This is a genomic window from Microbacterium sp. ZXT2-5 (assembly GCF_055329545.1).
In genome coordinates this window covers 112950-572598 of the sequence record NZ_JBUZWD010000001.1, presented here as the reverse complement: position 1 = coordinate 572598, position 459649 = coordinate 112950, and the positions used below count along the sequence as shown (strand labels likewise).

Annotated in this window: 398 protein-coding genes, 2 tRNA genes, 1 pseudogene and 3 riboswitches (2 of these 404 only partly in view); of the genes and pseudogenes, 233 read left to right on the top strand and 168 right to left on the bottom strand. The window is 71.5% G+C overall.

The features are described 5' to 3' along the window. A protein-coding gene (locus ACZBH1_RS02540) for a site-specific integrase (RefSeq protein ID WP_463645391.1) crosses the window boundary here: on the top strand, positions 1–318 show its end. Its footprint begins 864 nt before the window's first position; the window shows 318 of its 1182 coding nt (coding positions 865–1182); the start codon falls outside the window, past its left edge; its stop codon occupies positions 316–318. Positions 319–367: 49 nt separating this feature from the next. Here the strand turns inward: ACZBH1_RS02540 and ACZBH1_RS02535 are convergent. The 10 genes from ACZBH1_RS02535 to ACZBH1_RS02490 form a co-directional block, all read right to left on the bottom strand. Continuing rightward, positions 368–440: transfer RNA gene (locus ACZBH1_RS02535), tRNA-Met, on the bottom strand. A gap of 122 nt (positions 441–562) precedes the next feature. Then, positions 563–1099 carry a hypothetical protein gene (locus ACZBH1_RS02530; RefSeq protein WP_378884263.1) on the bottom strand — a complete coding sequence of 179 codons (537 nt, stop codon included), beginning with the start codon at positions 1097–1099 and terminating at the stop codon, positions 563–565. Further along, positions 1096–1503 carry a DUF4383 domain-containing protein gene (locus ACZBH1_RS02525; RefSeq protein WP_336398227.1) on the bottom strand — a complete coding sequence of 136 codons (408 nt, stop codon included), beginning with the start codon at positions 1501–1503 and terminating at the stop codon, positions 1096–1098. The genes ACZBH1_RS02530 and ACZBH1_RS02525 overlap by 4 nt, the downstream gene beginning before the upstream one ends. A gap of 152 nt (positions 1504–1655) precedes the next feature. Further along, complete coding sequence (locus ACZBH1_RS02520) at positions 1656–2456, bottom strand: hypothetical protein (RefSeq protein ID WP_463645390.1); 801 nt, start codon at positions 2454–2456, stop codon at positions 1656–1658. 101 nt (positions 2457–2557) lie between these two features. Beyond that, positions 2558–4924, bottom strand: coding sequence for a hypothetical protein (locus ACZBH1_RS02515; protein ID WP_463645389.1), 2367 nt, complete (start codon positions 4922–4924; stop codon positions 2558–2560). A gap of 6 nt (positions 4925–4930) precedes the next feature. Beyond that, entirely contained in the window at positions 4931–5608 is a 678-nt protein-coding gene (locus ACZBH1_RS02510; protein ID WP_463645388.1) for a peptidoglycan-binding protein, read from the bottom strand. A 298-nt stretch (positions 5609–5906) separates the two neighbouring features. Continuing rightward, on the bottom strand, positions 5907–7103 hold the full coding sequence (locus tag ACZBH1_RS02505) for a saccharopine dehydrogenase family protein (RefSeq protein WP_463645387.1): 1197 nt from the start codon (positions 7101–7103) through the stop codon (positions 5907–5909). Between the two features lie 65 nt (positions 7104–7168). Continuing rightward, a complete protein-coding gene (locus ACZBH1_RS02500; protein WP_463645386.1) occupies positions 7169–7594 on the bottom strand; it encodes a methyltransferase domain-containing protein in 426 nt (141 codons plus the stop codon). A gap of 19 nt (positions 7595–7613) precedes the next feature. Next, positions 7614–7919, bottom strand: a complete 306-nt coding sequence (locus tag ACZBH1_RS02495) for a hypothetical protein (protein ID WP_378884281.1) — start codon at positions 7917–7919, stop codon at positions 7614–7616. A 72-nt stretch (positions 7920–7991) separates the two neighbouring features. Next, a complete protein-coding gene (locus tag ACZBH1_RS02490; protein ID WP_463645385.1) occupies positions 7992–8516 on the bottom strand; it encodes a DUF1697 domain-containing protein in 525 nt (174 codons plus the stop codon). 226 nt (positions 8517–8742) lie between these two features. Between ACZBH1_RS02490 and ACZBH1_RS02485 the strand changes: the two genes are divergently transcribed. After that, positions 8743–9159, top strand: coding sequence for a hypothetical protein (locus tag ACZBH1_RS02485; protein ID WP_463645384.1), 417 nt, complete (start codon positions 8743–8745; stop codon positions 9157–9159). A 114-nt stretch (positions 9160–9273) separates the two neighbouring features. Here the strand turns inward: ACZBH1_RS02485 and ACZBH1_RS02480 are convergent, their stop codons facing one another. Next, positions 9274–10089 carry a nuclease-related domain-containing protein gene (locus ACZBH1_RS02480; RefSeq protein WP_463645383.1) on the bottom strand — a complete coding sequence of 272 codons (816 nt, stop codon included), beginning with the start codon at positions 10087–10089 and terminating at the stop codon, positions 9274–9276. A gap of 212 nt (positions 10090–10301) precedes the next feature. On the opposite strand from ACZBH1_RS02480, the gene ACZBH1_RS02475 reads away from it, so the two are divergent. The 11 genes from ACZBH1_RS02475 (at position 10302) to ACZBH1_RS02425 (ending at position 24891) form a co-directional block, all read left to right on the top strand. Continuing rightward, on the top strand, positions 10302–11762 hold the full coding sequence (locus tag ACZBH1_RS02475; protein ID WP_463645382.1) for an HNH endonuclease signature motif containing protein: 1461 nt from the start codon (positions 10302–10304) through the stop codon (positions 11760–11762). Positions 11763–11862: 100 nt separating this feature from the next. Continuing rightward, complete coding sequence (locus tag ACZBH1_RS02470; RefSeq protein ID WP_452325433.1) at positions 11863–12294, top strand: YkvA family protein; 432 nt, start codon at positions 11863–11865, stop codon at positions 12292–12294. 215 nt (positions 12295–12509) lie between these two features. Next, positions 12510–13526, top strand: coding sequence for a LacI family DNA-binding transcriptional regulator (locus ACZBH1_RS02465; protein WP_463645381.1), 1017 nt, complete (start codon positions 12510–12512; stop codon positions 13524–13526). A gap of 67 nt (positions 13527–13593) precedes the next feature. Continuing rightward, positions 13594–15261, top strand: coding sequence for an ABC transporter substrate-binding protein (locus ACZBH1_RS02460; protein WP_452325431.1), 1668 nt, complete (start codon positions 13594–13596; stop codon positions 15259–15261). Positions 15262–15323: 62 nt separating this feature from the next. Further along, complete coding sequence (locus tag ACZBH1_RS02455) at positions 15324–16301, top strand: ABC transporter permease (RefSeq protein WP_336398241.1); 978 nt, start codon at positions 15324–15326, stop codon at positions 16299–16301. Positions 16302–16342: 41 nt separating this feature from the next. Continuing rightward, a complete protein-coding gene (locus ACZBH1_RS02450; protein ID WP_463646647.1) occupies positions 16343–17326 on the top strand; it encodes an ABC transporter permease in 984 nt (327 codons plus the stop codon). Beyond that, the gene (locus ACZBH1_RS02445; RefSeq protein WP_336398243.1) at positions 17323–18240 is read left to right on the top strand and encodes an ABC transporter ATP-binding protein; all 918 of its coding nucleotides are present in this window, start codon (positions 17323–17325) and stop codon (positions 18238–18240) included. The genes ACZBH1_RS02450 and ACZBH1_RS02445 overlap by 4 nt, the downstream gene beginning before the upstream one ends. After that, positions 18237–19271 (top strand): ATP-binding cassette domain-containing protein, encoded by a 1035-nt coding sequence (locus ACZBH1_RS02440; RefSeq protein WP_336398244.1) that lies wholly within the window; start codon positions 18237–18239, stop codon positions 19269–19271. Before ACZBH1_RS02445 ends, ACZBH1_RS02440 begins: the two co-directional genes overlap by 4 nt. After that, on the top strand, positions 19268–20743 hold the full coding sequence (locus ACZBH1_RS02435) for a glycoside hydrolase family 32 protein (RefSeq protein WP_463645380.1): 1476 nt from the start codon (positions 19268–19270) through the stop codon (positions 20741–20743). Before ACZBH1_RS02440 ends, ACZBH1_RS02435 begins: the two co-directional genes overlap by 4 nt. A gap of 59 nt (positions 20744–20802) precedes the next feature. Next, positions 20803–22383, top strand: coding sequence for a glycoside hydrolase family 32 protein (locus ACZBH1_RS02430; RefSeq protein ID WP_463645379.1), 1581 nt, complete (start codon positions 20803–20805; stop codon positions 22381–22383). Positions 22384–22563: 180 nt separating this feature from the next. After that, on the top strand, positions 22564–24891 hold the full coding sequence (locus tag ACZBH1_RS02425) for a glycosyl hydrolase family 95 catalytic domain-containing protein (RefSeq protein WP_463645378.1): 2328 nt from the start codon (positions 22564–22566) through the stop codon (positions 24889–24891). 3 nt (positions 24892–24894) lie between these two features. On the opposite strand, the gene ACZBH1_RS02420 is transcribed toward ACZBH1_RS02425, so the two are convergent. After that, positions 24895–27336 (bottom strand): glycoside hydrolase family 2 TIM barrel-domain containing protein, encoded by a 2442-nt coding sequence (locus ACZBH1_RS02420; RefSeq protein WP_463645377.1) that lies wholly within the window; start codon positions 27334–27336, stop codon positions 24895–24897. Between the two features lie 186 nt (positions 27337–27522). On the opposite strand from ACZBH1_RS02420, the gene ACZBH1_RS02415 reads away from it, so the two are divergent. Then, positions 27523–28851 carry an enolase C-terminal domain-like protein gene (locus ACZBH1_RS02415; protein WP_463646646.1) on the top strand — a complete coding sequence of 443 codons (1329 nt, stop codon included), beginning with the start codon at positions 27523–27525 and terminating at the stop codon, positions 28849–28851. On the opposite strand, the gene ACZBH1_RS02410 is transcribed toward ACZBH1_RS02415, so the two are convergent. Continuing rightward, positions 28841–29629, bottom strand: coding sequence for a FadR/GntR family transcriptional regulator (locus ACZBH1_RS02410; protein WP_463645376.1), 789 nt, complete (start codon positions 29627–29629; stop codon positions 28841–28843). The two genes, ACZBH1_RS02415 and ACZBH1_RS02410, sit on opposite strands and share 11 nt — an antisense overlap. Before the next feature lie 274 nt (positions 29630–29903). Here ACZBH1_RS02410 and ACZBH1_RS02405 point away from each other — a divergent pair, with 274 nt between their 5' ends. The 4 genes from ACZBH1_RS02405 (at position 29904) to ACZBH1_RS02390 (ending at position 35769) form a co-directional block, all read left to right on the top strand. Beyond that, complete coding sequence (locus ACZBH1_RS02405) at positions 29904–30890, top strand: ABC transporter permease (protein ID WP_463645375.1); 987 nt, start codon at positions 29904–29906, stop codon at positions 30888–30890. Then, positions 30887–31846, top strand: a complete 960-nt coding sequence (locus tag ACZBH1_RS02400; RefSeq protein WP_378885279.1) for a carbohydrate ABC transporter permease — start codon at positions 30887–30889, stop codon at positions 31844–31846. The genes ACZBH1_RS02405 and ACZBH1_RS02400 overlap by 4 nt, the downstream gene beginning before the upstream one ends. Positions 31847–31965: 119 nt before the next feature. Continuing rightward, positions 31966–33588 (top strand): type 2 periplasmic-binding domain-containing protein, encoded by a 1623-nt coding sequence (locus ACZBH1_RS02395; RefSeq protein WP_463645374.1) that lies wholly within the window; start codon positions 31966–31968, stop codon positions 33586–33588. A gap of 72 nt (positions 33589–33660) precedes the next feature. Next, positions 33661–35769: a glycoside hydrolase family 36 protein gene (locus tag ACZBH1_RS02390; protein WP_463645373.1), complete on the top strand. Its 2109-nt coding sequence runs from the start codon at positions 33661–33663 to the stop codon at positions 35767–35769. A gap of 20 nt (positions 35770–35789) precedes the next feature. Here ACZBH1_RS02390 and ACZBH1_RS02385 read toward each other — a convergent pair whose 3' ends face one another. Beyond that, on the bottom strand, positions 35790–36809 hold the full coding sequence (locus ACZBH1_RS02385) for a helix-turn-helix transcriptional regulator (protein WP_463645372.1): 1020 nt from the start codon (positions 36807–36809) through the stop codon (positions 35790–35792). A 62-nt stretch (positions 36810–36871) separates the two neighbouring features. Here ACZBH1_RS02385 and ACZBH1_RS02380 point away from each other — a divergent pair, with 62 nt between their 5' ends. The 15 genes from ACZBH1_RS02380 (at position 36872) to ACZBH1_RS02310 (ending at position 55162) form a co-directional block, all read left to right on the top strand. After that, positions 36872–37939 carry an ABC transporter ATP-binding protein gene (locus tag ACZBH1_RS02380; protein WP_463645371.1) on the top strand — a complete coding sequence of 356 codons (1068 nt, stop codon included), beginning with the start codon at positions 36872–36874 and terminating at the stop codon, positions 37937–37939. Further along, positions 37936–38730: an ABC transporter permease gene (locus ACZBH1_RS02375; protein ID WP_463645370.1), complete on the top strand. Its 795-nt coding sequence runs from the start codon at positions 37936–37938 to the stop codon at positions 38728–38730. The genes ACZBH1_RS02380 and ACZBH1_RS02375 overlap by 4 nt, the downstream gene beginning before the upstream one ends. 104 nt (positions 38731–38834) lie before the next feature. Continuing rightward, positions 38835–39581: an EAL domain-containing protein gene (locus ACZBH1_RS02370; RefSeq protein ID WP_463645369.1), complete on the top strand. Its 747-nt coding sequence runs from the start codon at positions 38835–38837 to the stop codon at positions 39579–39581. A 33-nt stretch (positions 39582–39614) separates the two neighbouring features. Continuing rightward, entirely contained in the window at positions 39615–42650 is a 3036-nt protein-coding gene (locus ACZBH1_RS02365) for a hypothetical protein (protein ID WP_463645368.1), read from the top strand. Positions 42651–42786: 136 nt separating this feature from the next. Then, entirely contained in the window at positions 42787–44079 is a 1293-nt protein-coding gene (locus ACZBH1_RS02360; protein ID WP_336398259.1) for a sugar ABC transporter substrate-binding protein, read from the top strand. An 11-nt stretch (positions 44080–44090) separates the two neighbouring features. Continuing rightward, positions 44091–45068 (top strand): carbohydrate ABC transporter permease, encoded by a 978-nt coding sequence (locus ACZBH1_RS02355; RefSeq protein WP_463645367.1) that lies wholly within the window; start codon positions 44091–44093, stop codon positions 45066–45068. Then, entirely contained in the window at positions 45065–45892 is an 828-nt protein-coding gene (locus ACZBH1_RS02350; RefSeq protein ID WP_336398261.1) for a carbohydrate ABC transporter permease, read from the top strand. The genes ACZBH1_RS02355 and ACZBH1_RS02350 overlap by 4 nt, the downstream gene beginning before the upstream one ends. A 1-nt stretch (position 45893) precedes the next feature. Then, positions 45894–47321: a glycoside hydrolase family 3 N-terminal domain-containing protein gene (locus ACZBH1_RS02345; protein WP_463645366.1), complete on the top strand. Its 1428-nt coding sequence runs from the start codon at positions 45894–45896 to the stop codon at positions 47319–47321. Further along, positions 47318–48514 (top strand): anhydro-N-acetylmuramic acid kinase, encoded by a 1197-nt coding sequence (locus ACZBH1_RS02340; RefSeq protein ID WP_463645365.1) that lies wholly within the window; start codon positions 47318–47320, stop codon positions 48512–48514. Before ACZBH1_RS02345 ends, ACZBH1_RS02340 begins: the two co-directional genes overlap by 4 nt. Then, positions 48511–49407: an N-acetylglucosamine kinase gene (locus ACZBH1_RS02335; protein ID WP_463645364.1), complete on the top strand. Its 897-nt coding sequence runs from the start codon at positions 48511–48513 to the stop codon at positions 49405–49407. The genes ACZBH1_RS02340 and ACZBH1_RS02335 overlap by 4 nt, the downstream gene beginning before the upstream one ends. After that, positions 49400–50332, top strand: coding sequence for an N-acetylmuramic acid 6-phosphate etherase (murQ, locus tag ACZBH1_RS02330; RefSeq protein ID WP_336398265.1), 933 nt, complete (start codon positions 49400–49402; stop codon positions 50330–50332). Before ACZBH1_RS02335 ends, murQ begins: the two co-directional genes overlap by 8 nt. Further along, positions 50332–51213 (top strand): MurR/RpiR family transcriptional regulator, encoded by an 882-nt coding sequence (locus ACZBH1_RS02325; protein WP_463645363.1) that lies wholly within the window; start codon positions 50332–50334, stop codon positions 51211–51213. Before murQ ends, ACZBH1_RS02325 begins: the two co-directional genes overlap by 1 nt. Before the next feature lie 28 nt (positions 51214–51241). Next, positions 51242–51730, top strand: coding sequence for a glutathione peroxidase (locus ACZBH1_RS02320; RefSeq protein WP_336398267.1), 489 nt, complete (start codon positions 51242–51244; stop codon positions 51728–51730). Positions 51731–51772: 42 nt separating this feature from the next. Then, a complete protein-coding gene (locus ACZBH1_RS02315; protein WP_463645362.1) occupies positions 51773–52654 on the top strand; it encodes a CHAD domain-containing protein in 882 nt (293 codons plus the stop codon). A gap of 57 nt (positions 52655–52711) precedes the next feature. Continuing rightward, positions 52712–55162: an ATP-dependent helicase gene (locus ACZBH1_RS02310; RefSeq protein WP_378882177.1), complete on the top strand. Its 2451-nt coding sequence runs from the start codon at positions 52712–52714 to the stop codon at positions 55160–55162. 21 nt (positions 55163–55183) lie between these two features. Here the strand turns inward: ACZBH1_RS02310 and ACZBH1_RS02305 are convergent, their stop codons facing one another. Further along, positions 55184–55723 (bottom strand): VanZ family protein, encoded by a 540-nt coding sequence (locus ACZBH1_RS02305; protein ID WP_463645361.1) that lies wholly within the window; start codon positions 55721–55723, stop codon positions 55184–55186. A 201-nt stretch (positions 55724–55924) separates the two neighbouring features. Here ACZBH1_RS02305 and ACZBH1_RS02300 point away from each other — a divergent pair, with 201 nt between their 5' ends. From ACZBH1_RS02300 to ACZBH1_RS02275, 6 genes are all read left to right on the top strand, one after another. Beyond that, complete coding sequence (locus tag ACZBH1_RS02300) at positions 55925–57034, top strand: SseB family protein (RefSeq protein ID WP_463645360.1); 1110 nt, start codon at positions 55925–55927, stop codon at positions 57032–57034. Between the two features lie 64 nt (positions 57035–57098). After that, positions 57099–58130 (top strand): non-homologous end-joining DNA ligase, encoded by a 1032-nt coding sequence (gene ligD, locus ACZBH1_RS02295; RefSeq protein ID WP_463645359.1) that lies wholly within the window; start codon positions 57099–57101, stop codon positions 58128–58130. Positions 58131–58243: 113 nt separating this feature from the next. Next, complete coding sequence (locus ACZBH1_RS02290; RefSeq protein ID WP_463645358.1) at positions 58244–58831, top strand: hypothetical protein; 588 nt, start codon at positions 58244–58246, stop codon at positions 58829–58831. Between the two features lie 139 nt (positions 58832–58970). Further along, positions 58971–60554 carry a S1C family serine protease gene (locus tag ACZBH1_RS02285; RefSeq protein ID WP_336398273.1) on the top strand — a complete coding sequence of 528 codons (1584 nt, stop codon included), beginning with the start codon at positions 58971–58973 and terminating at the stop codon, positions 60552–60554. 204 nt (positions 60555–60758) lie between these two features. Continuing rightward, positions 60759–63530 carry an AfsR/SARP family transcriptional regulator gene (locus tag ACZBH1_RS02280; protein ID WP_463645357.1) on the top strand — a complete coding sequence of 924 codons (2772 nt, stop codon included), beginning with the start codon at positions 60759–60761 and terminating at the stop codon, positions 63528–63530. Continuing rightward, the gene (locus ACZBH1_RS02275; RefSeq protein ID WP_463645356.1) at positions 63527–66259 is read left to right on the top strand and encodes an AfsR/SARP family transcriptional regulator; all 2733 of its coding nucleotides are present in this window, start codon (positions 63527–63529) and stop codon (positions 66257–66259) included. Before ACZBH1_RS02280 ends, ACZBH1_RS02275 begins: the two co-directional genes overlap by 4 nt. A 14-nt stretch (positions 66260–66273) precedes the next feature. On the opposite strand, the gene ACZBH1_RS02270 is transcribed toward ACZBH1_RS02275, so the two are convergent. Next, on the bottom strand, positions 66274–67320 hold the full coding sequence (locus ACZBH1_RS02270; protein WP_452325146.1) for an ATP-dependent DNA ligase: 1047 nt from the start codon (positions 67318–67320) through the stop codon (positions 66274–66276). A 156-nt stretch (positions 67321–67476) separates the two neighbouring features. On the opposite strand from ACZBH1_RS02270, the gene ACZBH1_RS02265 reads away from it, so the two are divergent. Continuing rightward, positions 67477–69054: an aspartate:alanine exchanger family transporter gene (locus ACZBH1_RS02265; RefSeq protein WP_463645355.1), complete on the top strand. Its 1578-nt coding sequence runs from the start codon at positions 67477–67479 to the stop codon at positions 69052–69054. A 34-nt stretch (positions 69055–69088) separates the two neighbouring features. Here ACZBH1_RS02265 and ACZBH1_RS02260 read toward each other — a convergent pair whose 3' ends face one another. The 7 genes from ACZBH1_RS02260 to ACZBH1_RS02230 form a co-directional block, all read right to left on the bottom strand. Continuing rightward, entirely contained in the window at positions 69089–72010 is a 2922-nt protein-coding gene (locus ACZBH1_RS02260; protein WP_463645354.1) for a helix-turn-helix transcriptional regulator, read from the bottom strand. Positions 72011–72047: 37 nt separating this feature from the next. Continuing rightward, complete coding sequence (locus ACZBH1_RS02255) at positions 72048–72239, bottom strand: hypothetical protein (protein WP_336398278.1); 192 nt, start codon at positions 72237–72239, stop codon at positions 72048–72050. A 181-nt stretch (positions 72240–72420) separates the two neighbouring features. After that, positions 72421–73572 (bottom strand): AI-2E family transporter, encoded by a 1152-nt coding sequence (locus ACZBH1_RS02250; RefSeq protein ID WP_452325149.1) that lies wholly within the window; start codon positions 73570–73572, stop codon positions 72421–72423. A gap of 63 nt (positions 73573–73635) precedes the next feature. Next, positions 73636–74868, bottom strand: a complete 1233-nt coding sequence (locus ACZBH1_RS02245; RefSeq protein ID WP_463645353.1) for an acyl-CoA dehydrogenase family protein — start codon at positions 74866–74868, stop codon at positions 73636–73638. A gap of 94 nt (positions 74869–74962) precedes the next feature. Then, positions 74963–75631 carry a DUF4166 domain-containing protein gene (locus ACZBH1_RS02240; protein WP_463645352.1) on the bottom strand — a complete coding sequence of 223 codons (669 nt, stop codon included), beginning with the start codon at positions 75629–75631 and terminating at the stop codon, positions 74963–74965. Next, the gene (locus tag ACZBH1_RS02235; RefSeq protein ID WP_463645351.1) at positions 75628–76254 is read right to left on the bottom strand and encodes an SRPBCC family protein; all 627 of its coding nucleotides are present in this window, start codon (positions 76252–76254) and stop codon (positions 75628–75630) included. Before ACZBH1_RS02235 ends, ACZBH1_RS02240 begins: the two co-directional genes overlap by 4 nt. Positions 76255–76303: 49 nt before the next feature. Next, complete coding sequence (locus ACZBH1_RS02230; RefSeq protein ID WP_336398283.1) at positions 76304–76534, bottom strand: YkvA family protein; 231 nt, start codon at positions 76532–76534, stop codon at positions 76304–76306. Between the two features lie 104 nt (positions 76535–76638). On the opposite strand from ACZBH1_RS02230, the gene ACZBH1_RS02225 reads away from it, so the two are divergent. Beyond that, on the top strand, positions 76639–76980 hold the full coding sequence (locus ACZBH1_RS02225; RefSeq protein ID WP_336398284.1) for a DUF2834 domain-containing protein: 342 nt from the start codon (positions 76639–76641) through the stop codon (positions 76978–76980). Positions 76981–77011: 31 nt separating this feature from the next. On the opposite strand, the gene ACZBH1_RS02220 is transcribed toward ACZBH1_RS02225, so the two are convergent. The 5 genes from ACZBH1_RS02220 to ACZBH1_RS02200 all read right to left on the bottom strand — a co-directional run bounded on the left by ACZBH1_RS02220 (position 77012) and on the right by ACZBH1_RS02200 (position 83831). After that, positions 77012–77878, bottom strand: coding sequence for an AraC family transcriptional regulator (locus tag ACZBH1_RS02220; RefSeq protein WP_463645350.1), 867 nt, complete (start codon positions 77876–77878; stop codon positions 77012–77014). Positions 77879–78098: 220 nt separating this feature from the next. Continuing rightward, a complete protein-coding gene (locus ACZBH1_RS02215) occupies positions 78099–79472 on the bottom strand; it encodes a sensor domain-containing protein (RefSeq protein ID WP_463645349.1) in 1374 nt (457 codons plus the stop codon). Continuing rightward, a complete protein-coding gene (locus ACZBH1_RS02210) occupies positions 79469–80266 on the bottom strand; it encodes an alpha/beta fold hydrolase (RefSeq protein ID WP_463645348.1) in 798 nt (265 codons plus the stop codon). The genes ACZBH1_RS02215 and ACZBH1_RS02210 overlap by 4 nt, the downstream gene beginning before the upstream one ends. A gap of 96 nt (positions 80267–80362) precedes the next feature. Then, positions 80363–83083, bottom strand: a complete 2721-nt coding sequence (locus tag ACZBH1_RS02205) for a cation-translocating P-type ATPase (RefSeq protein WP_463645347.1) — start codon at positions 83081–83083, stop codon at positions 80363–80365. A 61-nt stretch (positions 83084–83144) separates the two neighbouring features. After that, a complete protein-coding gene (locus ACZBH1_RS02200) occupies positions 83145–83831 on the bottom strand; it encodes a TetR family transcriptional regulator (protein ID WP_463645346.1) in 687 nt (228 codons plus the stop codon). Between the two features lie 125 nt (positions 83832–83956). Here ACZBH1_RS02200 and ACZBH1_RS02195 point away from each other — a divergent pair, with 125 nt between their 5' ends. From ACZBH1_RS02195 to sucD, 3 genes are all read left to right on the top strand, one after another. Next, positions 83957–85540, top strand: coding sequence for an FAD-dependent oxidoreductase (locus ACZBH1_RS02195; protein WP_463645345.1), 1584 nt, complete (start codon positions 83957–83959; stop codon positions 85538–85540). Positions 85541–85624: 84 nt separating this feature from the next. After that, positions 85625–86791, top strand: a complete 1167-nt coding sequence (sucC, locus tag ACZBH1_RS02190) for an ADP-forming succinate--CoA ligase subunit beta (RefSeq protein ID WP_336398291.1) — start codon at positions 85625–85627, stop codon at positions 86789–86791. A gap of 45 nt (positions 86792–86836) precedes the next feature. Further along, positions 86837–87739, top strand: a complete 903-nt coding sequence (gene sucD, locus ACZBH1_RS02185; RefSeq protein ID WP_463645344.1) for a succinate--CoA ligase subunit alpha — start codon at positions 86837–86839, stop codon at positions 87737–87739. A 66-nt stretch (positions 87740–87805) separates the two neighbouring features. Here sucD and ACZBH1_RS02180 read toward each other — a convergent pair whose 3' ends face one another. Next, positions 87806–88042, bottom strand: coding sequence for a tautomerase family protein (locus ACZBH1_RS02180; protein ID WP_336398293.1), 237 nt, complete (start codon positions 88040–88042; stop codon positions 87806–87808). Positions 88043–88099: 57 nt separating this feature from the next. Between ACZBH1_RS02180 and ACZBH1_RS02175 the strand changes: the two genes are divergently transcribed. Together ACZBH1_RS02175 and ACZBH1_RS02170 are read left to right on the top strand one after the other, a co-directional pair. Then, on the top strand, positions 88100–88540 hold the full coding sequence (locus ACZBH1_RS02175; RefSeq protein ID WP_336398294.1) for a nitroreductase family deazaflavin-dependent oxidoreductase: 441 nt from the start codon (positions 88100–88102) through the stop codon (positions 88538–88540). A gap of 10 nt (positions 88541–88550) precedes the next feature. After that, positions 88551–89294, top strand: coding sequence for a formylglycine-generating enzyme family protein (locus tag ACZBH1_RS02170; RefSeq protein WP_336398295.1), 744 nt, complete (start codon positions 88551–88553; stop codon positions 89292–89294). Between the two features lie 155 nt (positions 89295–89449). Here the strand turns inward: ACZBH1_RS02170 and ACZBH1_RS02165 are convergent, their stop codons facing one another. After that, positions 89450–90934, bottom strand: coding sequence for an NCS2 family permease (locus ACZBH1_RS02165; RefSeq protein ID WP_463645343.1), 1485 nt, complete (start codon positions 90932–90934; stop codon positions 89450–89452). Between the two features lie 128 nt (positions 90935–91062). Between ACZBH1_RS02165 and ACZBH1_RS02160 the strand changes: the two genes are divergently transcribed. The 16 genes from ACZBH1_RS02160 (at position 91063) to ACZBH1_RS02085 (ending at position 111304) form a co-directional block, all read left to right on the top strand. Further along, positions 91063–92394, top strand: a complete 1332-nt coding sequence (locus ACZBH1_RS02160; RefSeq protein WP_463645342.1) for a cell division protein PerM — start codon at positions 91063–91065, stop codon at positions 92392–92394. A gap of 9 nt (positions 92395–92403) precedes the next feature. Continuing rightward, on the top strand, positions 92404–93006 hold the full coding sequence (purN, locus tag ACZBH1_RS02155; RefSeq protein ID WP_463645341.1) for a phosphoribosylglycinamide formyltransferase: 603 nt from the start codon (positions 92404–92406) through the stop codon (positions 93004–93006). A 25-nt stretch (positions 93007–93031) separates the two neighbouring features. Beyond that, the gene (gene purH, locus ACZBH1_RS02150; RefSeq protein WP_463645340.1) at positions 93032–94636 is read left to right on the top strand and encodes a bifunctional phosphoribosylaminoimidazolecarboxamide formyltransferase/IMP cyclohydrolase; all 1605 of its coding nucleotides are present in this window, start codon (positions 93032–93034) and stop codon (positions 94634–94636) included. A gap of 74 nt (positions 94637–94710) precedes the next feature. After that, positions 94711–96015, top strand: a complete 1305-nt coding sequence (locus ACZBH1_RS02145) for an RDD family protein (RefSeq protein ID WP_463645339.1) — start codon at positions 94711–94713, stop codon at positions 96013–96015. 25 nt (positions 96016–96040) lie between these two features. After that, positions 96041–100570 carry a type VII secretion EssC family protein gene (locus ACZBH1_RS02140; RefSeq protein ID WP_463645338.1) on the top strand — a complete coding sequence of 1510 codons (4530 nt, stop codon included), beginning with the start codon at positions 96041–96043 and terminating at the stop codon, positions 100568–100570. 126 nt (positions 100571–100696) lie between these two features. After that, positions 100697–100984 (top strand): WXG100 family type VII secretion target, encoded by a 288-nt coding sequence (locus ACZBH1_RS02135; RefSeq protein ID WP_194397663.1) that lies wholly within the window; start codon positions 100697–100699, stop codon positions 100982–100984. Positions 100985–101069: 85 nt separating this feature from the next. Beyond that, positions 101070–101375: a hypothetical protein gene (locus ACZBH1_RS02130; RefSeq protein WP_336398302.1), complete on the top strand. Its 306-nt coding sequence runs from the start codon at positions 101070–101072 to the stop codon at positions 101373–101375. Further along, positions 101376–102608 (top strand): hypothetical protein, encoded by a 1233-nt coding sequence (locus ACZBH1_RS02125; protein WP_378882238.1) that lies wholly within the window; start codon positions 101376–101378, stop codon positions 102606–102608. It begins immediately after the preceding gene. A gap of 28 nt (positions 102609–102636) precedes the next feature. Continuing rightward, positions 102637–103254 (top strand): hypothetical protein, encoded by a 618-nt coding sequence (locus ACZBH1_RS02120; RefSeq protein WP_336398304.1) that lies wholly within the window; start codon positions 102637–102639, stop codon positions 103252–103254. Beyond that, the gene (locus ACZBH1_RS02115) at positions 103251–103865 is read left to right on the top strand and encodes a hypothetical protein (RefSeq protein ID WP_463645337.1); all 615 of its coding nucleotides are present in this window, start codon (positions 103251–103253) and stop codon (positions 103863–103865) included. The genes ACZBH1_RS02120 and ACZBH1_RS02115 overlap by 4 nt, the downstream gene beginning before the upstream one ends. Continuing rightward, entirely contained in the window at positions 103862–104647 is a 786-nt protein-coding gene (locus ACZBH1_RS02110; protein ID WP_463645336.1) for a hypothetical protein, read from the top strand. Before ACZBH1_RS02115 ends, ACZBH1_RS02110 begins: the two co-directional genes overlap by 4 nt. Before the next feature lie 102 nt (positions 104648–104749). After that, positions 104750–105037, top strand: a complete 288-nt coding sequence (locus ACZBH1_RS02105; protein WP_194397663.1) for a WXG100 family type VII secretion target — start codon at positions 104750–104752, stop codon at positions 105035–105037. A 159-nt stretch (positions 105038–105196) separates the two neighbouring features. Beyond that, entirely contained in the window at positions 105197–106741 is a 1545-nt protein-coding gene (locus tag ACZBH1_RS02100; RefSeq protein WP_463645335.1) for a DNA-3-methyladenine glycosylase 2 family protein, read from the top strand. Continuing rightward, on the top strand, positions 106738–107250 hold the full coding sequence (locus ACZBH1_RS02095) for a methylated-DNA--[protein]-cysteine S-methyltransferase (protein WP_463645334.1): 513 nt from the start codon (positions 106738–106740) through the stop codon (positions 107248–107250). The genes ACZBH1_RS02100 and ACZBH1_RS02095 overlap by 4 nt, the downstream gene beginning before the upstream one ends. A gap of 404 nt (positions 107251–107654) precedes the next feature. Beyond that, on the top strand, positions 107655–109493 hold the full coding sequence (locus ACZBH1_RS02090) for an ABC transporter ATP-binding protein (RefSeq protein ID WP_336398309.1): 1839 nt from the start codon (positions 107655–107657) through the stop codon (positions 109491–109493). Continuing rightward, complete coding sequence (locus tag ACZBH1_RS02085; protein ID WP_463645333.1) at positions 109490–111304, top strand: ABC transporter ATP-binding protein; 1815 nt, start codon at positions 109490–109492, stop codon at positions 111302–111304. The genes ACZBH1_RS02090 and ACZBH1_RS02085 overlap by 4 nt, the downstream gene beginning before the upstream one ends. A 130-nt stretch (positions 111305–111434) precedes the next feature. On the opposite strand, the gene ACZBH1_RS02080 is transcribed toward ACZBH1_RS02085, so the two are convergent. The 6 genes from ACZBH1_RS02080 to ACZBH1_RS02055 are packed head-to-tail and all read right to left on the bottom strand — an operon-like array spanning position 111435 to position 119036. Then, positions 111435–112346 carry an N-acetylglucosamine kinase gene (locus ACZBH1_RS02080; protein WP_452325166.1) on the bottom strand — a complete coding sequence of 304 codons (912 nt, stop codon included), beginning with the start codon at positions 112344–112346 and terminating at the stop codon, positions 111435–111437. Continuing rightward, complete coding sequence (locus ACZBH1_RS02075) at positions 112343–113314, bottom strand: glycoside hydrolase family 113 (RefSeq protein WP_463645332.1); 972 nt, start codon at positions 113312–113314, stop codon at positions 112343–112345. Before ACZBH1_RS02075 ends, ACZBH1_RS02080 begins: the two co-directional genes overlap by 4 nt. Beyond that, complete coding sequence (locus tag ACZBH1_RS02070; protein WP_463645331.1) at positions 113311–115812, bottom strand: glycoside hydrolase family 2 protein; 2502 nt, start codon at positions 115810–115812, stop codon at positions 113311–113313. Before ACZBH1_RS02070 ends, ACZBH1_RS02075 begins: the two co-directional genes overlap by 4 nt. Then, on the bottom strand, positions 115809–116711 hold the full coding sequence (locus tag ACZBH1_RS02065) for a carbohydrate ABC transporter permease (protein WP_336398314.1): 903 nt from the start codon (positions 116709–116711) through the stop codon (positions 115809–115811). Before ACZBH1_RS02065 ends, ACZBH1_RS02070 begins: the two co-directional genes overlap by 4 nt. Beyond that, positions 116708–117700, bottom strand: coding sequence for a carbohydrate ABC transporter permease (locus ACZBH1_RS02060; protein ID WP_463645330.1), 993 nt, complete (start codon positions 117698–117700; stop codon positions 116708–116710). Before ACZBH1_RS02060 ends, ACZBH1_RS02065 begins: the two co-directional genes overlap by 4 nt. 19 nt (positions 117701–117719) lie before the next feature. Further along, positions 117720–119036: an ABC transporter substrate-binding protein gene (locus ACZBH1_RS02055; RefSeq protein ID WP_463645329.1), complete on the bottom strand. Its 1317-nt coding sequence runs from the start codon at positions 119034–119036 to the stop codon at positions 117720–117722. A gap of 291 nt (positions 119037–119327) precedes the next feature. Here ACZBH1_RS02055 and ACZBH1_RS02050 point away from each other — a divergent pair, with 291 nt between their 5' ends. Next, complete coding sequence (locus ACZBH1_RS02050; RefSeq protein ID WP_336398317.1) at positions 119328–120353, top strand: LacI family DNA-binding transcriptional regulator; 1026 nt, start codon at positions 119328–119330, stop codon at positions 120351–120353. A 16-nt stretch (positions 120354–120369) separates the two neighbouring features. On the opposite strand, the gene ACZBH1_RS02045 is transcribed toward ACZBH1_RS02050, so the two are convergent. Both ACZBH1_RS02045 and ACZBH1_RS02040 read right to left on the bottom strand, forming a co-directional pair. Continuing rightward, complete coding sequence (locus tag ACZBH1_RS02045; protein ID WP_336398318.1) at positions 120370–121338, bottom strand: acetylxylan esterase; 969 nt, start codon at positions 121336–121338, stop codon at positions 120370–120372. Between the two features lie 154 nt (positions 121339–121492). Further along, positions 121493–121945, bottom strand: a complete 453-nt coding sequence (locus ACZBH1_RS02040; protein WP_336398319.1) for a GNAT family N-acetyltransferase — start codon at positions 121943–121945, stop codon at positions 121493–121495. A gap of 148 nt (positions 121946–122093) precedes the next feature. Here ACZBH1_RS02040 and ACZBH1_RS02035 point away from each other — a divergent pair, with 148 nt between their 5' ends. Beyond that, positions 122094–124310: an NADP-dependent isocitrate dehydrogenase gene (locus ACZBH1_RS02035; RefSeq protein ID WP_463645328.1), complete on the top strand. Its 2217-nt coding sequence runs from the start codon at positions 122094–122096 to the stop codon at positions 124308–124310. A 71-nt stretch (positions 124311–124381) separates the two neighbouring features. On the opposite strand, the gene ACZBH1_RS02030 is transcribed toward ACZBH1_RS02035, so the two are convergent. After that, entirely contained in the window at positions 124382–126046 is a 1665-nt protein-coding gene (locus ACZBH1_RS02030; protein WP_463645327.1) for a L,D-transpeptidase, read from the bottom strand. A gap of 219 nt (positions 126047–126265) precedes the next feature. On the opposite strand from ACZBH1_RS02030, the gene ACZBH1_RS02025 reads away from it, so the two are divergent. The 6 genes from ACZBH1_RS02025 to ACZBH1_RS02000 all read left to right on the top strand — a co-directional run bounded on the left by ACZBH1_RS02025 (position 126266) and on the right by ACZBH1_RS02000 (position 132496). Beyond that, a complete protein-coding gene (locus tag ACZBH1_RS02025; RefSeq protein WP_463645326.1) occupies positions 126266–127459 on the top strand; it encodes an ROK family transcriptional regulator in 1194 nt (397 codons plus the stop codon). A gap of 107 nt (positions 127460–127566) precedes the next feature. Continuing rightward, on the top strand, positions 127567–128838 hold the full coding sequence (locus ACZBH1_RS02020; protein WP_463645325.1) for an extracellular solute-binding protein: 1272 nt from the start codon (positions 127567–127569) through the stop codon (positions 128836–128838). An 87-nt stretch (positions 128839–128925) separates the two neighbouring features. Continuing rightward, complete coding sequence (locus tag ACZBH1_RS02015) at positions 128926–129891, top strand: carbohydrate ABC transporter permease (RefSeq protein WP_336398324.1); 966 nt, start codon at positions 128926–128928, stop codon at positions 129889–129891. Continuing rightward, positions 129888–130730 carry a carbohydrate ABC transporter permease gene (locus tag ACZBH1_RS02010; protein WP_336398325.1) on the top strand — a complete coding sequence of 281 codons (843 nt, stop codon included), beginning with the start codon at positions 129888–129890 and terminating at the stop codon, positions 130728–130730. Before ACZBH1_RS02015 ends, ACZBH1_RS02010 begins: the two co-directional genes overlap by 4 nt. A gap of 43 nt (positions 130731–130773) precedes the next feature. Then, positions 130774–131724, top strand: a complete 951-nt coding sequence (locus ACZBH1_RS02005) for an ROK family protein (RefSeq protein ID WP_463645324.1) — start codon at positions 130774–130776, stop codon at positions 131722–131724. Continuing rightward, positions 131717–132496, top strand: coding sequence for a glucosamine-6-phosphate deaminase (locus tag ACZBH1_RS02000; RefSeq protein WP_336398327.1), 780 nt, complete (start codon positions 131717–131719; stop codon positions 132494–132496). The genes ACZBH1_RS02005 and ACZBH1_RS02000 overlap by 8 nt, the downstream gene beginning before the upstream one ends. A 33-nt stretch (positions 132497–132529) precedes the next feature. Here ACZBH1_RS02000 and ACZBH1_RS01995 read toward each other — a convergent pair whose 3' ends face one another. The 6 genes from ACZBH1_RS01995 to ACZBH1_RS01970 form a co-directional block, all read right to left on the bottom strand. Then, positions 132530–132934 carry an NUDIX hydrolase gene (locus ACZBH1_RS01995; protein WP_378882277.1) on the bottom strand — a complete coding sequence of 135 codons (405 nt, stop codon included), beginning with the start codon at positions 132932–132934 and terminating at the stop codon, positions 132530–132532. Then, positions 132931–134322: an FAD-binding oxidoreductase gene (locus ACZBH1_RS01990; RefSeq protein ID WP_463645323.1), complete on the bottom strand. Its 1392-nt coding sequence runs from the start codon at positions 134320–134322 to the stop codon at positions 132931–132933. Before ACZBH1_RS01990 ends, ACZBH1_RS01995 begins: the two co-directional genes overlap by 4 nt. After that, complete coding sequence (locus ACZBH1_RS01985) at positions 134319–134732, bottom strand: YrdB family protein (protein ID WP_336398330.1); 414 nt, start codon at positions 134730–134732, stop codon at positions 134319–134321. The genes ACZBH1_RS01990 and ACZBH1_RS01985 overlap by 4 nt, the downstream gene beginning before the upstream one ends. 41 nt (positions 134733–134773) lie before the next feature. Then, a complete protein-coding gene (locus tag ACZBH1_RS01980; RefSeq protein ID WP_463645322.1) occupies positions 134774–137008 on the bottom strand; it encodes a sigma-70 family RNA polymerase sigma factor in 2235 nt (744 codons plus the stop codon). 352 nt (positions 137009–137360) lie between these two features. Then, positions 137361–138497: an N-acetylglucosamine-6-phosphate deacetylase gene (gene nagA, locus ACZBH1_RS01975; RefSeq protein ID WP_336398342.1), complete on the bottom strand. Its 1137-nt coding sequence runs from the start codon at positions 138495–138497 to the stop codon at positions 137361–137363. Then, entirely contained in the window at positions 138494–140029 is a 1536-nt protein-coding gene (locus ACZBH1_RS01970) for a beta-N-acetylhexosaminidase (RefSeq protein ID WP_463645321.1), read from the bottom strand. The genes nagA and ACZBH1_RS01970 overlap by 4 nt, the downstream gene beginning before the upstream one ends. Before the next feature lie 58 nt (positions 140030–140087). Then, positions 140088–140172: riboswitch (ZMP/ZTP riboswitch) on the top strand. Between the two features lie 38 nt (positions 140173–140210). On the opposite strand from ACZBH1_RS01970, the gene glyA reads away from it, so the two are divergent. Next, positions 140211–141485 (top strand): serine hydroxymethyltransferase, encoded by a 1275-nt coding sequence (gene glyA, locus ACZBH1_RS01965; protein ID WP_378882288.1) that lies wholly within the window; start codon positions 140211–140213, stop codon positions 141483–141485. A 99-nt stretch (positions 141486–141584) separates the two neighbouring features. After that, positions 141585–142466 carry a bifunctional methylenetetrahydrofolate dehydrogenase/methenyltetrahydrofolate cyclohydrolase gene (locus tag ACZBH1_RS01960; RefSeq protein ID WP_378882291.1) on the top strand — a complete coding sequence of 294 codons (882 nt, stop codon included), beginning with the start codon at positions 141585–141587 and terminating at the stop codon, positions 142464–142466. A 37-nt stretch (positions 142467–142503) separates the two neighbouring features. On the opposite strand, the gene ACZBH1_RS01955 is transcribed toward ACZBH1_RS01960, so the two are convergent. From ACZBH1_RS01955 to ACZBH1_RS01910, 10 genes are all read right to left on the bottom strand, one after another. Continuing rightward, positions 142504–143601, bottom strand: coding sequence for an RNA polymerase sigma factor (locus ACZBH1_RS01955; RefSeq protein ID WP_463645320.1), 1098 nt, complete (start codon positions 143599–143601; stop codon positions 142504–142506). A 62-nt stretch (positions 143602–143663) separates the two neighbouring features. Beyond that, positions 143664–144044, bottom strand: coding sequence for a YciI family protein (locus tag ACZBH1_RS01950; RefSeq protein ID WP_463645319.1), 381 nt, complete (start codon positions 144042–144044; stop codon positions 143664–143666). 75 nt (positions 144045–144119) lie between these two features. Further along, on the bottom strand, positions 144120–144686 hold the full coding sequence (locus tag ACZBH1_RS01945) for a hypothetical protein (protein WP_463645318.1): 567 nt from the start codon (positions 144684–144686) through the stop codon (positions 144120–144122). A gap of 73 nt (positions 144687–144759) precedes the next feature. Next, positions 144760–145554: a transglutaminase-like domain-containing protein gene (locus tag ACZBH1_RS01940; protein WP_336398349.1), complete on the bottom strand. Its 795-nt coding sequence runs from the start codon at positions 145552–145554 to the stop codon at positions 144760–144762. Positions 145555–145645: 91 nt separating this feature from the next. Continuing rightward, complete coding sequence (locus ACZBH1_RS01935) at positions 145646–146449, bottom strand: HpcH/HpaI aldolase family protein (RefSeq protein WP_463645317.1); 804 nt, start codon at positions 146447–146449, stop codon at positions 145646–145648. After that, positions 146434–147219 (bottom strand): 2-keto-4-pentenoate hydratase, encoded by a 786-nt coding sequence (locus tag ACZBH1_RS01930; RefSeq protein WP_463645316.1) that lies wholly within the window; start codon positions 147217–147219, stop codon positions 146434–146436. The genes ACZBH1_RS01935 and ACZBH1_RS01930 overlap by 16 nt, the downstream gene beginning before the upstream one ends. Positions 147220–147376: 157 nt before the next feature. Then, on the bottom strand, positions 147377–148537 hold the full coding sequence (gene hpaD / locus ACZBH1_RS01925) for a 3,4-dihydroxyphenylacetate 2,3-dioxygenase (protein ID WP_463645315.1): 1161 nt from the start codon (positions 148535–148537) through the stop codon (positions 147377–147379). 1 nt (position 148538) lies between these two features. Then, positions 148539–150059 carry a 5-carboxymethyl-2-hydroxymuconate semialdehyde dehydrogenase gene (hpaE, locus tag ACZBH1_RS01920; protein WP_336398353.1) on the bottom strand — a complete coding sequence of 507 codons (1521 nt, stop codon included), beginning with the start codon at positions 150057–150059 and terminating at the stop codon, positions 148539–148541. 55 nt (positions 150060–150114) lie between these two features. After that, positions 150115–150816, bottom strand: coding sequence for a GntR family transcriptional regulator (locus ACZBH1_RS01915; protein ID WP_336398354.1), 702 nt, complete (start codon positions 150814–150816; stop codon positions 150115–150117). Beyond that, positions 150813–152312 (bottom strand): fumarylacetoacetate hydrolase family protein, encoded by a 1500-nt coding sequence (locus ACZBH1_RS01910; protein WP_378882311.1) that lies wholly within the window; start codon positions 152310–152312, stop codon positions 150813–150815. Before ACZBH1_RS01910 ends, ACZBH1_RS01915 begins: the two co-directional genes overlap by 4 nt. Positions 152313–152435: 123 nt before the next feature. On the opposite strand from ACZBH1_RS01910, the gene ACZBH1_RS01905 reads away from it, so the two are divergent. Next, positions 152436–153818, top strand: a complete 1383-nt coding sequence (locus tag ACZBH1_RS01905; protein WP_336398356.1) for an MFS transporter — start codon at positions 152436–152438, stop codon at positions 153816–153818. 66 nt (positions 153819–153884) lie between these two features. On the opposite strand, the gene ACZBH1_RS01900 is transcribed toward ACZBH1_RS01905, so the two are convergent. Then, entirely contained in the window at positions 153885–154499 is a 615-nt protein-coding gene (locus ACZBH1_RS01900) for a TetR/AcrR family transcriptional regulator (protein ID WP_452325186.1), read from the bottom strand. Positions 154500–154590: 91 nt separating this feature from the next. Between ACZBH1_RS01900 and ACZBH1_RS01895 the strand changes: the two genes are divergently transcribed. The 10 genes from ACZBH1_RS01895 to ACZBH1_RS01850 all read left to right on the top strand — a co-directional run bounded on the left by ACZBH1_RS01895 (position 154591) and on the right by ACZBH1_RS01850 (position 163585). Continuing rightward, positions 154591–155328 carry an enoyl-CoA hydratase/isomerase family protein gene (locus ACZBH1_RS01895; protein ID WP_452325187.1) on the top strand — a complete coding sequence of 246 codons (738 nt, stop codon included), beginning with the start codon at positions 154591–154593 and terminating at the stop codon, positions 155326–155328. Then, positions 155325–156185 (top strand): 3-hydroxyacyl-CoA dehydrogenase family protein, encoded by an 861-nt coding sequence (locus ACZBH1_RS01890; protein ID WP_463645314.1) that lies wholly within the window; start codon positions 155325–155327, stop codon positions 156183–156185. The genes ACZBH1_RS01895 and ACZBH1_RS01890 overlap by 4 nt, the downstream gene beginning before the upstream one ends. Beyond that, positions 156182–158308 carry a phenylacetic acid degradation bifunctional protein PaaZ gene (paaZ, locus tag ACZBH1_RS01885; protein WP_463645313.1) on the top strand — a complete coding sequence of 709 codons (2127 nt, stop codon included), beginning with the start codon at positions 156182–156184 and terminating at the stop codon, positions 158306–158308. Before ACZBH1_RS01890 ends, paaZ begins: the two co-directional genes overlap by 4 nt. Positions 158309–158343: 35 nt before the next feature. Next, positions 158344–158757, top strand: coding sequence for a hydroxyphenylacetyl-CoA thioesterase PaaI (paaI, locus tag ACZBH1_RS01880; RefSeq protein ID WP_463646645.1), 414 nt, complete (start codon positions 158344–158346; stop codon positions 158755–158757). Between the two features lie 94 nt (positions 158758–158851). Continuing rightward, complete coding sequence (gene paaA / locus ACZBH1_RS01875; protein ID WP_336398361.1) at positions 158852–159817, top strand: 1,2-phenylacetyl-CoA epoxidase subunit PaaA; 966 nt, start codon at positions 158852–158854, stop codon at positions 159815–159817. Next, entirely contained in the window at positions 159817–160122 is a 306-nt protein-coding gene (paaB, locus tag ACZBH1_RS01870) for a 1,2-phenylacetyl-CoA epoxidase subunit PaaB (RefSeq protein WP_336398610.1), read from the top strand. The genes paaA and paaB overlap by 1 nt, the downstream gene beginning before the upstream one ends. Then, positions 160119–160970, top strand: coding sequence for a 1,2-phenylacetyl-CoA epoxidase subunit PaaC (gene paaC / locus ACZBH1_RS01865; protein WP_463645312.1), 852 nt, complete (start codon positions 160119–160121; stop codon positions 160968–160970). Before paaB ends, paaC begins: the two co-directional genes overlap by 4 nt. Before the next feature lie 125 nt (positions 160971–161095). Further along, positions 161096–161617 carry a 1,2-phenylacetyl-CoA epoxidase subunit PaaD gene (gene paaD, locus ACZBH1_RS01860; RefSeq protein WP_463646644.1) on the top strand — a complete coding sequence of 174 codons (522 nt, stop codon included), beginning with the start codon at positions 161096–161098 and terminating at the stop codon, positions 161615–161617. Beyond that, on the top strand, positions 161617–162813 hold the full coding sequence (paaE, locus tag ACZBH1_RS01855) for a 1,2-phenylacetyl-CoA epoxidase subunit PaaE (protein WP_378882329.1): 1197 nt from the start codon (positions 161617–161619) through the stop codon (positions 162811–162813). Before paaD ends, paaE begins: the two co-directional genes overlap by 1 nt. 10 nt (positions 162814–162823) lie before the next feature. After that, entirely contained in the window at positions 162824–163585 is a 762-nt protein-coding gene (locus tag ACZBH1_RS01850) for an enoyl-CoA hydratase/isomerase family protein (RefSeq protein ID WP_336398364.1), read from the top strand. Between the two features lie 14 nt (positions 163586–163599). Here the strand turns inward: ACZBH1_RS01850 and ACZBH1_RS01845 are convergent, their stop codons facing one another. Next, complete coding sequence (locus tag ACZBH1_RS01845; RefSeq protein WP_463645311.1) at positions 163600–165252, bottom strand: thiamine pyrophosphate-binding protein; 1653 nt, start codon at positions 165250–165252, stop codon at positions 163600–163602. Between the two features lie 138 nt (positions 165253–165390). Here ACZBH1_RS01845 and ACZBH1_RS01840 point away from each other — a divergent pair, with 138 nt between their 5' ends. Then, the gene (locus tag ACZBH1_RS01840) at positions 165391–165699 is read left to right on the top strand and encodes a hypothetical protein (protein WP_463645310.1); all 309 of its coding nucleotides are present in this window, start codon (positions 165391–165393) and stop codon (positions 165697–165699) included. Positions 165700–165719: 20 nt separating this feature from the next. Here the strand turns inward: ACZBH1_RS01840 and ACZBH1_RS01835 are convergent, their stop codons facing one another. After that, positions 165720–166433: an IclR family transcriptional regulator gene (locus tag ACZBH1_RS01835; RefSeq protein WP_463645309.1), complete on the bottom strand. Its 714-nt coding sequence runs from the start codon at positions 166431–166433 to the stop codon at positions 165720–165722. A gap of 130 nt (positions 166434–166563) precedes the next feature. On the opposite strand from ACZBH1_RS01835, the gene ACZBH1_RS01830 reads away from it, so the two are divergent. The 3 genes from ACZBH1_RS01830 (at position 166564) to ACZBH1_RS01820 (ending at position 170442) form a co-directional block, all read left to right on the top strand. Further along, on the top strand, positions 166564–168477 hold the full coding sequence (locus ACZBH1_RS01830; RefSeq protein ID WP_463645308.1) for an FAD-binding monooxygenase: 1914 nt from the start codon (positions 166564–166566) through the stop codon (positions 168475–168477). Positions 168478–168634: 157 nt separating this feature from the next. Further along, entirely contained in the window at positions 168635–170104 is a 1470-nt protein-coding gene (locus ACZBH1_RS01825) for an NAD-dependent succinate-semialdehyde dehydrogenase (RefSeq protein ID WP_463646643.1), read from the top strand. 68 nt (positions 170105–170172) lie between these two features. Beyond that, positions 170173–170442, top strand: a complete 270-nt coding sequence (locus tag ACZBH1_RS01820; RefSeq protein WP_336398369.1) for a hypothetical protein — start codon at positions 170173–170175, stop codon at positions 170440–170442. 1 nt (position 170443) lies between these two features. Here the strand turns inward: ACZBH1_RS01820 and ACZBH1_RS01815 are convergent, their stop codons facing one another. From ACZBH1_RS01815 to ACZBH1_RS01800, 4 genes are all read right to left on the bottom strand, one after another. Further along, a complete protein-coding gene (locus tag ACZBH1_RS01815) occupies positions 170444–171382 on the bottom strand; it encodes an SDR family oxidoreductase (protein ID WP_463645307.1) in 939 nt (312 codons plus the stop codon). Positions 171383–171482: 100 nt separating this feature from the next. Continuing rightward, positions 171483–171737 (bottom strand): helix-turn-helix domain-containing protein, encoded by a 255-nt coding sequence (locus ACZBH1_RS01810; RefSeq protein ID WP_463645306.1) that lies wholly within the window; start codon positions 171735–171737, stop codon positions 171483–171485. Between the two features lies 1 nt (position 171738). Further along, a complete protein-coding gene (locus tag ACZBH1_RS01805) occupies positions 171739–172224 on the bottom strand; it encodes a DUF2975 domain-containing protein (protein ID WP_336398372.1) in 486 nt (161 codons plus the stop codon). A 146-nt stretch (positions 172225–172370) separates the two neighbouring features. Beyond that, positions 172371–173609 (bottom strand): hypothetical protein, encoded by a 1239-nt coding sequence (locus ACZBH1_RS01800; RefSeq protein WP_463645305.1) that lies wholly within the window; start codon positions 173607–173609, stop codon positions 172371–172373. 228 nt (positions 173610–173837) lie between these two features. Here ACZBH1_RS01800 and ACZBH1_RS01795 point away from each other — a divergent pair, with 228 nt between their 5' ends. After that, positions 173838–175082 (top strand): phosphotransferase, encoded by a 1245-nt coding sequence (locus ACZBH1_RS01795; protein WP_463645304.1) that lies wholly within the window; start codon positions 173838–173840, stop codon positions 175080–175082. Positions 175083–175161: 79 nt separating this feature from the next. On the opposite strand, the gene treS is transcribed toward ACZBH1_RS01795, so the two are convergent. After that, positions 175162–177456, bottom strand: coding sequence for a maltose alpha-D-glucosyltransferase (gene treS / locus ACZBH1_RS01790; protein WP_463645303.1), 2295 nt, complete (start codon positions 177454–177456; stop codon positions 175162–175164). 108 nt (positions 177457–177564) lie between these two features. On the opposite strand from treS, the gene ACZBH1_RS01785 reads away from it, so the two are divergent. Next, positions 177565–178644: a winged helix DNA-binding domain-containing protein gene (locus tag ACZBH1_RS01785; RefSeq protein ID WP_336398376.1), complete on the top strand. Its 1080-nt coding sequence runs from the start codon at positions 177565–177567 to the stop codon at positions 178642–178644. A gap of 15 nt (positions 178645–178659) precedes the next feature. Here the strand turns inward: ACZBH1_RS01785 and ACZBH1_RS01780 are convergent, their stop codons facing one another. Next, positions 178660–180096 (bottom strand): helix-turn-helix domain-containing protein, encoded by a 1437-nt coding sequence (locus ACZBH1_RS01780; protein WP_378882355.1) that lies wholly within the window; start codon positions 180094–180096, stop codon positions 178660–178662. A gap of 136 nt (positions 180097–180232) precedes the next feature. Between ACZBH1_RS01780 and ACZBH1_RS01775 the strand changes: the two genes are divergently transcribed. Further along, positions 180233–182113, top strand: a complete 1881-nt coding sequence (locus tag ACZBH1_RS01775) for a phosphoenolpyruvate carboxykinase (GTP) (protein ID WP_463645302.1) — start codon at positions 180233–180235, stop codon at positions 182111–182113. 69 nt (positions 182114–182182) lie between these two features. On the opposite strand, the gene ACZBH1_RS01770 is transcribed toward ACZBH1_RS01775, so the two are convergent. Beyond that, positions 182183–184195, bottom strand: coding sequence for an ABC transporter ATP-binding protein (locus ACZBH1_RS01770; protein WP_463645301.1), 2013 nt, complete (start codon positions 184193–184195; stop codon positions 182183–182185). A gap of 26 nt (positions 184196–184221) precedes the next feature. After that, positions 184222–184437, bottom strand: coding sequence for an AsnC family protein (locus tag ACZBH1_RS01765; RefSeq protein ID WP_336398380.1), 216 nt, complete (start codon positions 184435–184437; stop codon positions 184222–184224). Between the two features lie 222 nt (positions 184438–184659). Here ACZBH1_RS01765 and ACZBH1_RS01760 point away from each other — a divergent pair, with 222 nt between their 5' ends. From ACZBH1_RS01760 to ACZBH1_RS01750, 3 genes are read left to right on the top strand one after another with little or no spacing between them, the layout of a single operon-like run. After that, positions 184660–185601: an ABC transporter ATP-binding protein gene (locus tag ACZBH1_RS01760; protein WP_463645300.1), complete on the top strand. Its 942-nt coding sequence runs from the start codon at positions 184660–184662 to the stop codon at positions 185599–185601. After that, on the top strand, positions 185598–186479 hold the full coding sequence (locus ACZBH1_RS01755; protein WP_336398382.1) for an ABC transporter permease: 882 nt from the start codon (positions 185598–185600) through the stop codon (positions 186477–186479). Before ACZBH1_RS01760 ends, ACZBH1_RS01755 begins: the two co-directional genes overlap by 4 nt. After that, the gene (locus tag ACZBH1_RS01750; protein WP_336398383.1) at positions 186476–187318 is read left to right on the top strand and encodes an ABC transporter permease; all 843 of its coding nucleotides are present in this window, start codon (positions 186476–186478) and stop codon (positions 187316–187318) included. Before ACZBH1_RS01755 ends, ACZBH1_RS01750 begins: the two co-directional genes overlap by 4 nt. Before the next feature lie 65 nt (positions 187319–187383). On the opposite strand, the gene ACZBH1_RS01745 is transcribed toward ACZBH1_RS01750, so the two are convergent. From ACZBH1_RS01745 to ACZBH1_RS01715, 7 genes are all read right to left on the bottom strand, one after another. Continuing rightward, a complete protein-coding gene (locus ACZBH1_RS01745; RefSeq protein WP_336398384.1) occupies positions 187384–188862 on the bottom strand; it encodes an MFS transporter in 1479 nt (492 codons plus the stop codon). 199 nt (positions 188863–189061) lie between these two features. After that, entirely contained in the window at positions 189062–189415 is a 354-nt protein-coding gene (locus ACZBH1_RS01740; protein ID WP_463645299.1) for a Fe-S protein, read from the bottom strand. Positions 189416–189489: 74 nt separating this feature from the next. Then, positions 189490–189972, bottom strand: coding sequence for a 6,7-dimethyl-8-ribityllumazine synthase (gene ribH / locus ACZBH1_RS01735; protein WP_336398386.1), 483 nt, complete (start codon positions 189970–189972; stop codon positions 189490–189492). Beyond that, complete coding sequence (ribA, locus tag ACZBH1_RS01730; RefSeq protein WP_336398387.1) at positions 189969–191243, bottom strand: GTP cyclohydrolase II; 1275 nt, start codon at positions 191241–191243, stop codon at positions 189969–189971. The genes ribH and ribA overlap by 4 nt, the downstream gene beginning before the upstream one ends. Further along, a complete protein-coding gene (locus ACZBH1_RS01725) occupies positions 191240–191911 on the bottom strand; it encodes a riboflavin synthase (protein ID WP_336398388.1) in 672 nt (223 codons plus the stop codon). The genes ribA and ACZBH1_RS01725 overlap by 4 nt, the downstream gene beginning before the upstream one ends. After that, positions 191911–192948 carry a bifunctional diaminohydroxyphosphoribosylaminopyrimidine deaminase/5-amino-6-(5-phosphoribosylamino)uracil reductase RibD gene (ribD, locus tag ACZBH1_RS01720; RefSeq protein ID WP_378882374.1) on the bottom strand — a complete coding sequence of 346 codons (1038 nt, stop codon included), beginning with the start codon at positions 192946–192948 and terminating at the stop codon, positions 191911–191913. Before ribD ends, ACZBH1_RS01725 begins: the two co-directional genes overlap by 1 nt. Positions 192949–193016: 68 nt before the next feature. After that, positions 193017–193178: riboswitch (FMN riboswitch) on the bottom strand. A 91-nt stretch (positions 193179–193269) separates the two neighbouring features. Then, the gene (locus tag ACZBH1_RS01715; protein WP_336398390.1) at positions 193270–194229 is read right to left on the bottom strand and encodes a sugar-binding transcriptional regulator; all 960 of its coding nucleotides are present in this window, start codon (positions 194227–194229) and stop codon (positions 193270–193272) included. Between the two features lie 88 nt (positions 194230–194317). On the opposite strand from ACZBH1_RS01715, the gene ACZBH1_RS01710 reads away from it, so the two are divergent. After that, entirely contained in the window at positions 194318–196042 is a 1725-nt protein-coding gene (locus ACZBH1_RS01710; protein ID WP_463645298.1) for a glycerol-3-phosphate dehydrogenase/oxidase, read from the top strand. 65 nt (positions 196043–196107) lie between these two features. Further along, positions 196108–197658: a glycerol kinase GlpK gene (gene glpK, locus ACZBH1_RS01705; protein ID WP_452325205.1), complete on the top strand. Its 1551-nt coding sequence runs from the start codon at positions 196108–196110 to the stop codon at positions 197656–197658. A 39-nt stretch (positions 197659–197697) separates the two neighbouring features. Here glpK and ACZBH1_RS01700 read toward each other — a convergent pair whose 3' ends face one another. From ACZBH1_RS01700 to sdhC, 9 genes are all read right to left on the bottom strand, one after another. Next, complete coding sequence (locus tag ACZBH1_RS01700; RefSeq protein ID WP_336398393.1) at positions 197698–198558, bottom strand: Fpg/Nei family DNA glycosylase; 861 nt, start codon at positions 198556–198558, stop codon at positions 197698–197700. A gap of 75 nt (positions 198559–198633) precedes the next feature. Beyond that, positions 198634–199200, bottom strand: coding sequence for a GNAT family N-acetyltransferase (locus ACZBH1_RS01695; RefSeq protein WP_463645297.1), 567 nt, complete (start codon positions 199198–199200; stop codon positions 198634–198636). Between the two features lie 51 nt (positions 199201–199251). Continuing rightward, positions 199252–200259: a tryptophan--tRNA ligase gene (trpS, locus tag ACZBH1_RS01690; RefSeq protein WP_463645296.1), complete on the bottom strand. Its 1008-nt coding sequence runs from the start codon at positions 200257–200259 to the stop codon at positions 199252–199254. Positions 200260–200329: 70 nt separating this feature from the next. Continuing rightward, complete coding sequence (locus ACZBH1_RS01685; RefSeq protein ID WP_463645295.1) at positions 200330–201196, bottom strand: exodeoxyribonuclease III; 867 nt, start codon at positions 201194–201196, stop codon at positions 200330–200332. A gap of 30 nt (positions 201197–201226) precedes the next feature. Next, positions 201227–202492, bottom strand: a complete 1266-nt coding sequence (locus ACZBH1_RS01680) for a YihY/virulence factor BrkB family protein (protein WP_336398397.1) — start codon at positions 202490–202492, stop codon at positions 201227–201229. Between the two features lie 75 nt (positions 202493–202567). Continuing rightward, positions 202568–203368: a succinate dehydrogenase iron-sulfur subunit gene (locus tag ACZBH1_RS01675; RefSeq protein WP_336398398.1), complete on the bottom strand. Its 801-nt coding sequence runs from the start codon at positions 203366–203368 to the stop codon at positions 202568–202570. Beyond that, entirely contained in the window at positions 203368–205173 is a 1806-nt protein-coding gene (sdhA, locus tag ACZBH1_RS01670; RefSeq protein WP_463645294.1) for a succinate dehydrogenase flavoprotein subunit, read from the bottom strand. The genes ACZBH1_RS01675 and sdhA overlap by 1 nt, the downstream gene beginning before the upstream one ends. A gap of 55 nt (positions 205174–205228) precedes the next feature. Next, positions 205229–205699 (bottom strand): succinate dehydrogenase hydrophobic membrane anchor subunit, encoded by a 471-nt coding sequence (locus ACZBH1_RS01665; RefSeq protein WP_336398400.1) that lies wholly within the window; start codon positions 205697–205699, stop codon positions 205229–205231. Then, positions 205699–206136 (bottom strand): succinate dehydrogenase, cytochrome b556 subunit, encoded by a 438-nt coding sequence (gene sdhC / locus ACZBH1_RS01660; protein WP_336398401.1) that lies wholly within the window; start codon positions 206134–206136, stop codon positions 205699–205701. The genes ACZBH1_RS01665 and sdhC overlap by 1 nt, the downstream gene beginning before the upstream one ends. Before the next feature lie 377 nt (positions 206137–206513). Here sdhC and ACZBH1_RS01655 point away from each other — a divergent pair, with 377 nt between their 5' ends. From ACZBH1_RS01655 to ACZBH1_RS01615, 9 genes are all read left to right on the top strand, one after another. Then, positions 206514–207677 carry an endo-1,4-beta-xylanase gene (locus ACZBH1_RS01655; RefSeq protein WP_336398402.1) on the top strand — a complete coding sequence of 388 codons (1164 nt, stop codon included), beginning with the start codon at positions 206514–206516 and terminating at the stop codon, positions 207675–207677. A 99-nt stretch (positions 207678–207776) separates the two neighbouring features. Then, entirely contained in the window at positions 207777–208892 is a 1116-nt protein-coding gene (locus tag ACZBH1_RS01650; protein WP_336398403.1) for a mannose-1-phosphate guanylyltransferase, read from the top strand. A 181-nt stretch (positions 208893–209073) separates the two neighbouring features. After that, the gene (locus tag ACZBH1_RS01645) at positions 209074–210222 is read left to right on the top strand and encodes a BMP family lipoprotein (RefSeq protein ID WP_336398404.1); all 1149 of its coding nucleotides are present in this window, start codon (positions 209074–209076) and stop codon (positions 210220–210222) included. A gap of 110 nt (positions 210223–210332) precedes the next feature. Further along, positions 210333–211847, top strand: coding sequence for an ABC transporter ATP-binding protein (locus tag ACZBH1_RS01640; RefSeq protein WP_378882402.1), 1515 nt, complete (start codon positions 210333–210335; stop codon positions 211845–211847). Further along, on the top strand, positions 211844–213214 hold the full coding sequence (locus ACZBH1_RS01635) for an ABC transporter permease (RefSeq protein ID WP_463645293.1): 1371 nt from the start codon (positions 211844–211846) through the stop codon (positions 213212–213214). Before ACZBH1_RS01640 ends, ACZBH1_RS01635 begins: the two co-directional genes overlap by 4 nt. Further along, positions 213211–214497, top strand: a complete 1287-nt coding sequence (locus ACZBH1_RS01630; protein WP_463645292.1) for an ABC transporter permease — start codon at positions 213211–213213, stop codon at positions 214495–214497. The genes ACZBH1_RS01635 and ACZBH1_RS01630 overlap by 4 nt, the downstream gene beginning before the upstream one ends. 4 nt (positions 214498–214501) lie before the next feature. Then, a complete protein-coding gene (locus ACZBH1_RS01625; protein WP_336398408.1) occupies positions 214502–214903 on the top strand; it encodes a cytidine deaminase in 402 nt (133 codons plus the stop codon). After that, positions 214900–216210, top strand: a complete 1311-nt coding sequence (locus tag ACZBH1_RS01620) for a thymidine phosphorylase (protein WP_463645291.1) — start codon at positions 214900–214902, stop codon at positions 216208–216210. The genes ACZBH1_RS01625 and ACZBH1_RS01620 overlap by 4 nt, the downstream gene beginning before the upstream one ends. 94 nt (positions 216211–216304) lie before the next feature. Continuing rightward, on the top strand, positions 216305–217420 hold the full coding sequence (locus tag ACZBH1_RS01615) for an adenosine deaminase (RefSeq protein WP_336398410.1): 1116 nt from the start codon (positions 216305–216307) through the stop codon (positions 217418–217420). Between the two features lie 61 nt (positions 217421–217481). Here ACZBH1_RS01615 and ACZBH1_RS01610 read toward each other — a convergent pair whose 3' ends face one another. From ACZBH1_RS01610 to ACZBH1_RS01580, 7 genes are all read right to left on the bottom strand, one after another. Further along, complete coding sequence (locus ACZBH1_RS01610) at positions 217482–218291, bottom strand: alpha/beta hydrolase (protein WP_463645290.1); 810 nt, start codon at positions 218289–218291, stop codon at positions 217482–217484. Positions 218292–218317: 26 nt separating this feature from the next. Beyond that, on the bottom strand, positions 218318–219490 hold the full coding sequence (locus ACZBH1_RS01605; RefSeq protein WP_336398412.1) for a mannitol-1-phosphate 5-dehydrogenase: 1173 nt from the start codon (positions 219488–219490) through the stop codon (positions 218318–218320). Then, positions 219490–219927: a PTS mannitol transporter subunit IIA gene (locus ACZBH1_RS01600; RefSeq protein WP_336398413.1), complete on the bottom strand. Its 438-nt coding sequence runs from the start codon at positions 219925–219927 to the stop codon at positions 219490–219492. Before ACZBH1_RS01600 ends, ACZBH1_RS01605 begins: the two co-directional genes overlap by 1 nt. Before the next feature lie 139 nt (positions 219928–220066). After that, a complete protein-coding gene (locus tag ACZBH1_RS01595; protein WP_336398414.1) occupies positions 220067–221626 on the bottom strand; it encodes a PTS mannitol transporter subunit IIBC in 1560 nt (519 codons plus the stop codon). A gap of 26 nt (positions 221627–221652) precedes the next feature. Next, the gene (gene ptsP, locus ACZBH1_RS01590; RefSeq protein WP_336398415.1) at positions 221653–223320 is read right to left on the bottom strand and encodes a phosphoenolpyruvate--protein phosphotransferase; all 1668 of its coding nucleotides are present in this window, start codon (positions 223318–223320) and stop codon (positions 221653–221655) included. A 2-nt stretch (positions 223321–223322) separates the two neighbouring features. Next, on the bottom strand, positions 223323–223601 hold the full coding sequence (locus ACZBH1_RS01585; protein WP_336398416.1) for an HPr family phosphocarrier protein: 279 nt from the start codon (positions 223599–223601) through the stop codon (positions 223323–223325). Between the two features lie 32 nt (positions 223602–223633). Next, entirely contained in the window at positions 223634–224002 is a 369-nt protein-coding gene (locus ACZBH1_RS01580; protein WP_336398417.1) for a PTS sugar transporter subunit IIB, read from the bottom strand. A gap of 120 nt (positions 224003–224122) precedes the next feature. Between ACZBH1_RS01580 and ACZBH1_RS01575 the strand changes: the two genes are divergently transcribed. Then, positions 224123–226066, top strand: a complete 1944-nt coding sequence (locus ACZBH1_RS01575) for a BglG family transcription antiterminator (protein WP_378882419.1) — start codon at positions 224123–224125, stop codon at positions 226064–226066. A 493-nt stretch (positions 226067–226559) separates the two neighbouring features. On the opposite strand, the gene ACZBH1_RS01570 is transcribed toward ACZBH1_RS01575, so the two are convergent. The 5 genes from ACZBH1_RS01570 to ACZBH1_RS01550 all read right to left on the bottom strand — a co-directional run bounded on the left by ACZBH1_RS01570 (position 226560) and on the right by ACZBH1_RS01550 (position 232925). After that, positions 226560–227510, bottom strand: a complete 951-nt coding sequence (locus tag ACZBH1_RS01570) for a hypothetical protein (RefSeq protein ID WP_463645289.1) — start codon at positions 227508–227510, stop codon at positions 226560–226562. Between the two features lie 465 nt (positions 227511–227975). Next, positions 227976–228560: a GNAT family N-acetyltransferase gene (locus ACZBH1_RS01565; protein ID WP_463645288.1), complete on the bottom strand. Its 585-nt coding sequence runs from the start codon at positions 228558–228560 to the stop codon at positions 227976–227978. A 76-nt stretch (positions 228561–228636) separates the two neighbouring features. Continuing rightward, positions 228637–230013, bottom strand: coding sequence for an MFS transporter (locus tag ACZBH1_RS01560; RefSeq protein ID WP_336398420.1), 1377 nt, complete (start codon positions 230011–230013; stop codon positions 228637–228639). Between the two features lie 120 nt (positions 230014–230133). Beyond that, positions 230134–232035, bottom strand: a complete 1902-nt coding sequence (locus tag ACZBH1_RS01555; protein WP_463646642.1) for a phospho-sugar mutase — start codon at positions 232033–232035, stop codon at positions 230134–230136. A gap of 56 nt (positions 232036–232091) precedes the next feature. Then, positions 232092–232925 carry a purine-nucleoside phosphorylase gene (locus tag ACZBH1_RS01550; protein ID WP_336398421.1) on the bottom strand — a complete coding sequence of 278 codons (834 nt, stop codon included), beginning with the start codon at positions 232923–232925 and terminating at the stop codon, positions 232092–232094. A gap of 115 nt (positions 232926–233040) precedes the next feature. Here ACZBH1_RS01550 and ACZBH1_RS01545 point away from each other — a divergent pair, with 115 nt between their 5' ends. Next, positions 233041–234489, top strand: coding sequence for an NAD(P)H-quinone dehydrogenase (locus ACZBH1_RS01545; protein ID WP_452325222.1), 1449 nt, complete (start codon positions 233041–233043; stop codon positions 234487–234489). Between the two features lie 174 nt (positions 234490–234663). Here the strand turns inward: ACZBH1_RS01545 and ACZBH1_RS01540 are convergent, their stop codons facing one another. Next, a complete protein-coding gene (locus tag ACZBH1_RS01540) occupies positions 234664–236430 on the bottom strand; it encodes an acetyl/propionyl/methylcrotonyl-CoA carboxylase subunit alpha (protein WP_463645287.1) in 1767 nt (588 codons plus the stop codon). 112 nt (positions 236431–236542) lie between these two features. Continuing rightward, positions 236543–237220, bottom strand: coding sequence for a Maf family protein (locus ACZBH1_RS01535; protein ID WP_336398424.1), 678 nt, complete (start codon positions 237218–237220; stop codon positions 236543–236545). 42 nt (positions 237221–237262) lie between these two features. On the opposite strand from ACZBH1_RS01535, the gene ACZBH1_RS01530 reads away from it, so the two are divergent. From ACZBH1_RS01530 to ACZBH1_RS01515, 4 genes are read left to right on the top strand one after another with little or no spacing between them, the layout of a single operon-like run. Then, positions 237263–238636 carry a class I SAM-dependent RNA methyltransferase gene (locus tag ACZBH1_RS01530; protein ID WP_463645286.1) on the top strand — a complete coding sequence of 458 codons (1374 nt, stop codon included), beginning with the start codon at positions 237263–237265 and terminating at the stop codon, positions 238634–238636. A gap of 9 nt (positions 238637–238645) precedes the next feature. Next, positions 238646–239323: a response regulator gene (locus ACZBH1_RS01525; RefSeq protein WP_336398426.1), complete on the top strand. Its 678-nt coding sequence runs from the start codon at positions 238646–238648 to the stop codon at positions 239321–239323. Continuing rightward, complete coding sequence (locus ACZBH1_RS01520) at positions 239313–240560, top strand: sensor histidine kinase (RefSeq protein WP_463645285.1); 1248 nt, start codon at positions 239313–239315, stop codon at positions 240558–240560. The genes ACZBH1_RS01525 and ACZBH1_RS01520 overlap by 11 nt, the downstream gene beginning before the upstream one ends. After that, positions 240557–241657 (top strand): DUF8320 family protein, encoded by a 1101-nt coding sequence (locus ACZBH1_RS01515; RefSeq protein WP_463645284.1) that lies wholly within the window; start codon positions 240557–240559, stop codon positions 241655–241657. Before ACZBH1_RS01520 ends, ACZBH1_RS01515 begins: the two co-directional genes overlap by 4 nt. A 303-nt stretch (positions 241658–241960) precedes the next feature. On the opposite strand, the gene ACZBH1_RS01510 is transcribed toward ACZBH1_RS01515, so the two are convergent. Then, positions 241961–242194 carry an acyl-CoA carboxylase subunit epsilon gene (locus ACZBH1_RS01510; RefSeq protein ID WP_336398429.1) on the bottom strand — a complete coding sequence of 78 codons (234 nt, stop codon included), beginning with the start codon at positions 242192–242194 and terminating at the stop codon, positions 241961–241963. Next, positions 242191–243780, bottom strand: a complete 1590-nt coding sequence (locus ACZBH1_RS01505; RefSeq protein WP_378882441.1) for an acyl-CoA carboxylase subunit beta — start codon at positions 243778–243780, stop codon at positions 242191–242193. Before ACZBH1_RS01505 ends, ACZBH1_RS01510 begins: the two co-directional genes overlap by 4 nt. Positions 243781–243930: 150 nt before the next feature. Between ACZBH1_RS01505 and ACZBH1_RS01500 the strand changes: the two genes are divergently transcribed. The 7 genes from ACZBH1_RS01500 to ACZBH1_RS01470 all read left to right on the top strand — a co-directional run bounded on the left by ACZBH1_RS01500 (position 243931) and on the right by ACZBH1_RS01470 (position 251940). After that, positions 243931–244752 (top strand): biotin--[acetyl-CoA-carboxylase] ligase, encoded by an 822-nt coding sequence (locus tag ACZBH1_RS01500; RefSeq protein WP_463645283.1) that lies wholly within the window; start codon positions 243931–243933, stop codon positions 244750–244752. A 54-nt stretch (positions 244753–244806) separates the two neighbouring features. Further along, a complete protein-coding gene (locus ACZBH1_RS01495) occupies positions 244807–245391 on the top strand; it encodes a PH domain-containing protein (protein ID WP_463645282.1) in 585 nt (194 codons plus the stop codon). 67 nt (positions 245392–245458) lie between these two features. Next, positions 245459–246595 (top strand): 5-(carboxyamino)imidazole ribonucleotide synthase, encoded by a 1137-nt coding sequence (locus ACZBH1_RS01490; protein WP_463645281.1) that lies wholly within the window; start codon positions 245459–245461, stop codon positions 246593–246595. A 128-nt stretch (positions 246596–246723) separates the two neighbouring features. Beyond that, a complete protein-coding gene (gene purE / locus ACZBH1_RS01485; protein ID WP_463646641.1) occupies positions 246724–247191 on the top strand; it encodes a 5-(carboxyamino)imidazole ribonucleotide mutase in 468 nt (155 codons plus the stop codon). Beyond that, entirely contained in the window at positions 247188–248657 is a 1470-nt protein-coding gene (locus tag ACZBH1_RS01480; RefSeq protein WP_463645280.1) for an LCP family protein, read from the top strand. Before purE ends, ACZBH1_RS01480 begins: the two co-directional genes overlap by 4 nt. Positions 248658–248660: 3 nt before the next feature. Beyond that, on the top strand, positions 248661–249791 hold the full coding sequence (locus ACZBH1_RS01475; RefSeq protein WP_463645279.1) for a glycosyltransferase: 1131 nt from the start codon (positions 248661–248663) through the stop codon (positions 249789–249791). 115 nt (positions 249792–249906) lie between these two features. Then, positions 249907–251940, top strand: coding sequence for an S-layer homology domain-containing protein (locus tag ACZBH1_RS01470; RefSeq protein WP_463645278.1), 2034 nt, complete (start codon positions 249907–249909; stop codon positions 251938–251940). A gap of 73 nt (positions 251941–252013) precedes the next feature. Here the strand turns inward: ACZBH1_RS01470 and ACZBH1_RS01465 are convergent, their stop codons facing one another. The 5 genes and pseudogenes from ACZBH1_RS01465 to ACZBH1_RS01445 all read right to left on the bottom strand — a co-directional run bounded on the left by ACZBH1_RS01465 (position 252014) and on the right by ACZBH1_RS01445 (position 258391). Continuing rightward, on the bottom strand, positions 252014–252613 hold the full coding sequence (locus tag ACZBH1_RS01465) for an S-layer homology domain-containing protein (protein ID WP_463646640.1): 600 nt from the start codon (positions 252611–252613) through the stop codon (positions 252014–252016). Further along, positions 252599–253339: pseudogene (locus ACZBH1_RS01460) on the bottom strand (ABC transporter ATP-binding protein); the annotation flags it as partial. The pseudogene ACZBH1_RS01460 and the gene ACZBH1_RS01465, both read right to left, overlap by 15 nt. Then, positions 253323–254186 carry an ABC transporter permease gene (locus ACZBH1_RS01455; protein WP_463645277.1) on the bottom strand — a complete coding sequence of 288 codons (864 nt, stop codon included), beginning with the start codon at positions 254184–254186 and terminating at the stop codon, positions 253323–253325. The gene ACZBH1_RS01455 and the pseudogene ACZBH1_RS01460, both read right to left, overlap by 17 nt. A gap of 111 nt (positions 254187–254297) precedes the next feature. Continuing rightward, on the bottom strand, positions 254298–256301 hold the full coding sequence (locus tag ACZBH1_RS01450; protein WP_463645276.1) for a glycosyltransferase: 2004 nt from the start codon (positions 256299–256301) through the stop codon (positions 254298–254300). Positions 256302–256435: 134 nt separating this feature from the next. Next, positions 256436–258391, bottom strand: coding sequence for a DUF6541 family protein (locus ACZBH1_RS01445; protein ID WP_463645275.1), 1956 nt, complete (start codon positions 258389–258391; stop codon positions 256436–256438). Between the two features lie 264 nt (positions 258392–258655). Between ACZBH1_RS01445 and ACZBH1_RS01440 the strand changes: the two genes are divergently transcribed. Genes ACZBH1_RS01440 through ACZBH1_RS01415 form a run of 6 tightly spaced genes read left to right on the top strand, consistent with a single transcriptional unit; the run spans position 258656 to position 265340 of the window. Continuing rightward, positions 258656–260782, top strand: coding sequence for an acyltransferase family protein (locus ACZBH1_RS01440; RefSeq protein WP_463645274.1), 2127 nt, complete (start codon positions 258656–258658; stop codon positions 260780–260782). 33 nt (positions 260783–260815) lie between these two features. Further along, complete coding sequence (glf, locus tag ACZBH1_RS01435; protein ID WP_463645273.1) at positions 260816–261952, top strand: UDP-galactopyranose mutase; 1137 nt, start codon at positions 260816–260818, stop codon at positions 261950–261952. 53 nt (positions 261953–262005) lie between these two features. Further along, complete coding sequence (locus ACZBH1_RS01430; RefSeq protein WP_463645272.1) at positions 262006–262743, top strand: glycosyltransferase family 2 protein; 738 nt, start codon at positions 262006–262008, stop codon at positions 262741–262743. Further along, positions 262740–263126 carry a DUF2304 domain-containing protein gene (locus tag ACZBH1_RS01425; protein ID WP_463645271.1) on the top strand — a complete coding sequence of 129 codons (387 nt, stop codon included), beginning with the start codon at positions 262740–262742 and terminating at the stop codon, positions 263124–263126. Before ACZBH1_RS01430 ends, ACZBH1_RS01425 begins: the two co-directional genes overlap by 4 nt. Positions 263127–263136: 10 nt before the next feature. Continuing rightward, positions 263137–264231: a glycosyltransferase family 2 protein gene (locus ACZBH1_RS01420; protein ID WP_463645270.1), complete on the top strand. Its 1095-nt coding sequence runs from the start codon at positions 263137–263139 to the stop codon at positions 264229–264231. Continuing rightward, entirely contained in the window at positions 264228–265340 is a 1113-nt protein-coding gene (locus tag ACZBH1_RS01415) for a UDP-N-acetylglucosamine 2-epimerase (RefSeq protein WP_463645268.1), read from the top strand. The genes ACZBH1_RS01420 and ACZBH1_RS01415 overlap by 4 nt, the downstream gene beginning before the upstream one ends. A gap of 69 nt (positions 265341–265409) precedes the next feature. On the opposite strand, the gene ACZBH1_RS01410 is transcribed toward ACZBH1_RS01415, so the two are convergent. Both ACZBH1_RS01410 and ACZBH1_RS01405 read right to left on the bottom strand, forming a co-directional pair. Then, complete coding sequence (locus ACZBH1_RS01410) at positions 265410–266294, bottom strand: alpha-1,2-fucosyltransferase (protein WP_463645267.1); 885 nt, start codon at positions 266292–266294, stop codon at positions 265410–265412. Further along, entirely contained in the window at positions 266291–267556 is a 1266-nt protein-coding gene (locus ACZBH1_RS01405) for an oligosaccharide flippase family protein (protein ID WP_463645266.1), read from the bottom strand. Before ACZBH1_RS01405 ends, ACZBH1_RS01410 begins: the two co-directional genes overlap by 4 nt. Before the next feature lie 249 nt (positions 267557–267805). Here ACZBH1_RS01405 and ACZBH1_RS01400 point away from each other — a divergent pair, with 249 nt between their 5' ends. From ACZBH1_RS01400 to ACZBH1_RS01360, 9 genes are all read left to right on the top strand, one after another. Beyond that, positions 267806–268747 carry an NAD-dependent epimerase/dehydratase family protein gene (locus ACZBH1_RS01400; protein ID WP_463645265.1) on the top strand — a complete coding sequence of 314 codons (942 nt, stop codon included), beginning with the start codon at positions 267806–267808 and terminating at the stop codon, positions 268745–268747. Further along, positions 268740–269918 carry a DegT/DnrJ/EryC1/StrS family aminotransferase gene (locus tag ACZBH1_RS01395; RefSeq protein ID WP_463645264.1) on the top strand — a complete coding sequence of 393 codons (1179 nt, stop codon included), beginning with the start codon at positions 268740–268742 and terminating at the stop codon, positions 269916–269918. Before ACZBH1_RS01400 ends, ACZBH1_RS01395 begins: the two co-directional genes overlap by 8 nt. Before the next feature lie 29 nt (positions 269919–269947). Beyond that, positions 269948–270979 carry a GDP-mannose 4,6-dehydratase gene (gene gmd / locus ACZBH1_RS01390; RefSeq protein ID WP_463645263.1) on the top strand — a complete coding sequence of 344 codons (1032 nt, stop codon included), beginning with the start codon at positions 269948–269950 and terminating at the stop codon, positions 270977–270979. After that, positions 270976–271584: an acyltransferase gene (locus ACZBH1_RS01385; protein ID WP_463645262.1), complete on the top strand. Its 609-nt coding sequence runs from the start codon at positions 270976–270978 to the stop codon at positions 271582–271584. The genes gmd and ACZBH1_RS01385 overlap by 4 nt, the downstream gene beginning before the upstream one ends. Further along, the gene (locus ACZBH1_RS01380) at positions 271581–272678 is read left to right on the top strand and encodes a DegT/DnrJ/EryC1/StrS family aminotransferase (RefSeq protein ID WP_463645261.1); all 1098 of its coding nucleotides are present in this window, start codon (positions 271581–271583) and stop codon (positions 272676–272678) included. The genes ACZBH1_RS01385 and ACZBH1_RS01380 overlap by 4 nt, the downstream gene beginning before the upstream one ends. After that, a complete protein-coding gene (locus tag ACZBH1_RS01375; protein ID WP_463645260.1) occupies positions 272678–273676 on the top strand; it encodes a Gfo/Idh/MocA family oxidoreductase in 999 nt (332 codons plus the stop codon). The genes ACZBH1_RS01380 and ACZBH1_RS01375 overlap by 1 nt, the downstream gene beginning before the upstream one ends. Before the next feature lie 9 nt (positions 273677–273685). Beyond that, a complete protein-coding gene (locus tag ACZBH1_RS01370) occupies positions 273686–274483 on the top strand; it encodes an ABC transporter permease (protein WP_463645259.1) in 798 nt (265 codons plus the stop codon). Next, a complete protein-coding gene (locus ACZBH1_RS01365; protein ID WP_463645258.1) occupies positions 274483–275229 on the top strand; it encodes an ABC transporter ATP-binding protein in 747 nt (248 codons plus the stop codon). The genes ACZBH1_RS01370 and ACZBH1_RS01365 overlap by 1 nt, the downstream gene beginning before the upstream one ends. Positions 275230–275308: 79 nt before the next feature. Next, positions 275309–276442 carry a polysaccharide pyruvyl transferase family protein gene (locus tag ACZBH1_RS01360; protein ID WP_463645257.1) on the top strand — a complete coding sequence of 378 codons (1134 nt, stop codon included), beginning with the start codon at positions 275309–275311 and terminating at the stop codon, positions 276440–276442. 76 nt (positions 276443–276518) lie between these two features. Here the strand turns inward: ACZBH1_RS01360 and ACZBH1_RS01355 are convergent, their stop codons facing one another. Together ACZBH1_RS01355 and ACZBH1_RS01350 are read right to left on the bottom strand one after the other, a co-directional pair. Then, positions 276519–281483, bottom strand: a complete 4965-nt coding sequence (locus ACZBH1_RS01355) for an S-layer homology domain-containing protein (protein ID WP_463645256.1) — start codon at positions 281481–281483, stop codon at positions 276519–276521. Between the two features lie 121 nt (positions 281484–281604). Next, positions 281605–282594, bottom strand: a complete 990-nt coding sequence (locus ACZBH1_RS01350; protein ID WP_463645255.1) for a glycosyltransferase — start codon at positions 282592–282594, stop codon at positions 281605–281607. Positions 282595–282715: 121 nt separating this feature from the next. Here ACZBH1_RS01350 and rfbA point away from each other — a divergent pair, with 121 nt between their 5' ends. From rfbA to ACZBH1_RS01335, 3 genes are read left to right on the top strand one after another with little or no spacing between them, the layout of a single operon-like run. After that, positions 282716–283585, top strand: a complete 870-nt coding sequence (rfbA, locus tag ACZBH1_RS01345; RefSeq protein ID WP_463645254.1) for a glucose-1-phosphate thymidylyltransferase RfbA — start codon at positions 282716–282718, stop codon at positions 283583–283585. Next, positions 283585–284583 carry a dTDP-glucose 4,6-dehydratase gene (gene rfbB / locus ACZBH1_RS01340; RefSeq protein WP_463646639.1) on the top strand — a complete coding sequence of 333 codons (999 nt, stop codon included), beginning with the start codon at positions 283585–283587 and terminating at the stop codon, positions 284581–284583. The genes rfbA and rfbB overlap by 1 nt, the downstream gene beginning before the upstream one ends. Next, complete coding sequence (locus tag ACZBH1_RS01335; RefSeq protein ID WP_463645253.1) at positions 284583–285992, top strand: sugar nucleotide-binding protein; 1410 nt, start codon at positions 284583–284585, stop codon at positions 285990–285992. Before rfbB ends, ACZBH1_RS01335 begins: the two co-directional genes overlap by 1 nt. A gap of 14 nt (positions 285993–286006) precedes the next feature. Here ACZBH1_RS01335 and ACZBH1_RS01330 read toward each other — a convergent pair whose 3' ends face one another. Then, positions 286007–287362 carry an O-antigen ligase family protein gene (locus tag ACZBH1_RS01330; RefSeq protein WP_463645252.1) on the bottom strand — a complete coding sequence of 452 codons (1356 nt, stop codon included), beginning with the start codon at positions 287360–287362 and terminating at the stop codon, positions 286007–286009. After that, the gene (locus ACZBH1_RS01325) at positions 287359–288792 is read right to left on the bottom strand and encodes an O-antigen ligase family protein (protein ID WP_378882547.1); all 1434 of its coding nucleotides are present in this window, start codon (positions 288790–288792) and stop codon (positions 287359–287361) included. Before ACZBH1_RS01325 ends, ACZBH1_RS01330 begins: the two co-directional genes overlap by 4 nt. Before the next feature lie 130 nt (positions 288793–288922). Here ACZBH1_RS01325 and manA point away from each other — a divergent pair, with 130 nt between their 5' ends. The 4 genes from manA (at position 288923) to ACZBH1_RS01305 (ending at position 294947) form a co-directional block, all read left to right on the top strand. Then, a complete protein-coding gene (gene manA / locus ACZBH1_RS01320; protein WP_463645251.1) occupies positions 288923–290074 on the top strand; it encodes a mannose-6-phosphate isomerase, class I in 1152 nt (383 codons plus the stop codon). Between the two features lie 182 nt (positions 290075–290256). Then, the gene (locus tag ACZBH1_RS01315) at positions 290257–290583 is read left to right on the top strand and encodes a WhiB family transcriptional regulator (protein WP_194397809.1); all 327 of its coding nucleotides are present in this window, start codon (positions 290257–290259) and stop codon (positions 290581–290583) included. Between the two features lie 87 nt (positions 290584–290670). Then, positions 290671–293532, top strand: coding sequence for a glycosyltransferase (locus ACZBH1_RS01310; RefSeq protein WP_463645249.1), 2862 nt, complete (start codon positions 290671–290673; stop codon positions 293530–293532). Further along, positions 293529–294947 carry a DUF5719 family protein gene (locus ACZBH1_RS01305; protein ID WP_452325261.1) on the top strand — a complete coding sequence of 473 codons (1419 nt, stop codon included), beginning with the start codon at positions 293529–293531 and terminating at the stop codon, positions 294945–294947. Before ACZBH1_RS01310 ends, ACZBH1_RS01305 begins: the two co-directional genes overlap by 4 nt. Before the next feature lie 33 nt (positions 294948–294980). Here ACZBH1_RS01305 and ACZBH1_RS01300 read toward each other — a convergent pair whose 3' ends face one another. Next, complete coding sequence (locus tag ACZBH1_RS01300; RefSeq protein WP_336398483.1) at positions 294981–295421, bottom strand: metallopeptidase family protein; 441 nt, start codon at positions 295419–295421, stop codon at positions 294981–294983. 79 nt (positions 295422–295500) lie between these two features. On the opposite strand from ACZBH1_RS01300, the gene ACZBH1_RS01295 reads away from it, so the two are divergent. Beyond that, positions 295501–295707, top strand: coding sequence for a DUF3499 family protein (locus ACZBH1_RS01295; protein ID WP_109210080.1), 207 nt, complete (start codon positions 295501–295503; stop codon positions 295705–295707). A gap of 39 nt (positions 295708–295746) precedes the next feature. Further along, entirely contained in the window at positions 295747–297246 is a 1500-nt protein-coding gene (gene ahcY / locus ACZBH1_RS01290; protein ID WP_463645248.1) for an adenosylhomocysteinase, read from the top strand. A gap of 24 nt (positions 297247–297270) precedes the next feature. On the opposite strand, the gene ACZBH1_RS01285 is transcribed toward ahcY, so the two are convergent. After that, complete coding sequence (locus ACZBH1_RS01285) at positions 297271–298143, bottom strand: RDD family protein (protein ID WP_463645247.1); 873 nt, start codon at positions 298141–298143, stop codon at positions 297271–297273. Positions 298144–298159: 16 nt separating this feature from the next. Here ACZBH1_RS01285 and ACZBH1_RS01280 point away from each other — a divergent pair, with 16 nt between their 5' ends. From ACZBH1_RS01280 to katG, 3 genes are read left to right on the top strand one after another with little or no spacing between them, the layout of a single operon-like run. Continuing rightward, entirely contained in the window at positions 298160–299155 is a 996-nt protein-coding gene (locus ACZBH1_RS01280; protein WP_336398486.1) for a stage II sporulation protein M, read from the top strand. Between the two features lie 48 nt (positions 299156–299203). After that, positions 299204–299692 carry a Fur family transcriptional regulator gene (locus ACZBH1_RS01275; protein ID WP_463645246.1) on the top strand — a complete coding sequence of 163 codons (489 nt, stop codon included), beginning with the start codon at positions 299204–299206 and terminating at the stop codon, positions 299690–299692. Between the two features lie 41 nt (positions 299693–299733). Beyond that, positions 299734–302046: a catalase/peroxidase HPI gene (gene katG / locus ACZBH1_RS01270; RefSeq protein WP_463645245.1), complete on the top strand. Its 2313-nt coding sequence runs from the start codon at positions 299734–299736 to the stop codon at positions 302044–302046. 63 nt (positions 302047–302109) lie between these two features. Here the strand turns inward: katG and aqpZ are convergent, their stop codons facing one another. From aqpZ to ACZBH1_RS01240, 6 genes are all read right to left on the bottom strand, one after another. Beyond that, positions 302110–302907, bottom strand: a complete 798-nt coding sequence (gene aqpZ / locus ACZBH1_RS01265) for an aquaporin Z (RefSeq protein WP_336398489.1) — start codon at positions 302905–302907, stop codon at positions 302110–302112. A 74-nt stretch (positions 302908–302981) separates the two neighbouring features. Beyond that, positions 302982–304283, bottom strand: coding sequence for a DUF58 domain-containing protein (locus ACZBH1_RS01260; RefSeq protein ID WP_463645244.1), 1302 nt, complete (start codon positions 304281–304283; stop codon positions 302982–302984). Between the two features lie 5 nt (positions 304284–304288). Next, positions 304289–305329 (bottom strand): AAA family ATPase, encoded by a 1041-nt coding sequence (locus tag ACZBH1_RS01255; RefSeq protein ID WP_463645243.1) that lies wholly within the window; start codon positions 305327–305329, stop codon positions 304289–304291. Continuing rightward, positions 305326–306558 carry a DUF4350 domain-containing protein gene (locus ACZBH1_RS01250; protein ID WP_463645242.1) on the bottom strand — a complete coding sequence of 411 codons (1233 nt, stop codon included), beginning with the start codon at positions 306556–306558 and terminating at the stop codon, positions 305326–305328. Before ACZBH1_RS01250 ends, ACZBH1_RS01255 begins: the two co-directional genes overlap by 4 nt. Then, the gene (locus tag ACZBH1_RS01245) at positions 306555–307214 is read right to left on the bottom strand and encodes a DUF4129 domain-containing protein (protein WP_463645241.1); all 660 of its coding nucleotides are present in this window, start codon (positions 307212–307214) and stop codon (positions 306555–306557) included. Before ACZBH1_RS01245 ends, ACZBH1_RS01250 begins: the two co-directional genes overlap by 4 nt. A 17-nt stretch (positions 307215–307231) precedes the next feature. Continuing rightward, positions 307232–308662 (bottom strand): DUF7847 domain-containing protein, encoded by a 1431-nt coding sequence (locus ACZBH1_RS01240; RefSeq protein ID WP_463645240.1) that lies wholly within the window; start codon positions 308660–308662, stop codon positions 307232–307234. Between the two features lie 248 nt (positions 308663–308910). On the opposite strand from ACZBH1_RS01240, the gene mtrA reads away from it, so the two are divergent. From mtrA to ACZBH1_RS01210, 6 genes are all read left to right on the top strand, one after another. Further along, entirely contained in the window at positions 308911–309591 is a 681-nt protein-coding gene (mtrA, locus tag ACZBH1_RS01235) for an MtrAB system response regulator MtrA (RefSeq protein WP_336398493.1), read from the top strand. 40 nt (positions 309592–309631) lie between these two features. After that, complete coding sequence (gene mtrB / locus ACZBH1_RS01230) at positions 309632–311326, top strand: MtrAB system histidine kinase MtrB (protein WP_378882817.1); 1695 nt, start codon at positions 309632–309634, stop codon at positions 311324–311326. Continuing rightward, positions 311323–313014: an LpqB family beta-propeller domain-containing protein gene (locus tag ACZBH1_RS01225; protein WP_452324788.1), complete on the top strand. Its 1692-nt coding sequence runs from the start codon at positions 311323–311325 to the stop codon at positions 313012–313014. Before mtrB ends, ACZBH1_RS01225 begins: the two co-directional genes overlap by 4 nt. 93 nt (positions 313015–313107) lie before the next feature. Then, positions 313108–313767, top strand: a complete 660-nt coding sequence (locus ACZBH1_RS01220; protein ID WP_463646638.1) for a ComF family protein — start codon at positions 313108–313110, stop codon at positions 313765–313767. A gap of 122 nt (positions 313768–313889) precedes the next feature. Beyond that, a complete protein-coding gene (gene hpf / locus ACZBH1_RS01215) occupies positions 313890–314549 on the top strand; it encodes a ribosome hibernation-promoting factor, HPF/YfiA family (RefSeq protein ID WP_336398496.1) in 660 nt (219 codons plus the stop codon). Positions 314550–314659: 110 nt separating this feature from the next. Next, positions 314660–315868, top strand: a complete 1209-nt coding sequence (locus tag ACZBH1_RS01210; protein WP_463645239.1) for an amidohydrolase family protein — start codon at positions 314660–314662, stop codon at positions 315866–315868. Between the two features lie 30 nt (positions 315869–315898). Here the strand turns inward: ACZBH1_RS01210 and ACZBH1_RS01205 are convergent, their stop codons facing one another. Further along, positions 315899–317257 carry a coiled-coil domain-containing protein gene (locus ACZBH1_RS01205; RefSeq protein ID WP_336398498.1) on the bottom strand — a complete coding sequence of 453 codons (1359 nt, stop codon included), beginning with the start codon at positions 317255–317257 and terminating at the stop codon, positions 315899–315901. A gap of 194 nt (positions 317258–317451) precedes the next feature. Between ACZBH1_RS01205 and ACZBH1_RS01200 the strand changes: the two genes are divergently transcribed. Next, entirely contained in the window at positions 317452–317859 is a 408-nt protein-coding gene (locus tag ACZBH1_RS01200) for a hypothetical protein (RefSeq protein ID WP_463645238.1), read from the top strand. A 98-nt stretch (positions 317860–317957) separates the two neighbouring features. Here the strand turns inward: ACZBH1_RS01200 and ACZBH1_RS01195 are convergent, their stop codons facing one another. From ACZBH1_RS01195 to ACZBH1_RS01180, 4 genes are all read right to left on the bottom strand, one after another. Then, entirely contained in the window at positions 317958–319751 is a 1794-nt protein-coding gene (locus ACZBH1_RS01195) for a DEAD/DEAH box helicase (protein WP_378882823.1), read from the bottom strand. Between the two features lie 171 nt (positions 319752–319922). Further along, positions 319923–322772 (bottom strand): FtsX-like permease family protein, encoded by a 2850-nt coding sequence (locus ACZBH1_RS01190; RefSeq protein ID WP_463645237.1) that lies wholly within the window; start codon positions 322770–322772, stop codon positions 319923–319925. After that, on the bottom strand, positions 322769–323482 hold the full coding sequence (locus tag ACZBH1_RS01185; protein WP_378882594.1) for an ABC transporter ATP-binding protein: 714 nt from the start codon (positions 323480–323482) through the stop codon (positions 322769–322771). Before ACZBH1_RS01185 ends, ACZBH1_RS01190 begins: the two co-directional genes overlap by 4 nt. Next, entirely contained in the window at positions 323479–324156 is a 678-nt protein-coding gene (locus ACZBH1_RS01180) for a PadR family transcriptional regulator (protein WP_336398620.1), read from the bottom strand. The genes ACZBH1_RS01185 and ACZBH1_RS01180 overlap by 4 nt, the downstream gene beginning before the upstream one ends. Before the next feature lie 198 nt (positions 324157–324354). Between ACZBH1_RS01180 and secA the strand changes: the two genes are divergently transcribed. From secA to ACZBH1_RS01165, 3 genes are all read left to right on the top strand, one after another. After that, on the top strand, positions 324355–327186 hold the full coding sequence (secA, locus tag ACZBH1_RS01175; RefSeq protein WP_336398502.1) for a preprotein translocase subunit SecA: 2832 nt from the start codon (positions 324355–324357) through the stop codon (positions 327184–327186). Between the two features lie 85 nt (positions 327187–327271). Beyond that, the gene (locus ACZBH1_RS01170; RefSeq protein ID WP_463645236.1) at positions 327272–328498 is read left to right on the top strand and encodes a pyridoxal phosphate-dependent aminotransferase; all 1227 of its coding nucleotides are present in this window, start codon (positions 327272–327274) and stop codon (positions 328496–328498) included. Positions 328499–328576: 78 nt separating this feature from the next. Next, complete coding sequence (locus ACZBH1_RS01165) at positions 328577–328933, top strand: hypothetical protein (RefSeq protein ID WP_336398504.1); 357 nt, start codon at positions 328577–328579, stop codon at positions 328931–328933. A gap of 40 nt (positions 328934–328973) precedes the next feature. On the opposite strand, the gene ACZBH1_RS01160 is transcribed toward ACZBH1_RS01165, so the two are convergent. Next, the gene (locus tag ACZBH1_RS01160; RefSeq protein WP_336398505.1) at positions 328974–329411 is read right to left on the bottom strand and encodes an Rv3235 family protein; all 438 of its coding nucleotides are present in this window, start codon (positions 329409–329411) and stop codon (positions 328974–328976) included. Positions 329412–329541: 130 nt separating this feature from the next. Here ACZBH1_RS01160 and ACZBH1_RS01155 point away from each other — a divergent pair, with 130 nt between their 5' ends. Further along, positions 329542–330138 carry a hypothetical protein gene (locus ACZBH1_RS01155; protein WP_452324796.1) on the top strand — a complete coding sequence of 199 codons (597 nt, stop codon included), beginning with the start codon at positions 329542–329544 and terminating at the stop codon, positions 330136–330138. Positions 330139–330149: 11 nt separating this feature from the next. Here ACZBH1_RS01155 and ACZBH1_RS01150 read toward each other — a convergent pair whose 3' ends face one another. Continuing rightward, a complete protein-coding gene (locus ACZBH1_RS01150; protein WP_336398507.1) occupies positions 330150–330431 on the bottom strand; it encodes a helix-turn-helix domain-containing protein in 282 nt (93 codons plus the stop codon). Positions 330432–330529: 98 nt separating this feature from the next. On the opposite strand from ACZBH1_RS01150, the gene ACZBH1_RS01145 reads away from it, so the two are divergent. From ACZBH1_RS01145 to ACZBH1_RS01135, 3 genes are read left to right on the top strand one after another with little or no spacing between them, the layout of a single operon-like run. Further along, positions 330530–331162 (top strand): SAF domain-containing protein, encoded by a 633-nt coding sequence (locus tag ACZBH1_RS01145; RefSeq protein ID WP_463645235.1) that lies wholly within the window; start codon positions 330530–330532, stop codon positions 331160–331162. Then, the gene (locus ACZBH1_RS01140; RefSeq protein ID WP_463645234.1) at positions 331159–332466 is read left to right on the top strand and encodes a CpaE/TadZ family protein; all 1308 of its coding nucleotides are present in this window, start codon (positions 331159–331161) and stop codon (positions 332464–332466) included. The genes ACZBH1_RS01145 and ACZBH1_RS01140 overlap by 4 nt, the downstream gene beginning before the upstream one ends. 4 nt (positions 332467–332470) lie before the next feature. After that, positions 332471–333979: a sensor histidine kinase gene (locus ACZBH1_RS01135; protein ID WP_336398510.1), complete on the top strand. Its 1509-nt coding sequence runs from the start codon at positions 332471–332473 to the stop codon at positions 333977–333979. 120 nt (positions 333980–334099) lie between these two features. Here the strand turns inward: ACZBH1_RS01135 and ACZBH1_RS01130 are convergent, their stop codons facing one another. Beyond that, positions 334100–334348 (bottom strand): WhiB family transcriptional regulator, encoded by a 249-nt coding sequence (locus ACZBH1_RS01130; RefSeq protein ID WP_018171995.1) that lies wholly within the window; start codon positions 334346–334348, stop codon positions 334100–334102. A 275-nt stretch (positions 334349–334623) separates the two neighbouring features. Here ACZBH1_RS01130 and ACZBH1_RS01125 point away from each other — a divergent pair, with 275 nt between their 5' ends. Then, positions 334624–335016, top strand: a complete 393-nt coding sequence (locus ACZBH1_RS01125) for a histidine kinase (RefSeq protein WP_336398511.1) — start codon at positions 334624–334626, stop codon at positions 335014–335016. A 38-nt stretch (positions 335017–335054) separates the two neighbouring features. Here the strand turns inward: ACZBH1_RS01125 and bcp are convergent, their stop codons facing one another. The 3 genes from bcp to aroA all read right to left on the bottom strand — a co-directional run bounded on the left by bcp (position 335055) and on the right by aroA (position 338056). Beyond that, the gene (gene bcp, locus ACZBH1_RS01120; RefSeq protein ID WP_336398512.1) at positions 335055–335525 is read right to left on the bottom strand and encodes a thioredoxin-dependent thiol peroxidase; all 471 of its coding nucleotides are present in this window, start codon (positions 335523–335525) and stop codon (positions 335055–335057) included. Positions 335526–335556: 31 nt separating this feature from the next. Beyond that, positions 335557–336618, bottom strand: a complete 1062-nt coding sequence (gene rsgA, locus ACZBH1_RS01115) for a ribosome small subunit-dependent GTPase A (RefSeq protein ID WP_336398513.1) — start codon at positions 336616–336618, stop codon at positions 335557–335559. Between the two features lie 64 nt (positions 336619–336682). After that, on the bottom strand, positions 336683–338056 hold the full coding sequence (gene aroA, locus ACZBH1_RS01110) for a 3-phosphoshikimate 1-carboxyvinyltransferase (protein ID WP_336398514.1): 1374 nt from the start codon (positions 338054–338056) through the stop codon (positions 336683–336685). An 84-nt stretch (positions 338057–338140) separates the two neighbouring features. Here aroA and ACZBH1_RS01105 point away from each other — a divergent pair, with 84 nt between their 5' ends. Together ACZBH1_RS01105 and ACZBH1_RS01100 are read left to right on the top strand one after the other, a co-directional pair. Continuing rightward, a complete protein-coding gene (locus ACZBH1_RS01105) occupies positions 338141–338848 on the top strand; it encodes a sigma-70 family RNA polymerase sigma factor (protein WP_378882618.1) in 708 nt (235 codons plus the stop codon). After that, positions 338845–339087, top strand: a complete 243-nt coding sequence (locus ACZBH1_RS01100; RefSeq protein ID WP_194397840.1) for a zf-HC2 domain-containing protein — start codon at positions 338845–338847, stop codon at positions 339085–339087. Before ACZBH1_RS01105 ends, ACZBH1_RS01100 begins: the two co-directional genes overlap by 4 nt. Positions 339088–339121: 34 nt before the next feature. On the opposite strand, the gene ACZBH1_RS01095 is transcribed toward ACZBH1_RS01100, so the two are convergent. Further along, entirely contained in the window at positions 339122–340033 is a 912-nt protein-coding gene (locus ACZBH1_RS01095) for a diacylglycerol kinase (protein WP_463645233.1), read from the bottom strand. After that, positions 340030–341685 carry an FAD-binding oxidoreductase gene (locus ACZBH1_RS01090; RefSeq protein WP_463645231.1) on the bottom strand — a complete coding sequence of 552 codons (1656 nt, stop codon included), beginning with the start codon at positions 341683–341685 and terminating at the stop codon, positions 340030–340032. Before ACZBH1_RS01090 ends, ACZBH1_RS01095 begins: the two co-directional genes overlap by 4 nt. 34 nt (positions 341686–341719) lie before the next feature. On the opposite strand from ACZBH1_RS01090, the gene ACZBH1_RS01085 reads away from it, so the two are divergent. Together ACZBH1_RS01085 and ACZBH1_RS01080 are read left to right on the top strand one after the other, a co-directional pair. After that, the gene (locus tag ACZBH1_RS01085; RefSeq protein WP_378882628.1) at positions 341720–342301 is read left to right on the top strand and encodes a TetR/AcrR family transcriptional regulator; all 582 of its coding nucleotides are present in this window, start codon (positions 341720–341722) and stop codon (positions 342299–342301) included. Further along, entirely contained in the window at positions 342298–343848 is a 1551-nt protein-coding gene (locus ACZBH1_RS01080) for a glycerol-3-phosphate dehydrogenase/oxidase (protein ID WP_463645230.1), read from the top strand. The genes ACZBH1_RS01085 and ACZBH1_RS01080 overlap by 4 nt, the downstream gene beginning before the upstream one ends. A 66-nt stretch (positions 343849–343914) precedes the next feature. Here ACZBH1_RS01080 and ACZBH1_RS01075 read toward each other — a convergent pair whose 3' ends face one another. Further along, complete coding sequence (locus tag ACZBH1_RS01075; protein ID WP_463645229.1) at positions 343915–347691, bottom strand: multifunctional oxoglutarate decarboxylase/oxoglutarate dehydrogenase thiamine pyrophosphate-binding subunit/dihydrolipoyllysine-residue succinyltransferase subunit; 3777 nt, start codon at positions 347689–347691, stop codon at positions 343915–343917. A 177-nt stretch (positions 347692–347868) separates the two neighbouring features. On the opposite strand from ACZBH1_RS01075, the gene guaB1 reads away from it, so the two are divergent. Further along, positions 347869–349326 carry a GMP reductase gene (guaB1, locus tag ACZBH1_RS01070; protein ID WP_336398521.1) on the top strand — a complete coding sequence of 486 codons (1458 nt, stop codon included), beginning with the start codon at positions 347869–347871 and terminating at the stop codon, positions 349324–349326. Between the two features lie 40 nt (positions 349327–349366). On the opposite strand, the gene ACZBH1_RS01065 is transcribed toward guaB1, so the two are convergent. Beyond that, a complete protein-coding gene (locus ACZBH1_RS01065; protein WP_463645228.1) occupies positions 349367–350467 on the bottom strand; it encodes a YihY/virulence factor BrkB family protein in 1101 nt (366 codons plus the stop codon). Between the two features lie 222 nt (positions 350468–350689). Between ACZBH1_RS01065 and ACZBH1_RS01060 the strand changes: the two genes are divergently transcribed. Together ACZBH1_RS01060 and ACZBH1_RS01055 are read left to right on the top strand one after the other, a co-directional pair. Beyond that, entirely contained in the window at positions 350690–352021 is a 1332-nt protein-coding gene (locus ACZBH1_RS01060; RefSeq protein WP_463646637.1) for a hemolysin family protein, read from the top strand. After that, positions 352018–353076: a hemolysin family protein gene (locus ACZBH1_RS01055; RefSeq protein WP_336398523.1), complete on the top strand. Its 1059-nt coding sequence runs from the start codon at positions 352018–352020 to the stop codon at positions 353074–353076. The genes ACZBH1_RS01060 and ACZBH1_RS01055 overlap by 4 nt, the downstream gene beginning before the upstream one ends. Positions 353077–353119: 43 nt before the next feature. Here the strand turns inward: ACZBH1_RS01055 and ACZBH1_RS01050 are convergent, their stop codons facing one another. Further along, complete coding sequence (locus ACZBH1_RS01050; protein WP_336398524.1) at positions 353120–354190, bottom strand: NADH:flavin oxidoreductase/NADH oxidase; 1071 nt, start codon at positions 354188–354190, stop codon at positions 353120–353122. A 43-nt stretch (positions 354191–354233) separates the two neighbouring features. Between ACZBH1_RS01050 and ACZBH1_RS01045 the strand changes: the two genes are divergently transcribed. The 4 genes from ACZBH1_RS01045 (at position 354234) to ACZBH1_RS01030 (ending at position 357567) form a co-directional block, all read left to right on the top strand. Then, positions 354234–355109, top strand: coding sequence for an ADP-dependent NAD(P)H-hydrate dehydratase (locus ACZBH1_RS01045; protein ID WP_336398525.1), 876 nt, complete (start codon positions 354234–354236; stop codon positions 355107–355109). A 54-nt stretch (positions 355110–355163) separates the two neighbouring features. Next, the gene (locus tag ACZBH1_RS01040; protein WP_463645227.1) at positions 355164–356375 is read left to right on the top strand and encodes a hypothetical protein; all 1212 of its coding nucleotides are present in this window, start codon (positions 355164–355166) and stop codon (positions 356373–356375) included. Positions 356376–356471: 96 nt separating this feature from the next. Further along, the gene (locus tag ACZBH1_RS01035; RefSeq protein WP_336398527.1) at positions 356472–356786 is read left to right on the top strand and encodes a thiamine-binding protein; all 315 of its coding nucleotides are present in this window, start codon (positions 356472–356474) and stop codon (positions 356784–356786) included. Positions 356787–356790: 4 nt separating this feature from the next. Beyond that, entirely contained in the window at positions 356791–357567 is a 777-nt protein-coding gene (locus ACZBH1_RS01030; protein ID WP_463645226.1) for an NUDIX hydrolase, read from the top strand. On the opposite strand, the gene ACZBH1_RS01025 is transcribed toward ACZBH1_RS01030, so the two are convergent. The 3 genes from ACZBH1_RS01025 to ACZBH1_RS01015 form a co-directional block, all read right to left on the bottom strand. Beyond that, a complete protein-coding gene (locus ACZBH1_RS01025) occupies positions 357521–359176 on the bottom strand; it encodes a peroxidase family protein (protein WP_463645225.1) in 1656 nt (551 codons plus the stop codon). The two genes, ACZBH1_RS01030 and ACZBH1_RS01025, sit on opposite strands and share 47 nt — an antisense overlap. Positions 359177–359245: 69 nt before the next feature. Then, positions 359246–360451, bottom strand: a complete 1206-nt coding sequence (gene metX, locus ACZBH1_RS01020; protein WP_336398530.1) for a homoserine O-acetyltransferase MetX — start codon at positions 360449–360451, stop codon at positions 359246–359248. A 114-nt stretch (positions 360452–360565) separates the two neighbouring features. Beyond that, positions 360566–361888: a bifunctional o-acetylhomoserine/o-acetylserine sulfhydrylase gene (locus ACZBH1_RS01015; protein ID WP_336398531.1), complete on the bottom strand. Its 1323-nt coding sequence runs from the start codon at positions 361886–361888 to the stop codon at positions 360566–360568. Positions 361889–362125: 237 nt separating this feature from the next. Between ACZBH1_RS01015 and ACZBH1_RS01010 the strand changes: the two genes are divergently transcribed. The 4 genes from ACZBH1_RS01010 to ACZBH1_RS00995 are packed head-to-tail and all read left to right on the top strand — an operon-like array spanning position 362126 to position 365155. After that, complete coding sequence (locus ACZBH1_RS01010) at positions 362126–362914, top strand: SDR family oxidoreductase (protein ID WP_463645224.1); 789 nt, start codon at positions 362126–362128, stop codon at positions 362912–362914. Continuing rightward, a complete protein-coding gene (locus tag ACZBH1_RS01005; protein ID WP_463645223.1) occupies positions 362911–363777 on the top strand; it encodes an alanyl-tRNA editing protein in 867 nt (288 codons plus the stop codon). Before ACZBH1_RS01010 ends, ACZBH1_RS01005 begins: the two co-directional genes overlap by 4 nt. Position 363778: 1 nt before the next feature. Further along, complete coding sequence (locus ACZBH1_RS01000) at positions 363779–364471, top strand: uracil-DNA glycosylase (RefSeq protein ID WP_452324818.1); 693 nt, start codon at positions 363779–363781, stop codon at positions 364469–364471. A 45-nt stretch (positions 364472–364516) separates the two neighbouring features. Then, positions 364517–365155 carry a GNAT family N-acetyltransferase gene (locus ACZBH1_RS00995; protein WP_463645222.1) on the top strand — a complete coding sequence of 213 codons (639 nt, stop codon included), beginning with the start codon at positions 364517–364519 and terminating at the stop codon, positions 365153–365155. A 3-nt stretch (positions 365156–365158) separates the two neighbouring features. On the opposite strand, the gene ACZBH1_RS00990 is transcribed toward ACZBH1_RS00995, so the two are convergent. The 8 genes from ACZBH1_RS00990 to ACZBH1_RS00955 all read right to left on the bottom strand — a co-directional run bounded on the left by ACZBH1_RS00990 (position 365159) and on the right by ACZBH1_RS00955 (position 372869). Further along, the gene (locus ACZBH1_RS00990; RefSeq protein WP_463645221.1) at positions 365159–365611 is read right to left on the bottom strand and encodes a hypothetical protein; all 453 of its coding nucleotides are present in this window, start codon (positions 365609–365611) and stop codon (positions 365159–365161) included. After that, positions 365580–366659, bottom strand: coding sequence for a M4 family metallopeptidase (locus ACZBH1_RS00985; RefSeq protein WP_336398537.1), 1080 nt, complete (start codon positions 366657–366659; stop codon positions 365580–365582). The genes ACZBH1_RS00990 and ACZBH1_RS00985 overlap by 32 nt, the downstream gene beginning before the upstream one ends. Before the next feature lie 35 nt (positions 366660–366694). Continuing rightward, positions 366695–367507 carry an ATP-binding cassette domain-containing protein gene (locus tag ACZBH1_RS00980; RefSeq protein WP_463645220.1) on the bottom strand — a complete coding sequence of 271 codons (813 nt, stop codon included), beginning with the start codon at positions 367505–367507 and terminating at the stop codon, positions 366695–366697. Further along, positions 367504–368292 (bottom strand): ATP-binding cassette domain-containing protein, encoded by a 789-nt coding sequence (locus tag ACZBH1_RS00975; protein WP_378882673.1) that lies wholly within the window; start codon positions 368290–368292, stop codon positions 367504–367506. The genes ACZBH1_RS00980 and ACZBH1_RS00975 overlap by 4 nt, the downstream gene beginning before the upstream one ends. Beyond that, positions 368289–369245 carry an ABC transporter permease gene (locus tag ACZBH1_RS00970; protein ID WP_463645219.1) on the bottom strand — a complete coding sequence of 319 codons (957 nt, stop codon included), beginning with the start codon at positions 369243–369245 and terminating at the stop codon, positions 368289–368291. Before ACZBH1_RS00970 ends, ACZBH1_RS00975 begins: the two co-directional genes overlap by 4 nt. Then, on the bottom strand, positions 369242–370192 hold the full coding sequence (locus ACZBH1_RS00965) for an ABC transporter permease (RefSeq protein WP_336398541.1): 951 nt from the start codon (positions 370190–370192) through the stop codon (positions 369242–369244). The genes ACZBH1_RS00970 and ACZBH1_RS00965 overlap by 4 nt, the downstream gene beginning before the upstream one ends. Beyond that, a complete protein-coding gene (locus ACZBH1_RS00960) occupies positions 370189–371703 on the bottom strand; it encodes an ABC transporter substrate-binding protein (protein ID WP_463645218.1) in 1515 nt (504 codons plus the stop codon). The genes ACZBH1_RS00965 and ACZBH1_RS00960 overlap by 4 nt, the downstream gene beginning before the upstream one ends. Positions 371704–371888: 185 nt before the next feature. Continuing rightward, positions 371889–372869, bottom strand: a complete 981-nt coding sequence (locus ACZBH1_RS00955) for an alpha/beta fold hydrolase (RefSeq protein WP_463645217.1) — start codon at positions 372867–372869, stop codon at positions 371889–371891. A 67-nt stretch (positions 372870–372936) separates the two neighbouring features. Here ACZBH1_RS00955 and ACZBH1_RS00950 point away from each other — a divergent pair, with 67 nt between their 5' ends. The 3 genes from ACZBH1_RS00950 (at position 372937) to ACZBH1_RS00940 (ending at position 374779) form a co-directional block, all read left to right on the top strand. Beyond that, positions 372937–373446, top strand: a complete 510-nt coding sequence (locus ACZBH1_RS00950; protein ID WP_336398544.1) for a carboxymuconolactone decarboxylase family protein — start codon at positions 372937–372939, stop codon at positions 373444–373446. After that, complete coding sequence (locus tag ACZBH1_RS00945) at positions 373443–374225, top strand: tyrosine-protein phosphatase (RefSeq protein ID WP_336398545.1); 783 nt, start codon at positions 373443–373445, stop codon at positions 374223–374225. Before ACZBH1_RS00950 ends, ACZBH1_RS00945 begins: the two co-directional genes overlap by 4 nt. 77 nt (positions 374226–374302) lie before the next feature. Beyond that, positions 374303–374779 (top strand): SIP domain-containing protein, encoded by a 477-nt coding sequence (locus ACZBH1_RS00940; RefSeq protein ID WP_336398546.1) that lies wholly within the window; start codon positions 374303–374305, stop codon positions 374777–374779. 4 nt (positions 374780–374783) lie between these two features. On the opposite strand, the gene ACZBH1_RS00935 is transcribed toward ACZBH1_RS00940, so the two are convergent. The 4 genes from ACZBH1_RS00935 to ACZBH1_RS00920 all read right to left on the bottom strand — a co-directional run bounded on the left by ACZBH1_RS00935 (position 374784) and on the right by ACZBH1_RS00920 (position 379175). After that, positions 374784–375239: a Fe-S oxidoreductase gene (locus tag ACZBH1_RS00935; protein WP_463645216.1), complete on the bottom strand. Its 456-nt coding sequence runs from the start codon at positions 375237–375239 to the stop codon at positions 374784–374786. Beyond that, positions 375236–376072 carry an arginase family protein gene (locus tag ACZBH1_RS00930; RefSeq protein ID WP_378882690.1) on the bottom strand — a complete coding sequence of 279 codons (837 nt, stop codon included), beginning with the start codon at positions 376070–376072 and terminating at the stop codon, positions 375236–375238. The genes ACZBH1_RS00935 and ACZBH1_RS00930 overlap by 4 nt, the downstream gene beginning before the upstream one ends. A 232-nt stretch (positions 376073–376304) precedes the next feature. Continuing rightward, positions 376305–377045 (bottom strand): PspA/IM30 family protein, encoded by a 741-nt coding sequence (locus tag ACZBH1_RS00925; protein WP_336398549.1) that lies wholly within the window; start codon positions 377043–377045, stop codon positions 376305–376307. A 96-nt stretch (positions 377046–377141) separates the two neighbouring features. Then, complete coding sequence (locus ACZBH1_RS00920; RefSeq protein ID WP_463645215.1) at positions 377142–379175, bottom strand: TPM domain-containing protein; 2034 nt, start codon at positions 379173–379175, stop codon at positions 377142–377144. Between the two features lie 229 nt (positions 379176–379404). Between ACZBH1_RS00920 and ACZBH1_RS00915 the strand changes: the two genes are divergently transcribed. The 4 genes from ACZBH1_RS00915 to ACZBH1_RS00900 all read left to right on the top strand — a co-directional run bounded on the left by ACZBH1_RS00915 (position 379405) and on the right by ACZBH1_RS00900 (position 382416). Further along, positions 379405–380262 (top strand): DUF3097 family protein, encoded by an 858-nt coding sequence (locus tag ACZBH1_RS00915; protein WP_378882696.1) that lies wholly within the window; start codon positions 379405–379407, stop codon positions 380260–380262. Positions 380263–380271: 9 nt separating this feature from the next. Further along, complete coding sequence (gene trmB, locus ACZBH1_RS00910; RefSeq protein WP_452324825.1) at positions 380272–381036, top strand: tRNA (guanosine(46)-N7)-methyltransferase TrmB; 765 nt, start codon at positions 380272–380274, stop codon at positions 381034–381036. Between the two features lie 15 nt (positions 381037–381051). Beyond that, entirely contained in the window at positions 381052–381960 is a 909-nt protein-coding gene (locus ACZBH1_RS00905; protein ID WP_452324826.1) for a CPBP family glutamic-type intramembrane protease, read from the top strand. Between the two features lie 61 nt (positions 381961–382021). Next, positions 382022–382085: riboswitch (guanidine-III (ykkC-III) riboswitch) on the top strand. Positions 382086–382095: 10 nt separating this feature from the next. Beyond that, positions 382096–382416 carry a DMT family transporter gene (locus tag ACZBH1_RS00900; protein WP_336398553.1) on the top strand — a complete coding sequence of 107 codons (321 nt, stop codon included), beginning with the start codon at positions 382096–382098 and terminating at the stop codon, positions 382414–382416. Positions 382417–382742: 326 nt separating this feature from the next. On the opposite strand, the gene ACZBH1_RS00895 is transcribed toward ACZBH1_RS00900, so the two are convergent. The 4 genes from ACZBH1_RS00895 to ACZBH1_RS00880 form a co-directional block, all read right to left on the bottom strand. Next, positions 382743–383006, bottom strand: a complete 264-nt coding sequence (locus tag ACZBH1_RS00895) for a hypothetical protein (protein WP_336398554.1) — start codon at positions 383004–383006, stop codon at positions 382743–382745. 82 nt (positions 383007–383088) lie between these two features. Then, positions 383089–383427: a DUF7882 family protein gene (locus tag ACZBH1_RS00890; RefSeq protein WP_194397877.1), complete on the bottom strand. Its 339-nt coding sequence runs from the start codon at positions 383425–383427 to the stop codon at positions 383089–383091. Between the two features lie 200 nt (positions 383428–383627). After that, positions 383628–383700: transfer RNA gene (locus ACZBH1_RS00885), tRNA-Arg, on the bottom strand. 43 nt (positions 383701–383743) lie between these two features. Beyond that, a complete protein-coding gene (locus ACZBH1_RS00880) occupies positions 383744–384568 on the bottom strand; it encodes an SGNH/GDSL hydrolase family protein (protein WP_463645212.1) in 825 nt (274 codons plus the stop codon). Between the two features lie 159 nt (positions 384569–384727). On the opposite strand from ACZBH1_RS00880, the gene ACZBH1_RS00875 reads away from it, so the two are divergent. From ACZBH1_RS00875 to ACZBH1_RS00830, 10 genes are all read left to right on the top strand, one after another. After that, positions 384728–385582 carry a transglutaminase-like domain-containing protein gene (locus ACZBH1_RS00875; protein ID WP_463645211.1) on the top strand — a complete coding sequence of 285 codons (855 nt, stop codon included), beginning with the start codon at positions 384728–384730 and terminating at the stop codon, positions 385580–385582. A gap of 71 nt (positions 385583–385653) precedes the next feature. Then, positions 385654–387321 (top strand): arginine--tRNA ligase, encoded by a 1668-nt coding sequence (argS, locus tag ACZBH1_RS00870; RefSeq protein WP_336398557.1) that lies wholly within the window; start codon positions 385654–385656, stop codon positions 387319–387321. Between the two features lie 2 nt (positions 387322–387323). Then, on the top strand, positions 387324–388145 hold the full coding sequence (locus ACZBH1_RS00865) for an LmeA family phospholipid-binding protein (RefSeq protein WP_463645210.1): 822 nt from the start codon (positions 387324–387326) through the stop codon (positions 388143–388145). 150 nt (positions 388146–388295) lie between these two features. Continuing rightward, a complete protein-coding gene (gene lysA, locus ACZBH1_RS00860) occupies positions 388296–389750 on the top strand; it encodes a diaminopimelate decarboxylase (protein ID WP_463645209.1) in 1455 nt (484 codons plus the stop codon). Next, a complete protein-coding gene (locus ACZBH1_RS00855) occupies positions 389747–391099 on the top strand; it encodes a homoserine dehydrogenase (RefSeq protein ID WP_463645208.1) in 1353 nt (450 codons plus the stop codon). Before lysA ends, ACZBH1_RS00855 begins: the two co-directional genes overlap by 4 nt. 22 nt (positions 391100–391121) lie before the next feature. Beyond that, the gene (gene thrC / locus ACZBH1_RS00850) at positions 391122–392210 is read left to right on the top strand and encodes a threonine synthase (RefSeq protein ID WP_378882723.1); all 1089 of its coding nucleotides are present in this window, start codon (positions 391122–391124) and stop codon (positions 392208–392210) included. After that, positions 392207–393154 carry a homoserine kinase gene (thrB, locus tag ACZBH1_RS00845; RefSeq protein ID WP_463645207.1) on the top strand — a complete coding sequence of 316 codons (948 nt, stop codon included), beginning with the start codon at positions 392207–392209 and terminating at the stop codon, positions 393152–393154. Before thrC ends, thrB begins: the two co-directional genes overlap by 4 nt. Before the next feature lie 200 nt (positions 393155–393354). Then, positions 393355–395574 carry a transcription termination factor Rho gene (gene rho, locus ACZBH1_RS00840; protein WP_463645206.1) on the top strand — a complete coding sequence of 740 codons (2220 nt, stop codon included), beginning with the start codon at positions 393355–393357 and terminating at the stop codon, positions 395572–395574. A gap of 6 nt (positions 395575–395580) precedes the next feature. Further along, on the top strand, positions 395581–396675 hold the full coding sequence (gene prfA / locus ACZBH1_RS00835; RefSeq protein WP_378882732.1) for a peptide chain release factor 1: 1095 nt from the start codon (positions 395581–395583) through the stop codon (positions 396673–396675). A 76-nt stretch (positions 396676–396751) separates the two neighbouring features. Then, positions 396752–397153, top strand: coding sequence for a hypothetical protein (locus ACZBH1_RS00830; RefSeq protein WP_336398565.1), 402 nt, complete (start codon positions 396752–396754; stop codon positions 397151–397153). 25 nt (positions 397154–397178) lie between these two features. Here the strand turns inward: ACZBH1_RS00830 and epsC are convergent, their stop codons facing one another. From epsC to cysK (ACZBH1_RS00815), 3 genes are all read right to left on the bottom strand, one after another. Next, on the bottom strand, positions 397179–397763 hold the full coding sequence (gene epsC, locus ACZBH1_RS00825) for a serine O-acetyltransferase EpsC (protein ID WP_336398566.1): 585 nt from the start codon (positions 397761–397763) through the stop codon (positions 397179–397181). Then, positions 397760–398713, bottom strand: coding sequence for a cysteine synthase A (cysK, locus tag ACZBH1_RS00820; RefSeq protein WP_378882736.1), 954 nt, complete (start codon positions 398711–398713; stop codon positions 397760–397762). Before cysK (ACZBH1_RS00820) ends, epsC begins: the two co-directional genes overlap by 4 nt. 86 nt (positions 398714–398799) lie before the next feature. Next, positions 398800–399738 (bottom strand): cysteine synthase A, encoded by a 939-nt coding sequence (gene cysK, locus ACZBH1_RS00815; RefSeq protein WP_463645205.1) that lies wholly within the window; start codon positions 399736–399738, stop codon positions 398800–398802. A 126-nt stretch (positions 399739–399864) separates the two neighbouring features. Between cysK (ACZBH1_RS00815) and prmC the strand changes: the two genes are divergently transcribed. From prmC to ACZBH1_RS00750, 13 genes are all read left to right on the top strand, one after another. Then, positions 399865–400743 (top strand): peptide chain release factor N(5)-glutamine methyltransferase, encoded by an 879-nt coding sequence (prmC, locus tag ACZBH1_RS00810; protein ID WP_463645204.1) that lies wholly within the window; start codon positions 399865–399867, stop codon positions 400741–400743. Positions 400744–400825: 82 nt separating this feature from the next. Then, positions 400826–401623: an L-threonylcarbamoyladenylate synthase gene (locus ACZBH1_RS00805; RefSeq protein WP_463645203.1), complete on the top strand. Its 798-nt coding sequence runs from the start codon at positions 400826–400828 to the stop codon at positions 401621–401623. Then, the gene (locus ACZBH1_RS00800) at positions 401620–402816 is read left to right on the top strand and encodes an MraY family glycosyltransferase (protein WP_336398571.1); all 1197 of its coding nucleotides are present in this window, start codon (positions 401620–401622) and stop codon (positions 402814–402816) included. The genes ACZBH1_RS00805 and ACZBH1_RS00800 overlap by 4 nt, the downstream gene beginning before the upstream one ends. Beyond that, positions 402813–403301 (top strand): Cg1360 family ATP-synthase-associated protein, encoded by a 489-nt coding sequence (locus ACZBH1_RS00795; RefSeq protein WP_463645202.1) that lies wholly within the window; start codon positions 402813–402815, stop codon positions 403299–403301. The genes ACZBH1_RS00800 and ACZBH1_RS00795 overlap by 4 nt, the downstream gene beginning before the upstream one ends. 169 nt (positions 403302–403470) lie before the next feature. Beyond that, positions 403471–404265: a F0F1 ATP synthase subunit A gene (atpB, locus tag ACZBH1_RS00790; RefSeq protein WP_336398623.1), complete on the top strand. Its 795-nt coding sequence runs from the start codon at positions 403471–403473 to the stop codon at positions 404263–404265. 62 nt (positions 404266–404327) lie between these two features. Then, positions 404328–404561, top strand: a complete 234-nt coding sequence (gene atpE, locus ACZBH1_RS00785) for an ATP synthase F0 subunit C (RefSeq protein ID WP_292728372.1) — start codon at positions 404328–404330, stop codon at positions 404559–404561. Between the two features lie 29 nt (positions 404562–404590). Next, entirely contained in the window at positions 404591–405145 is a 555-nt protein-coding gene (locus tag ACZBH1_RS00780) for a F0F1 ATP synthase subunit B (RefSeq protein WP_336398573.1), read from the top strand. Then, positions 405145–405936: a F0F1 ATP synthase subunit delta gene (locus ACZBH1_RS00775; protein ID WP_378882755.1), complete on the top strand. Its 792-nt coding sequence runs from the start codon at positions 405145–405147 to the stop codon at positions 405934–405936. Before ACZBH1_RS00780 ends, ACZBH1_RS00775 begins: the two co-directional genes overlap by 1 nt. 62 nt (positions 405937–405998) lie before the next feature. Further along, positions 405999–407636, top strand: coding sequence for a F0F1 ATP synthase subunit alpha (gene atpA, locus ACZBH1_RS00770; RefSeq protein WP_336398575.1), 1638 nt, complete (start codon positions 405999–406001; stop codon positions 407634–407636). A 20-nt stretch (positions 407637–407656) separates the two neighbouring features. Further along, positions 407657–408553: a F0F1 ATP synthase subunit gamma gene (locus ACZBH1_RS00765; RefSeq protein WP_336398576.1), complete on the top strand. Its 897-nt coding sequence runs from the start codon at positions 407657–407659 to the stop codon at positions 408551–408553. Positions 408554–408575: 22 nt separating this feature from the next. After that, on the top strand, positions 408576–410021 hold the full coding sequence (gene atpD / locus ACZBH1_RS00760) for a F0F1 ATP synthase subunit beta (RefSeq protein ID WP_336398577.1): 1446 nt from the start codon (positions 408576–408578) through the stop codon (positions 410019–410021). 1 nt (position 410022) lies between these two features. Further along, on the top strand, positions 410023–410283 hold the full coding sequence (locus ACZBH1_RS00755) for a F0F1 ATP synthase subunit epsilon (RefSeq protein WP_194397897.1): 261 nt from the start codon (positions 410023–410025) through the stop codon (positions 410281–410283). Positions 410284–410371: 88 nt separating this feature from the next. Then, positions 410372–411148 carry a YaaA family protein gene (locus ACZBH1_RS00750; protein WP_463645201.1) on the top strand — a complete coding sequence of 259 codons (777 nt, stop codon included), beginning with the start codon at positions 410372–410374 and terminating at the stop codon, positions 411146–411148. A 13-nt stretch (positions 411149–411161) separates the two neighbouring features. Here ACZBH1_RS00750 and ACZBH1_RS00745 read toward each other — a convergent pair whose 3' ends face one another. After that, positions 411162–411614: a DUF4282 domain-containing protein gene (locus ACZBH1_RS00745; RefSeq protein ID WP_463645200.1), complete on the bottom strand. Its 453-nt coding sequence runs from the start codon at positions 411612–411614 to the stop codon at positions 411162–411164. A gap of 189 nt (positions 411615–411803) precedes the next feature. Here ACZBH1_RS00745 and ACZBH1_RS00740 point away from each other — a divergent pair, with 189 nt between their 5' ends. The 4 genes from ACZBH1_RS00740 (at position 411804) to ACZBH1_RS00725 (ending at position 417522) form a co-directional block, all read left to right on the top strand. Further along, entirely contained in the window at positions 411804–412577 is a 774-nt protein-coding gene (locus tag ACZBH1_RS00740) for a large exoprotein (RefSeq protein WP_463645199.1), read from the top strand. Positions 412578–412665: 88 nt separating this feature from the next. Beyond that, on the top strand, positions 412666–413646 hold the full coding sequence (locus tag ACZBH1_RS00735; protein ID WP_378882768.1) for an aldo/keto reductase: 981 nt from the start codon (positions 412666–412668) through the stop codon (positions 413644–413646). A gap of 128 nt (positions 413647–413774) precedes the next feature. Continuing rightward, entirely contained in the window at positions 413775–414587 is an 813-nt protein-coding gene (locus ACZBH1_RS00730; protein ID WP_378882771.1) for a PP2C family protein-serine/threonine phosphatase, read from the top strand. Positions 414588–414654: 67 nt separating this feature from the next. Next, positions 414655–417522, top strand: a complete 2868-nt coding sequence (locus ACZBH1_RS00725; protein WP_463645198.1) for an FtsK/SpoIIIE domain-containing protein — start codon at positions 414655–414657, stop codon at positions 417520–417522. 88 nt (positions 417523–417610) lie between these two features. Here the strand turns inward: ACZBH1_RS00725 and ald are convergent, their stop codons facing one another. Both ald and ACZBH1_RS00715 read right to left on the bottom strand, forming a co-directional pair. Then, positions 417611–418726 (bottom strand): alanine dehydrogenase, encoded by a 1116-nt coding sequence (ald, locus tag ACZBH1_RS00720; RefSeq protein ID WP_378882777.1) that lies wholly within the window; start codon positions 418724–418726, stop codon positions 417611–417613. 56 nt (positions 418727–418782) lie between these two features. Beyond that, on the bottom strand, positions 418783–419772 hold the full coding sequence (locus ACZBH1_RS00715; RefSeq protein WP_463645197.1) for an asparaginase: 990 nt from the start codon (positions 419770–419772) through the stop codon (positions 418783–418785). Between the two features lie 52 nt (positions 419773–419824). On the opposite strand from ACZBH1_RS00715, the gene ACZBH1_RS00710 reads away from it, so the two are divergent. Next, the gene (locus tag ACZBH1_RS00710; protein ID WP_452324906.1) at positions 419825–420304 is read left to right on the top strand and encodes an OsmC family protein; all 480 of its coding nucleotides are present in this window, start codon (positions 419825–419827) and stop codon (positions 420302–420304) included. 38 nt (positions 420305–420342) lie between these two features. Here ACZBH1_RS00710 and ACZBH1_RS00705 read toward each other — a convergent pair whose 3' ends face one another. Continuing rightward, positions 420343–421167 carry a lysophospholipid acyltransferase family protein gene (locus tag ACZBH1_RS00705; protein WP_378882783.1) on the bottom strand — a complete coding sequence of 275 codons (825 nt, stop codon included), beginning with the start codon at positions 421165–421167 and terminating at the stop codon, positions 420343–420345. A gap of 75 nt (positions 421168–421242) precedes the next feature. On the opposite strand from ACZBH1_RS00705, the gene ACZBH1_RS00700 reads away from it, so the two are divergent. Together ACZBH1_RS00700 and dxr are read left to right on the top strand one after the other, a co-directional pair. Next, positions 421243–422214, top strand: a complete 972-nt coding sequence (locus tag ACZBH1_RS00700) for an FKBP-type peptidyl-prolyl cis-trans isomerase (protein ID WP_336398587.1) — start codon at positions 421243–421245, stop codon at positions 422212–422214. A gap of 37 nt (positions 422215–422251) precedes the next feature. Further along, complete coding sequence (gene dxr / locus ACZBH1_RS00695) at positions 422252–423337, top strand: 1-deoxy-D-xylulose-5-phosphate reductoisomerase (RefSeq protein ID WP_463645196.1); 1086 nt, start codon at positions 422252–422254, stop codon at positions 423335–423337. Between the two features lie 67 nt (positions 423338–423404). Here the strand turns inward: dxr and ACZBH1_RS00690 are convergent, their stop codons facing one another. From ACZBH1_RS00690 to ACZBH1_RS00680, 3 genes are all read right to left on the bottom strand, one after another. After that, positions 423405–425069 (bottom strand): Mur ligase family protein, encoded by a 1665-nt coding sequence (locus ACZBH1_RS00690; protein ID WP_463645195.1) that lies wholly within the window; start codon positions 425067–425069, stop codon positions 423405–423407. Positions 425070–425182: 113 nt separating this feature from the next. Further along, positions 425183–425908 carry a DUF1775 domain-containing protein gene (locus ACZBH1_RS00685; RefSeq protein ID WP_463645194.1) on the bottom strand — a complete coding sequence of 242 codons (726 nt, stop codon included), beginning with the start codon at positions 425906–425908 and terminating at the stop codon, positions 425183–425185. Between the two features lie 116 nt (positions 425909–426024). Beyond that, the gene (locus ACZBH1_RS00680; RefSeq protein ID WP_452324909.1) at positions 426025–426600 is read right to left on the bottom strand and encodes a hypothetical protein; all 576 of its coding nucleotides are present in this window, start codon (positions 426598–426600) and stop codon (positions 426025–426027) included. Between the two features lie 118 nt (positions 426601–426718). Between ACZBH1_RS00680 and ACZBH1_RS00675 the strand changes: the two genes are divergently transcribed. Then, a complete protein-coding gene (locus tag ACZBH1_RS00675; RefSeq protein ID WP_463645193.1) occupies positions 426719–428014 on the top strand; it encodes a M50 family metallopeptidase in 1296 nt (431 codons plus the stop codon). Positions 428015–428146: 132 nt separating this feature from the next. Here ACZBH1_RS00675 and ACZBH1_RS00670 read toward each other — a convergent pair whose 3' ends face one another. Beyond that, positions 428147–430090 (bottom strand): anthranilate synthase family protein, encoded by a 1944-nt coding sequence (locus ACZBH1_RS00670; RefSeq protein WP_463645192.1) that lies wholly within the window; start codon positions 430088–430090, stop codon positions 428147–428149. Between the two features lie 333 nt (positions 430091–430423). On the opposite strand from ACZBH1_RS00670, the gene nhaA reads away from it, so the two are divergent. Further along, positions 430424–432244, top strand: a complete 1821-nt coding sequence (nhaA, locus tag ACZBH1_RS00665) for a Na+/H+ antiporter NhaA (RefSeq protein ID WP_463646636.1) — start codon at positions 430424–430426, stop codon at positions 432242–432244. Positions 432245–432251: 7 nt separating this feature from the next. On the opposite strand, the gene ACZBH1_RS00660 is transcribed toward nhaA, so the two are convergent. Then, on the bottom strand, positions 432252–433484 hold the full coding sequence (locus ACZBH1_RS00660) for a low temperature requirement protein A (RefSeq protein WP_336398594.1): 1233 nt from the start codon (positions 433482–433484) through the stop codon (positions 432252–432254). Between the two features lie 123 nt (positions 433485–433607). Between ACZBH1_RS00660 and ispG the strand changes: the two genes are divergently transcribed. From ispG to ACZBH1_RS00645, 3 genes are read left to right on the top strand one after another with little or no spacing between them, the layout of a single operon-like run. After that, entirely contained in the window at positions 433608–434759 is a 1152-nt protein-coding gene (gene ispG, locus ACZBH1_RS00655) for a flavodoxin-dependent (E)-4-hydroxy-3-methylbut-2-enyl-diphosphate synthase (protein WP_336398595.1), read from the top strand. Then, a complete protein-coding gene (locus ACZBH1_RS00650; RefSeq protein WP_336398596.1) occupies positions 434759–435655 on the top strand; it encodes a phosphotransferase in 897 nt (298 codons plus the stop codon). The genes ispG and ACZBH1_RS00650 overlap by 1 nt, the downstream gene beginning before the upstream one ends. Beyond that, complete coding sequence (locus ACZBH1_RS00645; RefSeq protein ID WP_463645191.1) at positions 435652–436857, top strand: benzoate/H(+) symporter BenE family transporter; 1206 nt, start codon at positions 435652–435654, stop codon at positions 436855–436857. The genes ACZBH1_RS00650 and ACZBH1_RS00645 overlap by 4 nt, the downstream gene beginning before the upstream one ends. A gap of 9 nt (positions 436858–436866) precedes the next feature. Here ACZBH1_RS00645 and pcp read toward each other — a convergent pair whose 3' ends face one another. Next, positions 436867–437502, bottom strand: a complete 636-nt coding sequence (gene pcp / locus ACZBH1_RS00640) for a pyroglutamyl-peptidase I (protein ID WP_336398598.1) — start codon at positions 437500–437502, stop codon at positions 436867–436869. A gap of 9 nt (positions 437503–437511) precedes the next feature. Continuing rightward, positions 437512–438951, bottom strand: coding sequence for an RNB domain-containing ribonuclease (locus ACZBH1_RS00635; RefSeq protein ID WP_463645190.1), 1440 nt, complete (start codon positions 438949–438951; stop codon positions 437512–437514). A 21-nt stretch (positions 438952–438972) separates the two neighbouring features. Between ACZBH1_RS00635 and ACZBH1_RS00630 the strand changes: the two genes are divergently transcribed. From ACZBH1_RS00630 to ACZBH1_RS00615, 4 genes are all read left to right on the top strand, one after another. After that, entirely contained in the window at positions 438973–440073 is a 1101-nt protein-coding gene (locus ACZBH1_RS00630; protein ID WP_463645189.1) for a hypothetical protein, read from the top strand. Positions 440074–440113: 40 nt separating this feature from the next. After that, on the top strand, positions 440114–441913 hold the full coding sequence (locus ACZBH1_RS00625; RefSeq protein ID WP_463645188.1) for a proline--tRNA ligase: 1800 nt from the start codon (positions 440114–440116) through the stop codon (positions 441911–441913). A gap of 125 nt (positions 441914–442038) precedes the next feature. Then, positions 442039–443085, top strand: a complete 1047-nt coding sequence (locus ACZBH1_RS00620) for an LOG family protein (protein ID WP_378884687.1) — start codon at positions 442039–442041, stop codon at positions 443083–443085. 152 nt (positions 443086–443237) lie between these two features. After that, on the top strand, positions 443238–445265 hold the full coding sequence (locus tag ACZBH1_RS00615) for a PhoX family protein (protein ID WP_463646635.1): 2028 nt from the start codon (positions 443238–443240) through the stop codon (positions 445263–445265). Positions 445266–445328: 63 nt separating this feature from the next. On the opposite strand, the gene ACZBH1_RS00610 is transcribed toward ACZBH1_RS00615, so the two are convergent. Continuing rightward, positions 445329–446165, bottom strand: coding sequence for a DUF1206 domain-containing protein (locus tag ACZBH1_RS00610; protein ID WP_463645187.1), 837 nt, complete (start codon positions 446163–446165; stop codon positions 445329–445331). Between the two features lie 109 nt (positions 446166–446274). Here ACZBH1_RS00610 and ACZBH1_RS00605 point away from each other — a divergent pair, with 109 nt between their 5' ends. The 5 genes from ACZBH1_RS00605 (at position 446275) to rbfA (ending at position 452986) form a co-directional block, all read left to right on the top strand. Next, positions 446275–448197, top strand: coding sequence for a lipase family protein (locus tag ACZBH1_RS00605; RefSeq protein WP_463645186.1), 1923 nt, complete (start codon positions 446275–446277; stop codon positions 448195–448197). Between the two features lie 103 nt (positions 448198–448300). After that, entirely contained in the window at positions 448301–449290 is a 990-nt protein-coding gene (gene nusA / locus ACZBH1_RS00600) for a transcription termination factor NusA (RefSeq protein WP_463645185.1), read from the top strand. Between the two features lie 34 nt (positions 449291–449324). Continuing rightward, complete coding sequence (locus ACZBH1_RS00595) at positions 449325–449576, top strand: YlxR family protein (RefSeq protein ID WP_336398607.1); 252 nt, start codon at positions 449325–449327, stop codon at positions 449574–449576. Positions 449577–449667: 91 nt separating this feature from the next. Then, positions 449668–452490: a translation initiation factor IF-2 gene (gene infB, locus ACZBH1_RS00590; protein ID WP_463645184.1), complete on the top strand. Its 2823-nt coding sequence runs from the start codon at positions 449668–449670 to the stop codon at positions 452488–452490. A gap of 61 nt (positions 452491–452551) precedes the next feature. Further along, complete coding sequence (rbfA, locus tag ACZBH1_RS00585; RefSeq protein WP_336399098.1) at positions 452552–452986, top strand: 30S ribosome-binding factor RbfA; 435 nt, start codon at positions 452552–452554, stop codon at positions 452984–452986. Positions 452987–453055: 69 nt separating this feature from the next. Here the strand turns inward: rbfA and ACZBH1_RS00580 are convergent, their stop codons facing one another. Beyond that, the gene (locus tag ACZBH1_RS00580; protein ID WP_463645183.1) at positions 453056–453922 is read right to left on the bottom strand and encodes an HhH-GPD family protein; all 867 of its coding nucleotides are present in this window, start codon (positions 453920–453922) and stop codon (positions 453056–453058) included. Positions 453923–453991: 69 nt separating this feature from the next. Here ACZBH1_RS00580 and ACZBH1_RS00575 point away from each other — a divergent pair, with 69 nt between their 5' ends. The 8 genes from ACZBH1_RS00575 to deoC all read left to right on the top strand — a co-directional run. Continuing rightward, a complete protein-coding gene (locus tag ACZBH1_RS00575; RefSeq protein ID WP_463645182.1) occupies positions 453992–454672 on the top strand; it encodes a nucleoside/nucleotide kinase family protein in 681 nt (226 codons plus the stop codon). Continuing rightward, a complete protein-coding gene (gene truB, locus ACZBH1_RS00570) occupies positions 454672–455595 on the top strand; it encodes a tRNA pseudouridine(55) synthase TruB (RefSeq protein WP_463645181.1) in 924 nt (307 codons plus the stop codon). Before ACZBH1_RS00575 ends, truB begins: the two co-directional genes overlap by 1 nt. Beyond that, on the top strand, positions 455592–455960 hold the full coding sequence (locus ACZBH1_RS00565) for a hypothetical protein (RefSeq protein WP_336399094.1): 369 nt from the start codon (positions 455592–455594) through the stop codon (positions 455958–455960). The genes truB and ACZBH1_RS00565 overlap by 4 nt, the downstream gene beginning before the upstream one ends. 62 nt (positions 455961–456022) lie before the next feature. Next, the gene (locus tag ACZBH1_RS00560; protein ID WP_336399093.1) at positions 456023–456466 is read left to right on the top strand and encodes a hypothetical protein; all 444 of its coding nucleotides are present in this window, start codon (positions 456023–456025) and stop codon (positions 456464–456466) included. After that, positions 456463–457434: a bifunctional riboflavin kinase/FAD synthetase gene (locus ACZBH1_RS00555; RefSeq protein ID WP_378884713.1), complete on the top strand. Its 972-nt coding sequence runs from the start codon at positions 456463–456465 to the stop codon at positions 457432–457434. Before ACZBH1_RS00560 ends, ACZBH1_RS00555 begins: the two co-directional genes overlap by 4 nt. 40 nt (positions 457435–457474) lie before the next feature. Next, positions 457475–457852: a hypothetical protein gene (locus tag ACZBH1_RS00550; RefSeq protein ID WP_463645180.1), complete on the top strand. Its 378-nt coding sequence runs from the start codon at positions 457475–457477 to the stop codon at positions 457850–457852. A 103-nt stretch (positions 457853–457955) separates the two neighbouring features. After that, positions 457956–458900: a sugar-binding transcriptional regulator gene (locus ACZBH1_RS00545; RefSeq protein WP_336399090.1), complete on the top strand. Its 945-nt coding sequence runs from the start codon at positions 457956–457958 to the stop codon at positions 458898–458900. A gap of 48 nt (positions 458901–458948) precedes the next feature. Continuing rightward, positions 458949–459649, top strand: the 5' portion of a protein-coding gene (gene deoC / locus ACZBH1_RS00540; RefSeq protein WP_336399089.1) for a deoxyribose-phosphate aldolase. 307 nt of this gene lie beyond the right edge of the window; only the first 701 of its 1008 coding nucleotides appear in the window; the start codon lies at positions 458949–458951; the stop codon falls past the right edge of the window.

Below are 459649 nucleotides of genomic sequence, written 5' to 3'. Positions count from 1 at the left end.
GGGGACGACCACATCCAGCGCCCACGATCCTCCGGCGCCTCGAGATCCTGGTTCATGCGAGCGCTAACCGAAGCCGGGCTGCCTCGAATGACGGTGCACGATCTGCGACACACCGCAGCATCCCTTGCCATCGCGTCCGGAGCGAACGTGAAGGCAGTCCAGCGAATGCTCGGGCACGCCTCGGCGGCCATGACGCTCGACGTCTACGCCGACCTCTTCGACGACGATGTGGACGCCGTCTCGGCCGCCCTTGACCAGGCCCGTACGACGGCGCTTGTGTCCAAACCGCGTCCACAAGCCCCAACTGACGAAGTCTGAAGGGCCGCGATCCCTTGAAAAAACTGGGATCGTGACCCTTCGAAAGTTGACGCGACGGCGGGAGTCGAACCCGCAACGCTGCCGGGTATGAACCGGAGCCCGGGACCGCCCGGATCGCCGCGATGACCCCACGCTAAACGCGATCCCCACGGATCGTCGGCGAGTGTCGGAGCGTGTCAGATGGTGACGAGATGTGACGCAACCGCTCGCGCACGCCGACAGCCGGCGGTGGCGGCATCCGTCATCAATGTCCGTCGTGCGTGACCACGGGCAGCACGGTGCCGTCGGCGCTGAGTAGCGCGGCCCCCTGGCACGCGCCCAGCGCCGGCACGACGAGAATCGTCACAACGGCCGCAGCAGCGACCATGCCCCACAGGCTCGTGCGCCGCGACGGACGACGCTGACCCCGCAGAATGCCGCACGCCACCACGACTCCGAGCGCCCCCAGCAGCGCGATCGCAAACACGCTCGCACGCCCCGGCGCGGTCGCCAGCAGACCCACCGCGACAACCACCCCCGCCGACACGCCGGCGACCGCCCCCCGCGGTGCCGGCGTGCGACCCATGGCGAGGCCGGCCGCGCCCCAGGCGAGCGCGGCCAACCCCACCACGACCGCGAGCGTCCCCAGCACTCGCGAGAGGGTGTCGGCCTGGAGTGCGACGATCGCCGCGGCCCCCAGCGCCGCGCTCACGAGGCCGAAGCCCCACGCCGCCACGGGCACCCACGACGGCGCGCGGGTGGCCGCGCGGTCCGTCGCGGATGCCTCGTGTCGCATGATCACGCCGTTGCGACTCGCGACGAGCGCTCGGCGCCCAGGCCGACACCGAGCAGCACGAGGGCGCTGGCGAGGTGCAGGAAGTGGTCGGGCGCGTTCAGCGCGAGGATGTTCGCCGGCGTGCCGACGAGGAAGAAGCCGACCACACCGAGCAGCAGGTAGGCCGCGCCGATGATCGTGTTCACGAGCTTCGCGGGGCGCACTCCGCGCAGGCCGGCGATGAACAGCGCCGCGCCGATCAGCAGGTGGGCGACGTTGTGCAGCGGGTTCACTTCGAAGATGCCCAGGAGCAGCCCGCCTTCGGTGGCGACGAAGCCGACACCTCCCGTGAACGCGAACCCGAGCAGGCCCACGAGAAGGTAGACGGCGCCGAAGACCGTGGCGACGATGCGATTCGGTGAAGAGCCCATGGTGAGACCTCTCTCTTGTCAACGGCGATCTGCCGTGCTGTGAGAGGTCTTCGGCGCGAGCTCGGAATCGGATGGGATGCCGCCCGGCGAAAGCGAATAGAGCGAGAGGATGGCGAGCGCGTCAGGTCGCTGCAGAGTAGTAGTCCGCCGAGTCAGGGAGCTTTCGCCCCTTGCTCGATCTTCTTCACCTGCTCGATATAGAACTCCTGACCCACGGGAGCCAGTTGCGCGACCAGTTCGCCCAGTTGCCGTTGCACTAGCCGTAGTCTCTCGCTCGTCGCCGCAGTGGGAAGGTCTCGAGAGATGAACTCAAACCACGTCGCGAACGTCTGCTCGTATCTGTCAAAGAACGTTGCGAAGCCGATGTAGCCCGCATGCCCGTCAGTGCCTCGCATCAATTCTGCGATCGCTCGTTGTTCCTCCCGCCAGACCATAAGCTTCGCTGAGTCATAACGGTCGCTCGCGAATGTTCGGCCAATATCGCGAAGCGTTGCGGCGACCGGCTGCGTGTCCGTATCCGTCAGTAGCTTTCCCAAATCGGCGCGGTCGTATAGGGATTCGACGACGCACCAGTACCTGGCAAACCGGTAGAGCGTGCCGCGAACCGCGACGTCGCGGCGCGACGGTTCGGAGCTCGGAAGATATGCGAGGAATGAGTTGTTGCGGATGTTGTCGATGCGGTGTGCCAGATCGACTGCCGCTAGCAGGAGCGGTTCGCGAACTCGATCCAACTCCGCCTTCGCCGTCAGCGCACGCTCTTCGACTCGCACTTGTCTCGCGAGTTCGCCTTTGTAGTCTTCGAGTTCGCGCGTGAGGTCGGCCTGCTTCCTAACCAGTTCTTGTTGGACTTCATTGGACTCTTGCGCTTGCCGACGACCGGAGAGCCACGCGAGGATCGCAACGGCGAGAGATGCGAGTGCGGCGACCAGGGCGGCCGAGAGCTGTGGATCCATGGCCAAATCAAAGTCAGCAACGGGGGACCGGTCAAGTGGCGCGCAATTGCGCACCCTCGGAATCGGATGGGTTTGAGCGGCCGCTCGCCTGACGCCTCGGTTCAGGGCGCCGCCTCCTCCTCCGTGCCCGTCGGCGTGGGCGTTGGCGACGGTTGAGGATCGACGGATGCCGTCGCCTCGGGCGTCGGCGTACGCGTGGGCGTACGCGTCGGCTCGGGTGCGTCCTGCAGCGACCCGTCGTCGTCGGCGGTGGGAGCCGGTGTGGCGCCGTCTGTGCCGGTCTCATCGGCCGGATCCGAGTCGTCCCCGGTGCGCGTGTCGCTCTCGGCGCGCGTTGCGGCGTCCTCCTCGATCACCTCGACGATGAGGGCCTTGTACTCCTCCAGCTGATTCTCGATGTCCGACAGCGGAACGCTCTCGAGGTCCTCCGCGAAGAGCATGATCTCTTCCCAGAGGGCTGACAGGCGCGCCATCCCGTCCTCGCTGAGCGGGCCGTCGAGGGTGACCACGAGCTGGCTGGCCAGCGCGTAGGCCAGGCAGTTCACGCAGCCGTAGTTGACCGCCGCCGACAGATTCTCGGGCACGACGACGTCGGCCTGACCGACGATGAGCACCACCTGGAAGCCGACCGCCACCGCGGCGCAGTCGGTGCAGCTCGCGAACGCGTACGCCTCGTTGCGCGTGTCGACGGTGTCGTCCTCCGCCCACACCAGGGCGAATGCGACGTCGTAGACGACCGACCCATCGCCGGTGTTGACGGCGAGGGCCTGATTGCCATCCGCCTCGGGCGGCAGCGGCCGGTCGAACGGGAAGACCCAGGTCGCGGCATCCGACCCCTCACGCGGAACGAGGATCATCGCCAGTTGCGGATCCGCGGCGGTGCCGAGCTCGGTGTTCTCGGGCAGAGCCGTGACGGTCGTGCCCTGCGCCCCGCGGCGCAGTCCTTCGGACTCGGCAGGGCCCAGCGCGGTGACGGCGCCGACCGCGTCGACGAGGGTTCCGCGCTCGTACGCCTGAACGGGCCGGTACCGGTGCGCGTCGGGCCACCACGCGAACGCGACCGCGCCGGCAACGACCGCGGCCAGGGCGATGGCGGCGGTGCGGCGGACGGGGCGGCCGCGCGTGCCGCGGATGATCCTGGTGCCGATGCCGCGCACGAGCAGGACGAGCATCGCTGCGATCGCGAGAAGGGGGAGCAGCAGCACGGCGATCGCCGCGACGTGCCCGATCACGCCCAGCCAGTTCCCTTCAGGCATTGCGCCTGCCAGCCGCTCCTGCTGGTCGAGCACGGACGCCCACGCGGTTCCGACGATCCGCGGGAGCGCGAGCACCATGAGCGCGACGCTCAGAATCAGGAGCGGCACCGTCACCAGCACCCACAGCGTCACCACGATGCGCGCCCAGGGCCGAAGCGCGTTGGCTTCCGGATCGCCCCATCGCCACGGCAGCGCCCCGAGAAGCGTCGGCTTGATGCGCTGGAACAGGTCGGGCACGCCGGTGAGATCCGCGAGGATGTGGTACCCGTCGAACCGGAGAAGCGGCAGAAGCTGCCGGACCATCTGCAGCACCTGGATCGCGACGACCAGCAGCAGCGCGTCCCAGCCGGTGGCGAGCCACACGGCCATGATCGCGACGGCGACGATCGCGTTGAAGTAGAGCCCGCCGAGGTCGGTGCGGATGCGACCGCCGCGACCCAGGCGGTACGAGTCGGTGACGTCGGTGTAGAACGCAGGCCAGACCAGGTAGAGCCCTGCGCCCATGGCTCCGGGCGTGGCCCCGCCGCGGCGGGCGGCGGCGGCGTGACCGAACTCGTGGAATCCGGCCGAGAACACCGTGACGACGAGCACCAGCAGCAGCAGGCCGGGGTTGGCGAAGGCGTCGTGCGTCGCCGAGCCGAGGCCCTTCACGAAGAGCACCCACCAGCAGGCGGCGAGGAACGCCGCCGTGACGGCGATCATGATCACGGGGTGGAACAGCGCGGCGAAGGGCCTGGTGAGCGCGTTCGTGCGGTCCGGGTCGGTGACGGTGTAGCGGAAACGGATGCCGAGCAGCGGGTCGCTCTTCTTCAGTTCCGGTTCGGAGCCGTCGGGCAGGCGCAGGAGTCCGAGCGGCATGAGCCGGTTCTCGATGAGCACCCGCACGTTGTCGGCGCTGACCTCGCGCCCGGAAGCCCGACCCGCTGCCTGTGCGATCTCGGCCAGTCCGCGCCCGCCGTCGATCGCGTCCAGCACGGCGTACAGCAGCGGTGTCAGCTGGATCGTCTGACCATCCGCCCGGCGCACGAGCCACGGCGGCTCGCGATAACCGGAGTTCTGCGCCTGACCGAGAAGCTCGACGGCCGACGCTCGGGCGGGAACCCACGCTCCGGCGGGGACGGCGGCGTCGGCGGCGGCCGGCGGAGCGGTAGCGGTCGGAGCGGTGGCGGTGGGCGGGCCGTCGGTCGACGACCCGCCCGGGGTTCGAGGCATCCGTGCCTACTGGCCGATGTCGGACTGCTGATCCGCCGTCGCAGTGGCCTCGCCGTCGATCTGCTGGTTGATGATCGCGTCCTGCTGCGCCAGCGCAGCGGCCTCGCTGTCGATCGAGCCGATGTTCGCGGCGACGGCCGCGTCGATGGGGGCGGCGACGTTCGCGTTGGCGGCCACCGCACCATTGATCGGCGCCGCGATGTCCGCATCGGCCGCCACGTCGACGTCCACGTTCAGCAGGTCGCCGTCGAGGCTCGACGTCAGGTCGGGCACGGTCTCGGCGTCCGGGAGGGCGCCGTCAGGCAGCAGCCCGGTGTCGGCGGTGCCGTCGGTGGTCGTGTCGTCGGTTCCGGCGGTGTCGCCCTGCTGGAGAGTGCTGTCCTGCGTGGACTCGGCCGTCGCGTCGGCGGTGACCCCCTGGTCGATGCTGACGCTCTGGTCGGCCAGTGCCTGAGCAGAGGAGCCCGACGAGAGGATGTTGGCCGACGCCGCGGCATCGATCGGCGCCGCGACGTTCGCGTTCGCAGCCACCGCGAGGTCGATGGGAGCCGCGGCGGAGATGCCGAGATCGAGGTCGGCGTTGAGGTCGAGGATCGAGGCCACCTCCTTGTCGGGAAGCGCGACGCCGCCCTCGGCCTCGAGTTCTTCACTGGTCAGCGGACGTGATGGGTTCTGCGTGCTCATCGTTCTTCCATTCCCGGTGCCCCCCTCGGGCCCCTCGTCTTGGACGGTGAGTGCGGCTGCCCGCCCCTGGGACTTGGGCCGCACCCTCGCTTCATCGAGCGCAGGGACATCGTAGGAAGACCCGCGGCGACGCGCCCGCGATCCAGGGAGGGATTGACACGGCGGCGCCGCAGGCAATATAGGCCGCCGACGAGGCCTTTCCCGGCGCGTGCGCCCGCGGGGACGGGTGCCGGTTCGGAGGCGCCCGGGGGTGCTTATCGGAGAGCTCGACCACACCGCCCGGTGCGCCGAGCCCGGATCACCTGGCGTTGGCCTCCAGCGTGAAGCGCTGCCCGCGCAGCCGCTTCGCCAGGTGCTCGCCCATCGCGACCATCGGCGTCAGCACGCCGGCCCGGTCGGGGAGGTCGTCGAGGGCGAGGCTCAGCGCCGACTCGGCGAGCATCACCCCGGTCCCGCCGTAGCCGGGATCGTACGGCGCGGCGACGCGGGTGCGCACCGGCGGGCCCTCGACCGGGTAGGCGTCGACGTCGAGGGCGAAGCGGCCGTGCTCGATCGCCTCCGCGCTGGGTCCGCTGCCGGGTGACGGCAGCACCCGGTCGAGCACGGCGCGCGTGGGAGGGAACCACATCGCGCCGACGAGGGCGGCCGTCCCGAGGGCGATCCCGCCGGCCCGTGCGAAGCCGGCGAGGCCGCGCCCGGTCGCCACGACCTCGCGGTACCGCATCAGCTGCCCGTAGCTCCAGCCGGTGAGGTAGTTGCTGCGCTGGACGATCTGCTGGTTGTAGCCGCCCATGACGAACGGCGCCTGCCACGTTCCCCGCACGGTGCCCCAGCCGCTGCCGGCCCGGTTCGGCAGACGCACCGACGGCCCGGGGGTGAGCGCATACGGGTCGGCGAGGATGCGGCGGGCCGAGGCATCCGTCTTCGCCTCCTTCACCTGCTGTCTGAGCGAGTCGATCGTGCCGCCGCTGATGCCGCCGCGCAGCGACCGCACCGTCAGGGTCGCCGCGACGATCGGCACACCGCCGGCGGCGGCGTGGGCGAGCCCGAGGCCGAGGTCGGACGGGATCGAGTCGAACCCGCAGGAGTGGACGATCCTGGCGCCGGTCGTCTCGGCGAGGGCGTGATTGCGCTCGATGCTGCGCGCGACGAAGATGCTCTCGCCTGTCAGGTCGGCGTACGACGTGCCGGCGCGCGCGCACGCCGCGGCGACGCCCATGCCGTAGCGCAGGTACGGTCCGACGGTGGTGGCGATGACAGAGGCGGATGCCGCGACCCGGGCGACGGCCGCGTCATCGGCGGTGTCGACCTCGAGGGTCGGCCAGTCGACGCCGAGCTCGCGCTTCACCTCGTTCAGGCGTGCGGTCGACCGGCCGGCGAGGGCGACCCGCACGCCGTCGGGCGCCGATCGCGCCAGGTGCCGCGCGGTGTACCTGCCGACGAACCCCGAGGCGCCGAGCAGGACGATGTCGTGGTCGCGGTCGTTCGTCCTCATGTGACGCGAGCCTAGGCGGGGCGGGGGCGTCAGGGCATCCGGTTGCGTGGCGGCGCGCGCCCGCTCTACAGTGCGATTGCGGTGAGGGGGGAGCCGGTGTCGACGTAGAGCAGCGCGCCCGGCTTCAGGGCTCGGCGCAGGTTCGCGAGCGCGGGCTCGTAGAGCCGCGGGTGCCGCCCGTCGAGGGCTCCGACGCGACACGCGAAGGCCAGGTCGAACGGCGCGACGCCGGCGGGCAGGGCGAAGTCCTCGACCGGCGCGTGCAGCACCGACAGCGTGCCGCCCGCGATCTCGCTGTCGCAATTCGCCTGGATCTGACGGATGCCGGTGGCCGACCGGTCCAGCACGAGCACGTGTCCGTCCGGTCCAACGCGGGCGGCGACGGCTCGCGCGGCGGCGCCGGGAGCTCCGCCGACCTCGAGGACGCGCATCCCGGGGCGGAGCGGGAGCGCGTCGACCACCGCCTGCAGGCGCGGCGAGAGTGCGTTCATCGCCTGTCGCCCGTGCGCATCAGTGGACCGGCCGTTCGGGACGCACCGTCCAGCCGAGCTTCTCGAGAGCGGCGGCCAGACGCTTGGCCTGGAAGAGTGCGGCGTCGCGTGAGGTCTTGGAGCACACGTCGATCGCGAGCGGGGGAGGGTCGGCGAACTTCGGGATCTCGACCTGCGCCCACGCGTCGACGCTGAGCCACACGCGCGGCCGCGCCGTGCCGGGGTTCTCCACCTCGCCGTCGGCGACGAACGCGATCGTGTCGAGCGCGTCGAGCTTCGTGATCGGAAGGTCGATCACCAGCGTCACGACGTGCAGCGAGCCCACGTGTCGAGTCTGCGACAAGGTCGGCGTGGAGGGAAGCCGTCGTTTCTGATCGGAGCTGGCGGTGGTGCTCGGTCACGACGGGCCGAAGCGGGCGACCAGCCGGACGACCGTCGGCAGTCCGCGCGAGGTCGCCCGGCCGCCGGTGAGGCGCTCGAGCATCGGCGTGGCGTTGCCCTGACCCTCGACGTCGTTGTGGACGAGCGTCCAGCGGGGACCGGCGTCGACGAGCGTGCAGCCGTACTGCGCGGCGAAACTCGCGACCTCGGGATCCTGCGCGTCGACGGTGCCTCCACCGTGGAGCGTGAACTCGTACCCGCGGGGTTCGGGCGTCGCCCCGTGCTCGGCGGCGATCGCCACCAGGTCGGAGAGGGGGATCCAGAGGATGTCGCGCTCGTGGCCGGATCGAGCGGCGATCGCCTCCGCCGCGCTCGCCACCGCTTCGGCGGGTTCGTCGGAGTCGAAGACGACGGTGCCGTTGCTCTGGAAGGTCTGCACGTCGTGGCATCCGGCATCCTCGAACCCGGCCACGATATCGGCGGTCGAGGGGTGCCCGCGCTGACCCTGGTTGACGTTCCGCAGGAAGGCGACGCACCGCATACGCCGAGGGTAGGGCCCGCCTCTTGTCTTGTGTCGGTGCCCGGTCGGTGGGGTCGCAGGCGTGTCACTCGTGAACGACATCGTGCGCGCGTCCCTCCGCGCCGCCGACCCAAGGAGCCGATGCTCGGCGACCCGCTGAGTATTGCGGCCGGCGCTGTCGGCCCTCCTTGTTCGATTCACCGCCCGCGCGGTGCAGCTTCGCGCGGCTGACACGAGAGACGGCACCATGATGCACGACGCCCTGTGGAGCGCCCAGCGCTTCCGCGAGTTCCTGACCCTTCTGCGCGGCGGCATGTTCGCCCCTCCCATCGACGACGACGAGCGCGACGAGTTCCTGCGCCAGGCGCGCGCCCGCATCGCTCCCGACGTGCAGCGGCGTGTGCTCGCCGAGGTCGGCGCGTCGGTCGACGGCGATGGAGTGGCGCTCATCGCGTTCGAGTTGCTCGAGTCCTGCGCGTGGGACCCCCGCCGCACGTGGCTTCTGGCCACTTCGGATCCGTGGCGGCACCTCGCCGACCTCGTCGCGCGCGAGGTGACGGCGGCGTACGGCGAGTCGGTGCGCCGGGTCGGAGACGACGACGAGCTCGCCGGGGTCCTGAGCGCCAGCACCCGGGCCCAGCTCGAGGCGGGCGACGAGGAGTAAGGGCGAGGGAGTAGCGGGGAGCGAGGGGCGAGGAGGAGCTGGGAGGGAGGAGCGAGGAGCAGTAGCGGGCGGTCGCACGGGGCGACGTCGGTTCGCTCGCTCCGCGCTGCGCGCTCAGCCGCCGGTGAGCGTGGAGATGAGCCCGCTGTACGTACTGCCGGCCACCGTGACGGCGATGCCGATGCCCGCGATGAGCACGCCGGCGCCCCAGAGGATGCGCACTCGGCGTGCCTGCTCGACCTCGCGTTCCAGCGCGTCGAACGCTGCTGCGTCGTGCGGTCCGGGTGCGGCGGGCTGCGGCATCCATGTTTCCCGTCGAATGACGGAGGCCGCCAGGCGCTCGCGGTCAGTCGGCTCTAGTGCGGATCGGCGACGCTTCAGCCACCGCGTCAGTTCTCCTTCGCGCAGCACGATGACATCGGCGGGGCGCTCCTTGAACGTGATGTCGCGTGCACCGACGATGGCGATGATCGGCGTCGCCGTCATGGGAGCGCCGGTGGCCGTCGTCATCAGCCGGGCGACGCGCTGCGCTTCGAAACGCGCGTTGCGCAGATGATCGGTGGGCTGACCGTTCACGAGGATGCGACGGCTGGCGACCCAGATCTTCGCGTCGTCGTGGAACTTCGTGTTGATGGTGAAGAGCCCAGGCGGCCCCACGACCACGTGGTCGATGTCGCTGCCGCGCTCGCCGATCGGCACCGAGTGCAGGACGGTCCACTCGTCGCCGAGCGCCTCGAGGCGCTGGGCGACGCGGCGCTCGCCGAGCGCACCCTGGTACCACGGGCGCGAGTTGTCGGAGAGGGGAGAACGGCCGAACAGCCTCGCCAGCGCCGAGCGAGGAGCGACGGATGCCTGGGCGCTGAGACATGCGGTGATCACCGACGCCGCGGGCACTCGCGCGAAGTCGGTGGCGGGCTCGGGCTCGGTCATTGAGGCGAGCATACGGGTGGCGGCGGGTGGGGGCGGCGGGGCGCGGCATCCGACCGCCACGCTGCGTTGGTCGTCCCGTCGTCGGCGTGGCTATCGCGGGGCGTTCGGGTGGCCCTCTGACTGGCGGCGGTTCCTCCCCAGGGGATGGTCTCGTCGGCGTGTTGCGAGTTATCCACAGAAGCGCGCTTGACCTGGGGTTTACGGTGCCCTCGATGTCGGAACCCCTCGCCAGAATGACGGGTATGAACTTCCCACTCGCCGACCTGACCGGCGTCGCCGATGCGCTCGGCGACGTGCTCGGGTCGGCGCTGCGCGGCGAGGCGCAGCGGGCGTTGTCGCATCGTGAGTTGGTCGCGGCGCTGGGTGTTGTCGAACGGCTGGGTCGGATCACGGATGCCGCGCGCTTGGCGCTTGCCGGTGAGGTGGCGCGTCGCGCGGATTCGGAGTTCGGCGAGGATGCGATCACGACGCTGTTCGGGTGCGGGTCCGCGCAGGAGCTCGTGGAACGGACGACGCTGGTGTCGGCCGGGACGGCGCGGGCGCGGCTGCGGGATGCGAAGGCGATCACCGGACGGGTGACGTTGACGAGGCAGTCACGTCCGGCTCCGCTGGAGCATGCCCGGGCTGCGCTGGCGGCGGGGCGGCTCAGTGCGGATGCGCTGACGACGATCGTCGACGCGTTGCGGCCGTTGCAGGGCCGGTGCTCGGTCGATGAGCTTCAGGCCGCCGAGTGCGAGCTCGTCGGGGCGGCGGTCGGGGATGGTGCGGCGCCTGGGTGCGGGATCCATGAGTTGAAGGTGATGGCGACGACGTGGGCGTTGTTCCTGGATCCTGACGGCACGTTGCCGGATGAGGAGTACTCGGAGCGGATGCGGGGGATCCGGATCAGTCGGCGGTCCCGGCGGGGGTTGCGCCGGATCTCCGGTGATGTCACCGAGGACGTCGCGGCGCAGTTCGACCGGCTCGTCGACGCGCACCTGAACCCGCGTTCGCAGGACCGCGGGCCGCGGTTCGTGGATGCCGCGGTTGACGGTGCCGAGCCCGAGGGTGCGCCCGAGGACCGTGTGCTGGATCCTCGCACCGTCGACCAGAAGCGGCACGATGCGTTCGCGTCGATCCTGTCCGCTGCTGCCGCCGCCGCCGGCACTCCGACGTTGGGGGGTGCGGCGCCGACGCTGATCGTGACGACGACCGCGGAAGACCTCGACCGGGCGGATGGTGTGGCGTTCGTGGAGAGCGCGGACGGTCCGGTGCCGGTGCCGGCGTCGTTGGCCCGGCACGTCGGCTGCCACGGCACCATCCACCGACTCGCCCTCGCGGCCAATGGTGCGATCAAGGCGCTGCGCGTCGAGGACCGGGTGTTCAACCACTGGCAGCGAAAGGCGATCGGCGCCCGCGACGGCGGCTGCATCATCCCCGGCTGCACCGTCCCGGCCGCCTGGTGCGAAGTGCATCACGTCATCGACTGGGCCAACGGCGGCCCGACCTCGATCGACAACGGCGTGCTGCTGTGCTGGCACCACCACCGCGGCATCGAGACCAGCGGGTGGGAGATCCGCATGATCGACGGCATGCCACAGGTTCGACCACCCGGCTGGCTCGACCCGCAACGACGATGGCGAGAACCCAACCGGCTCCTCCTCAACGAACTCAGACGCGCCAGATCCGCGTGAGCCCCTGCGCCGGTGTTCCGACCCTTCTATGAGGCGAGTCGCATGCATGGTGGGATGGGATCGGCGGGAGCGGCCGATCTGAAAGTCCTGGAGGTGATCCGTGCCGGACTGGCTCATCGTGATATTGAGCGTGGTCGGCGGATTCGTCCTGCTGTGGATGCTGCTTCTGCTTCTGCTGTCGATTCAGCAGCGTCGCGCGGGAGCCGATGCGGACTGGAGGGGGATGCTGCGGCTCGTGCCGGATGTGATCCGGCTGGTCAAGCGCCTCGCAGGCGATCCGACCGTTCCGCGAGGAACGAGGTGGTGGCTGCTGGGGCTGCTGGGCTACCTGCTGCTCCCGATCGATCTCGTCCCCGACTTCATCCCCGTGCTCGGATACGCCGACGACGCCATCGTGGTCGCGGTCGTCTTGCGGTTCGCGATCCGGCACGCCGGACGCGAAGCGATCGAGCGGCACTGGCCGGGCACGCCGGCGGGCCTGCAGAGCGTGCTCACGCTCGCGGGACAAGGGAAGGCGAAAGGCGTCGCCTGACAGGTGGTGTTCCGCACCGACCGCGAGAGCGCGGTGAGTGGGCCCGGACCTCCGTTCCTCGCCGCTCCTTCCCGCACACTCGTTTCCCGCTTATACCCGAGTGCTTGTATGTCCGACTCCGGCTTGCCGAATCCGCTAACTCGCGTTAGCATCGATCTCACGCACAACTCACGCGCGTTAGTACCCCATCGCGCGGCATCCAACGAAGGAACGACATGTCAGAGACGACCAGGCGCGCGGTGACCATGGCGGACGTCGCCCGTCACGCCGGCGTCTCGCGCTCGGCCGTCTCGTTCGTGCTCAACGACCGCCGCTCGGTCAGCATCGCCGAGGACACGCGCGACCGCGTGCTCGCTGCCGCGGCCGAGCTCGGCTACCGCCCCAACGCCGGCGCCCGCGCCCTCGCGAAGAAGCAGAGTGACTGGTACGGCCTCGTCACCGAGATCGTGACCGCACCCTTCGCCGTGGAGATCATCAAGGGCGCCCAGGATCGCGCGCTCGTCGACGACAAGTATCTGCTCATCGCGTCGACCGAGGCCGACCCGGCCGTCGAGACGGCGGCCATCGAGCGGCTGCTCGAGCAGCGCGTCGAAGGTCTCATCTACGCCGCGACGTGGCACCGCGCGGTCGTGCTGCCCGAGATCGCCCGCGAGGTGCCGACGGTTCTCGTCAACTGCTTCGACGCCGAGGGCCGGTACCCCGCCGTGGTCCCCGACGAGCGCACCGGCGGACGCCGCGCGACCGAGCGCCTGCTCGCCGCGGGGCACCGCCGTATCGGGTTCATCAACCTGGATCCCGACATCCCCGCGGCCGTGGGCCGGCTCACCGGCTACCACGAGGTGCTGCAGGAGGCGGGCATCACCCCCCACGACGAGCTCGAGATCTCAGGACACGCCACCGCCCACGGCGGCTATGACGCGGCATCCGCTCTTCTCGACCTCGCCGACCCTCCCACCGCCCTCTTCTGCGCGAACGACCGCATGGCGATGGGCGCGTACGACGCGATCAAGGAACGCGGTCTGCGCATCCCCCACGACGTCGCCGTCATCGGATTCGACAACCAGGAGCTCATCGCGGGCTACCTGCGGCCGGGTCTGACGACGGTTGCACTGCCCTTCGAGAAGATGGGCGCCCTGGGCGTGGAACTCCTCGCCGAGATCATCGCGGGTCAGCCGACCGCCACGGGAACCGTGACGGTCGACTGCCCACTCTTGGAACGCTCGTCGGTGTGACTGGACATCCGACCGCCGAGCGTCAGCCCCCTTCGGCTTCAACGAAGAAGAAAGGAACACCCTCATCATGACACTTCACCGCAAGGTGGCGGTCGTCGCGGCCGCCATGGCGGCGACGGCGGCGCTCGCGCTGTCCGGTTGCAGCGCCGGCGGAGGCGAATCCGCCGACGCGCTCGACGGGTCGCAGCTGTTGACCATCCCCCGTGAGGACATGGGGACGTTCGACCGCAACTTCAACCCGTTCGCGAACCCCGACTTCCCGATGACGCATCAGGCCATCTACGAGTCGATGCTCATCTACAACCCCGCCGACGGCTCGACCACCCCGTGGCTCGCGACCGAGTGGGAGGTGGCGCCCGACAGCACGGGCATCACGTACCACCTCCGCGACGGCGTCACCTGGTCGGACGGCGAACCGCTCGTGGCCGAAGACGTCGTGGTGTCGTTCGACCTGCAGCGCGAGGTGCGCGGCGGCTTCGACTACATCGAGTCGGTCACCGCGGTCGACCCGCTCACGGTGCAGTTCGACTTCAACCAGCCGTTCTCGCCCGCGCTGCTCGACATCGGCCAGCAGATCATCGCCCCCGCCCACATCTGGAACGAGGTGGACGACCCGACGAAGTTCGCGAACGAGGAGCCGGTCGGAACGGGGCCGTACACCGAGGTCACCAACTTCCAGGCGCAGTCGTTCGACCTGGGCAAGAACCCCGAGTACTGGCAGCCCGAGAAGCAGCAGATCGAGGGCATCCGCGTGCTCGCGTTCTCGGGCAACGACGGCGCGAACCTCGCCGCCGCCAACGGCGACGTCGACTGGGCGCCGCAGTTCATCCCCAACATCGACGAGGCCTACGTCGCGAAGGACCCCGAGCACCGGTTCTACTGGTTCCCGCCGACCGGATCGATGATCAACTGGCAGTTCAACACCACGAAGGCGCCGTTCGACGACCCCGACGTGCGCAAGGCGCTCTCGATGGCCGTCGACCGCGAGCAGGTCACCTCGATCGGCATGCAGGGCTACACCGCTCCGGCCGACTGCACCGGCCTGAGCGGCGGGTACGACACGTGGCGCGACGAGTCCGTCGTCGAGTCGTGCACGTGGACCGAGCGCGACCTCGAAGGAGCGGGAGAGCTGTTGGATGCCGCGGGCATCACGCTCGGCCCCGACGGCACGCGCGTCCTCCCCGACGGGTCGCCGTTCGCCTTCGACTTCTCGGTCGGCTCGACCTCGAGCGACTGGGTGTCGGTCGGCAACGTCATCTCGCAGAACCTCGCCGAGCTCGGCGTCACCGTCACGGTCGCCGCGAAGGACTGGGGCGACGTCGTCGCCGGGTACGAGAACGGCACGTTCGACTCCGGCATCGTGTGGAGCGCCGGCGCCCCCACGCCGTACCAGTTCTACCGCGGCGTGATGTCGACCGAGACCGTGAAGCCGGTGGGCGAGCAGACGTTCGACAACTACCACCGCTTCGGCAGCGCCGACGCCGACGCGCTCCTCGCACAGTTCGCCGCGGCATCCGACGAGAGCACCCAGCACGAGGTCATGGACCAGCTGCAGGCGCTGTTCGCCGAGCTCGCACCGGTGGCACCGCTCTTCCCCGGACCGGAGTGGGGCGCTGCCAGCACGGAGCGGTTCACCGGCTGGCCGACCGAGGACGACCCCTACGCGACGCTCTCGACGCGCGCGCGCACGACGGTCCTCGTCCTCACCACGCTCGAGCCGGTCGTCACCGACTGACCGATCGCGTCGTCCTGCTGCGCCGCACGCGCGGCGCAGCAGGACGACCCAGGAGACGCATCATGGGCTACATACTGCGACGGCTGGGGTTCTACCTCGTCGCGTTCTGGGTGTCGATCACCCTCAACTTCTTCCTTCCGCGCTTCATGCCCGGCGACCCGGTCTCGCGCATGGTCGCGCGGCTGCAGGGGCAGATCCGCCCCGACCAGATCGAGGCGCTGCGCGAGTCGTTCGGCCTGAGCGACGCCCCGCTGTGGGAGCAGTACCTGCGCTACCTGGGGCAGATCTTCACCGGCAACATGGGATTCTCGATCTCGCGGTTCCCGACGCCGGTGACCGACGTGATCGCGAGCGTGCTCGGCTGGACGCTGCTGCTCGGCTTCGTGTCGCTGATCATCGCCGTGGTCATCGGCAACGTGCTCGGCATCCTCGCCGCCTGGCGTCGCGGCGGCATCCTGGACTCCGTCGTGCCGCCCGTGCTGATCTTCATCGGCTCGTTCCCCTACTTCTGGCTGGCGATGGGGCTGCTGTACCTCTTCGGGGTCACGCTCCAGGCCTTCCCGCTGCGGCACGCGTACGAGGTCGGCACCGTGCCCGAGTTCTCGCTCGCCTTCCTCGGCGACGTCGCCTATCACCTGATCCTGCCTGCCACCTCGATCGTGCTCGTCTCGGTCGGCGGCTGGATGCTCGGCATGCGCAACACCATGATCGCCACGAACGCCGAGGACTACATCGTCATGGCCGAGGCGAAGGGCCTTCGTGCGAACCGCGTCATGATGCAGTACGCGGCCCGCAACGCCCTGCTGCCGTCCGTCACCGCGTTCGGCATGTCGCTCGGCTTCGTCGTCGGCGGCGCGCTGCTCACCGAGGTCGTCTTCGCCTACCCGGGCGTGGGCTACACGCTGCTCGCCGCGGTGCAGAACCTCGACTACCCCCTCATGCAGGGGCTCTTCCTCACGATCACCACGGCCGTGCTGATCGCCAACTTCCTCGTCGACATCGTGTACGTGCGCCTCGACCCGCGCGTGCGCGTGAGCTGAACGGAGGGTGTGACATGTCACTCGCCCAAGATCCCCGCGTCATGGCCGAGCTCGACCTCGGCTCGCCTCCCGGTCCCGACGGCCAGGTCGTCGCGGCGCCGCCACCCCGCCGCCGACGCGGCGGGGGAGGGCTCGTCCGCGGACTCGTCGGCAACGGGAAGGCCCTCGCCGGCGTCATCATCCTGGTGGTGTTCGCACTCATGGCCGTCTTCGCCCCCGTCATCGCGCCGGGCGACCCGACGCTCATCCAGGGCATCGGCTCTCAGCCGCCGTCCGCCGAGCATTGGCTCGGCACCACCGCGAAGGGACAGGACGTCTTCGCCCTCAACGTGTGGGGCTCGCGATCGTCGCTGTTCGTCGGGTTCACCGTCGGCATCGCCGCCACCTTCGTCGGACTGCTGGTCGGGCTCGCCTCGGCCTACCTCGGTCGCACGGTCGACAACATCCTGGCGCTGGTGACGAACGTGTTCCTGCTGCTTCCGGGTCTGCCGCTGCTCGTCATCCTCGCCGCGTTCCTGCCGCAGGGCCTCGGCACCGTCATCCTGGTGCTGGTCATCACCGGCTGGGCGGGCTCGGCCCGCGTGCTGCGCTCGCAGGCCATGTCGATCCGCGGCAAGGACTTCGTCGCCGCGGCGCAGGTGACCGGCGAGGGCGGGCTGCGCATCATGTTCCGCGAGATGCTGCCGAACATGGCGTCGATCGTCATGAGCACGTTCCTCGCGTGCGTCATCTTCGGCATCGGCGCGCAGGCGGGCCTGGAGTTCCTGGGGCTCGGCGACATCAGCACCATCAGCTGGGGCACGAACCTGTACTGGGCGAGCAACGACGGCGCTCTGCTGACCGGGGCGTGGTGGGTGTTCGTCCCTCCGGGTGTCTGCATCGCCCTCGTCGCCTTCGCGCTCGCGCTCGTCAACTACGGCGTCGACGAGACCACCAACCCGCGCCTGCGCCGGCCCCGCCGTCGCACCACTCCCGACGCGCCCACGCGCGTCGCCGTCCGCCCGCGGAAGGAGGCGGCACGATGACCGCTCCGCTGCTCGAGGTCGACGACCTCTCCGTCGAGTACGTCACCGAGGCGCGCACCGTTCGCGCCGTCGACCGGGTGTCGTTCTCGATCGCCGAGCGCGAGGTGTTCGGCCTCGCCGGCGAGTCCGGCTGCGGCAAGTCCACGATCGCCAACGCGATCCTGCGGCTGCTGCGCGACCCCGCGCTCATCTCGGGAGGCTCGATCCGCTTCGCCGGCACCGACGTGCTCGCCCTCACCGCCGACGAGCTGCGCGACTTCCGCTGGCGCCAGGTGGCGATGGTGTTCCAGAGCGCCATGAACTCGCTCAACCCGGTGATGACCGTGGGCGACCAGATCGCCGACATCTTCACCACCCACGAAGGCATCTCGAAGAAGGCCGCGCTTGCGCGGGCTGGCGAGCTGCTCGACCTCGTCGGGATCCCGCGTGAACGGCTGCGCGCCTACCCGCACCAGCTCTCGGGCGGGATGCGGCAGCGCGTCGTCATCGCGATGGCGACCGCACTGCGCCCGCCGCTGCTCATCATGGACGAGCCGACCACGGCTCTCGACGTCGTCGTGCAGCAGGAGATCATGGCGCAGATCAAGGACCTGCAACGCGAGCTCGGGTTCGCGATCCTCTTCATCACCCACGACATGTCGCTGATGGTCGAGCTCTCGGACCGCATGGCGGTGATGTACGCGGGGCGCTTCGTCGAAACGGCCCGAGCCGGCGAGATCTTCGCCGCGCCGCGGCATCCGTACACCCGCGCTCTCATGAACGCGTTCCCGCCCATGTCGGGCCCCCGGGCGCGCCTGCAGGGGCTCGGCGAAGGCGTGCGGTTCCGCGACATCCCCGATCTGGAGCAGGTCGGCCCCACGCATTTCGTCGCGCCCAGCGACGACGCGTCCCTCATCACGGAGGCGATCTCATGAACCGACACGACACCCCGGTGCTCTCCACTCGGGGACTCGAGAAGACGTTCACCATCGGCGGCACGCTGTCCCGCAAGCGGGTGCGCGCCCTCGGTGGCGTCGACCTCGACATCGCCCACGGCGAGATCGTCGCGCTGGTCGGGGAGTCCGGCAGCGGCAAGTCCACGCTCGCCAGATGCCTCGCGCGTCTGGAGCAGCCGTCGGCGGGCACCTTCCTCTTCGAGGGCGAAGACATGCTCGCCGCCTCGAAGCGGCGCGCCAGCCGCGAGTACCGGTCGGCCGTGCAGATGATCTTCCAGGATCCGTTCGGGTCGCTGAACCCGGTGCACCGCGTCGGGCACTTCCTCGAGCGTCCGCTGCGCATCCACGGCGCGGCATCCGGACGCGACGCGATGGAGCACGCCAAGCAGCGGCTGATGCAGAAGGTGGGCCTTCCCGCCGAGATGCTCGACCGCTACCCGCACGAGCTCTCCGGCGGTCAGCGGCAGCGCATCGCGATCGCCCGCGCGCTCGCTGTGAACCCGCGGCTGATCCTCGCCGACGAGCCCACGTCGATGCTGGACGTGTCGGTGCGGATCGGGGTGCTCAACCTCATGCGCACCCTCTGCGAGGAGCAGGGGATCTCGATGCTGTACATCACGCACGACCTCGCCTCCGCGCGCTACCTCGCCGACCGCATCATCGTCATGTTCGCGGGCGAGTTCGTCGAAGGCGGCGACGCGATGGAGCTGCTGGCGAACCCCGCACACCCCTACACGCGCCTGCTCATCTCGGCGGTGCCCGACCCGCAGCGCACGGAGCCGTTCGATCCCGTCGAGCGGGCCCGCCTGCGCCGTGAGGTGCTCCGCCCGACCGAGTGCCGCTGGACGGGTGTCGCCGACGAGGAGTGCTCGAACGAGAAGCCGGTGTTCCACCGGCTGAGCGAGACGCCCCAGCACTGGGTGCGCTGCGGCCTCTACGCCCCGCCCGCCGATGCGCCCGGAACCGCGCTGGAACAGCCCGCCGACGACCAGGAGAACGACGCCGCATGACCACGCCACCGATGACCAGTCCCGTATCCGCGGCGCCCGATCTCGTCGCGCGCGCCGCCGCCGACCCGCACCGGCCGGCGTTCCACTTCGTCGCCCCCGCCGGGTGGCTCAACGACCCCAACGGCCTCACCCAGCGCGACGGCTGGTACCACCTCTTCTACCAGTACAACCCGTACGCGCCCGTGCACGACCGCATCCACTGGGGGCACGCCCGCAGCACCGACCTCGTGCGCTGGGAGCACCTGCCGATCGCCCTCGAACCGAGCGCGGGCCCGGACGCCGACGGCTGCTGGTCGGGGGTGTTCGTCGACGACGGCGGCGTGCCCACGCTGGTGTACTCGGGCCGCCACGGCGGCGTCGAGCTGCCCTGCCTCGCCACCGGGTCGGACGACCTCGTCGAGTGGACGAAGGAGCCCGGCAATCCCGTCATCGCGGCACCGCCGGCGGACCTGGACATCGTGGCCTACCGGGACCACTGCGTGTGGCGCGAGGAGGCGACCGATGCGCGTCCGGCGCGATGGCGGCACATCATCGGGGCCGGCATCCGCGGCGAGGGCGGCACGGCGCTGCTGTACGAGTCCGACGACCTGCGCTCGTGGCGCTATGTCGGCCCGCTCCTCGTCGGCGACACGGCGGACCGGGCGCGGACGGCTCCGGACTGGACGGGAACCATGTGGGAGTGCGTCGACCTCTTCGCGGTCGACGGCACGGACGTGCTCGTCTTCTCCGCCTGGGACGACGGCGTGACGCACCACCCGCTGTACTGGTCGGGCTCCTACCGCGGCGACGGGTTCGAGCCCCGCTCGCTGCACCGCCTCGACCTCGGCGGGCGATTCTTCTACGCGCCGCAGTCCATGCGCGACGAGACCGGCAGGCGGCTCATGTTCGGCTGGATGCAGGAAGGGCGGACGGATGCCGCGGCCGTCGCCGCCGGCTGGTCCGGCGTCATGTCGCTGCCGCGTGTCGTGACCGCGCGCTCCGACGGCTCGCTGCACCAGGCGCCGGCGCCCGAGGTCGACGCGCTGCGGGCGGAGCTCCTCTACGACGGCCCGGCCGCCGGGGTCGCCGGGTCGGGACTCGGCGGAGACCAGCTCGACCTCGAACTCGAGGCCGTGCTTCCGGCGGGCGCCTCGGTCGAGCTCACCGTCCGCGCGACGGCGGACGGCGCGGAGCGCACCGTCTATCGCCTGCGCCGCGTCGGCGACGAGATCGAGTTCTCGCTCGATCGGAGACGGTCGAGCCTCGACACCACCGTCGACACGAAGCCGCTCGCGGGTGTCGTCGGCCTCGAGGGCGACACCGTGCGCCTGCGCGTCGTGGTCGACCATTCCGCGCTGGAGGCGTTCGCGAACGGCATCCCGCTCGCCGCGCGCGCGTATCCGACACGGCCCGACGCGCTTCAGGTCTCGGTCGATGTCGACGGCGGCGCCGGAGCCACGCTGCGGGCGTGGCGCATGGCATCCGCCGGCTGAGATTCCCGCGCAACCACCACCCACGGCAGCGCCGACGCTGCCACGACGAAAGGTCATTCATGGAGGAATCGACGACAGTCTCACGCCGCGCGCTCTTCGCCGGGGCCGGCGTCACCGCTCTGGCGGGCACCCTGGCTCTGGCTGGAGGAGGCGGAGCCGCCGCAGCCGCGGCGGAAGCGGCATCCGTTCCCGGCACGACCACCTCGAAAGGACGCATGAGGATGCGCCCCGCGTACCACGTCAGCGTTCCCGACAACTGGAAGAACGACCCGCAGCGGCCGATCTTCATCGACGGCGAGTACCACTACTACTACCTGTACAACGCCGACTACCTCGAAGGCGGCGCGGGCACGGCGTGGCGGCGGGCCACGACGCGCGACCACGTGGCGTTCCGCGACCAGGGCATCGCCATTCCGAAGTTCAGCAACGGCAACGGCGACTGCTGGTCGGGATGCCTCGTCATCGACGAGCAGAACACTGCCGGCTACGGGGTGGGCGCGGTCATCGCCCTCGTGACGCAGGCACCCGGCGGCCGGCAGGCGCAGTACCTCTGGTACTCGACCGACGGCGGCAAGACGTTCCGCCCCGGCGGCGACGACCCCGTGCTGCCCAACCCCGGTGTGCACGACTTCCGCGACCCGAAGGTCATCTGGGACGCCGACCGCGGGCGCTGGTTCATGGCGAACGCCGAAGGGCAGCGGATCGGGTTCTACGTCTCGGCGAACCTCCGCTCGTGGCAGCGCGTCGGCGAGTTCGTCCGCACCGACCTCGGGCTGCTGGAGTGCCCCGACATCTTCCGCATGACCGCGGACGACGGCACGGCGCACTGGATCCTCGGCATCAGCGCCAACGGCAAGGGGCGGGGTCTGCCGGCGACGTACGCGTACTGGACCGGCGCGTTCGACGGCGCCTCGTTCGCCCCCGATCACGGCGAGCCGCGCTGGCTGGACTACGGGTTCGACTTCTACGGCGCCGTGACCTACTCGAACCACGACGCGTCGGGTGCGGAGGACCCGACGCTGCGCCGCGCGATCGGATGGGCGAACTTCTGGGACTACCCGCACAACACGCCGACCCTCGCGACCGACGGCTACAACGGCGACGACATGATCGTGCGCGACCTGAGGCTCGCCGCGGGGGACGGCGGCTACTACCTCGCCTCCACCCCGACCGCCGCCCTCGCTCAGTATGCGAAGAAGACCCACACCCTCGGCGACGTCACCGTCGCGGGGACGCATGATCTCGACGTCCGGTCGCTCGCTTACGACCTGACGTGCGAGCTCGTGTGGGACCCGGCGGCGAGGCCCGCCAACATCGGCTTCGAGGTGTGCCGCGCCGCCGGCGGTGGCCGTCACATCGCCGTCGGCGCCTTCCTCAACGGGCCGTTCACGTACGTGAACCGCCGCCCGACGATCAATCCGACCGGCGGCGAATCGCAGACGCCGATCGATCCCTCGACGGGGCGTCTCACGGTCCGCATCCTCGTCGATCGCACGAGCGTCGAGTTCTTCGTGGGCGACGGCCGTGTGGTGCAGTCGCACCGGGTCTTCCCGCTCGACGGCGACGACGGCATCCGCCTCTACGCGCACGAGGGATCGGCGACGTTCCGCGGCCTCACCATCCGCGAGCTGGCGGTCTGAGGGAGGTTCAGCTACCGGACGGCTCGCTGGGCGACCCGGCAGTGATCAGACGTCAGCGGCGGCAAGTCCGCGTGGATCGGCGATTCTTGCGGCCGAAGCGATCGGATGCGGCTGATTCATCAGATCATTCCGTCTAGGCTGAACGGGACACCTGGCCAACGATCGAATGAGGAGAGCCGCGTGGCGGTCAGAACCGGATTCCGGAGTTCATCCATCGGGCACGACTGGGAGCACGGGCTCATCGCGGGCACCGGCTCGATCGGGGCGGTGCTGTCGGGGACGCCGGAGCGCCATGCGATCCACCTCTGCCACGAGGAGTTCTTCCTCCCCGTGAACTCCGCGAAGGCCGCTCCGCGCATCGCGCCCGTCATCGAGGAGGTGCGAGCGGCGGCCCTCGCCGGCGACTCCCGCGCGGTCGCCGAGCTCACCGACCGCGCCGCCCGCGAGGACGGGTACGACGGCTCGATGATCTGGACGGACCCGTTCGTGCCGGTCGGCGAGCTGTCCTGGACGCCCGACGCTGCTGCGGGCCACGAGGATTACCGCAGGAGCGGCGACTTCACCACGGGGCGTGTGGGCGTCGAGTGGACCGACGCGGCAGGCGGCCGCAGCGGCATCGCCCTCGTTCCCGACCGCGCGTCGGGAGGCATGGCGATCGAGCTGTGGTCGCAGCACGAGGCCAGCGGCGTGCTGGCCCTCGGCTTCGGTGAGGACGCGCAGGGGGAAGGCTCCTTCCCGTCGACCGACTACGGCGCGTATCTCGATCAGACGGTGCCGGTGTTGAGCGGGTCGCAGCTGGTGCTCGACGTGCGGGTGGACGAGGAACGGCTGCTGCCGTTCGTGCGGCAGAACCCGCCGAGCCCGTGGCCGCCCCGGCACGCCCGGCTGACCGTCGCGCTGCCGGAGGACGTTGCGGCGGAACCGGTCGAACGCGGCGTGCGCGTCCGCCTTCCCGGCGGCCGCCCGGTCACCCTGCCGGTCCGGATCGAGCTCTTCGGCGGACGCGCGGGAGCGGATGCCGTCCCCGCCGAGTCGCACGCCGCACTCTTCGACGCGTGCGCCCTCGACCTCCGCAGCGGCATCGACGACACCGTCTCGTACGACGACGTGCTGCGCGGTGCGAGGTCGGGCGACGCGCAGAGCGTGCTCGCGGCGGTCGAGCTGGCGTTCGCCTCCGGCCGCCACACCATCATCTCCTCGACCGGCGTGCTGCCTCCGACGCTCGTGGGCATCTGGCAGGGAACCCGACGGCCGGCATGGTCGGGCGATTGGACGCAGAACGGCAACGTGCAGCACGGCGGCGTGGCATCCCTCGTCTTCTCCGGCACTCCCCAGCTGTTCACCTCGTACCTCCGAGCGCTGTTCCGGCACGTCGACGACTACGCGGCCAACGCCGACCGCGTCTTCGGCGCCCCGGGATGGCTACTTCCGGCCCGCTTCGACTCGCACGGCAACAGCAGCCATTTCGCCGACACGTATCCGCACCTCTACTGGATGGCCGGCGGCGCCTGGGTGCTGCGACTGGCCTGGGATCAGTTCAGCACGACCGGCGACATCGAGCTGCTGCGCGAGTACGCGTGGCCGCTGGCCCGCAATGTCATGGGGTTCGCCCTCGCCGTCGCCGTCCCGGACGACGACGGCCGGCTGCGCCTGGCCCCGTCGTACTCGCCCGAGAACACCCCGGGCAACCGGTCGCTTCCGATCGCCGCCGACGCGACCATGGACGTGGCGGCCTTCCGTGACGCCGCGCGAGTGGGGGCCAGGATCGCCGACGTGCTCGGAGAAGACGTCGACCGTGACGCCTGGCGCTCGTTCGCGGACCGCCTCGCTCCCTACCGGGTCGCCGCCGACGGGACCTTCGCCGAGTGGCTCGACCCGAGCGTCGACGAGGAGATCGGGCACCGCCACGTCTCGCAGCTCTACCCGTTCTGGTACGAGGACGACCAGGCCGCCGACACCCCCGAGCTGCGCGCCGCGGCCCTCGAGACGATCAGGAGGAAGCTCGCGTGGCGCGACGAGAAGCCCTGGGCGGCTCCCACCGGCCGCATGGAGATGGCCTTCGGCCTGGTCGGCCTCGGGCTCGCCGCCGCGCGACTGGGCGACGCCGACGCCGCCCGCCGGTGCGTCGAATCGCTCGCGCGCGACTTCTGGAGGTCGAACGCGGTGTCGACGCATGACGGCGACGCGATCTTCAACGTCGATGCGAGCGGGGGGCTCCCGGCTGTCGTGATCGAGATGCTGGTGCAGTCCCAGCCCGGGCACGTGGCCCTGCTGCCCGCGCTCCCGGCGTCCTGGCCGAGCGGGTCGATCCGGGGCGTGCGAGCGCGTGGCGGTGTCGTCGTGGAGGAGCTGACCTGGGGGCCCGACGGCGCGACGGCCATCCTCTCGCTCGCCGAAGGATCGGAGGCGACGCGGGACGGCGACGTGATCACCGTCTCGGGCCCTGGCCGGTTCACGGCCGACCTCGACCTGTCGCGGGGCCCGGCGCGCGTCCGCATCCCCGGCTGAGTCTCAGCGGGCGGCGATCGCGACCGACGTCGTCGCCAGGCCGTCCGCGGACGCGCTCACGGTGATGGGCTCGGTGCCGGTCGGGCGGACGACCGCGAGTGCGCGACCGTCGTGCAGCCGGTGCCGTGCATCGGCGAACGACTCCTCGGTGGAGATCGCGGCGCTCCCGAGACCCTGCAGCGACGCCGGCCCGTCGATGTGCACCTCCACCTCGACGTCGGCATCGGCTGCTCTGACACCCGCGGCGTCGACGAGCTCGATGACGACGAAGGCGAGGTCGCGCCCGTTCGCCGCGAGGTCGCGCCCGTTCGACGCGAGGTCCGTCGGCTCGACGGTGAGCCTCAGCGCGCGGTCGGCCCCCGCCGTCTGCAGCGCGAAGCTCTCGGCAGCGACGCCGTCGCGCAGCGCGACGGCTTCCAGCCGCCCGGGCGCGAATCCCACGCGGAACAGCGCGCGGAACCTGTTCTCGGCCCCGGCGGGCAGCCGGCCCACGGACCGACCGTCGAGGAACAGCTCCACCTCGGGGGCGTCGCTGTACACCTCGACCTCCAGCGGCTCGGTCCCCACGTCGTTCCACGTCCACGACGGCACGCAGTCGGTCCACGACCAGGGCGCGGACCTCATCGTGCGGCCCCTCGTCTGCGGACGCCTGACCGCGATGTACGGCTCCGACCGCAGTCCGTAGACGATCTCGCGGTAGTAGGAGGCCGGGCGACGCTCCCCGGTGATGTCGATGTCGCCCGAACCCGCGACCAGGAAGGGGTACGCGCCGAGCGCGCCGCCGCCGGGCGGGTCGTCGGTGTAGTGCATGCGGCCGAGCCCGGGCTCTCCCAGGTAGTCCCAGCCCGTCCACGTGAAGTCCCCGATGACGTGGGGGTTCGCGCGGACGAGGGCCCACAGGCGATCGATCTGCGTCGGGAACGTCTCCGACCCGACGATGACGCGATGGGGGAAGAGCCGGCGATCGAGCTCGTACCGGCACGACTGGTAGTTCATCCCCGCGATGTCGGGTGCGTCGTACGCCTCCTCGGCGAGCGCCGTGACCGCGTCGGTGACGCCCAGCGCGCTCATCCGGTCCTCGAGGCTCAGGGTGCGGCCGTTGATCTCCGCGACCGGGTCCATCGAGGCGCCGCCGAGGAGCGCGGGGTCCGGTTCGATCGCGCCGTCCATCACGAACAGGGCGCCGTTGACGGCGGCCGTGACGTACCGCGACGGGTCGAGGCGTCGTGCGGCGGCGGAGATGGTCCTGGACAGCTCCGCGCCGGTGCGCGTGGCAGCCTCGGGGATCTCGTTCCCGAGCGAGTAGATGACGACGCTCGGGTGGTTGCGATCCTTGGCGATCATCGCCTCCAGCTCGCGATGCCAGGTGTCGGCGAACCGATCGGCGCCGTCGTCGGGCGCTTTGGACCGTGTCCAGAAGTCGGTCAGCTCGTCCATGACGAGCATCCCCAGACGGTCGCACGCGTCCAGCATCGCGCGGCTCATCGGCTGATGCGCGCTGCGGATCGCGTTGAACCCCGCCGACTTGAGGATGGCGACGCGGCGCTCCTCGGCGCGATCGAAGACGGCCGCGCCGATCACGCCGTTGTCCGCGTGGACGCAGGCGCCGCGCAGATCGACCGGTGCGCCGTTGATGCGCAGGCCCCGCGCCGCGTCGAGGTGGAGGGTGCGGATGCCGAAGGCCACCTGACTTCGATCCCGCTCGTGGTCGCCCGATCCGAGAGTCGAGTCGACGCGGTAAAGGTGCGGCGCCTCGGGCGACCACCGCAGGGGCGACATGACGAGGACGCGCTGACTCACCTCGATCGTGCGACCCGGCGGGACGGTGACGCGGGTGCGATCCACGCCGACGATCTGCCCTTCAGGATCGAGGATCGCCGTCTCCAGCCGCCGCACGACGGAGACCCGCTCGAGGTTGCGCACCGTCGTCACCACCTGCACCACCGAGGCCTCGGCGTCATGCTCGGGCGTCGTGACGACGATGCCGTCGAGGGGGATGTGCACGCGCGGCGCGACCGTCAGGTGCACCGGGCGGATGATGCCGCCGCCGGTGTACCACCGGGCGTCCCTGTTCGACCGCGCCTCCACGACGATCTCGTTGTCGGCTCCGTGGCGCAGGTGCGGATCGAGGTCGACGATGAACCCGGATGTGCCGGACGGATGCCGCGCCGCCGGCTCGCCGTTCACGAAGACCGCCGCCGAGCGGTACACGGACTCGAATTCGAGCGCCACGTGGCGGTCACGCCATTCCGCGGGCGCCGTGAGCCGGGTCCGGTACTCCCACGCACCCCCCGGGAAGTACCCGGTGGCCTGCAGTGACGAGTCGTCGATGCGGGCCGAGCCCGCCACGGCGTCATGGGGGAGCGCCACCGGGACGAACGCGGGCGGGTGATCGGTGAAGCGCTCCCGGTACTCCCACCCGCGGTCGAAGAGCTCACGTTGCATCCGGACATCCCGCCTCTCGGTTCGCCGTCACGCTAGCAGCGCGTCAGTATCCCGTAAAGATCTGACCTTTGGGCCAACCATGCCGAACAGATGTGGCAAGATCGCCCGAAGGCGCGCATTCACGCGGCCAAACGACTCCGATAGATCTAATGAAATCGGAGGATTGCGAGCATGAAGGAACAGACGATGCCCACCATCACCGGCTTCCGCGTCCATGACGTGCGCTTCCCCACATCGCTGGACGCCGACGGCTCCGACGCCATGAACAAGGACGGCGACTACTCGGCGGCCTATGTCGTCCTGGAGACCGATGACGCTTTGCGGGGCTTCGGATTCACGTTCACCATCGGGCGCGGCAACGACCTGTGCGTGGAGGCCGCTCGCCAGCGCGCACTGCCGCTCGTCGGGCGCGACGTCGACGAGCTGCTCGACGACCTGGGTGCGACGTACCGGGAGCTCGCCTCCGACACGCAGCTGCGGTGGCTCGGCCCGGAGAAGGGCGTCGTGCATCTCGCGATGGCGGCGGTGATGAACGCGCTGTGGGACATGGCGGCGCGCCGCGCCGGCGTCCCCCTCTGGCGGCTCCTGGTCGAGATGAGCCCCGAGCAGCTCGTGGACGCGGCGGATCTGCGCTACCTGTCGGACGTCCTGACCCGCGACGAGGCGATCGCGATGCTGAGCGCCGCCGCCCCGCGTCGTCGCGAGCGCCTCGACGATCTGAGGGCTCGCGGCGGGTATCCCTGCTACACGACGAGCGCGGGCTGGCTCGGCTATTCCGACGACCGGCTGCGCTCGCTGCTGCGGACGGCGATGGACGAGGGCCATCGCCACTTCAAGCTCAAGGTCGGGGCCGACCTGGACGAGGATCGCCGTCGGCTCCGCATCGCCCGCGAGGTGATCGGCTGGGACGCCCATCTCATGATCGACGCCAACCAGGTGTGGGACGTGCCGCAGGCGATCGAATGGGTCACCGCGCTGTCGGAGTTCCGGCCGCTGTGGATCGAAGAGCCGACGAGCCCCGACGACGTGCTCGGGCACGCGGCGATACGCAGAGCGGTCGCGCCGATCGGCGTCGCCACGGGCGAGCACGGCATGAACCGCGTGCTGTTCAAGCAGATGTTCCAGGCCGAGGCGATCGACTTCTGCCAGCTCGACTCCGCTCGGCTGGCCAGCGTGAACGAGATCCTGTCCGTCTACCTGATGGCCCACAAGTTCGGGGTGCCGGTCTGCCCGCACGCCGGTGGCGTCGGGCTGTGCGAGCTGGTGCAGCACCTCTCGGTCTTCGACTACGTCGCCCTCTCCGGATCCCTCGACAACCGCGTCACCGAATATGTCGATCACCTCCACGAGCACTTCGTCGACCCCGTGGTCGTCGCCCGCGGCCACTACCGGCTGCCCGCCGCGCCCGGCTACAGCGCGGAGCTGCGGAAGGAGTCGGTCGAGCGGTACCGCTTCCCCGACGGCGCGTACTGGCTCGAGCGCGCCGCCATGGAACCGCTGGCGGCTACTCGGTGACCTGATCCACCGGCGCCCCCGCCGCGGCGCCCGCCGCGGGGAGGGCGTCCACGGAGACCGGATGCTCCGCGGCGAACAGCTCGACGCCCAGCAGGTGCGCCGCCATGCGGATGCGCGCACGTTCGGCGTCGCGTGTCCGCAGCGCGGCGAGGATCGCCCGGTGGTCGGCGTGGGCCTCGCCCACGGAGTCGCTCTCGGTGATGGCGCGCCACAGCCGGCCGCGCAGCGTCCGGGTCATGAGGCTGTCGATCAGTGCGGCCAGGGCCGGGTTGCCGCTGGCCTGCGCGATCCGACGATGGAACTCGGCATCCGCGTCGATGAAGGACTCGGGGCCGAGCTCGCCCGTGCTCAGTCCCTCCTCGATGCCGGAGAGGATGCGGTCGAGCTCGTCGAGATCCTGGTCGGAGAGCCGCACCGCCGCCAGGCCTGCGGACTCCGTCTCCAGGACGCGGCGCACGGCAAGGAGATCGACCGCCTGCGTCGCCTCCTGCAGGCCCGCCCAGAACTCCAGGGGGCGCAGCAGCGACCCGGGGTCAAGCTGCGTGACGTAGGTCCCGTCACCCTGCCTGGTCTCGAGCACGCCCAGCGCGGCGAGTGACCGCACCGCCTCGCGCAGCGACCCTCGCGACACGCCCCAGCGCGCGGCGAGCTCCTTCTCGATGGGGAGGCGATCACCCGCGCGCAGCTCACCCGACGCGATCATGCGCTTGACGATCGCGATCACGTGGTCGGAGCGGGAGCCGGTGCTCGCTGGGGTGTCGTCGACGCCGTTCGCCACGCGAGCAGTCTATGTCGCACAGACTCTGCCGCCGCGTGCCACAGGCCCGAGAGACGGCGACAGGGCGCAGAAAGATTGAATCAATCTCGCGCCGAAGCCCCCGGAACGGCCGCCGTTTACAACGTTGACATGAAATCATCTGATGATTATGGTGAAGCAATGCCTGCGACGATGCGGATGGGAATGGCCGGATGATGCGCTGCGAGCTGCCGCGATCCACCCGCGCCGCCGTGCCCGATGCGGTGACTGAGTGCGCCCGTCACGGAGTGCGCGCATGGTGACGCCGCCCGGGGGCGTCGGTCTCGACGTCGGAGGCGTGACCCGCAAGGTGCGCGAGCGGGGCGGCTCACGCGGCATCCGTGGTTTCCAGCGGAGCTTCCGCCGCCACTGGCAGCTGTACCTGCTGATCCTGATCCCGCTGGCGTACTTCGTGGTCTTCAAGTACGTCCCGATGGCGAACACCGTCATCGCCTTCAAGGACTACAACGTCGTAGACGGCGTCTGGGGCAGCGACTGGGTCGGGGTGAAGCACTTCGAGCGCTTCTTCTCGAACCCGATCTTCTGGCCGGTGCTGGGCAACACCTTCCTGCTGTCGGCGTACGTCGTGCTCGCCAGCTTCCCGGTCCCGATCATCCTCGCGCTGGCGCTGAACGAGGTGCGGCTGAAGTTCTTCCGGAACACCGTCCAGATGGTGACCTACGCGCCGTACTTCATCTCGACGGTCGTCGTGGTGTCGATGACGATCCTCTTCCTCTCGCCGCGGGTCGGCCTGGCCGGAGACGTCACGAACTTCTTCGGGCTGGGCACCATCGACTTCCTCAGCGATCCCGACTACTTCCGGCACATCTATGTGCTCAGCGACATCTGGCAGACGATGGGCTACTCGGCGGTGATCTATCTCGCGGCACTGGCGGGGATCGATCCGACGCTCTACGAGGCGGCGAAGGTCGACGGCGCCAGCCGTTGGCAGAAGATCCGCCACGTCGACATCCCCGGCATCCTCCCCACCGCGATGATCATCCTCGTGCTGGGCGTCGGCAACGTCATGGCGATCGGGTTCGAGAAGGCGTTCCTCTTCCAGAACAGCCTCAACATCTCGCAGTCGGAGATCATCCCGACGTACACCTACAAGGTCGGCCTGCTCAACGCCGACTTCAGCCAGGCCGCAGCGATCGGCCTGTTCAACGGCGCCATCAACCTCGTGCTGCTGCTGGCGGTCAACGCCGGGGTCAAGAGACTGACGGGAAACGGACTGTGGTGAGCTCGACACTGATCCAGAACGACACCGACGCCGAGAGCCCGCGCGGGCGCGCCCCGCGCGAGGTCGGGCGCCCGCGGCGCATCAAGGAGACGACCACCGATCGCGTCTTCATGGTCGGGGTCTACATCCTGCTGACGACGTTCCTGCTGTGCGTGCTGCTGCCGCTGCTGTACATCCTCGCCAGCTCCTTCAGCGATCCGCTGGCGGTGTCGTCGGGTCGTGTCACGTTCTGGCCCATCGACTTCACCCTCGAGGGCTACCAGCGGGCGCTGAGCGACAGCTCGATCCTGACCGGCTTCACCAACTCGCTGATCTATACGCTGGCCGGAACCGCCATCAGCCTCGTGCTGACCGTCGCGATCGCCTACCCGCTGTCGCGTCGGGACTTCTGGGGGCGCCGCGGGATCACGCTGTTCGTCGTCTTCACGATGCTGTTCGCCGGCGGGATCATCCCCACGTACCTCGTGGTGCAGAACCTGGGGATGCTCGACACCCGGTGGGCGCTCATCCTCCCGCAGGCCATCGGGGTGTGGCAGGTCATCATCGCCGTCGCGTTCTTCCGCACCTCGATCCCGGAGGAGCTCTACGAAGCGGCCCAGCTGGACGGCGCCAGCGATCTGCGCTTCCTCTTCTCCACCGTGCTGCCGCTGTCCAAGCCGCTGCTGGCGGTGATCGCGCTCATGTACGCGATCTTCCAGTGGAACTCGTACTTCGACGCGCTGCTCTATCTGCGAGACCCGAGCCTGTATCCCCTGCAGCTGGTGCTGCGCAACGTGCTGATCCTCAATCAGGCGGCGCCGGGGATGGATGCCGCGGCCGCCCTCGAGCGGCAGCAGCTGGCCGACCTCCTCAAGTACTCCCTGATCGTCATCTCGACCGTTCCCGTGATGCTCGTCTACCCGTTCGTCGCGCGCTTCTTCAACAAGGGCATCCTCGTCGGCGCCGTCAAGGGCTGACGACGAGACCCGGCGGCGCCGACCGCACCCGCAGAGCCGGAGAGATCCGTCCCCTACAGAAAGGCAAGATCGTGTTCAGACAACCGTTGTCCGGCCGCAGCCGGAACCGCAGCCGTGCGATGACGGTCTCCGCCGTCATCGCCACGATGGGCCTCGTGCTCGTCGGCTGCACGGCCGATGCCGCGGACGACCAGAAGGTCATCACCATCTTCGGCGAGCAGGGCGGCCAGATGGACCTCAACACCAACTCCTTCACGAAGCTGCTGGAGGAGGAGTTCGACGTCGACATCGACTTCCAGACGACGGGGTACGACTCGGGCGCGGCCACCGAGGCCCGGCAGATCTCCCTCGCCGGCGGCGAGCTGCCCGAGGCGTACATGCTCGTGCCGTGGGCGTCGCAGTTCACGCAGGCCGAGCTGCAGCGCTACGGCGAGCAGGGGCTGATCCTTCCGCTGAACGACCTCATCGATGAGCACGCGCCTCACATCGCCGAGGCGCTCGATGCCGAGCCCGGCTTCGAGACCCTGGCCACCGCGCCCGACGGGACGATCTGGGGGCTTCCGCAGTGGAACGACTGCTACCACTGCTCCTACCCGTACAAGTTCTGGATCAACACCGTCTGGCTCGACAACCTGGGCCTCGCCATGCCGACGACGCCCGACGAGTTCTTCGACGTCATGGTCGCGTTCAAGACGCAGGACCCCAACGGCAACGGCGTCGCGGACGAGATCCCCATCACGGGAAGCGCGCAGTGGTCGATCGTGCCGTACATCATGAACGCGTTCATCTCGAACTCGTTCAACACGGGGGCGGGCGCGAACAGCCAGCCCATCTCGCTCGGCCTGGACGGCGACACCGTGCAGATGCAGACCATGCAGGACGGGTGGCGCGAGGGCGTGAAGTTCCTCAACCGTCTCTGGGACGCCGGCGTGATCGATCCTGCGGCCTTCTCGCAGGGCGGTGACACGATGCAGGCCACCGGCAACTCCGCGGAGGCGGTCGTGGTGGGCGGCTTCACCGCCATCCACCCCGGCATCGGCGTGAGCATCGGTCAAGAGGACGGGCGCGACAACCAGTACAACCCGCTGCCGCCGCTCGAGGGAGCGGAAGGCCCGATCACGACGTATCAGCTGCCCAGCGTGCCCGGCGCGACCTTCGTGGTCACCAAGGCCGCCGATGAGGCGGAGCAGAAGATCATCATGGAGATGATGGACTACATCTTCACTCCCGAGGGCCACGTCAGGGCCCAGCAGGGTGAGGAGGGGATCGGATGGCGCGCCCCGGAGGAAGGCGAGATCGCTCTCGACCCGGAGCTGGAGCCCAGTTTCGTCGATCTTCCGCTGGATGAGGAGAACGAGGCGGACTACAACGGCAACTGGGGCCCGATGGCCCAGGTGTTCGACACCGAGGAGTTCCGCAACGCCCAGGTGCAGCCGATGGACATCTACACGCAGGAGGGCTTCGAGCGCCGCCTCTTCCAGGCGACCGAGCTCTACGAGGGCAAGGAATCCGACGCGATCTTCCCGTACTGGAACCTGTGGGTCCCCGTCGAGGAGGCCAACGAGCTGTCCACGCTGACGACCAACATCGAGAGCAACGTGGCGACGTCGACGGCGGAGTTCATCACGGGCGTTCGCGATCCCGAGAGCGACGCCGATTGGGATGCCTACCTGCAGGGTCTGCAGGGACTCGGCGTCGACCGCTATGTCGAGATCTGGCAGGCGGCGTACGACGCCAGCTGAGCGACGGCTTCCGGGGCGGGGTGCGTGAGCGCCCCGCCCCGATGCCGCCCGCCTACCAAGAGAGGAACCGCGATGGGATCGCGCGTCGTCCGCTGGCGCCCGGGTGCCGTGGAGCTGGACCTGGATCTCGGGCCCGACGGCCCGCCGACGGTCTCGCGGCTGGCCCTGGCCGGTGACTCCGGGGCGCCGGCGCCCGCTGCGGCGCTGCCGATCGCGGAGGTGCATGTGAACGCGGAAGGCTCCGGCGTGGCATCGTCGGAGCGACTCATGGGCAGCGCGGTCGGGCTGCGCCTGCGTGCGGTCGAGCACCGCTCGTGGAGCGAGGCCGGCGTCTCGCACCTCGAGGTGAGCGCCCGGGACGCGGTGTCGGATGTCCTGGTCATCGCCCGCTGGTCGAGCTGGCCCGACCTCCCTGTCGTCCGCGCCGAGACCGAAGTCGTCGCCGGAGATCACGCCGTCGATCTGCGAGCGGTGTCGTCGGTCGCCCTGGGCGGCATCTCCGCGCCCGGTTCGCAGTGGTGGCTGGATCACGAGGTCGGATTCGCGCACAACACGTGGTTCCGCGAGATGGCCTGGCAGCGACGCACGCCGGCGGAGCTGGGACTCGACGACACGGGCCTGCGGACGTGGGGCCTGCCAACCTCCCGCGCCTCCTTCGCCGTGGCGCAGCGGGGCAGCTGGTCCACCGGCGGCCACCTGCCGATGGGAATGCTCCGATCGCGCGTGGAGCCGCGCTCTGTGCTGTGGCAGATCGAGCACAACGGGCCGTGGCGATGGGAGATCGGAGACCACGGCGATGCGCTCTACGTCGTGGCGAGCGGACCCACGGATCAGGGTGCGGCGTGGATGCGGCGACTCGAGCCCGGGCGCCGGTTCCGCTCTGTCCCCGCGATGCTCGTGCTGGGCGGCGACGACGACGACCTCTTCGGCGCGCTGACGGAGGCGCGGCGCCGGGTGCGTCGCCCCCACCCCGATCATGACGGGCTCCCGGTCATCGTCAACGACTTCATGAACGCCCTCATGGGCGATCCCACCGCGGAGAACCTCCCGCCGTTCATCGACGCGGCCGCCGCGGCCGGAGCCGAGGTCTACTGCATCGACTCGGGCTGGTACGCCGAGGGCGAGCGATGGTGGAACGAGCTCGGCGCGTGGCGTCCGTCGTCCCGCCGATTCCCCGAGGGGCTCGAGGCGATGACGAGGCGCATCCGCGACAGGGGCATGGTGCCGGGGCTGTGGCTCGAGCCGGAGGTCGTCTCCGTCGGCAGCCCGGTCGCCGAGCTGCTGCCGCCCGAGGCGTTCTTCCAGCGCGACGGGCGCCGGGTCGTCGAGTCCGGCCGGCTGCAGCTGGATCTCCGGCATCCGTCCGCTCGGGCGCACCTCGACGACGCCGTCGAGCGGCTGATCGCGGATCTCGGACTGGGTTATCTCAAGTTCGACTACAACATGGACGTCACGCAGGGCACCGACGTGCGGGCGGACAGCCCCGGCGATGGCGCGCTCGGCCATCAGCGGGCCCTGCTGGAGTGGGTGAGCGAGCTCATGGACCGGCACCCCGGGCTGGTGATCGAGAGCTGCGCGAGCGGCGGGCAGCGGATGGACGGCGCGACGCTGCGGGTGCATCCCGTCCAGTCCACCAGCGACAACCAGGACCCCTTGATGACCGCCGCCATCGCGGCGGCGGCCCCCACGACGGTGACACCCGAGCAGGGTGCGGTGTGGGCGTACCCCGACCCGTCGTGGTCCGACGAGCGCATCGCCTTCTCGCTCGCCAGCGCGCTCCTCGGTCGCATGCACCTGGCCGGCCGCATCGACCGGCTGTCGCCGGAGCAGATGCGGCTCGTGCAGGAGGCGACCTCGGCCTATCGCAGCATCCGGCACCGCATCCCGGGAGCGCGGCCCTTCTGGCCGCTCGGTCTGCCCGGCTGGCACGATCCGGTCGTCGCGGTGGGCCTGCGCGACGCCGACGGGGACCTCCTCACGGTCTGGCGCCGCTCCGGTCCTGCCCGCGTCCGTGTGCCGCTGGCCGCTCACACGGGCGCGGGTCTCACGGTCGAGGCGGTGTTCCCCACCAGTCTGGAGACGAGCGCGCAGTGGGACGCGGATGCCGGCGAGCTGACGCTGGACCTGCCTGAAGAGCCGGCGGCTCGCACTCTGCGGTTGCGGGTGGCCGACGCGTCCTGAGGCGGACGCGGCGCGCGTGCCTAGGCAGCAGGCAGACCCCGCTCCCGCGCCCGCTGCGGCGGGACCGGCGGCGGGGGAGCGTCGAGCGCCCGCAGCATCCGCTCCAGCGTCTCGCGCAGCTCCTCGCGCGCGGGCGACGCGAGGTCGGTCGTGTACTCCACGCCTGCGGGGATCCACGACAGCCCGTACATCGTCTCGCGGAAGTCGCCGCCGCCCACCGGCCACCGCGTGCGGCCGTCGCCCTCATCCGAGGCGCCCTGACCCCATTGGCCGAAGTACTCGCGCATCGTCTCCAGCGGCAGCTCCATCACGGCATCCGCCTCGACGGCCTGGCGCACCCACGAGCGCGCCACGAAGATGAACTCCTCGATCTGCTCGGGCGTCAGCGGCTTGGGCTCGAACAGCACGCGGGTGTGCTCGACCGACGACAGCCGGTCCACGCGGAAGGTGCGCCAGTCGTCCTTCTCGAGGTCCCAGCACAGCAGGTACCAGTGCCGGTCGGCGGGGGCGAGGGCGTGCGGCTCGACGCGGCGTCTCGTGACCTCGCCCGACGCAGCGGTGTACGTGAACCGCACGCGCTCGTGGTCGCGCGTCGCCAGCGCGAGTTCGCCGAGCACCTCGCCCGACACTGCGGCGCCCGAGTTGATCCCGGCCGGCTGCACCGCCTCGGCGAGGGCCGTCACCCGCCGGCGCAGGGGAGCGGGGAGCACCTGCTCGAGCTTCGCGAGCGCCGTGATGGTCGTCTCGGCACCGCTCACGAGTCGCTGGGATGCCGCGACCCGCAGCCCGATCGCCATCGCCACCGCCTCCTCGTCGGTGAGCAGCAGCGGCGGCACGGCGCTGCCCGCCTCGAGCCGGTACCCGCCGGCGGCACCCGGCGTGGACTCGATGCGGTAGCCCAGCTCGCGCAGGCGCTCCACGTCGCGGCGCACGGTGCGCTCGGTCACGCCGAGCCGTTCCGCCAGCTCAGGTCCCGGCCAGTGACGGTGCGTCTGCAGCAGGTTGAGCAGCGAGAGGGCTCGTGTCGTCGTATCGGACATGGGTCAAGACTGCCGCACATCGCGGACTGTATGTGTCCGCAATGGCTTCTAGCGTGGACGGCATGGCGAACGAATCGATCATCGAGGCGCAGGGACTGACCAAGCGCTTCACCGTGAAAGGCAAGACCGTCGAGGCCGTCACCGACCTCACCTTCGACGTCGCACGCGGCGAGCTCGTGGCATTCCTGGGGCCGAACGGCGCCGGCAAGTCGACGAGCCTGCGCATGCTCACCACCCTCATCCCGCCGACATCGGGCACAGCGCGGGTCGTCGGCTTCGACATCCTCACGCGGCCGGCCGACGTGCGCGCCCGCATCGGCTACGTCGGGCAGCTCACCAGCGGCAGCTTCTCGCAGCGGGCTCGCGACGAGCTGCTGAGCCAGGGCGCGTTCTACGGCATGTCGAAGGCGGCGGCGCGGCAGCGGGCCGACGAGCTCATCGACTCGCTCGACCTCGCGCCCTTCGCGACGCGGTCGGTGCAGCAGCTGTCGGGCGGGCAGAAGCGCCGCCTCGACGTCGCGCTCGGTCTCATGCACGCCCCGCCGCTCCTCTTCCTCGACGAGCCGTCGACCGGGCTCGACCCGCAGAGCCGTGCGAACCTGTGGCAGCACATCCTCGAGCTGCGCCGCAGCCACGGCACCACGGTGTTCCTCACGACGCACTACCTCGAGGAGGCCGACCGCTACGCGGAGCGGGTCATGGTGATGGACAAGGGCCGCGTCATCGCCGACGACACCGCGTCGCGCCTCAAGGCCGAGCTCGCGGGCGACCTGCTCACCCTCGGCTTCGCTTCGGAGACGGATGCCGCAGCCGCCGTCCCTGTCGTGCAGCGGCTCACCGACCGCGAGGTGCGGCGGGAGGGGGCATCCGTCACCGTCACGGCACCGGAGGGCGACGCGCTGCTGCCCTCGGCCGTCCGCGAGCTCGACGCCGCCGGAGTCGCCGTCCGCACGGCCACGGGCGTCCCGCCGACGCTGGACGACGTCTTCCTCGCCCTGACCGGACGCACCCTGCGCGAAGCCGGCGAGGGCGGCACCGACACCGAAGAGACCGATCAGGCGACGGATGCCGCAGGCGGCGCCGCCGGAACCGCCGACGCGGCGGCCGAGAAGACAGGAGCGAGCCGATGACCACCGAGATCCAGACCCGTCCCGACACCGCGGTGCGGGCCAACCCCGCCCGCGACACGTGGAACGTGCTCACCCGTGAGCTGAAGCCGGTCGTGCGCGACCCCTTCACGCTCATCTTCAGCCTCGTGCAGCCGCTGGTGTTCCTCGGGCTGTTCGCGCCGCTGCTCGTCGGATCGTCGGGCGCACCCGTGGGCGAGACGCTGCAGTGGTTCGTGCCCGGAGTGCTCGTCATGATCGTGCTGTTCGGCACCGGGGCGACCGGGTCGAACCTGCAGTACGAGATGATGACGGGCTCCCACGAGCGCACGCTCGTCGCCCCGCTCGCCCGGTCGTCGCTGCTCGTCGGGCGCGCGCTCAAGGAGATCGCGCCGATCGTCGTGCAGGCGCTCATCATCGTGCTCATCGCGTGGCCGTTCGGGTTCACGATAAACGTGCCCGGACTCGTCATCGGGCTGCTGCTGCTCGCGGTGTTCGGCGTCGGCCTCGGAGCGCTGTCGTACACGCTCGCCCTCAAGACGAAGGACCGTGAGTGGCTCTTCTGGGGCGTGCAGCAGACGCTGATCTTCCCGCTGCTGATCCTGTCGGGCATGCTGCTGCCGCTGGACGAGGGCCCCGCGTGGATGCGCGCGGTCGCCGCCGTCAACCCGGTCAACTGGGTCGTGCAGGCCGAGCGCGCGCTGTTCGCCGGCGACCTCGGCGCCATCGAGGTGCTGTGGGGCTGGATCGCCGCGCTGGCGCTGGCGGCGGTCGGACTCGCGGTCGGCATCCGCGCGATGCGCAGGAGCAGCTGAGCCCGCGGCGCCCGCGCGAGGGGGGGCGGAGGCGAACCGTAGCCGATCGCCGCCCCCTCGTGTCGGAGGTTGCGACGGCGCGGCAGAACGGGTGGACTGGACGGATGCGCACGGCCGAAGATCTCGCAGACGATCTGGCGATCGCTGTCGGGAGCTCCGAGATCTTCGCCGTCTTCCAGCCTCAGGTGTCGCTGGAGAGCGGGTCGATCGTGGCCGCGGAGGCTCTGTGCCGGTGGTCGCACCCGCGCCTGGGCGACATCGACCCGGTGACGATGATCAGCGTCGCGGAGCGCAGCGGGGTGATCCACGCGCTCGGCCGGCGGATGCTCGACGAGTGCCTCGACATGCTCGCCGAGTGGCGCCGGACCGGTCGCGACTGGGCGGTCGCCGTCAACGTCTCGCCGCGGCAGTTCGACGACGACTCCTTCGTCCGACACATCGCCGCTGAGTCCGCGCGCCGGACGCTCGCTCCCGGCTCCCTCGTCCTCGAGCTCACGCAGGACCTGCTGCCCGTCGACGAGCGCGCCGTGCTGCCGCAGCTGCGCGCGCTCCGCGAGATCGGCGTGGAGATCTCCCTGGGCGGGTACGGCGAGGGCTCTCCCTCGCTCGAGCGGCTCCGCCACCTGCCGCTCAACGAGGTCAAGCTGCCCGGGCATCTGGTGCGGTCGGCGGAGCCGCAGGCACTGGATGCGCTGCGGGCCGAAGTCGAGGTCGCGCACGCGCAGGGCCTGCGCGTGGTGGCGGAGGGCATCGAGACGCTCACCCACCTCGACATCGCGAAGCGGCTGGGGTGCGATCGTGCGCAGGGCTTCCTCATCCGCGAGCCGGACGCGGAGATCACCTTCCCGTAAGGAGCGCCCCGCGAGGCGGAGTAGCGTTGTCGCATGACGGCGACACGGCGAGGCATCCTCGCCGTCGCCACCGCAGTGATCCTCCTCGCCCTCGGTCTCGCGGTCGGAGTCGTCGTGGGCGACGCGCTCGGCATCCGCACCGAGCCGGCGACCCAGATGCAGCCGGCCGAAGCCACAGTCGCCGACGTCGCCGACGCCGTCGCGCCGCCGGAGTTCACGACGATCGACGCGCCCGACACCGAGCGGGTGCGCGTCGCGGTGGCCGAGCTGACGGATGCCGTGGACTCCGCGTCTGCACGGGAGGGCGAGGCGTCGCTGACGGTCACGCTCCTGCCCACGTTCGTCGCCGAGACGGGTGACGGCTACACCCTCGAGGGGGAGTCAACCGGGCTGCGGATCAGCGCGACCTCCGAAGCCGGGGCCGTGCGCGGCATCTACGACCTCGCCGCTCAGGTGCGCGCCGCGCTGCCGGTGCAGGACCTCGTCGGCAGCCACGAGACCTCCCGTCTCCCGCTGCGGATGACCGACCTCGGCGCCGTCGGCGTCCTTCCCGACCCGGCGCAGTGGCAGTCCGGCGACGACTACTCGCACGCGTCGGAGGCGTTCGCCGACGTGCTCCAGCCGGAGGCGCCGTACATCGACGAGGCGGCGCTCGCGGTGGCGTACGACGACTTCGACGCCTTCCTGCGGCACTCGCTCGCGAACGGGTTCAACGCCGTCGCGTTCCCCGGGTTCGTCGAGTTCGTCACGTTCGACGGCGTCCCCGGCGGCCCCGTCTACCTCGAGGGCGACGACCACCGCGACAAGGCCTTCGCGCTGGTCGAGGCGTTCTCGCCGTTCTGGGAGCGCGCCGACGAGCTCGGCGTGAAGGTGTTCCTGCGCACCGACATGCTCGCGCTGACGGGTCCGCTCGAGCAGTACCTCACCGACCGCTTCGGCTCGCTCGACACCGAGAACCCCGAGCTGTGGGACGTCTACGCCGCGGGCCTGGACGAACTGTACGCCGCCGCGCCCGCGCTGGACGGGGTGCTCGTGCGCATCGGCGAGGCGGGCCCCGTCTACGACGTCGAGGGCTGGGACTACTACTCCGCCCTCGAAGTCACCACTGTCGACGCCGTGCGGGCGATGCTCGAGACGTTCTCGGCGCAGGCGGAGGCATCCGATCGCGAAGTCGTCTTCCGCACGTGGTCGGTGGGCGTGGGCGCCGTCGGCGACATGCACACGAACGCCGAGTCGTACGAGGCGGTGCTGGGCGGCCTCGACTCGCCGGCGCTCATCGTGTCGACGAAGTACACGCTGGGCGACTTCTACACGTGGCTCCCGCTCAACGACACCCTCGAGCACGGCTCGCAGCGGCGGATCGTGGAGTTCCAGAGCCGGCGCGAGTTCGAGAACTTCGGCGCCTTCCCCAACGATCTCGGCACGGAGTACCAGGCCGCGCTTCAGCAGCTCCTCGAGGCGAACGACCGGATCGAGGGCATCTGGGTGTGGACGCAGGACGGCGGCCCGTGGCGCGCCGGCCCGATGACGCTGTATCTCAAGGCCGGCTTCTGGCAGCTGTACGAGCTGAACACGCAGGTGGCGGCATCCCTCGCCCGCGATCCCGACGCCGACGTCGCCGCGGTGACCGCCGCGTGGGCGCGGGAGTGGTTCTCGGAGGACCCCGCGACCGTCGAGGCGATCGCCGAGGCCATGACCGCGTCGCGCGACGCCATCGCGCAGGGCATGTACATCGAGCCGTTCGCGAAGCAGCGGGTGTTCGCGATCGGGCTCGAGCCGCCGCCCATGATGTGGATCTTCGAGTGGGACATCCTCACCGGCGACTCCGCGGTGCTCGACGTGCTGTACGCGATCGTGCGCGACAGCGCGGCCGAGCCCGCTGCCGGGGTCCAGGCCGCCGTCTCCGGCGGCGAGCAGGCGATCGCGGCGGTCGAGCGCATGCGCGACACCGTGACGGCGACGGATGCCGCGACCTGGCGTTCGCCCGAGATCCGCGAGGCGTTCCTCTCGACGCTGGACTACGAGCTCGACACCCTCCGGCTGCTCGCGGCCTACCGCGCGATGATCCTGCACCAGGGGCAGTGGCACGACACGCTCTCGCCCGACGCCCACGCCGCGTGGGACGCCGATCGCGCCGAGTTCGAGGAGCTCGCCGCGGCCCACCTCGACCGGTACGAGGGCGACATCGACCACCCCGCGTTCAACCTCACCGCGGCGCAGCTCGGAGTGGAGCGCGCCGAGCGGGACGCGACCATGGCGTGGCTCGCGCGCGGGCTGCTCGTGCTCGCGGCGGCCTGGGTCGTGATCGGCATGCTCGCGGCGCGCACGCGCCTGGTCGCCAAGCCCGGCGCCGCCGCCGCGCGGGCGACGTGGATCGCCTCGACCCGCCCGTGGCGGGCCCGCGAGTCGACGCTGGGCATGCTCGAGCTCGACCGCTGGCTGCTGCTGGTCGTGCCGGTCGCGCTCCTCGTCGCGACGCGGGCGGTGCAGACGTCGTTCCTGTCATGGACGCACCTCGCCGTCATCATCGGGGCGTGGGCGGTATTCGCGCTGGTGCTCCGCCTCTTCGTCTGGAACCGCTCGCCGTGGCCCGTCATCGCCGCCGTCGGCGGGGTGGTGATGCTCCGCTGCATCGTCACGCTCTTCGCGCTGTCGTTCACCGGCCCCGGCGGCTACTGGTTCGCGTTCTGGACCGACCCGGTGCTGCGCACCCTCTACATCGCCGTCGCGTTCGCGCTCTTCGTCTGGGTGTTCGTCGCGGCCGGCTGGGCGCTCGCGGCCCAGGTGCGGGCGCGGCGCGCGACCGGGGCGGTGCTCGCCGCGGTCGGCGCCGGGCTGCTGGGGCCGTCGGCGGTCGTGGGGTTCGTCGGCCTCGAGGCGGCGCTCACGCTGTGGAACGACGAGCTCGGTCTGCTGCCGTGGGGCCTCGCGCGCATCCTCGGCATCACGACCTACCTCGAGATCCCGGATGCCACGCCCTGGGCGGCCGCGGCCGTCGGCCTCATCCTCCTCGTGGCGGGTTCGCTGCTGGCGCTGCCGTGGCGCCGGCGAACGGCATCCGTCCCCTGAGCCGGGCACTCGGCCGCGTTTCGTATCCTGGTCCCTCGTGTAACGGTTGGGAGAAAATTCCGATCGGGAGATGACATGCGGTTGTTTCTTCCATAGTGTGGTTTCGGCCGGAAGGTCCACGCACAAGGGAGTTCTCATGAGGAAGCGCATCTTGCCCATCGCCGTGTTGGGTGTGGCAGTACTCGGCATCACCGCCTGCAGCGGTGGTGGCGGCGGAGACGACTCGGGCTCGAGCTCGGGCGAAGGAAAGACGCTCGACGTCTGGATCATGCAGGGAACGAACCCCGACGCCGAGCCGTTCTTCGACGAGGTGGCCGAGGCGTTCGAGGAGGAGACCGGCGCCACGCTCAACGTCGAGTTCGTGCAGTGGGCCGACGCCCACGACCGGTTCGTCACATCGATCGCGGGCGGCACGACGCCCGACGTCGCCGAGACCGGCACGACGTGGACGGCGGAGTTCGCCGACGCCGGCGCACTCGCGCCGATCGGGGAGTACGTGAGCGAGGCGGGCCTGGACGACGACCTCGTCGAGGGGCTCGTGAAGGCGGGCACCTACGAGGACGAGCTCTACGGCATGCCGTGGTACGCCGGCGTCCGTTCGCTGGTCTACCGCACGGATGTCTTCGAGGAGCTGGGTCTCGAGGCCCCCACCGACTGGGCCGAGCTGCGCGAGGCGGCTCTGGCCATCAAGGCGGCCAAGCCGGACATGACCGCCATCGCGGTTCCCGGTGACGCGGAGTTCACCGTCTACCCGTGGGTCTGGGGCGCCGGCGGCGAGGTGGCCACCGAGGACGGCGGCGAGTGGACGAGCGAGCTGGATTCCGCCGAGTCGATCGAGGGCCTCGAGTTCTGGACGGGCCTGGCCACGCAGGACGACCTGTCGTCGGCGGGCGCGACCACCTGGAAGGAGACCGACGTGCTGGACGGCTTCGCCGCGGGCACGGTCGGCATGGGCGTCATGGGCTCGTGGACGCCGTCGGCGATCGTCGAGAAGAACCCCGACATGGAGGGGAAGTTCGCCGCCATCCCGATCCCGGCCGAAGACGGCGGCATCGCCCCGTCCGTGCTGGGCGGCTCGCACCTCAGCGTCTTCGAGACCGCGGACGACAAGGACCTCGCGTTCGCGTTCGTCGAGCTCATGACCACCGGCGAGTTCGCCGAGAAGTGGGGCGCGCAGAGCGGCTACTTCCCGGGCCAGACCTCGCTCCTGGAGGAGACCATCGCCAACGCCGACCCCATGGTCGTGCCGTTCGCGACGCAGATGGTCGAGGGCGGCGCATCGCTCCCCGTCACGCCGACCTTCGGCGCCGTGCAGGCGAAGAAGACGACCAGCGCCATGATGCAGGCGATCCTGTCGGGTCAGAAGGACGTCGAGACGGCGGCGACGGATGCCGCGGCCGAGATGACCGCGACGCTCAACGGGCAGTAAGAGACCGACGCATGGCCTTCATGACCCAGGCGCCGGCGGCGGAGGAGCGCACCTCCTCCGCCGCCGGCGCGGCGGTCGCGACGGGAGGATCCCGCCGTCGCCCGATCGACCGCCTCCGGCCCTGGATGCTCCTCGCGCCCGCGCTCATCGTGCTCGCGGGGCTCCTCCTCTGGCCCCTCATCCGGGTCGTCCTCTTCTCGTTCCAGGACTACGGCCTGCGCGAGATCGTCTCGGGCGAGCCGAACTTCATCGGCGCCGACAACTACGTCGAGGCGCTGACCAGCCCGACGCTGTGGACCGTCGTTCTGCCGAACACGGTCGGCTTCGCCGCGCTCGCCGTCTTCGGCACCGTCGCCTTCGGCACGCTGGTCGCGCTGCTGCTGCAGTCGCTCGGCTCCTTCTGGCGCACCGTCGTGGCGAGCGCCATCATGGCGGCCTGGGCGATGCCCGCCGTCACCGGCACCTACGTGTGGGTGTGGATCTTCGACGCCGACCGCGGCATCGTGAACCAGCTGCTGATGCAGCTCGGGCTCATGGCCGAGCCCTACAACTGGTTCACCAACCGCTGGTCGTTCTACGCCATCGTGCTGCTGAACGTCATCCACCACGGCTTCCCGTTCGTGGCCGTCACAGTGCTCGCGGGGCTCCTCGGGGTGCCGAAGGAGACGCTGGAGGCGGCATCCCTCGACGGCGCCGGCGCGTGGCGCCGCTTCTGGAGCATCACCTTCCCGCAGTTGAATCAGGTGTTCGCGGTCGTCATCATCCTGTCGACCATCTGGGACTTCAAGGTCTTCGCGCAGGTGTACCTCATGCCCGGCGGCGCCGGATCCAACCGCGAGGTGCTGAACCTCGGGGTGTGGTCGTACGTCGAGTCGTTCGGGCAGAACCGCTACGGCTTCGGCTCGGCGATCGCCGTGCTGCTCACGCTCCTGCTGCTCGTCATCACCGTCGTGTACGTGCGGCGCCTACTCAAGGAGGACCAGCTGTGACCCGGCCCTCGCTCGCGCGACGCGCCCTGAAGGGCGTCGCGGTCTTCCTCCTCCTCGTCTTCACGCTCTTCCCGACATACTGGATGCTCGTCAGCGCGGTCGACGAGAACCCTTCCGGCGGTGCCGAGCTGGTGCCCCGTCAGTTCACTCTCGACCACTTCGTCTACGTGCTCACGGACGGCGGCTTCGCCACGTTCCTGCGCAACTCCGCGGTCGTGGCGCTCGTCGTCGTGCTGGCGTCGGGGCTGCTCGGCCTCCTCGCGTCGATCGCCGTCGCGCGCTTCCGGTTCCGGCTGCGCACCCAGATCGTCATGATGATCCTCATCGTGCAGATGGTGCCGCTCGAGGCGCTCGTCATCCCGCTGTTCGTGCAGGTGCGCGACCTGCAGCTGCTGGGCACGCTCCTCGGTCTCATCGTCGTGTACACCGCCCTCGCCCTGCCCTTCGGGATCTGGATGCTGCGCGGCTTCGTCGCGGCCGTCCCGGTCGAGCTCGAAGAGGCGGCGTACATCGACGGCGCCTCGTGGTGGCGCATGTTCCGATCGGTGCTGCTGCCGCTGGTCGCGCCGGGCCTGGTGGCCACGAGCGTGTTCGCCTTCATCACCGCGTGGAACGAGTTCATCTTCGCCATGACTCTCCTCGGTGGCGTGACCGAGAACTACACCGTCTCGATCGGTCTGCGGCAGTTCTTCGGCCTGCACTCCAACGACTGGGGCTCGGTCATGGCGGCGTCGACCATCATCACGATCCCCGTCATGGTGTTCTTCATCATCGTGCAGCGGCGCCTGTCCAGCGGCTTGGTGGCCGGGGCGGTGAAGGGCTGACATGGGCGTTCACGAACTGGTGCCTGGCGTCCTGCTGCCCGGATTCGCCGGTCCGCAGCTCCCGGAGTGGCTGCGCGTCGAGCTCGAGCGCGGGCTCGGCGGCGTGTGCCTCTTCGCCGGCAACGTCGACGCCGGTGATCCCGACGGCACCGCCCGTCTGGCCGCCGCCATCCGCGCGGTGCGCCCCGAGACGCTCGTCGCCGCCGACGAGGAGGGCGGCGTCGTCACGCGACTCGAGGGCCGCGACGGCTCGACCCTGCCGTCGCCTGCGCAGCTGGGCCTGGTGTCGACCGCGGTCGCCGAGCGGGTCGGGGCGGTGCTCGGCGAGCGCGCGCGTCGGGCGGGGATCGACCTCCTCCTCGCGCCGAGCGCCGACGTCAACGACAACCCGGCGAACCCCGTGATCGGAGCCCGGTCGTTCGGCGCCGACCCGTACGAGGTCGCCGCGCGGGTCGCGGCGACGGCGCGCGGCATCCGTTCCCGCCAGGGTGTGTCGGCCTGCGTCAAGCACTGGCCCGGCCACGGCGACACCGACGTCGACTCGCACCGCGGCCTGCCGACCGTGCCCGCAGCGACGGTCGCGCGTCATGCCGAGCCCTTCGCCGCCGCGATCCGCGAGGGCGTGCCCGCCGTCATGACCGCGCACATCGTGGTTGCGGAGTGGGGCGCCGAGCCGGTCACCGTCAACCCCGACGCGATCGCCCGGCTGCGGGCCGAGGGCTTCGACGGCGTGGTGATGACGGATGCCGTCGACATGGCCGCCATCGCCGACACGTACGGTCTCGGGGGCGGGGCGGCTCGCGCTCTGGCCGCGGGCGCCGACCTGGTCTGCCTCGGCAATCCCGAGCTCAAGGGCGAGGACGCGGCCGCGCAGTACGCCGAGGTCACCGCGGCCATCGCCGCCGCGCTCGACGACGGTCGCCTCGCGCCGGAGCGGCTGCGCGAGGCGCACGGCCGCGTGGCCCGGCTGGCTGCGCGGATGACCGCCGCGCGCACGGCCGGGGAGGGCGAGACGGATGCCCCGGCTCCGATGTCCGTCGCCCCCGATGACGTCGCGGCGATCGGGGCCGCGCTGGCGGAGGCATCCGATCCGTCCGCCGTCTCGGCGCTCGCCCGCATCGAGCGGATCGTCGACGCGCGCGCCGGTGCCACGCAGGCCGCCGCGACACGGGCCGTCCCCGTCGTCGACACGCTGCGGCAGCTCGCGGGGCCCGCGTCCGGCGGAGGCTCCGGCGTCACCGTCGTCGTGGCCGATCGGCCGAGCGCCGCGCAGCGGGCGGTGATCGAGCGCGTACGCGCCGCGGGGGAGAGCGTCGTGGTCAACGTCGGCGCCATCCCCGGTGGCTTCGACGCCGCGGTCGTGCAGCTCGGCGCCGACTCGCGGCTCTCGTCCGCGATCGTGCGGTCATGGGCGGGGGAGGGCCGGTGAGGGTCCTCGCGCTGCAGTCCGGGACGAGCGCCGACGGAATCGACGCGGCGCTGGTCGTCATCGAGCCGTCCGACGACGGCCTCGACCTGGAGATCGAGCGGTGGGGCACCGAGCCATGGCGTCCCGACGAGCGGAGCCTCGTGCTGCGCGCGGTGCACGGCGGCCGGCTCGATCCGGCCGAGTGGTGCGCGCTGCAGACCGCCGTCGGACAGGCGTTCGCGCGCGCGGCCGTGCGCTTCGCCTCTGACGCCGACCCCGTCGACGTGGTGTGCTCGCACGGGCAGACCGTGTTCCACGGCGTCCAGGGCGGCGCGGTGTGGGGCACGCTGCAGGTCGGCGAGCCGGCCTGGATCGCCCGCGCCACCGGCTGCCCGGTGGTCTTCAACCTCCGCGTCGCCGACGTCGCTGCCGGCGGCCTGGGTGCGCCGCTCATCACCGCGTTCGACGAGCGGTGGCTGGCGGCGTCCGCCGAGGAGACCGGCGTCGCCGTCGCGTCGCTGAACCTGGGCGGCATCGCCAACGTCCAGGTCGTCCGGGCCGACGGGAGCGCGTCCGGCTTCGACACGGGACCCGCGAACGCGCTGCTCGACGCGTGGATCAGCCGGGCGACCGACGGCGCGGAGACCTTCGACCGCGACGGCGCGCATGCACGTGCCGGACGGGTCGACGATGCGCTGCTCGCACGTCTGCGCGCGCATCCGTACTTCGCGCTCACCGCCCCCAAGACCACCGGCCGCGAGACGTTCACGATCGGCACGGTCGACGAGGCCCTCGACGGCCGTGAGCTGCCGCTCGCCGACGTCTGCGCGACGCTCCTCGAGCTCACCGCCACGACGGTGGCCGACGCGCTCGCGGGCACCGCCCCCGATATCGGCCGGGTCGTCGTCTCGGGCGGCGGCGCGCGCAACCCCGTGCTGATGGCACGACTCGGCGAGCACCTCGGCGTCCCGGTCGAGCCGAGCGACGCATGGGGAATCCCGGCCGACGCGCGCGAGGCCGTCATGTTCGCCCTGCTGGCCTATCTGTCGGCGGCCCGCGTCCCCCTCGAGCTTCCCGGCACCCCGGCCGGCCGCGCCGCCGTCGCCGGTCAATGGGACCTGTCAGCCGCACCCCTGCCTGTCCCGCCCACCGTCCCCGCGGCACCGCCGCCGCCGCGCCGCCTGCGCGCGCGCACACGAGAGGAGCGATCGTGAGCATCGTCGCCGTCGATCTCGGAAAGACCGGATGCCGCGTTCGAGCGACCTCCGGCACCACCGTGTCATCCGCCGCCGCGGCGGGAGTGCCCGGCCTCGCCGACGCCGAAGGCGACGCGCGGGCGTTCACCGCGATCGTCGCCGCCCTGGGCGAGTTGCCCGCGGGGATGCGCGGCAACGTCTCGTCGATGGGCGTGGGCGCGGCCGGTGCCGAAGCCGCGCCCGCGGCGGCGCAGGCGCTCGCCGAGCGCGTCGCCGCGCACGTCGAGGCGCCCGTCGCCGTCACCAGCGACGCCGTCACCGCCCACGCGGGTGCCTTCGCCGGGACCCCGGGGACCATCGTCATCGTCGGCACCGGGACGGTGCTGCTCACCCTCGACGGCGCGGGCGCGCTGTCGCAGGTGGACGGCTGGGGCCCGTGGCTCGGCGACGAGGGGAGCGGCCGCGCGATCGGCCAGGAGGGCCTGCGGGCGGTGCTCGCCGCGCACGACGGGCGCGGACCGGCCACCGCGCTCACGGCCGCCGCCCTCGAGCTGCACGCACCCCTCAGCACGCTGCCCCGGTGGGTCGCCGACACGGCGGCGCCGGCCCGGCAGCTCGCACGCTTCGCCCCGTTCGTGCTCGAGGCGGCGGCCTCCGGCGACGCCGTCGCCCGGGGCATCGTCGACCGGGGGGTCGAGGCGGTCGTCACGGCCTGCTCCGCGGCATCCAGCCCCTACTGCCTCCTGGGCGGCATCGCGGGATCCGGCGTCTTCGGCGACGCGCTGCGCGCCCGTCTGCGCGATCGAGGGCTCGCCGTGGCCGAACCGTTCGGCGACGCGCTGGCCGGGGCGGAGTACATCGCCCGCACGCCGGGCAGCGTCTATGAGAGGAACGTGGTGCGCCATGGTTGACCTGGACGATCTGCGGCGCCAGCTCGCCTCGCTCACGACCGAGGCGATCGACCCCGACTTCAGCGACCTCGACCTCATGACCACGCCCGAGCTCGTCGCGGCGATGATCGACCACAACCGGCAGGTCACCGACGCGCTGACCGACGCGTCGCACCAGCTCGCCTCGGCCGTCGACGCCGCCGCCGAGCGCATGCAGCGGGGCGGGCGGCTCCTCTACGTCGGCGCCGGGACGCCCGGTCGTCTCGGCATCCTCGACGCCAGTGAGATCCCGCCGACGTTCGGCGAGCCGGCCGAGCGCGTCGTCGGCATCATCGCGGGCGGCGAGCGGGCGATCCAGTGGGCGGTCGAGAATGCTGAGGACGACGTCGCCGCGGGCCGCGCCGACATCGCGCGTGCGGGCGTGGGCCCCGACGACTGCGTGGTGGGGCTCACCGCCTCGGGCCGGACGCCCTACGTGCTCGGCGCGATCGCCGAGGCCAGGGCGCGCGGCGCGGCAACGGTCGGCGTGAGCTGCAACCAGGACTCGGAGCTGTCGGCGGCCGCAGACGTGGGGGTGGAGGTCATCGTCGGGCCCGAGCTCGTGGCCGGGTCGACGCGGCTCAAAGCCGGCACGGCGCAGAAGATCGTGCTCAACACCATCTCGACCTTCGCCATGGTGCGCATCGGCAAGACCTACGGCAACCGCATGGTCGACGTGCGCGCGACGAACGAGAAGCTCCGTGCCCGGGCGGTGCGCACGGTGATGGGAGTGGCCGACGCCGACCCCGTGCTGGCGCGCCGCGCGCTCGCCGACACCGGGTGGGAGGTCAAGCCCGCGATACTGATGTGCATGAGGGGATTGACCGCGGATGCCGCGGCTCGCGCGCTGTCGGACACCCAGGGGCGACTGCGTGAGGCGCTGGACCGCACGCGCGAGGCGGTGTGATGGACGTCCTGCTCCGCGTGCGCCAGTCGCGCGACCGGCTCAGCGCGTCCGAGCGCCGGGTCGCCGACGCGGTGCTGGCCGACCCCGAGGTCGTGCGCACCTCGACGATCATGCGGCTCGCCGATGTCAGCGAGGCGTCCCAGTCGACGGTCGCCCGGTTCTGCCAGAGCCTCGGCTACCCCGGCTACCGCGAGTTCCGCCTCGACGTCATCGCCGCGCTCAGCCGCGATCAGGCGCAGCGGGTCAGCTTCGACATCGCCGAGGGCGAGATCGGCTCCGACGACTCGATCGCCGACACGGTCGCGAAGATCGCGTTCCAGGAGGTCCAGGCGATCCAGGACACCGCCCAGATGCTCGACACGGATGCTGTCGCCCGTGCGGTCGACGCGCTCCGCTCGGCGCGTCGCATCGAGCTCTACGGCGCGGGGGCCTCGTCGCTCAGCGCGCAGGACCTGTTCCAGAAGCTCAGCCGGATCGGCAAGCCGGCCGCCGTGTCGGTCGACATCCACCTCGCCCTCGTGCAGGCCGCCCTGCTCGACGACGCGTCCGTCGCGGTCGGCGTCTCCTTCCGCGGCGAGACCCGCGAGACCCTCGACTTCCTGGCGACGGCGCGGCGCGCCGGCGCCCTGACGATCGGCATCACCAACGCGGCCGAGTCGTCGCTCGACGACGTCTGCGACATCGTGCTGCACACCAGCGTCCGCGAGAGCCGCTTCCGCAGCGGCGCCATGGCCAGCCGCATCGCGCAGCTCGCGCTCATCGACATGCTCTTCGTGCTCGTTCTGCGGCAGGACTTCCCGCTCATGACCGAGAGCCTCCGGCGCACCTACGACGCCGTCAGTTCCCGGCGCCCTGACCCCGGAACCGCCGTAAGCTTCTGAGCACCGCACCGATCGAAAAGGGCACCCGATGACTCTCGAAGACATCCCCGTCACCACCATCCGCGGCGAGCAGACCACGTTCGGCGCGCTGGTCGACGGCCGCGTGGCGCTCGTCGTCAACGTGGCGTCGCGGTGCGGGCTGAGCCCCCAGTACGAGCAGCTCGAAGCGCTGCAGAAGGCGTACGCCGACCGCGGCTTCACGGTCGTGGGGTTCCCGAGCAACCAGTTCCTGCAGGAGCTGTCCAGCGACGAGGCTGTCGCCGAGTACTGCTCGACGACGTGGGGCGTGACGTTCCCGATGTCGGAGAAGGTGCGCGTCAACGGCCGCAGCGCGCATCCGCTGTATCAGGAGCTGACCGGCACCCCCGACCTCGACGGCAAGCAGGGCCGCATCACATGGAACTTCGAGAAGTTCCTGGTGAGCCCCACGGGCGAGGTCAAGCGGTTCGCGCCGCAGACCACGCCCGACGCGCCCGAGGTCGTCGAGGCGATCGAGGCCTGGCTGCCAGGCGACTAGCGGATGCGGTGCGCGGCGCCCGGCCACCTCTAGGCTCGGGGCGTGGGCGGTGCGCAGAAGGACCTCGCGATCGGGACGGTGCTCGGCGACATCATGCGCCGCGCGGCGGACGAGGTGGCCCGCACCGAGGCGCCGGCGCTGGCCGACGAGCCGGACGGCGTGCACCAGCACCGCGTGCGGGTGCGGCGGCTGCGCAGCGTGCTGGCCGGGTTCGAGGAGTCTTTCGACACCCGCCAGACCGAGCGGCTCCGCGTCGCGTACGCCGAGTGGGGGAGCCAGCTCGGGGTCGTGCGCGACATCGAGGTGCGGGCGAGCGTCGCGGCCGAGACGCTGGAGCTCGCGGGGATCGACGACCCGGCGGTCGTCCGCAGGCTCGTCGACAGCGAGCGCGAGGCGTATCCGGTCGCCCACGCGCGCCTCGTCGAGCTCGCCGCGTCACCCCGGGCGCAGGAGCGCGGCCGGGTGCTGCGCCGCTTCGTCGAGGAGATGCACGTCGTGGCGCACGACAGCCCGGCCACGGCGGTGCTGGCGGAAGTGCTGCGCGCGCAGGTGAAGCGCGTCCGCAAGGCGGAGCGCCGGCTGGACGACTCGGCCGAGCGGTTCCACGACCTGCGCAAGGCCGCCCGACGGGCCAGGTACGTCGCCGAGGCGATCGCGGACGCCGTCCCCGACTTCCTGCCGAAGCCGGTGCAGGCGATCGCCGAGGCGGGCGACGACCTCCACGACGCGCTCGGCGGGCACCGAGACCTCACGCTGCTGGCCCGGCACGCCCGCCAGGAGGGGGCCCGCGCGGCGCACGCCGGGCGGTGGTCCGAGGACTACGAGACACTCGCCGCGCTCGCGGACGACGCCGCCGAGGACCTGCTGAGCGATGTCGGCCCCGCGGTCCGTCAGCTGCGGGCGGCGGCATCCGACCTGCCCTGACGTCCCCGCGCCCGCGGCGGTGTCGGTGTCGGTGCGCGCGCCTAGACTTGATGGGCAATGACCGACGCCAGCACCCCCATCATCGTCGGCAGCGACATCGGTCCGCGCGCGTCGTCCGCGCGCGCGGACGACGACCTGCTGGCAGGCCTCAATCCTCCGCAGCGCGAAGCCGTGACCTACCGCGGTCAGGCGCTGCTCATCGTCGCGGGCGCGGGCTCGGGCAAGACGAGCGTGCTGACCCGGCGCATCGCGTCGCTGCTGCGCAACCGCGAGGCGTGGCCGAGCCAGATCCTCGCGATCACGTTCACCAACAAGGCCGCCGGTGAGATGCGCGAGCGGGTCGAGCAGCTCGTGGGCGACTCGGCCCGCGGCATGTGGATCTCGACGTTCCACTCGGCGTGCGTGCGCATCCTGCGGCGCGAGGCCGAGCAGTTCGGCTTCACGAAGTCCTTCACGATCTACGACTCCGGCGACTCGCGGGCGCTCATCAAGCGCCTGGTGAAAGAGCATGAGGCCGACGCGTTCGGGCTCACGCCGGCCGCGACGCAGTCGAAGATCTCGCGCCTGAAGAACGAGCTGGCCGACGCCGAGTCCTACGCCCGCACCGCGAACATGAACGACCCCGCCGAGCGGGTCTTCGTCGAGCTGTTCGCGGCGTATCAGCGCGAGCTGCAGCGCGCGAACGCGTTCGACTTCGACGACCTCATCGCGCAGACGGTCTTCCTGTTCCGGGCGTTCCCGCAGGTCGCCGATGTGTACCGGCGCCGGTTCCGTCACGTGCTCGTCGACGAGTACCAGGACACCAACCACGCCCAGTACGCGCTGATCCACGAGCTGACCCGGCCGCCGGGATCGGATGCCGCGCCCGTCGCGGCGTCGGGCGGCATGATGATCTTCGAGCCCGAGCCGGCCGCCGAGGACGGCGCCTCGCTCACGGTCGTCGGCGACTCCGACCAGTCGATCTACGCCTTCCGCGGTGCCGACATCCGCAACATCAGCGAGTTCGAGAAGGACTTCCCGGGCGCCAAGGTGGTGCTGCTCGAGCAGAACTACCGCTCGACGCAGAACATCCTGTCGGCCGCGAACGCGGTCATCGGCCACAACTTCGACCGCAAAGACAAGAAGCTGTGGACCGACGTGGGCGCCGGCGAGCAGATCGTCGGCTTCACCGGGTACTCGCAGCACGACGAGGCGCAGTTCGTCGCCGACGAGATCGAGGTGCTGCGGCGCGCGGGCGTGGACTACTCGCAGATGGCGGTGTTCTACCGCACCAACTCGCAGTCCCGTGCGCTGGAGGAGATCTTCATCCGCTCGGCGCTGCCCTACAAGATCATGGGCGGCACGAAGTTCTACGAGCGCGCCGAGATCAAGGACGCCCTGGCCTACCTCGTCGCCGTGGCGAACCCCGCCGACGAGATGGCGATGCGCCGCATCATCAACCGGCCGCGGCGCGGCATCGGCGATGTCACCATCGAGACGATCTCGCGCTACGCCGTCGACCAGCAGATCACGTTCCGCGACGCGCTGGCGAACTCGTCCGCGCTGGGCGTCGGCCCCAAGATCCAGGCCGCCATCGCGCATCTGGACGCGGTGCTGGCCGAGGCATCCGAGATCATGCTCCCGTCGTCGGGCGAGCTCGCACCGCCCACGGCGGTCGCCGAGGGGCTCCAGCTGCTGCTGAACAAGAGCGGCTACTACGACGCGCTGCGCGCGAGCAAGGACGCGCAGGACGAGGCGCGCATCGAGAACCTCGACGAGATGGTGGCCGTCGCCCGCGAGTTCGCGCGCAACAACCCCGAGGGCACGCTGCTGGACTTCCTCACCGAGGTCGCGCTGGTGTCCGACGCCGACGACCTCGAAGACGCCTCGGGCTCGGTCTCGCTCATGACGCTGCACACCGCTAAGGGCCTCGAGTACGACGCCGTGTTCGTCACGGGCGTCGAGGAGGACCTCATCCCGCACCGCATCTCGGCGGGGGAGCCCGGCGGCCCGCAAGAGGAGCGGCGACTGTTCTACGTCGGCATCACGCGCGCCCGCAAGCGCCTCTACCTCTCGCTGGCGATGACCCGCGCGCAGTTCGGCGAGGTCACGGTGGCGATGCCGAGCCGCTTCCTGCAGGAGATCCCCGCCGAGCTGCTCAACTGGCGCCAGTCGCCGGGCGACGTCAACTCGCGCGGCGGCACCCAGTCGCGGGCGCTCAACGCGCGGCGCGGCTCGGGTTCGGGGTTCGGCGGCTCCGGCAAGCGGTACGGCGACGACCTGGTGCCGCTGGCCCGGCGCGAGCCGTCGGCGAACCTCGAGCGCTTCGCGAACCGGATCCCGTCGAAGGTGCGCGACAACGGCGACCTCGAGCTGGCGCCGGGCGACCGCATCCGTCACGACGACTTCGGCGATGGACGCGTGGACGCCGTCACCGGCGACGGCGCGAAGCGCGTGGCGCACGTGCGCTTCGACGCCGCGGGCCCGAAGAAGCTGCTGATCAAGATCGCGCCCATCGAGAAGCTCTGACCCGCTTCCGTCGGCCGATCCTCAGTCCGGACCCAGCCGCGACCGCCACCAGGCGACCGAGGCGACCGAGGCCACCAGCGCGCCGAGGGTGTTGAGCAGGATGTCGTCCACCGACGCGACGCGGCCGAGGTCGAGGACGAACTGGAGCACCTCGACGACGAGCGCGAGCCCCGCGACGATGAGCGCCACCACGAGGGGGACCAGCCCCGGACGGGCCAGGCGCAGGCGGATCGGCAGGAAGAAGCCGACGGCGGCGAAGGCGAGCAGGTTGCCCACGATCTGGGCGGCGGCGTCGGAGTCGGAGAGCAGATCGACGAGGTCGTGGAACGGCACCGGGTCGATGCGGCTCCTGCCGGCCCGCGCCGCGAGGATCATCCAGAGCCAGGGCAGCGTGCCGACGACGATGCCGACGTCCGCCACCGTCGCCCGCCACGCCCAGCGGCGCTCCCAGCCCTGGTCGATCCGTCGCTGCGCGAGCACGATGGACACGATCGCCCCGATGGGGACGCCCGCCAGGACCGCGATGAGCACGACGTCCCCGTACCGCTCCCACGCAGGCATGAGGCGATCCTGTCAGTCCCGGCGCCGCGTGTCTCCGGGTCGTCTCCGGGGTGTCTCCGGGGCGGGGCGTACCGGACGCAGGATGGGCGGGGTTCAGGGGCACTGACGGCCGCGACGGTCCGCCGCTTCGTGGCGGCGCGGGGCCGTTCAGTCCTGCGAACGGTAGGTGATCGCGTCGAGCACGCGGGTTAGGCTCGGGCAATGGCCTTGTTCTCGCGCCGTCCGAAGAAGCCCGCCGAGTCGCCGGAGCCGGAGCCGGAGCCGGCCGCGGCGCCGGACGCCGAGGCGGCCACCGCCGCGGAGACGCCGGCCGGGACCGATGCTCCGGCCCCGCAGCCGGAGGCCGGCACGGATGCCGCGGCCTCCGTCCCCATCTCGGTCTCGTCCTTCGGCGGGCTCGGCGTCGGCCCCTCCACATCCCGGCCCGCAGGCCAAGCGACGACACCGACGCCCGCCGCTGCCACCACCACGCCCCCTGCGCAGCGCCCGCGGGTCGGGGTGCGGGAATGGATGCGCACGGCCCCGGAGCAGACCGAGACGATCCCGGGCCTCCGCGACAACGTGCTGCTGCACGCCGCGCTCGGCCGCGTCGGCGACGCGCCTCCCGCGCAGGCATTGCTGGACGTCGCGCGCCAGCTGCTGCAGGGCCACGTCTTCCTGCGGGTGAAGGGCGACGCGCGAGCGCTGCTCGCCGAGGGCAAGGGACTGCCGCTGGCCGTCGCGACCGTGGGCGAGCGCACCTTCGCGCTGGTGTACTCCAGCGGTGCGGCGCTGCAGGCGAGCCTGCGCGCCGACGGCGACGGCGACACCTCGGCGATGGCGCAGCCGGTGCTCACCGTGCTCCAGCACGTCGTCTCGAGCTCGCACGACGGGATCATCCTCGACCCGGCGTCGTCGCCCTCGCGGGCCGTGCTGCCCACGGAGCTGCTGCAGCGGGCGCTCGAGCAGGCCGACCCGAAGCTCACCCTCAAGACGCTGCTCGCCGCCGAGCGGACCCTCGCGGTGACCACGGAGGTCGCCGAGGCGCTCACGCGCGTGCCGCTGTGGGTCGCGGTCGGCACCGCCGAGAGCGGAGCGCGCGGGCTGGCCGAGAGCCGCAGCACCGACGGGACCCGCCACCTCGAGGTGTACTCCCACCCGCTCGAGGTCGCGGTGATGGGACGCGGCGACAGCGCCGCGCCGATCACGCCCTTGCAGCTGTCGCGCGCCCTGCGCACCGACGAGGGCATCACCGGCGTGCTCGTGGATCCCGCCGGTCCGTGGCTGCGTCTCACCCGCGACGAGCTGGCCCCGGTCCTCGCGCTGAGCTGAGGCCGCAACGTCACCGGCGGCGGCGGGGTGACGGATGTCGCGGCTCCCCGCTAGCGTCGGATCCATGGCGTCGCCGCGCATCACCCTCACCGTTCCCGGTCCCGACGGCGATCGCGAGGTGGGGATCTCAAACCCCGACCGCGTGATCTGGCCGAAGCTCGGGATCACCAAGCAGGAGCTGGCCGAGTACCTCATCGCGGTGCGAGAACCGTTCCTGGCGGCCAACGGCGATCGACCGGTGTCGCTCGAGCGGTTCCCCGAGGGCGTCGAGGGCGAGCGCTTCTACTCGAAGAACCCGCCTAAGGGCGCGCCGGCGTTCGTCGAATCGCGCACGGTGACGTACAACAGCGGGCGGCGGCATCCGCAGATCGTCCTCACCGAGATCGCCGCGGCGGTGTGGGCCGTGCAGATGAACACGATCGTGTTCCACCCGTGGGCCTCGCTCACCGCGAACACCGACAACCCCGTCGAGCTGCGCATCGACCTCGACCCCCAGCCCGGGACGGATTTCGCGGATGCCGCCGCCGTCGCCCCCGCGATGCGCGACGTGCTCGCCGAGGCGGGGCTCACGGCGTTCCTCAAGACCAGCGGCAACCGCGGCATCCACGTCTTCTGTCCCATCGAGCCGCAGTGGGAGTTCCTCGACGTGCGGCACGCGGTCATCGCCGCCGGCCGGGAGCTCGAGCGGCGCCTGCCAGACAAGGTCACGATGAACTGGTGGAAGGAGGAGCGCGGCGAGCGCATCTTCATCGACTTCAACCAGGCCAACCGCGACCGCACGATGGCGGGCGCCTACAGCCCCCGCGCACTCCCCACGGCGACGGTCTCGACCCCGCTCACGTGGGCCGAGCTGGAGGCCGGCGTCGACCCGGGCGCCTTCACGGTGCGCAGCGTCCCGCAGCGCATCGCCGACCAGGGCGACCCGTGGGCCGAGCTGCTCGCCAGGCCCGGGCGCATCGACACGCTGCTGGAGTGGTGGCAGCGCGATCTGGACGCCGGGCTCGGCGAGCTGCCCTTCCCGCCGGACTTCCCGAAGATGCCCGGCGAGCCGCCGCGCGTGCAGCCCAGTCGCATCAACCCGGAGAACTGGCAGTAAGACGCGCCCGATTGCACGGCGGTTGCACGGCTCATCGTCCGCCGCGGGGCCGACGACGCTTCCGTAGCTTCGCTGGGAGCCGGAATGACCGGCCCCTGAGCATCGGAGCACACATGTCCATCCCCGGCTTCAAGCCCCATGGCATCACCAACGTCCACGTCAACCACACCGGTCCGCGATCGTCGTTCGCCCTCGCACTGGCAGGAGCCGTCATGGCGGGCGCCTTCGTCCTCACCGCGTGCGCGCCGGCCGCGAGCCCGACGGCCGCCGAGGCCACCGCGGCTTCCGAGCCGTCGCCCGCCCCGAGCGATGCGGGCGCGGCCGGCACGCAGCCCGCCGGGGGCGCGGCATCCGTCCTCGCCATCGAATCCGACGCCGTGCTGGCATGGCAGGACCGCTGGTACGACAACTTCTGCAGCAGTGCGGTCATCGCCCTGGGCGACGAGAACTGCATCGGCATCGCGCTGGAAGGTGTCGAGCAGGCGCGCACGGCGCCCGAGCGCATCGAGGCCGAGGTGCCGTCGGGAGCGCTCGGCGACGAGCTGCGCGCCGCGGCGGCCGAGGTCGCGGCGGCCGGCGAGGCGTTCCTCGCCGCGAGCTGCGACACCGTGCCGACGGAGTGCGTCGCCGAGGCCGACGACCTCACCGACGCGGTCCGGATGTACGGCGACGTCGTCGCCGAGGTGGTCGCGGCGAGCTGACCCGCCGTACCCGGGAGCGGGCTGCGATCGACGGATCGCGGCCCGCTCTTCGGCGTCTGCGGGCCCTTCGATTGCACAGCGGTTGCACGGTGCAACGCCCGCCCCGCAGCACCGTTGCACGCCAATAGCTTGCTCAACCATGAACACGACCACACACCGCTCACGCCGCGGCCTCGCTCTCGCGGGTGCCGCCCTCACGGCCACGTCGGCGCTCGCGCTGACCGGCTGCATGTCCTTCACCGTCTCGCCCGGCCAGGGCGCCGCCGGCGGGGCCGGCGGCGCCGGAGGCGTCGGCTTCGACGACATCCAGACCGCCACCATCCAGATCGAGGCCGTCGGCACGTTCGTCTCGCCCGAGATGGGCGGATACGAAGCAGCCGGACGCGGCTCGGGGTTCCTCATCAGCGAGGACGGCCTGGCCGTCACCAACAACCACGTCGTCGTCGGCGCCGGCACGCTCAAGGTGTGGCGCGGCGGCGACACGTCCGAGACGCTCAACGCGAAGGTCCTCGGCTCGTCGGAGTGCCTCGACCTCGCGGTCATCCAGCTGCAGGAGGACGACTACCCGTACTTCTCGTGGCACGAGGGCGACATCACCACGGCCACTGACGTCTACGCGGCCGGGTTCCCGCTGGGGGACCCCGAGTTCACCATGACGCGCGGCATCGTGTCGAAGGCCGACACGGCGGTCGACACCCCGTGGGCGTCGCTGGACCACGTCATCGAGCACGACGCGCGCATCCGCGGCGGCAACTCGGGCGGTCCGCTCGTCGACGCCGACGGAAGGCTCATCGGCGTGAACTACGCCGGCAACGACCTCCACGACCAGAACCTCGCGATCCACCGCGACGAGGTGCAGCAGGTGCTCGACCAGCTGGCCGCCGGCGAGAGCGTGCTCAGCCTCGGCATCAACGGCACCGGCCTCATGACCGAGGAGGGCGAGGGCCTGGGCATCTGGGTGAACTCGGTCGCCTCGGGCTCGGCCGCCGACAAGGCCGGCGTCGAGCCCGGCGACCTCATCACCAAGATGGAGGGTGTCAGCGTCGGCACCGACGGCACGATGGCCGACTACTGCGACGTGCTGCGCACCCACGGCCAGGATGCGACCCTGGGAGTCGAGCTGTACCGCCCCGCGGACGGCATCTACTACACCGGCCAGTTCAACGGCGAGCCCGTCGAGGGCGTCTCGGTCGCGAGCGAGGCGGGCGCGAGCTCGGGCGGCTCCGGCGGCGGCGCCAGCGCCGCGGCGGACTTCGTGTCGGTCGTCGACGACACCGGCAGCGTGACCGTCGACGTGCCCGAGGCGTGGTCGAGCATCGACACCAGCGTCTACACCGACCCTCGCGGCGGTCAGTGGGCCCGCATCGACGCCTCGACCGACGTCGCCGCGTTCGCGAGCGGCTGGTCGGTGCCCGGTGTCTCGGTGGTGGCGGCTCCCGCAGCCACCGCGACGATCCAGCCCGAGGAGTGGCTGCAGATGACCGCCGACTACCTCACCCAGTCCGGCTGCTCGCAGCAGGCGATCGACGAGTACGCCGACGACCTGCACTCGGGGGTCTTCCAGTACTGGACGGGCTGCGGTGAGACGGCCGCGGACTACCTGATGCTCGCCGCGTACTCCAACGACGGCCAGTACCTCATCGTGCTGTCGGTCACCGCGCTGAGCGAGGGCGACTTCACCGCGATCGACCGCGCGCTGGGAAGCTTCCAGGCGGCGTTCTGACACCTGGGCGACACGGAGGAGCGGATGCCGCGGCACACTGCGTGCCGCGGCATCCGCTCGCTCGTGGGTGGCGGATTGCAGCGCGCCGCGCCTGCCGACCCGTCCGCGATTGCACCAAGATTGCACCGTGACCCGCGCCCGGCGGCGCGGGCCGCGGCGCGCCTAGCATCCTGAGAGACCACGAACCGGAGGAGACCGACGCGCATGGGGATCGACATCGAACTGCTCGGGGCGTTCGAACTGCGGATCGACGGGAGCGCGGTGCCGGTGCGCGGCGACCTCCCGCGCGCCCTGCTCGCGCGTCTGGCGAGCACGCCGCGCGAGCTCGTCCCGTCGGAGGAGCTCATCGCCGACGTCTGGGCCGATCGTCCCGAGAACGTGGTCTCGACGCTCCGCGCGCACCTGTCGCGACTGCGCAGTGCGGGCCTCGGCGCGTCGATCGTCGGCGCGCGCGGCGGCTACCTCATCGACATCCCGCGGGAGCGGGTCGACCTCACGCGGTTCCGCGACGACCTCGCGCAGGCCGCGCAGATCACCGACGCCGAGCAGCACCTGGCCCGCCTCGTCGAGCTGGCGGGGATCGCGGGGCAGGAGCCGCTCGCCGACCTCGACGGGCATCCGTTCCTGGCGCGGCTGCGCGCCGATCACCTGGAGGAGCGGCGGCTGCTGGACGAGGACCTCGCCGAATCGGCCATCGAGCTGGGCGACGACAGCCTCGCCACCGCCGTGCTGGCCGGAACCGTGGAACGCCACCCGCTGCACGAGCGGCCGGTGCGGCTGCTCGCCCTCGCCCTCGCGCGCTCCGCGCGCTACGCCGACGCGCTGGCCGTGCTGGACGGCTACCGCGAGCGGCTCACCGACCAGGGGCTCGACGCCTCGGCCCGCGTGGACGCGCTGCGGGCCTCGATCGTGCGGCTCGACCCCGCCGTCGTCGCGCCGATCGGCATCGGCGGGACGGTCAACCGCGTCGGCATCGCCATCCCGCTGACCCGCTTCATCGGACGCGGGAGCGACCTGCTCGCCCTGCGCGAGGCCCGGCGCGGGCACCGGCTGGTCACCGTCGTGGGGCCGGCGGGAGTGGGCAAGACCCGGATCGCCGTGGAGCTCGCGCGCGAGGCGACCACCGCCCTGGACGACGACCAGTACATGGTGGACCTCGCCGACATCCGCGACCCCGACGACGTCGTGGCCGCCATCGCTGCCGTCGTCCGGGCGCGCGAGCTCAGCATCGACGGCATCGTGCGCCGCCTCAGCCGCGGTCGCGTGCTCCTGGTGCTCGACAACGCCGACCATGTGATCGGCGCCCTCGCCGTTGCCGTCGACGCCCTGCTGGCCCAGACCGAGCACCTGCGCATCATCGTGACCAGTCGCGAATCGCTGCGCCTCGCGCAGGAGCACGTCGTCGTGCTGCGTCCGCTCGTCGGCGACGACGCGGCTGACGCCTGGCGGCTGTTCAGCGAGCGGGCCGCGGATGCGCGCGGCGGTCGCGCCTTCCACGACGAGGAGCTCGCCGAGGCCCGGCAGCTGTGCGCGCAGCTGGAGGGCATCCCGCTCGCGCTCGAGCTCGCGGCGGCGCGGCTGGACGTGCTGGACGTCGAGCAGGTGCGCGAGGGCATCGGCGGCCGCGGGGCGGGCACCGGCCGGCACGACAGCGTGCGCGCCGCGATCGGCTGGACGTTCGACGAGCTCGACGACGACCAGCGGGCGCTCCTGGCGGACGTCGCCCGGTTCGCCGGGACCTTCACCGTCGGCGCCGCGGCCGGTACGAGCGGTCTGGACACCGCCCGGACGTCCGAGCTCCTGATGCAGCTCGTCGGTCGCTCGCTCGTCGCCGTCGACCGCAGCGGCACCGGCCGGCGGCGATTCCGCGTGCTCGAGTCGACGCGCGAGTTCCTCGCCGATCGCGACGACCCCGCCCGCATCGCCGCGTGGCGGCTGAGGCACCGCTGGTGGTTCGCCGACCTCGCCAGCCGGCTCGGCCCGACCCTGCGCACGTTCGAGGCCCGCGACACCATGGCCGTGCTCGACGGCTTCCGCGCGGATCTCGCCGTCGCGTTCGAAGGAGCCATCGAGGCCGGCGATCGCGAGGCGGCGGTGCGCATCGCGGGCTGGCAGGCGCAGTACTGGTTCCTCCGCGGGCTGCTGCGGGAGGGCCGCACCCGCGTCGAGCGGGCCCTCGCGCTGCCGGGCGACCCGACCGACTCGGACGGGCTGGCCCTCACCGAGCTCGCCAACCTTGCCTACCAGACCGGCGACGCGATGGCCGGGTTCGAGGCGATCGCCCGCGCCCGCGCGGAGGGGGAGCGTCGCTCGGACGCCTCGGTCACCGCGGTCGCGCTGTCGCGCGAGGCGTTCGGGCGGTCGATGTTCGGCGAGCCGGACCTCGGCGAGCAGCTGATGGCGCAGGCGCTGGACCTGCTCCCCGACGCCCAGGCCTGGGCGCGCGCCGAGGTCCACATGTCGCTCGGCCAGCTGCGACGGGCGCAGGGGCGGCCGGACGACGCCCTCGCGGCGCTGAGCGAGTCGCACCGCATCGCATCCTCGGTCGGCTACACGTGGATGATCACGTCGTCGCAGTACATCATGGCCAAGTCGCTCGTCGACGCACGACGGCCACGCGAGGCGATCGCCGTCGCGCGCAGCGCGATCGCGGCTGCGCGTGCGAACGAGGACGCCGCCGGTGCCCTCGCCGTCGTGCACGTCGCGGCCGGCGCGTGCGCGTTCGTGGAGCGGCACGAGGTGGGCGCGCGCCTCATGGGCGCGGTGGACGAGCTCGGACGGCGCTACGACTACGACATCGCCGCCGCGGAGGGCGACGATGCGCGCCGCCTGCGGGAAGCCGTCGCGCAGGGTCTCACCCCCGGCGAGTTCGAGCACGAGTACCGCAACGGGCGCCGGCTCGGGTGGGACGAGGTCTCGGCGCTGATCGAGCGTCTTCCGCAGACCGCGCCGCTCCCCGCCGAGGCGACGGCGTGACAGCCGTGCGCATCGCGCTCTTCGGCGCCTTCGAGGTGTCCGGCGACGGTGCGCCCGAGGCGGTGCGGGGCACGATCCCGCAGGCGATCCTCGCGCGGCTCGCCCTCGAGCCCGGACGCGTCTTCTCGGCCGACGAGCTCGTCGAGGCACTGTGGTCGGAGCCGACCGCCGCCGTCGTCAGCAGCCTCCGCGCGCACATCTCCCGCCTGCGCGCCCGCGGGTGGGGCGAGGCGCTCGTCGGCGGCCGCGCGGGCTACCGACTCGAGCTGCCCCCGCAGGCGGTCGACATCGTCCGCTACCGCGCTCTCGTCGCCGGGAACGGCGCCTCGTCGCGCGCGGCCGAGCTCGAGGACGCCGACCGCCTGTGGCGCGGCGCGCCGCTCAGCGGGTTCGGCGAGTTCCCGTTCGCCCGGCCCGTCGCGGAGGACCTGGCAGCGCTCCGTCGAACCGCGCTCCTCGAGCTGACCAGTCTGCGACTGGAGGCGGGGGATGCCGCGGGGGCGGTCGCCGCGATCTCGCCGCTGGCGCAGGACCTCGGCGACGAAGAGATCGGCGCGCTGTACGCCCGCGCCCTCGACCGCTCGGGGCGGACGGCCGATGCCCTGGCGACGATCGACGCGCGCGCCACCGCGCTGCGTGACACCGGCACCCGCCCGCCGCGGGACCTCGACGCCCTGCGTCTCGCGATCGCCCGGCAGGACGAGGCCGAACCTGCCGTGGTCGACCGCCCCGTCGACCGTGTCGGGATCCCGGTCCCCGTCACGAGGTTCGTCGGACGCGAGAATGAGCTCGAGGTCATCCGGCGCGGCCGCGCCGAGTCGCGCCTGGTCACGCTCACCGGCCCCGCGGGGGTCGGCAAGACGCGCCTGGCGATCGAGGTCGCCCGGCGCGCACGCGCCGACGAGGACGAGCAGCAGCGGCTCATCGACCTCGCGGTCGTCTCGTCGCCCGACCGCGTCGTGGGCGCCGTCGCCGACGCCGTCGGTGCGGCCGCCCACTCCGTCGACGCGATCGCCGACGCGCTCGGCGGCCGGCGGACGCTGATGATCCTCGACAACGCCGAGCACGTGCTGGGCTCCACGGCATCCCTGGCCGCACGGCTGCTCGAGCGATGCGCCGGGCTCAGCATGCTGGTCACGAGCCGGGAGTCGATGCGGATGCCGGGGGAGCGGGTCATCGTCCTCGATCCGCTCTCGAGCGCGGCCGCCGGTGACGCCGTCGCGCTGTTCCTGCAGCGCGCGAGCGAGTCCAGCGGCATCCGCGACTGGAGTGCCGCCGAGATCGGCGAGGCTCAGCGCCTGTGCACCCAGCTGGACGGACTGCCGCTCGCCATCGAGCTCGCCGCCTCGCGGCTGGACGTCCTCACCCTGGAGGAGCTCGCCTCGTCGCTCGACGCGGCACCCACCGGGCCGCGGCGCGGAGGCCGTCATGACTCGATCGACGACGCGATCGCGTGGAGCGTGGCGACGACGTCGCCCGCCGAGCGTGCGCTGCTGGCGCAGCTGGCGGAGTTCTCGGGCTCGTTCACCCTCGACGCCGTCGCCGGCGTGTGCGACGCCGGCGACGGCGACCCCCGAGAGGTCGCGGTCGCCCTCGCGCGCAAGTCGCTCGTCGCCGCGGTCGCGCCGACGCCCGGCGAGCGCCGGTTCCGCGTGCTCGACACCGTCAAGCGCCACATGCGGGCGCGGCATCCGATCGAGGATCTCGAGTCGTGGCACCGGCGGCACGCGGCGTGGATGACCGAGGACGCCGAGCGCCGGGCGCCGCTGCTGCGCACCGCCGACAACCGCCGCGCACGGGCGGCGCTCACCGCCAACCGCGCCGACCTGGACGACGCGTGCCGGCGGCTCATCGACGGAGGGGACCGCCCCACGGCCGTGCGTCTGGTCGCGGCGCTCGCATGGCACTGGTACGAGCGCGGCAGCGGGCACGAGGCGATCGCGACGATCGACCGGGTGCTCGACATGCCCGGCCCGACCGCCCCCGACGCGGAGGCGACGGCGCTGTACGCCGCGTCGTTCATGCGGTCGGTCTCGGGTGACGTGCTGGCGACGCTGCGCACCATGGAGAGGTTCGCGCTGGTCGCCGACCAGGCCCAGGACCCCTCGCTGCCCATGATCGCGCACACGATGCAGGCGACGATCGCCGCGCACGGCGAGTCGGTCGAGGCGGCGGAGGCGGAGCTCGCCACGGCCCAGCGGCACCGGGAGCGCCTCGCCGACGACAGAGTCTGGGCGGTCGTGGACCACCTGTACATCCGCGGCGACGCACTGCGGGTGTTGGGACGGCCCGCGCAGGCGCTGGACTCGCTCGAGCAGGCCTACCGGCTCGCCACCGAGCTCGGGCACACGTGGGCGCTCGCCTCCACCTGCTACATCACGGGCAAGGTGCTGACGCAGGTCGGCCGTCCGCGCGATGCGATGGGGATGCTGCGGACCGCCGCGCACCGCTCCGCCGAGCGGGAGGATGCCACGAGCACGGTCGCCGCCGTCAGCGGGTACGCGATCGCCCTCGTGGAGGCCGGCGAGCATCGCCGCGCCGCCGAGCTCTTCGGCGCGGTGGACGCGCTCGGCCCGCGGTTCGGCTTCCACCCCGTCCTCTCGGACGGCTCCTACGCGGCGCCCTTCCGCGAGCGCGCCGCTGCCGGGCTGGGAGCGGCGGAGTGGGACGAGGCGATCGCGCGCGGGCGCGACCGAGATCTGCGCTGGGCGCTCGCCCAGCTCGCGTGACGCGGCGCGGCTCGTCAGACCAGCACGTCGGCCAGATCGTACGCTGCCACGACCTCGAGCTGCTCGTACGTGCACGACCGCGGGTCGCGGTCGGGGCGCCAGCGCTCGAACTGCACGGTGTGGCGGAAGCGCCAGCCCTCGAGCTGGTCGTAGCGCACCTCGAGCACCCGCTCCGGGCGCAGCCGCACGAACGAGGAGTCGGCCCGGCCGGACTGGAAGCGCGACTTCTCGCCTTCGCCCCGCAGCACCTCGCCGTCGGCGTCGCGCTCCACGAGCGGGGCGAGCTCGTCGATGAGCTCGAGCCGGCGCTTGTCGCTCCACGCGGCGACCCCGCCGACCGGGTACAGCGTGCCGTCCTCGCCGTAGAGCCCCACGAGGAGGGAGCCGACGCCCTGTCCGGACTTGTGGATGCGATAGCCGAGCGCCACGACGTCGGCGGTGCGGGCGTGCTTGATCTTGAACATCGAGCGCTTGCCCGGGGCGTACGGCTGGTCGAGGGGTTTGGCCACGACGCCGTCGAGGCCCGCCCCCTCGAACTCGGCGAGCCAGCGCCGCGCGAGCTCGGGGTCGTCCGTCGTGCGCGTGACGTGGACGGGATGGGGAACGCCGCGCAGCAGCGTCACGAGCGCCTCGCGCCTCGTGCCGAACGGCTCCGCTTGCAGGTCGCGGTCGCCGACGGCGAGCAGGTCGAACGCGATGAACATCGCCGGCGTCTGCTCGGCGAGCATGTTCACCCGCGACGCCGCGGGATGGATGCGCTGCGACAGCGACTCCCAGTCCAGGCGCCGCCGCCCGTCGCGATCGACCGGCACCACGATCTCGCCGTCGAGCAGGCACGGCTCGGGGAGGACGCGGGCGAACGCCTCGACGAGCTCGGGGAAGTACCGCGTCAGCGGCTTGGCGCCCCGCGACCCGATCTCGACGTCCTCGCCGTCCCAAGAGATGAGGGCGCGGAACCCGTCCCACTTCGGCTCGTAGCTGAGACCGCCGGGCGCCTTCGCCGGATCGGGGATGTCGGGCACGGACTTCGCCAGCATCGGCGCGGGGATCTCGTACGGCATGCGCTCCATCCTGCCGCTGCGCGCCGACACCCGACAGTCCCGGCGCGCCCCGCCCACCTGCCCGGCCCGGCTCGCCCGGCCCGGATGGATGCGCGACGGCGCGGGAGTGGGCAGACTCGGAAAGCGCCCGCGTCAGCCCCGGGCACGGAGGTGAGCATGGACGTGGTCTTCCAGTTCCTGGCCGAACGCCCGATCGTGCTGCTGTTCCTCCTCCTCGGGGTGGGCGCGGCCCTGGGGACGGTTCGCGTCGCGGGCGTCTCGCTCGGTGCCGTCGGCGTGCTCTTCGCCGCGATCGGCATCACCGCGTGGGGCGTGTCGACGGGGGTGACGATCGAGCTTCCGGCAGCGGTCGGCGACCTCGGGCTCGTCGTCTTCGCGTTCTGCACCGGCCTCATCGCGGGGCCCGGGTTCTTCAACGCGCTGCGCACCTCTTACCTGCTGATGCTCGCTGTCGCCGGCGTGCTCGTCGCGGCGGGCGGCCTGGCGTTCTGGGTCGGGTCGGCTCTCGGCATCCCGCCGCTCACCATCGCCGGAACGTTCGCCGGCGCCCTCACGAACACCCCCGCCCTCGCCGCGACCGGCGGCAGCCCGGAGGCGACCGTCGGCTACGCCAGCGCGTACGTGTACGGCGTCATCGCCGCGATGATCGGCGTCGCGCTCGCGCTGCGCTCGCGTGCGCGCGACACCGACGCGCAGGCCCCGATCGTCGGCAAGCCGATCGAGGTCGACACCACCTCGCGCCCGACCGCGGCCGACATCGCGGCCGGGTACGGCGGCCGGGTGGCGTTCTCGCGGCGGCGGCACGTCGACGGCGAGGTGGAGATCGTCGGCCCCGACACGGCGCTGGAGCCGGGTGACATCGTCAACGTCGTCGGGCCGAGCGACGACGTCGAGGCGGTGAAGACCGAGCTCGGCCACACGTCGGCGATCGACCTCACCCGGGACCGCAGCCGTCTCGACTTCCGGCGGATCATCCTGTCGGATGCACGGCTGGCCGGACGCTCGATCGCGAGCCTGCGCCTTCCCGAGCGCTACGGTGCGACGATCGCGCAGGTGCGGCGCGGCGATGTCGACTTCGTCGGCAGCCCCGACTTCGTGCTGCACCAGGGCGATCGCCTGCGCGTGGTCGGGCCCACCGGATCCATGGGGGAGATCACCCGCTTCCTCGGCGACTCCGAGCGCGGTCTCGCCGACATCAACCCGGTCGCCCTCGGCATCGGCGTCCTGCTCGGCATGCTGCTCGGGTCGATCGTCGTCCCGCTCCCCGGCGGCGGGCAGTTCAGCCTGGGCTACGCGGCGGGCGTGCTCGTCGTCGGGCTGATCATGGGGCGCATCGGCCGCATCGGGCGCGTGGTGACGTCGCTGCCCAACACCGCGTCGACCGTGCTCGCCGAGTTCGGGCTGCTCACCTTCCTCGCCTTCGCCGGCACCAAGGCGGGTTCGCTCATCCTCTCGGCGATCGCCTCGGGCGAGGTGGTGCGCCTGCTCGTGCTCGGCGCCGTGCTCTCGACGTTCTTCATGGGCGCGACCTTCGTGCTCGCCCGCGCCGTGTTCCGCCTCGGCGGCACGCGGTCGTCGGGCGTCATCGGCGGTGCGCAGACGAACCCGGCGATCCTCGGCTTCGCCAATTCCCGCACCGACTACGACGTCCGCGTCGCGCTCGGCTACACCCTGGTCTACCCGGCCGCGATGGTCGTCAAGATCCTGATCGCGCAAGTGCTCGTCGAGCTGTGACGACGGATGCCGCTCCCCGCGGCATCCGTCCCGCTCATGCGGACGCCGAGGCCGCGGCGGAGGCGGCGTACAGTGCGGCGGCCTCGGCGCGGTTCGCGGCGCCGATCTTGGCGAGGATCGCCGACACGTGCACCGACGCGGTCTTCGGGCTGATGAAGAGCCGCTGGCCGATCTGCGGATTGGTGAGCCCCTCGGCGACCAGCTCGAGCACCTGCAGCTCCCGCGGCGTCAGCGCCGCCGCGCCCTTCGTCTGCCGCGCGCCGGCGCCGGCGAGCCGGGCCTGCGCCGCCAGCTCGGCCGCCCACCGCGCGGCGCGGGCGACGCCCTGCGCCGGCGCCTCGGCGGCGACCTCGTCCAGAACGGCGGCCGCGCCCGAGCGGTCGCCGTCATCGGCGAGCGCCCACGCGAGGCGGATCCGCCCGGCCTGCCGATGCCACACCGGCAGCCCGTCGTCCCCCGGTGCGCCGGACACCTCGCGCCATGCCGCCACCCGGTCGGCCGGGGTGGCGGCGTCGCCGGCGTCGGCGAGGAGCGCCCGCACGAACCGCGCGGCCGCCTGCGCCGCGTCGTGGCGGGACCAGCCCGCCATCGCCCGCTCGAACCGGGCGCGCAGCTCCGGGGCGGCGGGCCTTCCGGCGGGCAGGCTCAGCAGTCCTGCGGTCACGAGCGCGTAGCGGCGCGCGGCGGGCGAGCCGGCCTCGCCCTCGGCGACCGCCAGCACGTCGCCGGCGGTCTCCGTCCCGCCGTCCGTCGCGTGCAGCGTCAGGGCGCGATCCGCAGCCTCGATCACCCACCATCCCTCCTTGTCGGGGTAGCGGCGCTGGGCCTCGTCGATCCGTGAGCGCTCGGCGGCCAGCAGCTCGTCGCGCTCGTCGGGGCGGTCGTCCCACGAGAGGTGGGACGCGAGCAGCCGCACGACGAACGCGCTGTCGACCGGGTTCATGAGCCGACGGGCGCGCTGCGCGAAGCGGTGGGCCTCGGCAGGCCGGCCCGCAGCGAACAGGGCGAACGCCAGCGAGTGCGCGATCGACGCGCCCGAGCCGCGTTCGATGCCCGCCCGCGCGACGTCGTCGTAGTGCTGGGTCCCGACGACGATGGCCTCGTCGTACCGGCCCACGCGCACCAGCATGTCGGTCAGGGCGTGCCCGGCGTACGCGCGCAGCGGCGGGTCGAGCCGCAGCGTGACGGCCCGCTCGAGCGGTGCCAGCGCGCCGGGCTCGTCGTCGTCCTCGCCCGCGATGCGCCACGCCTCGACCGTCAGCGCGACGGCCAGCGCGGCGTCGTCGCCGGCCTCCTCGGCGAGGGCGATCGCCCGGTGCGCGTGGGCGGCGGCGGCCTCGCCGTGCTCGTCCAGCGCGATGTTGGTGAGCACGCGCGACAGCAGGATGCGGGCACGGGGGTCGTCGATGCCCTCCAGCAGGGCGACGGCCTTCTCGAGGTCCTCGTTGCGGCCGTGGTGCTCGAGGTTGTACGTCTCGACGAACCGCTGGCGCAGCAGTGCCGCGCGCGTGTACGGGTCGTCGGGGCAGACGGCCAGGCCCTCGTTCGCCGACCGCAGTGAGCGCTCGGGGTCGCCGAGGTCGTGCCACGCCTGTGCGGCGTCGAGGTGCAGCTCGGGGAGCGTCGTGCCGGCGCGGGTCGCGGCATCCGGCACCTGATCCCACAGCTCGGTGAGACGCTCGGTGAGCTTCGCGGAGGTGGCGGGCGAGAAGCGCGAACGCGACTGCCGCAGCGCCGCGACCGTGGCATCGAACGCCGCGGTGAGGTCGCGTGCGGCGAGCCAGTGCTCCGCGACGGCCGACGCGTCGTCGGGCGAGTCGCCCCGGTGGTCGCGCAGGTGCTCGGCGTAGCGACGGTGCACCCGCACGCGCTCGCTCGGCAGCATCTCCGCCTCGACGGCCTCGCGCGTCAGCGCATGGCGGAAGGCGTAGCCGGCGCCGTCGGCGAGGATCACCCTGCTGTGGACCGCCTCGCGCACGGCGAGATCGAGCGCCGCCTCGTCCAGCGCGCACACCGCCGCGAGCACGTCGTGGTCCAGGTGCATGCCACCGGCGGCCATGGTGCGCACCGCCTGCTGCGCATCGTCGCCGAGCCGTGCGTAGCGGGCGAGCACCAGCTCGCGCAGCGTGTCGGGAAGCGGACGGTCGCCGAGATCCACGAGCTCCTCGACGAGGAACGGGATGCCGCCGCTGCGCTCCGCCAGCGCCTCGACGAGCCGGGGGTCGAGCCGTCCGGTGAGCTGCTCGACCTGCTCGGCGACCTCGTCGGGGCTGAGCGGAGTCACCTCCACGCGCACGACCGACCGGGTGCGGTCCAGCTCCGCCAGCACCGGGCGCAGCGGATGGAACCGGTCGATGTCGTCGGAGCGGTAGGTGGCGACGATCGTGAGGCGCCGCCCGCGAAGCGTGCTGGCGAGGGTCTTCAGCAGCGCCATGGTCGCGGCATCCGCCCACTGCAGGTCCTCGAGCACGACCACGATGTGCCGCCGCTGCGACAGCCGCTCGAGCAGCACCTCGATCGCCTCGGCGAACTCGCCCGCGGGCTCATCGTGCTCGGGGGTCTCGGGTGCGATGCCGGGAACGAGCGCGGCCAGGCTCGCGATCGCCGCCGCGGAGCCCGCCGCCTCGCGCAGCTCGTCGGTGCCGACCGCCGTGTGCAGGTCGCGCAGCACGCGGCGGATCGGCCCGAACGGCGCGCCGATCGGGCCGAGGTCGACGCACTGCCCGAACGCGACGACGGGGCGTTCGGTGACGGCGGCCGGCTGTCCGGCCTCGAAGGGGTCGGTCGCGACGAGCGCGAGGAACTCCTGGACGAGCCGCGTCTTGCCCACACCCGCCTCGCCGCGCACGACGACGGTGCGGGGGTGGCCGCCGGAGCCCTCGTCGAACGACTCGAGCAGGGTGGCGAGCTCGGCGTGCCGGCCGACCATGCGCGAGCTCGAGGGGAGTGCGGGCATGGTCATATCGTGGCACCTTCCCGGGCTCGGCGGCGGGTCATCGCGCGGCGACGAACGTCGAGCGCCGCACGCGCGTCGCCCCGCGGGACCACGTGGCGAGCGGACGCACGCGCGGGCGGTCCGCCGCCGGGCCGTGCTCACGCTGCCTGCGCACGAGCTCGGCGTCGCGCGCGAGGTCGGACGCGCGGTGCCGGTCGAGGGTGTAGGCGGTGTAGGTGATGTCGTTCATGGGTCGCTCCCGTCTGCTCGCGATCCCCGGTGCGGGGTGCGGACTGCTGACAGGAACGACCTTCCTCCCTGAGGAGGGGGCGCTTCATCGGGCGGATGCCCAGTCTTGGGACGCCCGATGCCTTAGACCGCCGCGACCGGCCCCCTGAGCCGTAAGGCGGCGGAGGACGCGGAGCCGCGCGTCACCCGGCGACGGGATGCTTCGGGCGCGCCCACCGGGCCGCGAGGTTCGGACCGTCCCATACCTGCACGGCTCCCCACGCCGCCGCCGCGATCGGCACGGCCAGCACGGCGCCGACGATGCCGCCCAGCACCGTGCCGATGGTCAGGGCGACCAGGATGACGAAGGCGTGCAGCTTCATCGAGCGACCCATGAGCACCGGCTGGAGGAAGTTGCCCTCCAGCTGGTTCACCAGCACCACGACGCCGACCACGAAGAGCGCGTTGACCCAGCCGTTGGCGACGAGGGCGACGAGGGCGGCGATGATGCCGGCGAGCGTGGCACCCACGATGGGGATGAAGGCGAGGAGGAAGACCAGCACCGACAGCGGGATCGCCAGCGGCACGTCGAGGATGAGGAGGCCGATCAGGATGCCGACCGCGTCGACGAGCGCCACGAGCGCCGTGCCGCGCACGTACGAGCCGAGCACGCCCACCGTCTTGTCGCCGATGCGGTGCGCCCGCAGGTAGTTCTCGCCGCGGAACGGGCGCAGCATGAACTCCCACATCTGCGGGCCGTCCTTGAGGAAGAAGAAGAGGATCGTGACCATCAGCACGAAGCCGGTCACGAAGTTCGCCACGGCGCTCACGCCCGCGAGGGCCCCCGAGCCGAACTGCGCGCTCGTGATGAAGTCCAGGACGCCCTCGAGCCACTGGTCCAGCTGCTCCTGCGTCGGCGCGAACGGAAGCGTCCGCACCCACGCGATCACCGCCTCGATGCCGTCCACCGCCTGCGCGTACAGCTCGTCCCACTGGTCGCGGATCGCCCATACGATCAGCCAGCCGACGCCGGTGAGCAGCACCGTGACGACCAGGAGCGTGATCACCGTCGCCAGCACCGCCGGGACCCCGCGTCGCACCATCCACCGCATGACCGGCGCGAACGCGCAGGCGAGGATGAGCGCGATCACGAGCGGGATCGTGACGAGGGTGAGGAACTGCAGCGCGAAGACGATGCCCGCGACCAGCAGCACCACGACGATGATCTGGATCGAGCGGATGCCGAGCTTGCCGAAGCCGTCGGCCCACAGGCTCCACGGGGGTCGCGTCGCCTTCGGCTCCACGTCCTGCGTCTCGAGCACGACGCGCTGCGGGTCGTTGCGGAAGAGTCCCATGTGCCGAGAGTAGGCGCACAGGGCCGCGCGACCGGGTGGCTTGCGCGCGAGTCCCGCAGCGGGCTAGGCGAAAGCGCTCAGGCCGGTGATGTCGCGGCCGATGAGGAGAGCCTGGATGCTCTCGGTGCCCTCGTAGGTGTGGATCGCCTCGATGTCGGCCATGTGCTGCATGACGCCGTTCTCGAGCAGGATGCCGTTGCCGCCGAGGAGGTCGCGGGCGACGGCGGCGATGCGGCGCGCGGCGCGGGTGTTGTGGTACTTCGCCAGCGACGCCTGCGTCGGGCGCAGCCGGCCGCCCTCCTCGAGGTCGGCCATCCACCGGCAGTACAGCTGCATCGCCGTGAGCTCCTCGAGCATCTGCGCGAGACGCTCCTGCACCATCTGGAACTTGGCGAGCGGCTTGCCGAACTGCACGCGCTGCTGCGAGTAGGCCAGAGCCGCCTCGTAGCAGGCGGTGGCGTGGCCGAGCGCCGACCAGGCGACGCCCGAGCGGGTGGAGTACAGCACCGTCGAGGCGTCCTTGAAGCTGCGCGTGCCCGGAAGGACCGCGTCGGCCGCCACGCGCACGCCGTCCAGGACGATGTGCGCCTGATGGATGCCGCGCAGCGACGCCTTTCCGGAGATCACGGTGCCGGTGTAGCCCGGCGTGGTCTGCTCGACCAGGAAGCAGCGGACGGCGCCGTGGAACTCGTCGCCGGGGGAGTCCACCCGCGCCCAGACGAGGGTGATCCCGCCCGAGGCGCCGTTGCCGATCCACTTCTTGGCGCCGTCGAGCACCCACTCGCCGCCGTCGGCACGGGCGACCGTCTCGAGCGACACCGAGTCCGAGCCGTGGTCGGGTTCGGTGAGCGCGAAGGATGCCGCGACCTCGCCGCGTGCCACGGGCACCAGCCACCTCGACTGCTGCTCGTCGCTGCCGAACAGGGCGAGCGTGCGAAGCGCCAGGCCGCCCTGGACGGCGAGCACCGTGCCGAGTGAGCCGTCGCCGCGGGAGATCTCCATGTTCACCAGCCCCGCCGCGAGCGGGGAGAACCGCGTGAGCGCGGGGTGGACGACGCCGTCGTTGAAGAGGTCCAGCTCGCCGGCGCGCATCGCGATGTCGAGGGGGTAGTCGCCGGTGTCCCAGGCATCCTGCATGCGGCTGCCGACCTCGTCGATGTACGCCTTGGCGCGATCCCACGCCGCGCGGTCGGCGACGGGGATGTCGGCGAAGACGGCGTAGTAGTCCGTGTCCTGGCGCGAGGTCACGTCGTAGCGGGCGACGCTCTGACCGGGGCGGGGCTGGAAATCGGTCACGGGGGACTCCTGACGCGGTTGCGACGATGCGGCGGGTGGAACTGAATACCAGCATCAATAGTACTCAGTGTCACCTCCGCCGTCGTCGGCGGCGTCAGGTGCGCGCTTCGTGGCGGCGCGGCTTGAGCCGTGCGGGGGCGTCGTGCGCCGGCATCCACTCGCACCGGAACGAGCCGCGGTACCCGAAGAGGAAGCCGAAACGGCGGTTGTGCACCTCCAGGTCCACGTGGAAGAGCCCGTCGGCGTCGTCGAAGTACTCGTGCAGGCGCGCGCGGCCGCTGAAGAGCATCGGGAAGCGGAAGGCGACAGGTCCCTCGTAGAACCGCTGCGCGTCGGAGGTGAGCACGAGCCCGCCGCGGTCGTCGACGCGCAGATCGAGATCGACCGCGAGGTGCTGGTGGGTGCCCAGGTAGTCCACGATCCTGTCGCCGTCGAGGATCATGGTGGCGTCGAACCGCCGATGATGCCGCCCGATCGTGTACTCGCGGACGAAGGTGACCGTCTCGCGCCCCAGCGGGTCGCGGTACGGGAAGTTCTCGATCGTGAACGGCACGTCGGTGCCGGAGTCGGGGACGAGGATGTTCCGAAGCCGGCCGATCTGCAGGAACGGCACCGTCCACCACGGGCCGCGACGGACCGAGGTCATGACACCGCGGCCGACGCAGGCCTCACCGGACTGCAGGCCGACGCCGAACCGGCGCTGCATCATCGGGTGCAGGCGCTCGAACTCGGCGCCGAGCGCCTCGTGGAAGATCGACGTCATCGCACGCGCTCCGGATCGGGAAGCGCCGCGAGGGATGCCGGAGCCGCGGCGAGGTGGTCCGCCCGGCGCGAACCGCCCGCGGGTGCCCGGCGGCAGCGGGCGGCGCGCGGCCGGTCGCTGCGCCACCACCACAGCACGCTCCACAGCGGCCAGCGCTCGGGCGGAGTCCCGGTCTCGAGCCAGATCCGCAGCCGGTCGAAGCTCCATGCCGTCGCCCAGCCCAGGACCGGGCGGACGACGGCATCCAGCACGCCCCATCCGGGCGTGTAGTCGTAGCCGGTGATGAACACCGTGCCGCCGGGGCCGGGCACGTACCGCCAGTAGCCGCGGCCGGCACTGATGGGCGACATCCGGTCGCTCGTGTGGAACCGCAGCGCAGACGTGCGGGCGCCGCCGGCGCCGTGCCGCTCGCCGATGCTCACGCCGGTGCCGTGCACGGTGTGGAAGGGCACGCGGCGCTCGTACGTGAACGCGGTGGCGCCGCCCTCGGCCGTGCCGGTCGGCGTGATGCGCGTGAAGCGCACGTCCCACCGCACGTGTTCGGCGGGGTCCTGCGTCGCGTTCCAGACGGCGTCGGGAGGGGCGGCGATCGACGTCTCCACGTAGATGCCGCTGCGACTCACACCACGACGTTACGACACGCGCATGCGCGGACGGCGCGGCGCACCGGCGCTACCGCGTGGTGAGACCGGCCCGCCAGCGGCGCTGCTCGCGGGCGAAGAGCACGGCGAAGACCGCCCACACGCCGACGTCGTCGGCGAAGCCCAGCGGGCCCAGCACGAGCTCGGGGATGAGGTCGATCGGGACGACCGTGTAGACGACGGCGGCGACGGCCGCGACCCATGTCGTCGGCGCGACACGGTGCTCGCGGCGCGTGATCGCCTTGAGGAACCTGAACCACATGCCATCCAGTGTGCGCCACGCCGGGGGGAGGAGGGCGCGGTTCGCACAACGAACTGGTCACGGCCGCGCGGGCGGTAGCATCCGGGGAAACGACCGGAGGCGTCATGAAGGCCAGCTGGACCCCGCTCGCGATCGTCTACCTCGTGCTGGCGATCATCGGCCTCGTCGGGACGTTCTTCTTCAATGCGTGGACCGTCGTCGCCGGTCGGGACTTCCTCGGCGACGTGTTCGGAGGGGGCCCGGCTGTCTCCTCGATCGGCGTCGACCTGCTCGTGGTCGCCGTCGCCGGCGCCGTGTTCATCGTCGTCGAAGCGAGGCGGCTGGGGATGAAGCGCGCGTGGCTCTACATCGTCCTGTCGCTGGTCACCGCCTTCGCGTTCACCTTCCCGCTGTTCCTCGCGATGCGAGAGCGCAGGCTGCGGTCACCCGCGGCGGACCGGTCATGATCGCACTTCCGGTCCGCCGCGGCGTGCGCGGCTAATCGCGCTCGACGGGCAGCCACAGCTCGCAGGTCGCGGTGCTGAAGTCGTCCGCGCGATCCAGCACGGCGACGATCGATGGTCCGGGCCGCAGTCGCCATGGGTTCGACGGGAACCAGTCGGTCGCCGTCGCGGCCCACGCCGCCTGCAGCGCCGACGGGTACGGGCCCTCGCTGCGGAAGACCGCCCAGGTGCCCGCCGGCACCTCGATCGCGTCGAGGTCGTCGGGAGCCGGGGTGTCGTGGCCGACCGCGACGCCGTGCAGGTAGGTCAGCTCGCTGCCCTCGGCGTAGTCGGGGTCGACGTCGGCGCTCACCTGGAGCAGTCCGTGCGGCTCCATGTCGCTCAGCTCCTTCAGCCGGGCGTGCTCGGCGGCCGGGAGCCCGGCGATGTGAGCCTGGATGTGCGGATTGACGCCGTCGTGGATGAGCGGGACGCGGGTCGCGTGCCCGATCAGGCGGAAGGCGGGTCGGTCGGCGATACGGGTGTCCATGGGGGAGCTCCCTTCTACGGTCAGGCGGAACCTGAGCTGCGGTTGTGTGCGAAGGGGGCCGCCGTCGCGACGCACGTCGCCGGGGCTCGCGCCGTGCACCGCCCGGAACGCCCGGCCGAACGCCTCGGTCGAGCCGTAGCCGTAGCGGACCGCGACGCCGAGCAGGTCGCCGCCGCCGAGAACCTCGGCCGCGGCGACGGTCATGCGCCGCCGCCGGATGTACTCCGACAGGGGCATGCCCGCCAGCGACGAGAACATGCGCCGCACGTGGTACTCCGTCGTGCCCAGGCCCGCGGCCAGGGCGCCGAGGTCGATGTCGCCCTCGAGGTTGTCGTCGACGTACTCCACGACGCGGTTCAGGATCGCGATCACGGTTCCTCCTTCGACATCCAGCCTTCCGGTCGACGCGCGCCCGCACCCGATCATCCCGGTCCGATCCGATCGGGTCACCCCTGGTCTCGTTCGACATACACCACGTTTCGTTCGACACACCACGATGGGGCGTGGCGTCTCGTCGCGGATACGGTGTTCACCCGCTCCGGCTGTCGGCATGCACCACGTTGCCCGCGAGACACCACGGGCGGAGCGGGGGTCAGTCGACGGCGGCGAGGGTGAGGCGGTTCTTGCCGGCGCGCTTGGAGCTGTACATCGCGGCATCCGCTCTCACCAGCAGCTGCTGCGCGTCGGGACGCTCGTCGATCCCGGGCAGGTACAGGGAGATGCCGAGGCTCACGGACGCCGAGACCACGCCGCCCGCGACGGTGATGGGCGCGCGGGTGACGGAGAGGATCCGCTCGGCGATCGCCTCGGCCGCCAGCGCGTCGGCCCCCGGGCAGATCGCGACGAACTCGTCGCCGCCGATGCGCCCGACCAGGTCACCGGTGCGCACGGATGCCGTCAGCCGGGTGGCGATCTCGAGCAGCACCATGTCGCCGGACGCGTGGCCGAAGGCGTCGTTGATGCTCTTGAAGTCGTCGACGTCCAGGAAGAGGACGGCGAGCGGCTCCCCCGAGGCGATGGACGCCTCGATCTCGTCATCCAGGCTCAGCTGCAGCAGCTGGCGGTTGGCGACGCCGGTGAGCTGGTCGTGGAGGGCCAGGAACGCCAGGCGGCGCTGCAGCCGCACACGCGTGAGGGTCTGGGATGCCTGCCGCCCGAGCGCCTGCTGCAGCTCGAAGTACTGCGCGTCGAAGTCGGTGCGCCGTGCGAAGAAGCACGCGAGGTTGCCGAGCCGCCGGCCCTCGGCGAGCAGCGGGGTGACGGTGATCGACGACAGGCGCTCGGCGCGCATCGCCGTGGCGAGCTCGGGGTGCACGTCGTCGATGTCGTCGGCGTTGACGACGGTCACCTCGGGGGTGTTGCGCAGCGACGGGATGGGGGCGACCTTGCCCGCGAGCGGATTCGTGCCGCCCCTGAGCACGAGTTCGCCGTCGTCCTCCCGGAGGTAGACGGCGGCCTCGCGCGCGGCGAACGCATCGCGCGCGGCGGCGGCGAACGACTCGGCGACCTCGTCGTCGGTGGCGCTGACGTCGAAGCTGCTGGAGACGTCCTGCAGGACGCGCACCCGCTGCTCCGAGGTCTCGGCGGTCCGCCGTGCGGCCAGGAGCTCCCGCTCGTACTGCGCGCGTTCGGTGGCCTTGAAGATCGCCATGCGGACGAGGCCGGTTTCGTCGTCGCGCACCGCGTTGACCAGCGTCGGCAGCGGCGTCCCGTCGGCCGCGACGAGGGTCAGGGCGACCTCCTCCACCGCGCCCACGAGGTGCATCAGCGGGGTGTGGCGGGTCTCGTAGAAGATGCGGCTCCCCCCGTCGAGCAGCGACGCGAACGGCCGGCCCACGACGTCCTCCCGCGCGCGGGCGGTCCACGCCAGGAAGGTGTCGTTCGCCTCGACGACGTCCCCGCCCGGCGTGGTCGCGACCAGCCCGCACGGCGCGAGCTGGAACCAGCCTCGATCGTGCAGGCTCATGCGACGAACGCGAGGATCTGGTCTGCCACCTCGTCGGGCGCGGAGAGGTTGGGCACGTGGCCGGTCGCGTTCAGCAGCGTGAAGCGGCTCTCCTTGATGGCGGCGTGCACATAGCGGCCGACCTCCTCGGGCGCGATGGCGTCGTCACGACATTGCAGCACCAGGGTCGGCACGGAGACGAGCGGAAGGTCGGCCCGGTTGTCGGAGAGGAACGTTACGCGCGCGAAGTGCCGGGCGATCGTCGGGTCGATGCTGCAGAAGCTGTCGGTGAGGCGCTCGCCGAGGGCGGGGCGATCGGGGTTGGCCACGATCGCCGGCGCGATGACCCGCGACCACCCGAGGTAGTTCGCGTCGAGGGCGTCCATCATCGCGTCGATGTCGCTGCGCCGGAAGCCGCCTCGATAGCCGTCTTCGTCGGTGTACCGCGGCGAGGGGGAGACGAGCACGAGCGCCTTGAAGCGGGACGGATCGCGGTTGGCGGCCAGCACGCCGATCATCGCGCTCACCGAGTGGCCGACGAAGACGACGTCCGTCGCGTCGAGCGCCTCCAGGATCTCGAGCACGTCCGTCGCGTACCCGTCGAGCGAGTCGTACTTGCTGGGGACGTACGCGGACGAGTCCGAGCCGCCTGCGCCGACGTGGTCGAACAGGACGACGCGGTGGCCGGCCTCGAACCGGGGTGCGACCAGGTTCCACGCTTCCTGGCTGCAGCCGAAGCCGTGGGCGAACATCACCATCGGGCGACCGGGTTCGCCCGTGACCCTCACATTGTTTCGGCGCAGCGCGTCGGTCATGGCGTTCCTATCCTCGGCGCAGGGGGACGCCTCAAGTGATCGTATGCGACGGCGCCGACGCCGGCGCCCACGGGCCCGCGCCGCCGCCCGTGCCCGTCATGCGACCGCCGCCCGGCGGCGGAGGCGGCTGCGCCGGATCCACTTCTCCAGCTCGATCAGCACGGGCACCAGCAGCGCCAGCCCGAGTGCCGTGAGCCACTCGTCGCCCGACAGGCTCGTCGTTCCGATGAGCCGCTGCATGAAGCCGACCTCGACGGCCGCCACCGTGAGCACGAGCGGGATGGAGAGCCACTTCACCGCGATGAGGATGGGCGGCGCGAGGCCGGACTCGGGATCGCGGCGCATCACCAGGCCGCCGAAGATCGAGCCGAGGGCGCACACGACGAATGCCATGGTCACGGGCACGTTCGGCTGGGTGGAGCTGAGCTGGTCGGGGTAGATCAGCAGCGGGATCAGCGTCGTGAGGAAGATGAGGCCGCCGTAGATGAACCACAGCGTCACCGCCGCGGGATTGGCGATGGTCTTCTTCGGGTCGCGCGGCGGCTTGAGCATGATGCCCTCGGGAGCCGGGTCGAGGAGGATCACGATGACGGGGAAGATCGCCACGAAGAAGTTCAGGAACAGCACCATGATGGGCGTCAGCGGCACGCCGTCGTTGATGCCGAAGATGCTCGCCACGAGGAACAGCAGCACGAGCGAGAACAGCTGCGACATCTGGAACCGGACGTAGCTGACGATCTTCTCGTAGATCGAGCGCCCGAGGCGGACGGCCGTGACGAGGGTCCCGAAGTTGTCGTCGACGAGGATCATCTTCCCCGCCTGCTTGGTCACGTCGCTTCCCGACCCCATGGCGACGCCGATGTCGGCCTGCTTGAGCGCGGCGGCGTCGTTCACGGCGTCGCCGGTCATCGCGACGACGGCGCCCTGCTCCTGCATGAGGCGGGCCAGGCGCAGCTTGTCCTCGGGCGTGACCCGGCCGAACATGTGGAGTCGGGGGAGGGCGGCCTGGAGCTCGTCGTCGCTCATCGCCTGGATCTCGGCGCCGCTGGCGGCGCCCTCGCCGAGACCGAGCTTGGAGCCGATCGCGGCGGCCGTGATCGCGTGGTCGCCGGTGATCATGCGCACCTCGATGCCCGCCTCCCGGGCGATCCGCACCGCCTCCTTCGACGACGGGCGCAGCGGGTCGATGATCCCGACCAGCCCGACGAAGATGAGGTCGGACACGGCCGCCATCGGATCCTCCGCCACCGCCGCGTCCGGCGCGTAGCGTCGGAACGCGAAGGCCAGCACGCGCAGCCCCTGCTCGGAGAGCGAGCGGTTGGCTTCCAGGATCTGCTCGCGGCGGTCGGCGATCGGCACGACGCCGTCCATGGTCGCCACCGCGCTGCAGCGGTCCAGCACGACGTCGGGGCCGCCCTTGACGTAGCCGACGAGCGTCTCGGTGCCCTCCACCGGGATGCGGTGGAAGGTCGCCATGAACTTGTACGCCGAGTCGAACGGCACCTCGGCCACCCGCGGGAACTTCGCGCGCGTGAGCTCCGCCTCGGCGCCCAGCTTCGCCGCCAGCACCACCAGGGCGGCCTCGGTCGGGTCGCCGATGACCGCGCCGTCGTCCGACACGGTGGCGTCGCTGCAGAGCGTGAGCCCGAGGGCGAGCTGGGTGAACTGCGGCACGGGGAGTCCGGCGGCGTGGCGGACCTCGCCGGTCTTCTCGTAGCCGGAGCCCGCCACCGTGAACCACTCGCCGCGGTAGTACAGCGACTCCACCGTCATCTCGTTCATGGTGAGCGTGCCGGTCTTGTCGGAGTTGATGGCGCTCGTCGCGCCGAGCGTCTCGACGTCGGTGAGGTTCTTGACCACCGCCTTGTGCTCCGCGAGCTGGCGGGACCCGTACGAGAGCATCGCCTGCACGAACGACGGCATGCCCGTCGGGATCGCCGAGATCGCCATCGAGATGCCGAGCAGGATCACCGAGGCGATCTCCTGCCCGCGCAGCAGGCCCGTCACGATGATGACGGCGACGGCCCCCCACGCGATCCAGCCGAGCACGCCGGTGAGCGAGTCGAGCTCACGCTGCAGGGGCGACTTGGCGGGCTTGACGGACGAGAGCATCGACGCGATGCGACCCATCTGCGTCTGCATGCCGGTGTCGGTGACGACGATCGCCGCCGTGCCGCGGGTGACCTGGGTGTTCTGGAAGACCATGTCGGTGCGGTCGCCCAGCGTGGTCTCAGGATCGGCGAGGGTCGAGGCATCCTTCGCGATCGGCGCGCTCTCGCCGGTGAGCGCCGCCTCTTGCGTCTCGAGCGTCGCCGACCGGAGGATCCGCCCGTCGGCGGGGACCAGGTCGCCCGCCTCGAGGTTCACGATGTCGCCGGGGACGAGGGTCGTCGCGTCCAGCTGGACCAGCGTGCCGTCGCGGACGACCTTCGCCTGCGGGATCTGCATCTTCGACAGCGCGTCGACGGATGCCTTCGCCTTCATCTCCTGCCGCGTGCCGAGCACGATGTTGAGCACGACGAGGGCACCGACGAGGATGCCGACGCTCACCTGGTTGATGAAGAGGCTGATGATCGCGACGGCCACCAGCATGATGTTCATGGGATCGGCCAGCTGCTGCAGCGCCACCTGCCATGTCGACGGGGGCTTCTCGGCCGCGATCGAGTTGGGGCCGTGCTCCGCCAGCCGCTGCGCGGCGTCGGCGGAGGTCAGTCCGCGCTCGCGGTCGCTGCGCAGGGCGGCGACGACGGCGTCGGGATCCTGGGCGAACCAGGGGGCGGGCGTTGCCGTGTCTTGCGAGGCGTCCACGGTGCTCATGGCTTGAACATACAGCGGGGGATCCCCCGCGGAACAGGAAAATTCCTCTTCGCCGGGCGGGTCAGGCGTCGAGCTGCTCGCGGAGTCTGCGGGTGAGCTCCGCGGTCGGCGTGCCCCGGCGGAACACCGCGACGACCACGTCGTCGGCGGCCGCGTCCGACTCGCCCTCCGGAAGGACGCCGAACCGGCGGCGCGCGTCGTCGAGCGCCCCGCGCAGCACCGAGACCGGGACCTTCTTCGGCCCGCGGATCAGGCGCCGGAGCACGTGGTTGTGCACCGCGGTGACGAGTGCGGCGAATCCCACGGCGTCGAGGGGGTCGAGCCCCGGCAGCGACGCGCGCAGGTACTCGTCGAAGAGCCGCTCGTAGCGGAAGACGGTCACGATCTCGCGGTCCCGCAGCGCCGGCACGCCGCGCACCACCGCGTAGCGGCGGCGGGCGAGCTCGGGGTCGGCGGCGAAGTGGGAGTAGACGAGGACGGATGCCTCGCACACCGCGGCCCACGGGTCGCGGTGCGCCTGCCCCAGGAATTCCCGCAGGCGGTCGAGCAGCACCTCGTGGTCGGTGAACACCACGTCGTCCTTGCCGCCGAACTGCCGGAAGAAGGTCGATCGCGACACCCCGGCCGCCTGGGCGATCTGCTCCACGGAGGTCTGGTCGAAGCCCTGCTCGTCGAAGAGCTCCAGCGCGGCGGCCACCACGGCCGCGCGCGAAGCGGCCTGAGCGGCGGAGGCGGCGGTGTCGGACATCTCGGGGAGAGCCTAGTCCGTGCGTTCCGCGCCCGCCGCGACGCTCCGCCGCGCGCCGAGGACGCACGGACCCGCCGCTGTCAACGGGGCTCGACGCGGCGTCGATCGTGCACTTCACTTGCTCCATGACGCCGATCTGGAAGCGGGGGGCGCCACGGGTCGCCGGAACCCCCTTCGAACCGGGACGACACCGCGACGTGGTGGTCGTCGGCGCGGGGCTGACGGGCCTGGCGACCGCCCTGATGCTGGTGCGCCAGGGGCGCGAGGTCGCCGTGATCGAGGCGGGCGAGGTCGGGGAGCTCGCGTCCGGTGCGAATACCGGCAAGCTCACCGTGCTGCAGGGGTCGGTGCTGTCCGCGCTGCGCCGCCACCATTCCGCGCGCCTGGCCCGCGCCTACGTCGACGCCAACCTCGACGGCGCCCGATGGCTGACCGCGACCGCCGACGAGCTCGGCGTGCCGTACTCCCGCCGCGCCGCCTACTCGTACGCCCAGACGCCCGAGGGCGTGCACCGGGTGGACGCGGAGCTCGAGGCGGCACTCGACGCCGGACTGCCGGCGCGACGCGTCGAGCCGGACCAGCTCGCGCAGTCGCCGTTCCCGATCCTCGGCGCGGTGGCACTGGACTCCCAGGTGGCGATCGACCCGTACCGGCTCCTCGTCGCGCTCGCCGAGGCCTTCGTCCGCGAGGGCGGGACGCTGCACACCGGCGTGCGCGTCACATGCGCGCACGTCGTCCCGCGCGCGGCCGTCGACACGACCGCCGGCTACGCCGAGGCCGATCACGTCGTGCTCGCGACCGCCACGCCCATCGTCGATCGCGGACTGTACTTCGCCAAGGTGCGCGGGCTTCGCTCCTCGTGCGTGGCGTTCGCGACGGACGGGCCGCTTCCGGAGGGGCTGTACGTCACGGTCGACGGCGAGACGAAGTCGGTCCGATCCATCACGGCCGAGGACGGGCCCGTCGACCAGGCGCAGCTCGTCGTCGGCGGCAACGGGTTCCCCACCGGACGCTCGTCCTCGCCGCGCACGCGGATCGACGCGCTCGTGACGTGGACCCAGCGCCACTTCCCCGGGGCGGAGCCGATCGCGGCGTGGTCCGCGCAGGACTACGAGTCGCACAACCTCGTGCCGTTCGTCGGGGCGATGCCCCGGTCCCTCGGACGCATCCGGTTCGCCACCGGCTACGCGAAGTGGGGCCTGTCCAACGCGCCCGCCGCCGCGCTGCGCCTGGCCGCCGAGATCGACCGGGTGCCCCGGCGAGATCGTCCGGACTGGATGAACGTCCTCTCGACGCGCTTCACCGTCCCGGCCGACCTCGCACGCGGCGGCGTGCAGAATCTGCGGGTCGGCTGGGAGGCGACATCCGGCTGGATCGGCGCCCAGAGCGTTCCCACGCCGGTGCGTCGCCCCGCCGAGGGGTGCGGCGTCGTCGCGAGCCGTGCAGGACAGCCTGTCGGCATCTCGACGGTCGACGGGCGCACCAGGGCGGTGAGCGCCGTCTGCACCCACATGGGCGGCGTCCTGCGGTGGAACGACGCAGAGTGCACGTGGGACTGTCCGCTGCACGCGTCCCGGTTCACCGCGGAAGGGCGCCGCCTGGAGGGCCCTGCGCTGCACGACCTGTCCGGACTGCCGCGGGTGCCGGGCGAGGAGGTCGAGGAACCGCCCGGCGCGTCGCTGCGGTCAGAACCGGACGACGACCGGTAGTAGGCTGGGGCACTGGTCGATATCTCGACATCAAGACGCTTTCCCCGCGTCATCCCGCCCGTTCGCCCCAGCGAAGGAATCACTGTGGATCTGTACGAGTACCAGGCACGAGACCTTTTCGAGAAGTACGAGGTGCCGGTGCTCCCGGGCATCGTCGCCGACACCCCCGAGGAGGCGAAGGCAGCGGCCGAGAAGCTCGGCGGCGGCGTCGTCGTCGTGAAGGCCCAGGTCAAGACGGGCGGCCGCGGGAAGGCGGGCGGCGTCAAGGTCGCCAAGAGCCCCGACGAGGCCTACGAGGCGGCCAAGGCCATCCTCGGCCTCGACATCAAGGGCCACGTCGTCAAGCGGGTCATGGTCGCCGCGGGCGCCCGCATCGCCGAGGAGTACTACTTCTCGGTGCTGCTGGACCGCGCCAACCGCTCCTACCTGTCGCTCGCCTCCGTCGAGGGCGGCATGGAGATCGAGCAGCTCGCGGTCGAGAAGCCCGAGGCGCTCGCCCGCATCGACGTCAACCCGGGCACGGGCATCGACAAGGCCAAGGCCGTCGAGATCGCCGAGGCCGCCGGCTTCGACGCGGGCCTCGTCGACAAGGTGAGCGACGTCTTCGTCAAGCTCTACAACGTCTACAAGGGCGAGGACGCCACCCTCGTCGAGGTCAACCCGCTCATCCTGTCGGAGGACGGCGAGGTCATCGCCCTCGACGGCAAGGTGACGCTCGACGACAACGCCGAGTTCCGTCACGCCGCGCACGCGCTCCTCGAGGACAAGGCCGCCGCCGACCCGCTGGAGGCCAAGGCCAAGGAGAACGACCTCAACTACGTCAAGCTCGACGGCGAGGTCGGCATCATCGGCAACGGCGCGGGCCTGGTCATGTCGACCCTCGACGTGGTCGCGTACGCCGGTGAGAACCACGGCGGGGTCAAGCCCGCCAACTTCCTCGACATCGGCGGCGGCGCCTCGGCCGAGGTCATGGCCGCGGGCCTGGACGTCATCCTCGGCGACCCCCAGGTCAAGTCGGTGTTCGTGAACGTCTTCGGCGGCATCACGGCGTGCGACGCCGTCGCCAAGGGCATCGTCGGTGCGCTCGCGGAGCTCGGCGCCACCGCGTCGAAGCCCCTCGTGGTGCGCCTGGACGGCAACCGCGTCGAGGAGGGCCGCAAGATCCTCCAGGATGCCAACCACCCGCTGGTGACCCTGGCCGCCACGATGGACGAGGGCGCCGACAAGGCCGCCGAGCTCGCCAACGCCTGACCGCCGCTTCGACAAGCTCAGCGACCCACATAAGGAACAACAGACATGTCGATCTTTCTTGACAAGGACTCCAAGGTCATCGTCCAGGGCATCACCGGCGGCGAGGGCACCAAGCACACCGCGCTCATGCTCAAGGCCGGCACCAACGTCGTCGGCGGCGTGAACGCGCGCAAGGCCGGCACCACGGTGCTGCACAAGGACAAGGACGGCGGCAGCGTCGAGCTGCCGGTGTTCGGCTCGGTGGCCGAGGCCATCGAGAAGACCGGTGCGGACGTCTCGATCGCGTTCGTCCCCGCCGCGTTCACGAAGGCCGCGATGATCGAGGCGATCGACGCCGAGATCCCGCTGCTGGTCGTCATCACCGAGGGCGTCCCCGTCGGCGACTCGGCCGAGGCGTGGGCGTACGCGTCGGCCAAGGGCAACAAGACCCGCATCATCGGCCCCAACTGCCCGGGCATCATCACGCCGGACGAGTCGCTCGTGGGCATCACGCCCGCCAACATCACCGGCAAGGGACCGATCGGCCTGGTCTCGAAGTCGGGCACGCTCACGTACCAGATGATGTTCGAGCTGCGCGACATCGGCTTCTCCACCGCCATCGGCATCGGCGGCGACCCGATCATCGGCACCACCCACATCGACGCGCTCGAGGCGTTCGAGGCCGACCCCGAGACCAAGGCGATCGTCATGATCGGCGAGATCGGCGGCGACGCCGAGGAGCGCGCGGCCGACTTCATCAAGGCCAACGTCACCAAGCCGGTCGTCGGCTACGTCGCCGGCTTCACCGCCCCCGAGGGCAAGACGATGGGCCACGCCGGCGCCATCGTGTCGGGTTCGGCCGGCACCGCGCAGGCGAAGAAGGAGGCCCTCGAGGCCGCCGGCGTCAAGGTCGGCAAGACGCCGTCCGAGACCGCCGAGCTCATGCGCGAGATCATCGAGTCGCTCTAAGGGGTACAGCTCGACAGGCGATGGCGGATGCCGCGACCCCGGGTCGCGGCATCCGCCATCGTCGTCTCAGCCGGCGACCGGCGAGCCGCCGAAACGCGACACCTGGCCCGCGCGGTCGGCGTCTTCGCTGGCGAGGACGCCGCCGTTGGCCACGAAGTCGGCGGCGACCTCTTCGAACATGATGCGGACGTCCTGCCTGCGGGCCCCGAGCGCCTCGACGGCGGCGCGGGTGACCTCCTCGGCGAAGCGGCGGCGCTGGTCCACGGTGCGTCCGGGAAGGAGTTCGACTCTGATGTTGGGCATGACTCGAACATAGAGGGCGCGCGGCCCGCCCCTGCGCAGGCCGAATACGCTGGTGGCATGCCGTTGACCGGAGAGTACAAGCCGTCCACGTCCGACTGGGCGCGCAAGCAGGCGGAGGTCTTCGAGGCCTCCAACGGAGAGAAGGCGAACACGCTGCGCGGCGTGCCGATCATCGTGCTGACGACCGTCGGCGCGAAGTCCGGAGCGCTGCGCAAGACCGCGCTCATGCGCGTCGAGCACGACGGCCGCTACGCCGTCGTCGCGTCGAAGGGCGGCGCGCCGGACGAGCCGAAGTGGGCCGAGAACATGCGTCGCCACCCGCTCGTGGAGCTGCAGGACGCCGATGTGAAGCGCGACTACCTCGCGCGGGAGCTGGACGGCGACGAGCGCGCGCAGTGGTGGGAGCGCGCGTGCGCGGTGTGGCCCGACTACGACGCGTACCAGACTCGCACCGACCGACAGATCGCCGTGTTCGTCTTGGAGCCGCAGGACGGCTGAGCCGGCCCGCATGACCGACATCGAGCTGGCGTCGATCGGCGCCGGGACGGTCACCCTCCACGACGCCCGCCGCAAGGCGCGCTGGAGCGTCGAGCTCGAGCCGTTCGAGATCGGCGTGTTCCCCGTCACCCAGGAGCAGCTCGCCGAGCTCCTCGGCGAGCCGTCGACCCACCCTCGGCGGCCGGCGACCGACGTGAGCTGGCTGCGGGCCATCCGCTTCTGCAACGCCGCGTCCGAGTGGGAGGGACTGGACCCCGCCTACACGTTCGACGGCGAGGTGGTCACGTGGCACGTCGATGCCGACGGCTTCCGCCTGCCGACCGAGGCCGAGTGGGAGCACGCGTGCCGCGCGGGGTCGGCCGGCCCGCACTACGGACCGCTCGCCGACATCGCGTGGACGAGCGCGGACGGCGTCACGTCGCCGCAGGACGTCGGCGGGAAGCATCCGAATCTCAACGGGCTCTTCGACACCCTCGGCAACGTGTGGGAGTGGTGCTGGGACCTGCTCGACCCCGCGCGCTACGCCGACTACCGGGTGTTCCGGGGCGGCGGCTTCGCCGACGACGCGTGGAGCGTGCGCGCGTCGACGCGCCGGGGTGGCGCGCCGCGCATGCACCACGACGATGTCGGCTTCCGGGTCGCGCGCGGCGGCTTCGATGCCGTCGACGCCGCCCAGGGCTGGTCGGCCGCGGTCGACCGCGAGCGCGCCGACCTCGACGGTCCGCTCCCGCCCGGCTGGACGCCGTTGCGCTGAACCCCTGGTTCCCGGGTTTGGGGCGCGTCCTGCTCGTCCGGGGCGCGTCGCGTGCGCCCCGGATGCACGTCGCGCGCCCCGAACCCGAGGCGCGCCGGGCCGGGAGATGCCGAAGGGGACGGATGCCGCAGCACCCGTCCCCTTCGCGGTGAGACTCAGCCGAGCACGGCCTCCAGCGGCCCGCGGGCGAAGTAGAGCACGAAGCCGGCCGCGACGACCCACAGCAGCGGGCTGATCTCGCGCGCCTTGCCCGACAGCGAGCGCACCGCGACCCATGCGATGAAGCCCGCCCCGATGCCGTTGGCGATCGAGTAGGTGAGGGGCATGACGGTGACGGCGAGGAAGACCGGCAGCAGGATCGAGAAGTCGGTGAAGTCGATGAAGCGGATCTGCGACATCATCAGGGCGCCGACGATCACCAGCGCGGCGGCGGCGACCTCGGTGGGCACGATCGACACCAGCGGCGTGAAGAACATCGCGATGAGGAACAGCGCACCGGTGACGACGTTCGCGAAGCCGGTCCGCGCCCCCTCGCCGATGCCTGCGCCGGACTCGATGAACACCGTGTTGGACGAGCTCGACGTGAATCCACCGGCGACCGCGCCGACGCCCTCGACGATCAGCGCCGACTTGATGCGGGGGAAGTCGCCCTTCTCGTCGGCGAGCCCCGCCTCCTTCGACAGGCCCGTCATGGTGCCCATGGCGTCGAAGAAGTTCGTGAAGACGAGCGTGAAGACGAGCATGAGGGCCGCGAGCACGCCGATCCGCTCGAACGAGCCGAACGAGATCTGACCGACGAGCGAGAGGTCGGGGACGCTCACGAGCGACGCCGGCAGCTCCGGCACCGACAGGCCCCAGCCGCCCGGGTTGACCTCGTCGCCAGCGAACTTCGGCCCGATGTTCCAGATCGCCTCGACAACGACCGCGACGACGGTGCCGGTGACGAGGCCGATCAGGATGCCGCCCTTGACCTTGCGCGCCACCAGGACGCCGGTCAGCAGCAGCGTGAACACGAAGATGAGGGTGGGGACCGTCGCGACAGAACCGTCGACGCCCAGGCCGACCGGGGGAGAGGACGCTCCCGTCGAGGTGACCAGGCCCGCGTCGACGAATCCGATGAAGGCGATGAACAGGCCGATGCCGACCGTGATGGCGATCTTCAGCTGGATCGGCACGGCGTCGAAGATCATGCGCCGCAGCCCGGTCGCCGCCAGCAGCACGATGATCAGACCGTTGATGACGACGAGACCCATCGCCTCGGCCCACGTCACCTGGCCGACGACCGAGACCGCGAGGAACGAGTTGATGCCGAGCCCGGCCGCGAACGCGAACGGCAGACGGGTCACGAGGCCGAACAGCACGGTCATGACACCGGCGGTGAGCGCGGTGGTCGCCGCCACCTGGGTGAAGCCGAGGGAGTCCCCGGCGACGTCGACGCCGCCGGAGAGGATGATCGGGTTGAGGATGACGATGTAGGCCATCGTCACGAACGTCACCACACCGCCGCGCACCTCGGTGCCGATGGTCGATCCTCGCCGGGTGATCTCGAAGAACCTGTCCAAGCCGTTCTTCGGCGGGGGTGTCTCGCTGCCGTCGAGTGCCTCGGGTGCGTTCGACGTCGTGGACGGGGCTGCGCTCATGTGTGGTTGACCTCCGTCAGAGAACGTTAGTCGCTCCGGCGGCCGGCAGATTCCGCAGAACGGATGCCGCGCCTCCGCGGCGCGGGCGACCGGGAGGCGGACGCGGCGCGAAGTAGGGTCTATGGCGCATGCATCGCCTCATCGTCGCCCTCCTGTCATCCGTCGACGCCGCCATCGCGGTCGCCGTCGGGATCGCGGCGACCCTCGCGCCGCTGACGCTGCTGTGGGTCTTCGGGTTCGGCGGTGGCGCCGACTGGGGGGTGCTGTGGCCGGCGGCCGTGGCGGTGTGGCAGCTGGGCAACCTCGTGCCGCTGCACATCACGCTCCCGCCCGAGTACCTCGCCGCGACCGGCATCCCCGCCGACGCGGCATCCTTCGCCCTCTCGCTCGCCCCGCTGGCGTTCGCCGTCTTCACCGCCGTCTTCGCCGCCCGGTCGGGCGTGCGCGCGTCGCGCGCCGACGCGTGGATCACCGGGGTGGCCTCGTCGATCGTCGTGTTCGCGGCGCTCGCGACCGGCGCGGCGCTCACGGGAGTGAACGGCGTCGCGGTCGCGGTGACCTGGCAGGCGATCCTGGTGCCCACGCTGGTCTTCGCGCTGCCCGCGCTCACGGCCGCCGTGGTGACGGAGTGGATCGAGGCTGGATCGGGTGCGATCGCGCGGCTCCGCGACCGGGTCGAGTCGATGCCCCACGGCTGGGCCGAGACCCCGGCGCTCATCGCGCGGGGATCCGCCGTCGTGGTGGTGGGGCTCGTCGGCCTCGGCGCGGCCGTCGCCGCCGTCGCGGTGTTCGCGCGGGCGGGTCGGATCGTGGCCCTCTTCCAGGCGGGCGACGCCGACGTGCTCGGCGCGACCCTGCTCACGCTCGCGCAGCTGGCGTACGTCCCGACCCTCGCCGTGTGGGGCCTCAGCTTCGTGGCCGGACCGGGTTTCGCGGTGGGCGAGGGCACCTCCGTCTCGCCGGCCGGCACGCAGGTGGGCATCGTGCCGGGTCTTCCCGCGCTGGGCGCCGTGCCGGAGTCGACGACCTCGTGGCTGCTCCTGCTGGCGCTCCTCCCCGTCGCGCTCGGCGCGCTCGCGGGGTGGATCGCCCGCTCCCGTCTGGTGCACGCCGGCGCGCCGACGCCCGGGCGCGCGGAGGACGCCGTCGCGGCGCGGCTCACGATCACCGCGGGCATCGCGCTCGTGTCCGGCGCCGCCGCCGCGCTCCTCTGCGTCGCCGCGTCCGGATCCGTCGGACCGGGGCGCCTGGCGCACTTCGGCCCGGACGCAGGGCCCGTGGCCCTCGCGGTGGGGCTCGAGGTGCTCGTCGGCGCGGCCATCCTGCTGCTTTCCCCCCGCGGCTCGCACGATCCGGCCGCGCCCGAACCGCCCGCACCCGCCGCCGCCGCGGAGGCGAGGACCGAGCCCATCGAGCTGCCGCGGCTCACGTCGCACGGTCCGAGCCGGGTTCCGGACTAAACTGAGTCGGTGCTCACGGTCGCCGTCCTCATCTCGGGCACAGGGTCGAATCTGCGTGCTCTGCTCGACGCGGCGGCCGAACCCGAGTTCCCCGCCCGCATCGTCGTCGTCGGCGGCGACCGCGAGGCCGACGGCTTCGCGCACGCGGAGGACTACGGCATCCCGACCTTCATGGTGCCGTTCGCGCGATTCGGCACCCGTGAGGAATGGGGCGCCGAGCTGGGTGCGCAGCTGGCCGTGTGGAAGCCCGACCTCGTCGTGCTCAGCGGCCTCATGCGCCTGCTGCCGGCCGACCTCGTCGACGCGTGGTCGCCCCGCATCATCAACACCCACCCGGCGTACCTGCCGGAGTTCCCCGGCGCGCACGGCGTGCGCGACGCGCTGGCCGCCGGCGTCGCGCAGACCGGAGCCAGCGTCATCATCGTCGACAGCGGCGTCGACTCGGGGCCGATCCTCGCCCAGGAGCGCGTGCCCGTGCTCCCCGACGACGACGAGCACGCCCTGCACGAGCGCATCAAGCCCGTCGAGCGCCGCCTGCTCATCGACGTCGTGCGCCGCATCGCGACCGGCGACCTCGACCTCGCGGCGGCCTCCGCACGCGCCCAGCTCTGACCCACCCCACCGAGGAGAACCCGCCATGGCCGGACCGAGCCACGACCCCGCCCTCTACCGCTCCCGCGACGTCGTCCCGGTGCGCCGGGCGCTGGTGTCGGTGAGCGACAAGACCGACCTCCTGACGCTCGGCGCCGCCCTCGCGGAGGCGGGCGTCGAGATCGTCTCGACCGGCGGCTCGGCGACGCTGCTGCGCGAGGCGGGGTACGAGGTGACCGACGTCTCGCGCGTCACCGGGTTCCCCGAATCCCTCGACGGCCGCGTCAAGACGCTGCACCCGAGCGTGCACGCGGGCCTGCTCGCCGACCTCCGCCTCGAAGACCACGAGCGGCAGCTCGCCGATCTCGACATCGCCCCGTTCGAGCTCGTCGTGGTGAACCTCTACCCCTTCGTCGAGACCGTGCGCTCCGGCGCGCAGGGCGACGACGTCGTCGAGCAGATCGACATCGGCGGGCCCGCCATGGTGCGCGCGTCGGCGAAGAACTACGCCAACGTCGCCATCGTCGTCTCGCCGTCGTCGTACCCGGCCGTCATCGAGGCCGTGCGGTCCGGCGGCACCTCGCTCGTGCAGCGCCGCGAGCTCGCCGCGCGCGCGTTCGCGCACACCGCGGAGTACGACCGCGCCGTGGCGACCTGGTTCTCGGAGGGCACGCTCCTCGAGGACGACCTGCCCGCGCACCTCACGATCAAGGCCGAGCGCCTCGCCACACTGCGCTACGGCGAGAACTCGCACCAGCGTGCGGCGATCTACACCCGCAACGGCGGCCACGGCATCGCCCAGGCCACGCAGCTGCAGGGCAAGGAGATGTCGTACAACAACTACGTCGACGCCGACGCCGCCCTCCGCGCCGCGTTCGACATGGTCAAGCCCGCCGTCGCGATCATCAAGCACGCCAACCCGTGCGGCATCGCCGTGGCGGCTCCGAAGTCGCCGGATCCCATCGCCAGCGCCCACCTGCGCGCGCACGAGTGCGACCCGGTGTCGGCCTTCGGCGGCGTCATCGCGGCCAACCGCACCGTGACGCTGAAGATGGCCGAGAACCTCCGCGACATCTTCACCGAGGTCATCGTCGCGCCCGATTTCGAGCCCGAGGCGCTGGAGGTGTTCCGCCTCAAGAAGAACCTGCGCGTGCTCCAGCTGCCGGCCGACTGGCAGCAGGAGCGGATGGACGTGCGCCTGGTGTCGGGCGGCCTGCTGCTGCAGGACGCCGACCGGTTCCCCGACGACATCGAGTCGGTCGCCAAGGACTGGCAGCTCGTCTCGGGCGAGCGTCCGTCGGACGACGAGATGACGAACCTCATCTTCGCGTGGAAGTCGTGCCGCGCCGTGAAGTCCAACGCCATCGTGCTGGCCAAGAACTCGGCGACGGTCGGCATCGGCATGGGGCAGGTCAACCGCGTCGACTCGTGCCGGCTCGCCGTCGAGCGCGCCGGGGACCGCGCGGCGGGGTCGGTGGCGGCATCCGACGCGTTCTTCCCCTTCGCCGACGGCCCGCAGGTGCTGCTCGACGCCGGCATCTCGGCGATCATCCAGCCCGGCGGCTCCGTGCGCGACGACGAGGTGATCGCCGCCGCGCAGGCTGCGAACGTCACGATGTTCTTCACGGGCGAGCGCCACTTCTTCCACTGACGCCGTGTTCCGATGACGGCGCCCGCCGGGCGCCCGGGTTAGGGTCGATGCGGAGTTTTGGCCAGGAGGACCGCGTGATCTGGGAGATCGACGAGTCGACCCGTGGTATCGAGGGTCTCGACGACGACGGGCGACCGCGGCCGGAGTACGCCGCGTCACTCGGCCTCGTGCGGGCGCCCTTCGGTCGCCGCGCGCTGTCGGCGACCATCGAGGCGGTCGTCTACGTCCTGATGCAGCTGCCGCTGCTGCTGGGCGCGCTGCCGGCGCTGCTCGCCGCGTCGGCGGAGGCGGATCCCGCCGAGGCGCTGCAGGGGCGGCTCGTGCTCGTCGTGGTGCTCACCGCGATCTCGACCGTGCTCACCACCGTCTACCTCATCGTTCAGCTGGTGCTGCACGGCCGGCGCGGCATCACGCTCGGCAAGGCGCTCACCGGCCTGCGGTCGGTGAACGTCCGCACGCTCGAGCGCCCCGGCTTCTGGCGCGGCGCGGTCGTGCGCGGGCTCGTGCTGTGGGCGAGCTTCGCGGTGCCGCTCCTGGGGCCGCTGCTGGTGATCGCGCTGTCGCCGTTCTTCGACCCGGAGCGCCGGGGCCGGGGCTGGGCGGACCTCGCGGGCGCCACCTGGCTCGTCGACGCCCGTCGCGGCCTCAACCCGTACGACGACAAGCGCATGCGCATCGCGCGCAAGACGGTCGCGACGGACCTGGCGGACGTCCGCAGCGAGCTGCCCTCGCTCGCGACGGCCGCCGGCCCGCGTCCGCCTGCCGCCTACGTCCCGGCCCCGCGCAGCAGCGGCGGCGTCCTCGGGGCGGCACGCGGCGAGGCGGCATCCGGCATCGCGACACCCGCTCCCGCTCCGGAGCACGGGGCGCCCGCGCCCGCGACGACGCCGTTCGACGCGCCGGATCCCGTCGCGGCGCCCGCCGGTCCCACGGCTTCGGGATGGGTCCCGCCCCAGCTGCTGCCCGACGGGAGCGCCGCGTCCCCGGTGCGCGAGGCCCCGGCCGTCACGGGCGCGCAGGGCGGCCCCGCAGCCCCCTCCCGTCCGGGTGCGTCCGCCGCGCGCTTCGTGCTGGATACCGGCCGGGTCGTCGACGTCGGCAGCGGCATCCTGATCGGCCGCGATCCCGCCCCGGTCACCGGCGACGACGGCGTCGCCCCGGTCGCGATCGACGACCCGACGATGTCGGTCTCCAAGACGCACCTCGCGGTGCTGCCGCACGGAACCGACACCGTCGTGGTCGATCGCGGGTCGACCAACGGCAGCGCCGTCGTGCGCGGCGGGGCGGAGCATCCGCTCGTCCCCGGTGCCCCGGTCGCGCTGCGGCCCGGCGATACGATTCGGTTCGGGGACCGCCACGCAATGATCCGCATCGGCTGAGGCCGATGCTCGACCGGGACAGCGAATGAGACTCAAACTGACGCTCCAGCGTCGCGACGGCCATCACACCGACATCGTGGTCACCTCCGACACGACCGCGACCGTGCAGGACGTGGCGCGCCGGATCGCCGAGGCCGATCCCGCCCGCAGCTTCGTCTCGTCGCCGCGCGACGTGCTCACCCTCCAGGTGGCGCCGCCGACCTCGTCGATGTTCCAGCTGCTCGAGCCCGACATGCTGATCAGCGACGCGCCGGTGGGGTCGGGCTTCGTCGCGACGATCGCGAACCTCGGGGCGGACTACGTCTCGGGCCGCCGCGCGGGCGCGCCGCCGGCGGCGATCCTGTCGGTCGTGGCCGGCCCGTTCGCGGGGCGGGAGTTCCAGCTGCCGCGCGGCCACTTCACGATCGGCCGGGCGGCGGGCGCCGACGTCGTCCTCGACGATCCGCTGGTGTCCAAGCGGCACGCCCGCATCGAGGTCGGATCCTCCGTCGAGCTCGTCGACCTCAACTCGGCGAACGGCATCGTCGTGGACGGCGGCCTGGTGCAGCGCCTGAAGGTCATCCCGGGGCAGCGGTTCGCGCTGGGCGACACCGAGCTGGTCGTGCGCATGGTGCAGGACTTCGCACCGCTGGACCAGGACCCGGTGCTGGAGCGCGGCGGATCGCTGCTATTCAACCGCAGCCCCCGCGTCGAGCCGCGGTACGTGGGCGAGGAGCTGCCGGAGCCCCGTCTTCCCAAGGATCCGATCAGCCGCCTGTTCCCGTGGCCCATGCTGGTGGCGCCGGTCATCCTGGGCGCCTCGATCTTCGCGATGACAGGCAACCCGCGCTCGCTGCTGGTGGTGCTCGTGTCGCCCCTCATGCTGCTCGGCAACTTCATCTCGCAGCGCACCCAGGTGGGTCAGCGGGTGCGCAAGGAGGCCGAGATCTTCGAGCGCACGTTCGAGGAGCTCGAAGAGACGCTGTACCGCGAACGGCCGCGCGAACGCGAGGTGCGCAACGCCGAGGTGCCGCCGGTGGCCGTGGTGTTCGACGAGGCGATGCGGCTGGGGCCCATGCTGTGGACCAGGCGCCCCGAGCACTGGAACTTCCTCTCGGTGCGGCTGGGGACGTCCGAGGCGCCCTCGCGCACGACGATCAAGCGCGCCGAGAACCCCGACGCGCTCCAGGAGTACGTCGACCGCGTCGATCGGCTGCGCGAGCGCTACCGCATCATCGACGGCGTGCCGGTGCTGGAGTCGCTGCAGAGCGTGGGCGTCATCGGCGTCGCGGGGCCCCCGCGCGAGGCGGCGGACGCGCTGCGCGGCCTGTGCGTGCAGCTGTTCGGCCTGCACTCGCCCAACGAGCTCGTCGCCGTCGCGCTGACCGAGCCGCAGTGGGCGACGCAGCTGGAATGGCTCAAGTGGCTTCCGCACACCACGAGCGAGCGCAGCCCGTTCCGCGACATGCCCCTGTCGGACTCCGCGTCGACCGGCGCGGCGCTGCTCTCGGCGCTCGAGGAGCTCGTGATGCGCCGCTCCAAGGCGGCCTCGTCGCCGCGTCTGCCGCTGGACGACGACTGGGACCCGATGCGCTACGGCACCGACGTGCGCCGCGCCGCCGAGGATGCGACCTTCCCGGGGCAGACGGCGGTCGTGGTGATCGTGACGGCGGATGCCCCGGTGGACCGTGCCCGGCTCACCCAGGTGCTCGAGCGCGGCGCCGACGTCGGCGTGTACGGACTGTTCGTCGCGCCGGTCGTCGAGGCGCTGCCGGCCGTATGCCGCAGCTTCGTCGACGTGGCGGGGGGTCTCGAGGCGGCGCGGGCGGGGACGGTCCGCAGCGGCGTCGAGTACCCGGCCACCGTCGTGGAGGGCGTCTCCAACGAGCTCATGACCGTGCTCGCCAAGCGCCTCGCGCCCGTCGCCGACTCCAGCACCGTCATCGAGGACTCCTCCGACATCCCGAACTCGGTCATGTTCCTCTCGGTCGTCGGACCCGAGATCGCGACCGACCCGTCGTTCGCCGTGGAGCGCTGGCGCGAGAACAACACCATCGTCGACCGGTCGGGGGCGGCGCTGCCGCGGCTGAAGAAGGCCGGCAACCTGCGCGCCATCGTCGGGCAGGGCGCGACCGACGCGATGACGCTCGACCTGCGCACGCAGGGACCCCACGCCCTGGTGGGCGGCACCACCGGCGCGGGCAAGTCGGAGTTCCTGCAGGCGTGGGTCCTCGGCATGGCCGCCGCCCACAGCCCCGACCGCGTCACGTTCCTCTTCGTCGACTACAAGGGCGGTTCCGCCTTCGCCGACTGCGTCGAGCTGCCGCACTGCGTGGGCCTGGTGACCGACCTCAGCCCCCACCTCGTGCGACGCGCCCTCACCAGCCTCCGCGCCGAGCTGCACCACCGCGAGCACCTCTTCAACCGCAAGAAGGCCAAGGACCTGCTCGAGCTCGAGAAGCGCCGCGATCCCGACGTGCCCCCGGCGCTGGTCATCGTCATCGACGAGTTCGCCGCGCTCGCCGGCGAGGTGCCCGAGTTCGTGGACGGCGTCGTCGACATCGCCCAGCGCGGCCGGTCCCTCGGCATCCACCTCATCATGGCGACCCAGCGTCCGGCGGGCGTCATCAAGGACAATCTGCGCGCCAACACCAACCTGCGGGTCGCGCTGCGCATGGCCGACGAGTCCGACTCGAAGGACGTCGTCGACGACCCGGTCGCCGCGCGGTTCGACCCCGGCATCCCCGGGCGCGGCATCGCCAAGACCGGTCCGGGGCGGCTGGTCCCGTTCCAGTCCGCGTACGCGGGCGGCTGGAGCACCGACGAGGTGCCGGCGGCCGACGTGAGCGTCGCGGAGCTTCGGTTCGGGTCGGTGCAGAGGTGGGAGCTCGAGGATCCGGGCGACGCCGCCGACGACACCGCCGACCCCGGCCCCAACGACCAGAAGCGCATCGTCGCGACGCTGGTGGCGGCGGCCGCGCAGGCGCGCATCCCGGCTCCCCGGCGCCCGTGGCTCGACGACCTCGAGACGACGGTCGACATCCGGGCGCTCCGCGCCGGCCGTCCCGGCAGCATCCTGCTCGGCAAGCGCGACGTCCCCGAGCGACAGCTGCAGGAGCCCGTGTACTTCGAGCCGGACCGCGACGGGTCGCTCCTCGTCTACGGCACGAGCGGCTCGGGGAAATCCACCGTGCTGCGCACCGCCGCCATCGCGGCCGCGATGGGGCGTCGCCCCGAGAACGTCGCCGTGTACGGGCTCGACTTCGGGGCGGGTGCGCTCAAGAGCCTCGAGGTGCTGCCGCACGTCGGCTCGATCATCCCGGGCGACGACGCCGAGCGCGTGCAGCGCATCCTCCGGTCGCTGGGCGCGGTGCTCGACGACCGCGGCAAGAGGTTCAGCGCGGCCAACGCCTCCAGCATCGCCGAGTACCGTGACCTCACCGGCCGGGACGAGCCCCGCATCATCCTGCTGCTGGACGGCCTGCCGCAGTTCCGGGCGGAGTGGGAGACGACGACGGCGCGGATGCCGTTCTATCAGGCGTTCATGCGGATCCTGGGCGAGGGGCGCCCGCTGGGCGTGCACGTCGTGGCCACCGCGGACCGCTCGGGGTCCGTTCCGACCGCGGTGAGCTCGAACATCTCGCGCCGCGTCGTCCTGCGCCTGGCCGACGAGAGCGCGTACTCGGTGCTGAACGCCCCGAAGGACGTCCTGGACGAGCGGTCCGCGCCCGGCCGCGCGATCATCGACGGGTTCGAGACGCAGATCGCGGTGCTGGGCGGGACGCCCAACGTGGCGGAGCAGACCAAGCTGCTCGTGCAGTGGGCGCAGGAGCTGCGCGCGCTCGGCGCCCGTGAGGTCGACGAGATCGGCTCGCTGCCGACCCGCCTGGCGTGGTCGGCGCTGCCCGACCGCGTCGGCGAGTTCCCGGCGCTCGGCATCGCCGAGGACACGCTCGCGCCGCGCGACTTCGACCCGGTCGGCACGTTCGTCGTGGCGGGCCCGCCGCTGGCGGGCAAGACCAACGCGATGAAGGCGCTCGTGACGGCGATGGTGCGCTTCGACCCGGGCGTGAGGCTGTTCCACTTCGGCGGCCGCCGCTCGCAGCTGAAGGAGTTCGCGCCCTGGATGCGCAGCGCCACGACGCCCGACGAGGCCAAGGAGCTCGCGACCGAGCTCGCCGAGCTGGTCGCCGACGAGTCCATCGACACCCGTCTGATGATCGTGATCGAGGACGTGCCGCAGTTCGCCGATTCGCCCGCCGAGCGCCCGCTGAAGGCGCTGTTCCAGGCGGTCAACCGCAGCGAGCACTTCCTCATCGGCGACGCCGACGTGACGCAGGTCACGAGCGGCTTCGGGCTCGTCGGGGACTTCAAGGGCGGTCGCAAGGGCGTCATCCTCAAGCCCGACGCGTTCGACGGCGATGCGGTGTTCAAGGTGCCGTTCCCCAAGGTCAAGCGCGCCGACTTCCCCGACGGACGCGGCATCTTCGTGCAGGCGGGCCGCCAGGTCACCGTGCAGCTGCCGCTGGTCGAGGCATCCGCCCTGCCCGTCGCCCAGGCCGCCGCGCAGCACTGACCGCGGCGAGAGGCCATGGGTCATGCCATGGGGAATGGTCCCCATCGCGTGGCGTCGTGGGCGTCGGTTAGGTTTCTGAGTGTCCCGCCCGGGGTGGGTCGGGTTACCTGAGTGAGGGAGTTGACGATGGCGGATTTCGGTGCCTCGTATGCGGAGATGGAGCAGGTGGCGTCGTCGCTGTCGCAGGCTCGTGATGACATCCAGGGTCAGCTGGACGCGCTGAAGAGCCAGGTGGACACGCTGCTGGGTGAGGACTTCAAGACGCAGCACGCGTCGGGGAAGTTCGGTGAGGGCTATTCCGAGCTGACGACGGGTCTGAAGGGTGCGGTGGACGGCATCAACGACATGTCGGAGGCTCTGCTGGGCATGATGCGTGCCATCCAGGACCTCGACCAGCAGCTCGCCGGCGGCTGAACCGACGGACTTCACGCGTGGGGAACCACGGTTCCCCACGCGTCCTCTCGTTCGATCACGGCCTTGGGAGTGAACACACGTGTCGGTGAAGATCTCATACGACGAGCTCGGTGCGCTGTACACCAACCTGCTCGCGACGCAGACCGAGTTCGAGTCGGCGTCCAAGCGGCGGAGCGACCTCAGCCATGACATCGGGTCGCCGTACGGTCGCAGCGACCTCCGCGACAAGACCGACGACTTCGAGGAGCGCTGGGACGACCGGCGCAACAAGCTCAACGAGGGCCTGAAGGCGGTCACCGAGCAGGCCAAGACGGTCCTCGAGGGCTTCGGCGACTTCGACACCCAGGTGGCCGCAGAGCTCGCGGCGCAGATGCAGGAAGTGGGCGAGTAGATGGCGATCCATCAATCCCCGAAGGGACGCCCGATCGAGGTCGTGTCGGGCAACGGCGACGACGTCCGCGAACGCGGCCAGCAGATCATCAACCTCGGCGCCGCCATGTCGGAGGCCGAGACGCTGCTCACGCGGCTCGTCGACGACGGCGCCGACATGGAGGGCAAGGCGGTCGACAAGCTCCGCGAGCTGAGCGGGGAGGTCAACGTCGAGCTCGGCCGGGCGGCGGAGCTGTACCAGGCGGTCGGTCCGTTCGTGCGGGACTACGGCTCGGAGCTGGCCGCGGTCAAGGCGCTCATGAAGGTGACCGTGCCCGACGCCGACACCTACTGGCAGAACTACCAGCAGGCCCTCAGCGAGTGGCAGAGCGCGCAGATGGCGCCGGTGCCCTACCCCGAGGGATCCGGCGACGACGACTCCGCCCGCACCGAGGCGGAGCGCACCCACGACAACGCCGTGGAGTCCGCCGAGGGCGACAAGGACGCCGCCTACGCACTGTGGAAGGGCGCCGCCGACGACTTCGACGAGCAGTACGACCGGTGGGAGACCGCGTTCGATGCGGCCGTCGAAGGCGTGCGGTCCTCGAACGCCAACGCGATCAAAGACGGCTGGCGCGACAACCTCGACGGCTTCGTCGACTTCGCGCTGGACGTGCTCGCGGTCGCGGGCGTCGTGCTCGCCGTGCTCGCGATGGTGGTCGGCGGACCCATCGTCGCCCTGCTGGCGCTCGCCGTCGGCGTGCTCACGCTCGCGGGAACGCTCTGGCAGTACTCGCGCGGCGATGCCGCGCTCTGGGAGGTCGGCCTCGCGGTGCTCGGCGTGCTCCCGTTCGGCGCGTTCGGCGAGTTCGCCAGTGGCGGCTTCGGGGCCGGCATGCGGGCGTGGGCGGGCCTTCCCACGGGCGGCATGTCGTACGGCGACGACTTCGCCCGGTGGACGCTGAGCATGGGATCGCGCAGCCCGGGTCAGTGGATCTCGAACATGCGCTCGCTGGGCCCGGAGGCCGGGTACGTGGTGAACTCCTTCGACGACATCCTGAGCACGGTGATGACCGGACAGGATCCCTTCATGTGGGAGGTCATCGGAGCCCTCGGCACCACGGGCGAGCAGCTCACCTACGCCTTCAGCGGCCTGGGTGCCCACTACAACAACATCGCCACGCTCGCCGGCGGCCTGCAGGGCACCGTGGAGCTGGCGACGGGCATGGACCGCATCGCCTACCCGACGTGGTGACCGGGTCGACTGTGGCAGGGTGGAGCGGGTGAGTTCACTGCGCGATCAGCTCGCCGGCGGGCGTCCGGGAGTCCCCGAGTTCCGGATGACGCTGCCCGAGGGCTGGACCATGTACGACACCTCCGGCGCGACCGAGCGTGCGCTGCTGGACCGGGCGAAGGCGCGGCTGCGCGAGGCGCACCGGCCCGACGTGTACGCCGCGCTGGAGACCCACGTCACCGGCGCGCTCGGGGCGGCGCGGCGTCAGGGGGCGTTCGTGATGATCATGGCGGGTGAGGATGCCCCGCAGTGGTCGACGGTCCCCATCAGCGTGCTCGGCACGATCACCGAGGGAGCGCCCGGCGTGTCCCTGGACGCCATGGTCGCCGACGCCGTCGAGCGGCGCGGCGCCCGCGCGCTCGAGGGCAGCCGGCAGTTCCTCCGCTGGACGGATCGTCGCACCGTGGAGCTGTCGGGGGAGTCGGCCGGTGCCTACACGATCGTGTACCTCACGCCCCTGCCGGGATCCCGCCGCACCAAGGCCCTCCAGCTCACGGCGACGCTGGTCCACCCGACGGACGTCGACCCCGACGAGGACCCGTACATGAAGAACTGGCTGTCCCTGATGGACGCGCACGTGCTGACGTTCGCGTGGACCGGGCGATGACGCGCGTCGACTTCGGCTTCGACGCCGCGACCGTCGTCCCGCTGCCCGGAGCCGACCTCGGCTCCGGTGACGTCGAGGCCTGGGCCGCCGAAGCGGCGGCGCGGATGGCCGGGCTCCACGACCTCCCCCCGCAGGAGACGGAGGTCCTGGCCCGGGCTCTCGCGCGTGCGCAGCGGTCGGCGGCATCCGGTCCCGGCACCAACCTGCTCACCTTCGAGCCGGCCACGTGGTCGTGGGCGCCACTGCGCCTCACCCTGGCCGACTGGGAACCGGATGCCGACGAGCAGCGGCGGTACCTCTGGCCGCCGTCGGTCCTCGCTCCTCGGATCCGGCCTGCCCGCTCGGCCGGTCTCGGCGAGGGCTGCTCGGTCACCCTCATGGACGAGGACGGCCGCGGCGTGGTCCGCTGGCTCTTCATGACCACCGGCGCGTCGTTCTTCGCCGTCCTGGGACCGCTCGACCCGGCGGCGATCGCGCTGTCCGCCGCGCGGGTGGAGGACCTGCTCGACACCGTGCGCATCGACGGCGCGCCCTGGACGCCGTCCGGCCTGCTCGACGTGCCCGCCCTCGTCCAGTCCGCGCAGGACCCGGAAGGACTGTGGCGGGTATGACCGACGCGCCCGCGACGGCGTACGCGCGCAGGGTGAGCGCGTGGACGCCGCTGGACTGGTGGAAGCTCGAGGCCCGCGCCCTGCACCACGTGCCCGACGCGCGCCGCGCGCTGGCCTTCTTCGCGCCGCCGGCGGCGTGGAAGGACCTCGCGAAGAACGTCGCGCCCGCCTGGGGGTGCCTGCTCACCCTGTCGCACATCGCGAGTTTCACGCTGCCCGTGGTGGCGCTGCTGATGCTGCTGCCCTGGCTCTTCGACCGCACAGAGACCGCGCTGGTCGGGTGGGCCGGCATGCTCGCCGGGATCGCCGCCCTCCTCGGCGCGAACGGCATCCTCACCGAGATCCGCGAATCGCTCGGCACCGAGCCCGGCATCCACCGGCTGCTGGGGGCGCTCCACCTCGTCCCGTCCGCGATCGCCACCGCCGTCGCCGCGCTGGCGATCGCACAGGGCGCCGCCGACGCCCCGATCGGCATCGTGGGCCTCGCGGCAGACGTGGCCGTGGGCGTGCTGCATCTCGTACTGTTCCGCGGTCCCGCGCACACCGGCACGGATCGATGGCGGCGGAGCCTCACGGCCCTCGAGAAGGCCGTCGAAGGGATGCCTCCCGACGAGCGCGCCCGCATCTACGCGGACGTCCAGGGTGCGCTGGCCGTCCTCGCGGAGCGGGGGCTCATCACCGAGCCGGAGCTCGTGCGCGCCCGGGACGTGCGCATCGGACTGCTCGGCATCACGATGGCGCCCCGTGAGGACCTCACGCCCCGAGGCGGACGAACGGCGTGAGCGCCGGATGGGGAATGGTCCCCATGGGCCCCGGCGCCGGCCCGGGTTAGCGTGGAGGGCATCGGCCGGCTGGGTCGGGTTATCTGAGTGAGGGAGTTGACGATGGCGGATTTCGGTGCCTCGTATGCGGAGATGGAGCAGGTGGCGTCGTCGCTGTCGCAGGCTCGTGATGACATCCAGGGTCAGCTGGACGCGCTGAAGAGCCAGGTGGACACGCTGCTGGGTGAGGACTTCAAGACGCAGCACGCGTCGGGGAAGTTCGGTGAGGGCTATTCCGAGCTGACGACGGGTCTGAAGGGTGCGGTGGACGGCATCAACGACATGTCGGAGGCTCTGCTGGGCATGATGCGTGCCATCCAGGACCTCGACCAGCAGCTCGCCGGCGGCTGAACCGACGGACTTCGGCGGCCGGTCGTCGCCCCGCTTCGCGGCGGGGCCGCGACCGGCCGCTTCGTCGTCTGCGGGCGGCGCGCGGCCTGCCTCGCGGGGCGTCACCGTCGTGTCCGATTTCCGCGAGCCGATGTCGGGGGAGCGTGTCAGGCTAGGGACATGAGCCTGGCGATGACGTTCGACGAGAGGTACCGCGCGATCGACTCGCGCGATGCGCGCTTCGACGGCCAGTTCGTCACGGCGGTGCGGTCGACCGGCATCTACTGCCGTCCCAGCTGCCCCGCGCGCACGCCGAAGGCGTCGAACGTCACGTTCTACCCCACGAGCGCCGCCGCCCACGAGGCCGGCTACCGCGCGTGCAAGCGGTGCCTGCCCGAGGCCGCGCCGGGGTCGCCGCAGTGGAATCTCCGCGGCGACACCGCCGGCCGCGCGATGCGGCTCATCGCCGACGGCGTCGTCGAGCGCGAGGGCGTGCCGGGCCTCGCCCGGCGGCTGAGCTACTCGCCGCGCCACCTGTCGCGCCTGCTCACCGCCGAGCTCGGCGCCGGTCCGCTCGCGCTCAGCCGCGCGCACCGGGCGCAGACGGCCCGCATGCTCCTGGTGGGCACCGACCTGCCCGCGGCGGACGTCGCGTTCTCGTCGGGGTTCGCGAGCGTGCGGCAGTTCAACGACACCGTCCGTGAGGTGTTCGGCCTGTCGCCGCTCGAGCTGCGCGCCCGGCGCCGCCTGCCGCGCCCCTCCAGCGCGCCGGAGGACGCGATGCTCGGCGCGATCGACCTCGTGCTGCCGCATCGCGGGTCGCTCGATGCCGACGGGCTCTTCGCGTGGATGGCGGCCCGCGCCGTGCCGGGCGCCGAGGTGGCGACCTCGACGTCGTTCGCCCGCACGCTGCGGCTGCCGCACGGGCCGGCGTGGTTCGAGCTGCGTGTCGACGATGCCGGACGCGTGCGGCTTCGGGCCCGCCTGACGAACCTCGCCGACCTCTCGACCCTCGTCACGCGGGCCCGGCGGCTGTTCGACCTCGACGCCGATCCCGTCGCGGTCGACGAGGCGCTCGGTGAGCATCCCGAGCTCGCGCCGCTGGTGGCGGACCTGCCCGGCATCCGGGTGCCGGGGGCCGCCGATCCGCACGAGATGCTCATCCGCGCGATGGTCGGGCAGCAGATCACGGTGGCGGCGGCGCGCACTGCGCTCACGCAGCTCACGACGGCGCTCGGCGACGACGTGGACGGGGCCGAGGGCACGGTGAAGCTGTTCCCGACGATGGCGGCCATCGCCGACCGCGGCCACGAGGTACTGCGCGGGCCCGCCGCCCGCATCCGCGCGATCACCGAGGCGGCGGCGGCCCTCGCCGACGGCTCCCTCACGCTGACGACCGGCGACGACGCCGTCGAGCAGCGGGCCGCGCTCCTGGCCATGCCCGGCATCGGCCCGTGGACCGCCGACTACGTGCGCATGCGCGTCCTCGCCGACCCCGACGTGTTCCTCCCCGGCGACGTCGCCGTGCGCACCGGCGCCGCCGCCGCGGGACTCCCGTCCGAGCCGCGCGCCCTCACCGGCTGGGCGGCGCGCACGGCGCCATGGCGCAGCTACCTCACCGCGCACCTGTGGCGCGCCGTCCCGCCGAAGGGCCCCGCGCAGCGCAGGGGCGCCGCATCCGTCCTCTCCGTCCCGCCCGTCCCGACCACCGGAGGCATGCCATGACCACCGCGACCATCCAGACCATCGACACCCCCGACGGGGCGTTCACGATCCTCACCGACGACGAGGGGCGCGTGCTCGCATCGGGCTGGACCTCCGAGGCCGACCGCATCCTCGAGCGTCTGCGGGCATCGGACCGCCCGTCCTCCGTGGCGGAAGGGCGAACGGATGCCGCCGCCGCCGTCTCGGCCTACTACGACGGCGACCTCGCCGCCATCGACGGCATCCCCGTCGTGCAGCACGGCACGGTCATGCAGCTGACCGGGTGGAGCGCTCTGCGGCGCATCGCCCCCGGCCGGCCGCTGACGTACGCGGAGTTCGCCGCGCAGCTCGGGTCGCCGAGCGCGGTGCGGGCCGCGGCCTCGATCTGCGCGCGCAACGCGCCCGCGCTGTTCGTCCCCTGCCACCGGGTGCTGCGCACCGGGGGCGCGCTCGGCGGCTTCGCGTGGGGGCTCGACGTGAAGCAGCGGCTGCTCGACCGCGAGGCCGGTGTGCCCGCCCTCGTGGTCTGACACCGCTCGCCGACAACCGCTTTCCGGGGGACCGGAAAGCGGTTGTTGCGTTCAGTCAACTCCCAGGTATAGGCTGGTCGGCTGTCGCACCGCGAGGAAACCCGCGGTGCCGACATGCCCATTCCGCTCATCCCAAGGAGGAAGAAATGTCTCAGGCCGCCGTCGCTGCGAACGCCGCTCTCGTCCTCCGCTCCGCGGGACCCCGCACCGCCATCCGGCTGCCGCGTCCCCGCATTCAGGGGTAGCAGCCTCCTCCGCACGCCCCGGCTCGGCCGGCTTCGGCATATCGCCGCCCGGCGAAGCGTTTCCCCACTCGGAGCCTTCGCACGACGACGCCCGCCCATGGGCGCCGTTCAGACACGACCCGACGACGGGTCACCGCATCACCGCCACCCACAAGGATCATGACCTCCACCGCCACCCCTGAGCGATCAGAACCGCAACGGTCCGAACTGTCCACCTTCCAGGCCCTCGGCCGGTTGACGCCCTTCGTCAAGCCGGTGCTTCCGCGTCTCGCGCTCGGCGGCGCCAGCGCGCTCGTCGCGAGCCTGCTCGCCCTCGGCATCCCGCTCGTGCTCGAGCAGGTCGTCCGCGGCCCGATCTCGTCGGGCGACATCGCCGCCATCGGGTGGGGCGCCGCCGCCATCCTCGCCCTGGGCCTCGCCGAGGCCGCCATGGTGTGGCTGCGCCGCTGGTTCGTGCTGGGGCCCGCCACGCTCGTCGAGTACGACCTGCGCCAGACGTTCTACTCGCGGCTGCAGCGGCTCCCGGTCGCGTTCCACGACCGCTGGCAGTCCGGCCAGCTGCTCAGCCGCATGATGCAGGACATGAGCATGCTCCGCCGCTGGCTCGCCTTCGGCCTGGTGCTGCTCGTCGTGAACGCGATCACCATCGCCGTCGGAACCGCGCTGCTGTTCCGCTGGCACTGGCTCCTCGGCACGATCTTCCTCATCACCTCGGCGCCCCTCTGGTACGCCGGCTACCGGTTCGAGAAGACCTACGGCACGCTCGCCCGGCAGTCGCAGGACCAGGCGGGCGACCTCGCCACGTCGGTCGAGGAGAGCGTGCACGGCATCCGCGTGCTCAAGGCGTTCGGTCGCGGCAAGCACGCGCTGCAGAAGTTCGCGCGGCAGGCCGAGACGCTGCGCCAGACCGAGCTCAGCAAGGCCCGCGCCATCGGCTGGATCTGGTTCTGGCTGGTGCTGCTGCCCGACGTCGCATTTGCGCTGTGCCTCGGCGCCGGCATCTACCTGACCGCGATGGGTCAGCTGCAGGGCGCCGAGCTGATCGCGTTCTTCGCGATGGCGACCGTGCTGCGCTGGCCGATGGAGTCCATCGGGTTCCTGTTCTCGTTCCTGCTCGACGCCCGCACGGCGACCGACCGCATCTTCGAGGTCTTCGACGAGGAGAACACGATCGTCGACCCCGAGAACCCCGTGTCGATCGCGAAGCCGCGCGGCGAGCTGGCGTTCGAGGACGTCCACTTCCGGTACCAGGACGCCGCGTCCCGCGAGCGCGATCTGCTGGACGGCGTCGACCTCGTGCTGCGCCCCGGCGAGACCATGGCGCTGGTCGGGCTCACCGGCTCGGGCAAGACGACGCTCACCACGCTCCCGACGCGCCTGTACGACGTGACGGGCGGCCGCGTGACGCTGGACGGCGTCGACGTGCGCGACCTCACCCTCGCCGAGCTGCGCCGGCACATCGGCATGGCGTTCGAGGACGCGACGCTCTTCTCGCAGTCGGTGCGCGACAACGTGCTGCTCGGTCGTGAGGACCTCGAGCCCGGCAGCGCCGAGGCCGAGCGCGTGCTGCGCGAGGCGCTCGGCGTCGCGCAGGCGTCGTTCGTCGACGACCTGCCCGACGGCGTCGACACGGTCATCGGCGAAGAGGGACTCTCGCTCTCGGGCGGGCAGCGGCAGCGGCTCGCGCTCGCCCGCGCGGTCGCCGCGCGCCCCGCGGTGCTCGTGCTCGACGACCCGCTGTCGGCGCTCGACGTCGACACCGAGGCGCTCGTGGAGGACGCCCTGCGCGAGGTGCTCCACGAGACGACGGCGCTCGTCGTCGCCCACCGTCCGTCGACCGTCATGCTCGCCGACCGGGTCGCGCTGCTCGAGGCGGGCCGCGTGACGGCGGTCGGCCGCCACTCCGAGCTGCTGCGCACCAGCGAGCACTACCGGCACGTGATCTCCAGTCTTGAGATCGAAGAAGCCCGCATGCGGGAGAGGGAGGTGACCCTGTGAGCGCCACCGTCGTCGGAACGAGCGGGGAGGACCGCTCCGACTACACGCGCGACGAGAGCAGGGCGATCCGCAAGCGGTCGCTGCGCCTGCTCGGGTCGCTCATCACCCCGGTGCGCGGTCAGCTGATCCTGGCTGCGGTCGTGCTCGTGGTCTCGACGGCGCTGCGCGTCGCCGGCCCGTGGCTCATCGGCATCGGGATCAACAACGCGCTGCCGGCGGTCATCGAGCGGAACGACTGGATGCCGACGATCGTGGTCGTCGCCGTCTACCTCGTCGCCGCGATCGGCGGCGCCGCCCTCATCGGGTGGTACGTCGTCGTCGCCGCGCGCCTCACCCAGGCGATCATGCTGGACCTGCGCAAGCGCATCTTCCTGCACACGCAGCGGCTGAGCCTTGAGTTCCACGAGTCGTACACGTCCGGCCGCATCATCTCGCGCCAGACGAGCGACCTCGACACCATCCGGGAGCTCCTGGACGGCGGTCTGAACGAGCTGGTGTCCGGCATCCTGTACGGCGCGTTCACGCTGGTGGCGCTGTTCCTCGTGGACTGGCAGTCCGGGCTGATCCTGACGGTCATGGGCATCCCGCTGTTCCTGCTGATGCGGTGGTTCTACACCCGCTCGCAGCGGGTGTACCGCGAGTCGCGCGTCATCAGCGCCGGCGTCATCGTCAAGTTCGTCGAGACCATGACCGGCATCCGCGCCGTGAAGGCCTTCCGCAAGGAGGTCCGCAACGACGAGGAGTTCGGCGTGCAGGCGATGAACTACCGCGACGTCAACATGCGTTCGATCCGCCTCTTCGGCACGTTCGAGCCGGGACTCATGGCCGTGGCATCCGTCACCCTCGCGGTCGTCATCGCCTGGGGCGGCATCCGCGTCGCCGGCGGCGTGATGGAGATCGGCTTCCTGCTGTCGGCGGTGCTGTACGTGCGCAACTTCTTCTCGCCGCTGCAGGAGGTGGCGTTCTTCCTGAACTCCTACCAGTCCGCGACGGCGGCGCTGGAGAAGGTGTCGGGCGTGCTCGAGGAGCAGCCGACCGTCCCCGACCCCCGCGACCCGGTCGACCTGTGGGAGGCGAAGGGCCACATCCGGTTCGACGACGTGGTGTTCGGGTACTCCCGCGACCGCGTCATCCTGCCGGACTTCTCGCTGGACATCCCCGCGGGGCAGACGATCGCGCTCGTCGGCACGACCGGAGCCGGCAAGTCCACGCTCGCCAAGCTGGTGTCGCGCTTCTACGACCCGACCGAGGGGGCCGTGACGCTCGACGGCGTGGACCTGCGCCGCATGCACCCGAAGGACCTCCGGCGGGCGATCGTCATGGTCACGCAGGAGGCGTACCTGTTCAGCGGCACGGTCGCCGACAACATCGCGCTCGGCAAGCCCGACGCGACGCTCGACGAGATCAAGGCGGCGGCGCGGGCGGTGGGGGCGGATGCCTTCATCGAGCGCCTGCCCGACGGCTACGACACCGACGTCAACAAGCGCGGCGGCCGCGTGTCGGCGGGGCAGCGGCAGCTGATCTCGTTCGCGCGGGCGTTCCTCGCCGACCCGGCGGTGCTCATCCTCGACGAGGCCACGGCCTCGCTCGACATCCCGTCGGAGCGGCAGATCCAGGACGCGCTGCAGACGCTGCTCGCCGACCGCACCGCGATCATCATCGCGCACCGCCTCTCGACGGTCGCGATCGCCGACCGCGTGCTGGTGATGGAGCACGGCCGCATCATCGAGGACGACACCCCCGAGACGCTCATCGGCGGCACGGGCAAGTTCGCCCAGCTGCACGCCGCCTGGCGGGAGTCGCTCGTCTAGCCCGCGAACCCGGATGCCCCGGCCCGCCTGTCCACGCGGGGCCGGGGCATCCGCCGTCTCCGGGCTCCCGCTGTCCGCGCCCGCCCAATCGGATCCGGAATCCGCGCGCACAGCGAGGGAGCGACGACCCTCAGGCGTGGGCGAACGACACGGCGTGGGCGAGCGGATGCCGCGCCTCGAGGCCCGCGAGCGCGACGGCGCCGTCGATGCCGTGGCCGCGGGGCTCCACGAGGGCGACGTCGAGCTCGCTCGCGGCGATGTGCGAGGCGAAGGCCTCGCGCAGCTGCGGCGAGCGGAAGACGCCGCCGATCGCGCACACCGAGAAGTGCTCGCGATCGTCGGAGCGCACCCGCCGCAGCGCCGTCTCGACGCTGTGGGCGAGCTCGCCGCCGGCGCGGACGGTGATGTTCTGCGACACCGCGTCGCCCTCGGCGGCCAGCCGGGCGACGTGCTCGGCGAACGACGCGACGAGGCGCACGCGGTCGGGGTCGGACTGGATGTGGATGTACGCCTGGCTGAGGTCGGGCCAGCGCTCCTCGGCCACGGCGCGCAGCGACGTCGCGGGGCCGCGGCCGTCGAACTCGCGCATGACCGCGTCCAGCGCCTCGCGCCCGATCCAGTAGCCGCTGCCGGCATCGCCGACGAGGTAGCCCCACCCGTCGACTCGGGCCACGCGCTCGGCTCCGACGGCGAGGGTGACCACCCCGGTGCCGGCGGCGACGACCGCGCCCCGCTCGTCGCCCAGCGCGCCGAGGAACGACGTGGTCGAGTCGTGGGCCAGGATCACCTCGTGCACCGCGGGGTCGTCGATGCGGGCGAGGAGGGCCGCGGCATCCGCTTCCCGCGTCGTCAACCCGGAGACCCCGGCGGTCACGACCGAGACATCGGCGCCGATGCGCACGATGGTCGCGTCGGCGACGGCCGCCAGCTGGGGGAGCAGCGGCTCGTCGGTGCGGATGCCGGGGAACACCAGGTCCTGCTCGCGCACCCGCACCTTGATCCCGGTCTGCCCGGCGTCGATCGCCAGGACGCCGGCGGTCACCGCGTCACCGCCGCGGTCAGCGCGGTGTACCGCTCGCGCAGGAGGTCGCCCGCGGGCTTGCCGTACAGGCAGTAGTCGTCGTTGCGCGCGGCATCCGCCACGTCGTAGAGCCGAGCGGGCCAATCCCACATCATGAATCCCCCCAACCACGGGCGCTGCGCGCACGCGTCGAACATGACTCTGTAATACCGCAGCTGCTCCTCGGCCGAGGGGGCTCCGGGCAGCGACCAGTCGTTCGGACGCTCCGCCGACCCCTCGCGCGAGGGGCACCCGGCCTCCATGAAGAAGAACGGCTTGCCCGTCGCGGCGACGGCGCGCTCGATGCGGTCGAGCTCGGCGTCCCACCGGTCGATGGGGTAGTACCCGCTCGACGTGACGACGTCCACGGCGTCCCACCAGGTCAGGCGGTCCTCCTGGTACTTGTCGCAGTTGTACGTGACGATGCCGGAGTACTCGGCTCGGACCGCCGCGATCAGCTCGCGCCACTCGGCCTCGCGCGCGTCGGCACGCACCATCTCGCAGCCGACGCAGAGCATCTCGCAGCCCTCGGCCTCGGCGATGCGGGCGGCGTGGACGACGAACGCACGGTACGACGCGAACCACTGCGCCCACGTCGGCTCGCCGGGGACGTCCTGGTCGAAGAAGCCGATGTGCGCGCGCCACGTGCCGTCGGCCACGTTGACGACGGGCTTGAGGCACACCTTGAGCCCGAGCGCCTTCGCCTCACGGATCGCCCACACGATCTCGTCGTCCGTGACGGTCGGCTCGTCGCCGAACCGCACGTCGGTTGACTGCGCGGTGTCCTGCAGGGCCGAGTACGCCAGCGCCGTCGAGTTCACGCCGTGGTCGGCCATCGCCCGGAGGGACGCGGATGCCTCTGCCGTGCCCCACGTGCCGCGCACGCCGGTCCACCCCCACGTCATCCCGGCCACGTACGGCTCGAGCGCGCGGGCCGTCTCGGCGCTCACGAGGCGACCAGTTCGTTCGCGGTGCGGAGCACGCGCGGATCGGACAGAGCGGATGCCTCGAGCGCGGCGCCGTCGTGCCGCACGAGGATCGTCGTGCTCTCGCCGGGCAGCAGCGTCAGGAGGGCGTCGGAGGCCACGGCATCCGGGTCGACCTTGTCGACGAGCAGCGTGAGGTCGCGCACGAGGCCGGCACTCGTGAGCGTCACGCGGGTGCCGCCGTCGGCGGGCTCGGTGCTCACCGCGACCGCTGCCGCCTCGAGGGCCGAGTCGCGCGGTTCGGCGAAGAACCAGAACCCGCGCGTCTCGCCGACTCCCGCGACCACGAGCTCGCGCGCCGCGTCGGCCGGCGTCGCCACGTCGGCCGGCAGGGCCACGGTCACGGTCTCACGCGGCGCGAGCGACACCGGCGACGTGAAGCGGGCGAGCGCGTCCCCGGCGACGTCGAGGCGACGGGCGACGAGCTCTCCCGTCCACGGCTCGGCGGTGTCGTTGACCAGCACCGCGGCCAGGCCGCCGTCGCGCGGCTGGATCGTCGCCAGACGCGGCGCGAAGGCGTTCTTCAGCCCGTAGTACAGCGGCTTCGGCCGCTCGTCGCCGTCGATCGCGGCCCACGAGGTCACCGGCCAGCAGTCGTTGAGCTGCCAGACGACGGCGCCCTGCGTGTGCGGCGCCCACGAGCGGAAGTGCTCGAGCGCGGTGCGCACCGCGAGGGCCTGGTTGAGCTGCATCGCCCAGTGCCAGTCCTCCATGGCCTCAGGCATCCGGAAATGCGGGATCAGCCCGTTCGTGAGCTTGGTGTTCCCCTCCATCGCCTTCTGGTGCACGATCATCCCCGGCGACTCCGGTGTGAGCGGGTCGTCCGAGACCGATCGCGTGAGCGTCGTCCACGTGGGCGGGCCCTGCCAGCCGAATTCGGCGACGAACCGCGGCCGGTGGTCGCGGTAGGTCGCCCAGTCCTGACGGTTCCACTGCTCCCACAGGTGCATCGACCCGTGCTGCTCGTCGTTGGGGTGGGGGCCGGTCTGGCGCTCGCCGTCCCAGCCCATCCCCGGGCTGAACGGGCTGCCCGGCGCATACGGGACGTGCGGGGCGAGCTCGGCGACCAGCCCGGGGAACAGCTCGTAATAGTAGTGCGCGCCCCAGCTCTTGCCGTCCAGGCGCAGCTTCCAGCCCCAGTCCTCGTAGCCCCACAGGTTCTCGTTGTTGCCGGTGAGCAGCACGAGCGAGGCGTGGTGGGCGAGTCGCACGATGTTCTCGCGCGCCTCCGCCTCGACCTCGGACCGCAGCGGCTCCTCCTCGGCGTACGCGGCGCACGCGAACAGGAAGTCCTGCCACACCAGCAGCCCGAGCTCGTCGGCCAGTTCGTAGAAGTCGTCGGACTCGTACAGCCCGCCGCCCCACACCCTGATCAGATTCAGGTTGGCGTCCAGGGCCTGCGCGAACCGGCGCCGAAGCCGGTCGCGCGTGACGCGGACGGTGAGGGCATCGTCGGGGATCCAGTTGACGCCCTTGACGAAGACCGGCTGGTCGTTGACGACGAGGGTGAACGGCGTGCCGTCCGCGTCGGGCGTCGTGTCCCACCGGACGTCGCGGAATCCCACGGACCGGTGCGTCGCGTCCAGCGGCTGCGGGGCGTCGCCGTGCAGGCGGACGTCCACCACGTACAGCGGCTGGTCGCCGTACCCCGCCGGCCACCAGCGCCGGGCGGCGGGCAGGTCGACGCGCACCTGCGCGCGGTCGCCGACCACGTCCACGACCGTGCCCGGCAGGTCGTCGCCGAGTCCCGGACCGTTCACGACGACGCTGACCGAGAGGGGGACGGATGCCGCACCCGCCGCCCGTTCGAGCTCCACGTCGACCGTGATCGTCCCGCCGTCGCCTGCGGGCGTCGCGACCACCCTCGTCTGCGCGAGGCGGGCGACCGACCACGATTCGAGGCCGACGGGCTTCACGATCCCGCTCGTGTAGGTGGCGATGCCCCAGTCCCACCCGAAGCTGCAGGCGGACTTGCGGATGGCGTCGTACGGCAGTGGGTAGGGCCGCTGGCGCACGCCGAGCGCCACGCTCTGCTCGTTCGCGTACTTCACGGGGGAGCGGAAGCGCACCACGAGCTCGTTCTCGCCGGCGACGAGTGCGTCGCGTACGGCGAACCGGTAGGAACGGTGCTGGTTGGCGGTGGACCCGAGCACCCGGCCGTTGAGGGCGACGGATGCGACGGTGTCGAGCCCCTCGAACACGAGGTCCGTGCGGTCCGAGCCGTCGGGCTCCCACGCGAACGACGTCGCGTACGTCCAGTCCACGAGGCCGATCCACGAGAGCGCCGACTCGTTGTCGTCGAGGAACGGATCCGGGATGAGGTCTGCGGCGAGCAGGTCGGTGTGCACGCATCCCGGGACCGCGGCCGGGACGGGGCCCTCCAAGCCGGCCGGGGCGGGGCCCGACTCGGCGCGGAGGGTCCAGCCCGAGTCGAGCTGTCGGAAGGTGCGGGAGAGGGTCACTTGACGGCTCCTGAGGTGAGGCCCTTGTAGATCCAGCGCTGAAGCAGGAGGAAGGCGATGAGGGTGGGGATGATGACGAGCACGGTGCCGGCCGCGATGACCTCCCACTGCGCGCCGAACGGTCCCTTGAACCGGAACAGCGACGTCGAGATGAGGCCCTCCGACGGCAGGTAGAGGAAGGGTGCGTAGAACTCGTTGTACACCGCGATGCCCTTGATGATCACGACGGTCGCGATGGCGGGCTTGAGGAGCGGCAGCACGATGCGCCAGTAGATGGTCCAGCGGTTCGCACCGTCGATCATCGCCGCTTCGTCGAGCGACACCGGGATCGACTGCATGAACTGGATGAACAGGTAGATGGCGATGATGTCGGTGCCCATGAAGAGCAGGATCAGGGCGGCCTTCGTGTCGTACAGGCCCAGGCCGTTGATGAGCTGGAAGGTCGCGACCTGACTCGTCACGCTGGGGATGAGCGTGGCGACCAGGAACAGGCCGAAGACGAGCTTCTTCCCGCGGAAGGCGAAGCGGTCCAGCGCGTATGCGGCCATGGTGCCGATGAAGATCGTGCCGGCCAGCGACACCACGAGCACGATCGTCGTGTTGACGAAGCCCTCCAGCATCTCGCCGCTGGTGAACGCCGTGACGAAGTTGTCGAAGTTGAGCCAGTTCGACGGCGGGTCGAAGGGACCCGTCTGCGCATACTCGGGCGCCGTCTTCAGGCTCGCGAACAGCAGCACCGACAGCGGCAGCAGCGTCACGACGGACGCGATGACGAGGCTCAGGTACTTGGCCGTCGTCGCGCTGATCCCGCGCAGTCGCTCGAGAGGGGAACGGCCCCGGATGCTGCGTGCCGGCGCAGCCGGGGTCGTGGCGGTGCGCGGCGATTCGGTGATGGTCATGTCAGGTCGACCTTCTCGTCGGGGAACACCTTTCGCTGGATCCAGGTGACGACCAGCACGATCGCCAGGAGCACGACGGCCATGGCGGAGGCGAGGCCCACCTGCCGGAAGGTGAACGCGGTCTGGAGCGTCTGGATCACGAAGGTCGCCGATCCGTTGGCGCCGCCGGTCATGATGAAAGGGATCTCGAAGACGCTGAGGCTGCCGGCGATCGCGAGGATGAACGACAGGCCGACCACGCGCCGGATGCCGGGGAAGATGATCGCCCAGAACTGCTGCCAGCGGCTCGCCCCATCGAGCTCGGCCGCCTCGTACAGCTCGTGCGGGATGGACTGGATGGCACCCAGGAACAGCACGAAGTTCATGCCCGTGTAGCGCCACACCGACGTGCCCGCCAGCGACCAGTTGACGACGTCGGGGTTGCCGAGCCACTGCGGCGGGTCGCTGACGCCGAACCAGCTGAGGACGGTGTCGAGCGTCCCACCGGGCTGGAAGAGGTAGAGGAACACGAAGCCGATCGCGACGCCGTTGATGAGGTAGGGGAAGAACAGGATGCCGCGGAAGAGGTTGGAGAAGCGCGTCGAGAAGCTGAGGATCGTCGCGAAGTAGAGCGCGATCGCCATCTGCGCGAAGGACGCGAAGAAGTAGTAGAGGCTCACGCCGAAGACGGAGAAGATCCGCGGGTCGGTGAACACCTGCACGTAGTTGTCGAGCCCGACGAAGTCCTTCTCGAGATCGATGCCGTCCCAGTCCGTGACGCTGAAGTAGAAGAGGTTCACCGCCGGCCAGTAGGTGAACAGCAGCAGGAAGCCCACCGCCGCGGCGAGGAAGAGCCACGGGGTGAGGTGCTGCAGGATGCTCCGCCCGGCGGAGCCGCCGCGCGGGCGGCCGACCCGGCGGATTCCTCCGCCGAATCTCCGCGCCCGCGCGGGCGCGGAGAGGACGGCAGGGGCATCCGCCGGTGCCGCACCAGGTGTCGCGATGGCCATGAGTGCCGTCCCCGTCCGCTCAGCCCGCGGGCTTCTCGACCGACGCGCCCCAGCGCTCGTTCAGCTCGGCGAAGTAGCTCTCCTTGTCGCCGTCGGCCGCGCCGCGGGCGATGTCGACGAGCTTCTGCCGGTAGATCGGGCCGTACAGGTCGATCTGGGAGTCATCGGCGATGTTGTTGATGAGTCCCTCCTTGCCGGCCGGGGCGGGGTTGATCTCCATCAGCTCGACGCCCGCCTCCTCGAAGCCCTGCAGGTTCTCGGGGAGCGGCTTGTCGAGCACCGGCGAGATCATGCCCTGCGCCTCGGTGTAGCCGGAGTCCTCGACCACCCACTGGATCCAGGCCCACGCCGCCGCCTTGGCCTTGGAGTGCTTGCTGACCGCGAGGTTGTAGTCCCCGCCGATCACCGCGAGCTGCCGGCCGTCGACGTTCGCCGGGAACGCCATGTAGCCGATGTCGTCGGCGGATGCGCCGTTGTCCTCGGCGGCCGCCTGCATCTGCGAGATCGCCCACGATCCGAGCGTCATCGCGGCGATCTTTCCGGTGCCGAGGTCGACCTTGGACTGCTCCCAGTTGGTGGTGAGCGGGTCGTCCTCGGTCAGGCCCGCCGCCACCGATTCGTACAGCAGCGAGTCGATCGCGTAGACGTCGGTGCCCTCGGTCCACGGCGCGGGATCCTCCGCCATGGTGATCGGCGCGTCGGCATCGTCGGTGACGACACCGAGGTTGCCGAAGCTCTGCGTCAGCGGCCAGCCGTCCTTGTAGTTCGTGTACAGCGGGATCGCGTCGGTGTCGTCCTTCACCTGCTGCAGGGCATCCAGCCACTCCGCCTCGGAGGTCGGCAGCTCGGTGACGCCGGCCTCTTCGAAGATGCGCTTGTTGTAGACGACGCCGTTGGCGTTGCCTCCCCAGGCGATGCCGTACTGGGTGCCGTCGTAGCTCGCGGCGGGGAGGAAGCGGTACGTGTCCTCGAAGTCCGACGTCTCGCCGAGGGGCTCGAGGAACTGCTCGTACTGCTCCGGCTTGATCGCGGGGATCCCGATGACGTCCCCGTAGTTGGTCGTGCTCATGCGCGTGAGCATCTCGCCGGCGTAGTCGGTGATGCCCTCGAACGTCACGTTCACGTCCGGGTACTTCTTGTTGAACTCCTCCGCGTACTTCTCGAACGTGCCGTCCTCGACGAGGTCGGTGCGCCAGGTGACGACCTTGATGTCGCCCTTCACCTCGCCGTCGATCGTGTTGTCGGCGTCGTCGCCGGCCCCGCCGCCGGCGCAGCCGCTCAGCGCGACCGCGGCGGTGGCCGCGAGCGCGATGCCCGCGAGTGCCTTCTTGGCCATGTGATGCTCCTTGTCAGGTTCGCCCTTGAACTTTCCGGTGCGGCTGTTCGCACCGTTGCGTGGTTCGTCGCGCCGTCAGGCTAAAGGCATTCGAAGCGGTTTCGCAAGCGTCGGATGTCAGCGCTGTCTAAGCCTGTCCGCGATGTGACGCGTGAGAAATAAAATGTTACGACCAGGTGTATTTGCTCCACCTGTCGCGCGGAGGCCGTCCGAATGTCTGTGAAATGTCCTACGTGGACATCAGCCGGAGGAGGGTGCTAGCGTGGTGGCGTCGGCGAGGAGGCCACACCGATGACCGTTCAGCAGCGCGCAACGCTCGAAGACGTCGCCCGTCTGGCGGGCGTGAGTTCCAAGACGGTGTCGCGGGTGTTCACGCATCGCGACCTCGTCGCCCCCGACACGGTGGATCGCGTGCTCGTCGCCGCCAAACGGCTGCGCTTCCGTCCCAACCCGCTCGCCCGCAATCTGCGGCGGGGCGGCCCGACGAACACGATCGGGTTCATCATGGGCGAGCTGAACAACCCCTTCTACTACAAGGTCGCGGCGGGCATCGAGCGCGAGCTGTCCGCGAACGGGTTCTCCCTCGTGGTGGCCACCACCGACGACACCGCCGAAGGGGAGGAGCGGGTCGCCGAGACGCTGCTGGGTCAGCGACTGGGGGCGCTGCTGCTGATCCCCGTCGCCGAGGACCAGTCCTACCTCGAGGGGGAGCGCCACCTGGGGACCCCGGTCATCGCGATCGACCGACCGGCACGCAACCTCGTCGCCGACTGCCTCGTCCTGGAGAACCACCGCGGCGTCTTCGACGCCACGACGCGTCTGCTGGAGCGCGGGCATCGGCGCATCGGCTACATCTGCAATCCGGCATCCGTCTACACCCAGGCCGAGCGGCTGCGCGGCTACCGGGACGCGCTGGCCGCCTACGGCATCCACGACTCATCCCGATGGGAGCGGCTCGCCGACGACCTGTCGGTGCCGGCCGACGGCTTCATCGCCGACCTGCTCGACCAGCCCGACGCGCCGACGGCGATCATCACCGGCAACAACCGGGTCACGGTCGGCGCGCTCCGCGTGCTGCGCGACCGCCACGACGACGGCCGCACCGCCCTCATCGGCTTCGACGACTTCGACACCGCCGACGTGCTCGGCGTGTCGGTGGTCACCTACGACCCGCTGGCGCTCGGACGCGCCGCGGCGACGCTCGCGATCGAGCGGATGCAGGACCCCGCCGGGTTCACGCGCCGACTGGAGCTGCCGACGTGGGTGGTCGAGCGCGGCACGGGCGAGCGCCCGCCCGCCGACCGGGCTCCGGCCTGACGAGGGCCGGGGTGCGTCAGAGGAGTCCGGCGAGGAAGCGGGCCTGCTTCGGGAACTGGAACGCCTGGCCGCCTTCGTGGCCGTTGTGCGTGTAGACCTCGATCCGCTTCGTGGCGGCGGTGTGGCGGTTGAACGCCGCGTACACCGTCGACGGCGGGCAGATGGTGTCCATGAGCGCGACGGAGTACAGGGCCGCGGCATCCGCCCGCTTCGCCATGTTGACCCCGTCGAAGTAGGACAGCGTCTCGAACACCCGGTCGTCGGCGCCGCGGTGGACGGCCAGATACCGGACCACCTCCTGGTACGGGTCGTCGCCGGTCAGCCCGACCGCGCGCTCGAAGTGGCACAGGAACGGCACGTCGGGCATGACCGCGACCAGGCCCTCCGACAGTCCGGCCGCGGCGATCGCGATGCCGCCTCCCTGGCTCGCGCCGCAGACCGCGACGCGCTCCGCGTCGACCTGCGGGAGCGAGCGCACCGCGTCGACGGCGCGGACCGCGTCGGTGTAGACGCGGCGGTAGTAGTAGGCGGCGGGGTCCTCGATGCCGCGGGTCATGAACCCGGACGAGGAGGGACCCGTGCCGTGGGGGTCGAGCGTGTCGCCGCCGGAGCCCCACATGGACCCCTGGCCGCGCGTGTCCATGAACAGGTGGGCATAGCCCGCGACCGCCCAGTTGACCCGCTCGCCCGCGACCCCGCGGCCGCCGCCGTAGCCCTGGAACTCCACGACGGCCGGCAGCGGGCCCTCTGCACCCGCCGGGAGGGTGAGCCAGGCGCGCACCGGGTCACCGGCGAAGCCCGGGAAGGTGACGTCGTAGACGTCGACCAGGGTGAGCGCCGTGTCGACACGGGTGAGGACGGGCGCGGCATCCGCTCGGCGTGACTCGGCGAGGGTATCGGCCCAGAAGGCGTCGAAGTCGGCGGGTTCGCGGACCTCCGGGGCGAAGGTCTCGAGCTCGGCGGGGGACAGATCGAATCTCGGCACGGGCATACCCTAGCGCGTTCGCGACGAAGCGTTTCGACGGTGCCGCGGAGGGCGACGAGGCCTCGATGGGGGAGGGGTATTCGAGGCCCCGCCGCCGGTCTCGGAAGCCCCAGTCCGGGCGGCGTCGTGGCAGAGCGAGTGTCGCGCCCGCGTCTTACAGGCGCATCTCCGCGATCACTTCACCGTACTCGGTCTCCCCGACCGGTGTGAAGCCCACGCGCTCGAAGAATGCCTGCGGGCCGCCCTCGCCCGCCTCGTAGATGACGTTGACGTGGTCCATGCCCCGGTTGCGGGCCTCCTCCAGGAGTCCTGCGACCGCGAACCGGCCGACGCCGCGGCCCTGGTCGTCGGCGTCGACGTTGATGCGCCACAGGACCGAGCGGAAGTGCTCCTGCGGGGCGTCGGGGTCGAAGTTGCCGCTCACGAAGGCGACGACCTCCTCGCCGTCGAGCACGACGCGCTGCCAGGTCGTCTGCGGATTGACCACCGTCGCGGCGATGCCGTAGCTGACGGGGGACAGGTACTCCTCCTGCCCGGGCTTCAGCGACATATTGTTGACCGCCACGATGGTGGCGGCGGACAGTTCGACGAGTCGCAGGTCACCCATAACGCACAGGCTAGCGGGGATGGACGCATTCGGCACCGCCGGGATGTCGGATTAACACGGTGTTCATACGCGGAGATATCTTGACGTCGAGATATCTCCGGGCCTGTTGCGATAGGCTGACAGCCGACCCGCAAGAAGGACGTGACAGGTGACCGACTCCACCATCATCTACACCTACACCGACGAGGCCCCGGCTCTCGCGACCGCATCGTTCCTGCCGATCGTGCAGGCCGTCACCCGCCAGGCGGGTGTGGACGTCGAGACGCGCGACATCTCACTGGCCGGCCGCATCCTCGCGGCATTCCCCCAGAACCTCACCCCCGAACAGCAGGTGGGCGACGCGCTCGCCGAGCTCGGCGGCCTCGCCACCCTCCCCGAGGCGAACATCATCAAGCTGCCGAACATCTCGGCGTCGATCCCGCAGCTCAAGGCCGCCATCGCCGAGCTGCAGTCGCAGGGCTACGACATCCCCGACTACCCGGACGAGGCCGAGACGCTCGAGCAGAAGGACGTCCGCGCCCGCTACGACCGCATCAAGGGCTCCGCGGTCAACCCGGTGCTGCGCGAGGGCAACAGCGACCGGCGCGCACCGCTCTCGGTGAAGAGCTACGCGCGCAAGCACCCGCACCGCAACAAGGCGTTCGCCGAGGGCTCGAAGACCCGCGTCGCCACGATGGGCCACGACGACTTCCGCTCGAACGAGAAGTCCTTCGTCTCCCCCGCCGACGACGTGCTGACCATCCAGCACGTGGCCGCCGACGGCACGGTCACCGAGCTCAAGACCGGCCTGAAGGTGCTGCCGGGCGAGATCATCGACGCGACCTTCCTCTCGGCGTCCGAGCTCGACGCCTTCCTGGCGCAGACGCTCAAGGATGCCGCAGCCGACGACGTGCTCTACTCGGTGCACCTCAAGGCGACCATGATGAAGGTCAGCGACCCGATCATCTTCGGCCATGTCGTCAAGGCCTACTTCGCCGACGTGTTCGCCACCTACGGCGACAAGATCGCCGAGGCGGGCCTGACCCCGAACGACGGCCTCGGCGCGATCCTCGCCGGCCTTCCGTCGGTCGAGGGCGGTGACGAGATCGCGGCGGCCATCGCGGCCGACCTCGAGCGCGGTCCTCGCCTGTCGTACACCAACTCGGACAAGGGCCTGACGAACCTGCACGTTCCCTCCGACGTGATCGTGGACGCCTCGATGCCGGCGCTCATCCGCAACGGTGGCAAGCTCTGGGGCGTCGACGGCGGCGAGGACGACACGCTCGCCGTGATCCCCGACTCGTCGTACGCCGGCGTGTTCCAGACCGTGATCGACGACGTGAATGCCCACGGCCCGCTCGACCCCGCCACGATCGGCTCGGTGCCGAACGTCGGTCTCATGGCGCAAGCGGCCGAGGAGTACGGCAGCCACGACAAGACCTTCGAGATCGCGGCTCCCGGCGTCGTCCAGGTCGTCGGCGGTTCCGGCGACGTGCTCCTCGAGCACGCCGTGCAGCGGGGCGACATCTGGCGGGCGACCCAGACCAAGGACGTCGCGATCCGCGACTGGGTCAAGCTCGCCGTCACGCGAGCTCGCGCGAGCGCCACTCCCGCGGTGTTCTGGCTCGATGAGACCCGCGCCCACGACGCCGAACTGATCGGCAAGGTGAAGACGTACCTGGCCGACCACGACACCGAGGGCCTCACGATCGAGATCCTCGCTCCGGCGGCGGCGACGCAGTACTCGCTCGACCGGCTTCGCAAGGGTGAGGACACCATCTCGGTCACCGGCAACGTGCTGCGCGACTACAACACCGACCTGTTCCCGATCCTCGAGGTCGGCACCAGCGCCAAGATGCTCTCGATCGTGCCGCTGCTCTCGGGCGGTGGGCTCTTCGAGACCGGCGCCGGCGGTTCGGCTCCGAAGCACGTGCAGCAGCTCGTCTCGGAGAACTACCTGCGCTGGGATTCGCTCGGCGAATTCTTCGCGCTCGCCGCGTCGCTGGAGCACCTCGCGGACTTCACCGGCAACGTCAAGGCGCAGGTCCTGGCCGACACGCTGGATGCCGCGACCGGAACGTTCCTCGAGAACGACAAGTCGCCCGGCCGTGCGCTCGGGACGATCGACAACCGCGGAAGCCACTTCTACCTCGCGCTGTACTGGGCGCAGGAGCTCGCCGCGCAGCAGGCGGATCCCGAGCTGGCAGCGGTCTTCGCGCCGGTGGCCGAGGCGCTCGCGGCCGACGAGCAGAAGATCGTCGAGGAGCTGAACGCCGTCCAGGGCTCGCCGGCCGAGATCGGCGGCTACTACCGTCCCGACGCCGAGCTCGTGGCGGGAATCATGCGTCCGTCGGCGACCTTCAACGCCGTGATCGACGCGCTCTGAAACCCCGAGAGCAGGAAGGGCGGATGCTGCGGCATCCGCCCTTCCTCGTTCTCAGGTCGTCGCCGAGCAGGTCAGTGGTGAACCCACACCTCGGTGCCTCGGGCGGTCCAGTCGTAGACGAACTTGGCGGCCGACTCGGTCATGTTCACGCAGCCGTGGCTCATCGGCGTACCGAAGTTGTTGTGCCAATACGTGCCGTGGAAGGCGATGTCCGGCGCGAACCACGTGATCCAGGGCACGTCCTCCGTGCAGTAGCTGTTCTGTGCCTCCGGGTTGTAGCAGAGCGCCCCCAGGTCCTGGATGCGGGTGTACGCGTTCACGGTGAAGTGTCCCGTCGGGGTCGGGGTGGCGGCCCGCCCTGACGAGATCGCGTACGTGCCGACGACGTTGCCGTTCTCGAAGAGATACGCCGTCTGGCTGGACAGGTTCACCTCGACCGTGCGAGCCAGAGTCCTCATCTCAGGTGCAGTCTCGGTCACGGGCGCCGCGAACACCGCGTTTCCGGTGGCGAGCTGCTCGGCGAAGTCGGAGGCCACGTTCGAGGTGTCGCCGAGCTGCCGCCCGGACACTCCCGCAGCCTCCTCGCGGAGCACGGTGCCCGCCGAGTTGGTGATGACCGCGCCGTTCTCGACCGGCCGGTTGATGGCCGCCGCAAGGCCGTCGACCGCGGTCTGGATCGCGGCGGCGTCGGCGGTGATCTCGAAGCCGCCGCTCTCGGTGTCGGGCGCCACGTTCAACCACCCCGCCAGGGTGGCGCGATCGATCGGCACCGTGCGCTCCTCGCCGACGTAGAAGCCGGCCGTGTCGAGCATCCCGTTCAGCTGTGCCACCGCGGCGTCCGCCGTCTCGGTCGAGATGCCGGCCGGGATCTCGACCGCCACGGGCTCGACGTCGGCGCTCCGGGCGCCGGTCATCAGGGCGTCCTGCAGGGCGGCCTGCACGGTGGCGAGGTCGATCCCGGTGCCCGGAACAGCCGGCGTCACCACATACGAGGCCGACGTCGGATCGAAGGCCAGCGTCGCGTCGACCGGATCGGTGTACAGCTGGGGGACCGCCTCGCTGAGTGCTGCGGTCGCGGTGGCGGCGTCGAGCGCGACCTCTGCGTCGGTGCTCTGGAACCACGACGTCACGTTCCACATCGGGTGCTGCGCGAACGCGGCGTCGGCGAGAGCCTGCGCGTCGACGGTCGCTCCGAGCTCGGCGCCCGTCAGTTCGACGTCACCGTCCTCGCCGGCGATGACGACCGTGGTCTCGGCGAGGCTGCCGTCGATCGCGTCGGCGGCGGCGCCGGGCGTCAGCCATCCGACCGGAACCCCGGCGACCGTGGTGCCGGGGGCGATCAGCACGAGCGATGACACCACCAGTCCGACGACGGCGACGCCGGCGGCCGCGGTGATCCAGAGCCCGGTGCGCCTCTTCTTGGCCTTGGGCTCGGCGGGCGCCCACGCGTAGACGGCGGCGTCGGCAGAGATCGAGGGGAGCGGCGGCACCGGAGTCGTGGCCGCCGGCGTGGCGAGCGCGGCTGTCGCGGCGGCCTCCGGCTCGGGCTCGTCGGCCGGCTCGGGCTCGTCGGCCGGCTTCGCCTCGACGGCCTCCTCGGCGTCGACGGCCCCCTCCGACTCGTCGGCCGGCTCCGTCTCGACCGCGGTCTCGTCGCTTTCGACGGCCTGCTGGGCCCGGTCATCGTCTTCTGAAGACGCCTCACCGGCCTGCGACTGGGTCGCCAGATCTGTCACGCCAACACCCCCGACTGTGATAAACGCTTCCCCCATGGTAGGTGACGGAGGCCACCCATGAGGTTACGGCCTGATCACGCATGAATCGCCGGTCACGCTGCGAAACGTGCGTGGACGCGTTTCGGACCGCCTGCGCGGGAGGTCACGGTTTTGTAAAGCCTCCGCGCAAATAGGCTCTGAGGGTTGCGGAAAGTTAGTTCGTAAGCTCTACTAACAAACATGCCGAACACGGAAACGCAGCGCAGCGCCTCTGTCGCGGACGCCTCACCGGTGTCCGGGTCCGGCGCGTTCACCCCCGGACGCACGCTGCGCCAGGGGCGCAAGGTGCTGCCGGAGCACGCTCGCGGCCACAACCGGTCGCTGGTGCTGCAGACCCTGTTCCACCAGGGCGCCATGAGCCGCGCCGACCTGTCAAGGGAGACCGGGCTCACGCGCGTCACGATCTCCGACCTCGTCGCCGAGCTCATCGCCGACGGCTTCGTCTCGGAGCGGGGCGTGCGCGAGGCGTCAGGCCCGGGCAAGCCCGCCATCCTCGTCGACCTCGACCACGACGGCCACCGCATCGTCGGCCTGGATCTGTCCGGCAGCGACACCTTCATCGGCGCGGTGCTGACCCTCGACGGCAGCATCGTCGCGCGGCGCGAGGTCCCGCTGCCCGCCGACGAGGACGTCGTGACGACGGTCGTCGACCTCGCCCGCGCGCTCGTGGCCGACTCGCACGCGCCGGTGCTCGGCATCGGCGTCGGCACGCCCGGCGTCGTGGACGACCGCGGTGTGATCCTCACGGCCCCGAACTTCGGCTGGGCGGGCTTCGACCTCGAGGGCGCGCTGCGCGGCGCGCTCGGGCTCCCCGTGCTGGTCGCCAACGACGCGAACGCCGCGGTGCTGGCCGAGTACACCTTCGGCGGCGCACCCGACGACGTGCTGCTCGTCAAGGTCGGCCGAGGCGTGGGCTCTGGGCTGCTGCTGGCAGCTCAGCCCATGCGCGGCAGCCGCTTCGCTGCGGGCGAGATCGGCCATGTGACGGTCGGGACCGACGGCGGTCCCCGCTGCGCGTGCGGTCGGGTCGGATGCCTCGAGGCCTGGCTGTCGGTGCCCTCGCTGTCGTCGCGGCTGGCCGCGGCATCCGATCCCGATGCCCGCGAGGGCGTCCTCCGCGACGCGGGGGAGCGACTCGGGATCGCGCTCGCACCGGTCGTCGGCACCCTCGACGTGTCGGAGATCGTCCTCTCCGGCCCCCCTGAACTCCTCGGCGGGTCCCTCGCGGACCAGACCGTCGAGACCCTCCGTGCGCGCACGCTCGCGTCGTCCGACGACGAGGGCGTGCGGGTGCGGATGACGGAGCAAGGCCAGGACATCGTCCTGCGCGGCGCGGCCGTCATGGTCCTGTCAGGTCAACTCGGGGTGTCCTGACGGCGCTGTCTGTCCGGGTTCGTCCCGGAAACCCCGATTCCCCCCGGATGGGCCACCCGGCCCACCCGAACCAAGAGAACACCGAACAGAACACGAAGGAAGACACCATGAAGAAGACGCTCGGAGCTGTGGCGCTCATCGGCGCCTCGGCACTGGTGCTCGCCGGCTGCGCCGGCAGCAGCGACGAGGGCGGCTCCTCGTCGGAGGAGGGCGCCGAGATCCGCGTGTGGCTCGTCGGCACCGACACGCCGCAGGACGCGCGGGACTACCTGAAGGAGACCTTCGAGGAGGAGAACCCGGGGTCGACGCTGGTCATCGAGGAGCAGCAGTGGACGGGCCTCGTCGACAAGCTGACCACCAGCCTGTCGTCCAACGACAGCCCGGACATCGTCGAGATGGGCAACACGCAGGCTCCGGCCTTCACCTCCAGCGGCGCGCTGCTGAGCCTCGACGACATCGAGGGCGACCTCGGCGGCGACGACCTGCTCCCCGGCTTCGTCGAGGCGGGCAGCTGGGACGACACGCTGTTCGCGGCCCCGTACTACTCCGGCGCCCGGGTCGTGTTCTACAACACGGCGATGTACGAGCAGGCGGGCGTCGCGGTACCCACGACCCTCGACGAGTACGTGTCGAACGGCGTGACCCTGGCCGGGGCGCTGCCGGGGGTGTCGGGCGTGTACTTCCCGGGCAAGGACTGGTACAACGCGCTGCCCTTCATCTGGGAGAACGGCGGAGAGATCGCCGTCCAGGACGGCGACGAGTGGGATGCGCAGCTGACCAGCGACGAGTCCCTCGCCGGTCTCGCGCAGGTGCAGCAGCTGATGACCGAGGCCTCCCTCGCGCCGAAGGACGGCGACGAGGCCGAGGGCTGGGTCCCCTTCCGCACCGAGCAGTCGGCCACCTACTCCGCGCCGAGCTGGGCGTACTGGTCGATCGTCGCCGATGAGGACAAGCAGCCCACCCCGGTCGCAGACCTCACGGGCTACTTCGCCCTCCCTGGCATGGACGGCGGCGCTGCGCAGGTCTTCGCGGGCGGATCCAACATCGGCATCGCGGCCAAGTCGCAGAACCCGGACCTGGCCAAGAGCGCGCTGCAGATCATGCTGAGCGAGGAGTACCAGACGATCCTCGCCGAGAACGGTCTGGTCCCCGCCCTCGTCTCGCTCGGCGACAAGGTGGCCGCGGCCACCCCCGAGCTCGCGACCGTCATCGCCGAGGCGGCTGCCGACGCGAAGCTCACGCCGGCATCGCCCAACTGGGCCGACGTCGAGGCGCAGGGCATCATGCAGGATCTGTTCGTCAACATCGCGAACGGCGGCGACATCGAAGAGCTCGCCACCGCGGCCGATGAGCAGATCGAAGAGATCCTGAACGGCTGATCTTCGGGAGCGGGGTGCCTCGTGCCGCGGGGCACCCCGTTCCATGCCCGCCCCCAGGGCTCGCACGATCTTGAGAGGAGGTTCGCCATGACGACCATTCCCGCGGAGGCATCCGCACCGCCGGCCTCGCCGTCGGCGTCACGGCCCGAACCCGAACAGCCGCGACGGCGCGGCTTCCCGTGGGCGCCGCTCGCGCTGCTCACACCCGCGCTCATCATGCTCGTCGTCTTCATCGGCTGGCCCCTGGTGCAGCTCGTGATCATGTCGTTCCAGGAGTTCGGGCGTGCGCAGATCTTCGGCGCCGCACCGGAGTTCATCGGCATCGACAACTACGTCTCCGTGCTGACCGACCCCGAGTTCTGGGCCGTGCTCGGACGCAGCGTCGCCCTCTGCGTCGTGAGCGTCGTGGCCACCATGCTCCTCGGCGTCGCGATCGCGGTGATGATGACCAGGCTCGGCGCGGTGATGCGCACCGCGGTGTCGATCTCGCTGCTCCTGGCCTGGGCGATGCCGGCGCTGACCGCCACCATCGTGTGGGGCTGGATCTTCGACACCCAGTACGGACTCGTGAACTGGCTGCTGACCCAGCTCACGGGTGAGAACTGGATCGGCCACAGCTGGCTGATCGACCCCACGAGCTTCTACGCCGTCGCGGCGATCATCATCACGTGGGGAGCGATCCCGTTCGTCGCGTTCAGCACCTACGCCGCGCTCATGCAGGTCCCGGACGAGGTGCTGGAGGCGGCCTCCCTCGACGGCGCCGGCGGCTTCGCCCGGTTCCGCCTCATCGTCATGCCCTACCTGCGGTCCGTGCTGCTGGTGCTGCTGGTCCTCCAGATCATCTGGGACCTCCGCGTGTTCGCCCAGATCTACGCGCTGCAGTCGATCGGCGGCGTCCGCGCCGAGACCAACACCATCGGCGTCTACATCTACAGCGTCTCGATGGCCTCCGGCGACCTCGGCGCGGGGGGAGCGATCTCGGTGATCCTCGTCATCCTCCTGCTGGTCATCTCGGGCTACTGGATCCGCACCATGCTGAAGGAGGAGTCATGACAGGCCGCCCCCGCCGCGCCGTGGCACGGGTGTCGCTGAACGCCGCCGCCCTCGTCGTCATCGTCGCCTCGCTCTTCCCCGTCTACTGGATGGTGAACACGTCCCTGCTGCCGGCATCCGCGGTGCGCTCGACCACGCCGCACTGGTGGCCCGACGAGTTCACCCTGAGCAACTATCAGGAGGCGCTCGGCGACGACAGCCTGGTGAACGCGCTCTTCAACTCGATGGCGGTGACCGGCATCACGCTCGTGGTGGCGCTCGCCTTCGCCTTCCTCGGGGCCGTCGCGGTGTCGCGCTACCGTTTCCGCACGCGGACGTCCTTCATCGTCGCGATCCTCGTGATCCAGATGATCCCCGCGGAGGCCATGATCGTCTCGGTGTTCCGCGTGCTGGACGGCTGGTACCTGCTCAACACGATCATCGGCCTGAGCTTCGTCTACATCGCGTTCGTGCTGCCGTTCACGATCTGGACGCTGCGCGGCTTCGTCAACGGCGTGCCCGCCGACCTCGAAGAGGCTGCGATGATCGACGGATGCAGTCGCTCGGGCGCCTTCTGGCGCATCACGTTCCCGCTGCTCGCGCCGGGACTGATCGCGACCGGGGTGTTCGCCTTCATCCAGGCCTGGAACGAGTTCGTCTTCGCCCTCGTCATCATGACGCGCCCGGAGTCGCTCACGCTGCCCATCTGGCTGCGGGCCTTCGTGCAGGCGACGAAGGCGACCGACTGGGCGGTCGTCATGGCCGCCTCCACGATCATGGCGGTGCCTGTCATCGTCTTCTTCCTCATCGTCCAGCACCGCATGACCAGCGGTCTGGTCTCCGGGGCGGTCAAGGGCTGATGCGCGGGGGTTCTGGGCCGGCGTCCCGCGGGGAGGCCGGCGGATGAGGATCGGGCTGGACGTCGGCGGAACCAAGACCGACGTCGTCGCGGTGGACGATGCCGGTGCCGTCATCGGTCGTCTGCGGGTGGCCACGGGATGGGGACCGGATGCCGTCGTCGACACGGTGGTGGACGCCGTGCGGGCCCTCGGCGCCGAGACCGGTGTCGACCTCGGCGCGGTGCGGTCGGTGGGGGTCGGCATCCCCGGCCAGGTCGAGCCGGGGACCGGACGCGTCGTGCATGCGGTCAACCTCGGCGTCGACGAGCTGGACCTCGCCGCGGCGGTCTCGCCCCGGCTCGGCGTGCCCGTGCGGGTGGAGAACGACGTCAAGGCGGCCGCTCTCGGCGCCCACGCGCTGCATGCGGTCTCGGGACCGCCGCCGCGGTCGATGGCGTATCTGAACCTCGGCACCGGCGTCGCGGCCGGCATCGTGTCGGAGGGAACGCTGTGGCGAGGGGCGCGCGGTGCCGCCGGCGAGGTGGGTCACATCTCCATCGACCCGAACGGGCCGGTCTGCCGCTGCGGGCAGCGGGGGTGCATCGAGGCCTTCGCGGGCGGCGGGGCCATCGCCGAGCGATGGGGGCGGCGCTCGGCCCTCCCCGTGCGCGACGTGTTCGACGCCGCCGACGCGGGCGATCCGTCGGCGCAGCGGCTGCGCGCGGGTCTCGCCCTCGGCGTGGCGGCCGCCGTGCGGGTACTGGTGCTCACCGCCGACGTCGATATCGTGGTCCTCGGAGGGGGTGTGACAGCGCTGGGCGATCGGCTGATGACGGATGTCGCAGCCGAGCTGTCGGCCAGCGCCGAGGCATCCCCGTTCATGCGCTCCCTGCACCTCGCCGAGCGCGTCGAGCTGCTGCCGCCGGGTTCGCCCGCGGCGGCGCTGGGCGCCGCGCTCGTGGGTGCGGAGGGCGATGCCACACACGACACCGAGGAGGCTCTGGTCCATGGCTGAGATCGTCATCGTCCGCGACAAGGAGGCCGCGGGGGCGCTCGTCGCCGATCACATCGCGGCGCTCGTGCGAGAGAATCCCGAGACGGTCCTGGGTCTTGCGACCGGGTCGACCCCGCTTCCGGTGTACGAGGCCCTGAAGCCGCGGCTGGAGGGTCTGGACGTGTCACGCGTGCGCGGCTTCGCGCTGGACGAGTACGTCGGGATCGACCCGGCCCACCCCGAGAGCTACCGCTCGGTCATCACGCGGGAGGTCGTGGAGCCGCTGGGCCTCGACCCCGAGCTGATCCGCACGCCCGACGGCACGCCGGAGGGCATCGAGTTCCACGGCGACGAGTACGAGGCGGCGATCCTGGACGCCGGCGGCATCGACCTGCAGATCCTCGGCATCGGCACCGACGGCCACATCGGCTTCAACGAGCCCGGCTCGTCGTTCGCCTCCCAGACGCGCGTGAAGACGCTCACCGAGCAGACCCGGCGCGACAACGCGCGGTTCTTCGACTCGATCGACGACGTGCCGATGCACTGCATCACGCAGGGGCTGGGCACGATCCTGCGGGCGCGTCACCTGGTGCTGCTGGCCTTCGGCGAGGGGAAGGCGGCGGCTGTCGCCGGCGCGGTCGAGGGGCCGCTGAGCGCGTCGCTGCCCGGGTCGGCCATCCAGCTGCACGCCCGCGCGACGGTGGTCGTCGACGAGGCGGCCGCATCGCAGCTGCGTCGCGCCGACTACTACCGCTACGCGTTCGACAACAAGCCCGACTGGCAGGGCATCTGATCCCGGCTTCGGACGCGTGACGGATGCCGCGGCTCAGCGCCAGGCGTAGCGGATGAGCTGGTTCCTTGAGAGCGGTGCGAGGGGCGTCGCCTCGACCTCGTGCTCGCCGATCCACCGCAGCTCGGCGATCTCGGCCGCCGGGATCGCCGTGCCCGAGCCCGCCGCAACCCTGAGGACGTAGGCGTCGGCCACGACGAGGTGACCCGGCTCGTTGGCGGCGGCATCCGTGAACCGTCCGAGCGGCTCGAACGCGGCGCGGTCGGCCACGATGCCGGTCTCCTCGGCCACCTCGCGCACGACCGCGTCGAGGGCGGTCTCGCCGGGGTCGGGCTTGCCGCCGGGCTGCTGGAACACCGTCGCGCCGTGCTTGCGGACGACGAGCGCCCGGCCGGCGTCGTCGACCACGACGGCGGCGCTGACGTGCACCGTGGCGGTCACGGCGCGAACACCTTGCCCGGGTTCAGGATGCCCTGCGGATCGAACAGGCGGGTGATCTGCCGCTGCAGCTCCCACTGGTCCTCGCCCAGCTCGTCGGCGAGCCACCGGCGCTTGAGCACGCCGACGCCGTGCTCGCCGGTGAGCGTGCCGCCCAGCCGCAGCGCGGCGCGGAACAGGTCGTCGGCCGCGCGCCAGATGTACTCGGGAGCCTCGACGACGCCGAACTCGTCGGGCACGCCCTCGAAGATGAAGTTGGGGTGCAGATTGCCGTCGCCGGCGTGGGCGACCGTGGGGATGACGACGCCGTGCTCGCGCTCGACGCGGGCGATCTCGTCGAACATCGCCGGGAGCGCGCTGCGCGGCACCGAGACGTCCTCGATGAGCGCGGTGCCGAGCGTCTCCATCGCGGGGTGCATCGATCGGCGGACCGTCAGCAGCCGCTCGCCCTCCTCGCGATCGTGCGAGACCGCGACCGTGCCGCCGGCGCCGCGCAGCACCGCGGCGATCGCCTCGGCCTCCGCGATGGCCGCGGGACCGTCGGTCTGGATGGTCAGCTGGGCGGCGCCCGGGGTGGGTGGGCCCAGCGACAGCAGGGCGTGCACCGCGGCGAGGGACGCGGCATCCATGAGCTCCATGATCGCCGGCTGCGTCCCGGACGCCGTGACGGCGGCGGATGCCTCGGCGGCCGTCCGCACGTCGGGGAAGGTCGCGGCGATCGTGCACACCTCGCCGGGCATGAGCCGGCGCAGCTTCAGGGTCGCGCCCACGATCACCCCGAGCGTGCCCTCGGACCCGATGACCAGCGACGTGAGGTCGAGGCCGGTCACCCCCTTGACGGTGCGGTGGCCGAGCGTGAGCAGCCGTCCGTCGGCCAGGACGATGTCGACGCCCAGCACCGCGTCGCGTACCACGCCGTACTTGGCGCACAGCAGTCCGCCGGCGCCGGTCGCGATGTTGCCGCCCACGGTCGAGATCGCCCGGCTCGCGGGGTCGGGCGCCCACCAGAGGCCGTGCGGGGCGAGCGCGGCGTTGAGGTCGGCGTTGAGGATGCCGGGCTCCACGACGGCGAGGAGGTCGTCCGGACGCACCTCGAGGATGCCGTCCATGGCGCGCATCGAGAGGGCGATCTCGCCGGCGCCCGCGTTGGCGCCGCCCGCGAGGCCGGTGCCCGCGCCGCGGGTGACGACCGGCGTGCCTGTCTCGCTCGCGATGCGGAGGGTGCGCTGGACGTCCTCGACGCTGCGGGCGTGCACGACGGCGATCGGGTGCCCGGATGCCGCATGCCCCGACTTGTCGGCGCGCGCGGCGGCCAGCGACGCGGGTGAGGTGTCGACCCGGTCGCCGAGCTCGGCGCGCAGGAGGGTGAGCGCGTCCGCGCCCGTGGTCACGAGAGGCGCCGGCGGCCGACGATCACGCCGGCGGTGACGGCGATGACGCCGTAGGCGAGGCCGATCCAGGCGTTGCCCATGCTCCACCACGCGATCGTCGCCGACGCGTACACCAGGAGCTCGACGACGGCGCGCACGAACGGATGCACGGCGAGCACGGCGCGCGGTGAGACGAAGAGCGCCCAGGCGAGGATGGCGACGACCGGAGCCGCGATGCCCGCCACGATGTTCCACGGGAACGGCCACATCGTGAAGCCCCACAGCGCCAGGGTGGCGAAGGCGAAGAGCTCGCACAGGAACGCCACGATGTCGATCGCCGAGAGCGGCGGGCGGGTGCCCGGTGCCGGTTCGGACGCCTGCGGCGCAGCCTTGCTCGTGGGCGCAGGCGTGGCGCCGGTCGTGTCGGACATGGCCTCCAGTCTACGGCGGGATGCCGCACCCGCCGGCCGGGTCAGTCTCCGGCGGGCGCCGCCCCGCGCGCGTCCGCGGCGGCGTCGGCGCGTGCCGCAGGCCCCCGGCTGTCCGTGGCGTCGGCAGCCGCCTGGGCCGCCTCGGCGGCAGGCGCCGCCGGGGTCTCGCGGGCGGGGGTTTCGCGCCCGGTGGCGGTCGGAGTCGGGCGCTCCGGCGTGGCGGGCGTGCCGGGCTCGGCGGCGGGCGCCGCCGGGGTTGCGCGCTCCTCGGGCTCCGCAGCAGCCGGCGAGTGCGGTGTCGAGCCCCTCGTCGCCGTCGGGCTGGTCTCCGCCGGTCGATTCCCGGGGGCCTGGCCTGGGCGGGCGTCTGCCGCCTGCTCGGCGCCGGTCGCGTCCTGGCCGCGTGCATCCGCGGCCGGCGACGCCGCCCGCTTCTCCTCGGCCGGGGAGCCGGCGGCGGTCGGTCGCGTCGGGGCTGCGGCCTCCGGCGTCTCCGGCGCTGCTGTCTCGGTCTTGCCGGGCCGCGTGCTGCTGTTCGGCGCGCCGCTCGGCTTCTTCTCGTCCACGCCGGCCGCATCGTCGTCGCCGGCCGGCTCCTCGCTGACCGCGGCGCCGCCGTTGCCGCGGCCGGGGGTCTGAACCGGCGTGCCGGGCGTGGTCGCCTCGTCGCCGCGTCCGCTTCCGTACGCATTGCCGTTGCCGGTGCCGTACGCATTGCCGTTGCCGGTGCCGTACGCGTTGCCGTTGCCGTTCTTCGTCGGGCCGTCGGGGGCGTCGCCCGCCTCATCGCCGGCCTCGTCGCCGTCTTCGGCGGCGCTGCCGTCGGCCTCGTCGTCGGTGGCGTCGCCCCGGCTGGGGCGCTCGCCGTCCGCGCCCTGACCGCCGGTGTCGCGCCTGCCCCGCACCACGTCGTCCGACGGTCCGTGCTCGGCGATCACGGAGATGTCCGCGGGATCCGGGCCCGGCTCGTCCGAGAGCTGCAGCGCGGGTTCGTCCTCATCGACGATGCCGGGCAGCGCGTCGAGGAGGCCGGGCTCGGACGCCGTCACGGCCGGTGTCGGCGCAGGGTCGGGTGCTGCGGCCGGCAGCGCCACCGCCGCCACCACACTGCTGACCACCACGAGGCCCGCAGCCGCCAGGCCCGAGGCGGCGCCGATCCCGGCCAGGGTCGACCCGCCGACGGCGCCGGCGACGATGCCCGTCGTCGTCCCCGCCGCGACCGCGCTGCCCACGGCGCCGGCGCTCGAGGTGACCGCGACGGCGCTCGCCCCGACCCCGGTGCCGGTGCTCGCGATCGCACTCGTCGAACCGGCGAGCGTCCCGCCGGTGGTCGCGGCGGCGCCGCTGCCGGCGCCTGTGGAGGTCCCGGCGCCGATCGCGAGGTCGGCCGCGCGGGGGAGGACCGCGGCGGCGCCTTCCACGACGGCGGACGGCATCTCGGCCATCGCGACCAGTGTCGTGCCGCCGCCCTGGACCGTCGCCAGGTAGCCCGCGGTGCCGGTGGCCCCGATCGCGAGCGGAAGCAGCACCAGGGCGAGGCGGCTCGAGACCTCCTTGGCCTCGCTCGCGACGATCGAGCACCGCACGCAGCTGGACAGGTGGCGCTCGACCTTGGCGTGGTCGCGGCGTCCGAGGTTGCGCCGGGCGTAGGCGCCCAGGCGCTCGATCGTCCACTGGCACTCGGACCCGTCGGCGACCGAGCGCAGGTGCGCCTGGATCCACGCCTCGCGCAGCCCCTCACGCGCGCGGAACGTCAGCTGCGCCACCGCCGTCGGCTTCATGCCGAGGAGGGGCGCGATCTCGGCCGGCTTCATCTGCTCGATCTCGGAGTACCAGAGCACCTCCTGCCAGCGCGTGGGCAGGCTGCGGAACGCCTGGTGCGTGAGGCCGCGGTCGAGCGCGGCCTCGCTCTCGTGCTCGCCGGCCGCCGGGTCCTCGACGCCGTCGAGCTCGTCGTACGCCGTCTCGCGGCGCGCGCGTCCCCACGCCGCTGCGGTGTTGCGGATGCTCGTGAACAGGTACGCGCGGAAGGATCCGGTGGGGCCGCCGCCGGACACGATGGAGTGGTAGATGCGGGTGTACGCCTCCTGCACCAGGTCGTCCGCGTCCAGGCTCGACGTCATGTTGCGCGCCACCGTGACGCCCGCCCGGTAGTGGCGGCGCCACAGCTCACCGAAGGCGCCGGAGTCGCCCGAGCGGGTGCGGGTCACGAGGTCGGAGTCGGCGACGACGTCGGCATCGACCGCGTCGTGTTCGCGTACCTCGTCGTGTTCCATGAATCCCCAGACTCCACAGCGCCACGATCGCGCACGCCCCGGTGCGCGGCGCGTCTCGCGTCGCGACTGGGTCCATTGTCGCGGCCCTGCCTCGATTTGACCAGTGGTCTGCGCAGCCCGCCGGCGCAGCGGCGCGATGCGCGCTCCTCGCCGTGCTCCGCGAGCCCGAAGAAAATCTTCGCGAAGTCGCGTAATAGATGCCGGGACCCGCGGTCTCTCTGGTCAGAGTGGCAGGCCGCCCTTGTGTGGGGCACGACGGCGGCGGCCCCCCGCAGGATCATCCCGCGGATATGGCGGGGCTCGAAGGTATCTCGGGGGAGGGACCTTCGGCCCCGCCTTCATCGTGCCTGCGTCAGTCGGAGCTGCCCGCGACCCACACCCGGCGCACGGCGAGGTCGTCGTCCAGCAGCACCGCGTCGGCGAGGGAGCCTTCGTCCAGCCGTCCCAGGTCGGGTCGGCCGATCGCCTGCGCGGGGGTCTGCGTCGCGGCGCGCACCGCGTCGTCGAGAGCGACTCCGGCCGCGACGACGTTGCGCACTGCGGCATCCTGCGTGAGCGTCGACCCGGCGATCGCGCCGCCGTCCTCCAGGCGCGCCACTCCTCCGTCCACCCGTACGGCGAGCCCGCCGAGCACGTAGCGCCCGTCCGCCGCGCCCGCCGCCGCCATCGCGTCGGTGACCAGCGCCATGCGGTCGCCGTCGGCGGCGAAGAGCGTCGCGATCAGGGCGAGGTCGACGTGCACCCCGTCGGCGATGATCTCGACGGTCACGCGGTCGTCGCGCAACGCCGCGACGACCGGTCCCGGTGCGCGGTGGTGGATGCCGTTCATCGCGTTGAAGGCGTGCGTGAGGATGGTCGCGCCGGCGTCGAACGCGCGACGGGCGACGGCGGCGTCCGCGTCGGTGTGCCCGACCGCGACGGCCACGCCCGCGTCGACGAAGCGGCTGATGGCCTCGAAGGCGCCCGGGAGCTCGGGAGCGAGGGTGACCTGCCGGATCGATCCTCGTCCGGCCTCGAGCAGGCGGTCGACGGATGCCGCGTCCGGGGCGCGCAGCAGCGCCTCTGCGTGCGCGCCCTTGTGACCGGGGTCGAGGAACGGTCCCTCCAGGTGGGAGCCCATGATCGTCGGGTCGGATTCGGTCAGGTCGGCGACCATCGCGACCCGCGCGGCCAGCTCGTCGATCGGCGCGGTGATCAGCGACAGCACGGCGCGTGTCGTGCCGTGGGCCCGGTGCACTGCGCGCGCTGCGCGGATCGCCTCCGGGCCGTCGTCGAAGCCGGCACCGCCCCCGCCATGCCCGTGGATGTCGATGAAGCCGGGGACGAGGCATCCGCCCCTGCCGTCCACGACGTCCTGGGCAGCAGGGAGGTCGCCGCCCGCCCCGGCGCCCGAGACCCGGCCGTCCTCGAACAGGACCCAGCCGTCGCCGCGGCCGGAGTCGACGCCTGCCGACCCGAGCAGGCGGACGGTGTGGACGAGCGTGCTCATGCGGTGCGTCCTTCCTCGGCGGCCCACGGGATCTCGTCGGAGGGGTGGAAGCCGATGCCCATCGCGGTCCACAGCGGACCCAGCGCGCCGACGCGCTCGCGGAAAGACGCCCACGTGCGGAGCTCGCTGTCGCCGGTCGCCGGCGACCACCCGGCCTCGGCCGCCGCGGCGATGCGGGGGAAGGCCATGGTGTCGATGTCGGCGGCGGTGCGGACCGTCTCGGTCCACAGCGCGGCCTCGATCCCGAGGATGGCGGCCTCGTCGACGCCGGGCACGACGTCGGACGGCTCCCACGAGTACGCGCGCTCGACGCTCGTCGGTCCGTCGGCCCACGTCAGCCCGAGCGCGGGACCGGACGGGTACTTCATGTCGAGGTAGATCGCGTCGGCGGGGGAGAGGATGAGCCCGCCGCCGTTGTCGACGAACGCCCTCGCCTTCTCGCCGGAATCGCCCTGCGGCCTCACGAAGCCCCAGTACTGGCCGATCGTCGTGTCCGCGATGTCCTTCGCGGCGCCCGCCTCGTGCCACGCGACCGGCGTCTTGCCGAGGTCGGCGATGATCGCGCTGACGCGGGTGACGAACTCGTCGAAGTCCGCGGCGCTGGTCGACAGCGATTCGTCGCCCCCGAAGTGGAGATAGGGCCCGGGCGTCATGGCCGTCAGCTCGCCGAAGACGTCGGCCACGAAGTCGTAGGTCGCCTCCTCGTGGATCTTCAGCGAGGAGAACCCCACCGCCATGCCGTCGTACGGCACGCCGGCGACGGGCGCGTCGCCGCCGTACTCGGCGAGCGTCTCGAGGATGTGGTCGCCGACCACCGGCTCCTCCGCCAGCTCGGGGTAGGCGAGCCCGACCGCGTGGGTGTGACCGGGCATGTCGATCTCGGGCACGACGATCATGTGCCGCGACGCGGCGTACCGGACGATGTCGCGGTAGTCGTCCTTCGTGTAGAACCCGCCCGGGTCGCCGCCGACCGAGCCGGCGCTCGCACGCTCCACGAGCTCGGGACGCGAGTCGAGCTGGATGCGCCACGCCTGGTCGTCGGTCAGATGGAGGTGGAGCGCGTTCATCTTCAGCGAGGCGGCGCGGTCGATGCAGCCCTTCACCGCCTCGACGGGGTGGAAGTGCCGGGCGACGTCGAGCATCAGCCCGCGGTAGGCGAACCGCGGTGCGTCGTCGATGCTCACGGCGGGCAGGCTCCAGCCCGCCCCGCGTGCGATCAGCTGCCCGAGGGTCTGCACGCCGTAGAACAGTCCGGCCGCGTCGGCTCCGGTGACGACGACGGATGCCTCCGCCACGTCGATCCGGTAGGACTCCGGCGCGCCGCCCGGCGTCACGCGCAGCTCGACGTCGGCGGCGCCCTCGGCGGCACCCAGGCTCAGCCCGGTCCGCGCCAGGACGATGGCGGCGAGGGCGGCCGTGGCATCCGCGTCCCCCGCCAGCGAGGTGGTCTCGGAGAGCCGGAAGGGCGCACCGCTGCCCGCCTCGATCGACGACGGTGCAGGGACGACGGCGGGAAGCGACGCGGCATGCATGTAAAGAGTCCTAACAAATCGGTCGGGCATCAGCCTAGCGGTTCGTCTTCGGTTATGCTCGGGATGTCGCGACTGGCGTTGAGGTGGGCCACCACCGGGGAGCGACCGACTACGGCATTCGACCGCACGCCTGGGCCGATGTGGGACACCCCTATCTGGAAGCCGTGAGTCAGGAGATCGCATGACCGATCAGTTCTTCAACGCCCCGCTCGCCGAGGTCGATCCCGAGATCGCCCAGGTGCTCGACCGCGAGCTGGACCGGCAGCGCGGATTCCTCGAGATGATCGCGTCCGAGAACTTCGTCCCCGTGTCGGTCCTGCAGTCGCAGGGCTCGGTGCTGACGAACAAGTACGCCGAGGGCTATCCCGGCCGCCGCTACTACGGCGGCTGCGAGGAGGTCGACGTCGCGGAGGAGCTTGCGATCCACCGCGCGAAGAAGCTCTTCGGCGCCGAGTTCGCCAACGTGCAGCCCCATTCGGGCGCCACCGCGAACGCCGCGGTGCTCCACGCGATAGCGCGCCCCGGCGACACGCTGCTCGGTCTGTCGCTCGACCAGGGCGGCCACCTCACGCACGGCATGAAGATCAACTTCTCGGGCCGGCTGTACAACATCGTCGCGTACGGCGTCGACCCCGAGACCTCGACCATCGACATGGACGAGGTCGCGCGGCTCGCGCGCGAGCACCGGCCGAAGGTGATCATCGCCGGCTGGTCGGCCTACCCCCGTCAGCTGGACTTCGCCCGCTTCCGCGCGATCGCCGACGAGGTCGGCGCCACGCTGTGGGTCGACATGGCGCACTTCGCGGGCCTCGTCGCGGCGGGTGTGCACCCGAACCCCGTGCCCCACGCGCACGTGGTGTCCTCGACGGTGCACAAGACCATCGGCGGCCCGCGCTCGGGTTTCATCCTCACCAACGACGCCGAGATCGCCAAGAAGATCAACACCGCGGTCTTCCCTGGCCAGCAGGGCGGCCCGCTCATGCACGTGATCGCGGCCAAGGCCACCGCGTTCAAGCTCGCGGCCACGCCCGAGTTCAAGGAGCGGCAGGAGCGCGTCCTGCGCGGCGCCCGCATCATCGCCGAGCGCCTGTCGCAGCAGGACGTGAAGGATGCCGGCATCACGGTGCGCTCCGGCGGCACCGACGTGCACCTCGTGCTGGTCGACCTGCGCAACGCCGAGCTCGACGGCAAGCAGGCCGAGGACCGCCTCCACGAGATCCGCATCACCGTCAACCGCAATGCGGTTCCCAACGACCCCCGCCCCCCGATGGTCACGTCCGGTCTGCGCATCGGCACGCCGGCGCTCGCCACGCGCGGGTTCGGCGACGCCGAGTTCACCGAGGTCGCCGACGTCATCGCCCTCGCCCTCCAGCCGGGCGCCGACCTCGAGGAGCTGCGCCTGCGGGTTTCGGCCCTGACCGCCGCGTTCCCGCTGTACCCCGACTTCCGCCATTGAGCGGAAGCGGGCGCCGCGGCGGGGGCGCTCGTCTGGTATCACTATCGAGATAGGGATTTCGGATGCCGCGGGTACGGCATCCGTCGACGGAGGCACGACATGACGGCACAGAAGCTCGACGGCAAGGCGGCCGCGGCCGAGATCAAGGACGAGCTGCGCGGGCGCATCGCCGCGCTGAAGGAGAAGGGCATCACGCCGGGCATCGCGACCGTGCTCGTCGGCGCCGACCCCGCGTCGCAGCTGTACGTGGGGATGAAGCACCGCGAGTCCGAGGCGATCGGGATGAACTCCATCCAGCGGGAGCTTCCGGCCGACGCCACGCAGGAGCAGGTCGAGGCGCTGATCGACGAGCTCAACGCCGATCCGGAGTGCCACGGCTACATCGTGCAGCTGCCGCTCCCGAAGCACCTCGACACCGACGCGATCCTGGAGCGCATCGATCCGGCCAAGGACGCCGACGGCCTGCATCCGACGAACCTCGGACGCCTCGTGCTCAACGTCAACGCGCCGATCACGACGCCGCTGCCGTGCACGCCCCGCGGTGTCATCGAGCTGCTCCTGCGCAACGGCTACGACCTGAAGGGCAAGGACGTCGTGGTGGTCGGCCGCGGAGTCACCATCGGCCGCTCGATCGGCCTGCTGCTCACCCGCCGCGAGATCAACGCCACGGTGACCCTCACACACACCGGCACCACCGACCTCGGCCACCACCTGCGCCAGGCCGACGTCATCGTCGCCGCCGCCGGCGTGAAGCACATCGTGCGCGCGGAGGACGTCAAGCCCGGCGCGGCCGTGCTCGACGTCGGCGTGACGCGCGAGGAGGACCCCGAGACCGGCAAGTCCCGCGTGTACGGCGACGTCGCCCCCGATGTCGCCGAGGTCGCGGGCTACCTGTCGCCGAACCCCGGCGGCGTGGGGCCGATGACCGTCGCGCTGCTCATGACGAACGTGGTCGAGGCCGCCGAGCGCGCCGCCGGCTGACGCCGGACGGGCTAGCCCGCCCGGCTCGTCGGCGGGCTCAGCGCAGCCGCGCCTCGGCGGCGGCGAGGGCCGCCCGGGCCCCGTCGGTCGGGGCGATCGCCACCAGTCCGCGGTAGAGCTTCACGAGAGCCTCGACGTCCAGCTCGCCGGTGCGGGCGCGGTCGCAGTGCACGGCCCGGATCGCCGCCTCGAGCTGGAAGCGACCGAGCGGACGACCGAGCGCGGAGGCGCGGCGCAGCAGCGCGGCGCCCTCGGCGATGAGCGAGCGGTCCCACAGCGCCGGGTCCTGTTCGTCCAGTGGCGGCCACGGCGCGGCCGCGCGTGCCAAGGCACGCGACTGGGCATACGTCAGCAGCGCGGCCAGGCCCCACGCCTCGGGCTCGTCGTCGAGGAGGGCGGCCGTCAGCACCGCGAGCCAGCGCGCCTCGTCGGCGAGCGACTCCCGCGGCTCGTCGCCCTGGTCGAGCCACGCGATCGCGTACGCGCCGTACACGGCCTCGAGCACGGCGGGCAGCCGGGCCGGCATGTCGGCCCGCGACGGCACCCGGAACGGGATCCCGGCGTCGCGGATGCGGCGCTTCGCGCGCACGAGCCGCTGCGCCATCGTCGCCGGTGCCACGCCGAACGCGCCGGCGATCTGCGCGGCATCGAACCCCAGCACCGTCTGCAGCATGAGCGGCGTGCGGGCGGCGGGATCGATCGCGGGGTGCGCGCAGGCGAACAGCAGCTCGAGCCGCCGGTCGGGGATGACCTCGCGTCGCGCGACGGCCGTCGCCGCGTCGCCGTCGTCGGCGAGCGTCGCCAGGAGTGCCTCATCGAGTGGCACGCCCGTGCGGCGCGCGGCGGAGCCCAGTGCGTCGCGGATGCGGTTGCGGGCCACGGTGACGAGCCACCCTTCGGGATTGGCGGGGATGCCGGCATCCGGCCACGTCCGCAGCGCCTTCTCGAACGCGTCGGCGAGGGCGTCCTCGACCAGCGCGATGTCCGGGCCGACGTGCCCGGAGGCTCCGCGCGACGCGCCGGCGGCGCGGGGAGGAGGCGAGGGGAGCGTCGAGGCGGCGACGACGGCGAGCAGCCGGCCGTACGACGTCCTCGCGGCGTGCTCGGCGGCCGCAGCAGCGGCGCCGGGCGCCACGCCCCCGGTCGATCCGCCCGGAACGACGGGCCGGTCGGGAGGGGGCACGGCGGCCGGCGGCATCAGCTCGCGAACGGGGTCCAGGCGCCGTCGCGGAAGTGCGTGGCGCTCGGGCGCACCTCGATGGTGCCCCAGCCGACCGAGGGCGCCTTGCCGGCCCACGCGACGGCGGCGTCGAGGTCGTCGACCTCGATCACGAAGGTGCCGCCGAGCTGCTCCGTCGTGTCGGCGAACGGGCCGTCCTGCACGCGCAGCGCACCGTCCGGCGCCGTGACGGTCGTGGTCACCGCGGACGGCTGGAGCACCTCGGCCGACACGAGCACGCCGGCGTCATCGAGCGCCTTGGCGTACTCGTCGAACTCGCGCATGCCCTCGGCCCACGCATCGGGGCCCATGTCGTCGGCGGTCATCTCGGGGTAGTGGAGGAGGAGTGCGTAGCGCATGGCGTCGTCCTTTCTGGAGGGGTGTGACACCTCTATGACGATCGGGGTCGACGCCGATCGACAGATCGGGCCCGATCAGCCCTTGCCGAGTTCGTCGAGCATGCGGCGCTGCTCGTCGGTGAGGCCGTCGTTCAGCTCGCGCCGGCCCGCGGCGGCCTCGGGGCTCGGCACCGGCGGGGCGGAGGCATCCGGCCCCGGCACACTGCGCGTACCGGTCGCCCGGTCGTAGAGGGTGCCGGCGTGCGTCTCGACCCGGTCATCGATCGCGGCGTAGATCGCCCAGCCGATGAGGAGGAAAACCGGGGGCAGCACCCACCCCCAGAATGCGCCGAAGATCCCGCCGCCGATCGACACGCCGGTGAAGACCACGGTGGCGATCCAGACGAGGAAGGCGACGGCGAAGGCGAGGAGGAACTCGACGAGCTTCTCGCCTGCCCGGGTGCGCTGGTGGGACGACCGGGCCGCCATCGAGCGGAACCACTTCTCGACGAGGGGCTTGATCCAGATCACGAGCGCGGTCAGGACGATGCCCGCCCACAATGCCGCCCAGCCGACGCGCGCGGGAGTGAGCCAGCCCACGACCAGCAGCACGACGATGTTGAACACGAGCAGCGACGTGAACCGCACGACCCACTTCTTCATGCCTCTCACTGTGCCATGTCCGCTCGGGCGCGGGTGACCGATGCCACCGCCCACCGTCCGGCCGGGGGGACGCTCAGGCGATCGAGACGAGCCTGTCGAGGTCGTCGTCCGGCAGCACGTCGGCGGTCGCGCCCACGGTGACGTCGACGAGGTCGGCGCGGCCCGACACCACCGTGAGGAACGCCGTGTCGGCGGCATCCCTCCCCGTCGCGATGCGGACGAGACTCGAGCGCGGGGCCAGCGTGGTGGCGTCGACGGCCCGCCACGCGTCGTCGATCCACGCCTCGGCGACCGCGTGGAAGTCCATCGGGTGCAGACCAGGCGCGTAGACGGCCACCATGCGGGCCGGGATGCCGAGCCCGCGCAGCAGCGCGATGCACAGGTGGGCGTAGTCGCGGCACACGCCCTGACGTGCGAGGAGGGTGCGGGTGGCGCCGTCCGTCGGGAGCGACGAGCCGGGGACGTACGCCAGGCGCGTGCCGACCCACGACGACACGGCGGCGAGGAGCTGGGTGGCGCCCTCGATGCCGGCGAACTCCGCGGCCGCTGTGGGGGCCATCGCATCGGACTCGGCGTAGCGGCTCTGACGGAGGTACACGAGCCGCTCGACGTCGTCGCCGCCGGCCGGGTCGCCCTCGTCGAGCGCGGCGGCGTACTCCATCGCGAACGCGCCGACCGGGGCGAGCACGCGGTGCAGACGCGTCCCGTGGGCGTCCAGGAGCTCCTCGATCTCGAGGGACCGGCCGTCGACGGTCGCCGAGATGCGCTCGGACGCGGGGGAGTAGTGGCGGGAGGCCGCGATGGCGAACACCAGTTCGGCGGGCTCGGTGATGTTCAGGGCGATGCGGCTGGAGACGTCGCGCTTCATGGGCCCAGCGTGTCACGCCCGCGCTGCGGGTGGGGGCCCTTGACAGGGTTCGCCCGGCGCCTGTCGCCGGGAGCAGCAGCGCTCGTGCGCCTCAGTACGACGCGCGGTCGCCGTCGCCGGATGCCACGACCCAGCGCGCCGCGAGGGCCTCGGACCCGCGCGCGAGCAGCGCGACGTCGGCGCCGACGAGGATGAAGGATGCTCCGGCGCCGAGGTACGCGTCGGCGGCGGCCGGATCGAACGCGTTGACGCCCGCGGGCTTGCCGGCGGCGCGCACGGCGTCGAAGGCGCGGTGGACGGCGGCCACGACGTCCGGATGCGTCTGCTGACCGAGGACTCCCATCGAGGCGGCGAGGTCGGACGGCCCGACGAACACCCCGTCGACCCCGTCGACCGCGGCGATCTCGGCGGCCGCCTCGACGCCCGCGGCCGTCTCGATCTGGACGAACAGCGACACGTGGTCGTCGGCGTCCCGCAGGTATCCGTCGACGCGGTTCCACCGCGCCGACCGGGCGAGCGCCGAGCCCACCCCGCGGTTCCCCCGCGGGGGATAGCGCACGGCGGCGACGGCGGCCTCGGCATCCGTCCTGGACGACACCATCGGCACGAGCAGGTTCTGGGCGCCGAGGTCGAGCACCTGCTTGATCGTCACGACGTCGCCGATGGGCACGCGGACGACGGGCGTCACCGGGTAGGCGGCGACCGCCTGCAGCTGCGCGAGCACGGACTCGAGGCCGTTGGGCGAGTGCTCCATGTCGATCAGCACCCAGTCCAGGCCCGAGCCCGCGCAGATCTCGGCCACCAGCGGCGATCCCGTGCACACCCACATCCCGGCCAGCGGGCGATCGGCGCCCGCGAGGGCGGCGCTCAAGGTCGGGCTCAGACGAAGCGGCATTCGATGACTCCCATCGGTCCGTAGTCGCACCTGACGCTATCTCCCCGCGAGACCCACATGGGGCGCGTGAAGGACCCGGCGAGGATGATCTCGCCCGCCTCCAGTCGTGCGCCGTGCTGGTGGAACTTGTTCGCGAGCCACGCGACACCGGTGGCGGGGTGGCCCAGCACGCCGGCGGCGACCCCGGTCTCCTCGATCTCGCCGTTGCGGCTGAGCACGCCCGGGACCCACCGCAGGTCGATCTCGTCGGGCCGCTTGCGCACATCGCCGAGCACCATCGCACCGTACGCGGCGTTGTCGGCGATCGTGTCGACGATCGTGCGGCCCTCCAGCTCGATGTGCGAGTTGAGGATCTCGAGGGCCGGCACGGCGTGCTCGATCGCGGCGAGGGCGTCCTCGAGCGTGCAGTCCGGACCGTCGAGGGGCTTCGCGAGCACGAAGGCGAGCTCGACCTCGATGCGCACGTTCGAGAAGAGGTCGACCGGGATCTCGGCGCCCGACTCGTAGACGGTGTCGTCGAACATCACGCCGTAGTCCGGCTCGGTGATGCCCGTCGCCTGCTGCATCGCCTTGGAGGTGAGCCCGATCTTGCGGCCGACGAGCCGGCGCCCGGCGGCGATGTTCTGGTCGCGCCACACCCCCTGGATCGCGTACGAGTCCTCGACCGTCGCGTCGGGATACCGTGCCGTGATCCGGGGGATGACCCCGTGCGTGCGGTCGGCCTCGGCGAGCTCCGCCGCGATGGCCGCGATCTGCTCGTGTGTCAGCATCCGATTCTCCTTCGCTTCGAATTCAACGGGTCGTGTCACGCGTGCGGTGGGTGTCGGATGCTGCGACCAGCCCATTGTGTGACACGGCTGAGAGCCGTGTCACACAGCCGGCGGGTCGATCCACCCCGCACCCGCGACGAGCGTGACATCGGCGGGTCTAGAGCTGGTGGCCGAGCTTGTACTCGCCCTGCTTCCAGCTCGGCAGCTCCTCGGCCCGCTCGTCCGGGCGCGTGTACGAGAAGCCGTCCGCGCCGATCGTGACGGCCATCTCGGACGAGTCGGTGCGGGCGACGACCGGCTGCGGGTTGCCGTCGAGGTCGAGCACGAGCGAGGCCTCGGTGTACCAGGAGGGCACGACGGGGTTTCCCCACCAGTCGCGGCGCTGGTTGTCGTGCACGTCCCACGTGACGACGGGGTTGTCGGGGTCGCCGGTGTAGTAGTCCTGCGTGTAGATCTCGACGCGGTGCCCGTCGGGGTCGCGCAGGTAGAGGTAGAACGCGTTGGAGACGCCGTGCCGCCCCGGCCCGCGCTCGATCGCATCGGAGCGGCGGAGCGCGCCGAGCTTGTCGCAGATCGCGAGGATGTTGTGCTTCTCGTGCGTGGCGAACGCCACGTGGTGCATGCGCGGGCCGTCGCCGCCGGTCATGGCGGTGTCGTGCACGGTGGGCTTGCGGCGCATCCATGCGGCGTAGACGGTGCCCTCCTCGTCCTGGATGTCCTCGGTGACGCGGAAGCCCAGCGACTGCATGAAGTTCACCGCGCGGGGCACGTCGGGGGTCACCTGGTTGAAGTGGTCCAGGCGCACCAGCTCGCCGGGGGTGTGCAGGTCGTAGCGCCACGACAGGCGCTCCACGTGCTCGGTGGCGTAGAAGAACTCGTACGGGAAGCCGAGCGGGTCGGTGACGCGCACCGCGTCGCCGATGCCCTTGACGAAGCCGTCCGGGCGGCGCTCGACACGGCAGCCGAGCTCCTCGTAGAAGGCGACGGCCCGGTCGAGGTCCTCGGGGGAGCGCACTCGGTACGAGAACGCCGCGACAGCGGCCACCGGCCCCTGGCGCAGCACGAGGTTGTGGTGGATGAACTCCTCCGTCGAGCGGAGGTAGATCGCCTCGTCGTCCTCCTCGGTGACGTACAGGCCCAGCACGTCGACGTAGAACGTGCGGGAGGCGGCGAGGTCGGTGACCACGAGCTCCATGTACGCGCAGCGCAGGATGTCCGGCGCCGGAGCCGTCGGCGTCGGGATCGGGTCGTCCGAGAGGATGGGCGCCTCCTGGCTCACGAAGAAGCCGGATGAGGTCAGGGTCTTGTCGTGGGTCATATCAGGCTCCCTTGCCGAAGGTCGGGTTGTGGGCGGGGCCGAGCGTGATGTGCACGGCCTGCTGGTCGGTGTAGAAGTCGATCGAGCGGTAGCCGCCCTCGTGACCGAGGCCCGACGCCTTGACGCCGCCGAACGGGGTGCGCAGGTCCCGCACGTTGTTCGAGTTCAGCCACACCATGCCGGCCTCGATCGCCTGCGAGAAGTTGTGCGCACGCTTCAGATCGTTCGTCCACACGTACGCGGCGAGGCCGTAGCGCACGCCGTTGGCGAGCTCGAGCGCCTCTTCGTCGGTGTCGAAGGGCGTGATCGCGACGACCGGGCCGAAGATCTCCTCCTGGAAGATCCGCGCGTCGGGGGCGACGTCGGCGAAGACGGTCGGGCGCACGAAGTTGCCCCCGTCGAACCCGTCGGGGCGGCCGCCGCCGGCGACGAGGCGCGCCTCGCCCTTGCCGATCTCGATGTAGCCCATCACCTTGTCGTAGTGCTCGGGGTGCACGAGCGCGCCGACCTCGGTGGCGGGATCGTGCGGGTAGCCGACCACGACGCGCTCGGCCTGGGCCGCGTAGCGCTCGACGAACTCGTCGTACACCGATCGCTCGACGAGGATGCGCGAGCCGGCGGTGCAGCGCTCGCCGTTCAGTGAGAATACCCCGAAGATCGTCGCGTCGATCGCGGCCTCCAGGTCGGCGTCGGCGAAGACGACGGCCGGGCTCTTGCCTCCGAGCTCCATCGACAGGCCCTTGAGGAACGGTGCGGCGTTGCCGAAGATGATCTGCCCCGTGCGGCTCTCGCCGGTGAAGGAGATGAGCGGCACATCCGGATGCTTCACCAGCGCGTCGCCCGCGTCCTCGCCGAGCCCGTTGACGAGGTTGAACACACCCTGCGGGAGCCCCGCCTCCTCGAAGATGCCGGCCCACAGCGATGCCGACAGCGGGGTGAACTCGGCGGGCTTGAGCACCACGGTGTTGCCGGTGGCCAGGGCGGGGCCGAGCTTCCACGACTCGAGCATGAACGGCGTGTTCCACGGGGTGATGAGCCCGGCGACGCCGATCGGCTTGCGGTTGACGTAGTTCATCTGGCGGCCCGGCACCTTGTAGGCGTCGTCGGCCTGCGCGACGATCAGGTCGGCGAAGAACCGGAAGTTCTCGGCCGCGCGGCGGGCCTGACCGAGCGCCTGCGTGATCGGCAGGCCCGAGTCGAACGACTCGAGTTCGGCCAGGCGGGCGTCGCGGGACTCCACGATGTCGGCGATGCGGTGCAGCACGCGCGAGCGCTCGCGCGGCAGCATCCGCGGCCAGGGTCCTTCGGTGAAGGCGCGCCGCGCGGCGGCGACCGCCCGGTCGATGTCGGCCTTCTTCCCGGCGGCCGCCTGGACATAGGTCTCGTTGGTGACGGGGTCGAGCACGTCGAACGTGTCGCCGTCCAGCGAGTCGACGAACGCGCCGTCGATGTAGTGCTGGATGCGGTCCGGCAGGCCCTCGGGCACGTGCCGCGTCGCGAGAACGGTCTGGGTGTCGGTCATTTCGCTCCTTCGTCGGAGATTCGTGACGGGTGCGGGTCGGGCAGCCGTCGAGGTGTCAGAACGCGGGGAGGCCGAGCGCCTCGTCGGGGTGCTCGTGGATCATGTACGCGTCGAGGGTGGCGGCGCGGTGGCGGCGGGCGGCCTTCTCGATCTCGCCGAGCGGGGCGCCGACCTCGATGAGCCGGACGATGTTCTCGTGCTCGTGCACCGACTCCTGCGCGCGCCCGGGCACGAAGCTGAACGTCGAGTCGCGCAGGTGGCCGAGGCGCGCCCACTCCGCGTTGACGAGCTCGAGCATGCGGGGGTTGGCGCACTTGGAGTACAGCGCCGAGTGGAACTCGTGGTTCAGCGACGTGAAGGCCCGCGGGTCGAAGTGGTTGAGCGTCTCGATCATCAGCTCGTTGATGCGGCGTGCGGCGCGGAGGTCGTCGGCGGTGAGCCGGCGCGCGGCGAGGGCGGTGGCGGTGCCCTCGAGGATCGACAGCGCCTGCATGCTGTGCCGGTACTGCGAGTCGTCGACCATCGACACCCGGGCGCCCACGTTGCGCTCGAACGTGACCAGGCCCTCCGCCTCCAGCTGGCGGATCGCCTCGCGCACCGGCACGACGCTCATGTCGAGGTCGCCCGCGATCGAGCCGAGCACGAGGCGGTAGCCGGGAGTGAACTCCTGCCGCGCGATGCGCTCCTTGATCCAGTGGTAGGCGATCTGCGACTTGCTACGGCTCGGCGTGTCGACGCCGGTCTCGACCTCGGTCATCGCTCCCGTCCTTTCTGCGCCTCGTACCGCTCGCGCCACTGCGCGTTCATCGGGAAGAGGCCGTCGACGGGATGCCCCTCCGCGACGCGTTCGGCGATCCAGGCGTCCTCCACCTCCTGCGCGAGGGCCGCGTCCGCGACCTCCTCGACGATTCCGGGCGGGATGACGATGACGCCGTCGGCGTCGCCGACGATCACATCGCCGGGCTGCACCGTGGCGCCGCCGCACGCGATGGTGAGGTCGTGGTCCCACGGGACGTGCCTGCGGCCGAGCACGGCCGGGTGGGCGCCGGAGGTGTACACCGGGATGCCGACGGCCGCGACGGCTGCGGCATCGCGCACCCCGCCGTCGGTGACGATGCCGGCGGCGCCACGGGCGTGGGCGCGGATGGCGAGGATGTCGCCGAGCGTGCCGGAGCCGGCTTCGCCGCGCGCCTCGATGACGACGACCTCGCCCTCGCCGACGGCGTCGAACGCGCGCTTCTGCGCGTTGTAGCCGCCGCCGTGCGAGGCGAACAGGTCCTCGCGGTTGGGTACGAAGCGCAGCGTCCGGGCGGTGCCGACGAGCTTGGCCCCCGGATGCAGCGGCACGACGCCGTCGATGTGCACGTTGTCCAGGCCGCGCTTGCGCAGCTGCGCCGAGAGGCCGGCGACCGGCACGGCGTCGAGCTTCGCCCGCAGCGCGTCGCTGAGCACGGGTGCGGCGGAGGCTTCGGGCTCCTCGGGCGGAAGCCCGGCCGCCTCGCGGGAGCCCCACGCCTCGGAGCGCTGCAGGTCGTCGGCGGCGGGGAGCGACCCGAGCGCGCCGTCGAAGCCGACGGTGCCCTGCACGACCGTCGTGACCAGGCGTCCCGAGGTGGGGCCGCCGGGGACGTCGACCTCGACCTCGACGACGTCGCCGGGGACGGCGACCGAGGAGCCGGCCGGCGTGCCGGTGAGGATGACGTCGCCGCGCTCGAGGGTGAAGTGCTGAGAGAGGTCGGCGACGAGCTGGGGGAGCGCGAAGATCATGCCGGCGGCGGTGTCGTCCTGCACCGGCGTGCCGTTGAGCCACGTGCGCACCCGCAGGTCGCGAGGCTCGATGGTGCGCGCGTCGATGAGGGAGGGGCCGATCGGCGTGTAGCCGTCGCCGCCCTTCGACCGCACATTGGAGCCCTTGTCGTTGGCGCGCAGGTCGTAGAGCCCGAAGTCGTCGGCCGCCGTGACCCAGCCGACGTGGTTCCACGCGTCTTCGAGGGAGACCCGTCGTGCGGGCTCGCCGATCACGAGGGCGATCTCGCCTTCGAACGCCAGCAGCTCGGTGCCCGCCGGCCGCTCGATCGTGCCGCCGGAGGCGGCGACCGAGCTCGAGGGCTTGAAGAAGTACGACGGATGCTGCGGCCGACGCCCGCGCTGGTCGGCGCGCGACGCGTAGCTGAGGTGGATCGCGACGATCTTGCCGGGGCGCGAGGGCAGCGCCGCGAATCGCGGGTCTGCGGCGTCGGGGGTGTCTGCCATGAGCTTCCTCACTCGGTGGGCTGTTGCGTCGTATCCGAAATCGTATATGATCATCCCGCATCCGGCAAGCATCCCGAATCGTTCGCCGGTGACGACGACGTCAGCCCCGACACAGGAGTCAGAATGAGCTCATCGAAAGCCCCGCAGGGGTTCACCCCCACCGGCACCATCGCCACTTCGGCCGATCGGCGCCGGGTCGTCTTCGCCACGGTCGTCGGCACGACCGTCGAGTGGTACGACTTCTTCATCTACGCGTTCGCGGCCGGCCTCGTCTTCGCCGAGCTGTTCTTCGCGCCCGCCGGTGAGGGGTTCGCCCAGATCCTCTCGTTCATCACGGTCGGCATCAGCTTCCTGTTCCGCCCGCTCGGCGCGTTCCTGGCCGGGCACTTCGGCGACAAGTACGGCCGCAAGGTCGTGCTGATGTGGACGCTGATCCTCATGGGCGCCGCCACGACCCTCGTCGGTCTGCTGCCGACGTATGCCGCGATCGGCATCGCCGCACCGATCCTGCTCATCCTGCTGCGCGTGCTGCAGGGCATCTCGGCCGGCGGCGAGTGGGGCGGCGCGGTGCTGATGGCCGTCGAGCACGCGCCCAAGGCGCGCCGCGGCATCTTCGGGGCCTCGCCGCAGGTCGGCGTGCCCATCGGCCTGCTGCTGGCCTCGGGCGTCATGGCCCTGGTCGCGATCCCCGGCGACGAGTGGTTCAAGGAGTGGGGATGGCGCATCCCGTTCCTGCTGAGCGTCGTGCTGATCCTCGTCGGCTACTACGTCCGCCGTCGCGTCGAGGAGAGCCCGGTCTTCGCCGAGCTCGCCGAGCGCAAGGAGGAGGCGCGCATGCCGATCGTGCAGCTGTTCAAGAAGCACACGCTCCTGGTGATCATCGCCGCGCTCGTCTTCGCCGGCAACAACGCGGTGGGCTACATGACCACCGGCGGCTACATCCAGCGCTACGCCACCGACCCCGAGGGTCCGGTCGGCCTGGCCACCGCGCCGGTGCTGTGGGCGGTGACGGGATCGGCCGTGACGTGGCTGATCGCGACCTTCGTCGCCGGCTGGCTCAGCGACAAGATCGGCCGCCGCACGACGTACATCATCGGCTGGATCCTGCAGCTGGCGGGTGTCTTCCTCCTCTTCCCGCTGGTGAACACCGCCGACGTCGGCCTGCTGTTCTCGGGGCTCGCGTTCCTCACGATCGGCCTGGGCTTCACCTACGGTCCGCAGGCGGCGCTGTACAGCGAGCTGTTCCCCGCCTCGATCCGGTTCTCGGGCGTCTCGATCTCGTACGCGATCGGCGCGATCGTGGGTGGTGCGTTCGCCCCCACCATCGCGCAGGCTCTGGTGCAGACGACCGGCTCCACCGACGCCGTGACCTGGTACCTCGCCGGCATGACGCTCATCGGCCTCATCGCCACGCTCCTCCTCCGCGACCGCTCAGGCATCCCGCTCGGCCCCGACCACGAGGCCGAGCAGGCGAAGAGCCCGATCTACGGCCTGTCCCGGGCCTGACGCCTCGACGGCGGATGCCGCGACCCCGCCCCCTCACGGGCGGCGGGTCGCGGCATCCGTCGTCCGTCAGCGCGTGCGCATGCCGTCGAGGGCGACCGCCACGACGTCGTGCGCCAACTGGTCGCGGCCCGTGGGACCGCCGGGGCGGTACCACTCGACGATCGAGTTGACCATGCCGAACACGAGGCGGGTCGCGACGGCGCCGTCGACGTCGGCGCGGACCTGACCGGCCCGCTGCGCCTCGCTCACCAGCGCGGCCACGCGGTGGTCGAAGGCGCGACGGCGCTCCAGCGCGGAGCGCTCGACGGCGCTGTTGCCGCGCACGCGCAGCAGCAGCGTGACGTACGGCAGCTTGTCGACCAGCACCCGCACGGCGCCGCGCAGCACGGTCGCCAGGCGCTCGGCCGGGTCGCCGATTGCGGCGGAGGGATCGTCGAGCACGCCCTCCAGGCCGTCGAGCGCCTCGTCGAGGGCCAGCGCGAGCAGCTGCTCCTTGGAGTCGAAGTGGTGGTACAGCGCCGATTTCGTCAGGCCCAGCCGCTCGGCGAGGCCGGCGACCGAGGTGGCGTCGTACCCCTGCTCGTTGAACAGCGTCACGGCGACGGCGAGCACCTGGTCGCGGTCGTACCCAGGGCGCCCGCGCCGCACGGCGGCCTGCGCGGGCTCGGACGGCAGCGGCATACGCCCCAGTCTGGCACGGGAAGGGGTATTACTGAACGATCGGTCACGTAATATGGAGGCGACCGCGACGGAGCGGATCGAGAGGATGCCGATGCCCGAGCCGCTGCAGCTCCAGCGCCGCACAGACCGCGTCATCGCCACGCTGTCGCGGCCCGAGGTGCGCAACGCCATCGACCAGGACATGATCGAGCGGCTGCACGAGCTGTGCCGTGAGCTCGAGAGCGAGCCCCGCACGCTGATCCTCATCGGCGCGGACGGCGTGTTCGCCTCCGGCGCCGACATCGCCCAGCTGCGCGAGCGGCGGGCCGCCGACGCGCGCAAGGGCATCAACACCCGGGCGTTCCAGCGGATCCGCAACCTGCCCATGCCCGTCATCGCCGCCGTCGACGGATACGCCCTCGGCGGCGGCGCCGAGCTCGCCTACGCCGCCGACATCCGCATCGGCACGCCGCGTCTGCAGATCGGCAACCCCGAGACCGGCCTCGGCATCATCGCCGCCGCGGGGGCGACGTGGCGGCTGCCGCAGCTGGTCGGCGAGGCCCGCGCCGCCGAGATGCTGCTGACCGGACGGATCCTGGATGCCGAGACCGCCGTCGCGTGGGGCCTCGTGTCGTCGCTGTACGAGCCGGACGAGCTCCTCGCCGCCGCGAACACGCTCGCCGACCGCATCGCCCGCAACGATGCGCTGGCCACGAGGCACACCAAGACCGCGCTGCTCGCGCCGCCCGCGGCGCACCCGGAGGTGGAGCTGGAGCTGCAGGCCCAGCTCTTCGAGAGCCCCGAGAAGGACCGGCGCATGGCCGCCTTCCTCGAGAGGCGCACGCGATGAGCGCGGGCGTCCCCGCGCGCGTCGGCGTCATCGGCGGAGGCCGCATGGGGGCCGGCATCGCACACGCCTTCGCGCTGGCCGGCGCCGCGGTGACCGTCGTCGAGCGGGACGCGGATGCCGCGGCCGCGGCATCCGCTCGCCTCCTCGAGAGCCTGCGGCGCAGCGTCGAGCGCGATGCGACCGAGCGCCGGTTCGAGGCGCTCGCGGCCGCGGTGGAGACGACGGCGGATGCCGCCGCCCTCGGCGGCTGCGGCCTCGTCGTCGAGGCCGTCCCCGAGGAGCGTGGGCTCAAGCTCGAGGCGCTCCGGCGGGCCGAGGGGACCCTCGGGCCTGAGGCGGCGCTGGCGACCAACACGTCATCGATCTCGATCGACGACCTGGCGTCCGGGCTGGAGCGTCCGGAGCGGTTCCTGGGCCTGCACTTCTTCAACCCCGTGCCGGCCTCGCAGCTGGTCGAGGTCGTCACGGGCTCGGCGACCGGCGCGGGCCTGGTCGACGCCGCGCGCGGCTGGGTCGAGGCGCTCGGCAAGGCGGCCGTGGTCGTACGCGACAGCCCGGGCTTCGCGTCGAGCCGGCTGGGGGTGGCGCTGGGGCTCGAGGCGATCCGCATGCTCGAGGAGGGCGTCGCATCGGCGGCCGACATCGACGCGGCGATGGAGCTCGGGTACCGGCATCCGCTCGGCCCGCTGCGCACGACCGACCTCGTCGGCCTCGACGTGCGGCTCGGCATCGCCGAGGAGCTGCACGCGAAGCTCGGCGACCGCTTCGCGCCCCCCGACCTGCTGCGACGGCTCGTCGCCGACGGACATCTCGGCCGCAAGACCGGCCGCGGCTTCTACGAATGGAGTGACCAGTGATCGACGATCGGACCGAGGTCGGCATCCTCCCCAGCTACCTCCAGGACCGGTGGTGGGCTCCCGAGCCCGGCGCCGAGGCGGCCGAGGTGCTCGACGCGTCGACGGGCGAGGTCGTGACCCGCGTGAGCACCGCCGGCATCGACCTCGCGGGCGCGATCGCCTGCGCGCGCACGACGGGGCAGGCGAGCCTCGGTGCGCTGACGTTCCACCAGCGGGCGCTGCTGCTCAAGGAGTTCGCCATCGCGCTCACCGCGCACAAGGACGAGCTGTACGAGCTCTCCAAGCGCGCCGGCGCGACGGTGCGCGACTCCCTCAGCGACGTCGACGGCGGCATCGGCGTGCTCTTCACGTACTCGTCGAAGGGGCGTCGCGAGCTGCCGAACGCGCAGGTGTACCTCGACGGCCCGGCCGAGCCGCTCTCCAAGGACGGATCGTTCCTCGGCCGCCACGTCTACACGCGCCTTCCCGGCGTCGCCGTGCAGATCAACGCCTTCAACTTCCCGATGTGGGGGGCGCTGGAGAAGTTCGCGCCGGCGTTCCTCGCGGGCGTCCCGACGATCGTGAAGCCCGCGACCCCCACGGCGTACGTGGCCGAGGCCTGGGTGCGCATCCTCGTCGAGACGGGGAGGCTCCCGGCAGGATCGCTGCAGCTGGTGAGCGGCGGCGTGCCCGGTCTTTTCGACCATCTCGGACTCGGAGACCTCGTCGGCTTCACCGGAAGCGCCTCGACCGCCGAGCGGCTGCGGGCCCAGGCGGCCCCGGGCGTGCGGTTCACCAGCGAGACCGACTCCATCAACGCCTCGGTGCTCGGCCCCGACGCGGTGCCGGGCACGCCGGAGTTCGACGCGTACGTCACGCAGCTCATGGTCGAGCTCACCACGAAGGCCGGGCAGAAGTGCACGGCCATCCGCCGCGCGATCGTGCCCGTCGCGTCCGTCGAGCCGCTCGTGGCGGCGCTGCGGGCGAAGATCGTCGAGCGCGTGGTCGTCGGCGATCCGCGCGCCGACGGCGTCACGATGGGGCCCGTCGTCTCGCGCGCCCAGCGCGAGGAGGTGCTCCGGGCGGTCGGCGAGCTGCAGGCGGCGGGCGGCTGGCTGCTGATCGGAACGACGGATGCCCCACACGTCACGCACGCGGACGGCTCGAGGGGACCCGCGCCCGACGGCGCGTTCGTCGCGCCGATCGTGGTCGGCTTCGACGGCGACCCGGCGTCGCTGCCGGACGCCGTGCACGAGGTCGAGGCGTTCGGGCCCGTCGCGAGCATCCTGGCGTACCGCACGGTCGACGAGGCCGCCGACCTCGTGGAGCGCGGCGGCGGGTCGCTCGTGACCAGCGTCGCCACCTCCGACCCCGCGGTCGCCGCGACGCTGCTCGCCCGCACCGCGGCCTACAACGGGCGCCTGCTGTTCCTCGACCGCGACGACGCCCGCTCGTCGACCGGCCACGGCGCGCCCGTGCCGCACCTCGTCCACGGCGGACCCGGCCGCGCCGGCGGGGGAGAGGAGCTCGGCGGCATCCGCGCCGTCCTGCACCACATGCAGCGCACCGCCGTGCAGGGATCGCCGCAGATGCTCACGGCCCTGACCGGCGTGTGGCACCAGGGCGCGGCATCCCGCTCCGACCGCCACCCGTTCCGCAAGTCGCTCGCCGAGCTCGCCGTCGGCGACCAGGTGGCCTCGCCCACGCGCCCGGTCACGCTCGACGACATCGAGACGTTCGCGAACTTCACCGGCGACCTCTTCTACGCGCACATGGACGAGGCGGCCGCCGCCGCCAACCCGTTCTTCCCGGGGCGGGTCGCGCACGGCTACCTGCTCGTCTCGTGGGCCGCGGGCCTGTTCGTCGACCCCGAGCCGGGCCCCGTGCTCGCCAACTACGGGCTCGAGAACCTGCGCTTCATGACCCCGGTGTCGCCGGGCGACGAGATCCGCGTCGTGCTCACGGCGAAGCAGATCACGCCGCGCGAGACCGACGCGTACGGCGAGGTGCGGTGGGATGCCGTGATCCTCAACCAGGACGACGAGATCGTGGCGACCTACGACGTGCTCACCCTCGTCGCGAAGACGGCGGAGGCGACGGATGCCCTCCCGTCCGGCTCTCCCGCCGCCGAGGTGCCGATGTGACCGACCCGGCCGAGCACTTCGCGGGGCAGCGGCCCATGCTCCGGCGCGACCGGGCGTCGGCGGCGCTCGGCATGGTCGTCGAGCGCGACGAGCCGGGGGAGGCGGTGGTGTCGATGCGGGTGCGCGACGACATGACCAACGGCTTCGCGATCACGCACGGCGGGATGGTGTTCGCGCTCGCCGACACCGCGTTCGCGATGGCGTGCAACGGTGCGGATCCGGGCTTCGCGGGCGACCCCGCCGTCACGGTGGCGGCCGGGGCCGACATCTCGTTCCTCAAGGCGACGCGCGCGGGGCAGACGCTCACTGCACACGCGCGCCGCGTGGCGGTGACCGGCCGCAGCGGGCTCTACGACGTGACGGTCACCGACGAGACGGGCGACGTCGTGGCGGAGTTCCGCGGGCGCTCCTTCACCACGCGCCGGGCCGGACCCGAGGAGTCGGTGTGAGGTCGTGGCGAGGCATCCGTCGCCGTACTACACTTTTACTGAACGAACGGTCTGTAATCCTTTCGACAGGCTCAGGAACCGAACGGAGTCGACGATGACGACCGATGCGACGTCCGCCGAGACCGCCGAGCAGGCGGCCTTCGACGCGATCATCGAAGCCGACTCGCGCATCGAGCCGCGCGACTGGATGCCGGCTGCGTACCGGAAGACGCTGATCCGCCAGATCTCGCAGCACGCGCACTCCGAGATCATCGGCATGCAGCCGGAGGGCAACTGGATCACCCGGGCGCCGAGCCTCAAGCGCAAGGCCATCCTGATGGCCAAGGTGCAGGACGAGGCGGGCCACGGCCTGTACCTCTACTCCGCCGCGCAGACCCTCGGCATCACCCGCGACGAGATGACCGAGCAGCTCATCGAAGGCCGCGCGAAGTACTCGTCGATCTTCAACTACCCGACGCCCACGTGGGCCGACATGGGCGCGATCGGCTGGCTCGTGGACGGCGCGGCGATCTGCAACCAGGTGCCGCTGTGCCGCGCCTCGTACGGCCCCTACGGCCGGGCGATGGTGCGCATCTGCAAGGAGGAGTCGTTCCACCAGCGCCAGGGCTTCGAGATCCTGCTGACGCTGATGCAGGGCACCGAGGCGCAGCGGACGATGGCGCAGGATGCCGTCGACCGCTGGTACTGGCCGTCGCTGATGATGTTCGGGCCGCCCGACGACGCCTCGCCCAACTCGGCGCAGTCGATGGCGTGGAACATCAAGCGGTTCTCCAACGACGAGCTGCGGCAGCGGTTCATCGGGATGCTGGTGCCGCAGGCCGAGGTGCTCGGGGTCACGCTCCCCGACCCCGAACTGCGCTGGGACGACGAGGCCGGACGCTGGCACACCAGCGAGATCGACTGGAGCGAGCTGCAGGAGGTGATCGCCGGTCGCGGCGCGATGAACGCCGAGCGCATCCGCAACCGACGCAACGCCCACGAGGAGGGCGCGTGGGTACGCGAGGCCGCCGCCGAGTACGCCCGCAAGCAGGCGCTCGATGCGCAGAAGGCGGTGGCATGATGCCGACCCCCGGATTCTCCGACCGCGAATCGTGGCCGCTGTGGGAGGTGTTCGTGCGCGCCGGGCGCGGCCTGTCGCACGTGCACGCCGGGTCGCTCCACGCGCCCGATGCGGACTTCGCGCTGCGCAATGCGCGGGACCTCTACACCCGGCGCGGCGAGGGCACGTCGATCTGGGTCGTGCCCGCCGACGCCATCACGACCAGCGACCCCGACTCCAAGGGCGCGTTCTTCGAGAGCCCCGCCGGCAAGAACTACCGGCACGCGACCTACTACACGGCCTCGGAGGGGGTGCCGCACCTGTGACCCTCCGACACGCCCAGGCACCGGATCTCGGCGGCGACGCTCACGGCGACGTCACCGTTGAGCGGATCGCGCTCTCGGCCGAGCTCGCCGGCGGCGAAGGCCGCGCGCCGTCGGCCGACGTCGCGGAGTACGCGCTGTGGCTCGGCGACGACGCGCTGATCCTGTCGCAGCAGCTCGGTGCCTGGATCGCGCGGGCGCCCGAGCTCGAAGAGGATGTCGCGCTGGCGAACATCGCGCTCGACCTCCTGGGCCACGCGCGGTCGCTGCTGCACTACGCCGGCTCGTTCGACGGACGCACCGAGGACGACCTGGCCTACTGGCGCGACGAGCCGGAGTTCCGGTGCGCCTGGCTCTTCCAGCAGCCCAACGGCGACTTCGCGCAGACGATCGCGCGCCAGCTGGTGGCATCCGTGTACCTCTTCGAGCTCTACACCGCGCTGCAGGGATCCTCCGACGAGACCCTCGCGGCCATCGCCGGCAAGGCGGTCAAGGAGGTCGAGTACCACCGCGACCACGCCGTGCAGTGGACGCTGCGCCTGGCCGGCGGCACCGACGAGTCGCGGCGGCGCATCGTGCGCGCCGTCGGCGACGTGTGGCCGTACGTCGGCGAGCTGTTCCGCGACGAGCCGCTCATCGACCGGCTCGGCGACGTCGCGGTGCGCCCGTCGGCGCTGCAGCCGGGGTTCGACGCCGTCATCGCGGCGGTCTTCGCGGAAGCGGAGGTCGAGGTCCCGGCCGGCCCGGTGTCGTCGGCCGGCGGACGCCGCGGGGCCCACTTCTCGACGCTGGGGTACCTGCTCGCCGAGATGCAGGTGCTCGCGCGAGCGCACCCGGGGGCGACATGGTGACCGGGGCGGTTCCCTCGCCGGCAGCTTCCGCCGGCCGCTCTGTGCCGATTGCAGGATCGGGCGTCTCGGCGGCGGGCACACCCGCGGATTCCCGCGGGCGCGCGTGGGCGCGGGACGAGACGCTCCTGCGAACGGTACGTCTCGAGGCTGCGACGGGAGACGGAGACCCCGCGCGCACCCGCGCATGGGCGGTGGCGGCCTCCGTCCTCGACCCGGAGGTGCCGGTCCTCACCATCGAGGATCTCGGCGTCCTGCGTGACGTCGTGGTCGAGGGCGGCCGCGTCACGGCCACCATCACCCCCACCTACTCGGGCTGCCCCGCCATGGACGCGATCCGCGACGACGTCGTGCTCGCGCTGACCGCGGCCGGGTTCGAGCACGTCGACGTGCGGCTCGTGCTGGCGCCCGCGTGGACGACGGACTGGATGACGGATGCCGGCAAGCGCAAGCTCGTCGACTACGGCATCGCCCCGCCTACCGGCCGGGCGGCGGTGCGCGGCCCGATCCCGGTGCGGCTGTCGGTGCGGTGCCCGCGGTGCGGGTCGCTCGACACCCGCGAAGTCGCCCGGTTCGGGTCGACCGCGTGCAAGGCGCTCTACGAGTGCCGCGCATGCCTCGAGCCCTTCGACCACTTCAAGGCGCACTGATGCGGCCCGACGACCTCGCCGACGCCGAGCGCCGGCGCATCGCCGAGACGCTGCTGACGACCGCGGTGGGCGGTCCCCGCGGCGCGAGGCACCGCGCGCGGTTCCACACGCTCCGCGTCGCCGCGGTGCGGCCGCTGACGGATGCCGCCGTCGAGGTGACCTTCGCCATCCCCGAGGAGGCGCGCGGCGACTTCGACTACCTCGCCGGTCAGCACGTCGCGCTGCGGAAGGTGATCGACGGGCACGAGCTGCGCCGGTCGTACTCGCTGTGCCGGGCGGCGGACTCGGGCGGCGGGGGCGACGGCCCCCGCACGATCAGCGTCGCGATCAAGCGCGATTCGGGCGGCCTGTTCTCGACGTGGGCGCAGACCGAGCTGCGGGTGGGCGACCAGATCGACGTCATGAGCCCGCAGGGTACGTTCACCTCGAAGCTGGCCGACCTGGACGACGCGCACGTCGCCGGTATCGCGGCGGGGTCCGGCATCACGCCGCTGATGGCGCTCGCCGCGACGGTGCTCGCGCGCTCCGCCACCTCGCGGTTCACCCTGGTCTACACGAACCGCTCGAGCCTCGATGTTATGTTCCTCGACGAGCTCTCCGACCTCAAGGACCGCTACCCGACGCGCCTCGCGCTGCACCACGTGCTCTCGCGCGAGCAGCGCACGGCGCCGCTGCTGTCGGGGCGCATCGACGAGCCGCGCCTGCGGCGCATCCTCGGCGACCTCGTGCTCCCCGACACCGTCGACGAGTGGTTCCTCTGCGGGCCGTTCGAGCTGGTGCAGCTGTGCCGCGACACGCTCGCCGACATCGGCGTCGACCCGGCACACGTGCGCTACGAGCTGTTCACCACCGGCGAGGGCGAGCGGGCTGAGCCGGCCGCGGGCCGGCCCGTCGCCGTGGCCGCGGACGAGCCGGTGCGCCGCATCGAGTTCACGCTGGACGGGCAGTCGCAGGCCGTCGACAGCCCGGTCTCGGCGCGCGAGTCGATCCTCAACGCCGCGCTGCGCGTGCGCCCCGACGTGCCCTTCGCCTGCGCGGGCGGCGTGTGCGGCACCTGTCGTGCCCGGCTGCTGGAGGGCTCCGTCACGATGACCGAGAACTACGCGCTCGAGCCGGACGAGCTCGAGCGCGGCTACGTGCTCACCTGCCAATCCCACCCGACGACCGACACCGTGGTCGTCGACTACGACGTCTGAGGAGGAACGCATGATCGAACTGTCCATCACCGGCGACGTGGCCGACGTCGTCCTCAACGCGCCGGAGAAGCTCAACGCCCTCTCGCTGCGGGCGCTGGGGGAGATGGATGCCGCCTATCGCAGTGCCGAAGAGGCCGGCGTCCGGGCGCTCGTGCTGCGGGCCGAGGGCCGCGCGTTCTGCGCGGGCCGCGACATCGCCGGCGTCGACCCCCTGACCGACGACGTGCCCCAGTACCTCGCGGGCGTGGAGACGCTCATGCGGAGGATCGCCGCGTTCCCTGCGCCGACCTTCGCGGCCGTCCACGGCGCATGCCTCGGGGTGGGGCTCGGCCTCGCGATCGCGACCGACGTCGTCTACGTCGCCGATGACGCCAAGATCGGCTCGCCGTTCGCGAGCCTGGGCGCGATGCTGGACTCCGGCGGCCACGCCCTGCTCTACGAGCGGCTCGGCGCCCACCGGGCGCTCGACCTCATCTACACCGGCGAGCTCATGACCGGCGCGGAAGCCGTCGCAGCGGGCCTGTTCAGCCGGGCGATGCCCGTCGAGGACGTGTTCGACTTCACCCAGCAGCGTGCCACGGTCGCGGCATCCGGCCCGACGGCGGCATTCGTCGCCTCCAAGCGCCTGATCGCCCGGCTGCGCGGGGAGCGGCTGTGGGATGCCGTCGCCGAGGAGGCGCGCGCCCAGGAGGCGCTGCGCACCACCGCCGACTACCGCGAGGGCTTCGCCGCGTTCCAGCAGAAGCGCCGCCCCGACTTCAAGGGGGAGTAGCCCGGCTCGGCCCGTCAGGAGTTCACGCGGATGATCTCGAGCTGATACGGCGCGACGACCGCGCCCGAGATGCGGCAGTCCAGGACCAGGAAGCGGCGGGATGCCTCGGGCTCGGCCGCCCAGGTCGCGAGCCGGTCCAGATCCTCGAGCGCCCGCACGACGACGCCCTCGGCGCCGACTCCCGCGGCGAGGGCGGCGAAGTCGACCTCGGGGATGAGCATCGGCTCCTTCGCGAGCCCCTTCAGGCCGTACAGGTTCACCTCGGCGCCGTAGGCGGCGTCGTTCCAGACGACGGCCAGTCCTCGCCCGCCCGCGACCCGCACGGCGCTCTCGAGATCGGCGAGCGCCATGAGTCCGCCGCCGTCGCCGGTCGTCAGCACGACCGTCGACGAGGGCTTCGCGAGCGCCGCGCCCGGCACGGACGGCCAGCCCAGCCCGATCGACTGGAATGCCGTGCCGACCATGCTCATGCGGTCGGGGGAGGCGACCGGCCAGTACATGTTCGCCCAGCCGATGAAGTGCCCGCCGTCCGACACGACCACGCGGTCGTCGGGCAGCAGTTCGCCGATGCGCGCCGCCACCGAGCGGGGGTCCAGGCGTCCGTCGGGTGCGGCGCGGTCGCCCGGCTCGTAGGTGCGCAGCGCCGCCACGTCGATCGACTCGCGCCAGCCGCTCGGCGCCGCGCCTCGCGCGCGCAGGCCTTCCGCGACGGCACGCGCCACGACGGCGGCGTCCCCGCGCACGAAGCCGCCGACGTGCGGGTGGGTCGCCGCGCCCGTCACGTCCACCTGGAAGACCCGGGTCCCCGGCGCGAACAGGTCGCCGAAGCGCATCGTGAACTGGTTGAGGGATGCCCCGAAGACGACGGCCACATCGGCCGTGCGCACGAGCTCCATGGCACCCTCGGCTCCGAAGCCGCCGGTCACGCCCAAGTCGAACTCGCCGCGCGGGAACACGCCCCGCCCGAGCGCGGTGGAGGCCGTCACGGCGCCGACCGCGTCGGCGATGTCGCCGAGCGCCTCCCCGGCGCGGGAGATCCAGGCTCCCCGGCCGGCGAGCAGGAAGGGACGCGCCGCCGACGCCAGTGCATCCACGATGCCCTCGACCGCGCCCTCGGCGAACGGCCCGGCGGGCACCAGCGGTCCGGGAAGCCGGGGCTCCGGAGCCTCCGGCACCGGCCCGGCGTCGCGCGCCGCGACGTCGTAGGGGATCGCCAGCACCGTCGGCACCCGGTAGGTGAGGGCGTGCTCGATGGCGATGACGGTCGTGGCCGCGGCATCCGCCCGCCCCACGGTGTAGGTGCGGGCGCCGACCGCCGACGCGAGCGCGATCTGGTCCACGTCCCACGGGCGCGGTCCCGACGTGGGCTCGTCGCCCACGACGAGCACGAGTGGCACGTGCGCCTGCACGGCCTCGGCGAGAGCGGTGATCGTGTTGGTGAACCCCGCACCGTAGGTCGCGGTCGCCGCGGCCAGGCGTCCGGAGGCGCGGTGGTACGCGTCGGCGGCGACCACGCCGCCCGCCTCGTGGCGCACGGCCGTGAAGTGCACGTCGGTGGAGCGCTCGAGCGCGTCGAGGAAGTACGCGTTGCCGTTGCCCATCACCCCGAAGACGTGGTCGATGTGGCGGGCGAGGGTGAGCGCGACGTGCGCGGAGACGGTGGGCATGGCGGAGCCTTTCGAGACGGAACGGAGGATCAGGCCGTATGTGTCTCGCGCTTCGCGCTGCGTGCCCATTTTTCGAGCACCGGCGGGCTTCGGTGCCGCCGGACGAGTCGAGTATATGACTTCGGCCAAGATGGGTTCATGAAGACGATCCAGCTGCGCCGGTACACGCTCGTCGAAGGGGAGTACGACGCGTTCGTCGCGTGGTGGACCGAATGGATGCCGAGGGTCCGGCCCGCCGCCGGCTTCACGGTCGAGTTCGCCTACGGCCTGCCCGAGACGAACGAGTTCGTATGGGCCGTCAGCGCGCCCGGCGACGAGGACGCGTTCACCGCCCTCGAGAAGGAGTACATGGCGTCCGAGGCGCGGGCCGAGGCGTTCGCGGGCGTCCCGCAGCGGGTCGCCGAGTACAACATCCGCTTCGTGACGGACTTCCCGACGACGGCCTGACCCCCGCCCCCCGGAACGGGTCAGCCGCCGAGCGCGTCCCTGATGGCGGAGGCCGAGCGCGACAGCCGCTGCGCGATGGCGTCGTCGCTGTGCGCGCTGGCCACGAACACCACGGCGATCGCCGCCGGTCCGCGCCCCCGCACGGCCAGGGGGACCGCGACCGCGCGCAGGCTCGGGATGACCTCGTCGTGGCTCGTCGCCCAGCCGCGGGCCGCGGCATCGCGGATCTCGCCGGCGAGGTCGTCGCCGACGCCGTCCGGCCACGATCGCTCGGGCACCAGCGACAGGATCGCCTTGCCGGGCGCGCCGCGGGTGACCGGATGCCGCGTGCCCGGCCGTTGCGCGACCGGGTTCACGGCGTGCCGCGGCTCGACGCTGGAGAGCGTGACGCACTCGTCGTGGTCGAGCACTGAGAGGAAGCAGGTCGCGCCGAGGTCTCCGGCCACGGCGGTGAGCTCGGGGAGGGCCTCGGCCTGCAGGTCGTGCGCGACGCCCGCCGCGAGGGCGGCCATGCGCGCGCCGAGCTCGACGCGTCCCGCGGAGTCGCGCTCGATCAGGCCGTGGTCCTCGAGCGTCCGCAGCAGCCGGTAGGCGACCGAGCGGTGCACCTCGAGGCGGCGCGCGATCTCGTCGATCGTGAGAGGCCCGCGCGCGTCGGCGAGCACTTCGAGGATCCGGATGCCGCGACTCAGCGTCTGCGACGCCGGCGCCGAACTGCTGCGCGGAGGGGCCATGTGTGCTCGCAGTCTTGCCGCTGCGCGGCAGGTCGTATACGATCTGTTCAATAGTAGAACGATGTGTTCGAATATAGAACACCTCGCCCAGGCTCACAAGCCCTCGACACCGTCGTCCGAGGAGGACACGATGCAGTTCCACCACCACGGCTACGTCTCGGGCGACCCCCGCGTGCAGGACGCCGCCGGCACCGGCATCGACCGCCCCGCCGAGCTGCCCGACGAGATGGACGTGCTCATCGTCGGCTCCGGGCCGGCGGGCATGCTGCTCGCCGCGCAGATGTCGCAGTTCCCCGGCGTCACCACGCGGATCATCGAACGGCGCGACGGTCGCCTCGTGCTGGGGCAGGCCGACGGCATCCAGCCCCGCAGCGTCGAGACCTTCCAGGCGTTCGGCTTCGCGGAGCCGATCATCGCCGAGGCGTACAACATCGCCTACATGAACTTCTGGGGTCCCGACCCCGAGAACCCCCGCGACATCGTGCGCACCGCCCGCACCGAGGACTACGCCTTCAAGATCAGCGAGTTCCCGCACCTGATCGTGAACCAGGCCCGGGTGCTCGACTACTTCGCCGACGCCGCCGCGAAGGGTCCCGGCCGCATCGTCCCCGACTACGGCATCGAGTTCGTCGGCCTGACCGTCCACGGCGAGGGCGAGCATCCCGTCGAGGTGCGCCTGCGCCACGTCGCGGGGGAGCGGGCCGGTGAGGAGCGCACGGTGCGCGCCAAGTACGTGGTCGGCTCCGACGGCGCCCGCAGCGGTGTGCGCGAGGCGATCGGGCGCAAGCACGTCGGCGAGTTCGCGGCCCACGCGTGGGGCGTCATGGACGTGCTCGTCAACACCGACTTCCCGGACTGGCGCACCAAGTGCGCGATCAACTCCAGTGCCGGCAACATCCTCCACATCCCGCGCGAAGGCGGCTACCTCAGCCGCATGTACATCGACCTGGGCGAAGTGGCAGCCGACGACGAGCACCGCGTGCGCCGGACGCCGATCGAAGAGATCATCCGCCGCGCGAACGAGATCCTCCACCCGTACACGATCGACGTGAAGCAGGTCGCGTGGCACAGCGTGTACGAGGTCGGCCACCGCGTGACCGACAAGTTCGACGACGTCGACGTCGACCAGGGGCACGCCCCGCGGGTCTTCCTCACCGGTGACGCGTGCCACACGCACAGCGCGAAGGCGGGCCAGGGCATGAACGTCTCGATGCAGGACGGCTTCAACCTCGGCTGGAAGCTGGGGCACGTCCTCACCGGGCTGAGTCCCGCCTCACTGCTGGAGACCTACTCGGCCGAGCGGCAGCCGGTCGCGCAGCAGCTCATCGACTTCGACCGCGAGTGGTCCTCTCTCATGGCGCGCAAGCCGGAGGAGATCTCCGACCCGCAGGAGCTCGCGAACTACTACCTCGGCACCGCCGAGTTCCCATCGGGCTTCATGACGCAGTACGGCCCGTCGATGATCGTGACGGATGCCGCGCACCAGGCGCTGGCCGAGGGCTTCCCGCTGGGCAAGCGCTTCAAGTCCGCGGAGGTCGTGCGCGTGTGCGACGGCAACGCGGTGCACCTCGGCCACCACGCCAAGGCCGACGGGCGGTGGCGTGTGTACGCATTCGCCGACGCGCCGGCCGCGGGAGAGGCATCCGCCCTCTCCGCCTGGGCGGAGTTCATCGCGTCGCCGGACTCACCCGTGCGTCGCTTCACCCCTGCGGGCGCCGACGTCGACGCGGTCTTCGACGTCAAGGTGATCTACCAGCAGCGCTACGAGGACGTCGACCTCGCGCGCGTGCCCGAGGCGTTCCTCCCCCAGACGGGACCGCTCGGGCTCACCGACTGGGAGAAGGTCTACGCCGCCGCGCCGAGCGCGTGGACGACCGACGACATCTTCGCCGAGCGCGGGTTGTCGCGCGACGGCGTCGTCGTCGTCGTGCGGCCCGACCAGTACGTCGCCGCGGTGCTGCCACTGCAGGCGCACGACGAACTCGCCGCGTTCTTCGCGCAGTCCTTCCTGCCGCAGCAGGAGCCTGCGGTCCTGGCCGGCTGATCGCGTCCAGGCCGGCGAAACAACCATCCCCGGTGTACAGCGCGTACATCGGCCGCCCCGGCGGCGGCGGGCAGAATTGGCCCGGTAGACATCGAATGAGCGGATGCCGCGACGGGCGGCATCCGGAACCGACGAGGGAGTCCCCGTGAGCACGACGATCACCGAAACCCGTGAGTCCGAGCTGCTGGCGTCCGTGCCCGACGGGCTGTTCATCGGCGGGCGGTGGCGTGCGGCATCCGGCGACAGGACGCTGAAGGTCTACGACCCGTCCAACGGCGAAACGGTCAAGGAGATCGCCGACGCGTCGCCCGAGGACGGCAAGGCCGCGCTCGATGCGGCCGTCGAGGCGTTCCCCGGATGGGCGGCGACGCCGGCGCGGGAGCGGGCCGAGATCCTGCGTCGCGCGTTCGATCTGCTGCAGGAGCGCAAGGAGGACTTCGCCCTGCTGATGACGATCGAGATGGGCAAGCCGCTGGCCGAGGCGCGCGGCGAGGTCGCGTACGGCGGCGAGTTCCTGCGCTGGTTCAGCGAGGAGACCTCCCGCGTGCAGGGCCGCTACGGCGCGAACCCGGAGGGCACCGGCCGCATGATCGTGTCACAGCATCCCGTCGGGCCGTGCTTCCTGATCACGCCGTGGAACTTCCCGCTCGCGATGGCGACCCGCAAGATCGCGCCGGCGCTGGCCGCCGGCTGCACCGTGGTGATCAAGCCGGCTGAGCTGACGCCGCTGACCACCCTCTACTTCGCGAAGCTGCTCGAAGACGCCGGCGTGCCCGCGGGTGTGGTGAACGTGTTCACCACCTCGACGTCGGGGGCGGTGTCGGAGCCGATCATCCGTGACCCGCGGCTGCGGAAGCTGTCGTTCACCGGGTCGACGCAGGTCGGTCAGCGGCTGCTCGAGCAGGCCGCGCAGGGCGTGCTGCGCACGTCGATGGAGCTCGGCGGCAACGCCCCCTTCGTCGTGTTCGACGACGCCGACCTCGACATGGCGGTCGACGGGGCGATCGCGGCGAAGTTCCGCAACATCGGCCAGGCGTGCACCGCGGCGAACCGGTTCATCGTGCACCGCTCGGTCGCCGAGGAGTTCGCCCGCCGCGTCACCGAGCGCGTGAACGGCTTCAAGGTCGGCCGCGGCACCGAGGAGGGCGTGACGATCGGGCCGCTCATCGACGACCGTGCGGTCGCGAAGGCGTCGCAGCTGGTGCAGGACGCCGTGAAGCGCGGCGCGAAGGTGGCCACCGGCGGCAGCGAGGTCGAGGGGCCCGGCACGTTCTACGAGCCCACCGTCGTCACCGACGTGCAGCCCGGCTCGGACATCCTGCGCGAGGAGATCTTCGGACCGGTGCTCGCCATCGTCCCCTTCGACACCGAGGATGACGCGGTGCGTCTGGCCAACGACACCGAGTACGGCCTGGTCTCCTACGTCTTCACCGAGAGCCTCGCCCGCGGCCAGCGCATGATCGAGCGCCTCGAGACCGGCATGATGGGCCTGAACATGGGCGTCGTCTCCAACGCCGCCGCGCCGTTCGGCGGCTGGAAGATGTCGGGCCTGGGCCGCGAGGGCGGCGCCGAGGGCATCCACGAGTACCTGCAGACCAAGTACACGCTGACCCCGAACCCGTTTTGACGCGACACGGCGCGGAGAGCGATCCGCGCCCTGCGGGGCGCGGATCGCCCGCACGGGATAATGGACGCATGACCTCCTCCGTCGAACGCCGCTCCAACCCGACGGCCTGGGCCGCGTTCTGGTTCGCGCTGGCCGGCCTCGTGCTCATGCCCATCCCGCTGTTCATCGGTCTGATCCTCGGCGGCGGCCTCTCCATCGTCGCCGCGGTGCTCGCCGTGATCGCGCTCCTCAAGGGCCTCGCACGCAACGGCAAGGGCATCGCACCGGTCGTGTTCGCCGCGATCTTCATCGCGCTCACGTGGGGCGGCATCTCGCTCGGCGGCGGCACGATCTGGTAGCTCACACCGGCACGCGCACGCCGGTGAGCTGTTCGGAGAGGTCCCGGATGCGTCGGCCGTCCTCCTCGCTGGCGAGGCGCGAGTACACCGGCTGCTCGGCGGGGAGTCCGCCCAGGTGGCGGAAGCCCTTCGGCCCGTACAGTCGGCCCCCGATCGCATCCGCGCTGGTCGCCGCGTAGACGGCGGAGAGCGCCGCCGAGGAGGGAGTGCCGACCAGGATGCCCAGGCGCGACAGCGTCCGGATCACCTTGACCGCCGTCGTGTCTTCGGGGCGACCCATGCCGGGCTGGGCCGAGAGCAGATTGGTGGGCGTGATGCCGGGGTGCGAGAGGTTGCTCCGGATGCCCCATCCGGCCGCCTGCGAACGCCGGTGCAGCTCCATCGCGAACAGTCCGAACGCGATCTTCGACGAGCTGTACGCCTTCATCGGGTCGTAGTGGCGGCTCCAGTTCGGGTCGTCCCAGTTCACCGTGCCCTGATCCGCGGCGATGCTCACCTGGCTCGTCACGTGGGCACGCCCCTCGCGCAGAAGCGGCATCAGCCCGGCGATCAGGGCGAAGTGCCCGAGGTGGTTCGTCGCGAGCTGCAGCTCGAAGCCGTCGGCGGTGAGTCGACGCGTCGGCGGGTTCATGACGCCGGCATTCAGGATGAGGATGTCGATCGGCCGTTCGTCGCGGAGCAGGCCGTCGGCGAACGCCGACACCGAGTCGAGCGACGACAGGTCGAGCGAGCGGACGACGGTCGTGGCATCCGTCGTCCGCTCCCGGATGCGCGCGGCTGCCGCCTCTCCCTTCTGCTGGTTGCGGACGGGAAGGACGATGTCGGCGCCGGCGCGGGCAAGACGCGAGGCGATCTCGAATCCGACGCCGTCGCTCGCGCCGGTGACGACCGCCAGCTTTCCGGCGAGATCCGGGACGGAGATGTCGAGGGAGGTGGGCATGAGGTGGCTCCTGTTCGGTCGGTGACCTCCATGCTGGAGGTCTCGTCCCGACGGATTCAGGGCGCGCTTGTCCAGGGACTGCGGGTCCCTGGCAGCGAGATCAACCCGCGACGTCGGCCGAGCGACCGGCGGGGCTCGCCGGTGCCGGCGCCTCGGGCTCCCACCGGAGGAGGTCGCCGGGCTGGCATTCGAGCACCTCGCACAGGGCGTCGAGCGTGGTGAAGCGGACGGCCTTCGCCCTGCCGTTCTTGAGCACGGCCAGGTTCGCCGGTGTGATGCCGACCCGCTCGGCCAGGGTGCCCACCGACATCTTCCGTCGTGCGAGCATCACATCGACATCGATGACGATCGGCATGTCAGACCACCTCGTCCAGCTCGGAGCGCAGGGCCGTGGCCTCGGTCTCGCGGTCGATGGCCTGCCGCAGCAGCGTCTTCATGACCACGACGAGCAGGGCCATCCCGCCGAGCACGAGCGTCGCCCCGCAGATGAGCCCGACCACACCCGGCGCGGCCTCGCCGCTGGCGAGCAGGACGGCGATGGCGAACGTGATGACGGCCGCCGCCGCGATCGACCAGATGACCACGTCGACGTACCGGAAGGACGACTCCGAGAACACCGACCCCTTGCGCACCTTCGTCAGCAGCTGCCAGACGCAGACGGCGAAGACCTGCATGGTCACGACGCCGAGCACGAGGAGCGTGACGAAGGTGATCCGGGGCACCGGGGGAGCGCCGTCGAGGTCCACCCAGACCGCCGGGACGATGAAGGTCTGCACGATGAGCGACCCGGCCAGTGCCAGCGCGATGACGACCTGCAGCACGAGAGTTGTCGACTTGGCCACGGCATCCGTCCTTTCTTCAGCTAACGACAGAAAACTATCGTTCCTCGATAGATATCGCAATACTGTCGATAGATCAGTGGGGATCGGATGCCGCGCAGCGATGACGGGACCCCGGGCGCGGGCGCCCGGGGTCCCGACGATGATCGCTAGAGCGCGGCCGTGTAGATCGTGCCCAGGTTGGTGCCGAAGTAGAACACCCCGTCCTTCACGGCGATGCTCGCAGCGGTCCCGCGCATCTCGGTCGTGATCTCGCCGTTGTGCCAGGTGTGGAGCCAGTTGTCGACGGGGATGTCGATGTTCATCACCGGGGTCCACGTGAGGCCGTCCTTCGACGAGTACAGGGTGTCGTCGGCGGTCACCGCGTCCGCGCGGACGAGGCCGTAGATGGTCGAGCCGTCCACGTAGAGATCGACCAGCACGCCGCCGCTCGTCCCGAGGGTCGCCCCCTGGATGGTGGCCTTCCTCGCCGCGGTGTCGAAGACGAACACCGAGTTGTTGATCGACTTCGCCACGATCTTCGTGCCGAAGGTCGTGAGGTGGTGCGCCTCGAGCACGCTCGCCGGGCTGGACGACGGGAGGGTGACCGTCGACCAGGTGCCCGCGGCGTACACGTCGATGATCTTGTTGCGGTACCCGTTCGCGTCGGCGACGGTGGCGGCGGCGTAGACCTTGCCGTTGACGGACGCGAGCCAGTAGTAGCGGTCGTTGTCGTTGCTGCCGCGCAGCGACGAGCGCGTCTTCTCGATGGTCCAGGTCTTTCCGCCGTCCGCGGATTTCTTGATCGCGGCGAGGTACGGCGCGGGGCCGTAGGTGGCGGTGTCGGGGTTGACGATGCTGCCGGCCAGGAAGATCTCGCTTCCGGCGACGGCGACGTCGAAGACATGGATGAAGGGGGTCGCCGCGTTGTATTTCCACACGCCGCCCGCGTTCGTGGCATACCCGGCGTTGGACTGCCAGCCCACCTTCGGGTCGATGTCCGCGGTGTAGACGCTCCCGTTGACCACGCGCAGCGCGTTGAGCTCCTCCCCGTTGACGGTGAGGTGGTGGGTCTGCGCGCCGGTCGCCAGGTTGTGCGAGTTCAGCGCGATCGGGCCGATGTTGCCGTTGTAGTCGCCCCATGACGAGTACAGCTCACCGCCTGCGATCGCGAGGTCGGTGAGCGACCGGTGCCAGTGGTCGGAGAGCGCGTTGGCATCGGTGTTCGTGGCGAACAGCGTGCCGGAGACCGTCGGGGTGGGTGCGGCGGTCGTCGTGGGGACGGGGCCGGGCTTGCCGGGACCTCCCGGCTTGGCGGCGAAGGCGGGGCTCGCGCCGAGCACGGCGGTCGCGATGAGGGCGGCGGTGGCGAGGGACGCGACGGTCCGACGCGGTCGGGGGTGGGACAACTGACCTCCAAGGTTCGGTCGACCGTCCCCAGGTGCACGCGGAACTCGTGCCCTGTGGGGTGGGAACAGGCCGACAACAGCACCGTATTGGCAAGCGTTTCCGCGATTCTGTAGACCTTTCGGGGGACATGCCGCCGCGCCCCGCCGCTCCGGGCGCCGGCACTACGCCTCTCGCGCGCGTCCGTCCACCCCTTTCTTCCGCATGCGGATGCGGGTCAAGGTGGGGTGGTGCATTTCACGGATGAGATCGGCGCCTGGGTGGCGCAGCAGCGATGGTACGCGGGGAAGGGGCACGAGCCCAGATTCCGGCTCCTCGACGCCCGACCGGTCACGGGGGCCACCCGCTATCTGCTCATGGACGACGCGGGGACGCTGCCGGCGCTGTACCACGTGCCCCTCGCGCTGGTCGCCGAGCCGATCGAGCCGCCGGACGCCGTCGTCAGCCGCGGCGAGGGCGGATGCCTCGTCGATGCGGCCCGGCATCCGGAGTTCGCCGTCGGCATCCTCGCGGAGATGGGCGTCGACGTCAGCCGTGTGACGGGTTCGCGGGTGCTCACGGGGGAGCAGTCGAACACGTCGATCGTGTTCGACGAGGACGGTGAGCCGACGATCATCCTCAAGCTCTTCCGCACCCTCCACCACGGCGAGAATCCCGACGTCACGGTGCAGCGCGTGCTGAGCGGCGAGGGCTCGCCGTTCGTGCCCCGCTTCTTCGGCAGCGTGGACGCCGAGTGGCCGGATGTCGGGCGCGAGGCCGGCGTCGCGCACGGCACCCTCGGCTTCGCGCAGGAGTTCCTCCCCGGCGTGCGGGACGGGTGGGCGGTCGCGCTGGAGGAGGCGCGCGAGGGGCGGGACTTCACCGCCGCGGCGCATGACCTCGGAACCGCGGTCGCCGGCGTGCACGGCGCCCTCGGAGCGGCGCTGGAGACGGCGGATGCCGGACCCGACGAGGTGGCGTCCACGGCGACCGCCTGGCGGCGGCGCCTGCGGATCGCGTCGGCCGAGGTGCCCGCCGTCGCCGAGCGGCTCCCCGCGATCGACGCCGTCTACCGTGCCGCACTCGAGCGCGCGTGGCCGCGGCTGCAGCGGATCCACGGGGACCTGCATCTCGGTCAGGTGCTCGCGGTGCCCGACGGCGGGTGGCGCATCGTCGACTTCGAGGGCGAGCCCCTCCGCCCGATGAGGGAGCGTGCCATCCCCGACCTCCCGCCGCGGGACGTCGCGGGCATGCTCCGGTCCTTCGACTACGCGGGTGCGGTGGCCGCCGGCCCCGACGGCGCCGGCTGGGCGGCGGCGTGCCAGGCTGCGTTCGTCGAGGCCTACGCCGGCGCGCCCGGCGCCGTGGCGCTGGACCCCGTTCTGCTGCGGGCGCTCGTCCTCGACAAGGCGGTGTACGAGTCGATCTACGAAGCGCGCAACCGCCCCGCCTGGCTGCCCGTGCCGCTCGCGGGGATCGACGCAGCGCTCGCCTGAACCGCCCGCCGGTGCGGGCCGGGGCCGGGCCCGGCGACGTGCGCCGGAGGCATCCGACCTCCGGCGCGCGGGCTGGGGCCTACTCGGCGGATTCCGCAGGCCGGAGCACCAGGAACAGTGCTCCGTAGGCGGGGAGCGAGACCGAGAAGCTCTGCAGGTCGTCGACGCGCCCGACCGGCTCGCCCGAGGCCGCGTCCACGACCTCGCTGCCGGGAGCGAGCTGCTCCGATCGCACGGTGCCCTCGGTGGGGTCCTGCGAGAAGTTCAGCACCGTCACCTGCATCGGGGCCTCGGCGTGCGGGTCGCCGTCGTCGAGGCGGTGCACGAGCACGAGCATGCCCGCGTGGGCGACCTCGGGGATGTCGATCTGCGACGCCGTCGCGATGCCGTGCTCCCGGCGCAGAGCGAGGATGTCGGCGAGACGCGACGCGAACGACTCCCGGTCGGCCAGCTGCGCCGGCAGCGCGCCGTACAGCGCGCGCCCGCGGGGCATGCCCGCCGCCGACCGCGTGGCGCTGCCGTCGACGTCGAGCAGATCGTGGGCGCCCCGCTCGATCCACCGCGTGTCGCCCGCGGCGACGAGATCGGCGACCTGGTCCGCCGGCACGGTGAGCATGCCGGTGAGGTCCCAGCCCGAGAGCGCGAAGACGCCCGGCTGCCACGCGTTGTAGGCGCACAGCAGCAGGTGCGCGTCGCGGATGGCCGGCAGGTCGTCGTCGGTGATGTCATCGAGCCTGGCCAGTCCGCGGGTCGCCGCGATGAGCGACGCCGTCGTGCAGGCGATGCCGTTCTGCGTGAAGACGCGGTTGTAGTCCGCCGTGCCGGTGAGCCGCTCGGTGAGGTCCGCGCGCACCTCCTCGGCGAGCTGGCTGCCCGGGATCTCACGCCCCCGGAAGGGGAACGTGTCGTCGCCGTGCCGCGTCGCCCAGTGCACGAGCTCGTAGGTGAGCTCGTCGTGGTTCTGCAGGCCGTGGACGAGCTGCACCGGCTGCACGCCCAGCCGCAGCGACGTGGTCAGCGCGAGCCGGAGGAACTCGGTCTGCCCGGTCGCCAGCGCGTGGTGGTAGCCCGGGCGACCGATGAAGTCGTACGACAGGTCGGCGCCGACGGCGCCCGTGTCGCGGATGTCCTCGATCGTGAGGTTGAGCTCCTGGAAGGTGAAGCCGCCGACCTTGCGGACCATGCCGGCGATGATGTGGTTGGCGGCGTGCGAGAGCGGATGCCCCTCCGACCACGCCGGAAGGCCCTCGGCGCTCTTCTCCACGCCGAGGAATCCGTTCGCGTCCAGGCGCAGCGCACTCGTGCCGAGCTCCCCGAGCGAGTGCAGCGCGTCGCCGATGACAAGGCGCATCCCCGCGAACGTCGGGTCGAGCCAGTTGATCGACGGCTGGCCCTGCTTGAAGTAGTGGAGGTACACCCACCGGCGGGTCACGCCGTCCGGTCCGATCACCGGGGCGGTCGCGCTCCAGTTCGTCTCCTTCACGCCGGGGGTGTAGAAGATGACGCGCTGCAGGGCGCCGATGATGTACCCGTGCCCGGCGAGCTCATGCTCGGTCGCGGCGTCCAGGTTGACGCTGTCGACGCCCTCGGGCACCTCGGGCAGCAGCTCCCAGTCCTCCGGCGGGATCTCGATCATGTGGTAGATCCCCGGGTAGTCCTTGAAGCCCATCTCGGCGAGGCGGAAGTCGGCGCCCTTGCCCGTGTGCCCGGGCACGATGTCGTCGATGATGCTCCCGCCGTGCGTGTCGGCGACGTCGCACAGGGCGCGGAACTCGTCCTCGGTGCCGAAGGCGGGGTCGATCTGCGTGCTGATGCGGTCGAAGTGCCCGTCGACGCTCGGGGTGTCCAGCCACCCGGCGATGCCGCCCGCCCGCTTCACCGGCCCGGTGTGGATGGCGGTGATCCCGATGCGCTCGAAGGCCGACCAGAGCGCGTCGTCGCCGAGCGAGGCCAGGAACGACTGCCCCGGCCGGGTGATGAGGGAGATCGGATACGCCGTGAACCACACGTCGCTCGTCGCGATGGCCCGCCGGGCGTCCGGACGCGCGTAGGCATGACGCCACATCGTCGGCTGCCCCGACAGCTGGCGGGCCAGGACGTCGGCGTCCTTGAGCATCGACTGCCGCACGAGCCACTCGACGTACGACGGGTTGGTGCCGTTCGCCGTGCGCGGGTCGGTCCGGATGCGCCGCACACTGCTGCCGCGCAGGTGGTCGCGGGGGCGCAGTCGCCGCGGACGGGCAGGGTAGCGTTGCTCGTCGTAGCTGATCTCGGGCGTCTCGGCCTCGGGCTCCGCCCCCTCGATCGCCTCGATCCCGGCCAGGTCGATGGGTCCGGTGTACAGGGCCTCCGGCCATTGCTCGTCGCGCGCCATCCCTCCACGCTAGAGATCCCGGCTCCCCGGCACGAGGGACTGGTGCGCACCCTCCGCCAGGGGTTATAGGGGACACCGGCTGTCCGCGGGCTGGGCCATGATGGGCGGATGGATGCCTCGACCGTGCGTCACGAGCGGCTCCGGTCGCATCGCCTGACCGCTCCCGCGGCGTCGGTCGCCGACGCCGCTCGGCACATGCTCGCGACGCAGAGCCAGGAGTTCTGGGGCGGCCGCTGGGCGCTCGCGGCACGCACCCGCGGGCGCATCACGGTGCGCGACGTCGACGCCGCCTACGGGCGCGGCGAGATCGTGCGCACGTGGACGATGCGCGGGACGATCCACACGATCCCGGCCGCCGACGTCGCGTGGGTGCTCTCGGTGACCGCCCAGCGGCAGCTCCGTCAGGCCGCCGCCGTCCATCGTGCCGAGGGGATCGACGCCGACGAGGCCGATCGGGCCGAGCGCCTCGCCCGTGCGGCGCTCGCCGGCGGCGGTCGCCTCACCCGCAGGGAGCTGCTGGCGGTGTGGGAGCAGGGCGGCGTGTCGACGCTGCGCCAGCGCGGCTACCACCTCCTCGTCGCGCTGTCGCTGCGGTCCGTGCTGTGCCAGGGCCCCGTCGTCCCGCGCGAGAGCGGGCCGACCCGCGAACAGTACTGGGTGCTCGCCGACGAGTGGATCACGGATGCCGCCGCCCCCGCCGATCCGCTCGCCGAGTTCTTCGTCCGCTACATCGCCTCGCACGGACCGGCCGGGCCGCGGGACTTCGCGTGGTGGACCGGGCTGCCGCTGGGGGTGTCGCGGGCCGCGGCGGAAGCGGCATCCGACCGGCTCGTCGTCGTCGCCGACGAGCCCGAGCCGCAGTATCTGGTCGCCGGCGCGGCGCCGCGACGCAGCGCGGCCGCACCCGAGGTCGTGGCCCTCCCGCCGTTCGAGGAGTACTACCTGTCGTACGTGGACCGCACCGTGCCGTGCGCGCCGGAGTTCCTGAGCGCGATCGGGCCGAGCATGAACGGCATCGTCCGGCCCATCCTCGTCGCCCGCGGCGAGGCCGTCGGCGTGTGGACCCACTCGGTCGCGGTGGGCCGGCATGCCGATGCGCCGGTGCCCGAGCTGTTCACGCCGGGGGCGGCGACGGATGCCGAGATCGCGGCCGCGCTCGACCGCTACCGGGACTTCATCACGGCGTAGGCGGGCGGCACGCGCTCAGGCGTGGCGGTCGAGGAAGTCGTAGACCTCGTTGTCGTCGACGCCGGGGAAGGTGCCGCGGGGGAGCGGCGAGAACATCTGCATGTGCACGCGCGCGCTCGGCCAGGCCTTCCCCGACCAGCGCTCGAGCACGTCGGGCGCCGCCCGGCGGCAGCAGGACTCGTCGGGGCACGTCGACGTGGCGCGCTTCTGGGTCTCGCGTCCGCGGAACCAGCGGGCGTCGTCGAAGGGCACGCCGACGGTGATCGAGAACTCGCCCGCCGAGGTGGTGCCGGTCTGCGTCGAGCACCAGTACGTGCCGGCCGGAGTGTCGGTGTACTGGTAGTGCTCCGTCGTGCGGTTCTGCTCCGAGAACGCGGCGCGCGCCGAGAACTTGCGGCAGGCGATCTGGCCGTCCACCGCGCCGGTGACGTCCATCGGCAGGGGGAGGTCGTCGTTCTCGTAGACGCGCGAGATCGCCCCCGAGCCGTCGACGCGCAGGAAGTGCAGCTTGATGCCCAGGTGGTGGGTCGCGAGGTTGGTCAGGCGCATGCCCGCGGCCTCGTGCGTCACGCCGAAGGCGTCGCGGAAGTCCTCCACCGCGAGGTTGCGGTCCTTCTTGGCCTGCTGGAGGAACGCCACCGACGCCGTCTCGGGCATGAGGCAGCACGCGGCGTAGTAGTTGATCTCCAGTCGCTGCTGCAGGAAGTCGGCGTAGTCGGTGGGGCGCTCGTGCCCGAGCAGGCGGTGGGCCATCGCCTGCAGCGCCATCGAGCGCAGGCCGTGGCCGCCGGGGATCGAGGCGGGCGGCAGGTAGATGCGGCCGTGCTCGAGGTCGGTCACCGAGCGGGTCGAGTGGGGCAGGTCGTTGACGTAGATCAGCTCGAATCCGAGCTTCTCCGCCATGATGCTCACGGTGCGGTGGGTCAGCGCGCCGGTCGTGTGGCCCGCGGCCTTCAGCTGCTTCTCGGCGAGCTTCTCGATCTCGGGGAGGTAGTTGTCGCGCTCGCGCATCATGAGCCGCAGCTCGGTGTTCGCGCGGCGGGCCTCCTCGGGTGTCGCGATCGCCTCCTTCTCGCGGCGCTGCAGCTCGCGGTGCAGCCCGAGGATCGACTCGATCGTCTCGTCGCTCATGCCCTTGGACACCTTGACGGGGGCGATCCCCAGCTGGCGGAAGACGGAGCTCGACTGCGCCCGGTCGAGCTCGATCTCGAGGGCCGCGCGCCGGTTGGGAGGCTCGGCCGACAGCAGGTCGGCGACCTCGACGCCGGTCGACGACGCGATCGCCTGCAGCAGCGAGAGCTTCGGCTCGCGCTTGCCGTTCTCGATGAGGCTCAGCTGGCTGCCGGCGACGCCGACGAGGGCACCGAGCTCGTCCAGCGTGTAGCCGTGGGCGAGGCGCTGATGACGGATGCGGTGACCCAGGGTCGAGAGTTCGAGCGCGGTGGCGGGCATTCTTTGATGCTAGCGAAAGAATCAAGACTCTTGACGCCATGTTGCGTGGGAAAACAAGCTCAAGGGCATCCAAAGTAGAGGAAGAGCACGAATCTGAATCGTCTACCCGACGGTCGAATCAACGAGGAGCGACACTATGGCCCTTGCCGACATCTTCACCCGGACCGAAGGCTCCACCCCCGCCCGTCCTGCCGCGACCCGGTCGTACGGCGCGGTGCCCACCGTCCAGGGTGAGGGCATGGCCGCCCTCACGCAGTGGGTCGACGAGATCGCCGCGCTGACGAAGCCGGCGCGCATCCACTGGGTGGACGGCTCGCGCGCCGAGAACGACGCGCTGCTGCGCGAGATGGTCGACGAGGGCAAGCTCATCAAGCTCAACCCCGAGTGGCGGCCGGGTTCGTACCTCGCCCGCTCGCACCCCAGCGACGTCGCCCGCACCGAGGCGCGCACCTTCATCGCCTCCGAGCGCGAGCAGGACGCGGGGCCGACGAACAACTGGGCCGCGCCCGACGAGATCCGGGCCACCATCACCCCGCTGTTCGAGGGCTCGATGGCCGGCCGCACGATGTACGTCGTGCCGTTCTCGATGGGGCCGGTCGGCGGGCCGCTGTCGCACATCGGCGTGCAGGTGACCGACAGCGCCTACGCCGTCACCTCGATCGGCATCATGACGCGCGTGGGCACCGAGGTGCTGCGCGAGATCGCCGGCGGTGCGCCGTGGGTCAAGACCGTGCACTCGGTGGGGGCCCCGCTGCAGCCTGGCCAGCAGGACGTCGCGTGGCCGTGCAACGACGAGAAGTACATCGTGCACTTCCCCGACACCCTCGAGGTGTGGTCGTTCGGCTCGGGCTACGGCGGCAACGCGATCCTGGCCAAGAAGTGCTTCGCGCTGCGCATCGCGTCGGTGATCGGCCGCGACGAGGGCTGGCTCGCAGAGCACATGCTGCTCATCCGCGTGATCGACCCGGCCGGCCGCGCCTACCACCTCGCGGCCGCGTTCCCCTCGGCGTGCGGCAAGACGAACCTCGCGATGCTGCGGCCGACCATCCCCGGCTGGCGCGTCGAGACCCTCGGCGACGACATCGCGTGGCTCCGCCCCGGCGAGGACGGGCGCCTGTGGGCGATCAATCCCGAGGCCGGCTTCTTCGGCGTCGCCCCGGGCACCGGCGAGTCCACGAACGTCACGGCCGTCGAGACGCTGTGGGGCAACACGATCTTCACCAACGTCGCGCTGCGCCCCGACGGCGACGTGTGGTGGGAGGGTCTCACCGACGAGCCGCCGGCGGAGCTCACCGACTGGGAGGGGAACCCCTGGACCCCGGCATCCGGTCGTCCCGCCGCGCACCCGAACTCGCGCTTCACCGTCGCCGCTGCCCAGTGCCCGCAGATCGCCGACGACTGGGACGCCCCGCAGGGCGTGCCGCTGGACGCGATCCTGTTCGGCGGGCGCCGGGCGACGAACGTGCCGCTCGTCGTGGAGGCCACCGACTGGACCCACGGCGTCTTCATGGGCTCGAACATCTCGTCCGAGCGCACCGCCGCCGCCGAGGGCACGGTCGGCGAGCTGCGCCGCGACCCGTTCGCGATGCTGCCCTTCTGCGGTTACAACATGGCCGACTACTTCGGGCACTGGCTCAAGGTCGGGCAGAAGCTGCGCTTCGACCGCGCCCCGCGCGTGTTCCAGGTGAACTGGTTCCGCAAGGGCGCCGACGGCCGCTTCCTGTGGCCGGGCTTCGGCGACAACTCGCGCGTCATCGACTGGATCATCCGGCGCATCGAGGGCGAGGTCGGCGCGATCGACAGCCCGATCGGACGCCTCCCGCGCAACGAGGACCTCGACCTCGACGGCATCGAGGTGTCGCAGGCCGACCTCGACGAGCTGTTCGCCATCGACCGCGACCTGTGGCTGCACGAGGCCGACCTCACCGAGGAGTTCTACCGCACCTTCGACGGCCGCGTGCCCGCCCCCCTCTGGGCCGAGCTCGCCGCCCTGCGGTACCGGCTCCAGCGCGCCTGACGCGCCCCCGACCGGCGCCCGGCCCCTCTTCTTCGCAGAGGGTCCGGGCGCCTCATCACGGGCGCCGCGTCAGACGAGCAGCTGGTGCTTGGCCAGCTCGCGGTACAGCGGCGTCGACTGCACGAGCTCGGAGTGCGTGCCCTGGCCGACCACCCGGCCGTGCTCCATGACGACGATGTGGTCGCTGTCGACGACGGTCGACAGGCGGTGCGCGATCACGATGAGCGTGCGGCCGGCCGCGACGGCGTCGATCGCCTCGCGCATGCGCTGCTCATTCAGCCCGTCGAGCGACGAGGTCGACTCGTCGAGCAGCAGGATCGGGGGAGCGGCCAGCAGCGCCCGGGCGATCGCCAGGCGCTGGCGCTCGCCGCCCGAGAGCATGACGCCCGACTCGCCCACGGGCGCGTCGACGCCGAGCGGGTTGCGATCGAGCACCTCGCCGAGATTCACGGCGCGCAGCACGGCCTCGCATTCGGAATCGGATGCCTCGGGCGAGGCCAGCCGAAGGTTGTCGCCGATGGTCCCGGCCAGGGTCGGGGCGTCCTGTTCGACGTAGCCGAGCTGCGCGCGCAGCTCGACGCGGTCGAGCGTGCGCACGTCCGTGCCGTCGAGCAGGATCGCGCCGCCGGTGGGGTCGTAGAAGCGCTCGATGAGCGCGAGGGTCGTGCTCTTGCCCGCACCCGAAGGGCCGACGAGCGCGACGCGCGCGCCGCGCGGGACCGAGAACGACACCCCCCGCAGCACCTCGGCATCGCCCGAGACGGATGCAGCGGCATCCGTCCGTCCGTCCGTGCTGCCGGAGACGGACTCGTCGCCGAGCGCGATCGCCGAGGTGTCGACGTGAGCGCTCTCGAGCACCGCCCGCGCCTCGGACTCGGCCTTGCGGCGCGCCTCGACGACGTTCTCGGGGTATCGGAACCGCACGTCGCGGAACTCGATGGCCGGCGCTTCGGCACGCTCAGCGACCGGGTCCGGTCCCTGAGCCTGTCGGAGGGCCCGTGCCGCGATGGCGGCGTCGTCCTGCGACTCGGTGGGAAGGTCGAGCACCTCCTGGATGCGGCCGAGGGCGCCGAGCGCCTGGCTCACCGACGTGATGGCGCCGAAGAACGAGCCCAGCGGTGCGATCAGCATGAACAGGAACATGATGAACGTCACGAGGCTCGCGATCGACAGCGCGCCGGTCGCGACGCGGAAGCCGCCGAGGCCGATGACCACCAGAAGCGACACCTGCAGTGCGACGCTGGCGATGGGCACCACCAGCGCCGACACCTTCGCGATGCGCACGCCGACGGTGTAGGCATCCGTCGCCTGCGCGGTGACCGCGTCGATCTCACGAGCGGTCGCGCCGGACGCGCGGACGGTGCGGATCGATCCGACGGCGCGCTCGACGCCCGACGCGAGCGCGCCGACCTTCTCCTGCTGCTCGGTCGAGGCGGTGCGGATGCGGCCGCTCAGTGCGGTGACGCCGAGCACCGAGATGCCGATCACGACCACGATGATCGCGAGCAGCACCGGGTCGATGATCGCCATGGCGACGAGCGCGCCCACGAACAGCAGCGCGTTGCCGATCGAGTCTGCGAGCCCCTGCGTGAGCGCGGAGTAGAGGAGTGTCGTGTCGCTGCCGACGCGCGAGACGAGGTCGCCGGTGCGGCGCGCGTCGAACTCGCTGACGGGCAGGTGCAGGATGCGCGCGATGAGCCGGCGGCGGCTCGAGTAGACGACGGCCGTGCCCGTGCGCTGCAGCAGGTAGTGCTGCCACCCCGAGATGAGCGAGGCCAGGAGGACGAAGCCGACGAGCGCCCAGACCAGCAGGCCCAGGTCGAGCCCCTCCTGCACGCGCGTGATGACCTGGCCGACCAGAAGCGGCTGCACGAGGGATGCGGCGGCGCTCAGGATGCTGAGCACCACCACGACGGCGAGGGTGCGCTTGTGCTCGAAGAGGTAGGGGAGCAGCTGCCCGAAAGAGGCACGGGGGCCGTCGTCCTGCTTGCCGCGGCGCGAGCGGCCGCGCGGTGCGCGAGGGGAGGAGGACGCCGTGGGGGGTGCGACGGCGGGGGCTTCGTCGAGTTCGGCGGAGGGCATGGGTGTACCTCGTTCGTGAAAAGGGGTTACCTTCGACCGTACTTCTTGTGGACGGCCTGCCGGCTCACGCCCAGGGCGCTCGCGATCGCCTGCCACGAGAAGCCGAGGTTGCGGGCCTTGCGCACCTGCACCTCTTCGGCGCGGGCGAGCTCGCGGCGCACCTCGGCGAGGCGGTGCAGCTCGGCGAGGGGTTCGCGCGCGCCGGCCGCCCCGATCAGGGTGCTCAGGTCGTCGCCGCTCATCGTGCGCCTCTCGTGCGGGCCGCCCATCGGTCGATGAGCTGTCGGATCACGGATGCCGCCGGCCGCGGCATCCGTCGTCAACCATAGTTGACACGCCGCGGCGCCGTCAACTCGCGTTGACGCTGCAGCCGCCAACTCGACCGAGGAAGGGTGCGGGCAGGGGAGCGCCGTGGGCGCATGACGGCGCTGGGCGGTGTCGGAGCGGGGCGTTAGGGTAGTCCGGTGCCCGCCCCCGTGATCACCGCTGAGAACCTCGTCAAGGCCTACAAGGTCAAAGGCAAGCCCGACTTCCTTGCGGTCGACGGACTGTCGTTCGAGGTCGCGCCCGGCGAGTCGTTCGGCCTGCTCGGCCCGAACGGCGCGGGCAAGTCGACGACGATGAAGATGATCGGCGCCGTCTCGACGCGCACCGGCGGCGAGCTGTCGATCCTCGGCCTCGACCCCGACCGGTACGGGCCCGAGATCCGCTCGCGCCTGGGTGTCGTGCCCCAGCAGGACAACCTCGACGGCGAGCTCAACGCCCGCGAGAACCTGTACATCTACGGCCGCTACTTCGGCCTGCCCGGCCGGGTGTGCGCCGAGAAAGCCGACGAGCTGCTGGCCTTCGCCGCGCTGGAAGACAAGGCCAAGTCGAAGGTCGACCAGCTCTCGGGCGGGATGAAGCGACGGCTGACGATCGCCCGCGGCCTCATCAACGACCCGCGCATCCTGCTCCTCGACGAGCCGACCACGGGCCTGGACCCGCAGGCGCGGCACGTGCTGTGGGACCGGCTGTTCCGCCTCAAGGAGCGCGGCACGACGCTCGTGCTGACGACGCACTACATGGACGAGGCCGAGCAGCTGTGCGACCGCCTCATCGTCGTGGACAAGGGCCGCATCATGGCCGAGGGCACGCCGGCGTCACTCATCCGCGACCACTCCAGCCGCGAGGTGCTCGAGGTGCGGTTCGGCTCCGACCGCAACGAGCAGGTCGCGCCGCTGCTCGAGGGCATCGGCGACCGCGTCGAGGTGCTGCCCGACCGCGTGCTCGTCTACGCGCGCAACGGCGAAGAGGCCCTCGAGGCCGTCACGCACCGCGGTCTCCGCCCGATCACGAGCCTCGTGCGCCGCTCGAGCCTCGAGGACGTCTTCCTGCGCCTGACCGGAAGGTCGCTGATCGAATGACCGCGCGACCCGAAGACGCCGGCGCCGCCGCGACGACCGCGGCGCCGTCGCTCGACGAGCTGCGTGCCGAGGCGCTGCAGTGGGGGCGCAAGCCCCGCATGTTCGGCACCTGGTACGTCACCGAGCACATGGTGCGTGCCATGCGCGCCTACGGCTGGACGATCATCGTCGGCGCGCTGGGCCAGCCGATCCTCTACCTCCTGGGGCTGGCGGTGGGGCTCGCGGCGCTCATCGACGCGCCGATCGTCGAGAACGGCGTGGAGGTGTCGTACCTCGTGTTCGTCGCCCCCGCCCTTCTCATGACCGCCGCGATCTCGGTCGCGTCCGAGGAGTTCTCCTACCCGGTGATGGCCGGCTTCAAGTGGCGGCGCTACTTCTTCGGCTTCAGCGCCTCGGCGCTCTCGCCCGGTCAGATCGCCGGCGGTGTGGTCGCCGGCGCGTCTGCGCGCATCATCTTCGTCGTCGTCGCCTACTACGCCTTCCTCTGGATCTTCGGCGCCGTGCCCGACCCGGCGACCGGCTGGCTCACCATCCCCATCGGCCTGCTCGCGGGGCTCGCGTTCGGGATCCCGTACATGGCGTACGCCGCCTCGATCACGGAGGACAAAGGGCAGATCGCGCTGGTCCAGCGCTTCATCTTCATGCCCATGTTCCTGTTCTCGGGCACGTTCTATCCGCTGGCCACGCTTCCGCTGTGGCTGCAGTGGATCGGATGGGTCTCGCCCCTCTGGCACGCCACCGAGCTCGGCCGCATCGTCACCTACGGCAAACCCGCCGAACCCTTCATGATCGTCGTGCACGTCGGCTACCTGCTCGTGCTGTCCATCGGCGGCTACCTCGTCGGCAGGCGTCTGTTCGGCAGGAGGCTGGCCGAATGACCGCCGTCCGACAGTCCTCCGGACCGGAGGAGACGCAGGCGCAGGTCCGCCGCGGCGGCGTGCGGGCGCTGTGGGCGGGCAACCCGCAGGCCGTGGTGCAGCGCGGGCTCCTCGCCGCCCGCTCGTCGAGCTGGGCCGTCGTGCTCTCGGGCTTCTTCGAGCCCGTGTTCTACCTCGCCTCGATGGGCATCGGGCTCGGTGCCCTCATCGGCGATGTCCAGACCTCCAGCGGCGTCGAGGTGCCCTACGCGGCCTTCATCGCCCCGGCGCTCCTGGCGGTGTCGGCGATGAACGGCGCCATCTACGACTCGACGTGGAACGTCTTCTTCAAGCTCAACTACGGCAAGCTCTACGAGGGGATGCTGGCGACCTCCATGGGGCCGCTCGACGTGGCGCTCGGCGAGATCCTCTACGCGCTGCTGCGCGGCCTGCTCTACGCCACCGGCTTCATGGTGATCATGCAGCTGCTCGGGCTGAATCTGGCCTGGACCGCGATCCTCGCGCTGCCGGCGGTGCTGCTCATCGCCTTCGGTTTCGCCAGCCTCGGCATGGCGGTCACCAGCTACATGAAGACCTTCCAGCAGATGGACTGGATCAACTTCGTGCTGCTGCCGATGTTCCTCTTCTCGGCGACGCTGTACCCCATCACCATCTACCCCGAGTGGATCCAGGGCATCATCATGGCCTTCCCGCTGTGGCACGGTGTCGAGCTGGTCCGCGGCCTCACCACCGGCATCCTCACGCCCGACATGTGGTGGCACGTCCTGTACTACGTCGTCATGATCGCCGTGGGCCTGGTCTTCACCACGAAGCGGCTGCGCGCGCTGTTCCTGGACTGAGGTCACAGACGACGGATGCCCCGACCCGGCCGGGTCGGGGCATCCGCTCATCCGATGCGATATCGCTAGAGCGAACCGGTCGCACCGACGCCCAGGTCGGCGTCGTAGTCCACGTCCTTCGTCTCGGGCGCGAGGAGCAGCGCGATGAACGTCAGCACCGCCATCGCCGACAGGTACACCCCGACCAGCACGGGGCTGCCGCCGGCGGATGCCCACAGCCAGACCGCGACGATCGGCGCGAGGGCCGCCCCGAGGATCGACGACACGTTGTACGAGATGGCCGATCCCGAGTAGCGCACGTTGGTCGGGAACAGCTCCGGCAGCACGGCGCCCATCGGCCCGAACGTGGAGCCCATCAGCATGAACCCGAAGACGAGGAACGCCTGCGTGAGGGCTCCGGTGAACTTCGGGTCGGCCTGCGGGAGCAGGAAGATGTTGAAGGTGAGGCCGAACACGATGATCAGACCCGTCACCCACAGCAGCAGGCGGCGGCGGCCGATCGCGTCGGCGATCGGACCGGACAGCAGCGTGAAGATGCCGAAGAACACCACGCCGATGATCTGCATCAGCACGAAGTCGGTGTAGCCGAAGCCCAGACCCGGGTAGAACTGCGCCGCGAAGGCGTCGGCGTCGAACGGGTTGCCCGCGGCCTCGGCGGCCGCCTGCGCGGCGGCCGATGCCGTCTCGAGGTCCGCCGCCTTCGTGCCGTACGAGAGGGTGAAGTTCGTCATCAGGTAGAACAGCACGTACGTCGCCAGCATGATGAACGTGCCGAGGATCAGGTGCCACCAGTGGTGACGCAGGACCGTCGCCAGCGGGAACTTGCGGATCGCGCCCTTGGCCTCCGCCTTGACGAAGGTGTCGGACTCGACGAGGCGCAGGCGCACCCACAGGCCGATGATCACCATGACCGCCGAGAACAGGAACGGCACGCGCCATCCCCACGCGAGGAAGTCGTCCGAGCGCTGTCCTGCGCCGTCCGGGTGCGGGAGCAGGTAGTTGATCGCGAGGAACACCGAGTTGGCGATGATGAAGCCCAGCGGGGCACCCAGCTGCGGGAAGGTGCCGTACCAGGCGCGCTTGCCCTTCGGGGCGTTCTCGGTCGCGACGAGCGCCGCGCCAGACCACTCGCCGCCGAGCGCGAAGCCCTGGGCGAGGCGGAGCACCAGCAGCAGCACGGCCGCCCACACGCCGATCTCGTTGAAGGTCGGGAGGCATCCGATCAGGAAGGTCGCGATGCCCATCGTGAGGAGCGAGGCGACGAGGGTCGCCTTGCGCCCGAAGCGGTCGCCGAAGTGGCCGAACACCACCGCGCCGAGCGGCCGGGCGATCATGGCGGCGCCGAACACGCTGAACGAGAGCAGGAGCGACGTGGTGTCGTTGCCGGTGGGGAAGAAGAGGATGGGGAAGACCAGGACGGCGGCGGTCGCGTAGACGTAGAAGTCGTAGAACTCGATCGTCGTGCCGACGAGGCTCGCGGTGATGACGCGGGAACGGGGATTGGCGGGGGCCGCGGGCGTGGCGGCGGACGTGCGGGAAGTCATTGTCACCTGGGGGAGTGCGGAGCGAAGCATCCGGGTCGGATGCGGCGGTGGGCGTCCGCACGGCGCAGGGTGATGCGTCAGGCGGCACTGCACTGGATCACCGTGAGCACGGGCGGGGTCGCCCGGCACGAGGATCGAGTCTACCCCCGGCTGCGGATGCCGCGACGCGGGGTCGCGGCATCCGCTCGTTCCCGCTGGATCAGCGCCAGAGCACCGCGATCGCGGCGTTGGCGAAGGTGAGGATGCCGATCGACCAGAAGATCGCCGGCGGCACCGAGCCGGACTTGCGCTGGCGGCCGGCGCCGATGCCCAGCAGCGCGCCGATGATCAGGAGGATGACCAGCTTCACGCCGATCTTGGCGTAATTGAGGTCGTACTCGATTCCCCAAGGGGCGGCGAGGATGAGGCCGGCGACACCCGCGATGCCGAGACCCCAGTGCATGAGACGCGTGATGTGGTGCTTCCCGTTGACCAGTTCGACGACCCAGGCTCCGAAGAGGATGGCGAAGCCGACGAGGTGGACGAGCACGACGACGTGGCGGAGGATTTCCATGCCATCAGCCTACCTGAAGGTTGCCTCGCCTTCAGGGCCGATCGCGGCGGCGCGGCGAGGCCCGCGCCACCCGGTCACCGAGCCTGGCGGAGCTCCCGCAGCACGAGCGCGGTGCGCAGCGCGGCGTCCGCCGCCTCGTACCCCTTGTCCTCCTTCGACCCCTCGAGTCCGGCGCGGTCGATGCCCTGCGCCTCGTCGTCGAGCGTGAGCACACCGAAGCCCACCGGCTTGCCGGTGTCCAGCGCCACGCGCGTGAGGCCGTCGGTGGCCGCGTTCGAGACGAAGTCGAAGTGAGGCGTACCACCGCGGATGATCACCCCGAGCGCGACCGCCGCATCGGCGCCGGCGTCCAGCGCCGCCTTCGCGACGACCGGCAGCTCGAACGAGCCCGGTACGCGGACGAGGCGCCAGGAGGCGCCCGACGCCTCGAGGGCGCGCTCGGCGCCGGCGATGAGGCCGTCGGTGATCGTGTCGTGCCACGTGCCGGCGACGACGACCACGTCCAGGCCCGCGCCGTCGATCCGGTCGGTGGCCTGGGGAGCGCCCTTGCCGCTCATCGCTCTGCTCCTTCGTGCATCTGGGCCAGCGCGTCGGCGAGATCCGCCTCGGCGATGATGTGGCCCATGCGGTCGCGCTTGGTCGCGAGGTACTGGTGGTTGTTCGGGCCGACGCCCACGAGGAGCGGAACCTGCTCGACGATGTCGAGTCCGAGGGCTCGCAGCTGCGCCACCTTGTCGGTGTTGTTGGTCAGCAGGCGCACCTTCTCGATGCCGAGGTCGGTGAGGATCCCCGCCGCCGCCGCGTAGTCGCGCGCATCGGCCGGGAGGCCGAGCGCCAGGTTCGCATCGACGGTGTCGAGTCCGCGCTCCTGCAGCGAGTACGCGCGCAGCTTGTTGATGAGCCCGATGCCGCGCCCCTCGTGGCCGCGCATGTAGATGACGACCCCGCCGTCCTGCTCGATGGCGTCCAGCGCCGCATCGAGCTGGGGGCCGCACTCGCACTTGAGCGACCCGAAGGCTTCGCCGGTCAGGCACTCGGAGTGCACGCGCACCAGCGGCGCGTCGGAGAGCTCGCCCGAGACGACCGCGATGTGGTCGGTGCCGGTGACGCGGTCCTTGTACGCGAGGAAGCGGAAGTCGCCGTGCGAGGTGGGCACGCGCGCCTCGGCGCGCAGGCTCACGCGGCGCTTGTGCGCGCCGTGGGTCGCCGGGTCGCACGGCGCGGTCTCGTCGAGGTGGGCGATGAGCTGCTCGATCGTGATCACCGGGATGTCGTGCTCGGCGCCGAGCTCCTGGAGACCCGGCAGTCGCATCATGCTGCCGTCGTCGGCCACGACCTCGCCGATGACGCCGACCGGCGTGAGCTCGGCGAGGCGCATGAGCTCCACCGCGGCCTCGGTGTGGCCGGCCCGCTCGCGGACGCCGCCGTCGACGGCGCGCAGGGGCAGGATGTGGCCGGGACGGATGAGGCTGGCAGGCGTCGACTCGGGGTCGGCGAGCACGTTGAGCGTGTGCGCGCGGTCGGATGCGCTGATGCCCGTCGACGAGCGGTCGGCCGCGTCGACGCTGACGGTGTACGCGGTGCCGCGGGCGTCCTCGTTGACCTCCACCATCGGGGGGAGGTCGAGACGGTCGGCCCAGTCGGCGGGCATCGGGGCGCACAGGAAGCCGCTGGTCCAGCGGACGGTCCAGGCGACCCACTCGGGCGTCGCGAGCTGTGCCGACAGCACGACGTCGCCCTCGTTCTCGCGGTTCTCATCGTCGGCGACGATGACCGGCCGGCCGGCGCGCAGCGCCGCCAGGGCCTCGGGGATCGTGGAAAGGCTCATGCGGAGCCTCCTTCCGTGGGTGCGGACGTCGCCGCGGAGACTGCTGAGGCGGCCGGGGCCGTGGAGGCGAAGGAGAGGAGGCGCTGCACGTGCCGCGCCAGGATGTCGGTCTCGAGGTTGACGCGGTCGCCCGGGACGCGGGCGCCGAGGGTCGTCGCGGCGAGGGTCTCGGGAATGAGCGAGACCTCGAACCAGCCGTCGCCGGGGGAGGCGGGGCTGGCGGCGCTGACCGTGAGCGAGACGCCGTCGACGGCGATCGAGCCCTTGTCGACGACAAGGGGCGCGAGCGGTGCCGGCAGCGAGATGCGCAGCACCTGCCACTGCGCGCCGGGGCGCACCTCGAGCACCTCGCCGGTGCCGTCGATGTGACCCTGCACGATGTGCCCGCCCAGTCGTCCGTGCGCGGCCGTGGCGCGCTCGAGGTTCACGCGGCGTCCCGCTGCGACCCCGGCGAGGGTCGACATGTCCAGAGTCTGCTTCATCACGTCCGCGGTGAACCAGTCCGCGCCCTGGTCGACGACGGTGAGGCACACGCCGCTGACCGAGATCGAGTCGCCGTGCGCGGCATCCGACACCGCCTTCGGGGCGGTGACCGTCACGCGCACGCCGTCGCCCGACGGCTCGACGGCGGCGATCTCGCCGATCTCCTCGACGATTCCGGTGAACATCACTCGTCTCCTTCCGACGACGGGCGGGCGACGATGAGCAGATCATCGCCGAGGGGGGTGACGGATGCCACGGCCAGGCGTCGCGCCTCGGTGATCGTTGTCACGCCGATGTCCTGGAGCGCGAGGCGGTCGCCGCCGAGCAGCACGGGGGCGACGTACACGAGGAGCTCGTCGGCGAGCCCGTCGCGAAGGAAGGAGGCGGCGACGGAGGGCCCGCCCTCGACGAACACGCGCTGCACGCCGCGACGGCGGAGGTCTTCGAGCAGCGCCGGGAGGCCGCCGGACGCGGGGTCGCCGGGGAACTGCAGGAATGCGTGCGGGTGCCGGCGCAGCGCCGCGGTCTCGGGCACCGCGCGGGCGCCCACGACGACGGGGACAGGCTGTCGCGACAGGAGCGAGCCGTCCTCGGCGCGCGCGGTGAGGGCCGGGTCGTCGGCGAGGACCGTGCCGGTGCCGGCCACGATCGCGTCCGCCTGCGCCCGGCGAACGTGGACGTCGGCGCGCGCCACCGGTCCGGTGATCCACTGGCTGGTGCCGTCGGATGCCGCAGCCCGCCCGTCGAGGCTCTGGGCCCACTTCACCGTCACGTGCGGGCGACCGAGGCGCTGCACCGTGAGCCACGCGTCGAGCAGCGCGGCCGCCTCCGGCGCGAACAGGCCGGACTCGACGTCCACGCCGGCAGCGCGGAGCCGGTCGGCGCCGCCGGAGGAGTGGTCGCCGGGGTCGGCGACGGCGTACACCACGCGGGCGACCCCGGCGGCGATGAGCGCCTGGGCGCACGGGCCGGTGCGTCCGGTGTGGTTGCAGGGTTCGAGGGTGACGACGGCGGTCGCACCGCGGGCTGCGCCCGGCGCCAGCTGCGACAGGGCATCGACCTCGGCGTGCGGCGTCCCGGCGCCGCGGTGCCAGCCCTCGGCGAGGATCTCGCCGTCGGGCGAGAGCAGCACGGCACCGACCTGCGGGTTCACGCCCCGCGGGCCGCGCACGGCGAGCTCCAGCGCGCGACGCATCGCGTCGTGTTCCGCTGCGCTTGCCATCCGGCCCCTCGTCTCGTCGTCGTCTACGACGCTCCGGGGCACGGGAAGCCGCGGCGCGCAGGGCGCCGCTCGTGCTGCCTCCCATCCGGACTAGCGACGGATACCCGTCGCATCACCGTCGGTTCCGGAGTTCCACCGGATCGGCCGTGGCGGCATCCGATCGGATGCTGATGCCTCGGCTCGCGGACTGTCACCGCCGGTTCGGATTCTCACCGACCCCGGAGCACGTTGATGCTCACGAGTGTAGTCAACGCGGCATCCGTTCATTCATTCCATGTCTTCGCATGTACTTCGTCGCGAGGCGGGCGCGGCATGCGGCCGTCACTCCAGCAGCGCGCGCGCGGTGGCCTCGTCCACGACCAGGTCGGTGGCGATGCGCGCGGCCAGCGCCCCGCGCAGGCTCGCGAGCTTCGAGACGCCCGAGACGATGCACAGGCGCCGGGGGATCCGCCGCAGCAGGTCGAGGCTCGGGCCCGTCGCGCGGGCGTTGAGCGTGATGCCGTCGCTCGAGCCGTCGGCGCGGTAGAAGACCGTCGCGACGTCGCCGACCACGCCCTCGTCGGCGAGCTCGTCGAGCTCGCCCGCCTCGAGGTAGCCGCCGCTGTACACGTGGCTGGGCACCTGCGAGCCCGCCGAGCCGGTGCTGAAGACGACGAGGTCCATCGACGTCTGCATGTCGAGGATCCGGCGGGTGCTGCGCTCCCGCCACATCGCCCGCTTCGTCGCCGGGTCGTCGAAGAATGCCGGCACCGGGAACTGCTGCGCGCTGCCGTCGTACGCCGCGGCGAAGCGGCTGAGGATCTCGCTGGCGTACAGGAGGCCGGTCGTGTGCGTGTTGCCCGAGCCGTTGAGCTGCACGAACGTCGCGCCGTGGACCGGCTTGGGCACCAGATGCCGGCTCACCGCGGCGGTCGTCGACCCCCACGCGACACCCACCGTCATGTCGTCCTGGACGAGGTCGGCGACGATGTGGGCGGCGGCGATCGCGACGCGCTGGAGGCGGTCGACCTCGGTGGCGTCCTCGGGCACCGGAACGACGTCGGCCGCGATGCCGAACCGTTCGGCCAGGCGCTCCTCGAGCCCCTCGGGGGCGGCGAAGGGAGACCGGATGCGGATGTCGACGATGCCCGCGGCGCGCGCATGGGTGAGCAGGCGCGACACCGTCGAACGCGACGTGCCGAGCTCGCGGGCGATCGCCTCCATCGTGCGGTCCTGCACGTAATACAGGTGCGCGGCGGTGAGGGCCCGCTGCACCGTCCGGGCGTCGCCGATCTGCTCCATCCGCCCATTGTGCACGTATGTGCATATGGCCTGCAAGGACGTCCAGAGGTGTCATCATGGTCACCAGCGACACGAGAGGGGGCCGGCGATGACGGCGGGTTCGGAGCGAGGATTCGAGGCACTTTCGGCGCGTCCGTATGCCGACGTGCTGATCATCGGGGGCGGCATCAACGGCCTCGCCACCTTCCGCGACCTCGCCATCCAGGGCGTGGACGTCGCGCTCGTCGAGAAGGACGACTTCGTCAGCGGCGCCTCCGCGGCCTCGTCCCACATGATCCACGGCGGCATCCGCTACCTCGAGAACGGCGAGTTCCGTCTCGTGCACGAGGCGGTCACCGAGCGCAACGCGCTGCTCAAGACCGCACCGCACTACGTGCGCCCGCTGCAGACGACCATCCCGATCTTCTCCACCTTCTCCGGCGTCCTCTCCGCTCCGCTGCGCTTCCTCCGCCACGGCGGCGGAAAGCACCGAGAGCGCGGCGCCGCGCTCATCAAGATCGGGCTGGTCATCTACGACTCCTTCTCCCGTGGCGGAGGTCTGTTCGGGCGCGGCACCGTGCCACGCCACACGTTCCACGGCCGCAAGCGCTCGCTCGCGCAGCTCCCTCAGCTGAACCCCGACGTGAAGTACACCGCCACCTACTGGGATGCCTCCCTCCACGACCCCGAGCGCCTGGCGATCGACGTCCTGCGCGACGGCCGCATCGCCGGCGGCGAGCGCGCGCGCGCTGCCAACCACACCGCGGCGGTGGGGGTCGACCGCGGACGGGTCGTGCTGCGCGACGCGCTGAGCGGGGAGGAGACGCGGTTCGCGGCATCCGTCGTCGTCAACGCCAGCGGACCGTGGACGGATCTGACGAACCTGGCCCTGGGCGACCCGACACGCTACATGGGCGGCACCAAGGGCTCGCACATCGTGCTCGACCACCCCGAGCTGCTCGCTGCGACGGGCGGCCGGGAGCTGTTCTTCGAGAACGAGGACGGCCGCATCGTCCTCATCTACCCCCTGAAGGGTCGCGTGCTGGTCGGCACCACCGATCTCGAGCACGAGATGGGCGACCCGGTCGTGTGCACCGAGGCCGAGGTCGACTACTTCATCGACCTCATCGGGCAGGTGCTGCCCACCGTGCCGGTGCAGCGCTCGCAGATCGTCTACCGGTTCTCGGGCGTGCGGCCGCTGCCGGGCCACGGCGAGCTCTCGCCCGGCTTCGTCTCGCGGGACTATCGCATCGAGTCCGCCCCGCTCGTGGGAGGGGACGCCACGGTCCTGAGCCTCGTCGGCGGCAAGTGGACGACCTTCCGCGCCTCGGCCGAGGACCTCGCCGGCCGCGCCCTCGAGCTGCTCGCCCAGCCCCGCCGTCGCTCCACCCGCGGCCTGCCGATCGGCGGCGGCCGGGGCTACCCCGTCACCGAGCGCGCGCGGCAGCAGTGGATCGCCTCGCACGCCGTGGACGTCCCCGCCGCGCGCGTGGCGACGCTGCTGGACCGCTACGGCACGGTCGCGGCATCCGTCGCCGAGGCCATCGCGCAGGACCCGGACGACGCACTCCTGGACCACGCGCCCTCCTACAGCTCGGGCGAGCTGCGGCACCTCGCGGCGACCGAGGACGTCGCGCACCTCGACGACCTGCTCCTGCGCCGCACGAGCATCGCCTTCACCGGCGGTGCGACGCCCGACGCGGTGGCCGAGGTCGCCGACGCCGTCGCGCCGGTGCTCGGGTGGGATGCGGACCGCGTCTCCCTCGAGATCGCCCGTGCTCTCGAGCGGGTCCACGCCGCCGACCCGACGTGGTCCCCGGCGTCGGCACGATAGCCTGACCGCACCGCGCCCGAGGGCGCCGTCGCGGGCACTGCCGCCCGCCGAGGAAGGAGACGAGGTTGCCCGGCCACGTGCTGTCCATCGATCAGGGCACGACCTCGACGCGCGCGATCGTGTTCGACTCCGGCGGCGCGGTCGTCGCCGTCTCGCAGCGCGAGCACGAGCAGATCTTCCCCCGCGCGGGCTGGGTCGAGCACGATCCGGTCGAGATCTGGACGAACACCGAATGGGTGGTGGCCTCGTGCCTCTCGCGCGCCGGGATCGGCGCGTCCGAGGTCGCGGCGATCGGCGTGACCAACCAGCGCGAGACCGCCGTCGTGTGGGAGAAGCGCACCGGCCGGCCCGTGCACAACGCCCTCGTCTGGCAGGACACCCGCACGCAGCCGCGCATCGACGAGATGTCGCGCGACGGCGGGGGCGACCGATTCGCCGACACCACCGGTCTGCCGCTGGCGACCTACTTCTCGGCGTCGAAAGTGGCGTGGATCCTCGACCACGTGCCCGGCGCGCGCGCGGCCGCGGAGGCGGGCGACCTGCTGTTCGGCACGCCCGACACGTGGGTGGTGTGGAACCTCACCGGCGGCGCGCGCGGCGGCATCCACGTCACCGACGTCACCAACGCCTCGCGGACGCTCCTGATGGACCTGCGCACCCTCGACTGGTCCGACGAGCTGCTGGCGACCTGGCGCATCCCGCGGGCGATGATGCCGGCCATCCGCTCCTCATCGGAGGTCGTCGGCGAATCGCTGCTGCCGGAGGTCCTCCACGGCGCCCCGATCGCCGGGATCCTCGGCGACCAGCAGGCGGCGACCTTCGGGCAGGCGGCGTTCGACGCGGGAGAGTCGAAGAACACGTACGGCACGGGCAACTTCCTGCTCGTCAACACCGGGACCGAGATCATCCGCTCCGGCAGCGGGCTCATCACCACCGTCGGCTACCGGATCGGCGACGAGCCCGCGCGCTATGCGCTGGAGGGCTCGATCGCCGTGACCGGCTCGCTGGTCCAGTGGCTGCGCGACAACCTCGGCATCATCCAGCGCTCGGAGGAGGTCGAGACGCTCGCCTCGACCGTCGACGACAACGGCGGAGCGTACTTCGTGCCGGCGTTCTCGGGGCTTTTCGCGCCGTACTGGCGCCCCGACGCACGCGGCGCGCTCGTCGGCCTCACACGCTACGTCAACAAGGGGCACATCGCGCGGGCCGCCCTCGAGTCGACGGCCTTCCAGACCCGCGATGTCATCGAGGCGGTCGTCGCCGACACAGGACGGACGCTCGACGAGCTCCGCGTGGACGGCGGCATGACGCGCAACGACCTGCTGATGCAGTTCCAGGCCGACATCCTCGGCATCCCGGTGGTGCGCCCGAAGGTCGTCGAGACCACGGCGCTCGGCGCCGCGTACGCCGCGGGCCTGGCGACGGGGGTCTGGCGCGACCTCGACGAGCTGCGCGCCCACTGGCAGGAGGACGTCCGCTTCGAGCCGCGGATGGCGCAGGACGAGCGCGAGCGGCGATTCCGGCAGTGGCGCAAGGCCGTGTCGAAGTCGCTGGACTGGGTCGACGACGACGCCCGCGTGCTCATGGGCACCACCGAGACGCCGCCGTTCGGCTGAGGCCTCGACGGGCGCCGCGGGGTCCCGGCGCGTCGGCGCCTACTTCAGCAGGCGCGAGAGGCGGCGGTCCGCGAGGATCTTGCCGCCGGTCTGGCAGGTCGGACAGTACTCGAGCGAGTTGTCGGCGAAGAACACGCTGCGCACCTCGTCGCCGCACACGGGGCAGGTCTCGCCTCGCCGGCCGTGCACCTGCATGCCGCGGCGCTTGGCGTCTTTGAGCTCGGCCGGCGGCTTGCCGGACGCCTCGGCGACGGCATCCGTCAGCGTCTGCGTCATCGCGTCGAAGAGGCGCGTGATGTCGGCGTCCGACAGCGAGGACGCGAGCGCGTACGGCGACATCTTCGCCGCGTGGAGGATCTCGTCGGAGTAGGCGTTGCCGACGCCGGCGATGATCGCCTGGTCGCGCAGCACGCCTTTGATCTGCGTGCGCCGGCCCTCGATGAGGGACGCGAACACGTCGCGCGAGAAGGACGGGTCGAGCGGGTCGGGGCCGAGCCGGGCGATGCCGGGCACGTCGGCGGGCTCGCGGACGACGTAGACGGCGAGCGACTTCTTCGTGCCCGCCTCGGTCAGGTCGAAGCCCGCGCCGTCGGCGAGCGCCACGCGCAGCGCGATCGGTGTCTTGCCGGGGCGGATCACGGTCTTCGGCAGCTCGTCGTACCAGCGCAGCCACCCCGCCTTGGCGAGGTGGAACACCAGGTGCGGGCCGGTCGTGGCGAGGTCGATGAACTTGCCGTGGCGTTCGGCCCCCGTGATCTCGGCGTCCTTCAGCGCGTCGATCGGCGGGTCGTACGTCTTCAGCGCCGCGATGTTCGCGACCGTGGCGCGCTCGATGCGCACGCCGGTGAGCCGCTCGCGGAGGAAGTCGACGAGCCCCTGAACCTCGGGCATCTCGGGCATGCGCTCATCCTGCCATGGGCCCGCGACGGCAGGGCCGGCGAACCCGCCGGGTTCGCGGCGAGCGGCGGGGGCCGGTCAGTCCGCGAGGACCGCCCAGCGCTGCGGCCCGCGGTCGTCGGATGCGAGGAGGCCGGCGATCCAGCCGTCGTCGCGCCCGTGCGCGCCCGTCAGCGCCTTGCGCAGCAGTCCCTCGTATCGGAAGCCGAGCGTGCGGGCGAGCTTCGCCGAGGCGACGTTCCCCACGACCGCCCGCCACTCGATGCGGACCAGGCCCAGACCGTCGGACGAGAACCCCCAGTCGATCACCGCCTCGGCCGCCTCGCGGAGCCGACCGCTGCCGCGAGACCAGGGCGCCATCCAGTAGCCGATCTCACCGGCTCCTCGTCCGTCGACGCGGTAGAACCCGATGGTGCCGACGAGGCGGCCGCTCTCGCGGATGATCCAGGTCAGGTGCTGGCCCGCCTCCCAGTCGCGCGGGATGCGCTCCACGAACGCCGCCGCGTGCTCCCGCTCGTACGGGACCGGCACCGGGGTGTACCGCTGGATGTCGGCATCCTGGCAGGCCGCGTGGATCAGGTCGACATCGTCCTCCCGGGGGAGCGACAGCTCGAGGCGAGGCGTGCGCAGGACGACCGGCTCCATCGGCCCAGCCTAGGGCCGGGCGCGCCGGGTTGCCCGCCGCAGGCCGGGGAGTCAGCGGGTACGGCGGAGCAGCCCCACCTTGTCGTAGACGTCGGCGAGCGTGCGGTTGGCGACTTCTTCGGCCTTGGCGGCGTTCGCGGCCAGCACGCGGTCGAGCTCTGCCGGGTCGTCGAGCATCTGCAGCGCGCGCTCGCGCACCGGACCGAACTCGTTCACCACGACCTCGGCCAGGCCCTTCTTGAAGTCGCCGTAGCCGCGGCCCGCGTACTCGTCCTCGATCGCCGGGATCTGGCGGCCCGTCAGCGCCGCGTAGATCACCAGCAGGTTCGACACGCCGGGCTTGGTCTCGCGGTTGTACCGCACCGACCCCTCGGAGTCGGTCACGGCGCGCATGATCTTCTTCGCCGAGACCGCCGGGTCGTCCAGCAGCCAGAGCACGCCGGCATCCGTCTCGGCAGACTTCGACATCTTCGCGGTCGGGTTCTGCAGGTCGTAGATGCGCGCGGTCTCCTGCTGGATGACCGGCGTCGGCACGCGGAACGTCTTGCCGAAGCGGCTGTTGAAGCGCTCGGCGAGGTCGCGCGTGAGCTCGACGTGCTGCTTCTGGTCGTCGCCGACAGGCACGATGTCGGTCTGGTAGAGCAGGATGTCGGCGGCCATCAGCACCGGGTAGGTGAAGAGCCCGACGGAGGTCGCGTCCGTGCCGTAGCGCTGCGACTTGTCTTTGAACTGCGTCATGCGGCCGGCCTCGCCGAAGCCGGTGATCGTCGACAGGATCCACGCGAGCTCGGGGTGCGCGGGCACGTGCGACTGCACGTACAGCGTCGACTTCGACGGCTCGATCCCCGCCGCGATGTACTGCGCGGCCGTGCGGCGCGTCTTCTCGCGGAGGTGCTCGGGATCCTGCGCGACGGTGATCGCGTGGAGGTCGACCACCGAGAAGAACGCGTCGTAGGACTCCTGCAGATCGCGCCACTGCATGAGGGCCCCGATGTAGTTGCCGATCTGGAGCGAGTCGGCGGAGGGCTGCATGCCGGAATAGAGACGCGACTTGGTCATCCGACAATCCTACAAAGCGGATGCCGCCGCTCCGCGCCGCCCGCGGGTGCCGGCGCGGCTTGGCGAGCGGTCAGCGGCCGATCGTGTAGTCCGCGACGACGGGGGAGTGGTCGCTCCACCGGGTGTCCCACGAGGGCGCCCGCGCCACGCGATAGTCGGCGACCCGCGCCCCCAGCTCGGGCGTTGCGAGGTGGTAGTCGATCCGCCACCCGGTGTCGTTGTCGAACGCGCGTCCGCGCATCGACCACCACGTGTAGGGGCCGTCGACGTCGCCGTGGAACCGGCGGCCGACGTCGACCCAGCCGAGGCCCGGGCCGACCGACCCGTCGGCGCCCGTGACGTCGGCACCCTCGTCGCCGAAGAACCGGTCGAAGTACGCGCGCTCGCGGGGGAGGAAGCCGGCCTTCTTGACGTTGCCCTTCCAGTTGCGGATGTCGAACTCGCGGTGCCCGACGTTGAGATCGCCCATCACGAGGGCGAGCGGCGAGGCGGCGCGCAGCTGCGGCATCCGCTTCTCCATCGCATCGAGGAAGGCCCACTTGGCGTCCTGTTTCGGCGTCTCGGCCTCGCCGGTGTGGACGTAGGCGCTGACCACGATCAGGCGCTCGCCGTCGATGTCGAAGTCGGCCTCGATCCAGCGGCCCGCGCTGTCGAGCACATCGGCGGCGTCCTCCGCCGCGGGCCCGAGCACCCGCCGCACCTCGACCGAGGGCATCCGGCTGGCCACGGCGACGCCGGCGCGGCCCTTCGCCAGCGCCTCGTCGTTGACGATCTCCCACCCGGGCAGGGCCGCGCGCAGCTCGTCCTCGGTCGCGCGCACCTCCTGCAGCGCCATCACGTCGATGTCGGCGGCGTCGAGCCACTCGAGCATGCCCTTGCGCGTCGCCGCGCGGATCCCGTTGACGTTGACGGAGGCGATGCGAACACGGCGAGACACGACGGCAAGACTATCCGGCACCGCCGACACTCACTCGAACAGGCTGCCGGCCTTCTTCTGCACGGGCGGCGTCGCCGCCTCGACCTGGGCCAGCTCGTCCTCGGCGGCGCGGACGGCGCGGTTCGCCGTCCAGATCCGGTACCACGGCGCGCTGTCGCGCGCCTCCTCGGCGGTGCGCAGGCGCACGCGCGCGGCGACCAGGAGCGCCGCATGCTCGGCCGCCAGCCGGTCGGCCTCCGTCTGCGGCAGGAGGGGGATCTCCTCGTCCTGTGCCGACACCGCGATCCACGCGGCGGCGACGAGCATGATGATGCCGATGATGCGGAACCACAGCAGCAGGCCGACGAAGATCGCGAAGGTGGCCAGCAGCGCGTTCGTCGGCGTGTAGACGAAGAGCCAGCCGGTGAACAGCTGCAGCACGGTGATCGCGCCCCCGCCGAGCAGGGCGCCGGGGATGATCCGCCGCGGGGGGAGCTCGGTCCCGGTGAGGAAGCGGATGAGCGCGCCGAGCGCGGCGCTGTAGATGGCGAACGAGATGAGGATCGTGCCGACGGTGGCCGTGACCCCGATCCACCCCGACGCGTCGTCCCAGCCGAGGATCGAGAACACCCACGTCAGCGCCCACGTCCCGATCGAGGTGGCCGCGAAGCCCAGCACGAGGGCGAGCGCGAACAGCCCGGCGCCGATGAGGTCGCGCACCTTCAGGTAGACGTAGCTGCGGCTGTCGGGCGGCAGGCCGAAGATGTCGCGCACCGCGCGGCGCGTGAAGGTGACGAACCCGATCGCGGTCCAGATCAGGGTGCCGAGCGCGATGATGCCTGTGATGCCGAGCACGCCGGCGTTGCTCGTGGCGACCTCGGTCACCTGGTCGGGGGTGAACAGCCCGCCCTCCGGCGCGATGAGACCGGGGATGTAGCTGTTGATGAGGTCGATGAGGCCCTCGATGGCCTGCTCGCTGCCGCCGAGCCAGAGGCCGGTGATCGCGAACGCCACATAGATCGCCGCGAACGTCGCGAACAGCGCCTGGTAGCTCACGCCCGCCGCGAGCAGGAAGCCGTTGTGCTGCAGGAAGTGGCGCCACACGCGCACCGGGAACCAGGCGAGCGTGCGCTGCGTGATCGCCGTCGCGCGGCTCAGCGGCTCGTCGAAGCGCTGACGCAGGCTCGTCTGCGTCGCCTCCCACCGCGCGCGGAGCGACTCCTCCTCGCGCTGGGCGGCGTCGGCCTGGTCCCGGGCTTGCTCGTGGCCCTGCGCATGACGGCGCGGCTTCTCCTGCGCGTCGTCCCGATGGCTCACGGACCTCACATTATCGACAGACGGATGCCGCATCGCAGTGCGATGCGGCATCCGGTCGTCCAGCGTGCGCGGCGTCTACGGGCGTCCGCGCAGAACCGCCTGCTTCACCTCGGCGATGGCCTTGGTGACCTCGATGCCGCGGGGGCACGCCTCGGTGCAGTTGAAGGTGGTGCGGCAGCGCCACACGCCCTCCTTGTCGTTGAGGATGTCGAGGCGCACATCGCCGGCGTCGTCGCGCGAGTCGAAGATGAAGCGGTGGGCGTTGACGATCGCGGCCGGTCCGAAGTACTGGCCGTCGGTCCAGAACACCGGGCACGACGAGGTGCACGCGGCGCACAGGATGCACTTCGTGGTGTCGTCGAAGACCTCGCGGTCGACGATGGACTGGATGCGCTCCTTGCCCGGCTCCGGCGTGGAGCTCGCGATGAGGAACGGCTGCACCTCGCGGTACGACGCGAAGAAGGGCTCCATGTCGACGACGAGGTCCTTCTCCAGCGGCAGGCCCTTGATCGCCTCGACGTAGATCGGCTGGGAGATGTCGAGATCCTTGATGAGGGTCTTGCACGCCAGGCGGTTGCGGCCGTTGATGCGCATCGCGTCGGAGCCGCAGATCCCGTGCGCGCACGAGCGCCGGAAGGTCAGCGACCCGTCGACCTCCCACTTGATCTTGTGGAGCGCGTCCAGCACGCGGTCGGTCGAATAGAGCTCGACGTCGTAGTCGACCCAGCGCGGCTCCTCGTCGACCTCCGGGTCGAAGCGACGGATGATGAACGTGACGAGGAACGACTGGATGCCGGTGTCGCTCGCGGTCTCCTGCGCGCGCACGGGGGCGTCGGCGTCGGTGCGCTCGATGACGTCGGTTGCCGAGGTGGCCATCAGTACTTCCTCTCCATCGGCTGGTAGCGGGTCACCACGACGGGCTTCCAGTCGAGGCGGATGTGGTCGTCGGCCTTCGACGAGCCGGCATCCCCCGAGAGGTACGCCATCGTGTGCTGCATGTAGTTCTCGTCGTCGCGCTGGGGGAAGTCGTCGCGCATGTGACCGCCGCGGCTCTCCTTGCGGTTGCGCGCGGTGACGACGACGACCTCCGCGATGTCGAGCAGGAAGCCGAGCTCGACGGCCTCGAGCAGGTCGGTGTTGAACCGCTTGCCCTTGTCGTCGACGTGCACGTTCCGGAAGCGCTCGCGGAGCTCCTCGATGACCTCGAGGACCTCGCCGAGCGACTCCTCGGTGCGGAAGACCTGAGCCTTGCGGTCCATCTCGTCCTGCAGCTTCTTGCGCAGGACGGCGATGCGCTCGGTGCCCTGGTTGTTGCGCAGGCCCTCGATCAGGTTGCGCACCTCGGCGGCGGGGTCTTCGGGCAGCGGCACGAAGTCGGCGCTCTGCACGTACTGGACCGCGTTGCGGCCGGCCCGCTTGCCGAACACGTTGATGTCCAGGAGCGAGTTGGTGCCGAGGCGGTTGGAGCCGTGTACCGACACGCACGCGCACTCGCCGGCGGCGTACAGGCCTGGGACGACCGTGGTGTTGTCGCTGAGCACCTGCGCGTCGTTGTTGGTCGGGATGCCGCCCATCGCGTAGTGCGCGGTCGGCATGACGGGCACGGGCTCCACCACCGGGTCGACGCCGAGGTAGGTGCGGGCGAACTCGGTGATGTCGGGGAGCTTGGTCTCGAGGACCTCGGCGCCGAGGTGGGTGCAGTCCAGCAGCACGTAGTCGCGGTGCGGGCCGGCGCCGCGTCCTTCGGCGACCTCTTGCACCATGCAGCGGCTGACGATGTCGCGGGGCGCGAGGTCCTTGATGGTCGGCGCGTAGCGCTCCATGAAGCGCTCGCCGGTCACATTCCGCAGGATCGCCCCCTCGCCGCGCGCGCCCTCGGTGAGCAGGATGCCGAGCCCGGCGAGGCCCGTCGGGTGGAACTGGAAGAACTCCATGTCCTCCAGGGGCAGGCCCTTGCGCCAGATGATGCCGACGCCGTCACCGGTGAGGGTGTGGGCGTTGGAGGTCGTCTTGAAGATCTTGCCGAAGCCGCCGGTGGCGAAGATCACGGCCTTCGAGTGGAACACGTGCAGGTCGCCCGTGGCGAGCTCGTACGCCACGACGCCCGCGATCTCGGTGCCGCCGTCGGCGTTCTTCACCGTGATGAGGTCGAGGACGTAGAACTCGTTGAAGAAGTTGATGCCGAGCTTGACGCAGTTCTGGAACAGCGTCTGCAGGATCATGTGGCCGGTGCGGTCGGCGGCGTAGCAGGCGCGGCGCACCGGCGTCTTGCCGTGATCGGCGGTGTGGCCGCCGAAGCGGCGCTGGTCGATCTTGCCCTCGGGCGTGCGGTTGAAGGGCAGGCCCATGTTCTCGAGGTCGATGACCGCGTCGATGGCCTCCTTCGCGAGGATCTCGGCCGCGTCCTGGTCGACCAGGTAGTCGCCGCCCTTGACGGTGTCGAAGGTGTGCCACTCCCAGGAGTCCTCTTCGACGTTGGCCAGCGCCGCCGCCATGCCGCCCTGCGCCGCGCCGGTGTGGGAGCGCGTGGGGTACAGCTTGGTGATGACGGCGGTCTTCGCGCCGGGGCCGGCCTCGATGGCGGCGCGCATGCCCGCGCCGCCGGCCCCCACGATGACGATGTCGAACTGGTGGTAGTGGACGCCGTCCTTGACGTAGGAGTCCGCGGTCTGAGTGCTCACGTGTGGGGTGCCTCTGTTCTGTGCTGCGTTCTGAGTCGTGGCGAGGGGGTCTGCGTCAGGCGCTGCAGATCTCGGCCAGGACGCTTCCGTCGCTGAGGTTGGGGATGCACGGGTCGAAGGTGAAGACCACGAGCGTGCCGAGGAGGATGAGGAAGGCGGCGGTGAGCCACAGCGCCCACACCAGCACCCGGCGGGTCTTGTCGTGCATGACGTAGTCGTTCACGATCGTCCGCATGCCGTTGGCGCCGTGGATGAGGGCGAGCCAGAGCATCAGCACGTCCCACCACTGCCAGAACGGCGAGGCGAACTTGCCGGCGACGAAGGCGAAGTCGATGCCGTGGATGCCCTCGCCGAGCATGAGGTTGACGAAGAGGTGGCCGAAGATCAGCACCACCAGCAGCACGCCCGAGGCGCGCATGTAGATCCAGCCCCACTTCTCGAGGTTCGGTCCCTTGCGGCGCACCGCGGTGCGCGGGGAGCGGGGGTCGGCGATCGCGGCGCCTCCCTGCGTCTGTCCGAGGGTCATCAGTGCTCTCCTCCCCAGCCGTAGGCGAAGACGATCGACAGGTGGCGTACGGCGAAGGGGATCATCGTCGCCAGGAACAGGGCGATGACGCCCCACCACAGCTGGCGCTGGTGGCGGGTCGCCCAGGGCCAGAAGTCGACCAGGATGATCCGCAGCCCGTTGTAGGCGTGATAGGCGACGGCGCCGACCAGCACGACCTCGCCGAGCCCCATGATCGGGTTCTTGTACGAGCTCATCACTGCGTCGTACGCGTCCGGCGCGACCCGGATCAGGGCCGTGTCGAGGATGTGCACGAGGAGGAAGAAGAAGATGGCGACGCCGGTGATGCGGTGGAGCACCCATGACCACATGCCCTCGTTCCCGCGGTAGAGGGTGCCGCGGGGGACTCGGGAGGTGGTCTCGGATACCGACGGTGTGACGCGTGCTGGTGCAGACACGTGCGTCCTCCTTGGATCGAAACACGGTGGGGCGGCCTCGGCGGACGAGGACGGCCCCCGGAGAGGGCCCCAAACGGTGGGCTTCGGGCCGTCGGCGTCACGCGGGCGCTGCGTCCATCCTATTCCCGCATTCGGGGCACGGGCGACGAAGGGCATCCTTACGATGCCTTCTTCCGGAGGGATCTTCGCATGCGTGAAGAACACCGTTTGTTTCGCCCGGCGGCCACCTCAGCAGCGCTCGGCCGGGTCCGGTCGCGGCCGGTGTCGAAAATGCGCCGAAACTCTTTGCCCGCCCGGGAGACCCCGCCTAGCTTTTGTTGGACACAAGAACATATGCGTCGCTGCGGCGTCGCCGACGAAGATGTCAGGAGTTCTCAATGCGTCGATCCCTTCGATCGCTTCTGGTGGCCACGGCCGCCGCTTCCCTCGTGGTGCCCCTCTGGGCGGGCACGGCCGCCAACGCCGAGCCGCCCGGATTCAGCCACGCCGACAAGGACACCCTGCGCAATCAGGCCCCGCGCGATCTCGCGATCGGCAGCGCCGTCTGGGCGCAGCGGGACCTCCTCTCCTATGACCCCGCCGCGCCGACGGAGCTGCAGCGGGTCCTCGGCGCCCAGTTCTCCTCGGTGACCCCCGAGAACGACATGAAGTGGGATGCCATCCACCCGGCGCCCGACGTGTACGACTTCGCGTCCGCCGACGCGCTGGTCGCCTTCGCCGAGGCGAACGGCCAGGAGGTCCGCGGCCACACGCTGCTCTGGCACAGCCAGAACCCGGCCTGGGTGACCGCGGCGAGCAGCACGTGGACCTGCGACGACGCTCGGGCCGTGCTGGAGGACCACATCCGCACCGTGGTCGGCCACTTCAAGGGCGAGATCTACGAGTGGGACGTCGCGAACGAGATCTTCCAGGACAACTGGGACGCGGGCGGGGTCCGGCTCCGCACCGAGGCCAACCCGTTCCTCCGGGCGTGCGCCGACGACCCGGTCGCGCTCATCGGGGATGCCTTCCGCTGGGCGCACGAGGCCGATCCCGACGCCGTGCTGTTCCTCAACGACTACAACGCCGAGGGCATCAACGAGAAGACCGACGCGTACTACGACCTCGCGCAGCGCCTGCTCGCCGACGGCGTGCCGCTGAGCGGGTTCGGCGCGCAGGGGCACCTCAGCCTGCTCTACGGCTTCGACACCTCCATCCAGGCGAACTTCGAGCGGTTCGCCGCGCTGGGACTGAAGGTCGCCGTGACGGAGGCGGACGTGCGCATCCCGCTGCTCGACGGCGAGACGGGCCCGACGCCCGCCCAGGTCGCCGAGCAGGCCGCGCGCTACGACGCGATGCTCGAGGCGTGCCTGAACGTCCCCGCATGCTCGTCGTTCACCGTGTGGGGCTTCCCGGATGCCAACTCGTGGGTTCCCGCCGTCTTCCCCGGCGAGGGCTGGGCGACGATCTTCGAGGACGACTTCTCGCCGAAGCCGGCCTTCGACGCCATGCTCGCGTCGCTGCGCGACGCCACGCCCGGCATCTCGCCGAGAAGGGGCTGACCTCCACGACGGCGGCGGGCAGGCGATGCCCGCCGCCGTCGTCATGCGCCCGCCACGCGCGCGCCATCCCGGCGAAAACCGGCCCGATAGCCTGGGGTCATGTCCGGACGCATCGACGACTTCTACGCCGTCATCCCCGCGGGTGGCATCGGCAGCCGGCTCTGGCCGCTCTCGCGAGCCGACGCCCCCAAGTTCCTGCACGATCTCACCGGCTCCGGGCGCACCCTGCTGCGCGACACCTGGGACCGGCTGGAGCCCCTGGCCGGTGCGGACCGCATCGCCGTGGTGACCGGGCGCGCCCATCGCGCGGCCGTGGAGAGGGAGCTCCCGGGCATCCCCGACCACAACGTCTTCCTCGAGTCCGAGCCGCGCGACTCCACCGCGGCGATCGGCCTCGCCGCGGCGATCCTGGCGCGCCGGGAGCCCGACGTCATCATCGGATCCTTCGCGGCCGACCACGTCATCCGCGTGCCGCAGCTGTTCGACTGGGCCGTGCGCCAGGCGGTCGCCACCGCCCGCGAGGGGTACATCTGCACGATCGGCATCCAGCCCTCCGAGCCGTCGGTCGGCTTCGGCTACATCCGCAAGGGCGATGCGCTGACCGTGGAGGGTGCGCCCGAGGCGGCCCTGGTGGAGAGCTTCGTGGAGAAGCCCGACCTGGAGACCGCCAAGGAGTACTTCGCCGACCGCAACTACCTGTGGAACGCGGGCATGTTCATCACGCGCGCCGACGTGCTGCTGGGAGAGATCGCCGAGAGCGACCCCCACCTGTACGCGGGCCTCATGGACCTGGCCGAGGCCTGGGACGACCGCGACCGCCGCGGCCCGGTCGTGGACCGCGTCTGGCCGACCCTCACCAAGATCGCCATCGACTACGCCGTCGCCGAGCCCGCCGCGGCGAAGGGCCGCCTCGCCGTGATCCCCGGGCACTTCGACTGGGACGACGTGGGCGACTTCGCCAGTCTCGCCAAGCTCAACTCCGGCGGGCGCAAGAACGATCTGGCGATCCTGGGTGAGAACGCACGGGTGCTGTCCGACGCCGCCAGCGGCATCGTCGTCAGCCAGACCCGCCGCGTGATCAGCGTCATCGGGGTGCGCGACATCGTGGTCGTCGACACCGAGGACGCCCTCCTGGTCACCACGAGCGAGCATGCGCAGCGGGTGAAGGGCGTCGTCGACGCGCTCAAGCTGAGCGGGCGCGGCGAGGTGCTCTGACGAGGAAGTGATGGGACCGGATGCCGCGAGCCGCGGCATCCGGTATCGAACTCGTCTCGCGATATTGCGTCTTTGTAACCATTCCGCTCGCGGGGGCCCGGACGCATGCAACTCCGGCGTCACAATGGGTAACTTGATGCAGTCCCCGTGAAGGCCGCGGGGGAACGTAGTGGAGGCTGAGTTGACCATCTCACGCACCAAGAAGCTCGTCGGCGTCACCGTCGCCGCGGGCATGCTGATCGCCCTCGCGGGCTGCGGCTCCGCCCCGGAGGAGACGGACCCCACCGGTGACGCAGGCGGCGACGTCGTCGAGGGCTTCACGCCCTGCCTGGTCTCGGACGACGGCGGCTTCAACGACAAGTCGTTCAACCAGTCGGCGCTCGAGGGCATGGAGCGCGCCGCCGAGGAGCTCGGCGTCGAGGCGATCGAGGTCGAGTCGAGCTCGGCCAACGACTACGCCCCGAACCTCGAGAACCTGATCGCCGAGGGCTGCACGTTCATCGTGTCGGTCGGCTTCAAGCTCTCGGCCGACACCATCACGTCGGCCAACGCCAACCCCGAGGTGAGCTACGCCATCATCGACGACTGGGCCGACAACACCGGCGCCAAGGACGACGAGGGCAACGACATCGGCGACGGCACCACCGACGCCCCCAACATCAAGCCGCTCATGTTCGACACGGTCCAGGCCGCGTACCTCGGCGGCTACGCCGCGGCCGCGTGGTCGGCGCAGTCCGGCGTCAACAAGGTCGGCACGGTCGGCGGCATCCCGATCCCGCCGGTGACCATCTTCATGGACGGCTTCGTCGACGGCGTCGAGAAGTACAACGAGGACAAGGGCGCCAACGTCGAGACCTTCGGCTGGGACGTCGAGGCTCAGCAGGGCTCGATGACCGGTGGCTTCCAGGCCAACGACACCGCCAAGCAGGCCATGCAGGGCGTGCTCGACCAGGGCGTCGACGTCATCCTCCCGGTCGGCGGCCCGATCTACCAGAGCGCCCGCGACGCCATCACCGACGGCGGCACCGGCACCGTCATGCTCGGTGTGGACTCCGACCTCGCCGTGGCCGACCCGTCGGTCGCCGACATGGTGCTCGTCTCGATCATGAAGCGCATCGACGAGGCCGTCTACCAGGCCACGCTCGAGGCGTCGACCGGTGACTTCGACGTCACCCCCTACGTCGGCACGCTCGAGAACGAGGGCGTCGGCCTCTCCGGCTTCGGCTCGTTCGAGTCGCAGCTGCCCGAGGGTCTGACCGACGAGCTCGACGCGCTGCGCGAGCAGATCATCTCGGGTGAGCTCGAGGTCACCTCGCCCAGCTCGCCGTAAGGCAGGGCAGGTGTGACACGCGGCCGGGTGGACGACTCCACCCGGCCGCGTTCTTCCGGGCACGGCAGCCACCATGGCGCCACCGCCGAATGGATATATAAGGTGCAGATATGAAGCTCGAGCTCCGTGGCATCACGAAGCGGTTCGGCTCCCTCGTCGCGAACGACCACATCGATCTGGTGGTCCAACCGGGTGAGATCCACGCTCTTCTGGGGGAGAACGGCGCCGGCAAGTCCACGCTCATGAACGTCCTCTACGGCCTGTATCAGGCGGACGAGGGCGAGATCCTGCTGAACGACGTCGTCCAGCACTTCCGAGGACCCGGCGACGCGATGAACGCCGGTATCGGCATGGTGCACCAGCACTTCATGCTCATCCCCGTCTTCACCGTGGCCGAGAACGTCATGCTGGGCCACGAGGACACCAAGGCGCTCGGCGCCCTCGACCTCGCCAAGGCGCGCCAGCACGTGCGCGCCGTCGCCGACCGGTTCGGGTTCGAGGTGGATCCCGACGCGATCGTCGGCGACCTCCCCGTCGGAGTCCAGCAGCGCGTCGAGATCATCAAGGCGCTCTCCCGCGACGCGAAGGTGCTCGTGTTCGACGAGCCCACCGCGGTCCTCACGCCGCAGGAGACCGACGAGCTGATGGCGATCATGCGGCAGCTGCGCGACGAGGGAACCTCGATCGTCTTCATCACCCACAAGCTCCGCGAGGTCCGCGCCGTCGCCGACCGCATCACCGTCATCCGGCTCGGCAAGGTCGTGGGCGAGGCCGCGCCCACCGCGTCCAACGCCGAGCTCGCGTCGCTCATGGTGGGCCGCGCCGTCGAGCTCACCGTCCACAAGGAGCCGGCCACGCCCGGCACGGGCGGCCTGGAGGTGCGCGATCTGCGCGTCGTCGCCGCCGACGGCACCGTCGTCGTCGACGACGTGAGCTTCGACGTGCGGCCCGGCGAGATCCTCGCGGTGGCCGGTGTGCAGGGCAACGGCCAGACCGAGCTCATCGAGGCCATGGTTGGCCTCGCCGACCGCGTGACCGGTTCGATCGAGCTCGACGGCGTCGAGCTCGTCGGCAGGAGCGTGCGCGGCATCCTCGACGAGGGTGTCGGGTTCGTCCCCGAGGACCGCACCGAGGACGGCCTCGTCGGCACCTTCACCGTCGCCGAGAATCTGATCCTCGACCGCTCCGGCGACAGCGCCTTCATCTCGGGCGGCACGATCCGCCGGGGCGTGCTGGACGAATTCGCCAGGGCGCGGATCGCCGAGTACGACATCCGCACGCAGGGCCCGGACCTGCCCGCCGGCACGCTCTCGGGCGGGAACCAGCAGAAGGTCGTCATCGCCCGGGAGATGAGCCGCGACCTCAAGCTCCTCGTCGCCGCGCAGCCCACGCGCGGCGTCGACGTCGGCTCCATCGAGTTCATCCACAAGCGCATCGTCGAGACCCGCGATGCCGGCATCCCCGTCGTCGTCGTCTCCACGGAGCTCGACGAGGTCGCCGCGCTGGCCGACCGCATCGCCGTCATGTACCGCGGTGCGATCGTCGGCATCGTGCCCGGCGGAACCCCCCGTGACGTTCTCGGCCTGATGATGGCCGGCGAGAAGCCTGAGGAGGCGGTCGCGTGAGCGGTCAGACCCCTGCCGCGAGCGGCGAACCGCTGAAGGGCGGCTTGCCCCCCGAGCAGCTGCCCCCGGTCTCCGGACCCCTGACGGGGTCGCCCGACCTCCCCGCACCCTCGCCGACCGCGCCCGGCGCCGTCGACGGCGAGGTGCCGCCGCCGCCCCGGCAGAACGTCTTCATCAAAGAGCTGCTGCGCAGCAACTGGGTGACGACCGTTCTCGCGATCGTCGTGGCCATGGTCGTCGGCGGCATCCTCATGGCGCTCACCGACGAGGACGTCCAGGAGGCGGCGGGGTACTTCTTCGCCCGCCCCACCGACACACTCGCGGCCATCTGGAACGCGGTGTACGGCGGGTACGAGGCGATGTTCCGCGGCGCCATCTTCAACCCCCGCGCCAATGACTTCGCGACGCAGATCCGCCCGCTGACCAACACCCTCGGGTTCGCGGCGCCGCTGATCGCCGCGGGCCTCGGCGTGGCGCTGGCGTTCCGCGTCGGCCTGTTCAACATCGGCGGTCGCGGCCAGATCCTCATCGCCTGTGCGACGGCGGCGCTGCTGACGTTCAACCTCAACCTCCCGATGTTCCTGCAGCTGCCGCTGACGCTCGCCGCAGGCATCGCCGGCGGCGCGATCTGGGGTGGCATCGTCGGTGTGCTGAAGGCCCGCACCGGTGCCCACGAGGTCATCCTCACGATCATGCTCAACTACGTCGCGTTCTACCTCGTGACGTGGATGGTGCGCACCTCCGGCATCCTGCAGCGGCCCGCCGGGGACCAGCCGATCTCGTCGGCGACCCCCGCGAACGCGCAGTTCCCCGAACTGCTCGGGCCGCGCTTCCCGCTGCTGGACTGGGGCTTCATCATCGTGATCGGGGCCACCGTCTTCGTCTGGTGGCTCGTCGAGCGCTCCGGCCTCGGCTTCCGGCTGCGTGCCGTGGGTGAGAACCCGCACGCCGCGCGGGCGGCGGGCATCTCGGTGCAGCGCATGTACATCTACGCGATGCTCTTCGCCGGCGGCCTCGCCGGCCTGGCCGGCATGAACCAGATCCAGGGCTCGGTGACCACGGGCTTCGACGGCCTCATCGACGCGGGCATCGGCTTCGACGCGATCACCGTGGCGCTCCTCGGCCGCAGCCGGGCGTGGGGCGTGTTCGCGGCGGGCCTGCTGTTCGGCGCGCTCAAGGCCGGATCGTTCACGATGCAGGCCTCGCAGGGCATCCCGGTCGACATCGTGCTGGTCGTGCAGTCGCTCATCGTGCTGTTCATCGCCGCACCGCCGCTGATCCGCACGATCTTCTTCCTGCCCAAGACCGATGCCGAGAAGGCCGCGAAGGCCAGAGCCAAGGCCGCGAAGAAGGCGGTGTCCGCATGACCGCCCTCGCCCCCGCTCCCGCCGCAGGAAGCACCGTGCAGCACTCCACGGTGAAGGTCCGCCATCTGAAGATGCCCATCACCCTCGCCATCGCGACGGTGCTGCTGGCCCTGCTGTTCCTCCTCGTGCCGCGCGACGGCGTCAGCACGTTCCGGCTGGGCGACCCCGGCTCGTCCATCGCGCTGCCGAACGTCAGCGTCCCGACGGCGCCGACGTGCTGGATCCTGATCGTCCTGCTCGTCCTGCTGACCCTGTTGGCCTTCTGGAACGCGGTCTCGTATCGCCGCACCGGCATGTGGCTTCCGATCGTGTTCGGCGTCCTCGCCGTGTTCGCGTTCCTGGTGTGGGCCTCCGCCGGCGGTCTCGTGCCCGTCACGGGGCTGCTCTTCGGCGCGCTGTCGCTGTCGATCCCGCTGATCTTCGGCGCCCTGGGCGGCGTCATCGGCGAGCGCGTCGGCGTGGTCAACGTCGCGATCGAGGGTCAGTTCCTCTTCGGGGCGTTCAGCGCGGCGCTGCTGGCGAGCATCACGCACAACCCGTTCGTCGGCCTCGTCGGCGCGATGATCGGCGGCGTGCTCGTGGCGTTCGTGCTGGCCGCGTTCTCGATCAAGTACCTCGTCGACCAGGTGATCGTCGGTGTGGTCCTGAACGTCCTGGTCACCGGCCTGACCGGATTCCTCTACGGCGCGCTGCTGGTGCCCAACGAGTCCGAGCTCAACCGCCCGGTGCGCTTCACGCGCTGGGAGATCCCGGTGCTCGGCGAGATCCCGATCATCGGGCCGGTGGTGTTCAACCAGACGTTCATCGTCTACCTCATGTACATCACGGTCGCGGTGGTGGCGTGGGGCCTGTACCGCACCCGGTGGGGCCTGCGCCTGCGCGCGGTCGGCGAGCACCCGCAGGCCGCCGACACCGTGGGCATCAAGGTGAACACGAGCCGCTTCTGGAACGTCTCGCTCGCGGGCGCCATCGCCGGAATCGGCGGGGCGTACTTCACGCTGGTCTCGGTGGGGCAGTTCACCAAGGAGATGACGGCGGGCCTCGGCTTCATCGCCCTCGCGGCCGTCATCTTCGGCCGCTGGGATCCGATCCGCGCGACGCTGGCGGCGCTGCTGTTCGGCTTCGCGACGAACCTGCAGAACCTCCTCACGGTGCTGCGGACGCCGATCCCCAGCGAGTTCATGCTGATGCTTCCGTACGTCGTGACCATCATCGCCGTCGCCGGCTTCGCGGGGCAGATCCGCGGCCCCGCGGCAGCGGGCAAGCCGTACATCAAGGGATGACTCCGTGACCGATATCGACTGGGACGAGCTGCGGGCCGCGGCGACCGATGCGATGGAGCGCGCGTACGCGCCGTACTCGCGCTACAAGGTCGGCGCGGCGGCGCTCGTGACCGACGGGCGCATCGTGACCGGCTGCAACGTCGAGAACGCGTCGTACGGCGTCGGCCTGTGCGCCGAGTGCGGCCTGGTGAGCGAGCTGCAGAACTCGGGCGGCGGCGGTCTCGTCGCCTTCGTGTGCGTCAACGGTCACGGCGACACGATCATGCCGTGCGGTCGCTGCCGGCAGCTGCTCTTCGAGTTCGCGATCCCCGGCATGCTGCTCGAGACCGTCTCGGGCATCCGCACCATCGACGAGGTGCTGCCCGACGCCTTCGGGCCGCGGGACCTCGAGGAGGCGGGGCGATGAGCGAGCAGAGCACGGATGCCGCGGTGGAGCCCTTCGACGCCGTCGACGTCATCCGCGCCAAGCGCGACGGGGGAGCGGTCCCCGAGGCCGCGCTGCGCTGGATGGTCGACGCGTACACGCGCGGCTATGTCGCGGACTCGCAGATGGCGGCGTTCGCCATGGCGGTGCTCCTGAACGGCATGACGCGCGACGAGATCCGCGTCATGACCGATGCGATGATCGCGTCGGGGGAGCGTATGAGCTTCGCCGGCCTCGGCAAGCCCACGGTCGACAAGCACTCGACCGGGGGCGTGGGCGACAAGATCACGCTGCCGCTGGCGCCCCTCGTCGCGTCGTTCGGCGTCGCCGTGCCGCAGCTGTCCGGCCGCGGCCTCGGCCACACCGGCGGCACCCTCGACAAGCTCGAGTCGATCCCGGGCTGGCGCGCGGCGCTCTCGAACGACGAGATGTTCGCGCAGCTGCGCGACGTCGGCCCGGTCATCTGCGCCGCCGGGTCGGGCCTCGCACCGGCCGACAAGAAGCTCTACGCGCTGCGCGACGTCACCGGCACGGTCGAGGCGATCCCGCTCATCGCCTCGAGCATCATGTCGAAGAAGATCGCCGAGGGCACCGAATCGCTCGTGCTGGACGTGAAGTTCGGCTCCGGGGCGTTCATGCGCGACGTCGACCGTGCGCGCGAGCTGGCGCGGACGATGGTCGAGCTCGGCACCGACTCGGGCGTCGCGACGACGGCGCTCCTCACTGACATGAACACGCCCCTCGGCTTCGCGATCGGAAACGCCAACGAGGTCCGCGAATCGGTCGAGGTGCTCGCCGGCGGCGGACCCGCTGACGTGGTCGAGCTGACGGTGGCGCTCGCGCGCGAGATGCTCGCGCTCGCGGGACAGCCGGACGCCGATGTCGAGGCCGCGCTGCGCGACGGCCGTGCGATGGACACATGGCGCGCGATGATCTCCGCGCAGGGCGGGGATCCGGATGCCGCCCTCCCCGCGCCGAACGACACCCACACGGTGTCGGCGCCCCGGAGCGGGTTCGTCACCCGCCTGGAGGCGCTCCCGTTCGGGATCGCCGCCTGGCGCCTCGGCGCGGGGCGGGCGCGGGCCCAGGACCCGGTGCTGCACGCCGCGGGCATCGACCTCCACGTCAAGCCGGGCGACGAGATCGCCGCCGGACAGCCGCTGTTCACCCTCCTCGGACAGGATGACTCGCGGTTCGAGCGCGCCCTGGACGCACTGGAGGGCGCGTGGGAGATCGGGACGGATGCCCCCGCCTCGTCGCCCCTCGTCCTCGAACGCATCACTGCCTAGACTGTTCAGTCGCGCGTGCCACGACACGACGCGGCGCCGGGCAGCGGCATCCGTCATCACACCCCCACTCGCGATCGCAACCGAGGAGAACTCCATGCCCATCGATCAGCACGGCGACGCCATCCTCGACGGACTGTCGGTCCGCGGCCTGCCGAAGGTGTCGCTGCACGACCACCTCGACGGCGGCGTGCGCCCGGCGACGATCATCGAGCTCGCCGACGCGATCGGGCTGGAGGTTCCCGAGACCGACCCGGACGACCTCGCGGACTGGTTCGCCGAGAAGAGCGACTCGGGCTCGCTCGTCGAGTACCTCAAGACGTTCGACCTGACGACGGCGGTCATGCAGACCCGCGAGGGGCTCACGCGCGTCGCGCGGGAGTTCGTCGAGGACCTCGCCGCCGACGGCGTCATCTACGGCGAGGTGCGCTGGGCTCCCGAGCAGCACCTCGGCCGCGGCCTGTCGCTCGACGAGGTCGTCGCCGCCGTGCAGGAGGGCATCGAGGAGGGCGAGGATGCCGCCGAGCGTCGCGGACGCGACATCCGCGTCGGACAGCTCATCACGGCGATGCGCCACACCGACCGCTCGCTGGAGATCGCGCGGCTCGCGGTGGACTGGCGCGGCCGCGGCGCGGTCGGCTTCGACATCGCCGGGCCGGAGGACGGATTCCCCGCCTCGAATCACCGCGACGCCTTCGACTACCTCGCGTCGGAGTTCTTCCCGGCGACCGTGCACGCCGGAGAGGCCGCGGGGCTCGACTCCATCCGCTCGGCGCTGATCGACGGCCGCGCGCTGCGACTCGGCCACGGCGTGCGCATCGCCGAGGACCTCGAGGTCGTCTCGCGGGCGGGCGAAGAGGTGCTCGTGCAGTTCGGCGATCTGGCGCGCTGGGTGCGCGACCGCGAGATCCCGCTCGAGCTGTCGCCGTCGTCGAACCTGCAGACCGGCGCGATCGAGCGCTGGGGCACCACGATGGAGGATCACCCCTTCGATCTGCTGTACCAGCTCGGCTTCTCGGTGACGGTGAACGTCGACAACCGCACGATGAGCCGCACGTCCCTGACGCGCGAGCTCGCCCTGCTGGCCGAGACGTTCGAGTACGGCCTCGACGACCTCGAGGCGTTCCAGCTCAACGCCGCCGCGGCCGCGTTCCTCCCGGTGGAGGAGCGCGAGGAGCTCATCGAGCTCATCGCCGAGGGCTTCGGCGCCTGACGCCACCCGTGCTCGGTACCCCCGGGCTGAGGCGCACTCATCGTGGGTCGGAGCGCGACGGTCACCGGCCGGCGACGGCGGTGAGGGCGAAGGCGCCGACCAGCTCGGTGAGCTGCCTCCGCATGTCGTCGTCCGAGATCGTGGGCGTGCCGTCGCCGGCCTGCGGGCCGTAGTCGCCGAACGACGAGTGGCTCGCCCCCTCGATCTCGTGCATCTCCGCGTCCTCGGGCAGGAGGTGTCGCCCGTCGGCGATCTCGCCGGGCGTCGAGAGACCGTCCTCACTGCCCGCGACGCTGATCACGGGGAGCCCCGATGCCGCCAGGTCGGTCGCGCAGTACGAGGCGAAGAGCGCGAGGCCGTCGGCATCCGTCGCCAGCTGGCACGCGCGGACGCCGCCCAGGGAGTGCCCGCCGACGAGCCACGTGTCGACGTCCGGGGCGAGCTCGGTGAACGCTCCGAGCGGGCGCAGGTCGAAGAAGGCGAGGTTCAGCCACGGCTTGGTGATGACGACGGTGATGCCGTCCTCGGCGACGAGGCCCGACAGCTTGTCGGCGTACGCCCACGGCTCGACCTTCGCGCCCGGCACATAGACGAGTCCCACGTCCGCGCTGCCGTCCGCCGGCGCGAGGACGATGCCCGCGTCCGTATCGGTGACCGCGATCGCGGAGTTCGCCCGCACGGCCGCGACCGGCCCTTCCTCGGCCGCCATCACGCCGACCTGGCTCCAGACCAGGATCGCGACGACGCCGAGGAGGATGACGGCGGCGAGCGAGCCCAGGATCCACCACAGCACCCGCAGTCCGCGGCGTCGCGGCCGCGTCGCGGACGCGTGCGAGGTGGCGTGCGCGGGGTCGGCGTCGCGTGCGGTCACGGCACGAGCCTATTCCGCGCCGCCGCCTACTCCGATGACTCCGGCTGCTCCGCCAGCTCCGCCTGCCGCGCCGCGACGACGGCCGCCACGCGGGGGAAGAGCGGATGCCCGGGCTCCAGGCCGGTGACCGCGGCGGTGAACTCTCCGGCGTCCTGCTCGCGCAGCATCCGCTGCAGGTCGACCGACTGCGCGTCCTCGGCGTCGTCGAACGCGAGTGCCGCGCCCATCGCCGCGAGGAGGGCGTCGACGCCGAGCCCGCGCTCGGCGGCTTCGGCCGCGGGACCTGTGAAGCGCTCATGGCGCGACAGCTTGCGCAGCGGCTGGCGGCCGACCCGCCATACCGTGTCGGGGAGGGCGTGGTTGCGGAACCGCTGCAGGATCGTCGCCCGGTAGTCGGCGAGCGACGGCGCGCCGAGCCCGTGCTTGGCCTCCAGGAGCGCCGAGGTCTCCTCCAGCGCGGCCGAGACGCGTGCGGCGATGGCCTCGTCGGCGAGGGCGTCGGCGATCCCCTCGATCCCCGCCTGCGCCCCGAAGTAGGCGGTCGCGGCGTGCCCGGTGTTGACGGTGAAGAGCTTTCGCTCGATGTAGGGAGCCAGGTCGTCGACGAAGTGCGCGCCCGGGATGCTCGGCGGGTCGTCCCCGAAGGGAAGCCGCTCGATCGCCCATTCGAAGAACGGCTCGACGGTCACGTCGACGCCGCCGCCGTCGGGCTGGGCGGGGACGATGCGGTCCACGGCGGTGTTGGCGAACACGGCGCGGGAGGCCAGGCCGTCCCACGCATCGGCCGCGAGGGCCACCATCTCGTCGCGCAGCAGGTCGGTCGCATTGATCGCGTTCTCGCACGCCATGATCTGCAGCGGCGGGCTCGACGGGTTGCGCAGCGCGAGTCCGGCGACGATGTGCGGGGCGACGAACTTGAGGATCGTCGGCCCGACGGCCGTGGTGACGACGTTGGCCGTGGCGATCTCCTCGACGACCTCGTCGGGGTGCTCGGCGCTGTTGATCGCGCGGAAGCCGGTGACGACGGTGTCGCGGCCGCCCTCGCCCACCTCGTGGACGGTGTAGCGGTCGGTGGCGTTGATGGCGTCCACGAGCGACGCCGCGACGTCGGAGAACACCAGCCGGTAGCCGCCCTGGTGCAGGAGCAGGCCGACGAATCCCCGGCCGATGTTCCCGGCCCCGAAGTGGACCGCCTTCATCAGACGCCCGCCGCCGACACGAGGGCGAAGAGCTCCTCCGGCGTCTGGGCGGCCTTGAGCTTCTCGACCTCGTCCTCGTCCGAGAACAGGATCGCGATCTGCGACAGGATCTCCAGGTGCTCGTCGCCCTTGCCTGCGATGCCGATCACGAAGCTGACCGGGTTGCCGTCCCAGTCGACGCCGCCGTCGTACCGCACCACCGAGAGGGCCGACTCCAGGATCTCGTTCTTGGTCTCGTTGGTGCCGTGCGGAATGGCCAGCTCGTTGCCCATGTAGGTCGAGACCGTCTGCTCGCGCTGCAGCATGGCGTCGTAGTAGGCGCCGGTGACGGCTCCCGCGCTCTGCAGGATGTCGGCGGCCTCCCGCATCGCGTCGTCTCGCGTCGCGCTGCCGGAGTGGATGCGCACCTGACCGATGCTCAGGACCTCGCGTGCCATGTCATCGCCTTTCTGGTTGATCGTCTGTGGCTGTGGGGGACGGATGCCGCGGCCGGCCGTGTCCTCGACCTTACGGGCCGCTCGGGAGAAGGGCGATGGGACCGGGGGCATCCGCCTGCCCGGCCCCATCGCCGCCTTGTTACGCCTTGCCCTCGTGCTGGGCACGGACGAGATCGACGACCTCGTCGTAGCGCGGCGAATTCATGAAGTTGTCGACCGAGACGTGCACCGCGTCGGGCGTGCGGTGGCGCGCCCGGTCGGTGAGCTGGTTCTGCGTGATGACCAGGTCGGCCGACGGGTCGAGGTTGGCGATCGCCTTGTTGACGACGGTGACGTCCTCGATGCCCGCCTTCTTGATCTTGTTGCGCAGGACACTCGCGCCCATCGCCGAGGAGCCCATGCCCGCGTCGCACGCGAACACGATGTTGCGGATCTGGCGCTCCGTCATGGTGGGGGGCTCCACGCCGCCGCCCGCCTCGGTCGCCGCTCCGCCGCGGAGGCCGGTCAGGTGCGACGAGGACTTGCCCTTGGCCGCCTCGGTCTGCGTGATCGCGGCGCCGAACGCGTCGTCGGTCGCCGCCATCGCCGCGAGGTCGCGCTTGCGCGAGGCGCGCAGGATCAGCGCGGCGATGACGAAGGTCACCGCGGCCGAGAGGATCACCGACAGGATCACCGCGAGGTACGCGCCCGTGGCCGTCTGCGCGAGCACCGCGATGATGCTGCCCGGAGCGGCCGGCGCGCGCAGCGCGCCGCCCAGGAGCATGTTCGTGGTGACGCCGGTCATGCCGCCGGCGATGAGCGCGACGATCAGGATCGGCTTCATCAGCGCGTACGGGAAGTACACCTCGTGGATGCCGCCGAAGAACTGGATCACCGCGGCACCGGGGGCCGAGGCGCGCGCTGCGCCCAGGCCGAAGAAGGTGAACGCCAGCAGCAGGCCGACACCGGGGCCGGGGTTGGCCTCGAGGAGGAACAGGATCGACGAGCCCTCCTCGGCGGCCTGCGAGATGCCGAGCGGCGTCAGCACGCCGTGGTTGATGGCGTTGTTCAGGAAGAACACCTTCGCCGGCTCGATGATGATGCTGGTCAGCGGCAGCAGGTTGAAGTCGACGAGCCACTCCACCGCGCGCGACAGCACGCCCATGATGCCGTTGACGAGCCACGCGACCGGGTAGAACCCGACGATGGCCATCACGAAGCCCCAGATGCCTGCCGAGAACATGTTCACGAGCATCTCGAAGCCGGCCTTGATCTTGCCCTCCCACAGGCTGTCGAGCCACTTCATCGTGTAGGCCGACAGGGGGGCGAGGATCATCGCGCCGATGAACATGTGCACCTGACCCAGCTGCGCCTCGCCCTCGGGGAGCGTCGCGTTGAACTGGGCGATGAGCAGGTCGGAGCCGGCGATCGCGCCCATCGTGGCGATGGATGCCACGACGCCGCCTCGGATGCCGTACACGATGCTTCCGCCCGTATAGGCGATCAGGATCGGCAGCAGGTAGTGGATGAACGGACCGACGATCGTCGCGAGGTCGGCGTTGGGCGTCCAGCCGACTCCGATGAAGAACGCGGTGAAGATGCCCCACGCGATGAGCGCGGGGATGTTCGGCATGATCATGCCGGACAGGTACGTGCCGAAGCGCTGGACTCCGACTCGCGCCTTGCTGGCGCCCGATGTGGGCGCAGACGCCGTTGTCATGACTTTCTCCTTCTCTCCGCGGCCGCTCAGGCGGCGGGCTCTCGGGTGACGGCCGCCTGGGCGGCGGCTCGGGCGGATGCCGCGTCCGACGCGGCGACGGCGGCCGAGGCGATCTCGCGCGCCTGGTCGAGGGTGTACTGCAGCAGGGTGGCCCGCACGTCGGCGAGAGCGGTGGGGGCCATGGACAGGCTCGTGGCGCCGAGGCCCACGAGCACGACGGCCAGCAGCGGGTCCGCTGCCGCCTCGCCGCAGATGCCGACCGGCTTGCCCGTGGCGCGGCCGGCTTCGCCGACCTCGCCCACGAGCCGCAGCACCGCCGGGTGCCACGGATCCTGGAACGAGGCGACCGATCCGAGGAGCCGGTCGGCGGCGAGCGTGTACTGGGTGAGGTCGTTGGTGCCGATCGAGGCGAAGTCGGCCTCGGCGAGGATGCGGTCGGCGAGCAGGGCCGAGGACGGCACCTCCACCATGACGCCGGCGGTCTTGATGCCGTAGTCACGGGCGACGTCGACGAAGTAGGCGGTCTCCTCGACGGTGGACACCATCGGCGCCATGACCCACAGGTCGGCGTCGGTGGCGGCATCCGCCTCTGCCAGCGCGGTGAGCTGCTCGCGCAGGATGTCCTCACTGGCACGCAGCGCGCGGAGGCCCCGCAGGCCGAGCGCGGGGTTCTCCTCGTGCGCGTCGTTGAGGAAGGGCAGCGGCTTGTCGGCGCCGGCGTCGAGCACGCGCACGACGACCTTCTTGCCGGGGAACGCCGCGAGCAGCCTCGTGTACGCCTCGCGCTGCTGCTCGACGGTGGGTGCCTGGCTGGCGCTGAGGAACAGGAACTCGGTGCGGAACAGCCCCACGCCCTCCGCGCCGAGCGCGACGGCGTCCGGTGCCCCGTCGGCATTGCCGAGGTTGGCCAGCAGCGGCACCGGGGTGCCGTCCGCGAGCGCGCCGTCGGTGATCGGCGCGGATGCCGCGGCCGCGCGATCGGCGGCACGACGATGCGCCCGGTCGAGCTCGTCGGCGGTCGGCTCGGTCGTCACCACGCCGGCGGCGGCATCCACGATCACCGTCTCGCCCTCGCGCAGTCCCTTCGCGTCCACCGCGCCGACCACGGCGACGATCGACTTCTCGCGGGCGAGGATCGCGGTGTGCGAGGTGGGCCCGCCCTCGGTGGTCACGAGCGCCAGCACCTTGTCGAGGTCGAGCAGGGCGGTGTCGGCGGGCGCCAGGTCCTTGGCGACGAGCACGAAGGGATGCCCCGGGTCGGGCACGCCCGGCGCCGCCACGCCGCGCAGCCTCGCGATGACCCGCTGGGCGACGTCATCGAGGTCGGCGGCGCGCTCGCCGAGGTAGCCGCCGAGGGCCGTCAGCTGGTCGCGGAACGACGCGAAGGCGTCGAACACGGCGAACTCGCCGGTCTTGCCCTGCGCGATGCGGGCGTTCACCTCGTCGGCGAGGCTGGGGTCCTCGGCCATCATCGCCTGCGCCTCGAGCACCTCCTGCGCGGCGCCGCCCGCCTGCACGCCGCGAGCCTCGAGCTCGCGGGCGACAGCGGCGACGGCATCCGCCACCCGCGCCTTCTCCTCGTCGTGGGTCAGCGTGCTCGGCGCGTCGGACGGCGCCGGCAGCGGCTCCGCCATGCGCGCGACGGGACCCTGGGCCACGCCCAGGCCGATTCCCACACCCCGAAGCTCGGTCATGTTCACGCCTCCGCGTCGTGGTCGGTGGTCAGCAGTTCCGCGAGCCGGTCGAGCGTGGGCTCGGCGCCGTCGCCGTCGGCGGTGAGGGTGACGTAGTCGCCCTGCTCCACGCCCAGGGCGATCACGCCCAGGATGCTCGCCGCGTTGACGGGCGCGCCGGAGTCCTTCGCGATGGTGATCGGGATGCCGGCATCCTTCGCCGCCTGTGCGAAGAGCTTCGCGGGGCGGGCGTGCAGCCCGTGCGCCGATCCGATGCGGACGGTGCGGGAGATGGGGGGCATGTCGTGACCTCTCTGTCGGAGTCCGGCGTCGTTCAGTCTTCGGGTGAGGCGGTGCCGGCTGCGGGGGCCGCGTCCGTCGCCGGCCGTGGACCCTCGTCTGCTCCGGCTGCGGCGCGGACCAGCTCGAGTGTCCGTGTGCCGTCCCGGTCTCCGAAGATGTCGGGCGGCAGCAGCACCACCGTCGTGCCCCGCGCGGCGGCATCCCGTTCGATGCGCTCGAGCGCATGAGCCAGATGCGGTCCCACGAGGACCATGTCGGCGGCGTCGAGGTCGATCGGGAGCGACCTCTCGGTGCCGGCGAAGGCGGAATAGTCGAGCCCCCGGGCTTGGGCTGCGTGGCGCACGCGCTGGGCGACGAAGGTGCTCGAGGCACCCGCTCCGCAGACCACCAGGATCCTCATCGATCCGCCTCCTCTGGAGCCATTCTTGTGAGAACGCTGAGAGGGGACAACCAGTCCTTCTTCCGCGGGGGCGGAAACGCGGACCGGCCGGGGCGTCCCGGCGCGTGATTGACTGGGCGTGTGACCCGGGCCCGGCAAGATCGCGTGCTGGGGCTCCTCCTGCGCGACGGGGACTGGATGACCGCGTCCGCGCTCGCCGACGCCCTCGGCGTCACGCCGCGCAGCATCCGCTCGTACGTCACCGCGGCCAATGCGCGGGTGGCCCCGGGCGTCGCCGTCGAATCGGGCCCGCAGGGATACCGGGCGGGATCGGACGCGGCGGCCGCGCTGCGCGCCGGCGGTGATGCCGGGACGCCGCGCGATCGGCTCCACACGCTCGTGCGCGCCCTGCTGGACGCACCCGACGGCATCGACGTGTTCGAGACCGCCGACGCGCTGCACGTGTCGACGGCGACGCTCGACGCCGACCTCGCGCGGGTCCGGGGACTGCTGGGCGGCACCGAGCTGACTCTCGAGCGCTCCGCGTCGCAGGCGCGCCTGCGCGGCACCGAGAGCGCCCAGCGACGGCTGCTCAGCCGGCTCGCGCACGACGAGATGGACGCCGGGTCGTTCGACATCGCCGCCCTGCGGCGGACGCTCGGCGAGGGGTCGGTGGGGGCGCAGGCGTTCGGGCCGTTCAAGTCCGACCTCGTCGCGCGGCTCGGCGAGCTCGGCTGGTTCGTCAACGAGTTCGGGATCGGCGACGTGGTGATGCACATCGCGATCGCCGCGGACCGGACGGCCCGGGACCGGCCGCTGGACGCGGCGGGCGCGGATGCCGCGGGCGACCGGCCGACGCAGCGGCAGGTCGCCGAGATCATCGCCGAGCTGTCCGCGCAGCATCTGGGGGTGCGGCTGGGCACGGCCGACCTGCAGCACCTCGCGACGCTCGTGCTGACGCGCGTCGTCGCCCCCGACGGTGCGGCGGGCGAGGCATCCGGATCCCGGCCGGCCTCGCTCGACGCGGAGGTGGAGGAGGTCGTGCGGGAGGTCGTGACGGCGGCGGCCGACGAGTTCCTCGTCGACATCGTCCACGACGACTTCGTCGCCCGGCTGGCGCTGCACGTGCAGAACCTGCTGCACCGCGCCCGCGAGCAGGCGTGGTCGCGCAACCCGCTCACGCGCTCGCTCAAGTCGACCTACCCGATGATCTTCGAGGTCGCGGTCTTCATCGCCAGCCGCCTGCAGCAGCGGCTGGGCATCCCGCTGCCCGATGACGAGATCGCCTACATCGCGATGCACGTCGGCGGGCGTCTCGAGCGGAGCCGCCGCGCCGACCAGCTGCTGACGGCGACGATCGTCTGCCCGGGCTACTACGACCTGCACGAGCTGCTGCGCTCGAGCGTCGATCGCTCGCTCGGGCGGGCCGTCGAGGTCGTCGGCGTCGAGACGCGCGTCGACCCCGACTGGGGCTCGATCGACACCGACCTCGTGCTGACGACCATCGACCCGCCCACGACGAGCGACCGCATCGTCCGTATCCAGCCGTTCCTCACCGACGCCGACGTGGAGCGCGTGCACACGGCGGCGGGACGCATCCGCAGGTCCCGGCGCCTCGCGCGCCTGCGCGCCGAGCTCGAGCGGTACTTCGAGCCTTCGGCCTACCTGCGCGGGCTCGACGGCGTCGCGGCCTCAGGGGACGAGGGCGTGATCCGGGCGCTGGGGGCGCTGCTGGTCGGACAGGGCGTCATCGACGACGAGTACGTCGAGCGCACCATCGAGCGCGAGCGCCTGTCGTCCACGGCGTTCACCGACGCGCTGGCGGTGCCGCACGCGCTCGAGATGACGGCATCCCGCACCGCGATCGCCATCGGGATCGCCGACCCGTCGATCCCGTGGGGCGACGGGCGCGTGCAGGTGGTGGCGCTGGTGGCGTTCTCCGAGACCGACCGCGAGGCCTTCCAGACCGTCTTCGAGCAGTTCGTCGAGGTCTTCAGCGAGCGCGACAGCGTGCAGCGGATCGTCCGCCGCGGCACCGACTTCAACGCCTTCCTCGACGAGCTCGTCGCCGTGATCGACGGCTGAGCCGCGGCATCCGTCTCCTCCGGGGCTGCCGGCGTCCGTCCCCTCCCTCGGGATTGCCCACGGGTTTGGGGCGCACGGCGACCGTTCGGGGCGTGCGGTGACCGTTCGGGGCGCGCGCGGTGCGCCCCGATTGCGCGTGGCGCGCCCCAAACCCGCGGCGTGGCCGCAACTGCTGCACGCCGGCGTCATCTCGAGCGCACAGGGTGCCGCTCGCCTCGGTTCGGGGCGCGTGGCGACCGTTCGGGGCGCGCGCGGTGCGCACCGAACGCACGCGGCGCGCCCCAAACCCGGCGTCCGTCCCCTCCCGGGATTGCCACGGATTCGGGGCGCGTGGCGCCCGTTCGGGGCGCGCGCCGTGCGCCCCGAACGCACGCGGCGCGCCCCAAACCCGGCGGCGGCTCCGAGCGCGCGCTGTGGCCGAAAGGCTTGGGGCGCGCCCCAACCCGCAGGTGGCCCCGAACCCGCGCGGTTCGCGGCGAACCCGCGGAGGACGTCAGCGGGGCGGCCGGATGCTGAAGGCCTCGAGTCGCATCCGCAAGTCCGTCGCCGTCGCGAGGTGCGGCCACCCCCAGCGGGCGTAGCGGCGCTGGGTGGTCCCGCGGATCCAGTCCTCGCGCTGCTTCTCCTCGTCGAAGACCTGCGACGACGTGCGGCCGTCGAGGATGCTCCCGTCGACGTACTTGATCGCTCCGTCGAACTCCCCGAAGGCGTCGGCCTCGTCGAGGCCGAAATCGACGTAGTACGGATGCATGCCCCGCCCCGGCACCGCGACCTGCAGCTCGAGGGAACGGAAGCCGATCTCGCGGAGCCGGATTCGGCTGATGCTCTCGCCGGGCAGCTGTGCGCGCCCGTCGGCGAAATCGAGGGCGCGACGAGCGCGCGTGCGACCATGAGCTGATCGGCTCGCGATGACGAGCACCTCCCGCCGGAACCGCTCCGCTCCGGCGAAGTCGTACTCACCCGGAGCGGTGACGAACTGCCGGCGCAGCGCGGCGTCGGCGATGGCGACCGACTGCTCGAACGAGGCGGTTCGGGCGACGTCTGAGACGGTGCGAGCGAGCGATGTGACCTGGAGTCCGTCGATTTCGACCATGTCATCGTCCCGGAGTTCGCCGCGGTGACGGATCACGCCACCGGCAGCACCCGGTCGCGCGTGCGGCGCGATGACGTGCACCCGGTTCCGATCCGCGCGATACAGCGGCAGGCCATGCACCGCGGCGGCCGTCTCGTGAGAGATCACGGGTGCCGTCGGCGAGGCCAGCGCCAGGGCACGAGCGCGCGCAAGGACGCGAGCTTCGGGCCTCGCGGCATCCCACGCCACCGTGTCCACGTAGACCCCGACTCTCAGCCGCGTGAGCTCGCCGGCGGTGACCGCCTTCGTGAGCCGGCGGGGCGTCATCGCGCCGAGGAGTTCCTCGCGCCTGAGCAGTGTGAGGGCGGCCATGTCGGCGAGTCTCCGTCGCACCGCCGTGGGTGCGGCGCCCGGGCTCGGAAAGTGTGGACAACTTCAGCCTGTGGAGGAGGTGCCGCGTGTTCGCGGCATCCGCTCTCCCCGTTCCTTCCGGCCTCGGGGCTCCCGGCATCCGGCATGGCCCTGCTTCGTGCGTTTGGGGCGCTGGACGCACGTTCGGTGCGCGCGCGGTGCGCCCCGAACGAAACCGGTGCGCCCCAAACCCAGAGGACGTGAGTGACGGATGCCGCGACCCGCCGCCGGTCGAGGCCATGGGCATCCGGCATGGCCCTGCTTCGTGCGTTTGGGGCGCTGGACGCACGTTCGGGGCGCGCGCGGTCCGCCCCGAACGAAACCGGTGCGCCCCAAACCCCGATGGGGGGCCGGACGCAGCCAGGGCGGGACGACACGGATCCAGAACGACGGATGCCGCGGCCGGGCCGCGCCGAGCTCCCCGGGTCAGCCGCGGGCGAGACGCTCCGTGAGGTCGAGGCGCACGGCCGGCCACTCGCCGGGGAGGATCGAGAACACCACGGTGTCGCGCAGCGTGCCGTCGGGGCCGAGGCGGTGGTTGCGCAGCACGCCGTCCTGCTTCGCGCCGAGCCGCGCGATCGCGGCGCGCGACTGCCGATTGTGCCAGTGCGTCCGGAACTCGACCGCGATGGCGTCGCACGCCTCGAAGGCGTGCGCGAGGAGGAGGAGCTTCGACGCGGTGTTCACGGCCGTGCGCTGCGCCTCGAGCCCGATCCAGGTGTGGCCGATCTCGACGTGCCGGTTCGACTGGTCGATGTTGCAGAAGGTCGTGGTCCCCACGACGCGGCCGGTGTCCAGGCGGCGGACCGCCCACGGATTCATGTGCCCCTCGTCGCGCCACGCGAGCCGCTGTGCGATGTCGGCGTCGACCTCGCCGGGACGCGGCACCGAGGTGTACCAGGCGTGCTCCAGCCCGACGGCGGCCGCACTCAGGTCGGCTGCATGCTCCGGCGACAGCGGCTCGAGCCGGACGTGGGCGTTCTCGAGCGTGAGGGGCTGGGTGAGGAGCATTCCCCGAGCCTAGGGCTGGATCGGCCCGAATCCCCGTGCGGGCCCGGCGTATACGCCGCGTCGCGGCATCCGATGCTCAGGACTCCTTCGCGTGCATCTCGGCCTCGACCACCGCCGCTGCGGTGCCCGGGTCGTGCTCGGCCACCTGGGACGCCCGGCGGGCGGCGGCGATCGCCCGCCGGCCGGCCGGCAGCCACACCGAGAGGCCGACGACGACGAACGTGAGCACGCCGGCGGCGATGAGGAGCGCCTCGATGGGCACGAGGTCGGCGAGTGGGCCGAACACGACCATGCCGATCGGCATCGCGACCGCCATCACGATGCCGACGAAGCCGAACACGCGGCCCTGGCGCTCGGGCTCCACCGTCTCCTGCAGCAGCGTCATCGACGGCGTCGAGAAGAAGGGCACCGCGAGGCCGACGAGGAACATGAAGCCGAAGAACACCCAGACGTTCGGCGACAGGCCGAGTCCGATCGACAGCACGCCGAACACCAGCGACGACGCCACGATCATGCCGATCCGGCTGCGCTTGGCGAAGAACGACGCGACCAGGATGCCGCCGAGCATCATGCCGATGCTGAAGGCGATCTCGAGGACGGCCAGGTTCACGACGTCCTGCGACTCGCCGGCGGGGAACGACCGCACCAGCATGAGCGGCGTGAGGTTCGACGGCGCGACGGTGAGCAGGAAGATGATGGCGAACAGCACCAGGAGCCAGCGCACGAACGCGTGGTGCACGATGTAGCGGACGCCGTCGACCAGGTCGGCGAAGTAGCCGGTGTGGGCGTCGGCGGCGCGTCGCACGGTTCCCACCGGGATGAACGCGAGGATGCCGACGCCGATGACCGCGGTCGCGACGTCGATGAAGAAGATCGGGATGAGCGACGCGGCGGCACCGTCGGACGCCGCCGACGCCCACGCGTACAGCGCCCCGGCGGCAGCCGGCGCCAGCAGCGCCATCGCGGACTGGATCGAGCCGTTGATGCCGTTGACCCGGATCAGGTTGCGCGTCGGTGCGATCTGAGGGATGAGCGCCGACACCGCCGGCATCTGGATGCCCGCCCCGGCGGACCGGATGGCCATGGTGGCGAAGATCAGCCACACCGCGTCGTAGCCGGTCATCATGATGAGTGCGAGGGTCAGCGTCGACAGAGCGATCGCCGCATCGGCGCCCATGATGAGGTACTTGCGGTTGTGGCGGTCCGCCCAGACACCGCCGAAGATCGACACCACGGCCTGCGGCAGGAAGCCGAACAGGGCCGCGAGGGCCATCACCAGGCCGGATTGATAGGTGATCGTGAGGTACCAGAAGACGGCGTACTGCACGAGCATCGACCCGAAGAGGCTGACGGTCTGCCCGCTCAGGAAGAGGATGACGTTGCGCAGCCACCGCGGGGGATCGGGGGTCTGGGTAGCGGCATCCGTCCGCTCGTCGTCGCTCCCGCTGCCCATCGTCGCTCCCGTCGCTCGCCCGCGCGCAGGCGCGAACCGTCCAGGCAGGGGAGGGTTCGCGGTCTACCGCGGACGCGACTCTAGCACCGGGCCCGGACACACGCCGGACACCCGTGAGGGTCAGCCTCCGTAGGTGTTCAGGAGCGTGCGCGCGCCGTCGGCGAGCGCACGGATCCGCGCAGACGCGTCCTCGCGGTCGTCACCGCGCACGTCGAGGTACAGCTTGAGCTTGGGCTCGGTGCCGCTCGGCCGCACGATCACGCGCGACCCGTCCGAGAGCCAGAGGCGCAGCACGTCGCCGGGCGGCAGGTCGCCGAACCCGCCGAGCAGGTCGTCGACGCGGTCGACCGCGACATCTCCCACGGATTCCGGATGCCGCTCCCGCAGCGCAGCCATGATCCGGCCGATCTGCGACAGATCGTCGACGCGCACCGAGATCTGGTCGCTCGCGAACGACCCGAACTGCTCGTCGAACTCCCGCAGCAGGTCGGCGAGGGACGCGCCGCGCTCGCGGGCCTCCGACACCATCCCGAGGATCGCCACGGCCGCCGAGATGCCGTCCTTGTCGCGGACGGTCTCGGGGTTGACGAGATAGCCCAGAGCCTCCTCGAACCCGAACACCATGCCCGGCGCGCGCGAGATCCACTTGAACCCGGTCAGCGTCGCGTGGAAGTCCAGGCCGTAGTGCTCGGCGACCGCCTGCAGACCGGGCGAGGACACCAGCGAGCACGCGAGCGACGCGCCGGCCGGCGTCCCGTCGGCGGTCGCGAGGCGCGCGGCGCGCCAGCCCAGCAGCAGGCCGATCTCGTTGCCGGTGAGCCGCCGCCAGCCGCCCTCCGCTGCGTCGTCGGGCAGGGCGACTGCGAGCCGGTCGGCGTCGGGGTCGTTGGCGATGACCAGCTCGGCGCCCGACTCGCGCGCGAGCTCGAAGGCGAGGTCCATTGCGCCGGGCTCCTCCGGATTGGGGAAGGCCACCGTCGGGAAGGCGCCGTCGGGCTCGAGCTGCGCCGTCACCGGCACCGGCGGCGGGTAGCCCGCGGTCTCGAGGATGCGCGCGAAGGTCTCCCAGCCGACGCCGTGCATGGCCGTGTACACCCAGGTGAGTCCCTCGGCCCCGTGCGTCGCCGGGGCGACGGCGGCGGTCGCGGCGACGTAGTCGTCGACCACCGCCTCGGTCGCCAGCTCGAACCCGAGCGAACGGGGGAGCGTCGAGATGTCGCCGGCCTCCGCCACGCGCTCGATGTGCGCGGCGATCTCCGCGTCGGCGGGGGAGACGATCTGCGAGCCGTCGTCGTCGCCGCCGAGGTACACCTTGTACCCGTTGTCGTCGGGCGGATTGTGGCTCGCGGTGACCATCACGCCGGCCGCCGCGCCGAAGCGGCGGACGGCGAAGGCCAGCACGGGGGTCGGCAGCAGACGCGGCAGCACGATGGCGCGGAGCCCGGCGCCCGCGAAGATCTCGGCGGAGTCGCGCGCGAAGACGTCGGAATTGCGGCGGCCGTCGTAGCCGATGACCACGATCGGCGCATCGTCGAGGATGCCGGGGACCTCCGGGCCCTCCGCCTCGAGCGCGTCGTGAGACGGCGCCTCGATGAGCGCGCCGTCCGGTGCGGCATCCGACGCGCTGTCCGGTGCGGCATCCGGCGACGCCTCGGGCTCGGCCGGCGCCCCCTCCGGGGCAACCGCCGCCGGCCGATCGCTCTCGCCGCCGTGATCCGCGCCGAGCGGCGGCATCCCGGCCCGCTCGCGCACGTAGGCGGCGAGGCCTGCCGCGGCCTGCGCCACCAGGACGCGGTTCATGCGGTTGCTCCCGGCTCCGAGGGCGCCGCGCAGGCCCGCCGTCCCGAAGGCGAGCCGTGTCGCGAACCGGTCCTCGAGGTCGTCTGCCGCCCCGGCGTCGCCCGCTTCGGCCGCGTCGATCAGCGCGCGCAGCTCCGCGCGCGTCTCGCCGTCGGGATCCTGCGCCAGCCAGGCGTGCGCCCGCGCCAGGATCGCCGTGGCGTCGTCCGCGCCGGCGGACACCGCGTCGGGCGCCGGCTCCTGGACGTCGGGGCTCGCCGCGGGCACCTCCTCGCCGCTCACAGCGAACCGATCACACGGGCCAGCAGCGACGAGATGACCGGCTCGGCCTCGCGGCCGGCGTCGAGCACCTCCTGATGGCTGAGCGGGGTCTTCTGGATGCCGGCGGCCATGTTCGTGATGAGCGAGAAGCCGAGGATCTCCATGCCCGCTTCGCGGGCGGCGATCGCTTCGAGGGCGGTCGACATGCCGACGATGTGCCCGCCGACGGCCTTGACCATCTGCACCTCGGCCGGCGTCTCGTACTGCGGACCGCGGAACTGGCAGTACACGCCCTCGTCCAGCGTCGGATCGACCCTGCGCGCGAGGTCGCGCAGTCGCATCGAGTACAGGTCGGTGAGGTCGATGAAGGTGGCGCCCTCGAGCGGCGTGGCTCCGGTGAAGTTGATGTGGTCGCTGATGAGCACCGGGCGGCCGGGCGTCCAGGTGTGCTTGATGCCGCCGGCGCCGTTGGTGAGCACCATCGTGCGGGCGCCGGTCGCGGCGGCCGTGCGCACGCTGTGGACGACCCGGCGCACGCCGTGGCCTTCGTAGTAGTGGGTTCGCGCGCCGATGACGAGCACCCGGCGGCCTCGGGGGGTGACGATGCTGCGAAGCGTGCCGACGTGCCCGGCGAGGGCCGGCGCGCTGAAGCCGGTGATCTCGGTGGCGGGGAACGTCGCGGTCGTCTCGCCGAGGAGCTCGGCGGCCTTGCCCCAGCCGCTGCCGAGGGTCAGCGCGATGTCGTGGCGCTCTACCCCGGTGACGCGGGCGATGTCCTCGGCGGCGGCCGCCGCGACTTCGAACGGGTCGACGGCGGGATCGTCGAGGGGGTTGCCGGTGGTGTCTGACATGGGACCACTCTAGGAACCGGCGGGCATCAGAGCCAACGATCCTGTTTCGGCGCCCCGCCGGGAGTGTCGCGGCCGATGTCGTGCCCGCCCCCGCGGGCAGGAGAGAATGGAACCCATGTCGATCAGCTTCGAGCGCACGCAGAGCGTCGCCATCATCGGCGGCGGACCCGGCGGATACGAAGCGGCGCTGGCCGCCGCCCAGCTCGGAGCCGAGGTGACGGTGGTCGAACGGGCCGGCATCGGCGGCTCCGCGGTCATCACCGACGTCGTGCCGTCCAAGTCGCTCATCGCCACCGCCGACGCCGCCGTGGCGATCGCCGGCGCGGGCGACCTCGGGGTGCAGGTGTTCGCCAAGGGGAAGGACGGCAAGCCGCTCAAGCCCGAGATCGCGATCAACCTCGCCGCCGTCAACAAGCGCCTGCTCACCCTCGCCCGGCAGCAGTCCGACGACATGCGGGCGACGCTCGCCGAAGCGGGCGTGCGGATCATCTCCGGTCACGGCCGCCTCGAGGGGGATGACGCGGTGGTCGTGTCGACCGGCCCCGGAGGCACCGACTTCGACCGCATCGAGGCCGACACCCTCGTGGTCTCCACGGGCTCCTCGCCCCGGGTTCTGCCGTCTGCGATGCCCGACGGGGAGCGCATCCTGACCTGGACGCAGCTCTACAACATGGCGGCGATCCCCGAGCACCTCATCGTCGTCGGCTCCGGCGTCACCGGCGCCGAGTTCGCCGGCGCCTACATGAACCTCGGGGCGAAGGTCACCCTGGTCTCGAGCCGCGACCAGGTGCTCCCCGGCGAGGACAAGGACGCCGCGGCGGTGCTCGAGCGCGTGTTCAAGCGCGGCGGCATGAAGCTCCTGCAGAAGTCCCGGGCCGACAAGGTCGAGAACACCGGCGACGGCGTCGTGGTCACCCTGTCGGACGGCGCGACGGTCGAGGGCAGCCACTGTCTCATGGCGGTCGGGTCGGTGCCGAACACGAAGGGCATCGGCCTCGAGGAGGCAGGCGTCCAGATGACCGAGTCCGGTCACATCCAGGTGAACCGCGTCGCGCGCACGTCGGTCCCCAACATCTATGCCGCGGGCGACTGCACCACCTTCGTCCCGCTCGCGTCGGTCGCCTCGATGCAGGGCCGCACCGCCGTCTTCCATGCGCTGGGCGACGTCGTGATCCCGCTCGAGCGCCGGCGCATCACCTCGAACATCTTCACCGCGCCCGAGATCGCCACGATCGGCTGGCAGGAGAACGACATCGTCGACGGCCACATCAACGGCGTGGTGCACAAGCTCCCGCTGGCCGCCAACCCGCGCGCGAAGATGATGGGCGTCAAGGACGGCTTCGTGAAGCTCATCGCGCGCGAGGGCAGCGGCACCGTCATCGGCGGCGTCATCGTCGCCCCCCGCGCGTCGGAGCTCATCTACCCCATCGCGATCGCCGTCGAGCGCCGTCTCACCGTCGACCAGGTCTCGCGCGTGTTCGCGGTCTACCCGTCGCTGTCGGGCAGCATCACGGATGCCGCACGCGCGATGCACGTCGTCGACCACAACCTCTACGGCGGCTGACCGCGAGCACCGCGTTCCCCAGGGGCCGACCTCACCTTTCCGCGGATCCGGAATTCGGAGAACCTGCCGCTTTCCGGCGAGCCCGCGGCGTGTCGGTCCGGAGACAGCGCGGAAGTCCGGATTCCGCATCGGACGAGGATGACGGATGCCGCGACCCGCGGCATCCGTCGCGCGTCAGCTGATGGTGAGGAGCTGGTGGCCGGCAGACACGGTCGTGCCCGGATCGGCGTCGATCGCGCCGATGACGCCGTCCTTGTGCGCCTGGATCGGCTGCTCCATCTTCATCGCCTCGAGGACCACGACCAGGTCGCCCTTGACGACCTGCTGCCCGTCCTCGACGGCGACCTTCACGACGGTGGCCTGCATCGGCGATTTCACGGCGTCGCCCGACGCGCCGGCCACGACCGAGGGGGAGTGCGAGCGGCGCGACGGCGGCACGGCGGCGGGGCGCCCCGCGACGCCGACGGGGGTCACGACGCGGTCGGGCAGGCTCACCTCGAGACGCTTGCCCGCGACCTCGACGACGACCGTGTGGCGCGCCTCTGCGGCGGTCGGCTCGCTGAGCTCGCCGTCCCACGGCGGGATGTCGTTCACGAACTCCGTCTCGATCCATCTCGTGAAGACGCCGAAGCGGCCGTCCTCCGCGGTGAAGGCGGGGTCGCGCACGACGGCCCGGTGGAACGGGAGCACGGTGGGCAGGCCCGAGACCTCGAACTCGTCGAGGGCACGGCGTGAGCGCTCCAGCGCCTCGGCGCGGTCGCGGCCGGTGACGATGATCTTCGCCAGCAGCGAGTCGAAGGCCCCCGAGACGCTGTCGCCGGCGGTGACGCCGGAGTCGAGGCGGATGCCGGGACCGCCGAACGTCTTGAACACGTGGATCGGCCCGGGCTGGGGGAGGAAGCCGCGGCCGGGGTCCTCGCCGTTGATGCGGAACTCGATCGAGTGGCCGTCGGCGACCGGGTCGTCGTAGCCGAGCTCTTCGCCCTCGGCCAGGCGGAACTGCTCGCGCACCAGGTCGATGCCGGTGATCTCCTCGGAGACGGGGTGCTCCACCTGCAGGCGGGTGTTCACCTCGAGGAAGGAGATCGTGCCGTCGGCGCCGATGAGGAATTCGCACGTGCCCGCGCCGACGTACCCGACCTCCTTGAGGATGGCCTTCGACGCCTCGTACAGCGTCTTGTTCTGCGCCTCGGTCAGGAAGGGTGCCGGTGCCTCTTCGACGAGCTTCTGGTGACGGCGCTGCAGCGAGCAGTCGCGCGTCGAGACGACGACGACGTTGCCCGCGGCATCCGCGAGGCACTGCGTCTCGACGTGACGCGGCTTGTCGAGGTACTTCTCGACGAAGCACTCGCCGCGTCCGAAGGCGGTGATCGCCTCGCGCGTGGCGGATTCGAAGAGCTCGGGGACCTCGTCGAGGGTGCGGGCGACCTTGAGGCCGCGGCCGCCGCCGCCGTAGGCCGCTTTGATGGCGATGGGCAGACCGACCGACTGTGCGAACGCGACCACCTCGTCGGCGCCCGACACGGGGCCGGGGGTGCCGGGGGCGAGGGGCGCGCCCACCTTCTCGGCGACCGCGCGGGCGGTCACCTTGTCTCCGAGCGCCTCGATGGCCTCCGGGGACGGGCCGATCCAGACGAGCCCCGACGCGATCACGGCCCGCGCGAAGTCGGCGTTCTCGGCCAGGAAGCCGTACCCGGGGTGCACGGCGTCGGCGCCCGCCCGGCGGGCGACCGAGAGGATCTTGTCGATCGAGAGGTAGGTCTCGGCGCTCGTGGAGCCGTCGAGCGCGTAGGCCTCGTCGGCGAGGCGCGCGTGCATCGCGTCGCGGTCCTGGTCGGCGTACACGGCGACCGAGGACTTCCCGGCGTCGCGGGCGGCGCGTATGACGCGGACGGCGATCTCGCCGCGGTTGGCAACGAGAACCTTGGCGATCTGAGGCATGAGTGCCAGCCTACCGACGGCACCCCGAGGGCTTTTGACCGGTTCGTACAAGAACCGACCAGAAACGTGGGATTCCTACTACAACGCCGACGGCTCCGCGACGCGCGCCGAGCTAGTGCGCGGACGTCTCGTCGAGTGACGGGTCGGTCGTGTTCCACAGCGCCGTCCAGTCCACGCCGAGCGCGCGGACGAGGTCGCGGAGGGTCGACAGCGACATCCCGACGACGGTCGACGGGTCGCCCTCGACGCGCGAGATGAACGCGCCCCCGAGGCTGTCCACCGTGAACGCGCCCGCCACGTGGAGCGGCTCGCCGGTGGCGACGTACGCGTCGATCTCGGCATCCGTCACATCCTCTGCGAACGAGACGGATGCCTCGGCCGTCGCGTGCACCTCCCGCGGCTGCTCGTCCGGCGCGACGCGGACGACGGCGTGTCCCGAGTGCAGCACGCCGGTGCGTCCGCGCATCGACCGCCAGCGGGCGACGGCGTTCTCGGGGGTGTAGGGCTTGCCGAGCACCTCGCCGCCGATCTCGAACATCGAGTCGCCGCCGATCACGATGCCGTCGAAGTCGGGGATGTCGTCGCGCAGCCGGGCGGCGACGTCGGCGGCCTTGCGGCGCGCGAGCAGCAGCACGTGCTCGTCGGGCGCCAGCGTGCGCCGCTCCGCGCTCTCCACCGCGGCGATCACCGCCTCCTCGTCGACGGCGGGCGCGAGGGTCAGCGGGCGGATGCCGAACTGCTGCAGCAGCATGAGCCGGGCGGGGCTGGTCGAGGCGAGGCAGACGCGCATGCGTCCACCGTACGCAACGGCCGGGGGACGTAGGCTCGACGGGTGAGCGGAACCGGCGACATCCTCGACCTCGACATCACGGGCGTCGCCCACGGCGGCGTCTTCGTCGCCCGCCACGAGGGGCGGGTGGTCTTCGTGCCCGACACGATCCCGGGGGAGCGTGTGCGTGTGCGGCTCACCGACACCGCGAAGAAGTCGTTCTGGCGGGCCGAGACGCTCGAGGTCCTCGACGCGTCGCCGCACCGGCAGCTGCACGTCTGGCGGCAGGCCGATGTCGACGTGCCGCCCGAGCAGCGCCCCGGCGGCGCCGACTTCGGGCACATCTCGCTGGAGCACCAGCGCCGGCTGAAGCTCGAGGTGCTCCTGGACGCGCTGCACCGCTTCGGCGGCATCGCCGATCCCGCCGCGACGATGAGCGGCGCGTCCGCTCCGGTCGACGGCGAGGAGGTCGACGGCGACGAGGCCGACGCCGAGACCGTCGACGGCACCGGATGGCGCACCCGCGTGAGCCTGCACGTCGACGCCGACGGCAACGTCGGCCAGTACGCCGCGCGCAGCCACCGGGTGATCCCGCTCGAAGACCTGCCGCTGGCCACCGCCGAGGTCGAGCGCGCGGCCATGGCTCTCCACGGCGGCGAGCCGGGGCGCATCGACCTGGTGCAGCCGGCGGACGGCCGCGTGCGCGTGCTGCCGCGCCCCGATGCGGTGCGGCCCACCGGTCCTCGCGGTGGCCGGGGGCGGCCCGGGCGACGTCCGGGGCGGCCCCAGGCCAAGGCGCCGACCCCCGAGGTGATCGTCGAGCGCGTCGGCGGGCGCGGGTTCCGCGTGGACGCCGGCGGGTTCTGGCAGGTGCACCGGCTGGCGGCGCACACGCTCACGACCACCGTCGCGGCGGCGCTGCGGGCCCGGGCGGGCGACGCGCCCGCCGTCGATCCGGACGCCTGGCACCTGGACCTCTACGGCGGCGTCGGCCTCTTCGCCGCGACGCTGGGGGAGCTCGGCGGTCCCTCCACCCGTGTCACGAGCGTCGAGTCCGACTCCCGTGCGACCGAGCATGCCGGTGAGAACCTCGCCGAGTGGGTGGGCGCGCGCGCCGAGACCGGGCGGGTCGACCGGTGGCTGGCGCGGCTGGCGGCCGAGGCATCCGCCGCCGAGAAGGAACGGCTGGCGCGCGGTGTCGTGCTGCTCGACCCGCCCCGCTCGGGCGCGGGACGCGAGGTCGTGGAGCACATCACGACCCTGTCGCCGGCCACGATCGTCTACGTCGCGTGCGACCCGGTGGCCCTCGCCCGCGACATCGCGACGTTCCGCGCCGGGGGGTACGAGGTGGCGGGCATCGACGCACTGGACGTCTTCCCCAATTCACATCACGTCGAGGCTGTGGCCCTCCTCACCCGCGCCGACGCACGTGGATAGGCTGAGCGCATGACGCGCGTCGCCCTCATCGACGACCACGAGTCGGTGCGGCTCGGGCTCCAGGCGGCGTGCGCGCGGGCCGAGAGCATGAACGTGGCCTTCTCGGGCAGCACCGTGACGGAGTATCTGGACTGGCGTGCCTACGCGCGCCAGGCGCCGGCCGACGTCGTCGTGCTCGACCTCACGCTCGGCGACGGGACGACCGTTACCGAGAACGTCGGCCGTCTCGTGCGCGACGGCTCGAGCGTCATCATCCACAGCGTCGCCGACCGCCCTGCCGCCGTGCGCGAGGCGCTCGCCGCCGGCGCCGCCGGGGTGGTGAGCAAGTCCTCGCCGATCGACGACGTGATCGCCGCGGTGCGCACCGTCGCCCGCGGCGAACCCCTCAACAACGTCGAGTGGGCCAGTGCCGTCGAGGGGGATCGCGCGTTCGCCGACGCACAGCTGTCGGCGCGTGAGCGCGACGTCCTGCGGCTCTACGCCGCCGGGCTGCCGCTCAAGGTCGTCGCGGACCGCCTCGGCGTGGCCTATTCCACCGCCAAGGAGAACATCACCCGCATCCGCGTCAAGTACGTCGAGGTCGGGCGCCCCGCGCCCACCAAGATCGATCTGCTCCACCGCGCGGTCGAGGACGGCATCCTCGTCGAGCCGTCCGCCGACCCGGGAGACGTGGCGCGTGGCCGCTGACGTGCAGACGGGCGTGCTCGACACGGCCTGGGGGCAGATCCCGCATGCCACGCATGCGACGGCGGGGATCGGCTCGTTCACCCGGTCGCGGGTCGAGCGCATCATCTCGCTCGCCGCCGGCCTCGGGTCGGTCATCGTCGGCCTGCAGTCGTTCCTGACCGCGCTGGGATCCGCCGACGAGCGCCCGGGCTGGCACGAGGCGCTCATGATCTCGGTGTTCGGGTCGCTCGCCGTCATGATCCTGGCCTGCATCATCGGCCGCGGGGTGCGCATCGCGGCCGGCGCGTTCGCGATGATCTACGTCCTCGCCCTCGTCGCCTGGCCCATCGCGACGGCCGGCGTCGCGCCGCCCTCGCTCGAGGAGCCGTGGATCTGGCTTCCCCTCAACCTCGCGACCCTGGCGGCCGTGCTCGCCTTCCCCTTCCCGCTGCAGGTCATCTGGACCGCGCTGACGCCGCTGCTCTTCGGGATCGTGCGCCTGATCCAGGTCGGCTTCGCCCAGGAGTACTGGCTGGTCGTCGGGCTCGACGTGTCGTTCACGCTCATCCTGGGCGGCGTGATCCTCACGCTCGGGTGGCTGTTCCGCTCGATGGCCGTCAACGTCGACGAGACGCGCGCCCGCGCCGTGGCCTCGTACGCGAAGGCGGCCGCCGCGGACGCCGCCGAGCAGGAGCGCGTCGCCGTCGCGGCGCTCATGCACGACAGCGTGCTGGCCGCGCTGATCGCGGCGGAGCGCGCGACCACGCCGCGCGAGCGCACGCTGGCGGCGACGATGGCGCGGGAGGCGCTGACGCGGCTGGCCAACACCGAGCAGGACGACCACGAGGGCACCGACGAGCCGTGGGATGCCGCCACCCTCGCCGCCGAGGTGGGCGAGGCCGCCCGCGACCTGGGCGTCGAGGTCGACGTCCAGCGCGACATCGACCCCGCCTCGCCGCCGATCCCGGGGCGCGTGGCGCGGGCGCTCACGCTCGCCGCGACCCAGGCCGTCGCCAACGCGATCCAGCACGCCGGCGGCGCGGGTCTCGGCGTGGCCGTGATCTGCGGCGGCGGACGGGTGCGCGTGGAGGTGCACGACGCCGGGGAGGGCTTCGATCCGGATGCCGTCCCCGACGACCGCCTCGGGATCCGTGCGTCGATCGTGGCGCGGGTCGCGGCCGTCGGCGGGAAGGCCGACCTGCAGACGGGACCGCACGGCACCGTCATCCGCCTGTCGTGGCAGGAGGCGGCCGCATGATCAGCGTCAAGAACGTCCTGGCCGTGCTGGCCGTCGCCTTCACGGCGTACCTCGCCGCCCGCGGGCTGTCGTGGACGGGCCCGGTGCCCTACCCGCTCGTGGTCGTCACCACCCTCGCCCTCTATCTCGCCACCACCTGGCTCTGCATCTTCTGGGAGCCTGCGGCGGTGAGGGCTGCCCGCGCCGCGGCCGAGGCGGCCGGACCCGGCGCGCCCCGCGACCCCGCAAGGCCCGAGGCCGCGGGCGACGGCATCCGCGGTTCGATGCCGCTGCCCGTTCCCGCCCAGGTGCTCGCTCTGGCGTGCGCCCTCATCGTGCCGAGCGCCATCGCCCTCTCGGTCGGCGAGGCCGCGCGCACCGATCCCTTCGCCACCTGGTACCTGGGCGGCATCGGGGCGCTGATGACCATCGTCATGGTCCGCCGCCGGCCGTGGACGGCCTGGGCGGGCATCGTCGCGCTGTCGGTGGCGTCGATGGCGTGGATGGGGCCGCTGACCGCGCTCGGTATCGGCCTCGTGGGCTCGATCGTCTGGGTCGCCGTCGCGCAGCTGCTCGTGCGCTCGATGGATCGCGCCGCGCGCGACACCTCGCGTCTCACGCGCCTGCAGCGTGCCGCGACGGCCTGGCAGACGTCCCAGGTCGTGCGTCAGCGGGAGCGGCGGGTGCAGGTGCAGAAGGCGCTCGCGGTCGCCGGGCCCGTGCTCACGCGGACCGTCGCGAACGGCGGCGCCCTCACCGACGACGACCGCCTCGAGGCGCGCATCGCCGAGGGGCGGTTGCGCGACGAGATGCGCGGGCCGCGTCTCCTCGACGACGACGTGCGCGCCGAGCTGGAGCGGGCACGACGGCGCGGTGCGAACGTGACGGTGCTCGACGAAGGCGGGCTGGACGACGTCGACGAGGACACGCTGGCGGTCATCCGGGCGCAGCTGGCCGAGACCCTGCGTTCGGCCAGCTCCGACCGCCTGTACATCCGCACGTCGCCGGACGAGCGGGTCGCGGTGACGGTGGTGGGGCGATCGCCGTCGGTCGGCGCCCCCAGCGACGAGGACGCGGTCGACCTCTGGCGCGAGATCCCGCACCCCGGGAGGGTGTGACGGCGCGCCGCGACCGCCCGCACTCGCGGACGGCGTCTGTCGGCGCACACGATCCCCGCCCAGCAGGGGGAGGGACGCCGGACGGGGAACGAAATCGAAGGAGGCGAGGGGCGGCGAAGCCGCCCGCCCCTCGCCTGGCGGACGGTTACCCGAAAACCGTCCGCGTGGCCGGACCCGGGGTATCCGCATGACGGATCCGGGTCGGCCGAACGCAAAAGCGTTCCAGCGAATCCAGTATCCCCACGCGATGCGACCGGTGTCTGTAGGTATTTCGGGGGACACGGGCCATGCCCGCGCGGGGCGTCAGCCGAAGCGTCCCCAGCCGAGATCGCGCCGCAGCGGGCGGCGAAGGTCGCGCTGCGACAGCTGCCACGCGGTGCGGCGGGCGCTGTCGTCGGCGACGGCCTCCGCGGCCTCGCCGACGTAGGCCTCGCTGACGACGGCGATGAGCGCCGCGAGCTCCTCCTCCGTGGCCGTGCCGCGGAGGACGTCGATCGTGACGCGGTCCGCCTGCGACCCGTCGTCCGCGATGCTCACAGCGGGATGTTCCCGTGCTTCTTGGGCGGCAGGCTCGCGCGCTTGCCGCGGAGGGCCCGCAGCGCCTTGGCGACCGACACGCGGGTGGCCGCGGGCTCGATGATGCCGTCGAGCTCGCCGCGCTCGGCGGCGAGGAACGGCGAGGCGACGTTGTAGGTGTACTCGTTCGCCAGGCGCGTGCGCACGGCGGCGACGTCTTCGCCCGCCTCCTCGGCCCGCTTGATCTCGCCGCGGTACAGGATGTTGACCGCGCCCTGCCCGCCCATCACGGCGATCTCGGCGGTCGGCCACGCCAGGTTGATGTCTGCGCCCAGCTGCTTGGAGCCCATCACGATGTAGGCGCCGCCGTACGCCTTGCGCAGGATCACGGTGACCAGCGGCACGGTCGCCTCGGCGTACGCGTACAGCAGCTTCGCGCCGCGACGGATGACGCCCGTCCACTCCTGGTCGGTGCCGGGGAGGTAGCCGGGCACGTCGACGAGGGTGACGATCGGGATCGAGAACGCGTCGCAGAAGCGCACGAAGCGGCTGGCCTTCTCGCCGGCCTCGATGTTGAGGGTCCCCGCCATCTGCGACGGCTGGTTGGCGATGATGCCCACCGAGCGCCCCTCGATGCGGCCGAAGCCGATGACGATGTTCGGGGCGAACAGAGGCTGCACCTCGAGGAAGTCCTCCGCGTCGACGATGCCGCGGATGACCTGATGGATGTCGTACGGCTGGTTGGGCGAGTCGGGGATGATCGCGTTCAGCGCGCGGTCGGCATCCGTCGTCTCGAACTCGAATCCCGTCTCGTAGACCGGCAGCTCGGCCATGTTGTTGTCGGGGAGGAAGCCGAGCATGGTGCGGACGTAGTCGATCGCGTCGTCCTCGTCCTCGGCGAGATAGTGCGCGACGCCCGAGCGGGTGTTGTGCGTGTGCGCGCCGCCGAGCTCCTCCATGCCGACGTCCTCGCCGGTCACGGTCTTGATGACGTCGGGGCCGGTGACGAACATCTGGCTGGTCTTGTCGACCATGACGACGAAATCGGTGAGGGCGGGGGAGTAGACCGCACCGCCGGCGGCCGGGCCCATGATGATCGAGATCTGCGGGATGACGCCCGACGCCTGGGTGTTGAGGCGGAAGATCTCGCCGTACTTGCCGAGGGCGACGACGCCCTCCTGGATGCGCGCGCCGCCCGAATCGAGGATTCCGACGATCGGGATGCCGGAGCGCAGCGCGAACTCCATCACCTTGATGATCTTCTCGCCGGCGACCTCGCCGAGCGAGCCGCCGAAGGTCGAGAAGTCCTGCGAGTACACCGCCACCGTGCGACCGTGGATGGTGCCGACGCCCGACACGACGGAGTCGCCGTAGGGGCGGGACCGGTCCATGCCGAACGCTGTGGTGCGGTGGCGGACGTACTCGTCGAGCTCGACGAAGCTGCCGGTGTCGAGGAGCATGTCGATGCGCTCCCGCGCGGTGCCCTTGCCCTTCGCGTGCTGCTTCTGCTTGGCGACCTCCTCGGGATCGAGCACGGCCTCCTGGAAGCGGGCGCGGAGGTCGGCGATCTTGCCGGCGGTCGTCGAGAGGTCGGGCTGCTCGGTCACGGATTCCACCCTATCGGCGGGGTCGGCGCATCCGTTGGAGGGTCCGCACAAGGGGTCGCGGCATCCGCTGTGCACCTCACCGCACGGTCGCGGCGCGCGCCACTCACAGATCCTGATGGACGGCGGCATGAACGGCGTAGCGTGGGGACCATGACGTTCTCGTCCGACGGGTTCCCGCTCACCGCCGCCATCAGCCCGCGCGTCCAGGTCGTGGAGTCGACGGACTCGACCAACGCGGACGTGCTGCGCCACGTCGCGGAGGCGCCCGCGGACTGGCCGCACCTGTCCCTCCTCCTGACGAACGACCAGCGCGCGGGCCGCGGTCGCCTGGACCGCACGTGGGTGACGCCGCCGGGCACCGCCCTGGCCGTGTCGGTGCTCGTGGACGTCACCGGCCTGCCGGCCGCCGCGCGCGGCTGGATCCCGCTCATCGCCGGCGCCGCGATGACGCGGGCGATCGGCGCACAGCTGACCGGCAGCATCCACACCGCGACCCTCAAGTGGCCCAACGACGTGCTCCTGGACGGCCAGAAGGTGTGCGGCATCCTCGCCGAGGTCGTCCCCGGCCGTCCGGACGCCGTCGTGGTCGGAGCGGGCGTCAACACGCGGATGCCGCGCCCCGACCTGCCGGTGACCACGGCCACATCCTTCGCCGTGCACGGCCTCACGTGCGACGAGGACCGCCTGCTCGCCGACTACCTCGGCGCGCTGGACGAGCAGCTCAAGGCCCTCGTCGCGGCGGGCGGGGATGCGGGGGCGTCGGGGGTGCAGGGCGAGGTCGAGGCGCTGTGCGGCACCCTCGGTCACGACGTGGCCGTGTCGCTGCCCGACGGCCAGACGCTGTGGGGGCGAGGTCACCGCATCGACCCGGACGGGCGGCTCGTGATCGTCCAGGACGACGAGTACGAGAGCGTGGTCTCGGCGGGCGACGTGGTCCACGTCCGGACCCGGCCGTCGACCGCACCGGACTGAGCCGAACCGGCGGGTGCGCGCCGCGGTGTCGCGGCCACCGGTCACAATGGGAGCATGACGCAGCCGACGAGCTACGGCGGCAGGCCGCTCACCCCTGCCCCGGGCGCCCCCACGCCGGAGCTGCTCGTCGCGCGCTTCCGCCCGCACGCCCGCAGGCTCTTCTGGTCCGCGCTGGTGCTCATCGCCGTCGCAGCGGCCTGCGGGTACCTCTACGGCAACCTCCCTACGCCGTTCGAGGACTGGATGCTGCTGGGTGCCGGCGCCGCCATCGTCCTCCTCCTCGTGCTCCTGCCGTTCCTCGGCTGGTGGGCCCACGTCTACACGATCACGACCCGGCGGGTCATGGAGCGCCGTGGCGCCTTCGGCGTGAAGAAGCGGGAGCTCGCCCACGTGCGCGGCTACACGCTCACGGTGCGCCGGGGCGTGCTGCAGCGCCTGTGGGGTGCCGGCACGATCACTCTCGCGAACGGCGTCGACGAGCCCCTGCGCCTGGCCGACATCCCGAGCGTCGAGCTCGTGCACGAGGCGCTCGTCGACCAGGTCGAGGTCAACCAGATCCTGGCGCATCGCGACGCCCAGCCGCTTCCGCCGGGCCCGCCGCCCGCGGTCCCGCCACGGCCTCCCGCGCCGACCTCCTGACGCGCCGCGTCCCGCTCGCGGGTGCGGGATGATGGAGGAGGTCTGTCTGCAGTCGAGAGGGAGTGGCATGGCGCTGCGAGTCGGAGTCGTCGGGGGCGGGCAGCTGGCCCGCATGATGATCGCGCCGGCGGTCGAGCTCGGGGTCGAGCTGCGGGTGCTCGCCGAGGAGGAGGGCATGTCGGCCTCGCTCGCCGCGACCGCCGTCGGCGACTACCGCGACGCCGCCACGGTGCTGGCCTTCGCCCGGGACGTCGACGTGCTCACCTTCGACCACGAGCACGTGCCGCAGGAGGTGCTGGCGGCGCTGGTGGCCGAGGGCGTCGCCGTCCACCCTGGTCCCGACGCGCTGCGGTACGCGCAGGACAAGCTGTTGATGCGCGCACGCCTGCAGGAGCTGGGGATGCCGCAGCCGGACTGGGCGGCCGTCACGACCGCTGAGGAGCTCCAGGCCTTCATCGACGACCACGGCGGCCGGGCGGTCGTGAAGACGCCGCGCGGCGGGTACGACGGCAAGGGCGTGCGCGTCGTCGCGGCGGGCACGGAGGCCGAGGACTGGTTCGCGACGCTCGCGGAGGACGCCCGGGGCGGCGCGCTGCTGGCGGAGGAGCTGGTCGAGTTCACGCGCGAGCTCGCCCAGCAGGTCGCCCGCCGTCCTTCGGGCGCCGTCCGGGCGTATCCGGTGGTCGAGACGGTCCAGCGCGACGGCGTCTGCGCCGAGGTGATCGCGCCCGCCCCGCACGCGGGGGACCGGCTGCAGCAGGTGGCGGCCCAGGTCGGCGTCGGCATCGCCGAGGGCCTGGGCGTCACCGGGATGCTGGCGGTGGAGCTCTTCGAGACCACGGACGAGCGGCTGCTCGTCAACGAGCTCGCGATGCGGCCGCACAACAGCGGGCACTGGAGCCAGGACGGCGCGGTGACCAGCCAGTTCGAGCAGCACCTGCGCGCCGTGCTGGACCTTCCGCTGGGCGACACCGATCCGCTGGCCGAGTGGGCGATGATGGTCAACATCCTCGGCGGCCCGGCGCAGGACTCTCTGGACGCGCGGTTCGCCGCGGCGATGGGCGAGCACCCGCAGGCGAAGGTGCACACCTACGGCAAGGCGCCCCGCCCCGGGCGCAAGGTCGGTCACGTCACCGTCGTGGGCGACGACCTGGACGACGTCGCGTACCAGGCGCGGGCCGCGGCATCCGTCTTCCTCGACTGAGCGCTCGAGCAGTCCCTGGGCTTGCCGACGGGGCCGCGCCGTTGCGGGGATCTTCCAGCCTCGCCCCCTACCCTTGACGAGTGACTGCGCCCCTTCACTCCTCCGAGGCGCCGCTGGTCGGCGTCGTCATGGGTTCCGACTCGGACTGGCGGGTCATGAGCGATGCCTCCCAGGCCCTCACCGACTTCGGGATCCCCCACGAGGTGGAGGTCGTCTCGGCGCACCGCACCCCCGACAAGCTCATGCGCTACGGGCGGGACGCCCGCTCGCGCGGCCTGCGGGTCATCATCGCGGGAGCGGGGGGCGCTGCCCACCTGCCGGGCATGCTGGCGTCGGTGACGCCGCTGCCCGTGATCGGGGTCCCGGTGCAGCTCGCGACGCTCGACGGCATGGACTCACTGCTGAGCATCGTCCAGATGCCCGCAGGAATCCCGGTGGCCACGGTCTCGATCAACGGCGCCAAGAACGCCGGGCTCCTGGCCGCGCGCATCCTGGGAGTCGCCGACGATGCCGCGGCGGATCGCGTCGAGGCCTACGCCCGTGACCTGGAATCCCAGGTGGAGGAGAAGAACCGGCGGCTCAGGGAGTCGCTGTGAGCATCGCCAGTCCTCCGCGCACGGGCGCCAGGGCGGCGACGGCCGCGGTCGTGAACGAGCGTCCGCTGCGGTATCCCGACACCTCGTCCCGCGCCCTCATGACCCGGCGCGGGTGGTGGCTGGTCGGCCTCAACTTCCTCATCCCGGGCTCGGCGCAGGTGCTCGCGGGCAACCGGCGGCTCGGTCGCTTCGGGATCGCATCCACGCTCGTGCTGTGGGTGCTCGCGGTGGTGGGGGTGCTGTTCGCGCTGCTCGCGCCGACCGCGGGGCTGAGCCTGGTCACCAGCGCGTGGCTTCCGGACTGGCTCGGACTCCTCCGCCCGCTGCCACTCCTCGTCGCGCAGGGCGTGCTCATCGCCTACGCCGCGCTGTGGATCGTGCTCACGATCGACACGCTGCGCCTCGTGCGGCTGGTCAGGACCGGGCGTGGCGCCCGCTTCGCGATCGCGACCGTGGCCGTGGGGCTGCTCGTCGTCGCCAGCGGCACCGCCGCCTACGCATCCACGGCGGTCGGCACCGCGCGCAGCACGATCTCGACGATCTTCGGGGCGAGCGGTCCGACCGTGCCACCGTCGGACGGGTACTACAACATCCTCCTGCTCGGCGCCGACAGCGGCGAGGGCCGCGACTCGATGCGGTTCGACAGCATCTCGGTCGTGTCGGTGAACGCTCAGACGGGGGCCACCACGATCACCGGCATCCCACGCGACATGCCGCATTTCCCGTTCTCGGAGGGACCGATGCGGGACCGCTATCCCGACGGCCACGAGGGCTTCTCCGACCCGTCGTGCGGGTGGGGGAGCGGCATCAACCAGCTGCGCACCGAGGTCGAGGTGTGCCAGGACGGCGCGGAGCTGTATCCGGATGCCGAGTCCAACGGATCGGCCCCCGGCATCGAGGCCACCAAGGACGCCGCCGAAGGCATCCTCGGCATCGAGATCCCCTATTACGTGTTCATCGACATGCACGGGTTCGCGTCCCTCGTCGACGCTCTCGGCGGCGTCGAGATCACCGTCGCCGAGCGCCTGCCCAAGGGCGGCGGGCCGTCGTACACCGGCCAGCCCGTCGAGGAGTGGGCGATCGGCTGGATCGAGCCCGGCACGCAGCGCATGGACGGCGACACCGCGCAGTGGTACGCCCGCTCCCGCTACACCACGAGCGACTTCGACCGCATGGAGCGCCAGCGGGAGCTGCAGGCGGCGATCCTCGCGCAGTTCACCCCGCAGGTGGTGCTGACCCGGTTCCAGGACGTCGCCGCGGCGGGTGCCGACATCGTGCAGACCGATCTGCCGCAGTCGCTCATCCCGACGCTCGTGGACCTGGCGATGAAGGCCAAGGAGCAGCCCGTGCAGACGCTCGAGCTGACGCCGGCCGGCGGGATCGACGAGTTCGACCCCGACTACGCCTATATCGCCGAGCTGATCCAGACGACGCTGCACCCGCCGACCGAGACGCCGGAGGGCTGAGCGGTGGTGGCGACCCTTCGCGTCATGCTGGACCAGCTCGTGGCGCCCAATGAGCCGCAGCTCGCCGAGGCATCGCTCGAGCTGGCGCGGGCTCTCGTCGTCGCCGCGCCCGACGGGTGCGAGGTAGAGGGCATCGGCCCCGCGGGCGGCGCGGACGACGCGTTCGCGGCGGTTCCGGGGCTGTCCGCCGTCCGGCGCAGCGCGCTGCCGCGTCGCGAGCTCGCCGGTGCGCTGCAGCTCGGGGTGGGCAGCGGCCTCGGCGGCGGCATGATCCACGCGCCGTCGCTGTTCGCGCCCCTCGTGCGGCACGACCGCGTCCACGACCACGACCAGACCGTCGTGACGATCTGGGATCTGCGGCCGTGGGAGGCGTCGTCCGAGCTGCCTCGCTCGGTCGTCGGGTGGCACCGGGCGATGCTCAAGCGCGCGGCCAAGCACGCCGACGCGGTCGTCGTGCCGACGCACTCCCTCGCCACGCGGCTGCTGGAGATCGCTCCTTCGCTGGCGAACAGGGTCCGGGTCATCGCCGGCGCCGCCCCGTCCCGATTCGCGGTGCCGACGGACGAGGTCGGTCGTCGTCGGGGGCTCGACCTGCCGGAAGGATTCGTGCTGATCTCCGGAGGCCCGCCCCCTTCGGAGAACCTCGCCACGGCGCTGGCAGCGGTGGCGGCATCCGGCATCGACCTCCCCGTCGTGGTCATCGACGTCGATGAGGGGGACGAGCCGGCGGTCGCCGACATCGCCTCCGCCGCGGGCGTGCCCGAGCGCGCCGTGCATGTGCGGGGCGCGCTCGATCCCGCCGACCGCGCCGCCGTGTTCGGCGGGGCGGTCGCGCTCGTCGCGCCGTCGCGACGGGCCGCGTTCCCCTGGCGCGTGGTCGACGCGCTGCGGCTCGGTGTCCCGGTGATCGCCGCGGCCTCCGCCGTGCACGACGAGGTCGTGCTCGACGGGGGAGTGCTCGTCTCGGCGACCGACGCCTCCGAGCTGTCCGACGGCCTCGGTGCGGCGCTCGCGTCGGCGCTCGCGTCCACGGCACAGGCCGAGCGGCTCGGCGTGCTGGCCGGTGATCGCGGCCGCGCCTTCTCGTGGCGCGAGGCGGCGGACAAGGTGTGGCTCCTCCACGCCGAGCTGTAGACAGCCTTCGAGTCTTCCGAAAGCGACGTGTCGATGCGCCGCTTTTCGGTGTCGTGTTGTACTCATCCGTCCCATCGGTCACACTGGTCACATGGCGGGGGCTATCAGAAGGCGCGTGCGCGCGTCGAGATCGACGATCATCGGGATGCTGGCCGTGACGGTGATGCTGATCTCAGGCCTCACCGGAGCGACCTCCGCCGCCGCGGCAGCCGGGCCCCAGGCCCGCGAATCCGGCATCGTGGCCGCCGCCGATCTGAGCTCGTTCCAGCCGGGCAACATCGTCAGCGACGCCGTCTTCTTCTACAAGGACGCGATGACGGAGGCGCAGATCCAGGCCTTCCTCGAGCAGAAGGTGCCGAGCTGCAAGGCGGGCTACACGTGCCTCCGGGACTGGTACGACACCTCGCGCACCACCTCCGCGGACGCCATGTGCGGCGCGTACCAGGGCGGCGTCCGCGAACGCGCATCGCGGATCATCTACAAGGTGGCCCAGGCGTGCGGCATCAACCCGCAGGTGATCCTCGTCACCCTCCAGAAGGAGCAGGGCCTCGTCACGCACACCTGGCCCAGCGACTGGCGGTACACGATCGCCATGGGACAGGGATGCCCCGACACCGCGGCGTGCGACACGCGGTATTACGGCTTCTTCAACCAGGTCTTCGGGGCGGCATGGCAGCTCAAGCGCTACGCCAACCCGCCCGGGACCAGCCAGTACTTCACGTGGTACGCGCCGGGCAAGACGTGGAACGTGCGCTGGCACCCGAACGCCGCGTGCGGCTCGTCGCCGGTCTACGTGCAGAACCAGGCCACCGCCAACCTGTACTACTACACCCCGTATCAGCCCAACGCCGCAGCGCTGCGCGCGGGCTACGGCACGGGGGACGGATGCTCCAGCTACGGCAACCGCAACTTCGTCAACTACTTCACCGACTGGTTCGGCTCGACCCAGTACGTGAGCACCGACACTGCGTTCGCCGACGTGTCGGGGGTGGCGTCGTCTCCGGTGTACAGCGTGTTCGCGTCGGATATCTCGTGGCTGGCCTCGGCGGGGATATCGAACGGGTGGCCGCTTGCGAACGGCGGAAGGGAGTTTCGGCCTGGCGCACCGGTGACCCGCGACGTGATGGCGGCGTTCCTGTATCGCTTGGCGGGACAGCCGGCATTCACACCGCCGGCGCAGTCCCCCTTCACGGACGTGCCCACGAGCTACCTGTTCTACAAGGAGATCGCTTGGTTGGCGGCGAGCGGCATCAGCACGGGCTGGGCGAAGGGCGCGGGCTGGGAGTTCCGCCCGGGTGCGGTGGTCACCCGTGACGTGATGGCGGCGTTCCTGTACCGCCTGGCGGAGGAGCCGTCGTTCGTGCCTCCGGAGACGTCGCCGTTCGTGGATGTCAAGGTCACCGACGTCTTCTACGACGAGATTTCATGGCTGGCCGCCACGGAGATCAGCACGGGGTGGCCTGTCGGGGGCGGCGTGAGCGAGTATCGCCCGGGCGCCGTGGTGACCCGCGATGTGATGGCGGCGTTCCTCCACCGCGAGCACGCGTATCTGAACGCGTTCGCCGACGTGTCGGGGGTGGCGTCGTCTCCGGTGTACAGCGTGTTCGCGTCGGATATCTCGTGGCTGGCCTCGGCGGGGATATCGAACGGGTGGCCGCTTGCGAACGGCGGAAGGGAGTTTCGGCCTGGCGCACCGGTGACCCGCGACGTGATGGCGGCGTTCCTGTATCGCTTGGCGGGACAGCCGGCATTCACACCGCCGGCGCAGTCCCCCTTCACGGACGTGCCCACGAGCTACCTGTTCTACAAGGAGATCGCTTGGTTGGCGGCGAGCGGCATCAGCACGGGCTGGGCGAAGGGCGCGGGCTGGGAGTTCCGCCCGGGTGCGGTGGTCACCCGTGACGTGATGGCGGCGTTCCTGTACCGCCTGGCGGAGGAGCCGTCGTTCGTGCCTCCGGAGACGTCGCCGTTCGTGGATGTCAAGGTCACCGACGTCTTCTACGACGAGATTTCATGGCTGGCCGCCACGGAGATCAGCACGGGGTGGCCTGTCGGGGGCGGCGTGAGCGAGTATCGCCCGGGCGCCGTGGTGACCCGCGATGTGATGGCGGCGTTCCTCCACCGCGAGCACGCGATGCTGCACCCCTGACAGCGGGGGAGAGATCGCTGGCCGAGCCGATGCCTGTCGGAGAGCCGGCGTCGGCTCCGGCTGGATGCGTGCGTCAGTCCTGCCGGGACGCGTGCTCGCGGAACCGGGAGAGCATCACGACCAGGGACTCGCGTGTCAGCGCGCCGGAGGGCTGATACGTGGGCGGGCCGAACGGATCTTCCCAGCCGCGCGCGATATCGGCGGAGTGGAGCCACGTGATCGCCGGGGCGTCGGGATCCGATTCGTCCACGTCGGCGAACGGCGAGGCGGCGGGGGCCTCGGGCAGCCCAGCCAGCGCATGGAGGTACGCCGCGATGTCAGCGCGCGTCGCGGGACGGCCCGTATCCCCGCGGTCCCCACGGTCCCCAGACTCGCCGATCGCCCTCGCGAGCCAGCGGGCTGCGGCCTGCTCGGGGGACGCGCGATCGTCCGGGGGCACGCTGGAAGCCGGCTCGGCGACGTGCACGTCGCGGTCGCCCACGAGGGTCTGCAGCGCCAGGGCGACGGTGCCGCGTGACACCGGCTCATCGGGTCTGAACTCGGTCCGGCCGGCGGCGTCCGGGTACCCGGGGAGGATGAGCGCCTCCGTGGCCTCGACGATCGCATCGAAGTACGCGTGGTCACGCGCGACGTCGGTGAACGGCGACTGGCTCAGTGCGCGCAGCGCGCGCACTGCGTCGGTCGACGGACCGTCGAAGACGACCTTCCCGTCTTTGAGCACGATGCCCCGCTCACAGAGCCGGGAGACCATGCTGAGGTCGTGCGACACCACCACCAGCGTCTTGCCGCTGGCGTGCAGCTGACGGATCCGCGCGAGGCACTTGCGCTGGAACGGCTCGTCTCCGACCGACAGGATCTCGTCGATGAGGAGGATATCGACCTCGGTGTGGATGGCGACGGCGAATGCGAGGCGCAGGAACATCCCCGACGAGTAGTGCTTGACCTCGGTGTCGATGAACTGCTCGATCTCGCTGAATGCGACGATGTCGTCGAAGCGCTCCTCGGTCTCCTTCCGGCTCATGCCGAGGATCGCCGCGTTCAGGAAGATGTTCTCGCGCCCCGACAGATCGGGGTGGAATCCGGCACCGACTTCGATGAGACCAGCCACGCGGCCGCGGGTGAGCACCTCACCGCTGTCGGGGCGCAGAACTCCTGAGATCATCTTGAGCGTCGTCGACTTGCCGGAGCCGTTGAATCCGAGCAGCGCGACCGACTCGCCTTCGCTGATCTCAAACGACACCCCGTCCAGCGCGTGGAATCGGGTGGACAGAGGCTTTCTCCGCGCGGCCGCGACGAACGTCTCCTTGATGGAGTGGGTGTGCCGGAGAGTGAAGTCCTTGTGGACGTCGTCGACGATAATGCGGGCGTCGGAGCGGCGAGGTTCAGAGATCCTGGGCAAATCGTCCCTCCAGACGGCGGAAGACCATCTGGCCGGCGGCCAACACGACCAGAGATGTCGTGAGGGCGACGGCCGTGTACAGCCAGAGGTCGGGAAGCGGTTCGGCTCCGCGCGGGTCCAGCGGAAGCCACAGGCCGTAGTGGAACAGCTCCACCGTGGGCGTCAGTGGGTTCAGCCGGTAGAGCACGAAGAGCCACTCGGGAACCTGATCGGCGACCATCTGCCACTGGTACATCACCGGGGAGGCCCAGATCGACATCATCACGATGATCTCGACGAAGCTCTGTGCATCGCGAAACGTGACGTTGACTGCGCTGAAGAGCAGCCCCAGTCCCGTCGACAGGATCGCGACGATCACGATGGCCAGGACGATGGCGGTGATCTGGAGGAGGCTCGGAGCCCAGCCGAAGAACAGCGCGATGGCGATGATCACGATGATCTGGGGCGCGGTGTTGACCGCGGCCACGAGGACGCTCGCCAGCGGGAACATCTCGCGGGGCAGGTAGATCTTCTTGATGAGCGGGGCGTTGTCGACGAGCGACCTGGTGCCGTTCGAGAAGGCCTCGTTGAAGAACGTGACGATCGTGATGCCCGCAAGCAGATAGATCGGGTAATACTCGATGCTCTTGTTCAGGCCGAGGAAGACGCCGAGTGCCACGAAGAACACCACGAACTGCACGAGCGGCTTGACGTACGACCATGCCCAGCCGAAGACCGACCCCCGATAGCGGATGCCCACCTCTTTCCTCACGATCAGCGAGAGGAGGTACCGTCGCCGGACGACGTCGATCAGGCCACGGTTCGCGCCAGGACGGTCGAACGTACCGGCAGACGATGCGTGAGCCATGGATCAGATCCTTCGAGGGTCGCGGCGCAAGTGGGCAGCGGAGATCTTACTGAGGTGCTCATGAGAGCGGGGTGGGACGGCGCCGCAGCACGCGCGCACCGGCGCCGTCGGTCAGACGCGCGGGCCGTCGCCGATCCCGAACGTCTGCTCCCAGGCCGTGGGCGACGTCACCTGGTCGAGCGCACCCCGATACTCCTCGGCGAGGTCGTCCCAACGACGCAGGAGTTCGAGATGCAGACTGCGGCTGCGCCGAAGGAGTCGACGGAACTCTCCGCGATCACGGCGGTACACGGACGCACCGGTCCCGTCCGCGGTCGACACCAGCGCGGCATCGAGCCCAGCGAACCGCCACCACCGCACCTGATCGGAGGCGACGCGGTCCTCGGGCTGGTCCCACCGGCCCGAGGGCTTCAGATAGTTCCGGGCGGCCGCGACACCAGCGCGAAGAAGCCACTTCGGAGCGGATGTCGGAGCCGACGGCGCGCGTCCCTTGCGAGAGGGCTTGCGGCGCGCGACCTTGGGGTACTTGGCGACCTCCTTCAGCACCTGACCATCGGGATAACTCGCGTGCAGGCCGCGCATCTCGGCCGCGCGCTGCTCGAGCGTCTCGTGGAGATGTGCCGGTCCTCGCAGAAGGTCCTCGAGCGCCTGCACACGCATCGCGACGGGGGAGTACTGCAAAGTCAGAAGATGCTTGACGTCGGCGAGGAAGCTCTCACGCGGGAGCGCGCCGCCCTTGCGGTACGGCGAGTAGAGAAGACCGACGAGCCAGCGGTTGCGCTGGTGGTAGTAGGCCTGCCAGTCCAGACGGTCGTCCTTCTCCGTCCATGGCATGTGCCAGACGGCGGCACCGGGAAGAGAGACGGTCGGGATCCCAGCCTTGCCGGCGCGGAGCCCGTACTCGGCGTCATCCCACTTGATGAAGACCGGCAGCGACAGTCCGATGCGCTCGATCGCCGCGCGGGGGATGAGGCACATCCACCACCCGTTATACGCGACGTCGATCCGTCGATGCAGGGTCGCGTCTGAACGGAGCGCCTTGACGTTGAAGTCGAAGGACTCGAGCGACTCCTCGACCGGGTGCCACATCGCGCGGTAGAGGTTGACGCTCTCCCCGAAGCTGTGAAGGACCGAGCGCTCGTAGAGGTTGAGCATGTGGCCGCCCACGATCGTGTCGGTGCGGCAGAAGTCTGCAAAGGCAATCGCGCGCACGATGCCCTCGGTCTCGACCACCACGTCGTCGTCCAGGAGCATGACGTAGTCGGCCGAGGTGCCCTGCGTGCCCTCGTACATGCCGCGGGCGAATCCGCCGGATCCACCGAGGTTCGGCTGGCGCATGAGTTGGAACTTCTCGCCCAGGGCAGCCGCCGCCTCGTCGAAGCCGTCGGCATCGCTGACGAGCTTCGACCCCTGGTCCACGATCATGAGCCGGTCCAGCACCGCGAGCAGGTCGGGGGAGCCCGCGAACAGGCGCATCTGCGACACGCAGTCGTCCGGGCGGTTGTAGGTGGTGATGGACACGGCCGCAGTCCCCCGTCGGCGCGCATGGCGCTCGTCGACCGTCCAGACCGCCGAGACGACCTCCGCAGGCGCCGCGCCCGCTTCCAGGTCGAACCAGAGCCAACCGCCGTCGCCGAAGTCCGTGAGCGAGATGTCGAACTCGACGGTGCCACTCACGTTCATCTCCGTGGCGACGCGACGGAATGAGCCGCGGACCGTCGATCGGAAGACGTTCACACTGGCCTCGCCGTTGATCTCCACGGTGAGGCGCACGGCGTCCACATCGGTCCACTGGCGCCAGTATGCGGCCGGGAAGGCGTTGAAGTAGGTGGCGAACGAGACGGTGGAACGTGCGGCGAGGGTCACCGAGTGGCGTTGGATCTTGGACAGGGACTTGCGGGCGGTTGCGAGCATGGTCGGACCTACGGACTGGACGTCCTTGGCCTTCAGCCCGAAACGCTCCTTGTCCTCCCGAGACGGAGCGTGCGAGGCCTGGGGGTTGGAGACCGCCGTGCGCGTGTCTACGTAGAGGGGAAGCGCCATGGGATCGGCGTCGCTCGGGAACGTGAGACGGTGGACGATTCGGCGACCAGCGGCCGCTGAGGTTTCAGACATGGACAACCTTCATCATTTCCGGGAGACGGGTCCCGCCGCCGATTCGTTCAGGGCGGAGGCGCCACGACATCCTATCCGTGCGATCTTGGGAGACTCCTCCGGTCGGCCCGTGCGGGCACGCGACCTGCGCCGGATCAGCCGAGCTCGCAGCCCACGACCTCATACAGGCGGGCCTCGCCGATCTCATCGACGAGCGCGACGGCGTCCGAGCGGTCCAGATCCTCGAAACCCGGGTACCGGTAGTTCTCACCATTGATCTGCTGTGTGCCGAAGTCGAGAATGTAGTTGACTCCGGTCCGATCGAGGGCGCCGCAGACGGCGCTCCCGGGGGAGGCTTCGTTCGCGGCGCTGTCGATCAGGGCGATGTCGTCGTTCATGTCGATGATGACCGCCGGATGGAGCACATCGATGCCCGAGACGGCGTAGGCCATAGCCGTACCCGTGCCGGGGTTCCCGGCGATCACGGCGTCTGCCGGAACGAGGTCGGGAAGCTTCCGGAGGAGGGCGAACTCGTCGGGCGTCAGCAGCGGCGATGCCTCCGAGGGGATGTAGACGTGTCTCGCGCGCTGGATGGCGTTCGGAATGGAGATGAACTGTGTGACCGCGATGAGGGCGATGCAGCCGATTCCCACGAGCACGAAGTACGACGGCGTACCGGCAGCGGAATAGCGCGCCGGGGCCCGCCTCACGAGCCACGACCAGAGTGCATCCACGGCGAGGGCGGCGATCGGCACGGCCAGCATCGGGATCAGCGCAGCCAGCCGCGGCGAGTTGTTGTACCAGCCGGCCGCGATGTCGTGCCGGAGCCACAGCCACTGCATGGAAGACGTGACGACGAAGAGGGTGCCGAGTACCACGAGGAAGCCGACCGCTGTCCGCGCCGCCGCCGTGCCGCGTCGCCAGGCGAGCACTGCGCCGGCGAGTACGCAGACGGCGAGCACGACGGGGATCACCGCTCGTTCCATCGACATCGTCAGAACCTCGCCGATGGCCTGCCCCGGGGTCTGGGAGGGCGGCCAGATGTCCTCGGGTACCGGCGGCCTGAGCTGGCGCCACAGCAGCAGGGCCACCACTGCGGCGATGACGAGCCCGCTCGCGGCGATCCAGAGAGATCGACGCTTCGGGCGGGCTCTGGCGAAGCCGACGAAAGCGGTGAAAGCGGACACCATCGCCAACAGCACCCATGCGATGAAGGCACTGGGGTGCACGAGGAGGAGTCCGGGAACGGCGGCGAGGAGGACGAGGAGCCACGGTGCTGGAGCGATCCACGGCGACGGGCTCACCAGCTTCAGCATCGCGAGCGTGGCGGCGAGGATTGCCGGAAGAGTGCTGACGGCGAGGAAGTACGGGTAGAGCACCCCGTAGTCGATCATCAGGATGGGGAACGCGGGTGCCGCCGCCGTGAGGATCCCCAGCGCCACGACGTACGCGGGCCTCCGGCCGAAGACCATCACGCCGAGCATCATCACGGATGCAGGCCAGACGAGCGCTCCGACGGCGATCATCACGGCGTTTGAGGACGCGGCGAGTGATGCGCCCGAACTCTGCGCGACCAGGGCGACGAGCCCGTGCCACAGCGCCGGGTAGAACGTCAATCCTGACGCACCGGACTGCGTGAGCTGGGAGACGCTCAGCGGCGATGCGTTGCCGGTGTCGAGGATGAACCGGGCCGCGTTGAGGTGGAAGATGTTGTCGAATGTCTGAGAGATGTTCTGCGGGTCGCCCACGATCAGGACGAACTGCGCGGCGACGAGTGCGCCGCCGACGGCGAGCCCGGTCACGACAGTTGCGCCGCCCCGGGGCCGGATGTCCTCGCCTCGGCGCCACCACCTCCCGAGGGTCACGCGGAGGACGAGGGCGAGGATGCCACCGATGACCGTCATCGCGAGGACGGGCAGCAGGGACCATGTCAAGCCTGCCAAGGGGGCGACCAGCGAGGCGCCGGCGATGATCGGGACGGAGACCGGCGCAGCCAGGCTCCATGCGGGCACCCCGCGGAATCCGAGTAGCCGGACGATGGCATAGCCGGGGACGATGACGACCGCGGCGGCGACCGCGATCGGGAGGATCATCGCGAACCACCCGCTCACGAGGCGACCCCCGACGATGCGCCGACATGGGTCGTCGGTCGATCCACGGACGCATGGTCAACCGACGGATGTGCTGCGCTCATCGAAAAATGGGTCCTCTGGGGCGGGGGAAGATCGGTGCGATGGTACCAGCCGGGTCTTGTGGTCGGCCCGAACGCCCGGCGCGAGTCCGGGGGTCGGCGGGGCACTCACGTATGCTGGTGGGCGGCATCCGCCGGCGCCCCGCGCCGCCCGCCGCCTCCGAAACCCCGCATCGCTCACGTCATGACCGCTCTCACGCCCCTCGCTTCTGCCGAACAGCGGCGACCCCAGCGGTCGCAGCGCTTCCGCCTCGACATTCAAGCGCTGCGAGCGCTGGCGATCGCGCTCGTCGCGATCAATCACCTGTGGCCGGCCAGGCTGCCCGGTGGCTATGTCGGTGTCGACGTCTTCTTCGTCATCTCCGGATACCTGATCACCGCACACCTCTTCGCCGAGGTCGCCGCCACGGGCGGTATCCGCCTGGGGCAGTTCTACGCGCGCCGCATCCGTCGTCTCCTCCCTGCGGCACTCCTGGTCCTCGCCGTCTCGGCAGTTCTGGTCGCGGTCTTCCTTCCCTATCCGCAATGGGCGCGCAACGCCGCGGAGCTCGCCGGAAGCGCGGCATACGTCGAGAACTGGATCCTTGCGGCACTGGCGGTCAACTACTCGGCGGTCAACGACGCGGCAACCGTCGCCCAGCACTACTGGTCCCTGTCCGTGGAGGAGCAGTTCTACCTCTTGTGGCCCGTTCTCCTGCTCGGGGGTCTGTGGCTGATCGGCCGGAGACGCAGGAAAGTAAGCAGCCGACGGCGCGCCTTCGCCCTGCTCGCGGTGGTCGCCGCGCTCTCCCTCGCGGCCAGCATCCTGTACACCGTGGCCCAGCCTGCGCAGGCGTATTTCGCGACGTTCACCCGGGCGTGGGAGTTCGCGCTCGGTGGACTCATTGCGCTCGCCGGGCACCGCCTCGCGCCTCGAGGGATGGTCGCGGGACTGATGGCTGCCGGCGGGTTCGTCGCAATCCTCGCGGCCGCGGTGTGGTTCGGGTCCGAAACCCCGTTCCCGGGCTGGGCGGCGCTGCTCCCCGTCGTCGGGACGGGGGCGATCATCCTCGCCGGCACGCGAGGCGGCACCACATGGCACACCCCCGTCACCTCGAGTGGGCCCGTGCAGTGGCTGGGAGACATCTCCTACTCGCTGTACCTCTGGCATTGGCCGCTCATCGTCGTTGCGCCATTCGTCCTGCGTGCTGAGTTGACGACCATGTCCAAGCTCGGCATCCTCGCCACGGCGGTCGCCCTGGCCGCCTTCACGAAGACGTTCGTCGAAGATCCCGGCCGGCGCGCGAAGGTGTGGAACGGCTCCGTGAGGCGCTCGCTTGCCGGGATGGGAGCAGGGATGCTGGTCGTGTTTGTCGCGGCCGCGGGGCTGTACGCCGGGTCCGTCGCGCGCGACGCCGCGGAGTCGCCCGACGCCGCGCTCCCGGTCGGTTCGTGCGTCGGTCCCGGGGCGATCCACGATGTCGCGTCATGCCCTGACGCCTTCGGTCCTGCGGTCTCGACGGTGATGACGCGCAAGAACTCGCCCTTCTTCTCCCCGCCGGAGTGTCAGGAGACGGCCGACCTCGTGTTCGGTGACCGCAAGACCACGCGCCTCTGCGACTTCTCCGCCGACGACCCCGAAGCGGTCGAGGTCTGGCTGGTCGGCGACTCGCACGCGGAGCATTGGCAGGGTGCGGTCTTCGAGCTGGCGCAGAAGCACCGCTGGCGCGTGACGGTGAGCCTGTTCGGGGGATGTCCGGCTGCCGATGTCGCGTTCGTCGGGTTCCGCGGACCCGCCTCACCCGCTGAGGGGGCGGACTGCCGTGCCTGGGGGCGTGCCGTGAGCGATCGGATCGTCCGCGATCGTCCGGACGCCGTGCTGACATCGATGGCTGCCCGGCTCCAGCTCGTGGACGACGGGTCGGGGCGATCGCAGACGGATCAATTCGTCGGCGGCCTAGTGCGGGACTGGATGACGTGGGCGGACGCGGGCGTCTCGGTTTTCCCCATCGGCGACCCGCCTCTGAACGGCGAGGTTCGCACCGCCGACTGCGTAGCCCTGCACTCGGCCGACCCCCTGGAGTGCGCGCGCCCTCGCGAGCTCGCCCACCCGAGCGATCCGCTGATGCTGGCCGCGGCGGCCATGGACCATGACGACGTGCACCCCATCGACTTGACCTCCAACTTCTGCGACGAGAAGCTGTGCTACGCCGTCATCGGCGGCGAGCCCGTCTACTACGACGCCGATCACCTTAATCTGCGGTTCACGCGCATGCTCGTCCCCCAACTGGATCGAGCCCTCTCCGAGCACCTCGCCTCGACTGCCGGGTGAACCCCGACCTCAACCACGAACGAAAGCATCTGCATGGACATTCTCATCGTCGGCTCCGGCTTCTTCGGCCTCACGATCGCGGAAAGGGCGGCGGCATCCGGCCGAAAAGTGACGGTCATCGACCGCCGTCATCACATCGGGGGCAACGCGTACAGCGAGGATGAGCCGACGACCGGCATCGAAGTGCACCGGTATGGCGCGCACCTGTTCCACACGTCGAACCCGGCTGTGTGGGAGTACGTCAACCGATTCACGACGTTCACGACCTATGTGCACCGCGTGTACACGAACCACAAGGGCGTCGTGTTCCCGCTGCCGATCAACCTCGGCACGATCAATCAGTTCTTCCAGGCCGCGTACTCGCCCGACGAGGCGCGCGAGCTCGTGCACGAGCTCGCGGGCGAGTTCGACCCCAGAGAGGCGCAGAACCTGGAGGAACGGGGCATCGGCCTTATCGGCCGCCCCCTGTACGAGGCGTTCATCCGCGATTACACCGCCAAGCAGTGGCAGACGGACCCAAAGGAGCTCCCAGCGGAGGTGATCAGCCGCCTTCCCGTCCGCTACAACTACGACAACCGCTACTTCAACGACACCTGGGAGGGGCTTCCCACGCATGGGTACACCGCGTGGCTCGAGCGCATGGCCGACCACGCCAACATCGAGGTCAAGCTCGACACCGATTTCTTCGACGAGTCCCAGCCGCTGAACAAGAAGGCGACCGTCGGTCAGGTGCCGATCGTGTACACGGGTCCTGTCGACCGGTACTTCGACTACGCCGAGGGCGCCCTGTCATGGCGCACGCTCGACTTCGAGGAGGAGGTGCTGGAGGTCGGCGACTTCCAGGGCACGTCGGTGATGAACTACGCGGACGCGGGTGTCCCGTACACGCGCATCCACGAGTTCAAGCACTTCCACCCCGAGCGCGCCGACCGGTATCCGACGGACAAGACCGTCATCATGCGCGAGTACTCGCGCTTCGCCTCGCGCGAGGACGAGCCGTACTACCCCGTCAACACTCCTGAGGACCGCGCCGGCGTGCTGGCGTATCGCGAACTGGCGAGGGGTGAGAAGGACGTGCAGTTCGGCGGGCGTCTCGGCACGTACCAGTACCTCGACATGCACATGGCCATCGGCTCCGCGCTGTCGATGTGGAACAACCAGCTCGCGTGAGGTCCCCGTTCGCTCCCGGGATCGACCAGGGGCCGCTGACTAGAATCGAACCCATGCCCCTCCATTCTTCGCGCGTGCTCGTGGTCATGCCGGCGTTCAATGAGGAGGAAGCCATCGGCGACGTCGTGAGGGAGGTGCGCGCTGCACTGCCGTCGGTGCGTTGCGTGGTCGTCGACGACGGATCGAAAGACGACACGATTGCGGTAGCAGAGTCGGCCGGTGCCGATGTGCTGCGGCTCCCGTTCAATCTCGGGGTCGGTGGTGCGATGCGGCTCGGATTCAAGTTCGCCGTGGAGAACGGCTACGACACCGTCGTACAGATCGACTCGGATGGACAGCACGACCCGTCGGCGGTTCCGGAGCTGCTCGCGCATCTGGACCGGGCGGACATCGTGATCGGGGCTCGCTTCGCGGGCGTGGGCGATTACCGTGCACACGGCGTGCGACGCCTCGCGATGCGCGTGATCGCAGGCGTTCTCAGCCGCACGGCCAAGACCAAGCTCACCGACACGACGTCGGGGTTCAAGGCGTGCGGACCCCGGGCGGTCGCGTTGTTCGCCGAGAATTATCCCGCCGAGTACCTCGGCGACACGATCGAGGCGCTCGTCATCGCCGCCCGTGCAGGTTGCCGGATCGAACAGGTCCCCGTCGCGATGCGCGCCCGCGCAGGCGGTCGGCCCTCCCACAATCCGTTCAAGGCCGCGGTCTATCTGATGCGAGCGTTCCTTGCGCTCGGATTTGCCTACCTGCGGCCCGCGCCGTCCATGGCCGAGCGGGGAGCGACGGCATGACGCCCACGAGCTATCTCCTCGGCATCGCGGCAGCGATCATCACGCTCGTCGTCGTCATCGAACTCCTGCGTCGGCGTCGTCTGCGTGAGAGGCACGCGGTGTGGTGGCTCCTCGCCGCCGGGCTGGCTCTCATCGTCGGGATCTTCCCCGACCTGCTGGTCTGGGCGACGTCCATTGCCGGTGTGGTGCTGCCCACGAACCTGGTGTTCTTCGTGAGCATCGCGATCTTGGTGCTCGTCTGCATTCAACACAGCGCCGAGCTCACCGACCTGGAGGCGGAGACGAGGGTTCTCGCCGAGCGGACGGCGCTGCTGGAGTTGCGCGTCACGCAGCTCGAGCGGTCGTCGGCCGAGACCGCTGACGAAGAGACGGCCGAGGGCTGAGGCGCGACCCATGGACTCCGTACACACCGGCGCGGGGGCGCCCACGCTCAGCGTCGTCATCCCCTCCTTCAACTCCGCGCCATGGCTGCCCTCGACGCTCGGTGCGCTCGCCGACGCCATCCGCGAGGCCGAGGTCGCAGCGGAGGTCATCGTCGTCGATGACGGTTCGACCGACGGCACCGGCGAGATCGTCGCGGGCCTCGCCGCGTCATTCCCGGGAGAGCTCCGCGTGGTTTCCCAGCCCAACCGAGGACGATTCCTTGCGCGCTGGGAAGGCATCGGTGCGGCGGCAGCAGATCTGGTGCTGCTCCTCGATTCCCGGGTGCTGGTGCATCGGGGGTCGCTCCGTCACGTCCTGCACGAGATCGAGCGGGAACCGGATCGCAGCGCCTGGAACGCGACCGTCGTGACCGACCCGCGAGCGCCGCTGGTTGGGCTATTCTGGGAGGTCCCGACCCACGTCTTCTGGGGGCGCTATCTGCGATCGCCTCGACCCATGGATTTGACGGCGGACAACTTCGACCGCGCGCCCAAGGGCACCACGATGTTCCTCGCCAAGAAGGCAGTGCTGGTCGACGCCTTCGAGCATGCGTGGCCTGACGGCGATGCGAGACTCGTCTCGGACGACACGAAAGTGCTTCGCCGGATCGCCCAGACCCGGGCCATCCGCCTGGATCCCGGCTTCTCCGCCACGTATCGGCCGCGCACGACCGTGCGTGGTTTCGTCAAGCACACGTACGACCGCGGAACACTGTTCGTCGACAGCTACGCCGGCACCACTGCAGCGCGTTCGGTCATCCTGGTCGGGCTCGCTCTCCTGCCGATCCTGCTCTTCGGGGCATTGGTCGCCCTGTTCGCTGCAGGCCTTACCGCCATAGCGTGGGCCCTCTTATTTCTTGCGCTGCTGTCGGCACTCCTTCCTGCCGCGATCGCGGCGATGAATCGATGCGGCGGAAGAGCCGTCCTGGCTTTCGTCAGCTGCCTCCCGCTATTCGTCATACCTTTTTGGCTCGGGCTGGGCCGGGGAGTCTTTATTCACCGGGGATCGTTCACCGGCTTCCGGAAATCCAACCTGGCGATCGCGCCGAGAACGGAGCGCCGATGATCGTTTTCATCTACGGAACTACGGCGGAGGCGATCAAGATCGCGCCGGTCGCCCGGCGCCTTCAGGCGCAGGGCGTGCCGTACCAGCACTGGATCACCCAGCAGCACACCGAGGCGCTGAGGAAGGCTGTTCCTGAGCTCGGCCTCACTCCGCCTGATCGGGTTATCGCTAATGGCTGGCGCGGCAAGCCCCTCAAGTCGCCGCTGCAGATGGTCGGGTGGGCATTCGACGTCGTCGCCTGGGCCGCGCGCAACCTGCGCTCCATCAGGCGCGAGCTGCCGCCCGGATCGGTCGTGGTGGTCCACGGCGACACCATGACGACGGTTCTCGGTACCTTCATCGGGCGCCGGCTGCGCGTGCCGGTCGCGCACATCGAGGCGGGATTGCGGTCGGGTAACTGGCGGCACCCCTTCCCCGAGGAGTTGGATCGCCGCATCGTCGGGAGATTCGCCGACATCCACTACGTACCTTCCCACGAGGCGGCGGATAATCTCGCCGGACGCCGAAACGTCGTCCTTACTCACGGAAACACCGCCAAGGATGCGGTGCGGGACGCCGCTGCGGCCATCCATGAGCTGCCTGCCGACGATGCATTCGGCCTCGTCTTGCTCCATCGGTACGAGTTCATCTCCAACCCGTCGCTCGTGCGCGAGACGCTCAAGACGTTGGATTCCGGAACGCCCATCCCCCTACGGCTGATCGTGGACCAGTATTCTCGAGCTGCCATCGAGCAGAGCATCCGGGAACTGGAGCTGCGTAACTTCTCCATCATGACCAAGCTCGAGCACGGGCAGTTCGTATCCGTGATGAAGTCGGCCCGGTTCATCGTGACCGATTCCGGGGGTATTCAACAGGAGGCCGCCGCGCTAGGCGTCCCGACGCTAATTCACCGGGTCGTCACCGAAGGACGCGAGGGATTCGGCGCCAGCGCCGTCTTGTCCGGATGGGACCAGCGCGTCGTTCGAGACTTCCTGAAGTCGTACGACGACTACCGGCGCGTCGATGTCGTGGCGGGCGAATCCCCCTCGGACATTATCGTCGCGGATCTCCGCGCGCGCGGCCTCGCTGTACCTCTCGAACGTAAGTCAGGTCCGCGCCACGGCGACTGACCGCTTACGTCAAGCCGGCACGGTCGACTGCAGATCGGACCGTGGCTTCGCCGAGGAATGCGACACCGATCAGCGAGCGTCGAGCGTGATCCAGTCGGGACCAAGGAGGTCGGCCTTCGCCGTGCCCGTCTGAGTCCACGGACGCGGCGCAACGACGGGGACTTCACTGCCGAAGCGGCGTCGCATGAGTTCCGCGCCCCACCAGCTGAAGCTGCTGTTGCTCATGATCATCGCGGTGCCTGCAGACATCGCCTTCAGCGTCGCCCAGGTACCGAGCGTGACGTCGTCCTCCACGAAATGGAAGTCGCCGGGAACGCCCCGCAACTCCGTCTTGACCAGCTCCACCGAGTCTGAGAACACGCGCACCGGGTCATTCAGACCCATCGAGCGGAGCAACCGGATCGCTCGGATCGCGTAGTCGACAGAAGCGATGAATTGGCGATCGACCGAGACTGAAAGATAGTCACCGCGGCGGAGGTGAAGGGAGATCGCGGGCTGGTCGACCATCGAGGCGATGCGTGTCGATTCCGCTTCGCTCTCTCGGGTCTCGAGCATCGCAGATGCCAGTTCGTCGCGCACCGACGGGAAGTACTTCGGAGACTGGAAATAGCCGACGAGCGTCGTTCCCGGGCGCACCGAGTCGATGGATGGGGAGTACGTGTCTCCGTCCCGCTCCAGGTATACCCGACCCCATGGACGCCGAGGGAACGGCAGGACACGCTCACGGTTGATCCGGATCGACCGCCACGGGCTCTCGGTCGGTTCAAGTACGCGTCCCGGATGTTGCACCGCGTCAAGTCCGTAGTTGAATGTGCCCCCGACTGTGAAGTGCGATTTGTCGAGGTACAAAGGCGCGTCGAGCCGACGCGCTTGTTCCCAGGCTGCGGCGAGGATGAAGAGCTGATTGCCAAGGCCCCCCATTACGTACGCGCAGACTCCGTCGCGGACCGTCATGAAGTCATCCCTTCTGCCGCGACGATCTGCCGCGATCTGAGTGCGTCGAGGACCAGGAAGGCGACAAGGGTCACTACGCCGATGCCTGCGAACCAGCTCAGCATGCCCGCGATGTCCGGCACCAGGAACTGGAACGCCAGCCACTGGATGAGAACCGCGACCACCAGCACCGCGGCACCGCCCTTGGACGCCGTAGAAGTCATCTTGATGAGCATGCCTTGAGCCGCCATCCACGGGGCGTACGCAAGAGCCACGGGCACAAGGAGCGTCGACGCGTCCGCGTATGCAGTGCCATACAACAGGTCAATGAGCCACGGGCCGGTGAGCACGAAGACGAGCACCGTCGCCAGGCTTGTGGCGATCGAAAGCCCGAGTGTGGTGAGGACGCCGATCCGCGCGAGTCGCGGATTGTCGCGCGCGCGGACGAATCTCGGCAGCAGATACAGCGAGAGCGTCGAAGGGACGAGGAAGCCGGCCTTGACGAGCACTGTGACTGCCGCGTAAGCGCCCGCTGTCGCTTCCGGAGCGCCGGCTCGAAGGAAGATCACATCTGATGCGGTCAGCCATGCAAACGTCACGGTGAGCAGCACGATCGTCAGCCCGTCCAAGGTGAAAGCGCCTTCCGCAGGACGCGGCACTCGCCGCGCGGAGAAGAGCGCGCCGACGACTGACAACGCAGTGGCCGCGACGACTGCGCCGATCACGCCTGCTACGCCGTATCCGAATGCAATTGCCAGGACGAGGAGCAATATGCGCCCAACGAGTGAGACGGTCGACCACCAGACCGCGCGAGCAACGTCTCCTGAGCCCTGAAGCAGTCCCAGCGCGTCCGCGAACACGAAGCTCAGCGGAATGCATGCTGCTGCCGCCAGTACCACGACCGTCGTGGTGTCCAGCGCACCCGCGATGAGGGGCGCCGACACCGCAAGAGCAACGCCGCCTATGCCGCCCATAACGATCGCCTCCCAGGGCACACGGCGACGCCGCCCAAGTCGAGGCGACGGCGCGCGGCCTTCGGCGATCGTCGCAGCCGTCTGCACGGTGATGATGTTCTGGAGCGAAGAGCTTCCTACGGCTGCGACGCTGATGATGTTGAGGAAAGCGACGAGCAGGCCGAAGTCCGCGGTGCCGAGATATCGGGCGCTGACGATCTGGAAGACGAAAGCAGCGAGAACCCCCACCATGCTCGCCAGCGCGACTGCGGACAGACCACGAGCATGGGAGCGGATGTGCCCGCTCAGCTCACGGTTGGCGCGACTCATCGTGGATCTCGTCTCCTGTCTGGGGGGTGCGCCGGTCAGCGCTCGTCACCGTTGGACGGCGCGAGGCGGCCACGGCTGATGAAGTGCGCGTGCGGTGTCCCGACCGCATGTCAGGATACCAACCCGGCTCGCGCACAACGGGCACCGCTCCGACTCGCACGGGCGGCCGGCGGTCATCAACTACACTCGGACGGGGCTCGCCTCTCGAAGCGAGGTGGTCTGACGCCCGCACTTCGAGTAGGGAAGCTGATGCGAGTACTTCTGACCGGCGGCAACGGCATGCTTGCCAAAGCGATTCGCCAGGCTTGGGAGGTGAGTGGCCGCTCCGATGAACTGGTCCCCGTCACACGCGCCGATGCGGATCTACGAGACCAAGCTGCTGTCCACTCGCTGGTCGAGCGGGTGGTGCCTGACCTCATCATCCATACGGCGGCCCGTGTCGGCGGTATCGCCGCGAACGTCGCTGATCAGGCCGGGTTCCTCATGGACAACCTGCAGATCGACTCCAACCTGCTGTCGACGGCCCTCGACACCGGCGTCACGCGTTTCCTGTATTTCGGCAGCTCGTGCATGTATCCGAAGGACTATCGTCAGCCGTTAGTGGAGAACGACGTGCTGGCGGCACCTCTGGAACCGACCAACGAAGGTTACGCCCTCTCGAAGATCGCGTCTGCGCGATTCTGTGAGTATGTCGCGCGCCAGTTCGGGCGTGACTACCGCGTCATCATCCCGTCGAATCTCTACGGTCCCCATGACGATTTCTCGCTGGACCGAGGGCATCTCGTTGCGGCCGCCATAGCGAAGGCTCATCGCGCCAAGGCTGCGGGCGCCGACTCGATAGACGTGTGGGGCGACGGGACCGCTCGGCGCGAATTCACATACGTCGGGGACCTCGCCGCGTGGGTCGCTCGGCGGCTCGATGCCATGCATGAGTGGCCAACGCTTATGAATGTCGGCCAAGGCGACGATCACAGCGTGCTCGATTACTACCGCACCGCGCTCGAGGTCGTCGGGTACGAATGCGAACTCGTCACCGACCCGAGCAAGCCGGCCGGCATGAAGCAGAAGCTTATGGACTCGTCTCTCGCCGCTGGCTTCGGTTGGGCGCCGTCGACAACGCTGCGGGACGGCATGAAGCAGTCGTACGACGCTTACCTGCGGACGCTGGAAGGCCGGAAGGAACGTGACTGAAGTGAGTATTCGCTACCCGCTCGCAACGACGACGTGGGACGACGCCGAGTATCTCGCACTCCAGACCGTCATCGAGAGCGGTCGCTTCACGATGGGACCGCAGGTCCGGGAGTTCGAGAACGAGTTCGCGGAGGCCCTCGGGGCGAAGCGCGCCGTGATGGTCAACTCGGGAAGTAGCGCGAACCTCATCGCGCTCGCCGCGGCCGTGGTGAACCCGGACATCGATCTGAATCCCGGCGACGAGGTCATCGTGCCCGCGGTTTCCTGGGCGACCACGTACTACCCGGTCCATCAGCTCGGACTCACGTTGCGGTTCGTGGATGTCGACATCGAAACGCTCAACATCGACCTCCAACTCGTTTCGGACGCAATCACTCCGCGCACGAAAGCCATACTCGCGGTGAACTTGTTGGGTAATCCGGCAGACCTCGTCGAACTCGCGCTGCTGGCGGACAGCCACAATCTTGTCCTCCTCGAGGACAACTGCGAGTCGCTCGGTGCCACTCTCGAGGGCCGCAGCGCCGGAACGTTTGGCGTGGCCGGCACCTACAGCTCGTTCTTCTCGCACCACATATCGACCATGGAGGGCGGTCTCGTCACAACCGACGACGAGTACACCTACCAGGCGGCGGTCTCGCTCCGCGCACATGGATGGACCCGGGAACTCGCGTCAGACAACTTGATCCACCCTAGGACAGGCGATGCGTTCGACGACCTCTTCCGCTTCGTCCTTCCCGGGTACAACGTACGTCCGCTGGAGATGTCGGGCGCCCTTGGTCGACAGCAACTCGAGAAGCTCCCGGGCCTGGTTGCCGGACGGAGGGCGAACGCGCAGAAATTCACCGAGACGTTCGCCGACCGTTCGGATGTGCGGGTCCAGCGCGAACACGGGCAGAGCAGCTGGTTCGGATTCTCCTTCATCTTGGAAGGCCGTCTCGCGGGACGTCGACCCGAGGTGGTGCATGCGCTCGCCGAAGCGGGAATCGAATCGCGACCGATCGTCGCAGGCAACTTCACACGGAATCCCGTCATGAAACATCTTCGCGCAGAGGTGCCCGCATCGCTGCCCGTGGCTGATCGCATCCACGTCGACGGCCTGTTCGTCGGCAACCATCACTACCCGATCCCCGCCGAGCTGGACCTGCTCGCTACCGTGATCGACGGCATCTGACGTCGAAGAAACAGAAGGCACTCATCCGAATGACCGAGACGGCTCCGAAACGCGCTCTCATCACCGGCATCACCGGCCAGGACGGTAGCTATCTGGCCGAACTGCTCCTTTCCAAGGGGTACGAGGTCCACGGCCTCATCCGCAGGGCTTCGACGTTCAATACGCTGCGCATCGACCACTTGTTCGAGGATCCTCATAATCCCGAGCATCGCCTGACACTCCATTATGGTGATCTCACCGATGGGTCGCGCCTGGTGACGCTTCTCAGCACCATTCAGCCGCACGAGGTTTACAACTTGGCTGCGCAGTCGCACGTCCGTGTGAGCTTCGACGAGCCGGAGTACACCGCCGACACCACGGGCCTCGGAAGCGTTCGACTCCTCGAAGCTGTACGAGTCGCGGGCATCCAATGTCGCTTCTACCAGGCGAGTAGTTCCGAGATGTTCGGTGCCACGCCGCCGCCCCAGAACGAGGCGACTCCGTTCTATCCGCGTTCGCCCTATGGCGCGGCCAAGGTGTACTCCTACTGGATCACCAAGAACTACCGCGAGGCGTTCGACCTGTTCGCGGTGAACGGCATTCTGTTCAATCATGAGTCACCCCGCCGCGGCGAGACATTCGTGACTCGCAAGATCACTCGCGCGGTGGCCCGTATCGCAGCCGGAGAGCAGGCAGAGCTTTACATGGGCAATCTCGACGCGGTACGCGATTGGGGCTATGCCCCTGAATATGTCGAGGCGATGTGGCGGATGCTGCAGCACGACACGCCGCAGGACTATGTGGTCGCGACGAACACCGCGTACACGGTCAAGGATTTCCTGCAGTTCTCCTTCTCCCGTGTCGGCCTCGACTGGGAGAAGTACGTGCGGTTCGATGAACGCTACCTGCGGCCCACCGAGGTGGACGCGCTCATCGGCGACTTCGGGCGGGCTGAGAGCGAGCTCGGTTGGCGGCCGGTGGTGACAGCACCGCGGTTGGCTGAGATCATGGTCGATCAAGACATTGCCGCGCTCTCGAGTGGCCGCGGTCACGCTTTGGACGTCGTGGAGTGGAATTCGTGACCGCATCCCCGACGTATCGAGTTGTCGACAGCGCCGACGTCGCTGCTGACGCCGTCATCGGCGATGGATCCTCCGTCTGGCATCTCGCGCAACTGCGGGAGGGTGTGCAACTCGGACGCGGCTGCATCATCGGTCGTGGGGCGTACGTGGGAACCGGCGTCGTAATGGGCGACCACTGCAAAGTGCAGAACTACGCCCTCGTTTATGAACCAGCGGTGCTGGGGGATGGCGTCTTCATCGGTCCTGCAGTCGTCATCACCAATGACACCTATCCGCGCGCCATCAATTCAGACGGAAGTTTGAAGAGCGCCGAAGACTGGGAACCCGTGGGGGTGACGATCGAGCGGGGTGCTTCGATCGGCGCGCGTGCGGTCTGCGTTGCCCCGGTCCGAATTGGCGAATGGGCGACGGTCGCCGCGGGCGCGGTGGTGGTGAAGGACGTGCAGCCTTTCGCTTTGGTGGCCGGCGTCCCGGCCCGGCGGATCGGTTGGGTTGGGACGTCGGGTATCCCACTCGATGAGGACGCTGAAGGCGAATGGCGTTGTCCCGCCACTGGTGAGCGATACATAGAGTCAGACGGGTCACTCAGGAAGGTGGAGCAGTGACTGACTTCATTCCCCCGGCCAAACCAATCATCGGTGATGACGAACGGGCGGCGGTCGATCGCGTGCTCCGTACCGGCATGATCGCCCAGGGGCCAGAGGTGGCTGCATTCGAGCGCGAGTTCTCCGACCATTTCGTCGCGGGACGTCCCACTGTCGCCGTGAATTCCGGAACGGCTGGTCTGCATCTCGGGTTGCTGGCCGCGGGAGTCGGCCCGGGGGATGAAGTGATCGTCCCTTCCTTCACCTTCGCGGCGACGGGCAATTCTGTCGCTCTAGCGGGGGCGACGCCCGTGTTCGCCGACATCGAGCCGGGGACATTCACGCTCGACCCCACGTCGGTGGCCGCGATGATCACCGAACGGACCAAGGGCATCATGCCTGTGCATCTATACGGGCACCCGGCTCGTATGCACCAGCTGCGGGATATCGCCAACGACAGCGCAGTCGCACTTTACGAGGATGCCGCGCAGGCGCACGGCGCATCGCTCAACGGTCAGCCCGTCGGCACATTCGGCGAATTCGCGATGTTCTCGCTGTATCCCACGAAGAACATGACCAGCGGCGAAGGCGGGATGATCACGGCCGCTGATGAGCGAATCGCGCGCAGCGCGCGCATGCTTCGTAATCAGGGCATGGAGCGGCAGTACGAGAACGAGGTCATCGGCTTCAACGCCCGCATGACCGACATCCACGCGGCCATCGGTCGCGTGCAGCTCACGAAGGTCGACGCGTGGACCGCGACTCGGCGTGATAACGCTGCGTTCTTTGACGCCAACCTGGCGGGCGTCGTCGTGCCCGCTGTCGACGCCGGAGCCGCCCACGTCTATCACCAATACACCATCCGAGTATCCGATGACCGGGATGGATTCGTCGCCGCCCTTCGCGACGAGCACGCAATCGGCAGCGGTGTTTACTACCCGATTCCCAACCACCGCCTGCCCTCCCTCGCCCGCTTCGCGCCCGGACTGGACCTCCCTGAAACAGAGCGAGCGGCGCGGGAGGTGGTTTCGCTGCCCGTCCACCCGTCATTGTCCCGGGGCGATTTGGAGCGCATCGTGACGGCTGTGAACGCGCTCGCGCGCGCAGGATCCTGATGTCGGCGCTCAGAGCAGGGCTTCTGGGCCTCGGCATGATGGGGCGACACCATGCGCGACTGCTCCGCGACATCGAGGGAGTAGAGCTTGTCGCCGTCGCGGATCCTGGAGGCGACCCCCACCGAGTCGCGGGATCGCTCGACGTGCATCCCGACGTAGACAACCTGATCGCCGCTGGCATCGACATGGCGGTCGTGGCGATTCCGACGCGTTTTCATGCAGACGCGGCCCTCGCCCTTGCCGACGCAGGCGTGCACACACTTGTTGAGAAACCCATCGCCGATGATTCGGCGACGGGGCGCCAGGTCGCCCAAGCCTTCCTGAAGAGAGGCTTGATAGGGGTCGTCGGGCACGTGGAGCGGTTCAATCCTGCGTTGCAGCAGCTGCGCTCGCGTCTGGAAGAGGGCGAGGCAGGAGGTGTCTACCAAATTGCCACACGACGGCAGAGCACGTTTCCCTCGCGGATCGGCGACGTCGGCGTAGCGAAAGACCTGGGCACGCATGACGTCGATCTGACTGCATGGGTGGCGCGATCCTCGTACACGTGCGTTTCCGGTCAGACGGCCCACAAGAGCGGGCGCGCCCATGAAGACATGATTGCGGTCAACGGGCGCCTTCGAACTGGCGCCGTCGCCAACCACCTCGTGAACTGGCTCAGCCCGATGAAGGAAAGGGTCACCATCGTTACGGGGGAGCGAGGAACATTCATCGCTGACACCACCACCGCCGACCTGACGTTTTACTCCAATGGAACTGCTGCGTACGAATGGGAATCCGCGTCGGTTTTTCGAGGCGTCTCGGAGGGTGACGTGACACGCTTCGCCTTCCCGAGGAAGGAACCCCTCCGCGCCGAACTCGAAGCATTTCGCGACGCAGTCCGCGGGGGCGAAACGGAGCTTTCCACCATGAGCGAGGCAGTCCACACGTTGGCGGTCATCGAGGCTGCCCTCGAGTCGTCTGCCGCGGGCGGACAGCTCGTGCATATCCGCGGCGAATAGACTCTCTTCGTGAGCACAGCGGCCGTCGGCGCCCCCGGATCCGCCCGGCGCTATCTCCATTCACTGTGGCTTCTGTCGGCGCGTGATCTCAAGGTCCGCTACGCGACGAGTGCTCTCGGCTACATGTGGTCGATTCTGGATCCGCTCGTAATGAGCGCGATCTACTGGTTCGTCTTCACGCAGATCTTCGACCGCACGGTCGGTCACGAGCCGTACATCGTGTTCCTGATCGTCGCGCTGCTCCCGTGGGTCTGGTTCAACTCCGCGGTGTCGGACTTCACTCGTGCGTTCAACAAGGATGCCCGCCTGGTGCGGTCGACGGCGATTCCCCGCTCCATCTGGGTGAACCGCATCGTGCTCTCCAAGGGGATCGAGTTCCTCTTCTCCCTCCCCGTCCTCGTGCTGTTCATCGTCGTCGCACCCGTCCCCGTCCAGTTGAACTGGGGGCTGCTGCTCTTCCCGGTGGCGGTGCTGCTGCAGACCGTCCTCCTGGTGGGTCTCGGCCTGCTCGTAGCCCCGCTCTGCGTGCTCTGGAGCGACCTGGAGCGCACGACCAAACTCGTGCTGCGCGCTCTGTTCTATGCCTCGCCGGTCATCTACGGCGTCTCGGACCTGCCGGGAGTCTTCGAGACGCTCGCCGCGTTCAATCCGCTCGCGGGGATCTTCGCGCTCTATCGCGTCGGGTTCTTCCCGGAGGAGTGGGATCCGTGGGCAGTGGGGATCGGCGCGGTCATGACCCTCCTCATCCTCGTCGCAGGCGTGCTGGTGTTCCGGCGGCTCGAGCGTCCCGTTTTGAAGGAGCTGTGATGGCGGGATCAGGACTCGCGATCGAGGCGCGGGAGCTCGGCGTCCGCTTCCGGCGCAATAAGCGCGGGCGCCGCAGCATCAAGGATCTCTTCGCCGACTCGTCGCGGCGATCAAAGCCGGGGGAGTTCTGGGCGCTGCGGGATGTGGGCTTCGATGTGAAGCCCGGCGAGTCGATCGGCGTGGTGGGACGCAACGGTCAAGGCAAGTCGACGCTTCTCAAGCTCGTGGCCGGCGTGCTGCTGCCGGATGAGGGCGGGGTGTCTGTGAACGGCGGGGTGGCTCCGCTGATCGAGATCACCGGGGGTTTCGTCGGCGACCTTACCGTCCGCGAGAACGTGCGATTGACGTCAGGGCTTCACGGAATGTCGAAGGCGGAGGTGGCGCGCCGGTTCGACGGGATCATCGATTTCGCCGAGCTCGGCGACTTCGTCGACACCCCGTACAAGCATCTAAGCAACGGCATGAAGGTGCGCCTCGCCTTCTCGGTGGTGTCGCAGCTGGAGGAGCCCATCCTCCTCGTGGACGAGGTGCTCGCGGTGGGCGACCGAGCGTTCCGCGAGAAGTGCTACACGCGCATCGACGAGCTGCTCGCCGATGGTCGGACGCTCTTCTTCGTGTCGCACAGCGAGCGAGACCTGCGACGTTTCTGCACCCGCGGCCTGTATCTCGACAAGCACGAGCTGGCGCTGGATGCGCCGATCGACGAGGTGCTGGCCAGGTACAACGAGGACTACCCCACCGGGTGATCAACGGTCGTGCGCGCGTCCACTATCGTGGTGGGCGTTGCTCTGACACACCCGACGGAGCCCGGAAGAGGTAACAAGGATGTTCGAACGCCGCCGACGCTCGGATGAGCGGCCGTTTTATTTGATCTCGGCGGCGGGACTTCCGAACTACGGCGACGAGTTCATCACGCGGGCGTGGCTGGATTGGCTGGCCAAGCGGCACCCGAACGTCCCGGTGTGGCTGGACTGCGTCGAGCCCGGTCGCGCCAACCACCTGTTCGCCGGGGCGCACCCTCTTCTGCGCACGACCAACACGCTGTGGCATCTCGTCCTCGGCGCGCAGGACATGTCGTTCACCGAGGGGATCGAGTACGCCTCCGATCGCGTGGCGCATCTGGGGTCGCCCCGATTCGATCTCGGTCTTCTGCAGCTGCGAGAGGTTCAGTCGGTCCATCTGCTGGGCGGTGGCTATCTGAACTCCGTGTGGGAGCATCAGCTGCTCCTCCTTCCCGCGCTGGCACGGCTCAAGGACGACTTCGGGGTGCCGATCTACGCGACCGGTCAGGGTATGTCGCCCCTCAGCGATCACGCTCGCGCATCGGTGGCGGGGTGGCTACGGCGATTCGACCTGTTCGAAACCAGGGACAAGCAGAGCGCCAGTGCGCCGGGCGCGGTAGCCGGAATCGACGACGCCTTCCTCGCTTTCGCCAACCAGCGGCCGGTGTACGCCGGAGGAGGTTCGCCGGACGTGATGCTCGTCTTGCAGGGCGACTTCATGACAGACGACACGGTGGAGCCGCTGGTCGACGCGGTCGAGCGTTTCGTGCGTACGAATGCGCGGTCGGCGGTCGGTCTGATCGAGTCGATCCCACCGGATGACTCGTGGATGCTGCCTCGCCTCCAGGAGTGGGGCATCGATGTGGACTTCTATCCCTTCCTCCGTCTCTGGGAGGGCGGCTTTCCGGCTCGGCGCGGCCAGTCGTGGCTGAGCACGCGATTCCACTTCCATCTCCTCGCGGCCGCGGCAGGTGCCGACGGTGCGGTCATCGAGCTGCGACCCGACTACTACGGCGTCAAGCACGCGTCGCTGCGCGACATGGGCACCGGATGGTCCTTCGCGAGCGACGCGAGCGCGCCGGGATCGATCACGGCCACGGGGAACCCGGCATTCTCCGCCAACAGGCAGGTTTTCGCGGATCGGAAGGTGGCGGTGGCCCGGTCAATCTACGGATGATGCCGTGCTGACAGGGCTCGTCGAGGCGGTCGCTGTTGAGCAGGTCCACGAAGCGCTGCCGCCGGGAGCGGTGCAGTTACGACGCCAGACAGTTGCTCGAGTTCACCGGCGTAGTTCCGCCCGTCTCCATGCGGTAAAGGAAGGCGGCCATCTCGGATCGCAGGACGTTCTGTGCGGGGCGGTATTCCCGGCATCCCGCCCCCGCATCCCAACCGGTAGAGATGCCTTCGGCAGCAAGCCAGAGAATCTCCCCATAAAAGACGAGGCCTGGTCGGACATCGCGGAACGGACTATCGCCCGTGGGTGTGTAAGACGGGCTGTCCTTGAAGCGATAAAGGAACGCCGCCATGACCTCCCGAGATGTCGACCACTCCGCTCGGAACTCGGTGCCGTGGGGCGTCGCCCACCCCTTCGATATGCCCATCGACGCCATCCACGCAATCTCTTTGTAAAAGACGTGGGAAGTGGGGACATCGACGAACGGCGAGGTCGTCGGCGGTGTAAATGAGGGCTGCCCGGCGAGGCGGAAGAGGAAGGCGGCCATTTCGCCACGCAGGATCTGATTCTGGGGCCGGAACTCGAAGACTCCAGGTCGTACCTCCCAACCGCGACTGATCCCGTTCGCAGCGAGCCAGGCGATCTCCGCCTGGAATACATGTCCGTTTGTATCGCTGAACACGATCGTCGGAAGGGGGATGATGGGAGCCGACGGGGCGGACAGGGAAGACATCAACCCGGCGTCGTTTCTCGCCGTGACCGTGAAGGTGTAGGGCGTACCACTCTGCAGACCGTCAATGACGGTGGAGAGAGCGGTGGTCCTCGTCACAACCCCGCCCGGGAATGCCTGCACGGTGTACTCAGCGATTGGAGAGCCGCCGTCCGTGAGAGGCGCCTGCCACGAGACTGCAGCGGAGGCTGGGCCAGCAACGGCTACGACCGCGCGCGGTGCCGAAGGTGCGTGGGCGGGGATTGCGTAGTCGGTCGGCTGGATGGTGCCGTTGATGTTGGTGGTGGTCTGGCCGCTGTCGAGGGTGATGGGGTCGGCGGTGGCGAGTGTGGTTTTGGTGTTCCACCATTGTTCGGTGGTGTCGATGCCAGTGGTGGAGTAGTCGTCTTCGTATCCGACGGTGTAGGTGCCGGAGGGGACGTTGAGTGTGAACGGTGTGGTGCCGTTCTGGTTGGTGTTGAACCGGGCGTCGGGGAGACGGACCCAGTCGTCGTCGATGCGTTCGTACAACAGTGCGCTGCCGAGGATCCCGTCGACCGGGTCGAGGTTGAAGCCTTGTGCGGTCAGCGTGCCGGCGATGGTGGTGTCGGTTGCGCGGGCGGTCAGGTGCAGGTCGGTGATCTCCTCGCCTGCCTCGACGGTGATGCTGGCGCTGTCCCCTATGCGGAGGTATTGCGCGGACTGGGGTGTGGAAGTGTTGGTTGCTTCGTCCCACGTCGAGGTGATGATGGCGATTCGATACGTGCCGGGGCGGAGTACACCGACGTGGAGCGGGATCTCGTCTGCGTAGAACGGGTCGCCGTAACCGGTGTACTCGATGAGCCCGGTCTCGTCGGTCACCCAGACGCCGAATCCCGTTTCGGGGGATGCGGTGGCGCGGAGCGCGGTGACGTCGATGGTGCCGCCCATGCGGGCCCCATAGCCGAGTTGAGCATCGATGCCGGTGGCGTCTCCGCTGGCGGTGGAGACCGGGTTGGCTTCTTCCAGGGAAGTGGCGTCGTCGTAGTACTCCGGTGCGAGGAGGCTGCTGCCGGAGGGCATGAACATGACGCGGTGCTCGCCCGCGGGAAGTCGAGTGATTGTGAATTCTCCGGTGGAAGGGTCGACCTGTGTGGAGCTGTTCCAATTCGACGTTCCGTCCGGGCCGATCGCGGAGACGCTGATTCCTTGCAGCAAGTCTGCGGAAGCGCCCGCCGGCAAGGTGACGGTGCCGGAGATGCTGGTGCCTTCCTCCAGTGCGGCGTCGATGGCGTCGAGATCGCCGGCGGTCACATCGATCGGGGTGGCGGAGGCCCAGTTCGTGGTGTCGTTGTAGTACTCCGAGACGAGATTCGGTGTTATCTGCGATGCTCCGTCGAAGTATGAGCCGACGCCGAACTGCAACCGGTATGCACCAGGCGCGAGCCCTGTGATGCTGTAGTTGCCGGTCGTGGGATCGATCGAACCCGATCCACTGCTGAGTCCGGCGATGCCGGACGCCGATACCGAAACGCCTCGGATCCAATCCGGGTCGACATCGTCCGGGATCGTGACCGTTCCCGAGATGGAACGACCTTCCACCAGGTCGGCATCGATAGTGGTGGCGTTCCCGGCGGTGACATCAACGGCGGTGGCCGACATGTAGTCGACCGCGTCGTCGTAGTACTCGCTCACCAGGTTCGGCCGCACGGAGGAATCCCCGTCCCAATAGGAGTTCACCTGGAACTGCACCCGATACGAACCCGGCGCCAACCCCACCAGTGAGTACTCACCGGTGACAGGATCGACCATGGCACTGCCATAACCGCCATTGCCGCTGAAACCCGAGGCAGACACCCAGATGGCGCCCAACGCCAGCGGATCCATCCCCTCTGGAATACTGACCTTCCCAGAGATCGACCGACCCTCAGCCAGCGTCGCATCGATCCCGGTGGCGTTGGAGACCGTGACATCCACCAGCGCGGCAGACATGTAATCGGTCGTATCTTCGTAGTACTCCGGAACCAGATTCGGCCGCACCGAAGCCATCCCGTCCCAGTATGAATTCACCTGGAACTGCACTCGATACGACCCCGGCGCGAGATCCGTGATGCTATACGCACCCGTCACCGGATCCACCGAAACCGAGTGGTATCCCGGCCCGGGCGACCCGCTCGGCGACGCAGGAGACGCTGAAACCGACACACTTCCCAACCACCCGGCCGGTACTCCAGCAGGAAGCATCACACGACCCGAAATCACACGTGTCGTCGGTTGTGGTTGGTCGTTGCTGGGCTGGATGGTGCCGTTGATGTTGGTGGTGGTCTGGCCGCTGTCGAGGGTGACGGGGTCGGCGGTGGCGAGTGTGGTTTTGGTGTTCCACCATTGTTCGGTGGTGTCGATGCCAGTGGTGGAGTAGTCGTCTTCGTATCCGACGGTGTAGGTGCCGGAGGGGACGTTGAGTGTGAACGGTGTGGTGCCGTTCTGGTTGGTGTTGAACCGGGCGTCGGGGAGACGGACCCAGTCGTCGTCGATGCGTTCGTACAACAGTGCGCTGCCGAGGATCCCGTCGACCGGGTCGAGGTTGAAGCCTTGTGCGGTCAGCGTGCCGGCGATGGTGGTGTCGGTTGCGCGGGCGGTCAGGTGCAGGTCGGTGATCTCCTCGCCTGCCTCGACGGTGATGCTGGCGCTGTCCCCTATGCGGAGGTATTGCGCGGACTGGGGTGTGGAAGTGTTGGTTGCTTCGTCCCACGTCGAGGTGATGATGGCGATTCGATACGTGCCGGGGCGGAGTACACCGACGTGGAGCGGGATCTCGTCTGCGTAGAACGGGTCGCCGTAACCGGTGTACTCGATGAGCCCGGTCTCGTCGGTCACCCAGACGCCGAATCCCGTTTCGGGGGATGCGGTGGCGCGGAGCGCGGTGACGTCGATGGTGCCGCCCATGCGGGCCCCATAGCCGAGTTGAGCATCGATGCCGGTGGCGTCTCCGCTGGCGGTGGAGACCGGGTTGGCTTCTTCCAGGGAAGTGGCGTCGTCGTAGTACTCCGGTGCGAGGAGGCTGCTGCCGGAGGGCATGAACATGACGCGGTGCTCGCCCGCGGGAAGTCGAGTGATTGTGAATTCTCCGGTGGAAGGGTCGACCTGTGTGGAGCTGTTCCAATTCGACGTTCCGTCCGGGCCGATCGCGGAGACGCTGATTCCTTGCAGCAAGTCTGCGGAAGCGCCCGCCGGCAAGGTGACGGTGCCGGAGATGCTGGTGCCTTCCTCCAGTGCGGCGTCGATGGCGTCGAGATCGCCGGCGGTCACATCGATCGGGGTGGCGGAGGCCCAGTTCGTGGTGTCGTTGTAGTACTCCGAGACGAGATTCGGTGTTATCTGCGATGCTCCGTCGAAGTATGAGCCGACGCCGAACTGCAACCGGTATGCACCAGGCGCGAGCCCTGTGATGCTGTAGTTGCCGGTCGTGGGATCGATCGAACCCGATCCACTGCTGAGTCCGGCGATGCCGGACGCCGATACCGAAACGCCTCGGATCCAATCCGGGTCGACATCGTCCGGGATCGTGACCGTTCCCGAGATGGAACGACCTTCCACCAGGTCGGCATCGATAGTGGTGGCGTTCCCGGCGGTGACATCAACGGCGGTGGCCGACATGTAGTCGACCGCGTCGTCGTAGTACTCGCTCACCAGGTTCGGCCGCACGGAGGAATCCCCGTCCCAATAGGAGTTCACCTGGAACTGCACCCGATACGAACCCGGCGCCAACCCCACCAGTGAGTACTCACCGGTGACAGGATCGACCATGGCACTGCCATAACCGCCATTGCCGCTGAAACCCGAGGCAGACACCCAGATGGCGCCCAACGCCAGCGGATCCATCCCCTCTGGAATACTGACCTTCCCAGAGATCGACCGACCCTCAGCCAGCGTCGCATCGATCCCGGTGGCGTTGGAGACCGTGACATCCACCAGCGCGGCAGACATGTAATCGGTCGTATCTTCGTAGTACTCCGGAACCAGATTCGGCCGCACCGAAGCCATCCCGTCCCAGTATGAATTCACCTGGAACTGCACTCGATACGACCCCGGCGCGAGATCCGTGATGCTATACGCACCCGTCACCGGATCCACCGAAACCGAGTGGTATCCCGGCCCGGCGCTGGGCTGAGCGGATACCTGCACGCCTTGAAGCCACGCCGCCGGCGCACCCGCGGGCAAGGAGACGACGCCGGAGAGAGATCGAACCTCGTCGTTTGCAGCCGCCACGCCCACTGGTGTGAGCAGTGCGACGATTGTGACCCATACCAGCGTCGCCGTCCAGCCGAGCCAACCTCGGCTGATGCGCGTTGACACACTGGTGGACTGACGAGTTTGTGCGCGCGACGATGACACGTGATACCCCAAGTGAGAGCCCCCAAGACCCGTCCGCTTGGTCGGGTGATCAGAATTTAGCAGGCGGCAGAGACTTCGAGTATCAGAGGGCTTCTGTGGTCGTCGCCTCGAGCGGCGGCATCGGCTGCCAGGAGGCGTCCTTCGAGATGCTCCGGCCGTCTCGGAGCCCGCGGAACAGGTTCGATGTGCCGCGGACGGTGCGCTCGACGAAGAAGAGCCGGATGAGCTCCTTGCCGAACGTCAGCGCGGTCCCCAGGGCGAACGGCACCGCGCGGTAGACCCCGAGCGACCGGTAGTACTTCTTGATGTATGCCCGGTTGCGCATAATGTAGTACCGGTACGCGTTGCTGGAGGCGTTCATGTGACGTATGCCCATGTCCCATTGCTTGATCTCGCGCGTGCGCCGCAACACGAACTCGTCGACGATGACGGACTGGGTCTTGCGCGACGCGAGCCAGCCGTACAGCTGGTCGTCCCAGTAGATGAAGAACCGAGGATCGGGGAGGCCGATCTGCTGCACGATGTCGCGGTGGATGAACATGCCCTCGAAGCATCCGGAGTTCATTGGCTTGTAGCCGGACTCGTCGAATCCTGCAGGGGCGAACGGGATCGGGATCGCGAGAGGCTCCGCCACGCGGTACTGCCAGTAGAAGGGGCTGCCATCGTAGTCGTAGCGCCGGCCCTGAATGCTCTTGAATCGGGGCGCCCACTTGCCCATCTTGGACAGACCGTCGGCGATGACTTCGACGTCGTCGTCCATGAGCCAAATCCACTCGGAGCCCAGTTCGTAGGCGACGCGCATCCCTTCGCTGAACCCCCCGGAGCCGCCGGTGTTCGTCTCCATGCGGCAGTACACGAGAGCCGAGGGCTCCAAGCGCTCCCGGAATGACTCCACCACGTCGGCCGTGTCGTCCGTGGACGCGTTGTCGATCACGACGATGTGGCCAGGCTTGGGATCCATCTGCGTGATGCTCGCCAACAGTCGCGACAGGAGGCCCGATCGGTTGTAGGTAACGAGCGCGATCGTGGCGGTCGCGGGATCGAATCGCGCGGCGGACGGGACGTGGGTCACGGGGGAATCTCCGGGAACGAGGCGGCGGGCGCCGAGACGTCGGGCCGGACAGAAGCCTACCCGGTGCGACATCCTCCAGCCTGAGCGATGGCCCACCGCCCGAGTGTGAAACGATCGTCCCATGAAGGGAATCATCCTGGCCGGAGGCTCGGGCACCCGGCTGCATCCGATCACCCTGGGGGTGTCGAAGCAGCTCGTCCCCGTGTACGACAAGCCGATGATCTACTACCCGCTGTCCACACTCATGCTCGCCGGGATCCGAGAGGTGCTGGTCATCACCACGCCGCACGACGCCCCGTCGTTCCACCGGCTTCTTGGGGACGGGTCCCAATTCGGCATCTCGCTCTCGTTCGCGCAGCAGCCGTCGCCCGCCGGCCTCGCGCAGGCATTCACGATCGGCGCCGACTTCATCGGTGATGACGCCGTCGCGCTCATCCTCGGTGATAACCTGCTGTACGGCCCCGGCCTGGGTACACGCCTCGCGCGCTTCGAAGGCGTCGACGGCGGAGCCGTGTTCGCGTACTGGGTCGCCGACCCGGGGGCGTACGGCGTCGTCGAGTTCGACGGCGAAGGCCGTGCTATCTCGCTCGAAGAGAAACCCGAAGAGCCCAGGAGCAACTTCGCCGTCCCCGGCCTGTACTTCTACGACAACGACGTCATCGAGATCGCACGCTCGCTTCACCCCAGCGCTCGGGGGGAGTACGAGATCACCGATGTCAACCGCACGTACCTGGAGCGGGGCAAGCTCGCCGTCGAGGTGCTCCCGCGCGGAACGGCGTGGCTCGACACCGGAACGTTCGACCAGATGACGGACGCAGCGGACTATGTTCGCACGATGGAGAGGCGCACAGGGATGAAGATCGGCGCACCGGAGGAGGTGGCGTGGCGGCAGGGCTTCCTCGATGACGAGGCGCTTCGCGTGCGCGCCGAAGCCCTTACGAAGTCAGGCTACGGACGCTACCTCCTCGGACTGCTGGAGCGGGGCCGATGATGCGCCGCCTGCTCGTCACCGGCGGAGCCGGATTCATCGGGTCGAACTTCGTCCACCACGTGATCGCCCATACGGACGACCACGTGACTGTCCTTGACAAGCTCACCTATGCCGGAAACACTGCCTCGCTCGACGGGATCCCGGCCGAGCGTCTCGCGTTCGTCCGCGGCGACATCGCGGACGCTGAACTGGTCGACCAGCTGTTCCCGCGCGTCGACGCGGTCGTGCACTTCGCCGCCGAGTCGCACAACGACAATTCGCTGCACGATCCTCGCCCGTTCCTGGACACCAACGTGATCGGCACCTTCACGCTCCTGGAAGCCGCGCGCCGGCACGGGACGCGGCTCCACCACGTGTCGACCGACGAGGTGTACGGCGATCTCGAACTGGGCGACCCGTCGCGATTCACGGAGTCCACCCCTTACAACCCGTCCAGCCCGTACTCATCCACGAAGGCGGGCTCGGACCTTCTCGTGCGTGCGTGGGTCCGCTCGTTCGGAGTGCAGGCGACCATCTCGAACTGCTCCAACAACTACGGGCCGTATCAGCACGTCGAGAAGTTCATCCCCCGCCAGATCACGAACGTGATTCGCGGTAACCGACCGAAGCTGTACGGGACCGGCGAGAACGTCCGCGACTGGATCCACGCCGATGACCACTCGTCGGCGGTGCTGGCGATCCTCGATCGGGGGGAGGTCGGCGAGACCTACCTGGTGGGTGCCGACGGCGAGAAGGACAACAAGGCGGTGGTCGAGTCGATCCTCGAGCTCATGGGTCGGCCGCGGGATGAGTACGACCATGTGACGGACCGGGCCGGCCACGACCTGCGGTACGCGATCGACCCCACGAAGCTGCGCACCGAGCTCGGCTGGGAGCCGCGCTTCAGGGATTTCGACGCGGGCCTTGCCGACACCATCCGCTGGTACCGCGAGAACGAGTCGTGGTGGGCGTGTGCGAAGGACGGCGTCGAGGCGTTCTACGCGTCGCAAGGGCAGTGATGACGAGGTTCGGAAAGCCGTTGACGTCCACCGGCACGTCGATCCCCGGCCTCGTGCTCTGGGACCTGCCCGTCCACGGCGACAACCGCGGCTGGTTCAAGGAGAACTGGCAGCGGGAGAAGATGACGGCGGCCGGATTGCCTGCGTTCGAACCGGTTCAGAACAACATCTCGTTTAACGACGCCGCGGGCACGACGCGCGGTATCCACGCCGAGCCGTGGAACAAGTTCGTGTCGGTCGCGACAGGTCGCGTCTTCGGTGCCTGGGTCGACCTGCGAGAGGGTCCCACGTTCGGCGCGGTCGTAACGGCCGAGATCGATCCTTCGCGAGCGGTCTTCGTGCCGCGCGGTGTCGGCAACGCTTATCAGACGCTGGAGCCCGACACGGCGTACGTGTACCTGGTCGACGATCACTGGTCCGCGGATGCCGCGTACACGTTCCTCAACGTCGCCGACGAGACGGCGTCGGTGCCGTGGCCCATCCCGCTGGAGCACGCGGAGATCTCCACGAAGGATCGTGCGCACCCGCGGCTTGCCGACGTCCAGCCGGTGCCGCCACGCAAGATACTCGTCGTCGGAGCGGACGGGCAGTTGGGGCGCGCGCTGCGGCACGAGTACGCAGGCGCGGCGCACGTCGAATACGCCGTCCGCACTCAGGTCGATCTCACGTCGCCGACCCTGCACTCCGCGCGGCGCTGGGGGGACTACGACGTCATCGTCAACGCGGCGGCCTACACAGCGGTGGACGCTGCGGAGACGGCATCCGGCCGCAGAACGGCCTGGTCCGTGAACGCCTCGGGAGCCGCCACGCTCGCGAATCTCGCCACTCAGCATGGGATCACGCTGGTTCAGATCTCGACGGACTACGTCTTCGACGGCACACTCGACCGTCCCTATCGCGAGGATGACGCGCTGTCGCCGCTGGGAGTCTACGGCCAGACGAAAGCGGCCGCCGACCTCGTGGCGGCCACGGTGGCGCACCACTATGTGATCCGCACATCCTGGGTGGTGGGCAGCGGGAAGAACTTCGTGCGAACCATGGCGGCGCTGGCGAAGCGCGGCGTCGACCCGGCTGTCGTGGAGGATCAGATCGGTCGGCTGACCCCGGCGACCGAGCTGGCACGAGGTATCCGTCACCTTTTGACCGTCGAGGCACCCTCCGGCGTCTACAACCTCACAGGCGGAGGCGCTGCCGTCAGCTGGGCTGACGTCGCACGCCGCGTGTTCGCGCTGACCGGGTACGACCCCGCCCGCGTCCGGGGCGTGACCACCGCGGAGTACTTCGCGTCTGCCGAGGGGCCTGTCGCGCCGCGTCCCCGCAACAGCGTCCTGGATCTGTCGAAGGTCGAGGCGACGGGTTTCGTCCCGGCGGACCCGCTGGCGGCGCTCGACGAGGCGCTGGCGCCCTGACTCGCCCTGCGGCACTACCCCGCCGTCCCGTGCGGTCCCTGGTCGTGGGGAAGCCCGGAGCCGCTCGCGCCCGCCCCGCCGCCGGCATCCGTCCCGCTGTCCAGCCGCTCGCGCCACGAGCGGGACTGGCCCGCGCGCACCGCGCACAGCACGAGCATCAGCCAGCCGAGGCCGGTGAGCGTGAAGCTCTCGAACATCGAGTCGACCAGGAGCGCCACGAGGATGAGCGGTGTCCACGCGTACACCACCGAGCGACGCTCGCCGGCGACCAGCCACGCGCGCGCGAGGGCGAGGGCGCCCAGGGCGAGGAACAGCACCAGCCCCACCCAGCCGAGCTGCAGCGCCACGTCGAAGTAGGCGTTCAACCCGGTGGCGTGGTCGGCGTCGACCCAGAAGTTGATGGCGTTGAAGGGGTACTCCCGCGGGTCCCACACACCGAACCAGCCGAATCCCTGCACGGGCCTCTGCCGCAGGATGTCGACCATGAAGTTCCAGAGGTCGACGCGCATGGAGAAGTCCGTGCCGGCCCCGAGCAGGGCGATGATCGGATGCCGCGCCGCATAGCCGACGAAGACGCCGACGACGACCAGGGCGCCGAGGGCGAGCTGCAGTCCGGCGCGACGCTCGGGGCGCGCGTGGCGCACGAGCGCGAGGGCGCCGACGGCCAGGCCCACGGCGAGGGCGAGGACGACGACCGTGGGGGAGTCGCTCAGGGCGGCCAGGCCGCCCGCCAGCACGACGGAGGCCACCGACACGCCGGGCGCGACGGACTGCGTGCGGTACTCGATCAGGAAGGTGATGAGAGCGAGCACGGCGACGAAGCCGAGGAGGTTGCGCGTTCCGAAGATGCCCTGGACCGGGCCCAGCTGTGCGAGGTTGCCCTGCACGCTGAGGAAGCGGAACGGGACGTCGAGCAGGATGCCGGAGAGCACCTCGACGGCGAGGGAGAGCCCCAGGAGCACGCGGAGCACGTCGCCGAGGGCCCGGACGGTCTGCAGCGTGTCCCGCACGTGTCCGATCACCACGGCGAGGAAGGCGATCGCGGCCATCGAGACCCAGCTCCAGAACGAGGTGGTCGGCTCGCCGCTCCAGAAGACGCTCGCCAGTGCCCAGCCGACGAACACGACCACGCTCGTGGGCACCAGCCGCAGGAGCGAGACCTCGCCCCGGCGCACCATCATCACCGCCGCTCCCAGCACGCACAGCCCGGCGACCACGGTGACATAGGTGACGTGCCCGGCGATGCGCTCGATCGCGAAGGACGCGAAGACGGTGCCGAAGACGGTGACGGTGAACGCGCGGGCGAAGGATGCCGAGTTCAGCAGCGCCCCCGGCCATCCGGGTGCCGTCGGCGCGGGCGAGTCGCTCACGCGCCCGGCCCCGGGCGGTCGCGGGGGACGGACTCGTCCGGGCGGACGGCCTCACCGCGCTCGATCGCGGCCGATTGCTCGGCGGGACCGACCCCCACGTGCGGGGACTGCTTGATCTTGCCGCCGAGCATGACGACGAAGAGCCAGCCCCACAGCAGCAGCGGGCTGGACTCGGCCAGCCCCTGCACCAGGAGGATCGCCCCCACCAGCGTGGGCAGCAGGGTCAGCGGCGAGTACGGCCGGTCGGCTCGGAGATCCCAGCGCGGCCGGTCGACGGCGAAGAACCACGAGCGCCAGATGAAGGCGAAGAAGAGCAGCGCGAGCAGCACCACGCCGACGATCCCGAGCTGCATCGACACGTCGATCCACATGCTGTGCGCCTGCATGACGGTCTGGCCGTGATCGACCACCCAGCCGTCGAACGCCGGATCCGACGGGATCCACGGCGTCGCGTAGCCCCAGCCGACCCACGGCCGCTCCGCGGTGCGGGCCAGCACCGCGTCCCAGATGCGCTCCCGGCCGGTGAGGTCGGCGCTGCGTCCCAGGGCGCTGAAGACGGCATCCCGCAGCAGCCAGAGCGCCACCAGGCCACCCACGCCCACGACGAGGTATCCCAGGTAGAACTTCGTCCGCTCGCCCGGCTTCGTCGCGCGGCGCATGAGGAGCGCGGTGACCAGCACCACGGCCACCGCGGCGGCGGCGAGGTAGGCCGTGGCCGAGGACGCGCGGACGAAGAGGAAGGCCGCCGATCCGATCCAGATCCACAGCGCCACGCGGCGGGGCGCGCCCGCGGCCAGCCGGATCGCGAAGACGATGATCGCCAGCAGCGCCACCGGGCCGAGCAGGTTGGCGTTGCCCATGATGCCCTGGATGCGCTCAGGGAAATCGAAGAGGTTGTTCCGCGACCAGTACTCGATCGGATCGTCGGCCTTCTCGACGACCCAGCCGGGCATGATCGGCTCGCCGATGACGACCGACACCCACAGCTCGAAGAGGATCGACAGCGCGACGACCCACTTCAGCGCGGACGCGACCGCACCCACCAGCTCGCGCCACGTCAGGACGCTGCCGATGAAGAGCGCCTGCAGGGTCGTGATGTACAGCAGCAGCAGGGTGATCGCCGTGGTCTGCGGCCACGCCGACCACGCCAGCGACGCCGTCGCCCACACGACGTAGGCCACGACGAACCAGGGCAGGCGGCGCCACTGCACCGGAGGGCGGACGACGATCCACAGCACCGCCGAGAGGACGCCGCCGCCGATGGTCACGACGGCCGCCGGAAGCTCTCCGAACGCGTTGACCCATGCCGTGCCGGACAGCGACATGAACAGGACGAAGATGCACCAGCCGCGCAGCAGCAGGTGGCCGGTCTTCTCGCGGACCGGCGGTCCGGGCGGCGCCGACGCCGGATGCTTCGAGTGGACGGCCATCGCTCTCAGAGTACCCGCGCGACCCCGTCCGCCCCGCCGCTCGCAGGACCCCGCGCCGCGCGACCGGAGGCGGGTCCGCGGATGACGCACGGCGAGGAGGGGTGCGAGGGCCGTGGCTAGGCTGAGGCGCGTGCTGATTCCGCTTGCGAACGACCCCCGCGACTACGCGTGGGGCTCCCCGTCCCTGCTGGCAGAGCTCGAAGGGCGCGAGCCGTCCGGCCGCCCCGAGGCCGAGGTGTGGTTCGGCGACCACCCGGGGGACCCGGCCGACACCCCGGACGGGCGCACGCTGGACCGCTGGATCGCCGAGGACGGCGCCGCCGCCGGCGTGGACGGACCGCTGCCGTACCTGCTGAAGCTCCTGGCTGCGGCATCCGCCCTGTCCATCCAGGCGCATCCCTCCATCGCCCAGGCAGAAGCCGGCTTCGCGCGCGAGGAGGCCGCCGGGATCCCCCGGGACGCGGGCGAGCGCACCTACCGCGACCGCAACCACAAGCCGGAGCTCATCGTGGCGCTGAGCGAGACCTTCCGCGCGCTGGCGGGGCTGCGCGAGATCGACGCGACGCGCCGCCTCGTGCACGAGCTGGGTGCGGGAGCGGCTCCGCTGGCCGACAGGCTCGCCGATCCGGATGCCTCGCTCGCGGCCGTCATCGGCTGGGTGCTGTCGGACGGCGCCGACGCGGCGAAGGAGATCATCGCCGCCGCGGTCGCCGCCCGCTCCGACGAGTTCGCCGCCGAGCTGGAGCTCGCCCGCACGCTGGACGAGGCGTTCCCCGGCGACCCCGGCATCGTCGTCGCGCTGCTGATGAACCTCGTGACCCTGCGCCGCGGCGAGGGGCTGTTCGTGCCGGCGGGGGTCCTGCATGCCTACCTCGAGGGGCTCGGCGTGGAACTCATGGCAGCCAGCGACAACGTGCTGCGCGGCGGCCTGACCCCCAAGCACGTGGATGCCGCGGAGCTGGTCGGCGTGCTCGACCCTGCGCCGGGCCTTCCGCCCGTGATCCGGGCGCGGCCGGTCGGCGACGGCGTCGGTCGCTACGACGTCCCGGTCGAGGACTTCGCGCTGCTGACCGCCTCGCCGCGCGACGACGCGGGCATCGACGTGCCGCTCGAGGGCCCCGCGATCGCCCTCGCGACCGGCGGCGCCGTCACCGTGTCGGGTCGCGCCTCGGGCGGACGGGCGGAGCTGGTGCCGGGCGCCGCGGTGCTCGTCACCCCGGACGAGCGGGGAGTGCGGGTGTCGGGCGAGGGTGAGCTGTTCATCGCGCTGCCGGGGCGGTGAGGACGCCCCAGGGCGGCTTTCTCACCGGACCGTTACACAGTGCGACACGCCGTCGGCGCGTCGTGAAGGTTCAAGAGCCGGTTGAGCCTTTACTATCTGCGACTTGACCTCACCGAACTACACGGGTGTAATTAGCCGTACACGCACCAGCGTGGAGCAGGATCTCGGGGGGTGAGAACGACATGACGGTTTCGCAATTCCGTTCCGGCGTTCCCGACGACTGGTTCGTCGATCCGGTTCAACTGGGGGTTCCGGGGGTACGCCGCAACGTCGACGCGGAAGAAGACAATCCGCTCGCGTGGCAGACCGACGCACTCTGTGCGCAGACCGATCCGGAGGCGTTCTTCCCTGAGAAGGGCGGCTCCACCAGAGATGCCAAGCGCATCTGCACGTCGTGCGACGTTCGGGGGGAATGTCTCGAGTACGCGCTGCAGAATGACGAGCGGTTCGGCATCTGGGGCGGGCTGAGCGAGCGGGAGCGTCGCAAGCTGAAGCGCCGAGCGGGCTGAACGCACGCCGCGGCCGACCGGTCCGATCCGGTCGGCCCGGCGCGTTCGCCCGGCGTGACGGATCTGCACGCCTAGGCTGACGAAGACATGCCCGCCGACACGCCGAACAGAGTCCACGCCGTCCTGGTCGTGCGTCCCGACGGGCGCACTCCGGCCGCGTTCCATCTCCGCCGGAGCCTCGCGGCGCTCGGACAGCAGTCGCGTTCGGTCGACACGCTGACCGTCGTCGTCTGCGGCGGCGACGACCATCTGTTCGAGGTCGCCGATGCCGGCAGGCCAGACGTCATCCTGCGCGCGCCGGCGTCGACCGGATTCGCCGCCGCGGTGGCGCAGGCCACGGGCGATCTCGGCGACGGCGTGGTATGGCTCCTGGCCCAGGACACCGCACCCGAGCCGGACGCGCTGGCGCGACTGCTCGGCGCGCTGGAGCGGTCGCCGTCGGTCGCCTTCGTCGCCCCCAAGCTCGTGCGGTGGGACGATCGCTCCGAGATCGTGTCCCTCGGCGTGGGCATGACGCGCTTCGGGCGCTCGGTCGGGCTCGCCGACGACGAGCTGGACCAGGGTCAGCACGACGCCCGCGAAGACGTGCTCGGCACCGACGTGCGCGGCATCCTGATCCGCGCCGACGCCTGGAAGCGACTCGGCGGACTCGACAGGGGCCTCGCGGGCGCGGACGAGGGATTGGATCTGGGGGTGCGCGCACGGCTCGCCGGCGGGCGCGTCTCGCTGGTGCCCAGCGCGCTGGTCGCGGTCGCGGGGGACGGCGTGGCAGGCCTTCCCGTTCCGCTCACGCCGCAGCGGCGGCGCCGAACGGCATACGCCGTTCGCCTGGCGCAGCTGCACCGCCGCCTCGTGTACGCGCCGGCGCCGGCGGTGCCGCTGCACTGGCTGACGATCCTGCCGCTCGCGGTGTGGCGGACCATCGCGGACCTCGCCCGCAAGCAGCCGGGCCGCATCGCGCCCGAGTGGGCGGCGGCCGCCGTCGCGCTCGTCGGGTTCGCGTCCGTGTGGCGCGGGCGGCGGCGCCTGCGCAGCGCCCGCACGGCGTCGTGGGCGCTGCTGGCGCCGCTGCGGACCAGTCAGGCCGAGCTGCGCGAGCGGCTGGACGACGAGCCCGAGGTGGCGATCGGCGGGCACCGGCGCAGCGACCTGCGGTTCTTCTCCGGCGGCGGCGCGTGGCTGGTGCTCGCGGCGCTGGTCGGATCCATCGCCGCCTTCCCCGCGCTCCTGGCCTGGCCGGTGCTGGGCGGGGGAGCGCTGCAGCCCCTCGCGACGACGGTGGGGCAGCTGTGGAACGACGCGGCTTTCGGGCAGCGTGCCCTCGGCCTTGCGACCATCGGGCCGGCCGACCCGTTCGCGGCGGTCGTCGCCGTCCTCGGCTCGCTCTCGCCGTGGGCGCCGTCCCGCGGGCTCGTGCTGCTGTGGATCGCCGCGCTCCCGCTCGCCGCTCTGGGCGGATGGTTCGCGGCGACGCGCGTCACCGAGCGCTCGGGGCTCCGACTCCTCGGCGGCGCCGTCTGGGCGCTCGCTCCCACCTTCGTGATCGCCCTCATGCAGGGCCGGCCGACCGGTGTGATCCTGCACCTGCTCCTGCCGTGGCTGTTCTACGCCGGCTCGGTCGCCCACCGCTCCTGGGCGGGTGCGGGCGCCGCCTCGATCCTGCTGGCCGCCGTGCTCGCGACCGCGCCGTCCCTCGCCCCCGCGATGGCGCTGATCTGGATCGGCGCGGTGCTGCTGGCCGTCTTCGGCCGGGCGGGGCACGGCGTGGCGCGGCTGATCTGGGCGCTCGTGCCCACCATCGCCCTCGCTCTGCCCCTCGTCTGGCACAGCCTCGCGGGCGGCAGCGCCTGGAGCCTCGTGGCCGACCCCGGCGTCCCGTGGCCGGGACCCCAGGTCGCGGCGGACGCCGCTGGTCGGGCCCTGCTCGCGGCGGGCATCCCGACCCCCGACCTCGCCGGATGGGCAGCGCTCCTCCCGGAGGGCCCGACGTGGTGGGTGCCGCTGCTGAGCGTCCCGCTCGCGCTCCTCGCCCTGGCGGCCCCGCTCACGCAGCGCTGGGCCGTGGGCACGGGCCTCCTCGTCGTGACGGCGCTCGGACTGGCGACGGCCTTCGCGGCCGCGGGCGTGTCGGTCCAGTTCATCCAGTCGCTCACCGTGCCGCTGTGGCCGGGAACCGCGCTGAGCCTCGCCTGGCTGGGAGCGCTCGGCGGCGCGCTCGTGGCACTGGATGCCGGGCTCGCGCCGCGGGTCGCCCTCGTGCGGGGCGTCGCCGCCGCGCTCGTCTTCGGGTGCGCCGTGGTGCTCGCGCTGCCCTCCCTCACCGCGTTCACCCGCGGTGCGGCGACGCTCGCCAACGGCCCGGCCAGCACCCTCCCGGCGTTCGTCGCCGCGGAGGGCCGCGAGGATCCGGACGTCGGGACGATCGTGCTGACCCCGCAGGCCGACTCCGGTGTCGCCGCCCAGGTGGTGTGGGGCGCGAGTGAGACGATCGGCGGCCAGACCACCCTGCTGTCCGCCCGCACGGAGCCCACGGCGCAGGACGCCGAGCTGGCCAGGCTCGCCGCGGACCTCGTGACGCCGTCCTCCGAGGACGTCGTCGCGCAGCTGGGCGAGAGCGGCATCGGCTTCATCCTGCTGGCGCCGGCCACACCGCCCGAGACCGACGCCGCCCGCACGGTGCGCCTGTCGGCGATGACGGCGCTCGGTCAGCGCGAGACGCTCGTGGTCGTGGGCGACACCGCGAAGGGCGAGCTGTGGCGCGTCGTCGACGAGGTGGCCGAGCGGCCTGGGGAGCCGGCATCCGTGTCGATGATCGCGTGGTGGATCGCCGCCGCGCAGCTCGTCGTCTTCGGCATCGCGCTGCTCCTGGCCGTGCCGACGGGCGCGTCGCTGCGCCAGGCGCGGCGCACGCCGCGGATCGTGGGACCGCACTGGCAGGAGGGGCGATGAGCGACCGACGCGTGTTCCGGTGGGCGACCTCGAGCGCCCGCCTCCTCATCGGCACGGCGGTGTCGATCTGTGCCGCGATCGCGGTGGTGACGGCGGTCTGGCTGCCGTGGCCGACCCTCGCGCGCTCGCCGCTGGAGGTGACGGCCACGCCGGCGCCCGCGGCGTCGATGATCGTGTGCGACGGTGCGCTCCTGACGATCGGGCGGGACCCGACCGACGCCGACGCCGTTCAGGTGGCCGTGCCGCAGTCCGTCGTCGGCGGCGTGGCCGAGGGCGAGCCCGCCGACGAGGAGCGGCTCGAGACGGTGGACGTGGGCGAGGGCCCCGTCGCGTTCGTCGCCCAGCCGGTCGGCGACGAGGCGGTGGACATCGCCGCCACCGGCTCCGCCACCGCGGCGGAGCCCGACCTCGCCGGATTCGCCGCGTCGGCGTGCCGCCCCCCGCTGCTGGACTCGTGGCTGGTGGGCGGGTCGGCGACGACGGGCGCGGCGGATCTGGTGCTGCTGTCGAATCCGGGGACGGTGGCGGCGACCGTGCAGCTCACCGTGTACGGCGTGGACGGGCCGCAGGTTCCCCCCGGCGGCTCGGACCTCGTGATCGCCCCCGGCACGCAGCGGGTCATTCCGCTGGCGGGCCTCGCGCTCGGCGAGGAGACGCCCGTCGTACGGGTCTCCGCGGTCGGCGCCCCCATCCACGCCTCGCTGCAGGCGAGCATCATCCGCACCCTCACGCCGGGCGGGGTCGACCAGGTCGGCCCCGTGCCGCAGGCGGAGACCCGCACCGTGATCACCGGCGTCACCGTCGAGCCCGACACCGGCGAGGACGACGGCGCGGCAGAGGCCCCGGCGGAGGCCACCGTGCTGCGGATGCTGTCGCCCTCTGCCGCGGCCACCGCCCGGGTCACCGTCAATGCGGTGGGACGGGCGGAGTCGGTGCGCGAGCCGCAGGAGGTGGCGCTCGAAGAGGGACGCCCGCTGGCGTTCGCGCTGGACGGCCTCAGCACCGGCACCTACACGGTGACGGTGGAGGCGGACGCCCCCGTCGTCTCGGCGGTCTGGCAGACCACGGGCGTCGAAGAGGGCGACGACTTCGCGTGGTACACGCCGTCGCCCGAGGTCGCGGTGCCGTCGCTGTTCGCGACGCCCGGCGGCCCGACGCCGACGCTCTCGATCGTGAATCCCGCCGCGGAGGCCGTCACCGTCGGCGTGGTCGCCGCCGACGGCGGCTCGACGATGGACCTCACGGTTCCCGCCCTCGGATCGGTGGCCGTGCGTCTCGCGCCCCGCACGCTGTACCTGTTCGAGCCCGACGCGCCGGTGCGGGCGGGGCTGACGTTCGCCGGCGACGGCGCGCTGGCCGGCTTCCCGATCTGGCCGGCCGACGTCGCCACGCCGGAGATCGTCGTCTACCCGTAGTCCGCCGCGGGCCGCGTCTCGATCCGAGTCGCGTCAGAAGTACCGGAAGCGCTCCGGCCCGAGATCCCAGGGGTCGCGGTCGAGGTACTCCGCCGCGGCCCGGAACACGGCGCCCTCCACGAGCATGCGTCGATGCAGCTCGTCGTCGCGGTGCAGGTGGCTCAGCCGCTCGATGGGGAGCCGGTACAGGATGATGCGTCGCTCGGCGGGCAGGACCGTCCAGCGGGGGATGCCGTCGGCGCCGGTCGCGGCAGGCATGTCGGCGACCTCGAACCGCACGTCGCGCAGCTCCGACCAGGCCGAGCGCAGGAACTCCGCCGCCGTTCCCACGGACAGGTCGAAGCGGTCCACGCGGGTGTCCAGCGGGGGCAGCGGCGGTCGGACGACGGAGCTCCGCCCCTCGCGCCCGTGGCGTCCGTGTCGCGACGCCCGCCGCGCCACGCGGTCGCTGGTCCGGGTCCGACGCCACGCCATGCCCCCATCCTAGGTCTCGCGCACCTCGCCGCGGCGCGGCATCCGTCGCTCCCGTCGATGGGGCAGTAGCGTCGAGCCGATGCGCGAGAGAGTCTGCTCCAAAGTCGGCTGCGCCCGTGAGGCGGTGTCGACGCTCACCTACGACTACGGCGACCAGATGGCGGCTCTCGGCCCCCTCGGCGCGGTGGGCGACCCGCACGCGCACGACCTGTGCGCGATCCACACCGACCGGCTCTCGGTTCCCAAGGGCTGGGTGGTGGTGCGCCACGAGACCCTGCGCGCCTGAGCCCGTTCGTGCGCCGGATCCGCATGGGAGAATGGGCGGATGCCGACTCACACCTCTGTCGCGCCCGCCGGCGCCCCCGCTGCTGAGGCAGCAGCCTCCGCTTTCGAGTTCGAGGTCGCCGACCTTTCGCTGGCCGAGGCGGGACGCCACCAGCTGCGCCTGGCCGAGAACGAGATGCCGGGCCTCATGGCGCTGCGCGAGGAGTTCGGTGCGTCGCAGCCGCTGAAGGGCACCCGCATCGCCGGGTCGCTGCACATGACGGTGCAGACGGCCGTGCTCATCGAGACCCTGGTCGCCCTCGGCGCGCAGGTGCGCTGGGCCAGCTGCAACATCTTCTCCACCCAGGACGAGGCGGCCGCGGCCGTCGTCGTCGGTCCGGCCGGCACCGTCGACGCGCCGGCCGGCGTGCCGGTGTTCGCATGGAAGGGCGAGACCCTCGAGGAGTACTGGCGCCTCGCCGACCGCATCTTCGACTGGTCGGCCGAGGGCTTCGACGGCCCGAACATGATCCTCGACGACGGCGGTGACGCGACCCTCCTCGTGCACAAGGGCGTCGAGTTCGAGAAGGACGGGGCGGTGCCGGATGCCGCGCCCGGCGACCCGGCCGAGTACCGGATCATCCTCGACACGATCCGCGCGAGCATCGCGCGCGATCCGCAGCGGTTCACGCGTATGGCAGCAGACCTGCTGGGCGTCACGGAGGAGACCACCACAGGCGTCCACCGCCTGTACGAGTTGGCGGCATCCGGCGATCTGCTCTTCCCGGCGATCAACGTCAACGACTCGGTCACGAAGTCCAAGTTCGACAACAAGTACGGCATCCGCCACTCGCTCCCCGACGGCATCAACCGTGCGACCGACGTGCTGATGGGCGGCAAGGTCGCCTTCGTGTGCGGCTACGGCGACGTGGGCAAGGGCGCGGCCGAGGCGCTGCGCGGGCAAGGCGCCCGCGTGATCGTGAGCGAGGTCGACCCGATCTGCGCGCTGCAGGCCGCGATGGACGGCTACCAGGTGGCGCCGCTCGCCGATGTCGCCGGCCAGGTCGACATCCTCATCACGGGCACGGGCAACAAGGACGTCGTCACCGTCGACGATCTGCTCGCCCTCAAGCATCTGGCGATCGTCGGCAACGTCGGGCACTTCGACAACGAGATCGACATGGCCGGGCTCGAGTCGCTCCCCGGCGCCGAAAAGGTCGAGATCAAGCCGCAGGTGCACGAATGGCGCCTGCCCAACGGACGCAGCGTGCTCGTGCTGAGCGAGGGCCGGCTGCTCAACCTGGGCAATGCGACGGGGCATCCGTCGTTCGTCATGAGCGCCTCCTTCACCAACCAGGTGCTCGCCCAGATCGAGCTGTTCACCCGGCGCGACGAGTATCCGACCGCGGTGTACACGCTTCCCAAGCACCTCGACGAGAAGGTCGCTCGCCTTCACCTCGACGCCCTCGGGGTGAAGCTGACCACGCTGACCGAGGAGCAGGCCGACTACATCGGCGTTCCCGTCCAGGGGCCGTACAAGCTCGACCACTACCGCTACTGACGCACCGCGCCGCAGCGGCGCGGATCAGCGCTCCGGGAAGCCGCGCGGCGGGGACGCCGCCGGTCCTGCCAGGGCGTCCGCGCGGGCGGTCTCCAGCTGCAGCGCCCGCAGCTCGCGATCGCGACGCAGCGCCATCACGCCGATGAGGAACGTCTCGGGATCGACGGGCGGCACCGGCGAGACGTGCTCAGCCGCCTCTCGTGCGAGGGATGCTGCCACCCGCGTGCGCGCGGCCGGCTGCATGCTCGTCGCCGACCGCGAGAACTGCGAGATGCGGCGCGAGAGCGGCTCGGGCAGCCGGGCGACATCGGCGACCGCCGCCCACCCGGTGAGGGCCGGCGGAACGCCGATCCACGCGTCGGGCAGGCGGGGCGTGCGCGTGCGCTCGGAGTAGGTGCCCGCGACGAGGTCGCCGAGTCGCTGCGACCGCGGCGTGAACGCGCCGACGAGGGCGGCGACGGCGCCGAGCGTGAACCACAGCTCGAAGACGCCGACGAGGGCGCGGATGAACGCGTGCCGGAAGCCCGCCGCTCCGCCGTCCGTGCGGACGATGCGCCCGCCCACGGCGAGGCGGCCGAGGCTGCGGCCGTGCGTGGTCGTCTCGACGACCGTCGGGATCACGACCATCACGAGAACGAGCACGACGATCGTCAGGATCGGCACCACCGTGCTGTCCACGGCCCCTACGCCCACGAGCCAGAGCATCCCCCACGCGAACAGCAGCAGGATCGCGACGCCGATCAGCATGTCGATCAGTACGCCGAGCGCCCGGAGGAAGAAGCCCAGCGGCTGGACGTCCAGCGCGACCGCCTCGCCGGTGAGGACCTCGTCCTGGTGGATGTCGACGACGGCGCCGCGGGAGACGCTCAGCGGCGGGACGGACGGCGGAGCGCTCATGGCTACAGTAAAGCGCATGGACCTCGACGCGCTCACGGCCGCCCGTCGCCAGGAGTGGGCCCGGCTGGACGAGCTCAGCCGCGCGCGGCGCCTGTCGGGCGCGGAGGTCGACGAGCTGGTGACGCGGTACCGGGCGGCATCCGCCGATCTCGCCGACGCGAAGACGTCGGCCGGGCGGAGCATCCAGAGCGACCACGTGTCGACCATGCTCGGCAGGGCGCGGCTGCGGCTCACCGGCGCCCCCGAGAACGTCATGCGGCAGATCCCGCGGTTCTTCGCGCTCCAGCTGCCGGCGGCGCTGTACCGCGTGCGCTGGACGACGCTCGTCATCGCGGCGGCGTTCCTGATGGTCGTCACGATCGTGGCCCTGTGGGTCTCGCAGGACGCCGCGCTCGTGGCGAGTCTGGGCAGCCGTGCGCAGCTCGAGCAGTACGCCGAGAACGACTTCACCGAGTACTACAGCGAGAACCCGGCGGCCGTGTTCGCCGGCACCGTATGGACCAACAACGCCTGGATCGCGGCGCAGTGCGTGCTGTTCGGCATCACGGGCGTGTGGCCGGTCATGGTGCTGGTCCAGAACGCCGTCGGCGTCGGCACCGCCGCCGCCGTGATGACGGCGTTCGACCGTGCCGACGTCTTCGTCCTCTTCATCCTCCCGCACGGCCTCCTCGAGCTGACCTGCATCTTCGTCGCCGGCGCGGCCGGGCTGCACATCTTCTGGGCCTGGGTGGCGCCCGGCGCCCGCTCGCGCGGCGAGGCGCTCGCGGCGACGGGCCGCTCGCTGGCCACGATCGCGATCGGGCTCGTCATCGCCCTCGGCGTCTCCGGGCTCATCGAGGGCTTCGTCACGGCGCAGCCCTGGCCGTGGCCGGTCAAGATCGGCATCGGCGCGGCCGCGCTCGCGCTGTTCCTCGTCTACATGCTGGTCGTGGGACGCCGCGCGCACCGGCTGGGGGAGACGGGCGACCTCACCGAGTACGAGACGGGCACCCCGACGCTCGTCGCCGGCTGAGCCACTACCACTGTTTTGAATGACTCAAAACAAAGCTACGATGGAGGGGTGACTCCGGCCCCCCACCTCGACGCTGCGCACGTCGACCCGATCGCGCGGCTGCGCGCGGCCGGCCTGCGGGTGACCGAGTCCCGGCGCGCGGTCGTCGCCGCTCTCGTCGAGCGTCCGCACGCCAGCGCGGACGAGCTCTACGGCGTCGTGGCTCGCACGGTGCCCGGCACGAGCCTGCAGTCCGTCTACAACGCACTGGGCGACTTCGTCGACGCCGGACTCGCGCGCCGGATCGAGCCGGCGGGTCGACCCGGCCTGTTCGAGCTGCGGGTCGACGACAACCACCACCACCTCATCTGCTCGCGCTGCGGCGCCGTGCAGGACGTCGACTGCGTGGTGGGCGAGGCGCCGTGTCTCACGCCCGCCGAGACCCACGGCTACGCGCTGCAGGTCGCCGAGGTGACCTTCTGGGGCGTGTGCCCCGCGTGCGCGGCGGAGGACGCCGGCGGCGCCGCCCCCGGGCGCGCCGTGCCCGCCGCATCCTGACTCACTCCGACCCGACAGCCCATCCCGATTGGAAGGAAGCCATGACCGACAGCAACGAGATCATCCCCGAGATCGGTGAGGACCTGCCCAACACCGACCAGGCGGTCACGCCGATCGACACCCCCGTCGACGAGCGCGAGGACGGCGAGACGCGTCCGCGCCCGAATCTCGACGAGTCGTGCCCGGTCATCCACGGCGGCGGTCAGCCGCACCCGACGACGGGCAACGCGAACAGCGTGTGGTGGCCGAACCAGCTGAACCTCAAGATCCTCGCCAAGAACCCGGCCGTGGCGAACCCGCTCGGCGACGACTTCGACTACAAGGCCGCCTTCGAGGCGCTCGACCTCGCGGCGGTCAAGGCCGACATCGCCCAGACCCTCACCACCTCGCAGGACTGGTGGCCGGCCGACTTCGGCAACTACGGTCCGCTGATGATCCGCATGGCCTGGCACAGCGCGGGAACATACCGCGTGACCGACGGCCGCGGTGGCGGCGGGGCCGGCCAGCAGCGCTTCGCGCCGCTGAACAGCTGGCCCGACAACGTCAACCTCGACAAGGCCCGCCGCCTGCTGTGGCCGGTGAAGAAGAAGTACGGCCAGTCGATCTCGTGGGCCGACCTGATGATCCTCGCCGGCAACGTGGCGCTCGAGTCGATGGGCTTCCGCACCTTCGGGTTCGCCGGCGGTCGTGCCGACGTGTGGGAGCCCGACGCCGACGTGTACTGGGGCCCCGAGACCACCTGGCTCGCCGACGAGCGCTACTCGGGCGAGCGCGACCTCGAGAAGCCCCTCGCCGCCGTGCAGATGGGACTCATCTACGTCAACCCGGAGGGGCCCAACGGCAACCCCGATCCGCTCGCGTCGGCCCGCGACATCCGCGAGACCTTCGGTCGCATGGCGATGGACGACGAGGAGACCGTCGCGCTGATCGCCGGCGGCCACACGTTCGGCAAGACCCACGGCGCCGCGCCCGACACGAACGTCGAGGACAACCCCGAGGCCGCCGGCCTCGAGCAGCAGGGCCTGGGCTGGAAGAACAACCACGGCACCGGCCACGGCGACGACACCATCACCTCGGGTCTCGAGGTCACCTGGACCTACCACCCCACGCGCTGGGACAACGAGTTCTTCCACATCCTCTACGCGTACGACTGGGAGCTCATGCGCAGCCCCGGCGGCGGCCACCAGTGGCGCCCGGTCAACGGCGGCGGCGCCGACATGGTGCCGATGGCCCACTCTAACGGCCGGCGCGAGCCCCGCATGCTGACGAGCGACCTCGCGCTGCGCACCGACCCCGAGTACGACCGGATCTCGCGCCGCTTCAAGGACGACCCCGAGGCGTTCGCCGACGCGTTCGCGCGGGCGTGGTTCAAGCTCACCCATCGCGACATGGGCCCGATCGACCGCTACCTCGGCCCCGAGGTCCCGGCGGAGGAGCTCCTGTGGCAGGACCGCGTCCCGGCCGTCGACCACGAGCTCATCGACGCGGCGGACGCGGCGGCGCTCAAGGCACGGATCCTCGACTCCGGTCTCACCGTCACGCAGCTCGTCGAGACGACGTGGGCCGCGGCATCCTCGTTCCGCGGCAGCGACAAGCGCGGCGGCGTCAACGGCGCCCGCATCCGCCTCGCGCCGCAGAAGGACTGGGAGGTCAACAAGCCCGCCCAGCTGGCGACGGTGCTCGCGCAGCTCGAGCAGATCCAGGCCGCGTTCAACGACGGCCGCACCGACGGCAAGAAGGTGTCGCTGGCCGACCTCATCGTGCTCGCCGGCAACGCGGCGGTCGAGAAGGCTGCCGAGGACGTGGGCGTCGAGGCCGAGGTGGTCTTCCACCCCGGTCGCACCGACGCCACGCAGGAGCAGACGGATGCCGCGTCGTTCGCGTTCCTCGAGCCGGCGGCGGACGGATTCCGCAACTACTACGGGCCGCAGGCGTTCATGCCCGAGGAGCACCACCTCATCGACCGCGCGAACCTGCTGACGCTCAGCGCGCCGGAGATGACCGTGCTCGTCGGCGGGCTTCGCGTGCTCGGCGCGAACTGGGACGACTCGGACTACGGCGTGTTCACCGATCGCAAGGGCGTTCTCACGAACGACTTCTTCGTGAACCTGCTGGACCTCGGCACCACCTGGAAGCCGCTCGACCCGGGCTCGCACGCCTTCTCGGGCGCCAAGGACGGCTCGGGCGAGCCGGTCGGCATCGGCACCCGGGTCGACCTGCTGTTCGCGTCGAACTCGGAGCTGCGTGCCGTCGCCGAGGTGTACGCCTCCGACGACGCCACCGAGAAGTTCGTGCGCGACTTCGTCAAGGCGTGGGGCAAGGTCACCGAGCTCGACCGCTTCGACCTCGTCTGAACGACGGCCACGACAGAGCGGCCCGCCCCCCATCGGGGGTGGGCCGCTCCGTCGTGTCGGCGCCTACTTGACGCGCGCCTCCGCCTGCACGGGCGGCAGCGTGCCCTTGGGCTCGAAGAGCGCGCGGTGCAGGACGCCGGCGAGGAGACCTCCGACGATCGGGAAGACGATGAACACCCACAGCTGGAGCAGCGCATCCGGGCCGCCGTAGATCGCCGAGGCGATCGAGCGGGCCGGGTTCACCGACGTGTTGTCGATGGGGATCGAGATGAGGTGGATCAGGGTGAGCGTGAGGCCGATGGCGAGGGGTGCGAGCGGCGCCGTTCCGCGCGTGGGATTGGTGACCCCGAGGATGATGAGCACGAAGATCGCCGTCAGCACGATCTCCGCGACGATCGCCGCCCCCATGCCGAACCCGCCGGGCGAGCCGAACTCACCGGTGCCGAACCCGTTGGCGGCGAAGCCGCCGTCCTGCGCGTTCGCCAGCCAGTCGTCGGTGCCGAACAGGCCGATCAGCACGATGACGGTGGTGCCCAGCGCGCCTCCGATCAGCTGCGCGACGATGTAGCCGATCGTCTTGTTCCATTCGAACCGCCCGGCCGCCGCGAGGCCGAGCGTGATGGCCGGGTTGAAGTGGCCGCCCGAGATCGGGCCCCACGCGTAGGCGCCCGCCACGACGGTGAGTCCGAACGCGAGGGAGACGCCGACGAAGGCGATGCCCAGCGGGTTGCTCTCCGACCCGGCCGGGAAGCTCGCCGCGAACAGCGCCGCGCCGACGCCGCCGAAGACGAGCAGAAACGTTCCCAGAGCCTCCGCGACGAGCCTGTTCACCGTGGTCGGCGGGATGGTGGTATCCGACATCTGCGGACTCCTTTCCTCGCCGCGAGGGTATCGGCATCCTCAGCGGATTCCCAGGATCGGTGCGGAGTTTCCGCTCAGAGGCGCCCCGCCGCCTTGAGGGCGAGGTAGCGGTCGGCGATCCGCGGCGGCAGGTCCTCGGGCGTCGCGGCGATGGCCTCGCCGCCGGCGCGCGCGACGGCGGCCGCGACGACGGCGGCGTCGTGCGCGCTCCGCTCGACCGCGGCGGCGCGGTACACGTCGGCGGCGTCCGGCCGCTCGGGAAGCTCGTCGGGCTCGTCCGTCACGGTGCCGACCAGCACGTGGGCTGCCCGCGAGAGTGCGGGCAGCGACCCGAGGAAGCCGCGGGCGGCCTCGGGGGCGTCCTGCGCGGTCAGGAGCACGACGAGCGACGGGCGCGAGGTGAGCGCGCGCACGTGTGCGAACGCCGCATCCCAGTCGGTGTCGATCAGCTGCGGCTCGACCGGCGCCATCGCGTCGACCATCGCGGGCAGGAGGGAGGGGCCGTCGACCCGCGTGACGCGGGCGCGGACGGTGCGGTCGAACATGAGCAGATGCACGTGGTCGCCCGCCCGCGTGGCGAGGGCGGCCAGCAGGAGAGCGGACTCCATCGCGGCGTCCATCCGCACGCCGTCGCCGACACGTGCGGCGGCGGTGCGTCCGGTGTCGATCACGATGACGACGTGGCGATCGCGCTCGGGTCGCCACGTGCGCAGCATCGTGGTGCTGGACCTCGCGGTCGCCCGCCAGTCGATCGATCGCACGTCGTCGCCGCGGACGTACTCCCTCAGGCTGTCGAACTCCGTGCCCTGTCCGCGCACCTGCACGCTGGTGTTGCCGTCGAGCTCGCGCAGCCGCGCGAGCCGTGACGGCAGGTGGCGCCTCGCGGTGAACGGCGGCAGGACGCGCACCGCGCCCGCGGAGTCCAGCCGCGTCTGACGCCCTGCGAGCCGCAGCGGACCGTCCGAGCGCACGACGACGAAGCGCGACCTCAGCTCGCCGCGCCGACGGGGGAGGAGCGGGATGCCGACGGTGCGGGCCTCGCCGGGAGGGATGGCGATCGTCGGTCGCTCGGGCGGTGCCCCCGCGGTCGGCTGCCACGCGTCACGCACGCGGCCCCGCACGGCTCGATCGCCGGTGTTGCGCAGCACCAGCTCCGAGAGCACCGGCTGCCCGAGCAGCACGCGTCGCGGCAGCCGCCTGGTCACGGCGATCCGGCGCGGGTCGGGCGCGGCGGCGGCGTCGCCGAGGGCCGCTGCCAGGCACAGCACCACCCAGCCCGCCGCCGCGAGCCACGCGTCCATCCCCGCCGCCGAGAGCAGCACGACGGGCACGGCTCCGAGGGCCACGAGCAGCGGAAGGCGACCGGTGACGTACATCGGCGTCAGATCGGCACGCGCGTCTGCTGGACCACCGAGCCCAGCACCGCGTCGACCGAGACGCCCTCGAGCTCGGCGTCGGGGCGCAGGCGGATGCGGTGGCGCCACGTCGGCAGGAGCATCGTCTGCACGTGATCGGGCGTGATCGCGGGGTAGCCGCCGAGCCACGCCCACGCCTTGGCCGCCGCGAGCAGCGCGGTGGCGGCACGCGGGCTCACGCCCAGCTGCACCGACGGGCTGCTCCGCGTGGCCTGGGCGAGGTCGACGACGTAGCCGAGGACGTCGTCCGAGACGGTGACGGATGCCGCGGCCCGCTGCGCTGCGCGGAGCTCGTCGGCCGTGGCGGCCCGTCGCAGGCCGGCGGCGGCGAGGTCGCGCGGATCGAAGCCGCCGGCGTGCCGACGGAGGACTGCCAGCTCGGCCTCACGCGCCGGCACGTCCACGATGAGCTTGAGCAGGAACCGGTCCAGCTGCGCCTCGGGCAGCGTGTACGTGCCCTCGTGCTCGATCGGGTTCTGCGTCGCGGCGACGAGGAACGGATCGGGGAGGCGGCGCGTCACTCCGTCGGTCGAGACCTGACGCTCCTCCATCGCCTCCAGCAGCGCGGCCTGCGTCTTCGGCGGCGTCCGGTTGATCTCGTCGGCGAGCACGACGTGAGTGAACACCGGCCCCTCGCGGAACTCGAACTCTCCCGTCCGCGCGTCGTACACCAGCGAGCCCGACACGTCTCCGGGCATGAGGTCGGGGGTGAACTGGATGCGCTTGGTGTCCAGGCCCAGCGCGGTCGAGAACGCCCGCACGAGGAGCGTCTTCGCGACGCCGGGCACCCCCTCCAGCAGCACGTGCCCGCGCGCGAGGAGCGCGATGAGCAGACCGGTGACGGTGCCGTCCTGGCCGACCACCGCCTTGCCGACCTCGAGGCGCACGCGGTTCATCGCCTCCCGCAGTGCGGCGTCGTCGAAGCCGGGAGGCTCGGGCGACGTGGGCGGCGCCTCGGCGGCGGTGTCGGCGGCCGGCGGCCGGGGGCCTGCGGGGGTGTCCGTCATCGGGGGCTCCTTTCGGGGCGGACGGCCGCGCGGACGGCGTCCTCGAGTTGTCGCAGTCGTGAGCTCAGCGCGACGAGCTCGGCGTCGCTGCGGGGGATGTCGTCGATCAGGATGCCGCGCACCGCCGCACGGTCCAGCCCCACGCGGCCCGCGGCCGCGTCGGCGATCTCGGGCGCGGCCGCGCTCGCCGCGAGGCCCAGCAGCCCGGCGAGGCGCCGCAGCGCCCCGATCCGGAGCCGGTCCGCGGCGTGCAGCGGGTCCCGGGCCCGCGCGTACAGGCGGGCGCGGCCCTCGGTGGTCTCGGAGGCGCGCACCGTCACGGGCAGCCGCTCGGCCACGAGCGGGCCGAAGCGCCGGCCCCGCCAGACGCCGGCCGCGATCCCTGCCACCAGCAGCAGCACGATGACGGGACTGACCCAGGGGGGCGTGAGCTCGCCGAGCGACGGATCGGCATCCGCGATGTCGGTGTCGCCGAGTCCCGGCACGTACCAGACGACGAGCGCATGCCGCCCCATCAGGTTCACGGCGAGGGCGGCGTTGCCGTCGTCGGCGAGCCGCTCGTTGGTGAAGAGCGCGCGGCCGTCGACGGCGGCGACGCGGCCGCGGTCGGTCTCGTGCACGAGCAGGCCGTAGCCGCCGGCGGACGGGTAGCAGGACGCCGTGTCCGCGCCCGGCGTGTACACGCCCCAGGGCCGCACGGCGCCGGCACGGACGGCGTCTTCGACGTCGCAGTCCGGGCGCGCGGTCTCGTCGGACGCGACGCCGGCGGGAGCCGACCCCGGCAGCAGCAGATCCAGCGTGCGGGCGCGCGGCTCGATCAGCACGACGTCGCCGGCGGCGCCCGCGAGGGTGTTCACCGCTTCGTCCGAGAGCGCCGGCGTGTCGGGGAGCACGAGCGTCCCGGCGGACCGCTCGAGCGCCTGGATGGCCGCCTCGCGGTCGCGCGCGACCTCGACCTCGACGCCGTGGGCGCGCAGGATCTGCACGAGTGCGCGCGCGCCGGTCGGGCCGGCCGAGGAGGGGTCGAGCGCGCCGCGCTGGGCCCACTGGTTCGCGGCCGAGACGGCCGCGCCCACCCCGCCGACGACGAGCAGCGCCAGGGCGATGGCGACCCACGCGCCCACGCGACGGCCGGGGCGGCGCCCGCCTGGGCTCTCGGCGTCCGCCGGGGGAGCGGCATCCGTCGCCCCCGGGCCGTCCGCGGCGCGGGCGGTGCGGGTCGCACTCACGCGGGGACCTCCTCGCGCAGCGCGGGACGTGCCGCGGTCACGGCGTCGTCGACGGACGCGACGAGGCGGTAGAGGTCACCGGTCCCCGGCCGCCGGAGATAGCGGACGTCGTCGAACGCCGTCGCGGCGTCCTCGAGGCGATCGGCGAGCGAGGGGAACGCTCCCGCCGCCGCCCGCGCGAAGGCGTGGACGGTCGCACCGGGCGGCGGGTCGACGACGCCGCGCTCGAGGCAGCCCCGTGCCAGCGCGCGGAAGCGCAGCACGATCGCGACGTCCCAATCCGACGCGCGGGCGCGCTCCTCGGCGGCGGCCCGCAGCTGCGCGGCGCTGCGCTGCTCGCGCTCGCCGAACAGCATCGGCGCGCGCGGCGCTGCGCGGCGGGAGACGCGGGGCATGCCCCACACCAGGAAGGCGGCGACGATGACGATCACGACGATCACCGCTGCCACGAGCGCGAAGGTCGTGCCCAGACCCCCCGTGAGGTCCGGGTTCAGCAGCGAGGCGATGAAGTCCCCGACGGCCCGCGCGATGCGGTCGATCGGCGTGGGTTCCGCGATGTCGTAGGCGGGGTCGGCGAGCTCGTCCTCGGCCCAGCGCCGCGCCTCGTCGCCGTCGGGCGTCAGCGGCGGCACGGCGTCGGCGAGGCGCGCGGACACGCGGAGCATCCCGGCGTTCAGGACCACGGCGACCCGCGGTCGGCGCCGTCCGGGGCGGCGCCGGGGGCGGTCCAGGTGGTCGGCGAGGCCTCCGGCTCGGCGGGCGTCCCGGGTCGTGCGGGATCCTGCCCGCCCGCACCGTCGGCGTCCGCGTCGGCGGGGCTCGCGGGAGCGTCGGAGAGCGCCACGGGCGGCGCCGGCTGCACGGGAGCCGCGGCGTACCCCGCGGGCTGCCCGTAGCCCGCAGGCGGCCCGTATACCGGGTGCGCCGGTGGGGGACCGTAGCCGGCGGGCGGGCCGTAGTCGGGCGCCGCGGCCCCGCGTGGTCCGAACACCGGCTGTGCGTAGCCGGGCGGGTATGCGGCGTAGCCGGGCGCGCCGTACGGTCCGGGCGCGATGCGCGGGGCGACGGCGCGCCCGACGTTCTCGCGGTAGGGATCCGGCAGACCGGCGGCCCCGGCATCCCGTCGCTCCACGTATGCCAGCAGATCGAGGTCGAGGCCCTCGCGGCGCATGCGGCAGTCGATGTAGATGAGCGCCGTCGCGGTGGACTGCACCACCACGGCGACGGACTGCAGCAGCAGGGTCAGCACCTGGGTCAGCAGCGTCGCCGCGAGGAAGCCGACGATGGCGGTCGGCTCGGGGTCGCCGGTCGGCGCGATGATCGTCGTGAGCCCCAGCGAGAGGAAGCTCATCGGGATGCTCACCACCTGCGCAACCGTGGCGAAGATGACGCTGATGACGAGGATGATCCCCAGCGCCGGCCAGAACCGGCCGCGCGTCAGCGTCCACGAGCGCGACAGCGCCTGGGGGATCGTGGCGTGCTCGACGATGATGGCGGCGGGCACGAGCAGCAGCTTGATCATGAGCCACCACGTGAGGGGGATCGCGGCGACGATCACGACGATCGTGAGCGCGATGGCCGCAGGCGGGGCCACGATCGCGACGCCGACGACCGCCAGCACCACGGCGGCGACGAGTGCGGCGACGGCCAGGACCACGAGCAGCGAGTAGCCGATGAGGCGCCACGCGATCGGCTTCACCTGCCGCCACAGCGCACCGAGGGTGAGCTTCTCGGCCACCGCCGCGTGCGTGACCTCCACCACGACGATGCCCTGCACGATCACGCTCAGCGCCCCGGCCGCCAGCGAGAGGACGATGCCCGCGACCGCGGTGAGCGCGATCGAGCCGGCCATCACGGTGTCGTACTCGTCGGTGCCCTCCTGCAGGGTGTCCAGGCGCGAGAACGACGCCCACATCACCAGCAGGACCCCGCCGAGCACCACGAGGTACGCGAGGGTCTGCACGACCAGCGCGAACCCGAGCAGCACCCGGGGATTCTGGCGCAGCGCGGCGAACGAGCGGCCCAGGATCGTCCCGAACGTGAGCGGGTGCAGCGGGATGATGCCGGGGCGGGACGCCGGCGTCCAAGCCGGGTACGCGGTCACGGTGGTCCTCTCTGGCGTGGGCGCCGCGCCGAGGGCGGTGCGGGTCGCCGTTGCCCCTATCGTTCCACATCACCCGGACGCCGCATCCGCTCCCACGGTCGGCGCGGCGCGGGGTCCCGCAGCGGCTCTCGGCGGGCGCTCAGGCGAGGTTCGGGCGGTCCGCGGTCGCTGTCGACTACTCTGTGGGGAGCGCATGGGGTCGGCGCTCGCCGTGGCCCGTGCCTGGACAGAAGGAACGAACCCGCGCGATGACTTCACGCATCCTGGTGGTCGACGATGACACCGCCCTCGCCGAGATGATCGGCATCGTGCTGCGCACGGAAGGATTCGAGACGGTCTTCTGCGCAGACGGCGCCCAGGCCGTCGAGGCCTGGCGGACCGAGCGTCCCGAGCTCATCCTGCTCGACCTCATGCTCCCGGGCATGGACGGCATCGAGATCTGCACGCGCATCCGTGCCGAGTCCGGCATCCCGATCATCATGCTGACCGCGCGGACCGACACCGCCGACGTCGTGAAGGGGCTCGAGTCGGGCGCGGACGACTACATCGTCAAGCCCTTCAACCCCAAGGAGCTCGTCGCGCGCATCCGCACGCGCCTGCGTCCCGCGTCCCAGCCCGCGAACGACACGCTGCGCATCGGCGACCTCACCGTCGACGTGGCCGCGCACGAGGTGCGCCGCGGCGACGGGCCCATCGCGCTGACGCCGCTCGAGTTCGAGCTGCTGGTCGCGCTCGCCTCGAAACCGCAGCAGGTGTTCTCGCGCGAGATGCTGCTGGAGCAGGTGTGGGGCTATCACTACAAGGCCGACACGCGCCTGGTGAACGTGCACGTGCAGCGACTGCGCGCGAAGGTCGAGAAGGACCCCGACAACCCCAAGATCGTCACGACGGTGCGCGGCGTCGGCTACCGCGCCGGTGCCGTCGTCTGAGGTTCCCGTGACAGCGCCGACGACGGGCGTGACGGCCACGATGGCCCCCCTGACAGGGTGGCGCCTGTGGCGCGCATGGCCGGGGAACATCGCGGCGCTGTGGCGGCGCTCGCTGCGCTTCCGGACGATCCTGGTCACCATCGGCCTCACCGCGCTGGCGGTGGTCGTGGCGTGCGTCTGGATGGCACTGGCCATCCAGAACGACCTCTTCGCCTCCCGCAGGGATCAGGTGCTCATCGACGCGGAGCAGGCCCGCGCGGCCGCGCAGCGGACCCTGGACGCCGCGGTGCAGAGCGACGCGGTGCAGATGCAGAACGTCATGACGCTGGCGTTCACCGCGCTGCGCGACCAGTCCTCCGCGGACATGGTCGCCGCCTATCGCATCGGCCCGCCCGTGCCCAACGCCCCCCAGGACTTCTCCACCGCCGAAGGCGTGATCGACGAGCTGCTGACGGTGCCGATGCGCACCCTCGTGCGCACCACCCCCGACCGGCAGATCTGGCAGCCGGTCTCGCTGCCCGACGGCGCCGAGACGAGTGCGCCCGGCATCGTCGTGGGGCAGCAGCTGAACATCGAGGGCGTCGCCTCGTACGAGCTCTACCTCGCCTACGACCTCGCCAACGCCCCGCAGACGCTCTCGTTCGTGCAGCGCACGCTGTGGATCGTCGGGATCGGCCTCGTGCTGCTCATCAGCGGCATCGCCTGGTTCGTCCTGCGCTCGGTCACGACCCCGATCAGCGAGGCGGCCGACACCAGCGCCAAGCTGGCCGCCGGTCAGCTGGACGTGAGGCTCGAGGTGCACGGCGAGGATGAGCTGGCCACGCTCGGCCGGTCGTTCAACGCGATGGCCGACAGCCTCGAGTCGCAGATCAAGGAGCTCGCCGAGCTGTCCCTCGTGCAGCAGCGGTTCGTCTCGGACGTGTCGCACGAGCTGCGCACGCCGATGACCACCATCCGGCTCGCGGCCGACATGATCAACGACCAGCGCGACGAGTTCGACCCCGCCACGGCCCGCGCGGCCGAGCTGCTGAACGCGCAGGTGCAGCGCTTCGAGACGCTCCTGACCGATCTCCTGGAGATCAGCCGCTACGACGCCGGCTCGGTGCAGCTCGAGCTCGAGCCGACGAGCCTGGCGCACCTCGCCGAGGACGTCATCGGCTCGATGCACCAGCTGGCCGAGCAGCACGGCAGCGACGTCCGACTGGTCGCGCCGGGCGGCTACTCGCCGGTCGACATGGATCCGCGCCGGGTGCGGCGCGTGGTGCGCAACCTGCTGGGCAACGCCATCGAGCACGGCGAGGGCCGCCCCATCGTCGTGACCGTCGACAGCAACCAGCAGGCGGTGGCCATCGGCGTGCGCGACTACGGGATGGGCATGAACCCCCAGGATGCCGAGCGGGTGTTCGACCGGTTCTGGCGCGCAGACCCGTCGCGCAAGCGGACGATCGGCGGAACGGGCCTCGGGCTGTCGATCGCGCTCGGTGACGCGAAGCTGCACGGCGGCGAGCTGGCGGTGTGGTCCGAGCCCGGCAAGGGCACCCACTTCGTGCTGACGCTGCCACGGAAGGACGCGGTGCTCGACGGGTCTTCGCCCATCCCCGTGGAGCCCGGCGACGACGCTGCGGCGCCCTTCGAGGACCTCGGCCTGACCGAGCCGATCGACCTTCCGCGGGCGGCGTCGCCGCGGCGCGCCGGCAGTGAAGCGGATGCCGCGACAACGGGAGGTCCGGCATGACCCGGGCACGCGGCATCCTGTCGCTGCTCCTCGCCGCCTGCGCGCTCGTCGTCACCGGCTGCGCGGGCTTCCCGATGAGCGGGCCGGTCGAGTACGGGCTGGAGACCGGCGACACCGGCGCCGGGTCGCAGAACGTGACCTTCATCCCCAACCGGCCGCAGCCCGGTGCGTCCCCGGCGCAGATCGTGGAGGGCTTCATCGACGCCGGCTCCGGTCCCGGCGTGGGGGGCAACTGGGCGGTCGCCCGCGAGTTCCTCGCGCCGGCGCTCCGGGACACCTGGAAGCCCGAGGCGGGCGTCATCGTCGACGAGCGCGCGGAGCGCGACTACGTCGAGACGGGCGAGGGCGTCGTGGGCTTCGCCTTCGACGTCGTGGCCACCGTCGACAACATCGGCGCCTACGAGCGGGCGGAGCTCGCCCCGGGCGAGCAGGTCTTCCGTCTCGCGCAGCGCAGCGACGGCGAGTGGCGCATCACCGAGGCGCCGGACGGCATCTGGCTCGACGAGGCGCAGTTCCCCACCGTGTTCCACCGCTATCCGCTGATGTACTTCGATCCGGCCTGGGAGTACCTCGTGCCCGACGTGCGCTGGTTCCCCGTCACGACGGCCGCCAGCAGCATCGCCGGGGCGCTCGTGAACGGGCCCCCGAGCGAGTGGCTCGCCGCTTCGGTGACGACGGCGTTCCCCGACGACGTCACGGCGGTGCCGTCGGTGCCGATCGACGAGAACGGCGTGGCCGAGGTCGAGCTCAGCGAAGGAATCGTCGGCGCGAGCACCACGGCCCTTGACCGCATGCTGACGCAGCTCGAGGCGAGCCTGAGCGCGGCCGGGGCATCCGATGTCGTCATGAGCGTCGATTCGACCCCTGTCGACGCGCAGCCCGTCGCGGTGCGCTCGACGCGCGTCCCGGCCGCTCCGCTGGTGCTCACCGAGGACGGCTTCGGCTTCCTCACCGGCGACGAGCTCGACAAGATCCCGGGTCTGTCGGCAGCCGTCGAGAACGCGGCGCCGACGAGCGTCCAGGTGGGCCCCGAGCGCAGCCTCGCGGCGGCGAAGCTGTCCTCGGGCGCCGTGGTGCGGCTCAGCGCGGCAGTGCCCGAGCCGGAGGTGCTCGACACGCGCGCCGACCTCGTCGACCCGACCATCGACCGGCTGGGGATCGTGTGGAGCGTGCCGCGCAGCGCGCCGGGCGCGGTGCGCGCCCACCTGCCCGGCGGCGACGTCGTCGAGGTCGCCGACGCCTGGGCCGAGGCGACCTCGATCGCCGGCATGGCCCTGTCCCGCGACGGCACGCGGATCGCTGCCACGGTGACCTCGGGCGGCCGCTCCATGCTGTGGGTGGCCGGGGTCCTGCGCAACGCGGACGGCGTGCCGGAAGCGCTCGGAACCCCGGTGCGGCTCGTCAGCGTGGGCGGCACGGGGCTCGGAGTCACCTGGATCGACGACGTCACGGTCGGCGTGCTGGGCGGCGGCGAGACGGAGTCCGTGGTGGTGGAGCAGGTCGTCGGCGCGCCGACCACGACCTCCACGGCGGCTGCGGGGATGAAGTCGATCGCCGGCGGCAGCGGGATCTCCAGCCTGCGCCTGCTCGCACTGGACGGCACGCTGTTCGTCAAGCGCGGCACGACCTGGCAGCCGACGGCGACCGGCATCCGCGTGCTCGCGACCCAGCAGGGCGCCCCCCAGTAGGGCTCCTCCCCAGGGCGCCGGCCGCGCGCGCCCTCCACCGACCCCGGGATGGGCCGGTCGGGCCCGGTGCCGGCGCGCAAGGCTGATGCGGTGATGCGAGAGCTCTGGGTGCCGGTGCGGGCGGCATGCGCCGACGCGCTCGCCCTCGTGCTGCCGCTGTCGTGCGCCGGGTGCCAGGAGCCCGACGTCGCGCTGTGCGAGCGCTGCCTCCTCGCCCTGACCCCCGACCCCCGCCGGCGCGTCGTCGAGGCGGACGGGGTCGACGTCCTCGTCTGGAGCGGACTGGCCTTCGAGGGCGTCGCGGCGCGCGTGCTGCGCGCGATCAAGGAGGACGGCCGCACCGGCCTCGCCCGGGCGCTGGTACCCGCGCTGCAGGCGGCGCTGGTGCGCACCGGCGCTCCCGACGCCGTGCTCGTCCCCATGCCGACGTCGCGGGCGGCGTACCGCCGCCGCGGATTCCGGATGCCCGACGTCGTGGTCCGCCGCACCGGGCGGCGCGTGCGCAGGCTGCTCCGGGCGGTGCGCCGGACGGCCGATCAGCGCGGGCTCGATCGCGACCTGCGACGCCGCAACGTCGCGCACAGTCTGGCCGCGCACGACGCCGCCGGGCTGCGGGTGATCGTGGTCGACGACGTCGTGACGACGGGTGCGAGCGTGGCCGAAGCCGTGCGCGCACTGCGCGCGGCGGGCGCCGACGTGGTCGGTGCGGTGACCATCGCGGCGACCCCGCGGCGCCACCGCACGGGCGGATGAACGCGGCGTGGACGCATTCGAAACTCACAGGTGACAGACCCCCGACACCGGGATACCGTGGGGGGCACAAGGCGACTGATGGTCCGCCCTTGGCCGGGTGGACCGGAACAAGGAGGTCAGGGATGGAAACCAGCATCGTCGGCGTGGGAGTGGGTATCACCGATCGCTTCCGCAGTGTCGTCGAAGAGAAGGCGGCCCGTATCCAGAACCTCGCGCCGCGCGCACAGCGCGTGGACGTCAAGGTCACCCACCGCGCCTACCACAACGGGCGCATGGAAGACGAGACCGTCGAGCTCACCGTCAACGGCAAAGGACCGGTGATCCGGGCCGAGGCGACGGACGGCGACAAGTTCACCGCTCTCGACCTCGCTGTCGACAAGCTGTGCGAGCAGCTCCGGCGGGCGAAGGACAAGCGCGTCGACGCACGCAACCACCCCCGCGGCGCCAAGTTCGAGAAGGGGAGCGGCGCCATCCAGGGAATCGATGTGCAGCCGGCATCCGTCGACGTGCTCCGCGCCGTCGCAACCGGCGAGATCCCGATCGTCACGGGCAACGAGGAGGAGGAGGGCTACACGCCCGTCGTCATCCGCACCAAGGAGTTCCACCCCGAATGGATGTCGGTCGAGGAGGCCGTCGACCGCATGGAGCTGGTCGGCCACGACTTCTTCCTCTTCATCGACGCGCGCACGGACCACCCGAGCGTGGTGTATCGGCGCAAGGGCTGGGACTACGGCGTGATCTCGCTCACAACGCAGGCGCAGCCGGAGGAGCTCGCCTCCTGACCGGCTGACGGACAATGGGGTGCGGCCTTCTCGGCCGCACCCCTTCTGCTGTCCCGGGTCGGACGCACTCGGCCCGGCGCGTCCGCAGCTGTTCCTCCGGAAGGACCACCGTGATCATCCGCAACGCCCGTCCGTGGGGCGCCGACGCCGCCGACGTCGTCATCGAAGGCGCCCGCATCGCCGCCATCCGACCGCACGACGACGCCGCCGCGCCCGGTCCGCAGGACGTCGCCGGGCGCGGCCGACTGCTGCTGCCGTCGTTCAGCGACGTGCACGTGCACCTCGACTCGTCGCGTATCGGGCTGCCGTTCCGTCCGCACACGGGCGCGCCCGGGGTGTGGGGCATGATGCTCAACGATCGGCGGAACTGGCGGAACACCGACGTGCCGCACGCGGCGATCGTCGCGGGGACCCTCGAGCGGATGATCGCCAGGGGCACCACGCGGGTGCGCACGTACGCGCAGGTCGACGTGGACTGCAGGCTCGAGAAGTTCGACTCGGTGCTCGCGGCGAAGGAGAGGTTCCGCGACCACGCCGACGTCCAGATCATGACCTTCCCCCAGGCGGGGATCCTGCGTGAGGCCGGCACCGTGGAGTACCTCGAGGAGTCGCTCCGGCAGGGTGCCGACGTGATCGGCGGGATCGATCCGTGCCAGCTGGACCGCGACCCGGTCCGGCACCTCGACATCGTGTTCGGCCTGGCCGAGAGATACCAGGTCGAGGTCGACATCCACCTGCACGAGCCCGGCGAGCTCGGCGTGTTCAGCACCGAGCTGATCCTCGAGCGCACGCGCGCGCTGGGCATGCAGGGCAAGGTCACGCTCTCGCACGCCTACGGTCTCGGCTCGGTCTCGGAGGCGGTGAGCCGGCGCCTCATCGACGAGTTCGCCGAGCTCGACATCGCGATGGCGACGGTCGCACCGTCGACCACGGGGCACCTGTCGCTCGTGGACCTCGTCGAGGCGGGCGTGCGCGTGGGGCTCGGCGAGGACGGCCAGCGCGACTACTGGAGCCCGTACGGGAACTGCGACATGCTGGACCGCACGTGGCAGCTCGCGTTCGTCAACGGCTTCCGGCGCGACGATCTCATCGAGCTGGCGCTCGCCGTGGGCACGATGGGCGGCGCGTCGATCATGCGCGGCTCCTCACCCCGTGTGGCGGGCGTCGGCGACCGGCCGGGCGTCGCGCCCGGCGACCGCGCCGACCTCGTGCTGGTCGACGGCGAGACGCCGACGAGCGCCGTGATGGACCGCGGAGCGGACCGCACGGTGATCCACGACGGTCGCGTCGTCGCGGACGGGCTCGAGCTCGCCGCCTGAGAATCCGCGGGCCGTCGCCACGGGGCGGCGTCAGTCGATGAAGCCGTCCAGGATGCTGCCGATGACGAGGCCGCCCAGGATGCCGCCCATGAGGTCGCCTCCGCCGCTGCGGCGGCCGCCGCCCCAGCCCTGCTGGCCGTACCCCGGCGCACCCCACTGCTCGGGCTGGGGCCTCGCGGAATCGATGTCGCGCTGAGCGAGCTGCAGTGCTTCACTGGCCAGGAACGCCGCACGGCGCGCCATCGCGAACGCCTGCTCCCGGTGGTCCTCGTCGATGGTCGTCACCGCCGACGCGGATGCGCCCAGGAGGCGATCGAGATCGAGGCGGATGCGCTCCGCCTCGGCGAACCGGGTGCGCGCGTCGGCGCCGATCCATCCGCGGTGCCCGGCGATGACGTCGCGGGAGACGGCGATCTGGCGGTCCGCGTCATCGATGGCGTGCCGCACGTGCTCGAGCGGCGGGATCGGGCGCGCGGCGCGCTCCCGCGCTGCGGCGATCGCGGCGTCGAGCCCGGCGTTCGCCTCCCGCAGTCGAGACAGCTGCTCGAACGGATCGGTGTTGACGCCTGCCGCCGGCAGTGCGGCCAGGGCGGCCTGCAGCTGGGCGATCGCGGCCTCCACAGCAGGCGAGTGCGGCTCCTTCAGCGCGGCGACGATGTCGCCCCGCGAGTCCTCGACGATCGCGGCGAGAGTGGACTCGGCGCGCAGCGCCTCCACCTCGAACGTCTCCACCGCGTCCAGCAGCGTCTCAGCGCGACGCACCGACTCGGTCGACGCCTCCAGGGCCATGTTGGCCTGCTCGCGCTGACCCGCCTCGCGGCGCCGCTCGGCGACGCTCGCGCTGTGCTCCGCGAACCCCAGCAGCTGCTCGGCCTCCGCCGGATTCGCCTCGATCTGGGCGAGTGCGTGCGAGGAGTACCGCACGGCGAGGCGCTCGACCGTCGACCGGGCGTCGGGGAGTCGCAGCCGCAGGCGCGCGGCATCCGCGCGCACCCGCGCGATGATCTCGGGTGCGCGGCGGGCGCGCTCGATGGACCCGGCGAGGGCTTCGGTGCGGTCGTCGAGCAGGTCTTCGGCCCACTCGCAGAGCTGCACGATGCGCGCATTGCGCGTGCGGAGCTCCTCCGGGGTGTCGGGGATCTCGTCGTGGTTCAGCTGGTGCAGATGGAAGGCCTCCTGCAGGTGCGTGCGCACCGACTCCAGCGCGTCGCGGAGCTCCTTGGTGGGGCCGGGGCCGAGCTCGGCATCGGCGAAGGCCAGCTCGTCCGTCGTCAGGCGGATGCGCTCGTCGGCGGCCACGAGGGCCTGCTGGGCGCGCCGCGCCAGATCGGCGTCCTGCGTGCTCAGTTCTTCCTGCTCGCGCTTGCGTCTGCCCCAGAATCCGGCCATGCAACGATCCTACGGGGGCGGCTGAGAGCGGGCCGAGGCGAGAGGCGCACGCGGAGGCATGTTCGCGCACAGCGTGCCGAACGGGGCCCGCCGCGGAGGGGCATCCGCTCACATTCTTGTATCACCGTCGCGGTGCCCGGCTCCAGCACTGCGGAGGGGTGCGTCCCTGCGCCCCCGGGGAAGGAAGAAACAGCATGATCCGCAAGATCTTCGGGGCCACCGCCCTGACCGCAGCACTCGTCTTCACCGGTGCGGGCGTCGCGTCCGCACACGAGTGCTACATCCCGGACAGGTCCGCGCAGGGCGACGCCGGGGCGACCCATTCGCAGAACTGGGTGGCCCTCGACATCTCCGAGCTGTACATGAGCGCGCACGAGTTCCTCGGCGGCGACCCGCTCACGCCCGAGCAGGTGCAGCAGGCCGTCGCGATGACGGCCGAGCGGGGCATCCCGACCACGCTGACGACATTCGCCCGCGAGACGCTGCCCAAGGGCAAGGCGCCTGAGGGGCACTCGACCGACGGGAAGGGCATCGACCACTACTTCCACGCCTACGAGGCGGACCTCGTCGAGATCTTCTTCACGGTGCAGGCCGGCGGCTGAGTCGCTGCGACGACGACGACGGCGGGCGGGGCGCAATCGCCCCGCCCGCCGTCACGTGCCGGATGCCGCTCCCACCCCGGGGGACGGCGCGTCGAAGATCAGTCGTCGCTGCGCTTGTGGCGCGGCTTGCGCTCCGGGCGGTCGCCGTACCCGCGGCCGGCGCCGCGCTCGCCGAAGCCGCGGTCGCCCGCACCCCGGTCGTCGCGACGGGGCCGGGACGCGGCATCCGTCCGCCGCTGAGGGCGCCCGGCGTCGGGGCGCAGCTCGATGAGCTGACCCGAGATGCGGGTGTCGGCGAGACGGTCGAGGGTCTCGCGTGAGAGGTTCGCCGGCAGCTCGACCAGCGAGAAGTCGGGCATGATCTTGATCGCGCCGAAGTCGTCGCGGCGCAGGCCGCCCTCGTTCGCCAGGGCGCCGACGATCTGGCGCGGCTCCACACGGTGGCGCTTGCCGACGGCGATGCGGTAGGTCGAGAGGCCCTCGCGGGGAGTCCGGCGCTCGCCGCGCTCGGGGCGGTCGCCGAAGGCGGGCCGATCGCCGCGATCCGGGCGGTCGGCGCGTTCGCGGCGCGGCGCCGGCTCGGGGTCGGGCTCGAGCAGGAGCGGGGTCTCGCCCTGCGCGACCACCGCGAGCGCGGCGGCCACGTCGACCTCGGGCACGTCGTGGTTGCGGACGTAGTGGGCGACGATGTCGCGGAAGCGCTCGATGCGGTCGGCCTCGTCGAGCGCGGCGGTGATGCGGTCGTCGAAGCGCGACAGCCGGGTGACGTTCACCTCGTCGACGCTGGGGAGCGGCATCTCGGTGAGCTCCTGGCGGGTCGCGCGCTCGATCATCTTGACCAGGCCGCGCTCGCGCGGGGTGACGAAGCTGATCGCGTCGCCGGTGCGCCCGGCGCGGCCGGTGCGGCCGATGCGGTGGACGTAGGACTCGGCGTCCGTCGGGATGTCGTAGTTCACGACGTGCGAGACGCGCTCGACGTCGAGGCCGCGGGCCGCCACGTCCGTCGCCACGAGGATGTCGAGCTTGCCCGACTTCAGCTGGTTGACCGTCTTCTCGCGCTGCGGCTGCGCGATGTCGCCGTTGATCGCGGCGGCGGAGTAGCCGCGGGCGCGCAGCTTCTCGGCGATCTCCTCGGTGACGCTCCGGGTGCGCCCGAAGACGATCATGCCGTCGAAGTTCTCGACCTCGAGGATGCGGGTGAGCGCGTCCATCTTCTGCTGCCAGGCGGTGATCAGGTAGCGCTGCGAGATGTTCGCCGATGTCTGGGTCTTGGACTTGACCGTGATCTCTTCGGGGTCGTTCAGGTACTGCTTCGACATCCGGCGGATCTGCGGCGGCATGGTCGCCGAGAAGAGGGCGACCTGCTTGGTCTTGGGCGTCTCGGCGAGGATCGTCTCGACATCCTCGGCGAAGCCCATCTTGAGCATCTCGTCGGCCTCGTCGAGCACGAGATACTGCAGAGCCGAGAGGTCGAGCGTCCCCTTCTCGAGGTGGTCGATGATGCGGCCGGGCGTTCCGACGACGATGTGCACGCCGCGTCGGAGTGCCGAGAGCTGCACGCCGTACCCCTGGCCGCCGTAGACGGGAAGCACGTGCACGTCCTTCAGGTGGCCCGCGTACTTCTCGAACGCCTCGCACACCTGCAGCGCGAGCTCGCGCGTGGGGGCGAGCACGAGTGCCTGGGGACTCTTCTGCGAGAGGTCGAGCCGGTCGACGATCGGCAGCGCGAACGCGGCGGTCTTGCCGGTTCCGGTCTGCGCCATGCCGACGACGTCACGGCCCGCCAGCAGGGTCGGGATGGTCGCCGCCTGGATCGCCGAGGGGGTCTCGTAGCCGATCCCGCGCAGCGCCTTGAGGACGGGCTGACTCAGCCCGAGGTCGGAGAACGTCATCGCGGCGGGCTCGGTCTGAGCCTCGTCTTCGATCTGATCGGCGTCGGTGTGCACAGTTCAGCGTACCGGGGCGCTCCTGGGAGGGGCCAGCGAGAGGGATGCCGCGCCCGCGGCTCGCCGGCCGCCTCGGCCCACACGACGGCGGCAGGGCGCGGCATCCGCTGCGTCATCTCACGCGATCGCCGTGCGGCGGGTGAGATCCGGCTGCCGCGGCGGCACGAGCCACGCCGCGAGGGTGATGCCCACCGGCAGTCCGATGCCGAGCACGGCGAGCCACAGCCAGGGTGTGTCTGCCACATCGAACGCCGAGGCGTTCGCGGTCGCGAGTCCCCACACCGACAGGTAGCCCGTCGCTGTGCCCACCGCCGAGCCGATCCCCACGATCACGGCCGCCTGCCATGCGTTGACATTGCGGCGCAGCATCCGTCCCCCGCCGATCGCGGTGAGGGTGGCGTCGTCGGGGCGGCGCTCGAAGCGAGCGAGCCCGAGCGTCACCGCCGAGGCTCCGAGCACGAGCACGACCGTCACGCCGACGATGAGCCAGAGCCACGGCTCGACCGGGTCCGGCCCGTCCTCGACGGAGACCGACAGGCCGGCACTCGCCGACACGCGCAGGTCGCGGCTCTCGCCCGTGAGCTCGTCCACCGTGACCTGGTCGAGGGGCTCGTCGTAGACCGCGACGAGCTGTCCGGGCACGGTGACGATCCCCAGAGCAGCGGCCGTCTCGGGCGTGACGATGAGCTCGAAGGCCTGCTGCCACCCCAGGTCCACCACTGCGGCATCGAGCCGGTGCTGGGCCGACGGAGCCGCTGCGCTCGGCGGCGAGCCGGGCTCCGACCCGTTCCACGCCATGAGTGCCTGATACCCCTCGGGTGTCCATTCGGTGACGACGACCTCGCCCGAGCCGTCGACGTAGTCGGGCTCGGTGACGAGAATCCCGCCGTCTCGCACGACCTCGAGCGCCTCGGCGTCGACGCTCGTCCCGAGAATGGTGCCCAGATCGTCCGCCGCCACGATCCACAGTGACCCCGATGCCGCATCGTACGGCTGCAGGCAGTCGCCGGTGCACCCGTCGTACCCCTGCCGGGCGACCGCGAACTGCCGGGCATCGGGATCGACCGTCTCGCCGGTCGAGGGATCGACCTCGGGCCAGACGGTGCTGAAGACCCACGCGACGGACGACGGGTCCGTCGGCGCCACGAGCTCCTCCGCCGCATCGACGAGGCGGTCGGAATCGTCGGTGCCGTTCTGCCAGGTGTGCACGACGACGGCCCCCTCGGGCGCCATGTACCAGTGCCACCGCGCGTTGGAGGCGGCGGTGAGCGCGGTCATGGAGAGGACGAAGGATGCCGCGAACACGCACGCGCCGATCACCGCGAACGCCGGGACGACGCGGGAGGGAGTGGCGGCCGCGTCGCGGCTGGCGAGCCGAGGGGCCAGGCCCAGGCGCGACAGCGCCCGCGAGATCTGCACGAGGATCCAGTGCGACGGGATGAGGACGCCGATCTGGAAGACCAGCGGACCCAGGACGACCGCGTACAGCGCCGCGAAGAAGAGCGGGCTCTGCTGGTCGCCGTCCTCGCCGAGGGCGACGGTCGCCGCCACGTACACCGCACCGAAGACGAGCCCGGCCAGTCCCGTCGCCATCACGAGGATTCCCCACAACGGTCGCCGGGGGCGCAGGAGCGCCGGTCGCCGCGCCCCGCGCAATGCCGACAGGGCGTCGCCCTTCGTCGCCGCTCGCGCGGGTGCGACCGCGGCGAGCGTGCCGACCAGCACGGCGAAGAGGGCGATCGGGACGATGAGCAGCCACGGCACCTGCAGGCCGAAGTTGCCCCAGGACGTGCCACGCGCGCCCCGGTCGGTGAGGGCGAGGGCCGCGGCGGCGCCCGCCACACCCACTGCGACGCCGACCGCGCCCCCGATCACGCCGAGCACGGTGCCCTGGAACACCACGATGCGGAACACGTCGGCGCGCGACGCGCCGACGCTCGAGGCCATGGCGAGCGCCCGCTGCTGCCGGCGCGCGGCGACCGAGAACGCCGCTCCCGCGAGCAGCACCACGATGTAGCCGCTGAGGACGGCGCCGATGCCGCCGACGAGGATGATGCTCCACAGCTCGGCCCCACCCGGGCGCCACTCGCTGCGGCGTGCGTCGGCGGGCGGGTCCATCACCAGGTCGCGGGCATAGGCGACGAAGCCCGCGTGGTTCAGCTCCTCCAGCTCGGCGACATCCGGCTGCCACCCCTCGACGTACCAGCGCACGAACGGATCGTCGCCGGCGACCGCCGCCGCGGCGGCCGGGAGGAAGAGCACCTCCACCGACGCCTGCGCGCTCGCCGGACGCATCGTGCCGGTGATCTCCATCGTGCGCTCCGCGTCGACGAAGACGACGTCATCGCCGATCCGCGCGCCGAGTCTCTCCAGCGCTCCCGGGCTCACCATGATCTGGTCGGCGGATGCCGGTGCCCGGCCCTCGAGCGGGATGTACACGCCCTCGAACACCGGATCCCACACGTCGCCGACGACCGTCTCGAGCCATCCGACGCCTCCCGCGGTCTCGACGGCGACGGACGACGACGGGACGACTTCTCGCACCGTTGCAACCGCGGGGATGAAGGCGCCGGGGTCGGTGGCGTTCGGCAGCACCTCGTTCACCGGCATCCCGGTCTCGGGATCGGTCTCGACGGTGTGGTCCCAGGGGACGTCCACCGCCTGCGACCGGGTCGGGTCGGGCCCGCCGACCGCTTCGATCCAGGCGTCGTTGCCGCCGAGCTCGAGCTCCGCGCTCTGAGCGGGACTGGGGACGTGACTCTGCCAGAAGACCGCGCCGCCGGTGAGCCCGGCCACCGGAAGCGCGACGAGCAGCAGGACGAGCGTGCTCGACCCCCTCGTCCGGCGCACCTGGCGCCGCGCGAGACGCAGGTCGGCGCGAAGGCTCGACCATCTGCGGCGCCGCGGGGGAGCGGCAGCGGGCCCCTGACGTGGTGCGGCCTGGGGCGGGGCCTCGAGCAGCGTCACCGCGCGGCCAGCAGGGTCTCGGCGCCGTCGCGGCGGGATTCGTCGACGATCCGCCCGTCGCGGAGGAACACGATGCGGTCCGCCCACGCGGCGTGCCGGGCCTCGTGCGTGACGAGGATGCCGGCCGCGCCGGCATCCACCCGCGCCCGCAGCATCCGCAGCACCATCTCGCCCGTCACCGAGTCGAGCGCACCCGTCGGCTCGTCGGCGAGGATCAGCCGTCGCCCGCCGACGACGGCGCGCGCGATCGCGACGCGCTGCTGCTGACCGCCCGACAGATCGTCGGGGTAGGAGTGCAGCTTGTCGTCGAGGCCGACCGAGGCGAGAGCATCCCGACCCGCACGGCGCGCCGCCCTGGCCCGGAAGCCGTCGAGCTCGAGCGGCAGCGTCACGTTCTCGAGCGCCGTGAGGGTCGGGATGAGATTGAAGTCCTGGAACACGAAGCCGAGCGAGCGGCGGCGGAGCGCGGCGAGGCTGCGGGGCGACTGCTGGCTGAGGTAGGCCCCGTCCACGACGACCTCGCCCGTGGTGGGAGTGGCAAGGCCTCCGGCGATGGACAGCAGCGTCGACTTGCCCGATCCGGACGCTCCCATGATCGCGACGAGCTCGCCCGCGGCGACCTCGAGATCCACCCCGGAGAGCGCCGAGACGGCCGTCTCACCCGCGCCGTACTGCTGCGTGACGCCGATGAGGCGCAGCACCGCGGTCATCGGTTGACCTCGGCCGCAACGGCGGGCGACCCGGCTCCGCGTGTCGGCTCGCCCTCGGCCCGGTCGACGACCCGATCTTTCGCGGGCCGCCCGCGCTTGGGCCGATCGGTGGACAGCGCGAGGGCCATCGCGTGATCCGGATGCAGCGCCAGCCGCTGCTCGGTGTGGTCGAGCCAGCGCACCTCGGCCTCGGCGGCGAAGATCATCGAGTCCACCACGAGCGACCAGGCGAGCTCCTCCGGCGTGAACGGGGATGCGCCGTCGGCGGATGCCCCGGCGTACTTCGCGCGGTTGAGCTCCTGGAGCTGGCGCAGCGACGCGCGTCGCTGCGTCTGGATGATTGCGCCCACGTCGACCCCCGGCAGGGTGGCGGCGACGGCGAGCTTGATCGCGAGCTCGTCCCGCGTGCCCTGCCCGCGCTCGACCGGCGAGGCGAGCCAGTCGGAGACCTCGGCGGATCCGGCATCCGTGATCTGCCAGTAGACGTGCCCCTGCTCGTCGACGTCGTCCTTCTCGACGAGCCCGTCACGCTCGAGGCGGTCGAGCGTGTTGTAGATCTGGCCGACGTTGAGCGGCCAGGTCGAGCCGGTGCGGCGGTCGAACTCCGCCCGCAGCTGGTAGCCGTAGCACGGCCCCTGGTCGAGGATCGCCAACAGGCTCTGTCGCACCGACACCATCGTCTCCGATCTGCATACCGAGTATGTACATGCTGAGTATATGCATACTCGGAATGCGCCACGCCGGATGCCGCGCCACCCAGCGCACACCAAGGTCACGGGTGGATAACATAGGCAGGTATGCCTGGGGCTATGCACCCGGGCGGCAACGGCGCCTGTGCGCCGCACCCCGAAGCCTGAAGATGGAGACACTCCGTGGCCAACCCCCTCGAGAAACTGCTTCGCGCCGGTGAGGGTCGCATCCTCCGGCGGCTCCAGCAGGTCGTGAAGGCCGTCGGCGCCCTCGAAGAGGACTACGAGCACCTCACCGACGAAGAGCTGCGGGGAGAGACGGCGGAGCTGCGCGCTCGCCACGAGGCCGGCGAGACGCTGGACCAGCTCATGCCCGAGGCGTTCGCCGCGGTGCGCGAGGCCGCCAAGCGCACGCTGGGCCAGCGCGCCTACGACGTCCAGATCATGGGCGGTGCCGCCCTCCACCTCGGCAACATCGCCGAGATGAAGACCGGTGAGGGCAAGACGCTCACCGCCGCCTTCCCGGTGTACCTCAACGCCATCGCCGGCAAGGGCGTGCACGTGGTCACCGTCAACGACTTCCTCGCCTCGTACCAGTCGGAGCTCATGGGCCGCATCTACCGCGCGCTCGGCATGACCACGGGCACGATCGTCGCCGGGCAGACCCCCGAGGTGCGCCGCCAGCAGTACGGCTGCGACATCACCTACGGCACGAACAACGAGTTCGGCTTCGACTACCTCCGCGACAACATGGCGTGGCGCAAAGAGGACCTCGTGCAGCGGGGCCACTTCTTCGCCATCGTCGACGAGGTCGACTCGATCCTCATCGACGAGGCCCGCACGCCGCTCATCATCTCCGGCCCCTCGTCGGGCGAGGCGAACCGCTGGTTCGTCGAGTTCGCGAAGATCGCCAAGACCCTCGACCCGGGCGTGGACTACGAGGTCGACGAGAAGAAGCGCACGATCGGCGTGCTCGAGCCCGGCATCGAGAAGGTCGAGGACTACCTCGGCATCGACAACCTCTACGAGTCCGCGAACACCCCGCTCATCTCGTTCCTGAACAACTCGATCAAGGCGCTGGCGCTCTTCAAGCGCGACACCGACTACGTCGTGATGAACGACGAGGTCATGATCGTCGACGAGCACACCGGGCGCATCCTGGTGGGCCGTCGCTACAACGAGGGCATCCACCAGGCCATCGAGGCGAAGGAGGGCGTGCCGGTCAAGGCCGAGAACCAGACGCTCGCGACCGTCACGCTGCAGAACTACTTCCGCCTCTACGACAAGCTCGCAGGCATGACCGGCACGGCCGAGACCGAAGCGGCCGAGTTCATGTCGACCTACCAGCTCGGCGTCGTGCAGATCCCCACGAACAAGCCGATGATCCGCAAGGACCAGCCCGACCTCGTCTACAAGAACGAGACGGCCAAGTTCGCCCAGGTCGTCGAGGACATCGCCGCACGCCACGAGCTCGGACAGCCCGTGCTCGTGGGCACGGTGAGTGTCGAGAAGAGCGAGTACCTCTCGCGCCTGCTGGCCAAGAAGGGGATCAAGCACGAGGTCCTCAACGCCAAGAACCACGCACGCGAGGCCGAGATCGTCGCCCGCGCCGGGCGCCTGGGCGCCGTGACGGTGGCGACGAACATGGCCGGCCGCGGCACCGACATCATGCTCGGCGGCAACGCCGAGTTCCTGGCGGTGCAGGAGATGAGGGCGAAGGGCCTGGACCCGGTCGAGACGCCGGACGACTACGAGGCCGAGTGGGACGCCGTGTACGAGGCCACCCGCGACCGCGTCGCGGAGGAGGGCACGAAGGTCGTCGAGGCCGGCGGCCTGTATGTCCTCGGCACCGAGCGTCACGAGTCGCGCCGCATCGACAACCAGCTGCGCGGCCGCTCCGGGCGTCAGGGCGACCCCGGCGAGAGCCGCTTCTACCTGTCGCTGACCGACGACCTGATGCGCCTGTTCCAGTCCGGCGCCGCCGAGGCGATCATCGCGCGCACGAACTTCCCCGACGACGTGGCGATCGAGTCGGGCATGGTCACGCGCGCGATCAAGTCCGCCCAGAGCCAGGTCGAGGCGCGCAACGCCGAGATCCGCAAGAACGTCCTCAAGTACGACGACGTGCTGAACCGTCAGCGCGAGGCCATCTACTCCGACCGCCGGCACATCCTGCAGGGCGACGACATCGCCGACCGCGTGCAGCACTTCATCGAGGACGCGATCAACGCCGTCATCGAGGACCACACCGGGTCCGGTCACAGCGAGAACTGGGACTTCGACGCGCTGTGGACCGAGCTGAAGACGCTGTACCCGGTGGGGGTGACGATCGACGAGGTCGTCGCCGAGGCCGCCGGGCGCAAGGGCGGCATCACCGCGGAGGGGCTCAAGCGCGAGATCCTCTCCGACGCCCGCATCGCGTACGACAAGCGCGAGCAGACCCTCGGCGAGGCCGCGACGCGCGAGCTCGAGCGCCGCGTGGTGCTGCAGGTGCTCGACCGCCGCTGGCGAGACCACCTGTACGAGATGGACTACCTCAAGGACGGCATCGGCCTGCGGGCCATGGCCCAGCGCGACCCGCTGATCGAGTACCAGCGCGAGGGCTACCAGATGTTCCAGGCGATGATGGGCCAGATCAAGGAGGAGTCGGTCGGCTACCTCTACAACCTCGAGGTCGAGGTGCGGCGTCAGGGCGAGGCCGGCGCCGAGCAGGTCACGCAGGTCGAGGCCAAGGGCCTCGGTGCGCAGCCGGTCGACAACCAGCGCCTGCAGTACTCGGCATCCAACGACGCCGGCGAGGTCGAGGTGCGCAACGACCGCGGACAGGTGCAGCAGGCCGCGACCAGCCGCCTGCGTCAGGCGGCCGCGGCCGCCGGTGCGCCCGGTCAGCAGGAGGCTCCCGCGGAGGCCCCGCGCGGGGCGTTCGGCCAGCGCACGGATGCCGCGGCCGCCGCGCCGCAGCAGGCGCCGCAGAACCGCGCGCAGCGCCGCGCCGCCGAGCAGCGCAAGAAGTAGGACTCGTCACGACCGCCGCGTGGCCCGTGGACCCCGGGCCACGCGGCGTCGATTGGCCCTCGTCGGCCGCGGATATCCTGGGGCGATGAGTCCCCTCCGTCGCCTCGACCAGTCGAGCAAGCTCCAGAACGTCCTCTACGAGATCCGGGGACAGGCACTGGCAGAGGCCGACCGGCTCGAGAACGAGGGTCACACGATCCTGAAGCTCAACACGGGCAACCCCGCGGTGTTCGGCTTCGAGGCGCCGTTCCAGATCGTCCGCGACATGATCGAGGCCGTGCCCCACGCGCACGGCTACAGCGACTCGAAGGGCATCATGTCCGCGCGCCGCGCCGTGGTGTCGCGCTACGAGCAGGTGCCGGGCTTCCCGCAGTTCGACCCCGACGACGTGTACCTCGGCAACGGCGTGTCCGAGCTCATCACCATGACGATGCAGGCGCTCCTCGACGAGGGCGACGAGGTCCTGATCCCCGCTCCCGACTATCCGCTGTGGACGGCGATGACGAGTCTGGCCGACGGAACACCGGTGCACTACCGGTGCGATCCCGACGACGAGTGGCAGCCGGACCTCGACGACATCCGGGCGAAGGTGTCGCCCCGCACCAAGGCGATCGTCGTGATCAACCCGAACAATCCCACGGGCGCCGTCTACTCCCGCGAGGTGCTCGAGGGCATCGTCGAGATCGCGCGCGAGAACTCGCTGCTGCTGCTCTCCGACGAGATCTACGACCGGATCCTGTTCGACGACGCGCAGCACATCCCGCTCGCGACGCTGGCGCCCGACCTGCTGTGCCTGACGTTCAACGGTCTCTCCAAGACCTACCGCGTCGCCGGCTACCGCTCGGGCTGGCTCGTGATCACCGGTCCCAAGAAGCACGCGGCCGGATTCCTCGAGGGCATCCAGCTGCTCGCGTCGACCCGCCTGTGCCCGAACGTCCCCGCGCAGCACGCCGTGCAGGCGGCGCTGTCGGGTGTGCAGTCCATCGACGCGCTCATCGCGCCGGAGGGACGCCTCCACGAGCAGCGCGACGCCGCGTGGGAGGGGCTGGAGCGGATCCCCGGCGTCACCTGCCTCAAGCCCAAGGGTGCCCTCTACGCGTTCCCGAGGCTGGACCCGAACGTGCACGAGATCCACGACGACGCACGCCTGGTCTACGACTTCCTCGTCGCCGAGCACGTGCTGCTGGTGCAGGGGACCGGGTTCAACTGGCCCACGCCCGACCACCTGCGCATCGTCACGCTCCCGGAGGCGCGCGTGCTCACCGAGGCCGTCGAGCGGCTGGGCAACTTCCTCGCGTCGTACAAGCAGTGAGCGGGAGACGGATGCCGCGGCCCGCGGCATCCGTCAACCCCCTGACCCGTGGCACGCTCGTGTCGTAGCGTCCTGGGCATGTCCATCGAACTGAACCAGCCGGCGCTGCGCCACGCGCGTGCGCTGATCCGGGACGGCAAGGTCGTGCGCGACGAGCGGGACGACTGGTCCGAGGCGGCCCCCAGCGCCGAGGAGGAGAACGCCTTCATCGAGAAGGAGGGGTGGACCGAGTACTCGCACTGGCACCTCGGGGTCGATCGGAGCGAGAACCACGACACCAAGAAGGCCTACTCGTTCCCGTTCGGCGACTTCGCCAAGGTGCACCGCTCCGGTGTGATCTCCGCGGAGAGCCGCGCGGGCCAGTACGACCACGACGAGATCCGCGATGCGCTGAAGTCGCTCCTCGACCTCATCGACAAGGACGCCGAGGACTGAGCAGCGACCGGCCGCCCGCGCTCTGCGGGGGCGTCCGGTCTCACAGCAGGGCGAGGGACGTCGCGCGCCAGCGGCCGTCCATGCCCTCCAGGCGCACGGCGAGGGCACGGGTGCGCGCCGGGCCGCGCACGACGAGGACCGCCTCGACGATCCCGTCGGCGGGAGAGGACTCGTGCACCGACATGATCGTGTGGACGGGCCGACGCGCGGGCACGCCGCGCGCGCTGCGCGCACGCGCGGCCAGGTTCGCGCGGGTCACCAGCTTGCGGTAGGCGTCCTCGGTGAGCCAGCGGGCGAGCTGGTCCACCTCGCGCACGCCGGCGAAGACCTCCAGGACGCCGACCGTCAGGTTGCGCAGGAACGGCTCGGGGGAGGGCAGTGCGGTGGAGGGCGTGCGCTGCGGAGCGAAGAACTCCGCGAGCTCGGTGGTGCGGGATGCGAGGGGGAGGCGGGCACGACCCGCGGGCGACATTGCCATCGGTGCCTATCTGACATGGGGGATGTGTCTTTGCGATTAGAACATACGGCGAACTCCCAGGAAAACCCGGAAAGCCCAGGTTGTGGATAACTCATCCCTCGTGCGGGCGGATCTGCCCTACTCTCGCGGAGTGCGCTGGGACCGGTTCTTCGACGACCTCGAGGATCAGCTCGCCTCCGAATGGGAGGCCGAGCGCCATGCCCTGGACACCGAGGCGGAGCGGCTGCGTCTGTCCCGTGTGGCGCTCGCCGAACGGCTGACACTGCTGGCCGCGGATGCCGCCTCGGCGTACGGGTTCGACCTCGTCGACGGGACGACCCTGCGGGCGGCTGTCATCGGCGTCGGCGCCGGCTGGGCCGCACTGCGGCCCGCCGAGGGCGGCGGAGCCGTCATCGTGCCGTTCGCATCCATCCTCGCGATCGGGGCGCCGCACGCCGACCTGCTCCGCTCCGCGCGGCCGGGCCCCGCCCGCTCGGCGCTGGCCGACCGGCTGACCTTCGGCTTCGTCCTGCGCGACCTCGTGCGCCGGCGTGCCGGGGTCGCGGTGCACCTGACGAGCGGGCGCGTCCTGACGGGCACCATCGACAGAGCAGGCGCCGATCACCTCGACCTGGCCCTGCACGAGCCGGGGACGCCACGGCGTGCCGACGAGGTCTCGGGCTACCGCCTGATCCCCTTCGCCGCCGTGGCGTGGATCCGGGCGGACACGGCTCCGGCGCTGCCCTGATCCTCCCGGGATCAGTCGGGGTTGCGGACGATCCCGCCGCCCCACAGCTCGGGGAAGCTGGCTGTCTGGGATTGGTGCCACAGGGCGATGCGGCGCGCTTCTTCGGCCTGGTCGTCCAGGTAGTCTCCCACGCTCGCAGCCTCGATCCGCCAGCGGGCCGGCGCGCCCACCCGCACGCCCCGCAGCCGTCCCTCGAGCACGAGCGCCATGACCTCGTCGACGGAGACGCCGAGCACCTCGCCCACCTGTGCGGGGGCGAGAAGACGCACGGCGGACGTCGGGTCATCGGGCATGCCCCCATTATCGCCCCGCGGTGTCCGGGAGGGCCGGAGCGGGAAGGCCCTGTGGATAACGATCGACGCCGTTTCGCCGGCTCGGCGACGATGGACGCATGACCGCCGCAAGCGATCCCGTCCGCACACCGCGTCGAGCCTTCTGGGGCGATGCCCGGTTCTTCCTCGGCGTGCTGCTGGTGGCCGCCTCCGTCGCCGGCGTCTGGCTCGTCGTGACGGCGGCGCGGCAGACCGTCCCCGTCTACGCCGCCGCCCACACCCTCGTCCCCGGGCAGGTCATCGAGCCCGGCGACCTCGAGGTCGTCGATGTCGCCCTCGGCGCGCTCGCCGGCGCGTACCTCCCGGCCGAGCACTCCGCCGGCGCCCTCGTGGCGACACGCACCGTCGAGGCCGGCGAGCTCGTGCCGGCGGCATCCGTCGGCGAGGCCCGGTCGGCCCGCACCACCAACGTCGTCGTCCGCAGCGCCGTGGACGTGCCCGCCTCCGTCGGGGCCGGCGCCGTCGTCGAGGTCTGGGCCGCACCGATCCGCGAGGACGGCGGGTACGACGAGCCACGGGTGCTCGTGGCCGACGCCACGGTCGTCTCGGTGACGCGGGACGACTCCATGATCGGCGGGGGAGCGGCCGCGCTCGAGCTCGTCATCCCGCGTGCCGACGTGTCGGCGACGCTCGCCGCGATGGCCGACGAGTCCGCGCTCTCCATCGTCCCGGCTACGGGGGCGGGCTCGTGAAGGTCGTCGTGGCCGTCGAGGACGCCGCCGCGCTCGTCGCAGGACTGCGTCGCGAGGGCGTCGACGTGATCGCGGAGCTTCCCGAGGACGCGCCGCTGCTGGCCGCCGCCGACGGCTTGCGGGGAGCCGAGGCGGAGGGCGTGCTGCGCGCGCTCGCGGAGGCCGACGCGCTGATCCTGGCGGTCTCACGTCGCACCATGTCACCCACGGTCGTGGCGCTGTGCGACCGCGCGGGGACGCGCGTCGTGCCGCTCGTGGACGACGCCGCCGGTGAGCGTCTGGCCGCGGCGTGCGGGCTCGAAGCGCCGCTGGAGCGGCACATCGAGCCGTGGCGCATCGCCGACGCGCTGTCGGCCGCGCCCGTGGGCGCTGCGCCGGAGGCGCCGGAGCGGCCGCGGGTGATCGTGGTCTGGGGCGCCGCGGGCGCACCCGGACGGTCCACCGTCGCCACCGAGCTCGCCGTCGAGCTGGCGCGGGGCGGCCGCCACGTCGCGCTCGTCGACGCCGACACGCACGCGCCGTCGCTGGCTCTCACGCTCGGGCTGGCCGACGAGGGGCCCGGCTTCGCGGCCGCGTGCCGCCAGGCGGAGCTCGGCGGGCTCGACGCGAGCGAGCTCGAGCGCATCGCGACACCGCTCGGACGCTCGGGCGTCGACGTGCTCACCGGCATCAACCGCCCGTCCCGCTGGCCCGAGCTGAGCGAGCGTCGCGTGGCGGCGGCGCTGGCCGCCTGCCGAGAGTGGGCGGACTACACGGTGGTCGACGTCGCCTCATCGCTCGAGCGCGACGAGGAGATCGTGAGCGACCTCGACGGCCCGCGCCGCAACGCCGCAGCGCTCGCCGCGCTGCGCGCGGCCGATCTCGTCGTCGCGGTCGCCGCGGCCGACCCGGTCGGGATCGCGCGCTTCCTCCGCGGTCACTCCGACCTGCGCGCAGCCGTCGGCGCCACCCCGATCGCCGTCGTCGCGAACCGGCTGCGCCCGGGCACGCTCGGGATCGATGCGCGCGGCCAGGTCCGCCGCACGCTCGACCGCTTCGCCGGAATCCGCGACGTCTGGTTCCTGCCCCAGGATCCGCGCTCGGCGGACGCGGCGATCCTCGCGGGCCGGCCGATCGCCGAGGTCGCACCGAAGTCGCCGCTGGTCCTGGGCCTGCGGCGATTCGCCGGAGAGGCCGTCGTGCCCACTCCCGCGGCAGGAGCGCCCGAGAGGACGCCGGGGCGCGGCATCCGTCGCTCCCGCGGCGCCGGCTCGGCGCGAGCTGCCGCGGCGCACCGACGGTCCGACGCGCGCGCTCTAGGCTAGGTCCGTGTCGACCCTCAGCGATCTCGTCTACGCCCAGGGCCGCTCCAGCGAGGACGACGTGGAGTGGCTTCATCGTCTCGCGGGGGACGGCCAGCTCCTCGCCGACCTGGCGTCGGCCGACATCGTGCTGTGGGTGCCCACGTCGGACGACTCGTTCGTCGCCGTCGCCCACACCCGCCCGAGCGGCGCGGCGACCCTCTTCTACCGCGACATCGTGGGCGACCGCGTGCGCCCGCAGTGGCGCACGCAGGTGCGGGAGGCGTTCCACAGCGGCCGCATCGTCGACTCCGCCTCGCCGGACTGGTTCGAGGAGACCCCCACCCGCGTGCGCGCCGTGCCGGTGGCCCGCCAGCAGGGCGGTCAGCTGAGCGTGGTGGGAGTGCTGACCCGTCACACCAACCTCGGCGAGGCGCGCACGCCCTCCCGCCAGCAGATCACGTTCAACGAATGCGCCGACGACCTGTTCGGCATGATCGCCTCGGGTGACTTCCCGGACCTGTCGGCGCCGACGTCGCCGCGCCGCGGCGCTCCGCGCGCCTCCGACGGTCTGATCCGTCTCGACGTCGACGGGGTCACGACGTTCGCGAGCCCGAACGCCCTGTCGGCGTTCAACCGGCTGGGCTTCGAGGACGAGCTCGAAGGCGAGTCGCTCGTGGAGGTCGTGACGCAGATCCTCCCCGGCAAGCGTCAGTTCGACGAGTCGCTCCCGGTCGTGGTGACCGGGCGCGCGCCCTGGCGCACCGACCTCGAGGCGCGCGGCGTCACCGTGTCGCTGCGCACGATCCCGCTTCGCGATCACGGCACGCGCATCGGCGCCATCGTGCTCTGCCGCGACGTGACCGAGATCCGCCACCAGGAGCAGGAGCTCATCACCAAGGACGCGACGATCCGCGAGATCCACCACCGCGTCAAGAACAACCTGCAGACCGTCGCCTCGCTGCTGCGCATCCAGGCGCGCCGCTCGCACTCCGAGGAGGCGCGCGAGGCGCTCACCCAGGCGATGCGCCGCGTGTCGGCGATCGCGGTCGTGCACGACACCCTCTCGGAGGGACTGGCGCAGAACGTCGACTTCGACGAGGTGTTCGCGCGGGTGCTCAAGCTCGTCGCCGAGGTGGCCGCCGCTCCCAACACCCGTGCCAAGACCCATTCGTCCGGCCGGTTCGGAACGCTGCCGAGCGAGTACGCGACGCCGCTCGCGCTGGCGCTGACCGAGCTGGTGACCAACGCGGTCGAGCACGGCCTGGCAGGTCAGGAGGGCGACGTCGAGATCGTCGCCGAGCGCGACGAGGAGCGGCTCGAGGTGCGGGTGCGCGACACCGGGTCGGGGCTGCCCGAAGGGCAGGTCGGACGGGGCCTGGGCACCCAGATCGTCCGCACCCTCATCCAGGGCGAGCTCGGCGGCACCATCGACTGGCACACCATCATGGGCAGCGGCACCGAGGTGACGATCGAGATCCCGCTGCGGTACATCGTCGACGCGGGCCGGAGCAGTACGGGCGCCGGCGAGCGCTGACGCGGCTCCGGTCGCGACGGGGGCAGCGAGGTAGGAGCCGGACCGCCGGGCTTGGGAAACCGAGCGCGCAAAGGAGAGCGGATGCCGCGGCTGCGGCATCCGCTCGATTCGGGCGCTGTGTCAGCTGGCGCGGCGCGCGCGGGCGGCCCGGCGCTTCAGGGCGCGGCGCTCGTCCTCGGAGAGACCGCCCCACACGCCCGAGTCCTGTCCGGTCTCGAGGGCGTACTGCAGGCAGATCTCGGTGACGGTGCAGCGTGCGCACACCGACTTGGCCTTCTCGATCTGATCGACGGCAGGTCCGGTGTTCCCGACGGGGAAGAACAGCTCGGGGTCGACGGTCAGGCAGGCGGCCTTGTCGCGCCAGTCCATGGTGGTGCTCCTTGTGAGAGGGGGTGGGGCTTGGGATCCGTTCGGGTCGGATACCCTGTGGGATGTGCGAGATCACTCGCCCCACGTCGCTGTGGGAGCACACGGCTTCACCAATCGTCCCATAGCGGTTTACCTGAATCAAGGGTTGATCGGCGGGTTTATGTGGAACCGGCTGAGTGTTCCCCCTCTGACCTGGAGGTTTCGCACAAACGCCTGACGTGTGGAAGAGGAGTCGACGGAGAATGCGGACAAACCTGTCCGGAAGGATCGCGGCGGTGCTCGTGGGTCTGGAGGGTCTCGGCATCGCGGCGCTGACCGTCGGGGAGATCGCGGCGATCGTCGGCGGCGACACCGGCTCGATCGAGAGCGCGATCGCGCTCGTCGTGCTCACCCTCGTCGGCGCCGTGGCGGTGCTGGCGTTCGCGGCCGCCATCTGGCGGGGGCAGTCGTGGGGGCGCTCCGGCGGCATCGTCACGCAGCTGCTGATCCTCGCCGTCGCGCTCGGCGCCGCGACCGGGGCCTTCGCGGTCCCCGGGCTCGCCCTGGCCCTCGCCGTGCCGGCCGTCGTGGTGCTGGTGCTGCTCGTGCTGGCCGTGCGGGATGCCGGACGCCAGGCGCGAGGCGCCGATGGAGCGGACGGCGACGCGCCGGGAGCGGCCTCGCGCTGATCCGCGATCGCGCCGATGCGCGTCGCGCTGATCCGGTCTCAGACTCCGAGCGTCGTCCGCAGGCGCGACACGTGCCCGGTGGCGCGCACGTTGTACAGCGCGTGCGCGATCCGGCCCTCCTCGTCGATGACGAACGTCGAGCGGATGACGCCCATGAACGTCTTGCCGTAGTTCACCTTCTCGCCCCACACCGCGTACTTCTCGTGCACCGCGTGGTCCGGGTCGCTCAGCAGGTCGTAGGTGAGGCCGTCGCGCTCGCGGAACCGCCGGAGCTTCTCGGGCTGGTCCCGCGAGACGCCGAGGACGGTGTAGCCGGCGGCCTGCAGCGGTGCGAGGCTGTCGCGGAAGTCGCACGCCTCCTTGGTGCAGCCGGGCGTCATCGCCTCGGGGTAGAAGAAGAGGATGACCCGGCCGCCGCGGAGGTCCTCGAGGTGCACGGCACGGTCGTCCTGGTCGACGAGGGTGAATGCGGGGGCGAGGGAGCCGGGTTCGAGGCGCGTCGTGGTCACCTGTCCACTCTAGGCGGCGGCCCGTCGTGCCTCAGGCGCCGGGCTCCTGCGCCTTCTTCGCGAACGTCTCCAGCAGCCGCTGCAGCGAATCGAGCCGCGCCGGGCCGCCGGGACCGAGTCGCCCCTCCTCGACCGCTTCGACGATCGCGCAGTCGGGGGCATCCCGGAGGTGCGTGCAGCCGCGAGGACACTCCTCGGCCACCTCGGCGAGGTCGGTGAAGGCGCGGAGGATGTTCGCCGGGTCGACGTGCCCGAGTCCGAACGAGCGCACCCCGGGGGTGTCGATGACCCAGCCGCTGCCGCTCTCGCCGCGGTAGCGCAGCGACACCGTGGAGCTGGAGGTGTGGCGCCCGCGCCCGGTCACGACGTTGACGTGCCCGGTGGCGCGCCGCGCATCGGGGACGAGCGCGTTCACGAGCGTGGACTTGCCCACGCCGGAATGCCCGACGAACACGGTCGAGTGGCCGGCCAGGGCCGCGCCGATCCGGTCCAGCGGCATCTCCTCCTTTCCGCTGGCGAACACCTCGAGGTCGAGGCCCTCGAAGTGGGCGAGGAACGCGGCCGGGTCGGCGAGGTCGGTCTTGGTGACGACGAGGAGAGGGCGGATGCCGGCATCCAGCGCGGCCACCAGGTAGCGGTCGACGAGCCGCGGGCGGGGTTCGGGGTCGGCGGCGGCGACGACCACGAGCATCTGGTCGGCGTTGGCGACGACGACGCGCTCGACCTGGTCGGTGTCGTCGGCGCTGCGCCGCAGCAGCGACGTGCGCTCTTCGATGCCCACGATGCGCGCCAGGGTGCCGTCGTCGCCCGACGCGTCGCCCACCACGCGCGCGCGGTCGCCCGTGACGATCGGGGTCTTGCGCAGCTCGCGCGCCCGGGTGGCGAGCACCGTGCGCTCGTCGGGCAGGTCCTCGTCGACGAGCACGGTGTACCTGCCGCGGTCCACGCCGAGCACGCGCGCGATCCGCGCGTCGCTGTGCGCCGGGCGCCGCTTGGTGCGCGGGCGGTTCGCCTTCGGGTTCGGGCGCACCCGCACGTCGGCCTCGTCGAACTCCGGCTCGTCGTCCTCGTCGAGGTCGTCGAGCCAGCTCATGCCGTCGTCCTGGGTCGGTTCACCGTGTCATCCCGATCGCTGTGCGGGCCATGCGCGCGCCGTCTCACGACGCGCGCATCGTCTCCTCCGGCCGGCCGCCGTCGGCGTGCCGGCCCTCGAGCATCCGCTGCCAGATGTGGGGGAACTCGGGCATCGTCTTGGCCGTCGTGCCGATGTCGTCGACCTCGACGCCCGGGACGGCGAGGCCGATGAGCGCTCCTGTGGTCGCCATGCGGTGGTCGTGGTACGCGTGCCAGGTGCCGCCGTGCAGCGGCCGCGGTGTGATGCGGATGCCGTCGGCGAGCTCCTCCGCCTCTCCGCCGAGGCGCCGCAGCTCGGACACGAGGGCCGCGATGCGATCGGTCTCATGGCCGCGGATGTGGCCGATCCCGTGCAGCGTGGACGGCGACTCCGCGAAGGCGGCGAGGCCGAAGATCGTCGGGGTGAGCTCGCCCGCGGCCGACAGGTCCAGATCGACGCCCTGGATGGCCGGGCCGGCGGTGACGGTCAGCGCGCCGCCGCGGCGGACGACGCGGGCACCCATGAGGGAGAGGATCTCGGTGAGCATCGCGCCGGGCTGCGTGGAGTGCGCCGGCCAGCCGGTGACCGACACCGAGCCGCCCGCGACCATCGCCGCCGCGAGGAACGGCGCCGCGTTGGAGAGGTCGGGCTCGATCGCCACGTCCTTGCCGCGGATCGGGCCCGCGGGCACGATCCACTCGCCCACGCCGGGGCGCTCGACGTGCACGCCGCGATGCCCGAGCGCCTCGACCGTCATGTCGATGTGGGGGATGCTGGGCAGGCGGCTGCCGGAGTGCTTGAGCTGGAGGCCGACGTCGAACCGGGGCGCGGCCAGCAGCAGCCCCGAGACGAACTGACTGGACGCGCCGGCGTCGATCGTCACCTCGCCGCCGCGCACGTGACCGTGCCCGCGCACGATGAAGGGCAGGGCCCAGCGTCCGCCGTCGTCGATGTCGACGCCGACGTCGCGCAGTGCGGTGATCATCGCCCCCATCGGCCGGTGCAGCGCGCTCTCGTGCGCGGTGAGGGTCACGTCGCCGCGCCCGAAGCCGGCGAGGCCGGCGACGAACCGCATGACGGTGCCCGCCTGCCCGCAGTCCACCTCGGTGTCGCCGCGGAGCGGCCACACGGGCGTCACCTCGATGTCGGGGCCGTACATGCCCGTGCCCTCGACGCGCTCGATGCCGACGCCGAGCGAGCGCAGCGCGTCGATCATCCGGGCGGAGTCGTCGGAGTGCAGCGGTGCGATCAGCCGGCTCGGCGCGTCGGCGAGCGAGGCCAGCACGAGCTCGCGATTGGTCAGCGACTTGGACCCGGGAACGGTCACCGTCGCGTGCAGCGGACCGTCCGCGACGGGGGCACGCCAGTGGCCGCGCTCGATCGGCGCGGAGGTGGGGGAATACCCGTCGACTGTCATCGGGTTCTACCCTACTGAACGGCTTCTGATCCGCCGCGTAATGCGGGGCCAGCCGTCGTGAGTCCACCCACCGAGCGGAGCCGGATGTTCGCCACTCTCGACCGCCTCGACATCGAGGCACCCTCACCCGACGTCTCGGGCGGGCCGCAACCCGCCACCGTAGACTGGCGCGTGATGAGCGACTCGATCGACCACGCCGGTCAGACCGACCAGGTGCAGGACCCGCGCGCGCAGTTCGAAGAGCAGGCGCTGCCCTTCATGGACCAGCTGTACGCGGCGGCCATGCGCATGACACGCAACCCCGCGGATGCCGCCGACCTGGTGCAGGAGACCTTCGTCAAGGCGTTCGCGTCGTGGAAGACCTTCACCCAGGGCACCAACCTCAAGGCGTGGCTCTACCGCATCCTCACCAACACGTACATCAACACCTATCGCAAGAAGCAGCGCGAGCCCTACCAGGGCACGATCGACGAGCTCGAGGACTGGCAGCTCGGCGGCGCCGAGTCGACCACCGCGACGAGCACCCGCTCCGCCGAGGCGGAGGCGATCGACCGCATGCCGGCCTCGGTCGTCAAGGACGCGCTGCAGTCCATCCCGGAGGACTTCCGGCTGGCGGTGTACCTCGCAGACGTCGAGGGCTTCGCCTACCAGGAGATCGCCGACATCATGAAGACCCCGATCGGCACGGTCATGAGCCGCCTGCACCGCGGCAGGCGCATGCTTCGTGAGCTGCTGGCCGACTACGCAACAGAGCGCGGCATCACCACCGCCGCCACAAGGAGCACGAAATGACCGACTGCGGCTGCGAGAAGGCGCGGCGCGACCTCGAGGAGTACCTGCGCAACGAGGTCTGCAAGACCGAGCACAGCGACATCGCCGAGCACCTGGAGCACTGCGCGGGATGCCGCGACGAGGCGCTGGTCGCGCGCACGCTGACCGAGGTGGTCGCACGCGCCTGCAAGGAGACGGCTCCCGAGGAGCTGCGTGACCAGGTGCTGGCCCGGCTGCGGGCGGTCCAGGCCGCGCACTGACGGACGGCGCGAGCAGTTCTCACCCGAGGTCCGGTCAGGAGGCTGGTGCGGGCGTGAAGACCGTGAGCGCCGCCGGCACGACATCCACCGACAGCGGAAGAGCGCCGATCGGGTCGCCGTCCGCGTACGCGGTGACACCGGGCGACGACAGGCGCACCGACCTCGCGCGGCGTACCGAGACCTCGGGCACCGTGGTGTGCGTGCCGCGATACACGCGCGGCAGGAGCCGGAGCAGGCGCAGCCGTCCGGCGGGCCGCACCAGCAGGACGTCGAGCAGACCGTCGGCGGGATCGGCGTCCGGGCAGATCGGGATGCCGCTGCCGTAGGTGCGACCGTTGCCGACGGTCGCCATCACGAGGTCGCCGCGGATCTGCTCGCGGGTGCCGTCGGCGAGTTCGACGTCGACCTCGTACGGGATGCCGGCGAGGGTGAGGAACTCGACGAGGATCGCGATGTCGTAGCGCGAGCCGCCTCTGGGCCAGCGCATCGCGTTGGCGCGGTCGTTGACCTTGGAGTCGAAGCCGCTTGCCAGGACCGTCCCGAAGTACTGCGTCGATCCGTCGCCGCGGGTCACGCGCGCGAGATCCACCCGCCGCGTGAGGCCACCGGCGATCGCGTCGGCGGCCGCCCGCGCGTCGAGCTCGCGCAGCCCGAGCATCGCCGCGAAGTCGTTGCCCGTGCCCGAGGGCACGATGCCGAGCGGGACGCCGGTGCCGGCCACCTCCTGGATGGCGAGGTTGACGGTCCCGTCGCCCCCGACGACGGCGACCGCGTCGACGCCGGCGTCCAGGGCCGCCCGCAGCAGGGCGGATGACTCGGCGGCGCTGCCGCCGCTCAGGACCGTCGTCTGCACCCCGTGCGTGCGGAGGCGCTCGGCGGCGGTGCTCGTCGCGCCGGTGTGCGCGCCGGCGCGGGCCGCCGGGTTGACCAGGAGCGCGACCCTCATGCGCCGGTGTCGCTGCGCGGGGCGACGAGCGCGCCCGGGTTCATGATGCCGCGGGGGTCCAGTACGGCCTTGACGGCGCGCAGCAGCTCGACGCCGAGCGGGCCGATCTCCGTCGCGAGGTAGGGGCGATGGTCCCGGCCGACGGCGTGATGGTGCGTGATGGTGCCGTTGCCGTCGCCGATCGCCCGGGATGCGGCATCCTTCGCCGTCTTCCACTGCGCCTGGGGATCCTCGCCGAGCGCGGCGATGACGGTGAGGTAGAGCGACGCACCCGCCGGGTACACGTGCGAGATGTGGCACAGCACGACCGGCTTGGTGCCCGAGGCGGTGAGGCTCGCGGTCAGGGCATCGGTCACCGCCTGCTTGAGCGCCGGCAGGTTCGCCCACGTCGTCGCCGTCTCGAGCGTCTCGGCCAGCACGCCGGTGTCCATGAGCGTGTCGCGCAGCGCGGGGGAGGAGAAGCGCCCGCGCTCCCATGAGCGGGCCGGATCCTCGCCGCGCGAGGTCGCACCGTGAGCGGCGAAGACCGTGTCCAGCGCATCGCGCGCGGCTTCCGCCTCTTCGAGGGTCGCCCCCTCGAACGTGGCGATGGCGAGGCATCCGCGCATCCGGGTGAGGTGCCCGCCCATCGCCGCGTTCACGCGCGTCTCGGTCTCATCGCTCAGCCGCAGCACGGTGGGTCGGATGCCGCGCTGCGTGGCTTCGCGGAGCGCCGCCGTCCCCGTCGCGAAGTCGGGGAACGACCACGCCCGGTACGCCGTGGCCCCCGGAAGCGGGCGGATGCGCACGGTGACCTCGGTGAGCACCCCGAAGGCCCCTTCGGATCCGAGGAAGAGCTCCCGCAGATCGGGACCGGCGGCGCTCGCCGGAGAGCGGCCCAGGTCGAGGTCGCCCGCCGGCGTCGCGATCCGCAGGGCGTGCACGAGATCGTCGAAGCGGCCGTAGCCGCGCGAGGCCTGACCGCTCGACCGCGTCGCCGCGAACCCGCCGAGCGAGGCGTACGGGAAGCTCTGCGGGAAGTGGCCGAGCGTGAAGCCGCGGGCACCGAGCAGCTCCTCCGCCTGCGGACCCGTGGTGCCCGCGCCGAAGGAGGCCAGCAGCGACACCTCGTCGAGAGCGAGGAGGGCGGCGGTGCGGGAGAGGTCGAGCGCGATGACGGCGGCGTGCTCGCCGCGCTCCGGCTCGACGCCTCCGACGACCGACGTGCCTCCGCCGAACGGGACGACGGCGATGCCGCGGTCGTCGGCCACTCTCAGCACCGCGGCGATCTGGTCGTGATCGGCGGGGGATACGACGGCGTCGGGCGCGTTCTGCAGTCCGTCCATCCGGCGGTGGAGGAGGTCGGGTGTGCTCTTGCCGCCCAGGTGCAGCAGCCGCACGGCGTCGGCGCGCGACGCGTGATGCGCCCCCACCACGTCCGCGAGCGCGCCGAGGTCGGCGTCGGAGATGAGGGACGGGGTCAGCTCGGGGACCTGCCGACGGGGGACGGGGTGCGCCTTGCCGGGGAGCAGCGTCGCCACGATCGCCTTCGCCGCCGCGGGGAGCCGGGCGGGTTCGGAACCCCACGCGTCCCAGTCGCCGCGGGGGCGGGGCGCCGGACGGGCGATCGGGCTCGCGGGGGTCGCGGAGTCGGTGTGCGCCGTCGCAGCCATGGCGACAGTATGACACATTCTGTATGGTTGTCACATGGCCGACGGAGTGTCCGACACCGAGAGCGCGATCCTCGACGCCGCGCTGGCGGAAGTGCTGGAACACGGGATCCGGCGGACGACGGCATCCGACATCGCCCGCCGCTGCGGGATCTCCCGTCAGACGCTCTACCGGTACTGGCCCGACGCCCAGGCGGTGTTCGCGGCGCTCGTGACCCGGGAGCTGCTGGCCGCACAGCCCGGCGGCCAGGAGCAGGCCGATGATCTCGAGGCTCTCGTGGCCCTGCTCGTCGGGACCGCCGACCGCGTCCGCCGGCTGCCGCTGGTGGACCGCCTGCGCGACACCGATCCCGAGCTGTTCGCGCGCTACATCCTCGACCGGCTCGGCACGAGCCAGCGCGCCATCCACGGCGAGACCGCGCGGCGCCTCGCCGACGGGCAGCGCCGCGGGTTCGTGCGCGACGGAGACCCGGATGGGCTGGCTGCGATGGTGCTCCTCATCGCGCAGTCCGCCGTGCAGTCGGCGCCGCTGGTGGCCGAGTGGCTTCCCGACGAGGCGTGGCGCACCGAGCTCGCGCACGCGGTGCACGGCTACCTCTCGCCCCGGGGTGCGCGATGACGCCGCTCATCCTCGGCCGAACGCCCTCCCCCTCGGCGCTCACGGCATCGCGCCGCGCGAAGGAGCTCGACGCGCTCTCCGGGAGTCGCGAGATCGACGTCCTGGTGATCGGCGGCGGCATCACCGGTGCCGGCATCGCCCTGGATGCCGCGAGCCGAGGGCTTCGCACGGTGCTGGTCGAGCGCGGTGACCTCGCCCACGGCACCAGCCGCTGGAGCTCGAAGCTCGTGCACGGGGGCCTCAGATACCTCGCGTCCGGTCAGATCGGCATCGCGCGCGAGAGCGCGCTGGAGCGGCACATCCTCATGACGCGGACCGCTCCCCACCTCACGCGCGCCCTCGCGCAGGTGGTGCCGCTGCACGAGCCGGGGCACCTTGCGCGCGGCGCCTACCTCGGACTCGGCTACGAACTCGGCAACGGGCTGCGGCGGACGGTCGGCACGCCGGGCGCCCTGCTGCCCGGGCCGGGAGCGATCGGGCCGGGGACGACGCGGCGACTGGCACCCGCGGTCCGCGCCGATGGACTTCGCGGCGGCGTGCGCGGCTGGGACGGCCAGCTCATCGATGACGCACGGCTGGTCGTGGCGGTGGCGCGGACGGCCGCCGGGTACGGCGCATCCGTCCTCACCCGCGTCGAGGCGACCTCGGCGACCGGCGGCGACGCCCGCCTCCGCGACCTCGTGACCGGCACGGAGCTGACCCTGCGCGCGCGGGCCGTGGTGAGCGCGACCGGCGTGTGGGCGGGCGGGCTCGACCCCGACGTGCGCCTGCGGCCCAGTCGTGGCACGCACCTCGTGGTGTCGACCGAGCGCCTGGGCGGCTCGGACGTCTCGCTCACGGTGCCCATCCCGGGCTCGACGAGCCGCTTCGTGTTCACGCTGCCCGCACCGCACGGACGCACCTACATCGGTCTCACCGACGTCCCGGTGGACGGGCCGGTTCCCGAGATCGCACACGCCACCGACGCGGAGATCGAGATGCTCCTCGGCACGGTCAACACCGTCCTGGCCGACCCGCTCGAGCGCACCGACGTCCTCGCGACGTTCGCGGGGCTGCGACCGCTTCTGGCAGGCGAGCCCGGCGACACCAGCGACCTCTCGCGCCGGCACGCCATCATCGAGTCCGCGACGGGGATGCTGAGCATCGTCGGCGGCAAGCTCACCACGTACCGGCGCATGGCCGAGGACGCCGTCGACGCCGTCATCCGGCGTGACCCGTCCCTCCCCGCGCGGCCCTCGCGGACCGCTGCGATCCCTCTCGTCGGCGCGTGGCCGCGGCATCGGCTGGCGGAGATCGCGGCGCCGGCGCGCCTCGTGCGGCGGTATGGCGCCGAGGCGCCGTATGCGGCCGCGCTCCCGGACGGCCCCGGCGCGGCGCGCGGGGTGACGGCCCAGGAACTCCAATGGGGCGTCATGGTCGAGGGCGCGATGAGCGTCGACGACCTGCTCGACCGACGCACGCGCCTGGGGCTCGTCGCGTCTGACCGGATCGAGTCGACGGATGCCGCAGCCGCCGCGTTCGCCCGCGCCGGCGTCGACCCGCTCTGACGGCACGCAGTCCGGCCCTGGACTCCCACAGTGGGGCGTGTCCAGGGCCGGTCGGCGCAGCCGGCCTCAGAGCGTCAGCGCCTTCTGCATGATCTTCGCCTGCTCGGCGGCGTGCACCTTCGGCGACCCGGTCGCCGTCGAGGCGGCGGACGAGCGGGAGACGCGGCTGATGGTGCGACCGCCGAGGTGCTTCACCAGCTCCAGCGCGATGAACGGCCACGCGCCCTGGTTCTCGGGCTCGTCCTGCACCCACACCAGCTCGGCGTCCGGGTAGGAGTCGATGACGGCGTTCAGCTCGGTGACGGGAGCGGGGTAGAACTGCTCGAGGCGCACGAGCGCGATCTCCGGATTGGGGTTCTTCTCGAGCTCCGCCCGCAGGTCCCAGTGGATCTTGCCGGCGTGCAGCAGCACCCGCTTCACGGCCGACTTGTCGATCCCGCGCTCGTCGTCCAGCACGGGCTCGAAGCGGCCGGTCAGGAAGTCGTCGACCGGGCTCGTCGCACCCCGCAGGCGCAGCATGGCCTTCGGCGTGAACACGACCAGCGGACGACGCGGGCGCGCGTACGCCTGGCGCCGCAGCAGGTGGAAGTACGAGGCCGGGGTCGACGGGCGGGCAACGGTCATGTTGTCCTGCGCGCACATCTGGAGGTAGCGCTCGATGCGCGCGGACGAGTGGTCGGGGCCCTGGCCCTCGTAGCCGTGGGGGAGCAGCAGCACGACGCTCGACTGCTGGCCCCACTTCTGCTCGGCCGAGGAGATGAACTCGTCGATCACCGACTGCGCCCCGTTGGCGAAGTCTCCGAACTGGGCCTCCCACAGCACGAGCGAGTCGGCGCGCTCCACGGAGTACCCGTACTCGAACGCCATCGCCGCGTACTCGCTGAGGAACGAGTCGTAGACGTAGAACTTGCCCTGGTCGCCCGAAAGATTGGCGAGCGGGATCCACTCCTGCCCGTTGGCCCGGTCGTGCAGGACGGCGTGGCGCTGCACGAACGTGCCGCGGCGGGAGTCCTGGCCGGCCAGGCGCACGTTCGTCTTCTCCAGCAGGAGCGACCCGAAGGCCAGCAGCTCGCCGAAGCCCCAGTCGATCGAGCCGTTGCGGCTCATGTCGAGCCGCTTGTCGAGCAGCTGCTGGAGCTTGTTGTGGACGGTGAAGCCCTCCGGCTTGTTGACGAACGTGTCGCCGATGAGGTTCACGATCTCGCGCGCGACCCCGGTCGTCTCCGGCTCGCCGGCGACGGCGACGGTGACCTCATCGGGGACGACGACGGGCGAGGAGCCGGTCTCCGCGGCGTGCGTCTCGGCGAAGGCGACCTCGAGGCGGCTCTGGAAGTCCTGCTTGGCCTTCTCGTACTCCTCCTCGGTGATGTCGCCGCGGCCGACGAGGGCCTCGGTGTACAGCCGGCGGACCGAGCGCTTCGCCTCGATGAGGTTCGTCATGAGCGGCTGCGTCATCGACGGGTCGTCGCCCTCGTTGTGACCGCGGCGGCGGTAGCAGACGAGGTCGATGACGACATCACGGTGGAACCGCTCGCGGTAGGCGAAGGCCAGCTGCGCGACCCGGGTGACGCCCTCGGGGTCGTCGCCGTTCACGTGGAAGATCGGCGCCTGGATCGTCTTGGCGACGTCGGTGGCGTAGACCGAGGTGCGGGCGTCGACCGGGGTGGTGGTGAAGCCGACCTGGTTGTTCACCACGACGTGCACGGTGCCGCCGGTGCGGTAGGCGCGCAGCTGGGACATCTGCAGGGTCTCGACCACGACGCCCTGGCCGGCGAAGGCCGCATCGCCGTGGACCAGGATCGGGAGCCAGGTGAAGCTGCCGATGGGCTTGCGGTCCTGCTTGGCCCGCACGATGCCTTCCAGCACGCCGTCGACGGTCTCGAGGTGCGACGGGTTGGCGGCGAGGTAGACGGGGAGCTCCGCCTGGTTGTCGGCGACGAAGGTGCCCTCGGTGCCGAGGTGGTACTTCACGTCGCCCGAGCCGCTCTTGGACCCGATGGCGACCGAGCCCTCGAACTCGCGGAACACCTGCCCGTAGGTCTTGCCGGCGATGTTGGTCAGGACGTTCAGGCGGCCGCGGTGGGCCATGCCGATCGCGGCGCCGTCCAGGCCCGCCTCGGCGGCGCCCTGGAGGATCTCGTCCAGGAGCGGGATCAGCGACTCGCCGCCCTCGAGGCTGAAGCGCTTCTGCCCGACGTACTTGGTCTGCAGGAACGTCTCGAACGCCTCGGCCTGGTTGAGCTTGTCGAGGATGCGCAGCTGCTCGTCGTGGCCCGGCTTCTGGTACTTGACCTCGACGTTCTGCTGGAACCACGCGCGCTGCACCGGGTCCTGGATGTGCATGTACTCGATGCCGATCGTGCGGCAGTACGAGTCGCGGAGCACGCCCAGGATGTCGCGCAGCTTCATCTGGCGCTTGCCGCCGAAGCCGCCCGTGACGAACTCGCGGTCGAGGTCCCAGAAGGTCAGTCCGTGGCTCTCGATCTCGAGGTCGGGGTGGGTGCGCTGGACGTACTCGAGCGGGTCGATGTCGGCCATCAGGTGACCGCGCACGCGGAAGGAGTTGATGAGCTCCTGGACGCGCGCCTGCTTGTCGACGCGCTCGGCGAGGTCGACGTTGATGTCGGGCGCCCAGTGGATCGGCGCATAGGGGATGCGCAGCGCCGAGAAGATGTCCTCGTAGAAGCCGCGCTGCCCGATGAGCAGCTCGTGCACCTTCTTGAGGAACTCGCCCGACCCGGCGCCCTGGATCACGCGGTGGTCGTAGGTGCTCGTGAGCGTGATCGTCTTGCCGATCGCGAGCTCGTTGAGCGTCTTGTCGCTCGCGCCCTGGAACTCGGCGGGGTACTCGAGGGCGCCGGCGCCCACGATGCAGCCCTGACCCTTCATCAGGCGCGGCACGGAGTGGACCGTGCCGATGCCGCCGGGGTTGGTCAGCGAGATCGTCGTCCCCTGGAAGTCGGCCGCGGTCAGCTTGTTGCCGCGAGCACGGCCGACCAGGTCCTCGTACGTGGTCAGGTACTCGTTGAACGAGAGCTGCTCGGCGCGCTTGATGCTGGGCACGAGCAGGGCACGGCTGCCGTCGGGACGGGGGAGGTCGATCGCGATGCCGAGGTTGATGTGCGCCGGCGCCACCACGGAGGGCTTGCCGTCGACCTCGGCGTAGAAGACGTTCTGGCTCGGGAACTCCTTGAGCGTCTGGATGATCGCCCAGCCGATGAGGTGGGTGAAGCTCACCTTGCCGCCGCGCGTGCGGGCCATGTGGTTGTTGATGACGATGCGGTTGTCGATCATCAGCTTCGCCGGGACGGTGCGCACGCTGGTGGCCGTGGGCACCGTGAGCGACTCGTCCATGTTCGCCGCAAGCGTCTTGGGCAGGCCCTTCAGCGCCGTGACGACGTCGGCCTCGGCCTCGCCGTCCGCCGACGACGGCTGCGCCTTGGGCGCCTGCGCCGGAATCGGCTGCGGGGCGGCGGGCCTCGCCGTCGTGCGCGCCACCGGCTGGTTGCCGATGACGGGGATGGGCGCCGTCACCGGGCGGGGCTCCGCCGCCGGCTGCGCCGCCGCGGGAGCGGCGGCAGGCGCCGGTGCCGCGGGCGCCGGAGCAGCAGCGGCCGCGGGTGCCGTGGCCGCCGTGGCCTGCGCGGGTGCGGCCGGCGCCGCAGCGGGGGCCGTCGGTGCCGCGCCGTCGGCGGGGTGGTAGGCCTCGAGAACGGGCCACCATGCCTTGTCGACGGAGTTCCGGTCGATCTTGAACTGTTCGTACAGCTCCTCGACGAGCCACTCGTTGGCTCCGAACTCACCCTCGTTCGAAACCCCGACGCCCGTCACCTGGCTCGACACGCTGAATCGCCTGCTTTCATCGGTGAAGTTCTGGGATACGCGTGGGGCTCAGAGCCGGCGCACGCGTGGGGTTAAGCCTAGCCCAGTCCGCGGGGGCGGTCCCGGTCCCCGCCCGTGCGGAAGCCGAAAGAATCCGAACGATTACCCGCACAGGAAGTGTCACTACCCTTGGCGGTCATGGAGTTCTACGGCGAAGCCCCCGACGTCGACCTGACCTATTCCGACGTCTTCCTCGTCCCGCGCCGGTCCGCCGTCGCCAGCAGGCTCGACGTCGACCTCGCACCCCACGACGGGACGACCGCGACGATCCCGCTCGTCTCGTCCAACATGAACTCCGTCACCGGTGCGCGCCTGGCCGCCACGCTCGCGCGGCGGGGCGGACTCGGCGTGCTCCCGCAGGACATGCCGCTGCAGGAGCTGGACGCCGCGATCCGCTGGGTCAAGGCGCAGCCCGTCACCTGGGACACGCCGCTGGTCCTCCCGCCGGACGCGACCGTCGCCGACGCCGCGCGGCTGCTCCCGCCCACCGACGGGCACGGCATCGTGGTGGCAGAGGTCGCGGCCGGCCGGATCGACGCCGACGACGTCCTCGGCATCGTGCCGGCGGCGCGCCTGGGCACCGCGCTGCCCGATGCGCGTCTCGGCGACCTCGCGCGCGGGCGCGCCGCGTCCGTCGACGCCGATGACATCGAGAGCGCCCGCCACGCGTTCGACGTGATCGTCGCCGCGGACGCCGAGCTGGTGGCGGTCCTGCACCACGGACACCTCGTCGGCACGCTGTCGCGCCGCAGCGCCCTGCGCTCGACGCTCTACCGCCCGGCCGTGGACGCCTCCGGCCGCCTGATCGTCGCTGCAGCGGTCGGCATCAACGGAGACGTCGCGGCCAAGGCGCGAGCCCTGGCCGGCGCCGGCGTCGACGTCCTCGTGCTCGACACCGCCCACGGCCATCAGGAGGGGATGCTGCAGGCGCTGCGCACCGTCGCCGACCTCGACCTCGGCCTGCCGATCGCGGCGGGGAACATCGTCACCGCCGAGGGCGTCCACGACCTCGTGACCGCCGGCGCCACGATCCTGAAGGTCGGGGTGGGCCCGGGTGCCATGTGCACGACGCGGATGATGACCGCCGTCGGCCGCCCGCAGTTCTCGGCGGTCCTCGAGACGGCCGAGGCCGCCCGCATGTTGGGCGCGCACGTGTGGGCCGACGGCGGTGTGCGCTACCCCCGCGACGTCGCGCTGGCGCTCGCGGCGGGCGCGGCATCCGTCATGATCGGCTCGTGGTTCGCGGGCACCATCGAGGCGCCCGGCGAGCTTCAGGTCGATGAGGCCGGCCGCGCCTTCAAGGAGTCGTGGGGCATGGCGTCGACCAAGGCCGTGCATGAGCGCTTCGGACGCCTCGACCCGTACGAGCTGGCCCGCAAGGAGCTCTTCGCGGAGGGCATCTCGTCGTCGCGCATCTACCTGGACCCGCTGCGCCCGGGCCTGGAGGACCTGCTCGACATGATCACCTCGGGAGTGCGGTCGTCCTTCACCTACGCCGGCGCGGCGACGGTGGCGCAGTTCCACGACCGCGCGCGGGTGGGACTGCAGTCGGCGGCGGGGTACGAGGAGGGCAAGGCGCTTCCCGTCAGCTGGTGAGGGATGACGGATGCCGCGGCCTGCGGCATCCGTCCCGGCCTCAGCGTTCGCCGCTGCTCCCGCCGGTGTGCGCCGGCTCGTCGTCGTCTTCGTCCGCGTGCTGCAGGCGGATGCGCCTGCCCTCCTCGACGTCCTTCTTCTCCTTCTGCGCGGCCTTGTCGCTCTTGCGGGTGTCGCGGGGCGGCAGCTGGATGTCCTCCTCCGCCTCGATCCCGGCCTGCAGCTGGCGCCCGCGTTCGAGCTCGGCATCGAACTCGGCTCCGAACAGCAGCGCGATGTTGGCGATCCACAGCCACAGCAGGAAGACGATCACCCCCGCGAGCGAGCCGTACGTGCGGTCGTAGTTTGAGAAGTTCCCCACGTAGATGCCGAACGCCACCGACGCCAGCACGAGGGTGAGGATCGCCAGCAGCGACCCCATGCTGATCCAGCGGAACTTCGGCTGCTTCGCGTTGGGCGTCGCGTAGTAGAGGATCGCCACCATGAGCACGACGATGAGTGCGAGCACCGGCCACTTCACGATCGACCACACCGTGGTGGCCACCTCGCCGAGGCCCAGCGCCGAGCCCACCGCATCGGCCACGGGGCCGGAGACGACGAGGATCACGAGCGCGACCACGATGAGCGCCACCCCGATGACCGTGACCAGCAGCTGGGCCGGCTTCAGCTTCCAGAAGGGCCGGCCCTCCGGGATCTCGTAGATCCGGTTCATCGCGCGGCTGAACGCCCCGACGTAGCCCGATGCCGACCAGATCGCCAGCAGGAGGCCGAGCACGAGGCCCCATCCGGCGGCGGGGGACTCGGCCGCCTGCTCGAGCGGGCCGCGCAGCGCGTCGGCCGCCTCGGGCGACACGCTCTCGACCACGCCGATGATCGCGCCGGTCGCCTCACCGCTGCCGGCGAGGAGCCCGAAGACCGAGAAGACGGCGACGAGCCCGGGGAAGATCGCCAGGACCGAGTAGAACGTCAGCGCGGCGGCGATGTCGGTGCACTCGTCGGCCGAGAACTCCCTGGCCGTCTTGACGAAGACGTACTTCCAGGAGCGCTTCTCGATCTCGCGGGGCGTGTCGGGCTTGTCGGGGTGCTCGGGTGACGGAGCGTTGCGGGGGTCCGTCTGCCGGTCGGCGCTCGTGTCGGTCATCCCCACAGCCTGCGCAGTCCCGCCCCCGGTCGCGGAGGGGGTTGACACCGGCGCCCGCCGACCGCAGGGCCCCTTCGTCGTGAGCGATCCGCGGCCGCGCCCGGACCCCTGTCGTAGACTTGGCGGCACGATGGACGACCCCCCCAGTTGCAGACGATCGCCCCACCGACCCGACTCCCGGATGCACCGGCCTGACTCCTGGCCGAACAGGGGGTGCGCGTGATGGATTACGTCATGCTGGGCGTGGGGCTCCTGCTCACCATCGGCACCGGACTGTTCGTCGCGAGCGAGTTCGCGCTGGTGAACCTCGACCGCGCCGACCTCGAGGCCCGTCAGGCGGCCGGCGAGTCGCGGCTCTCGATGACCATCGGCGCGCTGCGCATCACGTCGACGCATCTGTCCAGTGCGCAGCTGGGCATCACGCTGACCACGCTGCTCACCGGCTACACGATGGAGCCGGCGATCTCGAACCTGCTCGCTCCGGTCTTCGACGCGTGGGGCATCCCCGGGGGCGTGTCGCGGCCCCTCGCCGCGGTCATCGGCGTCTCGATCGCGACCGTGTTCTCGATGATCATCGGCGAGCTGGTCCCCAAGAACTTCGCCCTTGCGATCCCGAGGCAGACCGCGAAGCTGGTCATGCCCTTCCAGGTGGGGTTCACGACGGTGTTCCGCCCGGCGATCGTCGTGCTCAACGGCAGCGCGAACGGCGTGCTGCGGGCGATGGGCGTCGAGCCCAAGGAGGAGCTCTCGGGCGCGCGGACGGCCGAGGAGCTGTCGAGCCTCGTGCGCCGCTCCGCCAGCGCCGGCGTGCTGGAGGAGGACACCGCGTCGCTGCTCGACCGCAGCCTCACCTTCGCGCGCCTGAGCGCGGCCGACGTCATGACGCCCCGCCCGAGCATCCATGCGCTGGCCGCGGACGACTCCGCGGAGGACGTCATCCAGCTCGCGCGCCGCACCGGGCACAGCCGCTTCCCCGTCTACGGCGAGTCGATGGACGACATCACCGGCATCGTGCACCTCAAGGCCGCCGTCGGCGTGCCGCGGGAGCGCCGCGCGGACGTGCCCGCCGCCGCGCTGGCGACCGAGCCGCTGCGGTTCCCCGAGGCGGTGCACCTCGACGTCCTCGTCGCCGAGCTGCGCGCTCGCGGCTACCAGATGGCCGTCGTGGTCGACGAGTACGGCGGCACCGCGGGCGTGGTGACGCTGGAGGACCTGGTCGAGGAGATCGTCGGCGAGGTGCTCGACGAGCACGACCGGCGCCGCGCGGGCATCGTCCGCGTCGATGACACCGTGGTGTTCCCCGGCGAGCTGCGCCCCGACGAGGTGCGCGATCGCACCGGCATCCGCATCCCCGAGGGCGACGTCTACGACACCGTGGGCGGCTACATCATGAGCGTCCTCGAGCGCATCCCCGCCGTCGGCGACACCGTCGAGATCGAGGACGGCACCCTCGAGGTGCAGCGCATGGCCGGACGCCGCGTGGAGCGGGTGCGGTTCGTCCCGACGCCGATGCCGCACGCGGCGGCGGCGACGGAAGGGGGTGAGCGTCGATGAACGACTGGGCCGGAATCGCATGGCTCGTGGTGCTGCTCATCGCCAACGCCTTCTTCGTCGGCGCCGAGTTCGCCGTCATCTCCGCCCGCCGCTCGCAGATCGAGCCGTTGGCAGAGAAGGGGTCCCGCTCGGCCAAGACCGCGCTGTACGCGATGGAGCACGCGACGCTGATGCTCGCGACCAGCCAGCTGGGCATCACGATCTGCTCGCTGCTGATCCTGAACGTGTCCGAGCCCGCCATCCACCACCTGCTCGCCGAGCCGCTCGGGCTCACCGGCTGGTCGGAGGCCGTCGTCGACGGCGTCGCGTTCGCGATCGCCCTGCTGCTGGTGTCGTACCTGCACGTCGTGTTCGGCGAGATGGTGCCGAAGAACCTCGCGTTCTCGGTGCCCGACCGCGCCGTGCTCATGCTCGCCACGCCGCTCGTGTGGGTGTCCAAGCTCTTCCACCCGGTGATCGTGACCCTGAACTGGATCGCGAACCACATCGTGCGGCTGTTCCGCGTCGAGCCGAAGGATGAGGCCGCCTCGACGTTCACGCTCGAGGAGGTCGCGACGATCGTCAATCAGTCGCGCATCGAGGGCGTGCTGGACGACGCGGCCGGAACGGTCGCCGCCGCCGTCGAGTTCACCGACAAGAAGGCCGCCGAGGTGGCGGTGCCGCTGTCGCAGCTCGTGACGCTCCCCGAGCGGACGACGCCCGACGAGATCGAGCGCGCCGTGGCCAAGCACGGCTTCTCGCGCTACGTGATCGTCGACGACGAGGGTGCGCCGCTGGGCTACGTGCACCTGAAGGACATCCTGCGGGCGGCGGAGGGGCCGGATGCCGCCACCGACGTCGCGCGCCCCATCACGACCCGTCGCGTCCACCACATGGTGCCCGTGCTCGAGACCACCGACCTGGAGGACGCCCTCGCCGTCATGCGCCGGGCCGGCCGCCATCTGGCGCAGGTGCGCAACGAGGCCGGCGAGACCACGGCGGTGCTCTTCCTGGAGGACATCATCGAAGAGCTCATCGGCGAGGTGCAGGACGCGACCCGTCGTCGCGGCTTCTGACGCGCGGCGGAGCCCCGGGTATCCCGGGGCTTCGCCGTCGCCGTCAGGAGGCCGGCCGCGCCCGGAGGTACTGCGCCGGCCAATACTCGATGTCGGCGCCGAGCTCGGTGGCGGCCCGCAGGCCGTAGTGCGGATCGCGGAGCCACTCGCGTCCGGCCATGACGGCGTCGGCCGCCCCCTCCTCCAGCACCCGCTCCGCATGGACGGCGTCGTCGATCATGCCGACGGCGTTCACCGGCACACCCGCCTCGCGGCGCACGCGCGCCGCGAGGCCCACCTGGTAGCCGGGGCCCGTCGTGAGCCGCTGGTGCGAGACGAGGCCCCCGCTGGAGATGTCGAAGAAGTCCGCGCCGCGGTCGGCGGCCCAGCGCGCCACCGTGACGGTGTCGTCGGCGTCCCAGCCGCCGGGCGCCCAGTCGGTGGCGGAGAACCTCACGATGAGCGGAACGCCGGGCGCGGCATCCGTCACCGCCTCCAGCACGCGGAGGAGGAGCCGCGCGCGATTGCGCAGCGAGCCGCCGTACTCGTCGTCGCGAAAGTTGGACAGTGGCGAGAGGAACTGGTGCAGCAGGTAGCCGTGGGCCGCGTGCAGCTCGAGCACCTGGAATCCCGCGTCGACGGCGCGGCGGGCCGCCGAGGCGAAGGCGGCGATGATGCGGTCGATGCCCGCGAGGTCGAGGGCGACAGGCGCCGCGTAGCCGTCGTAGGCGTCCGCCGAGGGTGCGACGGTGGTCCAGCCGCCCTCCTCGGCCGGCACCGAGCCGCGGCGTCCGGAGAACGGCGACCAGGTGGAGGCCTTGCGCCCCGCGTGCGCGAGCTGGACGCCGGCCACCGCCCCACGGCGACGGATGGCCGCCACGATCGGCGCCCACGCGTCGCGCTGCTCGTCCGTCCACAGTCCGACGTCCTCGGGCGAGATGCGCCCTTCGGGCGACACCGCGGTCGCCTCCGCCACGATCAGCCCCGCCCCTCCCGACGCGAACTGCGCGAGATGCGTGTGGTGCCATTCCTGCGGCACGCCGTCCACCGCGCTGTACTGGCACATGGGCGACACCCACAGGCGATTGCGGATCGTGACGTCGCGGAGGGTGATCGGGGAGAACAGTCGGGGCATGGGGTCTTCCGGGCCGGGTTCGGGGGAGCGGTACTGTGACGGCATGGAGCGGTCTCACTCGCTGCGGGCATGGTCGCAGGCCGACGCCGCGCGGGCCCTGCGGCGGCCGACGGGCGCCGATGACAAGTATTCCCGAGGCGTGCTGGGCATGCGCACCGGGTCCGAGGCGTATCCCGGTGCCGCCGTGCTGGGCGTCGAGGCCGCCTGGCGCACCGGCCTCGGCATGGTGCGCTACCTCGGCCCCGAGCACCCGACGGCGCTCGTGCTCGCCCGCCGGCCCGAGACCGTGACCGCGGACGGCCGCGTGCAGGCGTGGGTGATCGGATCGGGGACGGATGCCGCCGTCCGCACCGAGTCCGACACCGCGGCGCTGCGCGGCCTGCTGTCCGACACCGATCCCGTCGTCGTCGACGCCGGGGCCCTCGATCTCGCCGCCGAGGCCACCGCGCCGCGCATCCTGACGCCGCACGACCGTGAGCATGCCCGGCTGCGTGCGGCCCTCGGGCTCGGCCACACGCCGACGGACCGGGTCGTGGCTGCGCGCGAGACCGCGGCGGCGACCGGCGCCGTCGTGCTGCTCAAAGGGGCCGTGACCGTCGTGGCCGCTCCCGACGGGTGGGCGGCGACGGTCGAGGCCGGCACCCCGTGGCTCGCGACGGCGGGCACCGGCGACGTGCTCGCGGGCGTCATCGGGGCGCTCGTGGCGGGGGCGATGGCGCACGACCAGACGGCGGATGCCGCCTCCCTCGCCGCGCTCGCGGCCTCCGGCGCCTGGCTGCACGGCCGTGCGGGGGCGATCGCCGCCGCCGGCGCGGGCTCGACCGCCGGTGGCCCGGCGTCCTCGGGCGGCGGGCCGATCACGGCGCTCGACGTGGCCGAGGCGCTGCCGCGCGTGGTCGCCGAGGCGCTCGCGGCCTGACCCGCGCCCCGTTCGCGTGACGGGCGGCCGTGGCGCGTCCCTAGGATGGAGGGCGTGTCTGGGCGGGCGGTGGTGTGGATCGCGTTCGTCCTGGTCCACGCCGTCGTGGTCTGGCTGGGGTTCGCCGACGATCGCGCCGCCTCGTGGGACGTCGATCAGCTGTACCGGTGGTGGGCAGGGCTCGCGCTCACCGGGGAGGCGTTCCCGGGGATCACCGCGGACTGGATCTACCCCGTCCTCGCCCAGCTGCCGATCCTGACCGCCGGCGCCGTCGCCGGGCTGCTCGACTACGTCTTCGCGTGGGGCCTGCTCGTGACGGCGCTCGACGCCGCCGCGTTCGGCGTCCTCGTCGGGCGCGGCCGCTCCCGAGGCCGGATGGCGGCCGCATGGTTCTGGCTGGCGGCGATCCTCGCCCTCGGCGGCGTCGGGATGTTCCGCCTGGACGCGGTCACGGTGCCCCTCGCTGTCGCCGGCTCGCTGTGGCTCGTCGGTCGCCCATGGCTCGGATCGGCGCTGCTCGCCGTGGCCACGTGGATCAAGGTGTGGCCGGCCGCGCTGCTCGCCGCGGCCGTCATCGCGGTGCGGCGGCGGCTCGCGGTCCTCGGGGCGGCGGCGGCGGTGTCCGCCACCGTGGCGCTCGCCGTCTTCGTCGCGGGCGGCGGGGCACACCTTCTCGGCTTCGTCGGCGACCAGACGTCGCGCGGGCTGCAGATCGAGGCACCGGTGAGCACGGTGTACATGGTGATGGCCGCCGCGGGCGTGCCAGGCGTCGAGGTGGTCTACGACTTCGACCTCATCACCTTCCAGGTCGACGGCCCGGGCGTGGAGGGGGTCATCGCCGTGATGACGCCCATCCTCGTCGTGGGCATGCTCGCGATCGCGGCGGCGGGCGCGCTGAAGGCGTGGCGGGGCGCGAGCTTCGTCGCGCTGTTCCCCGCCCTCGCCGCGGCCCTGGTGCTCGGCTTCATCGTCCTCAACAAGGTCGGCTCGCCCCAGTACATGACGTGGCTGGTCGCACCGCTCGTCCTGGGCCTCGTGCTCGATCGCCGCCGCTGGTGGGCACCGGCTGCCCTCACGCTGGCGATCCTCGCCCTCACGCAGCTGATCTTCCCGTTCTGGTACGACGCGCTGCTCGTCCTCGCGCCGGCCGCGGTCGGGCTCCTCGTCGCGCGCAACCTGCTCCTGCTCGCGCTCTTCGCGTGGGTCGTGGTCCGACTCGTGCGGGTGCGCGTGCGGCCGGCCGTGCGCCGACGCGTGACAGAGTAGACGTGGGCCGGCTGCGCCGGCCGTCGCCGGCGCAGCGCGCAGGCCGGCCTCGGCGCCTGCCGCCCGCCATCCTCATCCCCTGAACCGGAGGTCCCCATGCTCGTCGCCTTCTCCGTCGCCCCGAGCGGCACCGGCCGCGCCGACGGCTCGGTGCACGATGCGGTCGCCGCCGCGGTGCGCGTCGTCCGTGACAGCGGGCTGCCGCACCGCACGACGTCGATGTTCACCGAGATCGAGGGGGAGTGGGACGAGGTCTTCGGGGTCGTCAAGCGCGCCTGCGACGCGGTGGCGCCCTACGGCTCGCGCGTCTCGCTCGTGCTCAAGGCCGACATCCGCCCCGGGTACTCGGGAGAGCTGGACGGCAAGATCGAGCGCCTCGAGCGCGCGCTGCGGCGCGACGACGCCGACTGAGGCGATGGACCTCCCGCTCGGCGACCGGTCGCGACGCCCCGAGGACGCGACCGACCCCGCGATCCCCGTCGCCGCCACGGTCGTGCTGCTGCGCGACGGCGTGGAGCGCGCCGGCCTCGAGGTGCTCATGCTCGAGCGACCCGACCGCGGCTCGTTCGCGGGGGCGTGGGTGTTCCCGGGCGGCAAGCTCGAGGATGCCGACCGCGGACCCGACCCCGCCGAGCCCGAGGAGGCGGCGGCCCGGCGTGCGGGCGTGCGGGAGACGCGCGAAGAGACGGGGCTGTCGGTGGATCGCGACGCCCTCGTGACGCTGTCGTGCTGGGACCCGCCACCGGGTCTCGCACTGCGGATCCGCACGTGGTTCTTCGTGGCGACGGCCGCGACCGGCGTGCTGACACCCGCGGCGGACGAGGCCGTCGCGACGGAGTGGATCCGCCCGTCCGAGGCGCTGGCCCGTCACGGGCGCGGGGCCTTCACGCTGTATCCGCCGACGTGGGTGACACTCCACGGCCTGGCCGAGCACGACGACACCGCGTCGGTCGTCGGCGCGGCGCGCCTCGGCGGCGTGCAGCGCTTCGAGACGGTCGCGCGCCGCGGCGGCGACGGCCCCGTGCTGCTGTGGCAGGGCGACGACGACTACGATCCGGATGCCTCGGCCGAGGCATCCGGATCGCGTCATCGCCTCGAGATCGGGGCGCTGCCGTGGCGCTACCAGCGCACCGGCGGAGCGGTCGTCACGGCTCCAGCACCCCGGCGACGCGCACGAGGTCCGCGAACGTGAAGTCGCCGGCGACCGCGCTCGGAAGCGTCGGGGTGAAGCCGACGTTGAGCAGGGACAGGGCGTCGCGGCGCAGCATGGTCACGAACGTGTCCGCCACGATCTTCGCCCCCAACGGCCCGAGGTGCTCGCCGCCCGTCGCGACCATCGCCTCGCGCAGGATGTAGTACCACAGCGGCGTCTTCTCGAGCAGGAGTCCGCCCTGCTGCTGCAGGACGGCCACCTCGTCGGCGGGGAGCCCGCCCGTGAGCTCGGCCGCACTGAGCACGGGCACGCCGAGCGCCGCCGCCGTGGCCTGCCCGCTGGGGAGCCCGAGCACGAGACCGCGCAGCAGATTGCGGGTCGCGAGGATGCTCATGAGCGCGTTCGTGCCGCCGCCGTCGAGATCCTCGAGCGCGCTCGCGAGCACGCTGTCGATCTTGCGCGCGTTGTTGAACACCGGTACGGCGAAGCCCGTCTCGAAGAACGCGTTGAAGTCGACCACCCAGTTCGAGCGCACCGGCAGGTGCGGTTCGTGGATGAACGCGAACACGTCCGACATCGGCTTGGTGCGCAGCTCGAAGTTCAGCCAGTAGTCGTCGCGGATCATGCTGTGGCCGAACCGGTACGCGGCGACGGAGAACTCCACCGGCATCTGGAACGCGCCGCCGATCGGAGCCGACACACCGGCGATCGCCGCGTCGACGGCCGCCTGGCCGCAGATGCGGGGCAGGAAGTCGTTGAGCACCGCCCACTGGTAGTGCAGCGTCGCCTGCCGCTTGGCCTCGACGAAGACGTCGCCGGGGAATCCGGACGCGACCAGGGAGTCGACGATCGCGTTGTGGAACCGCAGCATCGCGTGGTGCAGCTGCGACACGATGAGGTTCTCGTTGTTGCGCGGGTCGCCGATGATCGCTGTGAAGGCCGAGGTGCGGGGAACGTCGCAGTCGGTGTGCTCGACCATGCCGGCCGCGCCGGCAGCCCCGCCGGCACCGCCGACGCCGCTGGACAGGTTCGTGCCGATCAGCATGCGGAATGCGGAGGCCGGCTCGCCGGGCGCCGGTGCGGCGTACAGGAAGGCATCCACCGCCGGTCCTCGCCCGTACACGCTGTCGAGGTCGAGCATCGGCGAGCGCATGTTGTTGATGACGCCCGCGTCGACCAGCGTCGGCGAGTCGAGGGCCGACGACACGTCGAGGGTGATGTCGTGGTCGACGAACTGCCCGACGTAGGTGAAACCCGACGGGGTCGCGGAGTCGGGCGCCGTCTCGCGTCCGCTGTTGGCCATCAGGTTGCCCAGCTGCGTCAGCAGATCCCGCGAGGTGTCGTCGAGGGGCAGCCGGCTGGCCTTGCGCACCCTGGTCTTGGTCAGGTAGCCGAACTTGTCGGCGGCGGAGGAGAACACCTCGTGCGCGGGGAAGTATCCGAGCGAGAACTTCGCGCCGTGGAACCTCCCGTGCTCGGGCCGCACCGCCTCCAGCGAGGAGCGGATGTCCACCGGCAGCCGCGGTGCCCGCCGCTCGCCGGGCGACCGCTCCCGGGTGCCGTTCACGCCGAGCTGTTCGCGGAGAAAGGGCTGGGCCGCGAAGGCGTCTTCGGGCGACTCGGCGCCCGGCTTGGTGTCAGTGCTCATGATTCCCTCCTTGGGACTTTGCCCAGTGGGAGAGGAGCGTCGCGGACGGTGATACCGCGGCGACGTGAATCAGGACTCGAGCAGCCGGCGCAGGTGGGTCCCCACCGCGTGCGTCTCGATGAGGAACCCGTCGTGGCCGAAGTCGCTCGAGAGCACGACGGCGCGGTCTCCGTCGAGCGTGTTGCGGATGCCGCGGGCGATGCGGTGCTGCCCGTCGATCGGGAAGAGGCGGTCGCTGTCGATGCCGAGCACGAGCGCCGTCGCGGTGACGCGGGCGAGCGCGTCCTCGACACCGCCGCGGTCGCGCCCGACGTCGTGCGAGTTCATCGCCTCCACGAGCGTGATGTACGCGTTCGCGTCGAAGCGCCGCGTGAACTTGTTGCCGTGGAAGTCGAGATACGACTCCACGGCGAACCGGCCGCCGCGCCCGAGCGGGCTGACGCCGGACTGCCACGACCGCTGGAACCGCTGGTTCAGCTCGGTGGGGGAGCGGTAGTTCAGCAGCGCCATCCGGCGGGCCAGCGCGAGGCCGCGCGTCGGCCCGTCCCCGTCGGCGGCGTCGTAGTACTCGCCGCTCTGGAACCGCGGGTCGATGCGGATGGCCTCCAGCTGCACCGAGTTCAGCGCGATCTGGTCGGCGGTGTTGACCGGCGGCGACGACAGGATCCCCACGCGCGCGACGCGCTCGGGCAGCGACACCGCCCACTCCAGGGCGTGCATGCCGCCCATCGATCCGCCGACGACGGCCGCCCAGACGTCGATCCCCAGCGCATCCGCGAGGCGCACCTGGGCCGCAACCTGGTCGCGGATCGTCAGGTACGGGAAGCGCGAGGCCCACTCGTAGCCGTCGGGACCGATGGATGCCGGACCCGTCGAGCCCTGGCATCCGCCCAGCATGTTCGGTGCGACGACGAACCAGCGATCGGTGTCTATCGGGCCGCCCGGGGCCACGATGTCGTCCCACCAGCCGGAGGTCGGGTGCCCCGCCCCGGCCGGCCCGCGGACGTGGCTGTCGCCGGTGAGCGCGTGGAGCACCAGTACGGCGTTGTCGCGGGTGGCGTTCAGCTCGCCCCACGTCTCGTACGCGAGCCGGTAGGCGGGCAGCTCGCGGCCGCCCTCGGTGCGGAACGCCCCGAAGGCGGCGAAGTGCCGGTCGCCCGGCGGGTCGCCGTCGCGCCAGGCGCCGGTGGCGGGCGGGCGCCCGCCCAGCAGGCGGGCGTCGGCCTCCGTCACGGGCGCGCTCGGCACCGTGTCCTCGGAGGTCTGCCAGTCCATCGGTCCATTCTCGCGTGCCGGGTCGCGGGCAGGCCGCGTGTTACGGGCGGGATGACGGATGCCCCGTCCCGGCGCCGCGCGCCGGGACGGGGCATCCGCGTCCCGAGGAGGGGGTCAGGCGCGAGCGGCCTCCGAGACGCGGCGTGCGGCCGCGAGAGCCTGCTCGAGGTCGGCCTTGAGGTCGTCGATGTTCTCGAGGCCCACCGAGAGGCGCACCAGGCCAGGGGTGACCCCGGCGGTGAGCTGCTGCTCGGGCGTGAGCTGCGAGTGCGTCGTCGAGGCCGGGTGGATGACGAGCGAGCGCACGTCGCCGATGTTGGCCAGGTGGCTGAACAGCGTCAGCGAGTTGACGAACTCGCGGCCGGCCTCGACGCCGCCCTTCAGCTCGAACGACAGCACCGCGCCGACGCCCTTCGGCGCGTACGTGTTCGCGGCGGCGTACCACGGCGAGGTGGGCAGGCCCGAGTAGTTCACCGACGCGACGTCGCCGTGGTTCTCGAGCCACTCCGCGATCTCCTGCGCGTTCTGCACGTGACGCTCGACGCGCAGCGACAGCGTCTCGATGCCCTGGATCAGCAGCCACGCGCTGTTCGGCGAGATGGCCGAGCCGAGGTCGCGGAGCAGCTGCACGCGCGCCTTGATGATGTAGGCCAGGCCGTCGCCGACCGCGGCGGTGTACGACGCGCCATGGTACGAGGGGTCCGGAACCGTGAGGCCGGGGAACTTCTCGACGTTCTTGGACCACGCGAAGGTGCCGCCGTCGACGATCACGCCGCCGATGGTCGTGCCGTGGCCGCCGAGGAACTTGGTGGCCGAGTGCACCACGATGTCGGCGCCGTGCTCGAACGGCTTGATGAGGTACGGCGTCGCGATCGTGTTGTCGACGATGAGCGGCACGCCGCTCTCGTGGGCGATGTCGGCGACGGTGCGGATGTCGAGCACGTTGATCTTCGGGTTGCCGATGGTCTCGGCGAAGAACAGCTTCGTGTTGGGGCGCACCGCGCGGCGCCACTCCTCGGCGTCGTCCTGGTTCTCGACGAACGTGGTCTCGATGCCGAGCTTGGCGAGGGTGTACTTGAAGAGGTTGTACGTGCCGCCGTAGATCGAGCTCGACGAGACGATGTGGTCGCCGGCCTCGGCGATGTTCAGCACCGCGAAGGTCGCCGCCGCCTGGCCGCTCGCGAGGAGCAGAGCGCCGGTGCCGCCCTCGAGCGCGGCGAGGCGCTCCTCGACGACCGCCTGCGTCGGGTTCTGGATGCGCGTGTAGATGTTGCCGAACTCGGCCAGCGCGAAGAGGTTCGCCGCGTGGTCGGCGTTGTCGAAGACGTACGACGTGGTCTGGTAGATCGGCGTCGCACGAGCCTTGGTCACCGGGTCGGGCTGGGCCCCCGAGTGGATCTGCTTGGTCTCGAAACGCCAGTTCTCGGGTGCGGACATGGCTTGCTCCTGCGGGTTCGGATGCCGGGAGCAGGCGCCCCCAGCCGGGTTCGACAGTACGGAGAACCGCGGTTGTCGACAACGCGGGGGAAATGTGACGTAACGCGCTCACCGCCCCCTCCTCCCCGGACGGCCCGCCCCCCTCGTTCGCCGGCGCTGAATGTACGGCGTCCCCGGCGTGTCGCGTGCATTCAGCGCAAGTGAACGGGGCTGGGGACTGTGGGTAGCGTGGAGGTCATGGCGAACAGACGTGCTGTGGTGACCGGGGCGAGCTCGGGGATCGGAGAGGCGGCCGTGCGCGCGCTGCGCGCGACCGGCTGGGACGTGGTGGGGGTGGCGCGGCGGGCCGACCGCCTCGCGGCGCTCGAGGACGAGACGGGCGCCGTCGCGTTCGCCGCCGATCTGACGACGGATGCCGATGTCGAGGCGCTCGCGGCGTTCCTCGACGGCTCCGGCCCGGTGCACGCGCTGGTGCACGTCGCCGGGGGCGCCCGCGGCACGGACCGGGTCGAGGACGGGCGCGTCGAGGACTGGCAGTGGATGTTCGAGGCCAACGTGCTGTCGGCCCAGCGCCTCGTGGCGGCCCTGCTGCCGCAGCTGCGCCGGGCCGCGGCATCCGACGGTCACGCCGACACGCTCTTCGTGACCTCGACGGCCGCCCAGCACGCCTACGCAGGCGGCGCCGGCTACAACGCGGCGAAGGCGGCCGAGGCGATGCTCGCGCACGCGCTGCGCCTCGAGCTCAACGGAGAGCCGATCCGCGTGGTCGAGATCGCGCCGGGGATGGTGCACACGCCCGAGTTCACGCTCAACCGCCTGGGCGGTGACACCGTCGCCGCCGAGCGCGTGTACGAAGGCGTGCGCGAGCCCCTCACGGCAGACGACGTGGCCGACGTGATCGCGTACGCGCTCAACGCTCCCGGCCACGTGAATCTGGACATGGTGACCATGCGCCCCGTCGCGCAGTCGGCGCAGCACCTGCTCGCGCGCGGTCCGCTGCGTCCGCGCGGCGTGGACGCACCGTGACGCTCGACCGCGGCACGGTCGTCACCTACCCGGACGGGGCGACCGTCTCGCACGGAACGGCGGTGCACGTCGCCCCGGCCGGCGACGGGCGCACCGCCGTCATCCTCGACCGCACCGCGTTCCACCCGGTCGACACGGCCTGGCCCGACCAGCCCGCAGACAGAGGCGTGCTCCGCGTCGGCGGCGTCGAGCTCCCGGTCGTCGACGCGGTGGTGGGCGCCGCGCAGGGCGAGCAGCTCCTCCTCGGCGCCGACGTCCCCGTGCGCACCGGGACCGAGGGATGGAGCTTCGTCGTCGCCCACGTCGTCGCCGGTGACGGGGTCGCCCCCGGCGCGAGCGTCGAGGTGGAGGCGGATGCCGCCTACCGCGCCGCCCTCTCGCGCGGCCACACCGCGTGCCACCTCGCCTCCCTGGCCCTGGACGCGGCGCTCGCCGACGCGTGGCGCAAGCCCGCACCGCTGGACGCGCTCGGTGCACCGGCCTTCGACGCACTGGCCATCCAGGAGTCGCGCATCCTCCCCGAGGGATCGCGCGACGTCTACCGCATCGGCAAGTCGCTGCGTCGCAAGGGCTTCGACCCCGCGGCGCTGCAGGACCTCGGGTCGCTCGCCGCCCGGGTGGACGCCCTGCTGGCCGAGTGGGTCGCAGCCGACGGCGCCGTGCGCATCGTCCGCGACGGCGAGGCGCTCGCCGACCGGCGGACGTGGGTGTGTCAGCTCCCCGGCGCCGAGGTCCGCATCCCCTGCGGCGGGACGCACGTCGCCTCCCTCGCCGAGCTCGCCTCGGTGTCGGTCTCGTTCGCGACGACCGCGACAGACGGCGGACTCGAGCTCGTGATGACCACCGCGGCCGAGCGTGCCTGACATGGCGATGACCCTCCCCGAGCTCGCCGGCGCGGGGCTCATCGACGCCGGCTGGTCGGCGGCGCTCGAGCCGGTCGCCCCCGACATCGCGGCGCTCGGCGACCGCCTGCGGGCGGAGGTCGCCGCCGGACGCCCCTACCTGCCGTCCGGCGACCGCGTCCTGCGGGCCTTCCAGCGCCCGCTCGCCGACGTCAAGGTGCTCATCGTCGGGCAGGACCCGTACCCGACGCCGGGGCATCCGATCGGCCTCTCGTTCGCCGTGGACGCGCACGTGCGTCCGCTGCCCAGGAGCCTCGCCAACATCTACCAGGAGCTGGAGGCCGACCTCGGCATCCCCCGGGCGCCCCACGGCGACCTGTCGGCCTGGAGCGACCAGGGCGTCATGCTCCTCAACCGCGTCCTGACGGTCGCCCCGGGGGCACCGGCGTCGCACCGCGGCTGGGGGTGGGAGAAGGTGACCGAGCACGCCATCCGCACGCTCGTCGCCCGTGACAGGCCGCTCGTGGCGATCCTGTGGGGGAGGGATGCCGCGAACCTGCGGCCTCTGCTCGGGGACACACCCGTCATCGAATCGGCGCACCCGTCCCCGCTCTCTGCGAGCCGGGGCTTCTTCGGCTCCAGGCCGTTCTCGCGAGCGAACGAGCTGCTCGCGATCCAGGGTGCCGAGCCGGTGGACTGGCGGCTGCCCGCGTAGGCTCGTCCCGCTGCCCAGGGCCGGCCGCACACATCAGGAGGGCGCATGCTCGAGGAGGAATACGAGAAGGACCGCCGACGGCTGCCGCGCCATCTGCAGCGCCAGCCGGAGCCCGAGCTGCCCTTCACGTTCCGGATCCGTCCCGTGGAGGACCGGGACATCCCCGACATCCGCGAGATCTACAACTACTACGTCACCAACTCGGTGGTGACCTTCGATGAAGACACCTGGTCGGTCTCGAAGTGGCGCAAGAAACGCGACCACCTCCGCAGGCTCGGGCTGCCGTTCCTCGTCGCCGAGTCCCCGTCCGGTCAGATCCTGGGCTACGCGCTGGTCCAGCCGATGTCGAGCAAGTCCGCCTACCGCTTCTCGGTGGAGAACTCCATCTACCTCGGCCAGGCCGCGACCGGCAAGGGGCTCGGCCGCGCACTGCTTCACGCCCTCATCGAGGCCTGCGAAGAGGTCGGCATCCGCCAGATGGTCGCCGTGATCAGCGACAAGGGGGCCGAGGGCTCGGTCGCGCTGCACGAGAAGCTGGGGTTCGTCGAGGTCGGGCGCATGGGCCGGGTGGGCTTCAAGTTCGACCGCTGGCTGGGCACCATCTACCTGCAGAAGTCGCTCAATCCGAAGAAGGGGGCGGGCAAGAAGTCCGGCACCCCCAAGAAGGGGTTGTTCGGGCGCTGATCCTCAGCGTCCGGGCCGCTCCGGTCCCGGCCGCTGCCTGCTCCAGTCGCGGACGGCGTCGATGAGCTCGCGCCACGCCCCGACGACCTGGTCGTCGAAGAGCTCTGCCTCGCGCGGGTCGGATCCCGCCCAGCTGGCGCGGATCAGCCACACGAAGCCGTCCGGCACGGGCGGTCGGCCGCGGTCCTCCGCCGACAGGGCCGGGGGTTCCTCCGGGCCGCTCGTCGTCGCCGTCGGGGCCGCGTGCGCGCCCTCCTCCGGCGCCCAGGGCGGGGGGACGTCATCCCACGGGCAGCGCTCGATGAGCGAGCGCCATTCCGGCGCCTCCGCGGCGGGGGGCTGCGCCGACCAGCGTCGCGTCATGCCGGCGATGCCGCCGGTGCGGGCCACGTCGACCTCGAGCGCGGGGTCGGGTTCGCCCCCGTCAGCATCGCGTGGTCGGGTCGTCTTGATCATCCGCGATCACCCCGACGCTCGTCCACCCGGCGCGGACGGCGTCGACCTCCTCCGAGTCCTCACCGTACTCCGTGCTCGCCGCCGTGACCGTGGCCCGTGCGAACGTCGTGAAGTCGGCGGTGGCGGGCACCGTGCCCGATGTGAGCGTGCGGTACCAGATGAGGCCGGCGCGGTCCCACGCCCGCCCGCCCAGGGCGGTGGCGGTGAGGTAGAAGGCGTGGTTGGGGATGCCGGAGTTGATGTGCACGCCGCCGTTGTCGTCTCGGGTCACGACGAAGTCGCGCATGTGGGCCGGCTGCGGGTCCTTGCCCAGCACGTCGTCGTCGTACGCCGTGCCGGGGGCGGCGAGCGATCGGAGCGCCGTTCCCTGCACGGCATCCGTGAAGATGCCTTCGCCGATCAGCCAGCTCGCGGTCTCGACGGTCTGCGCTTCGCGGTGCTGCTCGGCGAGCGCACCGAAGACGTCGGCGACGGATTCGTTGAGCGCGCCGGACTGGCCGCGGTAGAGCAGCCCGCCCTCGTCCTCGATGACGCCGTGGGCGAGCTCGTGGGCGATGACGCTCAGCGAGCCGGTGAACCCCGCGAAGATCTCGCCGTCGCCGTCGCCGAACACCATCCGCTCGCCGTTCCAGAAGGCGTTGTCGTAGTCGCGGCCGTAGTGCACGGTGGCCAGAAGCGAACCGCCCGCACCGTCGATGCCGTCGCGCCGGTACGCGTCCCACCAGAAGTCGAACGTCGCTCCGAGGCCGTCGAAGGCCTCGTCGACGGACGCGTCGCCGGTCGCCGGGTCGTCCTCGCCGCGCACCCGCACGCCCGGCAGCACCTCGCGCTCCTGCGCGTCGGAGATCTCGCGATCCGGCGCGGGCGTGGTCTCGGCGACCAGCGTTCCCGGCTCCTCGATCGACAGGCGCAGCCGGGAGCGGGCCGGCCGGTAGTCGCGCGGGGCCGCGAGGGTGGCGCGGGCGGCCTGCGCGGCCTTGGCCCAGCCCTCCTCCCGCACGGCGGCGATGCGGGCGAGGAGATAGGGCGGGACGATTCCGGGAGCCATGCTCCGAACCTAACGCCGCCCGCCGACGCCCAGCGTCAGGCCGGGCTCACATCCCGCCCGGGGGCGTCGATGACGGGGATCGAGGCCAGCAGCCGCCGGGTGTACGAGACCTGCGGCTGCAGCAGCACCTTCTCGGTCGGTCCCTCCTCGACGATGCGGCCGTCCTTCATCACGACCACCTCGTCGCACAGGTTCTGCACCACGCCGATGTCGTGCGACACCAGCAGCAGGGTGAGCCCGTCGCGGGCGCGCAGCTCGCCGAGCAGCTCGAGGATCTGCGCGCGCACCGTCACGTCCAGGGCCGACAGCGGCTCGTCACCGACGAGCAGCCGCGGCCGGTGCACGATCGCCCGCGCCAGGGCGATGCGCTGCCGCTGGCCGCCCGAGAACTCGTGGGGGAAGCGGTCGGCCATCGCGGCATCCAGTCCCACGTCCTCCAGCACGTCGCGCACGCGCGCGCGCCGGTCCCCGTCGACGCCGAGCGCCCACAGCGGCTCGCCGACGATGCGGCCGACGCTCATCCGGGGGTCGAGAGAGGCGTAGGGGTCCTGGAAGACGATGCCGGTCTGCCGGCGCAGCCAGTGCAGCGATCGCGCCGAGGCGTTCGCGTCCACCGACTGCCCGTCGAACTCGACGGTCCCCGCGGTGGGCGCGTCCAGCGCCAGCAGCAGGCGCACGAGGGTGGACTTGCCCGAGCCGGACTCGCCGATGACCCCCACGGCGGATCCCTCCCGCACGTCGATGTCGGCATCCTCCAGGCCCGTGGTGAAGGTGCGCGCGCCGAACAGCCGGCTCTTCGGCGCGGGGTAGCGGCGGGTCAGCCCGCGACCGCTGATCAGCACGTTCACGGGGCACCCCCCGGGCGCCACAGCGTGGCGGTTGCATCGCGCAGCAGCTCCTGGGTGACCACGGATGCCGGGGCGGAAAGCAGCTGAGCCACGGGCGCCGCCTCGACGACGCGCCCGCGCTCGAGCACGACGCCGTGCGTCGCGATCTGCGACAGCACGGCGAGGTCGTGCGTGATGAACACCAGCGACATGCCGTCGTCGCGCACGAGCCCCAGGAGCAGGTCGAGGATCTCGGCCTGGATCGTGACGTCCAGCGCGGTGGTCGGCTCGTCGGCGATCAGCAGCCGCGGCCGGCACGCGAGCGCCATCGCGATCGCGACACGCTGCCGCTGGCCCCCCGACAGTTGATGCGGGTACCGCGAGACGATGCGGCCGGGGTCGGGGAGCGCGACCCGGGAGGCCTCGGCGACGGCGCGGGCTGCGGCATCCCGCTTCGACAGGCCCTCGTGGATCCGCACCGACTCGGCGATCTGGCGTCCCACGGTGCGGATGGGGTTGAGCGCGGTACGGGGCTCCTGGAACACGATCCCGATCTCGTCGCCGCGGAGCTCGGCGAGCTCGGCGTCGTCGAGCCCGAGGATCTCGCGGCCGTTCCAGCGGATGCTGCCCGACGCGGTCGCGCCGTCGGGCAGGAGCCCGAGGATCGCGAGGGCCGTGAGCGACTTGCCCGATCCGGACTCGCCGATGAGTCCCACGCGCGCGCCGTCGGGGACGCCGAACGAGACGCCGTCCACCACGACGCGGCCGCCGATCTCGATGCTGAGGTCCTGCACGTCGAGGGTCACGACACGACCTCCGGCATGTGCAGGCGTGCGCGTCGGGTGGCGAAGGGGCTGCGGGACAGGGTCGGGTCGGTCGCCTCGCGCAGGCCGTCGCCGAGGAGGTTCAGTCCGAGCACGGTGAGGGTGATGGCAAGACCCGGCCACACCACCGACAGCGGATGCACCGTGATGAACTGCTGCAGCTCGGCCAGCAGCAGCCCCCACGAGGGCTCGGTGACCGGCGCACCGAAGCCCAGGTACGACAGCCCCGCCTCGGCGAGCACCGCCACCGCCATGCCCCACGACAGCTGCACGATGAATACCGGGGCGACGTTGGGCAGGAGGTGGCGCCACAGGTTCTGCGCGGGCGTCAGTCCGCTCGCGCGGCCGGCGAGCACGAAGTCGCTGTGCAGAACCCGCCGCAGCTCCGGCCGCGTCACGCGGGCGATGTTGACGCCGAAGCCGATGCCGACCGCCCAGATCACGACCCACAGCGACCCGCCCCAGACGGCGGAGATCATCATGGCGATGATGAGCACGGGGAACGCGATCAGGATGTCGACCAGGACCGCGACCGACTCGCGCACCCACCGGGCGGTGAGCGCGCCGAGGGCCGCGAGCGCGATGCCGATGACGGTGGCCACCGCTCCCGCGCCCACGGCGACCAGCACGGTGGTGCGGGCACCGGCCATGAGGAGGCTGAGGATGTCGCGCCCCGACCCGTCGGTGCCCAGCAGGTGCGGCCATCCGGGCGGCGCCCAGCGGCCGGAGATGTCGACCTGCTGGGGATCGAACGGCGTCCACACCTGCGCGACGACGGCGGTCGCCGCGACGACGCCGACCACGATGAGGCCGAACCGTCCGGTCGACAGCGCCCACAGCCGCCGCAGCCACGCCCAGCGCGACCGGCGGCGCCGGGGCGGGGCCTCGGGTGCGGCATCCGCGTCGGGAGCCCCTGCGCTCGTCGAGGGGATCATGCCGCCTCCCGCTGCCGCGGGTCGATGAAGCGGTGCACCAGGTCGACGGCGAAGCCGACGACGAGCACGAAGCCGGTGAGCGCCAGCAGCTCGCCCTGCACCATCGGAAGGTCGCGCGCGGCGACGTCGGAGACCAGCATGCGGCCGATGCCGGGGAGGGAGAACAGCTGCTCGATCACCACCGCGCCCACGATGATGCCCGCGACCTGCAGGCCGAGCACGGTGATCACCGACAGCCCCACGACGGGCAGTCCGTGGCGGATGAGCGCCTGGTCCCTGGTGAGGCCCTTCGCGGCGGCCGTGCGGACGAAGTCCTGACCGACGGCCTGGAGCGTCGCGCTGCGCACGAAGCGCAGCAGCATCGCGCCCTCGACGATGCCGATCGTCAGCGCGGGGAGGATCAGCGCGCGCAGCGCGGCGGCCGGGTCCTCCCACCCGGCCCGCGGGAAGCCCTGCGCCGGAAGCCAGCCGAGCCACACCGCGAAGACGACGACGAGCATCATCCCCGCCCACACCACGGGCACGGCGGCGAGCGCCTGGGCGCCGACGCTGAGCGCGGTGCCGTCGGCGCGGCCGCGGCGCATCGCCGAGAGCACGCCCAGCGGCACGCTGATCACGACGGCGATGAGGAGCGACAGCACCCCGAGCGGCACCGTCACCTCGGCCTTCTGCGCGAGCTGGTCCACGACGCTGGACCCGGTCAGGAGGGACGTGCCCAGGTCGCCCCGGAACAGGCCGCCGATCCAGTCCAGGTACTGCGCGGGAAGCGGCCTGTCCAGCCCGAGGCGCGCGCGGATGGCGCCCTGCTGCTCAGGCGTCGAGCCGACCCCGGCGATGACCGAGGCGACGTCGCCGGGGAGCACGCGGAGCGTCACGAAGATCAGCACGCTGGCGACGAGAAGCCCGAGCAGGAGCAGGGCGAATCGGGTCAGCGTGTAGCGGATCACCCGTTGCTCTTGCCGATCTCGGCGACGTTGAGGCGCTCGTTCACGTTGATCGAGGGCATACCGGTGATGTTAGTGCCGACCGCGATGACCGAGGCGCCGTTGTACAGCCAGTCCGCCGCGTGATCCTCGGCCACGATCCGCGCGGCCTCCTGCAGCAGGTCGGCGGCCTCTGTCTCATCGGTCGCCGCGAGGGACCGGGCGTAGAGCTCCTGCACCTCGGGGTTGTCGTAGGTGAAGTAGTAGTCCGGGTTCGCCCAGTTCTCGAAGTCGCGGGCCTCGGTGTGCAGCACGAAGCTCAGGTCGTAGTCCTGGTTCGTGTACACGTCGGTCAGCCACGTCGTGAAGTCCACCGACTCGACCTCGAGCGTGATGCCGACCTCGTCGAGATCCGACACGAGGATCTGCGGGATGGTCGTCGAGTAGAAGTTCGGGATGGTCAGCGTCAGCTCGAGGTCCTCGGCGCCGGCCTCCTCGAGGAGCGCCCGCGCCGCTTCGGGATCGAACGGCGCGACGTCCGACAGGTCCTCGTAGCCCGGGTCGAGCTCGGGGATCGGCCCGTACTGGGCCTGCCCCGACGCCAGCGCCTCGATGATCGCGTCGTGGTCGATGGCCTGACGGATCGCCTGCCGCACGCGCTCGTCCTCGAGGGGGCTGCCCGGCGCCTGGTTGAACGCGAGCGTCCCCTTGTCGGTCGACCGGCCGAGCACGAGGGCGAAGTCGCCGTTCGCCTCGATCTGCTCGCGCAGGTTCGCGTCGAAGCCCGTCAGCACGTCGACCTCGCCGGCGAGGGCCGCGTTGAGGGCCGCCTGGTTGTCGGGGATGTAGTCGAAGACGACCTCGGCGGCGCCGGACGGCTCGTCCCAGTAGGCCTCGTTGCGGACGAACGTGATGCTGTCGCCCTGCCGCCAGTCGTCGAGCACGAACGGCCCGGTGCCGTTCGCCTCGGTCTGGTAGTCGACGGTGTCGCCTTCCTTGAGGATGATCCCCGCGCGACCGGTGAGGTTCCACAGCAGGCTCGAGTCCGGGGCGTCGAGGGTGAGCGTGACCTCCTGGCCCTCCGCCTCGATCGCCGTGACGCCCGAGAGGCGGTCGGAGTCCCGCCACTCCGCGGTGTCGCGACGGGTGGTCAGCGACCACACGACGTCCTGCGGGGTGAGCGGCTGGCCGTCGTGGAAGGTGACGCCCTCCCGCAGCGTGAAGGTGTAGGTGAGACCGTCGGGGGAGACGGTCCAGTCGCCGGCCAGCGCCGGGACGATGTCCTGCTCCGGGGTGCGCGCGACCAGCCCCTGGTAGATGTTGTCGACGAGGATCTGGTCCAGGGCCGAGCCCGCCGTCTGCCGGATGTCGAGGTTGCCGGGCTCCAGCACGAGGCGGATCGCCACCGAGGCGTCGGGATCGGGGTCGCCGATCACCGTCGGGGTCGGCTCGGCTCCGCTGCCGCTGCACGCGGTCAGGGCGAGGAGGCCGGCGGCGAGCAGGGAGGTCGCGGCAAGGGCGGTGCGACGGAGCATGGAGGTCCTTTCGGGGAGGGTCCCGCGTGCTGTGGGGCGGGCCGTTCTGTGGGGACGGCCCGGGGGCGGATATCAGCCTAGGGATATCGCGTCGGCGCGCGGCAACCGCTACTCGGAACGCAATACAAGTGATATCGCTTCCCGAACGGCCGATTCCGGCGGGGTCCCGCCGCGCCTCGCGCCGATCAGGCGTCCAGCGCGCGCCTGCGGAGGAGGGCGGCGAGGTCCGCCGGGATGTCCTCCTGCACGTTGTGCCCCGCGGGGACGGAGACGACGGATGCCGCCGGCAGCCGCCGCGCGAAGACCTCGGCGTCGGCGTCGGTGACGTAGCCGCGGTCGCCCCGGATGAGTGTCGTCGGGGCGAGCACCGCGGCGAGGTCCTCCCAGCCGGATTCGCCGAGCACCGACGCGACGGCATCCGTCCCGCCGGCAGGAGGCACCGCGGATGGCGCGTCGACGGGTCCGTCGCCCGCGTGCGCGGCGGACGCGGCGTTCGCCAGGTGCGCGAAATGGTGCTTCCACTCGACGCGTCCGTCCGGGCGCACCCGCGAGTTGTGGAACACGCCGCGCTCCGCCTTGCGGCGGGTGCCGCCGCCCAGGCCGAAGGCGAGAGCCCGGTCGACCAGCTCGTCGCGCGAGGCCCAGTCGACCGGACCCGCGAAGAACTCCCGGATCTGCGTGGGGCCGGCGTTCGCGTCCACGCCGGGCGTGATGTCGATGACGACCAGCTCGCGCACCAGATCCGGACGGGATGCCGCGACCGCGGCGGCCGTCAGCCCGCCCAGCGACTGCCCGACGAGCACCTGCGGCGCGGCGGTCCACGCGTCCATCCCCGCCGCGACGTCGGCGGCCAGCACCCGCGCGAGGTACGCCGCATCGTCGCGCCAGGACGAGTCGCCGTGGCCGGGCAGATCGATCGCCAGCGCGGGCAGCCCGAGCGCGAGGATCGTGGTGTCCCAGGTGTGCGCGTTCAGGCCGGCGCCGTGGAGCAGGGTCACCACGGGCGGCGTGTCCGGCGCGTCGGCGGGGGCGTAGTGCAGCGCGCTCAGGCGGCGGCCGCTCTCGAGCGTCAGGGTGAGGCGCCGGCCGCGGGGGAGCGGGGAGTCGATGCCGGCCTCCGCCGCCTGCTCGGGAAGGAACGAGAACTCGTCGATGGGGTCGCTCACCCGCTCATCATGCCGCACCGCACGGGCGCCGGTCCGCGTGGTGTGCACGGCTGGGTAGTCTGGCGTCATGACGGCTGAACACCGCGTGCACCTCTCGCGAGCGGCGCGACCCGCCTACCAGGCCCTCTCGGCCTTCTCGAAGAGCGTGGGCGGCATCGCGGCCGAGAACGGCGTCGACGACCGGCTCAAGGAGCTGGTGCAGATCCACGCCTCGCAGCTCAACGGCTGCGCCTACTGCGTCCGCGTGCACGTCGAGCGTGCGACGGCGGCCGGCGTGTCCGCTGACGAGATCGCACAGCTGCCCGTGTGGCGGGACTCGGGCGTGTTCTCCGAGCGCGAGCGCGCGGGGCTCGAGCTCGCCGAGGCGTTCGTGTTCATCCACGACGACGGGATCCCCGACGACGTCTACGACCGCGTCGGCGGCGTGCTCACCGAGAAGGAGTACGTGGCCCTCAGCTGGATCCTCGTCTCCATCAACGCGTTCAACCGCATCGCGATCGCCGGCCGGTACAGCGTGCCGCCGCGCGACGACCTCGCCGGCGAAGACAAGGACGCCGCCGCGGGCGCGGCGTGGTGACCGACGACCCGGACGCCGTGGAGCCGGTGACCCCGGCGGGCTCCGGTCGCCTGGAGTTCTCCGATCCGGTCGTCCCCGGCGCCGTGAACCTCCGCGATGTCGGCGGGCTGCGGGCGGGGGAGACGACGACGCGCTACGGCGTCCTGTTCCGCTCGGGCAATCTCGCGCGTCTGGGCGGCAAGGGCAGGCGCGCGCTGGCAGGGCTCGGGCTGCGCCGCATCATCGACCTGCGCGCCGACGACGAGATCGCACGCGATCCGAGTCGCGTCTCGGGTCTGGACATCGTCACGCAGCGCGTACCGCTGTTCCTCGGCTCGGTCGAGTCGTTCTTCCGCGACGACCTCAGCCTCGACGAGATGTACCGCCGCATCGTCGACGACTCGGCCGAGGGCGTGGTCACGGTCGTACGCGGCATCCTCGCCGATCAGCCGGTTCTCGTGCACTGCACCGCGGGCAAGGACCGCACCGGCGTGACCGTCGCGCTCACGCTCTCGGCCGCCGGCGTCGACGTCGACGCCGTCGTCGCCGACTACGCGCGCACGGAGGGGCTGCTGCCGGCCCGGCGCAATCGCTATGTCGTGACGCTGCTGCGCTCGATGCACCCCCGGGCCGTGAACGTCGAGGACCTCGTCATGCGCTCGCCGGCGCCCGTCATGGAGGCGCTGCTCGTGAGCATCGCGGAGCGCTTCGGGTCGTCGGCGGAGTACCTGCGCGCGCACGGCCTCGCCGACGACGAGATCGCGGAGCTGCGCCGCGTGCTGCTGCGGCCCGACGCGTAGCGCGGGGCCGGGCGGTGATGTCATCGTGCGTCACTGAGGTAAGGCAACCCTTCATAAGCGGGTATAGTGGAGGTGTCATGTCGCACACCACCGCACACCCGTCCGCCACGCACAGTGCGTCGGCGTGCCGTGCGTCTCGCCACACGCGCGTCCAGCACCTCATCACGGCCGACGAGACCTCGCTGACCGAACTCGAGGCGCTGCTCGCGACGCTTCCGATCTGCTCGACGGGCCGGGTCTTCATCGAGATCCCGGATGCCTCGTGGCTCGCCGAGATCGCGGCGCCCAGCCGGATGGTCGTGACGTGGCTCGACCGGTCGCAGCGCTCGGGCGCGCCCGGTACCGGTCGCGGCTGCGGCTCGGGGGAGGCGCTGACGCGTGCGGTCACGGCCTGGTCCGACGAGATGCTCTGCGCCGAGGACGACCAGACCCGCATCCACCTGCTGGGCGGCTACCTCGGCACCGCAGACATCCTCGACCACCTCGTGGGGCTCGGCGTGCGCGCCGATGCCGTCCACACGCCCGCGCAGTACGGCCTGACGACCGCCCGCTGAGCGTTCAGGCCCCGCGCGGCACGTAGTTGCCGTCGGCCAGGTCCGCCTCGATCTCGAACCGGTTGCGCAGCGGGTCCCGCCCGGCGAGCAGATACAGCAGCGGCATCAGGAAGCCGTACCGCCGCCACTGGCGCTTGTGCACGGCTTCGTGGCGCAGCAGCGCGGCGGTGACGCGCCCGTCCCCGGTGAGGAAGCAGCCGCCGACGCACACGCCGCCCCGGGGGAAGGACCATCGCGGCATCCCGCGGAAGACCCACAGGCCCTCGCGTCTCTCGATCGCGCCCGTGCTCCACAGCGTGCCCCAGATCCACCCCACGGTGCTGCCGTACCAGTAGCCGACGCGGCTGACCGGCGAGTCCAGCAGGAAGGCCGGGATGAGCGCGTCCAGGCGGCGGCCGCGGATGACGGCACGCTCGGCGCGGGCGCGCCATCCGGGCGGCGGCGTGGCGATGGGGCTCACGCGAGCGCCCCGATCACCCGCAGGATCGCCCCGAGATCGTCGGTCGCGGCCGCGGCCGACGTGGGGGAGTAGCCCGCGAGGGAGGCTCCGACCAGCGGCACGCGCGCGCGCAGGCGGGCGAGCGCGACGGTGAGCTCCGCGACCGTGATCCCGAACGGCTCCGGGTGGGCGTTGCCGGCGATCTCGGCGGGATCCAGCGCGTCGATGTCGACGTGCACGTACACCGCGTCCGCGCCCGTGGCCGCGACGGCGTCGGCGAGCGCGTCGGCCTCCGCGAACCGGTCGACCGCGAGGGAGGTGATGCCGAAGTCCGCCACCGCCGTCAGCTCGGGATCGTCGAACGACCGTGCGCCGCCGATGACCACGCGACCCGGGACCACCGTCCCACCGGGCAGGGCGAGCCCCGGCACGCCGTCGCCGACGACGGCGCGCAGCACCATGCCGGCGAACGCCCCGGACGGCGAGGTCTCGGGCGAGTTGAGGTCGGGGTGAGCGTCGATCCACACCACCGCCAGCGCGGGAGCCCGGCGCGCGGCGTGCGCGATGGGTGCCAGGGCGATGCCGCAGTCCCCGCCGATCGTCAGCACCGGCTCGTCGGGAGCCGCCGAGCCGTGTGCTGCGAGGGCCTCCGCGACCATGCCGTGCACGCGCTGCAGCGCGCTCAAGCGGTGGATGCCGGTGCCGAGCGACTCGCCCGCCTCCATCGGCACGTCCAGCACGGTGGTCGAGGCCCGGGGCAGGTCGCCGGCGATCGCCTGCGCCCCGTCGATGAGCTGCATCGCGCGCGAGGAGGGGCTTCCCTGCCACTGCGGGACCACGAGGTATCGCGTCATCCCCTCATCTTCGCGCACAGCCGCGGTCGCGGCATCCGCCCTCCGCCTTCTTCGCCGAGAAACCGCGATGTCGGCGAAAGTCCACGTTGTGGGCGACGAGAGCGTGGTCGTTCGCCGAGAAACCGCGATGTCGGCAAGAAGTGGGGGAAGGGCAGGGTGCCGCGGAGACCGCGGGGAACACGGGAGGGCGCCGGGTCCGTGGGGACCCGGCGCCCTCCGGCGCGTGGTGCGATCAGTTCTCGATCGCGGCCTGCTGCGGCGTCGCGCCGGACTTCAGGGCGGCCAGGCGCGCCTCGACCTCGGTCAGCTCGCCGACGTCCTCGAGGGCGTTGAACTGCGCGTCCAGGCTGGACGCCGCGAGCTCCTGCTTCCCGGCCGCGAGGGCCTCCTGGCGCCGCACCTTGTCCTCGAAGCGCCCGAGCTCGCTGGTCGGGTCGAGCACGTCGATCGACTTGACGGCGTCGTGCACCTTGTTCTGCGCCTCGGCGGTCTTCGCGCGCGCGAGCAGCTCGGAGCGCTTGGACCGCAGCTGCTCCAGCTTCTGCTTCATGCCGTTGAGGCCCTCTTTGAGCTTGTCGACGACCTCGTTCTGCGAGGCGATGGTGGGCGCGATCGCCTTGGCCTCGTTCTCCTCGCTGATCTGACGCTGCAGCGCGATCTTGGCGAGGTTGTCGAACTTGTCGGCGTCGGCCGTGTTGCCGACCCGGCGCAGCTCGTCGGCCTTGCGGCTGGCGGCGAGGGCCTTGTTGCCCCACTCGGTGGCCGCCTGCACGTCCTCCTGGTGGTCGCGCTCGAGCAGGCGCAGGTTGCCGATCGTCTCGGCGATGGCCGACTCGGCGTCGGCGATGGAGTTCGTGTAGTCGCGCACGAGCTGATCGAGCATCTTCTGCGGGTCCTCGGCAGAGTCGAGGAGTGCGTTGATGTTCGCCTTCATGAGGGTCGAGATGCGACCGAAGATGGACTGCTTCGCCATCGGATTTCCTTCCTGTCGGACTTCAGTTCTGGTCTGGATCGATGTCGGATGACGGATGCCGCTCCCCGCGGTGCACGGACGGCTGGACGGTGCGGGTCAGAAGCGGCCACCCCCTCGGCGCATGCGGGTTCCACCGCCGCCGAAGCTGCCCGGCCGGAACCCGCCGCCGCCCGAGCGACCGCCGCCGAGCATGCCGCCCAGCCCGCCGCCGAAGCCGCCGCCGCCCGAGCGACTGCCGCCGAGCATGGAGTTGAGCACGATGCCGCCCAGCACGGCGCCGAGCATCCCGTTGTTCCCGCCGCTCTGCTGGCCGCCGCCGCCGAACATGCCGCCCATTCCGCCGCCGAACGCGCCGACGTCGTTCTGGGCCAGCTGGATGGCGAGACCCGCGAGCTGGTCCGCCCGCTGCGCCTGCTGCATCGCCTGCTGCGGATCGGCGGCCTGCAGGGCGTGGGCCCGTGCGAGCGAGGCGCCCGCTTCGGCGAGTCGCGTGCGGGCCTCGGCGCCGACGGCGCCGCGCCGCGCCGTGATGTAGTCCTCCGCGGCGGAGACCTGGGCCTGCGCCTGCGTCATCACCTGGGCGAGCATCTGGTGGGCGCGCTGTGCCTGTGCCTGGGCGTCGCGGACGCCCTGCACGAGCGAGTCGATCTGGGCGTCGGCCGCCTCCAGCGCCTGCAGCGCCGCGAGGGGGCGCTTGGCCGCACCGGTCAGCTGGGCGCGGGCGGTGTCGAGCTGCTGGCGCGTCGCGGCGATGACGGCCGCGATCCGGCCGTCGGCATCGGGCAGCGCTGACGCCGCGGCGATGTCGCTCTGCAGCTCGGTGAGAAGGGCGGCTGCGCTGCGCTCGCCCTCGGCGAGGTCGTTCGCGAGCTTCTCGATGGCGTCCTCGAGGAGGGTCGCCTGACCGACCGCCTCCTCCGCCGCACGGATGCCGACCGCCGCCTCGCCGCCGTCTCCGGCCCCGATCGCGGTCTGCGCCGCGGCGAGCTGCTCGTCGGCGAAGCCGAGCCGCTGCCGGGCCTGCTCGGGGTTGTCGGCGACGGTCGCGAGGGCCTCCGGCGCGTACGCCGAGCGAAGGGTCTGCAGACGCGCCGCCGCCTGATCGAGGGATGCCGCGGCTCGCGCCCGCTCGGCCTGCACGCGGGCCAGCGCCTCGGGGGCGTTCTGCTCGAGCTTCCGCAGCTCGTCGAACGCCGCCGCCTTCTCGTCCAGGAGCGCGTTCGAGACCTCGCACAGCGCGATGATGCGCTCGTTCCAGGCCCGGGTGTCCTGCTCGGAGTCGGGCGTCGCGTCGTCGAGCTGCTGGCGGAGGCCGAACGCCTCGTCGAGGTTCTGCTTCGCGGTGGCCAGCGCGGTCTCGAACTCGACGGTCGCGGCATCTCCGAACTGCGCCTTGGCGAAGCCGAGCTCCTGGGCGCTGGTCTTGAGCGCGTCGTCCGTCTCGACCAGGAGCGACGCGGCCCGCTTCTCGAGGTCCTCGATGCTGACCTGCGGCGGCGCACCGGGGACCTGCGGCCCCGCCGTGCCGGAGCGCCGGCGCCGCAGGAACATCACCAGCAGCACGATGCCCACGACGACCGCGGCCGCGAGCAGCACCCACGTGAGCCATCCGCCGCCCCCCGGCACGTCGGAGGCGCCCGCCCCGGAGCCGCCGTCGGCGGCGTCCGTCATGCCGTCCGCCGCCGCATCGACCGCGCCGAGCCAGTCGTCGCGCTGCAGAGCGGGCTGGATGCGCTGGGTCTCGATCGTGGAGAGCTGCTCCTCGCTCAGCGGTCCGTTGGAGTAGCCGGACAGGTAGTACTGGCGGCCGTCGACCGAGACGGCGAGCAGGTACTGGGTGGTGCCGAGCCCGTTGTCGTCGGCGGTCTGGTTGGCCCACTGGCCGGCGTCGTCCGGATCGGTGAACTGGTCCACGTACACGACCCTCAGGTCCAGTCCGGTGTCGGTCTTGAGCTGCTCGAGGCGCTGCTGCGCCTCGGTCTCTTCGTCCGTCGAGAGCACGTCGGCGTCGTCGAGGACGTACCCGGAGCCGAGCGTCACCGGGGGTGTCGCCGAGGCCGCCGCCCCGCCGATCGCTGTGGCCGCGACCACCGCAGCGGACGCGAGCGCCGCAGCCCATCGCCGTCGCATCGATCCCCCCTCTGGGACTCGGGTGACCCCCCGGCCGAGTCTATTCAGGCCCGGGCATACGAGGGTAGCCCGCTCGGCGGGCGCAGGTTGTGTGTTCGCCGAGAGCACGCGGCGCGCCGGCGCAGACGGGCTCCCCGCCGGCGGAGCGGGGAGGAGATCGGCTGCCGGGCGGGTCGCTGCGATACGCGCCCGCGGCGAGCGGGTAGCGTTTCGGATCCGGAGGACGAGGATGGACGATCGCTACGGCGCGGATGTGCTGGCCACGGGGTGGAAGGGCCACGGGGTGCGCGAGCTTCCCCGGGTCGCGGCATCCCGCGATCTCGTGGTCGAGGTCGCCGCCGACGGCTATTGCGGCGCGGTGGTCGGCGTGTCGGGCGGCATGGTCGAGCTGGAGGACCGCCGCGGTCGGAGGCGCGTGTTCCCGCTCGGGGCGGGATTCCTGATCGACGGCAGGGACATCGTGCTGGGGCCGCCCGCGCCGGCGCCGGCGGCCACGGGTCCTCGCCGCACCGCCTCGGGGTCGTTCGCCGCGCCGGACGCGCGGGCGAGGACCGCGCGGGCCAGTCGCATCCTCGTCGAGGGGCGGCACGACGCCGAGCTGGTGGAGCGGGTGTGGGGCGACGACCTGCGCGCCGAGGGCGTCGTCGTGGAGTACCTGCAGGGCATCGACCTGCTCGATGCCACGCTGGACGAGGAGCCGCCGTCGGCGCAGCGCCGGTACGGCGTGCTCGTGGACCACCTCGTGCCCGGCTCGAAGGAGTCCCGCATCGCCGACGCCGTCGCACGCGGCCGCCACGGCGCGCACGTGCTGATCGTCGGCCACCCCTGGATCGACGTCTGGCAGTGCGTCACGCCCCGCGCGGTCGGCATCGAGCGCTGGCCGGACGTGCCGCGGGGCATCGAGTTCAAGGTCGGCGTGTGCCGCGCCCTCGGCTGGCCCGCTCGCGACCAGGCCGACCTGGCGCGGGCCTGGCAGCGGATCCTCGCGTCGGTCACGACCTACCGCGACCTCGAGCCCGCCTTCCTCGGCCGCGTGGAGGAGCTCATCGACTTCGTCACGGTCGGCCCGGCCGACGCCTCTCGGTAGCCTGGAGGCGTGACCGACCCCGCGCCGCCGACCTCCGACGCCCGAACCTTCCGCGAGAAGCCGGTGTCGTTCGTGCGTCGCAGCGGCCGGATGTCGGAGGCGCAGGAGCGGGCGTGGAGCGAGCTCGCGCCCCGCTACGTCGTGACCGTCCCGAGGGACGTGGCGGCCACGAGCATCCTGCCCGGCTCCGAGATCGACCCCGCTGCGGTGTGGGGCCGCGAGGCGCCGCTGGTCGTCGAGATCGGCTCCGGCCAGGGCCACGCCATCGTGCACGCGGCGTCGTCGCGTCCCGACGAGGACTTCCTCGCGATCGAGGTCTTCAGGGCGGGGCTCGCGCGCACGATGCTCGACGCGGAGCGCGTCGGCGCGCGCAACCTGCGCCTGGTGGAGGCCAACGCTCCCGAGGTGCTCGAGCACCTGCTGCCCGCGGCATCCGTCGACGAGCTCTGGGTCTTCTTCCCCGACCCGTGGCACAAGAAGAAGCACACCAAGCGGCGCCTCGTCGCCGACGGGTTCGCCGAGCTCGCAGCGCGCGCGCTGAAGGACGGCGGCATGCTGCGCCTGGCGACCGACTGGGAGGACTACGCGCTGCAGATGCGCGAGGTCATGGGTGCGGCACCCGACTTCGAGCCGGCCTACGAGGGGGAGTGGGCGCCCCGTTTCGAGGGCCGCGTGCTCACCGCGTTCGAGCGCAAGGGCGCGCGCGTCGGGCGCGACATCCGCGATCTGTCCTACCGTCGGGTCCGACGGTCCGCCCGCCCGCTCGACGACTGATCCGGAGCCGCCCTCATGCCCGCACATCCCGACGCCGCACCCGCGCCGGTCGTCCCGGCGTGGTCGTGGCGCCTCGCCCCCGCCCTCCTCGTGTGCCTGGCCGCCCCCGCGTTCTTCGTGCTGCGGGTCCCGTGGGTCGGCTGGGTGCTGCTGGCCGCCGGGATGGCCGTCGCGGTGGCCATGGAGCGCGTCCCGGCGTCGCAGCAGGTGCGCCAGGGTGCCGGCGCGAGCGCACCGGCGACCCCGGAGGACGGCATCCGTCGCCCGTCCCTGGTGCGGGACCTCTCGCTCATCGCGGTGGGCATGCTGATCGTCAGCGTGATCCCGTTGAAGGCAGAGCTCGACAACCTCGCCATCCTCCGGTTCGCCCTGGCACTCGGCGGCGCGGTGGCGGTGCCCTACGTGATCTCGCGATGGGTGTACCGTGACCGCGCCATCCGGTTCCCCTGGCGCGGCGGAGGCCGGTGGACGGCATTCCAGTGGACATGGCTGGTGGCCGTGCTGCTGCTGGGCTGGCTGATCCTGCCGTTCTACTTCATCACCTCGGGGGTGTACCTCAACTGGCCCGTGGTGGACACCCCCGATCTGATCGCGCGCCTCTTCGTCGGCGTGGGCGCGGTCGGCATCTGGGACGAGCTCTTCTTCATCTGCACCTGCTTCGCGCTGCTGCGCCGGCACTTCCCGTTCTGGCAGGCCAACGTGCTGCAGGCCGTCGTGTTCGTGTCGTTCCTGTGGGAGCTGGGCTACCAGGCGTGGGGGCCGCTTCTCACGATCCCGTTCGCGCTCCTGCAGGGCTTCATCTTCATGAAGACGCGCTCGCTGGCCTACGTCGTCACGGTGCACCTGCTGTTCGACGCGGTCGTCTTCCTGGTGCTCGTGCACGCGCACAACCCGGGCATGCTGGACGGGCTCTTCCTCGTCTGAGCGTGCGTGCGGGGCGGTGCGGCTGCTCAGGGCCTGCCCAGGCCCGACGGGTAAGGTCTCAGACGGGTCCCGACCGGACCCCCGGACGACGGATCAGTACCCGGTGAGCGACAAGACTGGCCAGGAGTCGCAGTCATGTCGTGGGTCATCCTCATCCTCTCGGGCATCCTCGAAGCCGTGTGGGCCACCGCGCTCGGCAAGACCGAGGGCTTCACCAAGCTCTGGCCCACCGTCGTCTTCGGCGTCGCGCTCGTGGCCAGCATGGGCGGCCTCGCTTGGGCGATGCGCGACATCTCCACCGGCACGGCCTACGCCGTCTGGGTCGGGATCGGCGCGGCGCTCACCGTCGCGTACGCGATGATCACCGGTGCCGAGGCGTTCTCGGTCGTCAAGATGCTGCTCATCCTCGGCCTGGTCGGCTGCGTCGTGGGACTGAAGGTCGTCGGACACGAGTGATCGAAGGAGCGGATGCTGCGGCATCCGCTCCCATCTCCCGCCCACTGTCCTTCACCCTCACGTTGACGTCGAGGCGACTTCTGCCCGCCCCCTTGACGGCGCGGTCGGACAGGAGGACATTCGAGAGTGCGAACAGACAACAGGAACGAGGTACCCGAAAGGGAACCGGACACGGAAACCAGACATCGCACTGACGATCCCCCCGGCGCTTCGGCACCGAGGGGATCATCGTTTTCTGCGCCGAGCGCGGAGCGCCGGGGCTCGCGCGAAGCCGGGGCCCCGGCGACGCTCCCGCGGGCGGCCTCGTGCGGGCCTTGCACCCGTCGTCAGCCGGCGGACCGCCCGCCCTGCTCCGGCTCTGCGGCGTCCGCCGGCGGAGCGGCATCGTCGCCCGGAATCGGGATGACGGCGAGCGGCACGCCAGGGGTGATGAGCAGATGGGCGGGCCGCATCGTGCCCTCGCCGTCGTTGACCTCGAGCCAGAAGAAGCCCTTCGCCAGGCCCGCCTCCACCTCGCGCAGGAGATCGTCCAACCGGCGGCCGCCCACGCTGTAGTGCTCGCCGTCGTAGTAGATGTCGATCCGCTTCATCGCGCTCCTGTCGTCCCTGGCCGTCTCGGCCGTCCCTGTTCGCGAATCGGCGCGAGGGGCCGTCGCCCGCGCGGGTGCGCGGTCAGGCGATCACATCGTGCTCCTGCGGCTCCACGGCGATCGGCATGGCGGGCTCGGGGACGAGGTAGAGACCGGACGGCGAGTTCGCGGTGTGGGCGAGCGCGTCGATCCACGCGGGGTTGAGCTGCGGTTTCCGGCTGCCGTAGAACTTGTACACCAGCGCGCATCGGGGGTGGACCCAGATCGTCGTGCGTCCGTCGCCGATGCTGGCGTCGTCGCGCCATGTGAAGTGGAAGGGCTCTCCTCGCCGCAGCTTGGTGCCGATCACCAGCTGAAGGTGCGCGAGCGTACGGTCATCGAAGTCGACCTTCACAGCCCCTTCGTAGATCAGCTTTCCCATCGACTGCCTCCGCCCGGAGACTGCCGGCGAACGCAGCGCCGTGGGGGTCGCCTGTGGTGGACGTCGGTCAGCTCCACCGCTCATGCTCCTCCGGTCGGGGTGGTTTGGACACCCCTTGACACCCCGCGCAGGTGGCCAACGGTGTGCCGGCCGAAGAACACGAAAGGACCGGTCCGTGTGGACCGGTCCCTCACCGTGCGTGCCCCCGACAGGAATCGAACCTGCGACCTTTGGTACCGGAAACCAACGCTCTATCCCCTGAGCTACGGAGGCGTGCCGATCGAGATTACCATCCCGGACGGGCGGCTCCCGCCAGTCACGGTGCCGGGACGGCGTCGTCGTGCGGGGCGTCGGCCACGATCGCAGGCTGATCCGCCATGCGCTCGATCGCGTCCGCGACGCGCCCGGCGAGGTAGGCGTGACCGTCCGTGGAGGGGTGGTCGCGGCCGACCGGCCCGGTGTCGATGACGTCGAGGTAGTTCGCCTGCGTGATCCAGTCCTCGGCGATGGGGGAGATGTACCACCACCCGCGGGCGGAGGCGAGCTCGCCGAGATCGGCGTCGATGCTCCGCGTACTGCGCTCCACGGGTAGCACCTGCGGGGCCGGACCGAGGATCACGATGTCGGCGTCGGGATACCGGGCGTCCAGCGCGTCCCACGCGGCCTTCACGGCATCCCGGTACCCGTCCGGATACAGCCGGCGATCGTTGATGGACCCCTCGACGATGATCACGTCGGGATCGAGCGCCGGGTCGAGCGCGGCGATGCGCTCGCCGTAGGACGGCCCGTCGATCCCGGGCTTCAGGTAGCCGCTGCCGCGGACGCCGTCGACGACGGTCTCCACCCCGAGCTCGTCGGCGAGCCGGTACGCGAACCCGAGCGTCGGCGTCGTCGCCGCAGATCCGTACACCCACGAGTCGCCGAACACGAGCACGCGGGCGTCGTCGTCGAGGAGGAGGGGAGCGAGGGGGACGGATGCCGCGGCCGGCGCGTCGCCCTCCGAGACGGCCACCTGTGCGACGGGTTCGGGCGCCACACCCGGACGCAGGAGGGCCACCGCGCACAGCGCGGCCACGGCGATCGCGGCGACCCACAGGGGGAGCCACAGCCGCCGTGCGCGGAAGCGGCCGGGCGCGTGCATGTGAAGAGGGTAAGTCATCTCCCCGGGAGTCTCGTCCACAGTGCCGGGAGCTGGGGAAAGGACAGGCGGATCCTGAGCCTCCGTGTCCTTCCTGGCCGCTCACCCGGGAACCTCCACAGCCCCGCGTCGAGGCGCCTCGCGGCATGCGAGGATACTTCGGTGCAACGCGTCGTGACCGCTGAGATGGACCTCGAACTGGGGGCATCCGTCGACCTCATCTTCCAGATCGCAGCCTCCCAGGCGGTGCCGGTCTCGAATGAGCAGCTGACGTTCACGCAGGGTGATCGCGTGTACACGCCGACCGAGATCGTCGACCAGTCCGGAAGCCGGCTGCACCGCCTCACGGGCGAGCCCGGGCGGCTCGAGATCCGCTACGAGGCGACCGTCGAAGGTCAGGCAGCGTCGAGCCGGACGAGCGACCTCGAGGCCATCACGTACCTGCGCCCCAGCCGGTACGCGCAGTCCGACGAGGTGTTCCAGCAGGCGCGCCGTCAGTTCAAGGGTCTCTCGGGTCACGACCTCATCGCGGCGGTGTCCGAGTTCGTCGCGTCCAGCACCACGTACACGCCCGGCCTCAGTCACGGCACCGACAGCGCCGTGACCACGCTCATGACGGGGCAGGGCGTGTGCCGGGACTACGCGCACGTCGTGATCGCGCTGCTGCGGGCGATGGACATGCCGGCCCGCTACGCCGCCTGCTACGCGCCGGGACTTCGCCCGATGGACTTCCACGCCGTGGCGGAGGCCTATCTCGACGGCGCCTGGTACGTCATCGACGCGACGAGGCTCGCGAACCGCCGGTCGCTGGTGCGCATCGCCACCGGACGCGACGCCGCGGACTGCGCGTTCCTCAGCTACCACGGCGGCTACTTGGGGCTCGAGCGCCTGCGCGTGGACGCGTGGATGGTGCCCGAGGCGGCGACGCTGGAGGGACTGGACACGCTTCCCGACGCCCTCCCCGAGGCGGCGGATCCCGCCTCCGACGACTTCGGCGCGCTCGTGCAGATCTCCTGAGAGCCCGGCCCGCCGACGGCGGTGCCGCGCCTGACGGGGGCCGCCACCGGCCCAACTAGAATGATCCGGTTATGAACCCCGAAGCCCTCTCCGCCGCTCTGCTCGCCGTCGTCGCTCCGCTGGCGGAGGCCCGACGCCCCGGTGCGGCGGCTGGGCTCACCGCCGCCGACCTGCCGCTGGAGCGGCCGAAGAACCGCGACCACGGCGACTGGGCGTCCAACGCGGCGCTCAAGCTCGCGAAGGCCGTGGGTGCGAACCCGCGCGAGTTCGCCGCCGACATCGCCCGTGGCCTCGCCGAGGTCGAGGGTGTCGCGGGCGTCGAGGTGGCCGGTCCCGGGTTCATCAACATCCGGCTGGATGCCGCGGCCGCCGGCGCCCTCGCCAGGACGATCGTCGAGGCCGGCGCGGCGTTCGGCACGAACGAGTCGCAGCGCGGCAACACGATCAACCTCGAGTTCGTGAGCGCGAACCCGACAGGGCCGATGCACATCGGCCACACCCGCTGGGCCGCACTGGGCGACTCGATGGCGCGGCTGCTGCTCGCCAGCGGCGCGACGCTGGTCCGCGAGTTCTACGTCAACGACGCCGGCGCGCAGATGGAGCGGTTCGGGCGCTCGGTGCTCGCGGCCGTGAAGGGCGAGCCCACGCCCGAGGACGGCTACCCGGGCTCGTACATCGACGACCTCGCGCGGCGCGTGCTCGCCGCGGAGCCCGAGCTTCTGTCGCTGCCCGAGGACGAGCAGCTCCGCGTGGCCCGCGATCGCGCGTACGACTTCCAGCTGGGCGACCTCCAGGTCTCGCTGGAGCGGTTCAACGTCCACTTCGACGTGTTCTTCAGCGAGCGCACGCTGCACGCCAAGGGCCCCAACGGCGAGCCGAGCCTCGTCGACGAGGCGGTCGACCGCCTTCGCGAGCAGGGACACGTGTTCGACGAGGACGGAGCGGTGTGGGTCCGCACCACCGACTTCGGCGACGACAAGGATCGCGTCATCCGCCGCACCAACGGCGAGTACACCTACTTCGCCGCCGACGCGGCGTACTACCTCAACAAGGGCGACCGCGGCTTCGCGCACAAGATCTACCTGCTGGGCGCCGACCATCACGGCTACGTCCACCGCCTGAAGGCGCTCGCGGGCGCCGCCGGCGACGACCCCGACAAGGACATCGAGGTGCTCATCGGGCAGCTCGTGTCGGTCAACGGGGCGCGGCTGTCCAAGCGGGCGGGCAACATCATCGAGCTCGACGACCTGCGCGACTGGATCGGCACCGATGCGCTGCGGTACTCGCTGGCGCGCTACCCCGCCGACTCGCCGCTGACCCTCGACCCCGAGATCCTGCGCAAGCGCACCAACGACAACCCGGTCTTCTACGTGCAGTACGCGCACGCCCGCACGCACAACGTCGGCCGCAACGCGCACGGCTCGGGCGTCGACCGCTCCGAGTTCGCTCCCGAGCTGCTCACGCACGAGACCGAGTCGGCGCTCCTGGGGGCGCTGCAGGAGTTCCCGCGCATCGTCGCGTTCGCCGCCGAGGTGCGCGAGCCGCACCGCGTCGCCCGCTACCTGGAGGAGCTGGCGGGCCTGTACCACCGCTGGTACGACAACTGCCGCGTCATCCCGCTCGGCGACGAGCCCGTCGAGCCGGTGCACCGCACGCGCCTGTGGCTCAACGACGCCACCGGACAGGTGCTGCGCAACGGCCTCGACCTGCTCGGCGTCGGCGCGCCCGAGCGGATGTAGCGATGAGCGCAGCGGACACGCAGCCCACCGAGCCCCTCCCGGAGCGGACGGCGGCATCCGCGTCGCCCCGGCGCCGGCGCGGATCGTGGCCCTGGTTCGTCGGCTTCGCCCTCGTCGCACTGCTCGCGGTGGCCGCCTGGTTCGCCGCCGAGCTCATCGCCCGGCAGATCGTGATCGGCGTGGTGCGCGACCAGGTGCGCACGCAGCTCGCGCTGCCCGACGACCAGGCGATCGACGTCGTCCTCGTCGAGCCGGTGCTGCCGCAGCTCATCGCGGGGACGCTGACCGAGCTCACCATCTCGTCGCAGGACGTGGTGCTGGGCAGCGTCGAGGGGGACATGTCGGTGGTCGCGCAGGGCGTGCCCGTGCGTGGCAGCGGCGGCATCGCCGGCGCCGAGGGCACGCTGGTGCTCGACGAGCAGCAGCTGAGGACGCTCATGTCCGGTGTCGAGGGATTCCCGGCCGACAGTCTCGGGCTCGCGGCCCCCGACATCACGGCGACCACGGACCTGACGATCTTCGGCGCGACGGTCGCCGTCGGCGCCGCACTCACCCCGTCCGCCGCCGAGGGCGATCTCGTGCTGACCCCCGCGTCCCTGCAGATCGGCGGTGCGGAGGTGTCGGCCGAGGAGCTCCAGGACCGCTTCGGCCGGATCGCCGACGGTGTGCTGCGCGACTGGGACGTCTGCGTCGCGGAGTACCTCCCCGCCGGGGTGACCCTGACGTCGGTCGCCGTCGAGGGCGAGACGCTCGTGGCCGGCTTCGACATCGACGGCGGCATCGCCTCCGACCCCGCGCTGCAGGAGAACGGCACCTGCGCCTGAGACGCCGGGCGTCACACGGCGCGGGGGCCCGCAGCCGAGTGCCCTAGACTGCTAGCACTGCCAGGGGCGTGACTCCGCCGGCCCGGCATTCGCGCCGTACCCGGTCGCCCGGACGGCCACAGCGTCGAAGCCCCCACCGATTGGTCCACCGTGTCCGCCGACCCGCACACCCGCACCGTCGCTCCGGCCTGGCTCCATCCGCCCGCCGATGCGAACGGCCTTGCGCCCGCCGTGTGGCCCGCGGCGGCCCGCCGCGACGATGCGGGAATTCTGTCTCTCGGCGGCATCCCCGCCACGACGCTCCGCGAGCGCTTCGGAACGCCCCTGTACGTCCTGGACGAGGACGAGGTGCGCGCCACCGCGCGGCGGACGCTCGACGCGTTCCGCGCCGCGGCGGCGCTGCACGGCGTGCAGGCGCGGGTCTACTACGCCGGCAAGGCGTTCCTCAGCACCGAGGTGGTGCGGTGGGTCACCGAAGAGGGGCTCGCGGTCGACGTGTGCACCGGCGGCGAGCTGGCCGTGGCGCTCGCGGCGGGGGCCGATCCCGCGCGTCTCGGCTTCCACGGCAACAACAAGTCGGTCGCCGAGCTCGAGCGCGCGGTCGAGGTCGGGATCGGGTCGATCGTCATCGACAGTCTCATCGAGATCGAGCGGCTCGCGGCGATCGTCGAGCGCCGCGGCAGCACGCAGCCCGTGCTGGTCCGGGTCAACAGCGGCGTGCACGCCGAGACGCACGACTTCCTGGCCACGGCCCACGAGGACCAGAAGTTCGGCTTCACGCTCGAGGACGCCCCGGCGGCCGTCGCGCGCATCCGCGAGCTGCCCGGCCTGGAGTTCGTGGGACTGCACTGCCACATCGGCTCGCAGATCTTCGGCACCGCCGGCTTCGAGGAGTCGGCCGCCCGCATCGTCGAGCTGCACGCCCAGCTGCGTCAGGGCGGCGAGCTGCCCGTGCTCAACCTCGGCGGCGGCTTCGGCATCGCCTACACGTCGGTCGACGACCCGACGCCCATCGAGGTGCTGGCCCTGGGCATCGCCGAGGCCGTGGCGCGCGAGTGCGAGGTGCGCGGCATCCCGATGCCGAACCTCGCCTTCGAGCCGGGCCGGGCCATCGTCGGCCGCGCCGGTGTCACGCTGTACGAGGTCGGCACGACGAAGCCGGTCGCGCTCGAGAGCGGCGACTCCCGGCTCTATGTCAGCGTCGACGGAGGCATGAGCGACAACGCGCGTCCCGCCCTGTACGGGGCGCAGTTCTCGGCGCGCATCGCCTCGCGCACGAGCGAGGCCGAGCCTGCGCTCGCGCGCGTGGTCGGCAAGCACTGCGAGTCGGGCGACATCGTCGTGGAGGCCGAGTACCTTCCGGCCGACGTCGCCGCCGGTGATCTGCTGGCGGTGCCCGCCACCGGTGCCTACTGCTTCTCGCTCGCCAGCAACTACAACTACGTCCCCCGCCCGCCGGTCGTGGCGCTGCGCGGGGGAGAGGCGCGCGTCATCGTGCGCGGCGAGACGGTCGACGACCTGCTCGCCCGCGACGCGGGCCTCGAGACGGCCGTGTTCGAAGCTGGGCGTCCCCTCGAGGACGCACCGATGGAAGGGACCGCATGACCGACTACCGCCGCCTCCGCGTCGCACTCCTGGGAGCCGGAGCCGTCGGCTCGCAGGTCGCGTCGCTGCTGCGCCAGCACGCCGACGAGCTCGCCGATCGGGCGGGAGCGCGGCTGGAGCTGGTCGGCATCGCGGTGCGCGACGTCGACGCCAAGCGCGACGTGGACCTTCCCAAGGACCTCTTCACCACCGACGCCGAGTCGCTCATCGTGGGGTCCGACATCGTGATCGAGCTCATGGGGGGCATCGAGCCGGCGCGGGCGTACCTGCTGCACGCGATCAACTCGGGTGCCGACGTCGTGACCGCCAACAAGGCGCTGCTCGCCACGCACGGTCCCGAGATCTTCGACGCCGCCGATCAGGTCGGTGCCGAGGTCTACTACGAGGCGGCCGCCGCGGGCGCCATCCCCATCATCCGACCGCTGCGGGACTCGCTGGCGGGCGACCGCGTGCAGCGCATCATGGGGATCGTCAACGGCACCACGAACTACATCCTCGACCGCATGGACACCGAGGGCGCGGAATTCGCCGACGTGCTCGCCGACGCCCAGCGCCTCGGCTACGCGGAGGCCGACCCCACCGCCGACGTCGAGGGCTACGACGCCGCGCAGAAGGCCGCGATCCTCGCGAGCCTCGCGTTCCACACCACCGTCCCGCTCGAGGCGGTCCACCGCGAGGGCATCACCTCGATCGACAAGTCGATGATGGATGCCGCGCGCCACGCCGGCTACGTCATCAAGCTGCTGGCCGTGTGCGAGCGGCTGAGCGAGGCATCCGGCGAGGCCATCTCCGTGCGCGTGTATCCCGCGCTCATCGACCGCGCGCACCCCCTCGCCAGCGTCCACGGCGCCAACAACGCGGTCTTCGTGCAGGCGGAGGCCGCCGGCAACCTCATGTTCTACGGCGCCGGGGCCGGCGGCGTGCAGACCGCATCGGCCGTGCTCGGCGACGTGGTCTCGGCGGCGCGCCGCCACATCGCCGGCGGCGTCGGCGTGGGCGAGTCGACGCTGGCGAACCTGCCGATCGTCCCCGTCGGCCGCGTGACCACGAGCTACCAGATTACGCTCGAGGTCGACGACGAACCCGGCGTGCTGGCGACGGTGGCGGGAATCCTGAGCGACGGGCGCGTGTCGATCGCGACCGTGGAGCAGACCGTCGTCGAAGAGGGGGCCGCGACGGGCTCCGGGCAGTCCGGGTCGCAGGACGATGCGGGCGAGCCCGGTGTGGCGCGCCTGGTGATCGGCACGCACAAGGCGCGCGAGCAGGACCTCAGCGACACCGTCGCGCGCCTCGCCGCGAGCGGCGTCGTGGAGCGCGTCGTCTCGGTGCTGCGCGTCGAAGGCAACTGAAGGCTTCTGAAGGAGAACTGACATGGCACATGTTTGGCGCGGAGTCCTCCGCGAGTACGCAGATCGACTGGGCGTCACGGATGCCTCCACCGTCGTCACCCTCGGGGAGGGCGGCACGCCGCTGCTCCCGGCTCCGGCGCTCTCGCGCCGCACCGGCACCGACGTGTGGGTGAAGTTCGAGGGCATGAACCCGACCGGCTCGTTCAAGGACCGCGGCATGACGGTCGCCGTCTCGCGCGCGATCGAGCACGGCGCGAAGGCCGTCATCTGCGCGTCCACGGGCAACACGTCGGCCTCGGCGGCCGCGTACGCCGCGCACGCCGGCATCACGGCGGCCGTCCTCGTGCCCGAGGGCAAGATCGCGATGGGCAAGCTCAGCCAGGCCGTGGCGCACAACGGGCGCCTCATCCAGATCCGCGGCAACTTCGACGACTGCCTCGAGATCGCGCGGGAGCTCGCCGACAACTACCCGGTGCACCTGGTCAACTCGGTCAACCCCGACCGCATCGACGGCCAGAAGACCGCCGCGTACGAGATCGTCGAGCAGCTCGGCGACGCTCCCGACTTCCACTTCATCCCGGTCGGCAACGCCGGCAACTACACCGCCTACACGCGCGGCTACACCGAGGAGGCCGCGGCCGGCGTGTCCACCCGCGTGCCCCGCATGTTCGGCTTCCAGGCCGAAGGCTCCGCGCCGCTCGTGCGCGGCGAGGTCGTCAAGAACCCCGAGACGGTCGCCAGCGCCATCCGCATCGGCAACCCGGCGTCGTGGGACCTCGCGCTCGAGGCGCGCGCGGCGACCGACGGCTGGTTCGGGGCGATCGACGACGACCGTATCCTGGCGGCGCAGAAGCTCCTCTCCGGTGAGGTGGGCATCTTCGTCGAGCCGGCGTCCGCGATCAGCGTCGCCGGCCTCCTGGACCGCGTCGAGGCCGGCGTCGTCCCGCAGGGCGCGCGCGTGGTGCTCACGGTGACCGGCCACGGCCTGAAGGACCCGCACTGGGCGCTGCGCAACGCCGACGGCTCCGAGGTCGAGCCGACGGTGGTCGACGCGACGACGTCGGAGGTGGCATCCGTCCTCGACCTCGCCCCTGCGGCGGCGACCGCGTGAACGCAGCCGTCGTGCCCGCTCCCGGCCGGCGTGTCGTGGTCCGTGTTCCGGCCACGAGCGCCAACCTCGGGCCCGGGTTCGACACGCTCGGCCTCGCGCTGAGCGTGTACGACGAGCTCGACGTCACCGCGCTGCCGGAGGGCGAGCTCGAGATCGAGGTGGAGGGCGCGGGCGCGGCCGACGTGCCGCGCGACGCGTCGCACCTCGTCGTGCGCGCGATCGCGTACGCCTATGAGGCGGTGGGACGGCGGATGCCGGGACTGCGCCTTCACGCCAGGAACGTGATCCCGCACGGGCGGGGCCTGGGCTCGTCGGGCGCCGCGGTCGTGTCGGGCCTGCTCGCGGCCAAGGGACTGCTGGAGGGTGACGTCGAGCTCGGTCCCGACGCGCTGCTCCGCCTCGCCACCGAGCTCGAGGGGCACCCCGACAACGTCGCCCCGGCGCTCTTCGGCGGGCTGACCATCGCGTGGGTCGACGAGGACGGCCCGCAGCACAAGAAGCTGCTCGTCCACCGCGGCGTCTCGCCGCTGGTCTTCGTGCCCGAGTTCACCATGTCGACGTCTCTTGCGCGCAGCCTCCAGCCCACGCAGGTGCCGCGCGAGGACGCCGTGTTCAACGTGTCGCGCTCCGCGCTGCTGATCGCGGCGCTCACCCAGAGCCCGGAGCTGCTGCAGGCCGCCACCGAGGACAAGCTCCACCAGAATTACCGTGCCAGCGCGATGCCCGAGACCGACGGTCTCGTGCGCGCACTGCGGGCGGCAGGGTTCGCCGCGGTCGTCTCCGGCGCCGGACCCAGCGTGCTCGTGCTCGCAGACGGACCCGGGCGCCGCCTGGAGGCGGCGTCCCTGGCTGCGGCGGTCACCGACACTCCGTGGGAGGCCCTCATGCTCGCCGTCGACTTCAAGGGTGGTACAGTGAGGGAGTACGCGGAGGGTTCCACGTAATACGTGAATCTGGCCTCCGTCGCAAATCTGCGAAACCACCGCACGGCATTCTGACCTGCCGACGTCCGCTGAGTACCCTCGCGGTCCCTCACCCCGTCGGCGGGTGTCTCGGCAGGCGTGACAACTGCGTGAGACAGACAGTCACCACCCCTGCGCCGTGCGATCGTGCATAACCTGTTCGTTTTCACAAGGGAGAACTCGTGGAGTCCATCTCCGAGATCCACGCCGACGTTCCGGCCGACGAGCGCGCGGAAGCGCCTGAGGCCGTCGAGAACGCCGACGCCGTCCAGACCGACGCGGTCGAGGGCACCGAGAGCACCGCCGCCGAGGCCGTCGCCGAAGAGGCCGTGGCCGAGGCCGTCGAGGCCGACGCCGTCGCCGAAGAGGCGGTCGAAGAGGCCGTCGAGGCTGAGGCCGTCGCCGAAGCGGCTGTCGCCGAGGCCGTGGCGGTCGCCGAGTCCGGCGACCCGATCGCCGCCGAGGCCGCCGAGGCCGTCGCCGAGGAAGCGGTCGCCGAGGCGCTCGTCGCCGATGCCGTCGCCGTGGAGGCCGTCATCGAAGCCGAGGTCGCCGACGTCATCGCCGATGAGGCCGTCGCCGAGGCAGCCGCGGCGGACGCCTCCGCCGCCGAGGCCCCGGCCGCCGAAGAGGCGCCGGCCGCCCCCGCGAAGGCGCCGCGCAAGCGCGCGCCGCGCCGGGCGAAGAGCACCGACGTGCCGCCGCCGACCGAGCCCGCGGCGGATGCGTCCGCCGACGCGGCCGACGCGCCCGCCCAGGCGACGTCGACCGAGGCTGCGCCGGCCGCCGGCGACCAGGGCGCCGACGAGGCATCCGCCGCCGAGGCATCCGCCCCCGCTGACGCGCCCGCCGCCGAGACGGCGTCCGCCGACGCGGGCGAGCAGGCCGCCGACGCGGGCGAGCAGGCGACCGAGGGCGAGGGCGAGCAGACGACGTCGCGCAGCCGCAGCCGGAGCCGCAGCCGCAGCCGCAGCCGCAACGGCGCCAAGGACCAGGGCGGCCAGAACGCCGACGGCGGTCAGAACGCCCAGGGCGGTGCTCAGAACGCCCAGGGCGGCGGCCAGAGCCAGAATGCGAAGCCCGCGGCGGAGCCCGCGAAGGCCGAGCCCGCCGACGAGGAGCAGCCCGCCCAGGGCAACGGGCGCGGTCGCCAGCGCAACAAGCGCCGCGGCGCGCAGACCACGGGCGACGAGTTCGACACCGAGATCGGCGAGGACGACGTCCTCATCCCGATCGCCGGCATCCTCGACGTGCTCGACAACTACGCTTTCGTCCGCACCACGGGCTACCTGCCCGGGACCAGCGACGTCTACGTGTCGCTGGGCCAGGTGAAGAAGTACAACCTGCGCAAGGGCGACGCCGTCGTCGGCGCGATCAAGCAGCCGCGCGAGGGCGAGCAGTCCAGCCGTCAGAAGTACAACGCGCTGGTCAAGGTCGACGCGATCAACGGCCTGTCGGTCGACGACGCCGCCACGCGCGTCGAGTTCGGCAAGCTCACCCCGCTCTACCCGCAGGAGCGCCTGCGCCTCGAGACCGCGCCCGAGAAGCTGACGCAGCGCATCATCGACCTCGTCGCCCCGATCGGCAAGGGGCAGCGCGGCCTCATCGTCGCGCCGCCCAAGGCCGGCAAGACGATCGTGCTGCAGCAGATCGCCAACGCGATCGCGATCAACAACCCCGAGGTGCACCTGATGGTCGTGCTCGTCGACGAGCGCCCCGAAGAGGTCACCGACATGCAGCGCACGGTGAAGGGCGAGGTCATCGCCTCGACCTTCGACCGTCCTGCCGAGGACCACACCACGGTCGCCGAGCTCGCGATCGAGCGCGCCAAGCGCCTGGTCGAGCTCGGTCGCGACGTCGTCGTGCTGCTCGACTCGATCACCCGCCTCGGCCGCGCCTACAACATCTCGGCGCCCACCTCGGGCCGCGTGCTCACCGGCGGCGTCGACGCGTCGGCGCTGTACCCGCCCAAGCGCTTCTTCGGCGCTGCGCGCAACATCGAGAACGGCGGGTCGCTCACCATCCTCGCCACGGCGCTCGTGGAGACCGGCTCCAAGATGGACGACGTGATCTTCGAGGAGTTCAAGGGCACCGGCAACAGCGAGCTGCGCCTGAACCGCCAGCTCGCCGACAAGCGGATCTTCCCGGCGGTCGACGTCAACGCGTCGAGCACCCGCCGCGAGGAGATGCTGCTGTCGCCCGACGAGGTGAAGATCACCTGGAAGCTCCGCCGCGCGCTGGCCGGCCTCGAGCCCCAGCAGGCCCTCGAGGTCGTGCTCGGCAAGCTCAAGGAGACGCAGTCCAACGTCGAGTTCCTGGTGCAGATGCAGAAGTCGATCCCGGCTCCCACCACCGGTCACAGCGGCGGACGCAGCCACGCGGACGACAACAGCATCCGCTGATCCCCCATGGTCGAACCCGCGATGTTCGATTCCGTGCGGGCGCTGATCGACGAGCACCGCGCGGTGCAGGAGGAGCTCTCCGACCCCGCGGTGCACGCCGATGCGGCGCGCGCCAAGCGGGTCAACCGGCGCTACGCCGAGCTGTCGCGCATCGTCAAGGCGCACGAGGACTGGCTGGCGGCATCCGATGATCTGGATGCCGCCCGCGAGCTCGCGCGCGACGACGAGGCCTTCGCCGAAGAGGTGCCGGCGCTGGAGGCGAGGCTCGCCGAGACGCAGGAGCGCCTGCGGCGCCTGCTCATTCCGCGTGACCCCGACGACGCCCGCGACGTGATCATGGAGATCAAGCAGGGCGAGGGCGGCGCCGAGTCGGCCTTGTTCGCGGCGGACCTGCTGCGCATGTACCTGCAGTACGCCGCCTCCAAGGGATGGAAGACCGAGCTCCTCGAGCGCAACGAGTCCGACCTCGGCGGCTACAAGGACGTCCAGGTCGCGATCAAGGGCTCCTCGTCCGACCCGGCGCAGGGGGTGTGGGCGCACCTGAAGTACGAGGGCGGCGTCCACCGCGTGCAGCGCGTGCCGGCGACCGAGTCGCAGGGGCGGATCCACACGTCGACCACGGGTGTGCTGGTGTTCCCCGAGGTCGACGAGCCCGAGGAGATCCACATCGATCCGAACGAGCTGAAGATCGACGTCTTCCGCTCGTCCGGCCCCGGCGGGCAGTCCGTGAACACGACGGACTCCGCGGTGCGCATCACGCACGTGCCGACCGGCATCGTCGTCTCGATGCAGAACGAGAAGTCGCAGCTGCAGAACCGCGAGGCCGGCATGCGCGTCCTCCGCGCGCGCCTGCTCGCCCGGCAGCAGGAGGAGCTCGAGGCGGCGGCATCCGACGCCCGCAGGTCGCAGATCCGCGGCATGGACCGTTCCGAGCGCATCCGCACGTACAACTTCCCCGAGAACCGCATCGCCGATCACCGCACCGGCTACAAGGCCTACAACCTCGACCAGGTGATGGACGGCGCCCTCGAGCCGATCATCGAGTCCGCGATCCAGGCCGACGAAGAGGCGCGCCTGGCCGCCCTCGGCGCCGACGCCTGACGCCCCCGCTTCTGACGCTCCCGTCCGGACTGGCGCTTCGCGAGGGGGACGGATGCCGCGGCGCTAGGCTTCGAGCGTGCTCACGCTCCTCATCCGCGCGCTGATCTTCCTCGTCTCGGCAGCGCTGGGACTCATCGCGGCCGACCTCATCCTCGACGGCTTCACGCTGCACTGGGACGACTGGTGGGGCATCCTGCTCGCCGTCGTCATCTTCGCGGTGCTGCAGAGCGTCCTCGCGCCGTGGCTGCTGAAGATCACCCGGCGCCACGCGAACGCCCTCATCGGCGGCATCGGCCTGCTGTCGACGTTCGTCGCGCTGCTGATCGCCGTGCTGATCCCGCAGGCGGGGATCGGGATCGACGGGCCCGTCGCGTGGATCATCGGGACGCTCATCGTCTGGCTCGTGACGGCTCTCGCGTCCTGGCTGCTGCCGCCGCTGTTCATCCGGCGCAAGGTGCAGGACCGCGCGAGGTCCTGACGCCCCGCGTCCGGCGGGACCCGTGTCAGATGTGGTACTCGGGCGTGGTCAGCAGGGCGCGCGTCTCCTCGCCGACGCGGCGGGCGCGCGGCTTGGCGGGCACGCCCACCAGGACGCTGTCGGCGGGGGCGTCCTTCGTGACGACGGCGTTCGCGCCGACGACGGAGCCCTCGCCGATGACGACAGGTCCGAGGATCTTCGCGCCGGCCCCGACGGCGACGCCGTCGCCCAGCGTGGGGTGACGCTTGCCGCCCTCGCGCTGACGCCCGCCGAGCGTGACCCCGTGGTACAGCATGACGTCGTCACCCACCTCGGCGGTCTCGCCGACCACGACGCCCATGCCGTGGTCGATGAAGAAGCGGCGCCCGATCGTGGCGCCCGGGTGGATCTCGATGCCGGTGAGCCAGCGCGTCACCTGCGAGCCCGCGCGGGCCACGAACCGCGCGTCGCGCACCCAGAGCGCATGCCACACGCGGTGGGCCCAGATCGCGTGGAGCCCGGGGTAGAGCAGGGCGATCTCGAGGCCGCTGCGCGCCGCCGGGTCTCGCAGCTTCGCGGCGGCGACGTCTTCGCGCACGCGCGCCAGGAATCCGATGCGTTCGTCGGTCATCTCTTCTCACCCTCCGGTTCGCGCAGATGCTCGTACAGCGCCGTGGACAGGTACCGCTCGCCCGAGTCGGGGACGATGACGACGATGCGCTTCCCCGCGGCCTCCGGGCGCGCGGCGATCTGGAGGGCCGCCCACACGGCGGCGCCCGCCGACATGCCGCCGAGGATGCCCTCGCGCGTGGCCAGCTCGCGCGCGACGCGGATCGCGTCGTCGAACTCGACGTCGAAGATCTCGTCGACCACCGACCGGTCCAGCACGTCGGGCACGAAGTTGGGGCCGATGCCCTGGATGCGGTGCCCGCCCGCGCGGCCCTCCGTGAGGACGGGGGAGTCCTTGGGCTCGACGAGCGCGATCCTCACGTCGGGGTTGCGCTCCTTCAGCACCTGCCCGACGCCCGTGATGGTGCCGCCGGTCCCGGATCCGGCGACGAACCAGTCCACGCTGCCGTGGGTGTCGTTCCAGATCTCCTCGGCGGTGGTCCTGCGGTGGATCGCGGCGTTGGCCTCGTGCTCGAACTGCCTGGCGAGGATCGCTCCCGGCGTCTCGGCGACGATCCGCCGGGCGACGTCGACGGCCTCGGTCATGCCCTTGTACGGGTCGGTGAGGACCAGTTCGGCGCCGTACGCCTTGAGCAGCGTGCGCCGTTCCTTCGACATCGAGGCGGGCATGGTGAGGATCACCCGGTACCCGCGCGCGGCGCCGATGAGGGCCAGCGCGATGCCGGTGTTGCCGCTGGTGGACTCGACGATCGTGCCGCCCGGCTGCAGCTCACCGGCCTCCTCGGCCGCAGCCACGAGGGCGTAGCCCAGCCGGTCCTTCACGGACGAGCCCGGATTGTAGAACTCGAGTTTGGCGAGCACCTCCGCGCCGAGCCCCTCCGTCAGCGCGTTGAGGCGCACCAGCGGGGTCTGACCGAACGCGGTCGTGATGTCGGGATGGATGCCGGGCACGAAGCTCCCTCTCTCGTCGGGGTCCACACGACGACGGCGCGGCGGCGGCCGATCAGATCGGTTCGCCGTCGCGCCGTCGTGACGGATCAATCTTCGCGCAGATCCTCGTAGAGCGCAGTCGACAGGTAGCGCTCACCGAAGGACGGCACGATGACGACGATGTTCTTGCCCGCGGCCTCGGGTCGCGCGGCGACCTGGAGCGCCGCCCAGATGGCGGCGCCGGAGGAGATGCCCACGAGGATGCCGTCCTGGGTGCCGACCGCGCGAGCCGTCGAGATGGCGTCGGGGAACTCGACGTCGATGACCTCGTCGATCACGCCCCGGTCGAGGATCGCCGGGACGAAGTTCGGGCCGATGCCCTGGATCTTGTGCGGACCGGGGGTGCCCTTGGTCAGCAGCGGCGAGTCGGCCGGCTCGACGGCGACCACCTTGGCGTCGGGCACGCGCTCCTTGAGGACCTGGCCGACACCGGTGATCGTGCCGCCCGTGCCGATGCCGGCGACGAAGTAGTCGACCTTGCCGTCGGTGTCGCGGAGGATCTCCTCCGCGGTCGTCTTGCGGTGGATCTCGACGTTGGCCTGGTTCTCGAACTGGCGGGCGAGGATGGCGCCCGGCAGCTCCGCGACGAGCTCCTCGGCCTTGGCGATGGCGCCCTTCATGCCGCCGGCGGGGTCGGTGAGGACGAGCTCCGCGCCGTATGCCTTCAGCAGCAGGCGGCGCTCGATCGACATGGAGGAGGGCATGGCCAGCACCACGCGGTAGCCGCGGGCCGCACCCACCATCGCGAGGGCGATGCCGGTGTTGCCGCTGGTCGCCTCGACGATCGTGCCGCCCGGCTCGAGCTCGCCCGACGCCTCCGCCGCATCGACGATCGCGATGCCGAGGCGATCCTTGACGCTCGAGGCGGGGTTGTAGAACTCCAGCTTGGCCAGCACGTTGCCGCCGACGCCTTCCGCGACGCGGTTCAGCCGGACGAGCGGAGTGTTGCCGAAAGCGGAGGTGATGTCGGGATGGATGCCGGTCATGTCGGGGCCTTTCGCGGGTTCACGGCTGGTCAGCACCAGCCTAGGGGGACGGCATCCATGTGAGTCCTTCTGTGACAGGGAGGTGGCGGCGGCGCGCTACCCTCCGGGGCGTAGGGTGGTGCGGTCATGTCCTCCCCAGAAGAACCACCCGCCCTGGCCGCCGCGATCGCGCAGGCCGCGGCGCGCCTGGGCGCCGCGGGCATCGCCGACCCCGCGGTCGACGCCGAGCTGCTGGCGGCCTTCGTCCTGGGGCTCGGGCGAGGGGGAGTGCAGGCGTCCGCGATCCGCGGCGACCGCATCGCCGCGGCCGACGCCGAGCGCCTCGAGGAGCTGGTGACCCGGCGCGCCACCCGCGAGCCGCTGCAGCACATCACCGGGACGGCGCCCTTCCGCCATCTGGAGCTCCGCGTGGGGCCGGGCGTCTTCGTGCCCCGCCCCGAGACCGAGCTCGTCGCGCAGCTGGCGATCGACGCGCTCCGGGCCGCGGCATCCGAGTCCCCGATCGCGGTGGATCTCGGCACCGGAAGCGGCGCGATCGCGCTGGCGATGGCGACCGAGGTGCCGCACACGCGGGTCTTCGCGGCCGAGAACTCGGTGGAGGCGTTCCTGTGGACGAAGGAGAACTTCGCGATGGTCGGCGCCGACAACGCGCGGCTGGCCTTCATCGACCTCGCGCACGCGTTCCCCGAGCTCGACGGCACGGTCTCGGTGGTCGCCTCCAACCCTCCGTACGTGCCGGATGCCGCGATCCCACGCGACCCGGAGGTGCGGTTCTTCGACCCGCCCGCCGCGCTCTACGGCGGCGAGGACGGCCTGGACGTCGTGCGCGTGCTGAGCGGCGTGGGTCTGCGCCTCGCGCATCCCGGGGGGATGATCGTCATCGAGCACGGCGAGTGGCAGGGGGAGGCGATCCGCGAGCTCCTCGCGGCCGACGGATGGCGCGCGGCGGCGACGCACCCCGACCTCACGATGCGCGATCGCGCCACCACCGCGCTGCGCCCCTGACACCGTCGGCACCGCCCCGCGGACGGAGCATCCAGCGACGCCGTGAACGCACAGCCGCGCCCCGACTAAACTGTCCGGCGACATGTCCCCCATCTTCGACTGCCGCGACGAGGCCCAGCTGCTCGCCGGCATGCGCAGGGCGCGCCAGGCCATCGGCCGCGGCGAGCTCGTCGTCATCCCCACCGACACCGTCTACGGTGTGGCCGCCGACGCCTTCGACCACCAGGCCGTCGCCCGACTGCTCGCCGCCAAGGGCCGCGGGCGCCAGTCGCCGCCGCCCGTGCTCGTGGCCGGCGTCACCACGCTCCGTGCCCTCGTCGCCGACGTGCCCGAGCCCGTCGAGCGCCTGATCGATTCGTTCTGGCCAGGCGGCCTCACGATCGTGCTGCCGGCCCAGCCGTCGCTGTCATGGGATCTCGGCGAGACGCGGGGCACCGTCGCCGTGCGGATGCCCGCGCACCGCATCGCGCTGGAGCTCCTCGAGGAGACCGGCCCGCTGGCGGTCTCCAGCGCGAACCTCACGGGCATGGCGGCGGGCATCACGGCCGAGGACGCGGAGGAGATGCTGAAGGACAGCGTGGCGGTGTACCTCGGCGACGGACCGTCGCGCGACGGCGTGCCGTCCACCATCGTCGACGCGACGAGCCTCGTCGGCGGCGAGGAGCCGCTGGTGCGCGTGCTCCGCGAGGGCGCGGTCAGCCGCGAGCAGCTGCGCGAGGTGCTGGGCGACCTCCTCGAGGCCGACCCGGGTGCGGAGCCCGAGCCGTCCGGCCGGGAAGCAGAGCCCGACGCCGAGGCCGAGCCGTCCGGCGGCGAGGCGGGGCCGACGGCCGCAGGCGTGACGGATGCCGACGCCCAGAGCGTCCCCGGCAGCTCGTGAAGCAGTACGTCTTCACCATCCTCCTCACGGCGGCCATCACGTTCGTCCTGTCGTGGGCGGTCTGGCGGCTGAGCCTGAAGTACGAGCTCTATCCGGGGATCCGCGAGCGCGACGTCCACAAGACCCCGACGCCGCGCCTCGGCGGCATCGCCATGTTCATCGGCGTGCTCGCCGCGTTCGCGGTGTCGTCGCAGCATCCGTTCTTCGCCATCATCTGGACCGAGCCCGAGCAGGTGTACGCGCTGCTGGGCGCGACGGCCCTCATCGTGGTGATCGGCGTCCTCGACGACGTCTGGGACCTCGATTGGATGATCAAGCTCGGCGCGCAGTTCCTCGCGGCGGGCCTCATCGCCTGGTTCGGCCAGCTGCAGATCTACACGCTGCCGCTCGGCGGCATGACGATCTCGAGCTGGGCCAGCTTCACACTGACCGTCTTCTCGATCGTCGTCGTGATGAACGCCGTGAACTTCATCGACGGCCTGGACGGCCTCGTCGCGGGCGTCTGCCTCATCGCCAACGTGGTGTTCTTCGCGTACTCGTACATGATGGTGCGCGACATCGGGGCGAGCACCTACTTCAACCTCGCGTCCTTCATCGCCGCCGTGCTGATCGGCGTGTGCATCGGGTTCCTGCCGATGAACTGGAGTCCCGCGCGGCTGTTCATGGGGGATGCCGGGGCGCTCATGCTCGGCCTGCTCATGGCCTCGTCGGCGATCGCGATCACCGGCAACATCAACCCGGCGATGGTCGCCGACAACGACGAGTTCGGCCGCTCGCAGCTCCTCGGTGCGTTCATCCCGATCCTGCTGCCGGTCGTCGTCGTGCTGCTGCCCCTGCTCGACTTCGGACTGGCGGTGGTCCGTCGGATGAGCAAGGGCAAGTCGCCGTTCTCACCCGATCGCCGCCACCTGCACCACCGCATGCTCGACATGGGCCACTCCGACCGCGACGCCGTGCTCATCTTCTACGCCTGGACCGCGCTGGTGAGCCTCGCGGTGCTGCTGATGTACATCGGCACGACGCTGGAGTGGCCGGGCGACTACCTCCTCGGCGTGGCGTACGGCGTCGTCGGCATCGCCGCCTGCCTGATCGTGACCCTGCTGCCGTCGCATCGACGTGCCGCCCACGCGATCGAGGCCGCCCCATCCACCGCCCTGCACGATCCCGCGCCCGCACAGGAGGACGCCCGATGAGCTCCACCCCCATCTCCAGCACCCCGATCCTTCGCACCGTCCTGGTGTGGTCGGGAACCGTCACCGCCGCACTCCTCGTGCTGGGCGGCCTCGTCGGCTACCTCGTGGCGGGAGTGGACGGACTGTGGAGCGCCCTGGCCGGCGTCCTCATCGCGGCCGTCTTCCTCGCCATCACCGCCGCGAGCATCCTCATCGCCAACCGGTGGTTCGGCGACGCGCTGTACGTGCCGATCTTCTTCGGGATCGTGCTCGGCGGCTGGATCCTGAAGTTCGTCGTGTTCCTCGTCGCGCTGTTCGTGCTGCGGGACCAGCCGTGGATCGTCGGACCGGTGTTCTTCCTCGCGCTGGTGGCGAGCGTGCTCGCCTCGCTCCTCATCGACGTCGTCGTGCTCATGCGCATGCGCGTGCCGCACGCGAGCGACGTCGAGCTCCCGACCGACCCCGACGCGGGGGAGCGCACCGACGGGCCGGGCACCGCCGCGTGACGCCTCGCGGGCGGATTCAGGGACCTCTCAAGTTTGATAGGCTGAACGAGCGCCCGCCCGCCCACCCTGTTGTGAGCGCCTGCGGAGTGACGCTCACCGACCATCGTCGCAACGGTCCTTCACCGATGCCCCGAAGCTGGAGCCAGCGCTGTTTACTCAAGCTGCGACCCTGATCGCCCCCCTTGCCGCTGACGCGCCCCCGGAGTTCCACGGGCCGTCGATCGAAGAGTTCTTCCCCGAGATCCTCTTCACCGCGTTCGGCATCATCCCGGTCCACCGGATCCACCTGATCCAGTTCCTCGCGACCATCGCGATCGTCCTGATCTTCTGGCTCGGCACGCGCCGCATGCGCGTCGTCCCCGGTCGGTTCCAGAGCCTCGTCGAGATGGGCCTGGACTTCGTCCGCGTCAACATCGGCGAAGACCTCCTGGGCAAGAAGGACGCCCAGCGCTTCCTGCCGATCCTCACCACGATCTTCTTCATGGTGCTGTTCATGAACATCACGGGCATCATCCCGTTCCTGAACATCGCCGGAACGAGCATCATCGCGGTGCCGCTGACGCTCGCGGTCGTGAGCTACGTCACCTTCATCTACGCCGGCATCAAGAAGAGCCCGAAGAACTTCTTCAAGAACTCGCTCTTCCCGTCGGGTGTGCCGTGGCCGATCTACATCATCGTCACGCCGATCGAGCTCATCTCGACATTCATCATCCGCCCCGTGACGCTGACGCTCCGACTCCTCATGAACATGATGGTCGGCCACCTTCTGCTGGTGCTGTTCTTCGCAGCCACGCAGTTCTTCGTCGTCGACCTCGGCGGCTGGTGGACGGCGCTCGGCGCCGGCAGCCTCGCCTTCGGCTTCGTCTTCACGCTGTTCGAAATCCTGGTGGCGGTCCTCCAGGCGTACGTCTTCGCTCTCCTCACCGCGGTCTACATCCAGCTCGCGGTCGCGGAAGAGCACTAAGCGGGTCGGCCCCTCCGTCCAGAACGACACAGGGCCGCCCACAACCGAAAGGAAAAACCCCCGTGGACGCAACTACGGTTCTCGCACAGGTCACCGGCAACGTCGCGACGATGGGCTACGGCCTCGCTGCGATCGGCCCGGCCATCGGCGTGGGCATCGTCGTCGGCAAGACGATCGAGGGCGTGGCTCGCCAGCCCGAGCTCGCCGGCCGCCTGCAGGTGCTCATGTGGATCGGTATCGCCTTCACCGAGGCGCTCGCCTTCATCGGCATCGCGACCTACTTCATCTTCGTCTGATCGCCGAATCTCAGTCCTAAGGAGACAGGATGCTGCACGCTCTTGTCGCGTACGCCGCGGAGGAGGGGGAGACCCATAACCCCCTCATCCCCGCCTGGTACGACATCATCTGGTCGTCGGTCTGCTTCGTCATCATCCTCTTCCTCTTCTGGAAGATCGCGCTTCCGCGGATGAAGAAGATGCTCGACGAGCGCTCGGCGGCGATCGAAGGCAACATCGCGAAGGCCGACGAGGCCCAGCGAAAGGCCGAGGCGGCGCTCGAGGAGTACACCGCCCAGCTCGCCGACGCCCGCAAGGAAGCCGGTGAGATCCGCGACGCCGCCCGTGAGGACGGCAAGAAGATCCTCGCCGAGGCGAAGGAGACCGCTGCCTCCGAGGCCGCCCGTCTCACCTCGACCGCCCACGCTCAGATCGAGGCGGAGCGCCAGTCGGCGCTCGTGTCGCTGCGCAGCGAGGTGGGCACGCTCGCCCTCGACCTCGCCGGTGGCGTGATCGGCGAGACGCTGTCCGACGACGCGAAGGCTCAGGCCGTCGTCGATCGCTTCCTCGCCGAGCTCGAGGAGTCCGAAGGGGCCAAGGCGTAATGGGCAGCGCGACCACTCAGGCCGTTGCGGCGACGACGGCGGCGCTGGACGCCGCCGCCGACGTCGACCTCGACGTCGCCCGCGAGCTGTTCGCCGCGGCGCGCACCGTGGGCGACTCGTCGCAGCTGAGCGGCGCGCTCGCCGACTCGGCGGCGCCTGCCGAGGCCCGCCGCAACGTCGTCCTCGCCGTCTTCGGACCGACCGTGAAGCCCACGACCGCGTCGCTGCTGGCGACCGTGGTCGCGCAGCGCTGGTCGTCGTCCGACGACCTGGTCGAGGGGATCGAAGAGCTCGCGGTGCGGGCGACGGCCGTCGCCGACGCGAACTCCGACATCGAGGGCGAGCTGTTCGCCTTCTCGCGCACCGTCGCCGACAACGCGGAGCTCGAGCTCGCTCTCGGCAGCCGCCTGGGTGACTCGACGTCGAAGGGCGCGCTCATCGAGACGCTGTTCACGGGGCGCGCGAGCGAGGCGGCGACGCTCATCGTGTCGTCCCTCGTCCGGCAGCCGCGCGAGCGGCGGGTGCGCCAGCTGCTGTCGCGTGCGATGAAGCTCGTCGCCGACCAGCGCGGACGCACCGTCGCCACCGTCGTGGCGGCGGCGCCGCTGAGCGCCGCGCAGAGCGAGCGCCTCGTCGCAGCGCTGACGAAGCGCTACGGCAAGCGCGTAGCGCTGAACACCATCGTCGACCCGGGCGTGGTGGGCGGCCTGCGCGTGCAGATCGCCGACGACGTGATCGACGCCAGCGTGTCGTCGCGTCTGGCCGACCTCCGTCAGCGGCTCGCAGGCTGACACAGACTTCCCGCCCGAGGGTGGAGATTTCGGGGCCGCGGCCCCATGAACGAAGGAAAACAATGGCAGATCTCACTATCAGCCCCGATGTCATCCGTGACGCGCTGAAGGACTTCGTCGCCGCCTATGAGCCCACGGGCGGCGCGGCCACCGAGGTCGGCACCGTCATCGACGCCGCCGACGGCATCGCGCACGTCGAGGGCCTGCCGGGCGTCATGGCGAACGAGCTCGTGACGTTCCAGGACGGCACCCAGGGCCTCGCCCTCAACCTCGACGAGCACGAGATCGGTGTCGTCGTGCTCGGCGACTTCGCCGGCATCGAGGCCGGGACCCAGGTGACGCGCACCGGCGAGGTGCTGTCGGTCGCCGTCGGCGACGGCTACCTCGGCCGCGTGGTCGACCCGCTCGGCAACCCCATCGACGGTCTCGGCGAGGTCGCGACCGTCGGCCGTCGTGCCCTCGAGCTCCAGGCGCCCGGCGTCATGCAGCGCAAGTCGGTGCACGAGCCCCTCCAGACCGGCATCAAGGCGATCGACGCGATGATCCCCGTCGGCCGCGGACAGCGCCAGCTCATCATCGGGGACCGCCAGACGGGCAAGACGGCCATCGCGATCGACACGATCATCAACCAGAAGTCCAACTGGGAGTCGGGCGACGTCAGCAAGCAGGTCCGCTGCATCTACGTCGCGATCGGCCAGAAGGGCTCGACGATCGCCGCCGTGAAGGGCGCCCTCGAGGACGCCGGGGCCATGGAGTACACCACGATCGTCGCGGCTCCCGCCTCGGACCCCGCCGGCTTCAAGTACCTCGCCCCCTACACCGGCTCGGCCATCGGCCAGCACTGGATGTACGAGGGCAAGCACGTCCTGATCATCTTCGACGACCTGTCCAAGCAGGCCGAGGCCTACCGCGCCGTGTCGCTCCTGCTCCGCCGCCCGCCGGGCCGCGAGGCGTACCCCGGTGACGTCTTCTATCTGCACTCGCGTCTGCTCGAGCGTTGCGCGAAGCTCTCCGACGAGCTCGGCGCCGGCTCGATGACCGGTCTTCCGATCATCGAGACGAAGGCGAACGACGTCTCGGCGTACATCCCGACGAACGTGATCTCGATCACCGACGGCCAGATCTTCCTGCAGTCCGACCTCTTCAACGCCAACCAGCGTCCCGCGGTGGACGTCGGCATCTCGGTGTCGCGCGTCGGCGGCGACGCCCAGGTGAAGTCGATCAAGAAGGTCTCCGGAACGCTCAAGCTGGAGCTCGCGCAGTACCGTTCGCTCGAGGCGTTCGCGATGTTCGCGTCCGACCTCGACGCGGCCTCGCGTCGTCAGCTCGCCCGAGGCGCGCGTCTGACGGAGCTGCTCAAGCAGCCGCAGTACTCGCCGTACCCGGTCGAGGAGCAGGTCGTCTCGATCTGGGCGGGCACCAACGGCAAGCTGGACTCGATCGAGGTCGAGGACGTGCTGTCCTTCGAGCGCGAACTGCTGGACTACCTCCGTCGCAACACGTCGATCCTCGACACGCTGCGCGAGACCAACGTCCTGGACGACGACACCGTCGCCGAGCTCGCGAAGAAGACCGACGAGTTCATCCTGGAGTTCCAGGCAGGCAAGGGCCAGGCCATCGGCAAGCCCGGCCATGAAGAGGTCGCGGCGGCGCAGGCCGAGGACGTGAACCAGGAGAAGATCGTCAAGGGCCGCCGCTGAGGCGGGCCTGGGCATAAACCATGGGCGCACAACTCCGGGTCTACAAGCAGAAGATCAGCTCTGCTCAGACGACCAAGAAGATCACGAAGGCGATGGAACTCATCGCGGCTTCGCGCATCCAGAAGGCGATGGCGCGTGTGCGCGCATCGTCGCCGTTCGCGCGTGCCGTGACGCGGGCCGTCTCCGCCGTGGCGACGCACTCCAACGTCGACCACCCGCTGACCGTCGAACGCGAGACGATCCGCCGCTCCGCGGTCGTGATCTTCTCGTCCGACCGCGGCCTCGCCGGCGCGTTCAACTCGCAGATCCTCCGCGAGGGCCTCGAGCTGGCGCAGCTGCTGCGCGAGGAGGGCCGCGAGCCGGTGTTCTACCTCGTCGGCCGCAAGGCCGTCGGCTACTTCCAGTTCCGGCGCATGGAGGCCGCGGCCGAGTGGACGGGTGACACCGACACGCCGCACTTCTCGACGGCCGAGGAGATCGCCGCCACTCTGCTGGACGCGTACGACCGCGGTGGCGAAGAGAACGGGGTCGACGAGATCCACCTCGTCTACAACCGCTTCGTCAGCATGATGACGCAGACGCCCGAGACGGTGCGCCTGCTTCCGCTGGAGGTCGTCGAGGCCGAGGAGTCGTCGTCGGCGCAGGTCTACCCGCTGTACGAGTTCGAGCCGGATGCCGCGACCGTCCTGGACGCGCTCCTGCCGGTGTACATCCAGAGCCGCGTCTTCAACGCCCTCCTCCAGTCGTCGGCCGCGAAGCACGCCGCGACCCAGAAGGCGATGAAGTCGGCCAGCGACAACGCCGACAAGCTCATCACCGACTACACCCGCCTGCGCAACAACGCGCGCCAGGCCGAGATCACACAGCAGATCGCCGAGATCGTCGGCGGCGCCGACGCCCTGGCGTCGGGCAAATAGACCACACGAAAGAGAAGAAGCCATGAGCCTCACCGCTGAGAAGACCGCGACCGCGGTCGGACGCGTCGCGCGCGTCACCGGCCCGGTCGTCGACATCGAGTTCCCGCACGACTCGATCCCCGACATCTACAACGCGCTGAAGACCACCATCACGATCGACGGCGAGTCCACCGAGATCACGCTCGAGGTCGCCCAGCACCTCGGCGACGACCTCGTGCGCGCCATCTCCCTGAAGCCGACCGACGGCATGGTCCGCGGCCAGGAGGTGCGCAACACCGGCGGCCCCATCACGGTGCCCGTCGGCGACGTCACCAAGGGCAAGGTGTTCAACGTCACCGGCGACGTCCTCAACGCCGCACCCGGTGAGACCATCGAGGTCACCGAGCGCTGGGGCATCCACCGTCAGGCGCCGTCGTTCGACCAGCTCGAGTCGAAGACCGAGATGTTCGAGACCGGCATCAAGGTCATCGACCTCCTCACCCCGTACGTGCAGGGTGGCAAGATCGGCCTCTTCGGCGGTGCGGGCGTCGGCAAGACCGTCCTCATCCAGGAGATGATCCAGCGCGTCGCGCAGGACCACGGCGGCGTGTCGGTGTTCGCGGGCGTCGGTGAGCGCACCCGTGAGGGCAACGACCTCATCGGCGAGATGGAGGAGGCGGGCGTCTTCGACAAGACCGCCCTCGTGTTCGGCCAGATGGACGAGCCGCCGGGGACCCGTCTGCGCGTGGCCCTCTCGGCCCTGACGATGGCGGAGTACTTCCGCGACGTCCAGAAGCAGGACGTACTGCTCTTCATCGACAACATCTTCCGCTTCACGCAGGCGGGCTCCGAGGTGTCGACGCTGCTCGGCCGCATGCCGTCCGCGGTGGGCTACCAGCCGAACCTGGCCGACGAGATGGGCATCCTGCAGGAGCGCATCACCTCGACGCGCGGCCACTCGATCACCTCGCTGCAGGCGATCTACGTGCCCGCCGACGACTACACCGACCCGGCGCCGGCGACCACGTTCGCCCACCTCGATGCGACCACCGAGCTCTCGCGCGAGATCGCGTCGAAGGGCCTTTACCCCGCGGTCGACCCGCTGTCGTCGACGAGCCGCATCCTCGACCCGCGGTACATCGGTGAGGACCACTACCGCGTGGCCACCGCCGTGAAGCAGATCCTCCAGAAGAACAAGGAGCTGCAGGAGATCATCGCGATCCTCGGTGTCGACGAGCTCTCGGAAGAGGACAAGATCGTCGTCGCCCGCGCGCGCCGCATCCAGCAGTTCCTCTCGCAGAACACCTACATGGCGAAGAAGTTCACCGGTGTCGAGGGGTCGACCGTCCCGATCAAGGAGACCATCGAGTCGTTCGACGCGATCGTCAAGGGCGACTTCGACCACGTCGCCGAGCAGGCCTTCTTCAACGTCGGCGGGATCTCGGACGTCGAAGAGGCGTGGGCTCGCATCCAGAAGGAGAACGGCTGACATGCCGCTCAAGGTGAGCCTGGTCTCCGCCGACGCGGAGGTCTGGTCGGGTGAGGCGTCGCTCGTCGTCGCCAAGACCGTCGAGGGCGAGATCGGCTTCATGACCGGGCACGAGCCGGTGCTCGCGATCCTCGCCGAGGGCCAGGTGCGCATCACCCAGACCTCCGGCACGAAGATCATCGCCAACGCGCAGGACGGCTTCCTGTCGATGGAGGGCGACGATCTGACGATCGTGGCCGGAAACGCCGCCCTGATCTCCTGATCACCCGCTGTACACGCACTCGGCCGGCCCCCGCGGGGGCCGGCCGAGTCGTGTTCCCGCCCCGCCCATCGATCCGCTCCGGAGCACCATGCTGATCCTCCTGCCGCCGTCCGAGACGAAGCGTCCCGGTGGCGCGGGCGCGCGGCTGGACCCGGGCGGGCTGGCGCTCGCGCAGCTCGCCCCGCAGCGCGAGGCCGTCCTCTCCGCCCTCGTCGCCCTGGCTGCCGACGAGGAGGAGTCCGCCCGCGTGCTCAAGCTCGGTCCCCGCCAGCGCGGCGAGGTCGCCGTGAACGCCGCGGTGCGCGACGCGTCGACCATGGCCGCGGTCGACCGCTACACGGGCGTCCTCTTCGACGCGCTGGACGCGGCATCCCTCCCTGCGACGGCTCGTCGCTGGCTGGGTGCCCATGTCCTGATCCACTCCGCGCCGTTGGGCCCGGTGTGGGCGCTCGACCCCATTCCGGCCTACCGGCTCGGCGCCGGCGCGTCCCTGCCCGGCCTTCCTCCGCTGCGGCGCCTCTGGGCCGAGGCGACGACCGCCGCGATCGCCGACCTCGCGCCCCGCTTCGTGCTCGACCTGCGCTCGGAGGCCTACGCCGCCCTCGGCCCGGTGCCGGCCGGCGTCGCGTCGCGGTACGTGCGTGTCGTGAGCGAAGGCGGCGACGGCGCGGTGCGGGCGCTCAATCACTTCAACAAGCACGCCAAAGGCGCTCTCGTGCGACGGCTCGCCCAGGAGCGCCCCCGCATCTCGTCCCCGGCCGCGTTCCTCCGGTGGGCGGAATCATCCGGTCTGCGCGTGCACGAGAGCGGTGAGGGCGAGCTCGAGCTCTTCGCCCCTGCGCCCGGCTCGCCGACCGGTCGCTGAACAGGTCGAGGCCTCAGCGCCGCGTGTGCTGTGCCGTGCGCTCGGTGTTCTCCGCGATCGCGATGAGGGCGACGACCGCCTCGATGACGAACCTGAGCAGGATGATCGAGAGGAACGTCAGCACCGGCACCACGATGATGGTGGCGATCAGCCCCGTGATCCCCGCGCCGACGTTGAGCCACATCACCGAGATCGCGTTGATGATCCCGCCGGCGAAGTACACGATGAACCCGATGCCGATCGCGATGAGACCGACGAAGTAGAACACGCTCGCGAGGCGGCGCGTGATGAAGGTCCGGAACGACAGGTCGAACAGCGCGGAGAAGAACCCGCGGCTGACGTCGCCGGCGTCGCCGCCGACGCGGGGGACACCGGTGTCGTCGGGGTCGGTCGCGCGCGCGGCCTCTGCGGCGGACTGCGGAGGAAGCGGCGGCGGCGTGGGAGCGGACGGGTTCTGGTCTGTCATGACGGTCCTTCGGATCGAGTTCTGCTCAGGCTATCCACCGCCGGGCGGCCGGGCCATCCCCCGGATCGTGGCGTCAATGCTGACAGTTCGCTGAGAGCGTCGATAGCATGTGTCCAGCGGAGCAGGGGCTCCGCGGTCGCGTCGCGTCGCGATGCGACCCGAATCGACTCTCTCGGAGGTCGCTCCACCATGGACTACAACGACGGCGGCGCCGGGGCGCTCCTCGCCTGGCTCATCATCGCCCCCTTCCTCTTCCTGATCGCCATTGCCGGCTACGTCATCGGCTCCTGGTTCCTCATGAAGATCTTCGACAAGGCAGGGGTGCAGGGGCGCTGGCGCGCCTGGGTGCCCGTCTACAACACCCTGATCTTCGTCAAGCTCGGCGACCTCAACCCGTGGTGGCTGCTGATCCTGTGGGGCGGCGGGATCGTGCTCGGCTGGGTGCCGGTGCTCGGCTCGCTCATCGGCCTCGCCGCCTTCCTGTACACGCTCCTCGCCGCGTGGCGCGTGGGGCTGAAGCTGCAGAAGGAAGCCGTCTGGCTCATCCTGTACTTCTTCCTCGCGATCGTCTGGCTGGGCATCAACGCGTTCGACCGCTCGCGCTGGAACACCGCGATCCCGGCCGCGCCCTGGGCGGGGAGCTTCCTCGCCGACAAGACGGTGTGGAGCGGCGTTCCCGCGCAGACCCCGGCGGGCGGCTACCCGGCGAACCCCGCCACAGCACCCGGATACGGCGCCGCCCCGGCGGCGTACGAGCCGCCCGCGGGGTACTCGGCACCTCCGCCCGCGCCGACCGCGTCCGCGGCGCCGCCGGCACCGCCGGCAGGCTACGCGCCGCCGCCCGCAGCTCCGGCCGCGCCGGCCACTCCGCCCGCCGCCGAGCCTGGGGCGACCTCGCCCGCGGCGGAGCCTCCCGCCACGGAGCCGCCGGCCCCGGAGCCGCCGGCTCCCGCGAAGCCGTAGCGACGACCGCTCCGACAGCCCCTCGCCGATCCGGCGAGGGGCTGTCGCGTCTTCCGGCGGGCCGCCGACCCGCGGCTAACGTGGAGGAATGACCTCCACTGTTCCGCTGCGCCGCATGGGCGCGTCCGGTCTCCTCGTCTCCGCCGTCGGACTGGGCTGCAACAACTTCGGCCGCGAGGGGACCCGGACCGAGACCCTCGACGGCACGCGCGCCGTGCTCGACGCCGCGATCGACGCGGGTGTGACCTTCCTCGACACCGCGGACATGTACGGGCGCGAGCCGGGGCTCTCCGAGACGCTGATGGGAGAGGCGCTGAAGGGGCGGCGCGATCGGGTCACGCTCGCGACCAAGTTCGGGCAGACGCGCGACATGGGCTACCCGACGACCGGGTCGAAGGGCTCGCGCTCGTACGTGCGGCGCGCGGTCGAGGCATCCCTCACCCGGCTGCAGACCGACTGGATCGACCTGTACCAGCTGCACGTGCCCGACCCGGCCACCCCCGTCGAAGAGACGCTCGACGCGCTGGGCGACCTCGTGCGCGAGGGCAAGGTGCGCTACATCGGTCACTCGAACTTCGCGGGGTGGCAGGTCGCCGAGGCGCACTTCACCGCGCTCATGCGCCACAGTGTGCCCTTCGTGTCGGCCCAGAACCACTACAGCCTGCTGGCGCGCGGTGCGGAGCTCGACCTGCTGCCGGCGGTCGAGCGGTACGGCGTCGGGTTCCTGCCGTACTTCCCGCTGCACAACGGCCTGCTGACGGGCAAGTTCACGAGGGATGCCGCGCCCGCCGACTCCCGCATCATGCGGCAGCGGCCCCACCTCTACCGGGACGCGCCGTGGGACGCGCTCGAGGCCTTCCAGGCGTTCTGCGACGAGCGGGGCATAACGATGCTGCAGGCGACGTTCGGCTGGCTGCTGGCCCGGCCGGGGCTCTCGAGCGTGATCGCGGGTGCCACCAGCCCGGAGCAGGTGCGCGCGAACGCCGAGGCGGCGACGGCCTGGACGCCGACGGCGGCGGACCTCGAGGCGATCGACGGGATCTTTCCGCCTCCCGCCGCCACCGCCTGAGCCGCCGGGCCGGCGCGCGGATCATTGTAGCGGCGCTCGCCGCGTCCGAGGACCCCCGCGAGTAACCGACTAGTATGTGATGACGCGGAGGCGACGGGCTTCCGCGGCAGCGACGAAGAGGACACGGCGTGCCCGAGGTATCCACCCAGTCGCTCACCGTTCCGGTTCCGGGCGGTGCGCTGGAGCTCGCTTGGGCGGCCGTCACCGACACCGGCCGCCGCCGCGAGGTGAACCAGGACGCCGTGTTCGCGGAGTACCCGCTGTTCGTCGTCGCCGACGGGATGGGCGGGCACGTCGGCGGCGAGATCGCCAGTGCGAGCACGATCGAGCGGCTCCGGGCGGTCGCCGGCAGCGGCAACGTCACGCCCAAGACCATCGAGAAGGCGCTCGCGCGGGCGGTGAAGGACATCGCGTCCCACCCTGAGGCCACGGACGACGGCACGGGCACCACGGTCACGGGTGTCTTCCTCGACACGTCGGGCGACGCGCCGCACTGGGTGACCCTCAACATCGGCGACTCCCGCGTGTACCTCGTGCGCGACGGGGCCATCGTGCAGATCACGACGGACCACTCGGTGGTGCAGGAGCTCGTCGCGGCAGGCCGTCTGAGTCCCGAAGAGGCCGAGAACCACCCGTACGGCAACGTCATCACGCGTGCCGTCGGCCCGAGCGACGGCGTGACGCCGGACTACGTGCGCCTGGACGTCCTGGAGGGCGACCGGTTCGTGATCTGCTCGGATGGGCTGACGAAGGAGCTCACCGACTACGGCATCCGCCACTTCCTCGACGAGAACCCCGATCCGGGTGACGCCGTGATGGCCATGCTCGACGCAGCGCTGGAGAACGGCGGGCGCGACAACATCACGATCGTCGTGCTCGACGTCGGCCGGCCGGCCGCAGGCGGCGCCGACGACGGGGACTCCTCCACAGCGGGGGAGTGACCCCGCCGCATCCACAGATCCGCGCGGGCGTCACGCCGGGCGAGCCCCGCCGCTGTGGACTGGGCGCATGCGCGCGCCCGCTTCTCCGGCCACCGAGGCTCCCCTCGCGATCGACGATGAGCCGCTGACCCTCCCTGCGGCCTGGGCGCCGCCCGCCCGACCGCCGCTCCCCGTCGTCGCCGCCGTCGTCCCGGTCGTGGGCGCCGTCGTGCTGTGGCTCGTGACCGGCTCGGTGTACTCGCTCTGGTTCGCCCTCCTCGGCCCGCTCATCGCCGGGGCGGCCGTCGCCGACGCCCGCCGCGCGGCGCGGCGCGACGGCAGGCGCGCGAGCGCCGAAGCGGCACGCGCACGCGAGGCGGTGTCCTCGGCGGTGGCCGCCCGCCACGAGACCGAGCGCGCCCAGCTGTGGTCCCGGCATCCGGATGCGGCGCGTCTCCTGCGGCGACCCGGCGACGTGTGGCGTTCGGGGCGGATCGCCTCGCTCGTCGTCGGGGAGGGGGAGCGCGCGAGCGCGGTGCGCGTGAGCGGCGGCGACGGCGATCCGGCTGCCGCCCTGCTGCGCCGCCGCGCCGCGCGGGTGGCCGGCGCGCCGATCACCGTGCCGCTCGAGGCCGGCGTCGCCGTCGTCGGCGGCGAGACGGTCGGCGCCGCCGTGCAGCGGGCGCTCGCCCTGCAGCTGTGCCTTGCGCTCGCTCCCGGTGACCTGCGCATCGTCGGCCCCCTCGGCCGCGGCATGGAGTGGGCCGAGACGCTGCCGCACCGCGCCGCGGCCTCCGGATCGGGCCTGGCCATCGTCGGCCCCGGCGAGCTCGTGCCCGCCCACGCCGACATCGTCCTTGCACGGTGTCGTCCGGGCGATCCGCCGCCACCGCGCTGCCAGGCGGTGATCACCGTGACCGCGCCCGCCTCCGCGCGCCTCGAATACGGCGGCGAGGTCGTCACGCTCGCCGTCGAGGCCGTCTCCCGCCTGCAGGCCGAGGAGATCGCCGCCGATCTCACCGCGCGCGCCGAGGCCACGCTCGGGATGACGCGCGAGGACGACGGCCCGATCGCACTGTCGCCGCTGCTCCCCGCGACGCCCGAGGCGATCGGGGGCGGGCTGCCCGCGGTCATCGGAGTGACGGCCGGCGACGCGGCGGTCGTCGATCTCGTCACCGACGGCCCCCACGCCGTCGTCGCCGGCGTCACCGGAGCAGGCAAGAGCGAGCTGCTCATCACGTGGATCCTGGCGCTGTGCGCGACGCGGTCCGCCGACGAGGTCACCTTCCTCCTCGCCGATTTCAAGGGCGGTACGGCGTTCGACGGACTCGCCGGCGTTCCGCACATCACCGGCGTGATCACCGACCTCGACGGCTCGGGCGCGCGGCGCGCCATCGAGAGCCTGCGAGCCGAGCTCCGGCGTCGCGAGGCGGCCATCGCCGCCGCAGGGGCGCGAGACATCGTCGACCCGCGCGTGCGCCTGCCGAGGCTGGTCGTCGTCGTCGACGAGTTCGCCGCGCTGCTCGCGGATCAGCCGGAGCTGCACGGTCTGTTCGCCGACCTCGCCGCGCGCGGCCGGGCGCTCGGGATCCACCTCATCCTCGGCACGCAGCGCGCCGCCGGGGTGATCCGCGACAACCTGCTCGCCAACTGCCCGCTGCGCATCAGCCTGCGCGTGACGGACGCCGCCGACAGCAGGGCCGTGATCGGCACCGACGATGCGGCGAGGCTGCCCGGCGGTGCGGAGAGGCGCGGCACCGCGTACGTGCGCCGTGCCGGCGACGCGGCTCCGCAGCCGGTGCGGGTCGCCCTGTCGGGTGCGCAGGACGTCGCGGCGGCGTCGCTGCGGGGCGGCACCACCGCGCCGTCCAGGCCCTGGCTGCCGGAGCTTCCTCGCGTCGTCGGGCTCGACGAGCTCGCGAGCCGGGCTGCGGCGGATCCGGCGCCGCACGGCGGGGTGCTGCTCGGAATCGCCGACGAGCCCGACCGGCAGCGGCAGCCGGTCGTCACGGTGGCCGCCGGCGATCGGGCGATCCTCGTACTCGGCGGACCGGGGTCCGGCGTCTCGAATGCGCTGGACCTCATCCAGGCGCAGGCGCCGGGCGCCGTCGAGCGCGTGCCCGCGGGGCTGGAGGGGATGTGGGATGCCGTGGCCAGACTGTCCGAGGAGCCTCCGGCGCCGGGGACGATCGTGCTCCTGGACGACCTCGACGCGGTGGCGCTGCGCTTCCCTCCCGAGCATGCGCAGGCCGTCCTCGAGCGGGTGGAGCTCTTCGTGCGGCGATCCGGCGACAGCGGTGTGCTCGTCGTCGCCGGCGCCCACCGCGTGACGGGCGCCGTGTCCAGGATCGCCGAGCTGTTTCCGCGCCGCATCGTGCTTCCCTATGCGACGCGCATCGACCACGCCGCCGCGGGAGGCGACCCCGCGGCCCACGACCCTTCCGCGCCGGCCGGCCGCGGACGCCTCGACGGGCGCCCGGTGCAGCTGGCGCTCGCACCGGCGGCGCCGGTGACGCCCGCCGCTGCCGACGCGACGTGGACGCCGGAGGGCCGGCTGACAGGTCTCGTGGCCCGCAGGTCGCCGGCCGGGCGCCGGGCGCTGGCCGCGTGGGAGCAGCGCGGCGTGACGGTCCTCGGCCTCGAGGAGTATGCCGCCGCGCCCGCGCGCGTGGCGGACGGGCCCGTCGTGGTGGCGGGGGAGCCGGACGACTGGCAGCGGCACTGGCGACTGCTCGCGGACGTCCGCGGAGACCACGAGCTGGTGGTCGACACGTCCTGCGCCGCCGAGCTGCGCGTGCTGGCCGGCTTCCGCGGCGTGCCCCCGTACTGCGAGCCGGGGCGGGCGCGGGCGTGGCTCATCGTCGCGGGCGCGGATCCCGTCCGCATCGTGCTGCCCGCCGCAGACGTCCCGCCGAACCGTCAGAGCGCGCCATGGACCGGCGCCCGCCGGGCGTAGCCCGCCGGCCTCGGATGCCACGCACGATCCCCGCACGCACGATCCCCGGGCGCGTCGGCGACCCGGGGATCCTTCGCCCGCAGGCGCGTCAGACGAGCACGCCCTCCAGGGGTGCGACCTCGAAGCCGTGCGCGGTCGCAACGCCGGCGTTGGCGACCCGCCCGCCGTGGGTGTTGAGACCGGCCGCGAGGGCGGCATCCGCTCGCAGCGCCTCCGTCCAGCCGCGTCGGGCGATCTGGCGGATGTAGGGGAGCGTCGCGTTGGTGAGCGCGGACGTCGAGGTGTTCGGCACGGCGCCGGGCATGTTGGCCACGCAGTAGAAGATGCTGCCGTGCACCGGGAAGGTCGGGTCGGCGTGGGTGGTCGGGTGCGTGTCCTCGAAGCAGCCGCCCTGGTCGACCGCGATGTCCACCAGTACCGAACCCGGTCGCATGCGGGCGACCATGTCGTTCGTCACGAGCTTGGGCGCCTTCGCGCCGGGGATCAGCACCGAGCCGATGACGAGATCCGAGGCAGCGACCGCGCGGTCCAGGTCGAGGGGATTGGAGGCGGCGGTCTTCACCCGGCCCTGGAAGTGGTCGTCGAGATAGCGCAGGCGCTGCACGTTGGTGTCGAAGACGGTGACGTCCGCACCCATGCCGACCGCGATCACCGCGGCGTTCGCGCCGGCGACGCCGCCGCCGATCACCGTCACGGTCGCGGGACGCGTGCCGGGCACCCCCGACATCAGCAGGCCGAGGCCCCCCGCCGAGCGCATGAGCGTGTTGGCGCCGACCATGGGAGCCAGCCGGCCGGCGACCTCGCTCATCGGGGCGAGGAGGGGAAGCCCGCCGCCGGGAAGCTGCACGGTCTCGTAGGCGATCGCCGTGACGCGGTCGGCCACGAGGCGCTCGGTCAGCGGGCGGTCGGCGGCCAGGTGCAGGTACGTGAAGAGCACGAGGTCGTCGCGGAAGTAGCCGTACTCACCGGCGATCGGCTCCTTGACCTTCAGCAGCAGCTCCGCGCGGGCCCACACCTCCGCGGCGTCGTCGAGCATCTCCGCGCCGGCGGCCTCGTACTCGGCGTCGGGCATCGACGAGCCCTCGCCCGCGCCGCGCTGCACGAAGACCTCATGGCCTGCCGCCACCAGGTCGTGCACGCCCGCGGGGGTGAGGGCGACCCGGTACTCGTTGTTCTTCACCTCGGTGGGGACGCTGATCCTCATCGCGTCATCCTTTCCGCTCCGCCGTTGGAGCGCTCGGGCTCCTCGTGGGAGCGCCTCTAGAAGGCGGGGCGGATGGCCCCGACATCCTGTCCGCCGCCGGTGACGGTCAGCGGAAGCTTCGACATCGCGTCGGCGACGTCGGCCGACGCGAGTGCGCCGTGCCGCTCGAGCAGCCGCAGCGCGACCGCGGTGGCGGCGCGGCCGCTGCCGTCGAGCATCTTCAGCGCGACGGTGGTGCCGTCGGGGGCGACCATGACCATGACGCCCTCCGCACCACCCTTCGCGAAGACGCCGAGTCGCTCGATCACGATCGTGTCGGGGCGGCCGGGGCCGTCGATCGTCCACGGCGCCGCGCGCACGGCCTCGACGAGCGCGCCGGCGCTGCGGTGCAGGGCGAACGGGGAGGTGGTCGACGAGTTGCCGATGCGGTGGATCGCCCGCGCGAGCCCGAACAGCGTCATGGCGTACACGGGGGCGCCGCACCCGTCGACGGCGACCGCTGCGGCCTTCTCGCCGATGAGCCGCTCGATCGTGTCGCGGATGAGCTGCTGCACCGGGTGGGCGGGCGACAGATACCCCTCGGGATCCCACCCGTTGACGACGCTCGTGAGGAGCATCGTGGCGTGCTTGCCCGAGCAGTTCATGCGCACCCGTTGCGGCCGGCCGAGCTCCCGCACGAGCTCGTCGCGCGTGGCCGTGTCGCCGGGCCACGCCGCAGGGCAGCCGAGGGCGTCTTCGCTCAGCTCGGCGGCGGCGAGGATCTCACGCACCACCGCGACATGGCGGTCCGTTCCGGAGTGGCTCGCCGTGGCGAGGCCGAGCCGGTCACCCTCGAGCGGGGCGCCCGCCGACAGGCACGCGAGAGCCTGGAGCGGCTTCAGGCTCGATCGCGGCAGCACGAGGGACGACGGATCGCCGAGCTTCTCGGCGATCGCGCCGTCGGCGCGGAGGACGACGGCGATCCCGGCGTGGCGTGATTCGATGAAACCGCTGCGATCGACGACGGCGAGCTCGACGGCGTCGGCTGCGGCGAAGGTCTGCGGCACCCCGCCAGCCTACCGTCGCGCCCGCGATGGTCCTGCATGACAGACTGTGCTCATGTGGGGCGAGCATCGATACTCCGTCCGGACCACCTGGACGGGTGATCGAGGCACCGGAACCTCCGGGTACCGCGACTACGACCGGTCCGTCACGCTCGAGATCGACGGCAAGCCGGCCATCGGCGCCTCCGCCGACAAGCCGTTCCGCGGCGACCCTGCCCGCTGGAACCCCGAGGACCTGCTCCTCGCGGCTCTCAGCGAGTGCCACCTCCTGTCGTACCTGCACGCGTGCGTGAAGGCGGGCGTCGTGGTCGTCGGCTACGAGGACGAGGCATCCGGTCTCATGGTGGAGGACGGGCGCGGCGGCGGCGCGTTCCGCGAGGTCGTGCTCCGCCCGCGCGTGACCGTCGCGGACGCCGCGATGACGGATGCCGCGACCGCCGCGCACGCACAGGCGAACGAGTGGTGCTTCATCGCGAACTCGGTCAACTTCCCGGTGCGGCACGAGCCCACCGTGGTCGTCGCCGACGCGGGCTGATCCGGCCCGCCGACCCGAACCGGCCGGCCGGCGAAGGGTCAGCGCCGCTCGTGGGGGAGGACCTGGCGGATGCGCTCGATCGGGTTCTGGGCCGGAACCTCGTTGTAGGCGTGGGCGAGCTCCTGACCGGAGAGCGCGTGGATGGCGGCCATGATCTCGTCGGTGGCGAGGCGTCGCGCCCGCCCCGACGACGCGGGACCGTGGTGCGAGAGGTCGAGCGGCTCGCCGAACCTCACCGTCACGCGGTGCTTCATCGAGGGCTTCTTCGCGCCGACGGGCATCACCTTGTCGGTCCCGATGAGTCCCACCGGCACGACGGGCGCTCCGGTCTGCAGGGCGAGGAAGGCCACGCCGGTGCGTCCCTTGTACAGGCGCCCGTCGAGCGAGCGCGTCCCCTCGGGGTACAGCGCGACCGCGCTGCCCTCCTCGAGCAGGGCCCGCTGCTGGTCGAGGGCGTCCAGGGCGGCCTGCCCCGCACCGCGCTGCACCGGGATGGCGCCGATCGCGGTGAAGAACCAGCGGGACGCCGGCTTCTCGAAGTAGCTCGCCTTGGCGAGGAAGTGCACGGGCCGCGGGGCGGCGACGGGGATCGCCACGGAGTCGATGAACGACAGGTGGTTGCTCGCGAAGATCACCGGACCGGTCCTCGGGACGTTCCCCTTGCCCTCGACACGCGGGCGGTAGGCGAGGCGGGCGAGCGGCGTGATGATGGATCGGCCCAGCGCGTACGTCGATCCCATCCGGACGGCGCCCGGTGCGGAGTCCTGCGCTTCTGCCGTCTCGTCGGCCCTGTCGTCTGTGCCTGGTACGAGGTCGGAAGTCACCCGTAGAGGGTACTCCCCGTCGCATTCCGGCGTCGGCATGACCGGTTCTCAGCGCGATCCGAGAAAAGATGCGAAAGGATGGAGGCTCCCCTTACATCGACTCGAGGTCTCTCCGTGCGCATTCGTCCGCTCGCCGCCCTGTCCGCCGCCGCGCTGTCGGCACTCGTGCTCGCCGGTTGCTCGGGCTCGGGGGATCCCGACACCACCCCGTCGCCGTCGTCGAGCGCCGACTCCACGTGCCTCCTCGATGCGCAGTCGGGAGCCGACTCGGACGCGATCGAGGTCACCGGCTCCGGCGCCGACCTCGCCGCCACCGTGCCGGACTCGCTGGCCTTCGAGGACATCGAGCGCACCATCGTGACCGAGGGCTCGGACGACGACCTCGCGGCCGGCGAGCTCGTCAGTGGCTTCTACTCGGTGTACGACGGCTCGACCGGCGAGCTGCTGCAGGACTCCTCCGACTCGTCGCCCGACGACTCCGGCGAGGTCCCGATCCTCCTGGACCCGCAGAACTACTCGCTGTTCGTCGCCGCTCTCGAATGCGCTCCGCTCGGGTCGACGGTCGCGATGTCCATTCCCGGCAGCGCCTTCGGCGAGGGTGCCTCGCCTGTGGTGATCGTCGCCGAGACCACCCAGCTCATTCCGACGACCGCCGGCGGCGAGGAGCAGGAGCCTGCCGACGGCTTCCCGACCGTGGAGTTCTCCGAAGAGGGCGCCCCGACCGTCACCATCCCCGACACGGAGCCGCCCGCCGAGGTGCAGCTGGACGAGCTGAAGACCGGCGACGGCCCGGTCGTGGAGCCCGGCGACACCGTCTTCGTGCAGTACAGCGGTGCGAAGTGGTCGGACGGCACGGTCTTCGACTCGAGCTGGGAGCGCGGACAGCCTGCCGCCTTCGCGACGACCGGCGTCGTCGAGGGATTCCAGCAGGCGCTGGAGGGTCAGGCCGTCGGCTCGCAGGTGCTCGTGGTCATCCCGCCGGCCTTCGGCTACGGCGAGGGCGAGATCAACGACGCCGACCTCACCGGCGAGACCTTGGTTTTCGTCATCGACATCCTGGGCGTCCAGCGCGCAGCCCAGCAGTAGACGCCGGCCGCGTCCGGCCGGTCGATAGGCTGGCCGGATGCGGCGCGTCCTCATCCTCGGCTCGACCGGCTCCATCGGCACGCAGGCCCTCGACGTCGTGCGGGCCAACCCGCGGCGATTCGAGGTGGTCGGTCTCGCAGCCGGTTCCGACAGGACCGCTCTGTCCGCCCAGGCCGACGAGTTCCACGTCGAGCACACCGCGCTGGGCGCCGCCGAGGCGGAGCAGCTCGTCCGCGACGTGGAAGCGGACGTGGTGCTCAACGGCATCACCGGCTCGGTCGGCCTCGGTCCCACGCTCGCGGCGCTCGAGACGGGACGCACCCTGGCTCTGGCCAACAAGGAGTCCCTCATCGTCGGCGGCGACCTCGTCACCGCCCTCGCCCGGCCGGGGCAGATCGTCCCCGTCGACTCCGAGCACTCCGCGATCGCGCAGGCGCTGCGCTGCGGCGAGCCCGAGGAGGTGCGTCGGCTCGTGCTGACGGCATCCGGCGGCCCTTTCCGAGGTCGCAGCCGCGCGTCCCTTGAGAGCGTGACGCCGGCGGAGGCACTCGCCCACCCCACGTGGGACATGGGACGCGTCGTGACGACGAACTCGGCCACGCTCGTGAACAAGGGCCTCGAGGTCATCGAGGCGCATCTGCTGTTCGGCATCCCGTACGCCCAGATCGACGTGGTGGTCCACCCGCAGTCGATCGTCCACTCCATGGTCGAGTTCATCGACGGCTCCACGATCGCCCAGGCATCCCCGCCCGACATGAGGCTGCCCATCTCGCTCGGTCTGGACTGGCCCCACCGCGTCGCGGGGGTCGGGCGCCCGCTGGACTGGACGGCGGCGGCCTCGTGGACGTTCGAGCCGCTCGACGACGACGCCTTCCCCGCCGTCCGCCTCGCGAAGCAGGTGGGTCGCGCCGGCGGCACCTACCCGGCGGTCTTCAACGCCGCGAACGAGCAGGCGGTCGACGCCTTCCACGAGGGCCGGCTCGCCTTCCTGGCCATCGTCGACACCGTGGCGCGCGTGGTCGACGCGCACGAGGCCCCCGACGCCCTCACCCGCGACTCGCTCTCCGACGCCGAGGCGTGGGCCCGCCGCACCGCCGACGAGGCGATCGCCGCGGCATCCTGACCCTGTCGCCGCCCGGCACTCCGCCGCACCGGGTCGTGCGCTCGCCCCCCGTGGGGCGGGAGAGGGGTCAGGCTGTGGGGAAAGCCGGACGGAGGGGATCGGATGCCGGCGTCTCGGCGTCCGGGTACGGCACCGGCCAGTGCGGCTCGGGCACCGGCCAGCCGGCGTCGCGGAGGGCTCGGCGGGCCAGCTCCCGCGCCGAGTACGGGGTGCGGACGCCGCGGATGTCGCGGTAGTCCTGGTGGCCGGGACCGGCCCACAGGATCGCGTCCCGGTCGCCGACGAGCGCGACGGCTTCGATGATCGCGCGCTCCGGGGGCGAGTACTCGTGGATCTCTGCATCCGGGCGGGCGCGGCGCGCGCCCTCGATGAGGGTGGCGCGGATCGAGTCGGGGTCCTCGTGACGGGGGTGGTGGTCGGTGATCACGAGGATGTCGCTGCCCTCGACGCCGGTGCGGCCCATGTCATGGCGCTTGGTGGCGTCGCGGTCGCCGTCGGCGCCGAAGAGCATGACGACCTTGCCCGGCGTCACGCGCCGCACCGCTGCGAGGGTCTTCTCGAACGCGTCGGGGGAGTGGCCGAAGTCCACGTAGACGGCCGGACCCGTCTCGCCCGAGACGAGCTCGGTGCGGCCGGGGAGATAGGCCTCGATGCGCCCGCCGTCCAGAGCGGCGACGAGACGCTCCCAGGCGTAGCCGCCCTCGAGGATCATCACGATGGCGAGGCCGGCGTTGGCGGCCATATGGCGTCCGATCACCGGGACGAGCGTCGTCAGCGTGCGCCCGTCGCGCGCGGTCAGGCGGAACTCGGTGCCCACCGGGCGCTCGTCGAGGATCTCGACCACCCAGTCGGCGGCGGCCGCGGTCGCCGCGTCGGACGCCAGGTCCGGGGTGCCGACGGTCACCGTCGGCACCTCGCTGCGGGCGACGACCTCCGCGCCCGGCTCGGAGTCGATGCACACGACGGCGCGGCGCGCGCGGTCGGGGCGGAACAGCGGCAGCTTCGCCTCGAAGTACTCGCGCATGTCGGCGTAGTCGTCGAGGTGATCGTGGGTGAGGTTCGTGAAGCCCGCGACGTCGAACATGATCCCGTCCACGCGGCGCCGGCTCAGCGCCTGGGCGCTCACCTCGACGGCCACGGCCTCGACGCCGCGCTCGCGCATGAGCGCCAGGAGCGCGTGCATCTCGTACGCCTCGGGGGTGGTCAGGCGCGACACGACGACCTGTCCTGCGATGTGACGCTCGGCCGTCGACGACAGGCCGGTGGTGACGCCCAGCTGGCCGAGGATGCCCTCGAGCAGGTGCGACACGCTCGTCTTGCCGTTGGTGCCCGTCGTGCCGAACAGCGTCGGCAGCCGGTCGTCGCGGCCGGTGCGGTACACCCACGCCGACAGCTCGCCGAGCAGCGCACGCGGGTCCTCGACCACGATCACGGGCAGGCCGCTCGACGCGGCGTCGTCGGCGCCGGCGGCATCCGTCACGACCGCGACGGCGCCCCTCTCGGCGGCCGCCGCGGCGAACTCGGCACCGTGACGGTTGACGCCCTGCACGGCGACGAACACGTCGCCGGGGCGGAGGTCGGCCGTCGCGAGGGTGATGCCCGTGAGCGTCACGCCGTCGGCGTCGCCGCGCACCTCGGTGCCCAGGAGCGCCGCGAGGTCGGCGAGGGAATGGGTCGGCGGCGCGTCGGGGCGGAGTACCGGGGGCAGGTTGGAGGGCGCGTCGGTCGGCATGGCGCATCCATCTTCGCACGGCGCCCCGCGGCCGGCCTCCGCACGCGACCCCGGGCGCGAGGCGGGGGCGGGGTGGGGGCGCGCCCGCCTTGCGGCGGACGCGCCCGGCGCGGTCACGACCGGCGGCGGCGCACCAGCACGACGGTGAGCGCGGCGAGTCCCGCGGCCAGTCCGCCGGCTGCCAGCCAGCGGGCGGCCGGGTCGGCGGAGGTGCCGGATGCCGCGGCATCCGCGTCGGCCGCCGTCTCATGCGCGACGTGCTCGTCGCCGTCGCCGTCGGCGGTCGCGGTTCCCGAGGTGTGTCCGTCACCGGCGTCTGCGGCATCCGTCACCATCACCAGCGGCGCGGGCGCGTCGAGGTCGTGCGGGTCCTCGCCGTCCTCGGCCAGCTGCGACCACGCGGTCTCGCCGACCACGCACGTCTGGGTCACCGGGAAGGCGAGCGTCGTGCCGGCGGCGTCCTCGGCGAACAGGACGTCCATCGAGACGGCGGCCTTGAGCCCGTCCTCGACGGGGCTGTCGCTCGTGAACACGACGTGCGTCGGCACGCCGTCGGCGCCCGGCTCGCGCGAGATGGTCCAGCCGCCCTGCACGATCGGCGTGGCGTTGGCGACCCCGTCGGGGATGCCGATCGAGAGCGCGGTCGTGGCAGAGCCGTCGCAGCCGTGGCTGAACGAGAACGCGAGGGTCCGGGTTCCGCCGGCAGGGGCGGCATCGGGGGACACGTGCACGTGGGCTGCGGCCGCCAGCGGCGCCCCGACGACCAGGGCGAGGCCGGCCGCGAGGCCCAGGGCGGCGGTGCGGGTGCGGGTGCGGGGAGGGCGGGAGGTGTTGTCCATGTCGTTTCTTTCGTCTTTCGTCTCTCGTGTCGTCGGGCGCGCCGATCGACGCGTGCTCGGAGGGGCACGCACAGGAACCGGTCCACGCGGGCGCGTGTCCGGGTGACGTGCGGCGCTCAGCGCGCCGCGGTGACGAGAGCGGGTGGGCCGCGCCGCGAGACGTCCGACAGTACGACGGCGGCCGTGAGGCGAGGCCGCGAGACGACGACGCCGATCCGGGCGGGCATCGGCGCGCGCGGGGCGATGGCGCGGGCGCGCGAGAGCACCGAGCGGATGCCGCGGCCCAGGGCCCGCAGCATCCGCTCACCGCCGTGAAGCACGGCCACGGTGACGGCGCCCGCGATCGCATGGGCGACCAGCATGGGGGCGTCCGGGAGGACGAGGGCGCTGAGGTCGGCGCCGAGGTGCGCGACATGGTGTCCGTGGAGCGCGGCCGGATCGGTGCCGGCGGTGACGGCGAACGAGACGTGGAAGAGCGCCTGGGCGGCGAGCACCGTGGCTGCCACGCGCCACATCGCCAGGCGCCGCCCCGCTATCGCCACGGCGAACGGGGCGGCCAGCACCCCAGTGGCCGCCACCAGCGCGACGGGCGGAGCTCCGCCGCCGCCGAGCGTATGAGCGGCTGCGGCGACGATCGTCGCGACCCACGCGCCCGCGGTCCCGCGCAGCGCGCGGACGTGGCGTGGGGTCACGGCTCCTCCTCGCGTCGAGCCTACGGGACGGATACGGCCCGTCTCGCGCCCGCACGGCGCCCCGGCGGCGGTCGACGGTCACACCCAACTCAAAGCCTGACGCGGGTACCGTGAGCGTGTGGAAGTCCTCGCGTTCGTCATCGGCGTCGTGCTCATGGTCGTGGGCCTGGCGGTGTCGATCGCCCTGCACGAGCTGGGCCACCTCTGGCCCGCGAAGAAGTTCGGCGTCCGCGTGGGGCAGTACATGATCGGGTTCGGCCCGACGCTGTGGTCGCGGCGCATGGGTGAGACCGAGTACGGCGTCAAGGCGGTCCCGCTCGGCGGCTACATCTCGATGGCGGGCATGTACCCGCCGTCTCCGCAGGCCGAGAGCCGCGCCGGGCGCGCTGGAGGCGGGTTCTTCGCCACGATGGTCCAGGACGCCCGCGACGCCAACGACGAGACGCTCCACGCCGGCGACGACACCCGGGTGTTCTACCGGCTTCCGGTCTGGAAGCGCGTCGTCGTGATGCTCGGCGGGCCGGTGATGAACCTGCTCTTCGCGATCGTGCTGTTCGCGATCCTGCTCACCGGCATCGGCGTGCAGACGGCGACGACCACGGTCGCCCGTCTGTCCGAGTGCGTGCCGGCCACGAGCGCGAGCGAGTGCACGGCATCCGATCCCGCCGCTCCCGCCGCCACGGCCGGCATCCTCCCCGGCGACACCCTCGTGTCCATCGACGGCGAGCCGGTCGCCGATTTCGCAGAGGCATCCGCGATCATCCGCTCGTCGCCCGGCGAGGCGCTCACGTTCGTCGTCGAGCGCGACGGTGCCGACCGATCCTTCACCGTCACGCCCGCCACCATCGAGTCCGAGACGACGGCCGCCGACGGCACGACGACGACGGAAGAGGTGGGGTTCCTCGGCGTCGGACCCGTGGTCGAGTACGTGCGCCAGCCGATCTGGGTCGGTCCGCAGATGGCGCTGCAGAACGTCGGCGCGGTCGCGGCCATCATCTGGCAGCTGCCGGTCAAGGTCTGGGACACCGGGGTGAGCCTGGTGACGGGCCAGGAGCGCGACCCGAACGGACCGCTCAGCATCGTCGGGGCCGGGCGCCTGTCGGGCGAGGTCGCCGCCGCGGAGGCGCCGATCCTCAACCGGGTCGCCGGCTTCCTGTCGCTGCTGGCCTCCCTCAACATCGCGCTGTTCGTCTTCAACCTCATCCCGCTGCTGCCGCTGGACGGCGGGCACATCGCCGTGGCGCTGTGGGACGGGCTGAAGCGGGTCTGGGCGAAGCTGTTCCGCCGTCCGCCGCCGAAGCCCGTCGACGCGACCAAGCTCGTGCCCGTCACGTTCATCGTCGTGATCGGGCTCATCGCGATGGGCGGCGTGCTGATCCTCGCCGACATCGTCAACCCGGTCTCGATCTTCTGATCACCTGAGCCGCGGCATCCGTCGTCCTCTCCGGGTTCGGGGCGCCCGGCGTGCGCTCGGGGCGCGCGGGGTGCGCCCCGGACGTTCACGACGCGCCCCGAACCCGGAGACGTGCGAGGGGGAAGGCAGCCGTCAGGCGTCGACGGGGGTGAGGGCGTGCTCGACGAGCCGGCGGAGCGTCGTCATGCCGTCGCGCGACAGGATCGACTCGAGGTGGCCCTGCACCGACGCGAATCCGGGGCCGCGCAGGGCGTAGACGTCGCCCGTCGCGTCGGCGGCGACCTCGGCCTCGCCCACGCGCTGCGTCCCGGCGGGGACCCGAGCGGTGAACGTGTTGTAGAACCCGATCGATGCGGGCACGCCGAACACGTCGACCGACTTCTGGAGCCCCTGGTGCGGCGCGTCCAGCGACGCGAGGTCGATCCCGAGCGAGTCGGCGAGGATCTGGTGGCTGAGGCAGACCGCGAGGATCGGACGGCCGGTCTCCCGCCGCCGGGCCACGACCTCGCGCATCCGCCGGATGCGGGGGCTGGAGGCGTCCCGGGGGTCGCCGGGTCCCGGCCCCGAGACCAGCAGCTCCGCGGCGTCGACCTGCTCGTCGGTGACCTCGCTCCACGGCGCGATGCGGGCGTCGAGCCCCAGGTGCCGCAGCTGGTGGGCGAGCATCGTGGTGAAGCGGTCTTCGGCGTCGACCACGAGGGCGGAGCGTCCCGTGAACGGGCCGACCTCGTCGGAGCCCTGCGGGTTCAGCCAGAACTCGGCCAGCCGCGCGTTGCGCGACGCGAGCAGCTCGGCGATCGCCGGGTCGTCGGCGAGCCGGCGCGGTGCCGGAGCGGGAGCGTCCTCGTCGATGACGTCGCCGTCGGGCACCGGCACGATCGCCGCCTCGGCGGCGGCGTCGCGCGGGACGGCACCGATCGCGCCGAGCACGCCGGCCGCCTTGCCGTGGGTCTCGCCGACCTCGCCGTACGGGTCGGAGTGGCGCACGAGGGTGGCGCCGACCGGGACGCGCAGGCGGCCGTCCTGGAGGTAGGCCGTGCGGATGAGGATCGGAGCGTCGAGGTCGTGGGTCGCCTCGCCGGCGGCGAGGGTGAGCCGCGGCGTGAAGAGCGCCGCCACGCCCGAGTAGTATCCGCGGGGCGTCGTCTCGTGGCGCTTGATCACCGTGCAGGCGTTCTGCATCGGTGACCCCGTCACCGTCGGCGCGAACATCGTCTCGCGCAGGATGTCACGGGGGTCGAGCCTGCTGCGGCCCCGCAGCACGTACTCGGTGTGGGTGAGCCGCGACATCTCCTTGAGATGCGGCCCGGTGATGCGGCCGCCGTCGGAGCAGACGGCGCTCATCATCTTCAGCTCCTCGTCGACCACCATGAACAGCTCCTCGGTCTCCTTCGTGGAGCGCAGGAACTCGGCGAGCGTCTCGGGGGTGGCGCCGCCGGCAGGGTGGCGGAACGTGCCCGAGATGGGGTTCATGGTCACCACGCCGTCGCGCGCGCTGACGTGCGCCTCGGGGCTCGCCCCGACGGCGACGTGCCCCGGGGTGACGACGGCGAACGTCCAGTACGCGCCCCGCTCGTGCTCGAGGAGCGCTCGGAACCACGTGAGCGCGGCGGTGGCGGCATCCGACCCGACGCCCGCGGTGAAGTCGCGGCGGATCACGAAGTTCGCGCCCTCGCCCCGGCCGATCTCATCGGCGATCACGCGGCGCACGATGTCGGCGTACTCCTCGTCGGCGATGTCGAAGCCGGCGTCCTCGAGCGCGACCGGCTCGGCCGGCAGCTGTGCCAAGACCTCCTCGCGAGGGAGCGCCACGCGCTCGGCCACGATCAGGCAGCGCAGCGGCGCGCCGTCGTCATGGCACTCGAAGCCGCGCTCGCGGACCTGCCGGAACGGCACCAGCGCGAGCACCTCGCGCGGCGCCCCGGAGGCGTCGGTGAGCGGGATGTCGGCGAGCAGCTCGACGTCGACCACGTCGCCGGTGAGCAGCTCGACGGCGGTGCCGTCGCGTGCGATGAGGGCGAAGGGGATGCCGCGCTCGGCGATCTCGCGAAGCGAAGGGTGGGCGGGCCCGGTCATGGCTGTGGTCTTTCGTCGTGGGGGGAGGCATCCCTTACGAAAAAGAAGACCGCCCCGAGGGCGGTCTGAGTCGCTCGAAACCCACCGCCTATGCGGTGAGCCACCAGGAGAGGCGAGCGGACATGCGCCGAACCTATCACAGCCGGGATCGGCTCATCTGGGCGTGACGGCCCACGGGCGGCGCGTTTCGCTCCATACTGAGGCCGACCGTTTCCTCGCATCCTCGCGCCGCGGAGGCCCGTCTTGACCCGACTCCCCATCACCGAGCGCCGGCCCGACCCGGCCCGGGCGCACGACCGAACGCGCCCGTCGATCGCCGATCGCATCCAGAACATGGGGGAGCAGCGCACCGGCGCGCTCCTGCTGGTGCTCGCGACCCTCGCGGCGATCGTGTGGGCCAACCTCGGGGCGGCGTCGTACCACGACTTCTGGGAGACCGACCTCACGATCGGCTTCGGCGACATCGAGCTGGAGTTCACGCTCCACGCACTGGTCAACGATGCCCTGATGGCCGTCTTCTTCTTCACCGTCGGCCTCGAGGTGCGCCGGGAGTTCGCGATCGGCGAGCTGACGAGCTGGTCCCGGGCCATGATCCCGGTGATGGCGGCGGTGGCGGGTCTCGTCGTGCCGGCGGCCCTGTTCCTGGCGATCGCCGCGGGCACCGGGCAGGAGCACGCGCGGGGTGTCGTCATCTCGACCGACACCGCGTTCCTCGTGGGCGCGCTCGCCCTCATCGGCCCGCGCGCGTCGGGCCGGCTCCGGGTGTTCCTGCTGGCCCTCGCGGTCGTCGACGACATCGGCGCGCTGAGCATCATCGCGCTCTTCTACACCGAGAGCTTCACGCCGCTGCCGCTGCTGATCGCCGCCGCCGGTCTCGCCGCCATCTTCTTCACGCGCTACGTGCCCCGCGGGCGGGGGCCGATCTACGCGACGCTGTCGATCATCGTGTGGCTCGCGTTCCTCGCCTCCGGCGTGCATCCCACACTGGCGGGGGTCGCGATCGCGCTGCTCATCCCGGTGTACCGGCCCAACCGCCGCGACGTCGAGCAGGCGCTGGAGCTGGCGCGCATCTTCCGGCAGTCCCCGAACAGCGAGTACGCGCGCCAGGCCGCGAACAGCCTGCGCGAGTCGATCTCGATCAACGAGCGCCTCCAGTCGGCGTACGCGCCCTATGTCGCCTACGTGATCCTGCCGGTGTTCGCCCTCGCCAACGCGGGCGTCGAGGTGTCGGGGCCGATCCTCGCCGCGGCGGTGCAGTCGCCGGTCACCTGGGCCATCGTCGTCGGCCTCGTCGCGGGCAAGTTCGTCGGCGTGTTCGGCGCGGCGCTGGTCATGAAGGTGTTCAGGCTCGGCGAGTTCGGGCTGGGGCTGACCCTGGACCGTGTCGCGGGCGGCGCCATGCTGTGCGGCATCGGCTTCACGATCTCGCTGTTCATCATCGACCTCGCGATCGACGATCCCGGCGTGCAGAACGAGGCGCGCGTGGGCGTGCTGGCGGCCTCCCTGCTGGCGTTCGTGCTGGCGGCGGTCATGTTCCGCATCTCCGACGCCCGACGGCCCGACGACGACGGCGGCCGCACGCTCGTGCGGCCGGTGGACCCCCAGCGCGACCACATCTACGGCGACGTGAACGCCCCGCTGACGATCGTGGAGTACGGGGACTTCCAGTGCCCGTTCTGCCTCAAGGCCTCCGGCTCGATCGAAGAGGTGCGCCGCGAGCTCGGCGACCGTCTGCGGTACGTGTGGCGTCACGCGCCGCTCGAGCGTCAGCATCCGAACGCGCTCGCTGCGGCCGAGGCGGCGGAGGCGGCGGCGCTGCAGGGGAGGCTGCCGGAGTTCTCGCGGAGCCTGTTCGCCGACCAGGAGCACCAGCTGCCGTCCGACATCATCCGGCGCGCTCGCGAGCTGGGACTGGACGTCGACCGCTTCGAGGAGGACCTCGCCTCCCCGAAGGTCACCGGCCGGGTGCGCGACGACATGCTCGACGCCGAGGCGATGGACATCACGTCGGTCCCCACGTTCTTCGTCAACGGCATCCGTCACACCGGCCCGTACGACGCGCAGACGCTGATCCGCGCGCTCACGAGCTCCGCGCCCGACCCCGCCGAGCCCGGCGGGGTCGCCGAGCCGGGCATGCCCGACGCCGGGCGGTGACCGCCGGTCAGGCGGTCGCGCGCTCGAGCATCGCGGCGCCGTGGCGCCAGCCCACCGTCTCGTACCCGACGACGACCACCGCCGGCGAGCAGGCGATGAGGAGCATGCCGATGGCGAGCGACGCGCCCAGCGCGACCGCGCCCACACCCACGGCGAGGACCGCGACGACGCCGAGCCACAGCACGAGGTGGAAGCCGTCGAACTGCCTCACCAGCACCGCGTAGAGCACGAAGAGCAGCGTCTCGAACGCCAGCACCGGCACCGCGATGGTCAGCGCGGCGAACGTCGCGTCCACGTGCGCGTCGCCGCCGATCACGTACGCGGCGACGTGCAGACCCGCCCCCACGCCCACGAGCGCGCCGAAGAGCGCGATCTGCAGGTAGCCCCACGCGAAGCTCCGTTCCGGATGCCGCGCCAGCACGCGGCCCCAGGGGATGGCGAAGTAGATCCACCACATCCCGAAGGCGAGCGCCACGCCCGAGAAGGCGACGACGCCGGTCTCGAGGGTCCACCCGTCGACCTCCAGCACGGCCGAGATCGCAAGGATGGTCCCGAGGATCACCTCGCCGAGCGTGATGATCACCAGCAGCCCGTACCGCTCGGCGATGTGGTGCGCATGCCACGGCGTGCGCCCGAAGCGCAGTTCTGCGAAGAGCGGCCCGGCCAGTTCGAACAGGGTGAGCAGCGTCGTGACGACGAGCGTGATCCCGATCGGCATGTTCAGGAAGATGAGTGCGATCCACCCCAGCTGGGCGATCGAGATGTTCACGATGTAGGCGATCGCAGTGCGGCGTCGGGCCTCGTCGTGCATCGCCACGCGGGCCCACAGCGCCACCGTCGCCAGCCGCATGACCACGTAGCCCGCCACCATGACGGTGTTGTCGAAGATCCGCCCCTCCTCCAGCGAGTGGAACACCGGCGGCACGCCGAGCGCGACGACCAGGACGCCGATCATGACGACCATCGTCGCGAGGCGGAAGAAGAGGTCGTCGTTGTCGTACGCCGAGGCGAGCCAGGAGTAGTTGATCCAGGCCCACGTCACGGCGAACGTCGTGAAGGCGAACCCGACGAGGGCGGTGGGCAGGTGTCCCAGCTCGAGCTGGTGCGCCGTCTGCGAGCCGATCTGGCTGAAGGCCACGACGAAGACGAGGTCGAAAAGCAGCTCCAGCGGCGTGGCAGCCCGGTGAGCCTCGTGCGGGTCCCTGCCCGTCATGCGTCCGATGCGGTGGCTCAGGCTCATGCCCGGAAGATACACCGTCCCCCGTACGGCCCGGCACGATGACGGATGCCGCGGCGCGCGGCATCCGTCGTCGACGGCGGCGGCTCGGAGCCGACGGTCAGATCCGCCCCGTAGGCTGGTGCCGTGCCAGCCGTGAATCTCGGGATGCCCAAGGTCCCCGAAACGCTCGCCCCCCGTCGCAAGACCCGCCAGATCAAGGTGGGCAAGGTGCTGGTCGGCGGCGACGCCCCGGTGAGCGTGCAGTCGATGACGACCACGCCGACCACCAACATCAACGCGACGCTGCAGCAGATCGCCGAGCTGACCGCCTCCGGCTGCGAGATCGTGCGGGTCGCGGTGCCGTCCCAGGACGACGCCGATGTGCTGCACATCATCGCGAAGAAGAGCCAGATCCCGGTGATCGCCGACATCCACTTCCAGCCCAAGTACGTCTTCCAGGCCATCGACGCCGGCTGCGGCGCGGTGCGCGTCAACCCGGGCAACATCCGCAAGTTCGACGACCAGGTCGGCGCGATCGCCGCCGCCGCGAAGGCGGCCGGGGTCTCGCTGCGCATCGGCGTCAACGCCGGCTCGCTCGACCGGCGGCTGCTCGAGAAGTACGGCAAGGCGACGCCCGAGGCACTCGTCGAGAGCGCGGTGTGGGAGGCGTCCCTCTTCGAGGAGCACGACTTCCACGACTTCAAGATCTCGGTCAAGCACAACGACCCGATCGTGATGGTCAAGGCCTACCGCCTGCTCGCCGAGCGCGGCGACTGGCCGCTCCACCTCGGGGTGACCGAGGCCGGGCCCGCGTTCCAGGGCACGATCAAGTCGGCGACCGCGTTCGGGATCCTCTTGGCGGAGGGCATCGGCGACACCATCCGCGTCTCGCTGTCGGCGCCGCCCGCCGAAGAGGTCAAGGTCGGCCACCAGATCCTGCAGTCGCTGAACCTGCGCGAGCGCAAGCTCGAGATCGTGTCGTGCCCGTCGTGCGGACGCGCCCAGGTCGACGTCTACTCGCTGGCCGACTCCGTCACGGAGGGCCTCAAGGACATGACGGTCCCGCTGCGCGTCGCCGTCATGGGCTGCGTCGTCAACGGGCCCGGCGAGGCGCGCGAGGCCGACCTCGGCGTGGCATCCGGCAACGGCAAGGGGCAGATCTTCGTCAAGGGCCAGGTCATCAAGACCGTTCCGGAGGCCGACATCGTCGCCACCCTCATCGAGGAGGCGAACCGCATCGCCGACGAGATGGGCCCGGCCGCACCGGTCGGCACCGCGCAGGTCGTCACCGCCTGATGGGCCTCGGCCGCCTGTCGGCGGCGCAGCGCGCGCTCGTCGCGTCGTGGCTGCCGGGCGTCGAGATCGTCGCGGATCTGAGCTGGAACCAGGCGGACACCGTCGTGCTCCGCGCGCGGCACGACGGCCGCGATCTCGTCGTCAAGGCGGGGGGAGCGCAGAACCACCACCTCGGCCGCGAGCTCGATGCGTACGAGGGCGGCTACACCGCGGGGTGGGCGCGGTCCGGACGCGCGCCCGGGCTGCTCCACGCCGATCGCCCGGCGCGCATCCTGGTCACCGAGTGGCTCGAGGGCCGGCTGGTGTACCGGACGCCGGCCGCGGCCGACCCCGACGTGCACCGCCGCGCGGGGGAGCTGCTGCGCGCGTTCCACGATCAGGCCTCGCGGCCGTCGGAGGGGACGGATGCCGCCGCCACCGGCCGTGCGATCGCCTGGCTCGATGCGGATCACGCGATCTCCGGCGACGTCGAGGAGCGGCTGCGGCATGCGCTGGCGGTCCTCGCGCCCGTGGAGGCGGACCTCGTGCCCACGCACGGGGACTGGCAGCCGCGCAACTGGCTCACCGACGGTGGCATCCTGCGTGTCATCGACTTCGGCCGGTTCGCATTCCGGCCGCCGGCGACCGACCTCACCCGGCTCGCCGCGCAGGAGTGGCGCGACGATCCCGCGTGCGAGGCGGCCTTCCTCGACGGTTACGGCCGGGACCCCAGGAATCCGGCGCATTGGCTCCTCCTGCGGCTGCGCGAGGCGATCGGCACCGCGGCGTGGGCGCACCAGGTGGGCGACACGGCCTTCGAGGCGCAGGGGCACCGCATGATCGCCGACGCGCTCGCGGAGTTCGATGCCGGCCAGGCGGGCGGTCGCCGTCCGTCGTGGCAGGATCCGATGTCATGACCGACGCCGAGTCCGCCGCGACCGCACCCGCGTCGGCACCCCTGTCCCGCCCGATCGTCGCCGGCATCGTCACGGCGCTCGTCGGGGTGACGAGCACGTTCGCGGTCGTGCTGACCGGTCTCGACGCCGTGGGTGCGACCCCCGCGCAGGCCGGGAGCGGGCTGCTGATCCTCTGCCTCACGATGGGCGCCTCGGGTCTGCTCCTGGCGTGGCGCCACCGCATGCCGATCACCGTGGCGTGGTCGACGCCGGGCGCCGCGGTGCTCGCGGCCACGGGTGCCGTCGACGGCGGCTGGCCGGCCGCCGTCGGTGCGTTCCTCGTCACGGCGGGACTCATCCTGCTCACGGCCCTGTGGCCGCAGCTCGGGCGGCTGATCGCCCGGATCCCGCCCTCGATCGCGCAGGCCATGCTGGCGGGCGTCCTGCTTCCGCTGTGCCTCGCGCCGGTCACCGGGCTCGTGACCAACCCGTGGGGCGTGGCGCCGGTCGTCATCACGTGGCTCGTCTTCGTGCGGCTCGCGCCGCGGTGGGCGGTGCCGCTGGCCTTCGTCGCCGCGTCCGTCGTCGTCGCGGTCGACGTCATGGCCCGCGGCGCCGCGTTCGACCCGGCCCTGCTGGTTCCGCGGCTGGAGTTCACCGCGCCCACCCTCACCGTGGGAGCGGTCGTGGGACTCGCGCTGCCCCTCTTCCTGGTCACGATGGCGTCGCAGAACGTGCCCGGCGTCGCGATCATGCGCAGCTTCGGCTACCGGGTGCCGTGGCGTCCCGCGATGGTGGTCACCGGCGTCGGCACGGCGGTCGGCGCGACGGCCGGCGGGCACGCGATCAACCTCGCTGCGATCAGCGCCGCGCTCGCCGCCGCGCCCGACGCCGACCCGGACCCAGCCCGACGGTGGGTGGCGGGAGTGTCGACGGGGATCAGCGGCATGGTGCTCGGCGGACTGTCGGCCGCACTGGTGGCGCTGGTGGTGGTGGCGCCGGACGCCGTCATCCCCGCCGTCGCCGGCATCGCGCTGTTCGCGGCCTTCGGATCGTCGGTGCAGCAGGCGATCGACGACCCCGGCGAGCGGCTGCCGGCGGTCGTGACGTTCCTCGTCGCGGCGTCGGGAGTCGCCGTCGCCGGCGTGAGCGCGGCGTTCTGGGCGCTCATCGCGGGGCTCGTCGTGCGCGAGGTGCTGCACCTCGGCCGCCGCGCGCGCTGACGAGCGGAGTCAGTGCAGCGCCCCGCCGGGCACCGCGGCGTCCGCGGCGACGTCCAGGCTCGTGCGCACGGCGATCTCGAGGGCCCGGGCGATGTCGGCCACCGGAAGGGTCGCGGACCCCGCCGAGGGCGCGTGCTCGGCGGACCACGGCACGTGCACGAAGCCCGCGCGGGTGCCGGATGCCGCGACCTCGAGGGCGGTGAAGAAGACGTGGTTGCAGACGAACGTGCCCGCCGTGTACGAGACCTCGGCGGGGATGCCGGCGGCGGCGATCCGCCGGGCGATCTCCTTGACCGGCAGGGTGGCGAAACGTGCGGGCGGCGCGTCCGGGACGCTCGGCTGATCGACCGGCTGCGCGCCGTCGTTGTCGGGGATCCGCGCGTCGACGAGGTTCACGGCGACGCGCTCGACGCCGATGGCCTCGCGCCCACCGGCGAGGCCCGCCGCGATCACGGCTTCCGGCCGATGCTCGGCCATCAGGGCTCGCAGTCGATCCGCCGCCCCGGCGAACGTCACCGGCAGCACCGCGGTGACGAGGCGCTCCGGTCCGCTCCAGCGCTCCGCGACCAGGTGCACCGCCTCGCCGGACGGATTGACGGCGTCGCCGCCGAACGGCTCGAATCCGGTGAGGAGGACGGTGGCCATCGCACCAGGCTATGCGGTGGGCTCCAGCACCACGGTTCCGGTGGCGATGTCGGCCGTGCGCACCCGCACCCGCACCGTGGTGCCCGGATCCGCGTCGAGATCGGCGACCTTCGCGGTCACCGGGGGCTGGACCAGCTGCACTCTTGCGGCGCCGTTGCGTCTGCCCAGCACCATCGCGTCGAAGACCGCACCCTCGCTGCCCGAGAGCAGGGCGGCCTCGACCCGGTCCAGGGTCGCCGCCTCGAGCCGAGCGGCGAGGCCGCCGCTGCGGTCCATGGTCTTGGGCAGCGAGGCCAGGCTCTCGCGCGCCCACGCCGGCACCTCGTCGCCGGCGGTGAGCGCCTCGCAGACGACGAGGGACCAGCGGTCGACGAGCCGGCGCAACGGCGCGGTGGTGTGCGCGTAAGGGGCGCCGATCGCGGCCTGGGAGGGATCCGCGGGCGGCTCCCCGTCGAACGCGACGTAGCCGGCGCCGCGGAAGAGCCCGGCCGCGGCGGCCAGGATCGCCAGTGCGGCAGGGGTGCGGCGGTCGAGACCGCGGAGGTAGTCGCCGTACGTGATGCCCGACGGCCAGGGGATGCCGAGCACCGAGGTCTGCGCCCGGAAGGCCGCGACGTCGTCGGGATCCGCCGCCGGCATGGTGCGGAGGATGCCGACGCGGCCCGCGAGCATGATGTCGGCCGCGGCCATCCCGGTCATCAGCGACACCTGCGCGTTCGAGTCCTCGACCGGCAGCGGCGCGTCGCGCTCGAGCCGGTACCGGTCGCCGTCCGCGACGATGCGCGTCTCGGGCACGTTCAGGCTCGCGCCGCCGCGCTCGGCCTCCCGCTCCAGGCGGAGGGGGCCGAGCCATGCCAGCGCCGCCAGGCTCGGCGGCGCCGTCCCGGCGTCCAGCGCGGCTTGCGCGTCCACGTAGGTCCACTGCGCCCGCGACCGGATCGTCGCGCGTCGCACGGATGCCTCCACGGGACGCGCGACGTCGTCGAGCACGAAGCGCCACACGTAGGCGCTGCGCTGCACGCCCGGCAGCAGCGAAGCGGCGTCGTGGCTGATCGGCGCGGGGTGCAGCGGCACCCGTCCGTCGACCGCGTACAGCGTCCGGCCCCGTCGACGCGCCTCGACGTCGACGGCGCCTCCCGGCCGGACGAAGGCCGGCACATCGGCGATCGCGTAGTGCAGCACCGCCCCGGTGCGCGTCCGCTCGATGTGCAGCGCCTGGTCGAGGTCGGTCGAGCCGGCGGGGTCGATCGTGAGGAAGTCGAGGTCCCGCAGGTCGTCCAGTTCCCCGCCGGGTTCGGTGGACACCGACGCGGCGGCCTGCTGCGCCTCGGCCTCCACCTCCGGGGGGAAGGCGCCGGGAAGATCCAGCTCGTCGCGCAGCCGGCGCAGCGACTCGACCAGCTCGTCGTGCGCGCGGGCGGAAACGAGTCGGGAGCGGTGTGCGGGCACGCGAACAGTGTAGGCACCGGTGTGAGGGAGGCGCCGCGGACGCGGTCGATCCGGCCGTTGTACGGCGGGGTGGCCGGCGCCGTCACGACGGCGGCGCTCCTCGGCACGGACGCCCGTCCTGCGCCCACGACGAGCCAGACCGAGCCCACGCCCACGCCGACGCCGACGCCGACGCCCGAGCCGACCCCCGAGCCCACGCCGCAGCCGACGGCGCCGGCCGCCCCGCCCGAGGGCGTCACGCCCTTCGCCGGGGACTGCGCCGCCGCCCTGGACGAGGCCTCGGTCGAGGCGGTCGCCGGGATCGACATGATGCTCTCGGACTACCGGTGGAGGACGGGCGCCGACGACGTGCTCGGCGGAATCGACTGCGTGTGGGTGTCGGACGGCGTCTATCTCGCTGCCACGGCGCACCTGTTCGCCTACCCCGAGGCGGTGGTGGGCGAGGATCTGCGCGCCGGCACGCCGACCGGCTGCGCGTCCATCGAGGACGGCGCCCGCGTCGAGTGCACCCAGGCGGGCACGGTGGACGGCACCTGGATGGTGGTGCGCGCCGCCGGTGACACGGACGCCGTGACGGCCGCGGGCGTCGCCGGCCTCTTCGCCGAGGCGTCCACGCGGCTGGCCGATCACCCGACCCCCAGCCCCGCCCTGCGCACCCCGCAGTGGTGGTCGCTCCCGGACTGCGCCGAGGTCGCGGCATCCGTCGATCCCGCGGTGTACGGCTTCGAGCGCGTGGCGCTGCTCGGCCAGAGCAGCCGGGGCGAGGCGACGGAGCGGCTCGAGGGCATCGCGCTCTTCGCCCAGGCGACCAGCTGGTGCGAACTGCACTTCACCTCGGGCAGCGGCGACACGAGCTCCGGCGAAGTCGTCCGTGTCGACGTCGTCCCGGGTGGCGCGATCGCGTTCCCGACGGCGCTCGCCTCGGCGGGCGCGGAGCCGGTGACCGTCGACGGCGCCCAGGCCGCGGTCATCGCACCGGGACTGGACCGCTACGAGGGCTCCGGCGCGGTGGTCGTCGCGACGGACGGCGTGAACGTCCTCCTGGTGACGCCGGACTTCATCCGTCCGACGACCGATGCCCTGGCGCTGACGGCCGACGTGTTCGCACTCATGCACCCGTGACGCGAGGGCGCTGCAGCCGCTCGTCATACACTTGACCCTCGTGGTCACCCGTCTGTCGCACTACTTCCTCCGCACGCTCCGTGAAGACCCCGCCGACGCCGAGGTCACGAGTCACCGGCTGCTCGTGCGCGCCGGCTACATCCGGCGTGCCGCGCCCGGCGTCTTCACCTGGCTGCCGTTGGGCCTGAAGGTCAAGGCGAGGATCGAAGCGGTCATCCGCGAGGAGATGGCCGGCGCCGGCGCCTACGAGGTGCACTTCCCGGCGCTGCTGCCGCGGGAGCCGTACGAGGCGTCCGGCCGCTGGACCTCCTACGGCGACGGCATCTTCCGGCTGCAGGACCGCAGGGGCTCCGACTACCTGCTGGCGCCGACGCACGAGGAGATGTTCACGCTTCTCGTGAAGGACCTCTACTCGTCGTACAAGGACCTGCCCCTGACGATCTACCAGATCCAGGACAAGTACCGCGACGAGGCCCGTCCGCGCGCCGGCCTGCTCCGCGGGCGCGAGTTCACCATGAAGGACGCCTACTCGTTCGACTACACCGACGAGGGACAGGATGCCTCGTACCAGTCGCAGCGCGACGCCTACGAGCGGATCTTCCAGAAGCTCGGGCTGGAGTACGTCATCGTCGCCGCCGACAACGGCCTGATGGGGGGTGCGCGCTCCGAGGAGTTCCTGCACCCCACGGCCGTGGGCGAGGACACCTTCGTCCGCTCCGCCGGCGGCTACGCGGCCAACGTCGAGGCGTTCACCACGATCGCGCCCGACCCGATCCCGTTCGACGGGATCGGCGCCCCCGTGATCTTCGACTCGCCGAACACGCCGACGATCGAGACGCTCGTGAACCACGCGAACGCGCACCTCGACGCTCCCGCGTCGGGCATCGCCGGTCCCGCCACCGACGGGGCGTCCGAGTGGACGGCCGCGCACACGCTCAAGAACGTGGTCCTCGCGCTCACCCACCTCGACGGACGCCGCGAGCTCGTGATCGTCGGCATCCCCGGCGACCGCGACGTCGACGACAAGCGCGTCGAGGTCGCCTTCGCCCCCGCCGCCGTCGAGCCCGCGACCGAGCAGGACTTCGAGAGCAACCCGCTGCTGGTGAAGGGCTACATCGGCCCCTGGTCCGAGACCGGGCCGGTCCTCGGCGAAGAGTCGGCGACCGGCATCCGGTACCTGCTGGACCCGCGCGTCGTCGACGGCACCGCCTGGGTCACCGGCGCCAACATCGACCAGAAGCACGTGCACACGCTCGTCGCGGGTCGCGATTTCACCGGCGACGGGTTCATCGACGTGGCGAACGTGCGTGACGGCGACCCGGCGCCCGACGGGTCGGGTCCCGTGGAGCTGGCACGCGGCATGGAGATCGGCCACGTCTTCCAGCTCGGCCGCTTCTTCGCCGAGACGCTGGGCCTGAAGGTCCTCGACGAGAACGGCAAGCTCGTGACCGTCACGATGGGCTCGTACGGCATCGGCGTCACGCGCATCCTCGCGATCATCGCCGAGCTCAACAACGACGAGCGCGGTCTCATCTGGCCGCCGGCCGTGGCGCCGTTCGACGTGCACGTGGTCGCCACCGGCAAGGACCAGGTCGCGTACGACCTCGCGGCGACGCTCGCCGCCGACCTGGAGGCATCCGGTCTCGACGTGGTCTACGACGACCGGCCGAAGGTGTCGCCGGGGGTCAAGTTCGGCGACGCGGAGCTCGTCGGCGTGCCGCGCATCGTCATCGCCGGCCGCGGCGCCGCCGACGGCCAGGTCGAGCTGTGGGACCGCCGCACCGGCGACCGCGAGGTCGTGCCGGCCGCCGACGCGGTGGCGCGCCTCACGGCGCGCTGACGCGCGCGCGGGGCCGCCGCGGCTGACGACGGCCGGCGGCGCCGGCGTCTTCCACGGCCGGCGGTCGCACGCAACCCCTGCGCACATCGGGCCCGGCCGGTGCTCCGACGTGGCAACGTGGAGGCATGGCCGACAGCACCGTGGTTCCCTCCGAGGTCACCGAGGATCTGCGCCGGATCCTCGCCGACGCCGGCATCAGCGACAACGCCGACCTCGTCGCGCGCATCCTCGCCACCGGGATCGGGCTCGGGATGGACGGCGCCGATCGACTCGACCTCAAGATCGCCAGCTCTGCGCTGACCGAGATGCGCGCGGCGTTCCGGCTCTTCGCGCCCTACGACGACGCACCCAAGGCCACCATCTTCGGCTCCGCGCGGACCAGGCCCGATGACGCGCTCTACCGCCAGGCATCCGAGGTGGCCGCAGCGCTCGCCGCCCGCGGCTGGCTCGTGGTGACCGGCGCAGGTCCGGGCATCATGCAGGCCGCCGCGGAAGGCGCCGGCCCGCACAACTCCCTGGGCGTGTCGATCCGGCTGCCCTTCGAGGAGAAGCCGAACGCGGTCGTCGGCGAGAGCGCGCGCAACGTCGCGATGAAGTACTTCTTCACCCGCAAGCTCATGCTGGTGAAGGAGTCGCGCGGGTTCGTGTGCGTGCCCGGCGGCTTCGGCACGCTCGACGAGATGTTCGAGCTGCTCACCCTGCAGCAGACCGGCAAGGCCGACCCGGTGCCGATCGTGCTGCTCGACGCACCCGGCGGCGGTTTCTGGGAGGGCCTGCGGCGGTTCATCGACGACCACCTGCTCAGCTCGGGCGTCATCTCGGACGGCGACTTCGACCGCGTGCTCATCACGGACTCGGTCACCGAGGCCGTGGACGAGCTCACGGGCTTCTACCGCAACTACGACTCGCTGCGATGGGTGGGCAAGCGGCTCGTCCTGCGGCTGCGAGCCGAGCCGACGGACGAGGAGGTGGCCGCACTCAACGAGGAGTTCGCCCCGATGCTCACCGAGGGTGGCATCGAGCGCCGCGGCCCGCTCACGATCGAGCGCGAGGACGCCGACAGGGTCGATCTGCCGCGGCTGGTGCTGCGGCTCGACCAGTTCCGCGTGGGGGAGCTGTACCGACTCATCCGGGCCGTGAACGCGCTCGGGTCGGCTGCCGCGCCGGCATGAGCCGGTTCTCACACGCTCGTCTCCGGCCGTTCACCCGGCGTTCCGGTGGACGTCGCCACGCGCGGCGAGGCTTCGGCCAGTCCCACCGAACCGTCTCGAACGCAGAGAGGACGATCGTGAGCATCGTCGAAGGATTCCGCCGCTCCCTCCCCATGGCCGACCACGCGCGAGGCAAGCGCCTCGCGGTCACGTGCCAGTACAAGTGCGCCAACGCGTGCCTGGGGCCCGAATGCAACCCGTCGCAGAACGAGACGTTCCAGCAGGTCGCCGCCGCCGCGCTGTCGCGGCGCGCGCTGCTCGGCCTCGGCGCCGCCGGCGCGGTCGCGATCGCGGTGGGGGCCACGCGCGGGCAGGCGCCGCTCTCGGGCCCGGGCTCGGCCGGCGTCGGGGGAGCGGGTGCCGCGTTCGCCCGTCCGGTGAGCGGGGGCCTTGCGTTCGACCCGATCGCGCCGGTCAACCGCTTCGTCGACGAGGTCGTCGTGCCCTCCGGCTACACGTGGCAGCCGATCATCCGCTGGGGCGACCCGCTGTTCTCCCACGCTCCGGTGTTCGACATCGCCGCCCAGACGCCCACGACGCAGGCCCTGCAGTTCGGCTACAACTGCGACTACCTCGACATCCTCGCGGACCCGAGCGGCAAGACCGGCGTGCTCGTCACCAACCACGAGTACGTGAACCCCGACATCATGTTCCCGCCCACGACCGACCCGGCCGAGCGGCGGCGTCGCGGCGACATCTACAAGGCCGCGATGGGCATGTCGGTGGTGGAGATCACGCGCACGCGCACCGGCGAGCCGTGGTCGTACGTCGTCGGCGGCACGCGCAACCGCCGGATCACCGTCGAGACCGTCTTCGAGCTCACGGGCCCCGCAGCCGGCAGCGACCTCGTGAAGACGGCCGCCGACCCCGAGGGTCGCTGGGTGCACGGAACGCTCGGCAACTGCGCGGGCGGGACGACGCCGTGGGGCACGATCCTCTCCGGTGAGGAGAACTTCAACGGGTACTTCGCCTGGGCGGCGGACGCCCCCGCGCAGAAGCGCTACCAGTCCACGTCGTCGACCTCGACGTCCACCGGGTGGGAGACCTACGACCCGCGCTTCGACGCGCACAGCCCCGACTACGTCAACGAGCCGAACCGGTTCGGCTACATCGTCGAGATCGACCCGCAGGACCCGACCTCGACGCCGCGCAAGCACACTGCGATGGGCCGTTTCAAGCACGAGGGCGCCAACGTCACCGTCGCCGAGGACGGCCGCGTCGTGGCCTACATGGGCGACGACGAGCGCAACGACTACCTGTACAAGTTCGTCTCGAAGAACCGGATCTCCGGGTCGCGCAAGAAGAACCTCGAGCTGCTCAGCGAGGGCGACCTGTACGTCGCGAAGTTCGCGGGCAACTCGCCGGCCGCGCAGATCACCGGCACCGGCGTCCTCCCGGCCGACGGCCTGTTCGACGGCTCCGGCACGTGGATCCCGCTCACGCAGAACGGGCAGTCGGTCGTCCCCGGCTTCTCGACCGAGGAGGTGCTCGTCTACACGCGTCTGGCGGCGGATGCCGTGGGCGCGACGAAGATGGACCGCCCCGAGGACGTCGAGCCCCACCCCACGACCGGCAAGGTCTACCTGGCGCTCACGAACAACTCGGCCCGCTCCGTTGCGACGCTCGACGAGGCGAACCCCATCACGGGGAACCGCTACGGCCACGTCGTCGAGCTCACCGAGACCGAGGGCCAGTCGGGCACCACGTTCGGGTGGAGCATCCTGCTCCTGTGCGGCGATCCCGCCGTGTTCGCGAACTCGTACTTCGCGGGCTTCCCGAAGGAGCTGGTCTCGCCGATCTCGTGCCCCGACAACGTCGCGTTCGACTCGGCGGGGAATCTGTGGATCTCGACCGACGGCGCCCCGAGCACCATCGGCTACAACGACGGGCTGTTCCTCGTGCCGCTCGAGGGGGCCGAGCGCGGTCACGTGCAGCAGTTCCTCGCGGTGCCGCGGGATGCCGAGACGTGCGGCCCCGTGATCCACGATGCCGAGGGACTCTTCTTCGTCGCGGTGCAGCATCCGGGCGAGGACGGCTCGTACGCGGCCCCGACGTCGCGGTTCCCCGACTACGGCTCCGCGGCGCCCGGCGATGCGCCGAACGCGCCGCGCCCCTCGGTCGTGCAGGTGTACCGCGCCTGACCCGTCCCCACTGCGACGCCGCGCCCCCTACCCCGGGGGCGCGGCGTCGCCCTCGTCGCGCGGTCACATCCGGGCGAGGCGGGCCCGTGCGATGGTGAACACGGCGTAGGCGATCAGCCCCAGACCGACGATCCATGCGAGCGCCGGACCGAGGAAGAGGTCCAGGAGCGCATCCACCGCGCCGTCCAGGCCACCCGCGACCTCGGCGTCCGTGCCGACGGCCGCGACCACCAGGAGCACGCCGACGATGGTCAGTGCGACACCCTTGGCCACGAAGCCCGCGATGCCGAGGATGGTGACGCTGCGTCCGCGCTTGCCCTCGGGGATCCGGATCCGCTTGCGGAAGCTCCGGCGCACGCCCATGACGATGAACGCGATCCCGCCGATGCCGATGCCGAGCCCGATGAGGAACAGCACGATCGACCCGCCCCAGATCCGCAGCAGCATCTGGCTCGCCGTCTCGGCGGCCTGCTCGCCGTCCGGTCGGGCGCCCAGCGCCACGGCGGCGGCGATCGCGCCGAGTGCCGCGAAGACGGCCGCCTGGCCCCACTCGGCCACCCGCCGCCCCCACTTACGGGCCGCTCCCTTCGTGTCGCCGGTCCAGTCGCGAGCCAGCAGCCCTTGACCGGCGCGCCAGACAGCCAGCGCCCACAGCCCGCCCGCGACCAGCCACAGCAGCACGAAGCCGGCGGGCGCGCCTGCGACGGCCTTGAGCGCGCCGGCCTGGTCGCCGTCGCCGTCACCCCCGGAGGCGATGACGAGGACGATGATCCCGATGAGGGCGTGGATCACGCCGTTGGCCGCGTAGCCCGCTCGCGCCATCACCTCGAAGACGGTGTTCGACTCGGCCTCGCGCGCGAGCTGCTTGGCGCCCTGCCTCACGCCGTCGGTGCTCTCCACCCCCTCACGCTAGACCGCGCTCCCGGCCCCTGCACGGGCTTGACGCGGGTACCGGGATGGTCCATCGGACGGGCGACCGCGGGAGGGCTCGCCGGACGGCTGACCTAAAATGGTGCGGATGATGCGCGCGGACCTCAGGGCTGCCGCGTCCGGATGGAGCATCGTCCCGCGCGTGGTGCGCGGTGCCTCACCGGTCGTGCTGGTCGTCGTGGGCGCCCTCGCGCTGCTGACCGGGCTGCTGATCGTCACGCGGCCGCTGACGTCGCTGCTGCTGCTGACGATCTACGTCGGTCTGAGTGCGATCTTCTCCGGCGTCGCCCGCATGCTCTCGGCACCCGAGACGCCGCTGTGGTCGCGGGTGCTGTTCGGCGCGGCGTGGGTCGCGCTCGGCCTCGCCGTCCTGCTCGGACTCGGCCGAACACTCGAGCTGCTGCCCCAGCTCATCGCCGTGCTGCTGGTACTCGGCGGGCTGGCCTCGCTGTACGACGCGATCGCCCGCGGCACGGTCAGCCAGCGCGTGCTGGCGGCGGTGTGGGGCGGTGCGCAGATCGCGTTCGGCATCCTCTCGTACGCATGGCCGGACGTCACGGTGCTCGTCGTGGCGGTGGTGTTCGGCGTGCGCACGATCGTCTTCGGCGCGACGCTGCTCGTGCGCGCGGTCCGCGCGTTCGTCGAGGGGCGACGGACCGTGCCGTCGGGTGCGCAGGGCGGGGTGCGGGGCCATCGTCGGAAGGCGGATGCCGCGCCCTCGCGCCCGTCGTCGGCCGCCGGCGACGCCACCCCGCCGAAGCGGCCGTCGCGCACCCGCGCCGCCTGGCTCGCCGCGGGCCGCTACGCGCTGGCGGCGCTCCTGGTCGGGCTGGCCGCGGGCGGCTGGTGGGCGAACTCCTGGTTCCAGGACGGCGCGCAGGTGGTCGACGGGTTCTACGATCCGCCCGACGTCGTGCCGTACGAGCACGGCCGTCTGATCCGCTCGGACGACTTCTCCGGTCAGAAGCCGCCGGACGCCGAGGTGCGGCGCATCCTCTACACGACGCGCGACGCGCTCGGGCAGCCGGCCGTCGCGAGCGCCCTCGTGATCATGCCGCAGGACCCGCCGCCGGGTCCGCGCCCGGTGGTCGCGTGGAACCACGGGACGACCGGCGTCGCGCGCGGCTGCGCCCCGAGCCTGCGGGACGCCTCGGCGACGAGATGGGCGATCCCGGGGCTCGATCGGGCGGTGGCCGAGGGCTGGGTGGTCGTGGCCTCGGACTACTCCGGCCAAGGCGCGCCCGGGGTCTTCCCCTACCTCATCGGGCGCGGGGAAGCGCGGTCGTCACTGGACGCGGTGATCGCGGCCGACGAGCTGGAGGGTCTCACCCTCTCCCGCCGGACGGTGGTGTGGGGCCACTCGCAGGGCGGCCACGCGGCTCTCTGGATGTCGCAGGTCGCCGGCGACTACGCGCCCGACCTCGACATCCTCGGGACGGCGCTGCTCGCCCCCGCGGCAGAGCCGGTGAAGCTCGCGGAGGAGCTGACGCGCGGCGATGCCAACGTGCTGCTGTCCATCCTGATCTCCTGGGTGCTCGTCCCGTACGCCGACACGTATCCCGACGTCGACCTGAACCGCTACATCGCCCCGGGCTCGGAGGCGATCGTCCGGGAGATGACGCAGCGCTGCCCCTCGGAGCCCGGCGTCGTCGTGTCGGTGGCGACCGCGCTGGGGGTGTCGGAGGACCGCCCGCTGTACGTCGGCGACCTCACCGCGGGACCCCTGGGCCGCCGGCTCGAGGACAACACGCCGACGGGGCCCTGGGGGCATCCGATCCTCATCGCCTGGGGCGACCAGGACGAAGTCATCCCGCCCCGCCTGCAGCAGGACTTCGTGGACCGCCTGTGCGCGCTGGGGGAGCAGGTGCGCAGCCTCGAGTACCGCGGCTACGACCACCTCCGTCCACTGCTGCCCGGCTCCGCCTTCGTGCCCGTGATCATCGACTGGACCGAGGCGCGATTCGGTCGCGCGGCCACGCACGTCGACGACTGCCCGCGGTGATCGGCGCCGACCGGCTCCTCGCGCCGGGGGAGTCGGCATCCGGTAACGTTGTAGGGTTCCGGCGCGCGGCGCGTGCCGGTGAGAGCTGAATACGGAGGCCATTGTGGACATCGATCTCGGACTGCTGCGGACTGTCGAGCGCGAGAAGGAGATCCCCTTCGACGAGCTGGTGCGGATCATCGAGCAGGCGATCCTGACCGCCTACGCCAAGCACACCTCGCCCACCGGCGAGCTGCCCGAGGGCGCACGGGCGCAGCTCGACCGCAAGACCGGTCACGTGGCCGTGTTCATCCCGCTCCGCGACGACGAAGGCGCCGTCATCGGCGAGGAGGAGTCGACCCCGGAGGACTTCGGGCGCATCGCGGCCTTCGCGGCGAAGCAGGTCATCAGCCAGCGTCTGCGCGACATCGCCGACGACGCCGTGCTCGGGGAGTTCCGCGGCAAAGAGGGCGACATCGTCGCCGGCGTCGTGCAGCAGGGCCCGAACCCCCGGATGGTGCACGTCGACCTCGGCACCGTCGAGGCGATCCTGCCGCCGGAGGAGCAGGTGCCGGGCGAGGACTACGCCCACGGCTCCCGCCTGCGCGTCTACGTGACGTCGGTGGCCAAGGGCGCGAAGGGCCCCTCGATCACGGTCTCGCGCACGCACCCCGGCCTCGTGCGCAAGCTCTTCGCCCTCGAGGTCCCCGAGATCCCCGCCGGCCTCGTCGAGATCGTCTCGCTCGCCCGCGAGGCGGGTCACCGCACGAAGATCGCGGTCAAGGCCAACGACCCCTCGATCAACGCCAAGGGCGCCTGCATCGGCGAGCTGGGCCGGCGCGTCCGGGCCGTCACCGAGGAGCTCGGCGGTGAGAAGATCGACATCGTGGACTACGACCCGGAGCTGGCGAAGTTCGTGGCGAACGCCCTGTCGCCGGCGAAGGTCACGTCGAGCTTCGTGCTGGACGCCTCGAACAAGGCCGTGCGCGCGCTCGTGCCGGACTACCAGCTGTCGCTCGCCATCGGCAAGGAGGGGCAGAACGCACGCCTTGCGGCCAAGCTCACCGGCGCGAAGATCGACATCCAGCCCGACTCCATCCTCGAGGAGGGGTGACCGTCGGCGCTGGCTCCCAGCCGGTCGGTGTACCATGGATCCTGTACGAACGTGCGTCGGATGCCGCACGCGTGCTCCCCGGTCCGCTCTTCTGAGAGTGGTCTCCATCGAATCCGTCCTCGTCCTCGACGAGCGCGCATCGATGCCCGGACGAGGCGCGTGGGTGCACGAGACGCAGGAGTGCGTGGATGCCGCCATCCGGCGCCGCGCCTTCGTGCGGGCATTGCGTGTGTCAGGCCCGCTTGACACGCAGACCATCGAAGAGCACATCCAGCGAAAAGGCTGAACGGCTATGGAAACAAAGTGAACGGCTCGAAATGAGACCCGTCCGCGACTAACGGTCTGCCCTGTCTGGGTGGACCCAGACAGGAGAATTTGTGGCTGCCAAACCACGCGTGCACGAGATCGCCTCCGAGCTCGGCGTCGACAGCAAGGTCGCGCTCGAGAAGCTGAAGGCGCTCGGCGAATACGTCAAGAGCCCCTCGTCGACCATCGAGCCCCCCGTGGCTCGCAAGCTCCGCGCCGCCCTCGAGGCGGACGGTGCAGGCAAGGGCGCTGCCGCAGCGCCCGCGGCGGCGAAGCCCGCCACGCCCGGCGCCCCTGCGAAGCCCGGGGCATCCGCGGCGAAGCCCGGTCCGGCCCGCAAGCCGGGACCCGCGCGCCCGGCCGCTCCGGCCGCCGAGCCGGCCGCGCCCGCGGCTCCGGCCGCGCAGGCGCCGGCTGCTGCTCCGGCCGCCGAGGCGCCCGCTGCGGCTCCGGCTGCTGAGGCCCCGGCTGCTCCGGAGGCGAAGACCCCCGGCGCGCCGGCCGCACCCGCCGGGCCCAAGCCCGGCCCCGCTGCCGCCACGCCGCAGCCGCCCCGCCCCGGCGGAACGCCGCGCCCCGGCAACAACCCCTTCGCATCGTCGCAGGGCATGGGTCAGCGTCCCGCGGGCCCGCGTCCGGGCAACAACCCGTTCGCGTCGGCACAGGGCATGGGTCAGCGCCCCAGCCCCGGCAACATCCCGCGTCCTCAGGCTCCGCGTCCCGGCGCCCCGCGCCCCGGCGCTCCCCGTCCGGGTGGCGCAGGTCGTCCCGGTGGCGGCGGTCGTCCCGGCGCGCCGTTCCAGCAGCGTCCCGGCGGCCCCGGTCGTCCGGGCGGCGCCGGTGCCGGTGCCGGTGGCGGTTTCCAGCGTCCCGGCGGCGGCGCTCCCGGCGGCTTCGCCGGTCGTCCCGGCGGAGGCGGCGGTCGTGGCCGCGGTCCCGGCGGTGGCACCGCCGGAGCTTTCGGCAAGGGCGGCGGCAAGTCGAAGCAGCGCAAGTCGCGTCGTGCCAAGCGGCAGGAATTCGAGATGCGGTCGGCGCCGGTCGTCGGCGGCGTCAACGTCCAGAAGGGCAACGGCGAGATCATCCGCCTTCGCCGCGGCGCGTCCATCGCCGACTTCGCCGACAAGCTCGAGGCGCTGCGCGGCTACACCGTGCAGCCCGGCACGCTCGTGACCATCCTGTTCAACCTGGGCGAGATGGCGACCGCGACGGAGTCGCTCGACGAGGCCACCTTCGAGGTGCTCGGCGAGGAGCTCGGCTACAAGATCCAGATGGTCTCGCCCGAGGACGAGGACAAGGAGCTCCTCGAGGGCTTCGGTCTCGACCTCGAGGCCGAGCTGGAGGCGGAGAACGAGGAGGACCTCGAGATCCGGCCTCCGGTCGTGACCGTCATGGGTCACGTCGACCACGGTAAGACGCGGCTGCTCGACGCCATCCGCCAGACGAACGTGGTCGCGGGCGAGGCCGGCGGCATCACGCAGCACATCGGTGCGTACCAGGTCTGGACCGAGCACGAGGGCATCGAGCGTGCGATCACCTTCATCGACACCCCGGGTCACGAGGCGTTCACCGCCATGCGTGCCCGCGGTGCGCAGGTGACCGACCTCGCGATCCTCGTGGTCGCCGCCGACGACGGCATCATGCCGCAGACGGTGGAGGCGCTCAACCACGCCCAGGCGGCCGATGTGCCGATCGTGGTCGCGGTGAACAAGGTCGACAAGCCCGACGCCAACCCGGCCAAGGTGCGCCAGCAGCTCACCGAGTACGGCCTGGTCGCCGAGGAGTACGGCGGCGACGTCATGTTCGTCGACGTCTCGGCTCGCCAGGGCACCGGCATCCAGGAGCTCCTGGACGCGGTGCTGCTCACCGCCGACGCGGGTCTGGACCTCACGGCCAACCCGAACAAGGACGCGCGCGGTGTCGCGATCGAGGCGAAGCTCGACAAGGGTCGCGGTTCGGTGGCCACCGTGCTCATCCAGTCCGGAACGCTGCGCGTCGGCGATGCGATCGTCGCCGGCACGGCGTACGGCCGCGTCCGTGCGATGTCCGACGAGAACGGCGACGCGGTCGAGGAGGCCTTCCCGTCGCGTCCCGTGCAGGTGCAGGGTCTCAACTCGGTGCCGCGCGCCGGCGACACGTTCATCGTGACCGAGGAGGACCGCACCGCCCGCCAGATCGCCGAGAAGCGTGAAGCGGCCGAGCGCAACGCCCAGCTGGCCAAGGCCCGCAAGCGCATCTCGCTCGAGGACTTCACCCGCGCTCTCGAAGAGGGCAAGGTCGAGTCGCTCAACCTCATCATCAAGGGCGACGTGTCCGGTGCCGTCGAGGCGCTGGAGGAGTCGCTGCTCAAGATCGAGGTCGACGACTCGGTGCAGCTGCGGATCATCCACCGCGGCGTCGGTGCGATCACCGAGTCCGACATCAACCTGGCGACGATCGACAACGCGATCGTCATCGGCTTCAACGTGCGCCCCGACACGAAGGCGCGCGAGCGCGCCTCCCGCGAGGGTGTGGACGTCCGGTTCTACTCGGTCATCTACAACGCGATCGACGACGTCGAGCAGTCGCTGAAGGGCCTGCTCAAGCCGGAGTTCGAAGAGGTCCAGTCGGGTGTGGCCGAGATCCGCGAGGTGTTCCGCTCCTCGAAGTTCGGCAACATCGCCGGTGTCATCGTCCGCTCGGGCACGATCACGCGCAACGCCAAGGCGCGCGTCATCCGCGACGGCGTGGTCATCGCCGACGGCCTGGCGATCGAGTCGCTGCGCCGGTTCAAGGACGACGTCACCGAGGTCCGCACGGACTTCGAGGCGGGTATCGGCCTCGGCAAGTACAACGACATCCAGGTGGGCGACGAGATCGAGACCACCGAGATGGTCGAGAAGCCCCGCGCGTAGGTCGCGGACGTGAGGGGCGCCCCGGGAACGGGGCGTCCCTCACGCTTCGAAAGGAGTCATCATGGCATCAGAGCGACAGGCCCGCCTGGGCGACCGCATCAGGGTGATCCTGGCGGAGCGGCTCGAGAAGGGGCTGCGCGACCCGCGGCTCGGGTTCGTCACCATCACCGACGTGCGCGTGACCGGTGACCTCCAGCACGCCTCGGTGTTCTACACGGTGCTCGGCTCGGCCGAGGAGCGCGAGGCGTCGGCGGCAGCGCTGAGGTCCGCGACGGGGATGCTGCGCTCGGAGCTGGGCAAGCATCTCAACGTGCGGCTCACCCCGTCGCTGGAGTTCATCCCCGACGCGATCCCCGAGAACGCCGGTCATATCGAAGACCTGCTCCGCGAGGCCCGCGAGCGCGACCAGGCGGTCGCCGGCATGGCCTCGTCCGCCACGTACGCCGGCGACGCCGACCCGTACGTGAAGCCGCGCGAGCTCGACGACGAGGACTGACCCTCCCGAGGGCTGCAGACGCCGCGACCGGTCAGACCGGTCGCGGCGTCTCGTCGTGTGCGGGCGGGGTCACGACGGAAGGCGCAGGAATCCGTGGGATGCCTCGGCCAGCCCGTCCGCGATGAGCGAGTCGATCGCGCGGTCGCGCTGCAGCGGGTCCGGCCAGTCGGGCACGACGTCGCTCAGCGCGACCGCGTGGGTCCCGGCATCCCGCAGGATCTTCAGCACCGCGCCGCGGGCCTGACGGTCGCTGCCCTCGTACCGTGCCTGCCTGCGCCGGTCGTCGCCGGTGTCGGGATACCCGGCGGCGCGCCAGGCGCACCGGTCGGCGAGCGGGCAGGCGTCGCACCGCGGGACGCGGGCGACGCAGACGGTCGCGCCGAGCTCCATAGCGGCGGCGTTCGCCTCGGCCGCCTGGGCGCGGTCGTCCGGAAGGATCGCCGCCATGGCGTCGAGGTCGCGCCGCGAGGGCGGGCCCGGCTGCGCGCGGCCGTCGACGGCCCGGGCCAGCACACGGCGCGTGTTGGTGTCGACGACGGGGTGGCGGTCGCCGTATGCGAAGACCGCCACGGCCCGCGCGGTGTAGTCGCCGATGCCGCTCAGCGCGAGGAGGGCCGTGACGTCACGCGGCACCACGCCATCGTGGCGGTCGCGGATCTGGACGGCGGCGCGATGCAGCCACAGCGCGCGACGCGGGTACCCGAGGTTGGCCCACTGCCGCACGGCGTCGGCCGGAGCGGCCGCGGCCAGATCGGCCGGCGCGGGCCAGCGCGCGAGCCACGCCTCCAGATGCGGGATGACCCGCTTGACCGGCGTCTGCTGCAGCATGAACTCGCTCACCAGCACGCCCCACGCCCCGAAGCCCGGCCGTCGCCAGGGGAGGTCCCGGGCGTTGTCGCGGTACCACTCGACGAGCGGTGCGGCGAGGTCGGGCATGCGCTCCAGCCTAGGCGGCGGGCACGTGACCGGGCGGGGCGCTCGGCCCGCGCGCCGTAGGCTGGAACCATGCGCCTTCCCGTCACGCCGACCACGACGCTGTGGCGTGACCTCCGCGACCGGGTGCGCCGGCAGAGCCCCGCCGGGCGCGTGATCGTGGCGGTGGACGGGCTCGACGGCGCCGGCAAGACCGTGTTCGCCGACGGTCTGGCCGAGGTGTTCGCCGAGACGGGCGATGCGGTTTTCCGTGCGGGCATCGACGGTTTCCATCGGCCGCGCATCGATCGATACGCCCGGGGCCGCCGCAGCCCCGAGGGGTTCTACCTCGACTCGTACGACTACCCGACGTTCCGCCGCGTGCTCATCGACCCCTTCCGCGACGGCGCGCAGACCGCGGCGGCGACGGGGTTCCAGCTCGCCGCGTTCGACGTCGTGCGCGACGCGCCGGTCGAGTCGCAGTGGGTCACCGCTCCGCTGGACGCGGTGCTCGTCATCGACGGCATCTTCCTCAACCGGCCGCAGCTGCGCGATCTCTGGGACTGGTCCATCTGGCTGGACGTCCCGTTCGAGACGGCCTTCGCGCGCATGGCGCTGCGCGACGGATCCGACCCGGATCCGGACGCGCCCGCCAACGCGCGCTACCGGCAGGGGCAGGAGCTCTATCTGGACGAGGCGCGGCCGCGGGAGGCGGCATCCGTCATCGTCGACAACACCGACTTCGCCCGCCCTCGGATCGTCGGGCACGGCTGATGGCGGCGCCCGGAATCCTCCTCGTCGACAAGCCCGGCGGCATCACCTCGCACGACGTGGTCGCGCGGGCCCGCCGCGCGCTCGGCACGCGCAAGATCGGCCACGCCGGCACGCTGGACCCCATGGCGACGGGGCTGCTCGTCCTGGGCGTCGAGGGGGCGACGCGTCTGCTCACGTTCGTGGTGGGGCTCGACAAGACCTACGAAGCCACCATCCGGCTCGGCGTGGCGATGACCACCGACGACGCCGACGGGGAGGTCGTACAGGCGACGGATGCCTCGTCCCTCGAGCCCGCCGCCATCGCGGCGCGCGTCGCGGCGCTGACCGGCCGCATCTCGCAGGTGCCGAGCACATACTCGGCGATCAAGGTCGACGGGCGCAGGGCCTACGACCTGGCACGCGCCGGCGAGGACGTGCAGCTCAAGGCCCGCGAGGTCACCGTGTCGCGCTTCGACGTCGTCGCACAGCGACGCCTGCCGGCAGGGCGCGCCGGCGACGCGGTGAAGGGCGGGGGAGTGGTCGACCTCGACGTCGTCGTGGAGTGCTCCAGCGGCACCTACATCCGATCGCTCGCGCGCGACCTCGGCGAGGCGCTCGGGGTCGGCGGTCATCTCACCGCGCTGCGGCGGACGCGGGTGGGGCCGTTCGACGTCGCGGCCGCTGCGGCCGTCGACGGCATCGCCGACGCGCCTCTGCTCGCACCGGCGGCCGCGGCCGCGGCGGTGCTGGGCCGGCTGGAGGTCACCGCCGACGAAGCGCGCGACCTCCGCCACGGCAAGCGGCTGCCCGGAGCCGCCGGACGGCTGCGCGGCGCGGGACCCATGGCCGCCGTCGACCCCGGCGGCGTGCTCGTCGGCATCGTCGAACGCCGCGGGGACGACGTCAAGAGCGCCATGAACATGCCCGAGGAGGCAGCCGGATGATCCTGTGGTTCACGATCGCGCAGGTCGTCGTCGCCGTCGCGGCGGGCCTGTTCTGCATCATCGCCGGACTGGCCGGACGCCGGCCGAGCGACTGGACTGTCGGCTCGCTCGCGCTGGTGGAGCTGCTCCTCGTCGTGCAGATCGTGGTGGCCATCGTGGCGCCGTTCGTCGGCAACCCGCCGACCGGGAGCCTGCTGGAGTTCTGGGTGTATCTGGTGTCGGCCGCACTGCTGCCGTTCGCGGCGGTCGCATGGGCGCTGCTGGAGCGCAGCCGGTGGAGCACGGTCATCATGGGGATCGCCGCCCTGTCGATCGCCGTGATGGTGTGGCGCATGCAGGTCATCTGGACCGTCCAGGTCGCGTGAGCGAGACCCCGAGCGGGCCGGCGCGCCGCGGCCGCCGGCATCCGAACTAAAATCGTGACGTCATGTCCTCGCCCGCCCGCCCCCGCATGTCCGGCATCGGCCGTGTGCTCGTGATCGTCTACGCGATCATGGCGCTCGGTGCCACCGGCCGGTCCTTCGTCCAGATCGTCGAGCGCTTCGACGAGGCCCCGCTCGCCTACGCCCTCTCCGCCCTCTCGGCGGTCGTGTACATCGTCGCCACGCTCGCGCTGGTGTTCGCCGGGCGACGCGGCTGGTACCTGGTCGCGTGGATCGCGATCGTCTTCGAGCTCGCCGGCGTCCTCGTCATCGGGACCCTCAGCCTCCTGCTGCCCGAGCTCTTCGCGCACCCCACCGTCTGGTCGTGGTACGGCATGGGCTACCTCTTCGTCCCGCTGGTGCTGCCGTTCCTCGGAATCTGGTGGCTCGCGACGCATCATCCGGTCGCGGCGAGCGCGACCGTTGCGCCCGCGGCGGTCGCGTCGTGATCGTCTTCCGGCATCCGAGCGAGGTGCCGGCGGGGTTCGGTCCGTCCGTCGTCGCGATAGGCAAGTTCGACGGCGTCCACTCCGGTCATCGCGCCGTGATCGCTCGCGCGAGAGTGGATGCCGAGGCCTCCGGCGCGCGCGTCGTCGCGGTCACCTTCGACCGCAACCCGCTGGCGCTGCTGCGCCCCGAGATCTGCCCCGACAGCCTCGTCGGGGTCGATCAGAAGCTGCGACTCCTCGCCGACGCGGGCGTGGATGCCACCCTCATGCTGACCTTCGACCGCGCCCTGGCGGACCTCGGCGCGCGGGAGTTCGTCGAGCACGTGCTCGTCGGGGCGCTGGGCGTGCGGATCGTGATGGTCGGGGCCGACTTCCGCTTCGGCCGCGGGGGAGCCGGCGACGCCGAGCTGCTGCGAGAGCTCGGGGCCGAGTTCGGGTTCGAGGTGGACGTCGTCGACGACGTGCGCGCGATCGACGCGGGTCGCCGGGTCTCGTCGACGTGGGTGCGCGAGCTGCTGGACGGCGGAGATGCCGCCGGAGCCGCCCGGCTGCTCGGCCGGCCGCACGCCGTGCGCGGCGAGGTGGTGCACGGTCTCAAGCGGGGCCGCGCCCTCGGCTTCCCGACGGCGAACCTGTCGCCCGACCTCGAGGGCTTCGTGCCCGCCGAGGGCGTGTACGCCGGCTGGCTCGTCGACGAGGGAATCCCGGGCGGCGGCGCGGCCGAGCCGCGCAGCACGGTTCGCTATCCCGCCGCGATCAGCGTGGGCACCAACCCCACGTTCGACGACGTGGAGGGGCGCCAGGTCGAGGCGTACGTCCTCGACGAGACAGACCTCGACCTGTACGGACACGTCGTGGAAGTCGAGTTCGTCGCCCGCATCCGCGGCATGGTGGCCTTCGAGGGCGTCGACGCGCTCATCGAGCAGATGGCCGACGACGTCGTCCGCGTCCGCGGCGAGCTCTCCTGAGGCCGTAGACCGCGCACCCCGGGCGGCCTAGCATCGAGGCGTGCACGCGCTGGTCCTGATGGCCGCGGAGGCGGCGGCCGACGACTCCGTCAACCTGTGGGGCGCGCTCGGCTGCGCGGTCGCCTACTCCGCCTCGCTGCTGGCGACGCTGGATGCGTTCGCGGATCTGATCCTCGCGCGCGGCGACTCGCCCGCCGGGCGGCTCACCCCCGCGGTGGGGCTCAAGTTCGGGTCGAAGCTGGCCGCCGCCGCCATCGCGGTGGTGTCCGCGGCGATCGTGCTCGCCCTCGACTCGAACTGGTTCGCCTTCGTCTCGCTGTCGATCGCGTTCGCGGTGGTGGTCGGGATAGGCCTGCTGGTGCTGGTGCGCCATGCGAGGGCGATCGGCGCCCCGGCGGGGATCGGCGGGGGCGGCTGAGGCGCGGCATCCGTTCGGACTGCTCATATGAGCAAACTTCGTGCAGATGTTGCTCATCTGCTGCCAGGTATGTCAGTGTGGAGGGACCGACGGAAGGAGGCTCGTGGACGCGGTCGACGAACTCCTCTCGATCCGGGCAGCCGAGCTCTACTACGAAGAGAACCTCACGCAGGAGCAGATCGGCCGGAGCCTGCAGATCACCCGCTGGAAGGTGGGCCGCCTGCTCATCCAGGCCAAGGAGGAGGGCTTCGTCCGCATCGAGATCCTCCACTCGCGCGCGCGACGGCCGCAGCTCGAGCGGCGGCTGCGCGAGGAGCGCGGCCTCCGCGACGCGGTGGTCGTGTCGCAGGCGGGCATCCGCAGCGACGACGAGCTGCAGCAGCGCGTCGCCCAGGCGGCCGCCGATCACCTGACCGCACTGCGTCCGAGCCCCCGCGTCCTCGGGGTGAGCTGGGGTCGCACCCTCGCCGACATCGCGCATCATCTGCGCGAGGGCTGGTCGTCCGGCACCGATGTCGTGCAGATCAACGGCGGTCTCAGCATGAGCGCGCAGCCCGGCACTGCGGCCGCGACCGCCGTCGGCATCGCGCACAAGGGCGGTGGCGGCGCCACCCTGCTGCCCAGTCCCGCGATCCTCGAGCACCGGGCGACGAAGGAGGCCATCGAGGCCGATCGCGTCGTCGCCCGCGTGCTCGGCATCGCCCGCTCCGCCGACGCCTACCTGTACAGCGCCGGCGCCGCCGACCACCGTTCCGTGCACGTCGACAGCGGCTACCTCAGCGAGGCGGACATCGACCGCCTCGTCGCCGCGGGCGCGGTCGGCGACGTCGTCGGCCGCTACATCGACGCCGCCGGACGTGTGGTCGACGCCGCCCTCGACGCGCGCACGGTCGGCCTTTCGCTCGACGAGCTGCGACGCGCCGACGTCGCCGTCGCGGCGATCGCCGGCGAAGCCAAGCGGGCGGTCGCTGCCGCCGTCGTCGCATCCGGGCTGTGCACGGTGCTGATCACGGACGAGTCCACCGCACGCCACCTCCTCGACGGCTGACCGCGAGGCCGGCCACCCGAACCCCAACCACGAAAGCCAGGTCATCACATGTCAGGCACCTCCATCGTGACGCTGCCCGAGAGGGCCGTCGAGCTGCTGGGCGGACAACCCGACGACACGACGCTGCGGCGGTATCTGCACGGGCTGCCCGGTGTCGACGCCGTCGGGCTCGAGCAGCGCGCCGCGGGTCTCGGCACCCGCTCCATCAAGACGACCTCCAAGGCGTGGGCCCTCGACAAGATCATCGAGCTCATCGACCTCACGACGCTCGAGGGCGCCGACACGCCGGGCAAGGTGCGCTCGCTCGTCGCCAAGGCGCTGAACCCGGATGCCTCCGACCCGACGACCCCGCGGGTCGCGGCCGTGTGCGTGTACGGCGACATGGTGCCGTACGCGGTCGAGGCGCTCGGCTCCGCCCACGGCGATCCCGACGAGGGCGGGGTGAGCGTCGCGGCGGTCGCCACCGCCTTCCCCAGCGGCCGGGCATCGCTGGACATCAAGCTCGCCGACACGGCCGAGGCCGTGGCGCACGGCGCCGACGAGATCGACATGGTGATCGACCGCGGCGCCTTCCTCGCCGGCCGCTACGGCCTCGTCTTCGACCAGATCGCGCGGGTCAAGCAGGCCTGCCGCCGCGAGGACGGCACGTACGCGTCGCTCAAGGTGATCCTCGAGACCGGCGAGCTCAACACCTACGACAACATCAAGCGCGCGTCGTGGCTCGGGATCCTCGCGGGCGGCGACTTCAT

What these genes read in the sequence shown, in the direction of transcription:
- ACZBH1_RS02525 (WP_336398227.1), bottom strand. Translation starts at nt 1,503, where the DNA reads ATGGGCTCTTCACCGAATCGCATCGTCGCCACGGTCTTCGGCGCCGTC.
- ACZBH1_RS02520 (WP_463645390.1), bottom strand. Translation starts at nt 2,456, where the DNA reads ATGGATCCACAGCTCTCGGCCGCCCTGGTCGCCGCACTCGCATCTCTC.
- ACZBH1_RS02515 (WP_463645389.1), bottom strand. Translation starts at nt 4,924, where the DNA reads ATGCCTCGAACCCCGGGCGGGTCGTCGACCGACGGCCCGCCCACCGCC.
- ACZBH1_RS02510 (WP_463645388.1), bottom strand. Translation starts at nt 5,608, where the DNA reads ATGAGCACGCAGAACCCATCACGTCCGCTGACCAGTGAAGAACTCGAG.
- ACZBH1_RS02505 (WP_463645387.1), bottom strand. Translation starts at nt 7,103, where the DNA reads ATGAGGACGAACGACCGCGACCACGACATCGTCCTGCTCGGCGCCTCG.
- ACZBH1_RS02500 (WP_463645386.1), bottom strand. Translation starts at nt 7,594, where the DNA reads ATGAACGCACTCTCGCCGCGCCTGCAGGCGGTGGTCGACGCGCTCCCG.
- ACZBH1_RS02490 (WP_463645385.1), bottom strand. Translation starts at nt 8,516, where the DNA reads ATGCGGTGCGTCGCCTTCCTGCGGAACGTCAACCAGGGTCAGCGCGGG.
- ACZBH1_RS02485 (WP_463645384.1), top strand. Translation starts at nt 8,743, where the DNA reads ATGATGCACGACGCCCTGTGGAGCGCCCAGCGCTTCCGCGAGTTCCTG.
- ACZBH1_RS02480 (WP_463645383.1), bottom strand. Translation starts at nt 10,089, where the DNA reads ATGACCGAGCCCGAGCCCGCCACCGACTTCGCGCGAGTGCCCGCGGCG.
- ACZBH1_RS02475 (WP_463645382.1), top strand. Translation starts at nt 10,302, where the DNA reads ATGTCGGAACCCCTCGCCAGAATGACGGGTATGAACTTCCCACTCGCC.
- ACZBH1_RS02465 (WP_463645381.1), top strand. Translation starts at nt 12,510, where the DNA reads ATGTCAGAGACGACCAGGCGCGCGGTGACCATGGCGGACGTCGCCCGT.
- ACZBH1_RS02460 (WP_452325431.1), top strand. Translation starts at nt 13,594, where the DNA reads ATGACACTTCACCGCAAGGTGGCGGTCGTCGCGGCCGCCATGGCGGCG.
- ACZBH1_RS02455 (WP_336398241.1), top strand. Translation starts at nt 15,324, where the DNA reads ATGGGCTACATACTGCGACGGCTGGGGTTCTACCTCGTCGCGTTCTGG.
- ACZBH1_RS02450 (WP_463646647.1), top strand. Translation starts at nt 16,343, where the DNA reads ATGGCCGAGCTCGACCTCGGCTCGCCTCCCGGTCCCGACGGCCAGGTC.
- ACZBH1_RS02445 (WP_336398243.1), top strand. Translation starts at nt 17,323, where the DNA reads ATGACCGCTCCGCTGCTCGAGGTCGACGACCTCTCCGTCGAGTACGTC.
- ACZBH1_RS02440 (WP_336398244.1), top strand. Translation starts at nt 18,237, where the DNA reads ATGAACCGACACGACACCCCGGTGCTCTCCACTCGGGGACTCGAGAAG.
- ACZBH1_RS02435 (WP_463645380.1), top strand. Translation starts at nt 19,268, where the DNA reads ATGACCACGCCACCGATGACCAGTCCCGTATCCGCGGCGCCCGATCTC.
- ACZBH1_RS02430 (WP_463645379.1), top strand. Translation starts at nt 20,803, where the DNA reads ATGGAGGAATCGACGACAGTCTCACGCCGCGCGCTCTTCGCCGGGGCC.
- ACZBH1_RS02420 (WP_463645377.1), bottom strand. Translation starts at nt 27,336, where the DNA reads ATGCAACGTGAGCTCTTCGACCGCGGGTGGGAGTACCGGGAGCGCTTC.
- ACZBH1_RS02415 (WP_463646646.1), top strand. Translation starts at nt 27,523, where the DNA reads ATGCCCACCATCACCGGCTTCCGCGTCCATGACGTGCGCTTCCCCACA.
- ACZBH1_RS02405 (WP_463645375.1), top strand. Translation starts at nt 29,904, where the DNA reads ATGGTGACGCCGCCCGGGGGCGTCGGTCTCGACGTCGGAGGCGTGACC.
- ACZBH1_RS02395 (WP_463645374.1), top strand. Translation starts at nt 31,966, where the DNA reads ATGACGGTCTCCGCCGTCATCGCCACGATGGGCCTCGTGCTCGTCGGC.
- ACZBH1_RS02390 (WP_463645373.1), top strand. Translation starts at nt 33,661, where the DNA reads ATGGGATCGCGCGTCGTCCGCTGGCGCCCGGGTGCCGTGGAGCTGGAC.
- ACZBH1_RS02385 (WP_463645372.1), bottom strand. Translation starts at nt 36,809, where the DNA reads ATGTCCGATACGACGACACGAGCCCTCTCGCTGCTCAACCTGCTGCAG.
- ACZBH1_RS02380 (WP_463645371.1), top strand. Translation starts at nt 36,872, where the DNA reads ATGGCGAACGAATCGATCATCGAGGCGCAGGGACTGACCAAGCGCTTC.
- ACZBH1_RS02375 (WP_463645370.1), top strand. Translation starts at nt 37,936, where the DNA reads ATGACCACCGAGATCCAGACCCGTCCCGACACCGCGGTGCGGGCCAAC.
- ACZBH1_RS02370 (WP_463645369.1), top strand. Translation starts at nt 38,835, where the DNA reads ATGCGCACGGCCGAAGATCTCGCAGACGATCTGGCGATCGCTGTCGGG.
- ACZBH1_RS02365 (WP_463645368.1), top strand. Translation starts at nt 39,615, where the DNA reads ATGACGGCGACACGGCGAGGCATCCTCGCCGTCGCCACCGCAGTGATC.
- ACZBH1_RS02360 (WP_336398259.1), top strand. Translation starts at nt 42,787, where the DNA reads ATGAGGAAGCGCATCTTGCCCATCGCCGTGTTGGGTGTGGCAGTACTC.
- ACZBH1_RS02355 (WP_463645367.1), top strand. Translation starts at nt 44,091, where the DNA reads ATGGCCTTCATGACCCAGGCGCCGGCGGCGGAGGAGCGCACCTCCTCC.
- ACZBH1_RS02345 (WP_463645366.1), top strand. Translation starts at nt 45,894, where the DNA reads ATGGGCGTTCACGAACTGGTGCCTGGCGTCCTGCTGCCCGGATTCGCC.
- murQ (WP_336398265.1), top strand. Translation starts at nt 49,400, where the DNA reads ATGGTTGACCTGGACGATCTGCGGCGCCAGCTCGCCTCGCTCACGACC.
- ACZBH1_RS02325 (WP_463645363.1), top strand. Translation starts at nt 50,332, where the DNA reads ATGGACGTCCTGCTCCGCGTGCGCCAGTCGCGCGACCGGCTCAGCGCG.
- ACZBH1_RS02320 (WP_336398267.1), top strand. Translation starts at nt 51,242, where the DNA reads ATGACTCTCGAAGACATCCCCGTCACCACCATCCGCGGCGAGCAGACC.
- ACZBH1_RS02310 (WP_378882177.1), top strand. Translation starts at nt 52,712, where the DNA reads ATGACCGACGCCAGCACCCCCATCATCGTCGGCAGCGACATCGGTCCG.
- ACZBH1_RS02305 (WP_463645361.1), bottom strand. Translation starts at nt 55,723, where the DNA reads ATGCCTGCGTGGGAGCGGTACGGGGACGTCGTGCTCATCGCGGTCCTG.
- ACZBH1_RS02300 (WP_463645360.1), top strand. Translation starts at nt 55,925, where the DNA reads ATGGCCTTGTTCTCGCGCCGTCCGAAGAAGCCCGCCGAGTCGCCGGAG.
- ligD (WP_463645359.1), top strand. Translation starts at nt 57,099, where the DNA reads ATGGCGTCGCCGCGCATCACCCTCACCGTTCCCGGTCCCGACGGCGAT.
- ACZBH1_RS02290 (WP_463645358.1), top strand. Translation starts at nt 58,244, where the DNA reads ATGTCCATCCCCGGCTTCAAGCCCCATGGCATCACCAACGTCCACGTC.
- ACZBH1_RS02285 (WP_336398273.1), top strand. Translation starts at nt 58,971, where the DNA reads ATGAACACGACCACACACCGCTCACGCCGCGGCCTCGCTCTCGCGGGT.
- ACZBH1_RS02280 (WP_463645357.1), top strand. Translation starts at nt 60,759, where the DNA reads ATGGGGATCGACATCGAACTGCTCGGGGCGTTCGAACTGCGGATCGAC.
- ACZBH1_RS02270 (WP_452325146.1), bottom strand. Translation starts at nt 67,320, where the DNA reads ATGCCGTACGAGATCCCCGCGCCGATGCTGGCGAAGTCCGTGCCCGAC.
- ACZBH1_RS02265 (WP_463645355.1), top strand. Translation starts at nt 67,477, where the DNA reads ATGGACGTGGTCTTCCAGTTCCTGGCCGAACGCCCGATCGTGCTGCTG.
- ACZBH1_RS02260 (WP_463645354.1), bottom strand. Translation starts at nt 72,010, where the DNA reads ATGCCCGCACTCCCCTCGAGCTCGCGCATGGTCGGCCGGCACGCCGAG.
- ACZBH1_RS02255 (WP_336398278.1), bottom strand. Translation starts at nt 72,239, where the DNA reads ATGAACGACATCACCTACACCGCCTACACCCTCGACCGGCACCGCGCG.
- ACZBH1_RS02250 (WP_452325149.1), bottom strand. Translation starts at nt 73,572, where the DNA reads ATGGGACTCTTCCGCAACGACCCGCAGCGCGTCGTGCTCGAGACGCAG.
- ACZBH1_RS02240 (WP_463645352.1), bottom strand. Translation starts at nt 75,631, where the DNA reads ATGACGTCGATCTTCCACGAGGCGCTCGGCGCCGAGTTCGAGCGCCTG.
- ACZBH1_RS02230 (WP_336398283.1), bottom strand. Translation starts at nt 76,534, where the DNA reads ATGTGGTTCAGGTTCCTCAAGGCGATCACGCGCCGCGAGCACCGTGTC.
- ACZBH1_RS02225 (WP_336398284.1), top strand. Translation starts at nt 76,639, where the DNA reads ATGAAGGCCAGCTGGACCCCGCTCGCGATCGTCTACCTCGTGCTGGCG.
- ACZBH1_RS02215 (WP_463645349.1), bottom strand. Translation starts at nt 79,472, where the DNA reads ATGAGCCTGCACGATCGAGGCTGGTTCCAGCTCGCGCCGTGCGGGCTG.
- ACZBH1_RS02210 (WP_463645348.1), bottom strand. Translation starts at nt 80,266, where the DNA reads ATGACCGACGCGCTGCGCCGAAACAATGTGAGGGTCACGGGCGAACCC.
- ACZBH1_RS02205 (WP_463645347.1), bottom strand. Translation starts at nt 83,083, where the DNA reads ATGAGCACCGTGGACGCCTCGCAAGACACGGCAACGCCCGCCCCCTGG.
- ACZBH1_RS02200 (WP_463645346.1), bottom strand. Translation starts at nt 83,831, where the DNA reads ATGTCCGACACCGCCGCCTCCGCCGCTCAGGCCGCTTCGCGCGCGGCC.
- ACZBH1_RS02195 (WP_463645345.1), top strand. Translation starts at nt 83,957, where the DNA reads ATGACGCCGATCTGGAAGCGGGGGGCGCCACGGGTCGCCGGAACCCCC.
- sucD (WP_463645344.1), top strand. Translation starts at nt 86,837, where the DNA reads ATGTCGATCTTTCTTGACAAGGACTCCAAGGTCATCGTCCAGGGCATC.
- ACZBH1_RS02180 (WP_336398293.1), bottom strand. Translation starts at nt 88,042, where the DNA reads ATGCCCAACATCAGAGTCGAACTCCTTCCCGGACGCACCGTGGACCAG.
- ACZBH1_RS02175 (WP_336398294.1), top strand. Translation starts at nt 88,100, where the DNA reads ATGCCGTTGACCGGAGAGTACAAGCCGTCCACGTCCGACTGGGCGCGC.
- ACZBH1_RS02170 (WP_336398295.1), top strand. Translation starts at nt 88,551, where the DNA reads ATGACCGACATCGAGCTGGCGTCGATCGGCGCCGGGACGGTCACCCTC.
- ACZBH1_RS02165 (WP_463645343.1), bottom strand. Translation starts at nt 90,934, where the DNA reads ATGAGCGCAGCCCCGTCCACGACGTCGAACGCACCCGAGGCACTCGAC.
- ACZBH1_RS02160 (WP_463645342.1), top strand. Translation starts at nt 91,063, where the DNA reads ATGCATCGCCTCATCGTCGCCCTCCTGTCATCCGTCGACGCCGCCATC.
- purH (WP_463645340.1), top strand. Translation starts at nt 93,032, where the DNA reads ATGGCCGGACCGAGCCACGACCCCGCCCTCTACCGCTCCCGCGACGTC.
- ACZBH1_RS02140 (WP_463645338.1), top strand. Translation starts at nt 96,041, where the DNA reads ATGAGACTCAAACTGACGCTCCAGCGTCGCGACGGCCATCACACCGAC.
- ACZBH1_RS02135 (WP_194397663.1), top strand. Translation starts at nt 100,697, where the DNA reads ATGGCGGATTTCGGTGCCTCGTATGCGGAGATGGAGCAGGTGGCGTCG.
- ACZBH1_RS02125 (WP_378882238.1), top strand. Translation starts at nt 101,376, where the DNA reads ATGGCGATCCATCAATCCCCGAAGGGACGCCCGATCGAGGTCGTGTCG.
- ACZBH1_RS02115 (WP_463645337.1), top strand. Translation starts at nt 103,251, where the DNA reads ATGACGCGCGTCGACTTCGGCTTCGACGCCGCGACCGTCGTCCCGCTG.
- ACZBH1_RS02110 (WP_463645336.1), top strand. Translation starts at nt 103,862, where the DNA reads ATGACCGACGCGCCCGCGACGGCGTACGCGCGCAGGGTGAGCGCGTGG.
- ACZBH1_RS02105 (WP_194397663.1), top strand. Translation starts at nt 104,750, where the DNA reads ATGGCGGATTTCGGTGCCTCGTATGCGGAGATGGAGCAGGTGGCGTCG.
- ACZBH1_RS02100 (WP_463645335.1), top strand. Translation starts at nt 105,197, where the DNA reads ATGAGCCTGGCGATGACGTTCGACGAGAGGTACCGCGCGATCGACTCG.
- ACZBH1_RS02095 (WP_463645334.1), top strand. Translation starts at nt 106,738, where the DNA reads ATGACCACCGCGACCATCCAGACCATCGACACCCCCGACGGGGCGTTC.
- ACZBH1_RS02090 (WP_336398309.1), top strand. Translation starts at nt 107,655, where the DNA reads ATGACCTCCACCGCCACCCCTGAGCGATCAGAACCGCAACGGTCCGAA.
- ACZBH1_RS02065 (WP_336398314.1), bottom strand. Translation starts at nt 116,711, where the DNA reads ATGACCATCACCGAATCGCCGCGCACCGCCACGACCCCGGCTGCGCCG.
- ACZBH1_RS02060 (WP_463645330.1), bottom strand. Translation starts at nt 117,700, where the DNA reads ATGGCCATCGCGACACCTGGTGCGGCACCGGCGGATGCCCCTGCCGTC.
- ACZBH1_RS02055 (WP_463645329.1), bottom strand. Translation starts at nt 119,036, where the DNA reads ATGGCCAAGAAGGCACTCGCGGGCATCGCGCTCGCGGCCACCGCCGCG.
- ACZBH1_RS02050 (WP_336398317.1), top strand. Translation starts at nt 119,328, where the DNA reads ATGACCGTTCAGCAGCGCGCAACGCTCGAAGACGTCGCCCGTCTGGCG.
- ACZBH1_RS02040 (WP_336398319.1), bottom strand. Translation starts at nt 121,945, where the DNA reads ATGGGTGACCTGCGACTCGTCGAACTGTCCGCCGCCACCATCGTGGCG.
- ACZBH1_RS02025 (WP_463645326.1), top strand. Translation starts at nt 126,266, where the DNA reads ATGCCGAACACGGAAACGCAGCGCAGCGCCTCTGTCGCGGACGCCTCA.
- ACZBH1_RS02020 (WP_463645325.1), top strand. Translation starts at nt 127,567, where the DNA reads ATGAAGAAGACGCTCGGAGCTGTGGCGCTCATCGGCGCCTCGGCACTG.
- ACZBH1_RS02015 (WP_336398324.1), top strand. Translation starts at nt 128,926, where the DNA reads ATGACGACCATTCCCGCGGAGGCATCCGCACCGCCGGCCTCGCCGTCG.
- ACZBH1_RS02010 (WP_336398325.1), top strand. Translation starts at nt 129,888, where the DNA reads ATGACAGGCCGCCCCCGCCGCGCCGTGGCACGGGTGTCGCTGAACGCC.
- ACZBH1_RS02005 (WP_463645324.1), top strand. Translation starts at nt 130,774, where the DNA reads ATGAGGATCGGGCTGGACGTCGGCGGAACCAAGACCGACGTCGTCGCG.
- ACZBH1_RS02000 (WP_336398327.1), top strand. Translation starts at nt 131,717, where the DNA reads ATGGCTGAGATCGTCATCGTCCGCGACAAGGAGGCCGCGGGGGCGCTC.
- ACZBH1_RS01985 (WP_336398330.1), bottom strand. Translation starts at nt 134,732, where the DNA reads ATGTCCGACACGACCGGCGCCACGCCTGCGCCCACGAGCAAGGCTGCG.
- ACZBH1_RS01980 (WP_463645322.1), bottom strand. Translation starts at nt 137,008, where the DNA reads ATGGAACACGACGAGGTACGCGAACACGACGCGGTCGATGCCGACGTC.
- nagA (WP_336398342.1), bottom strand. Translation starts at nt 138,497, where the DNA reads ATGAGCACGCTCGTCCACACCGTCCGCCTGCTCGGGTCGGCAGGCGTC.
- ACZBH1_RS01970 (WP_463645321.1), bottom strand. Translation starts at nt 140,029, where the DNA reads ATGCATGCCGCGTCGCTTCCCGCCGTCGTCCCTGCACCGTCGTCGATC.
- glyA (WP_378882288.1), top strand. Translation starts at nt 140,211, where the DNA reads ATGACCGATCAGTTCTTCAACGCCCCGCTCGCCGAGGTCGATCCCGAG.
- ACZBH1_RS01960 (WP_378882291.1), top strand. Translation starts at nt 141,585, where the DNA reads ATGACGGCACAGAAGCTCGACGGCAAGGCGGCCGCGGCCGAGATCAAG.
- ACZBH1_RS01950 (WP_463645319.1), bottom strand. Translation starts at nt 144,044, where the DNA reads ATGCGCTACGCACTCCTCCTCCACTACCCCGAGATGACCGCCGACGAC.
- ACZBH1_RS01945 (WP_463645318.1), bottom strand. Translation starts at nt 144,686, where the DNA reads ATGAAGAAGTGGGTCGTGCGGTTCACGTCGCTGCTCGTGTTCAACATC.
- ACZBH1_RS01940 (WP_336398349.1), bottom strand. Translation starts at nt 145,554, where the DNA reads ATGAAGCGCGACGTCTCCAGCCGCATCGCCCTGAACATCACCGAGCCC.
- ACZBH1_RS01935 (WP_463645317.1), bottom strand. Translation starts at nt 146,449, where the DNA reads ATGCCGCTTCGTCTGAGCCCGACCTTGAGCGCCGCCCTCGCGGGCGCC.
- ACZBH1_RS01930 (WP_463645316.1), bottom strand. Translation starts at nt 147,219, where the DNA reads ATGCTGACACACGAGCAGATCGCGGCCATCGCGGCGGAGCTCGCCGAG.
- hpaD (WP_463645315.1), bottom strand. Translation starts at nt 148,537, where the DNA reads ATGACCCACGACAAGACCCTGACCTCATCCGGCTTCTTCGTGAGCCAG.
- hpaE (WP_336398353.1), bottom strand. Translation starts at nt 150,059, where the DNA reads ATGACCGACACCCAGACCGTTCTCGCGACGCGGCACGTGCCCGAGGGC.
- ACZBH1_RS01915 (WP_336398354.1), bottom strand. Translation starts at nt 150,816, where the DNA reads ATGACCGAGGTCGAGACCGGCGTCGACACGCCGAGCCGTAGCAAGTCG.
- ACZBH1_RS01910 (WP_378882311.1), bottom strand. Translation starts at nt 152,312, where the DNA reads ATGGCAGACACCCCCGACGCCGCAGACCCGCGATTCGCGGCGCTGCCC.
- ACZBH1_RS01905 (WP_336398356.1), top strand. Translation starts at nt 152,436, where the DNA reads ATGAGCTCATCGAAAGCCCCGCAGGGGTTCACCCCCACCGGCACCATC.
- ACZBH1_RS01900 (WP_452325186.1), bottom strand. Translation starts at nt 154,499, where the DNA reads ATGCCGCTGCCGTCCGAGCCCGCGCAGGCCGCCGTGCGGCGCGGGCGC.
- ACZBH1_RS01895 (WP_452325187.1), top strand. Translation starts at nt 154,591, where the DNA reads ATGCCCGAGCCGCTGCAGCTCCAGCGCCGCACAGACCGCGTCATCGCC.
- ACZBH1_RS01890 (WP_463645314.1), top strand. Translation starts at nt 155,325, where the DNA reads ATGAGCGCGGGCGTCCCCGCGCGCGTCGGCGTCATCGGCGGAGGCCGC.
- paaI (WP_463646645.1), top strand. Translation starts at nt 158,344, where the DNA reads ATGCTCCGGCGCGACCGGGCGTCGGCGGCGCTCGGCATGGTCGTCGAG.
- paaA (WP_336398361.1), top strand. Translation starts at nt 158,852, where the DNA reads ATGACGACCGATGCGACGTCCGCCGAGACCGCCGAGCAGGCGGCCTTC.
- paaB (WP_336398610.1), top strand. Translation starts at nt 159,817, where the DNA reads ATGCCGACCCCCGGATTCTCCGACCGCGAATCGTGGCCGCTGTGGGAG.
- paaE (WP_378882329.1), top strand. Translation starts at nt 161,617, where the DNA reads ATGCGGCCCGACGACCTCGCCGACGCCGAGCGCCGGCGCATCGCCGAG.
- ACZBH1_RS01850 (WP_336398364.1), top strand. Translation starts at nt 162,824, where the DNA reads ATGATCGAACTGTCCATCACCGGCGACGTGGCCGACGTCGTCCTCAAC.
- ACZBH1_RS01845 (WP_463645311.1), bottom strand. Translation starts at nt 165,252, where the DNA reads ATGCCCACCGTCTCCGCGCACGTCGCGCTCACCCTCGCCCGCCACATC.
- ACZBH1_RS01840 (WP_463645310.1), top strand. Translation starts at nt 165,391, where the DNA reads ATGAAGACGATCCAGCTGCGCCGGTACACGCTCGTCGAAGGGGAGTAC.
- ACZBH1_RS01835 (WP_463645309.1), bottom strand. Translation starts at nt 166,433, where the DNA reads ATGGCCCCTCCGCGCAGCAGTTCGGCGCCGGCGTCGCAGACGCTGAGT.
- ACZBH1_RS01830 (WP_463645308.1), top strand. Translation starts at nt 166,564, where the DNA reads ATGCAGTTCCACCACCACGGCTACGTCTCGGGCGACCCCCGCGTGCAG.
- ACZBH1_RS01820 (WP_336398369.1), top strand. Translation starts at nt 170,173, where the DNA reads ATGACCTCCTCCGTCGAACGCCGCTCCAACCCGACGGCCTGGGCCGCG.
- ACZBH1_RS01815 (WP_463645307.1), bottom strand. Translation starts at nt 171,382, where the DNA reads ATGCCCACCTCCCTCGACATCTCCGTCCCGGATCTCGCCGGAAAGCTG.
- ACZBH1_RS01810 (WP_463645306.1), bottom strand. Translation starts at nt 171,737, where the DNA reads ATGCCGATCGTCATCGATGTCGATGTGATGCTCGCACGACGGAAGATG.
- treS (WP_463645303.1), bottom strand. Translation starts at nt 177,456, where the DNA reads ATGGCGCGCGACGAGCAATGGCCGGAGGCCCTGTACACCGGACCCATC.
- ACZBH1_RS01785 (WP_336398376.1), top strand. Translation starts at nt 177,565, where the DNA reads ATGGATGCCTCGACCGTGCGTCACGAGCGGCTCCGGTCGCATCGCCTG.
- ACZBH1_RS01780 (WP_378882355.1), bottom strand. Translation starts at nt 180,096, where the DNA reads ATGCCCGCCACCGCGCTCGAACTCTCGACCCTGGGTCACCGCATCCGT.
- ACZBH1_RS01775 (WP_463645302.1), top strand. Translation starts at nt 180,233, where the DNA reads ATGGCCCTTGCCGACATCTTCACCCGGACCGAAGGCTCCACCCCCGCC.
- ACZBH1_RS01770 (WP_463645301.1), bottom strand. Translation starts at nt 184,195, where the DNA reads ATGCCCTCCGCCGAACTCGACGAAGCCCCCGCCGTCGCACCCCCCACG.
- ACZBH1_RS01765 (WP_336398380.1), bottom strand. Translation starts at nt 184,437, where the DNA reads ATGAGCGGCGACGACCTGAGCACCCTGATCGGGGCGGCCGGCGCGCGC.
- ACZBH1_RS01755 (WP_336398382.1), top strand. Translation starts at nt 185,598, where the DNA reads ATGACCGCGCGACCCGAAGACGCCGGCGCCGCCGCGACGACCGCGGCG.
- ACZBH1_RS01750 (WP_336398383.1), top strand. Translation starts at nt 186,476, where the DNA reads ATGACCGCCGTCCGACAGTCCTCCGGACCGGAGGAGACGCAGGCGCAG.
- ACZBH1_RS01745 (WP_336398384.1), bottom strand. Translation starts at nt 188,862, where the DNA reads ATGACTTCCCGCACGTCCGCCGCCACGCCCGCGGCCCCCGCCAATCCC.
- ACZBH1_RS01740 (WP_463645299.1), bottom strand. Translation starts at nt 189,415, where the DNA reads ATGGAAATCCTCCGCCACGTCGTCGTGCTCGTCCACCTCGTCGGCTTC.
- ribH (WP_336398386.1), bottom strand. Translation starts at nt 189,972, where the DNA reads ATGAGCGGCAAGGGCGCTCCCCAGGCCACCGACCGGATCGACGGCGCG.
- ribA (WP_336398387.1), bottom strand. Translation starts at nt 191,243, where the DNA reads ATGAGCCTTTCCACGATCCCCGAGGCCCTGGCGGCGCTGCGCGCCGGC.
- ACZBH1_RS01725 (WP_336398388.1), bottom strand. Translation starts at nt 191,911, where the DNA reads ATGTTCACCGGAATCGTCGAGGAGATCGGCGAGATCGCCGCCGTCGAG.
- ribD (WP_378882374.1), bottom strand. Translation starts at nt 192,948, where the DNA reads ATGGCAAGCGCAGCGGAACACGACGCGATGCGTCGCGCGCTGGAGCTC.
- ACZBH1_RS01715 (WP_336398390.1), bottom strand. Translation starts at nt 194,229, where the DNA reads ATGGAGCAGATCGGCGACGCCCGGACGGTGCAGCGGGCCCTCACCGCC.
- ACZBH1_RS01710 (WP_463645298.1), top strand. Translation starts at nt 194,318, where the DNA reads ATGACGGCGGGTTCGGAGCGAGGATTCGAGGCACTTTCGGCGCGTCCG.
- ACZBH1_RS01700 (WP_336398393.1), bottom strand. Translation starts at nt 198,558, where the DNA reads ATGCCCGAGATGCCCGAGGTTCAGGGGCTCGTCGACTTCCTCCGCGAG.
- ACZBH1_RS01695 (WP_463645297.1), bottom strand. Translation starts at nt 199,200, where the DNA reads ATGGAGCCGGTCGTCCTGCGCACGCCTCGCCTCGAGCTGTCGCTCCCC.
- trpS (WP_463645296.1), bottom strand. Translation starts at nt 200,259, where the DNA reads ATGACCAAGTCGCGTCTCTATTCCGGCATGCAGCCCTCCGCCGACTCG.
- ACZBH1_RS01675 (WP_336398398.1), bottom strand. Translation starts at nt 203,368, where the DNA reads ATGGCCACCTCGGCAACCGACGTCATCGAGCGCACCGACGCCGACGCC.
- ACZBH1_RS01665 (WP_336398400.1), bottom strand. Translation starts at nt 205,699, where the DNA reads ATGACCCTCGGACAGACGCAGGGAGGCGCCGCGATCGCCGACCCCCGC.
- ACZBH1_RS01655 (WP_336398402.1), top strand. Translation starts at nt 206,514, where the DNA reads ATGCGTCGATCCCTTCGATCGCTTCTGGTGGCCACGGCCGCCGCTTCC.
- ACZBH1_RS01650 (WP_336398403.1), top strand. Translation starts at nt 207,777, where the DNA reads ATGTCCGGACGCATCGACGACTTCTACGCCGTCATCCCCGCGGGTGGC.
- ACZBH1_RS01640 (WP_378882402.1), top strand. Translation starts at nt 210,333, where the DNA reads ATGAAGCTCGAGCTCCGTGGCATCACGAAGCGGTTCGGCTCCCTCGTC.
- ACZBH1_RS01630 (WP_463645292.1), top strand. Translation starts at nt 213,211, where the DNA reads ATGACCGCCCTCGCCCCCGCTCCCGCCGCAGGAAGCACCGTGCAGCAC.
- ACZBH1_RS01620 (WP_463645291.1), top strand. Translation starts at nt 214,900, where the DNA reads ATGAGCGAGCAGAGCACGGATGCCGCGGTGGAGCCCTTCGACGCCGTC.
- ACZBH1_RS01615 (WP_336398410.1), top strand. Translation starts at nt 216,305, where the DNA reads ATGCCCATCGATCAGCACGGCGACGCCATCCTCGACGGACTGTCGGTC.
- ACZBH1_RS01605 (WP_336398412.1), bottom strand. Translation starts at nt 219,490, where the DNA reads ATGAAGGCGGTCCACTTCGGGGCCGGGAACATCGGCCGGGGATTCGTC.
- ACZBH1_RS01600 (WP_336398413.1), bottom strand. Translation starts at nt 219,927, where the DNA reads ATGGCACGCGAGGTCCTGAGCATCGGTCAGGTGCGCATCCACTCCGGC.
- ACZBH1_RS01595 (WP_336398414.1), bottom strand. Translation starts at nt 221,626, where the DNA reads ATGACAACGGCGTCTGCGCCCACATCGGGCGCCAGCAAGGCGCGAGTC.
- ptsP (WP_336398415.1), bottom strand. Translation starts at nt 223,320, where the DNA reads ATGACCGAGCTTCGGGGTGTGGGAATCGGCCTGGGCGTGGCCCAGGGT.
- ACZBH1_RS01585 (WP_336398416.1), bottom strand. Translation starts at nt 223,601, where the DNA reads ATGCCCCCCATCTCCCGCACCGTCCGCATCGGATCGGCGCACGGGCTG.
- ACZBH1_RS01580 (WP_336398417.1), bottom strand. Translation starts at nt 224,002, where the DNA reads ATGAGGATCCTGGTGGTCTGCGGAGCGGGTGCCTCGAGCACCTTCGTC.
- ACZBH1_RS01570 (WP_463645289.1), bottom strand. Translation starts at nt 227,510, where the DNA reads ATGGCCGCCCTCACACTGCTCAGGCGCGAGGAACTCCTCGGCGCGATG.
- ACZBH1_RS01565 (WP_463645288.1), bottom strand. Translation starts at nt 228,560, where the DNA reads ATGCTCCTCACCCAGCCCCTCACGCTCGAGAACGCCCACGTCCGGCTC.
- ACZBH1_RS01560 (WP_336398420.1), bottom strand. Translation starts at nt 230,013, where the DNA reads ATGGGCAGCGGGAGCGACGACGAGCGGACGGATGCCGCTACCCAGACC.
- ACZBH1_RS01550 (WP_336398421.1), bottom strand. Translation starts at nt 232,925, where the DNA reads ATGTCAGACACCACCGGCAACCCCCTCGACGATCCCGCCGTCGACCCG.
- ACZBH1_RS01545 (WP_452325222.1), top strand. Translation starts at nt 233,041, where the DNA reads ATGTCGATCAGCTTCGAGCGCACGCAGAGCGTCGCCATCATCGGCGGC.
- ACZBH1_RS01540 (WP_463645287.1), bottom strand. Translation starts at nt 236,430, where the DNA reads ATGCCTCAGATCGCCAAGGTTCTCGTTGCCAACCGCGGCGAGATCGCC.
- ACZBH1_RS01535 (WP_336398424.1), bottom strand. Translation starts at nt 237,220, where the DNA reads ATGCGCGTCTGCCTCGCCTCGACCAGCCCCGCCCGGCTCATGCTGCTG.
- ACZBH1_RS01525 (WP_336398426.1), top strand. Translation starts at nt 238,646, where the DNA reads ATGACGCGCGTCGCCCTCATCGACGACCACGAGTCGGTGCGGCTCGGG.
- ACZBH1_RS01515 (WP_463645284.1), top strand. Translation starts at nt 240,557, where the DNA reads ATGATCAGCGTCAAGAACGTCCTGGCCGTGCTGGCCGTCGCCTTCACG.
- ACZBH1_RS01500 (WP_463645283.1), top strand. Translation starts at nt 243,931, where the DNA reads ATGACGTTCTCGTCCGACGGGTTCCCGCTCACCGCCGCCATCAGCCCG.
- ACZBH1_RS01495 (WP_463645282.1), top strand. Translation starts at nt 244,807, where the DNA reads ATGACGCAGCCGACGAGCTACGGCGGCAGGCCGCTCACCCCTGCCCCG.
- ACZBH1_RS01490 (WP_463645281.1), top strand. Translation starts at nt 245,459, where the DNA reads ATGGCGCTGCGAGTCGGAGTCGTCGGGGGCGGGCAGCTGGCCCGCATG.
- purE (WP_463646641.1), top strand. Translation starts at nt 246,724, where the DNA reads ATGGGTTCCGACTCGGACTGGCGGGTCATGAGCGATGCCTCCCAGGCC.
- ACZBH1_RS01455 (WP_463645277.1), bottom strand. Translation starts at nt 254,186, where the DNA reads ATGGCTCACGCATCGTCTGCCGGTACGTTCGACCGTCCTGGCGCGAAC.
- ACZBH1_RS01450 (WP_463645276.1), bottom strand. Translation starts at nt 256,301, where the DNA reads ATGTCTGAAACCTCAGCGGCCGCTGGTCGCCGAATCGTCCACCGTCTC.
- ACZBH1_RS01440 (WP_463645274.1), top strand. Translation starts at nt 258,656, where the DNA reads ATGACCGCTCTCACGCCCCTCGCTTCTGCCGAACAGCGGCGACCCCAG.
- glf (WP_463645273.1), top strand. Translation starts at nt 260,816, where the DNA reads ATGGACATTCTCATCGTCGGCTCCGGCTTCTTCGGCCTCACGATCGCG.
- ACZBH1_RS01430 (WP_463645272.1), top strand. Translation starts at nt 262,006, where the DNA reads ATGCCCCTCCATTCTTCGCGCGTGCTCGTGGTCATGCCGGCGTTCAAT.
- ACZBH1_RS01425 (WP_463645271.1), top strand. Translation starts at nt 262,740, where the DNA reads ATGACGCCCACGAGCTATCTCCTCGGCATCGCGGCAGCGATCATCACG.
- ACZBH1_RS01420 (WP_463645270.1), top strand. Translation starts at nt 263,137, where the DNA reads ATGGACTCCGTACACACCGGCGCGGGGGCGCCCACGCTCAGCGTCGTC.
- ACZBH1_RS01415 (WP_463645268.1), top strand. Translation starts at nt 264,228, where the DNA reads ATGATCGTTTTCATCTACGGAACTACGGCGGAGGCGATCAAGATCGCG.
- ACZBH1_RS01410 (WP_463645267.1), bottom strand. Translation starts at nt 266,294, where the DNA reads ATGACGGTCCGCGACGGAGTCTGCGCGTACGTAATGGGGGGCCTTGGC.
- ACZBH1_RS01405 (WP_463645266.1), bottom strand. Translation starts at nt 267,556, where the DNA reads ATGAGTCGCGCCAACCGTGAGCTGAGCGGGCACATCCGCTCCCATGCT.
- ACZBH1_RS01400 (WP_463645265.1), top strand. Translation starts at nt 267,806, where the DNA reads ATGCGAGTACTTCTGACCGGCGGCAACGGCATGCTTGCCAAAGCGATT.
- gmd (WP_463645263.1), top strand. Translation starts at nt 269,948, where the DNA reads ATGACCGAGACGGCTCCGAAACGCGCTCTCATCACCGGCATCACCGGC.
- ACZBH1_RS01375 (WP_463645260.1), top strand. Translation starts at nt 272,678, where the DNA reads ATGTCGGCGCTCAGAGCAGGGCTTCTGGGCCTCGGCATGATGGGGCGA.
- ACZBH1_RS01365 (WP_463645258.1), top strand. Translation starts at nt 274,483, where the DNA reads ATGGCGGGATCAGGACTCGCGATCGAGGCGCGGGAGCTCGGCGTCCGC.
- ACZBH1_RS01360 (WP_463645257.1), top strand. Translation starts at nt 275,309, where the DNA reads ATGTTCGAACGCCGCCGACGCTCGGATGAGCGGCCGTTTTATTTGATC.
- rfbA (WP_463645254.1), top strand. Translation starts at nt 282,716, where the DNA reads ATGAAGGGAATCATCCTGGCCGGAGGCTCGGGCACCCGGCTGCATCCG.
- rfbB (WP_463646639.1), top strand. Translation starts at nt 283,585, where the DNA reads ATGCGCCGCCTGCTCGTCACCGGCGGAGCCGGATTCATCGGGTCGAAC.
- ACZBH1_RS01335 (WP_463645253.1), top strand. Translation starts at nt 284,583, where the DNA reads ATGACGAGGTTCGGAAAGCCGTTGACGTCCACCGGCACGTCGATCCCC.
- ACZBH1_RS01325 (WP_378882547.1), bottom strand. Translation starts at nt 288,792, where the DNA reads ATGGCCGTCCACTCGAAGCATCCGGCGTCGGCGCCGCCCGGACCGCCG.
- ACZBH1_RS01315 (WP_194397809.1), top strand. Translation starts at nt 290,257, where the DNA reads ATGACGGTTTCGCAATTCCGTTCCGGCGTTCCCGACGACTGGTTCGTC.
- ACZBH1_RS01310 (WP_463645249.1), top strand. Translation starts at nt 290,671, where the DNA reads ATGCCCGCCGACACGCCGAACAGAGTCCACGCCGTCCTGGTCGTGCGT.
- ACZBH1_RS01305 (WP_452325261.1), top strand. Translation starts at nt 293,529, where the DNA reads ATGAGCGACCGACGCGTGTTCCGGTGGGCGACCTCGAGCGCCCGCCTC.
- ACZBH1_RS01300 (WP_336398483.1), bottom strand. Translation starts at nt 295,421, where the DNA reads ATGGCGTGGCGTCGGACCCGGACCAGCGACCGCGTGGCGCGGCGGGCG.
- ACZBH1_RS01295 (WP_109210080.1), top strand. Translation starts at nt 295,501, where the DNA reads ATGCGCGAGAGAGTCTGCTCCAAAGTCGGCTGCGCCCGTGAGGCGGTG.
- ahcY (WP_463645248.1), top strand. Translation starts at nt 295,747, where the DNA reads ATGCCGACTCACACCTCTGTCGCGCCCGCCGGCGCCCCCGCTGCTGAG.
- ACZBH1_RS01285 (WP_463645247.1), bottom strand. Translation starts at nt 298,143, where the DNA reads ATGAGCGCTCCGCCGTCCGTCCCGCCGCTGAGCGTCTCCCGCGGCGCC.
- ACZBH1_RS01280 (WP_336398486.1), top strand. Translation starts at nt 298,160, where the DNA reads ATGGACCTCGACGCGCTCACGGCCGCCCGTCGCCAGGAGTGGGCCCGG.
- katG (WP_463645245.1), top strand. Translation starts at nt 299,734, where the DNA reads ATGACCGACAGCAACGAGATCATCCCCGAGATCGGTGAGGACCTGCCC.
- aqpZ (WP_336398489.1), bottom strand. Translation starts at nt 302,907, where the DNA reads ATGTCGGATACCACCATCCCGCCGACCACGGTGAACAGGCTCGTCGCG.
- ACZBH1_RS01260 (WP_463645244.1), bottom strand. Translation starts at nt 304,283, where the DNA reads ATGTACGTCACCGGTCGCCTTCCGCTGCTCGTGGCCCTCGGAGCCGTG.
- ACZBH1_RS01255 (WP_463645243.1), bottom strand. Translation starts at nt 305,329, where the DNA reads ATGACGGACACCCCCGCAGGCCCCCGGCCGCCGGCCGCCGACACCGCC.
- mtrA (WP_336398493.1), top strand. Translation starts at nt 308,911, where the DNA reads ATGACTTCACGCATCCTGGTGGTCGACGATGACACCGCCCTCGCCGAG.
- mtrB (WP_378882817.1), top strand. Translation starts at nt 309,632, where the DNA reads ATGGCCCCCCTGACAGGGTGGCGCCTGTGGCGCGCATGGCCGGGGAAC.
- ACZBH1_RS01225 (WP_452324788.1), top strand. Translation starts at nt 311,323, where the DNA reads ATGACCCGGGCACGCGGCATCCTGTCGCTGCTCCTCGCCGCCTGCGCG.
- ACZBH1_RS01220 (WP_463646638.1), top strand. Translation starts at nt 313,108, where the DNA reads ATGCGAGAGCTCTGGGTGCCGGTGCGGGCGGCATGCGCCGACGCGCTC.
- hpf (WP_336398496.1), top strand. Translation starts at nt 313,890, where the DNA reads ATGGAAACCAGCATCGTCGGCGTGGGAGTGGGTATCACCGATCGCTTC.
- ACZBH1_RS01205 (WP_336398498.1), bottom strand. Translation starts at nt 317,257, where the DNA reads ATGGCCGGATTCTGGGGCAGACGCAAGCGCGAGCAGGAAGAACTGAGC.
- ACZBH1_RS01200 (WP_463645238.1), top strand. Translation starts at nt 317,452, where the DNA reads ATGATCCGCAAGATCTTCGGGGCCACCGCCCTGACCGCAGCACTCGTC.
- ACZBH1_RS01195 (WP_378882823.1), bottom strand. Translation starts at nt 319,751, where the DNA reads ATGACGTTCTCCGACCTCGGGCTGAGTCAGCCCGTCCTCAAGGCGCTG.
- ACZBH1_RS01185 (WP_378882594.1), bottom strand. Translation starts at nt 323,482, where the DNA reads ATGACCGCGGTGCTGCGCCTCATCGGCGTCACGCAGCAGTACGGCGCG.
- ACZBH1_RS01170 (WP_463645236.1), top strand. Translation starts at nt 327,272, where the DNA reads ATGAGTCCCCTCCGTCGCCTCGACCAGTCGAGCAAGCTCCAGAACGTC.
- ACZBH1_RS01165 (WP_336398504.1), top strand. Translation starts at nt 328,577, where the DNA reads ATGTCCATCGAACTGAACCAGCCGGCGCTGCGCCACGCGCGTGCGCTG.
- ACZBH1_RS01160 (WP_336398505.1), bottom strand. Translation starts at nt 329,411, where the DNA reads ATGGCAATGTCGCCCGCGGGTCGTGCCCGCCTCCCCCTCGCATCCCGC.
- ACZBH1_RS01150 (WP_336398507.1), bottom strand. Translation starts at nt 330,431, where the DNA reads ATGCCCGATGACCCGACGTCCGCCGTGCGTCTTCTCGCCCCCGCACAG.
- ACZBH1_RS01145 (WP_463645235.1), top strand. Translation starts at nt 330,530, where the DNA reads ATGACCGCCGCAAGCGATCCCGTCCGCACACCGCGTCGAGCCTTCTGG.
- ACZBH1_RS01130 (WP_018171995.1), bottom strand. Translation starts at nt 334,348, where the DNA reads ATGGACTGGCGCGACAAGGCCGCCTGCCTGACCGTCGACCCCGAGCTG.
- rsgA (WP_336398513.1), bottom strand. Translation starts at nt 336,618, where the DNA reads ATGAGCTGGCTCGACGACCTCGACGAGGACGACGAGCCGGAGTTCGAC.
- aroA (WP_336398514.1), bottom strand. Translation starts at nt 338,056, where the DNA reads ATGACAGTCGACGGGTATTCCCCCACCTCCGCGCCGATCGAGCGCGGC.
- ACZBH1_RS01105 (WP_378882618.1), top strand. Translation starts at nt 338,141, where the DNA reads ATGTTCGCCACTCTCGACCGCCTCGACATCGAGGCACCCTCACCCGAC.
- ACZBH1_RS01100 (WP_194397840.1), top strand. Translation starts at nt 338,845, where the DNA reads ATGACCGACTGCGGCTGCGAGAAGGCGCGGCGCGACCTCGAGGAGTAC.
- ACZBH1_RS01095 (WP_463645233.1), bottom strand. Translation starts at nt 340,033, where the DNA reads ATGAGGGTCGCGCTCCTGGTCAACCCGGCGGCCCGCGCCGGCGCGCAC.
- ACZBH1_RS01090 (WP_463645231.1), bottom strand. Translation starts at nt 341,685, where the DNA reads ATGGCTGCGACGGCGCACACCGACTCCGCGACCCCCGCGAGCCCGATC.
- ACZBH1_RS01085 (WP_378882628.1), top strand. Translation starts at nt 341,720, where the DNA reads ATGGCCGACGGAGTGTCCGACACCGAGAGCGCGATCCTCGACGCCGCG.
- ACZBH1_RS01080 (WP_463645230.1), top strand. Translation starts at nt 342,298, where the DNA reads ATGACGCCGCTCATCCTCGGCCGAACGCCCTCCCCCTCGGCGCTCACG.
- guaB1 (WP_336398521.1), top strand. Translation starts at nt 347,869, where the DNA reads ATGGAGTTCTACGGCGAAGCCCCCGACGTCGACCTGACCTATTCCGAC.
- ACZBH1_RS01065 (WP_463645228.1), bottom strand. Translation starts at nt 350,467, where the DNA reads ATGACCGACACGAGCGCCGACCGGCAGACGGACCCCCGCAACGCTCCG.
- ACZBH1_RS01060 (WP_463646637.1), top strand. Translation starts at nt 350,690, where the DNA reads ATGGATTACGTCATGCTGGGCGTGGGGCTCCTGCTCACCATCGGCACC.
- ACZBH1_RS01055 (WP_336398523.1), top strand. Translation starts at nt 352,018, where the DNA reads ATGAACGACTGGGCCGGAATCGCATGGCTCGTGGTGCTGCTCATCGCC.
- ACZBH1_RS01050 (WP_336398524.1), bottom strand. Translation starts at nt 354,190, where the DNA reads ATGCCCCGACTGTTCTCCCCGATCACCCTCCGCGACGTCACGATCCGC.
- ACZBH1_RS01045 (WP_336398525.1), top strand. Translation starts at nt 354,234, where the DNA reads ATGGAGCGGTCTCACTCGCTGCGGGCATGGTCGCAGGCCGACGCCGCG.
- ACZBH1_RS01035 (WP_336398527.1), top strand. Translation starts at nt 356,472, where the DNA reads ATGCTCGTCGCCTTCTCCGTCGCCCCGAGCGGCACCGGCCGCGCCGAC.
- ACZBH1_RS01030 (WP_463645226.1), top strand. Translation starts at nt 356,791, where the DNA reads ATGGACCTCCCGCTCGGCGACCGGTCGCGACGCCCCGAGGACGCGACC.
- ACZBH1_RS01025 (WP_463645225.1), bottom strand. Translation starts at nt 359,176, where the DNA reads ATGAGCACTGACACCAAGCCGGGCGCCGAGTCGCCCGAAGACGCCTTC.
- metX (WP_336398530.1), bottom strand. Translation starts at nt 360,451, where the DNA reads ATGGACTGGCAGACCTCCGAGGACACGGTGCCGAGCGCGCCCGTGACG.
- ACZBH1_RS01015 (WP_336398531.1), bottom strand. Translation starts at nt 361,888, where the DNA reads ATGTCCGCACCCGAGAACTGGCGTTTCGAGACCAAGCAGATCCACTCG.
- ACZBH1_RS01010 (WP_463645224.1), top strand. Translation starts at nt 362,126, where the DNA reads ATGGCGAACAGACGTGCTGTGGTGACCGGGGCGAGCTCGGGGATCGGA.
- ACZBH1_RS01000 (WP_452324818.1), top strand. Translation starts at nt 363,779, where the DNA reads ATGGCGATGACCCTCCCCGAGCTCGCCGGCGCGGGGCTCATCGACGCC.
- ACZBH1_RS00995 (WP_463645222.1), top strand. Translation starts at nt 364,517, where the DNA reads ATGCTCGAGGAGGAATACGAGAAGGACCGCCGACGGCTGCCGCGCCAT.
- ACZBH1_RS00990 (WP_463645221.1), bottom strand. Translation starts at nt 365,611, where the DNA reads ATGATCAAGACGACCCGACCACGCGATGCTGACGGGGGCGAACCCGAC.
- ACZBH1_RS00985 (WP_336398537.1), bottom strand. Translation starts at nt 366,659, where the DNA reads ATGGCTCCCGGAATCGTCCCGCCCTATCTCCTCGCCCGCATCGCCGCC.
- ACZBH1_RS00970 (WP_463645219.1), bottom strand. Translation starts at nt 369,245, where the DNA reads ATGATCCCCTCGACGAGCGCAGGGGCTCCCGACGCGGATGCCGCACCC.
- ACZBH1_RS00960 (WP_463645218.1), bottom strand. Translation starts at nt 371,703, where the DNA reads ATGCTCCGTCGCACCGCCCTTGCCGCGACCTCCCTGCTCGCCGCCGGC.
- ACZBH1_RS00950 (WP_336398544.1), top strand. Translation starts at nt 372,937, where the DNA reads ATGACGGCTGAACACCGCGTGCACCTCTCGCGAGCGGCGCGACCCGCC.
- ACZBH1_RS00940 (WP_336398546.1), top strand. Translation starts at nt 374,303, where the DNA reads ATGTCGCACACCACCGCACACCCGTCCGCCACGCACAGTGCGTCGGCG.
- ACZBH1_RS00930 (WP_378882690.1), bottom strand. Translation starts at nt 376,072, where the DNA reads ATGACGCGATACCTCGTGGTCCCGCAGTGGCAGGGAAGCCCCTCCTCG.
- ACZBH1_RS00925 (WP_336398549.1), bottom strand. Translation starts at nt 377,045, where the DNA reads ATGGCGAAGCAGTCCATCTTCGGTCGCATCTCGACCCTCATGAAGGCG.
- ACZBH1_RS00920 (WP_463645215.1), bottom strand. Translation starts at nt 379,175, where the DNA reads ATGCGACGGCGATGGGCTGCGGCGCTCGCGTCCGCTGCGGTGGTCGCG.
- ACZBH1_RS00915 (WP_378882696.1), top strand. Translation starts at nt 379,405, where the DNA reads ATGGACGATCGCTACGGCGCGGATGTGCTGGCCACGGGGTGGAAGGGC.
- ACZBH1_RS00905 (WP_452324826.1), top strand. Translation starts at nt 381,052, where the DNA reads ATGCCCGCACATCCCGACGCCGCACCCGCGCCGGTCGTCCCGGCGTGG.
- ACZBH1_RS00900 (WP_336398553.1), top strand. Translation starts at nt 382,096, where the DNA reads ATGTCGTGGGTCATCCTCATCCTCTCGGGCATCCTCGAAGCCGTGTGG.
- ACZBH1_RS00895 (WP_336398554.1), bottom strand. Translation starts at nt 383,006, where the DNA reads ATGAAGCGGATCGACATCTACTACGACGGCGAGCACTACAGCGTGGGC.
- ACZBH1_RS00890 (WP_194397877.1), bottom strand. Translation starts at nt 383,427, where the DNA reads ATGGGAAAGCTGATCTACGAAGGGGCTGTGAAGGTCGACTTCGATGAC.
- ACZBH1_RS00880 (WP_463645212.1), bottom strand. Translation starts at nt 384,568, where the DNA reads ATGCACGCGCCCGGCCGCTTCCGCGCACGGCGGCTGTGGCTCCCCCTG.
- argS (WP_336398557.1), top strand. Translation starts at nt 385,654, where the DNA reads ATGAACCCCGAAGCCCTCTCCGCCGCTCTGCTCGCCGTCGTCGCTCCG.
- ACZBH1_RS00865 (WP_463645210.1), top strand. Translation starts at nt 387,324, where the DNA reads ATGAGCGCAGCGGACACGCAGCCCACCGAGCCCCTCCCGGAGCGGACG.
- ACZBH1_RS00855 (WP_463645208.1), top strand. Translation starts at nt 389,747, where the DNA reads ATGACCGACTACCGCCGCCTCCGCGTCGCACTCCTGGGAGCCGGAGCC.
- thrC (WP_378882723.1), top strand. Translation starts at nt 391,122, where the DNA reads ATGGCACATGTTTGGCGCGGAGTCCTCCGCGAGTACGCAGATCGACTG.
- prfA (WP_378882732.1), top strand. Translation starts at nt 395,581, where the DNA reads ATGGTCGAACCCGCGATGTTCGATTCCGTGCGGGCGCTGATCGACGAG.
- epsC (WP_336398566.1), bottom strand. Translation starts at nt 397,763, where the DNA reads ATGACCGACGAACGCATCGGATTCCTGGCGCGCGTGCGCGAAGACGTC.
- cysK (WP_463645205.1), bottom strand. Translation starts at nt 399,738, where the DNA reads ATGACCGGCATCCATCCCGACATCACCTCCGCTTTCGGCAACACTCCG.
- prmC (WP_463645204.1), top strand. Translation starts at nt 399,865, where the DNA reads ATGTCCTCCCCAGAAGAACCACCCGCCCTGGCCGCCGCGATCGCGCAG.
- ACZBH1_RS00805 (WP_463645203.1), top strand. Translation starts at nt 400,826, where the DNA reads ATGTCCCCCATCTTCGACTGCCGCGACGAGGCCCAGCTGCTCGCCGGC.
- ACZBH1_RS00795 (WP_463645202.1), top strand. Translation starts at nt 402,813, where the DNA reads ATGAGCTCCACCCCCATCTCCAGCACCCCGATCCTTCGCACCGTCCTG.
- ACZBH1_RS00780 (WP_336398573.1), top strand. Translation starts at nt 404,591, where the DNA reads ATGCTGCACGCTCTTGTCGCGTACGCCGCGGAGGAGGGGGAGACCCAT.
- ACZBH1_RS00775 (WP_378882755.1), top strand. Translation starts at nt 405,145, where the DNA reads ATGGGCAGCGCGACCACTCAGGCCGTTGCGGCGACGACGGCGGCGCTG.
- atpA (WP_336398575.1), top strand. Translation starts at nt 405,999, where the DNA reads ATGGCAGATCTCACTATCAGCCCCGATGTCATCCGTGACGCGCTGAAG.
- ACZBH1_RS00765 (WP_336398576.1), top strand. Translation starts at nt 407,657, where the DNA reads ATGGGCGCACAACTCCGGGTCTACAAGCAGAAGATCAGCTCTGCTCAG.
- atpD (WP_336398577.1), top strand. Translation starts at nt 408,576, where the DNA reads ATGAGCCTCACCGCTGAGAAGACCGCGACCGCGGTCGGACGCGTCGCG.
- ACZBH1_RS00755 (WP_194397897.1), top strand. Translation starts at nt 410,023, where the DNA reads ATGCCGCTCAAGGTGAGCCTGGTCTCCGCCGACGCGGAGGTCTGGTCG.
- ACZBH1_RS00750 (WP_463645201.1), top strand. Translation starts at nt 410,372, where the DNA reads ATGCTGATCCTCCTGCCGCCGTCCGAGACGAAGCGTCCCGGTGGCGCG.
- ACZBH1_RS00745 (WP_463645200.1), bottom strand. Translation starts at nt 411,614, where the DNA reads ATGACAGACCAGAACCCGTCCGCTCCCACGCCGCCGCCGCTTCCTCCG.
- ACZBH1_RS00740 (WP_463645199.1), top strand. Translation starts at nt 411,804, where the DNA reads ATGGACTACAACGACGGCGGCGCCGGGGCGCTCCTCGCCTGGCTCATC.
- ACZBH1_RS00735 (WP_378882768.1), top strand. Translation starts at nt 412,666, where the DNA reads ATGACCTCCACTGTTCCGCTGCGCCGCATGGGCGCGTCCGGTCTCCTC.
- ACZBH1_RS00725 (WP_463645198.1), top strand. Translation starts at nt 414,655, where the DNA reads ATGCGCGCGCCCGCTTCTCCGGCCACCGAGGCTCCCCTCGCGATCGAC.
- ald (WP_378882777.1), bottom strand. Translation starts at nt 418,726, where the DNA reads ATGAGGATCAGCGTCCCCACCGAGGTGAAGAACAACGAGTACCGGGTC.
- ACZBH1_RS00710 (WP_452324906.1), top strand. Translation starts at nt 419,825, where the DNA reads ATGTGGGGCGAGCATCGATACTCCGTCCGGACCACCTGGACGGGTGAT.
- ACZBH1_RS00705 (WP_378882783.1), bottom strand. Translation starts at nt 421,167, where the DNA reads ATGCCGACGCCGGAATGCGACGGGGAGTACCCTCTACGGGTGACTTCC.
- dxr (WP_463645196.1), top strand. Translation starts at nt 422,252, where the DNA reads ATGCGGCGCGTCCTCATCCTCGGCTCGACCGGCTCCATCGGCACGCAG.
- ACZBH1_RS00690 (WP_463645195.1), bottom strand. Translation starts at nt 425,069, where the DNA reads ATGCCGACCGACGCGCCCTCCAACCTGCCCCCGGTACTCCGCCCCGAC.
- ACZBH1_RS00685 (WP_463645194.1), bottom strand. Translation starts at nt 425,908, where the DNA reads ATGGACAACACCTCCCGCCCTCCCCGCACCCGCACCCGCACCGCCGCC.
- ACZBH1_RS00670 (WP_463645192.1), bottom strand. Translation starts at nt 430,090, where the DNA reads ATGACCGGGCCCGCCCACCCTTCGCTTCGCGAGATCGCCGAGCGCGGC.
- nhaA (WP_463646636.1), top strand. Translation starts at nt 430,424, where the DNA reads ATGGGGGAGCAGCGCACCGGCGCGCTCCTGCTGGTGCTCGCGACCCTC.
- ACZBH1_RS00660 (WP_336398594.1), bottom strand. Translation starts at nt 433,484, where the DNA reads ATGAGCCTGAGCCACCGCATCGGACGCATGACGGGCAGGGACCCGCAC.
- ACZBH1_RS00650 (WP_336398596.1), top strand. Translation starts at nt 434,759, where the DNA reads ATGGGCCTCGGCCGCCTGTCGGCGGCGCAGCGCGCGCTCGTCGCGTCG.
- ACZBH1_RS00645 (WP_463645191.1), top strand. Translation starts at nt 435,652, where the DNA reads ATGACCGACGCCGAGTCCGCCGCGACCGCACCCGCGTCGGCACCCCTG.
- pcp (WP_336398598.1), bottom strand. Translation starts at nt 437,502, where the DNA reads ATGGCCACCGTCCTCCTCACCGGATTCGAGCCGTTCGGCGGCGACGCC.
- ACZBH1_RS00620 (WP_378884687.1), top strand. Translation starts at nt 442,039, where the DNA reads ATGGCCGACAGCACCGTGGTTCCCTCCGAGGTCACCGAGGATCTGCGC.
- ACZBH1_RS00615 (WP_463646635.1), top strand. Translation starts at nt 443,238, where the DNA reads ATGGCCGACCACGCGCGAGGCAAGCGCCTCGCGGTCACGTGCCAGTAC.
- ACZBH1_RS00605 (WP_463645186.1), top strand. Translation starts at nt 446,275, where the DNA reads ATGGTGCGGATGATGCGCGCGGACCTCAGGGCTGCCGCGTCCGGATGG.
- ACZBH1_RS00595 (WP_336398607.1), top strand. Translation starts at nt 449,325, where the DNA reads ATGGATCCTGTACGAACGTGCGTCGGATGCCGCACGCGTGCTCCCCGG.
- rbfA (WP_336399098.1), top strand. Translation starts at nt 452,552, where the DNA reads ATGGCATCAGAGCGACAGGCCCGCCTGGGCGACCGCATCAGGGTGATC.
- ACZBH1_RS00580 (WP_463645183.1), bottom strand. Translation starts at nt 453,922, where the DNA reads ATGCCCGACCTCGCCGCACCGCTCGTCGAGTGGTACCGCGACAACGCC.
- ACZBH1_RS00575 (WP_463645182.1), top strand. Translation starts at nt 453,992, where the DNA reads ATGCGCCTTCCCGTCACGCCGACCACGACGCTGTGGCGTGACCTCCGC.
- truB (WP_463645181.1), top strand. Translation starts at nt 454,672, where the DNA reads ATGGCGGCGCCCGGAATCCTCCTCGTCGACAAGCCCGGCGGCATCACC.
- ACZBH1_RS00565 (WP_336399094.1), top strand. Translation starts at nt 455,592, where the DNA reads ATGATCCTGTGGTTCACGATCGCGCAGGTCGTCGTCGCCGTCGCGGCG.
- ACZBH1_RS00560 (WP_336399093.1), top strand. Translation starts at nt 456,023, where the DNA reads ATGTCCTCGCCCGCCCGCCCCCGCATGTCCGGCATCGGCCGTGTGCTC.